Below are 461,373 nucleotides of genomic sequence, written 5' to 3'. Positions count from 1 at the left end.
TTGGGCGCGTCGGTGGAGACGCTTAACTCGGAAGGCCAGGTCAGGACGATTGCAATCGACGATCTTTACCGTGCTCCCGGAAATACTCCGCATATAGAAAATACTTTAGGTAACGCCGAACTGATTACTGCTGTGACCCTGCCTAAACCTATAGGAGGCAAGCATATCTACTACAAGGTTCGTGACCGTGCGTCCTACGCATTTGCGCTGGTTTCTATCGCAGCGATCGTGCTGCCAGAGCAGGCGGGGCGGCTAGCCCTGGGGGGAGTGGCCTATAAGCCTTGGCGAAGCGAAGATGCCGAAGTGTACTTCCCTGACGGTGCGAAGGCCGTAGCGACACGTTTGCTGGCCGGCGCTAATCCTACCGCGCAGAACGCTTTCAAAATCAAACTGGCAGAACGGACGATTGGTCTTGCTCTTTCCAGTGCGTCTTCTTAAGAAATCACCGGCAGTGCACGGCTGCGGTCGACTGACCAGGAGTAAGCCTCATGAAGTTTGATACGCCTGCGAGCACAAATCCAATCGATCAAATGAAGGTGATTGGTCAATCCAAAGATCGCGTTGAAGGCAGACTGAAAACAACCGGCACGGCAATCTATGCTTACGAACAACAGGCCACTGTCAGCCCCCCTGCTTACGGCTATATAGTAGGTTCTTCAATCAGCAAAGGACGCATCTCCTCCATTGATTTGAGCGAAGCGCACCAAGCCAGCGGCGTCATCGCAATCGTCACCCACGAGAATGCAGGTCAACTGAACAGGGGCGAATTCTACGTTGATCGTGCACTTGCCGGCCCTCAGGTGGACCATTATCACCAGGCAGTAGCAATCGTCGTCGCGCAGACGTTCGAACAAGCCAGGGCCGCTTCGGCTTTGCTGCGTGTCTATTACGTCAGAGAGCCTGGCACCTACGACCTGGCAGCACAGCGAGAGTCTGCCACAACACCCCCGCCGGGTGCATTTGGCCCTCCTCCGCATACCGCCATCGGCGATTTTGAGGGCGCATTCAAGCAGGCAGCGTTCACGCTCGACGGCCACTACACCACCCCGGACCATGCGCACGCGATGATGGAGCCCCACGCGACCATCGCTCAGTGGCAGGGAGAGAAACTGACGTTATGGACGTCTATTCAGCAAATGAACTGGGGCGTCAGAGACCTTGCCAAGACACTGGGTATCCCCAAAGACAACATTCACTTGATCTCGCCTTACATCGGTGGCGGCTTTGGCGGCAAAGGCACCATTTTGTGTGACGCCGTATTGGCGGCTCTTGCGGCTAGAGCCGCCGGGCGGCCGGTTAAAGTCGCACTTCCCCGCCCGCTCATGTTTAACAACCTGACGCACAGGCCCGCGACGATTCAAAGAATACGGCTCGGTGCCAATCCGGACGGCACACTGACTGCCATCGGCCACGAGAGTTGGTCGGGCAACCTGCGCGGTGGTCGCACTGAGGCGGCTACCGCATCGACCCGAACGTTGTATGCGGGCGCGAACCGTATGACACGTTTGTACCTTGCCGAACTCGACCTTGCTGAAGGCAGCGCCATGCGTGCGCCAGGTGAAGCGCCGGGCATGATGGCGCTGGAAATTGCCATGGACGAAATGGCTGAAAAACTGGATATGGATCCCGTGAAGTTTCGCGTTATCAACGACACCCAGGTAGACCCGGAGCAGCCTGACCGCACCTTTTCCAAACGCCAATTGGTCGAATGTCTGAACACTGGAGCTGATCGTTTCGGCTGGGCTCGTCGCAATCCCCTTCCCGGTAAGAAACTGCATGACGGCTGGTGGATAGGAGTCGGAATGGCCTCCGCGATTCGAGGCGCACCCACGACGAAATCTGCGGCCCGCGTCCGGCTTGACCGCAAAGGCCGGGTCACCGTCGAAACAGATATGACCGATATTGGAACCGGCTCATACACGATCATTGCCCAGACTGCTGCTGAGATGATGGGCGTTGAAATGGATAAGGTGAACGTCTATCTGGGGGATTCAAGATTTCCTGAGTCTTCAGGTTCCGGCGGCCAATGGGGTGCAGCCTCATCCACGGCGGGCGTCTATGCTGCCTGCGTGAAACTCAGGGAACTCATCGCTGCGAAGTTGGGCCTTGATCCAACAAAAACAGAATTTATCGCTGGCCACGTTCGTGAAGGTTCGAAAAACCTGCCATTGGAAGAGGCGACAAAGGATGCCGACCTGTCGGCCGAAGACGTCATGGAGTACGGCGACTTGGCAAAGCGGTATGCCCAACAAACCTTTGGCGCTCACTTCGTCGAGGTTGGCGTAAACGCCGCAACAGGGGAAATTCGCATTCGGCGTCAGTTGGCGGTGTGCGCAGCAGGTAGAATCCTCAACCCCAAAACAGCTCGCAGTCAGATCATCGGGGGAATGACCATGGGCGCAGGTGCAGCGCTTATGGAGGAAATGATAGTGGATCATCGTTTGGGTTTTTTTGTTAACCACGATCTGGCGGGCTACGAAGTACCGGTGCATGCCGACATCCCTCATCAGGAGGTCATTTTTCTGGATGAAGTAGACCCCTATGCGACGCCTCTCAAAGCTAAAGGCGTCGGCGAGCTCGGGATTTCCGGCGCAGCAGCGGCAATTGCCAACGCTGTTTACAATGCTACCGGCATCAGGGTTCGCGATTATCCCATCACGCTCGATAAGCTCATAGACCATTTGCCCGCTCTGGGCTGACCTTCCTCACAACTGTATTGGCTTCGGAGCAACAGATGCAGCTAAGCCGCACGAATCTGGCAGATATTGTTTATTTCCTCGCCATCGCTCGGCATCAAAGCTTCAGAAAGGCAGGTCTGGAGGTGGGTATCAGTGCATCAGCGCTGAGCCATGCGATGAAAGGACTTGAGACGCGGCTTGGCGTTCGATTGCTCAATCGCACAACTCGAAGCGTGACCCTGACGGCCGCTGGCGAGGAGTTGCAGGGCCTCATCAGCGCTCCGGTCAATGATATCGGCCAAGCGCTAGAGACTCTGAACCGGCTACGCGATGAGCCCGCCGGGCGCATCCGTCTGAATGTTTTGAGCGACGGCGCAAAACTGCTGTTAGGCCCCGTTCTCCCGGTTTTTATTGATCGCTATCCGGACATCGAGGTCGACCTCACCGTGACCAATAAAATGGTCGATATTATCGGTGACGGTCATGATGCAGGCATTCGTTTTGGTGGGACGGTTCCCGAAGACATGATCGCTCAACGACTCTCTCCCGATGTAGCCTGGGCAGTCGTTGGCGCGCCAGATTACCTTCAGCGATTCGGTACGCCTGAACACCCGGAAGATCTGCACCAACATCGTTGTTTACGCGTGCGCCTGGGTAATGCGCACATCTACCATTGGCAATTCTCGAAAGATGGTCAACAGATTGAGATTGACGTTCCCGGAGCCATCACGATCGATGAAGCACGCGTTGGTGTAACGATGGCGATGCGCGGCGCTGGATTGATGTACGTTCTTGCCTCTGTAGTCGAACGACAGATTAGGGAAGGCTCACTGCAGCGAGTGCTTGAAGACTGGACTCACTACGACCCGGGGTTTCACATCTATTATTCAAGCTTCAGACAGGTTCCTGTAGGCTTGCGCCTGCTCATTGACCTCATCCGCGAACTTGAACCTCTAGGGCCACTCCCATAACGAATCTAGCTAGCTCGCCTGCCGCTTGGTGAAAACATCGCTAAAGACCGGCACTGCCGAAAATGCGTTAGGCCAGCCAGCGTAGAAAGCGAGGTGTGACAGCAGCTCGGATGCCTCGGTCTGCGTCAGGCCATTGTCCATCGCACGATTGAGGTGGTAACCGATCTGAGCAACCTGACCATTGGCCACTAACGCCGTGACCGTGATCAGGCTACGGTCTCTGGGCGCAAGACCAGGTCGCAGCCACAGATCATTGAATAACGCGCTGGTGGTGTACTTCACTAAACTAGGCGAAACCGGGCCAACCGATTTGTCGACACTCGCTACGCGTGCATCTTCGGCGGCCTGATCAATAGGCAGAAAAACGGGCGATACTGGAGCCAATTGATCAGGTGATATGCCGTTCCTGCTAAAGACCTCCTTGGCGATCGGAGCTGCTCCAGCGGCATTGCCCCAACCCGAGTAAAACGCGAGATGGTTGATTGCCTCGGACACCTCCAAAGGGGTCACACCATTCTTCAGCGCTAGGTCGAGGTGATTGGCCAGCTCTGCTGTCTGACCTCGCGCAATCAGCACGGTCACGGTCGCCAGGCTTCGATCACGGGGAGACAATTCTGAACGTTTCCAGACCTCACCAAGGAGTAATGTCTCGGTGTTGTGAGCCATTACCGGTGAAATGGCGCGCATATCGGCTGAAGTGGGCATATGGGAAGTTTCCTTGGTCATTGCCGCTTTGGGGGCGGTGCACGCAGACAAGCATATCGTCAGGCTTGTTACTGCAAACAGGCGAATAATCATAATGAAGCGCCATACTGGGCTTCGGTGACAGGCTCAAGCCACTCGACGCTTTTGCCATCAAGCATCTCTTGAATAGCCATATGCGTCACACCAGTCGTGCTCGTTGCGCCATGCCAGTGCTTGACGCCGGGGGCCGTCCATATCACGTCTCCAGGCTTGATAACCTGTTTGTCGGCACCCTCTTGTTGAACCCATCCAGTACCCGCTGTGACCACCAGCATTTGTCCCAGCGGGTGCGCGTGCCAATTGGATCGCGCGCCTAGCTGAAAGGTTACATAACCTGCAGAGACCTTCGACGGTGTTCGTGCTGCAAAGAGAGGATCTATTCGTGCGTTGCCCACGAAATGAGCGGGTGCGCCTATTATTGATGCCTGCTCGCCATTTCTAACGATCGTCATGGTTTGCGCAGAGGTGCCATCAGTAGCGTGGGCGTCGAATGCGATGGTTGCCAACAGACCGATTACAGGCATGGCTGCTCTTTGACGCATCGGTAGCTCCTTGCTGAGTGAATAGAGTTGCGACCAACCTAATTCATGTCTCTGCATTCAACTACCGGCGTTTTGATTCATGCACCGATGAGCAGCGCTCAATAATGCGCATCTGCTGAGGAAGAACTGTCCCTTTGGGCAGTTCTTCCTCTGGGCTCATTCACGCTTATTCATAATCTCGAACATGGCGTCTCCCATCTGGCGGGTTTTAACGGAAACGCCAACCAGAATCTCATCTTTACCCGCCACGAGCTGCTCAATGGTTTCATTGGCAAAGTCATCGGCTGACACCATCATTTGTCTTGCTGTGCCCGCACTACGAGTACCGCCACCGAGTCCGGTATCGACCAATGGCGGAGCAATTTCAATGACGCGGATATTAGAAGATTTCAGTTGGTGCCTCAGGCTCAGCGTAAAGGAGTGAATAGCTGCCTTGGTTGCGCAATACACCGGCACGTCAGCCATAGGCGAGAATGCTAGGCCAGAGCTGACGTTTATAATGTAAGCTTTTTCTTGCTGCTTCAGGCTTGGCAGCAGCTCCGCAATCAGGTGGACAGGTGCCGTGAAGTTAACAGCGACTTCTGTATCGAGCGTATCCATATTCGGGTCGCTGTTGAAATCACGTTGGTGTTGAACACCTGCATTGTTGATCACAACGTTGAGGCTTGGGTGGTTGCCCTTCAGCCATCTCACCAGCGCACGACGACTGTCCGTATCGGTCACATCGCAAGCATGTGTGATCAACGTTGAAACATCGTTTTTAGCGCGATCCAACATGGCCTCATTGCGGCCACAAATGATCACATCATTGTTTTCAGCGAGGCGCTTGGCGAGAGAGAAACCGATGCCGGTGGCACCGCCTGTGATCAGAATGGTATTGCCATTGAGTTTCATGAGGGCTTCCTACTTTTAGTAAGAAGGTGCGCTGCACAAAGAGAGGAATCCGCAGACACACCTTCACAACCGGCAAGCCGGGCAAGGTGTCGCGGATACCCTTTCGGGAAGAGTTGACGTTCCAGTGGACGCTGGCCGGGCTACCATCCGGCCTGCACTCTTTCGACAGGCAATTTTTAACAAGCTTTCGTGCGGATCACAACCCGTTTCGCAGCCACTGGCGAAATATCAACGATCAGGAAGATGGGGCTGGATTTTCTCAAGCTTGATCCGCTCGTTCAGGGTCACTCGCCTGCGTTGGTATCTGGCTGTTCGGCGCCTGGCTTTGGAGGATCTTTGGAAGTTCGGCTGCCAGCAAATCGATAACCAGGCGCGATCGTAATGGAAGGTGCTGAGCGTCAGGCCACACGACGTTACACTCCATCTCTGCACGAGGTCGGTCACCCCACATCTCGATTAGCTCACCGCGTTGAATACGTGCGCGGACCAACCAGTACGGAAGCCACGCAATCCCCATGTCTGCGACGGCCGCCTCGGCGACCATTTCGAGATCATCCAAACGCACGCGGGGAGACACGGAAACCTCGACCAATGCACCATTTGCCTCGGGAAGCCGCCAGGGAAGCGCCTGACCGTTGCGGCAGTAAGGCAGTAGTTCATGGCTCGACAGATCTGCCACTGACTCCGGAGTACCACGCTGATCAAGGTATGAAGGGGATGCACACAGTAGCTTGGGCTGGCTGACCAATCGGCGCGCACGCAGAGTGGCCCCATTACCAAGGGCGCCACTGCGCACTGCCAGGTCGAACCCGTCAGATACTAGATCTATCTGACGATCACTAAAGCTGAGTTCGAGCTCCAGCCCGGGGTGGTCACGAGCAAACTTCAGCAAAATCGGCGCAACGCAGTACCGCCCAAACAGCACTGGAAGCGACACTCTTAACTTGCCGACAACCTCCCGACGGCCTGTCTCCAGCATGATCTCGCCGGCACGCAATTCATCTATGGCTCGAAGGCACCGCTCGTAATACTGTTGGCCATCTTCGGTAATGCATTGCGTCCTTGTGGTGCGCTTGAAAAGCTGGACACCCAAGCGCTCCTCCAGGCGCGCAATTGATTTTCCGACGGCTGATCGTGTCAGCGACAACCGATCGCCAGCTTTGGCAAATCCACCGGCTTCGACAACCTCAACAAATAGCTGAACACCATCGAACATATCCCGCATCGCCCACCCTCACCCCGACTCGAACTGTAGAATTTTTGGAACCACTGATGAGAAAAACAGCCGCCAATGGTTATTAAAACTCTACTTTATAGTAACTGAAGACGAGCGAAACATGGGTTTTGATAGAGACGCGCCGCCGGTGCGCTTGTCGGGCTGTGCGTGTCGTGCGAGCAAGGGCGGCAGATGATTATTACAATTGTGTATGACAGCGGTTATGGACATACCCAACGCGTGGCGGAGTGCATTGCTCAAGGCGCGATGGAAGTAGAAGGGAGTGATGTCAAGGCCATGCCTGTCGGCGATGGCTTCACCGACTGGGAGCGTCTCGAAAAAAGTGATGCAATTATCTTTGGCTCTCCGACTTACAACGGCCTTATCAGCGCAAAGCTGAAACAGTTTTTCGAAGACTCCACCAAAACAGCATGGGCGCAACAGACGTGGCGTAACAAGATCGCCGCCGGCTTTACAAACTCTGGTGCCCAGCATGGGGACAAACTCAACTCTTTGGTATCGATGGCTCTGTTTGCCGCGCAGCACGGGATGATCTGGGTTGGACTCGACCTCATGCCAGGCAATAGCAGCAGCACAGGCTCCGATTCCGACTTGAATAGGCTAGGGAGTTGGTTGGGCGTGATGACCCAGGCCAATACAGACGAGCCACCCGAACTCTCTCCACCCGACAGCGACCTGCGTACGGCCAAATACTTCGGGCAACGTGTTGCGCAAATCGCCGCTCGATTTCTACCCGCTTGATTCCTCCCTATCGCTAAAGGAAAAAGATCATGAAATTACTCTGTCTAGACGTTCCCCAGCCTGGGGTCACCTTGGCTCACTATGCGCCCTATATGAAAGACGAAGTCCGTCACAGTTGGGAGCTTTACAAGAACGGTGCTATCCGTGACATCTATTTCCGCCAGGATCGACCAGGGGTTGCGATCATTGCCGAATTTGAAACCATCGAGGCAGCCAAGGCTGCGCTCGCCGAGTTTCCTCTTGTGCTCGCTGGTTTGATTGACTGGGAAGTGATACCGCTGGGCCCGTTCACGAATTGGGAAACGTTGTTCGCCCCGACACTCGATTGATTGCCTACCGAACAGGATTATCAACATGAACGTATTGGGCTTCGCAGCTCACTCGGCCACCGCTTCGCTTGAGCCGTTTTCCTTTGAAAGACGCGCCCCGCGAGAAGACGATGTTGTCATCGACATTTTATATTGCGGCGTGTGCCACACCGACTTGCATCTGGCACGCGATCATGGCGGCTATACAACCTATCCCATCGTCCCAGGTCACGAAATAATTGGTCGTATACGGCAAGTCGGCGCGCAGGTAACGCGCTTTCGCACCGATCAGTTGGTCGGCGTTGGATGCATGGTCGACTCGTGCCAACAATGCCAGCACTGCCAGCACGGGTGGGAACAGAATTGCCTGAAGCGATCTACCTTCACTTACAACAGTAAAGACAGACGCGACGGTAGCGTGACCTTTGGAGGCTATTCGCAAACCATCGTAGTACGGGAGGAGTTCGTGCTCTCCCTTCCCGTCGGCCTTGACCCTGCCGGGGCGGCACCACTGCTTTGTGCTGGCGTCACCACGTGGTCACCGCTGCTGCATTGGGGTGTCGGTGCTGGCAGCAAGGTCGCTGTCATTGGCCTTGGCGGTCTCGGTCATATGGCATTGAAGCTGGCAAAAGCATTGGGTGCAGATGTCAGCCTGTTCACACGGTCTGAGGGGAAATCGGAAGATGCACTTCGACTGGGCGCCGACCATGTGGTGATATCGAGCGATTCGCAACAGATGAGCGCTGTGAACGGCCAATTCGATGTGATCATCGATACCGTGCCTTACGATCACGACATCAATCCTTACGTGCCTACACTCGCGCTGGAAGGTGTGCTGGTTCTAGTGGGTTACATGGGGCCACTTTCTACACCGGTAAACGCGGGCCTGCTGGTAAGCGGTCGAAAGGCTGTCACAGGTTCCTTCATCGGAGGGATAAAAGAAACCCAGCAAATGCTCGATTTCTGCGGTGAAAAAGGCATCGTCTCCGACGTCGAAATAATCTCGATTCAAGAGATAAATGAGGCCTACGACAGGATGTCGAGGAGCGACGTCAAATATCGCTTCGTCATCGACATGGCTTCCTTGAGCGCTTGAGAAACATGCACCTGGGTAATGCCACGCGCATACCCAGGCAGCCTGGATAGGGTGCGGTCAACGGAAGCCGCACCGTCAGGTCAAAGGTTTAATGGCTTCGTCGCAATCGCCACAACGTTTACATCAATCAGCTCCAGAGACTGGACGATACCTCCGACCGTCGTTTTGTAGCGCCGGAACGACTCGGTCTCTAGATGTGACTGATAGGCTTGATCATCGCGATAAATCTCGACAACGAAGAAACTACCCGGCAGATCGCGTCGCTCCAATGCGTAAAAGGCCAGAACGCCCGGCTCTTGGGTGACCGACTCTTCTACAATATGCTTTGAAGCATCCCGGTACTGCTCCAACTGATTGGGATCTACCTGAATTTGCGCAATACGAATAAGCGGCGTCCGTCTTTTGTTGCCAGGACCCGCTTGAGACATTGGTTCTGTGGCATACGATTTGTCAGGCATTTTGAACCTCGATGATTTCGGGCGCTGGTTTGCACTTGGACAATTCCGGATTCAAATCCTGAATAACCTCTCGGCATTGCCGTGGGCAATCAACGCTTTCTCGGCGTCATTGATTGGCAGGTTTTCAATAAATGTTCGCGCCCCGTCCAGGCTCTGATACGGATAGTCGATGGAATACAGGATGCGCTCTGCTCCCATTAGCGAATAAATAAACTGAAAATGTGGGGCGGTCAGCATTCCGCTCGGCGAAACATAGACATGTTCACGATAGGTCTGGACGATAGGCCGGCGAAGACCCGACGCTTCCTGCGGAATCGAATCCTCAAGTCGCTGCAGGAAAAAGGGCACCATTTCCCCCCAATGCCCACTGATCACTTGCAGTGAGGGATAGCGATCAAATACCCCCGCCAAGAGCATACGCACTACCTGGATTCCCGCTTCGTTATGCCAGCCCCATGCAAACATGGATAGCCGAGCACTCAGTTCATGATCGAAGCCACCATAGTAAGGGGCTTGTACGGCAGGCAGAGGTAAACCTGGATGCACATACAACGCAACATTCAGCTCATTCAAAGCATTCAGTATCGGGGAATATTGCGCGTCGTCCAGAAAGGTATCGCCAGGGCGGCCGTTAATCAAAGCGCCCTTCAGGCCCAACTGCGTAACTGCCCTATCCAACTCGATAGCTGCCGCCTCCGGAACTTGCCACGGCAGAGTGGCAAACCCTGAAAAACGAGCGGGATAGGCATGTGCCGCTTCGGCCAGTCTATCGTTCGCTGCGCGGCACAAATCGACGGCTTTCTCCGCTGAAAGCATTTGAGGGAAACCACCATAGGAGAGCACTTGCATACTGATGCCTGCAGCGTCCATATCAGCAAGCCGTGATGTACCTAGGTCCAGGCCTTTGCGAGCTGATTCAGCAGGAGCAATGACATGCGGTCTACTCGTATCAGTCCTCGCCCTTACGCCATCTACAACACGGCTGCCCCAGCCTGAAAGGTAAGGAGCTTCCATACCCACAAGCGCTTGACCTGCCGCACCCATAGCGGGATCCAGAACGTGTTCTTCGACACAAATCAGTTTCATGTGTACCGTCCTCTGTTGCCATTGATGCTTATGACGCCAGCAATGCGTCTCTGAGGGCTTCTCCCAGGCTTGCAGCAGACTGCGGGTTCTGACCGGTGATAAGTCGACCATCCACAACTACGTTATCTGCCCAGTTGGGAGCACTTTGATGAAGCGCACCTCGCGAAGTCAGCGTGGCAGCCAGCAAGAAAGGTACGACGTGAGTGGACTGCACCTCATCTTCCTCGGCGTCAGTAAATGCAGCCAGGCGTTTGCCTGCCACCAGCAAGGTGCCGTCTGCGCGACGCGCGTTTACCAAAGCCGCCGGGCCATGGCACACCGCAGAAACAATACCGCCCGCCTCGTCAATCTCGCGTATGACTTTTTGTATCGTCAGGTTGTCGGGGAAATCCCACATGGTGCCGTGTCCGCCGGCGAAAAAGACGGCGCAGTAGCGCGAAGGATCTACGTCTTCGATACTCAAGGTATTGGCCAGTGCATGCCGAAAATCACTGTCAGCCCAGTATCGAGCAATTACCGGATCAGCCATATCCTCCATGCCGTCCAGAGGCGCGGTGCCTCCCGATACCGACGCAAGTTCAACGCTGATACCTGCTGCCTGTAGCTTCTCCAATGGGTGAGTGACCTCAGCCAAATTGAACCCGGTAGGAATACCAGTGGTGCCCTTCACCGAATTACTGGTGACCACAAAAAGTACCGGTTTGAGATATGTCGTTTGCTGGGTCATATCCTTAAAGCCTCAAGATAATGATTTGAACACTCTGTCCGCTGGGTACTGCGGACTAACACTCCCACTATCTTAATGTGGAAACAACGACGACATTGAATAATAATAATCCCGTCTGTGTATCCTGTAGGGAATCAATAGTATTGTTAATGCGGCTGAAATGTTGGATGTAAAAACCTCGACCGAAAGGCGGCACAGACATCGGCGTAGATACAACTTACTTTCTCTGCGCGTTAACCAGCGTGTTGCCTACTGCATAGACTGTACAAGGCAACCCTTTTTTTGCGAGTGCCATCTTCTCGCAGCGAGTTAGCGCTTTTTTGCCTGCTTGATCCTGACTGCGATGACCCCCGCTCCAGGCCCAGACACCTGCTCCATTGGTCGCGAAAGCTTTTTCATACACCTGGCTGTTCAGATATTTTTGAAAAGACGCTTTCCCTGATGTGGCCAAGCCCCCGGGCGGTTCCAGATCCGAGACAGGTGCAGAAATGATCTCATCACTCGGCAGCCTGTTCTTATCCAGAAAATCAGCCACCCTGCCCCACCATATTTCTTCAGGCGCCCATTCAAAGAACGTGTGACCATCCTCACCAAATGCCGGAGCCTGGAAAAACTCCCCACGTCCTCCATGATCGATGTAGCTTGCAAAAAACTCTTCGCCGAGTGGCAGTGGAAATACTTTATCGTTGGTGGCGTACATCCATAAGGTAGGCAGTCGCGAGAGGCTCCCGTAAGTTTTAATAGCCGTTAGAAGTTGCTCCTTGCCGCAAACATTGCCGTCTCCCTTGGCCCCGCGCCCACCGTCGAAATTTATTATCGCCCGTACGCCCGGTGGGTTGGACGCGCCCGCCGCCAGCACCGAGAATCCTCCGGACGATACGCCAATCAATACGGCCTCATCCGGTAACGACCATGATGCCCGCTGAATGGCTTGCAATGCTGCAATGAGATCATCAGCTGCAATCCTGCCGGCCCTGGCATGATGGGGACTGAGGCATGTTCCATCACGCTTTTCGCTGACACCTGACGATTGTCCATATCCCTGACGCATTACCACTACCGCAGCATAACCATGACGGGCAAATACGGTCGCCGCGGACGAAAAAAGATTGGGGCTTTTGGTGCGGTCGCTCGAATCACCGTTAGTGCCATGAGTGATCAGAGCAACTGGCCAGCGCCCGGGCCTCTCCGGTCGTGTGACAAAAGCATCGAGAAGCGCACTTGAACCATCGGGCAAGCGGACGCTGAGCAGCAAAGGCTCCCTGATCAAACCATCAATGTGCGCATTGGCTATTAATGATAACGCTTCCCCTTGTTGCACTTCATTCACCAGGAGGAAAGTTCCGACGCCAGCCGCCAATACCAGTAACAGCAAAGCGATCGATGCATTTTTCAACGCCATGCCAGAATCTCCCCGCAGAATGCGCGCCTCACTGGCGCACTATGCCCGCATTGATGCAAAAAAAAACGCCCCCTTCGCAAAATTGGTTCACAGACCTGCGAACCAATCCTCTTCCATGCCTGCAACCGATCAGCCGAACCTTTGAACATTGGCGCGCCAGGCTTGATCGCCTGCAATTGGGAGGCGTCCTGCAACTGGAAGTTGGTCGAACCAATTTTCATTGGCATCGCTCTTGCACCGGTCCCTTTGCCCTGAATGTCTGCTTATAAGCAGCTCAGGGCATCTTTTTCTGGTCTGGTGTGAGTACCACGATGCAAAGGTTCGATCCTGACGTCTCTATCGACAACTCTTCGAAACTGGCACTGGATGCCTTGCGGCAGATCGTTGCTCAGCATGCAGCCTTCCCCCAGCGGGCATTGCCTACCGAGCGGGATCTGGCGGCCGATTTCGGGGTTAGCCGACGCGCAGTTCGTCGCGCCCTGTCGGTGCTGGAAGCCGAAGGCCAAGTCTGGCGGCGGCAAGGTAAAGGAACCTTTGTCGGACCTACACCACCCAGCGCCGCCATGAGTTTCGCCCGGCTTTCTGGCCGGACCAATTTCAGCGAGGTCATGGAAGCGCGTCTGCATCTGGAACCGGCACTTGCCTCATTGGCAGCGGTGCGGGCCAATGGTGAGCAGATGGCAATTTTACGCCGCCTTGCCGAGCGCACCACTCGCCAGCAGGTCGCCGAGCAGACTGATGCTGAAGGTATTGAACTGTGGGACAGCGCCCTGCACCGCGCCATTGCCGAAGCCGCGGGTAATCGGCTGATGCTGGACATCTTCGAAATGCTCGATGCGATCCGTCTGGACACCGCTTGGCGCGACTTGCGTCACCGGGCGCGCAATGCCGACCGCCTCGACACTTACAGCCACGATCACGACGACATTGTCAGCGCCATTGAAAGCCGAGATCCGATCAAAGCCGCCACGGCCATGCGCGGCCATTTACGTGCGCTGCAACAGGCCCTGAACACCGTCATCAACCAAGACCTGGAGGCCAGCCTATGAGCGCCACTGCCCACCTCACAGAAAACGGCGACGGCACGGTGCTCAGCATCAGCGACCTGACCGTCCGCTTTGCCGGTGCGCCCGCCAATGTTGTCGACGGCGTGTCGTTTTCCGTCAAGCGCGGCAAGACGCTGGCCATCGTCGGCGAGTCCGGCTGCGGCAAGAGCGTGACCTCAATGGGCCTGATGGGCCTGTTGCCGACGACGGCCAGGGTAGACGCCAGCGACTCGCTGCTGATCGATGAAGCCTTGCTGGGCATGTCCGAAGAGCGCCTGCTCGACGTGCGCGGCAACCGCATGGCGATGATCTTCCAGGAGCCGATGACCTCCCTCAATCCGGTCTTCACCATCGGTGAGCAGATCGCTGAAAGCGTGATGCGTCATCAGGGCCTTTCAGACAAGGCTGCCCGCCAGCGGGCTCTGGACATGCTGGAAAAGGTCCGCGTGCCGGACGCTCGCCAGCGGCTGGACGCCTACCCACATGAACTCTCGGGTGGCATGCGGCAACGGGCCATGATTGCCATGGCGCTGGCCAATGACCCGGCGCTGATCATCGCGGATGAACCGACGACTGCGCTGGACGTGACCATTCAAGCACAAATCCTCTCGCTGATCGCCAACCTGCAGACCGAGACCGGCACAGCGATGATTCTGATCACCCACGATCTGGGTGTAGTCGCCGAAGTCGCCGATGACGTCATGGTCATGTACGCCGGGCGTGTCGTGGAAAGCGGCCCGGTGAAAACCCTGTTCGACGATCCGCAGCATCCGTACACCATCGGCCTGATGGGTTCGATGCCCTCTATCGGCCCTCGTGAAGGTCGTTTGGCGACCATTAACGGCCGGGTGCCGACGCCGGCAGAAATGCCGGGCGGTTGCCGTTTCGCCGGGCGTTGCCCGTTCGTGATCCAGCAATGCCGAGACGAACGCCCGCCGCTGCTTGAGTTGTCTCCCGGACACTTCGCCGCGTGCATCCGTGCGCCTTTGGAACAGCATGTGGGAGTCAGTGCGTGAACCTTTCCAGACCAGATATCGCCGGGCGCGTCAGCCCCGACAGCAACGCGCAGAAACCCATTCTGGAAGGCATCGGCCTGAGCAAGCACTTTGCCGTGGAAAGCGGCCTTTTGCAGCCGAAGAAGCCACCGGTACAGGCCGTCAATCAGGTCAACCTGTCAGTCCGCAAGGGCGAGACACTGGCGTTGGTAGGCGAGTCCGGCTCGGGTAAATCCACTCTTGGCCGCTTGCTGCTCAACCTGCTGCAACCGACTGCGGGTGACGTGATTTACGAGGGCCGCAACCTGGCCAACCTGACACCGGAAAAGCTGCGTCAGGTACGCCGTGACTTACAGATCATCTTTCAGGACCCGTTCGCCTCGCTGAACCCACGCATGACCGTGGAATCCATCGTTGGCGAACCGATCTGGCTGCACAGCCAGGCCAGTCGCAGCGACCGTCAGGCTAAAGTCGCCGAGTTGTTGCGCACGGTAGGTCTTGCTCCGGAACACGGAGGTCGGCATCCCCATGAATTCTCCGGTGGTCAGCGCCAGCGCATCGGCATTGCCCGCGCACTGGCTTCCGAGCCGCGCTTGATCCTCGGTGACGAGCCGGTCTCGGCGCTGGACGTTTCAGTGCAGGCGCAAGTGGTCAACCTGCTCGAAGACCTCAAGCATCAATTCGGCCTGACCCTGGTGATTGTTGCCCATGGCCTGGCCGTGATTCGCCATATGAGCGACCGCGTGGCGGTGATGTACCTGGGTGAAATCGTCGAACTGGCGTCGGTCGACGCGCTGTTCGAAAACCCTTTGCACCCTTATACCCAGGCGCTGATGGCCGCTGTGCCGGTCAGCCACCCTGACCTGCGCCAGCCGCGTCCGCTGCTCGGCGGCGATATGCCCAGCCCCAGCCGCCCGCCTTCGGGTTGCCGCTTTCATACCCGTTGCCCGCACGCCCGTGCGCTGTGCAAGGACGCTGCGCCGGTCATGGAAACAGTCGAGGCCGAACGCCAGGTCGCCTGCCACTTCTGGCGTGAAATCGCCAACGCAGGCAGCGCCACGCTGATCCTTCCAACACCCAGCGCTGCTTACACGCAGCGCCTGAATCTGTTCAAGCACCATCAATCCCTTGCAGTGGAGAGCCAGCCATGAAAATCGCACGCGTCGTGACAGGAACATTGTTATTGCTGGCCGCCAACGCTGCCTTTGCCGAATCGACGTTGCGCATCGGCATTCAGGACGATCCCGATGTGCTTGATCCGCATCGTTCGCGCACCTACTCAGGGCGCCTGGTCTACACCGCGCTGTGCGACAAACTGGTGGACGTCAATCCGGACCTGACTTACTCGCCGCAACTGGCCACCGCCTGGAACTGGAGCGAAGACGGTAAAACCCTGACCATGACGTTGCGCGAAGGCGTGACGTACCACGATGGCGAGCCTTTTGATGCGGCCTCGGTGAAGTTCAACCTCGACCGCGCCCGCACTCTCCCAGACTCCCTGCGCAAAAGCGAGCTGGCCTCGGTGGACAGCGTCGAGGTGATAGACGCAAAAACCGTCGCCATCAAGCTCAAGCAGGCCGATGCCACGCTGGTTTCACAGCTGTCGGACCGCGCCGGAATGATGCTCGCGCCGAAAGCTGCGCAAGGCGAATTCGCCGCCAACCCGGTCTGCTCCGGCCCTTACAAATTCGTGCAGCGCGTGCAGCAGGATCGAATCGTGCTGGAGCGTTTTGACAAGTACTGGAATAAACAGGCGTATCACTTCGACAAAGTGGTGTTCCTGCCGATTCCGGATACCTCGGTGCGCCTGGCCAACCTGCGCTCCGGCGACCTGGACATTATCGAACGGGTTGCGCCAACCGATGTGAAGACCGTCAAGGGTGACAGCAAGCTGGCGATCTACAACACGCCAGGCCTGGGCTACATGCAACTGATGTTCAACATCGGCAACGGTGAAAAAGCCAACTCGCCGATCGGCAAGGACAAGCGCGTACGCAAGGCATTTGAGCTGTCTATCGACCGCGATGCCATTAACCAGGTGGTGTTTGAGGGGCTGTACGCCCCTAGCGCTCAGCCGTTTCCGAAAAACAGCCCGTATTACGACAAGGACCTGCCGATCCCGGCTCGCGATGTCGAGAAAAGCAAGGCGCTGCTGGCGCAGGCCGGTGTGAAACTGCCGTTGGCGGTTGACCTGAAAGTGGCCAACAACCCTATCGCGCAACAGGTCGGGCAGATCATTCAGGCCATGGCTGAAGAAGCGGGCTTCAAGGTCAACCTGATTGCCACTGAATACGCCACGATGCTCAGCGAACAGGCGAGCGGCAATTTCCAGATCGGCATGAGCGCCTGGTCGGGCCGCCCTGATCCGGACGGCGATATCCATCAGTTCGTGACCTGCAAGGGCGGCCAGAACGACGGTAAATACTGTAACGCCAGGCTCGACGAACTGCTCAACAAGGCGCGCACCGTGAACGACGTTGCACAACGCCAGGCGCTGTACAACGAAGCGCTGCGTTTGCTGGCCGATGAAGTACCGACCGCCTACCTGTATTTCGACCCGCGAATCATTGCCATGCGTAACAACGTGACCGGTTTCGTCCCTAACCCGGACGGTCTGATTCGTCTGAACAATGTCGCGTTCAAGCCATGACTGACGGGCGCACCTGCGAGGTTCCGGTATGCTGATGTTCATCCTGCGACGCCTGCTCAGCTCGATACCGACGCTGATTCTGGTTTCGCTGTTCGTCTTCACCCTGCAGAAGCTGCTGCCGGGTGACCCGGTGCTGGCCATGGCCGGGGAAGAACGCGATCCAGCGGTCATGGAATACCTACGCGACAAATACCGACTCGATGACCCGATCCCGTTGCAGTACCTCAACTGGGTCGGCAACGTGCTGACCGGCGACCTGGGAACATCGCTGCGCACCGAGCAACCGGTGACCACGCTGCTGGCGTCGAAACTGCCGGTGACTATCGAACTGGCCGTGCTGGCCCTGCTGATTGCGCTGTTGATAGGCATTCCAACCGGGATCATTTCGGCGGTGCGCAAAGGCACTGCGGTGGATTACGGCGCCAACGTGGTGGCGCTGTCGGGGATTTCCATCCCGCACTTCTGGCTGGGCATTCTGCTGATCATGATCTTTGCAGTGAAACTGCAGTGGCTGCCCGCCTCCGGCTTCGTGCCTATGGGCGAGGATTTCGGGCAAAACCTGAAGACCTTGATTCTGCCAGCCTTCGTACTGGGTGCCGGGCTTTCCGGGATTCTCATGCGTCACACCCGCAGCGCCATGCTGGAAGTATTGCGCACTGACTACGTCCGCACCGCTCGTGCCAAAGGACTGTTCCCGCGCACGGTGATTCTCAAGCATGCGTTGCGTAACGCGCTGATGCCCATCGTCACCCTCACGACACTGCTGTTTGGTGAATTGCTTGGCGGCGCGGTGCTGACCGAGCAAGTGTTCAGCATTCCGGGTTTCGGCAAGATGATCGTCGACGCTGTGTTCAACCGCGACTACGCCGTGGTGCAAGGCGTGGTGTTGTGTGTCGCGATTGGCTTTCTGCTGTTGAACCTGCTGGCCGACGTGCTCTACCGCTTGATCAACCCACGCCTGAGGAGTGCCTGATGACCGCCATTGCCAGCCTGCCGCATAGCGCGATCCTGCCGCGCAGTCGCTCGCCTTTTCTGAAGAAGTTCCTCGCCAACAAAGGCGCAGTGATTGGCGCGGCGGTGTTGCTGCTGTTTGTCCTCGCGGCCATTCTGGCCCCCTGGATTGCGCCCCATGATCCGCTCAAGGCCAATTTTCTCGCGGTACGCAAGGCTCCCTCGTTGATCTACTGGATGGGCACCGACGAACTGGGGCGCGATCTGTTTTCACGCTTGCTGTATGGCGCACGCAGTTCGCTGCTGGCCGGTGGTGTTTCGGTAGCCATCGCCATGCTCATCGGCGTTCCGCTGGGCCTGCTGGCCGGGTACTTCGGTGGCAAGCTGGACATGATCATCTCGCAGGTCATGGAAGCGCTGTTGTCCTGTCCGTTCCTGGTGCTGGCCATCGCTTTGGGCGCCTTTCTCGGCCCCAGCCTGACCAACGCGATGATCGCCATCGGCCTGTCCGCGATGCCGATCTTTGCCCGCCTGACCCGCGGCCAGGTGCTGTCGATCAAGCATGAGGATTACCTGGAAGGTGCCCGCGCCATCGGCCTGCCGGATCGCTGGATTATCCTGCGTTACGTGCTGCCCAACGTGATGTCGCCGCTGGTGGTGCAAGCGACGCTGACCATCGCCTCGGCGATTCTGGCCGAAGCCAGTCTGTCGTTCCTCGGCCTGGGCCAGCAACCGCCGTCGCCGTCCTGGGGCTCGATGCTCAATACTGCGAAAAATTTCATGGAGCAGGCTCCGTGGATGTCGATTGCGCCAGGTGTGGCGATTTACATCACGGTCCTGTGTTTCAACCTGCTGGGTGACGGCCTGCGCGATGCGCTGGACCCCAAGGGCTAAACCTTTCGTCTTCTGCCAAGAGAAACGCTTATGTTCGATGATCTGGATTACAGCCAACCTTACGCTTCGGCGCGCTCGCCGGTGATGGGCAACAACATGGTCGCCTGCTCTCAGCCATTGGCCGCTCAGGCCGGGCTGGACATGCTGCGCCGTGGCGGTAATGCGGTCGACGCCGCTATCGCAGCAGCCATGGTGCTGACCGTGGTAGAGCCCACTGGTTGCGGCATCGGCAGCGATGCTTTTGCCATCGTCTGGGACGGCAGCACGCTGCAAGGCTTGAACGCTTCCGGCCGCGCGCCACAGGCCTGGACGCCTGAGTATTTCGAAAGCCATAGTCAGATGCCACAACGCGGCTGGCCTGCGGTCAGCGTACCGGGGGCAGTGTCGGCCTGGGTGGCGCTGTCCGAGCGTTACGGCAAGCTGCCCTTCGCTACCCTGGCTGAACCGGCGATTGGCTATGCCCGCGATGGTTATCAGGTAACGCCGATTATCGCCGAGCTGTGGAAACGCGGCTCGCACCTGCTCAAGGATCAACCGGGCTTTGCCGAATGCTTCATGCCGGGGGGCAAAGCCCCCTTGGCCGGAGAAAAAATCCAGCTCAAGGACCACGCTCGCACGCTGGAACTGATAGCGCAGACCAAAGGCGAAGCGTTCTATCGCGGCGAACTGGCACAGGCGATCATCGCCCATGCCAACGCCAATGGCAGCGTGATGAGCCTCGACGATCTGGCCACGCACACCGTGGACTGGATCGACACGCTGTCGGTGCCATACGCGGGCGCCGTGGTGCATGAACTCCCGCCGAATGGCCAGGGCATCGCCACCCTCGCCGGCCTGACCATGCTTGAAGCGCTGGGCGTCGGCGAGCACCCGGTGGACAGTCTTGAAACGGTTCACCCGGTGCTGGAAGCAATGAAACTGGCCTTGGCGGACCTCGACGAACATGTCGCCGACAGCGAGCACATGCGCGTCCCTTCAGCGGATTTACTGAGTAAGGCCTACCTGATGGAGCGCGCGGGACTGGTCAATGATCAGGCCGCCAATCCCGGGCACGGCTCGCCGAAACCGGGCGGCACGGTGTACCTGTCAGCGGCGGATGAAAGCGGCATGATGATCTCGTTCATCCAGTCCAACTACATGGGTTTCGGCTCGGGTGTGGTGGTACCCGGCACGGGCATCAGCATGCAGAACCGTGGCGCAGGCTTTTCCCTGGACCCTCAGCACGTCAATTACGTTGCACCGCGCAAGCGTCCGTTTCACACCATCATCCCTGGCTTTGTCATGAATGCCGACGGCACGCCGCTGATGTCATTCGGGCTGATGGGCGGCCCGATGCAGGCGCAGGGCCACTTGCAGATGATGATGCGCATCCTGCGCTACAAGCAAAACCCGCAAGCCGCTGCCGATGCGCCGCGCTGGAGGATCGAAACCGGCCTGAAAGTCGCGGTGGAGCGTGCGTTTGACCCTGACGTGGTGAAAGCACTGCGCGCCAAAGGTCACGACATTGATGTCGAAGAGCCAAGCGGCGTATTTGCCTTCGGCGGTGCGCAGATTATCCAGCGCACGGCGCATGGCTATGTGGGCGGGACCGATCCCAGGAAGGATGGAGTGGTCGCGGCTTATTGACCAAACGCAACGGTTCGGCCAGCGCAGCAGGGCATTGACTGTTCAATCAGCTTCGCTGGCCTCACCTTGCCACTCAAAAGATCGGACCTTTCCAGCGCGCAGGCGTCCAAGCTTGAGATTGCCACTCATCTCAAGCCCTATAGCGTTTCGACCCAGGAAAAGCCATGACCTTTTTGATCTTCCTTCTAGCCTGCAGCGCCGCCGCAGCAACCGGCATCATCTTTAAACCAGGAGCATGGTACGAATCCCTTCAGAAACCGAGCTTCACCCCGCCAAACTGGGCATTTCCGGTAGCGTGGACCGTGATCTACCTGCTCCTCGCCTGGGCAGGGTATCGCCTGACGCTGCTCCCCAGCAGCCAGATCGTGCTTGCCCTGTGGGCTGCTCAGATAGCACTGAACACGTTGTGGACACCGGTATTTTTTGGTGCGAACCGCATTGTCGCGGCGATGGTGATTCTTGCTTTGCTGTGGATTGTTGTCGCCACAATGATCGTAATGGCCTTGCAGCTGGACATCATTACGGGGCTGATTTTGTTTCCCTATCTGGTATGGCTCTCGGTGGCAGCGGCGCTGAACTTTTCCATTCTGCGCCACAATAGATAATCGTCCCGGCTTTGCCGTCTATTGGCTCTGCGGCGAAACCGCTACAGCGCGTAACGGCGGCAATGCTCAAGGTAGCCTTGCTCGTGACTACCGACCAGTTGAACGACGCTCGACCATAGCCAGGAGGGCGCGTCCAGGGTATCGGATCGATTGCTTTGCAGGTCCCTGATCCACGCCGCACGTGTGGCCAGATCCATCTGTCTGGCGTGGGCTTTACCCACAACTTTGGCGAGATAAGCTGCGGCCTGCATGGCCTCTTGCTCAGTGAGCTCATCAAGTTCCAGCTTCATGTCCTGAGGAAGTAGCTCACGAATGAAGAACGAATGATCCAGCATTCGCACGGCAACCATTCGGCTACCCAGACCGGGCGACAGGTTCCGGGCGCCCTCCACTACCCGTTTGCCATTGTCTCTGGGCATGCGCGCCCTCGCAGTACGTGGGGCCGCCGCGGCGACGGCTTCCTTGACGTCGAGCAGGCAGAACTCTTCATCCTCTTCATCGCCAACACCCATCAGCACCGCGTAGCGAAGCAGCCCCAGAGAGCTGCAGCCTTTTACCCAGTAGGCGGAGTCGAGTAAACGCACTCGGTCATCCTGGGACCTGCCTTTTAGCGATGTCACCAGCGCATGAATCTCCGGCGTCTCACAAAGCGCCTTGATTGCATCGCGTTCCGCACGTGACATTTGCCAGAAATGTTTGCCCAGCGGAATGGTCGGTTGCGTACCTTCGAAACGCTCCTTTGCCAGATGCTTCCACGTACGTTGTACCGCGCTGCGCATCCCCGCTTTCACTTGCGCAGGACGATCCGGCTCTTCATCGTCGTTGCCGATAAAAGCCTCTTCGTAGCCCTGCATCATCTCTTCCAGCATTCTTGCCGTGGTCACTCCGGGTAGATCCGAGCCACGAGCAGCCGTCGCCAATGACAGCCCCAGCCTCACCAGGTCATGGGCCGGATTACCGATGACGGCTTGATCGAGGTCGCGGATATGCATATCGATGCGCCCTCTCGAATCCCCTGTGGGCCCCAGATTACCGGCATGGCAATCCCCGCAGATCCAGACCGGCGGACCGCTGGGCAGACGCCTGCCCGACTGACTGTGAAGCCACTCATAGAACTGCGCGGTATTGCCGCGAACGAACGCGTGCGCAGACCTCGCCATTTTCAGGTTGCGCAGGTTGATGAGGGATTTGAGGCGTGTGTCGGGACGAGGCGTTTTCATCGGAAAACCTTGAAGAGGGTTATTCCATTGACTCGTGATGTGACAGGAATGTTTCAAGATATTTCACATCTGATCGCTGTTTGTCTTCAGCGTTTAAGCCAGACTCAAATTACCTCAAGCGCTTTGCCCCCGCAAACTGGCGAGGTCAACCCGTAGAAAGGACAAGAACAAGGTATGCAGCATGTATTCCCGGTCCAGACGACCAGACCGGAAATACACCTGCACAAACCCGTTAAAGCTTGAACTGCGCAACCATCGTGTTGAACGAAATCGCCAGCCGTGACAGTTCCTGACTGGATGCACTCGTCTGATTAGCGCCCGCTGCAGACTGCGCGCTGAGCTCCTGAATGTTGACCAGGTTGCGATCCACTTCGCGTGCCACCTGGGCCTGTTCTTCGGACGCCGAGGCAATCACCATGTTGCGCTCGTTAATGGTGCCTACGCCGCTGGTGATTTTTTCCAGGGCGCTGCCGGCGCGCTGAGCAAGTACCTGGGTGTTGGTGGCCGTCGCCAGACTTTTGCTCATTGCCGCAACCGCACCGTCGGCACCGGACTGCACGGTCCCGATCATGCCTTCGATTTCCACAGTAGAAGCCTGGGTACGGTGCGCAAGGGCGCGCACTTCGTCGGCTACCACGGCAAACCCTCTGCCCTGTTCACCGGCGCGTGCAGCTTCGATGGCGGCGTTCAGCGCGAGCAGGTTGGTTTGCTCGGCGATGCTGCGGATGACCTCAAGCACTTTACTGATATCCCGGACGTGGCCAGCGAGCGTTGTCACAGATCCCGTCGATTCGGTAATCTCGCTGACCATCGTACCGATGCCCTTGACGGTGTCATCGACCTGACCGCGGCCGCTGGCGGCGTCGGTCGCCAGTGCTTTCGACTCCTCCGAGGTAGACACTGCATTGCGGGCTACCTCTTCAACCGCAGCCGTCATTTCGTTGACCGCCGTTGCAGCCTGTTGAATCTCGTCATTTTGTCGAGTAAGACCGCGCGTGCTTTCTTCGGTGACCGCGCCAAGCTCTTCGGCAGCGGACGCAAGCTGATCGGACGCGCTGGAAATCTCCTGAATCGTCCGCTTCAAATTGCCCTGCATCGTGCCGATCGCATTGAGCAGGTGCCCTGCTTCATCGCCTCGGGTACTGGAAACGCTCTGGGTCAAGTCACCCGATGCAATACGCTGTGCAACTTCGATAGCGCTTCTCAGTGGTCCTGTAATCATGCGAGTGATCAAAATACCCAACATGATCGCCACCACAAACGCGATGACAATACCCGCCGTCAACATGAATACCGAGTTGCTTTGCAGCCTGTCAGCGGCCTCTGCACCTTCTTTGATCTGGCGCTTGTTGGAGTCGATCATGATCTGCAGGTAGCCGCGAGCCTTGTTGAACTCTCCGTCGGCCAGCGCGTTGAGGCGATTGCGCGCGTCTTCCAGTTTGCCTGCCTGCTGCAGGTCAAAGATGTTCTGGGAAGCAGAGATGTAGGCTGACATCAAGGCGTCGTACTGGTCGCCCGCTGCACGTTCATCGTCCTCCAATGGGGTGGCGCGGTAGATGGCATAGACTTTCTGCGCACGCTCCAGCTCGGCATTGATACTTTGGCGCATTTTCTCCGCCGTGGCCTTGTCCTTGGCATCGAGCAAACGGTAAAGCCCGCGGTTATGAGTGGTCAGGGCGGTCATCGTCTCGTTGGTGTTGGCCACTGAAACCAGGTTATTCGAGAACGTCAGCTCAAGGGCATCGGAAAGCCGGTTGATACCGAGCATACCCAAACCACCCACAGCCAAGGTGATCATGGCGCAAACGATGAACGCGGCCATGAGTTTTTTAGCGAAACTGGTGCGATTTATCAGGTTCATTGATTATCCATCATCGTTAAGTAAGGGGGCACTTCTGTCCGAGAGCCCTACTGCACTAGAGGCAAGTAGTTGAACGTGGGTTTTGCGCACTTTTGCGATAAGCGATTTTTCGGACTACAGAAGTAATCATCCAATTTCTGTGCCAGAGCAGGACCTGCTTGTTCACTGCATCCTGACTTTTCGCGATCCCTGTTGTTATCGGCATGAACCGGATTTTATGAATAGACACTGCGGTGTTACTGGATAAAAAGATGGTGACTAGATGAAAAACGGGCACGACTACGCAGGGTTTGCCAAGTAGAACCCAAGGAGGGAAACGTCTCGGCATGCCAGTTATTCTCAGGCGTTAGCCCACGTCAGCGAGCATGCCACGATAGCGGATTACACTGTTTATCGAGGCCTGCGAAACCATCCTTTAATTGTCTCGTGGCCATCATCGATATAAGTGAAAATAACGGGCACTACCAACAGGCTTAGTACGGTCGAGGCCAACAGTCCGCCGATAACGACCACCGCCATCGGCTGGCGGAAGCCAGACTCGCCACCCCATCCCAGTGCGGTCGGCAACATGCCTGCCCCCATCGCAATGGTGGTCATCAGGATCGGCCGGGCGCGTTTGTGGCAGGCGTCGATCAACGCTTCGTAGCGGCTTACGGTCGGCGCACGGCGAGCCATGATTGCGTACTCCACCAGCAGGATCGAGTTCTTGGTGACGATCCCCATCAGCATCAGCAGACCGATGACCGATGCCATGGAAAAGCTCATCCCGCCTATCAACAGTGCCAACAGTGCGCCGCCGAGCGATAAAGGCAGTGCCGAGAGGATGGTCAGCGGCTGCATGAAATCATGGAACAGCAGAACCAGCACCGCGTAGATACAGAACACGCCGACGGCCATCGCCAGGCTGAAGTTGCCAAACAGCTCGCTCATCAACTGCAACTCGCCCTGCTCTACCAGTTTCACTTGCGCTGGCAGGTTCTGCATGACCGGCGCCTGCCTGGCCTGCTCCATCACTTCGCCCAGATTGCGCCCATTGAGCTCGATGGAAAGAGTGATATTGCGCAAGCGATCGATACGATTAATCTGCGCGGGGCCGCTGCCCATGCTGATTTCTCCCAGAGACGCCAGCGCGATCTGGCCATCACGCCCCGTGACCCGTAACTGAGCGAGACTTTGCAGGTCGGTGCGTACTTGCGGCTGCATACGCACCCGCACATTGACCTGGCGCTGGGACAGATTGATCTTGCCCAGGGACGAGCTGTATTCGCCGTAGGTGGCCATGCGCAGTGTGTCGGCGATGTCCTGGCTACTGACGCCCAGCTCTGCCGCGCGGACAACATCCGGGCGCATCTGGATTTCCGGCCTTTGCACCGCAGCACTGGAGGTGATGTTGCCGACGCCTTTTATTTGGCGCAGCTGCGGTTCAAGAGCGGCGGCGGTACGCTCCAGCAAATCACCATCATCGCTGGCGAGGACGATGTCCAGCCGTTCGCCGCTGGCGTCACCACCGACATTTACCCGCACACCGGGCAAACTGCGCAGACTTTCACGCATGCTCGCTTCCACCTGGGACTGTTTCAGTGCGCGCTGGTTACGTGGTAGCAGATCGACGGTCAGCGCCGCCTTGCGATCACCCGCACTGCCCGCATCGCCGCTGCCCGCGGCGATGAAAACGTGGGCCACTTCTGGAATCTCGCGTAAACGCTTCTCAGCCTGCAAGGCAATCTCGCCGGTCTGGGCCAAGCTGCTGCCGGGCGGCAACTCCAGGCTGACGGTGCTGCTGGCAATATCCTGCGCAGGCAAGAAGCTGGTCGGCAGCAAGGGAATAAGTGCCAGCGAGCCGATGAACAAGACACCAACAATGGCCATGGTGGTCTTGCGGCGGCTCAGGCTGGTGTGAATCCAGCTCAGGTAACGTCTCATCAAACCGCTGTCGTGCTCACCATGCGCGCGAGCCTTGAGAAAATACGCCGCCATCATTGGCGTCAACAAACGGGCGACCAACAACGAAAACATCAACGCAGCGCTGGCAGTCACACCGAATTGGCGAAACAGTTTGCCGGAAACCCCGCCCATGAAAGCGGTTGGCAGGAACACCGCGACCAGAGTCACAGTGGTTGCCAATACCGCAAGGCCGATCTCGTCGGACGCCTCAATCGCCGCCTGACGCGGGGTTTTGCCCATACGCAGGTGTCGCGCAATGTTTTCGACCTCAACAATTGCATCATCGACCAGAACGCCGATCACCAGGGCCAGCGCCAGCAGCGAAACTGTATTGAGGCTAAAACCGGCAAAATACATCACGCCAAAAGTCGGGATGATCGACAAAGGCAGTGCTGTGGCCACGATAATCGTCGCCCGCCAGTCACGCAGGAACCACCAGACCACTAACACCGCCAGCAACATTCCTTCGTATAGCAGCATCATGGAGCCGCGATAGTTTTCCATCACCGGGTCAACGGCATTACTCGCTTCTTCAATACGCACATCAGGGTGTTGCCTGGCGAACTCACTGACTGCCTGGCGCACATCCCTGGTCACTCCGACGTCGGAAAAACCCAGAGAGCGCATGACCTGAAAGCCAATGACCGGTTTGCCGTCGCGATACGCCAGAGTGGTGCGCTGGGCATGGGTATCACGCACGGTGGCCAACTGCTGCACGGCGAGCATTCGCCCTTCGCTGACGGGAATGCGGATAGCGCCCAGCGCCGCCGGGTCGTCAATGCCGCCGAGCACACGCAGCGCCTGCTGACCGCTGCCCAGATCGCCCTGACCGCCGGAATTGTCTTTCTGCATCGTCCGCAAACGATCCGCGATGTCCGTCACGCTCAACCCCAGACCAGCCATCAGCGCGGGATCAAGGTCCACCTGAACTTCGCGGTCCACACCGCCCACGCGGCCGATGTTCGCGACACCACGCACAGTCAGAAGCTTTTTGCTCAGCTCATTGTCGACAAACCAGGACAACGCTTCTTCGTCCATGCGTGGCGCATCGACCACATAGGTCAGCAACGCCGTGGTATTGGTGGTAAGGCGGGTTACCGATGGCGTGTCGAGGTTGGCTGGCAACTCGGCGGCAGCGCTGTCCACCGCATTGCGCACCTCGTTGAGCGCTTCATTGCCATCCTTGTCGATGTCGAATATCACATTGATGATGACGCTGCCTTCGGCAATTTGCGTGCTGACATGCTTGAGCAGGCGCAGCGAGGTCAGCTTGTCTTCGAGCTTGCGCGCGACTTCGGTTTCCAGTTGCTCGGGGGCGGCCCCTTCCAGTGAGGCACTGATGACCACTGCGGGCAGATCGGTGTCGGGAAAGTCCTGGATACCGAGACGATCGAATCCAAGGGCACCAAACAGGGTCAGCAGTAAAAACAGCATGACCGCCGGAACCGGGTAACGAATCGACAGCGCGGAGATATTCATTGCGTGCGCGCCTCGGCGTTGACCAGCGTCACGCTGGCCCCGTCGTTGAGAAAGGCCCCACCGCTACGGACGATCTGTGCCTGCTCTGTCAGACCTCCGAGGATTTCCAGCGCCGATCCACGCCGCCGCCCGACCTCTACGACTTGTTGGCTGACATGCATATCCTTGCCCAGCACGAACACATAAGAGCGTCCGTCACGCAGGATCACACTGGTATCCGGGACAGTCAGCGCTGCAGTGGATGGCAGTTCGATGCGACCGCTGGCGTACATGCCGGCGCGCGCCATCGACCCAGTGGGCAGGGAAACATAGACCAGCGCCCTGCTGGTCTTGCTGTCGAGTATTGGCGAGACCAGCCGCACGCGACCTTCGACCTGAACACCGCCTGGCAACGTCACGCGAGCGAGCTGTCCGACCTGCACACCTGGCAGTTGCTGTGCATCCAGTTCTGCCTGCCACTCGATGCGGCCATCCCGGATCATCCTGAACATTTCGCTGCCCGCCGACACCACATCGCCGAGCAAGGCCTTGCGCCCGGATATGACCCCGTCATCCACCGCGACAATGCGTGTCTGCGTGAGTTTGATCCGGATACTGCGCAGGTCGGCATTTGCCGAGGCCAGGTTGGCTTCAGCGGTCTGCACCTTGACCCGGTATTCTTCCAGTTGCTGCTCGGACAAGGCCCCGCTCTGTCCGACCAACGCCGCACGTCGCGCATTGGAGCGGGCTTCCTGCAATTGCGCCGTGGCCTGGGCTGCCGCTGACTTCTGCTTGTTTTCCTCGGCCAGCACGCTGTCATCGGCCAGGGTCGCCAAGACCTGGCCTTTCTTCACCTGATCGCCGATATCAGCCTTCAGGCTGGCGATCCGCAAGCTTCCGGTTTCGGCACTGATAACAGCTTCCTGCCACGGCGCGAGCGCACCGCTGGCCACTCGTTCCTGTGGCCATTCTTCGTGGTGCGGTTGAACCGCCTCGACGGTGAGGCTGGTTGACGGCGCAACAGCAGCAGCCGGGGTCGGCTCTGCACGGCCAAACACTAACCAGCCTGAAACGCCCAATACCGCCAGCGTCAACAGCCCATACATGCGTATCTTCCTCATACGCCGCCCCGTTTCGCTGTCTCACTGGCCAAACCTTCGCGACTGCCCTGCCATCCACCGCCCAGGGCCTTGTACAGGGCAATCCAGTAGCGCACTTGATTTTGTTGCACGGTGATCAGTTCGATTTGCGCCGAAAGGGCCGAGCGTCGCGCCACTTCGCGGTCCAGCAGGCTGGCGTTACCGGCCTGCCAGTTGCGGTCTGTGGCTTCGAACGACGCTTCATAACCGTCGCTGGCCCGCTGCGTACTGGCTTGCGAACGCCGCGCCGCATCGAGACGCACCAGTGCCTGCTCGACTTCCATCACCGACGTGCGCAAGGTCTGCCGATAGGTCGCCAGCGCCGCGTCATAATCTGCCCGTGCCGAGTCCACTGCCGCCCGGCGCTTGCCTGCGTCGAACAGCGGAACAGTCAGTTGCGGGCCGAGGCTCCAGTTACGGCTGAATACTCCAGTGGTGGTCCCCACCTCGAACGAGCCGATCAGACTCAGGCTGGGCAGACGATCCGCCTGAGCAGCGCCAATCTTCGCATTGGCTGCGGCCAGTTCGCGTTCGCTGGACGCCAGATCCGGGCGCTGGCGCACCAGGTCGGCGGGTATTTCCCGTACATCCAGCGACGCAGGCTGCGGCAGTCGCGCGGGGTTATGGCCGAGCACTTCCCGCACCTGCTCCTCGTCGCTACCGGTCAGGGCCACCAGGCTTTTGAGCAGCACGTCGCACTCGCTTTGTTGTTTGATGAGGGTCGCATTACTGGCCGCCGCACTGGCGTCGCTCAACGATGAATCAGCGGCTGCGGTAAACCCGGCCTGAAACGACACGCGAGTCAGACGTGCGGTCTGTTCCTGGGATTGCGCCTGATCACGGTAAGCGTTCACCAGCATCTGGCAGCCGCGGTACTGCACGAAGTCATCACCGACCTCGGCCGCCAGCGACACACGAGCGTCATGCCAGTCATTGACACGTGCTTCGAGCAGATTGCGCGAAGCTTCGTCGGTGCGTCGTAATTTGCCGAACAGGTCCAATTCCCAGGACGCATCGAGGGTTGCGCCGGAAGTCGTACCGCTCTGGCGCGCCCCGCTCTGCCTGATGCCAGCGCGTGACTTGCTCGCGCCGCCGCTCACTTGCGGCAGCCTGTCGGCAAAGCTGCCGTCCAGCGTCGCGCGTGCCTGGGCGATGCGCGCCAGAGCCTGATCGAGAGACGGGCTGTCTGCTTGCGCCAGACGCAACAGGGTTGCCAGTGCAGGGTCATCGAACTGTTGCCACCAATCCTGCAGCCCCACCATCGACGCGTCATGGGGCAGCGGCGCATGCCACTTGCCGGCAACCGCCACCGCAGGCAACTGGTAGTCCGGCCCTAGCGTGCAGCCGCTGAGCAGTGACACCACAAACATCGACAACAGGAATCGGCCAGCAGGTTTGCCAATAGACATAAAGCTCTCGAAAATTCCGGAACAGTGGTGTCTGGAGAAAAGAAGCAACGGGGCAGGAATCCGGACGATCAGGAGCGTTGTCGCGAGGTTTCCTGCTGCGCCACAAATCCCTTTCGTAGCATGCATTTAACGCTGGAGGCCGCGGTATGTATGTCGTGGAATACGGGGACAGTCCCACGGCGATAAGTTGGCGATCGCCCTGAGGTTCTTACAGAATCGGGCCCTGCTCGAACCGAGTAGCAATGAATCCGTACCTGTGCCAACAAGGGATCGACTATGGAAGAGTTAAGTAATCTCAAGAAACTGGAGTCGAATGCGCGCACCTACGCAGCGACCTTCCAGCAGCTGTTTGTCAGTGGCAAGGGCATGCGGGTCAAGGACGCCAACGGCCAGGAGTACCTCGACTGCCTGTCGAACGCTGGCACGCTGGCACTGGGTCATAACCCGCCGGTGGTCCGCGAGGCGGTGATCGAATTCCTCAACAGTGATCATCTGCAGCAGGCCCTTGACCTGGCCACACCGGCCAAGCACGCCTTCGTCGAAGAGCTGTTCGCGACGTTGCCCGCCAGAATGCGCGACAACAGCAAAATTCTGTTCTGCGGCCCCAGCGGTTCTGACGCGGTCGAAGCCGCAATCAAGCTGGCCCGCCATTACACCCAGCGCTCGCCGCTGATGTCCTTTCACGGTGGTTACCACGGCATGACCGCTGGCGCATTGTCGGCCATGGGCAACCTCAACCCCAAGGCCGGGCTGCTGGCCCAGGGCACCCACTTCCTGCCCTTCCCCTATCGTTTCCGCTGCCCGTTCGGCACCGACGGCGAAAACACCGACCGCCTCTCCATCGAGTACATCCGCACGGTACTCAGCGACCCGGAAAGCGGTGTGCCCAAACCGGCTGCGGTGGTGGTCGAAGTGGTTCAGGGCGAAGGCGGCTGCATCGCGGCGTCGGCAGAATGGCTGCGCGCTGTGCGTGATATCACTCGCGAGTTGGGAATCCTGCTGATTGTCGACGAAGTGCAAACCGGACTCGGACGTACCGGCAACCTGTTTGCTATCGAACATTCCGGGATAACGCCGGATATTCTGGTGCTGTCCAAGGCCATCGGTGGCGGCTACCCGATGTCAGTGATCGTCTATGCCGAGCACCTCGATACATGGGGCCCAGGCATGCACGCAGGAACGTTCCGGGGCAATCAGGTGGCGATGGTGGCCGGGGCTGCGACCATGCGTCATATCAAGGAGCACGATCTGGTCGGCAATGCTGTGCTGCGCGGTGAGCAGTTGCACAGCGGGCTGGAGAACATCGCTCGACAGTTCCCGTTTATCGGCGATGTCCGTGGCCGTGGCCTGATGCTCGGGGTAGAAATCGTCAAACCGGCTACAGGGTCACGTCCGGGGGTTGGCGATGGCGCACGTGCGCGGGCGATCAAGCTGGAGTGCTTCAACAACGGCATGATCATCGAGACAGGTGGACGCAACAGCGCAGTCGTGCGCTTCCTGCCACCGTTGAATATCACCGAGTCGGAAGTGGGCATGGTCCTCGACCGCTTCGAACAGGCCCTGATGAGCAGCAGCGCAGCACGGGTTTCCAGCGTCAGCGCGGTAGGCTGAATCCTCGCAACAGCCTGCTCGAGAGGCTGATACAGCCGACAGATAGCCGTGGGCTGCATCAGCCTCTCGTGAGCAGGATCCCTTCCACACTGCCCACGTCAGCGGGCCGTCGATATCGTCATGCAGAACATCCCTGTCCTGCAATCCTCTCGTCAATCCCGTGCCAGCGCCTCGATCGGATCGAGCTGTGCCGCGTTACGTGCGGGTACGAAGCCGAACACAATGCCGATCAATGTCGAGCAGATGAACGCAGTGACAATCGAGCTCACAGAGAACACCATCTGCCATTCCTTGACCAGCAGTGAAAACACATAGCCGATCACGAACGACAGGCCGATGCCGATGACCCCGCCAATCAGGCAAACCATCACCGCCTCCACCAGAAACTGCTGACGGATATCCGACTGGCGCGCCCCGACTGCCATGCGAATGCCGATCTCGCGCGTCCGCTCCGTGACCGACACCAGCATGATGTTCATCACCCCGATACCGCCGACCGCCAGCGAGATCACCGCAATCAATGACAGCAACAGGGCCAGCGACTGGCTGGTCTTCTGCACCGTTTGCATCACGCTGTCGAGGTTGTAGGTGAAGAAGTCCTTGGTCCCGTGACGCTTTTGCAGCAGTTTGTTGACGTTGTCCTCGACCACCTTGCTCGGCTGCCCGTCCTTGACCCGCACGGTGATGCCGTCCAGGTAGGTCTGACCCAGCAGGCGGCCAGAGGCGGTTTCGTAGGGCATCCAGATATTCAGGTTCTTGCTGGTGTCGAAGATGTTTTTCTTGTTCTCGGTCACGCCGATTACTGTACAGGGCAGGTTGCCCACCAGGATCACCTGGCCCAGCGGGTCGACCTTGGGGCCGAATAGGCGAATCCGTGTGTTGTAATCGATCACCACCACTTGCGCTTGCCGCCTGGCGTCATCCTTGTTGAACCCCACCCCCAAGCCCATTTTGGTGCCACGCACCTGGAAGTAACTCGGGCTGACCCCGCTCACCGTCGCCGATACGTCGATGTTGCGGTAGCGCACCAGCAGGTTGCGGCCGATATTCGGTGTGGCGCTGTCGATGTAGTACTCACTGCTCAACGCCGCCACATCGGACAGCGCCAGGGTCTGGATATCCATGGACTTGGTGTCGCCAAAGTCACTGCCTGGGAACACCTCGATGGTGTTGCTGCCGATGGCCTCAATGTCCTTGAGCACATAGCGCTTGGCCCCTTCGCCGATCGCAACGATCGACACCACCGAGGTAATGCCGATGATGATCCCGAGCATGGTCAGCAGCGTGCGCATGCGGTGCGAGATCAGCGCCACCCAGGCCATGACGAAGGCCTCCTGGAACAGGCCGAGGTTGGCCATCAGCCGGTTGCCCTGCCTGGGTTTGGTGGGCAGGCGCTCGGTGGTTTTTTCGTTGATGATCGGGCGATCAGGGTTTACCCGGTCGGCGATGATCTCGCCGTCACGCATCTCGATGATGCGCTCGGCGTGCGCTGCAACCTTCTCATCGTGGGTCACCAGAATCACTGTGTGCCCGGCGCTGTTGAGCTCTAGGAGGATGTTCATCACCTCCTTGCCGCTGACGCTGTCGAGGGCCCCGGTAGGTTCGTCGGCCAGAATGATCTCGCCGCCGTTCATCAAGGCCCTGGCAATACTGACCCGCTGTTGCTGGCCGCCTGAAAGCTGGCTTGGCCGATGCTCCAGATGCCCGGGCAGGCCCAGCCGCTCAAGCAGCTTCTGCGCGCGCTCTACGCGCACGCCCTTGCCGGTGCCTGCGTAGATGGCAGGCATTTCGACATTCTGTATCGCTGGCAGGTGCGGCAACAGGTGATAACGTTGAAAAATGAAACCGAAGTGATCGCGGCGCAGCTCTGCCAGCTCATCATCGGTCAGCGTACCGGTTTCACGCCCGTCGACCTTGTAACTGCCGCTGTTGGCGTGATCCAGACAACCCAGCACGTTCATCAGCGTTGACTTGCCGGAGCCCGAGGCCCCGGTAATGGCAACCAGTTCGCCGGCATTGATCGTGAGGTTGATGTCATTGAGCGCGATGAAGTCCTTCTCGCCAGCGACAAAACGACGGGTTATCCCCTTGAGTTCCAGAAGAGCTCGACTCATGGTCAGGCCCCCGCTGTCGCTGGTGTGGCCGACGGTTCACCGATCACCACCTGGTCGCCCTCGGCAAGGCCGCTCTTGATCTCGACCCGCACGTTGTTGTTGATGCCGGTCTGCACGTTACGGCTCTGGGCCTGGCCCTGATTGTCCATCACGCGCACCGGGAAGGTGCCGTCGCCGTTCTTGTCGCCCAAAGCTGCAACAGGCACAGTCAGTACGCCCTTGGCCTTTTCACGCACGATATGCACCTGGGCGGTCATCGAAATACGCAGACGGTGATCAGGGTTGGGGACGTCGAACAATGCGTTATAGAACACCGCACTGTTCGGCTTGCCGGCGTTGCTGGACTGCGCGTCAAGAAAGTTTTGCGGCGCCGGTTCCGTGCCTTTCAGTTTGGCGTAATAGCGTTTTTCGGCATCGCCGAGGATGGTGAAATACACCTCTTGGCCTGGGGTGATATGAATCACGTCGGCCTCGGAGACCTGCGCCTTGACGGTCATGGTGTCCAGGTCTGCCAGCTTGAGGATCACCGGCGTCAGTTGGCTGGCGATCACGGTCTGGCCTTCCTGGGTCACGATACCCACCACATCACCGCTGATCGGCGCGACGATGCGGGTGTAGCCCAGGTTGATCCTGGCGGTCTCGATCTGGATCCCTGCGTCGCGTACCTGTGCTTCCAGCGAGCGAAGGTTGGCACTCCGGACTTCGAAGTCCGATTGCGCCGTATCGAAGTCCTTTTGCGAGATCGCGTCATCCGCACGCAGTTGCTTGTAGCGTTGGTAAATGGCTTTGGCGTCCTTGAGCTGCGCGGCAGCCGCGTCCTTCTGGGCGATCAGGTTCTGTTCGTTGACCTGCGACTGGCGCAGGGTGTTCTGCAGCACCACAGGATCGATTTCCGCCAGCCACTGACCTTGTTTGACCTTGTCACCCAGATTGACCTTCAGTGACTTGAGCTGGCCTGAAACCTGCGCGCCGACATCAACCTGCTTGATGCCTTGCAGCACTCCGCTGGCCAGCACCGAGTTTTCGATATCGGTGCGTTCGACCTTGGCGGTCAGATACTCCGGTGCCTTTTCCGGGGATTGGATGCCGTAGGCAATACCTGCTGCCAGAACCAACAGCACAACAACAATGAGCACTTTGCGAAACTTCAACTTTTTCATAGAAAGCCACGAATGTGTTGAGGATTGGCCCGGCGATCAACCGCCGGGCTTGAAGAAACGATGTTATTGACGGGGTAGCCACCAGTTCGCCAGATGCTGTACATGCTGCGCCTTGAGAATGGTGAAATGGTTGCCCGGCCCACGCCAGACAGTGAGATCCGGAGCACACTGGCGCCAGCCGCTGACCATCGCCTGCTGTTCGCGCTGATTGCCCGCCGCATCCAGCACCGGATCATCGGCCAGCACCAGACGCACCGGCCCGGTGTAGATCTGCGACGGTTGATAACGTGTGCGCAACGCGGTACCGAAAGCCCTTGCAGGCCCACGCATCGCGTCCGGCGACGAACGCTGCGGCAACATCCCTGCCCGCACCATCCCGGCATGCAACAAACGCATCTGGCCGACATCGTCCTGGGCCCGGAAGGCCGTACGATCGATGCCCAACGGCTTGCCCGCAGCCAGCTCCATGGTTTCGATCAAACGTTCCAGTACGCCTATCGCGGTGTAAGGTTTGCCCACCACGCCGTTGCCGCCCGGTGACTCACTGTCGATCAGTGTCAGCGAAGCCACCTCCCTGCCGCTTGCCGTCAGGCGCTGAGCCATTTCAAAGGCCACCCAGCCGCCGAACGAATGACCGAGCAGATGCACCGGTCCTTCTGGATGGGTGCTGTCGAGTGCTTGCAGATAAGCCTCGGCGGCGGTTTCCACCAGACTGTAAGGCACCGTGCGGCCATCCAGCCCGCGTGGTTGCAGCCCGTGGATCGGCCAGTGCGGCCCCAGAGCATCGGCCAGGCTGATGAAGCCAGTCACACTGTCCCCTGCCCCCGGTACACAGAACACTGGCGCGTGATCGCGACGTCCACCCTGAATCGTCAACAACGGCCGGTGGGCGCTGTCAGCCCCTCGTGGCCGATTGGGCAGATCAGCCAACGCTTGGCTGATCGCCTGACCCAGGCCCTCGATATGTGGCGGCTTCATCATGCTCAAGTGATCGCCAGCGACCTTGATACTGCGCAACTGACTGACCGGCAGGACGCTATCCCAACCCAGGTAACCGCTGTGTTTCTGCGAGTTGGGTTCCCACTCACTGGCAGTGAACAGGTGCAGCGGCACGCTGTTGGGGTAAACCGTGTAATTGGCCTGCGCATGACCGTGGGCAACCTCTCGGTCGAGGTACTGGCAAAGCCCCTCGTTCGTGTAGATTTCCAGCTCCGGCGGCAGCGCACCCTGCTCGCGGCAGTGCTGCAGGAGCCCGGCGAAATCAAAGGCATGCCGGTTTGCACGCACTTGCTCAAGGGCCTCCAGAGCCTGCGTGCATTCGCCTCGGGCCCTCCAGAACTGCTCGCAGTGTTCCAGCAGATGCTGACGGTGGGCGGTCTGCAGGTCCCAGCGCTCGCGACCCAGATCCACCAGGCGCGGCATGTAGGTGTCAAGCAGGCCGATAAACTCCACCTCCTCGTCCATGCCCTCCAGCTGGATGGCAATTTCGTAGGCCAGAAGCCCACCGAACGACCAGCCCGCCAGACGATAAGGCCCATGCGGCTGAACACTGCGCATCACATTCAACAAGCGCGTTGCCAGGCATTCCATGGTCAGCAACTGTTCCTGACCGAGCGGGATGCCGCTCAGCCCGTAAACCGGAATCTCGCTGTCGATGTGTACCGCCAGCGCCGGGAAATGCGCGTCCTGGCCGGTGAACTCGTGGACCAGGAACAGCGGACGCTGGTTGCCGGTGGTGCGCACCGGCACCAGTTGCTCATGAAGCTGCGCTGCAACCTCTTCGCTGCGGCTGCCCAGCAGGCTGGCCAGGGCCGCCACGCTGGCGTGCTGGAACACGTCGGCCAGAGACACCGGCAAGCCACTCTGTACCAGTTGGTTGACCAGTCGTACCGCCATCAGCGAGTGACCGCCGAGACTGAAGAAGCTGTCATGACGTCCCACCTGCTGCACCTCGAGTACCTCCGCCCAGGCTTTCGCCAGACGAATCTCCAGCTCGCCTGCCGGGGCTTCGAAGGCACTGCTCGCGAACTGATCCGCTGTCGGTGCTGGCAGTGCGTGGACATCCACCTTGCCATTGAGCGTCAGCGGCAAGTCGGGCAGGCAGATAAATACGCTCGGGACCATGTATTCCGGCAAGCCGGCGCTCAACTGTGCACGCAGGGCCTCCACCTCGAGTGCTTCAGCGCCCGCATGCACGGTGTAGTAAGCCACCAGACGCGTGTCGCCCGGGCTGTCTTCGCGTGCCACCACAACGGAGTTGCGCACGCCATCGCACCCATGCAGGCTGCTCTCGACCTCACCAAGTTCGACGCGGAAGCCGCGGACCTTCACCTGACCATCGTTACGCGCCAGGTATTCGAGGTTACCGTCCGGCAACCAGCGCGCCAGGTCGCCGGTGCGGTAGAGCCGCGCCCCCGCCTGCTGACTGAACGGGTCATCGCTGAAGCGTTCGGCGGTCAGTTCCGGGCGGTTCAGGTAACCAAGCGCGACCCCGACACCGCCGATGTAGATCTCGCCGACGCTGCCCATCGGCACCGGCTCGCCGCACGCGTCGAGCAGATAGATGCGCACGTTGGCGTTGGGTTTGCCGATCGGCAGGCTCAGGGTTCCCGGCTGCACATCAAACACTTCGTAACGAGTGGCGCACGTGGTGCCCTCGGTCGGGCCGTAGCCGTTGAACAAGCGCACTTGAGACGAGTGCTCCCGTACCCGGCGGAACGACGCCGGATCCGCCCGTTCGCCACCGCACTCCAGCATGCGCAAGCCTGCCAGAGCCTCGGGAATCAACCCGGCATACAGGTTGAACAAGGCGGTCGAACTGAACATCACTGTCACTTCGTGGCGTTTGAGCAAGGCGGCAAAGTCTGCTGGCTCAAGCAACACGGAAGGCTCGACAATTACCGACTGGCCACCATTGAGCAAGGCACCCCAGATCTCCGGGCTACTGGCGTCGAATGCCGGGTTGGAGGAAAACGCCACACGGTCATCGGCCCGGAAGTCGTAGTTGTCCCGCACCAGCCGCACAATGCCGTTGTGGGTCACGATCACCCCCTTGGGCATGCCGGTGGAGCCGGAGGTGTAGATGATGCACGCCGGGGTCTGCCCTGCGACTTCATCCGCGAGCGCGACTGGGCCATCGTTAGCATCTGATAGATCCAGTGTGTCCAGATCCAGTCTTGGCGTCATGTCAGGTGCGTTCAGGTCGCTACGGCTCAGCAACAGGGTTGCTTCGCTGTCCTCGAGCATGAAGCGCACACGCTCTTCGGGGGCCAGGCGGTCCAGCGCCAGGTAAACCGCGCCGCACTTGAGGGTGGCCAGCATACTGGTCAGCAGCTCCACCGAACGATCCAGCAGTATCGCCACTCGGGTTCCCGCTGCCACGCCGCGTTGGCGCAGTTGCTGAGCCAGGGCGTTGGCGCGGCTGTCGAGTTCGGAGTAAGTCAGTGTTTGCTCGCCCTGACGGACTGCAATCGCCTGAGGACGGGATGCCGCATGCGCCTCGAAAAGACGATGCATCAACTGACCCTGAGGGTAAGCGCGGTCGGTTGCATTAAGACCGCTCAGCAGATGCTGACGCTCGGCCGCATCCACCAACGGCACGTGTTCCAGTATGCGTTGCTCATTGGCGACCATGGCTTCCAGCAAGCGCTGGAAATAGCCCAGGTAACGGTCCATGGTGCTTTCGTCGAAAAGCGCCGTGGCGTATTCCAGCGTACCGATCAATTGATCGCCGACCTCGGTCATGTCCAGCACCAGATCGAACTTGGCCGTGTGGTCGTTTACCGCCACGCCTTGCAGGTTCATGTTGCCCAGCGACAGATCGGATGTTTCGTTGTTCTGCCACGACAACATGGCCTGGAAGATCGGGCTGTAGGACAGGCTGCGTTGCGGGCGAACCACCTCGACCACCTGTTCGAACGGCAGGTCCTGATGAGTCTGCGCTGCCAGCGTCTGCCGCTTGACCTGCTGCATCAACGCTTCGACGCTTGGTGTGCCGGAGAGATCGATGCGTATCGCCAGGGTGTTGACGAAGAACCCGATCAGGTCCTCCACTTCGGCACGCAGGCGGTTGGCCACCGGCGTACCGATCACCACATCGTCCTGACCAGCCAGACGCCCCAACAGCGAGGCCCATGCGACCATCACAGTCATGAACAGGGTGCTGCCATGCCGTTGGCTCAGGGCTTTGAGGCCCCGGGTCAGCTCCGCATCGAGCACCAGGCCGCGAATGTTGCCGCTGTAGTCCTGTTGTGCCGGGCGTGGCCGGTCGGTCGGCAAGGTCAGCAAGGCTGGTGCACCGCCCAGGGTCTGCTGCCAGTACTGACGCTGCTGCTGCAGCACATCGCCGCTCAGCCAGTTGCGCTGCCACACGGCATAGTCGGCGTATTGCACCGGCAAGGCGGGCAACGGATCTTCGGCACCGGCACTGAACGCGGCATAGAGCACACTCAGCTCACGGGTCAGGATATCCGCGGACCAGCCGTCGGAGACGATATGGTGCATCGTCACCAGCAACACATGATCGTCGTCGGCCATGCTCACCATACGTCCCCTTACCAGCGGGCCGTTGAGCAGATCGAAGCCTTCGTTGGCCTCTTCAGCGGTGATGGCGAGCAGTTGCTCTTCAGCATTCGCCTGCCCGGTCAGCACCTGCAGTTGCAGGCTGAAACCGATATCAGCCGGGGCGATGCGCTGCACCGGATCCTGGTCCTGCTCCTGCACGAAGGTCGTCCGCAGCACTTCGTGGCGGGCGATGATACGGTCCAGCGCCCTCTTCAGCGCAGGGTTATCCAGAGTGCCACGCAGACGCAGCCCTGCCGGAATGTGGTAAGCCGCGCTGCCGCCTTCCAGCTGCGCCAGGAACCACAGACGCTGCTGGGAAAACGACAACGGCAAGTTCTGGTCGCGAGGCACCGGCACGATCGGCGGCTGAACGCTGCCTTTGGCTTCGGCGAGTATCCGTGCCATGGCGGCGAGTTCAGGCTGGGCAAAGATATCCGCCAGGCCCAGCTCGACGCTCAGTTGCTGGCGCACCTGGGAAATCAGACGCATCGCCAGCAAGGAGTGCCCGCCCAGCTCGAAGAACTGGTCATGACGGCCTACCTGTTCCAGATCGAGCAGGTTTTGCCAGATCTGCGCCAGCGCCACCTCGGTGTCACCTTGCGGTTCCACATGCTCGCGACTGGCAAATGCATCGGCCTGCGGAGCCGGCAAGGCATTGCGATCCAGCTTGCGGTTCGGCGTCAGCGGCAAGGCGTCGAGGATCACGAATGCACTCGGCAGCATGTATTCAGCCAGTTGCGGTGCCAGTTCGGTACGCAGGCTGGCGGCCGTGAGGTGCATATCCGGCTGTGCGACTACGTAGGCCACCAGACGTTTATCTCCCGGATTGTCCTCCCGAGCGATCACCACCGCTTCCTTGACCCCGGCGCAAGTACCCAGGCGGGCTTCGATTTCGCCCAGTTCGATACGGAAACCACGCACCTTGACCTGGAAGTCGTTACGGCCCAGGTACTCGATACGGCCGTCGGCCATGTAGCGCGCGAGGTCGCCGGTTTTATACATCCTGGCGTCAGGGCTGTTGCTGAACGGATCCGCGAGGAAACGCTCGGCGTTGACCGTTTCGAGGTTCAGGTAACCCCGCGCAACGCCATCACCACCGATGAAGATCTCACCAGCCACGCCGTATGGCACGGGCTGCTGATGGGCATCGAGCAGGTAGATACGGGTGTTGGCCATCGGTTTGCCGATGGTCGCGTTGCCACTGCCTTCGCTGCCGACCACTGCGTCATGGCTGACGTAAGCCGCGGTGCAAGACACTGTCGCTTCGGTCGGGCCATAGGTATTGATCAGGCGAGTGTGCGCCGGGCGCACCTCATCCCAGAGCTTGAGTTTCTGTGCCGACAGTGCGTCACCCGTGACGTTGATCAGGCGCACCTCAGCCAGACGTTGCGCAGCAGCCTGCGGCTGGTTGTGCCATTCGGCTACCAGCGTATGCCAATGCGCAGCAGTCAGGTGCAGGACAGTCGGATGAATGCCGTGAGTTTCAGCCCCTTCGCTGCCGAATATCTCGCGGCTCGGTGCCAGAGTGGCGCCAGCCAGCAATGCCGGGAAGATTTCCTCCACCGAGAGGTCGAAGTTCAGGGTGTTCTGTTGCAGCACGGTGTCGGTTGGGGACAGGGCAAACAGACGCGCCGCATCGACGCTGTAGTTGACCAGGCCACGGTGTTCGATCATCACCCCCTTCGGATTGCCGGTGGAACCGGAGGTGTAGATCACATACGCCAGGTTGCGCACACCGAGGGCTTCCACCACCGGGTTGTCGTCACGCTCGGTAAAGGTTGTGCGCTGATCATCGTCGAGCAGCACCAGCGGCAAGGTCAGGGGCGGCAAGCGTTTCTGCAGATCACGCTGGGTCAGCAATGCCGTTGGCTGGCTGTCGTTGATCATGTAGGCCAGGCGCTCGGCCGGATACGCCGGGTCCAGCGGTACATAGGCGGCACCGGCTTTGAGCACACCGAGCAGGCCGATCATCATTTCCACGCCGCGCTCGACGCAGATCGCCACTCGATAGTCCGGGCCGATGCCCATGCCGATCAGGTGATGAGCCAGACGGTTGGCCTGACGGTTCAACTCGGCATAGCTCAGGCGCTGCGCCTCGTAGACCACGGCGATGGCGTCGGGCTGTGTCTGAACCTTTTCTTCGAACAGCTGGTGAATGGTGCTGTGCTGCGGGTAAGGCACATCGGTAGCGTTAAGGTCGACCAGCAAATGCTGGCGTTCCACCGTATCGAGCAACGACACCTGTTCCAGCAACTGGCGGTCGTCGGCGACCATCGCTTCCAGCAAGCGCTGGAAGTAGCCCATGTAGCGCTGCATGGTGCTCTCGTCGAACAACGCCGTGGCGTACTCCAGTGTGCCGATCAACTGATCGCCGACCTCGGTCATGTCCAGCGTCAGGTCGAACTTGGCCGTATGGCCAGCCACCGCGACGCCCTGCAGGGTCATGTCGCCAAGCGCCAGATCGGACGCTTCGTTGTTCTGCCACGACAACATGGCCTGGAAAATCGGACTGTGGGACAGGCTGCGTTGTGGGCGAACCACCTCAACCACCTGTTCGAACGGCAGGTCCTGATTCGCCTGGGCGGCCAGCGTCTGTTGTTTGACCTGCTGCAACAGGCTTTGCACGCTCGGCGTACCCGAGAGGTCGACGCGTACGGCCAGGGTGTTGACGAAGAACCCGATCAGGTCCTCCACCTCGGCGCGCATGCGGTTGGCCACCGGCGTACCGATGACCAGGTCGTCCTGACCGGACAAACGTCCCAGCAGCGCAGCCCATGCGGCCATGACCGTCATGAACAGGCTGCTGCCATGCCGCTGGCTCAGCGCCTTGAGGCCGCGGGTCAGATCGGCATCGAGCACCAGCCCGAGCAGTTGACCGCTGTAGTCCTGTTGCGCCGGACGTGGCCTGTCGCTTGGCAAGGTCAGCAAGGCTGGCGCACCGGCCAGAGTCTGCTGCCAGTACTGACGCTGTTGTTGCAGCACGTCACCGCTCAGCCAGTTGCGCTGCCACAGCGCGTAGTCGGCGTATTGCACCGGCAACGCTGGCAACGGATCTTCGGCGCCCTCGCTGAACGCTGCATAGAGCACGCCCAGCTCACGGGTCAATACGCCCGCGGACCAGCCGTCAGAGACGATGTGGTGCATGGTCACCAGCAACACATGGTCGTCATCGGCCAGGCATACCAGGCGTCCGCGCACCAGCGGGCCATTGAGCAGATCAAAGCCCTGTTCGGCCTCTTCTGCGGCAATGGCGAGCAGTTGTTGTTCCGCATCATCCTGCCCGCTCAGCACCTGCAATTGCAGGCTCAAGCCGACATCAGCCGGGGCGATGCGCTGCAGCGGATCGTGGTCCTGCTCCTGCACAAAGGTCGTACGCAACGCCTCGTGACGCGCAACGATACGGTCCAGCGCCCGTTTCAGGGCGACTTTATCGAGGCTGCCGCGCAGACGCAGACCGGCTGGAATGTGATAAGCCGCGCTGCCGCCGTCCAGCTGCGCCAGGAACCACAGGCGTTGCTGGGCAAACGACAGCGGCAAAGCCTGATCGCGAGACACCGGCACGATGGGCTGCTGGCTGCTGCCGGCAGCGTGCGCCACTACCTGAGCCAGCGGCGCGAGTTCCGGCTGGGCAAAGATGTCAGCCAGGCTCAGCTCGACTCCCATGCGCTGACGCACCTGGGAAATCAGACGCATCGCCAGCAGCGAGTGCCCGCCCAGTTCGAAGAAGTGGTCATGGCGCCCTACTGCTTCCAGGTTGAGCAGGTTCTGCCAGATCTGCGCCAGGGCTTTTTCGCTGGTGCCTTGCGGGGCTACATGTTCGCGACTGGCAAAGGCGTTGTCCGCCGGAGCAGGCAGGGCCTTGCGATCGAGTTTGCGATTCGGTGTCAGCGGCAGTGCATCAAGCAGCACGAAAGCACTTGGCAGCATGTACTCGGCCAGTTGCGGTGCCAGTTCGGCGCGCAGGCTGGCGGCGTCCAGATTCACTTGTGGCTGGGCGATCACGTAGGCCACAAGACGTTTTTCACCGGGATTGTCTTCCCGAGCGATCACTACCGCTTCCTTGACCCCTTTGCAATTACCGAGACGGGCTTCGATTTCGCCCAGTTCGATACGGAAACCGCGCACTTTGACCTGGAAGTCGTTACGGCCCAGGTATTCAATACGGCCGTCGGCCATGTAGCGTGCCAGGTCACCGGTCTTGTACATCCGGGCATCAGGGCTGTTGCTGAATGGATCAGCGAGGAAGCGCTCGGCGTTGACCGCTTCAAGGTTCAGGTAACCGCGTGCCACGCCGTCGCCACCGATGAAAATCTCACCGGCCACGCCGTATGGCACCGGCTGCTGATGGGCATCGAGCAGGTAGATGCGGGTGTTGGCCATCGGCTTGCCGATGGTCGCGTTGCCGCTGCCTTCGCTTCCGACCGCAGCGTCGTGACTGACGTAGGCCGCGGTGCAGGACACCGTCGCTTCGGTCGGCCCGTAAGTGTTGATCAGGCGAGTGTGTGCCGGGCGCACCTCATCCCAGAGTTTGAGTTTCTGTGCCGACAATGCGTCACCTGTGACGTTGATCAGGCGCACCTCGGCCAGGCGTTGTTCAGCAGCCTGCGGCTGGTTGTGCCATTCGGCGACCAGGGTGTGCCAATGCGCGGCGGTCAAGTGCAGGACGGTCGGGTAAATGCCGTGATTTTCAGTGCCCTCACTGCCGAATATCTCGCGGCTTGGCGCCAGAGTGGCACCGGCCAGGAGTGCCGGGAAGATCTCCTCCACCGACAGGTCGAAGTTAAGGGTGTTTTGTTGCAGCACCGTGTCGCTCTGGGACAGGCCAAACAGCCGCGCCGCATCGACGCTGTAGTTGACCAGGCCTCGGTGTTCGATCATCACGCCCTTCGGATTGCCCGTGGAACCCGAGGTGTAGATCACATACGCCAGGTTGCGCACGCCGAGTGTCGGTACGACCGGGTTGTCATCGCACTCGGCGAAGCCCTGGCAATGCTCGTCGTCGAGCAATACCAGCGGCATCGACAGTGCAGGCAAACGCTCCTGCAAGCCGCGCTGGGTAAGCAACGCCGCTGGCTGGCTGTCGTTGATCATGTACGCCAGGCGCTCGGCCGGGTAAGCCGGGTCCAGCGGTACATAGGCGGCACCGGCTTTGAGCACGCCGAGCAGGCCGACGATCATTTTCACTCCACGTTCGACGCAGATCGCCACACGATCATCCGGACCGATGCCCAGGCTGATCAGGTGATGAGCCAGACGGTTGGCCTGACGGTTCAATTCGGCATAGCTCAAGCGCTGCGCCTGGAAGGCCACGGCGATGGCGTCGGGCTGTGCCTGGACCTTTTCCTCGAACAGCTGATGAATCGTGCGATCTTGCGGGTAAGGCACGTCGGTAGCGTTAAGGTCGACCAGCAGATGCTTGCGCTCCGCGGCATCGAGCAGTGGTACGTGTTCCAGCACCTGGCGGTCATCGGCGACCATGGCGTGCAGCAAACGCTGCAGGTAGCCCAGATAACGGGCGATGGTGCTTTCATCGAATAACGCGGTGGCGTATTCCAGTGAACCGAACAGCTGACCCTGGGCTTCGCCGATGTCCAGCGAGAGATCGAACTTGGACAGCGTATGTTCCGCGCTCAGGTTTTCCAGTTGCAGATCGCCGAGGGCGAAATCCCCGCCGCCCATGTCCTGCCAGCTGAGCATGGCCTGGAACACCGGGCTGTGCGACAGGCTGCGCACCGGCTTGATCACTTCCACCACTTGCTCGAACGGCAGATCCTGATGGTCCTGGGCGCCTAGCGTGCTGGTCTTGACCTGCGCCAGCAGAGTCTTTGCCGTGGGCTTGTCACTGAGGTCGACGCGGATGGCCAGGGTATTGACGAACAGGCCCACCAATCCTTCGGTCTCACTGCGTGTGCGGTTGGCCACTGGCGTGCCGATGACCACGTCGTCCTGACCGGACAGACGCCCCAGCAGCGCAGCCCAGGCGGTCATGACGGTCATGAACAGTGTGCTGCCGTGACGTTGGCTCAATGCCTTCAGGCCGCGAGTCAGGTCTTCGTCGAAAACGATGGGCAGCACTGCGCCGGTATAGTCCTGCTGCGCCGGACGTACCCGGTCGGTGGGCAACATCAGCAGCGCCGGAGCGTCTGCCAGGTTTTGCTGCCAGTAGTCGCTTTGTTGCTGCAGCAGATCGCCGCTCAACCAGCGACGCTGCCACACCGCGTAGTCCAGGTATTGCAGCGCCAGTGGCGCCAATGGGTCGTCCTGGCCCTGAATGAATGCTGCATAAAGCGCGGCCAGTTCACGGGTCAGCACGCCAATCGACCAACCATCGGAAACGATGTGGTGCATGGTCAGCAGCAGGACGTGATTGTCCTCGGCCATACGAATCAGGCGGCCCCGGATCAATGGGCCCTGTTCCAGATCGAAGCCTTGCAGCGACTCTTCGCTGGCCAGTGCCTGAAGCTTCTCTTTGGCATCCACCAGCCCTTGCAGATCGTGCAGTTGCAGGTTGAAGCCGGCATCCGCCGGGCTGATCCGTTGCAATGGTTGTTCGTCATCGCCCTGAATGAAGGTGGTGCGCAGACCCTCGTGGCGCGCCACGATACGCTCCAGCGCTCGTTGCATTGCCGCGCGATCCAGCTCGCCACGCAAGCTCAAGCCGACAGGCATGTGGTAGGCCGCACTGGCACCTTCCATCTGGGCGAGGAACCACAGGCGTTGCTGGCCGAACGACAATGGCCAGGCCTGATCGCGTGCCACCGGTACGATATCCGGCAGGATGCTGCGTCCAGCCTGGGCGATGGCCAGTGCCAGTGTGCTCAGTTCGGGGTGGGCAAACAGCGCGGCCAGGCTCAGTTCGACACCCAGTTGTTGGCGAATCTGCGAAATCAGGCGCATCGCCAGCAAGGAGTGACCGCCCAGCTCGAAGAACTGGTCGTGACGGCTGACGCGTTCAACCTGGAGCAGGTCGCTCCAGATTTGCGCCAGCAGGGTTTCGGTTTCGCCTTGGGGGGCTTCGTAACCACGGCGGATCAGTGCATCGGCTTCCGGTGCTGGCAGTGCCTTGCGGTCCAGCTTGCCGTTCGGCGTCAGCGGCAGTGCGTCGAGCAGCACATAGGCTACCGGGATCATATGGGCCGGCAATTGTTCCTGCAGCCAGCCGCGCAGGCTGTCGATGTCCACCGACGCGTGCCCTGCGCTCAGGGTGTAATAAGCCACCAGACGCTTGTCACCCGGAACATCTTCGCGGGCGTTGACCACCGCTTCTTGTACGGCCGGGTGTTTGGCCAGGCGTGCATCGATCTCGCCGAGCTCGATACGGAAGCCGCGGATTTTCACCTGATCATCGTTACGACCGAGGTATTCGATATTGCCGTCTGGCAGGTAGCGACCCAGGTCGCCGGTACGGTACATACGTGCCGCTGGCTGTTCGCTGAACGGGTCCTCGAGGAAGCGTTCGACGGTCAGGTCTTCGCGGTTCAGATAACCCCGGGCTACACCGGCACCACCGATGTAGATTTCACCGGCAATACCCAACGGAATAGGCTGCTGTTGCTCGTCCAGCAGGTAAAACCGGGTATTGCCAACCGGTTTGCCGATGTGAGCTGCGAAGCCATCTTCACGATCCATCGCTACCCAGCTTGAGTAGGTGGTCGTTTCGGACGGGCCATAAAGGTTGCACAGACGCTGCACACCAGTCTTCTCGAACAGCGATTCGACCAGGCTGCGCTTGAGCGCTTCACCGGCGACGTTGACCGTATGGACCGATTTCGGCAGTCCATCGACTTCCAGCAAGGCCTTGAGCGCCGACGGTACGGTGTTGATCAGGCCGATATCGTGGTCGCCGTGTTGCACTTCCAGAACATCTTTCGCCACATTGATGCTGCCACCCGATGTCAGCGGCGCGAAGCACTCGTAAACTGCGAGGTCGAAGTTGAGCGAGGTGGAGAACAGTGTTTTTTCCAGCGCAGAGCCGTCGAAAGCCGTGTGCGCCCAGCTCAGGAAGTTAACGGTGTTGCGGTGTTCGATCATCACGCCTTTCGGCAGGCCGGTGGAACCCGAGGTGTAGATCAGGTAGGCAAGATGCGCTGAAGTCAGCCCCGGCACCTGCGGATTCTGGACGGATTCGTCCTGCCAATCGCTCAGATCAAGATTGATCACAGGTACTGAAACGTCGGCCAGCAAGTCCTGAGTCGCGTTTTGCGCCAGTACTGCGGCCGGAGTGCTGTCCTGCAACATGTAGGCAATTCGTTCTACCGGATACGCCGGGTCGAGCGGCACGTAACCGCCGCCCGCCTTGAGGATCGCCAGCAACCCTACAACCATCTCCACGCCGCGCTCTACACAGATGCCGACGCGAGAATCCGGCTGCACGCCCTGCTTGCGCAAGGCATGGGCCAGGCGGTTGGCCTGCTCGTTAAGCTCGCGATAGGTCAGGCGTTGTTCGCCATGGACGACTGCTACCGCTTCCGGCGTGCGCTCGACCTGCGCTTCGAACATCCCGTGAATGGTTTGCTGCTGCGGGTAATCCAGCGCGGTGTCGTTGAACGCCACCAGTAACTGCTCACGCTCGACAGCCGACAGAACTGGCAAGCCTGCCAGCGGCACCTCGCCGGACTGCTCCAGTGCGCTGACCACATTCTCCAGAGTGGTCTGCACATAAGCGCAGACGCGTTGCGCGTCGATGCTGGCACTGGCCTGGATCGTTAAACTGAAGCCCGTTCCCTCATCGTTTACTGAAAGGGTCAGCGGATAGTTGGTGCGCTCTTCGCCGCGCAGGCTTTCGATGCCTTGCCAGGCGTCCAGTGTCTGTTGGTTGACCTCAGCGGCGATATGTCGGTAGTTGAGCAAGGCGCTGAACAGCGGCGTCGAAGCGGACACGCCACTGCAACGCTGTGCCAGTACCAGCGAGGCGTGTTCATGGGCCAGCAACCCGCTGAGTCTGGCGTGGGTAGCCTTCAGACCGCTGCGCACGCCCTGCTCGCCCAGCGTGACACGCAACGGCAAGGTGTTGATGAACATCCCCAGCGCCCGGTCAGACCCGGCACCACCTTGCAGGCGGCCGAGCAATACGGTGCCGAACACCACATCCTTTTTGCCTGACAAAGCGCCCAGAACACGAGCCCATGCCAGGTGATACAGGCTGGCGGAGCTGACCCCGAACTGACGCGCCTGCAAGCGCAGGCGGCGGCTCAGGTCCATGTCGACCTGTAGGCGCGCTTCCTCGATACCGCGCCCGTCGCCCTGCACGTCCTGCAGGCCAAACGGCAGCGTCGGTTCATCGATATCACCGAGCATGTCACGGAAAAACGCTTCGTGCTCCTCGCGGCTCACGCCGAGCATGGCTTGGGCCACGTAATTGCGGTAGGGCACGGACGGTGGCAGCGAGGCTTGCTGCCCGAGCATGTACGACTCGATTTCGCTGGTGAGAATGCGCAGCGACGTGGCGTCGTCCACCAGGTGATGGAACAGCAACATGCCCAGCCAGCGGTCGTTCTCTGCGTCATGTGCATAACCAATGCGTAACATCGGCGCCTGACGAATGTCCAGACGGGTGTGGCGAGGGTCCAGACGGTCCAGCAGTTGTTCGGCGATATCGCCATCGGCAGGGTCCAGTATCAGCTCATCCAGGCCCAAGGGTGCTTCACGCCAGACCACCTGCACCGGAGAGTCGAGACGCTCCCAAAGCACGGCGGTGCGCAGGATATCGTGCCGCGCGATCACGCCTTGCAGTGCCTGGGCGAAACCGTGCAGACGCTCGAGGCTATCAAAGGCAAACAACGCGTATTGCAGGTACGGGTCTCCCTCGGTCGCGGCAAGGTGGTGATACAAAATACCTTCCTGCAGCGGTGCCAGAGCGTAGATGTCCTGCACGTTGGCCAGGCCGCCGGGTACGCTTGCCACCACCCGGTCGATATCATTCTGACTCAGGACTGTCAGAGGCAGCATGTCCGGGGTGATGCGCTCGCAGTTGGCGTTAATAAGGTTGGCGGGTACTTCAAGTGCACCCTTGCCGCCGACCGCTGCTGCCAGGGCAGACAGGGTCGGCTGACTGAACAGCACGCGCACGTCGGCAACCAGATCGATCTGGCGCATGCGCTCGATCAGTTTGACGGCCAGCAGTGAGTGGCCGCCCAGCTCGAAGAAGTTGTCATGACGACCAACCTGCTCCAGTTGCAGCAGGTCTTGCCAGATACGTGCAATGGCCATCTCGGTGTCGTTTTCAGGTGCTGCGTAGCCACGACTGACCACCGCCGAGCGGTCGGGCACCGGCAAAGCCTTGCGGTCGAGCTTGCCGTTGGCCGTCAGTGGCAACTCATCGAGTTGTACGTAGGCCGCGGGCACCATGTGCTCCGGCAATGCACCGTACAGATGCTCGCGCAGGCTTTCGATGTCCAGCAGGCTTTCCGGCTGCTGCGTCGTGACATAGGCCACCAGGCGCTTGTCGCCGGGCACATCCTCACGGCACAGCACCACCGCATCGCGGACGTCCGGATATTCAGCCAGACGCGCTTCGATCTCGCCCAGTTCGATACGGAAACCACGAATCTTGACCTGTTCGTCGTTGCGGCCCAGGTATTCCAGGCTGCCATCGGCCAGCCAGCGTCCCAGGTCGCCGGTACGGTACAGGCGCGCACCCGGTGCAGTGCTGAACGGGTTATCGAGGAAACGCTCTGCCGTCAGTGCTTCACGGTTCAGGTAGCCACGAGCAACACCGGCACCGCCCACGTACAACTCGCCGATCACGCCTGTCGGCACGGGTTCGCCATGGGCGTCGAGCAGATAAAGGCGCAGGTCCGGGATGCGCTTGCCGATCGGGCTGGCACCGACGCGCTGGGAGTCTTCGGGCTGCAACGGGTAATAGGTCACATGCACTGTGGTTTCAGTGATGCCGTACATGTTCACCAGTTGCGTGCCAGCGTTCGCGCTGCGGGCGTACCACGGCTTGAGCATCGCTGTTTCCAGTGCTTCACCGCCGAAAATCACCTGGCGCAGCGAATGTGCCTGAGTGTTTTCAGCCTGGGCAGCAATCAGCTGGCGGAACGCACTTGGCGTCTGGTTAAGCACCGTCACCCCGGCACTGCACAGCAGGTTGTAGAAGTCTTCCGGCGAGCGGCTGACCAGTTGCGGCACGATCAACAAACGTCCGCCGTGCAGCAGTGCGCCCCAGATTTCCCATACCGAGAAGTCGAAAGCGAACGAGTGGAACAATGCCCAGACATCCTGTTCATTGAAACCGAACCAGTCTTCGGTGGCCGAGAACAGTCGTGCAACGTTGCGATGCTCGACCATCACGCCCTTGGGCAGACCGGTGGAGCCGGAGGTATAGATGACGTAGGCAAGGTCAGCGGGCTTGACCGGTACTTGCGGATTACAGACGGATTCGTCCTGCAGGTCGGCATCGTCGAGATAGATCAGCGGCACTTCGCAGACAGGCAACGTCTGCTGCACCGACTGCTGGCTCAACAACGCGACCGGCGCACTGTCGCCGAGGGTGTAGACCAGGCGCTCCAGCGGATAAGCCGGATCCAGTGGCACGTAGCCGGCGCCGGATTTGAGAATACCCAGCAAGCCAATGATCATCGCCGGGCCGCGTTCGACGCAGATCGCTACCCGATCATCCGGGCGAACGCCGTGGGCCAGCAGGCGATGTGCAACCTGGTTGGCACGGGCGTTGAGTTCGCCGTAGCTCAGGGTCTGCTCTTCGAACACCAGCGCCACGGCATTCGGCCGCTCTGCTGCGCGGGCTTCAAATTGCAGATGAATCGGTGTCTCGCTCGTACAGGTATTGCCAGCTTCGTTCCACTGTTCGAGCAACTGCTGCCGCTCGCTGTCCGGCAGGATCGAAATAGCGTGCAACGGTGTCTGCGGCGCCTGCTCCAGCGCGTTGACCAGATTGCTCAATGTTTGCAGCATGTAGGCGCAAATCCGGGCGCCGTCGATCAGCGGTATGGTCTGTACGGTCAACAGGAAGTCTTCGCCGCGGTCATCGACGTTGAGGGTCAGTGGATAGTTGGTGCGTTCTTCATCGCCCAGTGCTATTGCCTGCATGCCATTCCAGGCCGTCAGCGTTTCATCGGTCACGGCAACGCTGGTGTGGCGATAGTTGAGCAGCGCGCTGAACAACGGCGCCGGTGCGACCACGCCACTGCAACGTTGGGCCAGCGCCAGAGACGCGTGTTCATGCCCGAGTAATGCGGTCAAGCGCCGGTGCGTGGCCTTGACCCCGTCACGCACGCCCTGGTCGCCCAGGCCCACACGTAGCGGCAAGGTGTTGATAAACACGCCCAGCGCTCGGTCCGAGCCTTCGCCACCTTGCATCCGGCCCAGCAGCACGGTGCCGAACACTACGTCGTCACGCCCCGAGGCCTTACTCAACAGCTGCGCCCAGGCCAGGTGGACCAGGCTCGCGGCACTTACTCCCAGTTGACGGGCCTGGGCCCGCAAACGACGGCTGAGCTCCAGATCCACCGGCAGAAAGCCTTCTTCGATGTCATGACCGTCACCTTGCACCTCCTGCAAACCAAACGGCAGCGTCGCCTCGTCAACATTGCTCAACATGTCGCGGAAGAACACCTCATGTTCCTCCTGACTCATGCCCAGGCGGACCTGAGCAATATAATTGCGATATGGTGCCGCCAGGCCCAGTTGAGCCCCCTGCCCCAGCAGGTAGGCCTGCATCTCATGGCGCACTACTTCCAGCGTTGTATGGTCCATGACCAGGTGATGGAACTGTAACCAGCCCAGCCAGCGCTGGTTTGTCTCATCCCAGGCATGTACAAGACGCATCATCGGCGCCCGACGAATGTCCAGACGGTGGCGGCGGGAGTCGAAACGCTGGTGCAACTGTGTCGCGACATCGCCGCCTTGCGGGTCCGGGTCGAAGCTTTCGCGCATCAGCAACGCCTGACGCCAGACCACTTGCATCGGTTCGTCCAGTCCCTCCCAGACCAGTGCAGTGCGCAGAATGTCATGGCGCTGGATCACGAACTGCAAGGCGCGGGCAAAGTCGTCGACATGCTCCTGGCTGTCGAAGGCGAACAGCGATTGCAGCAAATACGGATCTCCGCGCTCAGCGCTGAGGTGGTGATAGAGGATGCCTTCCTGCAACGGCGCCAATGGGTAGATGTCCTGCACATTTGTCACGCCGCCCGGCACGCTGTCGACTACCTTATCGATCTGTGCCTGGGTCAGGTCGGCCAGTGGCAGCAATTCAGGCGTAATGCGTTGGCAATCCTCGGTAATCAGATTGGCTGGCACCACGATGTCCGTGTTACCGCCGACTGCGGCAGCCAGTGCGGCCAGGGTCGGCTGACTGAACAGCACGCGCACGTCAGCGCTCAAACCCAACTGGCGCATACGGCCGATAAGGCTCACCGCCAGCAGCGAATGACCGCCCAGCTCGAAGAAGTTGTCGTGACGGCCGACCTGCGCGACGCCCAGCAGGTCTTGCCAGATGGCTGCGATCTGCGCTTCGGTTTCACCTTGTGGGGCTTCATAACCACGGCTGATCAGTGCATCGGCTTCAGGTGCTGGCAGGGCCTTGCGGTCCAGCTTGCCGTTCGGGGTGAGTGGCAGTGCATCGAGACGCACGTAGGCCACCGGGATCATGTAGGCCGGCAATTGCTCCTGCAGCCAGCCGCGCAGGCTGTCGATGTCGACCGAAGCCTGCCCTGCGCTCAGGGTGTAGTAAGCCACCAGACGCTTGTCGCCCGGCACATCTTCGCGGGCTGTCACTACGGCTTCGTGGACGGCCGGGTGTTTGGCCAGACGCGCATCGATCTCGCCCAGTTCGATACGGAAGCCGCGGATTTTCACCTGATCGTCGTTACGGCCGAGGTATTCGATATTACCGTCTGGCAGGTAGCGACCCAGGTCGCCGGTACGGTACATGCGTGCCGCTGGGTTTTGGCTGAACGGGTCATTGAGGAAGCGTTCGGCGGTCAGATCATCGCGGTTCAGGTAGCCACGGGCCACACCGGCACCGCCGATGTAGATTTCACCGGCAACACCCAGTGGCACAGGCTGCTGTTGCTCGTCCAGCAGGTAAAACTGTGTATTGCCGACCGGTTTGCCGATGTGAGCTGCGAAGCCGTCTTCACGGTCCATCGCCACCCAGCTTGAGTAGGTAGTAGTTTCCGAAGGGCCGTAGAGGTTGCACAAACGCTGCACGCCGGTTTTTTCGAACAGGTTTTCTACCAGAGCGCGTTTCAGCGCTTCACCGGCGACGTTGACCGTATGGACCGATTTCGGCAGTCCATCGACCTCCAGCAAGGCCTTGAGCGCCGACGGTACGGTGTTGATCAGGCCGATATCGTGCTCGCCGTGTTGCAGTTCCAGCACGTTTTTGACCACTTCGATGCTGCCGCCCGAGGTCAGCGGTGCAAAACACTCGTAGACCGCGAGGTCGAAGTTCAGCGAGGTGGAAAACAGTGTTTTTTCCAGAGCAGACGCATCAAAAGCCGTGTGCGTCCAGGTCAGGAAGTTCACGGTGTTGCGGTGCTCGATCATCACGCCTTTCGGCAGGCCGGTGGAACCCGAGGTGTAGATCAGGTATGCCAGATGCGCTGAAGTCAGCCCCTGTACCTGCGGATTCTGGACGGATTGGTCCTGCCAACCGCTCAGATCAAGATTGATCACAGGTACCGAAACGTCGGCCAGCAAGCCCTGAGTCGCGGTTTGCGCCAGCACTGCGGCCGGAGCGCTGTCCTGCAACATGTAAGCGATACGTTCCGCTGGATAAGCCGGGTCGAGTGGCACGTAACCGCCGCCCGCCTTGAGGATCGCCAACAAGCCGATGACCATCTCCACGCCGCGTTCTACACAAATGCCTACCCGCGAATCCGGCTGAACGCCCTGCTTGCGCAAGGCATGGGCCAGGCGGTTGGCCTGCTCGTTAAGCTCGCGATACGTCAGGCGCTGTTCGCCGTGGACGACCGCAAGAGCCTGCGGCGTAAGCTCGACCTGTGCTTCAAACAGCCCGTGAATGGTCTGCTGCTGCGGGTAATCCAGCGTGGTGTCGTTGAACGCCACCAGCAACTGCTCACGCTCGACAGCTGGCAGAATCGGCAAACCTTGCAACGGCGTTTCTGGCGTCTGCTCCAATGCTGTCAACAGGTTTTCCAGCGCCGTGTGCATGTAGCCGCACACACGTTGCGCACCGATTGACGAAGCCACCAACGCCGTCAGGCTGAACCCATCGGCCAGATCATCGACGTTCAACGTCAATGGATAGTTGGTGCGTTCTTCGCCGCTGAGGACCGCAATGCCCTGCCATGCCTGCACGGCCTGGTCAGACACACTGCCGACCCCGCTGTGGCGATAGTTGAGCAGCGCGCTGAACAGCGGCGCGGGTGCGGCAACACCGCTGCAACGCTGGGCCAACGCCAGCGAGGCATGTTCGTGACCGAGCAAGGCAGTCAAGCGCTTATGAGTGGCCTTGACCCCGTCGCGTACGCCCTGCTCGCCTACCGAAACCCGCAGCGGCAAGGTGTTGATGAACATCCCCAAGGCTCGCTCGGTACCTTCGCCACCCTGCATCCGGCCCATCAGGACGGTACCGAAGACCACATCCTGCTTGTTTGATACCTTGCCCAACACCTGAGCCCAGGCCAGGTGCACCAGACTTGCGGCACTCACACCCTGTTGCCGGGACTGAGCACGCAGGCGCAGGTTCATTTGAGGATCCAGCGCCAGGCTGGCTTCCTCGATGTCACGACCTTCACCCTGCACGTCAAGCAGGCCGAACGGCAGCGTCGGCTCGTCGATATCGCCGAGCATGTCGCGGAAAAACGCTTCGTGATCGGCCTGGCTGACACCCAGACGTGCCTGGGCCACATAGTTGCGATACGGCACAGGCACCGACGCAGCCAGGCTGTCTGCCTCGCCCGCCAGCCAGGCCTGCATTTCATGCTTCACCACTTCCAGAGCTACGTGGTCCAGCGCCATGTGGTGGAACAGCAGCATCGCGAAGATGCGCTGGTTGAGCGGGTCTTCGGCATAGGCCACGCGCATCAGCGGCGCCTGGCCGATGTCCAGACGGTAATGGCGCGGGTCAAAGCGGCTGTGCAGTTGTGCACCGATATCGCCGTCTGCCGGATCAAGCTCAAGTGCGTCAAGGTGCAACCGGGCCTGACGCCAGACCACTTGCACAGGTGAGTCCAGACCGTCCCAGACCACGCTGGTGCGCAGAATGTCGTGGCGGTCGATAACCGCCTGCAAAGCCTGAGCGAAGGCATTCAGACGCTCGCCGTCAGCAAAGGCGAACTGCGTCTGTAACACATAGGGGTCGCCGATTTCGGCGGCCAGATGGTGATAAAGAATACCTGCCTGCAACGGCGCCAGCGGGTAGATGTCCTGCACATTGGCCACGCCGCCCGGCACGGTTGCCACGACTTGATCGATCTGCGACTGAGTCAGGTCCGCCAGTGGCAGCAGCTCAGGCGTAATGCGTTGGCAATCCTCGGTGATCAGGTTGGCTGGCACCACGATCTCGGTGCCACCGCCCACGGCTGCGGCCAGTGCTGCCAGCGTCGGCTGGCTGAATAGCACGCGTACATCGGCGCGAAGGCCCAACTGGCGCATACGCCCGATCAGGCTCACCGCCAGCAGCGAATGACCGCCGAGTTCGAAGAAGTGGTCGTGACGCCCGACCTGTGCGACGCCCAGCAGGTCTTGCCAGATAGTCGCGATCTGCTCTTCGGTTTCGCCTTGCGGCGCTTCGTAGCCACGGCTGATCAGCGCATCACCGTCTGGTGCTGGCAGCGCCTTGCGGTCCAGCTTGCCGTTCGGCGTCAACGGCATGGTATCGAGCAGTACGTAGATGGCCGGAACCATGTATTCAGGCAACTGTTGCTGCAGGTGACCACGCAGGGTTTCGATATCGACAGCAGTGTGCCCGGCAGACCGCGTGTAGTAAGCCACCAGACGTTTGTCGCCAGGTATGTCTTCGCGAGCGGTGACCACCGCTTCTTGGACCGCCGGGTGTTTGGCCAGAGCGGCCTCGATTTCGCCGATCTCGATACGCAAGCCGCGAATCTTCACCTGGAAGTCATTACGACCCAGGTATTCCAGCGCGCCATTGGCCAGCCAGCGACCCAAGTCGCCGGTTTTGTACAGGCGGGCCTGCGGGTCGCTGGAAAACGGGTCGGCGATGAAACGCTCGGCACTCAGTTCTGGCTGGTTCAAATAACCCCTGGCCACGCCGATGCCGCCAATGTGCAGCTCACCGGCCACGCCCAGCGGTTGCAACTGGCCCAGGGCATCCAGCACGTGCATCTGAATATTGGCAATCGGACGGCCGATGGGCACGCTGTCGCCCGGATCTGTCGGACGGCATTCCCAGGCGGTAACGTCGATGGCCGCTTCGGTCGGGCCATACAGGTTATGCAGTTCGACGCCCTTGAGGTGTTGCTCGAAGCGGCGCTGCAACGCGCGGGGAAGCGCCTCGCCGCTGCACAGTACGCGGCGCAGTTGCGGGAAGTCGCGGGTTGAGCGGTGTTCCAGAAATACATCGAGCATTGAAGGCACAAAGTGCAGCAGGGTAATGCCCGTGTCACTCATGACCTGTGCCAGATAGTCAGGGTCCTGATGGCCACCGGGGCGGGCCATGACCAGTTCGGCACCGGCGAGCAGCGGCAGGAAAAACTCCCAGACCGACACGTCGAAGCCGAACGGGGTCTTTTGCAGTACCCGATCCTGACTGTTCACTTGATAGGCGTCACGGGCCCAGAGCAGGCGGTTAACGACTCCAAGGTGCTCGTTCATCACGCCTTTGGGCGTGCCGGTGGAACCCGAGGTGTACAGCACATAGGCCAGATGATTCGGCTGAAGGCCCAAGGCGTTGGCATCCGGATTAACGCACGGTTGCTTAGCCAGTTGCGCGCTATCCTGATGGTCATCCAGGACCAGTATCGGCAGCTGCATGGCATGCAGGTTGCCATGCAGATCCTGAGTGGTCAGCACTGCCCGCGGCGAGCTGTCCTCAAGCATATAGGCCTGGCGAGCGCTCGGCAGGTCAGGATCGATCGGCACATAGGCACCACCGGCCTTGAGAATACCCAACAGCGCCACGACCATTTCCGCGCCGCGACGCAGGCTTACTGCGACCCGCGTATCAGGCTGCACGCCCAGTTCGATAAGACGATGGGCCAGCTGATTGGCCTGCTGGTTGAGTTCGGCGTAAGTGAGCAGTGGTCCGCTGTCGCCGCGCACAGCGCAGGCATCCGGACGCTGGGCGGCCTGTTGCTCGATCAGTTGGTGAATCAGCACATCGCGAGGATAAGGATGGGCAGTGTCATTGAAGCCCGCCAGCAACAGCTCGCGCTCATCGTCCGGCAGTATCGACAGGCTGTTCAACGCGGCATGCGGGGTGTGTTCCAGTGCTTCCACCAGGCTGCGCAGTGCAACCTGCATGTACTCGCCGATGCGCGTTGCACTGATTTGCTGGATGGCCTGAATAGTGAGCATGAAGTCATCGCCCAGGTCATCGACGTTCAGGCACAACGGATAATTGGTGCGTTCCTCCATGCTCAGGGTCTGAATGCCCTGCCAGGCTGACAATGTGTCGGTCGATGCCGCACTGTTGTTGCTGTGGCGGTAGTTGAGCAAGGTGCTGAACAGCGGCAGCGAACTCGGCACGCCGCTGCAGCGCTGGGCCAGCGACAGCGAGGCATGCTCATGCCCCAATAGTGCCGACAGGCGTTGGTGAGTGACCTTGACCGCCGCCAGAGCGCTCTGGCTGCCGACGCTGATGCGCAGCGGCAAGGTGTTGATGAACATGCCCAACGCCCGGTCGGCACCGTTGCCGCCCTGCATCCTGCCCATCAGTACGGTGCCGAACACGACTTCTTCGCGCCCCGAGACCCGACCTGCCACCTGAGCCCATGCCAGGTGGGCCAGGCTTGCAGCGCTGACCCCCAACTGCCGCGCAATGCTGCGTATACGGCTGCTCAGTTGGCTGTCGAGTAACTGATTCACTTCCTCGATGCCACTGCCATCGCCCTGCACGTCCTGTATACCGTAAGCCAGAGTCGGTTCGTCGATGTCGCCGAGCATGTCGCGGAAAAACGCTTCGTGTTCAGCCTGGCTGATACCCAGACGCGCCTGTGCCACATGGTTGCGATAAGGCACGGGGGCCGGCAATTGCTCGATCTGACCCTGCAGGCTGGCCTGCATTTCCTCCACTACCACTTCCAGCGAAGTGTGATCCAGCGCCAGATGGTGGAACAGCAACATGCCGACCAGACGCTGGTGGGTGGTGTCCTCGGCATAGGCGATGCGCATCAGCGGCGCCTGGCCGATGTCCAGGCGATAGTGACGCGGGTCAAAACGCTCGCGCAGTCGTGTCAGCACGTCACCGTCGAGCGGGTCGATGGCCACCTCTTCCAGGCTCAGTTTCGCATTGCGCCATACCACCTGTACCGGCTGCTCAAGCCCTTCCCAGACCACGCTGGTGCGCAGGATATCGTGGCGTTCGACCACACTCTGCAAGGCCGCGGCGAAACCGGCCAGGCACTCGCGATCATCGAACGCAAAGAGCATCTGCAAGACATAGGGATCACCTTCATCCGCGGCCAGATGGTGATAGAGAATGCCTTCCTGCAAGGGTGCCAGGGCATAGATGTCCTGAATGTTGGCAAGACCGCCCGGCACGCTCGCAACGACCCGATCAATCGCTGCCTGATCAAGGTCAGCCAGCGGCAGCATGTCCGGAGTAATACGCTCGCAGCCCGGCACGATCAGGTTATCCGGCACTTGCACGTCGGCGTACCCGCCCACCGCCGCAGCGAGTGCGGCCAGGGTTGGCTGGCTGAACAGCACGCGCACGTCAGCCGACAGGTCGATCTGGCGCATGCGCTCGATCAGTTTGACGGCCAACAGCGAATGCCCGCCCAGCTCGAAGAAATGATCGTGGCGGCCAACCTGCGGCACTTGCAGCAGGGACTGCCAGATCTGCGCGATGGCGATCTCGACATCGCCCTCTGGCGGCGCGTATTCGCGCATCGCCAGTGCCTGCGCATCCGGTGCAGGCAATGCCTTTTGGTCGAGCTTGCCGTTGGCGGTCAGCGGGAAGCTGTCCAGCGCCACAAAAGCACTGGGCACCATGTAGTCGGCCAGAGACAGCAGCAACCGTGCACGCAAGTCAGCCGCGACGATCTCGTGGCCCGGCTCGGCGATCACATAGGCCACCAGGCGCTTGTCACCCGGTTGATCTTCGCGGACCAGCACCAGCGCTTCGCGGACCGTATCGCAGGCAGCCAGCACCGCCTGAATTTCTCCCAGCTCGATACGGAAGCCACGGATCTTGACCTGGTCGTCGTTGCGGCCCAGGTAATCGAGACTGCCGTCAGCCATCCAGCGACCCAGGTCGCCGGTTCGGTACAGGCGCGCTTGAGGATCCTTGCTGAACGGGTTCGCCAGGAAACGCTCGGCGGTCAGCGCTTCACGGTTCAAGTAACCCCGCGCGACACCGGCGCCGCCGACATACAGCTCGCCGACAACACCCACCGGCACCGGCTCGCGGCGTGCATCGAGTACATACAACTGCAAATCGGGAATGCGCACACCGATAGGACTCACGCCCGCACGCTGCGCATCTGCCGCCACCAAGGGCTGATAGGTCACATGCACCGTGGTTTCGGTGATGCCATACATGTTCACCAGTTGCGTACCAGCGTTGATCACCCTGGCGTACCACGGCTTGAGCATGCTGGTATCCAGCGCTTCGCCGCCAAAAATAACCTTGCGCAAGGAGTGCCGCAGATCGCTCTCGCCTTGGGCGTTGAGCAACTGGCGGAAGGCGCTCGGGGTCTGGTTGAGCACCGTCACTTCTGCGTTGCACAACAGCGCATAGCAGTCTTGCGGGGAGCGGCTGACCAGCTGCGGCACGATCAGCAAACGCCCGCCGTGCAACAGCGCACCCCAGATTTCCCAGACCGAGAAGTCGAAGGCGAATGAATGGAACAACGCCCAGACATCCTGCTCGTTGAAGCCAAACCAGCTCTGGGTGGCCGAGAACAGCCTGGCCACGTTGCGATGCTCGACCATTACGCCTTTAGGCAGGCCGGTCGAGCCGGAGGTGTAGATGACATAAGCCAGGTGGTGCGAACCAAGCCCGGTCAGTCGTGGGTTGCTGCCCGGCTGGGCCTGCAACGCCGGACTGTGCAAATCCACGCGTGGGCCGTCGAATGTGCCCAGCAGCGCCAGCCCTGCCGCATCGGCCAGCACCGCCATCGGGGCGCTGTCCTGCAACTGGTAGGCAATACGCTCGGCCGGATAGGCCGGGTCAATCGGCACGTAACCCGCACCGGACTTGAGAACTCCGAGCAGGCCGACAATCATTTCCAGGCTGCGCTCGACACAGATCGCCACCCGGTCATCCGGCTGCACGCCCATGCCGAGCAAATAATGGGCTACCTGATTGGCGCGGGTGTTCAGTTCGGCATAGGTCAGGGTGCGGTCTTCGTAATGCAAGGCCACGGCATTCGGCTGCGCCACCACCCAGGCTTCGAAGGTACGGTGAATCAGGGTGTCGTCGGCCTGCAGGGCATGCGGAGTGTTCCAGCTTTCCAGCAGTTGCTGGCGCTCGATCGCGGGCAGGATATTCAGCGCTCCCAGCGCAGCGTCCGGGGTCTGTTCCAGTGCTTGCACCAGATTTTCCAGCACACAGTGCATGTAGGTACACACACGTTTGGCACCGATCTGCCCTTCGGTCATGACGGTCAGGGCGAAACCTTCGCCCAGATCATCCACGCACAAGGTCAGCGGGTAGTTGGTGCGTTCTTCGCCATGCAGCGCCTGAATGCCTTCCCAGGCGACCAGCGCCTGGTCACTTGCGTCGAGATCACCGGTATGGCGGAAGTTGAGCAGCGAGCTGAACAATGGCGTCGAAGCGGGTACACCACTGCAACGTTGGGCCAGTACCAGCGAGGCGTGCTCATGGGCCAGCAGCCCGCTGAGTCGTGCGTGGGTGGCTTTCAGACCGCTGCGCACGCCCTGCTCGCCCAGCGTGACACGCAACGGCAAGGTGTTGATGAACATCCCCAGCGCCCGGTCAGACCCGGCACCGCCCTGCAGACGACCGAGCAATACGGTGCCGAACACCACATCGTCCTTGCCGGATGCAGCGCCCAGCACACGGGCCCAGGCCAGGTGGTAAAGGCTGGCGGAGCTGACCCCGAGCTGTCGGGCCTGCACGCGCAGGCGGCGGCTCAGGTCGATGTCGACCACCTGGCGTACTTCCTCGATTCCGCTTCCGTCGCCCTGCACGTCCTGCAGGCCGAATGGCAGCGTCGGCTCATCGATGTCACCGAGCATGTCGTGGAAAAACGCCTCGTGCTCTTCACGGCTGACGCCGAGCATGGCCTGGGCCACGTAGTTGCGATAAGGCACGGACGGTGGCAGCGAGGCTTGCTGACCCAGCATATACGCCTCGATTTCGCTGGTGAGAATGCGCAGCGACGTGGCGTCGTCCACCAGGTGATGGAACAGCAGCATGCCCAGCCAGCGATTATTCGCCGCGTCCTGTGCATAGCCGATACGCAGCATCGGCGCCTGACGGATGTCCAGACGCGTGTGACGAGGGTCCAGGCGCTTGATCAGTTGTTCGGTGATGTCGCCATCGGCCGGGTCCAGCACCTGCTCATCCAGGCCCAGAGTTGCCTCACGCCAGACCACCTGCACGGGTGCGTCGAGACGCTCCCAAAGCACCGCGGTGCGCAGGATATCGTGGCGGGCGATCACGCCTTGCAGGGCCTGAGCGAAACTGTGCAGCCGCTCGAGGCTGTCAAAGGCAAACAGTGCATATTGCAGGTACGGGTCACCTTCGACTGCGGCAAGGTGGTGATACAAAATCCCCTCCTGCAACGGTGCCAGGGCATAGATGTCCTGCACGTTGGCCAGGCCGCCGGGCACGCTTGCCACCACGCGGTCGATATCGTCCTGGCTCAGCGACACCAGCGGCAGCATGTCCGGGGTAATGCGCTCACAGCCTGTGGGAATAAGGTTAGCGGGGGCTTCTACGGCACCCTTCCCGCCCACCGCCGCCGCCAGGGCAGACAGGGTCGGCTGACTGAACAGCACGCGCACGTCGGCAACCAGATCGATCTGGCGCATGCGCTCGATCAGTTTGACGGCCAGCAGTGAGTGGCCGCCCAGCTCGAAGAAGTTGTCATGACGACCAACCTGCTCCAGTTGCAGCAGGTCTTGCCAGATACGCGCAATGGCCATCTCGGTATCGTTTTCAGGTGCTTCATAGCCGCGACTGGCCACCGCCGAGCGGTCGGGTGCTGGCAAAGCCTTGCGGTCGAGCTTGCCGTTGGCCGTCAGCGGGAAACTTTCCAGGCTGACAAAGGCGCTTGGCAGCATGTACTCGGCCAGCGACAGGCGCAGTTGCTCGCGCAGTTGCGTAGCGTCCGGTTCCAGTCCCGCCTTGCCGATGACGTAGGCCACCAGACGCTTGTCACCGGGCTCGTCCTCACGCACCAGCACCAGCGCATCCTGTACAGAGTCACACGCGGCCAGTTGTGCTTCGATCTCGCCCAGTTCGATGCGGAAACCGCGAATCTTGACCTGTTCGTCGTTACGGCCCAGGTATTCCAGGCTGCCATCGGCCAGCCAGCGCCCGAGGTCGCCGGTGCGATACAGTCGCGAATCCGGCGCAGTGCTGAACGGGTTATCAAGAAAACGCTCGGCCGTCAGTGCTTCGCGGTTCAGATAGCCCCGTGCCACACCTGCCCCGCCCACGTACAACTCGCCGATCACGCCTACCGGTACCGGTTCGCCATGAACATCGAGCAGATAGAGTTGCAGGTCAGGGATGCGTTTGCCGATCGGGCTTGCACCGACGCGCTGGGCGTCTTCAGGTTGCAACGGGTGATAGGTCACATGCACCGTGGTTTCGGTGATGCCGTACATGTTCACCAGCTGAGTTGCGGCGTTCACGTTGCGGGCATACCACGGCTTGAGCATCGCTGTTTCCAGTGCTTCACCGCCGAAAATCACCTGGCGCAACGAATGCGCCTGCTCGTTCTCGCCCTGGGCAGCAATCAGTTGCCGGAACGCGCTCGGCGTCTGGTTGAGCACCGTTACCCCGGCACTGCACAGTAGGTTGTAGAAGTCTTCCGGCGAGCGGCTGACCAGTTGCGGCACGATCAACAGACGTCCGCCGTGCAGCAATGCGCCCCATATTTCCCAGACCGAGAAGTCGAAGGCGAACGAGTGGAACAGCGCCCAGACATCCTGCTCGTTGAAGCTGAACCACTCTTCCGTGGCCGAAAACAGCCGTGCAACGTTGCGGTGCTCGACCATTACGCCCTTGGGCAGACCGGTGGAGCCGGAGGTATAGATCACATAGGCAAGGTCGCTGGACTTGACCGCTACCTGCGGATTGCACACGGATTCGTCCTGCAAGTCGGCATCGTCAAGACTGATGATTGGCAGTTCCGTCACTGGCAAGGCTTGCTGCACGGTCTGCTGGCTCAACAGTGCGACCGGCGTGCTGTCGCCGAGGGTATAGGCCAGGCGCTCAAGTGGGTAAGCCGGGTCCAGCGGTACATAACCGGCACCGGATTTGAGGATGCCCAGCAAGCCGATAATCATCGCCGGGCCACGCTCGACGCAGATCGCCACGCGATCATCAGGGCGTACACCTAGCGCGAGCAAGCGATGGGCAACCTGGTTGGCGCGGGCGTTGAGTTCGCCGTAGCTCAGGGTTTGATCTTCGAATACCAGCGCCACGGCGTCTGGTCGTTCTGTAGCGCGGGCTTCGAATTGCTGGTGGATCGGTGTTTCGTGTGCATAGGTGTTGCCGGGCTCGTTCCACTGTTCGAGCAACTGCTTACGCTCGCTGAGCGGCAATATTGAAATAGCGTGCAGCGGGGTTTGCGGTGCCTGTTCCAGCGCATCGATCAGCCCCTCTACGGCCAGTTGCAAATAGTCACACACACGCTGCGCGCCGATGCTCGCCGTGACCAGCGAGGTGAACAGAAAACCTTCACCTGTATCGTCGACGTTGACGGTCAATGGGTAGTTGGTGCGTTCTTCATCGGCCATCCCCAACGACTGCATGCCACTCCACGCCGTCAGTGCCTCATCGGTTACGGCAACGTTGCTATGCCGATAATTGAGCAAGGCGCTGAACAGCGGCGTCGGTGCGACCACGCCACTGCAACGCTGGGCCAGTGCCAGCGACGCATGTTCATGCCCGAGTAAGCCGGTCAAGCGCCGGTGCGTGGCCTTGACCCCTTCACGCACGCCCTGATCGCCCAGGTCTATCCGTAGCGGCAAGGTGTTGATGAACATGCCAAGGGCCCGTTCGGCACCTCGACCGCTCTGCATCCGGCCCATCAGAATGGTGCCGAACACCACGTGTTCACGTCCGCTGACGCGGCCCAGCATCTGCGCGAACGCCAGGTGGATCAGGCTCGCCGCGCTGACCCCAAGTTGCCGCGCCTGAACTCTCAAGCGTTGGTTCAAAGCGCCGTCCAGCTGCAGGCGGGCATGATCGAGCGCGCTGCCGTCGCCTTGCACATCGTGCAGGCCGAATGGCAGCGTCGGCTCGTCGATGTCGCCGAGCATGTCCTGGAAGAACTGCTCGTGATCCTGCTCGTTCAGGCTTTGTCGGGCCTGAGCGACATAATTGCGGTAGGGAATGGAGTCGCCAAGTTGCTCGGCCTGACCGAGTAGGCAGACCCGCATTTCATGCTGCACCTGATCCAGCGCGGTGTGGTCGAGGATCATGTGGTGGAACATCAAGATCGCCACCCAGCGCTGGTTAACGGTGTCCAAAGCACACACCATGCGCATCAAGGGTGCCTGACGGATGTCCAGGCGTATCTGGCGTGGGTCAAGGCGCTCCTGCAACTGACGGGTTACATCACCCAGCCTGGGGTTGAGTTGAACTTCTTCGACGCCTAGCTCGACCTGGCGCCAGACCACCTGCAACGGTTCATCAAGGCTTTCCCAGTGCATGGACGTGCGCAGAATGTCATGGCGGTCGATGACCATTTGCAGCGCTTTGGCGAAGGTGTCCACGTGTGCGCGGCTGTCAAAGGCAAACTGCGCCTGCAACACATAGGGGTCGCCCCGTTCGGCGCTGATGTGGTGGTAGAGAATGCCTTCCTGCAACGGCGCCAACGGATAGATGTCCTGCACGTTCGCTGCGCCGCCGGGCACGCAGGCCGTCACCTGGTCGATCTGCTCCTGACTCAGGTCGATCAACGGCAGCATGTCCGGAGTGATTCTCTGGCAGTCCGCAGGAATGCGGTTGGCTGGAATAAACAGATCGTCGACCGCGCCTGCCGCTGCCGCCAGTGCCGCAAGGGTCGGCTGGCTGAACAGCGTACGCACGTTGGCGCTCAGGCCTGCCTGGCGCATACGTTCGATCAGGCTTACCGCCAGCAATGAATGCCCGCCCAGTTCAAAGAAATGATCGTGGCGACCGACACGTTCGATCTTGAGCAAGTCGCTCCAGATTTTCGCCAGAGTGATTTCTGCTGTGCCTTGTGGCTCCTCGTAGCCGCCACGGATCAGTGCATCACCGTCCGGTGCTGGCAGGGCCTTGCGGTCGAGTTTGCCGTTCGGGGTCAGCGGCATTGCGTCGAGCAGCACATAGGCTGCCGGGATCATGTGGGCCGGCAGTTGTTCCTGCAGCCAGCCGCGCAGGCTATCGATGTCCACCGAAGCCTGCCCTGCGCTCAGGGTGTAATAAGCCACCAGACGCTTGTCGCCGGGAATGTCTTCGCGGGCAGTGACCACTGCCTCGTGGACCGCCGGGTGCTTGGCCAGACGCGCATCGATCTCTCCCAGTTCGATACGGAAACCACGGATCTTCACCTGATCGTCGTTACGGCCCAGGTATTCGATATTGCCGTCTGGCAGATACCGGCCAAGGTCGCCGGTGCGGTACATGCGTGCCGCAGGCTGTTGACTGAACGGGTCTTTGAGGAAACGTTCGGCAGTCAGGTCGTCACGGTTCAGATAACCGCGCGCCACGCCATCACCGCCGATGTAGATTTCACCGGCAACGCCCAGTGGCACAGGCTGTTGCTGTTCATTCAGCAGGTAAAACTGTGTATTGCCGACTGGCTTGCCGATGTGAGCTGCGAAGCCGTCTTCACGGTCCATCGCCACCCAGCTTGAGTAGGTGGTGGTTTCCGAGGGGCCGTATAGGTTGCACAGGCGCTGCACGTCAGTTTTTTCGAACAGCGATTCAACCAGGCTGCGTTTCAGTGCTTCACCGGCCACGTTCACGGTGTGCACAGATTCCGGCAGGCCGTTAACTTCCAGCAGTGCTTTCAGCGCCGACGGCACGGTGTTGATCAGGCCGATATCGTGGTCGCCGTGTTGCAGTTCCAGCACGTTCCTGACGACTTCGATGCTGCCGCCCGAGGTCAGCGGTGCAAAGCACTCATAGACTGCGAGGTCGAAGTTCAGCGAGGTGGAAAACAGTGTTTTTTCCAGAGCAGACGCATCAAAAGCCGTGTGCGCCCAGCTCAGGAAGTTAACGGTGTTGCGGTGCTCAATCATCACGCCTTTCGGCAGACCGGTCGAACCCGAGGTGTAGATCAGGTACGCCAGATGCGCCGAAGTCAGCCCCGGCACCTGCGGATTCTGGACGGATTCGTCCTGCCAGTTGCACTGATCAAGATTGATGACTGGCACCGAAACGTCGGTCAGCAGCGCTTCAGTTGCCGACTGCGCCAACACAGCGGCAGGCACGCTGTCCTGCAACATGTAAGCAATACGTTCCGCTGGATACGCCGGGTCGAGCGGCACATAACCGCCGCCCGCCTTGAGGATCGCCAGCAAACCGACGACCATCTCCACACCGCGTTCCACACAGATCCCGACCCGCGAATCCGGCTGCACGCCCTGCTTGCGCAAGGCATGCGCCAGGCGGTTGGCCTGCTCGTTAAGCTCGCGATAGGTCAGATGTTGTTCGCCATGCACTACGGCCACATCATCTGGCGTGCGCTCGACTTGTCCTTCGAACAGCCCGTGAATGGTCTGTTGCTGCGGGTACTCCAGCGCGGTGTCGTTGAACTGCACCAGCAACTGCTCACGCTCGGCAGCAGGCAGGACCGGCAGGCTGCCGAGGGCCGAGGACGGTGACTGTTCCAGCACATCCACCAGATGCTCCAGCACAGTCTGCATGTAAGCGCAGACCCGTTTGGCACCCACGGTACTGCTGACCAGCACGTTCAGGTTGAAGCCTTCACCGGAGTCATCGACATTCAAGGTCAATGGATAGTTGGTGCGTTCTTCGCTGTTCAGCGTATGAATACCCTGCCAGGCCTGGGTAGCCCGCTCGGATACGCTGCCAGGCGCACTATGGCGATAGTTGAGCAGCGAACTGAACAGTGGCGTCGGTGCGGCAATGCCGCTGCAACGCTGAGCCAGCGCCAGCGAAGCATGCTCATGACCCAGCAAGGCAGTCAGACGCTCATGGGTGGCCTTGACCCCGTCACGCACGCTCTTCCCGCCCACCGAAACCCGCAGCGGCAAGGTGTTGATGAACATCCCCAAGGCCCGCTCGGCGCCTTCCCCGGCCTGCATCCGGCCCATCAGCACGGTGCCGAACACCACGTCCTGCCTGTTTGAAACCGTGCTCAACACTTGAGCCCAGGCCAGGTGCAGCAGACTGGCGGCGCTCACGCCCTGTTGTCGGGCCTGAGCGCGCAGTCTCAGGTTCAATCGAGGGGCCAGCGCCAGGTTGGCTTCCTCGATATCAAGGCCATCGCCCTGCACATCCAGCAGGCCGAATGGCAGCGTCGGCTCGTCCACATCCCCGAGCATTTCGCGGAAAAACGCTTCGTGCTCGGCCTGGCTGACACCCAGGCGCGCCTGGGCCACATAATTGCGGTATGGCACCGGTGCCGACAGGTTTTGAGCTTCGCCCAACAACCAGGCCTGCATTTCATGCTGTACCACGGCCATCGCCATGTTATCGAGGACCATGTGGTGGAACAGCAGCATCGCGCAGATCCGCTGGTTCAGCGGGTCTTCGGCGTAGGCCAGGCGCATCAGCGGTGCCTGAGTGACATCCAGGCGGTGGTGACGCGGGTCGAAGCGGCTGTGCAGTTGCGCGCCGAAATCACCGGTTGCGGGGTCGAGTTGCAACGTCTCAAGAGGCAACTTTGCCTGGCGCCAGACCACTTGTACGGGTGAGTCCAGGCCTTTCCAGATTACACCGGTGCGCAGAATGTCGTGTCGATCAATAACTGCCTGCAAAGCCTGGGCGAAAGCGTCCAGACACGCGTGGTCGTCAAAGGCGAAATGCGCCTGCAGCACATACGGATCGCCCTGCTCGGCGGCGATGTGGTGATAGAGAATGCCTTCCTGCAAAGGCGCCAACGGGTAGATGTCCTGCACATTCGCCACACCGCCCGGCACGCTGGCAACCACCTGGTCGATCTGTGCCTGGGTCAGGTTGGCCAGTGGCAGCAGTTCAGGCGTAATGCGTTGGCAATCCTCGGTGATCAGATTGGCTGGCACCACGATGTCCGTGCTACCGCCGACTGCGGCAGCCAGTGCAGATAACGTCGGCTGACTGAACAGCACGCGTATATCGGTGCTCAGACCCAACTGGCGCATACGCCCGATCAGGCTGACTGCCAGCAGCGAGTGACCGCCGAGTTCGAAAAAGTTGTCGTGACGACCAATCCGGGCAACGCCCAGCAGCTCTTGCCAGATGGCCGCGATCTGCGTTTCGGTTTCACCTTGTGGGGCTTCGTAGCCACGGCTGATCAGTGCATCGGCGTCCGGTGCTGGCAAAGCCTTGCGGTCGAGTTTGCCGTTCGGGGTCAGCGGCATGGCCTCAAGCCGCACATAAATGGCCGGCACCATGTACTCAGGCAGCTTTTCCTGCAAATGCCTGCGCAGGTTATCGATGTCGACCACGGTGTTTCCGGTCGCCAAGGTGTAATAAGCCACCAGACGCTTGTCGCCCGGCACATCTTCGCGGGCTGTCACTACGGCTTCGTGGACGGCCGGGTGTTTGGCCAGACGCGCATCGATCTCGCCGAGCTCGATACGGAAGCCGCGGATTTTCACCTGATCGTCGTTACGGCCCAGGTACTCGATATTGCCGTCTGGCAGGTAGCGACCCAGGTCGCCGGTGCGGTACATGCGTGCCGCTGGGTTTTGGCTGAACGGGTCTTTGAGGAAACGTTCGGCAGTCAGGTCGTCACGGTTCAGGTAGCCACGGGCCACGCCAGCACCGCCGATGTAGATCTCACCGGCAACGCCCAGTGGCACAGGCTGTTGCTGTTCGTCCAGCAGATAAAACTGTGTATTGCCGACCGGTTTGCCGATGTGTGGAGCGAAGCCGTCTTCACGGTCCATCGCCACCCAGCTTGAGTAGGTAGTAGTTTCCGAAGGGCCGTAGAGGTTGCACAGACGCTGCACGCCGGTTTTTTCGAACAGGTTTTCCACCAGGCTGCGTTTCAGCGCTTCACCGGCGACGTTGACCGTATGGACCGATTTCGGCAGTCCATCGACTTCCAGCAAGGCCTTGAGCGCCGATGGTACGGTGTTGATCAGGCCGATATCGTGCTCGCCGTGTTGCAGTTCCAGCACGTTTTTGACGACTTCGATGCTGCCGCCCGAGGTCAGCGGTGCAAAGCACTCGTAGACCGCGAGGTCAAAGTTCAGCGAGGTGGAAAACAGTGTTTTTTCCAGTGCAGAGCCGTCAAAAGCCGTGTGCGCCCAACTGAGGAAGTTCACGGTGTTGCGGTGTTCGATCATCACGCCTTTCGGCAGACCGGTCGAGCCCGAGGTGTAGATCAGATACGCCAAGTGCGCCGAGGTCAGCTCAGGCACCTGCGGATTCTGGACGGATTGGTCCTGCCAATCGCTCAGATCAAGATTGATGACAGGTACTGCAACGTCGGCCAGCAAGCCCTGAGTAGCGGTTTGCGCCAGTACTGCGGCCGGAGCACTGTCCTGCAACATGTAGGCAATTCGTTCTACCGGGTAAGCCGGGTCGAGTGGTACATACCCGCCGCCCGCCTTGAGGATCGCCAGCAAACCGACGACCATTTCCATGCCGCGCTCAACGCAAATGCCGACCCGTGAATCCGGCTGAACGCCCTGCTTGCGTAAGGCATGGGCCAAGCGGTTGGCCTGCTCGTTAAGCTCGCGATACGTCAGGCGCTGTTCGCCGTGGACGACCGCAAGAGCCTGCGGCGTAAGCTCGACCTGTGCTTCAAACAGCCCGTGAATGGTCTGCTGCTGCGGGTAATCCAGCGCGGTGTCATTGAAATCCACCAGCAAATGATCACGCTCGACAGCTGGCAGAATCGACAGACTTTGCAACGACGCTTGTGGCATTAACTCAAGCGCGTCCACCAGTTGTTCCAGCGCCGTGTGCATGTAGCCACACACACGCTGCGCACCGACCGTGCTCGCCGCCAGCGCGGTCAGTTTGAAGCCGTCACCAAGGTCATCGACGTTCAAGGTCAATGGATAGTTGGTGCGTTCTTCACTGTTCAGGGCTTGAATACCCTGCCAGGCCTGGGCAGTTTGTTCTGCTGCGCTGCCCACCGCGCTGTGGCGGTAATTGAGCAGTGCGCTGAACAGTGGCGTTGGTGCGGCTACACCGCTGCAACGCTGGGCCAACGCCAGTGAGGCATGTTCGTGAGCGAGCAACGCGGTAAGTTGCGCGTGTGTTGCCTTGACCCCAGCGCGTACCCCTTGCCCGCCTACGGCGACCCGCAGAGGCAAGGTATTGATGAACATTCCCAGCGCCCTGTCAGCGCCCTCGCCGGCCTGCATACGGCCCAGCAGTACGGTACCGAACACCACATCGCGACGATCGGAAACCTTGCCCAGCACCTGAGCCCACGCCAAATGCACCAGACTCGCGGCACTCACACCCTGTTGTCGGGCCTGAGCACGCAGTCGCAGGTTCAACTGGCTGTCCACTACAAGAGCGGCTTCTTCGATATCACGCCCATCGCCCTGCACATCCTGCAGGCCGAAAGGCAGCGTCGGTTCGTCGATATCGCCCAGCATGTCGCGGAAAAACACTTCATGATCTGCCTGGCTGACACCCAGACGCGCCTGGGCCAGGTAATTGCGATAGGGCACCGGCGCCGGCAAGGATTCTGCCTCGCCCAACAGCCAGGCCTGCATTTCATGCTGCACCACTTCCATGGCCATATGGTCCAGGGCCATATGGTGGAACAGCAGCATCGCGATAATTCGCTGGTTGAGCGGGTCCTCGGCATGGACCAGACGCATCAGTGGCGCTTGAGTCATATCGAGGCAGTAGTGACGCGGATCGAAGCGGCTATGCAGTTGCGCGCCGATCTCACCGTCAGCCGGGTCAAGTTCAAGCCCCTCAAGGTGCAATTTCGCTTCACGCCAGACCACCTGCACGGGTGAGTCCAGACCGTCCCATACCACACCGGTACGCAGAATATCGTGACGATCAATGACCATCTGCAAGGCCTGAACGAAGGCGTCCAGGCGCCCGCGGTTGTCAAAAGCGAACTGGGTCTGCAGGACATAGGGGTCGCCCTGCTGGGCTGCCATGTGGTGATAGAGAATGCCTTCCTGCAACGGTGCCAGCGCGTAGATATCCTGAACATTTGCCACGCCGCCGGGTACGGTAGCGACCACCTGATCGATCTGCACCTGGGTCAGATTCGCCAGTGGCAACAGCTCCGGAGTGATGCGCTCGCAGCCTTTGTCTATCAGGTTGGCCGGTACCTTGATGTCATGGCCTGCGCCGACGGCTGCGGCCAGTGCGGCCAGCGTGGGCTGGCTGAACAGCACGCGTACATCGGCGCTCAGGCCCGCCTGACGCATACGTTCGATCAGGCTGACGGCCAGTAGCGAATGCCCGCCGAGCTCAAAGAAGTGATCGTGGCGGCCGACGCGCTCAACGTTGAGCAATTCGGACCACAGGCGCGCCAGGGTGATTTCCACTTCACCCTCGGGTGCCTCGAATTCACGGCTGGCATAGGCGTCAGCGTCCGGTGCCGGAAGGGCTCGGCGATCAAGCTTGCCGTTGGCGGTCAGCGGGAACGAGTCCAGCACCATAAAGGCGCCTGGCACCATGTATTCGGCCAGCGACGCCGCCAGTTCGCGGCGCAGTTCGACCGCTGACAAGGCGCTGTTGTCTTCGCCGACCACGTACGCCACCAGGCGCTTTTGCCCAGGTTCGTCCTGGCGGGCCAACACCACGGCCTCTCTGACGCCAGAGCATTCGACCAGACATGCTTCGATTTCACCCAGCTCGATACGGAAACCACGGATTTTCACCTGGTCATCGTTACGGCCCAGATATTCGATAACCCCGTCTGCGTTCCAGCGGCCGAGGTCCCCCGTACGGTACAACAGGGCTCCAGCGTCGTCGCTGAACGGATTAGCGATAAACTGTGTGGCGTTCAGCTCAGGACGGTTCAGGTAACCCTTGGCCACGCCCTGCCCGCCAATATACAGCTCCCCGACCACGCCCACGGCCACCGGTTGGCGCAGGGTATCGAGCACATAAACCTGGCTGTTGCCGATCGGGCGACCGACAGGAATACCGCCGGTGCCGACCGAGGTGATCTCATGGGTCGTGGAAAAGGTCGTCGCTTCGGTCGGGCCGTAGCCGTTGAGCAAGTGTCGCGGAGCGCCTTGTTTCAATACCCGGGCGATCACCGCCGGGTCCAGCACATCACCACCGACGATCAGGTAGCGCAATTTCGCGAAGGCCTCCATCAGGCCGTCGGCATACTGATGGAACAGGCCCGCGGTCATCCATAGCACGCTGACCGACTGGGACAGCAGCAGCTCACGGAATTCGTCCAGAGACAGCAGTACCGACTGCTCCACCACAACCACGCAGCCGCCATTGAGCAGTGGCGCCCATACATCCAGGGTGCTGGCGTCGAACGCCGGGTTTGAGGCGAACGCCAAACGATCCTGTGCATTGAAGTCAGCGTAACCGTTGTTGATCACCAGACGGCTGACAGCACGGTGCGGCACCAATACGCCTTTGGGTATACCGGTGGAACCGGAGGTGTACATGATGTAGGCCACCGACTCGGCGGAGGCTGATGATGCCGGGTTGTGCGCATCGCTTGGCAGTTGCAGCAGATCAAGGTCAATCCGTTGGATGCCTTCGGGAAGGTCATGGCGAGCCAGCGTCAACACCTGCCGCGCCCCGCAGTCTTGCAGCATGAATGCCTGACGCTCGGCGGGAGCGTTGATGTCCAGCGGCACGTATGCCGCCCCGCATTTGATAATCGCCAACTGACCGGCCAGCAGGTCAAGGGAGCGCTCCAGCAGCAACGCCACCCGCTTGCCCGGTTGCACGCCGAGCTCGATCAGGTGATGGGCCAGCGCGTTGGCGCGACTGTTGAGTTCACTGTAGGTAAGATGCTGGTCATCCTGTACAGCGGCAAGTGCATCCGGCTGCGCTGCCACCCGTTGCTCGAATAGCTCCTGCAGGCTGCTGTTGCGTGGGTAGTCGCGTACCGTGTCATTGAAGTCGTGCAGCACTCGCTGGCGTTCGGTTGACGAGAGGACTTGCAGACGCTGCAACGGGGTTTGCGGCTGCTGCTCCAGCGCCTCTACCAGCGCGCCGAGTGCCGTCAACATGTACTCGCCGATGCGCTGTGCACCGATCTGCGCAAGGGCTTGAACCGTCAGGCCGAAGCCCTGTCCCAGATCATCCACCGACAGCGTGATCGGGTAAGTGCTCTGCTCCTCGCTGCCCAGGCTCTGCAAGCCGTTCCAGGCCTGTAGCGCTTCGGGCGAAGCCACCGATTCGCTGGCGCTATGGCGGTAATTGAGCAGCGAACTGAACAGCGGCGACGGTGCGGCCACACCGCTGCAACGCTGGGCCTGGGCCAGGGACGCATGTTCATGACCGAGCAAGGCAGTCAGTCGAGCGTGGGTGGTTCTGACCCCTTCACGCACCGCGTGCCCTTCCAGCTTGACCCGCAACGGCAAGGTGTTGATGAACATGCCCAGTGCCCGGTCAGCACCGTCGCCGCCCTGCATCCGGCCCATCAGCACTGTGCCGAAAACCACATCCGATTTGCCCGACAGTGCACCCACCACCCGCGCCCAGGCGAGGTGATGCAGGCTCGCGGCACTGACCCCAAGCTGCCGGGCCTGTGTGCGCAGGCGCGCGCTCAACGCTTCATCGACGGGCAGGTGCACATCTTCGATCAGTTGCTCGCTGCCCAGCGTTTCGACCACGTCGAACGGCAGCGTCGGCTCGTCGATGTCGGCCAGCATCTCGCGGAAAAAACCTTCATGAGCATCAGCCCCGACACCCAGCCGAACCTGTGCCACGTAGTTGCGATACGGCACTGCTTCGGGCAAGGCATGGCCTTCGCCGAGCAGAAAGGCCTGCATCTCGTGTTTCACCAGCTCAAGCGCGGCGTGGTCAATGGCAATGTGGTGGAACAGCAGGATAGCGACCCAGCGAGCGTTGGCCGGATCTTCAGCACAGACCATGCGCATCAACGGGGCCTGGCGTAAATCGAGGCGGAAATGCCGGGAATCATAGCGTTCGTGCAACTGGGTTTCGATGTCGCCGTCAGCCACGTCCAGCGTCAGTTCATCCACGGCCAGCGCCGCATCGCGCAACACCACTTGCACCGGTTCGTCTAGGCCTTCCCAAACCATCGCCGTGCGCAGGATGTCATGGCGTTCGATCACCGCCTGCAGTGCCTGGGCGAAGTCGTCGAGACGTTCGCGGCTCTCGGCCCCGAACAACGCCCGTAATACATACGGGTCGCCCTGCCCGGCCGTCAGGTGATGATAGAGAATCCCTTCCTGCAGAGGCGCCAGCGGATAGATGTCCTGCACATTGCCAGCCCCGCCCGGTATCGCATCGACGATTCTGTCAATCGCCTCTTGGCTCAGATTGGCCAGCGGCAGCATGTCCGTGGTAATGCGAAACGCCGGACTGAGCCAGTCACCGCCCATTCGAGCTACCAGCGTCAGCAGTTCTGCCTTGTGCACGCTCAGGCTTTCAAGAGTGGCACTGTCCAGCCCCTCGTCGTCTCCGAGAATCACCAGATCATCTTCTTCCTGTTGAAGACGGATCGGGTGCGTGGAAAGAACTGCCATCAATTCGCTGAAGTGCATCGAATAACCTGCTGTTTTTCATTTCGGAGAGGGTTGACGACTCCGGGGCACGGTGTCGCAAACAGTGTTTCGCACGATAAATACGGAGGGGCTTCGAAACTCGAAGACAGAACGGGATCCGGGCGCAGGTATGATTGGAGCCGCAGCAATAAAGGGCTGCGATCCTATGACACACACGAAACTTCCCATTCGCCGTGCTTCCCACACGCCGCAAAAATTAGAGCATCCACAGGCGACTGTCTGTCGTGGGAAGCTGGGACAAGACTTGAGGGTGACGTCAACGTAGCGATGTGCGAGCGCTTGGCTGAACAAGCAGGGGGGGGGATGTTGGGAAAGCGTTGGGAAAGCGTGCGAAGGACTTCAGGGTGGAAGGCAACCACTCGACCGTTTGCAAACCGGTCGGGTGGTTGCCGTGGCTTCAGATACGGCGTTTGCGCTTGAACGTCGGAATTTTCGTCTCCGGCACCTCCAGCCGCTTGACCTTGCCCACTGAGGCCGCCACCTGAATAAGCGTCGGATGACCGAACAGCACTCTAACGTCAGCTTCGAGGTCCGCCTGACGCATGCGCTCGATCAGGCTCACCGCCAACAAAGAATGCCCGCCCAGCTCGAAGAAATGGTCATGACGCCCGACCTTTTCGACATTAAGCAGGTCCGCCCAAAGCGCTGCCAGTTTGATCTCGACGTCACCCACCGGGGCTTCGTAAGCGCGCGAGACAAGTGCGCTGCTGTCCGGTGCCGGCAGGGCCTTGCGGTCGAGCTTGCCGTTCGGCGTCAGCGGCCACGCGTCAAGCGGCATATAAGCTGCCGGGAGCATGTAGTCCGGCAGCAGCCCTTGCAGGTACGTGCGCAGATCGCTGCTTTCCGGTAGCCGTGCAGGGTCGGACGCTGTGAAATACGCCACCAGACGGGTTTCGCCTGGTACGTCCTCACGGGCGACAACCACCGTTTCCTGTACCCCTGGGTGCTTGGCCAGACACGTTTCGATCTCGCCCAGTTCGATACGGAAACCACGGATTTTCACCTGATCATCGTTACGACCCAGGTATTCGATATTGCCATCCGGCAGATAACGGCCAAGGTCACCCGTGCGGTACATGCGTGCCGCGGGCTGCTGGCTGAACGGGTCTTTCAGGAAGCGTTCTGCGGTCAGATCATCGCGGTTCAGATAACCACGGGCCACACCTGCCCCGCCGATGTAGATTTCACCCGGCATACCTCGTGGAACGAGCTGTTGCTGCTCGTCCAGCAGATAGAACCGGGTGTTGCCCACCGGCCTGCCGATATGCGGAGCGAAGCCGTCTTCGCGGTCCATCGCCACCCAGCTTGAGTAAGTGGTGGTTTCGGACGGCCCGTACAGGTTGCAAAGGCGCTGCACGCCGGTTGTCTCGAACAGTGATTCGACCAGACTGCGCTTGAGCGCTTCGCCAGCGACGTTGACGGTGTGAACCGATCCTGGCAACCCGTTGATTTCCAGCAGCGCTTTCAGCGCTGACGGCACGGTGTTGATCAGGCCGATATCGTGCTCGCCGTGTTGCAGTTCAAGAACGTTTTTCACCACGTTGATGCTGCCACCCGATGTCAGCGGCGCAAAGCACTCGTAGACTGCTAGGTCGAAGTTCAGCGAGGTGGAGAACAGCGTTTTTTCCAGTGCAGAGCCGTCGAAAGCCGTGTGCGCCCAGGTCAGGAAGTTAACGGTGTTGCGGTGTTCGATCATCACGCCTTTCGGCATACCGGTCGAACCCGAGGTGTAGATCAGGTACGCCAGATGTGCCGAGGTCAGGCCCTCGACTTCCGGGTTCTGTATGGATTCGTGTTGCCAGGCGCTCTGATCATCAAGGTCGATGGTCTGCACCGAAACGTCTGCCAGCAAATGCCGAGTGGCTGCCTTGACCAACACCGCCGCGGGCTCACTGTCCTGCAATATGTAAGTAATTCGTTCGGCCGGATAAGCCGGGTCCAGCGGCACATAGCCACCGCCCGCCTTGAGGATCGCCAACAAGCCGACGATCATTTCTGCCCCGCGTTCTACGCAGATCCCCACGCGGGAATCCGGCTGAACGCCCCGTTTACGCAAGGTATGGGCCAGGCGGTTGGCCTGGTCGTTGAGCTCGCCATACGTCAGGCGCAGTTCGCCATGCACCACCGCCAAAGCCTGCGGCGAGCGCTCGACCTGCGCTTCGAACAGGCCATGAATGGTCTGCTGCTGCGGGTAATCCAGCTCGGTAGCGTTGAGCCCGAACACCAGTTGCTCACGCTCTGCTGCCGGCACAACCGACAAACCTGCCAGAGGCATCTCGCTGGACTGCTCCAGTGTGCTGACCATGCTCTCCAGCGCCGTCTGCATATACGCGCAGACCCGTTGCGCATCGATACTGGCGATGGTTTGGACCGTGAGGCTGAAGCCCACCCCTTCATCGTTGACCGAAAGGGTCAACGGATAGTTGGTGCGTTCTTCACTGTGCAGATGTTCAATGCCCTGCCAGGCGTCGAAAGCCTGCTGATTGACCTCTGCGTCGACATGCCGGTAGTTAAGCAAGGCACTGAACAGTGGCGTTGACGCGGGCACCCCGCTGCAGCGCTGGGCCAGTACCAGTGAGGCGTGCTCATGGGCGACCAAGCCACTGAGCCGTGCGTGAGTGGTTTTCAGGCCACTGCGCACGCCCTGCTCACCCAGCGTGACGCGCAGCGGCAAGGTGTTGATGAACATTCCCAACGCCCGGTCGGAGCCGACACCGCCCTGCAAACGACCGAGCAACACGGTGCCGAATACCACATCGTCTTTGCCTGACACCGCGCCCAATACACGGGCCCAGGCCAGGTGATACAGGCTGGCGGAGCTGACCCCGAGTTGACGAGCCTGCGCCCGCAAGCGCTGACTCAGGTCGATATCGACCCGCTGGCATGCTTCCTCGATACCGCGCCCGTTGCCCTGTACGTCCTGCACGCCGAATGGCAGCGTGGGCTCGTCGATGTCACCGAGCATGTCACGGAAAAACGCCTCATGTTCCTCGCGGCTTACACCGAGTCTGGCCTGGGCCACGTAATTGCGATAAGGCACGGACGGCGGCAGCGAGGCTTGCTGGCCGAGCATGTGCGCCTCGATTTCGCTGGTGAGAATGCGCAGCGACGTGGCGTCGTCAACCAGGTGGTGGAACAACAGCATGCCCAGCCAGCGATTATTTACCGCGTCGTGGGCATAACCGATGCGCAGCATCGGCGCCTGACGGATGTCCAGGCGCGTGTGACGCGGGTCGAGACGCTTGAGCAACTGTTCGGTGACCTCGCCATCGGCCGGGTCTATTACGAGCTCATCAAGCATCAGAGGCGCTTCACGCCAGACCACTTGCACCGGAGCCTCGAGACGCTCCCAAAGCACGGCGGTGCGGAGGATATCGTGCCGCGCGATTACAGCTTGCAGTGCCTGGGCGAAACTGTGCAGACGCTGGTTATTGTCAAAGGAAAATAGTGCGTATTGCAGGTACGGGTCTCCCTCGACCGCTGCAAGGTGGTGATACAAAATCCCCTCCTGCAGCGGCGCCAGGGCATAGATGTCCTGCACGTTGGCCATACCGCCGGGCACGCTGGACGCCACGCGGTCGATGTCGTCCTGGCTCAGCGATGCAAGCGGCAGCATGTCTGGAGTGATGCGCTCGCAGTCGGTGGGAATAAGGTTGGCGGGCACCTCGACGGCCCCCTTGCCGCCCACCGCCGCCGCCAGGGCAGACAGGGTCGGCTGGCTGAACAGCACGCGTACATCGGCAATCAGATCGATCTGGCGCATGCGCTCGATCAGTTTCACGGCCAGCAGAGAGTGGCCGCCCAGTTCGAAGAAGTGGTCATGCCTGCCGACCTGCTCCAGTTGCAGCAGGTCTTGCCAGATATGCGCAATGGTCATCTCGGTATCGCTTTCGGGCGCCTCGTAGCCACGGCTGATCAGCGCATCACCGTCCGGTGCTGGCAGCGCCTTGCGATCCAGCTTGCCGTTCGGCGTCAATGGCATGGTATCGAGCAGTACGTAGATGGCCGGAACCATGTATTCAGGCAACTGTTGCTGCAGGTGACTGCGCAGGGTTTCGATATCGACAGCAGTGTGCCCGGCAGACCGTGTGTAGTAAGCCACCAGACGTTTGTCACCGGGTATGTCTTCGCGAGCGGTGACCACCGCTTCATGGACCGCCGGGTGTTTGGCCAGAGCTGCTTCGATTTCGCCGATCTCGATACGCAAGCCGCGAATCTTCACCTGGAAGTCATTACGACCCAGGTATTCCAGCGCGCCATTGGCCAGCCAGCGACCCAAGTCGCCGGTTTTGTACAGGCGGGCCTGCGGGTCGCTGGAAAACGGGTCGGCGATGAAACGCTCGGCACTCAGTTCTGGCTGGTTCAAATAACCCCTGGCCACGCCGATGCCGCCAATGTGCAGCTCACCGGCCACGCCCAGCGGTTGCAACTGGCCCAGGGCATCCAGCACGTGCATCTGAATATTGGCAATCGGACGGCCGATGGGCACGCTGTCGCCCGGATCCGTCGGACGGCATTCCCAGGCAGTAACGTCGATGGCCGCTTCGGTCGGGCCATACAAATTGTGCAGTTCAACGCCCTTGAGGTGTTGCTCGAAGCGGCGCTGCAACGCACGAGGCAAGGCCTCGCCGCTGCACAGCACGCGGCGCAGTTGCGGGAAGTCGCGGGTTGAGCGGTGTCCCAGAAACACATCGAGCATTGAAGGCACAAAGTGCAGCAGGGTAATGCCCGCGTCACTCATGACCTGTGCCAGATAGTCAGGGTCCTGATGGCCACCGGGACGTGCCATGACCAGTTCGGCACCGGCGAGCAGCGGCAGGAAAAACTCCCAGACCGACACGTCGAAGCCGAACGGGGTCTTTTGCAGTACCCGATCGTTGCTGTCCACGTGATAGGCGTCGCGCGCCCAGAGTAGGCGGTTAACGACTCCAAGGTGCTCGTTCATCACGCCTTTGGGCGTGCCGGTGGAACCGGAGGTGTACAGCACATAGGCCAGATGATTCGGCTGAAGACCCAGAGCCTTGGCATCCGGGTTGCCGCTCGGCTGCTTAGCCAGCTGCGCGAGGTCATCGCGGTTGTCGAGCACCAGCACCGGAACGCTTAGGGCTGGCAGATCTGCAAGCAGATCGCAGCTGGTCAGTACTGCCTGCGGCGAGCTGTCCTCAAGCATATAGGACTGACGCGCGCTCGGCAGGTCCGGGTCAATCGGTACATAGGCGCCACCGGCCTTGAGAATACCCAACAGCGCCACGACCATTTCCGCGCCGCGACGCAGGCTTACTGCGACCCGCGTATCCGGTTCCACGCCCAGTTCGATCAGGCGATGGGCGAGCTGGTTGGCCTGCTGGTTGAGTTCGGCGTAAGTGAGCAACGGCCCGCTGTCGCCGCGCACAGCGCAGGCATCCGGACGCTGGTTGACCTGTTGTTCGATCAGTTGGTGAATCAACACATCGCGAGGATAAGGATGGGCAGTGTCATTGAAACCCGTCAGCAACAGCTCGCGCTCGTCATCCGGCAGTATCGACAGGCTGTTCAACGCGGCATGCGGTGTGTGCTCCAGTGCTTCCACGAGGCTGCGCAGTGCAACCTGCATGTACTCGCCGATGCGCTGGGCATTGATTTGCTGGACGGCCTGAATGGTGAGCATGAAGTCATCGCCCAGGTCATCGACGTTCAGGCACAACGGATAGTTGGTGCGCTCCTCCATGCTCAGGGTCTGAATGCCCTGCCAGGCTGACAATGTGTCGGTCGATGCCGCACCGTTGTTGCTGTGGCGGTAGTTGAGCAAGGTGCTGAACAGCGGCAGCGAACTCGGCACGCCGCTGCAGCGCTGGGCCAGCGACAGCGAGGCATGCTCATGCCCCAATAGTGCCGACAGGCGTTGGTGAGTGACCTTGACCGCCGCCAGAGCGCTCTGGCTGCCGACGCTGATGCGCAGCGGCAAGGTGTTGATGAACATGCCCAACGCCCGGTCGGCACCGTTGCCGCCCTGCATCCTGCCCATCAGTACGGTGCCGAACACGACTTCTTCGCGCCCCGAGACCCGACCTGCCACCTGAGCCCATGCCAGGTGGGCCAGGCTTGCAGCGCTGACCCCCAACTGCCGCGCAATGCTGCGTATACGGCTGCTCAGTTGGCTGTCGAGTAACTGATTCACTTCCTCGATGCCACTGCCATCGCCCTGCACGTCCTGTATACCGTAAGCCAGAGTCGGTTCGTCGATGTCGCCGAGCATGTCGCGGAAAAACGCTTCGTGTTCAGCCTGGCTGATACCCAGACGCGCCTGTGCCACATGGTTGCGATAAGGCACGGGGGCCGGCAATTGCTCGATCTGACCCTGCAGGCTGGCCTGCATTTCCTCCACTACCACTTCCAGCGAGGTGTGATCCAGCGCCAGATGGTGGAACAGCAACATGCCGATCAGACGCTGGTTGGGGATGTCCTCGGCATAGGCGATGCGCATCAACGGCGCCTGGCCAATGTCCAGGCGATAGTGACGCGGGTCAAAACGCTCGCGCAGTCGTGTCAGCACATCACCGTCGAGCGGATCGATGGCCACCTCTTCCAGACTCAGTTTCGCGTTGCGCCATACCACCTGCACCGGCTGCTCAAGGCCTTCCCAGACCACGCTGGTGCGCAGGATGTCGTGGCGTTCGACCACACTCTGCAAGGCCGCGGCGAAACCGGCCAGGCACTCGCGATCATCGAACGCGAAGAGCATCTGCAAGACATAGGGATCACCTTCATCCGCAGCCAGATGGTGATAGAGAATGCCTTCCTGCAAGGGTGCCAGGGCATAGATGTCCTGAATGTTGGCCAGGCCGCCCGGCACGCTGGCGACGACCCGATCAATCCCTGCCTGATCGAGGTCAGCCAGCGGCAGCATGTCCGGGGTAATACGCTCGCAGTCCGGCACGATCAGGTTGTCCGGCACTTGCACGTCGGTGTACCCGCCCACCGCTGCGGCGAGCGCGGCCAGGGTCGGCTGGTTGAACAGCGCACGTACGTCGGTACTCAGGCCGACCTGACGCATGCGTTCGATGAGCATCACTGCCAGCAGCGAATGGCCGCCCAGTTCGAAGAAGTGATCATGACGACCGACCTGTTCGACCGTCAGTACATCCGCCCAGATCGCTGCCAGCAGGGTCTCGACTTCGCCTTGCGGTGCTTCATAACCACGGCTGATCAGCGCTTGCGCATCCGGCACTGGCAGCGCCTTGCGGTCAAGCTTGCCGTTGGCGGTCAGCGGCAGAGCGTCAAGCTGCACGTAGGCTGCCGGCACCATGTAGTCCGGCAACATGCCTTGCAGATGGTTGCGCAGGTGTTCGATGTCGACAGGCTGCTGTGCGGTGAAATAAGCCACCAGACGCTTGTCGCCAGGCACATCCTGACGGCACAGCACTACGGCTTCGCGAACAGCGGAGTGTTCGGCCAGGCGCGCTTCGATTTCACCCAGTTCAACGCGGAAACCACGAATCTTCACCTGCTCGTCATTGCGGCCGAGATACTCCAGGTTGCCGTCGGCGCGCCAGCGAACCAAATCGCCGGTGCGGTACATCAGTGCGTTTTCCGACGGATTGAACGGATCGAAGACAAACTGCGTGGTGCTCAATTCATCACGGTTCAAATAGCCCTTGGCAACGCCTTGCCCGCCGATATACAGCTCGCCAGCCACGCCCAGCGGCACCTGCTGGCCCTGATTATTGAGCACATACAAACGACTGTTGCCTACGGGTTTGCCAATAGGAATCGAGCCATTACCGACCGAAAAAATCTCGTAGGTTGCGGAAAAGGTCGTCGCCTCGGTCGGGCCATAACCGTTGAGCAGATGCTGTGGCGGATTATTCGCCAACACCCGGCCGATAACGGCCGGGTCCAGCACATCACCGCCGACAATCAGGTAGCGCAGGCGCGAAAAGGCCTCGCCCAGCCCCGAAGCATATTGATGGAATAAACCGGCGGTCATCCACAGCACGGTTACGGATTGCTCCAGCAGCAGGCGCTGGAAATTCAATGGGGAGAGCAAGTCGCTCTGCCCGATCACCACCACACAGCCGCCATTGAGCAGCGGTGCCCAGACATCCAGCGTGCTGGCGTCAAATGCAGGGTTGGAAGCGAACGCCACGCGGTCCTGAGCGTTGAAATCGGCATAACCGTTGTTGATCACCAGACGGCTTATCGCCCGATGCGGCACCAGCACACCTTTCGGAACACCCGTCGAACCAGAGGTGTACATGACGTAGGCAACACTTTCGCTGGACTGCGGCAACGCCAGATCAGTGTCTTTCAGATCATCCAGGGTCAAACCATCGAGATCGACACGCTGGGCAGCGGTTTCCAGCGACACTTGGCTTTGGGTGAGCAGTACACGCGCCTGGCTGTCCTCAATCATGAACCCCTGACGCTCGACCGGTGCATTGACGTCCAGCGGCACATACACCGCCGCGCACTTGAGCACTGCCAGCTGACTGGCGAGCAGGTCATGGCTGCGTTCCAGCAAAATCGCCACGCTGTCACCCGGCTGTACGCCAAGCCCCAGCAGATGCCGCGCCAGACGGTTGGCCCGAGTGTTGAGTTCGGCATAGCTCACTGCAACGCCGTCGTGGATTGCCGCACAAGCCTCGGGGCACGCCCGCACCTGAGCTTCAAACAGGCTATGCACGGTCTGTTGCTGCGGATAGTCCCGCGCGGTGTCGTTGAACGTCACCAGCAACTGCTCACGTTCGGCAGCGGGCAGGATCGGCAGGCTGTCGAGGGTCGAGGACGGTGACTGCTCCAGGGCATTCGACAGATGCTCCAGCACGGTCTGCATGTAGCCACAGACGCGTTTGGCACCGACGGTGCTGCTGACCAGTACCGTCAGGTTGAAACCGTTGCCTACGTCATCGATATTCAGGGTCAACGGGTAGTTGGTATGGTCTTTGGCACCGAAGGACTCGATCCCCTCCCAGGCAGTGGCGGTTTCCGCTGAAACGTCGCTCACGACACTGTGTCGATAGTTGAGCAACGCACTGAACAGTGGCGCCGGGGCATCCACGCCGCTACAGCGTTGGGCGAGTACCAGTGGCGCGTGTTCGTGGCCCAGCAAAGCCGTTAGTTGCCCGTGGGTCGCTTTCAATCCCTCGACCACCGTTGTCGCGCCGATATTGACGCGCAGTGGCAAGGTGTTGATAAACATGCCCAACGAGTGGTCTGCACCCTCGCCGGCCTGCATACGGCCCAGCAGTACTGTACCGAACACCACCTGTTCACGGGCCGAGACGCTGCCGAGCACCCGTGCCCAGGCCAGATGCATCAGGCTCGCCGCGCTGACGCCTGCCTGTCGAGCCTGAGCTCGCAAACGCAGGTTCAGTTCAGCGGGCAGGATCACGCTCGCCTCTTCGATGTCACCGCCGCCGTCCTGCACATCCTGCAAACCGAACGGTAGCGTTGGCTCGTCGATATCACCGAGCCTTTCACGGAAGAAAGCTTCGTGCTGCGCATCGCTGACACCCAGCCGGGCCTGGGCCACGTAGTTGCGATACGGCACGCTCTGACCCAGAGAAGCACCCTGACCTAGCAAGTGCGCCTGCATTTCATGCAGCACCACGTACAGCGAGGTTGCGTCATTGACCAAGTGATGGAACAGCAGCATCGCCAGCCAGCGATCGTTGAGCGGGTCATGGGTAAAGACAATCTGCATCAAGGGCGCTTGACGCACATCGAGGCGGTAATGCCGGGGATCGAAGCGCTCGTGCAACTGCTCATCAATCGGGCCGTTTACCGGATCGAGGCACAACTCGGTGACGTGCATTTCAGCTTGGCGCAGCACCACTTGCACCGGTTCGTCGAGACCTTCCCACAGTACAGCGGTACGCAGGATATCGTGACGATTGATAACCGCTTGCAAGGCGTGGCTGAAATCGTCCAGTCGTGCGCGGTCGCGCAGACTGAACAGGGCTTTCAGGGTGTATGGATCGCCCTGCTCGGCACTGATGTGGTGATAAAGAATACCTGCCTGCAAAGGCGCCAGCGGGTAAATGTCCTGCACGTTAGTAGCACCGCCGGGCACATGCTTTACCACGCAGTCGATCTGCGCCTGAGTCAGGCTGATCAGCGGCAGCAGGTCCGGGGTAATGTGTTCGCAGCGTTCCGGAATCAGATTGGCTGGCACCACGACTTCCGTGCCACCGCCGACCGCTGTCGCCAGTGCAGCCAGCGTAGGCTGGCTGAACAGTACGCGCACATCGGCACTCAGGCCGACCTGACGCATGCGCTCGATCAATTTCACTGCCAGCAGCGAGTGGCCGCCCAGTTCGAAGAAGTGGTCATGGCGACCGACCTGTTCGACCGTGAGTACATCAGCCCAGATCGATGCCAGTTGGATCTCGACCTCGCCCTGTGGTGCTTCATAGCCACGACTGATCAGCGATTGCGCATCCGGCATTGGCAGGGCCTTGCGGTCGAGCTTGCCGTTGGCGGTCAGCGGCAGCGCATCGAGCTGCACATAGGCTGTCGGCACCATGTAGTCCGGCAATGTGCCTTGCAGATGGCTGCGCAGGTGTTCGATGTCGAGCACCGTTTCAGGCTGCTGCGTCGTGACATACGCCACCAGACGCTTGTCACCAGGAACATCCTGGCGGCACAGCACCACGGCTTCACGAACATCGGCGTGTTCGGCCAGGCGTGCTTCGATTTCACCCAGCTCAACGCGTAAGCCGCGGATTTTTATCTGATCATCGTTACGCCCCAGGTAGTCGAGAGTGCCATCGGCGTTCCAGCGTGCCAGGTCGCCGGTGCGGTACATCCGGGCGTTGGCGTGGAACGGATCACGCAGAAAGCGCTCGGCGGTCATCTCCGGTCGGTTCAGATACCCCCTCGCCACGCCTTCTCCGGCGACGTACAGCTCGCCCGCCACACCCAGCGGCACCAGTTGCTGATGCTCATCGAGCAGGTACACGCGGGTATTGGCAATCGGTGTGCCGATGTCGAGGCTGCCGTCGGGCAGCAAACGCCCCGACGTGGCGACCACTGTGGCTTCGGTCGGGCCGTAGTTGTTGATGACGGTGAAGCCCGGATCGCGATGGAACTGGCGCAGACGGTCGCCACCAATCAAGAGCGTACGCAAGGTGGGGTGAGACAGGTCGCGGCTGAAGGCATATTCGGCAACCGGCGTTGGCAGGAAAGCCACCTGCAGCGGCTGGGCGATCCACCAGTCGAGCAGCGCATCGATCTGTTCATTGCTCACGTCCGCAGGCGGCAGGTGCAGGGTCGCCCCGGCACACAGCGCCGGCCAGACTTCCCAGGCCATGGCGTCGAAGCCGAAGCCTGCGACGCTGGCGGTATGACTGCCAGCCTGCAGATCGAAGGCCTGGCAATGCCAGTCGATCAGGTTACCGAGGGTACGGTGCTCGACCATCACGCCCTTTGGTTGGCCAGTGGAGCCGGAGGTGTAGATTACGTAAGCCAGATGCGTGGGGTTGAGCCCCGCCACTTGCGGGTTTTCCAGGCGTTGCGGCCATTCAGGGCGGTCAAAGGCGATGACCGGTGCAGACGTTTGCGGCACACGGTTCATCAGGGCCTGCTGGGTTAGCAGCACTTTGGGCGCGCTGTCGGTCAGCAGATAGGCAATGCGCTCGTCAGGGTGCGACGGATCGACCGGGACATAGCCGGCGCCTGCCTTGAGGACGGCGAGCATGGCCACCAGCGTGTCCAGCCCGCGACGGGCCATGACCGCCACGCGATCATCGACACCTACGCCGAGACTGATCAGGTGGTGGGCCAGTGCGTTGGCGCGATGGTTCATCTCGCCGTAGTGCAGGCAATGCTCGCCCACCTGAGCCGCGACATTTTCGGGTGCGCTGACTGCCCGGGCTTCGATCATGGCGTGCACGGTCTGCTGCCGCGGGTAGTCTTGCTTGGTGTCGTTGAACGCCAACAGCAGTTGTCGACGTTCTGCTTCCGGCACCACCTGCAGGTTGCACACGGCTGAATCCGGGGCGGATTCAAGGGCCTCGACCAGATGACTCAAGGCGGTCTGCATGTAATCGCAGATGCGCCGCGCATCGATACCCGCCACCGCCTGTGCATTCAGGCTGAAACCGTCGCCAAAGTCATCGACGCTCAAGCTCAGTGGATAATTGGCACGTTCTTCACTGCTCAGAACATGAATACCGTGCCAGGCCTGGACCGCCTGTTCGGAAACGCTGGCAGCTGCACTGTGGCGGTAGTTGAGCAAGGCGCTGAAAAGCGGCGTCGGTGCGGCAACGCCGCTGCAACGCTGAGCCAGGGCAAGGGATGCATGTTCGTGACCGAGTAACGCGGTCACGCGCTTATGGGTCGCCTTGACCTCGTCACGCACGCCCTGCTCACCTACCGAAACCCGCAGCGGCAAAGTGTTGATGAACATGCCCAAGGCGCGTTCGGCGCCCTCACCGGCCTGCATCCGCCCCATCAACACCGTACCGAACACCACGTCACGCTTGCCCGACACAGTGCCGAGCACCTGGCCCCAGGCCAGATGCACCAGGCTGGCGGCGCTGACGCCTTGCTGCCGGGCCTGAGCCCGCAGGCGCAGATTCAGTTGAGGGTCCAGCGTCAGGCTGGCTTCCTTGACGTGGCTGCCATCGCCCTGCACATCCAGCAGGCCGTACGGCAGGGTCGGCTCGAGGATATCGCCCAGCATGTCGCGGAAGAACGTTTCGTGATCAGCCTGGCTGACACCCTGGCGTGCCTGAACCACATAGTTGCGGTACGGCACGGGCACCGACGCTGCCAAGGCTTCGGCCTCGCCGAGCAAGCCGTTCTGTATTTCGTGCTTCACCACATCCAGCGCAGTGTGGTCCAGGGCCATGTGGTGGAACAGCAACATCGCGCAAATCCGCTGGTTGGGCGGATCTTCGGCATAGACCACGCGCATCAACGGTGCCTGACCGATGTCCAGGCGGTAGTGACGCGGGTCGAAGCGGCTGTGCAGTTGCTCGCCGATATCGCCGTTCACAGGATCCAGTTCGAGCGCTTCAAGGTGCAATTGGGCCTTACGCCAGACCACCTGCAGCGGGGACTCAAGGCCTTGCCACACCACACTGGTGCGCAGAATATCGTGACGGTCTATAACCGTTTGCAACGCTTGAACAAAAGCGTCCATACGTTCGCGGTTATCAAAGGCGAACTGAGTCTGCAACACATAGGGATCGCCGCTTTCGGCGGCCAGGTGGTGATAGAGGATGCCTTCCTGCAACGGTGCCAGCGGGTAGATGTCCTGCACATTCGCCACGCCACCCGGCACGCTTGCCACGACCTGATCGATCTGCACCTGGGTCAGATTGATCAACGGCAGCAGCTCAGGCGTAATGCTTTGGCAATCCCCGGCGATCAGATTGGCCGGCACCATGACTGGCGTGCCACCACCGACCGCAGCAGCCAGTGCGGCCAACGTCGGCTGGCCGAACAGCGCACGCACATCGGCGCTCAGGCCCAACTGACGCATGTGCCCTATGAGGCTGACTGCCAACAGTGAGTGTCCGCCCAGCTCGAAGAAGTTGTCATGTCTACCGACCTGTTCAACGCCCAGCAAGTCTTTCCAGATAGCAGCGATCTGCGTTTCGGTTTCACCTTGTGGGGCTTCGTAGCCACGGCTGATCAGTGAGTCACTGTCCGGCGCTGGCAGGGCTTTGCGGTCGAGTTTGCCGTTCGGGGTCAGCGGCATTGCGTCGAGCAGCACATAGGCTGCCGGGATCATGTGGGCCGGCAGTTGTTCCTGCAGCCAGCCGCGCAGGATTTCGATGCTCGGTTCCGTTTGCGCGGACTGGACCGTGTAATACGCCACCAGGCGTTTGTCGCCCGGAATGTCCTCGCGGGCGGTGACTACCGCTTCATGGACCGCGGGGTGTTTGGCCAGGCGTGCATCGATCTCGCCCAGCTCGATACGGAAGCCGCGGATTTTCACCTGATCGTCGTTACGGCCCAGGTATTCGATATTGCCGTCTGGCAGGTAGCGACCCAGGTCGCCGGTACGGTACATGCGTGCCGCTGGGTTTTGGCTGAACGGGTCTTTGAGGAAACGCTCGGCAGTCAGGTCGTCACGGTTCAGATAACCCCGCGCCACGCCAGCACCGCCGATGTAGATCTCACCGGCAACGCCCAGTGGCACAGGCTGTTGCTGTTCGTCCAGCAGGTAAAACTGTGTATTGCCGACTGGCTTGCCAATGTGCGCTGCGAAGCCATCTTCGCGGTCCATCGCCACCCAGCTTGAGTAGGTGGTGGTTTCAGATGGGCCGTAGAGGTTGCACAGGCGCTGCACGCCGGTTTTTTCGAATAGGTTTTCCACGAGGCTGCGTTTCAGCGCTTCACCGGCGACGTTGACTGTATGGACCGATTTCGGCAAACCATCGACTTCCAGCAAAGCCTTGAGCGCCGACGGTACGGTGTTGATCAGGCCGATATCGTGCTCGCCGTGTTGCAGTTCAAGGACGTTTTTTACCACTTCGATGCTGCCGCCCGAGGTCAGCGGCGCAAAGCACTCATAGACTGCGAGGTCGAAGTTCAATGAGGTGGAGAACAGCGTTTTTTCGAGCGCAGAGCCGTCAAAAGCCGTGTGCGCCCAGGTCAGGAAGTTAACGGTGTTGCGGTGTTCGATCATCACGCCTTTCGGCAGGCCGGTGGAACCCGAGGTGTAGATCAGGTAGGCAAGATGCGCTGAAGTCAGCCCCGGCACCTGCGGATTCTGGAAGGATTGGTCCTGCCAATCGTTCAGATCAAGATTTATGACAGGCACTGAAACGTCGGCCAGCAAGCCCTGAGTCGCGGTTTGCGCCAGTACTGCTGCCGGAGCACTGTCCTGCAACATGTAGGCAATTCGTTCTACCGGATACGACGGGTCCAGCGGCACGTAACCGCCGCCCGCCTTGAGAATCGCCAGCAAACCGACGACCATCTCCACGCCGCGCTCAACGCAGATGCCGACGCGAGAATCCGGCTGCACGCCCTGCTTGCGCAGGGCATGGGCCAGGCGGTTGGCCTGCTGGTTAAGCTCGCGATAGGTCAGGCGTTGTTCGCCATGAACCACTGCCATGGCTTCCGGTGTGCGCTCGACCTGTGCTTCAAACAGCCCGTGAATGGTCTGTTGCTGCGGGTAATCCAGCGCGGTGTCGTTGAACTGCACCAGTAACTGCTCACGCTCGTCGGCCGGCAAGATCGGCAAGCTGTTCAACGACGTTTGCGGTGTCTGCTCCAGTGCATGCACCAGGCTTTCCAGCGCCGTCTGCATATACCCGCAAACCCGCTGGGCACCTATACCGGTGACAGCCTGAACATTCAGGCTGAATCCTTCGCCAAAATCGTCGAGGGATAAAATCAACGGGTAGTTGGTGCGTTCTTCGCCGCCCCTCACCTCGATCCCTTCCCAGAGTTGAGCGGTCTGATCGGTGATTTCCTGATCGGTCGCCGCTTCAGCGGAACTGTGGCGATAGTTGAGCAGTGCGCTGAACAGTGGCGTCGGTGCTGATACACCGCTGCAACGCTGGGCCAACGCCAGCGAGGCGTGTTCGTGGCCGAGCAATGCAGTCAAACGTATATGGGTCGCCTTGACCCCGGCGCGCACATCCTGCTCACCCACGTCCACCCGCAGCGGCAAGGTATTGATAAACATCCCCAAGGCCCGGCGAACCCCCTCGCCGCCGCGCATACGCCCGAGCAGTACGGTGCCGAATACGACATTGCTGCGCCCGCACAGGCGCCCGAGCACCTGTGCCCAGGCAAGGTGATGCAAGCTCGCCGCGCTCACCCCTTGCAGTCGGGCCTGATTTCGCAAGCGCCGGCTCAGCTCTAAAGGCAGGGTCTGATGCGCTTCTTCGATACCATGGCCGTCGCCGCGCACATCGTGCAGGCCGAACGGCAGCGTAGGTTCGTCGACGTCGCCGAGCATCTCGCGGAAAAACCCTTCGTGCTGCTTGTTCGTGACGCCGAGCCGGGCCTGGGCCACATAGTTGCGATACGGCACTGGCTCGCCCAGGGTGTGGGCCTGACCGCTCAGGTGCGCGTGGAGTTCATGATGGATCTGGTCCAGCGCCGCATGGTCGATGGCGATGTGGTGAAACAGCAACATCGCCACCCAGCACTGGTTGGCCACGTCGTGGGTGAAGGCCAGCCGCAGCAAGGGTGCCTGGCTGATATCGAGGCGGTAATGCCGTGGGTCGAAGCGTTGTTGCAACTGCTCGCTGGCGGTACCGGCGTCAGGCTCAAGGGTGATTTCGCTGAGCACCAGATCAGCCTTGTGCCACACAACTTGAACCGGCTCGTCCAGGCCTTCCCATACCACGCTGGTACGCAGGATGTCGTGGCGGTCGATGATCTGCTGCAAGGCCGTGGTGAACTCGTCGAAAAGCTCCCGGCTGGCAATCGTAAACTGTGCCTGTAGCACGTATGGATCGCCTTGTTCGGCGGCAATATGGTGATAAAGAATGCCTTCCTGCAACGGCGCCAGCGGGTAGATGTCCTGCACATTGCGCACGCCGCCAGGAACGCGGGCAACGATGCTTTCGATGGCTGCCTGGTCGAGTTTGATCAGCGGCAACATTTCCGGGGTGATGCGCTCGCAGCCCGGCACAATCGCCTGGGCGGGAACCTCCACTTCATCGGCCTTGCCGCTGTAATACTCGCCGGCATTGATCAGTTCGATCAATGCCGCCTTGTTCTCGCGCAACAGCGCCAGCACGGCGGGCTCCATGAGGGACTGTCGCTTGCCGCTGACGACCAGTTGGTCGCCCTTGACGGCGAGCTGCACATCTTTCTCTTCCAGTACTGCCAACAGTTCAATCATGCTCACAGAACAATCTCCATTCTTTCCGTTGTTGCTGCGTATTCCATGAGGGTGGGGTGTTTGAACAGCGACTTGACCTCGGCCTCCAGGCCTTCCTGACGCATGCGTTCCATCAGGCTGACGGCGAGCAGGGAGTGACCTCCCAGCTCAAAAAAATGGTCATGTCGGCCAACCTGCGTCACACCCAGCAAGTCTTGCCAGATCTCGGCGATCAGTACTTCTCTCTCGCCTTGCGGAGCTTCGTAGCCACGGCTGATCAACGCGCCCTCGCCCGGCGCAGGGAGCGCCTTGCGGTCAAGTTTGCCGTTGGGGGTGAGAGGCAATGCATCGAGACGCACGTAGGCCACCGGGACCATGTATGCCGGCAACTGCCCTAGCAGCCAGCCGCGCAGGCTGTCGATGGCTGGTTCCGTTTGCGCCGACCGGACCGTGTAATACGCCACCAGGCGTTTGTCTCCGGGGACGTCTTCACGAGCGGTGACTACCGTATCCTGGACGGCAGGATGCCTGGCCAGACACGCGTCGATCTCGCCGAGCTCGATACGGAAGCCGCGAATCTTCACCTGATCGTCGTTACGGCCCAGGTATTCGATATTGCCGTCTGGCAGGAAGCGGCCCAGGTCGCCGGAGCGATACATACGTGCCTGGGGCTGCTGGCTGAACGGATCCGCGAGGAAGCGTTCGGCAGTCAGGTCGTCACGGTTCAGGTAGCCGCGGGCCACGCCAGCGCCGCCGATGTAGATCTCTCCGGCAACACCCAGTGGCACGGGCTGTTGTTGCTCATCCAGCAGGTAAAACTGTGTATTGCCGACTGGTTTGCCGATGTGCGAAGCGAAGCCGTTTTCGCGATCCATCGCCACCCAGCTTGAGTATGTGGTGGTTTCCGACGGGCCATAGAGATTGCACAGGCGCTGCACGCTGGTTTTCTCGAACAGGTTTTCCACCAGACTGCGCTTGAGTGCTTCACCTGCGACGTTGACGGTATGGACCGACTCTGGCAAACCGTTGATTTCCAGCAGCGCTTTCAGCGCCGACGGTACGGTGTTGACCAGGCCGATATCGTGCTCGCCGTGTTGCAGTTCCAGCACGTTTGTGACCACCTCGATGCTGCCACCCGAGGTGAGCGGCGCAAAGCACTCGTAGACCGCGAGGTCGAAGTTCAGCGAGGTGGAGAACAGTGTTTTTTCCAGCGCAGAGCCGTCGAATGCCGTGTGCGCCCAACTGAGGAAGTTCACAGTATTGCGGTGCTCGATCATCACGCCTTTCGGCAGGCCGGTCGAACCTGAGGTGTAGATCAGGTACGCAAGATGCGCTGAGGTCAGCCCCGGTACCTGCGGATTCCGGGCGGATTCGTCCTGCCAGTTGCTTGCATCAAGATTGATCACAGGTACCGATACGTCGACCAGTAACGCCTCAGTCGCCGACTGCGCCAGCACAGCGGCAGGCGCGCTGTCCTGCAACATGTAGGCAATTCGTTCTACCGGGTAAGCCGGGTCGAGTGGCACGTAACCGCCGCCCGCCTTGAGGATCGCCAGCAAACCGACGACCATCTCCACGCCGCGTTCCACACAGATCCCGACCCGCGAATCCGGCTGCACGCCCTGCTTGCGCAAGGCATGCGCCAGGCGGTTGGCCTGTTCGTTAAGCTCGCGATAGGTCAGGCGTTGTTTTCCATGAACCACTGCCATGGCTTGCGGTGTGCGCTCGGCCTGCGCTTCAAACAGCCCGTGAATGGTCTGTTCGTGCGGGTAATCCAGCGCAGTGTCGTTGAACTGCACCAGCAACTGCTCACGCTCGGCAGCAGGCAGGATAGGCAGGCTTTCGAGCGCGGCGTCCGGTGACTGCTCCAGCGCAACAAGCAGATTTTCCAGCGCGGTCTGCAGGTACCCGCAGACTCGCCCGGCACCGACTTTGCCGGTCACCAGCACTGAAAATCTGAAACCGTCACCCTGATCATCGACGTTCAAGGTCAACGGGTAGTTGGTGCGTTCCTCACCATTCTGCACGTCGATGCCGCGCCAGGCCTCGATCGATTCGTTGGCGGGTTCTGCCACGCTGCTGTGGCGGTAGTTGAGTAGCGCGCTGAACAGTGGCAACGGTGCCGCCACGCCGCTGCAACGCTGCGCCAGCACCAGCGGCGCGTGTTCATGACCGAGCAATGCGGTGAGTCGGGCATGGGTCGCTCGTACGCCGTCCCGTGCACCCTGCCCGGCCAGATCGACGCGCAGCGGCAAGGTATTGATGAACATGCCCAACGCCCGTTCGGCGCCTTCGCCACTGTGCATGCGGCCCATCAACACGGTGCCGAATACGACGGTGCGCCTGCCCGATACCTGACTCAATACCTGAGCCCAAGCCAGATGCATCAGACTTGCGGCGCTTACCCCCAGCTGCCGTGCCTGGGCGCGCAGACGCCTATTCAACTGCCGGTCCAGTGTCAGGCTGCTTTCTTCAACATCGCGGCCATCCCCTTGCACATCCAGCAGCCCGAACGGCAGCGTCGGTTCGTCAATGTCACCGAGCAATTCGCGGAAAAACGCTTCGTGGGCCTCGCGGCTTACACCCAGGCGAGCCTGGGCCACATAGTTACGATACGGAATGGCTGCTTCGAGTTGGTCAGCCTGCCCCAGCAGATGCGCCTGCATGTCGTGGAGCACAATCTCCATCGCTGTATGGTCGAGGACCATGTGATGGAACAGCAGGATCGCCGCACAACGCTGGTTGGGCTGGTCTTCGGCGAAGATCAGCCGCAGAAGTGGTGCCTGGCTAATGTCCAGCCGCGAATGGCGAGGGTCGAAGCGCTGTTGCAGTTGCTCCATGATCGGCCCCTCGAGCGGGTCGAGTTCGACCTGCTCCAGCAACAGCCGAGCCTGACGACAGACAACCTGCACCGGTGTTTCCAGGCCTTGCCAAAGTACTGCAGTTCGCAGGATGTCGTGGCGATCAATCACACTTTGCAAGGCATCGACAAAGGCATTCAAACGCGTTCGGTCAGCAGTCTCGAATACCGTTTGCAGGACGTACGGATCGCCTTGTTCGGCAGCCAGATGGTGGTAGAGAATCCCCTCCTGCAGTGGTGCCAGCGGGTAGATGTCCTGCACATTTTCCACGCCGCCGGGCACGCTGGCGACAATGAGGTCGATGGCGGCCTGATCGAGATCGACCAGTGGCAGCAGCTCTGGCGTAATGCGCTTGCAGTCGTCCGGGATGGCGTTTTGCGGGACTGTTATTTCATTCAGGCTACCCACCGCCGCAGCCAGCGCGGCCAGCGTCGGCTGTGTGAACAGGGTGCGAATATCGGCATCGAGCCCCTGGCGCCGCATTTGCGCGATCAGGTTGACGGCCAACAGCGAGTGCCCGCCCAGCTCGAAGAAGTGGTCATGACGACCCACCCGCTCGACGTGCAGCAACGAACTCCAGATCTCGGCCACGGCCATTTCCACCGGCCCCTGGGGTTCCTCGTAGTCCCGATCTGGAAGCGCGTTGCGATCCGGCATTGGCAGGGCCTTGCGGTCGACTTTGCCATTGGCCGTCAGCGGCCAGGCGTCCAGACGCACGAAGGCGCTGGGCACCATGTAGCCAGGCAGCACTGTCAGCAAGGCAGAGCGCAGTTCTGCCACCGGCGTCGACAGCGAACCGTCGCGCTCGATGAAATAAGCCGTCAGCCTTGGCTGGTCCGGTTCGTCCTCTCGGGCCAGCACCAGCGCTTCTTCGATGCCCGGCAATAGGCTTAGCTGCGCTTCGATCTCGCCCAGTTCGATGCGCGCGCCGCGAATCTTCACCTGATCATCGTTACGCCCCAGGTAGTCGAGAGTGCCATCGGCGTTCCAGCGTGCCAGGTCGCCGGTGCGGTACATCCGTGCGTCAGCGTGGAACGGATCACGCAGAAAGCGCTCGGCGGTCATCTCCGGTCGGTTCAGATACCCCCTCGCCACGCCTTCTCCGGCGACGTACAGCTCGCCCGCCACACCCAGCGGCACCAGTTGTTGATGCTCATCAAGCAGATACACGCGGGTATTGGCAATCGGTGTGCCGATGTCGAGTCTGCCGTCGGGCAGCAAACGCCCCGACGTGGCGACCACCGTGGCCTCGGTCGGGCCGTAGTTGTTGATGACGGTGAAGCCCGGATCACGCTGGAACTGGCGCAGACGGTCGCCACCAATCAAGAGCGTACGCAAGGTGGGGTGAGACAAGTCGCGGCTGAAGGCGTACTCGGCAACCGGCGTCGGCAGGAAAGCCACCTGCAGCGGTTGAGCGATCCACCAGTCGAGCAGTGCATCAAGCTGTTCATTACCCACGTCCGCAGGCGGCAGGTGCAGGGTCGCCCCGGCACACAGCGCCGGCCAGACTTCCCAGGCCATGGCGTCGAAGCCGAAGCCTGCGACGCTGGCGGTATGACTGCCAGCCTGCAGATCGAAGGCCTGGCAATGCCAGTCGATCAGGTTGCTGAGGGTGCGGTGCTCTACCATCACGCCTTTTGGCTGGCCAGTGGAGCCGGAGGTGTAGATTACGTAAGCCAGATGCGTGGGGTTGAGCCCCGCCATTTGCGGGTTTTCCAGGCGGTGCGGCCATTCAGGGCGGTCAAAGGCGATGACCGGTGCAGACGTTTGCGGCACACGGTTCATCAGGGCCTGCTGGGTCAGCAGCACTTTGGGTGCGCTGTCGGCCAGCAGATAGGCAATGCGCTCGTCAGGGTGCGACGGATCGACCGGGATGTAGCCTGCGCCTGCCTTGAGGACGGCGAGCATGGCCACCAGCGTGTCCAGTCCGCGACGGGCCATGACTGCTACACGATCATCCACACAGACACCGAGACTGATCAGGTGATGGGCCAGTGCGTTGGCGCGTTGATTCATCTCGCCGTAGTGCAGGCAATGCTCGCCCACCTGAGCCGCGACACTTTCGGGTGCGCTGGCTGCCCGGGCTTCGATCATGGCATGCACGGTCTGCTCGTCATTAACTTGCGCCAGCGCCGTCGTGTTGAGCGTTTCCAGCAGGTAACGCCGTTCCTCTTCGCCGACCAGCGGGATGCGATCAAGATGCGTCTGCTCATCAGCCGCCAGTGCTTCGAGGATCTGCATGAAATAGCCGAGATACCGTTGCGCCGTGGTTTCGTCGAACAGCGCCGTGGCGTAGTCCAGCGTCCCTGCCAGCGTCTCGCCCTGCTCGCTCAGGTTCAGCGAAAGGTCGAATTTGGACACCTGACTGTTCTGCTCGACCGGCTCCACTCTCAGGTCGCCAAGCGAATCGGCAACGTTTTTTCCCGGCATCCAGTTCAGCGTGGTCTGGAACAAAGGGGGATGGGCCAGGCTGCGTGTCGGGCGAACGACTTCCACAACCTGTTCGAACGGCAGGTCCTGATGCTCCTGTGCTTCCAGTACGCGGGCCTTGACTCGGGCCAGCAGCGCCTCGCCGCTCGGATTGCCCGAGGTGTCGATGCGCACCGCCAGGGTGTTGACGAACAGGCCGATCAGGTCTTCAAGTTCGGTATGACCTCGCCCTGCCACCGGGCTGCCAATCACCACGTCGGCCTGACCCGAAAGGCGCGTGAGTGTCGTCGCCCAGGCGGCCATCAGCGCCATGTACAGCGTGACGCCCTGACGTTGTGCCAGTTTGCGCAGGTCTGCTGCCAGATTTGCATTCAGTTGCACGGCAAGGCTGGCACCGGCGAAGTCCTGCTGCGCCGGACGTGGCCGATCAGTCGGCAACGTGAGCAGCGTCGGCGCTCCCTCCAGTGCCTGATGCCAATAGGCGGCCTGGTGTTTCAGGCGTTCGCCGGACAGCCAGCGACGTTGCCATACCGCGTAATCGGCGTACTGGATCGCCAGCGCCGGCAGTGGATCGGGCTGTCCCTGGCAGAACGCCGGGTACAGCGCCAGCAGTTCCTGGCTCAGGACAGCCATCGACCAGCCATCGGCGACGATATGGTGCACAGTCATCAGCAGCACATGACGGTCGTCGGCCACTTGCAGCAAATGAGCGCGAATCAGCGGGCCGTTAGCCAGATCGAACGGTGCTACCGCCTCGACCCGAATAAACTCTTCCAGGCCATGAGGCGCATGACGAATGTCTTCGACAGACAGCCCGGCGTCTGCGCAGGTGGGCACGAACAGTACTTGCGCAGCGCCTTCACAGGTCACAAATCGACTGCGCAAGGTTTCATGGCGTTCGACGATACGTGCCAGGGCTCGCGCCAGAGCGGTGACGTCGAGCGCCCCCACAAGGCTCAGTGCCATCGGGATGTTATAGGCTTCGTTACCGCCGTCCATCTGTGCCAGGAACCACAACCTTTGCTGGGCGAAGGACAATGGCATTGGCTGATCACGCTTCACCGGCAGGATTGCTGTCAGTTCACTGCGCGCCACGCCATTCAGCGCTGCGGCCACCGCTGCCAGTTCACCGAGTGCAAACAGCTCGCCCAGCGGTAATTCCACGCCCAGCTGTTGGCGTACTTGAGACACCATGCGCATGGCCAGCAGAGAGTGCCCGCCCAGATCGAAGAAGTTATCGTAGCGACCAACCCGCTCGACCTGCAGTACCTCGGCCCAGATCTCGGCCAGCACTGCTTCGACCTCACCTTGCGGTGCTTCGTAACCACGACTGATCAGCGCTTGCGCATCCGGCACTGGCAGGGCCTTGCGATCGAGCTTGCCATTGGCGGTCAGCGGCAGCGCATCGAGCTGCACGTAGGCTGCCGGCACCATGTAGTCCGGTAACAAGCCTTGCAGATGGTTGCGCAGGCGTTCGATGTCCAGCGCAGTTTCAGTCTGCTGCGCCGTGACATAAGCGACCAGACGCTTGTCACCAGGCTCATCCTGACGGCACAGCACCACGGCTTCACGAATATCCGAATGCTCGGCCAGGCGTACTTCGATTTCACCCAGTTCAACACGGAAACCACGGATTTTCACCTGATCGTCATTACGACCCAGGTATTCCAGATTACCGTCGGCACGCCAGCGAACCAGGTCGCCGGTGCGGTACAAGCGCGCCTGTGGGTCGCTGTCGAACGGGTCGGCAACGAATTTCTCAAGGGTCAGTTCATCCCGATTCAAATAACCCCTGGCGACACCCTGCCCGCCGATATACAGCTCGCCGGGCACGCCCAATGGCACGGGTTGGCCTTGGCTATCGAGCACATACAGGCGGCTGTTGCCTACGGGTTTGCCAATAGGAATCGAGCCATTGCCGACCGAAACAATCTCGCAGGTCGCGGAAAAGGTCGTCGCCTCGGTCGGGCCATAGCCATTAAGCAGGTGTTGCGGTGCACTGTTTGCCAATACTCTGCTTATGACAGCAGGATCCAGCACATCACCGCCAACAATCAGGTAGCGCAAGCGCGAAAAAGCCTCGCCCAGCCCCGAAGCGTATTGATGGAATAAACCGGCGGTCATCCATAGCACGGTTACCGATTGCTCCAGCAGCAGACGCTGGAAGTCGCGCGGAGACAGCAAGTCGTTCTGCCCGATCACCACCACGCAGCCGCCGTTGAGCAACGGTGCCCAGACATCCAGCGTGCTGGCGTCAAATGCAGGGTTGGAAGCGAACGCCACGCGGTCCTGAGCGTTGAAATCGGCATAACCGTTGTTGATCACCAGACGGCTTATGGCCCGATGCGGCACCAGCACACCTTTCGGAACACCCGTCGAACCAGAGGTGTACATGATGTAGGCAACACTTTCGGCGGACTGCGGCAACGCCAGATCAGTGTCTTTCAGATCATCCAGGGTCAAACCATCGAGATCGACACGCTGCGCAGCGGTTTCCAGCGACACTTGGCTGTGAGTGAGCAGTACACGCGCCTGGCTGTCCTCAACCATGAATGCCTGACGCTCGACCGGTGCATTGATGTCCAGCGGCACATACACCGCCGCGCACTTGAGCACTGCCAGTTGACTGGCGAGCAGGTCATGGCTGCGCTCCAGCAAAATCGCCACGCTGTCACCCGGCTGCACACCAAGCCCCAGCAGATGCCGCGCCAGACGGTTGGCCCGAATGTTGAGTTCGGCATAACTCAAGGAAACGCCGTCGTGGATTGCCGCACAAGCCTCGGGGCACGCCCGCACCTGAGCTTCAAACAGGCTATGCACGGTTTGTTGCTGCGGATAGTCCCGCGCGGTGTCGTTGAACGCCACCAGCAGCTCCGTCCGTTCGGCTTCCGGCACCACCGGCAGATCGCGCACTGCTGAGTCCGGCGCGGATTCAAGGGCTTGAACCAGATGGCTCAGGGCGGTCTGCATGTAGTTGCAGATCCGCTGGCCATCGAAGCCGGCTGCTACCTGTACGTTCAACAGGAAGCCTTCGCCTTGATCGTCCACCGACAGGGTCAACGGGTAATTGGTCCGTTCGAGTACGCCGAGCACCTGGGTATCCGCCCAACGATCGCCACCGCTGGCTTCACGTGCCGGGCTGTGGCGATAGTTGAGCAACGCGCTGAACAGCGGCGACGCTGCGTCCACCGCGCTGCAACGTTGCGCCAGCACCAGCGGCGCGTGTTCGTGACCGAGCAATGCGGTCAAACGGGCGTGGGTCTGACGCACGGCCTGACGCACTGCACACGTACCGACATCGACCCGCAGCGGTAAGGTATTGATGAACATGCCCAAGGCGCGGTCGGCACCCAGGCCGCTTTGCATGCGCCCCAGCAACACCGTGCCGAATACCACGTCTTCACGCCCGCTGGCGCTGCCCAGCACTCGCGCCCAGGCCAGGTGATGCAAGCTTGCTGCACTCACCCCCAGTTGCCGAGCCTGAGTGCGCAGACGCTGACACAAATCAGCCGCAAGCGCGTGGCGAACCTCCTTGATGCCCTGCCCGTCACCCTGCACCTCAAGCAGACCGAACGGTAGCGTCGGTTCATCGACATCGCCGAGCATCTCGCGGAAAAATGCTTCATGTTGTTCGCGACTCACGCCCAGATGGGCCTGCGCCACATAATTCCGGTAAGGCATCGCCGCCGGCATTTGCGCCGCGGTGCCTTGCACGTGAGCGAGCATTTCTGCGCTCATCACGTCCAGCGCGGTGTGGTCGAGGGCAATGTGATGGAACAGCAGGATCGCCACCCAGCGCTGGTTCTCCGAGTCCTGCGCAAAGGCCAGATGAACCAGTGGGGCCTGGCTGAGATCGAGGCGGTACTCGCGGGGATCAAAACGGCGTTGCATCTGGGCGACGATATCGCCGCCGCCCGGTGCCAGGGTGATTTGCTCAATCGACAGCTCGACCCGGCGTAGAGCCACTTGCAGCGGTTGTTTCAGACCTTCCCAGACCAGCGCCGTGCGCAGGATGTCATGGCGATCGATCATTGCCTGCAAGCCTTCGGCAAAACGTCGTACGTGCGCCGGATCATGCAGGGCGAAGGTTGCTTGCAGCAGATACGGGTCGCCCTGCTCCGCGGCGATGTGGTGATAAAGAATACCTTCCTGCAATGGTGCCAGCGGGTAGATGTCCTGCACATTGGCCGCACCACCGGGAACGCCGGCGACAATGCGATCGATAGTCCCTTGGTCCAGCGAAGTGAGGGTCAGCATGTCCGGGGTGATGTGCTCGCAGCCGTCGGGAATGCCGTTGGCCGGAACCTCGATCTCGATACCGCCGCCCACAGCCGCCGCCAGTGCGGCAAGGGTGGGCTGGCCGAACAGCACGCGTACATCGGCACTCAGGCCAACCTGACGCATGCGCTCGATCAGCTTCACCGCCAGCAGCGAGTGACCACCCAGCTCAAAGAAATGGTCGTGCCGACCGACTCGCTCAACACTCAGCACGTCGGCCCAGAGCTCAGCCAGCATGATTTCGGTGTCACCGATCGGGGCCTGATAGTCGCGACTGACGAAGGCATCGGCTGATGGCTGCGGTAGTGCGCGACGATCCAGCTTGCCGTTGGGCGAGACCGGCAGTTTTTCCAGGTGCACATAGGCTGCGGGGATCATGTAATCCGGCAGCAGCGCCTGTAAATGCAGACGCATCTGGTCGGCCTCGGGCACCACCTGCCCGGTCTGCACGCTGAAATAAGCGACCAGGCGCTTTTCACCGGGAACGTCTTCGCGGGCCAGCACCGCTGCATCGCGCAGGCCCGGAAATTGACCGAGGCGCGCCTCGATTTCGCCCAGTTCGATACGGAAACCTCGGATCTTGATCTGATCGTCGTTACGGCCCAGATAGACGATCTTGCCGTCGGCCTGCCAGCAACCCAGGTCGCCGGTCTTGTACAGGCGCGCGTGTGGGTTGCCGACATCGCAGGCGGCAAACGGATCAGCGATAAAACGTTCGGTGGTCAGGTCATCACGGTTCAGGTAGCCACGCGCGACACACGCGCCGCCGATGTACAGTTCGCCTGCCACGCCCACCGGCACCGGGCGCATGTGTTCGTCGAGCAGGTAGATGCGGGTGTTGGCCACCGGCTGGCCGATGCTTGGCAAGGTCGGCCAGGCCTGCGGGTCACCCTCAAGGGTCAGCGCCGTGACCACATGGGACTCGGTCGGGCCGTAGTGGTTATGCAGGCGGGCGTCGTTCAAACGGGCGAATAACTGCCGCATCGGTTCGGTGATTCGCAGTTGCTCACCGGCAGTGATTACGTCCTGCAACAGGCAATCAGTCTGTTCGGGTTCAGCGACCACCGCCTCGGCCAATGCCTGCAGGGCAATACACGGCATGTACAGGCGTTCGATACGCTGCTCGCAGATATGTTGGAACAGGCGGCGGAAATTCAGACGAGTATCGCCGTGGATCAGCGACAGTTCGCCACCTGCACACAAGGTGCTGAAGATTTCCTGAAAGGCCACATCAAAACCCAGCGCGGCGAACTGCAAGGTGCGTTGCCTTGGGCGACCGTGCTCGACAGTCTGGGCGATCTGCCAATGCATCAGATTGACCAACGGCGCATGGGGCATGGCCACGCCTTTGGGCTGTCCGGTAGAGCCCGAGGTGTAGATCAGGTACGCTAGGTGCTGTGCACCAAGCCCCGCGAGCTGTGGATTGGTCACCGGCGTGCGGTCGATACCGTTCTCGGCGCGGGCGTCAGCTTCCAGCAGCAACACCGGCAGGACGGCCTGCGCAAACCGCTCGCGCAAACCGCGCTGGGTCAGCAGCATTTTCGGTGCGCTGTCCTCAAGCATGTAGGCCAGGCGTTCGGCAGGGTAAGAAGGGTCGAGTGGCACGTAGCCTGCGCCGGCCTTGAGAATGCCCACCAGGCCCGCGATCATTTCCAGACTGCGTTCTACACAAATCGCCACACGGTCATCAGCGCCAATGCCTTCGGCGATCAACCGATGGGCAATCTGGTTGGCCCACTGATTGAGCTCGAGGTAGCTCAGTTGCTGGCCTTCGTAGGTGACTGCTACCGAGTCGGGTTGCGCAGCCGCCTGAGCCTCAAACATCTGGTGCAGCAGTAGATCTTGCGGGTAGGCACCATTGAACGCGTTGAAGTCTTCCAGTAACTGGCGGCGCTCGTGCGCGGGCAACCAGTCGAGGCTGTGTAAGGGTGCATTTGGCCGACTGTCCAGCGCGTCGGCTAGTTGCTCCAGCACGGTGTGCATGTAACCGCAGATGCGCCGGGCACCGATTCCGGCCACTGCCTGAACGGTCAGACCGAAGGATTCTCCGAGGTCGTCCACCGACAAGGACAGTGGGTAGTTGGTGCGCTCTTCACCGCCGAGCACTTCGACACCGCCCCAGGTTCTGGTCTGCCCTGCCTCCTGAGGTGTCTGGGCGCCGACCGCAACATGCCGGTAGTTCATCAGCGCAGTGAATAACGGTGTCGGTGCCGCCACGCCGCTGCATGCCTGGGCCAGTGACAGCGGCGCGTGCTCATGACTGACCAACGCCGCCAAGCGTGCATGGGTGGTGCGCACAGCAGCCTGAATACCCTGCTCGCCGGCAGCGACGCGCAATGGCAAGGTATTGATAAACATCCCCAAGGCTCGTTCGGCGCCCTGACCACTGAGCAGACGGCCTAGCAGCACAGTGCCGAAGACCACATCCTGACGACCAGACAAGCGCCCTACCACCTGTGCCCACGCAAGGTGATGCAGGCTCGCGTTGCTGACACCCAGGCGCCGGGCATGGGCGCGAAGACGTCTGGCCAGCTCCGGGTCAACCGGCAACAGGGCTTCTTCGACTCCGCTGCCGTCGCCTTGTACGTCCTGCAGGCCGAACGGCAGGGTCGGCTCGTCAATATCGGCGAGCATGTCGCGGAAAAACGTTTCGTGCTCCTTACGGCTCACGCCCAATCGGGCCTGAGCCACATGATTGCGATACGGCACCGACGCTGGCAGATGTTCGCCGCGCCCTTGTCTGAACGCCTCGATCTCTGCGCCCAGCAAGGCCAGCGAGGTGGCATCATCGATCAGGTGATGGAACAGCAATACCGCAACCCAGCTATGGTCGACGGGATCTTCGGCATAGTGCAGGCGCATCATCGGGGCTTGATGCAAATCCATACGTACCCGCCGTGGATCGAACTGTGCCTGCAACTGGGCAGCGACATCACCCTGCTCCGGGTGCGGTAAAAACGCCTCGACCCGCAGCTGCGCCTGACGCCAGACCACCTGCACCGGTTCGTCGAGTTCTTCCCAGGCCACCGCCGTACGCAGAATGTCGTGACGATCGATGACTTGCTGCAAGGCTTCCGTGAAGTCCAGCAACTGCTCGAAGCTATTGACCCGCAACACAGCCTGCAACAGGTACGGATCACCGTCCTCACTCGTCAAATGGTGATAGAGGATGCCTTCCTGCAGCGGCACCAGCCCATAGATGTCCTGCACATTGCTCACCCCCCCAGGTACGGTGGCGACCACGCGGTCGATCTGGGCTTGAGTGAGTCGGGCCAGAGGCAACATGTCCGGGGTAATGTGCCGACAGTCGGAGGGAATCTTGTTGGCGGGCACCTTAACGTCTGTGACCTTGCCGCTGGCGGCCGCCAGGGAGGCCAGGGTTGGCTGGCCGAACAGCACGCGCACATCGGCATTCAGACCGACGTCGCGCATGCGTTCGATCAGTTTCACTGCCAGCATGGAATGCCCACCCAGTTCGAAGAACTGGTCATGACGGCCTACCTGCTCGACGCCCAGCAACTCGGTCCACAACCCGGCCAGGCGCATTTCCGTCAGGCCTTGCGGTGCCTCGTATTGGCGCCGGGCAAAGGCCTCGGCCGCAGGCAGCGGCAGAGCCTTGCGGTCGAGCTTGCCGTTGGCGGTCAGCGGGAAACTTTCCAGGCTGACAAAAGCGCTCGGCAGCATGTGCTCGGCCAGTGACAGGCGCAGCTGTTCACGTAAGTAGGTGGCGTCCGGTTCCAGGTCTGCTGTGCCGATGACATAGGCCACCAGACGTTTATCGCCCGGTTCGTCTTCACGCACCACGACCACTGCTTCACGCACGCCTCTGCAGGCGATCAATTGAGCTTCGATCTCTCCCAACTCGATACGGAAACCGCGAATTTTCACCTGCTCATCGTTACGGCCCAGGTATTCCAGGCTGCCGTCCGGCAACCAACGACCCAGGTCGCCAGAGCGGTACATCCGCGCGCCGGGTACCGAGGCAAATGGATCGTCGAGAAAGCGCGTCGCGTTCAATTCATCGCGATTGAGATAACCACGGGCCACGCCTGCCCCGCCGACGTGTAACTCACCCACCGCACCCGGTGGCAGCGGATGACCAAAGGCATCGAGCAGATAGAGTTGCAGGTCAGGGATGCGCTTGCCGATCGGGCTGGCACCAACGCGCTGGGCGTCTTCAGGCTGCAACGGGTAATAGGTCACATGCACTGTGGTTTCGGTAATGCCGTACATGTTTACCAGTTGTGTACCGGCATTCATGTTACGGGCGTACCACGGCTTGAGCATCGCCGTTTCCAGCGCTTCACCACCGAAAATCACCTGACGCAGCGAATGCGCCTGCGCGTTCTCGCCCTGGGCAGCAATCAGTTGCCGAAACGCACTCGGCGTCTGGTTAAGCACCGTCACCCCGGCACTGCACAGCAGGTTGTAGAAGTCTTCCGGCGAGCGGCTGACCAGTTGCGGCACGATCAACAAACGGCCGCCGTGCAGCAGTGCGCCCCATATTTCCCAGACCGAGAAGTCGAAGGCGAACGAATGGAACAGCGCCCACACGTCCTGTTCATTGAAGCTGAACCACTCTTCGGTGGCCGAGAACAGCCGCGCAACGTTGCGATGCTCGACCATTACGCCCTTGGGCAGTCCGGTGGAGCCGGAGGTGTAGATGACGTAGGCAAGGTCGCTGGACTTGACCGCTACCTGCGGATTGCACACGGATTCGTTCTGCAGGTCGGCGTCGTCGAGATAGATCAGCGGCACTTCGCAGACAGGCAACGCTTGTTGTACTGACTGTTGGCTCAATAATGCCACTGGCGTGCTGTCGCCGAGGGTATAGGCCAGGCGCTCAGGTGGGTAAGCCGGATCCAGCGGTACATAACCGGCACCGGATTTGAGGATACCCAGCAAGCCGATAATCATCGCCGGGCCACGCTCGACGCAGATCGCTACGCGATCGTCCGGGCGCACACCCAGCGCGAGCAAGCGATGCGCGACCTGGTTGGCGCGGGCGTTGAGTTCGCCGTAGCTCAGGGTCTGCTCTTCGAACATCAGCGCCACGGCGTCTGGTCGTTCTGTAGCGCGTGCTTCGAACTGCTGGTGGATAGTCAGGTCATCAGCGAAATGTGGCTGATCGGCATTCCACGCCTGAACCCGGGAGGTGTCGGTCTCGCTGATCAGCGAGAACCCGTTCACCGGGAGTTGTTCATTCGTCAGCCCCTGCTCCATAACACGCTGCAAGCGCTCGGCAAGGAGGACAATCTCGTCGTGCTGAAAAAACGCCTCGTTGTAGATGTAGTGCATCCACGATTCAGTTTCGCAGGCGTTGGTGCGCAGGTAGATAGCTAGCGGCGTCTGTTCGTGGTTGTTCGAACACTTGGTAGTGCTGGCGGCTGCCTGATTGAAATGCAGCGGAAGGTTCTGGCGCTCATAGGAGAACGTCAGATCGAACAATTGGGTACGCTCGGTACGGCGCAATTCCAGCAGCCGGTTGAGGTCGCTGACCGGGAACCGCTGGTGGCGGTAATCCTGCTTGACTGCCCGACATATACCCTGGACCAGTTCTGCGAACGGCAGGTCTGGACTGAATTTCAGGCGCACCGAACTGAGTTGGGTAAAAAGCCCCAGGGTCTTCTTGTAGCCGGCATTGGAGCGGTTGAGAATCGGCAGGCCGATGACCAGTTCATCACGCTGGTAGACGCGGGTGAAGTACACGTACAGCACTGCCAGCAAAACATGGAACGACGAGGCTTGCAGTCGAAGCGCCAGATCGTCGATCTGCTGCTCCAGACCACGGTCAAGACCGGAGTTGATGTGGCCGCTGCGGCTGTGTGCTGTCTGGTTCTGAATAGAGACCTGGCGCGGGCGCGCTATCAGCAACGGATCGGGGATCTCACGGTATTTGTCCAGCCAGTAGGCTTGATCGAGCGAAAAACGTCGCGACCCGCGATACTTGAGGTCGTCCTTGATGAAATCGACATAGGACGGCGCCGCAACGTCAGGCGTGCGCTGATTGAGCAGCGCATTGTAAATCTCACTGAGGTACGTACAGACACCGTCGATGCTCCAGCCGTCGAGCACGATGTGGTGGGTATAAAACACAAAGTAGAAGCGCTGCTCTTCGAGTTTGAGCAAATGCATTCGGTAGAGTGGCCCACCATCTAGCCTGAACGCTTGTTCAAGCCGAGCCTGCACCCAGTGTGCGGCTGCCTGACGCGGGTCGTCATGCCCTTGCAGGTCGATCGGAGTCATACACTGCGGCATGCTTGAGGCGAAGGCCTGTAGCGGCAAACCCTCCTCGTCACGTTCGTCAAGCAGGACCATGCGCAGAGCATCGTGTTCTTCAATCAACAGGTCCACGGCCTGCTGGAACAACACGGAATCGACGGCACCATCGATCTCCATATAGCCGCCGATGTTGTATAACGGCGAGTCGCCCTGGGTCATCTGATCCAGCCAGATATTGCGTTGCGCAGCGGTCAGGGCAAATGCCATACATTTCTTCTCGCAAAGGGTCGGCCTGGCCGCATACAAAAGGCAGCGATAACCGGTAGTCGATTCGGAGCCAGGGACGAGCCTGCTTCATGCAGTTTTGTGAAGGACCATCCCTGGGAATTTGGACTGCACTTGAGTTCAGGCGCGCTTGCCCTGGACTTCGCACTTCACGTCGGAGACGATGCAACCGTCGGCCAACTTGATGATGCGGTCGGCCAACTGGAAGTACTGATCGTCGTGAGTAATGATCAGGATCGTCTTGCCGCGACGTTTGAGGTCCGGCAGCAATTCCTCGTAAAAGAAACGCTTGAACGGCGGGTCCTGGTCGGCGGCCCACTCGTCCAGCAGGTAAATCGGACGGTCCTCCAGGTAGGCGCAAACCAGTGCCAGGCGTTTCTGCTGGCCGTATGACAAGTCCGTGGTGGTCGAGTAACCAAGTCCCTCGATCTTGACCTTTTCTTCCAGGCCCAGAGTCGACAGGTATTTCTGCGCCTGATCGGTGCTGGGATGTTCTTTCTCGTCAGGACCTATCAATCGGTTGAACACATGGAAGTCAGAGAACACCGCCGAGAACAGATCGCGATAGTTGCCGCGCGAGTCGTCTGTGACCGCCGTACCGTCGAGCAGTAGTTGACCCTCTTGCGGGATGTACAGGCCGCAAAACACTTTGGCCAGGGTGCTTTTGCCACAACCGTTGCCGCCGACGATGTAGACCAGCTCACCGGAGTGGATCGTCAGGTCGATAGGTCCCAAGGCAAAACCGGAACTGCTCTGCGGGTCCTTGTAGTTCATGTGTACGTTCTTCAGCTGGATACTGCCCCATGACTTCTTGTGATCGAGGAGCAGCACATTGTCCGCATCGCTGGTTTCCGGTTCTGGGTGCGGTTCGTTGATGGAGAATCCGAAATCCGCCAGGCGCGTGCAGGCAATACGTCCTTGGGCCAGCATCGGCATGGCGCTGACCAGCATTACCAGCGGGCCCATGATGTACAGCACCGCCAACACACTGGCACTCATGGTCCTGGCATCGATAACAGCGAACATCGGCGCAACGAACAGCAGGCAGCCGACCAGCAACGACAGGGTCAACTGGCCAACGTTTTCGGCGCCAGTGAACCAGAGCCGTTCAATGTAGTTGTACTTCGCGACCCGCACCGAAGACTCCTGGATCGCCGAGCGGCTGAACCAGCGGCGGCGAATACCGTTGAGTTTCAGTTCCTTGAGGCCGAACACCAGCGCGTGTGTGTATTCGTTGAAGGCCGTGAACTCGTCGCGCACCTTGTGGGTGAACTTCATGCCACCCATGAAAAACAGCATGTACATTGCAACGCCCAGCACCATCAGCGAGATGGTTATCGCAAACACCACCCAGGACAGGTAGGACAGGTAGGCAATGCCGAACAGGAACACCGCCGACTCCACCAGGATCGTTGGCATGACCAACAGCGTAGCGTTGAGTTGGGGCATATCACTGGTCAGCAGGGTCAGCACATTCGGCGCACCACGGCGGTCGATTTCCTCAAGCGGCGTGCCGAGGATCTTGCGGCACAGGGCAATGCGCATACGGGTCATGATGCGCATGCTGGCGTAGGCCGGAAACAGCGACGCACCGTTGCGGAAAACCAGGGCAACCAGGCTCAGGCCAACGAACCAGAACAACGACTCACGCTGAAAGGTCTCTTCGTGAATCGCCTGGTTGATCACATTGACCACGGCAATGGACGCAACGCCGCTGATGAGCCCGGTCAGCAGCGTAAAGAACGTCAGCCAGGGATGGCTGCTCCACAACAGACGCATGATCGAGCCTGGTCTGGCCTTCTTTTCTTGCTTGGTTTTCATTGGTTGCTGTCCTTGGATGCTTGGTCCGCGTGGGCGCCGATGTGTGAAAGCCCTGACGGTATCAATGGATATCGATCATTCAGGCCGGTTGCCAGACATCGCCCCGATCGGTCATTTCACCCATGGCCACAACTATCAGCCGGGGCTCTTCATAAGGATCTCGGGCATGGGCGACGAGCATGTTGTCAAGCATCACCACATCGCCCTTGCGCCAGTCGAAGCGCACTGCGCAAGCCTCGTAGGCATCACCGATCAAGGCCATCACCGAGTCTTCGATGGCTGAGCCGTCGCCATAGCTGACCAACCTTGGCAGGCGGTCGGGGCCGAACATATCGAGCAGGTCCTCGCGTAGCTCTTCGCCCATGCAATAGGGGTGATGCAACTGCACCTGATTGAAAAAGCCACGCTCGCCGGTGAACGGATGGCTGATCACCGCCGGGCACCGGGTGCGAAGCTGCAGCGTGTCGCCGTCAAGCCATTCGAAGTCTGTACCTTGCTCGCGGCAACGCTGTTCAATAACGCTGCGCTCAGAGGTGCCGAAGAACGATTCCCAGCTCGGCTCGACACCGGCAGTGAAGGTGCGGCTGTAAAGCAGGCCTTTGCTTTCAAAGCGCTCGACCACCTCTTTGGGCAGATAGGCGAGCACCTGGCGAATGTCCGCCAGCGGCGTTGCCCCGCCCACTTTCGATGGCTTCTCACAGAAGAACCACTGCTTGCGAGGCCAGCTTTCCAGGTGCGAACTCTCGTTGTGATAAAGGATCATTTCGCGCTCGGGATACGGCGTTGAGCGATAGACATTGCGCCCGCCTTCCTTCTTTGGAAGATCGCCGTATGTGCCGTGCAGGCCAGGCGACAGCGCCTCGGCAAATGCTTCGAAGGCGGCGACCGAAGGCAGGTCAAACCCGCGAAACAACACCGCGCCGTGACGACACAACAATGCCTCGATTGCCTCGCGTCGCTCGCTCGCCCACTGAGCCGGGTCCAGCCCGTCAGCGATTGGCTCGACGACCATTGGCAAACTGATGCCAGCAGCCAGCAGGGACAACCGCACCGAGGGGTCAGCGGCTCCGTCGGGCCACGTTGGCGCCTCCGCTCGCTGTTCGTCAGCGAAAACGGGCGCAGTGTTAGCTTGAAGACTCATGAATAAACTCCTGGACCTCAGCCCTTCACATCCACGTTGTTTGGTGCCAGACCAACACGTTCCAGCACCGCGCAAGAATAAAAACACTGATGGCCGGGGGGCGTCTGTCACCGCATTCCGGGACAGCGGTCGCGCAGCATGTCAAAGCGAATTCATGGTGTTCAGCAGGGCCTTGTCCCCATTTCCCTCGACAGACGCAAGCCGGCAGTCGGTGCTGAAATGCGCCAACTGCGGATTTTGCCGGCCCTCCGAACAGATCCTTCAGGCCGCAGGGATGTCTCGAGTGCAGTGGATTTGAACGCTGCACCTGGTTACTAAACAGGAGCCTTTGTCATGCCGATCAAGAACACTGACGAATCGCTTGGCGCCGCGTCAGCCCCTCTCAAGCCCGGTGCTTTTCTGCACGAGATATTCAGTGACAGGGCACGTCAATTTCCTGAGCGCATCGCAGTCAGTGATACGCTCAGGACCTTGAGCTACGCACAGCTTGAAGCACTCTCGACCAAGCTGGCTGCGCGTTTACGCAGTGAAGGTGTGACCCACGGAATGCGTGTGGGGATGTACATGTCGCGTAGCGTCGATCTGGTCATCAGCCTGCTGGGCATTCTCAAGGCCGGCGGCGCGTATGTGCCGGTTGACCCGCAATACCCTGGCAGGCGCGTCGAACACATCATGCGCGACAGCGGCCTCAGCCTGATCATCGGCGATGCTGCAGATCTGCCGAAAATACCGTCTCTGCGCGTATTGGCCCTTGACGAGTTGCTGTCCGCACCGGCGCTGAAACTGGCTGCCGAAGACGGCCGTTCAGACCCGGATCAGGTCACTGCCTACATCATCTACACCTCTGGCTCCACCGGTGAGCCCAAAGGCGTGCAGGTTTCCCATGGCAACGTCAGTCGCCTGCTGGAAAGTACCCAGCGCGCCTATGACTTCAACGCCCAGGACGTCTGGTCGATGTTCCACTCCATCGGTTTTGACTTCTCGGTCTGGGAAATCTGGGGTGCCCTCGCCCACGGCGGCCAGGTGGCTATAGTGCCGTATGAAGTCTCGCGCTCTCCTGCCAGCCTGCGTCAGTGGCTTGCCGATCAGCGCGTCACCGTGCTCAGCCAGACACCATCGGCCTTCCGCGGTCTTGATGAAGCTGATCGTGGCAATACTGCACCTCTTGCCCTGCGCTACGTGGTCTTCGGCGGCGAAGCGTTGCCCGCTACCGTGCTGCGTCCCTGGGTCGAGCGCCATGGCGACCAGAAGCCTGCGCTCATCAACATGTACGGCATCACCGAGGCCACCGTTCACACCACCTTCAAGCGAGTGTTGGCGCAGGACCTGGAAACAGCCGCCATGGTTTCTCTCGGCAAACCGCTGGACGGCTGGCGCCTGCACCTGCTTGACGCAAGCCTGGCCCCGGTCGCGGAAGGCACCACGGGTGAGCTGTACATCGAAGGCGCCGGCGTGGCTCAGGGCTATCTAAACCGTGAAGCGCTCAACGTCGAGCGTTTCGTCGAGTTGCCCGGTGCTGTACGCGCCTACCGCACTGGCGACCTGATGACCCTGGAGAGTAATGGTGAATACCGTTACGCCGGTCGTTGCGATGAACAATTGAAAATCAGCGGTTTCCGCATCGAGCCGGGCGAGATCGAAGCCTCTCTGCAAACCAGCCCGAACATCGCCGCTGCCCATGTCGGCGTACACGATTACGGTGATGGTGACCTGCGTCTGGTGGCTTACGTGGTGCCAGGCAAAGGCGTCGATGCCTGGACTGAACAGATCCGCAGCGAAGTTGCCGCACTGCTGGCCGAAAGTTTGCCGGAGTACATGCGGCCTTCGGTGTATGTGCCGCTGGCATCGCTGCCGGTGACCCACCACGGCAAAATCGACAAGCAACAACTGCCCTCGCCTACCGCTGACACAACGCCTTTACGTGCGGCAGACGTCAAGGGCCTCAGTGAACAGGAGCACTTCGTGCTCAAGGTCTGGAGCGAAGATCTGGGTCTGAAAAACATCGGCGTCAATGATGATTTCTTCGATTCCGGTGGCACCTCGCTGGCGCTGATCCGTTCGCTTAGCAAGCTCAAAGCGCACTACAAAATCAACCTCGACCCAGGAATCCTGGCGGATGGCGCAACGGCCAAAGTCCTGGCCGACCACATCTCCCGTAGCCTTGTTCAAGCCCATTGACCGAAAAGGAAAAGCTCATGAGCAAAAAATTCGCTTTAACTGCGGAACAGCGTGCCTCGTTCGAAAAAAACGGCTTTATCGGTCCGTTTGACGCCTATTCGCCAGAAGAAATGAAGGAAACCTGGAAGCGCACCCGTCTGCGCCTGCTCGACCGTAGCGCTGCCGCCTATCAGGACCTGGACGCCATTTCCGGGGGTACCAACATCGCCAACTATGACCGCCATCTGGACGATGACTTTCTGGCCAGCCACATCTGTCGCCCGGAAATCTGCGATCGCGTCGAAAGCATCCTCGGTCCGAACGTGCTCTGCTGGCGCACCGAGTTCTTTCCTAAATATCCGGGTGATGAAGGCACCGACTGGCATCAGGCCGATACCTTCGCCAATGCCTCCGGCAAACCGCAGATCATCTGGCCGGAGAACGAAGAGTTCGGCGGCACCATCACCGTCTGGACGGCGTTCACTGACGCGAACATTGCCAATGGTTGCCTGCAGTTCATTCCTGGCACCCAGAACAGCATGAACTATGACGAAACCAAGCGCATGAGCTATGAGCCCGATGCCAACAATTCGGTGGTCAAGGACGGCGTGCGTCGCGGTTTCTTCGGTTACGACTATCGCCAGTTGCAGATCGATGAGAACTGGAAACCTGACGAGGCCTCTGCTGTACCCATGCAGATGAAGGCCGGGCAGTTCATCATTTTCTGGTCGACGCTGATGCACGCGTCCTATCCGCACAGCGGCGAATCACAGGAAATGCGCATGGGCTTCGCATCACGCTATGTACCTTCCTTCGTGCACATCTACCCGGACTCGGACCACATCGAAGAGTACGGCGGCCGCATCAGCCTGGAGAAATACGGCGCGGTGCAGGTGATCGGTGACGAAACGCCGGAATACAACCGTCTCGTGACCCACACCACACGCGGCAAAAAATTCGAAGCGGTCTGATCCAACTACGTCAGACGACAGTAGCCTTGCGCAATGTGCCTGAAAAAGCGCCCAAAAAGAGTAACGATCCATGACTATTTCCTCCGACGCAGCGATGCGTCTGTGCGAGACGGTGAGGATGCTCAGGCACCTTGCTCTCAATTTGCCCGATCCCGTGTGCCTGAGCTTTTTCGCCCAGGCCAACGGCCCGCTGCCAGAGCCGGCTTGCTCCAGCGTGCGAGCCACAGAGCGGGCGATCAATGCCGCGTTTGCGCGCATCGGCGTGCGCACCCTGCAGTACTTGCACGGTGGCGAGGCACAACTGTCGTCGTTCGAATACTTTATAAGCCGAAAAATCTGTGAAGCGCTCGACTATAGCTACGAGCACTTCGACGATGCTGGAGACGTAACCGCATTCAGTCGACTGCTCAAGCATTTTGAATTCAGCGGTGCAGTACCGCACATAGAGACACTGCACCTGACCACCCGTGACAATGCGCAATTGCTGGTGCATGCCAGCGCCAACCGCGAACTGCCTCCTGTAGTTCTGGCATTGCCTTGCGGCATTCCGTTCGATCTCTGCCGCGGCTGGTTCGACGCCTTGAGCGAGCGCTTTTTTGTCGTGACCTGGGAGACCCGGGGGCTGTTCGGTGCCTGCGAGGCGTTCGACCAGATCGCGGTGGACACCGATGCCCAGGTTGCCGACATGATCAGCGTAATGAATCACTTCAGGTTATCCAGCGCGCATCTGATGGGCATCTGCGGCGGCGCGGTGATCGCCCTGAGCGCCGCTGCAGCCCATGCCGACCGGGTCAACTCCCTGAGCCTGTGGCATGGGGATTACAACCTGGGCGACAACGACCTGCGCACCGCTCATCAGCAAAACTTCGAATGGCTGATGGAAAGCGCAGCTCAGGATCGCGGCGAGGCTGCTGACCTGCAAGCGATGTTCCTGGACCAGTCGACGCTGGCCACTACCCCCGAGTCCATTGCCCACGTGGTGCTTTACCCCTATGTCAATCCCGAGTTGTTCTATCGCTATGCGCGTTTGAATGACGCACTGAACAAGACCGAGCTGGCATCACGACTGGCGCGCATCAGCGCGCCAACTCTGGTCGTGGCTGGCGATGCCGACTCGACGACGCACATCGGTGGCTCACGGCATATCGCTGCGTCGATCAAGGACGCCACGCTGCACATAGAACATAATGGCAGCCACCTCGCGTTCTTTGTCTCCAGCCCGCAATCGAAACACACCGCCTTCAGCTTCCTGGACGAAGTTCTTCAGCCCGCTGTCGCCTGACAGTCGCGCGACACCTCGGCGAATAAAAGGGCGGGGGCTCAGGCCCCCGACTTCACTCTGCGCTGCGGCCTTGAGCGCGGCGGTAACCGGCTCACCTTCCAGGCGGCACACTGGCGCAGCACCAATCAACAACCTTCCCTTCACCACCCCGCTCCACAAGCCAGTCGAATCGGTCCGGGCCTTTATACCGAACAGTCTTGAATCATTGAACACCCAGCCCGGAAGCCCGCAGTTGTCCCAGCTTCCCACGACAGACATCCCCAAGGGGATGCTCTATTTTTTTTTCAATGTTTTTAGTCCTCCCTCCGACTGGCAGTCGTCCAGCCACATGCCGCGCCGCCCTTCGACCGGAGACGAGCCAATTGATTTCGCAAACAGGTGCTTTGAGATGAATTCGTTGATCGACAATCTGTGCACGCAAGAACAAGAACCCCTTTCGCTGGCTTCGGTTCAGCAAGGTATCTGGCTCGATCAGCTCACACACCCGCACCTGCCTTACTACAACATCGGCATGACTCTGGAGATCAAGGGCGAGATCGATATTGTGTTGTTCGAGAAAGCCATCCAGATGGTCATCGACAGCCATGACGCGTTGCGTCTGAGTTTCAGCCACGAGAGTGGTATGGGCGGCCAGCGTGTTCTGTCCGAGGCGCCGTTCAAGCTTGAAGTGACCGACTTGCCTGAGGTCGACGGCGACGCCGAGCATGCCATTGCGCATCTGCGCGAGTCCTTCCGCCAACCCTTTGAGTCAATGACCGGACAACTCTGGGAGTCGCGTCTGGTTCGTTGCGGTCCGCAACTTTATTACTGGTTCAATCGCTTGCACCACCTGGTCGCCGACGGTATCGGTGCAGTGCTGATCGCGCACGCCGTAAGCGATGCCTACTCAGGCTTGCTGGAAGGCAAGCAAACGCTTGCTGAGGGGCCTTCTTACCTCTCGTTTCTTGAAGAAGACAGGGCCTACATGACGTCTTCTCGCTACGAGCGTGATCGACTGTTCTGGGAGCAGACCTACGCCCAACTGCCGCCGGTTCTGCTGCAACGCAGAGCAGATTTCAAGACAGGCGTAACCAACGGTCCAGCTCCCAGTGACCAGGTTCAAGCCATGTTGCCCCGCGCGCTTTACAACGCGCTTACGCAGTTTGCCAGCGAATGCAACCTGTCCGTGGCTCATGTACTGGTCGGAGTGATCAGCACCTATTTCTGCCGTACCGTAGGCGTCGATGAGATCGTTGTCGGAATGCCGGTGCATAACCGCACCAATGCTCGTCAGAAAGCCACCATCGGGATGTTTTCCTCGATCAGCCCGATTCGCGTGGGCTTCGATCCGCATGCAACGCTGGTCGACCTGATGAATAACATCGGTACGCAACTACGTCGCACTTACCGTCACCAGCGTTTCCCGATTGCCGAACTCAACCGTAGCCTGCGGCTGGCGCAAACCGGACGCCATCAGCTGTTCGATGTTTCACTGTCATTCGAAAGCTTCGATGGTGACGTCACGTTCGGCTGCGAGGACCCGGCGCGGGTGCTGATGCTGGACAACGGCTACGAACAAACGCCCATGGCGATCTTTGTACGCGATTACCATCCCTCTGAAGACATCCACCTGGACTTCAACTTCAACACGGCTTACTTCACCTTCGAGGAAGTTCAGCGCATACAGCAGCGCATTTTCGCCATGCTTGAAGCTGTGCTGAATCAACACGACAACCCTTTGGCACACTTCCCGCTGATGAGCCAAAACGAGCATCAGCAACTGGCAGCTTTCAACCAAACCGCCCTCGCCTATCCCCGCGATGTCCTGATTCACCAACTGTTCGAACAACAGGCCGCCCAGCGTCCGGGTACTTGCGCCGTACGCGGCGACAACGGGCCGCTGCTCACTTACGCCGAACTCAACCAACAGGCCAACCAGCTCGCCCATCGCCTGATCGAACTGGGCGTGGAACCGGATACGCGGGTCGCAGTGAGCCTGCGTCGCGGTCCGGAAATGGTCGTGGCGCTGTTGGGTATCCTCAAGGCCGGTGGCGCCTATGTACCGATCGACCCAGACCTGCCGAGCGCGCGTCAGGCATACATGCTCGAAGACAGCTCGCCGCAGGCAGTGCTGACCACTCTGGACCTGAGCGAAAACCTGCCGGCCATGACGCTGCCTGTACTGATTCTGGATGACCACCAGGACAGCGCACAGCTTGCCGCACAGCCGACCGGCAACCCGGATGCCAAAGCGCTGGGTCTTCAGCCGAATCATCTGGCCTACGTGCTGTACACCTCCGGTTCCACCGGCACGCCCAAAGGCGTGATGAACGAGCACCTTGGTGTGGTCAACCGCCTACTCTGGGCGCGCGACGCCTATAAAGTGAACAGTCAGGATCGGGTACTGCAAAAGACCCCGTTCGGCTTCGACGTGTCGGTCTGGGAGTTTTTCCTGCCGCTGCTGGCCGGTGCCGAACTGGTCATGGCGCGTCCCGGTGGCCATCAGGACCCCGACTATCTGGCGCAGGTAATGAGTGACGCAGGCATTACCCTGCTGCACTTTGTGCCTTCAATGCTCGACGTATTTCTGGGACACCGTTCGCCCCGCGACTTCCCACAACTGCGCCGCGTGCTGTGCAGCGGCGAGGCCTTGCCTCGTGCGTTGCAGCGCCGCTTCGAGCAACACCTCAAGGGCGTCGAACTGCATAACCTGTATGGCCCGACCGAAGCGGCCATCGACGTTACTGCGTGGGAATGCCGCCCGACAGACCCGGGCGACAGCGTGCCCATCGGCCGTCCGATTGCCAACATTCAGATGCACGTACTGGATGCCCTGGGCCAGCTGCAACCGCTGGGCGTGGCCGGTGAGCTGCACATTGGCGGCATCGGCGTGGCTAGGGGTTACCTGAACCAGCCAGAATTGAGTGCCGAGCGTTTCGTCGCTGACCCGTTTTCCAGCGACCCGCAGGCCCGTCTGTACAAAACCGGCGACGTGGGCCGCTGGCTGGCCAATGGCGCGCTGGAATACCTGGGCCGTAATGACTTCCAGGTGAAGATCCGCGGCTTGCGTATCGAGATCGGCGAAATCGAGGCCGCTCTGGCCTTGTGCGCCGGTGTGCGTGAAGTGGTAGTGGTTGCCCGCGCAGACGACCCGACACAACCTGACAGCAAGCGTCTAGTGGCCTACCTGTGTGGCGAGCCGGCACCCGCCGAAAACCTGCGCAAAGAGTTGCTTGAACACCTGCCCGAATACATGGTTCCCAGCGCTTTTGTGCAGCTGGACAGCCTGCCCTTGACGCCCAACGGCAAGCTGGATCGCAAGGCACTGCCTGCTCCGGATGCGCAATCGCTGATCAGCCGCGGTTACGAAGCGCCGCAAGGCGAAGTGGAAACGCTGCTGGCGTCGATCTGGGCCGACGTGCTCAAGGTTAAACAGGTGGGTCGTCATGATCACTTCTTCGAACTGGGCGGCCACTCGCTGCTGGCGGTGAAATTGATTCAGCAAATGCGCGATGTCGGTCTGAGTGCCGATGTGCATGTGCTGTTCGGCCAGCCGACCGTGGCGGCGCTTGCCGCAGCAGTCGATGGCGGCACGGACGTCGTGGTGCCGGCTAACCTGATTCCCGAACGTTGCGAACACATCACCCCTGACTTGCTGCCGCTGATCAGCCTTACTCAGGCGCAGATCGACCGCGTGGTGAAAGATGTGCCCGGCGGTGCTGCCAATGTGCAGGACATCTACCCGCTGGCACCGTTGCAGGCGGGGATTCTTTACCACCATATCAGTGCCGAACAGGGCGATCCCTATACCCTGAAAGCACTGTTCGGCTTATCTGACCGGGCGCGGCTGGACGCTTTCAGCGGCGCTTTGCAAGGCGTGATCAACCGCCACGATATCCTGCGCACTGCGGTGCTGTGGGAAGATCTCGATGAACCGGTGCAAGTGGTGCTGCGCCAGGCTGAACTGCAAGTCACCGAGTTGTTCCTCGACCCTGCAGACGGCCCGGTTGACGAGCAATTGCACCAGCGCTTCGACCCTCGGGATTACCGCCTTGATGTGCGTAACGCGCCATTGATGCGCATTGTCTATAGCCATGACCCGGTCAACGACCGCTGGCTGGCGATGCTGCTGTCCCATCACCTGGTCAGCGACGCCACTTCCCTGTCCGTGGTCCTGCATGAAATTCAGGCGCACCTGCTCGGTCAGGGCGATGCGTTGGCTGAGACGGTGCCGTATCGCAACTATGTCGCCCAGGCTCGCCTGGGGGGCCGTGATGCTCAGCACCAAGCGTTCTTCCGCGAGATGCTCGGCGACATCGTCGAGCCGACCCTGCCATTCGGTGTGCAGGATGTGCAGGACGGCGGCCGTGACCTCAAAGAGGCCAGCGTGCCCCTGGCCGCCGAGCTGAGCCTGCGTTTGCGGGCTCAGGCTCGACAGGCAGGCGTCAGCGTCGCGAGCCTGATGCACCTGGCCTGGGCGCGGGTGCTGGGCAATGTCTCGGCCTGTGAAAAAGTGGTGTTCGGCACGGTACTGCTGGGCCGTATGCAGGCCGGCGACGGTGCCGACCGTGCGTTGGGCATGTTTATCAATACCTTGCCGCTGCGCGTCGATATCGACGCGACGACAGTGGCCGAGGGATTGAAGGCGACCCACGAGCGGCTGACATCCTTGCTGGGGCATGAGCATGCTCCGCTGGTGCTCGCCCAGCGCTGCAGCGGCGTGGCCGCACCGACGCCGCTATTCAGTGCATTGCTCAACTACCGGCACAGTGTCGTGGGCGATGTTTCGGCACAAGCTGCCCCCGCCTGGGAAGGGATCGAGTCTTTCGGCACCGAAGACAATACCAACTACCCGTTGACCCTGAACGTCGATGACCTGGGCGATGCTTTCACGCTCACTATTCAGGCCGTCCAGCAAATCAATGCTCAGCGCATCGGCGAGTACATGCAGGTTGCACTGCACAGCCTGGTGGAAGCACTGGAACACACCCCGCATGCCGCGTTGAACAGCCTGTCGATACTGCCGGACGATGAGCGCGAGCTGTTGCTGGCGGGCTTCAATGACACTGCCCACCCTTATCCTCGCGATGTGTTGATTCACCAACTGATCGAGCAACAGGCCGCCCAGCGTCCGGGTACTTGCGCCGTACGCGGCGACAGCGGAGCGCTGCTCACTTACGCCGAACTCAACCAACAGGCCAACCAGCTCGCCCATCGCCTGATCGAACTGGGCGTGGAGCCGGATACGCGAGTTGCAGTCAGCCTGCGTCGCGGACCGGAAATGGTCGTGGCGCTGTTGGGTATTCTCAAGGCCGGTGGCGCCTATGTACCGATTGACCCGGACCTGCCGAGCGCGCGTCAGGCCTATATGCTTGAGGACAGCTCGCCGCAGGCAGTGCTGACCACTCAGGATCTGCACGACAACCTGCCGGCCCTGGACCTTCCGGTGCTGGTGCTCGATGACCGCGATGACCTCGCGCAATTGACTAGGCAGCCGAGCGTTAATCCGGATGCCAAGGCCCTGGGTTTGCAGCCAAACCACCTGGCCTATGTGCTGTACACCTCCGGATCCACCGGTACGCCCAAAGGCGTGATGAACGAGCACCTGGGCGTGGTCAACCGCCTGCTCTGGGCGCGCGACGCCTATCACGTGGACAGCAACGATCGGGTACTGCAAAAGACCCCGTTCGGCTTCGACGTGTCGGTCTGGGAGTTTTTCCTGCCGCTGCTGGCCGGTGCCGAACTGGTCATGGCGCGTCCCGGAGGCCATCAGGACCCCGACTATCTGGCGCAGGTCATGAGTGACGCGGGCATTACCCTGCTGCACTTTGTGCCTTCAATGCTCGATGTATTTCTGGAACACCGCTCAACCCGCGACTTCCCGCAATTGCGTCGAGTGCTGTGCAGCGGCGAGGCTTTGCCTCGCGCGTTGCAGCGCCGCTTCGAGCAACAGCTCAAGGGTGTTGAACTGCACAACCTGTATGGCCCGACCGAAGCGGCCATCGACGTTACCGCCTGGGAATGCCGTCCGACGGATCCGGGCGACAGCGTGCCCATCGGCCGTCCGATAGCCAACATTCAGATGCACGTACTGGATGCCCTGGGCCAGCTGCAACCGCTGGGTGTGGCCGGTGAGCTGCACATTGGCGGCATCGGCGTGGCAAGAGGTTATTTGAACCAGCCGCAGCTGAGTGCCGAGCGTTTCATCGCCGACCCGTTTTCCAGCGATCCGCAGGCCCGCCTGTACAAAACCGGCGACGTGGGCCGCTGGCTGACCAACGGCGCGCTGGAATACCTGGGCCGTAATGACTTCCAGGTGAAGATCCGCGGCTTGCGTATCGAGATCGGCGAAATCGAGGCCGCTCTGGCCAAACACCCTGCGGTCCACGAAGCGGTGGTCACTGCTCGTGAAGATGTGCCGGGCGATAAACGCTTGGTAGCTTATTACACCCTGATAGCAGAGCATGCTTCGGTAGACATCGACAGCTTGCGCGATTCGCTGCAGGAACAACTGCCGGCCTACATGATCCCGATGGCCTATGTGCTGCTCGACTCAATGCCACTGACGCCGAACGGCAAGCTGGATCGCAAGGCGCTGCCAGCACCAGACGGTGATGCACTGATCAGTCGTGGCTACGAAGTGCCGCAAGGCGAAACCGAAGAGCAGATCGCGGCTATCTGGCAAGACCTGCTGGGCATTGAGCAGGTAGGCCGTCACGACCATTTCTTCGAACTGGGCGGCCACTCACTGCTGGCCGTCTCGCTGATCGACCGTCTGCGCAAGCAGGGCCTGAGTCTCAGCGTAAACACTGTATTCACTGCGCCCAGCGTGCGCGAAATGGCCTTGGCCATCAGCCAGGACAAACAAGCCTTGTTCCAGGCACCGGCTAACCGCATCCCGGCCGACTGCACGCAATTGACGCCAGAGATGTTGCCGCTGGTGGAGCTAAGCGTTGATGAGATTGAACTGATCACCTCCGCCGTTCCGGGTGGAGCCACCAATGTCCAGGACATCTACCCGCTGGTACCGCTTCAAGAAGGCATCCTGTTCCATTACCTGCTGAATCATGAACGCGACGCCTACCTGGTGCGCTCGACGATCGAGTTCGACAGCCGTTCGCGTCTTGACGCCTTTCTTGAAGGGCTGCAAACAGTTATCGATCGCCATGATGTGCTGCGCAGTTCTGTGCATTGGACCGGCCTGCCGCAAGCGGTGCAAGTGGTGCACCGCCAGGCGCAATTGCCGGTACACACACTCACGCTGACGCCGGATGAAGACGCGCTCAGTCAGGTGGATCGTCTCACTGATCCAGGTCGTCTGCGCCTGGACCTGCGACAGGCACCGCTGCTATCGGCCTACATTGCTGGCGACCCACACTCGGATCGTTGGCTACTGGCGCTGATTGATCACCACATGATCAGCGACCACACCACCCTGGAACTCATAGTCGAAGAAATTCGCCTGCTGATGCAAGGCCAGAGCGCAGACCTGCTGCCACCGCAGCCTTATCGGGAGTTTGTCGCACAGACCCTCGCCAGCCCTTCAAGTGCCCACGAAGCCTACTTCACCCGCCGTCTGGCTGATGTTGACTCACCCACCGCTCCGTTCGAACTGCTGGAAGTTCAGGGCGACGGCAATGACGTTGAAGAGGCCGAACTGGCATTGAGCAGTGACCTCTGCGCACGTATCCGCACTCAGGCCCGGGAGCGCGGCATGTCCCCGGCGGTTCTGTTCCACGTTGCCTGGGCTCAGGTGCTGGCCCGTTGTACCGGTCGCGATGATGTGGTGTTCGGCACCGTGGTCACCGGCCGCCTGCAAGGTACGTTCGGCGCCGAGCGGGCCATGGGCATGTTCATGAACACCCTGCCGGTTCGCGTGCAACTGGCCACGCAAGGCGCCCAGGAACTGGTCATGGCCACCCACCGTGATCTCAGCGAATTACTGAGCCACGAGCAGGCATCATTGGCCCTCGCCCAGCGTTGCAGTAGCGTGGCCACGGCGGTGCCGTTGTTCTCCAGCCTGCTCAACTACCGGCATCAGGGCAAGGACAGCCAGTTGCAATGGCCGGGCATGCGCTTGCTCGACAGCTCTGAGCGCACCAATTACCCGTTGTGCTTGTCGGTTAACGATTACGGCAGTGACCTCGGCCTGTTGATACACAGCGTGCAGCCCGCGGACCCGCAACGCCTGTGCGCCATGATGCAGTGTGCACTGGAGCAATTGACCGACGCGCTGGCGCACACGCCGCAGATGGCCGTTACGCAGCTGGATGTGCTGCCCGCCGCCGAGCGCAATCGGCTGTTGGAGACCTTCAACCAGACCCGCCAGGACTACCCGACTGACCTGTGCATTCAGCACCTTTTTGAAGCGCAGGTACGCACCCAACCTGATGCCATCGCCGTGGCTTTCCAGGCGCAGCGCTTGAGCTATGCCGAATTGAACCGTCAGGCCAACCGTCTGGCGCATCATCTGATTGGCATGGGCATCGGCCCGGATGATCGGGTGGCGATCTGCGTCGAGCGCGGCGTGGAAATGATGGTCGGCCTGCTCGGTGTGCTCAAGGCCGGAGCGGCTTACGTGCCACTGGACCCGGCCTACCCGGCCGAGCGCCTGGCCTACATGATCGAAGACAGTACGCCGTCGGCGTTGCTGACACAGAGCCACTTGCAGGGGTATCTGCCGACTCTGGCCTTGCCGCTGGTATTGCTCGACGACGATCAGCGCAGCACGTTTACCGAGCGTGACGACAACCCGGTGGTGCAAGCCCTCGGTGCGCGCAACCTGGCCTATGTGATCTACACCTCGGGTTCCACTGGCAATCCGAAGGGCGTGATGATCGAACACCGTGGTCTGGTCAACTACAGCATTGATGCCGCGCGGCTTTTTGCTCTGTCCCCAACCGACACCGTGCTGCAACAGAACACCCTGAACTTCGACCTGTCGGTGGAGGAAATCTTCCCGGCCTTGCTGGCTGGTGCCACTCTGGCACCAAGCAGCGATATCTTCGGCAGCGAAGGCACTGAAAGTCACGGCATTCAACTCACCGTCCTGCACCTGACCGCCGCGCACTGGCATACGCTGGTGGCCGAGTGGCACAACCAACCGCAGGTCGCTGAGCAACGTCTGCAGCATGTGCGCTTGATCAACGTCACGGGTGACGCACTGTCGGCACAGAAGCTCAAGCTCTGGGACGAGATGCGCCCGGCACACACTCGCCTGATCAACACGTACGGTCCGACCGAGGCCACCGTTTCCTGCACCGCCGCCTACGTCAGCCATGACGCCGTGGCCGGCAGCGAAGGCAGCGGCAACGCGACCATCGGCAAGCCGATGGCCAACACCCGTATCTACCTGCTCGATGCTCAGCAGCAGCCAGTGCCATACGGCGTGGCCGGTGAGATTTTCATCGGTGGCGACGGCGTGGCGCGGGGTTACCTGAATCTTGAAGAGGTTAATGCCGAGCGCTTCCTGGCGGATCCGTTCAGCAACAGCCCTGGCGCGAGGATGTACAAAACCGGCGACCTGGCGCGCTACATGGCCGACGGCCGTATTGAATACCTGGGCCGTAACGACTTCCAGGTCAAGGTGCGTGGTTTCCGTATCGAACTGGGCGAAATCGAAGCCCGTCTGGGCAATTGCGCCGGGGTCAAGGAGGCGGTAGTGGTCGCCCGGGAAGATAATCCGGGAGACAAACGCCTGGTGGCCTATGTGGTTGCACAGCCGCAAAGCCAGCTTACAACTGCTGAACTGCGTGCCGAACTGGCACCGCAACTGGCCGAGTACATGCTGCCGAGCGCGTTCGTGATCCTCGACGCCTTGCCGTTGACGCCGAACCGCAAGCTGGATCGCAAGGCCTTGCCAGCCCCGCAAGCCGATGCACTGATCAGCCGTGGCTATGAAGCCCCACAAGGCGAAACCGAAGAGCAGATCGCGGCTATCTGGCAAGACCTGTTGGGCATTGAGCAGGTAAGCCGTCACGACCATTTCTTCGAACTGGGTGGCCACTCACTGCTGGCCGTCTCGCTGATCGAGCGTCTGCGCAAGCGCGGCCTGAATCTCAACGTAAAGACTGTATTCACTGCGCCCAGCGTGCGTGAAATGGCCTTGGCTATCAGTCAGGATAAACAAGCCCTGTTCCAGGCACCGGCTAACCGGATCCCGGCCGACTGCACGCAATTAACGCCAGACATGTTGCCGCTGGTGGAACTGAGCGTTGATGAGATTGAACTGATTACCTCGGCCGTTCCGGGTGGAGCCGCCAATATCCAGGACATCTATCCGCTGGCACCGCTTCAAGAAGGCATCCTGTTCCATTACCTGCTGAATCGTGAACGCGACGCCTACCTGATGCGCTCTACGATCGAGTTCGACAGCCGTGCGCGTCTTGACGCCTTTCTTGAGGGCCTGCAAACGGTTATCGACCGCCATGATGTCCTGCGCAGTTCGGTACATTGGATCGGCCTGTCACAAGCGGTGCAAGTGGTGCACCGCCAGGCGCAATTCGCGGTACATACCCTCACGCTGACGCCGGACGAAGACGCACTCAGCCAGGTGGATCGTCTCACTGATCCCAATCGTCTTAGCCTGGACCTGCGACAGGCCCCGCTGCTACTGGCCTACATTGCTGGCGACCCACACTCGGATCGTTGGCTACTGGCGCTGCTTGATCACCACATGGTCAGCGATCACGTCACTCTGGAGCTCATACTCGAAGAAATTCGCCTGCTGATGCAAGGCCAGAGCGCAGACCTGCTGCCACCGCAGCCTTATCGGGAGTTTGTCGCACAGGCCCTCGCCAGCCCTTCAAGTGCCCACGAAGCTTACTTCACCCGCCGCCTGGCTGATGTTGATTCACCCACCGCTCCTTTCGAACTGCTGGAAGTTCAGGGCGACGGCAATGACGTTGAAGAAGCCGAGCTGGCATTGAGCAGTGACCTTTGCGTACGTATCCGCACTCAGACACGGGAACTCGGCATGTCCCCGGCTGTGCTGTTTCATGTCGCCTGGGCTCAGGTGCTGGCCCGCTGTACCGGCCGCGATGATGTGGTGTTCGGCACCGTGGTGACCGGTCGTCTGCAAGGTACGGTCGGTGCCGAGCGGGCCATGGGCATGTTCATGAACACCCTGCCGGTTCGCGTGCAATTGGCCACACAAGGTGTCCAGGAACTGCTCATGGCCACCCATCGTGATCTCAGCGAGTTACTGAGCCACGAGCAGGCATCATTGGCCCTGGCTCAGCGTTGCAGTAGCGTGGCCACGGCGGTGCCGTTGTTCTCCAGCCTTCTCAACTACCGGCATCAGGGCAAGGACAGCCAGTTGCAATGGCCGGGCATGCGCCTGCTCGACAGCGCCGAACGCACCAACTACCCGCTGTGCTTGTCGGTCGACGATTACGGTAGTGAGCTCAGCCTGGTGATACACGGTGTGCAGCCCGCGGACCCGCAACGCCTGTGCGCCATGATGCAGTGCGCACTGGAGCAATTGACCGACGCGCTGGCGCATACACCGCAGATGGCCGTTACGCAGCTGGATGTTCTGCCCGCCGCCGAGCGTAACCGGTTGTTGGAGACCTTCAACCAGACCCGCCAGGACTACCCGACTGACCTGTGCATTCAGCACCTGTTTGAAGCACAGGTACAGGCGCAACCTGATGCCATCGCCGTAGCTTTCCAAGCGCAGCGCTTGAGCTATGCCGAGTTGAACCGTCAGGCCAACCGTCTGGCTCACCACCTGATCGGCCTGGGCATCGGCCCGGATGATCGAGTGGCGATCTGCGTCGACCGCGGCGTGGAAATGATGATCGGCCTGCTGGGTGTGCTCAAGGCCGGAGCGGCTTACGTGCCACTGGACCCGGCCTACCCGGCCGAGCGCCTGGCCTACATGATCGAAGACAGTACGCCGTCGGCGTTGCTGACACAGCGTCACTTGCAGGAATATCTGCCGACTCTGAGCTTGCCACTGGTGTTGCTCGACGATGATCAGCGCAGCACGTTTACCGAGCGTGACGACAACCCGGTGGTGCAAGCCCTCGGCGTGCGCAACCTGGCCTATGTGATCTACACCTCGGGTTCCACTGGCAATCCGAAGGGCGTGATGATTGAACACCGTGGTCTGGTCAACTACAGCGTCGATGCTGCACGCCTGTTTGATCTGTCCCCAACCGACACTGTGCTGCAACAAAACACCCTTAACTTCGACCTCTCGGTAGAGGAGATTTTCCCGGCACTCCTGGCCGGTGCCACCCTGGCGCCGAGCCGCGAGATCTTCGGCAGTGAGGGCAGTGAAAATCACGGCATCTACCCAACCGTCCTGCACTTGACCGCCGCGCATTGGCATACGCTGGTGGCTGAGTGGCACAACCAACCGCAGGCTGTTGAACAACGCCTGGCTGAGGTGCGCCTTATCAACGTCACCGGCGACGCATTATCGGCACAGAAACTCAAGCTCTGGGACGAGATGCGCCCGGCACACACTCGCCTGATCAACACGTACGGTCCGACCGAGGCCACCGTTTCCTGCACCGCCGCCTATGTTAGTCATGACGCTGCGGCTGGCAGCGAAGGCAGCGGCAATGCGACCATCGGCAAACCGATGGCCAACACGCGCATTTACCTGCTCGACGAGCATCAGCAGCCAGTGCCCTATGGCGTGGCTGGTGAGATTTTCATCGGTGGCGACGGCGTGGCACGCGGTTACCTGAACCTTGAAGAGGTCAACGCCGAACGCTTCCTCGCTGATCCATTCAGCAACAGCCCTGATGCCAGGATGTACAAAACCGGTGACCTGGCGCGCTACATGGCTGACGGCCGTATTGAATACCTCGGCCGTAACGACTTCCAGGTCAAGGTGCGCGGTTTCCGTATCGAGCTTGGGGAAATCGAAGCCCGACTGGGTAATTGCAAAGGGGTCAAGGAAGCGGTGGTGGTCGCTCGGGAAGATAACCCGGGAGACAAACGCCTGGTGGCCTATGTGGTTGCCCAGCCGCAAAGCCAGCTTACAACTGCTGAACTGCGTGCCGAACTGGCACCGCAACTGGCCGAGTACATGCTGCCGAGCGCATTCGTGATCCTCGACGCCTTGCCGTTGACGCCGAACCGTAAGCTGGATCGCAACGCCTTGCCGGCTCCGGAAGCCAATGCCTTTGCCAGCCGCGAACACGTGGAGCCGCAAGGTGAAACCGAGATTGCGCTGGCGCAGATCTGGCAAAACCTGCTCGATCTGGAACAAGTGGGCCGTCATGATCAGTTCTTTGAACTGGGTGGCCACTCCTTGCTGGCGATGCGTCTGATTTCCCAGGTGCGCCATCAATTGGGCGTCGAACTGGATCTGGCCGCGCTGTTTGCCCATCCCGAACTGAGTACCCTGGCCGTGGCGATTGCTCAGGCCGGGCGCAGCAACTTGCCGGACATCGTGCCGGTGGCACGCGATCAGGCGTGGCCATTGTCATTCGGCCAGCAACGTCTGTGGTTCCTCGCTCAGATGGAAGGCGCCAGCGCGGCCTACCACATACCTGCCGGTCTGAGCCTGCATGGCAAACTGGACCTCAAGGCAATGCAACGGGCGCTGGAGCGCCTGGTTGCACGCCACGAAGGCTTACGCACCACATTCATTCAGGGTGATGACGGACAGCCGGTGCAACGCATCAGCTCGGTGGATGCCGCTTTCAACCTGCAACTGCACGACCTGCAAGGGCTGGCGGATGCCGAGGAACAACTTCAGGCGCTGGCCAGCGAAGAGTCGCTGCAAAGCTTCGACTTGCAACAGGGCCCGCTGATTCGTGGCCGCCTGATTCGCATGGCCGAGGACCATCACGTCCTGTTGCTGACCATGCACCATATCGTTTCCGATGGCTGGTCGGTTGATGTTCTGACCCGCGAATTGTCTGCTCTCTATGCAGCATTCAGTCAGGGCCAGGACGACCCGCTGGCGCCGCTGGAGCTGCAATACCTGGACTACGCCGTGTGGCAACGTCGCTGGCTGAGTGGCGATCTGCTGCAGCAGCAAAGCGACTACTGGCAACAAACCCTTGCAGACGCTCCGGCGTTGTTGATGTTGCCCACCGATCGTGCGCGTCCGGCGCTGCAGGATTACGCCGGCGCAGCACTGCCTGTCATTTTCGACAAAGACCTTACCCATAGCCTCAAGGCGTTGAGCCAACGTCGCGGCAGTACCCTGTTCATGACCGTCATGGCCGCTTGGGCCGGGCTGCTGGGACGCTTGGCGGGTCAGGAAGATGTGGTCATCGGTACGCCAGTGGCCAACCGCACACGCAGTGAAGTCGAAGGGCTGGTGGGCCTGTTCGTCAACACCCTGGCGATCCGTGTTGACCTCAGTGACAAGCCCACGGCAGAGACTCTGCTGGCGCGGGTCAAGCGGCAGACGCTCGATGCACAGGCGCATCAGGACTTGCCGTTCGAACAGGTCGTGGAAGTCATCAATCCGCTACGCAGCCTGTCCCACAGCCCGATTTTCCAGGCCATGTTGTCGTGGGAGCACAACGAGGCGTCTGATCTGACGCTCGGCGACATGACCCTGAAAAGCATTGAATTGGCCGCTGATACCGCTCAATTCGACCTGACGCTGGACATGGCCGAGGTGGATGAGCAACTGGTCGGCACACTGGAGTACGCCACAGCGTTGTTCGACGAGAGCACCATGCGGCGGTATCTGGGCTACTTCCAGCGTGTGCTGGAGGCCATGGTCGCCGACGACCAGCAGGTGCTGGAGCACGTAACCTTGCTGGGTGTCGACGAACGTGAACATCTGCTGGCGGGCCTCAACGCAACCGAGGCGCCCTACCCGCAGGACTGCACGATTCATCATCTGTTCGAAGAAAGGGTCCAGGCACAGCCCGACGCCATCGCCGTGGCCTTCGAGGCGCAGCGCTTGAGCTATGCCGAATTGAACTGTCAGGCCAACCGTCTGGCGCATCATCTCATCGGCCTGGGGATCAGCCCGGATGATCGAGTGGCGATCTGCGTCGAACGCGGCGTGGAAATGATGATCGGCGTGCTCGGTGTACTCAAGGCCGGTGCTGCCTATGTGCCACTGGACCCGGCTTACCCGGCCGAGCGTCTGGCCTACATGATCGAAGACAGTACGCCGTCGGCACTGCTGACCCAGCGTAATGTGCAGGAGCGTCTGCCAACGCTGGCCTTGCCGCTGGTGCTACTCGATGACGATCAGCGCGACACCTTCACCGAGCGTGACGACAACCCGCTTGTGGCAACTCTCGGCGCACACAATCTGGCGTATGTGATCTACACCTCGGGCTCCACCGGCGTGCCGAAAGGCGTAATGGTCGAGCATCGCGGATTGGTCGCCGTCAGCGCGGCGTGGAAGCAATTGTATCCGTTACACGCGCCACTCAATCACTTGCAGATGGCAGGGTTTTCCTTCGATGTGTTCAGCGCCGACCTGATCCGCTCACTGGGTTTCGGCGGCACACTGGTGCTGTGCCCGCGCGAGACCCTGATGGACCCGCCTGCGCTTTACCGCCTGCTGAGCGGAGAGTCGATCGGTTTTGCGGATTTCGTGCCGGCCGTGCTCAATGCGTTGCTGGCCTGGGTGGAAGAGACGGGTCACGACCTGTCGTTCATGCGCACCGTGGTCTGTGGTTCGGATATCTGGACCGCGCACAGCGCCCGGCAATTGCGCAAACTCTGTGGCAATCACGTGCAGATCGTTCAGGCCTACGGTGTCACTGAAGCCAGCATCGACAGCACCTGTTTCGAGTTCGAGGCAAACAGCCAGGTCGACGGGGTCTTGCCGATTGGCCGGGCACTGGCCAACACGCGGATTTATCTGCTCGATGAGCTTGGCCAACCGGTTCCACCGGGTGTTGCGGGCGAGCTGTATATCGGTGGCGCAGGTATTGCTCGCGGCTATCTGAATTTGCCGCAACTCACCGCCGAACGCTTCATGGACAGTCCCTTTGTCAAGGGCGAACGGCTTTACCGCAGCGGCGATATGGCGCGCTACCGGGCTGATGGCAATATCGAATTCCTCGGCCGCAACGATTCACAGGCCAAGCTGCGCGGGCTGCGTCTGGAGCTGGGCGAAATCGAAGCACGTCTGGCCGAGGTCGCGGGCGTGCGCGAAAGCCTGGTCGTGATTCGCGAGGACAGCAGCGGCACGCCGAAACTGATCGCGTATTTTGTGGAATATGCCACCCGCGAACCTGCCGGCCCTGCCCTTACCCCGCGCGCGCTTCGCCAGCACCTGCAACTCAACCTGCCGGAATACATGATCCCGGCAGCGTTCGTGAGCATGGACGCATTGCCGCTGAGTGCCAATGGCAAGCTGGATCGCAGAGCGTTGCCCGAACCGGACGCCGCAGCCTTCGATCAGCATGATTTCGAAGCAGCCGATGGACCGCTGGAGACGGCAGTCGCCGCAATCTGGGCCGATGTGCTGGGCGTCGCACAAGTCGGTCGGCATGATGACTTTTTCGCGCTCGGCGGTCATTCATTGCTGGTCATGCGTGTGCTGGCCCAGGTTCGTCAGCAATTGAATCTGGAGGTTTCACCGTCAGCGTTTTTTGCAGCGCCGGTTCTGCGGCAGTTCGCAGAGCAGCTGAGCAACACGCAGGGCAACGCTCGCCTGGCGATCACGCCTGTGCAACGTTCGGGTGCGCTACCGTTGTCGTTTGCCCAACAGCGCCTGTGGTTCCTCGCGCAACTGGAAGGTGGCAGCGCCGCTTACCATATTCCAGTTGGGTTACGTCTGCGCGGCAGCCTTGATCAGGCGTCGCTGCAACGCGCACTGGACCGTATCGTGGCCCGCCATGAGGCGCTACGCACGACCTTTGTACAAGAGCAGGGACAGCCTGCGGAGCAGCGTATCTCTGCCACTGAAACAGGTTTCAGACTGCAACTGCAGGTACTGGCCGGGCAGACCAATGCCGAAGACAAGCTGCTCGCCATCGCTGCACAAGAGGCCAGCGAGCACTTCGACCTCGTCAATGGCCCGTTGGTGCGCGGGCGTCTGGTGCGCATGGCCGATGACGACCACGTGTTGCTGGTGACCATGCACCACATCGTCTCCGATGGCTGGTCAACCGGGGTGTTGAACCGCGAGCTGGGCGCGCTCTATGCAGCCTTCAGTGAGGGGGCGGAGGATCCGCTGCCGGAGTTGCCGGTGCAGTACGTCGACTACGCACTGTGGCAACGTGACTGGTTGAGTGGCGACGTGCTGCAACAACAGCGTCAGTACTGGCAGCAGGCACTGGCCGGTGCGCCAGCCTTGCTGACCCTGCCGACCGATCGGCCACGTCCGGCGCAACAGGACTACAGCGGGCAGACGCTGGAGCTGGTGCTCGATACACAATTGACCCATGGCCTCAAGGCGTTGAGCCAACGATATGGCAGCAGCCTGTTCATGACGGTCATGGCTGCCTGGGCCGCGCTGTTGGCACGTCTGTCCGGTCAGGATGACGTGGTGATCGGTACGCCGGTGGCCAACCGTATGAGCGCCGAGGTGGAGAACCTGATCGGGTTCTTCGTCAACACCCTCGCTGTACGGGTCGACCTCTCGGGGGCCCCGCGCGTCGAAGCGCTGCTGCAGCAAGTCAAACAGCGGACTCTGGCTGCCCAGGCAAACCAGGACCTGCCATTCGAGCAAGTGGTTGAAGTGGTTCGACCACAACGCAGTCTGTCTCACAGTCCGATTTTCCAGGCGATGCTGTCATGGCAAAACAACGAGGACACCGCTCTGGTACTCGGCGACATGACCCTGCAAGGCGTCGCAGTGGCCGGTGATACGGCGAAATTCGATCTGACGCTGGACATCGGCGAGATGGACGGGCAACTGATCGGCACGCTGGAGTACGCCACTGCGCTGTTCGACGAAAGCACCATGCGCCGTTACCGCGGCTACTTCCTGCGTTTGCTGGAGGCCATGGTGGCCGATGATCAGCAAGTGCTGGAGCAGGTGCCGTTGCTCGACACTGCGGAGCGTGAGTACCTGCTGAAGGATATCAATGCCACCGAGCGCGCCTACCCGCTCGGTCAACTGATGCATCGCTTGTTCGAGGCTCATGCCGAGGCTGCACCGCATGCAATTGCAGTCCGCCAAGGTGAGCAAACGCTGACCTATGCCGAACTCGAAAGCCGCGCCAACGCCCTGGCTCAGCACCTGCGTCAGCACGGTGTGGGGCCTGGAACCCGGGTGGCGATCCTGCTGGATCGTTCGGTGGAATTGCTGGCCAGCATGCTGGCCACCCTGAAATGCGGCGCGGCGTATCTGGCGCTGGATCGCCTGGCCCCTGAAGAACGCCTGCGCTTCATGCTTGAGGACAGCGAAGCCATCATGCTGCTGAGCCGCAGCGACCTGACGGCACCTGAAATAACGCCAAGACTGGATCTGGACAGGCTGGATCTGTCAGCGCTGAGCCAGGGGCCAGTCGTGCTTGCAGATGACGTCGCAGGCGAGACCCCCGCGTGCATCATTTACACCTCTGGCTCCACCGGTCAGCCCAAGGGCGTGATCGTGACCCACAACGGCATTGTGCGTCTGGTTCAGGACAACGGTTACTACGACTTCTCGGCTGAAGACCGTGTGGCGTTTTCGTCCAACCCGGCATTCGACGCCAGTACTCCGGAAATCTGGGGTGCGTTGCTCAATGGTGGCCAGTCGGTGATTATCGAGTCCCATGTGCTGCTCGAGCCGGTGGCCTTTGCTGCCGTGCTCAAACGCCACAAAGTGACAGCCATGATCAGCTCGACCGCTTTGTTCAACCTGTATGCCGGGTTGATTCCAGAGGCGCTGGCAGGCTTGCGCATGATCATGTGTGGTGGCGAGCGGGCTGATCCGGCCTCGTTCCGTCGGGTCCGTGAACACTCCGCTCAGGTACGCCTGTTCAACGGTTATGGCCCGACCGAAGGCACCACTTGTGCCACCAGCTACGAAATCTTCGATGTACTGCCTGACACCCTGAGCCTGCCGATCGGCAAGCCCAACGCCAACGTGCGGGTCTATGTGCTTGACGCCCGGCGCGAGCCGGTGCCGATGGGTGTGGTCGGCGAGATCTACATCGGTGGTACTGGCGTTGCACTCGGCTACCTGAACCGCCCGGAACTGACCGCCGAACGTTTCAGCGACGACCCGTTCAGCCCGCAGGACAGTGCGCGGCTCTATCGCACCGGCGACCTGGCGCGCTGGTTGCCGGACGGTAACCTTGAATACATCGCGCGTAACGATGGTCAGGTGAAGGTCCGCGGCTTCCGCGTCGAGCTTGGCGAAATCGAAAGCGTCCTGCACCTGTGCGACGGCGTGCGCAACTCCGTGGTGGTGGCGCACGAGGCCAGCCCGGGTGACACCCGTCTGGTCGCCTATTACACCGTGCATGCGGGCGTTGAAGCACCTGACCCGGAGGATCTGCGTGCGCAATTGAGTGCCGGTTTGGCGGAATATATGGTTCCGAGTGTGTTCATGCGTCTGGATACCTTGCCGCTGACACTCAATGGCAAGGTCGACCTGAAAGCGCTGCCGGCACCGGACCTGAATGCCATGTCCGAGCGAATCTACGTTGCGCCGGAGAGCGCCACCGAACAGGCCCTCGCGGAAATATTCCAGGAATTGCTGAGCCTCGAACGAGTGGGTCGCCATGACGGCTTCTTCGAGCTTGGTGGCCACTCGCTGCTGGCTGCACAACTGGTTTCCCGGGTGCGTCAGCAACTGAACGGCGACATGGCGCTGCGCCAGCTGTTTAGTCATCCGACCGTGGCCGAACTGGCGAAGGTGGTCGATGGCCTGCAAGCGGTCGATTCCGATAGCATCGAACCCATCGGGCGTAACGCGCCGCTGGCACTGTCCTTTTCCCAGCAACGCCTGTGGTTCCTCGACAGGCTCGACCCTGGTGCCAGCAGCGCTTACCACATGCCGATGTCGCTGCTGCTGCGCGGCGAGCTTGATCACAGCGCGCTCAAGGCTGCGCTCGACCGTCTGGTCGCGCGTCACGAAAGCTTGCGCACCACGTTCGAGTTGCACGGCGAACAGCCGATGCAGGTCATCGCTGCGGCGGACAGTGGTTTCGCCCTGGCGGAGCAGGACTTGCGCTCGCAGCCTTATGAACAGGCCAGCCTCAGCGCTTCACGTATCGCCGACAGCGAGGCCGCTGCACCGTTTGACCTGCGCCAGGGCCCGCTGATTCGCGGGTGTCTGCTACGTTTGGCGGATGACGAGCACATGCTGTTGATCACTCAGCACCACATCATCTCCGACGGTTGGTCGGTGGGTGTGCTGGTCAGAGAATTTGCCGCCCTCTACCAGGCTTTCAGTCAGCATCAGCCAGACCCGCTGCCGGCCCTGTCGATTCAGTACGCTGACTACGCCGCCTGGCAACGCCGCACCTTTACGGGTGAGCGCCTGGCTAAGCAAGCCGGTTTCTGGCGTGAGCACTTGGGTGGTGCACCGACGCTGCTGTCGCTGCCCACCGACCGACCACGTCCGGCGGTGCAAAGCTATCGCGGTGGCAACGTGCCGTTCAAGATCGATTCAGCGCAATATCAGCGTCTGGAACGCTTCTGCCAGACCCACAACGTCACCCTGTTCATGGGTCTGCTCAGCGCCTGGTCGGTACTTATGGCGCGCCTAAGCAATGAGCGCGATGTGGTGATCGGCGTGCCCACCGCGAACCGTGGGCGCACCGAAACCGAGAACCTGATCGGCTTCTTCGTCAACACCCTGGCCCTGCGCGTTGATCTGGCGCAAAACCCGAGCGTGGCGCAACTGCTGCAGCAGGTCCGCCAGACCATTCTGGCGGCCCATGAGCATCAGGACATTCCGTTCGAGCAAGTGATCGAGGCCTTGCAGCCGCCGCGCTCCATGAGCCATAACCCGCTGTACCAGGTCGCCCTTTCGCTGGATAACACCAGCGTCGGTGGCGAGTTGAGCCTGCCGGGCCTTAGCCTGCATCCGATGTTGCAAGCCCATGAAACCGCGCAGTTCGACCTGATGCTGATCCTGGGTAGCGAAAACGGCACGCTGACCGGGATGATCGAGTACGCCAGCGACCTGTTCGACCACGCGACCGTCGAGCGCTTTGCCGAGCATTTCCATACCCTGCTGGAGGCGATGGTCGAGGATGTCGCGCAACCTGTGCTCGGCCTGCCGTTGCTCAGCCCTGCGCAACGCCTGGCCTCGCCTGCGCTACTGCAGCCCAAGGCGGTATTCGCGTCGGGTCTGATGGTGCATCAGCGCTTCGAGCAGTTCGCCGCCGCCCATCCGCAGAACATCGCGCTGGTCTTTGGCGGGCATGAGGTGAGTTACCAGGCGCTCAATCGCCGAGCCAACCGTCTGGCCCATGAACTGCTCGCCCAAGGCGTGCGTCCCGATGACCGGGTTGCGATCCTTGCCGAGCGTGGCACACAGATGGTCTGCGCGGTGCTGGCCGTGCTCAAGGCCGGTGCGGCCTACGTACCGCTGGACCCGACATACCCCACCGAGCGTCTCGGCTACCTGCTGACAGACAGCGCGCCGGTGGCGTTGCTGGCCCAGTCGGCCTGCCTCGACGTGCTGCCGGCACACAGCGTGCCGGTACTGACCCTCGGCGCGGATAACGACACTGCTGATTTGGCGGATGAATCGCTGGACTGCAACCCTGAGCCTGCTGCTCTGGGTCTGTCTCGCGAGCACCTGGCTTATGTCATTTACACCTCAGGGTCTACAGGCCTGCCCAAAGGTGTACTGGTGGAGCACGGCAACGTTGCACGCCTGTTCGACGCCACCGCCAGGCAATTCAACTTCGGCCGTGAGGATGTCTGGACGCTGTTCCACTCCTTTGCCTTTGACTTCTCGGTCTGGGAAATCTGGGGCGCGCTGTGTTATGGCGGCAAACTGGTCATCGTCCCGAGTGAGGTGGCGCGTTCGCCGGATGACTTCTACGCGCTGGTCTGCGAGCAGCAGGTCACCGTTCTGAACCAGACGCCAAGCGCTTTCCGCCAGTTCATCCAGGCCCGCGAACGCAGCCCGCGCGAGCATGCGCTGCGTGAAGTGGTGTTCGGGGGTGAGGCCTTGGATTTCCGCAGCCTGCAGCCCTGGACCGCACGTACACCGCTGTCGCGTACCCGTCTGGTGAACATGTACGGGATCACGGAAATCACCGTGCATGCCACCTACTACCCGATCAGCCAGGCGGAAATCGACACTGCCATGCCAAGTCTGATCGGGCCGGCACTTGATGACCTGTGCCTGCGTATCCTCGACGACTATCAGCAGCCGGTGCCGGTAGGTGTCAATGGCGAGATTTACATCGGCGGTGCCGGGGTTGCCCGGCATTACCTGAACCGCACGGAGCTGAATGCCGAACGTTTTATTGCCGACCCCTATGCGTTGCAAAGCGGCGCACGGCTCTATCGTACCGGCGACGTTGCGCACTATCGCAGCGACGGCGGCGTGGTCTACGTCGGCCGTAATGACTCGCAAATCAAGATTCGTGGCTTTCGTATCGAGTTGGGCGAGATCGAAGCGCAATTGCTCGCCTGCCCCGATGTCCGTGAAGCGATGGTCATCATGCGTGAGGATCGCCCCGGCGACAAACGCCTGGTCGCCTACCTGATTGCCGAGGACGGCACCGCTCCCGAGTCAGCGCTCCTGCGCAGCCAGCTGGCCAGCGTGCTGGCCGAACACATGCTGCCCAGTGCCTTTGTGACCCTTGAAAGCTGGCCGTTGACCACCAACGGCAAGCTGGACCGTGCCGCCCTGCCCGCGCCGGACCAGTTCGCCACGGTCAGTCGTGACTACCAAGCACCGCTAGGCGCTATCGAAACGACCCTGGCCGCTGCCTGGCAGGAATTGCTCGGGGTTGAACGTGTCGGTCGCCAGGATCACTTCTTCGAACTGGGTGGTCACTCCTTCCTCGTCATTAACCTGATAGAACGCTTGCGTCAGATCGGCCTGGTACTGGATGTGAGCACGGTGTTCTCGGCGCCAACCCTGCAAGCCATGGCCGCGGTCCTGGCGGGCGGCACTGCGGCGGAACGGGTCGCCCCGGCGAACCTGATTCCGGTCGATTGCACCGCGTTGACCCCGGACATGCTGCCGTTGGTGAAACTGACCCGGCAGGAACTGGAGCATATCGTTGCCGATGTGCCAGGCGGCGTCGCCAATGTTCAGGATATCTACCCACTATCGTCGTTGCAGGAAGGCATCCTGTTTCACCACCTGCTGCAGTCAGAAGGCGATGCCTACCTGATGCGCACCATAGCGACCTTCGACAGCCGTGCGTTGCTCGACAAATTCCTCGGCGCGCTGCAAGTGGTGATCAACCGCCACGACATCATGCGCAGTTCCCTGCGCTGGCAAGGTCTGCCGCAACCGGTACAGGTGGTGCATCGCCAGGCAACGTTGCCAGTCATTGAACTCGACACCGCGCCGGGTGAAGACGCCTTGCAGATGCTGCGCGACCGCACCAATACCTACCATATGCGCCTGGACCTGCAACAGGCGCCGCTGATAGCCGCGTATATCACGTACGATACCCGGCAGGAAAAGTGGCTGATGGCGTTGCTGGACCATCACCTCATCAGCGACAACGTCACCCTGCGCCTGATCATGGGCGAGATCCAGGCAGTGATGGACGGACGCGCCGACGCCCTGCCGCCATCCCAGCCGTACCGCAACTTCATCGCTCAGGCCGCATGTGTTTCCCAGGCCGAACATGAAGCCTACTTCCGTCAACTGCTGGGGGATGTCGACACCACCACTGCGCCCTACGGCGTGCTCGATGTGCGTGGCGGCGATGCAGCAATCCTGCGTTCGGTGCAGGATCTGAGCGACGACCTCAGCGCGCGGGTCCACAGCACCGCAAGGGCCCAGGGCGTACCAACTTCCGTGCTGTTCCACGCGGCATGGGGTTTGGTGGTGGCCGCCACCAGCGGCCGCGACGACGGGATTTTCGGCACCGTGCTTTCCGGACGCTCCCAAGGCACCTCTGGCGCCAACCATGCGCTGGGGATGTTCATCAATACCTTGCCGATGCGTATTCGCCTGCAACAAAACAGCGTGCGCGATATCGTTCAGGATGCCTACCAACAGCTCAGCGGCCTGCTGACTCACGAGCAGGCGCCTCTGGCCCTGGCGCAGCGCTGCAGCGCAGTGGATGCATCGCTGCCGATGTTCACAGTGATCCTCAACTGCCGTCACGGTGATCTGGTGAACACTGCCGGGAAAAACATCGAGGACATGAGTGAGGAGCAGGAAGGTATTCATTTCCTGGGCTCCGAAACCCGTACCAACTACCCGATCGAGATTGCCGTAGCCAATGAGGCCAATGGGTTCTCGCTGACAGCGCAGTCTATCAATGGCATCGACCCGCAGCGGATTGCCGCCTACCTCGGTCAGGCGGTTGCCGAGCTGGTCAACGCCCTTGAGCAGGATCCGGAACGCCTGGCAAGCAGCCTGGAAGTGGTCCCGGAGGACGAGCGGCAACTGCTGCTCAATAACTTCAACGACACCGCCCGTGAATTCGCTCCGGCAGTGCCGATCCATACCTTGTTCGAACACCAGGTCCGCTGCAATCCCGAGGCTGTAGCGCTGGTCTACGAAGACCGCCAATTGAGCTATCGCCAGCTCAACCGCCGCGCCAACCACGTGGCCCGACAGCTGCTGCAACTCGGTGTGCAGCCGGACGAGCGCGTGGCCATCTGCGCCGAACGCAGTCTGGACATGATTGTCGGCCTGCTGGGCGTGCTCAAATCCGGTGCTGCCTACGTGCCGATTGACCCTGCCCACCCGACTGACCGCATGGCCTTCATGCTGCAGGACAGCCAGCCGCGTGCGTTGCTGACCCAGAGCGCGCTCAGTCTGCCGGTCGGCGACACACCGCTGATGCTGCTGGACAGTGCTGAGTCGCTGCGGGCGGCGGATGATCAGGCGTTCGACGCCAATCCGTTGGTAGACGGCCTGACGGCGGAAAACCTGGCCTACGTGATCTACACGTCAGGCTCCACCGGCCAGTCGAAAGGTGTCATGGTCGAGCACCGTTCGGTGTTCAACTTCTGGAACGTGCTGACCCGCACGACCCACCAGCATTGCCCGACACCGGCCACCGTGGCGCTCAACGCCGGGTTCTTCTTCGACATGTCGATCAAAGGCATCTCGCAACTGTTCTCCGGCCACACGCTGGTGATCATCCCGCAACTTATTCGTGCCAACGGCAGCGAACTGCTGGACTTCCTGGAAGCCCATCAAGTTCATGCCTTCGACTCAACACCGTCGCAGCTCGACACCTTGCTCTCGGCCGGTTTGCTGGAACGCAGCAGTTACCAGCCGATCAGCGTGCTGTTGGGTGGCGAGGCGATCAACGCCAGCACCTGGGAAAAGCTGCGTAACTGCCAGACCATCCGCTTCTACAACATGTATGGCCCGACCGAATGCACCGTGGACGCGACCATTGATCTGATCCGCGACCTGGGTGAAAAACCCAGCATCGGCCGGCCTATTGCCAACGTCCAGGTGCATGTTCTGGATGCGCGCGGCGAACCAGCACCACTGGGCGTCGCCGGGGAAATTCATATCGGCGGTAGCGGTGTGGCCCGTGGCTACCTCAACCGTGACGAGCTGAGTGCCGAACGTTTCATCGTTGACCGGTTCTCCAGTATTGCCAACGCCCGCCTTTACAAAACCGGCGACCTGGGTCGCTGGCTGGCTGACGGCACGCTGGAATACATGGGCCGCAACGACTTCCAGGTGAAGGTTCGCGGTTTCCGTATCGAGCTGGGTGAAATCGAAAACGTTCTGCTGGCCGTACCAGGCATCCGCGAGGTAGTGGTGATTGCCCGCAACGACAGCCAGGGTGATTCGGAAAGCCAGCGCCTGGCTGCCTATGTCTGTGGCGAATCGGTGGCGGCCGAGCACTTGCGTAGCGAGCTGCTCAAGCATCTGCCTGAGTACATGGTGCCCAGCGCTTTCGTCCATCTGGACGCCCTGCCGCTGACCTCAAATGGCAAGCTCGACCGCCGAGCGCTGCCGGCCCCCGGTCAGGATGCGTTGGCCAGCAAGGCTTACGAGGCACCGCAAGGTGAAACCGAAGAGGCCATCGCCGAGATATGGAAAGCCCTGCTGAATCTGGATCAGGTCGGGCGCAACGACGGCTTCCTTGAACTGGGCGGCCATTCGTTGCTCGCGGTGCAATTGCTGTCGCGACTGCGACGCAAGCTCGGTACACGCATCACCTTGCGTGAACTGTTCGACGCACCGACCGTGCGTGGCCTGGCCTCATTGGTCAACGCCGCGGCGCCAAGTGAAGCGCAATCGATTCCCAAGGCCAACCGCTCGGGCCGCCTGCCATTGTCCTTCTCTCAGCAACGCCTGTGGTTCCTCGATCACCTGGATCATGCTGCCGGTGCGGCCTATCACCTGCCGATGGCCTTGCGCCTGACTGGGACACTGGACACGGCGGCCTTGCAGGCGACGCTTGATCGTCTGGTTGCACGCCACGAAACCCTGCGCACGCGCTTTGAGTTGGTTGACGGTGAACCGGTGCAGAAGATCGCCCCGGCCGATACCCGCTTTCCACTGTTGCACCAGGATCTGCGCGGCCTTTCCAGTGATGAACGCACGGCGACCCTGACCCGCCTGGGTCAGGAAAATGCCACGCAACTGTTCGACCTGACTCAGGGGCCTATGCTGCGCGGGCATCTGCTACAAGTGACGGATGCCGAGCATGTGCTGCTGATTACGCTGCATCACATCGTCTCTGACGGCTGGTCCAACAGTGTTCTGGCCCAGGAAGTGAGTGTGCTTTACAGCGCCTTCAGTCAAGGCCAGAAGGACCCGCTGCCAGCGCTGCCACTTCAATACGTGGATTACGCCGCCTGGCAGCGGCAATCCCTCGACGGACCTGCGCTGCAAGCCCAGATCGACTTCTGGCGCAAGCACCTGGAAGGCGCGCCAGGCTTGTTGAACCTGCCACTGGACCGTCCGCGTCCGGCCATCCAGAGTTACACCGGCGGGCTCGTCGAATTTATGCTCTCGCCAGAACTGAGTGCTGACTTGCGCGCCTTCAGCCAGGCTCAGGGCAGCACGCTGTTCATGGTCCTGCTGGCGGGCTGGTCGGTGCTCATGAGTCACCTGAGTGGCCAGAATGATGTGGTGGTCGGTACACCTGTCGCCAACCGTCAGCGTCCGGAGCTGGAGCCGATGATCGGCTTCTTCGCCAATACACTGGCATTGCGTGTGGCAACCGGCCGAGAGACGCGTCTGAGCGACATGTTCGGCCGGATCAAGGACCTGACGCTGGCTGCCTACAGTCATCAGGACTTGCCGTTCGAGCAAGTGGTCAGTGCCTTGCAGCCGACCCGCAGCATGAGCCACAGCCCGTTGTTCCAGGTGATGCTGAGCCTGGACAACACACCACCTTCGCTGCTGCAACTACCCGACCTGCAAGTCGAGTCGCTGGACAGCACCCATATCACCACTCAGTTCGACCTTTCGTTGTCGCTGGCAGATACCGGCGAAGGCCTGATCGGTGGCCTGCAATACGCCAGCGACTTGTTCGACATAACGACCGTACAGGCCATTACGCAGCTGTTTACCAGGGTCCTGGAGAATATGGTGACCGACGCACAGCAGTCGATCGGTCAGGTGCTGGATAACACGCCAGCGTTGCCACGTTCGGCTCATTCCGTGGCTGTCGCTGCGACGGTCGAGGAGGAACAGCCTGAGGCCCTCCCTTACGAAGCGCCCGAAGGCGACACCGAGATTGCCCTGGCCAACCTCTGGAAGGAGCTGCTCAAGCTGGACAACGTCAGTCGCCATGACGACTTCTTCAAGCTGGGCGGTATTTCGCTGATGGCGGTGCAGATGGCCTCGCGCTTGCGCAAGGTTCTCGGCAAACCAATCGCCGTCCGCGATCTGTTCATCGAGCCGACCATTGCAGGTTTTGCAAGAACACTGGACGGCCAGGCACGTCCTGGTCAGCACAGCAATCTGGTCCCGGTCCGGCGCACAGGCTCGCAAAAGCCGCTGTTCCTGGTCCACCCGCTGGGCGGCGAAGTGCAATACGTGCGTGATCTGGCCGCTGCAATCGACCCACAGGTGCCGCTCTACGGCTTGGCCGCCAGTGGTCTGGCGGCTGGAGAAACGCCGCTGTTTGAGGTACCGGCCATGGCTGCGCGTTACCTGGCGGCGATTCGCCAGGTGCAACCGAAAGGGCCTTACCGGATCGGCGGCTGGTCTGCAGGTGGTCTGATCGCTTATGAAATGGCCCGCCAACTGCAATCCAGCGGTGAACAGCTGGAGTTCCTCGGCATCATCGACACCTCCGCGCGTCTTGATCAGCAAGCGCAGGAGGCACTGAGCGAAGGTCAATTCCTGATGAGCTGGCTACCCGAGCAGCTCGAACCCGAGGTATTCCAGCAACTCACCGAGCTGGCCAGCACGGATGCCATCGATGAAATGCTGACACTCTGCATGGCACATAGCCTGCTTCCGGAGGAGCTGCCGCAGGACGTCGATGCCAACTTGTTACGCAGCCATCTAGCGGTGGCCTATGCGACCAATATCGCAATCGGTGCCTATGTCAGCCCACCCGCTCCGCTCTCGGTGACGCTGTTTACCGCCAGCGGGGAGGAGCGCAACGATCCGCTGCTGGGGTGGAGTGAGTTGCTTGAGACGCCAGTGAGCGTGACAGCGCTTCCCGGGACCCACGAGACCCTTGTCCGGGCGCCTCATGTCAGCACGCTGGGCCAGGCGATCTCCCGGGCGCTGAACAGGGAGCCGGCTCACAAGACCAGCAGAGAGGAGGTTTCACGTTCGATAACAGCGCCAGCTGAGTAGTGACCGCAGGGTTGCGCAGGATGTCCCGGTATCCCGTGACAGACTTCTCCTGCGCAACCCAGCTTAATTGTAGCCTCTAGCTGAATCGTTTTTTTGAAGACATTCATGCGTGATGCCGGATTCGAGTGATGTTGAGGCGCGAAAGGTTTGAGCATCCAGAGGACGGAATTCACGGTCTGGTCGACAGAATTGCACGCAACTTCTGATCTGCAGGAATGGACATATGAACCGACGAGCGAATGCCAAAGATGAAGTGAAACCGCACATTTATCTGGAACTCGGGAAGCTGGTATCCAGCGTCGGGGATGACATGTTTCTGAGTAACATGCACCAGTTCATCAACACATCGCTGGCCGTCAGCCGGGTCGAGCTGAGCGAGTGGACCGTTGACGACAGTCAATCGGCGGTGACCGATGTGCAATTGCTGGGCTATGCGGGCACTGAGTTGAATCCGCAGATGCAAACGGTGTGTCCGACCCGTGCCAGGCACCGCAACGATCATCCGCTGGTCAAGCGCGTGCTGGAAGCGAACGACGATCTGTTGATCCACTTAAATGCACGGATGAAAAACAACAAGGACACTAGCTTTTCCGGCACCTCCCACCAGTGCAGCCTGGTCTCGCGCAAGGCCAATCGTTGTTGTGTGATCTCACTGCACCGCCCGCAAGCAGACAAAGATTACTCGTTGCAAGAACTGTCATTTTTGAAATACCTCTCGGAAACCTTGTTGCCCCTGTCGGTACGGCACGCCAGTGTCCACCGCCAATACCGCGTGAAAAGCGGAGGAACGCTGACGAGCAGCCTGGCTGCCATGGAGCACACGCAACTGCAGCGCGAGTTCAATGAGCGCTTGAGTGCCTGCGATGTCGTGCTGTCAACGCGGGAAAGGCAAGCCTGCCTGGAGTTCCTGGCTGGCGCCACAGTCCCTGAGATCGCAAAAAAACTCTGCGTCAAGAACAGCTCCATCGAAACCTACCTAAAGCGCTCCGCCGCCAAGCTGGGTATCAGCGGTCGACATGGGCTGGCCAAGTGGATGATAGGAGCATGATGAGCAAATCCCTCAGCCCTTGGCTGGTTGCTGTGCTGTCCTTGAGCGGTTGCTCACTGATTCCGGACTATCAGCGGCCGGCAGCGCCGGTTGCCGCACACTACCCACAGACACCCGCCTACGCTCCAGCACTCTCTGGCCCCATGGCGGCGGACATGGGGTGGCGCGACCTGTTCCGCGACCCGACGCTGCAACAGCTCATCGAGAGCGCTTTACACAATAACCGAGACTTGCGTGTGGCAGCCCTCAACGTCGAGGCCTATCAAGCGCAATATCGCATCCAGCGCGCCGATCTGTTTCCCGCGATCAGCGCCACTGGTAGCGGGACCCGACAGCGCCAGCCCGCCAGCATCACGCAGACCGGCAGCCCGGTCACCAGTGGCAGCTACTCGGCAACGCTGGGTATCAGCGCCTACGAACTGGATTTATTTGGACGCATACGCAGCCTGACCGACCAGGCCTCGCTTACTTATCTGTCCAGCGAAGAGGCCCGGCGCAGCACTCAGTTAAGTCTGGTTGCGAGTGTCGCCACCGCCTACCTGACCTGGCGCGCAGACCAGGAACTGTTGGCCTTGAATCAGGACACGCTGGCTTCCTACGAGAAAAGCTTGAACCTCACCGCTCGCAGCCAGCAAGTCGGCGCCTCTTCATCGTTGGACCTGGCCCAGGCGCGGACCTCGGTGGAAAGCGCACGGGCAAGCCTGGCAACGTTCCAGCGCCAGGTCGCTCAGGATCTCAACAACCTGACTTTGTTGGTGGGTACGACGGTCGCAGACAGCGCGCCAAACCGTCCGCTGGCCTCCGAATGGCTCGCCGAAGTACCGGCTGGCTTGCCTTCTGATCTGCTGCAGCGACGCCCGGACATTCTTGAAGCCGAATACCAGTTGCAGTCTGCCAACGCCAGCATCGGTGCCGCGCGCGCAGCGTTCTTCCCGAGCATCAGCCTGACTGCCAACGCTGGCACATCGAGCACCGAACTGTCCGGCCTGTTTAAAGGTGGCTCGGGAGGCTGGGTGTTTTCACCGCAGATCGACATCCCGATTTTCAACGCCGGCAATCTGCGGGCGAGCCTGGATTATTCGAAGATCCAGAAAGATATCAGTGTCTCAAAGTACGAAAAATCGATCCAGACCGCCTTCCAGGAGGTTTCCGATGGCCTGGCTGCACGCCAGACCTACAAGCGCCAGCTGAAGGCGCAGAGCGATCTGGTACAGGCCAACCAGGAGTATTACCGCCTGGCCGAGCGCCGCTATCGAATTGGCGTCGACAACAGCCTGACGTTTCTCGACGCACAGCGCTCTCTGTTCAGCGCTCAACAAAACCTGATCACCGACCGACTGTCCCAGCTGACCGCCGAAGTCAATCTGTACAAGGCACTGGGCGGCGGCTGGACGGAACGTACATCAAAACCCTTGTGAGGTAATGAAGATGGGCACATTCGAATCTGGAGCACATGTACGCCTTCGCTCGAGCGGCAAAATCATGGTGGTCAAGCACGAATCAACGGTCACTCCTCCCCCGGATACTCTGCTCGTGATGTGTGAGTACCGAGCCAAAAATCGCCTGGTGCAGGGCTTTTATTCGGCCCGGGATCTGATTCCCGCGCGCCGGGAACCGATGCACAATCATGGCTGACAGCAGCCCTGACCTGCGTTGGGGCTATGTGCCAATAGGTGCGACCGGCTTATGAAATACCAAAAGTGATCGTGACCGCGATAGCGATATGACAGCCATCAATCAGGGCGTCTGGCATATCGCGTCGCGAGCGAGCGTCCTGCCCAGCATTTACGACGCAATAGCGTCTCAGGATTTATCTTTCAAGTCCGGATCGTCGGGCAACTCAATAGCGCATGTCAGGTGCGGCTTTATGCCGTTTGCGGCCCAGATGCGTTGAACGCTGGCCGGTGATATGCCAGCGACTCGTGCCATGCTTCGACAGCTCCAGCGAGCCTGATCGGTACGTGGCTTGGTGACTTGCTCAAGGGTCAGTCTCAGCGCTTCAGCCGGCAGGGACGGCTTGCGCCCTCTTCCGGGCAGATCCATCAGACCTTGCAGCCGCAGCTCTTGAAAACGCTTGCACCAGCGCGTGACTGAAACAACGGAGAGACCGGTCAACCAGGCAATCTCGTTACGAGACAGCTTTTGAGCCGCCAGCAAAATCACCAGCGCCCGGCGAGACTCGCGTTGACTGACAGTGGCTGAAGCATTTACGCGCCGACTCAGTTCTCTTTCCTCATCGTCGCTAAGCACGATGTCCTGAGAGTTCATATGACTGCTCCACGCACTGACTGAACACAAACAGACCGTCAGTGTTAGATATGTATTTAAAGTACGGCCTGCGAACGCGTATTGGCAGGTCAGGTGAATAGCGCTGTTGAAGCCACGTTATACAACGCAATAATCGCGAACAGCCCAATCACTAATGACACTAATCTATTGACTCGATTGCTCGACATCAGCGTTGGCAGGCTTCGGCCACACAGAGCGCCCAGTCCGACCCACGCTATGCCCACAGGCAGAACGACCAACGAAAATACCGTCATGAATGAAACATAACTTTCGAACTGCAAGAAGGTGCCGGCGGGTGCTATGAACGTCGCAAAAAAAAGCCCTTTCGGATTGTTTAGTGTTGCCAGAAATAATGCCGATATCGAGATCACAGCGGGCTTTCCGTCTGTGTCCTGATGCGTTGAAAACCATAGTTTCAGAGAAATGTAAAACAGAAAAGCCACTGCCAGGATCTTGGTCATTATCACCACCCACCCATAATTCGCGAGTGCGTCAATGGACATACCCCAGGCGGTAATCTGAATCAGATAGGCCGTCCATTCGGCAGCAATCAACTTCAGTGAATACATACCAAGGCCGCGATTGACCCCGGACTGGAGCAGCAGCGAATTGGTCGGTCCCGGCACCAGCAGCAGCGTGAGCATTGCAATTGCGACGTAATACATGGTCATCACCAACACTCCAGAATAGATGTATTTTTCAACCCCTTTATTTCCCAAAAAAAGGAAAACTACTAATGTGCAGTGCCAGCACCCAGGTGTTCAGGGAAGTTCTAAAGCAAGCATCGACGTTTACGGCCCTCACGACGTGAGGAAAAACGCTCCGCCCAATGAGTCAAGCCAGTCTTAGTCGTGTTCCATTATTGCGTTAACGTCGAATGAAAGGCCTTCAGGACGTTTTTTGTTGCCCGGCACGTCATTGCCATACCGTCACACACCTTGACCGCCCCCAGCCTCCCCAATGACAACCCTGTCTCCAACTTTCAACCCCGAAAGTACTTCAACCCTTACCTGATTATTGATCCCTGACTCTATTTGCTGTGTCCTGACTTCGTTATCCTCGCCCAATACCCGTACGCTGTAAGTCCCGTCTTCCCGACGTTCGCCCAGCGCGCCAACAGGAATCGTCAATACTCCGGTCTTCGCTTCGAGCACTATCCTGACGTTGGCGGTCATGTTGATGTAGAACCGGCCCTGGGGGTTGGGTACGTCGAATAGAGCGTTGTAGAACACGGCCTTTTTGTTTTCGCCTGATCCGCCGGACGAGCTCGCAGCGTCCAGAGGGCCAGGCTCCATGGCGCTCAGGGTGCTGGTATAGCGTGTGTCCGGATCGCCCGGGATGGTGAAGTAAGCCGCAAGCCCGGGCTTGATCTTGACCACGTCGGCTTCGGAAACCTGCGCCTTTACGGTCATTGTGTCGAGTTGCGCCATCTTCAGAATGACCGGTGCGATCTGGTCTGCGATGACCGTCTGGCCCTCCTGGGTGACAATAGCGAGGATCTGACCATCCATGGGTGCCAGGATTCGTGTGTATTCGAGCTTGATACGGGAGGCCTCTTCGTTGATGCGGGCCTTTTGTAACTGCGCGGAGAGCGACGTCAGGTTGGCGCGCTCGTTCTCGAGCTCAAATCGGGCGTTGTCCTGATCCGCTTTAGAAACGGCCATCGTTGAACCCAGCTCTCGATATCTGCGGTAATTCGATTCTGCCAGCGTCAATTTATGAACGGTCGCGTCCCGCTCTGCAGTGAGTTGCTCGACCTTCACAGCGGCCTGTCGCAAAGCGTTTTTTGCTGGCAGCGGGTCGATTACTGCCAATAGCTGATTTTTCCGGGCCTTGTCACCTGGCGCGACTTTCAGTGACTGCAATTGCCCGGAAACCTGAGCCCCTACGTCCACCTGATTACGGCCCTGCAGCACGCCTTGTGCCAGTACGGCGTGTTCGATATCCGTTATTTCCGCTGCGGCGGATAGAAAAACAGGCTCTTCTTCACCGCTAACGCCCTTATAGAAGGCATAGCCAGCCAGCGAGAACGCCAGATCAATCAATACGATCCTTAAAAGGATTTTGCGGAAATTCAATTTCCTGAAAAATCCGAAAATCCTCACTGTATTTCCCGCTCAACAGGAATTATTGATCTCGTCTGGATCAACTGTTCAACACCGAAATAAAGGGCGTACATGAGAATCTCCCCGCGCCACCGCGACTGTTTCGTGCAGCAGCAAACGTCCCTGCAGTCACGTGCTTATGGAAACATCAGGTCGTACGTCCGTCTGTCCCCGCATTCAGGGACATTATTTCGGAGACCACACACAAGTGGGATGTCTCAATTTAAACGTCACTATTTGGCGGCCATATTCGCCTGATTTTCCTGTAGCAGCCATGGCATTTAGAGCATCTTTATTCTGAGACGAAACATCCTATTGCCACTACCGGCCTTGGCAGGCGTTACAGAACCGTGTCGAAAATAGAGCATCTGCCTGTATCGAGCCATTTGTCCCCCCTTTCCCCTACAGACTAGGAATAGTCGCTATGTGTAAATTCTTTAACGCGCTAGTAGTATTGTCCTACAATCTTACATTATGCTAGATGTCAGGCATCGAGAGGGCTGAGCAGTATGTGAGATGAGGTTGCTTTTGGTTTAACTGGAGACTAACGCCATGGGGGCAAATGTGTAATGAAAGCCAATTTACGAATGACGGGTGACCAGTCAGCGTATTTTCTGGAATTGGGAAAACTGATCTCGAGCGTAGGCGATGCAAGATTTGCTTCGAATATGTATCAGATCATCGCGGCCACCGTACCGATCGATTTCCTGGACCTGAGTGAATGGACGATTGACGAGAATGAAGGCAGCATCATCAGCATTCAGCCCCTTGGGCGAGAGTACGCTGAGCAGAAGCCGGTGAATCTGACGGTTTCGCAGGACCACGACATGCTGCTCGCTCGAATGGTCAATGTGGACGACTTCCTGCTCATTCATCTGAAGCCACCCTTTAGTAGTTGCACTGGACCGGCCAGCTCTGGTTCGGCGGGTACCTACCATTGCAGTCTGGTGTCGCGCAAGTCGAACAGACGCTGCGTCATCTCCTTGCACCGCCAACATCACCAACGTGACTTTTCGCTGCACGAATTATCGTTTTTAAAGAATTTTTCAGAGGCCCTGCTGCCACTGTTGGAGCGGCACGCTCAGACCACCCGAACATTGTGCACTGCGCATGCTGACAACGATGCGGTCACCCAGGGCGGGCAGCAGCTTCAGCGCGAGTTCAACGAAAAGCTCAGCCATTCCGAGGTCAGATTGTCACTCCGTGAAAAGGAAATCTGCCTTGGCATACTTGCCGGGGCGACTGTTCCGGAGCTGGCCGACAAGCTTCACGTCAAAAACAGCTCCATCGAGACCTATCTGAAGCGTGCTGCGGCCAAGCTTGGTGTGAAAGGACGACACGGTTTGGTCAAGTGGATGACAGGCGTCGCCCAAATGGCCTGAGTTTTGGCGGATGAGCTTAAAGGTACGCGGTATGACGCATCTCGTGCCAGGTGCTCTGGCGGTATCAACCATGATGGCCAAATGCTGGCATAAGCACGTTGCCGGGGTGGCTTGCAAAGTGGCATCACGTTGCCGGACGCTCCGCGTTCACCTTCCCCGCAGAAAGCCGTCTCCTGCCCAATCGTCTCGCGCAGCCAGTCAATCGGCTAAACCGAGTGAGGCTACGGTTCCGCGAGAAAGAATTAACAAATGATCTGCTGGAAAACCGGCAGACATAAAATAAAAACAAGCGTGCTCTGAAAAATGTCTTTTACTCTGCGCAGCCCATTTGCACTAACGTACCAGATAACGCCTCATTCGCCTGTCTGTTTAAAATCGCCTGGCCCACTACTTTTCTTTTCATTGAGTTTTTTTTATTATAATCTAGACGTGAATTTTGAACCCTGCAGGCTTTCGCCGGTCTTAGGTCATCGGCCAACTTTTTTCGACTTATCTGTGATTAGTATGATTGCCTTAATATAAACACAGTGTTGCACTCCCCCGTACCACCAGCGACCTGTTTTGATACGCTGACAACATGGATATTGATAGGAGTGGACCATCATGCCTATGCCATCGAATGTCTTTGCTACGTTGCTACAGGCCCTGCAGAGGCCCGTCGTGCGCGGTGTATCTTCCTATACAGCTGCCATTACCCAGAGTGATTCGTATTTACCTGCTCTTCCACGGCAATGCCAAGTTCAATAAAAATCGATAAAAAGATCGTTCCAATAAGGTGTATTGATCATGGCAAGTGTTCTCGTTTTCCGTAACACGATTGACTTTTTATTACGGCATGCTCTTCGGCGTCGTTCGCTATGGTTTCAGATTCAGCCTCTGTTCAGTAAGCGTGAACATTATATTAAGGTCTACATACAACCTGTTTGACTGCAGTCTTCGAAAAGACAATGCACTCCTGAACTCATCTGCTGAATCAAGGCTGCGCCTTGGCGTGTCTCTTTTTAAACGGAAAAAGGAATACCGATGAACATGCAACAGCTCTTCCCGCATCTTGGCAAAGTGATCTCCGGTATCGGAAGCCGCCACTTCGCCCGCCTGCTCCATGAGATGATCACGGCCTCGCTCCCCGTGGATGCTACCCATGTCATTCAAGGGCTTACTCGGTCTACGAGCGAAGCGGCCGGCGCTCCCCCCATTGGTGCATTTGGTGGAAATTTGCACCAGGTGCTCAACCAAGGTATCGATAGCAGGCGCCTTGAGCCTGTTCTGCTGAGCCCCACAGAGCTGGCAGATACACGGGTCGATAAATCCATCAGGTTTGAATCGCCGGCCTACAATGCGCAAAAAAATCCAGGTCACCTTCAGGCTCATGCTTCTCGCCCCCAGGTACACCTCGCGTACCCGGGCAAGGGGCAATATGTACTGTCGGTTTATCGAGCCCCCTCTGCCAAGGCATTCACCAGTCAGGAGCGTGCTCAGCTCAAGGACTTATCCTGGGTCGTTTTGCCGATCGTGAAGCAACACATTGCAACCGTGACCCCTACCCTTGTTTCGACAACACCCTCATCTGCCATGAACAGCTTGAAAAACAATGATGCCATGGAAGGCCTGCGCCAGCGTTTCCTCAGTCGCCTTGAGGCATCGGAACTTAGCCTGTCTTCCCGCGAAACCGAAGTCTGCGTAGGGCTGCTGGCGGGTCTCACTGTGCCTCAACTGGCGGACAGGCTTGATCTGAAAGTCAGCACAGTGGAAAGCTACTTCAAGCGCGCAGCGATAAAAATGAGCATCGGTGGTCGTAGTGCACTGCTTCGATGGCTGCATGCCGCACACCGGGTGCAGCGTCCCGTCGCTGTCGAGATGCTTCAGAAGGCGGTCTGAGCGGAGGAGGTTTTTTATTGTTGCATCACTTTCAAAGATTCTCCCATCATGCAGCGGTGCGATCTGTCGACCGGTTGATCCACGCCTCGATTCGCTACCGCTGCGCCATCCGGCATTCGCCAACTATCATCACCGCACCGCTCGACGTATAAAAGTCGAGGGCAAGAACCTCGAACTTATCGTCGCCGCAGCTGGACTCGGCTGCTGATCCCGCCCGACACGACACCTTTCGCCGCCTTTGGGCTTGGGTATGCGTCTGCATAGGCCCCTCATCTTCAAGTCATTCGCGAAACCGTTGCCGATTACGTTTGCAAGCGCTCCCATTCCTTGCGCGCATAAAAAAACCCGCCGAAGCGGGTTGTTTTTTCCATCAATACCATTCCAACATCCTGTCGGTAGCCATCCCGGCAATGGTGATCATCCGTGACCTGTGAAGCGCTTCCTGCGCTTGCAGTTGATGGGTGTAGATTGCTCCTTCGCAGTGGCGCCGTACAGAGTGGATCCACTCCAGCTCGTGTAAGCCTTTCGCCATTCTCCAGATGATCCTGTGCTCTGCCCTCAGTCGCGCTCAAACTCGATCAACACCTTCCCTATATGCTTTGCCGCAGCAAAATAAGCATAGGCCTGGGGTGCATCAGCAAATTTGAACGTCCTGGCAACGACGGTTTCAACCCCATTTGCCTCGATTGCGCGTATGAGGTCGGTAAACATCGCGCGGCTACCATTGGCAATGCCCCTGATGGTTACATTTTTAAGGATGAGGGACAGGTAATCGGGAATCGGAGAGTGCTGCCCTGGAGTCACACCAATGACCGCGATACGTCCGTTGACGGAAGCGGCAGCGATGGATTGCCCCAGGGTGTCCTGGCCTCCGGTTTCGAGGATGATGTCCGCACCGGTGTTATTGGTGAGCGCCATGACTTGCGCAGCCCAGTCAGGGTGTGTTCGATAATTGATGGTGATTTCCGCGCCCATCTGGCGGGCGATGTCCAGTTTTTCGTCACTTGATGAGGTGATTGCCACGCGCGCGCCGTGGAGCCTGGCAAGCTTCAAAGCGGCCAGCGCCACCCCGCCGGTTCCCAGACAAAGGACCAGCTCGCCCGTTTTGACCTTGCACACTTCCATCAGCGCGTTCCAGGCTGTCAGGCCCGCAGATGCCAGCGCGGCAACATCCTGGTCAGCCAGCGAGTCCGGCACGCGAATCAACGCTGCGGCGGGTAATACGACTTTTTCCGCCAGCCAGCCGTCGTGGGTTACACCGACGTCATGGGCAAACACGTCGATTCTGAATGGGCCTTCCAGCCAGTCCGGGAAGTGACCGCAGATAACCCGGTCACCCACTTTGACCTGACTGACGCCCTCGCCTACAGCGATGACCTCGCCCACACCTTCGGAAACCGGAATGCGCTCTGGCTCCTGTCTGGCACCGTAAACGCCATGAAGGATCTGGACATCACGACTGATGAGACTCACCAGACGAGGCGCCACAATGGCTTGCCCCGGTCCGGCAACCGGCTCGGGTCGAGTGGTCGCGGTCAGGGCGTCAAGGCCTTGTTGAGATCCGATCTGAAAAGCTTTCATTAAAATAATCCTTGTATCGTCGGCGCGAAGGGCTGCACATATCACGCCTCGAAAAATACAGTTGTAGCCTGCTCAGAGCTGTGCAGTTACAACCTGACGCCCACACGATACCTGCTTATGGCCGAGCAGCAAGTTCCGCACTGGCATCAGCGCGCCGCTTTTCAATGATCTCCACGCAACCGTCCGTCCGGTTCGATCAACTGTCATCGCCCCTGGACGAGCGATGTCCGCAAGCCCTTAGCCCTGAAACGCTCTGTATTTTCCGCAGCACAGACGACTGCTATTTCAAACGCCAAACCCCCTCCACCCGGTGCGCCAGGCCACGCTCGCCGAGCGACTCGATGTACTTCTTCATGCCTTTCTCTCCGCGCTTTTGCAGCAATCGGGTGGTGCGCGGCAACAGGTTGGGGAACAGCATAGCCAGACTGGATGCCAAGGATTCGCTCGGTTTCGGTGTCCGTTCCAGACACGGTTTGTCGAGCATGAGTAACACCTGACGTGCGACGTCGTCCGGCGATTGTGGCGGTGCAATGAACTGTAAAGCGTTGCCGCCTTCGATCGCTTCCTTGCGCAGCATTTGGGTGTCTGTCGCGGTTGGCAGGATGGAACCGACCTTGATGCCCTTCTCGGCCAGATCCAGTCCGATCGAGAGCATTGCGCCGCGCAGTCCGAACTTGCTGGCGCAGTAGATCGGTGATTCGGGCGTGGGAAATAGGCCCCCCAGTGAAACAGTGGATATGATCCGGGCGTCGCTCGATCGCTTGAGCAACGGAATGGCCATGCGAGTCAGGATCAGCGGTGCGACGAGATTGATGTTGAGCTCTCGACTGATGCTTTCCACCGAGCGTGTATCAAACGCTTCGACTACTGCAATGGCGGCATTGTTGATCAACACGTCAAGTCGGCCAAACTCTGACTCTATGTAGGTCATCAAGCCTGCCAGGCTTTCTTGGTCGGTCAGATCAACTACATAGGGAAAAGCATCTTCGCCGAGGTTTTCAGCCAACATGCGCAGCTGCTTTTCGTCGATGTCCGCCAGTATCAGTTGCATGCCCCTGCGGATCAGCTGGGCGCAGATCGCCTGGCCAATGCCGCCGGCCGCGCCGGTAATCAGAACCACCGTTTTCATAAGCACGTCTCCTGAATGGCGACCTTCTGTTGCATTGGCGCAGCAATATAGCCAGCACCTTTACGCAGGCTTTTGTAATAGCCCTCTTCGACCGCAGGCCAGCCTAGGCTGTGAAACAGCTTGCGCAGGTATTTCTTGAGCGCATGCGCCTCCAGGTACACCTCGTGGCGTTGGGATTTGACGAACTTGATTCCCCCGGAAAGATCCGGGTCGTCGGTAGCAATCAACTGATCGAAATGACTGGCCTGGACTTTCTGATGCAATTGGTCACGCAAGTAACAAGCGACAGCATGCGCCTCGCTATCAAACAGCTTATAGGCGCTCGAGTTGGTCTCGACGTACCCGATGCCGAACAGGTTGTGATGCTCACGACTGAAAATAGACAGGTACAACCGGGGCCGACCGCCCTGCCACTCGAAATATTTCGCGGCATAGGGGCAGCTCCATTTATACCCGGTGGCATAGAGCACCAGATCGAGCGGCTCACGCGTGCCGTCTTTGAACACCACGTGCTGACCCTCGTAGTGGGACACGTCCGGCTTTACCTGAATATCGCCGTGCTGCAGGTAGTGCAGCAACTGGGTATTGAGCAACGGGTGGCTTTCAAAGAGCTTGTGGTCCGGTCTGGGCAAGCCAAAGCGCCGGGTATCACCATTGATGACCCGCAAAATCGTCTGGAAAACCGGGCGCGCCAGCCACATTGGCAGTTGCGGTCCCTTTTCACCGAATTCATCAACCGGCATTCCGAACAGATGTTTGGGAATGAGGTGGTAGCCGCGACGCATGCTGATAAAGGCTTTATCGGCATGTTTGGCCGCATCGCAGGCAATATCGGCACCGGAGTTGCCCGCACCGATGACCATTACCCGCTTGCCCTTGAATTCGTCGGGGTTCTTGTACGTTACCGAGTGCCGAACGGTGCCTTCAAACTGGCCTTTCACTTCGGGCATGTTCGGGTCCCAGTTACAGCCGGTGGCACACACCACCGCGCGATAGCGGCGTCGTTCACCGTTGGCCAGCGTGACTAGCCAGCGTCCATCCTGTTCTTTTTCTACGTCTTTGACCGCAGTGTTGAAACGGATCCTGTCGTACAGATCGAACGCCATCGCAAAAGAGCGAACGTACTCGAAAATCTGTCGATTGCTCGGATAATCGGGAAAGTGCGCGGGCATGGGATAGTCGATAAACCCTGACTGATCGCGAGAGGAGATAAAGTGCGCCGATTGGTACATCGGGGTTCCGGGATTATTGATATCCCATACGCCTCCCACTTCGCTGTGTCGCTCGAACTGCTCGTAATCGAGGCCTTGGCGCTTGAGCGCCCTCGCCATGCACAGCCCGCCAGGGCCGCTTCCGATAATGCACACCGCGTCGGCGCAATCGTGGATCTTGTTGTTGTCGTGGCTCACTTTGTATTCCTCGGGTTCAACAGCGAGAACCCTAAGTTAGCCAAGGAGACACGGAGCATGCAGGGGGCCAATGGACGTAAAAGGGGGTGGTAACGGACTTGTTCGGCTGCCTGATCGGGTCGATGATTAATTTAACGATTCAAGGGGTGTTTTGGCTGCTTTTTCAGGCATGCTGTGATTCGATAAAACAATAAAACCTGTTTGTAAAAGGTCCGGATCAACATGAAACTCATTGCTGACCCACTGTTCTCTGAAGCCTCGGCTCCGCCGCAGGTATCGCGCATGCTCCTGCAATATGCGACCGAACGTGGCGTCGATGCCGAGTGGCTATGCCGTGGCCTGGGTTTTGCCCCTGATGACCTGAAAAAGCCCGGCTATCTTCTGTCGCATCGGCAAAGCAACCTGCTGGTACGCCGGACAATCACGGTGCTGGGTGATGACGGCTTGGGTCTGTCGGTCGGCGAGCGCCAGACAGCAGTGTCATGGGGCATTGTCGGACTGGGTATGCAGGCCAGTCCCACGCTGGGTGACGCGCTGGATCTGGCTCTCCGTTATCAGAAACATGCCGGTGCCCTGCTCCGCCATCGAATGGAGCTTCATGAAGGTCGCTGCCTGACCTACATGGTGCCGCAGTTCTTTGACCCTGACGTGATCAGCTTTTATCTGGAAGAGGCATTCGCCAGCGCGATGGCCATCGCCCGACATCTGACTGGGCATCATGAGATGCTCCCCAGCCGCATCGAGCTTGAGTATCCAGAGCCTGCGCACCGGCAACGATACAGCGAAATATTCCGCTGCCCGGTGGTATTTGCCGGTGCTCACAACCTGATCGAATTCGATGCCCGGTGGCTGGACATTCCATTGTTGACGCGCGATGACTTCGTGGCTGCAGAAGTGGCAGAGTTGCTGGACAGTGCAAACTGGGAAGATAAAGGCACGTCAGATCTTGTCGAAACCGTTCAACGGGAAATACGCAAGCGTCTCTGCGCTCCGCCGTCACTCAATGACCTTGCGCAACAGCTCAATATCGGCGAACGCACCTTAAGGCGTCGTCTTGACGAGGCGGGCCAATCCTATCAGGGCGTTATCGACTCGCTACGCAGGGCCAGGGCATTGTCACTCCTGAGCCACCGTGAAACGAAATTGATCGACGTTGCGACTGAAACCGGCTTCAGCGATATTCGTGATTTCCGTCGAGCGTTCAAACGCTGGACCGGGGTAACGCCCCGCGAGGCCAGATACGAAATTCAACAATTTCGAAAAGACATCCAGCGCCTGTCAACTTCCTGAGTTTTCATGTACTCGCTAGAACATACGTGATCATCGAACGTCCGCTGCCGCCCCCTTTTGTGTCCGCTCAACCCCTGATCGTTCTGTGACCGGTTGTTTATCGTAGCTCTCTGCTCTCCATAAATAATCAAACAAGAGATGGGCCGCGATGACAGAACGAGTGCTTGTTACCGGGGGTGGCGGTTTTGTGGAAATAGCTGGCATTGTGCGCCGTTTGCATCGACGCCCCTGGTTATTGCCGCGCTACCGCATTCCCAACGCTATTGTCAGGTTGATTGGTCCATTCTTCGGGCTCACTCAGGATTATCTGAGCAAGCACCTTGGCATTCGCTTTGTGGTGGATAACCAGCGCAGCCTGAATGATCTGGGCATCAAATATAGATCCATCACGGAAACGCTGACAGATCATTACCGTTGCTGGGATATGCAGCGTCAGCTCAACAGCCAGGCGAATGAGAAGCTTCGGTCGTGACTTTCAAGTTGCTGTACTTCTCGTAACGGCACTTAACGGAATGGAACGTGCATAGACCTCGCTTACCAGGTTTCACCCGAGGTCTCCCCATGCGCCATCTCGATACCGATTGCCTTGCTGCTTTTGTTGCTGTCATCGATTGCGGCGGGTTCACCACTGCCGGTGAGCGTATCGGCAAGACCCAGGCAGCTGTCAGCCTTATGCTGGGGCGGCTGGAGGCCCGGGTCGGGCGCAAGCTGTTGGAGCGGTCTCGCCGTGGCGTTACGCTGACGGAGCATGGTGAACGGCTGATCGGCTACGCCAGGCGTATCCAGATGCTCGAAGACGAGGCGCTTGCCGCACTCGATTGCGGGCAGGAAGCCACTCGCGTTCGTATAGGCATGCCGGATGACTATCTTGAGTCGCTGGGCTGCGAGCTCATGCAGGCGTTCACCCTGCGCCATCCGCATCTGCAGGTAGAAATCATCTGTGATTTTTCTTCTCGCCTGGAGTCCATGATTACCGAAGGTAGCATCGACCTGGCGATCATCACCCGCTCCGGTACCAAGGTGCAGGGTGAGTTACTTAGGTGCGAACCGATGTTGTGGTGCGCAGCGCCGGGGCATTTTCCCGAGCAGCAGAAGGTTTTGCCGTTGTCGTTATTTACCGAAAGCTGCCGGGCGCGTCCGCAGATCATTGAGGCGCTGGATCTGTTGGGTACGCCCTGGCGGGTGGTCAGTTCTTCATCTCATCTACCGGGAGTCATGCATTCGGTTCGTCTAGGCAACTCGGTGACGGTATTGCCCGCTTCAGTTGTTCCATCTGGCTGGCGCATCCTGAAATCCGAGCAGTTGCCCCGGCTGCCGAGCATCGAACTGGAGCTGCTGGTGCCCGAACATGCCCTGTTGAATACCCGCCGCCTGGCGCATTTCGTCCGTGATTGCTTTCAGGCCGAAAGCCGTTCTGAAAGCGAGTCTCAAAGCGAGGCGATTGCAGCTTTGTAGCCTTCAAGCACCGCTTGCAGCGCTTTTTCCTGATGCGCAAAGGTCAGGTAAGTTCGGCCAAAGGCAAACGGCATGCTCATGACCCGTTCGCGGCGCAGCGCCTTGTGCAGCGCGAGCGTCCACGCGCTGTCAGCCACGTGCGCCGCATCAGCGTAGGTTCTGGGTGGCGTCGCCGAGGGCCATAACGTGAACACTGACCCGTAACCCGTACTGCTCACGGCCATGCCTTTGCTGGCAAAGGCCGCGACCAGTTGGGCGCGCAGCTGGTCACCGCGTGTCAGCAGTGCGGCATAGTTGGCGGTCGCCAGTTGCTTGAGGGTTGCCAGTACTGCAGCGCACGCTGGCGGCGCTCCGCTGTAGGTGCCGGCGCGTACGATTTTTCCCTGCTCGAAAAGCCCCATGTATTCGGGTTTGCCAACCAGCGCGGCGACCGGAATACCACTGCCGATTGCCTTGCCGACCGTGGCCAGATCAGGCTCGGCACCCAGCAGCGTGCCGGTCAGCCCTGGACACAGGCGCAACCCCATCAACACTTCATCCAGGATAACCAGTGCGCCATTACGGTGAGCCAGATCGCTGAGGTGCTTTAAATAGCCCGGCGCAGGCTCAATGCAGCCCGCGTTGGCCAACACGGGTTCCACCACCAGGGCCGCGATGTCGCTGTAATCGCGAAACAGTTGTTCGGCATCCTCAAAATCGTTGTAGCGCAACAGCAGCATGCCATCACGTTCAGGCCGGGTTGTGCCGCTCATCAAGGCCGAGGCCTGCCCCGCATTGCCAAAGGCTACCGAGTCGTACCAGCCATCATAGCCGGCAGCGAACTTTACAATGCGCTGGCGACCCGTCGCCACGCGCGCGGTGCGGCAGGCCAGGTGCACGGCTTCGCTGCCAGTGTTGAGGAATATCACCTGGCTGAGATCGCCGGTGAATGTCGCCAATGCGGCAGCAGCGGCCTCCTCGTCCGCGTGGGCAAAGGAAGGCATCGGGCCGTTGAGCATTGCTGCACTGGCCGCGGCCATGACCTCCACCTGAGCATGGCCAAGCATGGTTGCACCAAAACCCATTGCGGTATCCACGTAACGCACGCCCTTGCTGTCCCACAGCCACGGCCCGTTAGAGCGTGCGACATTGAAAGCCTGGCCGTCAATTTCGGGCAAAGCGCGGCCGCCGCTGGAAATTCCACCGATCAAATGTTTCATCTTTATTCTCAGGAAATGGGAGGTATCAATAGCCCATGACGCGGGGCAACCATTGGGTCAGATTCGGGAAAAACACCAGCAAGGCGATGGCAAACGCCGTGGCGATCCAGAACGGTATCAATCGTCGTGAGACGGAGCCGATATCAATACGCCCGACATTGCACACCACAAAGATGTTGGTGCCGATAGGCGGAGTGAACAGCCCCCAGCCCAGGGTCATGGTGAAGATCAGACCGATCTGGTAGGGCTCGAAACCTGCCGCCTTGGCAACGGGCACCAGAATGGGCGCGAGGATGATCATGGCCGGGCCGAGGTCAAGCCAGAAACCGACGACCTTGAGCACCAGAATCACCAGCAATATGGTGACCAGCGGGCCGGTATGCAGGCCGACAATCCAGGTGGCCACTGTATGGGGCACCAGTTCGAAGGTCAGGATCCAGCCAAACGGCATGGCCACGGCCATGATGATCATTACCGAGCCGGTGGTGGTCACCGCTTCGGTCACGGCCGGGAACAGATCGCGCCAGCCCAGTTGTCGATAGACAATGGTGCCGACGAACAGCGCATAGAGTACCGACAGCGACGCTGCTTCGGTGGCCGTGGCAAAGCCGGTCACTATCGCCCCGAGCACCATGAACGGCATCAGCAATGCAGGCAGCGCACCACCGGTGTCACGCAGGAACAGGCCCCAGTCCATCTTGCCTTCGGCTTTTGGAAAGCCCTCGCGAACCCCGACTATGTAGGCGGTCATCATAAAGACTGCGGCGAGCATCAGGCCAGGGATCACGCCGGCCATGAACAGACCACCGATGGACGTATTGGTCAGCACGCCGAACATGATCAGGATGACGCTCGGCGGTACGATAATGCCCAGCGTTCCGGAGGCTGCGGTAACAGCGGCGGCGAATGCACGTGGGTAGCCGCGTGCTTCCATCACTGGAATCATGACCTTGGCAACGGTACCGGTATCGGCTGTGGCTGATCCGGTCAGACCGCCATAGACGAACGCAGTGGCCACGTTCACCAGCCCCAGTCCGCCGCGCAAGCGCCCGAAACAGTGCTCCGCAACGCGCATGATGCGCAGCGTCAGGCCTCCACGGTTCATCAACTCTCCGGCCAGCAGAAACAATGGAATAGAGGCCAGGGTGGATGAGTCCGCGCCGCGCAGTGTCTGCTGGGCGAGCCAGGCCAGCGGCATGTGCAGATCACCCCACAGCAGGGCCGCGATACTGCCACCGGCCATCGCCCAGACGACGGGCAAGCCCGCCATCAGCAAACAGAAAAACGCCAGAAAAAGGATCAGCACGGTCATGGGCGTACCCCGTTGCGAATCAGGCGTGTCAGACGAACCACAGCCAGTAGCGCAAGCATCGCGGCGGCGCTGATCAACGCCAGTGAACTCAGCCCCGCGGGCCAGCGCAGCACCGGGGTCGGCATCCAGCCAGTGCGTGAAATGAACGCCACACCGCTGCTCAGCAGCCATGCGCTGATCCCCAGCAGGGCCAGGCTGGCAAAGGCATCCAGCGCCTTTTGCAGAGAGACTGGCAGCATGCTCACCAGCCCCTGGAATCGCACGTTCTCGTGCCTGATTTCAGCGATCACCGCGCCAATGAACGTCACCCAGATAAAACCGATGGTGGCGATCTCGAACGACCATTCGAAGCCATGCAGATTCAGGTAACGCGAGAGGACGCCCGCCAGAATGGACAGAAAGGTCACGGCGAACATCAGCGAGCCGAATACAGCAAGGCAGCGTTCAGCCAGGCTGCTGGGTGGTTGGTCGGGATGCGGGCTGATAGACATGGCGTCACTCGCCTTGCGCGTCGTGCCGCAGCTGGCTGACGAAGTCTTCGCCCCAGACCTTGCCGAACTGGGCATACACCGGGTTGCTCAACTCGCGGAATGGGCGCGGGTTGACGTCATTGAACTTCACGCCTTTGTCCTGCATTTCCTGCTGAATCTTGCTGTACACCGCTTCCAGCTGCGAGCGATACCAGGCTGTGGTGTCTACCACGGCCTTGTCGAGAGCAGCCCGATCAGTTGCGCTCAGGCTTTCATACTTGTCCTTGTTGATGAACCAGAAGTTAGCCGACCACACGTAGTTCGAGAGCGAGACATATTTGGCGACCTCATACCACTTCTGGTCGTAAAAATCGCGCAGCTCGGGCTCCACACCGTCCACTACACCCGATTGCAGCGAGGTATAAACCTCGCCAAACGGAATCGACTGCCCCAGTCCGCCCAGTTGCTTGATAGTTGCCAGGATCACGGGGTTAGGCGGCGTGCGTATTTTCAGGCCACTGAGGTCTGCGGGCTGAATTATCGGGTGTTTGCTGTTGGCGAACTGGCGAAAGCCAGAGTCCAGCGCCGAGAGCATGACGAAGCCATGGTCCTGGCCCATGCTGAGGAATTTCTTGCCGGCTGCGCTATCGAGGTAGGCATGCACGGCGACCGAATCTTCGAACAGAAATGGCAGCGACAGCGCATTCAGGCGTGGATCAATGCCGTCAGTCGAGCCGCCCAGGCCAATGTCGATGGCTCCTGCGCCGACCGAATCGACAATAGGCGCTTCGTCACCCAATTGCCCGTCGGGATAGACCTGTACGTTCAATTCGCCTTTCGTCTCGGCGCTGACCTCGGCAGCAAAACGTGTCATTGCCTGATTGATCAGGCTGCTGGAGCTTGAGGCATGGGCTAAACGTAACGTCTGGCCCGCCATTGCGGCATTTGCACCGATCAGCAAAGCCAGCCCGGTCAAGGCTCCGAGAACAGCGTTTAGACGAGATGGGAATCTGAGCATGGCGGCGAACCCTACGTTGAATAGCGTTGCAGCCATTAACCATGAGTGCGGACCGTAGCGTCAATTGAGAGATGGCTTTTTGCGATTAGGATGCTTAATGCATCTATACATTTATTTATGGATGCCACTTCCTGCCATTCCAACGTTCTCAGTCAATGCGCCAGGCCCTGAAAATCCGCGTCATGAGGGGATCATCGCGAGCAAAGCCGGGCCCGCAGCCGAAAGCGGCCCCAACCACGTTTCCAGTATCGGGTGTTGCTTCATCCGCTTATGAATCAAGTGAGGAAAACCCCAGTCAACTGACTCGGAACCCATCGGTCGACGCCTCGAGAGGCGAGCCGTTACTATCGGCGGATGACTAAAGGAGCGCTTTGATGTTTCACGTTATGTTCAGCCTGCCCTGCCTGTACGTTATCGCCAGGTTCTTGTGGCCAATGCCGTGGGCGCTATCAACCAGAATTGCCGTTGCTCTGCTGCTTGTTCTAGCCTCGCAATATCACCTGTATTGCCGGTTTTCCTCCGGAAGCGTGTTCTCGCCGGAATTTCCACGCGACCTTGTGATGCTGTTCAACTGGGCATTCGGCGCGATCCTGTTGCTTGCGGTGTTGCAAATCATCGTCGATATCGGAACGTTGCTGACGATGTTGCTGCGCCGAAAAATACTGACCATTCCGGCCAATCTGCGCTACGTCATCGGTGTGGCGGCCCTGGTGCTGGCGGCAATCGGCGTGCAGCAGGCCGTGCGCGTGCCACCTGTGAAAGATATCCAGATCGCGATCAAAAACCTGCCTGTGCAATTCGAGGGCTACAAGGTATTGCAGCTGACTGACATGCATATCAGTCGCCTGTTTGACGCGCCGTGGACACAGGCGGTGGTGCAGCAGTCGAATGCGCTGGGAGTGGATCTGATCGTCATCACCGGCGACCTGATCGATGGCTCGCTCAGCGACCGAAAGCAGGATGTCGAGGCTTTACGCGATTTACGGGCACCGGACGGCGTGTATGTCATACCCGGTAATCATGAGTACTTTTTCGACAACCAGACGTGGATGCAGCACTTTGTCTCGCTGGGGATGGTGCCACTCGCCAACAGCCACACCCTGATCGAGCGCGACGGCGCACGGATCGCTTTGGCCGGGGTCACCGATGTGACCGCACCAAAGACCGGCTTCCCCGCGCCAGACGTTGAAAAAGCCATAGCAGGCATCGCAAAAGACACCCCGATCATCCTGCTCGACCATCAACCCAGAAACGCGCGAGAAACTGCGGCTAAAGGCGTTGCTGTACAACTTTCCGGCCATACCCATGGCGGAATGATCTTCGGTCTTCACCGCCTGCTGGCCCTGGCCAACGGGGGATTTGTGTCGGGACTTTATGATGTCGGCGGGATGCAGCTGTACGTCAACAACGGCACCGCACTCTGGCCCGGATTTGCCATTCGTCTTGGCCAGCCTTCGGAGTTGACCCGGATTACGCTTCGGCGGGCGATGTAGCTTGCCATTAGTGGGGCGCCATATCCCGTGCGCCCAACGTTCGCGCTACCCGGCAATGGCTCGCGCCCTTACCGGCCCGTCGGGCTCGGCCATTGCCAGCAACGCTGTCACCTGGGCCAAAGGCAAGGGCCGTCCGAACAAGTAACCTTGAGCAAATCGCACTCATGGGAGGCTAACCAGTCTGCCAGCCCCTCTTGCTCAACTCCCTCGGCGGTGATTTTCATGCGCAGACTTTTACCCAGAGCGAGGATGGCCTTGACCATCTCATTCTGGTTCTCAAGAGTCGTATCAAAGAACGATCTATCGATTTTTATCTTGTCGATGGCCAGTTTGGTCAAATGATAAAGCCCTGAATAGCCCGTACCGAAATCGTCCAGCGCTACGCTCACACCCATAGCGCGCAAGCGCTCCAGGTTCAGGCGTGCACTGTCGACATTGGCCACAAGGGCATTTTCCGTCACTTCCACTTCCAGCCGTCTCAGTGGGAATTTACCTTCGCTGGCCACGTGCGCCAACCAGTCGGGAAAATCGACACTTTCGATCATCAATGAAGTGACGTTGATGGCCAGCGTAAAATCGCTCGGCCAGTCACGCGCCTGATCGAAGGCCTGAAGCAGGAGACTTTCAGTGAGCTGCTTGATTAGCCCCAGCTGTTCTGCCACGGGTATGAAGTCAAGCGGCATGATAATTCCGCGCTCGGGGTGCAGCCATCGCGCCAATAGTTCGACCCCCGCGAGGCGTTGCTCCGGAAGATTGACAATAGGCTGATAGAACGGCGGGATATTTTTTTCCTCAATAGCCTGTCTCAATTCCTGCGCGAACAACTCCTGTTGGCGTTGTTCGCGCTCGAAACTGACTTCATAAAAGTTAAACGTGGCGCGGCCGCCGTTCTTGCCTCTGTACATGGCGCTGTCGGCATGCTGCAGCAGGATGTCGGCATCCGAACCGTCCAACGGCGCAATTGCAATGCCCAAGGTCGCACTAAGCGCTAAACGCGGAAAATTCGCACTGGACTCTGCGATTTTAGCCAACACACTTTCAGCCAGCGTTGCCAGTTCAACCTGACTGAAGTCACCACTGACCGCCAGACCGAACTCGTCCCCGCCGAGTCGAGCTACGGAAGCCTGCCACCCTATTGTCGCGTCTCGCAGACTTTCCGCAACGGCGCAAATCGCCGCGTCTCCCACTGCATGCCCGTGGGTGTCGTTGATCAGCTTGAATTTATCCAGATCGATCAGGAAAACGGCGGTTTGCGAAGATGGCTGCTCCAGGCGCGCAACCAGCTGCTCGTGAAACACGCGCCGATTGAGCAGGCCAGACAAAGGATCGTGACGGGCCAGAGAGTCGCTGAGCGCCTGCGACTTCAGCAAGTCGTTGTAGCTGTCTTGCAAGCGTTGCATCAGGCGCTTCAAAAGAATGAACGGTACGACCATCGACAGCAACGCAAACCCGGTCGACGTCAATACAAAACGCCAACGCTCGGCATCTTCGAAGTCTTGATCATACGGCAAGTTCATGGCGTACATAGCGAAGGACTCAAGCTTGAATTCCCACGCTATGGCCAACAAAAAAATAGAAAACAGGTAAAGCCACAACAGGGTGTAAAGGTATTTACGAACCATGTGCGGACTGCGAATGAATGACATGAACGCTACGCTCGAATGACGGCAGGTGTACGACTGCAGGCAGTTCAGCGGTCGCCAGACTTCACGCTTACCGGCATTCGCTAAGCCCTATTGCCCCTTGCCAGGATGATGACCGGGAACACTACCGGGCTCGATAGTGTTCCGCCGTTTGCAACTAACTCGAGCGCTGATCGACAAACCGACTGACGGCTCGAACTACTGTGTTGGCGCCTTGCTGGATTTCCTGCATGACACGATCTGCATCGTTAGCCAGCACCAGCGCCTCGGAAGCCTGCTCGGTACTGCGCACAATCACGCCCACGGCATCTGAAGCAAGGCTCTGATTGGTCTTCACGACGTTTACGATTTCTTCTGCCGCTTTGGTCGTGCGTGAGGCCAACTGGCGTACCTCATCGGCCACCACCGCGAACCCCCTGCCCTGTTCGCCCGCCCTCGCGGCTTCAATAGCTGCGTTCAGTGCGAGCAAATTGGTTTGCTCGGCGATTCCACTGATGGTTTTTATGATCGTTCCAATGACCTGACTTTGAGAGTCCAGCGCCTCAATGCCTCGCGTAGCCTCTTCCATCGAAATTGTCAGTTGGCCCAGCATCTGCAGGGTGTCTTTGATGACTTTTCGGCCTTGCTGTGCACTGCCGTCGGTATCGATAGATGTTTGATAGGCCATCTCCGACGCTTCAGCGACAGCTTTCTCACGCTCAACCTGTTCAGTAATCACCGTCGCAAACTTGGCGATTTTATAGAGCTTGCCATTGGCGTCGGTAATCGGGTTATAGGACGCTTCCAGCCATACATCACGACCGGACTTGTCGACGCGCCGGAAACGGTCAACGATAAATTCACCCCGACGCAGCCTTTCCCAAAACAGCGTATAGGCGTCGGAGGAAGACTCTTCAGGCAAACAAAACATTTTGTGATGTTTTCCCTTTATCTGATGTAACTCGTAACCCATTGCTTTCAGAAAGTTGTCATTGGCTGTAATGACTATTCCATCGAGGGTGAAGTCAATAACAGCGGTGGACCGTTGCAGCGCGTTCACGAGAGCTTCGTTCTCGCGAGAGGCTTCAATGGTGCGCGTCAAAACGCTTGAGTACAGCGTGATCTGCTCCACACCGCCGGTTTCGTTCTTAAAGGGAACGACCACGGTTCTCAACCACACCCTGGCCCCTGTTTTGCTGACCAGGCGCAAGGTGCCGCTGAAATGTTTGCCGTCCCGAATAGCCGCCAGGGCGCGCTTCTGGTGAACATCACCGCTCAGTTCTGGCGGGCTCAGTTCAGAAAGACTGCGCCCGGCAATCTCGGCTTGTGCATAGCTCAGCTCTGTCTCGAACAAGGCATTGACTGACTGCACTTTGCCCGCCCCGTCCAGAACGGCGGCAACTGTCTCCAGATTCAGAATTTGCCCTGCTTGTTCAAGCATGGCGAGGCGGCGCTCCAATGCCTTGTTGGTTTTTTTCAACTGAGAGTTAAACATTGCGGCTATCCGGGACAGTTTGGGCTTGCCACCTTCATCGGTCATAGAAGCGAAATCTTTAGCGCCCTCGTCAACTAAACGCCGGAAAATCCTGATATAAATTCTGAAGTCTGATTTGGGATCCAGATTGCCGTTTTAGTCGTACGATAACGGTTAATACATGACGATTAATTGTAAGTTTGCACGGAATTAATTTGTAAGCTGGCTGTCTGCCAGCTACCCACCTGAATAATAGCTGAACAACACGCTGATGGCGTCTGTGTATAGTCATGCAGAACGCTGGAAAGGAGTTTTATTCATGTCAGAACCGCGCATTCGTGCCCTCGCTCTTTGCGTTTTTCACCATCACGGAAAAATACTGGTCAACGAATTTCACGACGCGGTCGCAAAGCGAACGCTTTTTCGCCCTATTGGCGGAGGCATTGAATTTGGCGAACGGAGTATCGATGCCGTGGTCCGGGAAGTGTATGAAGAACTGGGCTTTTCGATCAGCAACGTTCGGTTGATTGGCACGTTGGAGAGCATTTTTACCTACGCGGGCAAGCGAGGGCACGAGATCGTGCAGGTCTACGATGCAATATTTGACGACGCAGAAATCTATAAGAAGCCTTGGCTGGATGGCCTTGAAAGCGACGGGGCAACTTTCAAGGCCGCGTGGCATTCTGGTTCCAGTTTTACCCGCGAATCTACGCTTGTACCTGAAGGGCTGTTTGATCTACTCAAGAATGCGTCTCTGCTGGATTAATGTGCTAACCGGCAGCAGGTGCTTCATCCCTGTCCAGTCGTCGCAAAAACTCCTCCCGTTTCTCATGGTCCGCTTGTTCCTTGGCCAGCAACCCAGGCAACAACTCACTCGCCTGCTGCGCACTCAGGATGAACACTCCGTCGTCATCGCCAATGGCAATGTCTCCCGGATTAATGACAACCCCACCGATATTGATCGGCCCATTGAGTTCACCACGTTCCCCCAGACTTCGCGTGGTCACCGCACTGATACCTCGGCTGAATACCGGCAGACGATGTTCGCGTAAGGCGGCGATGTCGGTAACCGCACCTGATATGACTACGCCGGCCAGGCCCTTGATGAGCGCGGCCAAGGTACGCAGTTCGCCCCAGCAGGCGCAATGATCGTCACCGACGCATTCAATGACCAGCACGTCGCCAGGCAGACTGTTAAGCAATGCATCGCGCAGGATGCTGCCGTCGGGCAGCTCTACTTTGACTGTAACCACGTTGCCGACCAGTCGAGCGCCGTCGAACAGCGGTCTGATCCCTGGCAGATAGCCGCTGTCGGTCAGGTGGCCGATGGTGGAGGCGGCAATGCCCCGGTATTGCTCTATCACGGCGTCGCTGAGCTGTTGCTGGCGGTGTGCAATGTGCTTGTTCATCGACATTTTTTTGGCCTCAATAACGGGCAGGTCGAGCAATACTCGACGGGGTTGCTGGCGTCGTAATAGAAGCAGCAGGTGCGTCGAAAACGGATGCTTTTGCCCTCGGCTTCCAGCAAAACCGGTGGGCGGCGGAAGTGTTTCAGCGGGTTGTAGTTCAGGCCGAACAGTGCCGGGTCGGCCTGATTCAGCAGCCAGTCGAAATCGGCTTCATAGCGCTGTCGAATCGCCGGGTCTTCAACCTTTTCCATACGTTTGTCGTACAGCGAATAGACACGTACGGCGGTGTTTTCCCAAAGGATTCGCCGGGAAATGCCAGTGATACGGTTGAAGGTCTCCCACAGCGGCTGCAACAGGTCGCGGAACAAGGTGCCGACAATCACCTCACGCCACACCTCGCGGGTGCCCTGTTCATAACCCACAGGTGTTAAGTCGTCCAAGGGCATTGAGGAGGTCCACAGGCCGTCATCGTGTGCGTATTCGATCACGCTATTGTCCAGCGACAGGATCAAGCCCTTGTCGTAGACCGACATGGCGTACAGGCAGGCACCGGTGCTCAGGAAGGAAAAGCGCTTGGCCAGCAGCGACGCGGTGATCGCCTGCGTCGGAGAGCCGATGACCGGCCCCAATGCTGCAAGCAATTGTTCGCACACGTTGTCGTCCAGCAAGGCGCGGGCTGGCAACGAGCGGGTATCGCGGTCAACTGCGTGTTTGAGGCGCAATGCCCCGGACAGCAGTGCCCATTCGGGTTCGCTGAAAGCCTGTGCAAGGCTCATTGCGGCAGTTCCCGACCAAAGGGAATGCACAGCGGCGTACCAAAGAACGGGTCGGCGATGATCCGGCAATTAAGGCCGAAGACCTGCTTGACCAGCGCTTCACTGAGGATGTCGGCCGGACGTCCCTGGGCAAAGGCGGTGCGCTCGTGGACGGCGACCATGTGATCGGCATAACGGCAAGCCAGGTTCAGATCATGCAGGACCATGACAATGGTCTTGCCTTCCTGGCGATTGAGGTCGCGTAACAAGTCCAGCACCTCGATCTGATGAGCCAGGTCGAGAAAGGTCGTCGGCTCATCCAGCAATACGATGTCGGTATCCTGGGCCAGCGTCATGGCGATCCACGCGCGCTGACGCTGGCCGCCTGACAGGGCATCAACGGGCCGCTCGGCCAGTTCCTGCATACCGGTCTGCGCCAGCGCCCGTTCGACCATGGCTTCATCCTGAACGGACCATTGCTGCATCCAGTTCTGATAGGGATAACGGCCCAGCGCCACCAGTTGACGTACGCTGATGCCCTCTGGCGCGCTTGGCATTTGCGGCAGAATCGCCAGTTCACGCGCGACCGTAGCAGTGGATTTCTGGTGGATATCGGCACCGTTGAGCACCACAGTGCCCTGCTGCGGCTTGAGCAGACGCGCCAGGGATTTGAGCAAGGTGCTTTTGCCGCAACCGTTACTGCCGATCAGCACGCTCACCTGGCCCGCGGGCAACTGCAGATCAAGGCTGTCGATGATCACCTGCCGCTGGTAACTCAGGGTCAGGTCGTGGGTTGCGATTGACGCCATCCGTAATTCCTTAATGCCGCTGGTTGATCAATAAGTAGAGAAAAAACGGTGTGCCCAGAACCGCGACAAAAATCCCTGCGGGCAGGTCCAGCGGCAGGAACAGCGTGCGCCCGGCCAGGTCGGCGAGCATCACCAGGTTGGCACCGATCAGCGCCGCCATCAGCGCCTGCCCGGTAAACCCCGGTGGCATCAGGCGTTTGCCAATGTGCGGCGCAATCAGGCCGACAAAGGCAATCGCCCCGCCCCACGCAACCGCCAGACCTGCAAGCGCAACACTCACCAGCAGCAGCCCGGCGCGCAGCCATTGCACGCGCACACCGATGCCCTGAGCCAGATCATCATCGAGCTGCTGCATGCGCACCTGGCGGGCGAGCAGCACCAGCAGCGGTAAAGTCAGCGCCAGCCAGCCCGCCAGGGCGCGGGGCTCCGGCCAACTGGCACCATACACGCTCCCGGTCAGCCAGACATAAGCCGACAAGGTGGTGGTCAGCGGGCTGAACACCAGAACGAACGTCGTCACTGCTGCCAGCAGGGCCGACACCCCTACCCCGATCAACACCATGCGCAATGGTGAAGCACCCTGATTCCACGCCAGCAGATAGATGACCAGTGCGGCAAGGCCTGCACCGCAGATCGCCGCCAAGGGCAGAAATTGCGCCCCCAAAGCAGCCGAGAAGAATGACAGATACAGCACTGCCGCCGCGCTGGCACCGCTGGTGATACCCAACAGGTCCGGCGAAGCCAGCGGATTGCGGATGATGCTTTGCAGGATCAGCCCGGACACCGCCAGTGCCGCGCCGACGAGTGCCGCCAGCACCAGCCGGGGCATGCGCAGTTGTTCGACGATGAAGACCAGACTTGCATCCGCCTGACCGGTAAAAACATTCAAAAGGGTCGCGGGCGACAGGTTGATTTTGCCCACGGCCAGCGAGCCCAGAGCGATCAGCAATGTCAGCGTTGCGCCGATCAACAGACGTATCAATGCAGTCAGGCTGAACTGCCGGGAAAAACCGCGGTGGCGCAGGGTCAGATGCCTATCCATAACGTGCCCCCCGGCGAACCAGCGCAATAAAGAACGGCGCGCCGAACAGTGCGGTCATCACGCCCACCGGCACTTCCTGAGGCACGATCACCACCCGCGCCAGCGTATCGGCCAGCAGCAACAGCGTTGCGCCCAGCAACGCGCAGCCGGGCAGCAGCCAGCGATGATCGATGGACAGTGTCTTGCGTACCATGTGCGGCACCAGCAGCCCGATGAAACCAATGCTCCCGGCCAACGCCACGGCGCTGCCCGCCAGGGCAATGATCACGATGCTCATCAGCAGGCGAATCAAACCTGTGCGCTGGCCCAGTGCGGTTGCGATGGCTTCTCCGGTGTTGAGCACGTTGACCTGCCCGGCTAGCACCAGTGACCCGGCCAGTGCCACAACCACGCATACCAGTAATGGCGCGGCGGTGGCCAGATCGCGTTCCGACAAGGAACCGGCCAGCCAGAACAATACGGTGTCCAGACCGTCCTGATTGACCACCAGCAACGCTTGACTGAACGCGGTAAACAGCGCGGTGATAGCCGCACCGGCCAACACAATTCGCAATGGGTTGAGACTGCCCTGCCCGCGGTTGCCGATTATCCAGACAATAGTCCCTGCTACCGCCGCGCCAATGAACGCGCACCACAGCCACTGGCTCATGGACGAAAGCGCAAACAACGACGAACAGGCAATGATCGAAAACGTCGCCCCGGCATTGATGCCGAACAGACCGGGCGAGGCCAGCGGGTTGCGCGTCAGTGCCTGCATCAGCGCGCCAGCAACCGCCAGACTGGAACCCACGGCGATGGCCATCAGGGTTCGCGTCAGGCGCGTATCGAGCAGCACATGCTCGATAGTGCTAAGCGCATCGGGCTGCCACACACTTCGGACAATCGCAGAGGGCGATATCCAGGTGGCTCCGGTTGCCAGGCTCAATCCCATGCACGCTATCAACACCAACAGTCCCAGACCCAGTTTTACCGCAGCGGTCATGAGGGACTATCCGCCATGGCCACGCGAGCGATTTCATCGAGCATGCGGTTGGCACCCAGAATGCCACCGGACAGGCTCCAGGCAACGGCATCCACGCGCCATACCTGGCCGTCCTGCGCCGCGCGCAACTGTTGCCAGAACGGGTGTCGGACCAGCTTGTCGTAGTTTTGCTGCGCGGCTTTGCTGTCCGCGCGCTGAAAAATGAAAAACAGGTCGGCATCGACCACAGGCAAACTCTCTTTGCTGCTGAGTTTAAGGGAAACGCCCGTTGCTTCGCGGGCAGCGGGCGTCCAGGCGAAGCCCAGTTCGGTCAGCACCGAACCTGCAAAGCTGGCAGGCAGATAGCTGCGGATATGATCTTCACGAATGTCGAGCACCGACACGGTGATCGGCCAGCGCCCGGCAAACTTCTCCTGCAACCGGCTGCGCACCGCCGTCACACGCTGTTGCCATTGGCCCAGCAGGTCCATGGCCTGCTGTTGACGCAGCATGGCAGCGCCCATCATCGCCAGGGTGCGCTTGAACTCGAACACCTCTTCCAGCATCAGCACGGGGCTGATCTGCTCAAGCAACGGCGCGATGCGTTGATGGCGAAAGCGTGATGCGACGATCAGATCGGGCTTGAGCAGCACGATATCTTCAAGGCTAGGCTGGGTTTCCAGGCCCACATGCGGCACCGCCGCCAGCGCCGGGCGCAGGTAGCGGTACATCGGTTTTTCGCTCCAGGAATCCACCACGCCGCACGGCGTCACGCCCAGGGCCACGGCGCTGTCGGACGCCCCCTGAAACAGCGTGACGACTCTTGGTGGCGTTGCACGCAATGGCTCTGCCCAGGCAATGCCGGGCAGCGCCAGTAACCCCAATGACAGGCGCAATACCGTGCGCCGCGAAGGATGCAAAGGTTGGTCAGGTTGCACGGCGCAACCTGTGGAACGGGTTGACCACCTCGCCCTTGCCGAACGGCATGCTGCCCGGCCCGCCTGCGCGCTCGATCATGGGTGTAAGCAAGAGTTTCTGCGGCCAGTTGGGGGCTTCGAACAGTTGATGCCTGATCATGGCACGCGCCTCGTCGTCAAATTCGATGGTTGTAATGAGATTATCCAGAACATCGCGCAATACCGTCCACAGCGCTGTGACCGGTACCTCATACACCTGGGCCAGAGTATCCATGATTGCCCGCACGTTTACCTGAATGCCCAGTGTCTGCAGCCAGAACAACAGGTCTTCAGGGCGGTCATGATAAAGCGTATTGGCATGGCCTTTCTTGATTCGATATTCCGGGTCGCGCATGCCGTTACGCTCAAGCCAGGGCACGAAAATACGCAACGAGTCGTGGTCGCGCAACAACAGCCCTTGTGCTTCGCCGGCTTTCCAGACCATGACTGCGTTCTGGCCATGAACCTCGCCGAGCATGCCCAGGCGGAACATGCGCAGGTTAATGTCAAAGAAACTGTGGCTCAGCTCGCGGAACAGCGTGAGTACCGAAGCCTGATTGCGCGGCAGGTCGCGATAGTCCATCCACTCATCGAAGAAATGCCGATTGCTGCCTGGCAACGGTGTACCCAGCGCCGCCATCGGCAGCAGGCGGCAGTCCGGATCGTCGAGCAAGGCTGCCGGATAGCCTCGCACCATCGCCGAAAGGTGCCGGGGACCTTCGTCGAACAGAGTGGCCTGGGGTGGCATGAACGCCCACCATTTGCGTTCATCGCACAGGTGCAGCGAGCGGCTCAGGGTTTCATCCTTGTCGACAACCTGACGCAACAGTTTCTCACTCAGCCCACCATTGATCATTTTCACTGCTGGCAGGTAGCGGGACGCGCCGAGCGAATAGATCGCCATGGGCAATTTGAGGTAATCGGGGCTGTCGAAGCACGGCGTCATCGAACGCAGCGATGAGGTGGCGTATACCGCGGCCTCGTTGAAGGCCAGACGTTGACAATCGCCCCTGGCGAACGCGTCGCCCAGTTGGACCTGCAGAACATGCTCGAATTGCCAAGGATGAACCGGCAGCGCAACGTGACTGTCGGCAATGCCGCGCTGTTGCAGTTCCTGCTTGAGGACTGCTTGCAGATTCTCTGGCAGCAGGTGGCGGGCAGGGAAAGACTCGTTCAAATCCCCTACTCCGTCACCGCATTGCAGCAAGGTTTTGTCGACGGCGACCCAGTTCAGCGCCACCGGCCGGGCAAACTCAGCCTGATACTGTTGGTATTCCTGCTCGTTCAAGCCTTGCTTGGCTTTGGCCAGTGGATGGTATGGGCGATCACGTAGCGAAGCCCACTGTTCCATCGTCCTGAAGAACGTAGCGCCGTCCTGTGCCATCAGGTTGTGCTCGTCGACTTTATGGTCCAGCGACAACGCGGTCTGCCAGACACTGATGCGCAACACCTCCAGAAACAGCGCTATGCCCTTTTCATTGTCCTGGCGCTCGCTGTCCTGAAGCAGGGTTGTTTTACCGGCGAATACCCATTTCATGAACTCTTCCGGGGACAACTGTGTCCAGCGCTCAGCCTGACGGCCCAGCACCGGCGTGCCGGGCACTTTCTCCCATTGTTGAGTAATGCCTGGGCGCAGCGCGACGCTGATGAAGCGCTGCTCCGAGTCATCGCAGCACCATTCCCAGATTTGTTGTGTGCTGCTCTGCCCTTCAAGTTTTGGGGCTTGCGGGTGGCGCGCTTGCCAGTGAGCGGTGTCCTGCAGGCTCAATGGCTCGCGGCCAAAGAAATCTTCAGCCAGCAGGCAATCGACCAGATCCTGCATGACCAGGTCAGCGGCGAGTGAAGTGAAGTTCATCGGATTATTTTCCTTCTGCTGAATGTTGGGCCAGACGCGCCTGAAGTGCGCGAAAGGCAATGCCGCGCTCATCGCCGAGGACAAAGGCATTGACGCCGCGAGCCTGCCAGCGGGCAGCGTCGCCGTCTTTCCGGGGAATGGTGCAATAGGCGACGCCTGCTGCCTTGGTGGCTTGCCAGGTGGCCAGCAACGCTTGTTGTACATCGGGTTGATCGATCTGCCACGGCATGCCCAATGACTGCGACAGGTCTGCGGCCCCCTCCAGAATCATGTCCAGCCCGGGCACATTGGCAATCTCGGTGGCGCGGCGCACGCCTTCGGCGCTTTCGATCATTGCCACTACCATGATCTGTTGATTGGCGGCTTCAACGTACTCCGCCAGGCTGTGCTTGCCGAACGAGCCGGGACGACCGGCGTTGAGGCTGCGGCGGCCCAGCGGGTGGTACTTGCAGGCGGCGATGGCGTCCGCCAGTTGCTCGGGGCTCTCGATCATCGGCAAAACGATGCCCTGCGCACCGCCATCAAGCAGGCGCAGCAGGGTTTTCGGATTGAGATCGGCGACCCGCACCAATGGCGTGAGGTCGTAGCTCTCTGCAACCCGGATCATGTTCTCCACGGTTTCCGGGTTGATCAGCACGTGCTCCATGTCGATGATCACGAAGTCGAAACCGGCCTCGGCGATCAACTCGATGGCGGCCGGGGCCGGGATCGAACTGATCAGCCCGTACACAGGCTGTCCGCTGCCAAGTCTGCTCTTGAGTGTATTGGTCCTCAGCATCATTGCGGCCTGTAGGTGTGCAACGGGTTAGGCACCGAACGGAAGCGACGCTCACCGTCACCCAGCAGGCGGCGCTTGGTCAGTTCTTCCACTTCATAGGACGGTGCGAAGACGTCAAACAGCTCGAAGCGCTCGCGATGCTGCGGGTGCGCACGCTGGTAGTCGAGAATGACGTCGGCGGTCATCTGCCAGAACAGCGCCTCATCCAGCTGGTATTGCTGGCGCAGGAAGATCGCCATTTCGGCCAGGCAAATAAAGAAGAAACAGTCGCAGGAGAAGTCGCGTACCGCATTCACGTCATCGGTAATGATGAACGAGTTACGGTTGAGTTTCGCGTGGCTGTCGGGCAGCGGGACCAGCTCCGGACACAGTTCAGGGCGGCCCAGATGCGCGGGTGAGTAACGCACACCGTCGTGGAAGTCCTTGAGGGCGATACGCTGCGGCCAGCCCTGCTTGACGATAAGCACGATGTTCTGACCGTGAGACTCCATGCCGATGCCTTCGGCGTAGAGCATATGGATGATCGGAGGCACAGTGACCTGCAGCAATTGCCGGGTCCATTCCTTGAGGCCGTACTGGCGGATCCACGCATTGATGAACGGTGCCTGCGCGCCGTCGCCATAACGGTTTTCCACATGGCTCAAGCCATTGAACGGTACGGCCTGCTCATCGTCCTTGAGGTACTGATGCAGGCTTTCGCGCCAGATTGCACCCAGCGTGCCGTAAGTCTGCGCCGAGCGCGCTTCCGGCAGGTGGCGATAGTCGTAGCTGACACCGGCAACTTCGCCGAGAATCACAAAATCCAGCGCACGCGCAGTGCTGTCGGTGGCGATCAACTGGTGCAGCCAGTCGGTGATGATCGGACCATTGAGCACCGTATGCCGCGCCAGAATGCGCGTGCTGGAGGTGTTGGTCATGCTCATCGCCAGTTTGACGTAAGGTCGTTTGGGCTGACTGGCATTGGCCAGTGTACGAATCGACTGCTGAGCCTTGTAGACGTCGGTCGAGGTGCCCAGGTAAATCAGCTCGCCGCTGGCCAGTTCCGGGTAGAAAGTCGACACCGTGACGTTGTCCCATTGCCACGGATGCACTGGCATCAGTTGATAATCGTCAATGGATTTGCCCTGCGCGGCCAGGTCCCGGGAGATTTCCTGCCAGCGCTGTGTGCCCAGTTCCTGGCGGACAAACGCTTGGAAATCCATGTTGCGCGAATGACCGACCGACGCGCTCGACTTCGCCACTGCCAGCCAGACCACCCCGAACGGCGTGGCAAATTCGGGCCCGTAGTGACGGTTGTCAGCCAACGAAAAACCGATCCGTGACTTGTAGCACGGGTGGTAGCTGTGGGCGTCCATGAAGTGCTGTTCCAAAGCGTCAACGTCCAGCTCATGTGCGGGTTTCGCGGGCTGATAACCCTGACTGCGCGCTTGCAGGTCCTTGAGCTGGGTTTGCTCGATTTCCTGGATGAAGCGCGCCAGATGCGGGCTGTCCTTGAACGGGCTGAGCAACTCGGTCAACGCCAGATGCAAATCCGGCACGCTACGCTCCCCGACGCTGTCCAAGCGTTCAAGGGTGGCGTGATCCAGGCGTATCAGCTCGAAGCTGGTACTCAGCAGGCCTTCGCAGTGGTACTCCACACCATCACTGACAGCGACAGTGAAACGATGCCGATGATCGTCCAGCGGCTCGCATCGATAAGGCATTGCAGCCTCGTACAGCAAGGTTTGCAGCAATTGACCGATTACCCGGCGCTGTACTTGTTGGTAGCGCTCGGGGTTGATATCAGCCAGCCAGGCACCGGTGGCCGTTGAGGGTGAAACGGTGTTGCGTTTCAGCGGTAAAGGGGTAGCCATGTTCATACCTCGAACGAAAAATTATCGGGGTTCGACCGCGCCGGGCTGTGCCTCGGTGCGTTCGTCGTTAAGGGGGAAACGCCAGGCACACGGCAGTGCCAGCAGGATCAGCAGGCCGGTGGCAATGAAGACTTCATTGATGGCCGAAGGCGTGGCGGCTGGTCCCGCAGTGTTCAGGCGAAATTCCAGCCACAGCGAGGCGATGACAATTGCCAGCGACGCCACAAGACGGCGGGAAATGTTGTTCATCGCAGCGCCCTGCGTGACCATCGGCTCAGGCAAGGCATTGAGTCCAGCCGTCGTCACCGGCATGTAGGACAGCCCGAGGCCTGCGCCACGAATCATCATCAGCACGAACACCACGCCGATCGCCGTATCCGCCTTGAGCATGCCCAGCGCCAGGGTTGAAGCACCGGTCAGCAGCAGGCCGATGGCGACGACTGTGCGCGGACCATGCCGGTCCAGCGCCTTGCCACCCCACTGCCCGAACAGGCTGGCGAACGCGGCGGTACACAGCAGGGCCAGGCCGGTCCAGATCGGGTTGTAGCCCAGTACTGTCTGCACCAGCAGCGGCAACAGGACCAGGCATTCGAACATGCCGACCGACTGCACGACGGCAACGATCACGCTCAGACGGTAGCCGCGCAGGTTGAACAGACGCAGATTCAGCAGCGGCGCCTTGCGACTCAACTCGACCCTGACGAAAGCAATCAGACAGGCCACGGCGACCAGCACCATGCCCTGATTAAACGGGTCGAGCAGTGCCTCGGCGCGGTGCATGCGGCTGATGGCGATCATCAGCAAGCCGATGCCCGAGGCAACCAGCAAATAGCCGATCAGGTCGAACGGTTTGCGCTCGACAGGCTCGGAGTCTGGCAGCACACCGACACCCAACAGCAAGGCCAGCAGGCCGATGGGCACATTCATCAGGAACAGAGAGCGCCAGCTGAACCACTCCAGCATCAGGCTGCCGCACAGCGGCCCCAATGCCGGAGCGAGCATTACCGCTGCGCTCCAGAGCCCGGTCACCCTGCCCCGCTCGTGCTTTTCATACACCGAGAAAATGATCGCCAGCGATAACGGGATCATCAACCCGCTGGCGATGCCCTGCACCACCCGCGCAGTGATCACCAACGCGATGGAGTTGCCCAGCGCGCCCAGCAGCGAGCCTCCGATGAACAGCGCCACGCCCCACAGGTACAGGCGTTTGCGGCCAATGCGCTGACTGAGAAAGCTGGTCAGCGGCATGGTCATGCCCATGCTGGTCATGAACCCTGCAACGATCCAGGTGGACAGCAGCGGACCGACCTGAAACGCCTCCATGAACGTTGGCAGCGCCGGGTTGAGCGAGCTGTTGCTCAGGCTGACGGTCAGCGTACCGAGCAGCACATTGAACACTACCCAACGGCGTGGGACGTTCAGACTCATGTGCGAACCCGTTCGCCGTTACGCACAAAGTGCTGTACCGGTCTTGGGTGACAGAGAAAATCGACATGGGAGATGTTGTAGCCATAAGCCCCTGCCAGCGGCAACACCAGCAGATCACCGATGTTCACGCCTTTGAGTGGTTGTCGGCGGCTCAATACATCCTTTGGCGTACACAACTGGCCAACCACGGTGTAGACCCGCTCCGCAGATGCGCCCGTCGCTGGCACACTCGGTACATGAATAACCGGATGATCATGGCCTTGCGCAACCGGCAGACGAAACTGGTGAGTGCCGCCGCGGCAGACCAGAAAATGTTCGCCGTGGCTGGTTTTGCTGTCCAGCACCTCGATGGCGTAATAACCGCAATAGGCGCTGATGAAACGTCCTGGCTCAAAGCGCAGGATCGGCGCGTCACGCTGCTCGCTCAGGCGTTTTTCCAGATAGCGGCACAGGCGCTGCCAGTCAAACTGCTGACTGTTCAGATAATCGACGCCAATGCCGCCGCCAACGTTGAAATGGGTCAACTGCTCCGGGTAGCTGGCCAGTGCTTTCCATTCCTGCCAGCGCTGCAGGTAGAAATCCAGCAACTGCTCATGACGCTCAACCGACATCTGATGCGACATGGCGTGTACATGGAAACCCTTGAGCGTGAGGTGGCTGGCGCTGTCTACGCGCCTGACCGCCTCGGCCAGATCGGCTTCGTCAATGCCGAACGGTGTGGCGGTGCCGGCCATTGCCAGCTTGCTCGACTGCGCGGCTGGCAACTGAGGGTTGATGCGCAGAAACACCGGCTGCACGCGCCCGGTTTCCTCTGCCAGATGTTGCAGACGCGCAATTTCGTTGAGGCTTTCCAGATGGATGGCTTCAACCTTGTTCAGCAACGCCGAGCGCAAGTCGGAATCAAGTTTGCCAGGGCCGGAGAACACGTAGGGTTTGCGTGTCGGGCAGGCCATCACCCGCTCGATCTCGCCCCCCGAAGAGATTTCAAAGCCACTGACCAGCGGCGCGAGGGTTTCCAGCATCAATGCTTCGCTGTTGGCTTTGATCGCGTAATACAGCTCGACGCCCGCAGGCAGCGCGGCCATGACATCAGTGACATGCTGTTGCAACGCATCCAGATCGTAGACGAAAGCCGCCAGCGGATCGGTTTCCAGTGCCTGAGCTTCTTTGATGGCGGCCAGTACGGTTTCCGGCAACTTACGCATAACGCGCCTCCTTGGCCCATGGTGAGGCGAGGCGGACATAGTTGGCCTCACGGTCGGCCTTGGCGGCCAGACGCACCTTGAGGTTGGTCTTGCAGGCAATCGACTGGCCGGCAATCAGCGCGTCCAGCTCTGGCGCAGGTAGCACCAACTCGTCGCGGATGCGTTGCAACTGCCGCTCGACTCGCTGCCACATCAGCGGCGCCAAGTGCGGGCGTTCCCAGCTCAAGGCGAGTACGGCCTCGGACAGGTTGTTGATCAGCAGGCAATAGGTGATGCGATTCCAGCCTTGTTCGCGGGTGTAGAGCAATGACTGCCGAATTCGCGGATGCAGACCGACCTGAATAGCCTTGATGCCCAGTTCATCGGTCAGCTTGACGCCTTCGAAGTCGCGTAACAGCAGCTGTTGAGGGCGTCCGTTATCGTGAATCAGCACCGCGTTCTGCAAGTGCGGCTCCATCACGATGCCATGATTGAAGAACAGCGCCATCACCGGGCGCAGCAGCAAGGCCTGGTATTCATCGAACCAGTCCAGCAGGTGCGGGTCCTCAAGTTCACCGCCGTTGAAACGCTCAAGGAAGTCGTGCACCAAAGGCCGCGAACGCAGATCACGCGCAAACAAGGTGCCCGCCATCACGCTTGAATCAGCGCCGGAACGACGACAGAAGTTCTCGCGCAGAATGGCGCCGGTCTGCTCGCGGAACCAGTGGCCGTCGCTCTCGCTGGCGCCTTTGGGTGCCCAGCTCATGGAGCCGGGTTCGGCCACGGTGGACAGACCGCCCAGGGTTTCTGGCCGTGTCTGCTGCAAGCGCTGAAACAATTCGTCGATGATCAGCGTGCTTTCCAGTTCGTACCAGGCGTTTTTCCTGACGCAGTTGGTAATGCGCACATTCAGTGAGCCCTTGATGAAGTAGTCATGCCCTTCGATGTACCAGGTGCGCATCGAAGCCGTCGGGCTGGCCAGCAGGCCACTGGCCCCCAGGTCCGAGATGTCCCCAAGCTCAAGCAGCCTTTGCACGCGACGGTCCTGCATGAACAATTGCGCCTGTACCGGATGCATGCAGATCAGCGCATGCCCGGGCCTGGCTCGCGATTGATCCGCGAACCCGGACATCACCTCGGCTTCGCTCAAGCCATTGGAGGTGATTCGCAGCCCGTCCAGCGGCACTTCGAACAGATGCAACGCGGTCTGCGCCTGAAACTCCGGGGCGTAGGTCTCCTGCGCCAGATGCTCAGGCCACAGACGCGCCTTGGGTGCCGGGTGATTGGGATGGCCGAACCACAGGCCCTGTTCGCTGGCCAGATAACCGCTCAGCGGTGCCGGGTGCTGGCCGGTCATGTTGTGCGCAACGATGGCGGCGGTCAGGTGCTGGCTTTGCAGGACCTGATCGAGCAGTTCGTCGTTGCTGGCCCGGGTCATGTGCTCACACGCCGTCAGCAACTGCTGGGCAAATTCGGCAAAAGCCAGGCAGCGCCAGGTGCTGTTGCCGTTGCGTGCGTAGACATCGGACAGGTAACGATGACTGCCCAGATGGTCGCGGCGGTCCACCAGCACGAAAAACTGCTGCTCATTGGGCAGGCTGATGGTGAGTGGAATGCCCTTCCATTGCCCGCCATCCACGAAACTGCCCGGCGCAATACCTTGCATGCCCTGGGGCCAGGTGTAATGAAGGCACTGTTCAGGCAGTGCGAACTCCTTGATCAGGCAATTAAGTAATGCACGAGTGGTTGCCAGCTCGCTCACCATGTTTGATAAAACGGTGCGATCGGTATTAGTCATGTCTGCTCCACAGTCGCCTTGACGCTTACTGTTTAAGTGACGTCGCAACAAGCGTTGATCTATCGCTTGTGGCACAACGGCTTAACTGTCGGTGTGGCTTATTGTCTGCAACAAGCCAATTGATAATCTCTGCGCGGCGTGCAATGGGTTCGCTCAGTCAAACGTTGTGTGCGTGTTCTGTTTCAAGCGCGGTGATAACGTCATTGCTATTACTGCTTACTTGCGCAGCTGGGCCAATGCAGCCTTGAGGGCGTCCTCGAATCGCTGTATGACCAGTTGGCATTGTTCTTCGGTAATGATCAGCGGCGGCAGCAAACGAATCACGTTGCCATTTCGGCCGCCGCGCTCAAGTAACAGCCCCTGTTTGAAACAGTGCTGCTGAATGGCAACTGCCAGTTCCGGGTCCATTGGCAAGCTGCCGAGGCGGTCCGCCGGTTTGCGCTCATCGACAATCTCGATGCCCAGCATCAGCCCGCGTCCGCGCACCTGGCCCATCATCGGATAACGTTGCTGCAAAAGGCCAAGCTGTGCCTTGAGCCAGTCCCCGCGTTTTGCGGCCTGGGCAGCCAGGTTTTGCCGTTGCAGCACTTCAAGGGTGGCAAGGCCGGTGGCCATCGCCATTTGATTGCCGCGGAAAGTACCCGCGTGATTGCCCGGAGCCCAGGCGTCGAACTCGCGCTTGAAGCCGAGCACGGCCAACGGCAGGCCGCCACCGACGGCTTTGGACATGACGATGACGTCGGGCTCGATCCCGGCGTGTTCGAAGGCAAACATCTTGCCGGTACGGCCAAAACCCGCCTGCACTTCATCGAGAATCAGCAGGATGCCGTGCTTGCGGGTCACTTCGCGAATCTGCTGCAACCACGCAGCCGGCGCGGGATTGACACCGCCCTCGCCCTGCACGGCCTCCAGAATCACGGCGGCCGGGAGCGACACACCACTTTCCACATCTTCGATGAACTGGGTGAAGTAGTAACTCAGCGCCTCGGTGCCGGCTTCACCGCCAATACCCAACGGGCACCGGTACTCATGAGGGTACGGCAGGAATTGCACGCCGGGCATCAGGTTGGTGACGGCATTTTTCGGCGCGGTGTTGCCGGTCAATGCCAGAGCACCGTGAGTCATGCCGTGGTAAGCGCCGGAAAAGCTGATGATGTTATGGCGACCGGTGGCAGTCTTGGCCAGTTTGATCGCTGCTTCGACAGCATCGGCACCGGACGGCCCGCAGAACTGCAGGCAGTAATCGCGTCCCTGGCCCGGAAGCAGGCTCAGCAGCGTCTCGCTGAAGGCATCCTTGACCGCAGTGGTCAGGTCAAGGGTGTGCATGGGCATTCCGGACGTCAGGAAGCTGTCGAGGCTGGCCATGATGGCTTCGTGATTATGACCCAGAGCCAGTGTTCCGGCACCGGCCAGGCAGTCCAGATAAGTAGTGCCTTCAACATCGGTGACCCATACGCCGTGTGCCTTGGCGATGGCCAATGGCAACTTTCGCGGGTAACTTCTTACATTGGATTCAAATTTGCTCTGCCTGTCCAGATAGTTGGCATTGGTTTTCTGCGACGTAGTAGACTGCAATAAGCCATTATTCAACATCGGTTAGTCCTCGCTAAATGCTGGATGCAAACTATTATCATTTCCTTGAAAGTGCAACCCGTTGTTTCAAAAAACAAGATGAAATTTAAATGAACGTTATTGCTTACTTAAAAAGTTGCAAGGCACGCGAATACGCCGCTCTGTACGTCGGAATTATTCAAAGTGCCATCACTCAGAGGGGCGCTTGTTATTTATGTAAAACATCGAAAGAGAGTCTTATATAACAGACTCTTCTATGGTCATACTCAGGTTAATTATTTAATAGTCGCACAGGTTATCCCTCGATGAGGACTGCCAGTTTTTTCACTACGCGGGTGAGCCCTTCCCTGGGCTGCGCGGTCAACTCAGAACCCGATAGTCGCTGACAGCAGATAGGTCCGGGGTGTCGACAGGGTCAGGCCCGGCTCGCTGTCATCCGACGCTCCGGCCGAACTCCAGTAATACTTGTTCATGACGTTCTCGACATTGGCCCGCAGTGTGATGTCCTTCTGATCGACCTTGAACGCATACCGCGCGCCCACGTCGAAGCGCTCGGAAGAATCGATGCTTTTGCTGTTGGCCTGGTCCAGGTACTGCGAGCTGGTGTAGATGCCCCGTCCGGTCAGGGTCAGGCCCTTGACGCTCGGCACGTCCCATTCTGCGCCCAGATTGACGTTGTACTCGGGGGTGGCAGGTGCGCGATTACCATCGAACGTGCCGTTGACGGTATTGGTCAGCTCGCTGTCGATGTACATCACCCCGCCCAGCAGGCGGAAGCCCTTGAGCGGTTCGCCGAACATGGTCAGCTCGACACCATCGTTGCGGCGCTTGCCGTTCGGGCCGAAGACGCGCGAGGTTGTGTTGGTCTCGTAGGCCGGTTGCTTGATACGGAATACGCTGGCAGTGAAGGCGTATGACCCCAGGTCATATTTGGCCCCGACCTCGATCTGGCGGCTGACGAAAGGCGGGAAGATCTGGTCTTCGTTCACCGACGTCGACGGCGCGATCTTGCCCTGGCTCAAGCCTTCCATGTAGTTGGCATATACCGAGAAGTCGTCGGTCACTTTGTACAGAATGCCGCCTGAAGGTGAGACCTTTTCCTCGTCGTAGGAGGTGTCGCCCTTGACGTTGTCGGTCCAGTCATCAACCTTGACTCGCTGCCAGCGGGCACCGAGTGTCAGCAGCAGGCGGTCATCGAAAAAGCCCAGTGTGTCGGTCAGGGCCACACCGCTGAAGCGGTTCTCGGTGTAAACCTTGGAGTCGGCCCGCGTAGGGTTGGAGGGTGTCGGCGTGTCGACCGGATTGTAGAGATTGCTCGGCGCGGCTGCGTAGCGTGCACCACCGTTTTCAAAGTCCATGTAGAAATAGCTGGCAGCCAGATTGACCTCGTGGCTGACCGGTCCGGTATTGAACCAGCTGCGTGCGCCGGCAGTGGCTGTGCGAACATTTTCGTCGCGGGTGAAGTCGCGCGGCTGAACGCTGAAGTCACCTGCGTCGTTGGTGACCGATACCGCATGGCGCAGGAAGTCATGGTTACTTTTGCGCGCGCCGACACCGCCGTACAGCATCACCGAGTCGCTGAGGTCATATTCGGCGTTCACTGCGCCGAAGGTATCCTTGGTGCGCGCCTTGCTCCAGGACTGCGCATAGTTGTCGCGAACATCGTTGGCGTTGGGCACCTTTGCATTGGCACCCACCTGTACGCGCTCCTGCGGGGCATCGGTATCGCGCTCGGTGTGCCCGATATCCGTCGACAGGCGCAGGCGGTCGCCGCGGAAATCCAGGCCCAGCACGGCCATGTCGCGATCAACGCTCTGATGATCCCATTCAGTGTCGCCAGACTGCTTCACGCCATTGAAACGGATACCGAACTTGTCGTCCTCGCCAAAGCGACGGGCCACATCCACCGCCGCGCCTGCCTGCCCCTTGGACGCATAGCTGGTGGTCAGCTCGGTGATGGGTTTATCCGTTGCGCGCTTGGGGACCACGTTGATCCCCCCGCCGACACTGCCGCGCGGCGAAATGCCATTAATCAGCTGGCTTGGGCCCTTGAGGATATCTACCCGCTCGGCCATTTCCATGTCGATGGTGTATGTGGGCAGGATGCCGTACAAGCCGTTGTATGAGACGTCGCTATTGAACAGGCTGAAGCCGCGAATGGTGAACTGTTCGTAACGCCCGCCAGCAGGGTTAGTGGCACGCACCGACGGGTCGCTGGCAATCAGGTCGCCAAGGGTACGGGCCTGCTGGTTTTTCACCGCGTCCTTGGTATAGGTGGTCATGCTGAAGGGCGTTTCCATGAAGTCCCGCGAACCCAGCATGCCTTGCGAGCCTTTGCGTGCCACTTGGCCGCCTGCGTATTCCTGGCCATCGGTAGAGCCGCTGTCACCGACAATCGAGGTGGGTGCGAGTTGCAGGCCTGCGCTCGCGCTGTCAGGTGCCGGGATCAGCGTGTAAGCCTGCTCTCCGACGGGTACCAGTTGCAGACCGGAACCTTGCAGCAAGCGCGCAAAGCCTTCCTCGACCGCGAATTCGCCGGACAACCCCGAACTGTTTCGACCGTTCACCAGCGCGGGGTCTACCGAAAGGTTGACCCCGGCCTGACCGGCAAAGCGGGTGAGCGCGGCGCTCAGGCTGCCAGCCGGCACCTCATAGGCACGTTTGCCCGAGGTTTCGGCCCAACTGGTCGAGGCGAACAACGGACTGGAACTCAACGTCAGCAACAGGCTGAAATGCAAAAGCGGACGCAAACGGTAGGAAGACACTGCGGACATAGAGGGAAACTCTCGTATTTTTTGTGCACTTACCTGAAATGACCAGCGAGACAAAAAAAAGGGACAGCTTCACGCATTATTTTTTGTCGAAATGTTTTTTCGAGGTACCAGCGTGACCCAGTAGCGGGTCCGCATCTGCACGTCCACCGGCAGGCTGGCAGCCAGTAACGAAAGCACGCGGTCGGTATTGTCGAGCCTGAAACTGCCCGTCACTCGCAGGGCTTCAAGTGCCGGTTCCCAGCGCAGCAAACCGGGGCGGTAGCGGCCAAGCTCGCGCAGGAAATCACCCAGAGACTGGTTCTGCGCGGTCAGTACATCGTCGCGCCAGCCGGGCAGCAAGGCGTCGAAGGCGCTGACAGGCCCGGCACCATCGTGTTTGAGGCTGACCTGCTGTTGCGCATGCAATGCCAGCACCGGCCCCTGCAGCGGATAGAGTTGCACCGAGCCGCTGACCACCGATACACGGCAATCGCTGTCGTTGAGACGTACACAGACTTCACTCTGACTGACCACGACGCGCCCGTAGGGGCCCTCGATGGTCAGTGCTGCCCTGCCCGGCACCTTGAGTGCTATCTCGCCACGCACAAGGGTGACTCGACGTGCACCCAGATCAACATTCACCGCGCTGTCGGTGTTCAGTTGCAAAGTGCTGCCATCGGCCAGGGACAGACGCTTGTGCTCGCCGACGGAGGTTTGCAGGTCGGCACGCCAGACATCCAGCGGCAGCTGACGGCCCACCAGCCAGGCGGTCGGGACCAGCGCTACAGCGCCCAACGCCCGTTTGAGCGCCGCGCGCCTTGCCTTGTCGGGACGATCCAGAGTGGCCATAGCCAGATTGGCAGGCAGGCCGAAAAAACGCTGCCGCAGCTGTTGCGCCTTTTGCCAGGCGCGCTCATGACTGGCAGAGCTGTCGCGCCAGTGCTGCAGCATGGCGTGATCTTCTTCGCTGGCGCCGCCGGATTCCAGAAGCGCCAGCCACTGCGCCGCCCTGCGTACTACCTCGCGTTCTTCGTTAGAAGGTGCCGAGCGAATCACCAATCCACCAGCAGGCAGTGTTCGTAGGCTTGCGCCATATAGCGTTTGACGGTGCGTTCAGAAACATCCAGGCGCTCTGCGATTTCCCGATACCCCAGCCCCTCGAGCTGGCTCCAGAGAAACGCCCGGCGCACCACTGCCGACAGGCCATCGAGCAACTCGTCCAGCGCCTGCAGGGTTTCCAGCAGCAGCCAGCGCTGTTCGGGGGACGGCACGCTGTCTTCAGGCAACTGCGCCAGCGCTTCAAGATAAGCCTGTTCCAGGCTGCGGCGAGTATAGAAATTACTGAGCAGGCGCTTGCCAACGGTCAGCAGGTACGCGCGTGGCTCCTGCATATCGGCGATCTGCTGAGAGCTGGACAGTACACGCAGGAACGTATCCTGACTCAGGTCCGCAGCATCCCAGGCATTGCCCATGCGTTTACGCAACCAGCTTTCCAGCCAGCCATGATGATCGCGGTAAAGGGAATGCAAGGTCTGCTGTGATAGCGTCGCTGCTTCAGTCATGTCAAAAGCCTTGAGCGATGGGTGCGCCAAATGAGACTGATTCTAATTAGTGTTATATCCCGAGTCCACGCTCTTTTTTTCAAAAAGCCCGCCGCCGCTGCGTAAAATCGGGGTCATTGGTCCGCAATGCGTTGATCTGCGCTGTATACAAGTGATTCACTCGAGCGACAAATAAACGCGATGTGTATCTTTTTTGTACCACTTTCGACGTAAATTTCTTCCGGGAAATCGATCAGTGGTTCGCCCCCGCCAATACGCCAAGTGCCGCACGATCAAGATGTCGCTCGACACGTCCCTCGCGGATCAACAGTGCCCTGTCACACAAATGGGCAATGGTATTCATGTCGTGACTGACCAGAATCATGGTCATGCCCGTGTCGCGACGCAGGGCCTGGAGAAGATTGAGTATTTCCGCCTGAACGGTCATGTCCAGCGCCGAGGTCGGTTCGTCCAGCAACAACAGTGCTGGATTCAATTGCAGCGCACGAACGATGGCAACGCGCTGACGCTGGCCGCCGGACAGTTGATGCGGGTAGCGATCGAGCATGTCACCCGACAGGCCCACCTGTTCCATCGAAGCAACCAGATTGGCCTCGTCGAAAGGAAGGCCGTTGATCTGCCGCGGCTCGCGCAGGCTGCGGCGGATCCGGTGCAGCGGATGCAATGATGCATAAGGGTCCTGAAACACCATCTGCACCTGCTGACGCAAGGTTCCCGTGAAGGCTTGCTGCGCGTGAAGCGGCTGCCCGAACAGGTTCACACTGCCCTGCCAGTCGCGCTGGAGGCCGGCGAGTACTCGCAGCAAAGTCGACTTGCCAGAGCCTGACGCGCCGATCAGACCGAAGCATTCGCCCGGTTCGATTCTCAACTCTGCCATCTGCAGTGCAGTAAAGGCATGCAGGCCACGCTTGAAGCTTACCGTCAGTTCATTGATATCCACCACGCTCATGGCAGCGCCTCCATTAGTTTGCGATCAAGGGTCGCAAGTGCCTGACCATAGGTCAGAGCAGAGGGCTGACAGCGCCATAGCGTCTGCGTGTAGGGGTTACTGGCAGTTGCCAGTTCGGCGGCGTTGCATCGGTCGACAATCCGCCCGCGGTACATGACCAGCGCCCGGTCACAATATTTCGCCACCAGAGGCAGATCATGACTGATCAGCAGTAACCCCATGTTGCGTTGTTCGACAAGGCCCAGAATCAACTCCAGAATCTGATCGCGCAGGCCGCTGTCGAGTGCCGAGGTGGGTTCGTCGGCAATCAAAAGGCGCGGATCATTGATCAGCATTGCGGCGAGCATCACCCGCTGCCCCATGCCGCCGGACAGTTCGTGGGGGTAGCTGTCATACAGCGCCAGCGGGTTGGGCAAGCCTACAGCCTCCAGCATGTCGAGTACTTTTTCGCGACGCTCACGGCGTCCCAGCCGGGTATGCAACACCAGCGCCTCTTCAACCTGAGTGCCGACCCTGAGCACCGGGTTGAGCGAATACCTGGGGTCCTGCAACACCAGTGACAGACGAGTACCGCGCAGGCCCTGCCATTGCTTTGCCGTAAGGCTGCGCAGGTCATCGCCTGCCAGGCTCATGTGTTCGGCGGTCACCTGACCGGGGCATGCGACAAGCCCCAGCAACGCACGCGCGGTGAGTGACTTGCCCGAGCCGGACTCACCCACCAGCGCGACCTTTTCAGTGCCCACAGTGAAATCGATCCCCTTGACCACCTCGATCAGTTCCGGGCCCGAGCCTGGAAAACCGATCCGCAAGCCCTGCACGTTCAACAGCGATTGTTCATGAGTCATGACGAGGATCCAGTACATCGCGCAGACCGTCGCCCAGCAGGTTGAAAGACAGGCTCGTCAGCAATATCGCGATTCCCGGTGCAGCGGCGACCCACCACTGATCAAAGATGACCCGGCTGCCGTCGGCAACCATCGAGCCCCATTCCGCAGTCGGTGGCTCGACACCCAGGCCAAGAAATCCCAGCCCTGCGGCGGCCAGAATGATGCCGCCCAGGTTCAGTGCTACACGCACGATCACCGAAGGCAGGCACAGCGGCAGGACGTGACCGATCAACAGACGCATGCCACGTATGCCCTGCAAGTGAGCTGCGGCCAGATAGTCGCTGTTGCGCAATACACTGGTTTCCGCCCTTGCCTGACGGGCATACGCGGGCCATGCCGTGAGCGACAGTGCCAGTGCCCCGTTGAGCAGGCCCGGCCCCAGAATTGCGACAAACGCCAAGGCCAGCACCAATTGCGGAAAGGCCATGATTATGTCGGTCAGGCGCATCAGGATTCGCTCGGCCCAGCCGCCGTAAAAGCCGGCAGTAACGCCCACCAGCAAACCGATGGGCAAGGTCAGCAGCAATACCAGCGTTACCAGCAGCAAGGTCGGGCGTGTGCCGTAAAGCAGGCGTGTGAACAGATCCCGGCCAAACGCATCGGTGCCCAGCCAGTGGGTGGCAGACGGCGGCAGCAGACGCTCCTGAATATTCTGCGTATTGGGATCAAAACCACTCAACAGCGGCGCCAGCAACGCCACAAGTACCAGCACCCCGATAATCGACGCGCCGATGAGTAATGCGGGTGAGCGACGCCATCCGCTGCGAGCCACTATATTGTCGAACGCTACGGAAACACTCATGACACCCCCCGTGTTCGCGGATCGATCATGCCAGCCAGCACATCGGCGATGCCGTTGACGACCACAAAACAGAGTCCGATAACCAGCGTGCTACCGAGGATCGCTGGTACGTCACCGGCAAACAACGCCGTGGTGAGGTAGCGGCCGATACCCGGCCAGGCGAAGACCGTCTCGGTGAGAATCGAGCCTTCGAGAAGACTGGCGTAAGACAGGGCAACGACGACCACCAGCGTCCCGGCAACGTTCGGCAACACATGGCGCAACAGCACCCGACCACGTCCCGCCCCCTTGGCCAGCGCAGTCACGACGTACTCCTTGCCCATTTCTCCCAGCAGCGCGGAGCGTGTCATGCGGCAAATGCCTGCCATCGAGTAAAACGCCAGGACTAGAACAGGCAAGACCAGATGACTGAAGGCGTTGGCCAGCGCGCCGCTTTCGCCAGAGCGCCAGGTGTCCCACAACATCAATCCACTGCTCAATTCAAGGGTGTACAGGTACGAATCGTCCAGACGGCCTGGCCCGCCAGTCCATTGCAGCCTGGCGTAGAACAGCAGGAGCATCAGCAGACCGAGCCAAAAGATCGGCACCGAATAGCCAATCAGCGAGACCAGCCGCACCAGCCCGTCAACCCAGCCTCCCGGCCGCCACGCTGCCAGCAGGCCCAATGACAGGCCGAGGGTACTGCCCAGCAGAATGGCCAGGGTCGCGAGCTCAAGTGTGGCTGGCAGCGCACGGCTCAAACCTTCCAGCACGGGCTGCCCGGAGGTAATGGAAACCCCAAGATCTCCTTGCCCCAGGTTGTCCAGATATCGACCGAACCGCGCTGGCCAAGGTTGATCAAGGCCCAGATCGGTTCGAACCTGGGCCAGCGACGATTCGCTGGCGTGATCGCCAGCAATCCTTAGCGCCGGATCGACTGGCGATAGAGTGGTCAGCATGAATGTGAAGAACAACAGGCCGATCAGTGTTATCGACAACGACAACAGTCCGCTGGCCGCCACTTTCACTCTGCGTGAAGCCCCTGCTCTCACTTGCTTTTGCTCACCTGATCAAAATACGGCAGCGAAACGGTGATGTTCTGTAACACACCTTGCACGCCGTCATGTACCGCGACCTGGTTCTGACCTTGCAGCGCCACGACAAATGGCGAGCTTTGCTGCACAGTTTTTTGCAGGTCGGTATACAGCGCAACACGTTTTTGCGGGTCACGTTCGGCAGCAGCCGTGCGGGTTTCCTGGCTCAGTTGCGGGATATCCCACTGAGTGCGCCAGGCGATGGTTTTCGGACCGTTGGCGACGTTGTAAGTGAAGGCGCTCGCGTTAGAGTGAGGATCCAGATAATCCATCCCCCAGTAGGTGAAGATCAGCTGAAAGTCCCGGGCGCGCATTTTCGCCAGTAGCTCGCTTTCTACCAGCGGACGCACTGAAATCTCTATGCCGGCTTTGGCAAAACTGGCTTGCAGCGCCTGGGCAATATCTGTGTAGGGAGGTTGATTGAACACATTGAGTTCGATTTTCGTGCCTTCGGCAATACCACCCGTTTTTAAGGCGGCCTTGGCTTTATCGACGTCCAGTTTGAACGGTTTGTCGACCAGCGAGCCGATGACGCCCTCAGGGAGGAATGCCTGGTGGACGCTGTACTGGTTTTTCAACAGATTTTTGGAAATGCCCTGATAATCAACCAGCCAGCGAGCAGCTTCCCAGAACGCCGGGTTCTTCAGTGCAGGCGCCTGCGTGCTGCCACTGTTGATGGCCAGGTAATAGATCATTGAGGACGGGAATCGCTGCACACTGACGCCCTTCTGCTTTTCCAGAGCGCTGAACTGGTCTGCGCCCAGATCGAACGCAAGGTCAGCATCGCCCTGCACCACCAACAGACGTCGGGTTGCCGGGTCAGTGACGTTCTTGAGGATTACTGTTTTCAGCTTGGGGGCCTTGATGGCATTAGGATTGGCCTGAAGAACCAGCGCCTCGTGCGGCACGTAGCTGCGCAGCGCATAGGAACCCGTACCGGCTGAATGATTTTTCAGCCAGCCGTTGCCCAGATCAGCGTCTTTCGTATGCTTGCCGACCTCTACCGCGTCGACAATGAAGCCCACTGGCGTCGCAGACAGAATGCTCAACGCAAATGAACTGCCTACCGCTGCTGGCCAGGAAATCTTCACATGCTGGTCATCCACCCGGGTCAGGAAGCTGTCGACGTTTTCCGCCGTCCAGCCCAACTCACCCAGGATGAATGCAGGCGACTTGTTCAGTTTGACCACGCGGCTCAGTGAGTAAATGACGTCTTCCGGGCGAACACTGTTGCCCGAGGCAAATCTGGCACCGTCACGCAGTTCGAAAACCAGACTCTTGTCGTCGTCACCCGCCTTCCATCTGGATGCCAGGGCAGGCACCAGGCTGGCCGGGTTCTGCCGGTCTGGCTCAAGTAAGCGCTGATAGATATTGGCCAGGGTATTGGTCGCGGTAATTTCAAAACTTTCGGCGGGGTCCAGGCTGGCAATGTCGTCTATCGAGCGCGCCACCAACGTATCCGGGGGCGTTGCAGCCCAGGCTGAACCGCTGATTGTGATTGCCATAGCCAGAGCTGTCAGACGCCGCATCGTGAATTCCCTTATGAGCTTGAGTTATTGGGGAATGACGATATAGCGCATTTGGTAATATAAAAAAGACTGTTTAGTCATTAACTTAGAACGTTTTTCCGGGTTGAGACGCTCGGGGATAGGGCTACGTTGCGGTTTGGGGAGTGGTGCGCAATAGGTTGCGCAATCAGCGGTCGCTTTAGATCACTTAAGCGCTTGCGAGCCTCGCTTAGCGGCGCTTTGACGGCGTTGCGCAACATCTCGTAATCGCAAGCAGAATCTCGCGCAGGTTTTATTGGATTTTCGACTGAAAAATCACTCTCGACTCAAATTTAACTCCTAACCTTTTGATTTAAATAAGTAAAAAATATTTGGCACTGTTCTTGTTAGCTTTCATGGCATTCAACTAGCCCAACTGTTCGTTTATGTCTGGGCCTCGACGGTATCGATTACCAACGCCAGAGCAGGGAATTCACACAATGACCAACGGCAGCCTGAGCGCTGGACCATCCTGCGAAATGGACAAACTGATCGTCCAGATCGTGGGCAAGAAGCACTCGGACCAGCAGCAGGTTTTGCTGGTCGGCCCTGATGGCAATCGAATCTATCAAGCCAAATCGGAAAGGCTGGTAAACGAGCTGTTCAGCAGCACACTGAAAGTCTGGGATCACATCGACGGCGGGCGTCTTGATCTGCAAATCGCGACCCTTGAAGGCGAGCCGATTCGCCTGCCGTTGCTCAGTGGCACGAAAGTCACGCCGCGACAGGCCGATGCGCAGTTCAATCAGATCGTTCCGGTGCTGCCATTCATTGCCTTGCCCGGTTCCAAGACAGTGGACGACATGGGCACACCGGTGCTGGCTCGCGCGGGTTATGTGTATGTGTTTTATCAGGAGAAGCTGTGGCGCGAGCTGGAGATCCACGTCAGCGAAACCGGCAACACGTATCACGACATCGACGTGGCCCGATATCGTCAGCAAAGCGGGTTTCTAGCAGGCGAGCGCAAGGCCACTGGCCAGGCGCTTGAGGACATCTGGCTGCCGGCACTCTGGAACAACCGGCACGTGCAGACGCTACAGTTGTGTTTCTCGGAAATACAGCTCAGCGCGGCACGCCTTGAGCGTCTGGAAAAAGACGCGGCTTCAAGAAATCCGCGCTGCAACAGCCCAGACCTGAGCGGGTCGAAAATGCGCTTCAAGGACCTGTACAAGGGCAAGCCCGATGGCAAGGCGATGCTCGATGCGTTTTCCGGCTTTGATGCCAAAAACCCTGTCGCCCAGGCACTCATCGCCCCGATCAAGGCGACCCGGCTGAATCTGCAATACAACGCGTTTCCGGTCAGCCTGGCTGCACCGCAGCGCGCCCGCCAGCCCGGTTATGAAAGGCTGCTCGATCATCCGGCGCGGTATCTGTGTGATCTGTCGGGGCAGTTTCCGGTCGAGTCCTTCAGAGAAGCCAAGGCATTTCTCGCTCAGGCTGGCAGAGGTGTTGCTGTGCAGGATGTCAGGCACCTGGAGCTGACAGCGATGGCCGACGCGCTGCTCGCCAGTTTGCCGATCGAAGCGGATGCCGAGCCCGTCGATGCGGGGGTGCTCTGGGAAGCACAGGCCGGTGTCGTCGATGTGCTGGAAAACGCCCGCCAGCGGCAGGTCTGCGGCGTGCTGCTGGACGATGCCTGCTATCGACTGCGTCATCTGCGGCAACGTGTCGATACGTGCCAGCAACTGTTCGCGCTGTGCGCCCGACACGCCGTTCTTCACCCACACCATGCCAGCGCGTTGCTGGTGCAGCAACTGGTGGTGCCGCGCAGTATTCGCGGTCAGGAAAACCCGCTGCATGCGGCGATGGCCAAGCTGCATGAGCCGGGCAGACGAGCGATCAACCAATGCACTGCCACGGTCCAGCGCGCGGTGGTCTGGCGGCACATGCTCAGTGCTCAGGACGCGCTGGTCGCCAGCCTTAAACAAAGGGCCACGGAGCAAATGCTGGCGGATCACCTGAGCCTTGAAGGTTTCGACTACGTGGCGGCGATGTATGAGTTGAGTCGGACGCTGGCGACTCTCGCGCTGCTGCCATCCAACGTCGATCCGCTGGCCCCCGGAGGCGACATGGTGGATGCGGTCACGGGGGTTGGGCTATGGGATCAGGCCGTGAGCCTTGGGCAGAAATTTTTGAACCAGACCGCAAGCGATGACACATCGCCACTGCACCTCATGCTCTGGCCCGAGTGCGATCTACAGACCGCTTGCGCGCCTTATGTCGTGCCGGTTACAGATGACGAGAACAAAGGCGACGGCCGTTTTCGCGCCACCGAACTGGCCCGTTTCGAGACTCAGCCAGCGCCTGACCCCATCGCCCAAGTCACACTGGACGCCACCACCCTCGCTAACTTGCTGGCGGGCGAAAGCCTGCAGAACTTCTTCCTGATCAACAACGGCAAAGCCACAACAGCGGCGCTGGTCGGGATCTTTGAAAACCTGCAAAGCGCCGCAGATGGCGCTGCGAACGCCGTCGCCAAAGCCAGCCAGACTCTTGCGTCAGCCAAAGGTAATGCAAACAGCGCCAATGCCAACGTCCGGTCGGCAAACGACCGACTGGCCCAGATGCAAGAACGCCTCGGTGCAAACGCCGACAAGATCAACGTCAACCGCCAGGGCCGAGGCGTACAACAACTGCGCAGCATGATGCCCGAGCATTTCGGTGCGGCCTTCCTGATCCGCCGTAATCAGGTCACGCCGCAACACTACATATTCGGTCTGGAAGACCTGCCCGGCCGGGAGTCGCTGCCAAAAACACGTTACGGCGAATACCTGAGACCCGACGGAACGCCCTTCGGCGACATTGCCCCTCCGCATCCCTCTTCTACCCGCCTGCCCAAGGGCGACCATCTGGTGCTGGTGATCCCACGCGGCCACAAAACCGCGCAGGTGATCGGCGACATGAACCGAACGCTTAAAAAAGTTCGGGAAGCAGCAGGCGCGGTGGGTGACGCGGAGCTGGGTCATATTCGGGCGAAGAGCGGGCTGAGTGAGGCCATTGAGGGGCTGGATGCGGAGAAGAACAAGGCGGCTTATCGGGTGCTGGGGTCGACACCGTTCTGTCTGGCGGTGTTGATGCTGGAGGTTTGGAATGTGAGTTCGGAGAGTGAGGCGTTTGCGCAGTCAATACGCGAAAAAGGATTTCTGAGAGCTGGCGCGGGATTGGGAGGAGCCTTATTGGATTTAGCAATTGCGGCTGAGGCCTTGGCGGTCAAGCTGGCCAGTCAAAAAACATTATTTTCTTTAGGGCGGAAAACTTTATTCAACATCAATTCAAAAAAGACAGCGATTTTCTTTGGTGAGTTGCTAGCCAAAAAACTCATTCATTCAGTGACGGGTCGGATAATAGGTATTTTTGTTTCCGGAGTAACTCTATCCGCAGTGAATGCAATAGATGCGTGGCAAGCATGGCAATGGAACGATAAAGCGCTGTACGGATATTTGCTGATATCTCTAGGTGGTCTAGCAGGTTCGCTGGGAACCTTGTTCGGGGCGGCTGTAACTCTCCTTAATCTCACCGCTTTGGGTTGGGCCGCATTACTGTTGGTCGGAGTGGGCGTAGGCCTGGTCATCTTGCTGAGTTCAACGGCGCTGGAATCATGGTTGGCCAACGGCCCATTTGGCGAGAGCCGTTCGATTGACCATTATTTACAGGACCCTTCGGAGTCCTTTTACCGACTGACCAGCCTGCTTGCCGGCATCAGTATCTCAATACAAAAAAATCCGGCTTACGAACAGAACGCCAAATTTGATACTCATGCAGACATCCCGCATGCCGTACGCAGCGCAGACACGATAATTCGCTTGCAGAGTCGCTTGCCAGGGCTTATCGGCAGTCTCGGCAGCCTGAGCATTCAGGCGGGCTGCAAGTTATGCCGCGTTACCGAAAGAGCGAATATCCAAGGCGTACCTTATCGTGCAGAAATTGAAATCGCTGACAGACTTGAAACCCCTAAGGCACAGCGTCTTCACGTGGACGCATTGGAGCTATTTTTTGCCACGCCCGCTAATCAAGGATCATCTACAGGCAGCAGCAGACACTATTACCAATGGGCCGTGAGGGCACAGTTCATCGTGGACAGCGGAGGTAAAAAACTCTATTTCCCTGCCCCTCCGGTCAAAGACCCGACTCAATACAGTCGAGATTGGGCAACGCCCAATTTCAACAAAATCAACCAACCATTCTGGGCTGATGAAGAAGCTCATAAGACCTCTTCCAATGACTGACTCAAACAAGAGCGCCTATTACGGGTCGCAGACCTTCCGGCCTGACACTATTCCTGAACAGATATCAACGTTGCGAGCGAACTCCTCCTCAGCATGTTCTATACGCATGCCTTGGGGCTGCACACAACAGACAGCGTCAATGAAACTCTTTGAGGACTCTACCCCGGAAAGCATGAGATTCTGGGAGAAAGTCGCAAAAGAAAAGGAGGAAAAGCAGGCAAACGGTACCTATGTACCCGCTATCTTTGAAGGCGTTAATCTACACAGTAAGTGCGACAATGAACGTTTCAGATTCGCGCCACTTCCGTCTACATCACAGTTCTGGCTGATCATGCTGCAATTTTCAAAAGGAAGTTTAATCGTACTTTTTCTACCATTGCTCATCACGCATCTGGTAGCCATTGATGCATCTCATCTATCTTGGCAGAATGTAAGCATTGAGCTTTTGCTAAGCGTCTATCCTGTATTCGTAGGTATCCCATTACTCCTCTGGCTCATGAGCCATGTCGTCATTTACCACTTCCCTCGCGTTTGGTTTCGTGCACCAAAGGGACCAGACTGGGAGCTTAATCGTAGAACCGGTCTGGTCACGATATTCGACTATAAACGCCATCGAAAAGAAGGTGTGATCGAGGAATTCGTTGCGCCTTTTTATGAGTTCGATGCCTACATGACCACCACCCATAATCTTCACGGTCCTACATACGGGCTACTGCTTCAGCATCGCTATGAAGACCGTAAGATCAATTTTCATATGCTGATGAACGCCGACGACGTCCAGCAACGCCCCTGCGCACTCTGGGACTTCCTGCAAAACTATATGGACACCAGCGGCCCGATTCCGGACATCCCCCTCTTTGAACCATACCGGCACCTGGACCCGGTCACTGCCAGCTACGATCAGCAGCGCGGCCGCGACCCTCGCTACTGGATCGACATGGATGACGCCACGTTCAAGGCTGAGGTCGATGCTATGTGGCAGCGGGTTTATGCGATCGATACGTTTAGCCGTCCTAACCTTATGGCGCGGTATGTGGATTACGGATCTTGAGGTGCCATCTCACGCCTGCGGTGGTTCTACGCTCAATGTCACAAGCTGAAGAGGCATAGCGCTTTCGGCAAGTGCCCAAATGCGTCGCGGCAGTCTGCATGTCAGCAGCATCACCTGAACGATCCAGGCACCACCAGTTTCAAAACAACTCCGAAAGCGGCGTGCCTTTCAACTGCAATGCCCCCGCCGCCGCTGCTCGCGCACGGTTCAAGCTCTGCGTGCAACGCCAACCCTTCGACTGGCTGCCCGCCGGTGCAACAGCGCAACCAGAAACAGCGCCGTAACCGACAGCCAGACACTGACCAGCAGCACCGGTTGAGCGTTGTCGCCAGACACCCACTGCGACGCCAGCAACGGTCCGAATGCGCAGCCGAGCAGTTGCATGCCCGGAATGAGCCCGGCGATGCGTCCCGAGGGGTCGATTTGAAGCGCGATGCGCACCTGAAACGGCGTCAGCATCAGGTAGATCAGGGCAAAAAGACCGCACAGGCCCAGAAATACATTTACGCCCTGATCAGCCGTTATGTAAATGCCCAGCGCAATGCTCGCCAGGAGCAGCGCGGCGGCGGCCAGCATCGAATAGTCAGGCACCCGGCGCACCAGCAAAATGCCCAGACAGCCGCCCAGGACCTGCATGAACAGCATCGCCGAGACAAGCAATTGCGCTGAGTGCGCATCCAGCCCTGCGTGAATGCCCAGCGGTTCCAGGTACGCCCAAAGCCCGCCTACCGCCGAGAGCTGCATGAACACCAACATCAATAGCAGCACCTGCTTCAGGTTCCATTTGAAGCCTGATACTTCCGGTTGCTTGTCAGGCTGTTGCGGCAACCGTTTGGGTAGCCAGGCAACGAACAGCACGGAGCCTGCGGTCAGGATTCCAAGAAACACAAAGCCTGCGTAAACGCTTTGATCAGGCAATATCAGGTATGCAAGTGCTGCGGCTATCAGTGCCTGAGCCAGTGTCTGAACCACCATGAACACTCCTGCCACCCGATCCGGCGCAGGCCCCTGAACGATCAGGCTCACGGCCCCCCATAACAGTAGCCCCTCGGCCAGTCCCGCGAGCGAGCGGGCCGCCGTTAACGGTCCGTCGCCAGTGACGTTGGCCGTAACCAGGTCCATTCCGGCTGCGCACAGAATGGCAATGACCGTAAGCAGGCGCAGGTTGAGCATTGACCGCAGCAAGTCACCCAGTACCACGCCCAGCCCCAGCGCCACGATTTCGCCCATGGCGACCAGCCCTACGCCCTCAAGCGACACATGGTTTTGCGCGAGCAATTCGCCCAGCAGCAGCGGCTGCAGTCCCACCATCAATACCGCGACAGAGCCCAGTGCCAATGCGGCACTCAAATGCCTGCGAGTTACAGCGGACGACGTTTGCATGGCATGCGCCTCTTGAGAAGTTTTAGTAACCGCGGGTTTCTGGTGGGATCTTGCCTTCGGCAAAGCACTGCGCCGCCCGCTTCTCGTCTTTCATCAGCCTTCCGTTGGCGACCAGCACCACCCACCAGGGCAGTAGCGTGAGGTGTGCGCCGCACGCCTTGGCCAGGGTGTAGGCCTTGGCGCACTTTTCGAACAATTCTGCGTTGAGCACCATTCGAGGGCCTGTGGTGCCCATCACAGCAGGGATTCCATCGATAACCGCGGCATTCCCGCCACGCGTCAATGCATGTGCCAGGGGCCTATCAGCACTGGCGGGCGAACCCATGTGGCCTATGTGACGTGCCTGCTCATCAAATAGAATCGGCAGGACGCCGCCAAAATCGACAAGGCTTTTTGCAAAGGCCCCACCGCCGATCAGGATTGCGCCGACATCGGCACGAACCCTGTAGATAGCTGCGTGGGTCTGGCGCTCATCCTCTGCGGAATCGGAAAACGCGACAGCCTGCGGTGCCAGGTCGTCGAGTTTCCCTAGCCACATGCCCTGCTCGCCTGGCAAGCGCAATGAAATACTGCTGTGTGAGTCCACCTGACCCATCATCCGTTCGCGCAGCTCAAACCACTGCTTTCGAAGTAAATCGCGCATGGTGCTCACCTCACACCAGTTGAAAAACGGCGTCGAACCGCTCGAGCGCGTCATCAATGACGTCGTCGGTGTCTGCCAGGCTGGTGTAGATACGGCTGCCCGCGAGGGTGATCAGGCCATGAGCGGTATACGCGGCCCCCATCTCCTCCATCATGTGCTTGCGGGTCTTGGCCTCATTGCGTGCCCTCAGCAGCTTGAGCGGATTACTGGTGTCGAGCAGCAGCACACCGGAAGTCTGCAGATGCACGATGGAGCCCATGTTGTAGGCAACATAAGGCAAGCCACGTCGATTGATGATTTCATCAAGTCCTGCGCGCATGCGGTCGCCCGCCCTGCCCGCCAGCGCCGGCGCGTTCAGGCGGCGCGCCTCCAGCAGCGCGTAATAACCGGCGACGCACGACAGCGGGTTGGCCGACAGCGTCCCGCCCACGAACGCCCTTCGCGAGGATGTGCCAATGCCACCGGCAAGCAGTTGCATCACGTCTCTGCGTCCGCCAATGGCACCCGCCATCGGGTAGCCTCCCGTCAGACACTTACCCAGTACCGTGATGTCCGGCATGACATTGAAATAAGCTTGTGCGCCGCCCAGCCCCGCACGGAACCCGGTGACCACTTCGTCGAAAATAAGCAGTGCGCCAAATTCGTTGCACAGCGCACGCAACTGTCGGTTGAAGTCGGCGTGTACCGGGCGTGTGCCACTTTCCGGGCCGAAGGGTTCGACCATAATCGCTGCAGTGCCGCCACGAAGGCGATTGATCTGCAGCCTGCGGCGTAATGCATCCAGATTATTGGGCGGGCTCTCCTGGGTGTTTGCCGTAGCGCCTCGCGGAATACCCACCGCCTCCATGCGTCCGGTGCCCGGCAGGCGCATGCCGTAGACCAATTGGTCGCTCCAGCCGTGATAGGCGCCGCCGATTTTGATCACCCACCTCTTGCGGGTGTAGGCGCGTGCCAGGCGTACCGCTGCCATCACCGCTTCAGTGCCCGAGCCCAGCAAGCGCAGCATGTCGACACCGGGCATCACTTCACAGACCAGTTCGGCCAGCTTGACTTCGTATTCATGCAGCAAGCCGGTCACCGGCCCGCATTCATCGAGAATACGGTCGACCTGTTCGCGAATGGCCGGGTGATTCGAACCCAACAAAGTGGGGCCACCTGCTTGTAGAAAATCGGTGTAGCGATTGCCGTCGACATCCGTCAGGTGCGCACCTTTAGCCTGGGCGAAGGCCAGCGGAAACGGATAGTTGAACGCGAGATTGTGTTGCACACCTCCCGGTATGACTTTTTTGGCTGCCTCGGAAAGACGCTTCGAGCCCTGGCAGCGCTCGTCGAAATAGCCCATGACCTTGCTCATTGCTTCGCGTTTGATCGGGCGAATGGGCTGCTTCACCAGTTCGTCGAACCGGCGGTAGAGGGAGTCGACGTCCGGCCATTGCGATACGGCCGATTCGGGAATTGCAGGCATGCTGGCAGGATCAAGAGGTTTGTTCATGATTGAGTCTCTGAAAAAGTCTGAGGGCTGAGTGCGTGCGAGCTGGAACTGGTCAGGGCGTCGATCAGGCGGGCTATTGCAGCGCGTGACTCAGGTTTTCCACGGGTATTGACGTTGATCTGGTTGACAAGGTGATCACGACAGAATGTTTCCAGGTCCTCCAGGCGCATCAGGGTTGTCTCGATATCCGCACCGCAACACAGAACGCCGTGATTGCGCATCAGGTAAACGTTGTGATCCGGCCGGATTGCCCGGCCGAGCTTGCCGGCCAGCCAGCCGGAGCCGGACGGCGCGTAACCCACCAATTGAATGCGTTTGCCCAGCGATTTCCATAGCGGCGGGTAAGGCACGTCCAGCGCTTTGCCGAACAATGTGCAAGCGCTGGCCAGGGGTTGGTGGGTGTGGATACTGCAATTGACATCCGGGCGACTGCGCAGGACTTTGGCGTGCAACTCGCTTTCCACCGAAGGCGAACGTTCACCCGACAGTTGCTGCAGATCCTTGAGCCGCAGGACGCAGACATCCTCCGGTCGCATGCTGAAATAGTCGGTGGCCGACGGTGTGACCGCGATGTGCAGCGCGTCGATACGCAGCGCGAGGTTGCCGCCGGTGGCGGCGAAGAAGCCGCGGCGTGAGAGATGCCGCGACAGGTCGACGATCTGTTGTTGGACATTGTTCATGGTTTCGTCTCCTGCGATGGGTTCAACCTGCGATACAGCGGTGCCAGGCGTTTGCGGACTTCCTTGAACGTGGCGAAGCGGTCGTCATACAGGTTTCGGGTTGACCGGGATGGCTCGTACAGTCGATGCGGCCTTTGCAGTGTCGGAAGATCGTTGAACTGCAACTTCCCGAGCGCTACCGCAGCGATGAATGCCGCTCCACGGGCGTTGGTCTGAATGGGGTTATGCGGTTGCTGAATGACCCGCCCGCAGACATCGGCCATGATCTGGCACCACACATCCGATTGCGCTCCGCCGCCGGTGGCGACGATGATCCCGCTCGACTGGCCGATAAACCGCGAGAACGGCTCCAGCATCCAGCGCGTGTTATGGGCAACGCCTTCCATGAAGGCCCGGATAATGTCTTCCCTGGAATGTTCGAGTTTCAGGTTGATCAAGCCGGCACGCAGGCTCGGATCACCGACCGGGGAGCGTTCGCCACACAGCCATGGCGTGTAGATCAACCCCCGCGAACCCGGCGGCACGCGCGCTGCGATACGGTCAAGCAAGGCATATACATCCGGCTGTTGCTCATCGCTCAACAGCTCGTCCGGGTGGTAAAGCACCTTGTCACGCAGAAACGACAGGTTGGCGCCTGCAGCCGATTGCATGGCCATTGCCAGATAACGGCCCTTGACCGCACTGGGAACCGCAGCAATATGGTGGCGAACACTGGATTTCTTGAACGGTACATGAGCGCCTACCCAGGACGAGGTGCCCAGGTAAAGGTGCGGAGCAAAGTCCCGCACCGTGGCACCAACAGCCACTGCCGAAGTGTCTACGGCACCTGCAACCACGGGCGTTGATCGAGGTAGCCCCAGTACATCTGCCAGCTCGGCTTTCAATGTGCCGATGACTTCGGTCGAGCCCACCAGCTCAGGCAGTTTGCCGGCGTCGATACCCAGTGCCCTTATCAGCCCGTCATCGTAGCGAATGCGGTGAGGGTCCCGATTGTCGGTAATCCAGGCGGTCAGCATCGAGTCGCCTGTCGCACAGTAACGACCCGACAACCGCATGTTCATGTAGTCGAGCACATTCAGGAATTTGTGGGTCTTTTCATACCGTGCAGGGTCATGATCAAGGATGTAGGCCATGTGCCCGGCCGAGTCCATCCCGGACAGAGACGCCACCCCGCCTGTCAGTCGCAACGAACGCCAGAGCTTGAGTGGCCCGTAGCCGCCCAGATTGCACCAGCCTCCGCCCATTCGCTGCTTGATGGAGTCGGCGCCGCGCTTGTCCAGCCACAGCAGTGCCCGGCCAATCGCGGCACCATTGCGGTCGACACAGACCGTGCCTTCGCTTTGCGTGGAGCAACAGATGGCCACCACCTGACGACGCCTGCGCGGGTCGGCTCCCAGCAACTCGTTGGCGCCAAGCATGAAAGCATTCCACCAGTCCTCCGGCTCCTGCTCTGCACTCAGGCCACTGACATGCAACGGCACACCGTGAAACGCCCAGGCCCGGATGTCTCCCTCCATGGAGACCAGTGCGCACTTGCAGCCAGACGTTCCCAGGTCAATCGCGAGGACGAGTTGCTCCAGGCCGGTAACCGCCTCAGGCGTCCGGGAAATGAAAAGCGAAGTCATAAAGGTCTACTCAGAATGTGCGGGAAATCGACGCCACCCAGCGATTGCCATCCGTGGTTCGCACATGTCCGTCGTCTTCGGCCATATACAGCTCACGCGCCCGGGTCTTGGTTGTCACCCAGTCGAGTCCCCAGTCAAAGCCCCACCAGTGATGGACCAGACCTACGCCGTAGTCAGCGAAGTTCGCTTCCGAAAAGTTGGCGATCTGCTGATAACCGGCGTGCAGTTTGAGGTTGGTATTGATGCCCAGCGCGTATTTATAATCCAGGTCATACAACATGCTGCCTCGGGAGTTCTGGTCACCCTTGGCATAGCATTCCAGGCCTTTGGTCGGGTCCTCACGGAACTGCAATTGCGCACCGCACACGCCACCGCTGTTGGCGCCCCGGTAGTTCTTCGACAGCACCCGGGCAATTCGGCCTTCAAGTGCGCCATAACCGATTTCCAGCACGGCAAACTGACTGTTGTAATTGGTCGTATGCTCATCGCCCGGCGTGAAGGTCTCGAAGTCGAAGCGATTGGGCGCTTTGAACTGCGCCCCCGGAAACATCTCCGCCGCCAGCCCTACACCATAGTGCCAGGTATCGGGATCGCCAAAGCGATAACCCCCTGCGAGCAGCACTCCCAGACCATCACCGTCGAGGAACTGCTTCTTGCTGACCGTAGAAAATTCGGCAAGCGCCACCAGGCCTGTTTCATGAGCAACCTGAATGGTTACTCTGGCTCCTGGGCGATTCAGGGAATCGGAAATGCCGCGGGTGCGAATGTCCGAGCTGGCCTTGGCGGTGATATCCACCGCGTAGCTCGACATTTCATCGGCGATAGCCAGGGTGCTGCCTGCTGCGGAGCACAATGCTGCAGCCATTACATAGCGAGTTGTATAAGTGTGCATGATTCTCTCCCACGCTGAAGGGCCGGATTTACAATTTGCAAACCGGGGCAGGAGGCAGTGTTGCGATACGCTCGAATTGCTCTGTCTTGCCGAGAACTTCGGTGCCGACAAAAGCCCTTACATTCAGGCGTCCGTCCTTGACCCGGACGGCGCCCTTATATTTTTTCTGATCACGGGGGTCATATACCCAGCCATCGCGCCAGGCATCCTGGTCATAGCGGGTCAGTTGTAGAATCTGTACACCGCAGTCACTCGACGTCGAGGCAACATCCTTGACCCAGACAACCTGCCCGCAGATGGCGCCTGCCTTGTCTGCGCAGTCATCAAGCTTGACCACGGCGTCTTTTTCCGCCGTCAACCAAAGGCCCTTTGCCTCCAGCGGACCCGCAGCAGCGTGAATACCGGTGGAGCACATCAGAACAGAAGAGAGGAAAAGACATTGCCGTGCGTTCATAGCGTCACCTTTTTTTATTTTTTGTTTTAACAAACCGTCACACTAACGACGCTTCAGTTATGATAGTCATCGCTACACGATAGTTATAGCTATCATTTTATCGTGGAGCAACTGTTTTTTTTCGACCGTCCTGCTGGCGCCCCACTCTTTTTTGACAGGTACTTATGGCCAGGCTGAAAACTGAACCCTCTCCTGCGCAGGTCGCAGGAAAAACCCTCGAGCGCAAGAAGCTGCCTGCGCAGCAACGCGCCACTGAAACCTACGAACGCATTCTGGTCGCTACGGCAAATACCTTGTGCGAGGTCGGCATAGAGCGCTTGTCGACCAATCTCGTGTGCGAACGGGCTGGCCTTACACCGCCAGCGCTGTACCGCTATTTCCCCAATAAATACGCGCTGTTGACGGTTCTTGGTGAGCGTCTGCTGGAGAAGCAGAACGAGCGGATTGATCACTGGATCACCCCCGAGCTGATCGCAGGTACGCCGCAGGCTCTGGAGCAGGCGCTTGCCGAACTGATTCTGGATACTTACCGGGTTACCGACGCCACGCTGGGCGGCATGTGGACGCTGAAAGCGTTAAGGGCAGTTCCTGCGCTGGAGCATGTGCGGCTCGACTCTCACCGAAGGGTGTCCAAGGCCCAGGCCGCGATCATTGCCAGCGCTATTCCCGAGGCTGATCCCAAGCAGATAGCTATGGTTGCCCGTGTGGCGGTCGAGATGATTCACGCCACCATCGAATTGCTGTTCGATGAGCCTCTCGACCCGGCGAAGACCTGCGCCATGGTAGCGGCGATGATCGTCAGCCATCTGGATCGCCTTGATCCCGAACCTGCACCTGACAGATGAATACGCGAGACCAGATTGACCGTTTCGGCCACTTGAACCGGCCGGATCGCCCCTTCATCGGTCCGCGATGGTTCTGTACGGTTACGTGAGCCAGAACGTAATCGCAACACTGCATCTATCTTATAAAAACACGCAGCCACAGGAGCAGCTTCATGAATCAGCCCGCAAGGATCACGCCCACTACGCCGTCTCCCGCTCCGGGGCTAACCGAGCTGTTCGAGGCGCAGAAAGCTGCAGTTCGCGCGCAAGGGGTGCCCTCCTACGCTCAACGAATCGCCGACCTCAACGCCATTTTGCGAGTGGTCAGCGACAATCAGGACAGGTTGCTTGAAGCGGTCAGCGCAGACTTCGGCAACCGCTCCTTCGCTGAAACCAGGCTCGGCGAGCTGATGCCTGTCATCAATGGCATCAAGCACATTCGTTCGCATCTCAAGGCGTGGATGCGGCCCTCCAGACGCAAGGTGGGTATTGTTTTCAAGCCTGCGACTGCCAGGGTCATTTATCAGCCGCTGGGCGTAGTCGGTATTCTCGCGCCCTGGAACTATCCGCTGACGCTGACACTGGTGCCCTTGATAGAGGCACTGGCAGCGGGCAACCGGGTAATGATCAAACCTTCGGAATTGACCCCCAGAACCTCTGAGCTGCTCCAGCAATTGCTGGGTGAAACTTTCTCTGCCGAGCAGGTCACAGTAGTCACTGGAGATGCCCTGCTGGCAAGCCGGTTCAGTGAGCTGCCCTTTGACCACCTGGTGTTCACCGGGTCGACCCATGTAGGTCGCCATGTCATGGCGGCGGCTGCACGTAACCTGACGCCGGTGACACTGGAGCTGGGCGGTAAATCACCGGTAGTGATCTGCGACGACTATTCGATTAAAAAAGCGGCACGGATGCTTGCTATCGGCAAACTGTTCAACGCCGGGCAGACCTGCGTCGCACCCGACTACGTACTGGTCCCGCACGAACATGTAAACAGTTTTGCCGGCGAGTGGCTGGCGGCTGCGAAAAAACTTTACCCGACACTCGAAGGTAACCCGGACTACACCTCGATCATCTCCCAGCGCCACCACGAAAGGCTCGTGAGCATGGCTACCCAGGCCCTCTCAAAAGGGGCGAAGGCATGGCAACACGGTGCGCCGGTGTCGACCCACGAACGTAAGATTGCGCCCATGGCGCTCACGGATGTACCGCTCGATGCCGACCTGATGCAGGAAGAGATTTTTGGTCCGCTGCTGCCGATACTTGCCTATGACTCTCTGGATGAAGCCATAAGCTTTATCAATGATCGCCCCTCGCCTCTGGCCCTCTACTGTTTTTCCAACAACCAGACGTCCGTGGACCAGGTGCTGGACCGGACGCAATCCGGCGGTGTGACCATCAATGGCACCATGCTGCACGCCACTCAGGATGATCTGCCGTTCGGCGGCGTCGGGCAGAGTGGCACCGGGGCCTATCACGGCTATGAGGGCTTCGTTCGTCTGTCCCATGCTCGCGGCGTTCTCAAGTTGAGTCGCTTCAACATGTCTGACAAGGTCTCGGCACCTTATGGGCGGCTGACACGCTTTGTAACCCGCCTCATGCTCGGCAAATAGACGTTTTCCGAGCAACCGCGTCAGGTGACAGGATGTCGCCCCGCCACGATATAGCTCCTGCCCTGCCTTCCAGGCAGCCAATGATGATCACTGTTTGTGATGATCCAGTATTTATGTAACATCAGAGCGTTATTCTCTGCGCACTTCAACTAGCCGTGTTCTAAAAGGCATCTAACGCAGGCATCTAGCGGCCACATCACTCACAGCCAAGTTGATGTGACCGCTGTTTGCGTTTGACGTCTAAGCTAGTGTCAGCATTTCTGAAATCATGGATGACTCAATGCCACACACATTACTACCCCACATAGGCAGGGCCATAGCCAGCATCGGCAGCGGCCATTTTTCCAGCATGTTCCACAAGCTTATCGATACTCAGCTTGCCGTGGATGCCACCCACCTTTCCTCACTGCCACAGCCCTGGCAAACGCTGCCCGCGTCGGAACCCACAGTCTTCAACGAAACGGTGACGTCCTCACGCGGCACCTTGCTGCTCAGCGACTCGATCCATCTTTATCCTGCGCAGGCCTCGGAGAACTTCAGCTGCAAGATAACCGTCTTCAGGGCGCTGCCAGCGCATGAGTTTTCGGACAATGAACGTCGTCAGCTAAGCACTATCTCACCGCTTTTGTTCTCAATACTCGAAAGGCATGTCAATGCCTTGCAAATGACAATGATCACTGTCGAACCGAAAAAAACCGAAAGCGTCGAAGAGCGTTTTCATGACCGGTTGCGCGAAACAGGTATGACATTGTCCGAGCGGGAAATGCAGGTCTGCATCGGTCTGCTCGCCGGTCATACCGCAATCGAGCAGGCCGAACGGCTTGCGCTCAAGGTCAATACGGTAGGCAGTTACCAGCGCCGCGCCGCCATCAAACTGGGCATCAGCGGTCGGCACTCGCTGATGCGCTGGATGTATGGCTCATCGGAAAGCGCTTGTTCAGCCTGCTGAACGCCGTTCAAGAGCACTGTTTGAGTAACAGACAGAATAGGTAGCCAATGCCACAGGACGGGGTGATATCGATCACCCCGCCCATGCGCCTTACTGCAGGTAGCGCTGGCCTGGCTTGTCGCCTGCCTGACGCATGCGTTCTGTCAAACGGTTCATTGCGTTTCTCCCACGCCAATTGCCAATCCGTCGTACCACCAGGCCGCCAGACTGTATACGTCTGGTGCCTTGAGGACGCTGAAGTGATTGCCCGGTCCCTGCCATGGCGTCAGCTGCGGCATCAGGTGTTGCCACCCTGTTGCAGATGACGCCTGCTCAAGTTGATTGTCCAGAGCATCCAGCTGCGGATCATCCACCAGTACCAGGCTGGCCCTGCCACTGTAGCCTCCGGGCTCTGGCCGATAGACAGTCCTTATGGCGCTGGCAAACGTACGAACAATCCCTTGCAGTGCCTGTGCTGCCAGGCGCGGTGGCAACAACCCGACGCGCACCATGGCCTGTTGCAGCAGGTGCAGTTGAGTGTCTCCATCGCTGTCGGCGAACACTTGAGGGTCGATTTCCAGGCTTCTGCCGGCGGACAACTGCAACGCTTCGATCAGCCTCTCCAACACTGCCGTGGCGGTATAGGGCTTGCAGCGCAGGCCGTCACCACCAGGCGCTTCGCTGTCGATCAGGGTCAGCGAGACAACCTCACGACCACGGGCCTGAAGCTTGACGGCCATGGCATGCGCCGCCCAGCCACCAAAGGAATGCCCGACCAGATGCAACGGGCCGTGTGGATACATTGCTTCGATCGCTTGCACATGGCTCTGCGCTGCCGCTTCCACCCTGCTGTGCGGAGCACTGCGGCCGTCCAGACCGCGCGGCTGCAGGCCGTAGATAGGCCAGTCCGGCCCCAGCGCTTCGGCCAGGCCGATGAAACTGGTGACGCTGTCACCGGCACCCGGCACGCAGAACAATGGCGCATGCCCATCCCGCCCGCTCTGGATGGCCAGCAGCGATTGATAAGCCGGTGTCGACGGCGGTGTATCGGGCACTCCATGCAACGCAGCACTGATGCTCCGACCGAGTGTGTCCACGTGAGGCGCCTGCATCATTGTCATGTGATCCCCAGGCACGCTGACACAGCGCAACTGGCCTTTTGGCAGGACTTCGCCCCAGCCCAGTGTAGGACTGGTGCCTGGCGGTGCCATTGGACGCTGCTCTGCGCAGAACAGGTGGATCGGCAAACCGAGCGGTTCCAGCTGGTAATGCGCCAGGGCGTGACCGTGCGCCACTTCCCGGTCCAGGTAGTGATGCAATTGTTGATCGCTGGCCTGCGCCAGTTCCTCGTACAGCAGTTCCTCGTCGCGGCAAAGTTTCAGTAGGGTTTCAAAGTCCGGCAGGGTCGCCTGTCCGCTCAACGAGGTCAGACGCGCCAATGCAGCAGCACCCGCCACGCCCTGGGTTTTCCAGTGCGCGATGCAGTGCGACAGCAATTGCCGCTCAAGCAGGTCAGGTCCTTGCCAGCGTGCCTTGCCCTGATCAGTCAGGCGCGGCACGTAGCTGTCGATCAGGCCGAGGAATGCAACGGGCTCGTCCATACCGAGCAGTTGAGTTGCCACTTCATAGGCCAGAACCCCGCCAAACGACCAGCCTGCCAGCCGGTAAGGACCGCGTGGCTGGACCTGCCGAATACGTTCCACCAGCCGCGCCGCCAGGCATTCCATGGTGCGCAATTGCTGCTGGCCCAGGCCAACCCCCGGCAAGCCGTAGATCGGGAAGTCGCCCTGCAGGTGTTGTCCAAGGACCGGAAAGTAAGCGTCCAGACCGGTAAAGTCATGAATCAGGAAAAGAGGCGGTTCGCTGCCACCTGCCCGTACCGTGACGACCTCCTGAGCTTCGACCGAGGGGGCCGGACGCTGGTCGAGCAATCCGGCCAGCGCTGCGATGCTCGGATGCTGGAACAACTCGGCCAGGGACAGTAACAAGCCTGCTTTTTGCAGCAGGCTGACCAGACGGATCGCCGACAGCGAATGGCCACCCAGCTCAAAGAAACTGTCGTGTCTGCCGATTCGGCCCACTTCCAGAACGTCGGCCCACAGCTGCGCCAGACGCTCCTCCAATGCCGTGGTCGGCGCTTGATAAGCAAGGTTCGCCAGCGCGGCCATGTCCGGGGCTGGCAAGGCCTTGCGGTTGACCTTGCCATTCTGGGTCAACGGCAGTGCATCCAGACCGACAAAGACTGCAGGCACCATGTATTCCGGCAATTGCCCTAACAGGTGCGCTCTCAATGCAGCACTTTCGAGCGCAGCGTCGCGACGAGTGAAGTAGCCCACCAGGCGCAACGAACCATCTTCCAGATGTTGCGTAGTCACAACGGCTTCGCCAACGCCCGGGCATTGCGCCAGGTGCTGTTCGATCTCGCCCAGCTCGATGCGCACCCCACGGATTTTGACCTGATCGTCGTTGCGGCCCAGGTATTCAAGGGTCCCGTCAGCCAGCCAGCGCACCAGGTCGCCGGAGCGGTACATTCTAGCCTCGCTGCTGTCGCTGAACGGATCATCAAGGAAGCGCTCGGCGGTCAGGTCCGGACGGTTCAGATAGCCACGTGCTACGCCTGTGCCGCCGATATACAACTCGCCGGGCACCCCGAGCGGCACTGGCTGGCCCTGCGAATCCAATACATAAAGCCGCGCATGGGAAACAGGCTTGCCGATGTGCAAGACCTTGCCCGGCTCCATCAGGCCAGAGCTGGCAACGACCGTAGTTTCCGTCGGGCCGTAGTTGTTGACCACCGCGAAACCAGGGTCCCGATTGAAGTGACGCAAACGGTCGCCACCAATCAACAAGGTTTTAAGGGTCGGGTGACGCAACTCGCGACTGAATGCATATTCGGCCACAGGTGTCGGCAGAAACGCGACTTGCAGAGGTTGCGCCAGCCACCAGTCGAGCAACACATCAAGCTGTTCGTTGCCAATCTCCGCAGGTGGCAGATGCAATACTGCACCGGCACACAACGCAGGCCATACTTCCCAGGCCATTGCGTCGAAACCAAACCCGGCCACGCTGGCGGTATGACTGCCTGCACGCAGATCGAATACCTGACAGTGCCAGTCCACCAGATTGTTCAGCGTTCGATGCTCGACCATCACACCTTTGGGCAGCCCGGTGGACCCCGAGGTGTAAATCACGTAAGCCAGGTGACGCGTGGTCATATCCGCAATATGCGGGTTTTCGGTGCGTTGCGACCAGTCCGGGCGATCTAGAACCACCACCGGTACATCCAGGCTGGGCAGACGCGCCAGCAGGCCGGACTGAGCCAGCACCACCACAGGCGTGCTGTCTTCGAGCAGGTAGCCGATGCGCTCGTCCGGATGTGCCGGATCGACCGGCACATAGCTCGCCCCGGCTTTCAACACCGCCAGCAAGCCGGTGAGTGTTTCAAGCCCGCGCCGCGCCACTACCGCCACACGGTCATCCGGACGTACGCCCAAGCCGATAAGGTGATGGGCCAGTGCGTTGGCGCGACTATTCAGCTCCGCGTAGCTCAAGCCCTGGTCGCCTGCCTGGGCAGCCAAAGCGTTCGGCTGATCAAGCGCCTGTTGCTCAATACGCTGATGAATGGTCAGCGAGTTCTCTGGACTGAGCGCTTGGGCATTGAAGCCATCGAGCAGTTCGTTTAGTTCAGCGCCCGGCAGAATGTTCAGCGACTGAATCGGCGCGGTAAGTTTTTGCTCAAGGGCAATGACCAGGTTCTCTACGGCGCAGGAAAGGTACGCGCAGACACGCTGGGCATTGATGCCCGTCGTGGTCAGCGCCGACAGGTCGAACGCCTCGCCCAGGTCATCGACGCTGAGCGTCAACGGGTAGCTGCTGCGCTCACCGGCCTGCAACAGTTCGATCCCCTGCCAGGCTTTTTCGGCCGCCTCGTCGTGCTCTCCGGGCGCAGTGCTGTGGCGGTAGTTCAACAACGCGCTGAACAACGGCGCGCCCGCAGGCAAGGCGCTGCAACGCTGGGCAATTGCCAGCGAGGCATGCTCGTGGGCAAGCAATCCGGTCAGACGCAGGTGGGTCTGCAACACCGCGTCGCGTGCAGTCTGACCGGAGAGGTCAATCCGCAGCGGCAAGGTGTTGATGAACACCCCGAGCGTGCGCTCTGCCCCCTCGGTGCCGTTCAGGCGACCGAGCAGTACGGTGCCGAACACCACTTTGTCGCGTCCGGACAACCGGCCCAGTACCTGAGCCCAGGCCAGATGCATCAGGCTGGCAGGGCTGACTCCCAGTTGCCGTACTTGATCGCGCAGCCGCTGGCTCAGCGCTGCATCCAGGCGTAGCCTGGCGTCACTCGGAAAATCCGGCCCCGGCAGCGAAGTCTGGCCATACGCCAGGGTGGGTTCGTCCAGGTCACCCAATTGCTCGCGGAAGAACGTTTCATGCGCGTGCTCACCCGCGCCCAGCAAGGTCTGCGCGATGTAATTGCGGTAAGGCACTGGCGCGGGCAGTTGCGCCTGCTGATCCAGCAGTATTGCCTGCAATTCCCGGCTCAGCAGGTCGAGGGCGACGTGGTCCATGATCAGGTGATGGAACAGCAATACCGCGACGATACGCTGGTTGTCCGGGTCGTCGGCGTGCACCAGACGCAGCAGCGGTGCACGGACAAGGTCCAGCGGTTCGGGATCGGCCAGTGCCGCCAGCGGCAATTCGATCACCGGCAGGTCGGCATGACGCCATACCACTTGCACAGGTGTTTCCAGGCCTTCCCAGCACAGCGAAGTACGCAGCACGTCGTTACGCGCGATGACCTGCTGCAGCGCCTGGCAAAAGGCATCCAGCCGTGAGCGGTCGGCAAACGCAAAGCGCGCTTGCAAGCGATAAGGGTCATCCTCACCGGCTGACAGGTAATGATAGAAAATACCTGCCTGCAAAGGCCCCAGCGGGTAAATGTCCTGAACATTGGGCGCACCGCCGGTCACGCTGGCGACGACGCGATCAATGCCTGCCTGGTCCAGCTTCACCAAGGGCAACAGGTCCGGGGTGATCGACGTGCAATCCGTACCGATCAGGTTGGCCGGAACCTTCACCTGACTGCCGTTACCGATGGCGCGGGCCAGGGCCGCCAGGGTTGGCTGGGCAAACAACACGCGAATATCTGCGTCCATGCCGCGACGACGCATACGAGCAATCAGGGTGACGGCGAGTAGCGAATGGCCGCCTAGTTCGAAGAAGTGATCGTTGCGCCCTACCTGCTCGACCTGCAGCAAATCGCTCCATATCTCGGCAACGGCTATTTCCAGTTCGCCTTGCGGCGGCTCGTATTCACGCCCCGGCAGAGCGTCGCGGTCCGGTACGGGTAAGGCGCGGCGATCCACCTTGCCATTGGCGGTCAGCGGCCAGGCATCAAGGCGCACAAAGGCGCTCGGCACCATATAGCCTGGCAGACGGGCCAGCATCTCGGCACGCAGTCCGGCGACCTCAATGGCGGAGGCAGCGGCGTGTTCGATGAAGTACGCCACCAGACGTGGTTGCCCAGGCTCGTCTTCGCGGGCCAGAACCAGCGATTCTTCGATACCCGGCAAGGCCGCCAACTGCGCCTCGATTTCGCCCAGCTCGATACGCACACCACGAATCTTCACCTGATCATCGTTACGGCCCAGATAATCCAGCGTGCCATCGGCATTCCAGCGCGCCAGATCGCCAGTGCGGTACATGCGCGCTTGCGGCTGCCCACTGAACGGGTCGTTCAGGAAGCGCTCGGCAGTCAGTTGCGGCTGGTTCAGATAACCACGCGCCACGCCTTCGCCGCCTATGTACAACTCGCCGGCAACGCCCAAAGGCACCAGTTGCTGCTGGTCGTCGAGCAGGTACACGCGGGTATTGGCAATCGGTGTGCCGATATCCAGGCTGCCATCCGGCAGTAGACGGCCCGATGTGGCCACCACCGTAGCCTCGGTCGGGCCGTAGTTGTTGATGACGGCGAAGCCCGGGTCGCGGTGGAACTGACGCAGGCGGTCACCGCCGATCAACAGCGTGCGCAGGGTCGGATGATGCAGCTCGCGACTGAACGCATATTCAGCCACCGGGGTCGGCAGAAAGGCTACTTGCAGCGGTTGAGCCAGCCACCAGTCAAGCAGCGCGTCGAGCTGCTCGTTACCGATGTTTGCAGGCGGAAGGTGCAGCGTTGCACCGGCACACAGTGCCGGCCAGATTTCCCAGGCCATCGCGTCAAAACCGAAACCGGCAACGCTGGCAGTGTGGCTGCCTGCGTGCAGATCGAACGCCTGGCAATGCCAATGCACCAGATTGGCCAGGGTGCCATGCTCGACCATCACGCCTTTCGGTTGCCCGGTCGAGCCCGAGGTGTAGATGACATAAGCCAGTTCGCGGGACGTCAGCCCCGCCACCAGCGGATTATCCGCCTGAGTAGGCCACTCGGGTCGATCAAGCGCAATCACCGGCACCGCCAACGCTGGCAGACGCGCGATGAAGGTCTGTTGAGCAAGTACCACCACCGGTGCGCTGTCGGTCAGCAGGTAGCCAAGGCGTTCATCGGGATGCGCCGGATCCACCGGCACATAGCAGGCACCGGCCTTGAGCACTGCCAGCAGGCTCACCAGCGTGTCCAGCCCGCGGCGCGCAACCACCGCCACCCGATCGTCCGGGCGCACGCCAAGGCTGATCAGATAATGGGCAAGGCTGTTGGCCTGGCGGTTCAACTCTGCATAGCTCAGCGACTGTTCGCCAACCCGGGCAGCGACGGCTTCAGGCAGACGTGCGGCTTGAGCTTCGATCAGGCCATGAACGGTCTGGCCTTGCGGGAAACTCACCGCGCTGGCATTGAGGCTTTCAAGCAGATACTCGCGTTCCTGAGGGCCCACCAGCGGGATATCACCCAGCACCGCGTTTTCGTTATTCACCAGCGCGTGCAGCACCTGCTCGAAATAACCGTAATAGCGCTGCACCGTGGGCTCATCGAACAGCGCGGTTGCGTATTCCAGCGTGCCAAACAGCGCGTCACCCTGCTCACCGAGGTTCAACGACAGATCAAACTTGCAGACCTGACTCCCCTGCTCGACCACGCTCAGCGACAGGCCGTCCATGTCCGGTAACGAGGTTTCACCGGCCAGCCAGTTGAGCGTGGTCTGGAACAACGGGGAGTGAGCCAGGCTGCGGGTCGGTCGGACAATTTCCACCACCTGCTCGAATGGCAGGTCCTGATGATCCTGAGCCTCCAGTACCCGCTCCCTGACCTGTGCCAGCAATGCATTACCGGTCAGCGCCGAGGCTGTATCGATGCGCACGGCCAGCGTGTTGACGAACAGCCCGATCAGCCCTTCCAGCTCCGCACGACCGCGTCCTGCAATCGGGCTGCCGACCACCACTTCGGCCTGACCGGAAAGACGCGCCAGCAATGCGCCCCATGCGGTCAGCAAGGTCATGTACAGCGTAACGCCTTGCCGTTGCGCCAGCGCTCGCAAGCCTGCCGTCAGTGGCCCGTCCAGCCGCACGTTCAGGCTGGCACCGGCGAAGTCCTGCTGTGCCGGGCGGGGCCGGTCGGCAGGCAGCGTCAGTAGCGTCGGTGCGCCTTCCAGCGCTTGTCGCCAATAGGCTGCCTGATGTTGCAGGCGCTCGCCGCTCATCCAGCCCTGCTGCCATACCGCATAGTCGGCGTATTGAATAGCCAAAGCTGGCAGGGGATCGTCCCTGCCTTGATGCAATGCCGGGTATAACGCGAGCAATTCGCGAGTCAGCACGCCCAGCGACCAACCGTCGGCGACGATGTGGTGCACCGTCAGCAACAACACATGCTGCTCGTCTTCCACCTGTAGCAGGCAGCCACGGATCAGCGGCCCACGCGTCAGATCGAACGCTGCGGTGGCCTCTACAGCAACACGTTCGGCCAGTGTTTCCGGCATTTGACGCAGATCTTCAACATGCAGGACCGGCATGGCCGCAGGCGCAGTAAACACAACCTCTGCACCCTCCTCGCAGGCGATGAACCGGCTGCGCAGGGTTTCGTGGCGCTCGATGATCCGCGATACCGCAGCGGTCAGCGCAGCAACATCCAGCAAGCCCCGTATGCGCAGAGCCAGCGGGATGTTGTACGCCTCATTGCCACCCTCCATCTGCGCCAGGAACCACAAGCGCTGCTGGGCGAACGACAGCGGTAGCGACTGATCACGCGGTGCAGGCAGGATCAACGACAGTTCACTGCGTCCGGCACCGGCCAGCGCACTGGCGACGGCGGCCAGCTCGCCCAGCGCGAAGAGTTCGCCCAATGGCAACTCCATGCCCATCTGTTGACGCACCTGCGACACCATGCGCATGGCCAGCAAGGAATGCCCGCCCAGGTCGAAGAAGTGGTCGTGGCGGCCTACCTGTTCAATCTGTAGAACTTCAGCCCAGATCTGCGCCAGAGCCACTTCAATCTCTCCCTGCGGTGGCTCGTAGGCCAGCCCCAGCAGCGACGAGTGATCCGGTTTGGGCAGCGCACGGCTGTCGAGCTTGCCGTTGGCAGTCAGCGGCAGCGCGGTCAGCTCTATATAGGCTCCCGGAACCATGTATTCAGGCAGGTTGGCCTGCAGATGAGCACGCATTTGCTCAGGCCCAGGGGCATCGGCCTCCTGTTGGCTGGTGAAATAGGCAACCAGACGTACATTGCCCGGTTCGTCTTCACGAGCCAGAACAACGGCCTCTCTGACCCCCGGCAACTGGTGCAGACAATTGACAATTTCGCCCAGTTCAATACGGAAGCCACGGATTTTCACTTGATCGTCGTTGCGTCCCAGGCATTCCAGCTGGCCGTCATCCAGCCAGCGACCCAGATCGCCGGTGCGGTACAGCATGGCGCCAGGCTGATCGCTGAACGGGTCGGCAATAAACTTCTCGTCGGTCAGATCCTGGCGGTTCAGATAACCCAGCGCCACACCGTCGCCACCGATGTAAAGCTCGCCAATAGCTCCCAACGGTGTCAGGCGCTGATGAGCGTCGAGCACGTAAACACTGGTGTTGCCGATGGGTCGACCGATAGGCACGTACTCGGCCTCATCGGCCAGCGTTCGTACTTGGCAGGCAGTGGCGAAGGTGGTTGTCTCGGTGGGGCCGTAAGCGTTCAGCAGGTGCAGACCCGGTGCCTGGGCAAGCAGTTTGCGGAAGCTGGCCGGGTCTGCGCGCTCTCCGCCTGAAAGCAGCAGGCGCAGACCCCCAAGTGCCTCTGGAATCAGTTGCACGTACTGGTTGAACAGCGCGGTGGTCAAAAACAGCACGCTGACATTGCCCTGACGCAGGGCCGCGCTGAAACGCATCGGGTCAATCAGCGTGGTGTGCTCGATCACCAACAACTGCCCGCCGTTGAGCAATGCACCCCAGACTTCCATGGTGCTTGCATCGAACGCCGGATTGGAGGCAAAAGCGATGCTGTCCTGCTCATTGAAATCGGCATAACCGTTGTTCAATACCAGTCGGGTTATGCCGCGATGGGCGACACGTACGCCTTTTGGCGCCCCCGTCGAACCGGAGGTATACATGACGTAAGCCGCTGTATCAGAGGTCTGTGGCAAGCCCGGATCATGCGCAGGTTGATCGTCGAGAGTCAGGCGGTCCAGATCGATACGCCGCACGGATGAGGCAGTCGACATGGCGCTCTGCGTCAACACGTATTTCGCCATGCAGTCATCGAGCATGTAATTCTGCCGCTCGGCAGGCGCGTTGACGTCCAGTGGTACGTAGGTCGCTGCACATTTACCGATCGCCAACTGGCTGATCACAAGTTCCAGCGAGCGAGGCAGCAGAATCGCTACATGCTCATTGGGCTTCACACCTTGCCCCAGCAGGTAATGGGCCAGGTGGTTGGCACGTTCGTTCAGCTCTCCATAAGTCAGAGAACGGCGGCCATGCACGGCAGCCACTGCATGCGGATGCAGCGCAGCACGGCGCTCAAACAGGCGATGCACGAGCTGCTCGCGAGGGTATTCACGACGGGTGTTGTTGAACGTGGCCGACAACAGCGCGTGTTCAGCCTCCGGCAGCACCGATGATTCGATCAAAGCCGTTTCCGATTGCTGCTCCAGTGCCTGCACCAAATGGACAAGAGCTTGTTGCACATAAGCGCAAATCCGTTGCGGATCAATACCCGGCGCAGTCTGGGCAGTCAGGCTGAACGCATCGCCGAAGTCATCGATACACAGGGTCAGCGGGTAGTTGCTGCGCTCTTCTGCATGCACGACCTCAATCCCTTGCCATGCAGCGTTGCTTGCCTGGTCATCGACCTCAGGCACAGCGCTGTGGCGGTAGTTGAGCAACGTATTGAAAAGCGGCGCGCCAGCCGGCAAGGCGCTGCATCGCTGGGCCAGTGCCAACTGAGCATGCTCGTGGGTGAGCATGCCGACCAGACGAGCGTGCAGGTCGAGCACCGCACTGCGCGCGCAATGCCCGCCCAGGTCCATGCGCAGCGGCAAGGTGTTGATAAACACACCCAAGGCACGCTCGCCGCCTTCGCCACCGCGCAGCCGTCCAAGCAGTACGGTGCCGAATACCACGCTGTCGCGCCCGGACAACTGCCCCAGGACCTGAGCCCAGGCCAGGTGCATCAAAGTAGCGGCGCTGACGCTCAGTTGCCTTGCCTGATCACGAACCTGATGGCACAGGTCGATGTCCAGTGTGAGTCGGGCCTCGCCAGGAATCTGATCTTCCGATGCCATTACCAGGCCGTAAGGCAGGGTCGGCTCATCGACATCGCCCAACTGCTCGCGGAAGAACGCTTCATGGGCCTCGTCGCCAGGCCCTTGGAGGACGTGGGCGATGTAATTTCGGTACGGCACGGGCGCTGCGAGCGACGCTTCGTTGCCCAGCAGTACGGCCTGCAATTCGTGGCTCAGTACATCAAGGGCAATATGGTCCATGATCACATGGTGGTAACGCAGAACCGCCGCAATCCTGTGGTTGGCGGGGTCATGGGCATAGACCAGATGCATCAGCGGAGCCTGAGTAAGGTCCATGCGTGGAGCATTGAAAAGGTCGTGCAACGCTGTCTCTTGAACGTGCATGGGAGCCTGACGCCAGACCACCTGCACCGGCGTTTGCAAACCTTCCCAGAACAACGCGGTGCGCAGCACATCGTTGCGTTCGATCACCCGCTGCAATGCATCGCAGAAAGCGTCCAGCCGCGATACGTCGGCGAACGCAAACTGCGGCTGCAACAGATAGGGATCGCTGTCCCCGGCGGTCAGGTGGTGGTAAAGAATGCCTGTCTGCAAGGGGCCCAGCGGATAAATATCCTGCACATTGGCGGCACCGCCCGGCACCTTCGCGACGATACGGTCGATGGCTGGCTGATCCAGCGCTACTAATGGCAGCAGTTCGGGTGTAATGCGCTGGCAGTGCGCATCGATCAGGTTGGCCGGCACTTTGACTTCAGTGTCGCGACCGACGGCGTCAGCCAGTGCTGCCAGTGTTGGCTGAACAAACAGAACACGAATGTCGGCACGCATGTCCAGACGACGCATACGCGCAATCAGGGTCACAGCCAGCAATGAGTGGCCGCCCAGTTCAAAGAAGTTATCCTGACGCCCAACCTGCTCCACATGCAGCAATTCGGCCCAGAGGCTGGCCAGGGCGATTTCGATCGTACCCTGCGGCGCTTCATAGGCTCGGCTGGCGATACTGTCGCGATCCGGTGCCGGCAAACTTTTGCGGTCCAGTTTGCCGTTCGCCGTGACTGGCAGGCTGGCCAGCCTTACAAAAGCCGCAGGCACCATGTATTCGGGCAGCAGCCCCGACAGCCAGGCACGCAACTGCTCGATATCCAGCCCGGTTTTATCTTCACCGCAGGTGTAATAGCCAACCAGTCGTTTGTCGCCCGGCACATCCTCGCGTGCCACTACCACCGCGTCGATGACATCCGGATGATCGTTCAGGCGAGACGCGATCTCACCCAGCTCAATACGGAAACCGCGAATCTTGACCTGTTCGTCGTTACGGCCCATGTATTCCAGGCTACCGTCTGCCATCCACCGTCCAAGGTCGCCGGTACGGTACATGCGCGCATCCGGTGCAGTGCTGAACGGGTTGTCGAGGAAACGTTCGGCCGTGAGCGCTTCACGGTTCAGATAACCCCGCGCCACACCGGCACCGCCAACATACAGTTCGCCGACCACGCCTACCGGCACCGGCTCGCCGCGGGCGTCGAGGACATACATCTGCAAATCGGGAATACGCTTGCCGATAGGACTGGCACCGACACGCATGGCGTCTTCGGGCTGCAACGGGTAATAGGTCACATGCACCGTGGTTTCGGTGATGCCGTACATGTTCACCAGCTGTGTTGCGGCGTTCACGTTGCGGGCATACCACGGCTTGAGCATCGCTGTTTCCAGTGCTTCACCGCCGAAAATCACCTGGCGCAGCGAGTGCGCCTGCTCGTTCTCGCTTTGGGCAGCGATCAGTTGCCGGAACGCGCTCGGCGTCTGGTTGAGCACCGTAACTCCTGCGCTGCACAGCAGGTTGTAGAAGTCTTCCGGGGAGCGGCTGACCAGTTGCGGCACGATCAACAAACGTCCGCCGTGCAGCAATGCGCCCCAGATTTCCCACACCGAGAAGTCGAAGGCGAACGAATGGAACAGTGCCCAGACATCCTGTTCGTTGAAACCGAACCAGTCTTCGGTGGCCGAAAACAGTCGTGCAACGTTGCGGTGTTCGATCATCACACCCTTGGGCTGACCGGTTGAGCCAGAGGTGTAGATGATATAAGCCAGGCTTGTGGGCTTTACCGGCACCTGCGGATTAGAGGCGGACTCGTCCTGCAAATCGGCATCGTCGAGACTGATTACCGGCACATCTGACACCGGCAGGGCGTGCTGCACTGACCGCTGACTCAACAACGCCACTGGCGCGCTGTCGCCGAGGCTGTAGGCCAAACGCTCGAGTGGGTAAGCCGGGTCCAGTGGCACATAGGCGCCACCGGCCTTGAGAATGCCCAGCAGGCCCGCGATCATTTGCAGACTGCGTTGCGTGCAGATGGCAACACGGTCATCCACACTGATGCCCATGCCGATCAGGCGATGTGCAATTTTATTGGCCTGGGCGTTGAGTGTCGCGTAGCTCCAGGATGTATCCTCGAACGTCACGGCAATCGCATCCGGCGTGCGCTGCACTTGTGCTTCAAACTGGCTGTGCAGGGTCAGCCCCTGCGGGTAAACCGCATCGGGTGCATTGAAACCGTCGGTCAACTGCCGACGCTCGCTACCCGACAAGAGCGGAATGTGGTTCACGACCGTCTGGCTGTCGGCGACCATGCCGCTCAATATCGCCTCCAGGTAACCCAGATAGCGTTCGATGGTGCTGCGGTCAAACAGCGCTGTCGCATATTCCACGATGCAGCGGAAACCATCGGCGCTGTCGCCGACGCTCAGCGCAAGGTCGAATTTTGCGAAAGCGGCCTGCTCTTCCAGCGGTTCCAGGTGCATGTCGCCCAGTTGCAAATCCAGACCCTGGCTGCCGTCCCAGGTCAGTGATGCCTGGAACAAAGGGCTATGCGAAAGACTGCGGGGCGGTCGCAAGCGCTCCACCACCTGCTCGAAAGGCAGGTCCTGATGGTCCTGCGCTGCCACAACGCGGGCCTTGATGCGGGCCAGAAGCGTCACAGCATCCGGCTCGCCCGAGGTATCGACACGCACGGCCAGGGTATTGACGAACAGACCGATCAGGCCTTCGATTTCGGCATGGCGGCGGTTGGCAACCGGCATGCCGACGACGACTTCCTCCTGGCCGGACAAGCGCGTCAGCAATGCGGCCCAGGCCCCCATGAACAGCATGAACGGTGTCACCGACTGCTCATGGCAGAAGGTCCTGAGGTCGCTGCTCAGGCGCGGATCGAGATCCAGCGTGACACTGGCCCCGGTATAGTCCTGATGCGCAGGCCGTGGACGGTCAGTGGGCAAGGTCAACAGTACCGGCGCACCCGCCAGTGCCTGCTGCCAGTAATCGCCCTGATGGCTCAACCGTTCGGCATCCAGCCAGTTACGTTGCCACACTGCGTAATCGCCATATTGCAGCGTCAGCGCAGGCAGCGGATCATCCTGACCTTGACTGAACGCCTGATAAAGCGCGGTAAGTTCACGGGTCAGAACACCCAGCGACCAGCCATCGGCAACGATGTGGTGTACGGTCAGCAGCAAAACGTGACGGTCTTCAGCCAGGCACAGCAAGCGACCACGAATCGGCAGGTCGCGGTGCAGATCGAAGGGCTGCGCTGCCTCTTCCTTTACTACCGCCTGTAAGGTCCCCGCGTCCTGGCCACGCAAATCCTGCCAGCCAATATCGGGCACTACAGTGACGGACGCCGCCTGCACCCAGGCCTTGTCGTCTTCCTGGCTGAATTGGCTGCGCAGGCTATCGTGGCGGGCGACAATGCGTTCCAGCGCATGCGTCAAGGCACGGCTGTCCAACGGGCCGCTCAGTTTCAGGCCCAATGAGATGTTGTAGGCGCTGTTGGCATCTTCCATTTGCGCCATGAACCAGATGCGCTGCTGAGCAGAAGACAGCGGAACAGGGCCGGTGCGTGGCTGCACGTCGATGGCAGGCAACTGGCTGCGCGCGGCAGCCGTCAGGCAGTGCGCCACCGCGATCAGCGAACTGTCGGCAAACAGGTCGCCAAGGGCAAGCTCAAGTGACAGACGCTGGCGCACCTGAGAAACCATACGCATGGCCAACAGCGAATGGCCACCCAGATCAAAGAACCGGTCATGACGCCCTACCCGCTCGACCTGCAGCAATTCGCTCCAGATGAGGGCCAGTGCGTTCTCCAGATCACCTTGCGGTGCCTGGTATTCCCCGGTCGACAGCGCATCGCGGTCGGGGACTGGCAATGCACGGCGGTCGACCTTGCCGTTGGCCGTCAGTGGCCAGCTTTCCAGTCGTACCAATGCGCCGGGCACCATATAACCCGGCAGGCGGGCCAGCAGCGCGGTACGCAATTGCTCTACTGTGGTGGTGGGAGCGTCTGCACGTTCAGTGAAGTAACCCACCAGCCGTGGTTGCCCCGGCTCATCTTCGCGAGCCAGGACCAGCGCTTCCTCGATGCCTGGCAATTGGCCGAGCTGGCTTTCTATTTCACCCAGTTCAATGCGCACGCCACGAATCTTCACCTGGTCGTCGTTACGGCCCAGGTACTCCAGCGTGCCATCTGCGTTCCAGCGCGCCAGGTCGCCGGTGCGGTACATGCGCGCCTGTGGTTGTCCGGAGAAAGGGTCGCGCAGAAAGCGCTCAGCAGTCAGTTGCGGCTGATTCAGGTAACCGCGAGCGACACTGTCGCCGCCAATGTACAGCTCGCCTGCCACACCCAGCGGGACCAGTTGCTGGCGGTTATCCAGCAAATAAACCGAGCTATTGGCGATGGGCTTGCCGATGTCCAGGCTGCCATTGGGGAACAGGCGGCCTGAGGTAGCGACCACCGTGGTCTCGGTCGGGCCATAGTTGTTGATCACTACGAAGCCTGGATCACGATGGAACTGGCGCAGACGGTCGCCGCCGATCAGCAGCGTGCGCAGGGTCGGGTGACGCAGGTTGCGACTGAAGGCGTACTCGGCAACAGGCGTGGGTAGAAATGCGACCTGCAACGGTTGGCTCAACCACCAGTCAAGCAGCGCATCGAGCTGTTCATTGCCGATCTCGGCGGGCGGCAGGTGCAATGTCGCCCCGGCGCACAAGGCTGGCCAGACTTCCCAGGCCATGGCGTCAAAACCAAAACCCGCCACACTGGCGGTGTGACTGCCCGCGCGCAGATCGAAGGCGGCGCGGTGCCAGTCGACCAGATTATTCAGCGTCCGGTGCTCGACCATCACGCCCTTGGGCTGACCGGTCGAACCCGAGGTGTAGATCACGTAGGCGAGATGAGTCGAATTGAGCCCATCGATGTGCGGGTTGCCTGGCTGTTGCGGCCAGTTCGCCAGGTCAAGGTCGATCAGCGGTGCTTCCAGCCCTTGCAACCCTGAAACCCCGTTAAGGCGTTCCACAAATGCCTGTTGCGTCAATACCGCAACCGGTGCGCTGTCAGTCAGCAAATAAGCGATACGCTCATCCGGATGCGCCGGGTCAACCGGTACGTAGCCCGCCCCGGCCTTGAGCACGGCCAGCAAGCCGACCAGCGTCTCCAGACTGCGTCGTGCAACCACGGCAACGCGATCGTCGGGCTGTACGCCGATGCCGATCAAGTGCTGGGCGAGCGCATTGGCGTGCGCGTTCAGTTCGCTGTAACTGAGGCATTGCTCGCCCACTTGCACGGCGATCGCATCAGGCTGTTGCTCTGCCAGGTGTTCGATGCGCTGGTGAATCGTCAGCCGGCGTTCATAGTCGGCCTGCCGATCATTGAAGCCGAGCAGAAGCTGCGCTCGCTCGCTGGCGGGCACGATATCAAGCTGATCGACGGGCATCTGCGGCGTCTGCTCCAGCGCATCGAGCACACTTTCCATGGTCCATTGCATGTAAGCGCAAATGCTTTGCGCACTGATACCTGCGGTGGCTTGTGCGGTAAAGCCAAACGCATCGCCCAGATCATCGACGCTCAGTACCAGCGGGTAGTTGCTGCGCTCCTGAGCATGCAGCACCTCAATGCCCTGCCATGTTTCACCGGAAGCCTGCGCTGGTGAACTGTGGCGATAGTTGAGCAAGGCGTTGAACAACGGCGTCGGCGCTTGCACCCCGCTGCAGCGCTGAGCCAGTGCCAGTGGTGCGTGTTCATGGCGCATCAGTGCGGTCAGACGCTGGTGAGTTGCCCGTACTGCTGCTTGCACGCCTTGATCGTTCAGATCGAGACGCAGCGGCAAGGTGTTGATGAAGATGCCCAGCGCTCGCTCCGTGGCCTCGGCACCCAGCAGGCGCCCCATCAGCACAGTGCCGAAGACAACCCGTGATTGTCCGGCAAGGCCTGCCAGCACCCGTGCCCAGCCGAGGTGAAACAGGCTGGCGACGCTTACTCCCAGGGTCCGCGCCTGAGCGCGCAAACGCTGGCACAGCAGCAGATCAAGCGTGACACTGTGCTCTTCGAGCTCATCGCCGTCACCGCTCAAATCCTGCAGGCTGTAAGCCAGGGTCGGTTCGTCGAGGTCGCCGAGCATGTCGCGGAAGAACGCTTCATGCTGTTCTTCGCTGACGCCCAGCAACGCCTGCCCGACATAGTTGCGGAACGGTACAGGTACACCCAGCAGCCCGGCCTGCCCCGACAGGCACGCCTGTATTTCATGACGCACAACTTCCAGCGCACTGTGGTCCATGGCGATATGGTGGAACAGCAGCGTGGCCTGCACCCCCTGACCTTGCGCCGGCTCATGGCAGACCAGACGCATCAGCGGTGCCTGGCCCAGCACCATGGTTATGCCTTCGGCGCTCGGCGAGGTATCGACCTTGAGTTCAGCGTGACGCCAGACCACTTGCACCGGGGTTTCCAGACCGTTCCAGTGCACTGAGGTGCGCAGAATGTCATGCCGGTTGATGACGGTTTGCAGCGCCTGGGCGAATGCCTTCAGACGCGCCTGATCAGAAAAGGCGAATTGCACCTGCATCACATACGGGTCGCCCTGAGTGGCGGTAACGTGATGGTACAAAATGCCTTGCTGCAGCGGAGCCAGCGGGTAGATGTCCTGCACATTGGCGGCACCTCCCGGTATTGCGTCCAGCAGTTGGTCGATGGTTGCCTGATCAAGCTCCACCAGCGTCAGCATCTGCGCAGTGATTTGCTCGCAGCCCTGAGGGATGCCATTGGCGGGCAACGTCAGTGCGCCGCGTTTGCTGTTCTGGTAGTCGCCTTGTTCGATGAGTTCTATGAGCGCCGGCTTGTGCTCGCGCAGGTGCTCCAGCAGACCGTTTTCGGTCAATGCACGGCGGTTGCCCTGCACTACCAGTTGTCCGTCCTTGACCGTCAGGTGAATAGCGTGAGCTTTGAGTGCCGCCAATAGTTCGTTGATGCTCACAGTATTATCTCCATGCTCTCTGTGATGGCTGCATAGCCTGCCAGCGTAGGTTGTTCGAACAGCGCCCGGACATCGGCCTCGATGCCTTCCTGGCGCAGGCGCGCAGTCAGGTTCACCGCCAGCAGCGAGTGCCCGCCCAGTTCGAAAAAGTTGTCGTGTCGTCCGACTTGCCCGACTCCGAGCAGCTCGCCCCAGAGTCTGGCGAGCAAGGCTTCGGTTTCGCCTTGCGGTGCTTCATAAGGGCGGGTCAGTAGCGCATCGCCGCCCGGCGCAGGCAAAGCCTTGCGGTCCAGCTTGCCGTTGGGGCTCAGCGGCATGGCGTCCAGGTGCACAAACAGTGCCGGCACCATGTAATCCGGCAGTTGCGCACGCAGCACCTCACGCAGTGTCTCGACCGGCAGCGGCGTGCCGGTGTAATAGGCCACCAGCCGCTGGCCGCCCGGGCGCTCGTCGCGAACCAGCACGACGGCCTGTTCAATCCCCGGATGACGGGTCAGGCAGGCTTGAATATCGCCAGGCTCGATACGCAGCCCGTGGATTTTCACCTGATCGTCATTGCGGCCGAGGAACTCGAGGTTGCCATCCGCCCGCTGACGCACAAGATCGCCACTGCGGTACAGCCGGTCGCCCGCCACGAAGGGGCTGTCGATAAAGCGTTCGGCGTCAGCTTGCGGCAGGTTCAGGTAACCACGGGTTACCCCGGCACCACCAATATGCAACTGACCGATAACACCCAAGGGCACAGGCTGGTCATAGGCATCCAGTACATACAACCGCGTGTTGCTGATCGGGCGACCGATAGGCAAAGCACTTTCCGGCACGGCCTGGTCGGGTTCCAGTGTCCAGACACTGCAATCCACCGTGGTTTCGGTCGGGCCATAAACGTTGTGCAGGCGTGCCTGCGGCAGTTGCTTGCGTAACTGCTCGGCCAGGGCGATGGTCAGCTCGCCACCGCCGCAGACGATGTCGGTCAGGCTGAGGCACTGGCTGCTTTGTGGCAGGTCGAGAAACTGCTGCAACAGCACCGGAACAAACTGCACCACGCTGACCTGACGTTCCTGAATCAACTGCGCCAGATACGCAGGATCGCGCTGGCCGTCAGGGCGGGCCAGCACCAGCGGGATACCGCTGCTCAACGGCCAGAAAATCTCCCAGACCGAGGCGTCAAAGCTGATCGGCGTCTTTTGCAACAACGCGCTGGCCGCTGTGGGTGGGCACAGTCGAGAACTCCACTGCACCAGATTGCTGACGTTACGATGCTCGACCATCACCCCTTTGGGCGTGCCGGTGGAGCCCGAGGTGTAAATCACATACGCCAGATGATCCGGCATCAGGCCGGGGACACGCGGGTTATCACCGCGCTGCATGTCCCAGGTCGAGCTGTCCAGGTCGACCCGCAGGGTATGTTCATCGTCGAGCAGATTGCGCGTGCCTGCATGCACCAGCAAAGCCACCGGCGCACTGTCCTTGACCATGTATTGCAGGCGCTCGCGCGGGTAGCCCGGGTCAAGCGGCACGTACGCGCCACCGGCCTTGAGAATGGCCAACAGGCCAACGACCATCGACAGGCCGCGCTCGACACAGATCGCTACGCGATCATCGGGCCGCACACCCACATCGATCAGGTGATGGGCCAGACAGTTGGCCTGTTCGTTGAGCTGTCGATAGCTCAGTTGCGAACGCCCGGCGCGCAGGGCAACAGCCTGCGGCGTGCGCACTGCCTGCGCCTCGAACAACCCTTGCAGGGTTTGTTGAAGATCGTGATGAACCGTCGTAGCGTTGAAGTCGACCAGCGAGCGCTGGCGCTCGTCGGCGTTCAGCACGGAAAGATGCTGCACAGGCAGATCCGGCTGGCATTCAAGCGCATCAACGATGCCTGTCAACGTCTGTTGCACATAACCACAGATACGTTGCGCACCCACTTGAGGTGGCACGGTGACACTCAGGCGCAGGCTATCGCCCAGGTCATCGACGTTGAGGCTCAACGGATAGTTGGTGTGCTTCTCGCTGGCCAGAATCTCCAGACCGCGCCACGCGTCGAGTTGCGCATCCTGACGGGCCTGGCCTGCGGCGTGTCTGTAGTTGAGAATCGCACTGAACAACGGCAAGGGCGCGGCCACCCCGCTCCAGCGTTGGGCCTGAGCCAGAGACGCATGTTCATGACCCAGCAGCGCCGCAAGCCGGGCGTGAGTAGCGCGTGCACTTTCACGTATACCGACGTTACCCAGATCAATTCGCAGCGGCAGTGTATTGATGAACATGCCCATGCCGCGGTCGGCACCCGCACCGCCCTGCAAACGACCCAGCAGGACAGTGCCGAATACCACCCGGTCAGTGCCGGTGGCCGCAGACAGAACGCGCGCCCATGCCAGGTGAAGCAGGCTGGCGACACTGACCCCAAGTTGCCGAGCCTGGCCGCGCAGGCTTTGCAGCAGCGCGTCAGGCAGCACCTGCTGCGCTTGTTCGATGGAGCGGCCGTCACCCTGCACGTCGCGCAGATCGAATGGCAGCGTCGGCGCGTCGATATCGCCCAGTTGCTCGCGGAAGTAAGCTTCGTGCTCCGCTTCGCTGACACCCAGACGCGCCTGCGCCACATAGTTGCGATAAGGCACGGCGGGCTGCATTGGACCGGGTTCGCCGCGCAGATGGGCGAGCATTTCCTCACGCATGACCTCAAGCGCAGTGGCGTCCACCACGATGTGATGGAACATCAGCGTTGCTGAAAGGCCAGAGCCCGTCTCGTCCGGGCAATAAGCCAGGCGAATCAGCGGCGCGCAGCTCAGGTTCAAGCGTGCCGAGCCTGCGGGCGCATCGATTTGCGCTAACGATACACGCTCGACAAGCAGATCAGCCTGACGCCAGACGACCTGTTGCGGCGTGTCGAGTCCTTCCCAGACGATTGCCGTGCGCAGGCTGTCATGTCGGGCAATGACCTTGCGCAGCGCGTCGGCCACCGCCGCCAGGCGCTCCGGGCTGTCGACGTTGATGCGCAATTGCAGCAAGTACGGGTCGCCCTGCTCGGCGGTCAGGTGGTGATAAAGAATGCCTTCCTGCAACGGTGCCAGCGGGTAGATCTCCTGCACGTTGGCCGCGCCGCCAGGCACCGTGGCGACTATACGCTCGATGGTCGTCTGATCGAGCTGTGTCAGGCTGAGCAGATCCGGCGTGATGTGTGTGCAACCGGCTGGAACGCGGTTGGCAGGCGCAGAAATTTCACGGCCTTTGCCTACCGATGCGGCCAGAGCGGCAACGGTCGGCTGGCCGAGCAGCACCCGTACATCGACGCTGAGGCCCGCATTGCGCAGGCGCTCGACCAGGCTGACCGCCAACAGCGAATGACCGCCCAGTTCAAAGAAGTTGTCGTGCCGTCCGACTTTCTCCAGACCCAGCACCTGCGCCCAGAGACCGGCCATGATGGTCTCTGTTTCGCCTTGCGGTGCCTCGTAGGCCTGCCCGCTCAGTTCTTCCAGTTCAGGGTCCGGCAAGGCACGGCGATCCAGCTTGCCATGACTGGTCAAGGGCAGCGTGTCCAGGCGTGTAAAGGCCAGCGGCACCATGTGCGCGGGAAGGTGCGCGCGCAGCGCTTCACGCAGGACATCGGGGGTGACAGGTGAGTTTTCGGTAAACCAGGCCAGCAAACGTTCGCCGCGCACCAGCACCACGGCATCCTGGACCTGCGCCTGACTGGCCAGGGTCGCCTCGATTTCGCCGAGTTCGATACGCATGCCGCGAATTTTCACCTGATCATCGTTGCGCCCCAGGTAATCCAGACTGCCATCGGCGTTCCAGCGCACCAGGTCGCCGCTGCGATACATACGTGCCTGCGCCTTGTCGCTGAACGGGTCGGCAATAAAACGCTCTTCGGTCATCTGCGGCCGGTTCAGATAGCCCCGTGCAACCCCTGCTCCGCCGATGTACAGCTCGCCGATGACACCCACCGGTACGGGCTGTAACTGCCCGTCCAGTACGTAAACACGGGTATTGGCAATCGGGCCGCCGATGTGCAGTGCGCCACCCGGCTTTACCACGCCCGAGGTGGCCACCACGGTGGTTTCGGTCGGGCCATAGTTGTTGACCACGGCGAACCCCGGGTCGCTGTCAAACTGACGCAAACGGTCGCCGCCGATCAGCAGCGTGCGCAGCGTCGGGTGCTGACGAGGGCGTCTGAATGCCTGTTCAGCCACCGGAGTCGGCAGGAAACTGACCTGAAGTGGCTGTTCCAGCCACCAGTCGAGCAACTCATCCACGTGTTCGTTGCCGACCTGTGCCGGCGGCAGATGCAGCACGGCACCGGCACACAATGCGGGCCACACTTCCCAGGCCATCGCGTCAAACCCGAAACCTGCCACGCTCGCCGTATGACTGCCAGCCTGCAGGTCAAACGCCTGGCAATGCCAGTGGACCAGGTTGACCAGCGTGCAATGTTCAACCATGACGCCTTTGGGCTGGCCGGTTGAACCGGAGGTGTAGATGACGTAAGCCAGATTATGCTCATCAAAGCCCGCTACCGACGGGTTGCTGGCGCACGCCTCAAGCCAGTTGATCTGCTCGATGTTCAACTGCGCTGTATTGCCCGCCAGATCGCGCGTCGAGTCTTCGGTCAGGACCACGCGAGGTGCGCTGTCCTCCAGCAGGTAAGCAATTCGCTCCGCCGGGTAGACCGGATCTACCGGCACGTAGGCAGCTCCGGCCTTGAGCACCGCCAGCATGGCGACCAGCCGCTGCGGGCCACGGTGCAGGCACAACGCGACCCGTTCATCTGCTGTGACACCCAGGCCGATAAGATGGTGAGCCAGGCGATTGGCTCGCTCGTTCAGCTGTGCGTAAGTCAGGACGTTGCCGCCCTGAATCACCGCAGGACTGTCGGGGCGGCTGGCTGCCTGCGCTTCGATCAGCTCATTCACCGTGCAATGCTGCGCAAAGCCCTGTTCGCTATCGTTGAAATCGAGCAGCAAATGGCTGCGCTCTTCGGCGTCGAGAATCGAAACGTTTTCCAGCTTCAGTGGCCGCGCCTCTTCCAGCGTCTCCAGCAAATGCGCCAGCGTATTGAGCACCCAGCCAGCGATGCGCTCGGCGCCCATGCCTTGCAGCGCCAAGACATGCAGGTCGAAGCCTTCGCCCAGATCGTCCACGCTGAGCGTCAGCGGGTAGTTGCTGCGCACATCGCCGCCGAGCACCCGCACGCCTTGCCAGAGACCTTCACCGTCCTGTGGCTTTACGTCAGCACTGTGGCGGTAATTGAGCAGTGCGCTGAACAGCGGCGAACCTGATGCAACGGCACTGCAGCCTTGAGCGAGCACCAGCGAAGCCTGTTCATGAGCGATCAGTGCAGACAGCTTCGAATGGACGGCTTTGACGGCCGCCCGAGTGGTCAGCGCCGTATCGACCCGCAGCGGCAGGGTATTGATGAATACGCCAAGCGCCTGATCAGCCCCCTCGCCACTCATGCGCCCCAACAATACGGTGCCGAACACCACGTCCCGACGATTGGCCAGCACCCCGAGGACCCGCGCCCAGGCAAGATGCATCAGGCTTGCAGCGCTCACACCGAGTTGCCGCGCCTGTTCGCGCAGTCGCAGGGCAAGGGCGTGATCAAGTGACCGTCGATCCTCCTCGATGCCACTGCCGTCGGCACGCACGTCCTGTATGCCAAACGGCAAGGTCGGCTCTTCGACATCACCAAGCATTTCACTGAAAAACGCGCTGTGACCGGCCTCATCGCTGGCCAGCCGCACTTGCGCTACATAATTGCGATAAGGCACCGGCACTCTGAGGTCAGAACGCTGGCCGAACAGCAACGTCTGCATCTCGCGGCTGACAATTTCCATCGCGGTGTTATCAAGAACCAGATGATGGAACAGCAAAATGGCGACTGTTTCTCCGCTTGCCGGCTCATGGGCATGCACCAGACGCATCAACGGTGCCTGTGACAGGTCCAGTCGATGGTGGCGGGCGTCAAAGCGCCTTTGCAGGCGGTCGATGACCGCCATTTCTGTTTCTTCGGCATCGAACTCGATAGCCTGCACGGTCAGTTCGGCGTTGCGCCAGACCACTTGTTGCGGACTTTCCAGCCCTTCCCAGGCCACCGAGGTGCGCAGAATGTCGTGCCGGTCGATAACGTGCTGCAACGCATCGGCCCACGCGCACAGACGCTGCGGCGTGTCGAATGCCAGACGCCATTGCAACAGGTACGGATCGCCCTGCTCGGCGGTCAGATGGTGATAAAGAATGCCTTCCTGCAACGGTGCCAGCGGGTAGATTTCCTGCACGTTGGCCGCGCCGCCCGGTACGCTGGCGACAATCCGATCAATGGCCGATTGTTCAAGCGAAACCAGGCTCAACATCTGCGGTGTGATCCGGGTGCACCCTGGCGGGATAAGGTTTGCAGGTGCCTTGAATGCCTGAGCATCGTTTTGCCAAGCGGCCAGAGCAGCCAGTGTCGGCTGGCTGAGCAGCGCATGCACATCTGCCGTCAGCCCCGCCTTGCGCAGTTGCTCGACCAGGTTCACGGCCAGCAATGAATGACCGCCCAATTCGAAGAAGTTATCGTGTCGCCCTACCCGCTCCACACCCAGCACTTGCGCCCAGATGGCCGCCATGGCGATTTCCACCTCGCTCTGAGGGGCCTCGTAAGCTTGACCCAGCAGGTACGCCGGGTCCGGGTCAGGCAGTGCGCGACGGTCAAGCTTGCCGTTGGCCGTCAACGGCAGTGCGGCCAGACGCGTGAACGCGCGCGGCACCATGTAACCCGGCAGTCGTGCTCGCATTGCAGGGGTCAGTGCGTCGGTGTCGACCGCAGACGTTTCAGTGAACCAGGCCAGCAGGTGCAAGTCGCGAATCAGTACCACCGCATCCTTGACACCCTCCAGGCTGGCCAGCATCGCCTCGATTTCTCCCAGCTCGATGCGCATGCCACGAATCTTCACCTGATCATCGTTGCGCCCCAGGTAATCCAGGGTCCCGTCGGCGTTCCAGCGCACCAGATCACCACTGCGGTACATACGCGCTTGTTCGACATTGCTGAACGGGTCGGCGACAAACCGCTCTTCGGTCAATTGCGGCTGGTTCAGGTAACCGCGCGCAACGCCTGCACCACCGATGTAAAGCTCACCGGGAACGCCCACGGGCATCGGTTGCAACTGCTCATCGAGCACGTAAACCTGCGTGTTGGCGATGGGGCCGCCGATGTGCAGCGAGCCATTGGCCAGTACCTGGCCCGAGGTGGCGACTACCGTTGTTTCGGTCGGACCATAATTGTTGACCACGGCATAACGGCGGTTATGAACGAATTGACGAAGGCGGTCGCCGCCGATCAGCAGAGTGCGCAGGGTCGGGTGTTCTTCGTCCTGACTGAAGGCGTACTCAGCCACTGGGGTCGGAAGGAAGCTGACGTCCAATGGCTGGGCACGCCACCAGTTCAACATCGCTTCAATGTCCTCCCCGCCTTCCTGAACCGGGGCCAGATGCAGGGTTGCGCCCGCGCACAGGGTCGGCCAGACCTCCCAGGCCATCGCATCGAAGCCGAAGCCGGCGAGGCTGGACGTATGACTGCCCGCCTTCACGTCGAACGCATCGCAATGCCAGTCAACCAGATTGGCCAGCGTACGATGCTCCACCATCACGCCTTTCGGCTGGCCGGTGGAGCCCGATGTGTAGATCACGTAAACCAGATTGTCACTGCTCAGCCCCGCCACCTGCGGATTGTTGTCGGGCCCCTGACTGTCTGGGCAGTGGTCCAGCTCGATCAGCGGCATTGCCAGCGGTGGCAGACGGTCGATCAGCGTTGATAGCGTCAACACCACCACCGGCGCACTGTCGCTGAGCAGGTAATGCAAACGTTCGCGTGGGTGTGACGGGTCGATGGGCACATAGGCAGCGCCCGCCTTGAGGACCGCCAACAGCCCGACCAGGGTTTCCAGGCTACGGCGGGAAACGATGGCAACGCGGTCGTCAGGTCGGACGCCCTGGTAGATGAGGCGCTGAGCCAGCGCATTGGCCTGCCGGTTGAGTTGCGCGTAGGTCAGGTGTTGCCCCTGATAAACCGCTGCCACCGCATATGGGCGGGTCCGTGCCTGTTGCTCGATGCGTCGATGAATCAATTGCTCTTCGGCAGCATTTTTTTCAGTCTGATTCCAGGCCTGTATCTGCAATTGCTCAGCTGGCGCTGAAATGTGGAAGTCTTGAAGCTTGAGCGTCGGGTTTTCAAGGCCCTGCTCCAGTATGTGTAGCAGACGCCCGGCGATGGCCTGGGCCTCGGTATCTTCGATCCAGGCGCGATGGTGGACCAGATGCAGCGCTGCATCGTCGTTGTAGCTGTTGGTGCGCAAGTGGATGGCCAGCGGCGTCGCCTCATAGCCATTGGAGACTTTTACCGTGTGTGCCTCAGCCTCGCCGTAGCAGTAACCGTGGTCTTCCAGCTCGTAGGACACCGAGACTTCGAACAACTGCGCGCGCTCCTCGCGGGATAACTCCAGGCTGCGATTGAGCTCGCTCAGGGGGAAACGTTGATGACGGAAGTCGCGTTTCAGCGCGTCACGTACCTCGACCACCAGAGCACCGAAGTCCAGCCCGTCGGCGAAGGCCATGCGCACCGCACTGACCTGGGCGAAGTGACCAAGGGTGGCCTTGAAGCGCGCGCCGTTGCGGTTGAGTAACGGCAAGCCCACAATCCATTCTTCGCGTTGCGCCGTACGCGTGAAATAGACATGCAGAACCGCCAGCAACACATGAAACGCCGAAGCATTGTGGCGCTCGGCAAATTGCTTCATACGCGCATGCAATGCCTGGGGAAGTGCCTGCACCCAGGCATGGGACGGCGCCGGGTCTGTCGCTCGGCGGTTGTGATAGCGCGATACCAGCAACGGTTCCGGCAGGTTACGGTATTTTTCCAGCCAATAGGCCTTGTCCAGCGAATAGCGCTTCGACGCATGGTACTGCGCATCGTCAGCAATGAAGGCGCGGTAGCCTGGCGCACTGAGCTCAAGGCGCTCACCTGCCATCAATGCGCTGTAAAGCTCGCCAAGGGACTTGAACAACTGGCCGAAGCCCCAACCATCAAGAATAAGATGGTGGGCCTGGCCCACCAGCCAGTGCTGATCCTGGGCAAGACGGATCAGGCGGAAATCGATCAACGGGCTGCCATCCAGTGCGTATGGAAGCCGCATGTGGTCATTGACCAGCGCTCGCGCTGCACGGGTCGGCTCGGGGTGATCACTGAAGTCGTGTAACGGTAGGGTCAGCGGCATGACAGCAGCGTATGACTGAAGCGGCAAGCCATCCGCCCCTGCTCCCGGCATCAGCACTGTGCGCAGGCTTTCGTGAGCGGCAACCAGTTGTTCCAGCGCTCGATGCAGATTCGCCGGGTCAACCGGCCCGGTCAGTTGCAGGTAGCCGCCGATGTTGTAAAGCGGAGAATCGCCACGGCTGATCTGGTCAAGCCAGATATCACGCTGAGCAGCGGTCAGAGGGAAAGTTTCAGCGGCTGAGGCAAACATGGCTCAAGGTCCTTCTTGACAGGTAGGCCGCGGATTAAGCACTGCCGACCTGCCTATGTATGGCCCCTTAAACCCGGACAGACCCCGGAGACTGGCTTATAGCCACTCTTCATCGCTTATACATGTTTGGCAGGTTGAAAATCTGTCCCCGTTTTCCGTTACAGACGCACGACAAAAGCTTTGGCTGAATACCAAAGACCCAGTCCAGTCATCAGGCTTGTCAGTTATTGCAATCAGTAGTTACCGCGCGGCAGTCGACCAAGGTCCTTTTTGCGCGGTCGGAATCAGGAAAGCTCAAGATGAACACGGCGCAACATTTCGAATACAGCGACGATCCACGCTTCTATCTGCAATTGGCTCAACTGGTTTCCAGTACCGGTGCCGCCACATTTTCCGAGCAGATGTTGCAATTGGTGGATGCGCTGGTGCCTATTCACGGGCTTGACCTCAGTGAATGGACACTGGACGTGCGTCAGAGCAGTATCAGTCGCATCAATCTGCTCGGCAGCGCCGGCCTGCAGCACGATCCTCCGAGCCCCGAAACAACAGACCATCCTCTGCTATCAAGCATTCTGGACATGCAGGCACCGTTGCTGGTCCAGCTCAAAACCCCGCTTGACGCGCAACGCCCACAGCAAAATACTCACCAGTGCAATCTCGTTTCCAGCAGCGGTGACCGTCGACGGATCATCTGCGTTTATCGGTTGACTTCCCTGCGCGCGTTTTCCCTGACCGAGCTTTCATTACTCAAGAGTCTCTCCGACACACTGTTGCCGCTGGTCGAGCATCATGCGCAAATCCTTGCCCAGGCAGGCCATCGCAAGCCCCGTATCGAGCCGGAGCCCGGTTCTCTGGATCAAGCTTTCAGTGGCAGGCTGGCACAGGATTCGGTCACGCTGTCGGCACGCGAGCAGGAGGTGTGCCTGGGTTTGCTGACCGGTGGCACTGTGGCCGAAATGGCGCAGCGCCTGAAGGTGAAGAACAGCTCGGTGGAAACCTACCTCAAGCGCGCCACCGCCAAACTCGGCGTCAGCGGCCGGCACGGTCTGGCACGCTGGATGGCAGGCGGCTGATACTGCCTGACGCGATGCAGATGCATCATGCAAATGCTGAAAAGGGCCTTTTCCGGCCCTTTCCCCTGCCCTGACCCGATCTCAATCAAGCCGGAAGGCAATCACACTGTCACCCAGTGTCGTACCAAGCGACCCGTGGCCGCCAGCCGCAATGATCACGTACTGTTTGCCATCATTGCCGGTATAGGTCGAAGGCGTCGCTTGCCCTCCAGCCGGCAATTCATGCTCCCAGAGTACGTCTCCGTTATTCACATCGTAAGCGCGAAAGAAGTTATCCGCTGTCGCCCCATGGAATACCAGACCGCCTGCAGTAACCAGCGGACCACCATGGGCGACCATGCCCATCGGAAAACCGACTGGAAAACGCTCCTGCATGAAGCTGGTCTTGAGGTTTTTGGTGGTGCCAACCCGGCGTGTCCATTCGGTTTTGCCGGTGGCCAGATCAACCCCCGCCAGGGTTCCCCATGGTGGCGCGGTGCAGGGAATGCCAAGGCTAGAGGCGAACCTTGAAATGCGGATGGCGTAGTCACCGTTGAAGTTTTCGTTCCAGTACGGCTTGCCTTCCTGAGTGAACAGACGCTTCTGCGCTGCCTGATCGGGTCGCTTGATCAGGTTGTAGATGTAAGCAAGGCGCACCGGTGTTGCCATCAACAATTGGCGGTCAGGATCAACCGCCACCGAGCCCCAGTTGAACACACCGATGTTGCCGGGATAGATCAGCGAGCCCGCCTCCGTGGCAGGTGTCCAGGGATTGCCGTCATAACGAAGTGAGTTGTAGGTAATCCGGCAGGCCATCTGATCGAAAGGCGTAATGCCCCACATGGACTTCTCGGTCAACGCCGGGGGGATGAAGTTAAGCCTTGAGACCGGCTGGGTCGCCGCGAAACGCTCGCCCGCAACTCCGCCTTCGGTGCGAACGCTGACCTGGTCAACAGGCACTATCGGCTCGCCGGTCAGGCGGTTGAGCACGAAGATATTCCCGACTTTGGTCGGCAACAACAACGCAGGCTGCCTGTTGCCGTCTTTTCCCACGGCAAGCAGTGAAGGCTGTGAAGGGTTGTCGCGATCCCACAGGTCATTGTTCGACGACTGAAACTTCCAGCGCAGCGCACCTGTTTTCAAGTCCAGCGCCACCAGTGCATCGCGAAACTTCTCGGTATTGCTGCCGGGGTCACGCCGGGTGCCGGTTTCGTCGGGCGAGGCATTGCCGAAGGGAACGTACACGAGACCGTTTTCAACATCGGCGCTCAGGGTTGCCCAGGCAACAGGTGTGTCTTGTGGGTAGTTCTGGTCGGCCGCTATTGGCTGGGTAATGTCCGGGTTTTGCGGATCGAAGTTCCACACCAACTGGCCAGTCATGACGTTATAGGCGCGGATGACGCCGGACGGGTTGCCGTCGTCGTAGCCGTTATCCATCACCGAACTGCCAATCACGATCAATTCGCCTGCAATCAGTGGCGCAGAGGTCTGCATCAGCGCGTGTGGACGAATCTCGCCCATATTGACGCTCAAGTCGATCACGCCACCATTGCCGAAATCGCCGCACAATTTACCGGTGTCTGCATCAAGCGCGACCAGCCTGGCATCTGCGGTGGCAGTAATGATGCGTTTTGCGCATTGAGCGGGCTGTGGCACCTGGCCAGTCGAGCTGGATGCAGCGGAATAATAGCTGACGCCCCGGCAGGTCTGATGCTGCTGCAGGTAAGAGCGTTTTTTCTCGGGCGTGTATTTCCAGGTCAGTGCCCCGGTCTGTGGGTTCAACGCGTGCACTTCATTATGCGGCGTACACACATACACCCGGTCGTTGATCTTCAGCGGCGTCGCTTCAAAGGTGTACTCGCCCGCATCCTTGCCTGCGTCACGCAGGTCGCCGGTGTGGTACTCCCAAGCGACCGACAGCTTGCCGACGTTCTTCGGGGTGATCTGATCAAGACTGGAAAAACGCTGACCGGCAGTGGTTCCGCCATACGCTGCCCAGTCCTTGCCTGCCGACTCGGCGCTACGGGTGGGCGTTGCATTACTGATCTGCCCTTGAAGCGGGTACGGGTCATGAAACATCAGCGCAACCACAATCACCAGCATCACCCCCAGCGTACTGCCAAGGAAGGGATGAAAACGACGCTTATCGAAGCTCGAGCCAGCCTGATAAAGCGGCCGCACCACCCAGGGCAGCGCCAGCCAGAGGCCGATCAGCGCAAACAGGTCACCGCGGGGGATCCATTGCCATTTGTCAAAGCCGACTTCGTAGATGATCCAGATCAGAATCCCCCACATAAGCAATGCGTACAGGGTCAGCGCCGACTTCTTTTTCAGAAAGATCAGGGTTGCCGTGGCCAGCAAGACCAGAGCAATGATCGAGTAGGCGGGAGAGCCCCCGGCAGCGACCAGTTGCGCCCCCATGAACAGCAGAATAAAACTCAGTATCGCGATCACGATACCTGTCACTTTCAGAATCATCGTCCTTGTCCTTTCTTGTTATGACCTTGCGCTGCAGAGGTTTTTCGACGCCACGCCATCCTGCGTGTCGGTTCAGTTTTTGCGCGTCGCGTCATCCAGCGCAAGGATGGTATGGGCGTTAGTGACAGTGGTCGCCAGGGTATTGATCACACCTGAGCGCAATGCACCCAGCGTGGCGGCGGCTTTGGTGTTTTCGCTGGCGATGGCCACTACATCCGGGATACGAAACAGCTCTTGCACGGTCAGGCCGATAACCCTGCCCTGAATGGCATTGACTGCCGGCTGGCCGTGAATATCGATGAAATCATAGCCCATCATGTCGCCCACGGTACCGGACAATCTGGCCTGGGCAATCTCCTGCGGGGAAAACCAGCCCATACGCACCATGTTGCTGTTTTCGCTCATGTCACCGATACCAATCAGCGCCATGTCTGCGCGGCGGGCACGGTCCAGTGTGGAGCGCACAGTGTCATTGCTGATCAGAATGCTGCGCAGCTCGGGGTTGGCCACCAGCGCCGGCGCGTACAGGCTTTCACTTTCGCCACCGAAACGCAGCGCCAGACGGCGGCAGATATGATCGGGGTTCATGTATTCGCCAGCCTTGAGCGAACCGCCAATGGCGCAGACAAATGTGCAGTTGCGCGTGACCGGCAAAAACACGTTATCCGCCACTGCGCCGACATTACGGCCCATGCCCACGGCAACGATCATTCCATCGCTCAGGGTTTTGTTCAGGTAGTTGGCAACCAGGCTGGCGACCGCCGAGCGTTGGGTGTCGGGGTCGCTGTGGTCGACTGCTATCAGCGCCCTGTCGAGCTGAAAGCGCTCTACCAGCGCCAGCTCCAGCTCGTTGTTCATTGCCGGGTGCTGCAGCACGCGCACTTCGACAATACCTTCATCGCGTGCGCGCTTGAGCAGCCGACTGACTTTTGCGCGCGACAGGTCAAAGCGTTTGGCGATGGCTTCCTGAGTGACGTTCTCAAGGTAATAGAGCATCGCGACTTCAGTCATCAGATCGATGTCGCTGGCCATGCGCTGGGTACTGTCACTCATGTGGACGAGCTTCCGTTTCGACGTCAAAGGCGCATTCTCTCTACTCCCGCCCTGTGCCGTCTACTCACTATTGGTGCCCGTCACGCTCTATCGCGTTAATACGCTCGACCTTGGCGCCGGAGCGAGCCGCCTCGAACTCCGACTCCAGAAACGATTTGACGATGCTTTTCGCCAGTTCCGCACCGATCACTCGTGCACCGACGGAAAGAATTTGCGCATCGTTGCTCTTGCGTGCCCGCTCTGCCGAGTAAGTGTCGTGAGCCTGAGCTGCACGAATGCCAAAGACCTTGTTGGCAGAGATGGCCATACCTATTCCGGTACCACAGACCAGCACGCCAAGACGCTGCTGGCCGGCATTGATCGCCGTGGCGACTGCCAGAGCAATGTCCGGATAGAGCACCGGGGCAGTGGAATGCGTGCCGAAGTCAGTCACCGGATAACCCAGTGACTCGATATGGCGCTTCAACAGTTCCTTGAGTTCATAACCCGCTTCATCACATCCGATAGCCACCGGGAAAGGTGTGTTCATGGCATCAGGCTCCGCTGCCGAGTTCTTATTGTCTGACCAAATGTTCAATCGGTGAAATTCCGATCAGTCATTTCTCGGGCATTAGCGACGTACTGTCAAGCGGCTTTTTTGCATGAACACTGAGCAAAAGCTCTCATTTACGATAGGAGACGCCAAAAATCGATGCTCCAAAACTTTTATATGAAAGAGATTGACTGATCAGAATTTCATTTGATACACATATGCTCACTGAGCAACGCATCAGTGCATCTAATAAGAATTCACAGCACGAGGACACGCCAATGGCTACGCCATTACTGCTCCAGGCTGAAAATGTCACCAAGGCTTACGCCGGTATCCCCGCCCTGCGTGACGGGCGTCTGTCATTACGAGCCGGGAGCGTGCATGCCCTGTGTGGCGGCAATGGCGCGGGCAAGTCCACCTTCCTGAGTATTCTGATGGGCATCACCCAGCGCGATGCCGGGACCATCCTGCTCAACGGCGAACCGGTGCAGTTCAGCCGTCCTGGCGACGCCCTCGCAGCCGGAATCGCAATGATCACCCAGGAACTGGAGCCGATCCCCTTCATGACCGTCGCCGAGAACATCTGGCTGGGCCGCGAACCACGCCGTGCCGGGTGCATCGTCGACAGCAAGGAACTGAATCGGCGCACCCGCGAGCTGCTGGAAGAACTGGAGTTCGATGTCGACGCCACCAGCCCCATGCACTTGCTGAGTGTGGCGCAGATACAGCTGGTGGAGATTGCCAAGGCATTCAGTCACGACTGTGAAGTGATGATCATGGACGAGCCCACCTCGGCGATTGGCGAGCGCGAGGCGCAAACCCTGTTCAAGGCCATTCGCCGACTGGCTGCCCGAGGCGCCGGCATCATCTATGTCTCTCACCGCCTCAGCGAGCTGGCGCAGATTGCCGACGACTACAGCATCTTTCGCGATGGCGCTTTCGTCGAAAGCGGGCGCATGGCTGATATCGACCGGGCACACCTGGTGCGCGGTATCGTGGGCCAGGAGTTGCAGCGCATCGACCACAAGGTCGGTCGTGAATGCGCCGCCGAGTGCTGCCTGAATGTCGAGAGCCTGAGCCGCAACGGCGAATTCGAAGACATAAGCCTGCACGTGCGTCACGGTGAAATTCTCGGCATCTACGGGCTGATGGGCTCGGGTCGCAGTGAGTTTCTCAACTGCCTGTACGGCCTGACCATTCCCGACTCGGGCAGCGTCACCCTGCAAGGCAAACCCATGCCGGTCGGCCTGCCCAAGGCAACCATCCGTGCAGGCGTTTCACTGGTCACCGAAGACCGCAAGGACAGCGGCCTGGTACTCAGTGGCAGCATCCTTTCCAACATCGCCTTGTCGGCTTACAGACAGTTGTCGAACTGGTCGCTGATCGATGCGCGCAAAGAGCACAAGCTGGCCGAAGACATGGCCAGACGCCTGCAGATCAAGACCGCATCACTGGACCTGCCCGTTGCGTCGATGAGCGGCGGCAACCAGCAGAAAGTGGTCCTCGCCAAATGCCTTTCGACCGAGCCGGTCTGCCTGCTCTGCGACGAGCCGACCCGAGGCATTGACGAGGGCGCCAAACAGGAAATCTATCACCTGCTGGATCAGTTCGTACGCGCTGGCGGGGCCGCCATCGTGGTTTCGTCGGAAGCACCGGAACTGTTGCGCCTGAGTGACCGAATCGCTGTGTTCAAGGGTGGCAGGCTGGTGACCATCAGCAGCGATGCCGATCTTTCCCAGGAAGTCCTGCTGAGTCTTGCCTCATGAATGCCAAAACCATTATCGCCCCTGCTACCACTGCGCCACGCAGCCGCCTGCGTTTGTCCGTCGATCGCTTTGGCCTGCCGCTGGTGTTTATTCTGCTGTGCCTGGTGATGGCCTTCGCCAGTGAGTATTTCATGACCTGGCGCAACTGGATGGACATCCTGCGCCAGACCTCGATCAACGGCATTCTTGCGGTCGGCATGACTTACGTGATTCTGACCAAGGGCATCGACCTTTCCGTCGGCTCTATTCTGGCGTTCGCCGGGTTGTGCAGCGCGCTGGTGGCGACGCAGGGTTACGGCCTTCTGGCTGCGGTCAGCGCCGGTATGTTCGCCGGGGCCATGCTCGGCGTGGTCAACGGCTTCATGGTCGCCAACCTTTCAATCCCGCCGTTTGTGGCCACCCTGGGCATGCTCAGTATCGCCCGTGGCATGACCTTCATCCTCAATGACGGCAGCCCGGTGACGGACTTGCCCGAAGAGTATCTGGCGCTGGGCATCGGCAGGGTCGGCCCGATTGGCGTGCCCATCATCATCTTTGCCGTAGTCGCGCTGATTTTCTGGATGGTCCTGCGCTACACCACTTATGGCCGCTATGTGTACGCCGTCGGCGGCAACGAAAAAAGCGCGCGTACCTCCGGGATCGGTGTGCGCAAGGTGATGTTTTCGGTGTACGTGGTTTCCGGGCTGCTGGCGGGACTGGCTGGCGTGGTGTTGTCCGCAAGAACCACCTCCGCCCTGCCCCAGGCCGGTATGTCTTATGAGCTGGACGCCATCGCCGCGGTGGTCATCGGCGGCACCAGCCTGTCGGGAGGCACCGGCAGCATCGTCGGCACGCTGTTCGGCGCATTGCTGATCGGAGTGATCAACAACGGCCTGAACCTGCTCGGCGTGTCCTCCTATTACCAGCAGGTCGCCAAGGGCCTGATTATCGTGTTTGCGGTGTTGATTGACGTGTGGCGCAAGAAAAAACGCTAGGTTCTGTACGAAAAGTCGGCGAGCGAAGGTCAGGCAAGGCAAAAACAGGCGAGGAAGCGGAGTCTACGTGTTGTAAATGAGCATTCCGAGCCTGTTTTTAACGCAGCATCACCGAGCGCAGCCACTTTACGTACAGAGCCCAGGCCTTTTCCTCTGTATGAACGACTGATTACAACAATAACGAGGTTCTCATCATGAAATTCGGTACATCCCTGGCCGCTGTTGCGGCGCTCTCCCTGCTCGCCAGCAGCATCACCCTGGCCGCCGATGGCAAAACCTACAAAATCGGCGCGGCGGTATACGGCCTCAAGGGGCAGTTCATGCAGAACTGGGTGCGTGAGCTCAAGGAGCATCCGGCGGTCAAGGACGGCACCGTGAAGATCACTGTGTTCGACGGCAATTACGACGCACTGACCCAGAACAACCAGATCGAAACCATGATCACCCAGCACTACGATGCGATCATTTTTGTACCCATCGACACCAAGGCGGGCGTCGGCACCGTGGCAAGGGCGATGGAGAACGACATTCCGGTGATCGCTTCCAACACCCGGGTTGCCGGCAACAAAGTGCCCTACGTCGGCAACGACGATGTCGAGGGCGGTCGCCTCCAGGCACAGGCCATGGTCGACAAGCTCAAAGGCAAAGGCAATGTGGTGATCATTCAGGGGCCGATTGGCCAGTCGGCACAGATTGATCGGGAAAAGGGCGAGCTGGAAGTCCTGAGCAAACACCCGGACATGAAGATCATTGAGAAGAAAACCGCCAACTGGTCACGTGCCGAAGCCCAGACGCTGACCGAAGACTGGCTCAACGCGCATCAGAACGGCGGTATCTCAGGGATCATCTCGCAGAACGACGACATGGCTCTCGGGGCCCTGCAAGCGGTGAAATCCCGCAACCTGAAGCCTGCGGACGTGCCGATCACCTCCATCGACGGCATGCCTGATGCCATTCAGGCGGCGAAGAAAAATGAAATCACCACCTTCCTGCAAGACGCTCAGGCGCAATCCCAGGGCGCACTCGATGTCGCCCTGCGCGCCCTGGCCGGGAAAGACTACAAGCCGCAGTCGGTGATCTGGCAGCGCTACGCCAAGGACGTCAAATGGGGCGACGGCACGGACAAGAACTACATCCTGCCCTGGGTGCCGGTCACCGATGCCAACGCCGACGCGCTGTATCAACAGGTCAGCGGCGGCAAGTAAGCCAAGCGTCGTAGCGCAGATTTGTGACGCGGAGCGTCACGAAAGGCATTCCCACGCGGAGCGTGAGGAACGAGAGGTGTCCCTGCCGGCACCGTTCGCTCCAGCGTGGGAGCGCAGCTCTGGGCGCTCCGCGTCCGATATTGCGTGTGCGGCAACACGCAGAGCGTGACGAATCATCAATCAACCAGCGCTACAGGAGTCATTTTCATGTCTGAATTCTGGAACAAGGCCTTCGATCTCAATGGCCGTTGCGCGGTCATTACTGGCGGGGCCGCAGGGATTGGTCTTGCCTGTGCCCGCCTGTTGGTCGAGCGAGGCGCGCGGGTCGCACTTCTGGACCGGGACCTGGCAGTGGTCGACGTGGCTGCCAGCCTTGGCAGCGGGAACATCGGCATCACAGTCGATCTGCGCAGGGTCGATCAGGTCAACAGCACCATCGACACCGTGTTCGAGCACTTCAAGCGCATCGACTATCTGGTCAACAGCGCCGGTGTTGCCGTGCTGGACAAGGCTCTCGATGTCAGCGAAGAGGCTTGGGACACCACTCTGGATATCAATCTGAAAGCCAGCTTTTTCGTGGCGCAGGCCTGCGCCCGGCACATGCTCACCCAAGGCAGCGGGCGCATCGTCAACCTCGCCTCGCAGGCCGCCGTAATCGGCCTGGACCGGCACGTCGCCTACTGCGCAAGCAAGGCCGCCGTGGTCGGCATGACCAAAGTACTGGCCATGGAGTGGGCACCGCACATCAACGTCAACGCCATCTCGCCCACCATCGTCGAGACCGCGCTGGGCAAAAAAGCCTGGGCGGGCGAAGTCGGAGAGCGGGCCAAATCGCAGATCCCGGCAGGCCGCTTCGCCCAGCCGGAGGAAATAGCCGGGCTGGCCCTGTACCTGCTCAGCGATGCCGCCAGCATGATCACCGGCGAAAACGTGGTGATCGACGGCGGCTACAGCATCCAGTAATTCACTTTTCTGTTGCGAGGTTTATCGTCATGTCCACCGTCATTGAACGCACTGCCGAACAACTCTCTCCCGTGATTCCGTCCACCATGCAAGCGGTGGTTTGCTATGGCCCGGAAGACTACCGGCTGGAGACCGTCGATGTGCCGACGCCAGGCCCCGACGAAATCCTCACCAAGGTAGAGCTATGCGGGATTTGCATGGGCGACATCAAGACCTATCGCGGCGCTCCGTCATTCTGGGGCGATGCCGAGCAGCCCCGTTACGTCAAGCCACCGATGATTCCGGGCCATGAATTTGTCTGCCGGGTGGTCGCACTCGGCCCAGGTGCAGAAAAGCGTGGCGTGCAGATCGGCGACCGGGTGATTTCCGAGCAGATCGTCCCATGCTGGGGCTGCCGCTTCTGCAACCACGGACAATACTGGATGTGTCAGAAACACGACCTGTACGGCTTTCAGAACAACGTGCAGGGCGCGATGGCCCAGTACATGATCTTCACCAAAGAAGGCATCATCCATAAAGTGCCGGATTCGATTGCCCCGGACGAAGCGATCCTGATCGAACCGCTGGCCTGCTCATTGCACGCGGCAGAACGAGCCAATGTCGATTTCGACGACATCGTGGTGGTCGCCGGTGCGGGCACGCTGGGCCTCGGGATCATTGGCGCAGTGCGTATGCGCAACCCGAAAAAACTCATCGTGCTGGACATGAAACCCGAGCGCGCCGCCCTCGCCTTGCGCATGGGCGCTGACGAGGTGTGGAACCCGGCCGAGGTCGATGTACTGGCGAAGATCCGTGAGATCACCGGCGGCTACGGCTGCGACATCTATATAGAAGCCACCGGGCATCACAAGGCGGTCAATCAGGGCCTGGCGATGCTGCGTAAACTCGGGCGTTTTGTTGAGTTCAGCGTGTTCAACGACGAGGCCACGGTGGACTGGTCGATCATTGGCGACCGCAAGGAACTGGACGTACTCGGCTCCCATCTGGGGCCCTACATGTACCCGCGTGCCATCGACTTCATCGGCAATCGCAAGATCGACATGCGCGATGTCGTCACGCACAAATTCCCCCTGGCGGAGTTCAAGGAGGCGTTCGCGGTCATGGAGCGTGGCGACAAATCATTGAAGGTCGTTCTGCAACCTTGACCCACCCGATCCTTATAAAAAGAACACAGGAAATCGCGTTATGAACCGAGTGATAAACGACCCGGACCAAGTGGTCGAGGACATGCTGCGCGGCATTCTGGTCGCGCACCCCGAACTGACGCAGAGTGACAATAACCCTCGGGTTATCAGCAAAGCGCGGCCTTCCGTGCAAGGCTCCGTCGGCATTGTCACGGGTGGCGGGTCGGGCCACGAGCCGGCCTTTCTCGGCTACGTCGGCCCCGGTCTGGTGGACGCCGTAGCGGTCGGCGAGATTTTCTCCTCGCCCACTGCGAAAAGCTTTTTCGACGCCTTCCGTGCCGCCGATCATGGGGCTGGAATCGCCTGCCTTTACGGTAATTATGCGGGCGACAACATGAACGTGAAGCTGGCGATGAAAATGGCCGCCAGCAAGGATCTGCAAGTCCGCACCGTGGTCGCCAACGATGACGTAGCCTCGGCACCAAAATCCGATATCGCCAAACGTCGTGGCGTGGCCGGGGAAATTTTTATGTGGAAAGTCGGTGGCGCTGCCGCCGCACAAGGTTATGACCTGAATGGCGTAATTAGAGTCGCGCAGAAAGCCGTGGATCAGTGCCGTTCAATAGGTATCGGTCTGACGCCCTGCACCATTGCGGCGGTCGGCAAACCCAATTTTCAGATTCCGGACGGCAAGATGGAGCTGGGTATTGGCCACCACGGCGAACCGGGCATCGAGGTCATTGCCATCGAGTCGGCAGCCGCGATGGCCGAGCGCATGCTGGCACCTATCCTCGCCGACCGCGACTTCAGTGCTGACGACAGCGTTGTCGTGCTGGTATCCGGTCTTGGCGCAACACCTGTCATGGAGCTGTATATTTTTTACGCCGAAGTCGAAAGCCAGCTCAAGGCCAAGGGGTTGCATATTCATCGCTGCTACGTCGGCAATTACTTCACATCGCTGGAAATGATGGGCGTAACCCTCACCGTACTGGGCCTGGACGCCGAACTGAAAACCCTGATCGACCACCCTTGCCGCTCCATCGGCATGACCCAGACGGAGTGAACCATGAGCCAGCATTTCTCCACCCATGACGGCACTGCCATCGTCACTGATCTGGTCAGCGTGATCGTCGCCAATCGCGAATACCTTAGCGAGGTTGATGGCGCGATTGGTGACGGCGACCACGGCATTAACATGGCCAAAGGCTTTGCCCATTGCGGCCGGACCATTGAAGGCCGGCAACTGAGCCTTGCCGAAGCACTGGATGAACTGACCCTCAGCCTGATGGAAGGCATCGGCGGCTCCATGGGGCCACTGTACGGCAGCCTGTTTATCGGCATGGCCGATCAGGTGCGCGGCTGTGAGCAGATCGACGCTGCCACCTTCGCCAGACTGCTGCGCGGTGGCCTCACTTCATTGCAGGACATCACCGAAGCCGGCATCGGCGACAAATGCCTGATGGACACCCTGATTCCAGCCGTCGAAGCTTTCGAGCAGGCCCACGCCCGGGGTGAGTCATTCAGCGCAGCCCTTGACGCGATGAAAAGCGCCGCATCACAAGGGCGCGATTCAACCCGTGACCTGGTAGCGAAGATCGGCCGAGCGAGTCGCCTCGGCGAACGATCGCTTGGCGTGCTGGATGCCGGCGCGGTGTCGTGTTGCCTGATCCTGACGCAATTGGCGGATTCAGTGCAGCCGAGGCTGAAAGTCAGTTAAAGCATCGCGGGATCAAAGCTCGAATCGAATCCGCCGCTCGCGGCGCTGTGCTTGCGGCAGCGCCTCGCCGCGCCGGACCGCAGCAAGCAGTTGCTCGACGCCCACATGGATTGCATCGGCAGGCACATTGCACGGCTTGAAACCGGAGGCGTTGTCGAGCCCTTCGCGATGCGCCCGAATGATTTTGACGTCTTGTTGAATGACGATGTGCGTGTACAGATGGATGAACGGACGCAATATCCGTAGAACCCAGGCCGGCATTGGAAAACGGTATGCAATGTAGGTGTAAACGCGCGACTGGCGATCATCGACTGGCGTGATCTGGCTCACGATCAGAAAGCCTGAGCGTGCCCCCCAGAGGTAATCACAAAACGTCACATTAGGCGCGAGAAAACGATCCGTATGCACAAGCGGCTCGGCGTCCGGGTTGGTCAGCCATTGCATCATCCCGATCTCGTCGACTTCGTCGTGATAGACAACCTCAATGCTCTGCGCCTTGCAGGAGAGCGTCGCTTCCATGGTTCGACCGCTGCTGGAACGAAAAATACCCTCGTGAACGAATACCGTGTGCGGCACGTCCAGAAAATTCTGCACCAGACTGCCGACATCGGCGTCGAAGGTGTTGATCATGAAATAGGATTGCCACGGCCGCTCGCCATAGGCCGGAAGCCGAAATATCGGTGTTTCGCGAGCATCGCGTGTGCCGGTGTAAACCCAGACCAGGCCGTCCTGCTCGCAGACGGCAAAATGGCGCTGCCGGTAGCGATAGTCAGGCGACTTCGCTGCGCCCTGCCTGGCGTCTACGCTGGGAATATGTACCACTTGACCGTTCGCGTCATAGCGCCAGCCGTGATACGGGCATACCAGACAATCATCCTTGATTTTGCCGGCTGACAGCCTTGTGCCACGGTGCACACATTGGTCCAGCAGCGCAGCGGGCTGCCCATCGCTGCGGCGAAACAGAACGATATTCAGGCCGAGTATCGTGGCCCGGTATGGCTTGCCTTTGCGCAGCTGCTTTTGCGTGCACGCCACATACCACTGCTCACGTGTGCCGTCGCCATGGGTATCGGTTTCACTGCTCAACGTTGTGTGCATTCAGATCCGTCCGTGATTGCAAGAAGCGCCTCAGCCGTGTCCAGACGGCTGATCAATGCACGCGGCTTGACGTCGCCTGCACGAATGCCCGTCGACTCTGCAGCGCGCTGCAGCAAGTCTGCGAGTTTTTGCGCCCCGCCACAGACAAAACGCATACGCACCGGACCCAGCTGACCCAGTGTGCGCGCGTGTGCATAGTGAAAGGAACGCTGCAGGGCCATTTCAATATCGTTGGCCAACGCAGTGCGGCAAATGCTTGCCAGCGTCGTCGTTGAGGTGCACAAAAGGACCACATAATGCGGCAGTGTGCTGCTGGAGTCGGGTATCAGGCATGCGCTGTCGGCTGCGTCCATGCATTGCGCAAGGGCTCGCTCGACCACTTGCTCATCGAGCTTCTCGCCCACCAGGTCACAGGTACTTGCGCAGCGCCCGACAAACTCCACACGCGGCGTTCCGGCGAGTTTACCGACTACGCGCACCCGGTCACCCAGTGCATATCGGTAAAGACCTGCACCGGTAGTCAACAGCACTTGCGCGGTTTCCCCCATGCGCAGGGAGTGAGCCTCTTTCGGCACCCCGTCGTCCCCGATGAATTCCAGATAATGACTGCCTATCGCCAACGGGCAGCCAGCCCCTTCCCCGAACGGGAGGCTGACCACACCTTCGGTCGCGAACAATCCTTTGGCTAACCAGCGCGCCTGAGGAAAACGCACAGCCAGTTGCTGGGCGTACACGCGACTCGGCCCGTCCATCCAGCAACTTACCGCCGCCAGACGAGGCCACAACTCGGTGAATACCCCATGAGCAAGCGCGTGGCGCAAGGCTTTCTGGCGGGGTACCGGCAACCTTTCTTCAAGCCAGGCAACTATCTGCCGACTTTCGAGCATTTCAGTGTCGAGCAACGGTTGTAGCAGGCTGGTAAGAAACGTCGGGCTCCACACGCTGATAAAGCTCAACCCGGCATCTGCAATCAGGGCGAGCAGCGTTTGCCTGCGCCAGTGCGCCACGTCGCTGGCCAGTTCAGGAATCAGCAATGTGCCGGCCAGCCCCGCGATTGCACTGCCTTGCAGATATTGCAGATCGCTGACACTGCCGATCGGTATGCCGTTGGCCGTCATTGCAGGCTGCTGCAAGGGCGGCGACATGGACCAGTACCCGCTGCCATGGCTGACCTCCGGGACCTGGCGGTACATATCCGCCAGCCATACCGTCAACGAACCCTGCAATTGGCCAAGGAATTCCTGCGTATAGGGGATGTGTTTCTGCAGTGCACTATTGCCACTGCTGCGCTCGAAGAACAGCGGCGGACTGGCGGTCAGTATCGGCCCTTGTTCCTGCTGCGCACGCTCGATCCAGGGCTGCAGTTGAGCATAGGTATGAATAGGTACCCGCTTGCGAAACTCTTCAGCATCGCGGATTCCGGCAAAATCATGGGCTTGGCCGAAGGCGCAGTCACGGTTGGCCGACAACATACGCATCAATAAACGCTGCTGAGATTGCTCGGGCTGCTCGAACAGACCTTGCCAGTGATCGAGCGTGGCGTGAGCACTGCCCATGAACGAGCGCCACAAGGCCCTTTTCATCTCTTCACCCGCCTGCATCAAAAGTAGGTCTTGTCGAGCTGAGTCAGGTCATCGGGCAGTCGCTGCGGAGGCATGAACACCTGCAGCCAGCCGAACCATAGAGGGCGGGTTTCCTTGAGACTGGATGCCGCATGCATGAGCTGCCAATGCATCTGTGAGTGGCGGTGGTGAGTCAGGTTGTAGTTGAAGTTGAGGAATGCCCAGCGGACCAAGCGTGGCGCGCGCATGTTGTAGGCACCTTCGACGACATCTATCGGGGTGCGCATGTGATAGACCCATTGCAGCGATGACCAGGAAAAACCGAATGCGATATAGGCAATCAGAACCACTTCCCAGGACCAGCCAAACAGATAGGCACACGTCAGCCAGACGATAATACCGGTGATGACTTCCTTGCGGATGCGCCGAAAGTCGCTGATCGAGAAATCCTTGAATGCCGCGGCGTAAGTATTGACCTCACCGCTCTGCGACCATCGATCTGCTATACGTGGCGGCAGCAAGGGCAACAGCAGGCTGCCGACGAACGCCGCCAGCCAGATACCGCCGAGCACCGCAAAATAGTATTCCAGCCGTTTACGCAGCAGCGATTCATCCGGCATGGCAAAATCGGCCAGTTCGGCACGTGTGCGGTTCCGTGAGTGGTGCCCGAGGTGATTGATGTGGATCAGCGTCGCGGACGCCCCGAACAGGGTCGAAGCCCACCACATCATCAGGTAATTGATGGTTTTTTCGCTGTGCGCAAGGCTGTGAAACGCCTCGTGCATCATCGAGAACACACCCTGCATGACCAGACAGAACGGAATCAGGACCAGCCATTTCCATGAACCTGCGCCGGTGTGGGACAGCCAGGTGAGCGTAGCGCCCCAGAACAGCGTCTGAAGCGCCAGTACAGCCAGGTTGGCCTTGTCGAAGCGGCGTGCCGGGGAAATATCCATATATATCTGCGCCTGAATGACCACATTCGAAAGCCCCGAAGTATACCTGCCGGAACGTCAGTATGGTTATTCGGCAGTTTCAAGCCTGCCGGAGTCTGGCACACTGTGCGCCTTGACATCACGCTAAGCCGAGCCCCATGTCGCTCTTCAAACGAATTCTGTCCAGACGCTCGGCGGCCATGCTTTCCCCGCAGGTAATCGCGCACCGATCAATACGCTTCACCTTCGATGCCAGTATCCCCCGCTACTGGCATGACGGCCGGACGCACACCACGCGCTTTTTCGATTGTCTGTCGTTCATGTTTCCCCAAGGGGAAAAAATCTTCATCGAGAGTGTGGTGCATTTTCGCCACAAGCTCGACAAAGGCAGCGCTCTGGAAAAGGCCGTCGACGATTTCGTCTATCAGGAAGCGTCGCACATCCGCGAGCACCGTGCCTATAACCTGCTTCTGGGCGCACAGGGCGCACCGGTCGAAAAACTGGAACGCATGCTGTTGCGGCGCAGAAAGGAAAGCGAGCGATTACCAGCCAGCTTTCGTCTGGCACTGACGGCCAGCCTTGAACACATCACAGCAATACTGTCCGAGCAGATTCTGCGAAACCCGGCATTCATGGCGGGCGCCGACCCAACGATGGCCCGCCTGTGGCGCTGGCACGCAATGGAAGAGATCGAGCACAAGGCAGTGGCCTATGACGTGCTGTGCAAGATGGAACCTAACCCGCTGCGGCGTTACCTGCTTCGCTGGGTAGCGATGACGAGCCTTTCGGTGTACTTCACTTTCGACCTTACTTACTTCACCTATCACCTCGTGCGCGGGGACCGGCAACACCGCAACTGGCGCGAATGGCTGCGCCTGCAGTGGTGGTTGTTCGTCAATCCGGGCCTGCTTTCGCGCATCGTGCCTGCCGGGCTGTTCTGGTTCGTGCCTGGCTTCCATCCTGACCGAATCGACACACGTGAGCTGCTCGACAACGCTCGCCAGGCGCTTGATGAACAGCGCTGAAGGCAGCTTCCGGGATCGGCTCGTATGAGGACGATCTGGGAACCCGAGGGCTTCGAGGAATGGCAAATGCATTTCCCGGCTACAGCGTTCGTGCGTCATCCTGCGGAGCTGGACTGGACCGATCTGTTCCTGCAGCGCTGGCAAGCGCCCTTGCCCGCCCTGCCAAAAGACACCCTGGTCGTGCTGGTTGCAGGTCTTTACTCGGAATTCATCCTCTACTGCAATCGCGCCTGTGCCCGGTCCCTCACCTCTGCGGGGCACGATGTCCTGCGCATGCCGGTGCGCTCTTCGCGCGGTGTGATTGAGCAAGGCAGGCACATTGCGACCCTACTCGGCAGCAGACTCAAGCCAGACCAGCGCTTTGTGGTGCTGGCTCATAGCAAGGGTGGTCTGGATACGCTGGCAGCGCTGTCACAGAACAAGAACCTGCTCGACGCCTGTGACGGCATCGCTCTGGTGCAGCCGCCCGCAGGACCATCGCCGATCATTGATACGCTGCTGGGCCACGGTGCCGCCGGCGCTGGCAGAAGTTACCGAATGGACAGATTCCGTCAGGCGATGATCAACAGCGCTCCGCTGGCTGCTGGCACCCGGGACATCAGCAGCAGTCGCGATCCACAGGTTGCCAAAATACTCTCTGCCCTGCCCGACAAGCTGCACTGCCTGCATGTCGTCAGTTGGTCCGCTGCGCGCCGCTCGCAATTCGATACTCACCATCAGCGCCTGAATGCGTTGCGTCCCGGGCATGCGCATGACGGTCAGTTCTATATGGAAAACCTGTCGTTGCCAGGCGTACCGCAGATCTGCCTGCCGGATCTGGATCATGGTCAGCCAATACTGGGCGGCGCAGGCTTTGACCCGGCGAGATTCTGGCGAACATTGCTGGACGTCCTGCACCAGACACGTGCGCCAGAACGCTCTACACCAGATAGATTTCGAAGCCCGGAATACTCGCCGCACAAGCCTCTTTAAAGTCGGCTGCGTGGCTGCCGCAGGGTGCCGTGTAAAGGTCCATCGGCAAGGAAAAGGCGTGATAACGATGCATTGCCTTCCACAGCGGGTCCTGGTCGTACAGGCATAATTGCATCAGCGAATAGTCGTTGCGGACCTGCTTCCAGGCAACATCCAGCAGTGCGCAAAACACCTCGGGGTCACGATGGCGAACCTGCAGGTGGGTCAGGTAGATATCCCGCAGTGCCTGGCCCGGCGCAGCGATACCCGGTCGGCCTGCCAGAGGTGCTAGCGCATTGTAGCCAAGGCGCAGTAACTGCTGCGTCAGGGGCATCTGTTCGACGACGATACGTTTTATCTTCCCGGCGTTCCAGGGCGCGACGCAGCCGAGCAGGTTGTCGCGGTCATCGACAGCCAGCAGAAACGAGTCAATGCCGAAATCCGGCCACTGGCCGAGCCTGCGCTCAAATTCCGCCTCGCTGAACACACAGCCGAACGATTGTCTGGATGACTCGCTATCGAGAAACGCCCTCAGCGCATCCAGATATCGGGGAGCTGCGCGTACCACCCTCACCTTGGTGCTCGTACGGGGAACGCTACTCAAGCCACGCTGGCCGTACACTGAGACGTTACTGTAGCCACGCCAGTGTGCGAGTTTCAGCGGGTTTGCTCGTCGTCCTCGCAGCAGCGACCGGGTCGCCAGGGCGTTGTTACGGATGATGCAGCAATAGGCATGCTGCACGCCTGTTTCACGGGAAAGATCCGCGAGACGCGCCGCTACCTCGGCCATCCATGACCCGGACAGTCTGCGATCCGGCGTCAGTCGCAGATCGCCCAGATATGCGACCGGCTCGACACCACCGTGCAGGTAGCCATCACGCACCACCAGGCTCGCCGCGCCGCGCAGTTCACCGTCCGGGCTTTCGGCTATCCAGGTGCGCTGATCGTCGGCATGACAGCGATGCAGGGCGAAGTAATCCGGGCTGCGGTCAAAACGCAGCGGCATGCTCCCGCGCATCGTGTGTCGCCGTTGAAAGTCGAGAAGTTGCGAATTGTCCGCCGCACCGGCCTGACGAATCAGCACGCCGAACACTGCTCGGTCATAAACAGCCGTCGAGCCAGCGGCCGCAGGTTTTCGGGGGTGAGACGACACAGGCAGACCAGTTCATCGCCCTCGGCGTAACCAGGGTTCTTCTGCAGGAAATACTCGACTTCCGGCAGCTTCGCGTGATTCTCCGAGATCAGTGCAAGCTCCGCGCTGAGGCGGCCCTGCGGTGTCTTGAATGAAAGCACACCGGTTGCCGGGTCGTAGGCATCGCCGAAACGCGTATGTGCCAGGTGATTCATCAAGGCCTGGACACGAGGCGCTGTCGAATGACCCGCACGCGGTGCGTAATCCAGTACCATTGCCCGCAGATAGCGATAGGTTCTGTGCCCCTTGCAGATCAGAAACCAGTACAGGGGAACATCGGGAGCCTGACGCCACAGGTCGCCCACCAGTCGTGACCAGGCGAAGGCCAGTTGCTGGCTGCCCCAGTGTTCAGGGGTGATGATAGTGTCACCGGAAAAAACGAATTTGCAGGGCTGATTGTCCCAGCTCATTTCAAACAGTTTCAGCGTTGTGAACCCCATAATCGTGTCATGGGTGTCACGCAGAACGACGCAATGCGTCTTGTCGTCCAGGTCCTGCTCGAATCGAGCCCGGCAGGTATCCTGATAGCAGGCAGAATAAATCTCGAACATCCGATCGATATCAGCTGATCGTAAATCGGGGCGCCCAACGGCGGTCGCGCACAAACTCATGGAGGCCTTCGATGTATGGAAACACAATGACCGGATTCTGAATTGCCGGGCCGCCGAGGGCAATCAGTCTCTCCGCACAATGTCCCGTTTCTTCTGAAATCATCGCTGCGCACAGCCTGGCCTGTCCGGGTGTTCGCTTGTGCACGTACTGAATGAACCAGGCTTCGCATCCATGCATCCTCATCACTGCGCCACGTCCAGCACTGATCGCCCCGTTACCTGGCTGTTGGTCTACCTGCTGGTCACCGGCCTGCTGTACTTTCTGGTGACACACGTTCCAATGGGCGCTGTCAGGCTCGTCGAGCCAGGCATCGTCGACCTTCATATGCCCTTGCTGCCGTTCACGCTGCCGCTGTATCTCAGCTATACGCTGGTGATGCCAGTGCTTGTGTACATGGGCCGTAAGTCCTCATGGCTGCTGCCGGTTTTTTTCGCTGGCGCCCTGGCCGCCGGGCTGTGCCTGATCAGCCACCTGTTCTGGCCGACCATGATCCTGCGTCCTGAAACCGGGTCTGCGTGGCTCGACTGGCTGTACCGGCTCGATGCGCCACTGGCGGCCTCACCCAGCGGGCATGTAGCGTTGCCCGTTGCAATCAGCGTCGTCATGGGCGGTTTGCGGCTGCGATCGACCTGGGTATTTGCCCTCTGGAGCGCGGTGCTGATGCTGACGGTGATGACCACCGGGCAGCATGTCTTTACCGACATGGTCTATGGTCTGATCATCGGTCTGGCATGCGGCATGACGACTCTGGTCCTCAGGCGCTGTGCGGTGGACATGCGCACCCTATCGGCAATGCTGCTCGAATGGCTGTGCATACTGGTCACGATTCGTGTCGCGATTTACCTCGCAGACTGGCGCTTCTATCTGCTGACGGTGCTCGTCGTGGCGGCAAGACAGCACGCGTTGTTCGTGCTGTATCACGATGCAACCCACTACCACCTGACTCGACAGCGCAGTATCAACGACTTTCTGATCAATCTGGCTATCGGTGTTCCAGGCCTGGTGCCGATCGAATTCTACCGCCCCCTGCACCTGGACCATCACCAGCACGCGGGTACCGAACAGGACCCGGAACGACGCTTTCTCTATTACCGCCAGCCTTGGCATTTCCGGCCGTTAACCGCGAAGCTGCTGGCCAGACAACTGTTGGGAGACTTGCTGCTGATCAATACGCTGCGCAATATTGCCGCCTACAAGGCCGCAGGAGGCGCGCCGCCAGCGATCACCCGCCCGCTGACTGCGGCAGCGCTGATCTGGCTGATGATTGTCGCCGCGCTCATCTGGCAATGCTCGGCGCAAACGTTCGGTTTGATAGCGATGCTGTGGTTCCTGCCCTTGATTACGGTCGGCACCCTGCTGCAGAAAATTCGCAGCATGGCCGAGCATAGCGGCGGCCCCGGCGTCACACCTGGCTGGGAAGAATGGACATACGCCTGGCGCGTCGGCTGGCTGGGGCGGTTTTTCATCTGGCCCTACCACATCAACCTGCACTTGCAGCACCACCGAGCCGCCAGCATACCCTGGCATGCCTTGCCCTCTGCAGTTCGAGCCGAGGAAAAGCTCATGGCATCCCGCTCGCTTGCCTCGTTGATGTGGTCGAGGCTCAAGCAGAAATACTGATACCTGATTGTACGAGCGTCTTCTTCAATGTTTACTCATGAGCTGAGCTCATGAGCCTATACCGATAACACCCCATTGTTGACCAAATGACAGCGCTATAAGGTGATCCGGACATCACGCTGAAGGTGCGCCTACAGCGCATTTGTCCGAGTTTCACCGAGGAACTGTTCATGAAGACCCGAGAAAAGTCACCGTAGTCATCGGTGCCAGCTCCATAGGGCAAGCCATTGCCCGCCGTGTCAGCGTGGGCAGACCGTCGGCCTGAGTTACATCCCGCATGACCTTGTCGCCGAACACATCGAAGCCGGACGCCTGATTCAGGTGCTGGACGACTGGTCGCCGACGTTTGCCGGCTTCCACCTCTACTACCCGAGCAGACGCCAGGCATCGCCCGCGTTTGCCCTGTTGCTGGAGGCATTGCGCTACCGGTGATTCATTAAATAACCGAAACGCGCAGCACCGCAGCCACCACTCATTGTGTTTGCACGCGCAGCCTGGCGGGCTCGCGGCTTTTCTCGGCGTAATGCCGCGCGCGACGTAAAACATGCTGGGTGGCTCTGTGCGCTTCCTCCTTGTTGAATTCGACATGCGCTTCCAGCAACTGCTGAGCCTGTTGAGGTTGATGTTGCAGCAGGGCCTGAAGAATGCTGCCATGCTCTTCGTAGGTTGCATCGACCCTGGAAGCGCTGAACTCAAGACGGCGGATAGTCCGGGTCTTCTCGGTGATCTCGTAATGCAGCCTCGCCATTTCCCGGTTACCCACCGCCTCTACCAACGCACAATGAAACCGCTCGCCCAGTCTGGCCAGGAGATCGGTGTCCCTCAATCGCTCGTGTTTCGGCACCAGCCAGGTGCGTATGAGTTCGTCGATCAGCGGCTCGACGCTCAGGTCCATCAAGCCCAGCCTGGCAAGCGCCTCCAGTTCAAGCACCACACGCACGTCATACAGCTCTTCGAAATGACGGGGATCAAAGGGGCGTACTTGCCAGCCGCTTCGGTAATAAACCTCCACGTACCCTTCCTGCTCCAGCCGGAACAATGCCTGCCTGACCGGGGTACGACTGGCCTGAACGCGTTCGGCCACTTCACCTTCAGTAAATCGTTCGCCGGGTAATAGGCGAAACTCGGAAATGTCCTCTTTGATCCGGGCGTAAATCCGCTCCGATATGTTTTCCGGGCGTTCTTTCGACTTTTTGGCACATGCTGTCTGCATTGATGATTCGTCCTTGTAATCCGGTTACTTAACGTTGGTCATGACGATCTGCGGCATTGCCGGAGGCCCACCAGCGCGGAAAATCTGCAATGCCGTCAATCACCGCATCCACGTTTTGCCTATGGGCATCAAAAAGTGCCGGATCATATTTTCCGGTACGCACCAGCAGGCTGCTGGCACCAACGGCTTTCGCCCCGGCGCAGTCCGTCAGCACATCATCGCCCACTACCAGAGTGCGGCTGGCGCAGGTATCCAGCTTGCGCAAGGCGGCGTTGAAGAACATGGGTGACGGCTTGCCCATGACCAGCGCCTGAACCTGCGCTGCGGCCTCAAGACCGACGATGAAAGCTCCGCAATCAAGGCGTTCGCCGTCGTGATCAAACCAGAACAGGTTTTTTTGCAACGCAATAAGACGAGCGCCGCCCCGCAGCATGCGGAAACAGCGATTCAGCGTGGCGTAATCGAATGCCTCGCCAATATCGCTGATGACCACCACGTCAGGGTTTGTATCGTCTGTAAGAATGCCGTTGAAGGCCGCTCTGATCGAGTCGGGCACCAGCAGATGGCACTTGAGTTGCGCATGCTGTTGCAAGTAGCCCACACAGGCCGTTGTAGCGGTTTGAATTTCGTCGGGGGCCACCTCGATTCCGGCCCGACACAACTCTTGCGCCAGATCCACCGGCATCTTTGCCGTGGTGTTGGTCAGCAGTTGCAGGCGCAGCCCTTGAGCTCTGGCGAAACTCAGTGCCTCGGCTGCACCGGGTAAAGGCTGTCCCTTGAGCATGAGTGTGCCGTCGATGTCCAACAGCAGGCTGTCAAAATTCATGGATAAGCTCCCTGTGGCTGAAATTATCGGGGCAGGTTTCACAACGCGGCGGTCAGCCATTGGCGAATCTCGGGCAATGTCAGTTCAGCGTTGGCAGGACATGGCAATGGCGTGCTGCTGGCATCCAGTACTACACCACGCAACCACGGGTCAGAGGCACACACCGTGTGGTCGCCACCTTTACGGCTGAGGCGGACACAGTGCTCTGAACGTGCCGCAACCAGTCGGGACCCTCTTGGAGCCTGCCAGTAGCAGGAGCCCGTCCAGCCTTCAGGGAAACACTGCTCGCCCGGGTACTCGAACATCGTCCATTCATGTCGAAAAGGCTGCGCAAGGCTTTGCCGCCAGGCTTCGGTGACTGAACGGGGGTCATGCCCCGACATCGCGAGCCGCGCCTCATGGAACAGCAGCAGACCGTTGTCTGCCGGATGAAAGACTACTGCGCTTTTTTGCATATCCGGCACGCCCGCCGAGTCATAGACCAGCCAGCCCTGACGCTCGAAAAATGCATTGGGGTATAGGTCGTGATGGACCGGGGCCATGCCGTGATCCGAATGAGCGACGCAGCGTACCTCGCCACCCGCCGCATCCATGCAGCGCTGAATCAGCTCGTCGACCCAACCCGATACTTCATCGAACAACTGTTGCCCGACCTCGCGCATGCGCTCACTGGCCCAGTCTGGCGTAAGGTATTTGAGCAAATGATGCGAAAGTAGATCGACCACCGGGTAATAACCGATGACTCGCTGTGCATCACCCGCACGGACTGCGCCGACAATGTCGCTGCAAAAGCTTTCATGCACCTCCCGCATCAGTTCCAGCAACAGCCACTCCGCTGTGCCCTGCCCGCCTTCATCCAGCCGCTTGCCCAGTTGTCCGCTGCGATACAGCACGGTCAGGTCTCTGGCCACATAAGCCTTGCTTTTGTCGCTCTGCAAATCCAGCGCCTGAACCTCTTGGTAGCCGAAACTGACCACACTTATCCGGTCCTCGACACATACGGCACGCAGCGCAATCGCCTTGCAAACGTTGCCAGGCCCTTTCTCCGGCAGCGGCAAGTGCACCGTACTGCCCAGCGGCAACCAGCAGGGGGCACGGCCATCCTCCTCTGGCCAGTCGAGCATTGCGCCGCCCTCGCGCGAGCTGACCCTGGCAGCCATTTCCAGCCTCTCGATGCGCAGGTGCCCGCCGTTTTCGATCAACTCGGGAGGTACGGAAAAGCCCTCATAGACACAGCTTTGCCCGAGCAATGCGCTGCCCAGCCTGTCCGGCTGGACAAAGGGCACCGCGCACAGGCGAAAGGTGATGCCTTGGCGAGCCCATTCGTCCCAGACCATGTCGATATCGCGCGGCCAGGCCTGAAAGGCATCCGCCACGGCCAGACAGTTACGAGGTGTCGGCGCGGGGACGAGATAGCCGGTCAAACCGTGCTCGCTGACCTGTGTGCCGCTGAAAATCGACAGCAATGATGGCGGGGTTTGACAATTGGGCGACAACGGCAACAGCGGGTAGAACGGCCAGCCCGCAGAGGGCTGCTCAGGTTTTCTTGCCCGATAACGGTTGACCAGCTCCCACGACAGCCCGTCGATCAATAGCCATATCAACGGATTAACACCTTTCATGAAGCTATCCGCCGTTGAGCACCGTGCATTGCCCATCGGGCCACCACTGCAACACGCTGCTTCAGTTGCGCCAACGAACCGCTATTGGGCAGTACGTAATCCGCGTCGATCCGGCGCATCTGTAGGTCAAGCGCGCTGTTTTCCACCACACTGATATCGCCGCGCTGGCCCAGACGCGATTGCCTCAAGGATGAATCGGCCAGCACTTTGATTACCTGAAAGCCTTGCTCATACAGATACGGCCAGTCGACGGTGTCATCGCGCAGGTCGTCATTGATGACAACCTGCGCACGCGACTGCAGCAACCGCCGTGCGAAGTTCTTGACTAGCGACTGACCGTCCAGAACCCTTAGTTCGCGCGCGATGCACTCCAGCAGGCGCTGGTTCTGACTGCCGCTTGCCAGCTCCACCCCGGCCTGTTCGTAGAACAGGCCTTGCAACTCATACAGTGGCTGGGCCAGCTTGATGACCTCTACCGACAGCCCGGCCTCTTCGAAATGCTCACGCAGCAACTGAGCGGTTGTGCTCTTCCCTGAGCCGCTGGGGGCCACCAGCGCCAGACGCAATTGGGTAGCGTGGTTCATGGAATCTCCTTGTCTCAGGCGCTGATGAGTTCACGCGCCACGCCGACACGACTTTGCCATTGCACGCCGAGCAGTCCCCGGACGATCTGCGCTGGCACGGTATCGGTCAGCGAAGTGGCGTCAAGCAGGCCGTGCCAGGTTGAGGTCACGAAACGGTGCGGCCACTCGAAGAGCGTGGGCGAGTGGATTTGCTCCAAAATCGCATCGTGCCTCATCGCATGGATCTGCAACTTGCCCCGCGCCGCTACATTGGGCAGTACGACTGTTTGCAGCCAACCACACCCTTCAGGGCTGGCCTTGAGTGCGGCGCGCATGGTTTCAGGCATGCACAGGCGTTTTTCGGTGTGTGCAATCGACAGGTCATCGGCCACCGCAGCCAGATCGAGTCGCTTGGCCAGTTCGGGGTGTGTACGTAGCGTGCCGACACCGACATGCGGGTAGTCTGGCCAGCCACGGGCACGAACCCGGCCGTCGATACAGTCCAGCAACAGCTTGTCACCGGAAAAGTACAGATACCCCTCGGACAGCACCAGGTCCAGCATGGTAGTGGTCTTGCCAGCTCCCTTCGCACCGCCGATGGCAACGATTCCACCGTCCGGCCCGACCACCGCCGACGCATGCATGATCACACTGCCTTTGGCCTGCTCGACCAGCAGGCCGTAGTAGCGCACCAGCTCGATCAAGTGAATGAATGCGTTTTCGTCGCCGTGAAAATCCACAGTGTGACGTGCCCGGTCAATCCGGTAGCCGACCTGCGTATCGGCATCCCAGGCGTAGTCCAGACCGGTCTGCGGGTCGTGGCCACGCAGAACACGCAGGGTAAAACCAGGGGCATAGGTTTCGCGGATGATGTCGGGGGTGACGCAGAGGCCAACCCACTCCGGTTTGAAAGCGGTGCTGTCGTGCAGCCGGACCCTTAAATCGACCGTTGTCTGGCCGTCGTCCGCGACTTCGGCAAAGTAAGGTGCCAGGAACACTCGCAGCCGCTGGGCCAGTGCGGAGCCCGAGGTCTGATCATCCAGTTCGAATCGATAGCGTCCATTGCAAAGATAGCGGCTCATGAGTACAGGCTCTCCCGGGTGGTGATAAAGGGCGATGGCGAGTGCAGAAATGCAAAACGGTCGGCCAGCGGCCAGCATTCCTGGCGACGCTCGTCCAGGAACGCGTGCAGACGCGTCATCAGCTCGTGCAGATCGGCGTTAATTGCCTGAGGGTCTATTACGCCTCGGGACTTGAGAAAGCGCACTTCACCGCGTGTCGTACTTACCGAATGCGCAGCTAGCGGCGTGCAGGTCTCGAACGTGATCACGAACAGGTTGCCGCTTTGCACCGATTCGCACGGCGCACTGAATGCATAACGTCGATACTCGCCAAGTGCCTGCAATGTGCTGTCAACGCTCATCGCCATGGCCTCCAGCGTCGGTGAGCCCAGCGCCAGGTGCTTCACCGTGCCCGACAAGCTCCCAGGCGCACTGCGAAACAACTGCACGATGGGTTCATTGACAGCCAGCTTGCGTTTGCGGCTGCAATGCTCGACCCACACATAGCCCCCGTCCTCATCCCGGGCGGCGGTCACCTGATGATCCCAGACCTGAAACTCGTCACCGCACTGACTGGTGAACGGCGCCATTGCCGGGCTGAAACTGGCATCAAACCAGGCCTCGCCGAGCATCCGCGCATGGCAATCAGGCGCCAGCTCGAAGGACTCGACATACGTCTGCTCGGTAGTGGTGTAGCGACATTCCCAATTGTTGATCGCCAGGTGGTTACGTTCGAACGCGTTGCGCAGCGCCATCAACAGGTTCTGCGGGACTGCGGGCTGCTCGATCTCAAGCGGAGGCTGTACGAAAAGCGAACGATGCACATCAATGCGATTCAGCAGGTGACTGATATACACGTGGTCCGCCTGTAACGTGATGACCGCAAGCGGGATGGCGGCTCCGGACAGGTTGTGGCAAGTTTCGTCGCCCAGATCACCGTTTTCATCATCAAGAAGCATTGCCCCATCGGCGTCCCAGCGGGCCAGAACCCGGTGGCTGCCTCGCAGGTCAGCGACCGCGGTCAGCTCGCCCAGCAATGCCGTGTCCGCAGCAATGGCATACAACGTGTGGTCATCGCTGCCGAACGGCTCCTGATGGCGGATCTTCCAGCTACCAAACACAATAGCCGTTTGCGTGGTCGTGGATTGCGACATGATTATCTCCCCGGCAAAGTGAATTCAGAGCCGACTCGCCTCACGGGCAAAGTCGAGTTTCGAATAGAGATCCTGCTGAAACGGCAGGTTTCGCTCCGCCAGAAAATCGCGCATCACGTTGGATACGGTTTCAAAGTCTTCTTCAACTTCACGTAGCGTGTGCAATGTCCTGCTGCGGCAATACTCGACCTCGACCTGAGCAAACTCTGCGCTGCCGTCAACCATGCGGCAGACATCGAAATACGCGCCAAAACCATTGCCGGTCCTCAGCGATTCGAAATTGATGTCGATCCGGGTGCGCCTGAACGGCTTGAGCCGACACAGATTTGCCGAGGTCATCGAGCGGGCGTGAGTTTCGATATCGGCAAACGCCACCGGCTGATCGGTGTTGAAGTCCTCACGGCGCAATTCGGCGTTTTCGAGAAACCATTTGCGTTTGACCGCCATCAGCCCATCGGCCTGAGGAATGAACGAGATGTAACCGGTTTCGAGCGGGTCGCCCGTCACTTCGAAAATGTGCGATTCATAATCGTAGGTTTGAAAGTCACGGTCGATTTCCAGCACCAGGTCCTTGAAAGCGCCCTCTCCGAACGCTTTGTGCATCGCGGTGGACAACTGCCACATGTCAGGTATCTGAAACGAGGTGAATTTACGTTCCAGCTCCATTTCCGGACGCCAGCGCACGTACCAGCAGTCATCACTCAGCATCGGTTGCGAAACAGCCACACGCGCAGCAGCGGATCGGGCCAAACGTTGCCAGGCCCTCCAGGAAGCACGTTCTACCGGTTCGACATCCATAAGGTGCAGGAACAAGGCCCCGGCTTCGCCCTCATGGATATAGTGATAAACGCTGCATTTACCGAGGTGATGCGTCACCGCCAGAGTGGCCATCAGCGCCTGATCGGACGGCCGACGGTGAAGCGTCGGGTCCAGCACATGCATGCGTGAGCGACTGTCTTGCGTACGCTTGCGCTGCCCGGCATTGAAGACTTGAAAGTCGAAGTCCTTCATCGGCATGGGTACATGCATGTGATGGGCATTGGAAAGCCACTGCGCATGCAACGTACCACTGGGGATGAACAGACCGTTGTCCGAGTGACGGGCTCTAGCAGCCTCTGTGTCGACAATGGCAACCAGCGCAGAATCAAGGCTGCCGTTGAGGGTGTGCGGATCGAAGAACAGCAGTGAAATATCCGTAGTCATTGTAGCTCCCGTACTTCGTTGACAGCGTGAGGCAGCACCTTCGGGCTCTGGCTGAAAGTGATCCGTTGTCCGGCCAGCCCCTGTTGATACAGCGCCTCGGACTCCACGGCGGGGATGCCGTGTTCACGCAAGAGGATCGAAAGATGACAAAGCATGGACGCCTGCTCGAAGACAAAACCGCGCGCGAACGGCAGCAACGCCGCCAGTGCCGCGTAGGGGCGTGGCGAGACCACAATGGCTTGTCCGTCATGAGCACGCAGTTGTCGCTCAAGCTCCTCCAGTTCAGCCCCCAGAGAGCTGGACGTGGGGATCGAGTTGATCGACACGGTGGCTGAGATACTCAGTTCTTCCAGTTGCCGACCGGCAGTTACTACAACCACCGGCCCGTCGGCATAACCCGGAGAAATGAGGCGGATTTCCGTTGAGTCCTCTACCTGCACGAACGTCGACAACGGCGAGAAATCAATCAGGTGCAACTGCTGCCCGGCCCTCACCCACTCCAGTTGCACCGAGCCCAACAGTTCGCCGGCGGCGTGAGTAATGCTGTGCAATTGCAGGGCATCTGCCGGGCCAGTCGGGTCGTGCGCTACCAGCCGGGCGCGTTGCGTCCCGGCGATGCCGCGATTGATCGCCAGCAAGCCTTCCGATGACCATTCGCAGGTCGTCGAGCCGTCATCGCACGCCTGAGTGATGAGCCCTGTTTCACCTTTCAGAAACTCGCGGACCACAAAACACACCACCCGCTCATCACTGAGCTCAAGCAGGCGCTCACGCAATGCGCCACGCTCGAGGATCTGCTGGCGTACCTGATCGGAGAAGTCCAGCACGACCTGATCGGTGTTGAGTCGGTCCAAAAGCAGCTGGCTCATCGCTGGCTCGACCAGCCCCTGACGGTTTGCCTTGACCAACAGCGCCTGACCTGCCGAAACGTCGTGGGTTTGCGCGAACAAGGCCAGCGGGCGGCGCTTGCTTCGGAAATACTGCGCGAAGGCAGGCAATGGCCGGAAATCCATCAGTGCTTCATCACTGGCGATATACAGTTCGGCCCATTCCAGGACCGGCTCCAGGCTGCGTGCTTCGCGCAGACTGGTGACGGGTCTTGCCTGGAGCAGCCAGAGTTTCTGTTCATCCGCCGCCCACTCGATATCGGCGGGCAGCCCCAACGCCGCAGACGCATTGGCAGCCAGTGTCGCCACCTCCAGCAGCAACGCCTTGTGCGGCTCCAGCGCAGGGTCACAACCCAGCAATTGCTGGTCGCTGACCCGCGCCGACATGCCCTTCTCTACCCCGGAGACCATCGCTTCGCCCAGCGATGCGACGGTTTCAATCAGCGTTACTGCCTCCCCGCTCAACGGATCATGGCTGAAGGCTACGCCTGCGAAGCGGGCCTTGACCATGCGCTGCACGATCACCGTCATCTCTACCGGCGTTTCCAGCATCGACGCTCGCAAGCGTTCCAGAATGGCCTGGCGGGAAACTCCGGAGCGCCATACATCGAGCACCGCAGCCTTGAGTGCCGGTAGCCCCTGCACCGAAAGGTGTGTGCTGAAAATCCCGGCAAAACTGTGCTGATTACCATCTTCGATATTCGCCGAAGAACGTACGGCAAGTTCGCTGCCGGCATCAAAGCCCGTTTGCTCAAGCAGCGCCTTGAGATGGCTGTCGGCAGCCTCACTCCATTCAAACTCGGCCAGCCGGACGATTCTGTCCATGTGTTCGTCAAGGAAGGCACCTGCGGTGATCCGCACGGTTTTCAGCGTGTCTTCAATAGCCTTTTTGCGGTCTGCGAAGTCGTGCCAGAGCACGCGGTAGTCTGCATCGTCCAGTGCGCTCAGGGGCGGCACCGGCAATGTAGCGGCAAGCTGTTGCAGGGTTGAGTATTTACTGGACACGACGGCCTCCTGCTATCAGTGGAAGGTCAGTGGCCCTTCTAACAGGCCCACTGGCCAGTGCATCCGGGACTGCATCAACCTCCTCCTGGGCTGCCAGAACCGGAAACGGCGCAAGATTGGGCACCACCAGCGGCTGTGGGCGTGGCGCCTTTTCGAAATCCATGAATATGCGTGACGCAAAGGCTTCGGTCGCGCCCTGGTACTTCCCGGAATACAGCTCGATATCGCCTTTGACGTTCCAGAACATCATTTGACCGATGTTCATGCCGGGGTAAACACGGATGCGGTTCAACGCATACAGCTGCAAGGTCCAGCGTCCGACGAAACCGATGTCGCCCAGCGGGGCCGACAGGTTGATGAACATTCCCAGTCTTGCAATCGAGGAACGCGCCGCATAAGTGGGCACGAAATGGGTGCTGCCCATGGTTTCTATGGTCGAGGCCAAGTACAGCTTCATGGGCTGCAATTCATAGCCTTCGGGGCCGATTTCGATGGTTCGGGTGGCCGCCTCGGTGCGCACATCGATCACATCGTCTTCGTAGACCTTCATCTGGTCATGCAGGCGGAAGTTGTAACTGTTGGGGTTGACGTTCTCATGGGAAAACGGACTGATGACGATTTCACCCGAACGCACACGATTTTCGATTTCACTACCGGTCAGTATCATGGTCAATCCAGAATGATTTTCGAGGGCACGGTGCTCTTGGAGCCCAAGTAGCGTCCCGCATAACAGGTGGTCAGGCCGAAGTTTGCCCAGAAGCAGACCTTGGCCACTTTGGTGCCGGCATAGACCCGCACCGGCTGGGTAACGACAATCTCCAGGGTCCAGCTGATGGCCGCGCCGGTGTGGCCGAGCGGCGCACTGGTCTGAATGAAAACGCCACAGGACGCCGTGGAAACGTTGGCGTAAAGCTCACTGGCAAAATCGATACCGCCGATCTGCTCGGCCGTGGCGCCCAGGTAAAAGCGGTTGGGGTACAACACAAAGCCTTCGGGCGGAATATGATGCTCGACCACCTCCAGCTCCCCGTGAGGATCGATGCGGTCGCTGCGGTACTCCAGAAGCAGATCCGCCAGGTGACAGCCGTAGGAATTGACCTCTACATGAATGGGGTCGAAAGGCTCGATGACGACACTGCCGACCTCGCGCATTTTCACTATTTCAGAACCGGTCAGCATCATGGGTTCAAGCCTCCTGATCCAGAGACGCCACGGCGCGTGCCTGTCCGTTCGCACCGTACAATTCGGCCCGCATGCTGCGCGCGCCCCAGAGATAACCTTCGGTGTTGCAGGCGGCGGCCGAGCCTGGCAGGCGCTGAGCAAGGCGTCGGGATAAGGTGCCCAGGTGATAGCTGGGGACCTGTTGAAAAAGGTGGTGCTCCCAGTGCCTGTTGATATTGCACGGTGCAAACAACCCTCGTTCCAGCCAGCCCGGGCTGACGCTGCGTGCATCGCGCTTCACGCTCCGGGTCGAGAGCCCGGCATGCTCCGACAGACTGCGAATGCGCAGAATCGGCGGAAGAAAGAACACCAGCGGTGCCAGCCAGTACAACAGCACGCCCGGCCAGACACTGAAAGCGCTGATGAGCAGCACTGCACAGGCATAAAAAGCCAAAGCCTGATAGCGCTCGGTGCGCGTCGCGGGCGAAGGGCTGGTGAAAAGCCCGATCACGCTGAAACTGTCCATCGTGCGTAACGATTGCAGGGTCGACAACCCGCTGATGTCGCGCAGCAAGGCCTGCCAGAACAACCCCGAACTTGGCGGTGCGAACGCATCGGCGTAGTCCGGATCGGTCGGCGTATTAAGGTGCTTGTGATGGGCAATATGGTGAGCCCGATAACGTGACGTGCTCAATGTCAAAGGGAACGTCAGAAAGACGTTGGAGATCAGGTCGTTGCGCCGCTTGTCACGGCTGATCAGCAAATGCGCCGCGTCGTGCATGAGCACCAGCAACGCGTGCTGTCGCGTCGCAATGACGACTACGGCGATAATGCAAACCAGAGTCGAATCGCTGACTTCAGCCAGCGTGACTGCGGCGACGATCACCGCCCACTGCACGCCTATCTGCAATGCCTGCCGCCAATTGCTGAGTTGCTTGAGATCCGAGGTCAGTGACAGGTTGTCACGTGCCAGCGTAGCGCGCTCGGAGCGTCGGTCGTAAGCGCCACTGTCCATCGTGTCGAGTTCGATTGTGTCTTCCATCTTTCGTCTCCCGTTCAATCGTTGAAAGGGCCTGCTAACCGTGCATTGCCGCTGATTTCGCGACAAGCTTGTCCAGGCTGAGCCGCGCATCGGGCGCATGAGCCAGCCAGTAATCCACCGCTCTGGGTAAAAATATTTCTGCGCTGGGTGCCGGGTGCCGGACATTCAACGGGGGTCTGACCAGATCGCTTTCGGCGTACACGCCATAGATCTGTAACAGGCGCTCGAAATAGCGGAAATCCCGGGTTGAAATACCCTCCGGCCGCCATGCAACCAACGAGCGCTTGAGGAACGCCCATTGCCGACTGCGCAGGATCGGTGCCGGCGTCAACGGTGCCACGCCCGCTTCCTGTCGCGCATGGTCGACACGCGACTCGATGATGCGGATTACCTGCTCATAAGGCAGGCGCGCATCTCCTGCCGACGCCACAACCTCGCGCGCGTCTCCACCTGCGACGCAATGACTGACCAGGTGGATCAATTCGTCGACCACCCAGTCGATAGGCACCAGGTCAAACAGCCCTTCGCGGTTGCCGACCAGAAACGGCGGTGAAAAGGAATTGATGAAGCGGATCAACGGATACAGCCCATGAAAACGACTGATTGCGCCGTCGCTGGTAGCGCCGATGACCAGGCTGCAACTGAACACGGAAATCGGCATTTGCCTGCCGAAGGTTTCGCGTAACCCCCGCTCGGCAGCGGCCTTGCTTTCCTCATAACCGTTGCGATAGGTCCATCCCTCACACTGCGTGAAAGCCGTGGACACGTAGATGAAGTGCGGCTTGCGCACCAGTTTCTGGACAAAACCGCAGAACAGCTGCGCACCTTCGACATTCAGCTCATGCATCTCTTCGAACGTCTTGTCCCAGGCCACATCGGCAGCGAGGTGGACCGCCGTGGCGCTCTCGATGGCTGGCATGGTGTCCGCCAGCGCATTCAGGGAAGCGGCATCTGTAAGGTCGGCGATCCGGCACTCAAGCCGCGAGCGGCTGTCCGCCGGCAGGTCTTGCAGGCAGCGACTGGCAGCTTGCCCGGAACGACACAAGGCCATGACATGCGACTCCGGATGCTGACTGAGCCAGTCGCGTACGAACCAGGAGCCCAGAGCGCCGCTGGCACCGGTGATGATCAGTGTCGAACGCATATCAACAGCCCCCTGCCGCAACCCGCTGATGACGGCAAGCGAGCAATTGATTGCGTATACCGTCGAGCATCTGGATGTTATTGGCGCGAATCGCTCGTTCGCCTATGGGGTGCAAAACCTCGGCCAGCGACGGGATGCCAAGGTCGAAGGTGACATTCAGGTCCACATGCAAGCCATCGGCGCGTTGTATCAGCAGCCACTCGCCGTACCAGACCTCAAGGTCGCCATCGGTCTGTTTGAACTCGATGCGCTCGTTCGTCACCAGCCAGTCCTGCTCGGTCCAGGTCAGCTCGCTGCCGTTAATCAATACTCGCCACGTACTGGAGACATATTCACTCTGCCGGGGGTGAACGATCACCTCCAATACATCACTCATGAAGTCGGGATAGCGGGCGAAGTCCGAGAGGATCGGCCACACTTCGCCAGGCTCGAAGTCACCAAGAAGCACGCTGGTTGATACATCAGGCATAGGAACTCTCCGTCATTGGATGGAACGATAGGCCGCGTCGACGGCATCACAGAAACTGTTGATGCCCTGTTCGAGGTCGTCCCGGGTGATGGTCGCGTCGGGATAAACCCGCAGTACCCGGGTTGCGCTCAGGCAGAAAGCCAGCAGCACATTGCGGTGTGCGGCCTCGATCAGGGTCTGCGCCACATAGTTACTGGAAGTGAACTCCACACCGATCATCAGGCCGCTACCGCGTACTTCAGCCACCGCCGGGCAGTCCTGCAGACGTTTGCGCAGGATTTCCATGGCCACTTGCCCCAGCTCATTGACGCGTTCGCAGAATGCGGGATTGCTAACCACGTCGAGCACCGCGTTGACCACTGCCCCGGCCAGGGCGCTGCCCGCATAGGACGAGGCATGCACAACCGGATCACGCGCGGGTGCGCCGAACCGGCTGCTGTCGTAAATGGCGGCGGCCACCGGGAACACGCCGCCGCCCAGGGTTTTGCCGAACACGATGATGTCGGCTGGCGCTCCGCAGACCAGCGACCCGCTGCGCCCCAGGCCTGATTGAATCTCGTCATGAATCATGAACGCGTCATGCTCGCGACATAGCCCGGCAAGTTCTCCCAGAAAGCTCAGGTCCACCGGCCTGATTCCGCCCTCTCCCTGAACAGGCTCGGCGATGACCGCAGCAATATCGCCTTCTGCCAGTGACTTGCGTGCAGCGTCCAGATCACCGGCATTGATGAACACCACATCTTCGGCATGCATCAGCGAGGCGTGGCCCCTGTAGCCATAGCTGACCGCCAGCGCGCCGCTGGTACGCCCGTGATAAGCATGAGTCAAAGCGATGATTCGCCGCTTGCCGGTCTGCATGCGCACCAGTTTGAGCGCCGCTTCGATGACCTCCGAACCGCTGTTGCCGTACAGCACGCCATTACCTGGCCGACCGACACTGGCCACCAGGCGCTCAGCCGCACTGAGGCTGGGTTCGTTGGCCAATATCCGGCTGGAAAGGCCCAGCGACGTCACCTGCCGCGTTAGAGCAGCGACCACCTCCGGGTGCCGATGGCCCAGCAGATGCAGGCCGAACGATCCAAAGTCCAGCCAGCGCCGACCGGTATCGTCGGTTATCCACGAACCCTGGGCCGAGTGCTCGGCTGCGGTAAGCCCTGCCATTCGCAGCATCAGGCCTTGCTCACGGCCGAATACCGCCCCGTAACGCTCGACAAACGATGATTTGCGCACCGGCACTGCAGGCGCGGTCATGACATGACTGTTCATAGAGACCTCATCAAAGGAGCCAGAAAGGCAGCATCGCGTCCTGCCAGTCGGCAGGAGCGGTCCCAGTCACGCAGGGTCCGCAGGACCTGGCCCTGAGTGCCCGGCAGCAACGGGTTGAACAGCTTTCCGGGAAAGGCTTGCAGAACTTCCTTGAACGGCTCGATCAACCGGCTTGCCTCATCAATCCGGTCGGCATCGGTATCCGTGGGGACGCCCAGCCATTCGACGGCGACTGGCCCGGAGTGAGCAATGACGTCTGTGAGCCCGTATTCACTGAACAAGGCGAACTGGTGTAACTCGTTCGGGGTGTCGGCACCGGCGAGTCGGCAGTCAATGTCGACCATCAATTCAGCCAGCTTGATTCTCAGCGCATCCACCACTTGAGGCTCGTTCGCTGCGCCTTCGAGGTCTTCCAGATAGGCTTCAAGCTCGGTCATCAGCAACCAGGCCACCGATATCAGCTTTTGCGCGTAAGGCCCTGCCGGGTATACATAGCCGCCACTCAGCCGGGGAAACCACTGGCGACCGGCGGCCTGTGCTGAAATTGCACTCATGCGTGTGCTCCCTGCATCGGGTTGTGATCCTTGAGTGAGAAGCTGACGAGTCCGGCACGCGCAGCGCGCAGAAGACAGGCGGCAGCCTCGGGGGATTGCTCGGCAAGATCGATCGGGCGGGTGCTGGACAGCTCTGGCACATCCACACGTACCAATAGCGTCGCCTGTTGATCGTCGGTGAGCACAAAGTCGACCCCCGGCAAAAACGCACTGGCGGCGGAACGCTCGATACCTGGTTTTAACGCGGCATAGTCCGCTTCGCAGGCAAAGGTTTGCTCGGCGAGCTGGGTCAATTCACACAATTGCATGAGGCCTGCCCCCTGCAATCCATTGCGGCAGGCAGGATAGGCGCGTTGCCACAGCTGCCCGATGGCACGGGCAAGGCCGTCGTCATTCAGCATGCCGTACCTGTTGAGCGCGCGGTCCCATCGCAGGAGTGTCCACTTGCGATTGGAGTTGACCCAGCCGTGACTGGCCAGCGTCGCGTTCATCAGAAACAGTGCGGCGTTGCAGGCATAGGCGGCGGCCGCGCGGTATTCGCCGCTGCGCCAAGCCAGCACTGAAAAGCAGGCGCTCTGCCGGAAGTCGTCGAACGCTGCCACCGACCAGATCGAACTCAAGTCCTTCTGACTGTCCAGATAAGGAAGCGACTGATCGGTCGACACCGCGCAGACCAGGCGTTCCAGGTACTTTCGCGATACCGCCTGCTGCTTGTCCCACTGCTTGAACGCAACGAGTTTCTGTGCGGTGGTTTTGTGTGCGTCCGTCGCCAGTTGGGAGAACGCGCCATGAACTTCTTCGCACGCAAATGCCACCACTTCCATGTGGTGTTCATTGTGGTAAATCTGCGAAGCCATCGATTGATCGGACTGCCGATCATCGGTCACACATATCAGGTCTATATCACTGGCCGCATTAGCGATGCCATGTACGGGAGAGCTGCTGATCAGCGCCAGTTGTGCATCGGCATACTGGCGTTTTACAACCTCTTCCAGTTCAGAAAAAGCAAGTTGGCGCGAGGCCAGAAACTGCAGGGCGTTGCCTGAATAAAAAGCACGAAAATCCATGTACACCTTCCACTCGATAACGGTGACTTCATTGGGGCTGCTATTCGGCTTGCCGAGCAACCCCCTGCCTGATCCATGACCATGAATTACTTCGTCGTCGTTAACGCGAGCGCTGACGCAATGGAACAAGCCCCATTACTTCACGATGTTGTACCCAGCAAGTGGCGTGCCACCGTTATTGATCATCGTGTATTGGCAAGGTGCCAGATAATCGCCAACGCCGGTCTGAAGCGTGACCGAAAGATCAGCAAGCTTTTAAATTCACTGACTTTTTTTCGTAAACCTTCGAAATATGACAACTTTAATATATGTATCGAATTATGTATAAGCCACTTTTAAAAGTAGCAAAGTGCTATCCATGTTTATTATTTCAGGGCACGTAAGCAACTGCACCACGCCGACTCAATAGCGTCGTAATCGCACTGTTTTGGCTTATCGTCTTGTATACATGTTTATTAGATCACTGCCGTTAAGTTTGTTCAGCCGCCTGATAAAGCAGTGGCACGAAGCTTGCTCAAACTCTGCTCACACTTCGAAGCCAGGGAAGTTCAACGTGGACACACTTCTTGCACAATTAGCCGACGACACCAACGACACCTTCTATACCGTTGACCCGCGCTGGATCACTCGGAATGCGCAGCAATTCAGTGGCTGTTTTCCAGGTACCGTGCTGTATGCAATGAAGGCCAATCCACTTGTGCAGGTACTTGAAGCCTTGAGCCAGGGCGGTATCAATCATTTTGACGTGGCGTCGCTTGCAGAGGTGCAGACGGTACACAACACGCTGCCCAACGCAGTTCAATACCTGATGAACCCAGTGAAGTCCCGCCATTGCCTGCACGAGGCCTACTATCGGTATGGCGTGCGTTCATTTGTGCTCGACAGTGAGGAGGAACTCTCGAAGTTGCGGGACGTGTTGCCCGAGCGCGACAGCACGATCAGCCTGTTCGTGCGCTACGCACCCTCCGAGTCGACGGCGGTTTATGATCTCAGAGGAAAATTCGGGGCAAGTCCGGTGTTAGCGACGCAACTGGTGCATCAAGTGGCGTCCAGCACCGACTGGTCACTCGGGCTGTCATTCCATGTCGGTTCGCAAGCCATTGAAGACGGCCCGTGGCTCGCTGCCCTCAATGACGCCGATGCCATTGTGCGCGACACCGCCGAGCACGTCAGGCACCTGGATATCGGTGGCGGGTTTCCGGGCAATTACCTGAACTCCATGGGCAATACGCCAGACCTGGTTGGCAGAGTCTGCGAGCATATCCAGACCAGCCCGACACTGAAGGACCTGAACCTGATCTGCGAAGCGGGTCGTGGCCTGGTCTACGGCGGCATGTCGCTATTTGCACGGGTGCTTTCAAGACGCGAACACAGTGTTTTTTGTGGTGCCGGTATTTTTGGCGGTTTGCTCTCAGCCCAGCAGTGGCTGCAATTTCCCGCACGCGTGTGGCGGGACGGCACCCCTTACACCGGTGCAGCGGAAAACACGTTCAATATCTTCGGCCCCACCTGCGACAGCATGGATCGCCTGGCCTTCCCCTACACGCTCGCCAGCGATATCAGGGAAAGCGACTGGCTGGAATTCCAATCGACCGGCGCTTACTCGGTGTCCTTGCGCACCCCGTTCAACGGGTTTTACGCCGACCGCATCATTTCTCTCCCTTCCTGAATGCCTGAAAAGCGATCTGCCGCCATGCTCATAAAAGCCTATTTGTTCCTGCTCGCAGGAATTGTCGCTGAAACAGTGGCGACCATCGCACTGAAAGAAAGTAACGGCTTCACCCGCTGGGTCCCGGTTATTGCCTCTATCGCGGGCTACGGGCTCGGAATCGTCTGCCTGGGGTATGCACAACGGGACTTGCCCATGTCCCTGATCACCTCCATGTGGTCAGGGTTGGGCATTACGCTGATCACTGTCATTGCCGCGTTTCGCTATCAACAGGTGCCCACGTTAATGGCCGTGAGCGGTATCGGCCTGATCATCGCGGGCATCATTCTGGTCAATCTGGCCAAGGAACAAGTGGCCTGACAGCGTCTGGCTGCCAGGCTGATACGTTGGTTCAAGCGAAGTCAAAAGGCCCTTCGAAACGGCCTATTGGCAACCAGTGGGTAATCAGACCAGTGTCGGCCTTCCAGTGGTGCAGCAGCAGCGCTGGAGGCTCGACATAGGAAGCGTCGGCAGCCTCCGGGTGCAGTTGCAAGGCAATGGCCGTCGTTGTGCTCGGTGCCGTACACATCAGCGTGCCGCCAAAGCGCAGTTGCATGAAACGATGAATATGACCGCAAACGATTCTCTCGACAGCCGGGTATCTGGAGACAACCTCGGCCAGCCGCTCGCCTCTTTCACAGCGATAGGCGTCGATGCAGTGAATGCCACTTGAAAACGGCGGCTGGTGCATCATGATCAGCGTCGGTTTGTCAGGCTCCAGCGCCAGCGTGCGATCCAGCCATTGGGTGGCAGTATCGGTCATATCGCCGTGGTGCTGTTCGGGCACGCTGATATCCAGTCCGATGATGCGCATCGGCGCGGAACCCGAGTCGACGAAGCTGCAGTTTTCCTCATTGATGAAGTAATTGTGCTCCGGGAAGGCATTACGCAGGTTCTGCCGATGATCATGGTTGCCCGGTATCATCAAAAGCCTCTGGCGCAGCGGCTGCAGTAGCTCTCGGGCCATTGCGTACTCCTCGGGCCGCCCCTCGTCCACCAGATCGCCGCTGAACAGAATCAGATCAGGCGGCGGATCCAGGGCGTTTATCGTGTCGACGGCAGCTGCCAGCATTGCATTCGAATCGACAACGCCTTGATAAAGCAGCCCTCTGGGCCGTACATGTGTGTCCGAAATGTGCGCTATCAGCATTCCATTACCTCAATCGTGTCCAGGTCGCTTGTTCACTTGTGCAGTGAACCTGCAACGACCGGGCCAGACTTCGCCCCGACCATTACTGAAGCGCGGCAGCGATTGAGAACACCGCAGGCTTTAAACCTCGGGAAACAACGGTTCTCCCAGATTGAGCATGAGCCGATTGGCCCAGGCGAATATCGAGATGGCGTGAATCAGGTCCAGCACCTGCGCATCGTCCAACCCTTGCTCGCGCAGTGCATTGATGTGCCCGGCGTTGAGCGAGGCCGGTTCAAGCGTCAGGTCGATGGCGAACTGCACGATGGCTTTTTCACGCGCGGTCGTACCTGCCGTATGGGGGTCGGCAAATATCTGGGCGATAACATCATTGCGCTTGGCCAGTTGTTCGAAGCGTTGCGCATGCACTGACGCGCAATAGACGCAGCGGTTGATTCGCGACACGACGGTGCTCGCCAGTTCCCGTTCGGCGCGCGACAAGCCACCCGGTGCGTACATGATCGCGTTGAACGCCTGTGAACGCTGGCGAAGGATGTCTGGGTGATGTGCCAGGGTCAGGTAGTAATCCGAGGTCTTGGCCTGCGGATGGCTTTCTTCAAGCACCGCAACCTGCCCGGCGGTCGCGCTGTTCAGGTCCACGGTTGGCAGCCAGGCTTTCCAGCCCAGTACCTGATTGGTGAAACCCTCAATTTCAATCAGTTCGCTCATCAGACTGCTCCGGCAGACTTTAACGCATCCAGCCCTGCGGCCAGACGCACTTGATAGGACAGGAATGCGATCAATTGCGCCAGCACCACGATTTCAGCGGTGCTCAGGCCCTCATGTTGCAGGGCCTGCAGGGCGCTTTGATCGCCGTGTACCGGAGACTCGATCAGGGTGCGGGTAAAACGCAGGATCGCAGCCAGGCGCGGGTCCTCCAGCAGATCGATTCGGCTGGCGCTCACATCGGCCAGTACGCTTGCCTGCGCGCCAGTCGCCTGCAATTGCGAAAGATAATGCTCGCTGAGGGTCGGTTGCAGGCTCAGCAGGGTCGCGTAATAAGCAACCCAGAGACGCTCGTTCAACGACAGGTTGTGCTCCAGCGTCGGGGCAAAAAACAAATCCTGACTACCCTGGGTCGCCAGTGCGACCTTGTCCCGCGCGTGTCGAACTGTGTGCAGCGGACTGCCCGGCGCAATGCCCAACAGGCTATCGAGAGTGTCCGGAGGCGTTGAATGTTCAGTGGTCGATGTCATGACAGGTCCTGCAATGCTGTGGTTGCATGCGCGCAGCCGCTTCAAGAAGCTGCGCAGGAATGAAAGGAGATCAAGGCTGTTCGGTAACCATGGTTGCCGCCGTGCGGTCACTGACCAGCGGCTCGACCTTCAGGCCTTTGCGCGCCGCCCAGATGTTCTGGTAGTGGAACAGCGGGATGATGCCGACGTCGTCGCTGACCACCTGAACCGAGTCCTGAAGAATCTTGCGCCGTTTGGCCTCGTCGAATTCGGCGGTCGAATCAGCCAGTGCCTTGTCCACCAGCGGATTGCTGTAATGCCCCCAGTTGGACGCGCCCTGCCCCTTGCTGCTGTCGACCGTGGTCAGAATGTTGGTCAGGGCATATGCCGCTTCGCCAGTCCCGTTGCCCCAGGCAATCACACTGATCGCCAGTTCATTCTTGTTGGCCTTGCCCGCGTACACAGCCCACGGCAATACCTCCAGCTGGACCTTGACGCCGATCCGCGTCCAGAATTGCGCCACCGCCTGCATGACCTCCGGTGCCTGCGGATAACGGTCGCCTGGCACATGCACAGTCAGTTGGAAGCCTTCGGGAAATCCTGCCTGCGCCAGCAGATCCTTGGCCTGTTTGACGTCATAGGGAATGTTCTTGATCTGCGGGTTGTAACCGAACGTATTGGCCGGCATCCATTGATTGGCCTCGGTGACGGTGCCTTGCATGATGCGTTCATTGATGGCCGGGCGGTTGATCGCCAGGGACAGCGCCTTGCGCACCCGCACATCCAGCAGCGGGTTTTCGGCCAGCGGCTTGCCTGCGTTGTCACGAATGAACTCATTCGGTCCGGCACGGAAGCTCGGTTGAATGATCAGCGCACGCAAGCCCTGATAGGCGAAGACATTGACACTCGGCGTTTTGCGCAGGCGCTCCACATCGGTGGGCGACACCTTGTCGATCACGTCCACATCACCCGCCAGCAAGGCCGCAGTACGGTTGGCGGCGTTGGCGATGAAGCGAAAATCAACGTTGTCCCAGGTTGGTTTCGCGCCCCAGTAGCTGTCGTTACGGGCAAAGATCGTGCGATCACCCGGCACGAATGAGACAAACCGGTAAGGGCCGGTGCCGATCATGGCCTTGCCCGAGTTGTAATCGGCGCTGCTGGCGGTCGCACCTGCATGGCGGCTGACAATGTAGATCGAATCGACGTCCGGCAGCAGGTTGGCATTGGGCAGACGAGTCTTGATGATCAGCGTGTGCTCATCCTTGGCCTTGACCGATTCAACGGTGCGCATGGCACCTGCATAAGACGCGACACTGCCGGGTACGCTGCGGGCGCGCTCGAAGGAGAACACCAGATCGTCGGCGGTCAGCGGCGTACCGTCCTGCCATTTCACGTCATCGCGCAGGGCAAATTCCCAAGTGGTGTCGTCGACGACCTTCCAGCTCTTGGCGAGGCCCGGCAGGGTCTTGTCATCGCGGCGGCTGACCAGCGATTCAAAGGCATGCAGCGCCACCGAGCGGTCACCGGCATAGTTGTTGAGCTGAGGATCGAGCGACGATACCGGGTCGGCATAACCGATACGCAAGTCCTGCGCCGAGACACTGCCAGCGGCCAGAACGAGGGCCGACGCTAATAACGAACGAACGAGTGGTTTCATGAGTGATTCCTTGTACGCAATGGCAGAGGGTGACGAGCTTCAGGCGCTCGTTCAGCGTTGATCATTCAGATGGCACGCGCTCTGGTGGTTCGGCGAAACCTCCCTCAGCGCTGGAACTTCCTCGCGGCAGCGCGCCATGGCGTGCGGACAGCGAGGGTGGAAATGACACCCGGTTGGCGGGTTCAGCGGGCTGGGGATTTCCCCTTGGATCGCGTCATAACGGGTACTGCGAATATCAAATCGCGGGATCTGCGCCAGCAGGGCTTGGGTATACGGGTGATTGGCACGCGCAAACAGGTCATCGACCGATGCGGTCTCGACCACACGGCCCAGGTACATCACGACCACGCGGTCGCAGAGGTGCTCGACCACGCCCAGGTCATGGCTGATAAACAGATAGGTCAGCCCCAGTTCGTCGCGCAGGTCCATGAACAGGTTGAGAATCTGCGCCTGAATCGACACATCCAGCGCCGCCACCGACTCGTCGCACACCAGCAGTTCCGGTTGCACCGCCAGCGCACGGGCAATCCCGATGCGCTGACGCTGACCGCCGCTGAATTGATGCGGATAGCGCTGGCGCAACTGCGGGCTGAGCCCGGCACGTTGCAACTGGGCACTGACGTAATCATCGGCCCCTTTACGGTCGGTCAGGCCGTGCAGCAGCGCGCCCTCCCCGACGATACGGTCGACCCGCAGGCGCGGGTTGAGGCTTGAAGACGGGTCCTGAAAAATCATCTGCACTTTCAGGCGCAGCGCCTTGCGCTCCTGCGTCGTCAGGCTGTCGAGCGGCTTGCCGTCCACCGATGCGATACCTGACGAGACCGGCAGCAGCCCGGCGACCATGCGCCCAAGGGTCGATTTGCCACAGCCCGACTCGCCCACCAGCCCGACCACCTCGCCACGCATTATCCGCAGGTCGACTCGGTCCACCGCATGGGTCACCGGTTTCGGACGGGTCAGGTGCAGTCGCTGCAGCAGCCCTTGAAGAGAGTGTTCAGCCACTGGTTTGCCGAAGGTCTTGCTGACCTGGTGCAGCTCGACAAGGGGAATCAGATCACTGGGCATCGGCAGCTCCCGGATGAAAGCAGCGAACCGTCTGGCCCGGTCCCGCCTCGTGGGGTTCGGGGTCGCTCTGTACACATATCTGCGACGCTCTGGAGCAGCGCGCCGCAAAGGCGCAGCCGGCAGGCATCGACAGCAGGTCCGGCGCCATGCCGGGTATCTGACGCAGGCGCTGGCCACGCTTGTTGCGACTTGGCAGGCTGTCGATCAGCCCCTGTGTATAAGGATGTTGCGGGCGATCCAGCACCTCGGCGACCGGGCCTTGTTCGACAATGCGTCCGGCGTACATCACTGCCACGTCGTCAGCCAGCCCGGCGATCACGGAAAGATCATGGGTGATCCAGATCAGTGAGGTGCCCTGCTCACGTACCAGCTTCTGCACCTCGCTGAGGATTTGCGCCTGAATGGTGACGTCCAGCGCAGTGGTTGGCTCATCGGCAATGATCAGGTCCGGGGCGTGCAGCAGCGCGATGGCGATCGCCACCCGCTGGCGCATGCCGCCAGACAGTTGATGCGGATAGGCGCGCAGGCGTTCTTCAGGGCTGGCGATGCCCATCAGCGCCAGAGTACGACTGGCATGCTCGCGGGCCTCGCGCCTGCCGAGCGGGCTATGCGCGCGCACCGCTTCGACCATTTGCGTGTCGACCCGCAGCACCGGGTTGAGAGTCATCATGGGGTCCTGAAAAATCATCGCCACCCGATTGCCCTGAATACCGCGCAGTTGCGAGGCAGACAGTTTGGTCAGATCACGTCCTTTGAACAGCACCTGCCCGCCACTGATGCGCCCCGGTTCATCGACAAGGCCGAGAATCGAAAACCCGGTGACCGATTTACCCGAACCCGACTCACCGACCAGGCCGAGAATACGCCCCGGCTGCACGCTCAAGGACACATCACGCACCGCTGGCAGCACGCCTGCGCGGGTATGGAACGAGGTGCACAGCCCTCGCACATCAAGGGTTGGCTGTGCTGACACTTCAGGCAGGCTCATCGCTGCAACCTCGGGTTGAGAACATCACGCAGACGGTCACCGACCAGATTGATCGCCACAATGGTGATCAACAGCGCCAGCCCCGGAAACAGGCTGATCCAGTATTCGTTGCTGAGCATGTACTGAAAGCCGTTGGCAATCAGCAGCCCCAGTGACGGCTCGGTCACCGGCACACCCAGACCGAGAAACGACAGGGTCGCTTCCAGGGTAATGGCGCGGGCGATTTGCAGCGCGCCGATCACGATCAACGGTGGCAGGCAATTGGGCAAAATGTGGCCAACCACAATACGCAGCGGCCCCACGCCCTGCCCGCGCGCCGCATCGACGTATTCACGGCGGCTTTCGGTCAGCGCCTGACCGCGTGCGGTGCGCGCGTAATAGGCCCATTCAAGCATTATCAGAGTCAGCATCACGTTGCCGACGCCCTTGCCCAGCCAGGCAAGAATCATCAGCGCCATGAGAATCACCGGGAACGACAGCAGCAGGTCGACCAGACGCATCAGCAAAGCATCGAGCCAACCGCCGACATACGCAGACACCAGCCCGAGCAGCGTACCGATCACTGCCGCAATCAACGCCGAGCCAATGCCGACCCACAGGCTGATACGCAGGCCATAGATAATCGCCGAGACCAGATCGCGGCCCTGCCCGTCGGTACCCAGCCAATAGGTGTAACCGCTGTCCCCATTGAGGCTGCCAGGCGGAATGCGCGCGTCCATGACGTTGAGCTGCATCAGGTCGTAGGGGTTCTGCACCACAATCCACGGTGCCAGGGCTGCAACCAGCACAATGAGCAGCAGGACCACCAGGCCCGTCACCGCAGTGGGCGAGCTGAAGAACTCGGTCAGCACTCGTCGCCAGGGTGACTGGGCCTGCAACAGCGTGCTGCCGATCGGGGCTTTTTCAATGACATTCATCGGGATGCCTCGATGCGTACGCGTGGGTCCAGCAGGTAATACAGGCCGTCAACGATCAGGTTGAGCACCACGAAAATCACCACGACCACCATCAGGTAAGCGACCACCACCGGGCGATCAAGCATGTTGATGCTGTCGAGGATCAGCTTGCCGGCACCGGGCCAGGCAAAAATGCTCTCGGTTACCACGGCGTAGGCGATGGTCGAGCCCAGTTCCATGGCCAGCACCGTCACCACCGGGATCATGGTGTTGCGCATGACGTGCATGCACATCACACGCATCGGCGACAGGCCCTTGGCCCGGGCGAATTTGACGAACTCCTGAGGCAGCACCTCGCGCACGCCCGCACGGGTCAGGCGCAGCACCAGCGAAATCTTGAACAGCGCCAGGTTCAGCGCAGGCAGTAACAGATGTTGCAAACCGTCCAGCGTCAGCCATGACCATTGCACACCCAGCCATTCACGGGTTTCGCCCCGGCCACTGGCCGGCAACCAACCCAGCGTGATCGAGAACAGCATGATCATCATCAATGCCACCCAGAACGCCGGCAGCGAAAAGCCGACGATGCTGGCGGCCATCATCAGCCGGGAAAGCGGATGCTCGGGGTACATACCGGCGAACATGCCCAGCGGCACACCGATGACCACAGCCAGAAACAGGGCGCTGAACGCCAGCTCAAAGGTCGCGGGCAAGCGTTGCAGAATCAGGCGCATGGCATCTTCGTGGTACACAAAGCTTTGCCCAAGATTGCCGTGAACCGCGCCTTTGAGAAAAATCAGGTACTGCTGCCACAGCGGCTGGTCCAGCCCCAAATGCGCGATGGCCTGCATACGCTCGGCCTGATTGAGGTCTTCACCCACCAGAATATCCATCGGATTACCAATGGCATTGAGGCCGACGAACACCACCACGGTCATCAACATAATGACCAGCAACGACTGAGTGAGCCGGCGCAGCGCCCAGCCTATCATTGGCGCAGCTCTTCAGCGTTCGGCTGGCTGGCCACCCACTCATCGCCCAGCAGCTCTGGCTCGGCGTAATCGAGCATGGTGTCGAAATGCAGCGCGATGTCCTCAATGAACAGCTGTCCGACCAAGGCATGGGCCAGACGTTTGGAGCCTTCGCTGATGGCAGGAATATCCCCGGATACTGCGCCATAGCTCAGCGCTGCCGGGTAACTGAAGCAGTGGATATGGTTCAGCCCTGGACAGCCGCCGGGGGTCTTTTCCTGAAATTCGAAGCAGTTGCCCAGATCCGGCAGCGCAGCCAGTTCGGCATCGGTTTCGCCGCTCGGTGCCTGGAAGCGATCCTGCCAGACGCGGATCTGCGCAGAGAATGGCGCAAATTCCGGGCGCTGCCGGAAGTCGGTGCGAAACCCGGTGGCAAATACCACGAAATCTGCTTCGATACGGGCCTTCGGCGTATTCAGCCACACGCCGCCAGCCGGGTTCTGTTCGACTGAAAGCACCGGGCTGTCGAGCATGAAGCGGGCTCTGCCCGAACCAGACACTCTGAGCGTACTGCCGCGTGGCGGTGGCACTTGCTGGGTGTTCAGGTAGTGACGAATGCGCCATTTCCAGATATCCGGCAGGCGCCAATAACCGTGAACCATGCCCGGGTTACCGACTCCCTTGCCTTTGTTGATGCGAGGCAGCTCGGCGCGCCGGATGAGCAGGTCAACCCGCGTTGCGCCCGCTTCAAGCGCAGTGGCGGCGCTGTCCATGGCCGATGCGCCACCGCCAATGACTGCCACACGTTTGCCGGTGAACCAGCCATCCTGCAGGCCCGCCGCCGAATGCGTCCACAAATGCTCCGGCAACTGCCGGGCGAAATCCGGCACCCAGGGGCCGCCCAGACCGTCACGGCCCGTGGCGAGCACCACATGCCGGGCCAGCAGGAATTGTGTTTGCACAGGCGTCACGATATCCAGTTCGATAAGGCCGTCCGTTCTGGGTGCGACCCGGCTCACCCGGTGTTCGTTGCGTACGTCCAGCGCCAGCACCTTGCGATACCAACGCAAGTATTCGGCCCATTGCAGGCGTGGAATCTTGTCCAGTAATGCCCAGCCGTCGATACCGAATTGCGCTTCGTACCAGGCGCGGAAGGTCAGCGCAGGTAGCCCCAGCGCCGGTCCGGTCAGTTGCTTTGGCGAACGCAGGGTTTCCATTCGCGCGGTGGTTGCCCAAGGGCCTTCGAAACCGGCCGGGGACTGATCGAAAATCACCGCCGCCACGCCGAGGTTGCGCAGTTCTGCGGCCAGAGCAAGACCGGCCATGCCGCCGCCGATGATCGCCACATCAAGCACTGCCTGCCCGGCGCTCATCCTGGCTTTGACCCAGGGCCTGGCGGGCAGATCCAGCCAGGCCAGATCCTGCTGCAAACGAGCTTCCAGGGCCGCCAGACCGGCGGGTGCATTTACATCGGACATTGATCGGTACTCGAAAAAATGTTCGGGCCACAAGCCCAAGCGGTGACTCAAACACTTCAAGAATCATTCCAATGTCGCATTAAATGAATTCTTTAAGCCCTTGAATGCTTAATTCGAATAGTAAAAGGCGCTTTTTATTCTCGCAATGCGCAAAAAAGCATATTGATATTCCTGAATGGAATTTTAACGAGCTTCGCGTGCTGTGCCGTGGGGCGTCACGACATCCATTGCATCTCCCGCTCACTCGGCATAAATGCTCTGCAACAGGGCATCGTGCGCGCTGGCTTCGTGCATGATCATTCCCGGCAACAGGGTTTTTGCGCTGTCGGCAATCTCATCGATCAGCGCGCTTGCCACATCGGACAACGGGCTGGCGAAGGCTGAAATCAGACCGAAGAAAAACGGGATGTTGCAGGCGATTGGCCGGACCACTACACCTTGCAACGGCACGCCGATGGCGGTGAAAGGATCGACCAGCGCAATGCCCAGCCCGACTCTGGCCATTTGCATGGCGATCAGGGACGTATTGGTGTCAAGCATGCGCGGCGGCTGACCGCCCGCGTCCTGAAACGCCTTGTCGATGCGTCGACGAAAGCGATACGGGTTGGCCATGGTGATCAGCGTTTGCTGACGCAGCAGCTCCATCGACAGCACTTCATGGGTGGCCAGCGTAGAATCGGCAGGCAATACCGCCACGCAAGGCGCCTCGCCGATCCAGTGGATTTCCAGGCCGCGATGCTCCAGCGGCAGGCTTACCGCGCCCAGGTCCATGGTTTTCGACAACACCGCCTGAACCACATTCTCCGGGGACATGCTCTGCAACTGGATCTGCTGCGGACGCAGATGCTCAGGCAAGCGCGACAAGGCCGTGGGCAGCAAACCAGCCGCCAGGGCGGAGATCGCTACCAGCTTGATCTGGTGATTTTCTTCCTGGGCAATATGCTGCGCACGTTGGCGGATATTCCGTACGCCCAGCAACGCGCTCTCCACTTCGCCATACATCATGAACGCCTTGTGGGTAGGCGTGACCTTCGGCCCGCTGCGCTCGAACAAGGCAAAGCCCAATTCCTGCTCAAGCTCCTGAATGGCACGTGTAACCGATGGCTGAGAACGGCCGAGCATTTTCCCGGCAGCAGTGACACTGCCTGCCGACATGACCGCCGCGAAGGCTTCGAGCTGACGCAAATCCATAAGCATGCCTTGATCGATACATAGCCAATGAGGAAGCGCGACGCAGTGCGCCCCCTGTTCAAAGCGCGAAAGTCTACACGCTGATGGAGCACTGGGTGAATGAACACCTCACCCGGCGATCATTACCCGGTTTCGGCCTTGTTGTTTGCCCAGATAAAGCGACGTGTCGGCACGATTGAGGGTTATCTGAAAGGTCTCGCCCGCAGCAAGGGTTGCCATGGCAAGGGTTGCGGTGACCGCAATGCTGCGTTCATCGATCTGACCGGCCTCTTCGGCGATACGCCGCCAGATGCGCTCCGCCACCCGCAGTGCATCATCGGGCGCGGTGTCCGGCATCAGCACCAGAAACTCCTCCCCGCCCCAACGGGCAGCCATATCGCTGTTGCGCACGCTTGAACTGATGACTTCGGCAACCCGCTGCAACACCGCGTCACCGGTCTCATGTCCGTGGAGATCATTGATCTGTTTGAAATGGTCGATGTCGAGCAGGATCAGTGAAGCCGAGAACCCCTGACGCCTTGCCTCCAGCTCGCGTATGCGATGCAGCACTCTCCTGCGCGTATAAAGGTTGGTCAGGCTGTCGCGGTTGGCAATATGAAACAGGCTCAGTTGCATCGACGACGTGAAACGTACCGAGAGTGCGGTGGCATAAATCGACAGGACGGTAGCCGTCAGCACGTTGACGATACCGAACGCATCAAGCACGTTCTGGCTAAGGCCGGATCCCTGCCCCATGTGGCGGCGAAAGGCGAAGCATCCGACCAGCGACAGGAGTATCGCCAGGCTGTAGGCAATGCGTCTGATCGCAACCAGTTGAAAAGTAAAGGCAATGATCGGGATCACGCAGAACAGGTAAAAGCTGAAGTTGCTTTCCCAGCCCAACTCCCATGTCGCGAGCAGTGCATGGCCGATGATCTCCAGGCACATCAGCTGTCCGGCCTGTCGATAGCGCTGCCTGCGGATCAGGTAAAGGCAGTTAACGTAGAGCAGCGTGCTGACGATGTTCGCCACCCACAGGACCTTGATGCCCAGCCCCAGAAACACCACCAGCAAGACACAGTGAATGCCCAGCGCGACATAAACGATCGGAGTGATGTGTTTCCAGAACTGGATAGCCGTGTCCTTGAACAGCTGGGTGCGGTCTTCCGTCGGGAGGGTCATCATCACGTTATCTCGAAATGCAGGTGGAATATGACCATGAGCGTGGGGTGAAGATCATGATGTGTTGTCGGCCTGAACCGACGCTGCTTGATACGGCGGCTCGATAATATGTTGGCTTGCACAGCGCAAACGCCGCGGCATGTGCCGAAGGAGTCAAATGGACATCACTGTTGGCAAGTAGTGCAATCAGATGGCTGATTTTCCTGATCGGCTGGCAGCCGGCACTGGCCTGCACATCAGGCTCGCTGGCGCGGATCGGGAATGGATGGCGGTTTTTCTTCAATTTGCAGTAGCGATCCCGATGTTCTGGAAATACTATCGGGACCGGACATTGTGTTGATCGCGCTGTGCCCATCAGCCCGCCAACACCCAGGCAGCCCTGAATGATTCAGAAGGAAGCGTACTGATGGAACGTCTCACTGCAAAAGACTTTGCCCCTGAATTGCTTGAGCTTTACGACTATTACGCGCACGGCCGGATCAATCGACGCGAGTTTCTTGATCGTGCTGCGCTGTTCACCTTCGACGGCCTGACCGCCAGCGCGCTGCTCGCTTCCCTCAGCCCCAACTACGCGCTGGCCGAACAGGTGGAATTCACTGACCCGGACATCGTTGCCGAGTACGTCTCCTACCCCTCCGCCAAGGGCCACGGTCAGGTTCGCGGCTATCTGGTACGCCCGGCAAAAGCCACCGGTAAAGTACCGGCAGTGGTCGTGGTGCATGAAAACCGCGGTTTGAACCCCTATATCGAAGACGTTGCCCGTCGTGTGGCCAAAGCCGGTTTCATCGCGCTGGCACCTGACGGCCTGTCCTCGGTCGGCGGCTATCCGGGCAATGACGACAAGGGTCGGGAGCTCCAGCAGACCGTTAACCCGGAAAAGCTCATGAACGATTTCTTCGCTGCCATCGAGTGGCTTATGAAGCATGACGCGAGCACCGGCAAGGTCGGCATCACCGGTTTCTGCTATGGCGGCGGCGTGGCCAATGCTGCGGCTGTGGCGTACCCGGAACTGGGCGCTGCCGTATCGTTCTATGGCCGCCAGCCCAACGCCGAAGACGTGGTGAAGATCAAGGCGCCGGTGATGATTCACTACGGCGAACTGGACACCCGCATCAACGAAGGCTGGCCCGCGTACGAGAAAGCCCTGAAAGCGGCTGGCACGACGTACGAAACGTACATCTATCCGGGCGCCAACCACGGCTTCCACAACGACTCCACCCCACGTTACGACGAGGCCGCGGCCAAACTGGCCTGGGAGCGGACGCTGGGGTGGTTCAACAAGTACCTGGTTTAAGTTCTGGTTGAGCGGCGCGGCGCAGATCGGTGACGCAGAGCGTCACGCAAGGCATTCCCACGCAGGGGCGTGAGGAACGATAGTTTTGTAACTATCGTGCCCATGCTCCGCGTGGGCATGCCGTTCTGGACGCTCTGCGTCCTCTCTATAGCGCCCTCACCCGTTCCAGCAGTACCTGTAGTGGATGCTGCACCACTTTGCCATCCTGGCGCTTGACCTGGCTGCGGCATGAGTAGCCATCGGCGACCAGTCGACCTTCACCGCCATGCCGGGCCACCAGCGGCTGCCAGGACTGACGATAGATGGTGTCGCTGGTTTTTGCGTTTCGGGTTTCATGCCCATAAGTGCCGGACATGCCACAGCAACCGCTGGCCAGTACATCAAGCCTGAGCCCGGCGCGAGTGAAGGCTTTCTGCCAAAGGCCGACACTGGCAGGCTCGTTGGTCTTTTCAGTGCAATGCGGCAGGAAGTAGTACGTCTCTTCCGATGCCACATCACGACCTTCCTCGACCGTGGACGCCAGCCATTCCTGCGGCAGCATGACCTCGGGTACATTCTCGCTGCCCAGCGTCTTGCTGTACTCCTGGCGATAGACCAGGGTCATGGCCGGGTCCAGACCGATCAGCGGAATGCCGTACCCTGCCAGCTTGCCAAGCGACTGGCTGTTGAAACCGGCAGCCTTTTCGAACGCGGCCAGAAAACCCTGCACGTGCAGCGGCTTGCCATTGGGTGCGAACGGTGCGAGATAAACCTGGTAACCCATACGCGAGATCAGTTCCAGCCAGTCTGCCGCCAGCGGGGTTTCAAAGTATCGGGTGAACGCGTCCTGAACCAGCACCACCGTACGTTTGCGCTCTTGCTCGCTCAACGCGGCCAGACGCTGCGGCGTGGCAATGCCGACATTCCAGCGCGCGCAGGCCGCGCGAAAGTCCATCAGGCTGAGCAATGGGCTGTCGACCATACCCGCGACGTGCTCAAGCAGGTAACGCACCGGTTTTGCGCCCATGATCGCGTTGTACAACCGGGGAAAGCGCGCCAGATGCGGAATGCTGAACTCCAGCGAGCCAATCAGGTAATCCTTGATCGGGCGCAGGTAACGGCTGTGGTACAGCTCCAGAAAACGCGAGCGGAATTCAGGTACGTTGACCTTGACCGGGCACTGTCCCGCGCAGGACTTGCAGGCCAGACAACCGGCCATGGCATCGTAGACTTCATGAGAGAAATCCTTTTGCCCCGCTACTCTGGCCACACTGTTGACGGTTCGCTCGGCTAGGCTTTTCAGCACGTTGGCGTTCCGCGCCCTGGCGCTGGCAGTCAGGACGTTGACATCCTGCTCGCCTTGCAGACGCAGCCATTCCCTGACCAGCGAAGCGCGGCCCTTGGGTGAGTGAATGCGGTCACGTGTGGCTTTCCATGACGGACACATGGCATCGTCGGTGTCGTAGTTGTAACAGGCACCGTTGCCATTACAGTGCAGCGCGCTGTCATAGCTCTGCCAGACCCGTTCGTCGATCGTGCGGTCCAGGTCGCCACGCAGCTTCACCTCGTCCACCAGGGTCAGGCGCGCATCGGGCACCGTCGCCGGTGTGGCAATCTTGCCGGGGTTGAGCTGGTTGAACGGGTCGCACGCGGCCTTGAGCGCCTGCAACGCAGGGTACAACTCGCCGAAATACTCAGGCACGTATTGCGAACGCAGGCCCTTGCCATGCTCGCCCCACAGCAGCCCGCCGTAGCGCTTGGTCAGCGCGGCGACGGCGTCAGAGATCGGGCGAATCAACGCAGCCTGCGCAGGGTCTTTCATGTCCAGAATCGGTCGTACGTGCAGCACGCCTGCATCAACATGGCCAAACATGCCGTATTGCAGCCCGTAGCTGTCCAGCAGCGCACGAAACTCCTGAATGTAATCGGCAAGGTTTTCCGGTGGCACAGCCGTGTCTTCAACAAACGGCTGCGGCCGCGCTTCACCCTTGACGTTGCCGAGCAGCCCTACCGAACGCTTGCGCATGGCGTAGACGCGGTTTACCGCAGCGCTGCCGGTTGCCAGGGTATGACCTAGGCGCACCACCGAGGTGTCTTTTTGCAGATGAGCGACGAATGCATGGACGCGCTGTTCCACTTCGTCCAGCTCATCACCACTGAACTCGATCAGGTTGATGCCCAGAGTCGGCGTGGCCGGGTCCTGCGGGAAATACTCGGCCACGCCGTGCCAGACGATATCCTGCATGGCCAGCATCAGCACTTTGGAGTCCACGGTCTCGATGGACAGCGGCTTGTGCGCCATCAACGCCTTGGCATCCCGCAGAGCGTCCATGAAACCGGCATAACGAACGTTGACCAGAATCGAATGTTTGGGGATTGGCAGGACGTTGAGTCGGGCCTCGACGATAAAACCCAGCGACCCCTCGGAACCGCACAGCACGCTGTTGAGGTTGAAACGCCCGTCTTCCTCACGCAGGTGCGCCAGATCGTAACCGGTCAGGCAACGGTTGAGCGGCGGAAAAACGTCCTTGATCAATTGCGCCTGCGTATCGGCGATCTGCTGCGCACAGCGATACACATCGCCAGCACGGTCAACACGCGCTTGCTCGCTGGCCAGCTGCTCAGCGCTGAATGCCTGACTGTTGACGTAGGAACCACCGAGCAGCACGGTCGTCAGTTCCAGCACATGGTCACGGGTTTTGCCGTAGGTGCAACTGCCCTGCCCGCTGGCGTCGGTGTTGATCATGCCGCCAATCGTGGCGCGGTTGGAGGTCGACAGTTCCGGCGCGAAAAACAGCCCGTGCGGCTTCAGCGCTGCGTTGAGCTGGTCCTTGACCACGCCGGTCTGCACCCGCACCCAGCGTTCCTCGACGTTGATTTCAAGGATATTGTTCATGTGCCGCGATAGATCGACCACCACGCCGTCGGTCAACGACTGCCCATTGGTCCCTGTGCCTCCGCCACGCGGGGTCAGCACCACCTGCTTGTGCTCGGGCCGCGCTGCCAGGCGGGCGACAATTGCCACATCATGGCTGTCCATCGGGAACACCGCAGCCTGCGGCAGGCGCTGATAGATGGAGTTGTCAGTGGCCAGCACAGTACGCGAGCCGAGGTCCCTGGCTATTTCGCCGCGAAAGCCGCCCTCCACCAAGGCATTGAGGAAACGATCATAGTGACCGACCTGCTCGGAGGTCGGCTTCAACAGCGCAATCATGGTGGTCTTCCTGGCTGGCTAGGCGTTTTATATGCAAAGCACGTATGCTTCGAAACGCTCGTATGCATGGCGTTATCAACGGTTATCGTGATTCTCCGGCGTGTCATGCTTCAGTGCAAACGTAAAAGATGCAGTTTTTCCATGAGTTTTATGAATGAACACCAGAAGACTGACGCCCTCCATGTCGTTGTTGCTCGCTTTCGAGGCGGCCGCGCGGCATGGCAGCTTCACCAAAGCCGCAGACGAACTGGCCTTGACCCAGAGCGCCGTCAGCCGCCAGGTGCAGGCGCTGGAAGCCCAACTGGAAGTCGAGCTGTTCAAGCGTGATGGCAGACGTATCGAACTGACCACGGCCGGTGCCTTGTACCAGCATGAGCTGGCCGCGGCGCTGGGCCGTATTCGCAGTGCAACCCTGCAAACCATTGCGCACAAGGCAGAAGGCGGCACGCTGCACCTGGCCGTGCTGCCCACCTTCGGCTCTAAATGGCTGCTGCCGCGGATGAATGATTTTTACACCCGGCATCCGGGCTATGTGGTGCACATCCACTCACGCATCGTGCATGCCGACCTGACGCCGGCAGCCAGCGAAATGAACGCGATCATCTGTGCGGGTAACGGCAACTGGCCCGGTTACATCGCCCACCCGCTGGTCAGCGAAAAACTGGTGGTCATTGCCAGCCCTGCCGCGCTTGCCGGCTACCAAGCGATGATTCCGACGCAGGTCGCCCAGCATTCGTTGCTGAGCGTGGTATCACGGCCCAATGCCTGGTCGGACTGGTTCGACAGTAATCGGCTGGACCACCACATCATGCGCCCCGGCCCGAGTTTCGAACTGACCTCGCACCTGATCCAGGCTGTGGCGGCGGGCATCGGTATCGCACTGGTGCCGCGCATTCTGGTGCAGGACGAAATCAACAGCGGCGAACTGGTCACCCTGTTCGAGCCGCTGGACAGTGGGCGCAATTACTACCTGGCGTACGCGACGCGCTTTCAGAACCTGCCATCGCTGTGCGTGTTCAGGGACTGGCTGCTGTCGACACCGTTTCCTGACCCTTTGTAAAACCTGCCCACAACAGGAGCCGCCGTGCGTATCGAGCCCCTTCCACCCTTGCAGAACCTGATCGCCTTCGAAGCCGCCGTTCGGCACGCTAGTTTTACCCGTGCCGCCAGCGAACTGAACCTCACCCAGAGCGCGATCAGCCGTCAGGTCGCGCAACTGGAGGAATTTCTCGGCCGCGCGCTGTTTCGTCGCGAGCACAAGCGTATTCATCTGACGGTCGCCGGGCAGGTTTACGCCGAGCAGATCCAGCGTGTGCTGACCCTGTGTGCAGAGGCCACGGCACAAGTCATTACCCATAGCGGCGAACAACAACTGACCCTGGCTTGTTCCAGCGGCGTGGCCGCACTGTGGCTGGGCCCTTTGCTGGGACGCTATCGCGATGCCTTCCCCGCCGTGGATATCCGCCTGCGAGTGGTCGACGGGCTGGATTCTCTGATTCGCGCGGAATTCGATCTGGCGCTGTATTTCCTGCGCGAAACATCACCAACGGGCCTCGACAGTCGTTTGCTGTTCGCCGAATCGGTAAATGCCTACTGCTCGCCAGACTACCTGAACGGCCAGCTGCTGGAACCAGCACAGTTGCTGGACCACTGCCTGCTGATGCTGGAAGACGGGCAACGCCAGTGGCTGTCCTGGGGAGACTGGTTCGGCCGTCAGGGCGTTGATGCGTCGCTGATCCGCAAGCGCATGACCGTCAACCTGTACCCCGTGCTGGTCGACCTGGCTGTCGCCGGGCACGGTATCGTACTTGGCTGGCAACCGATGATTGACCGTCACGTGCAGTCCGGTGCGCTGGTGCCGGCCTGCCAGAAAAGTGTGGGTGCAATAGGCGGCTATTACCTGCTGACCCCCAGCGGCAAGACGCCGCGGCGCGCTGCGCGAGCGTTCGAGAAATGGCTGACAGATGAAATAGCCACGCTGACACCCTGCCCCTGACGCTTGCATGCGTCTGGCGCATGCAAACCTGCGCAATAAGCGTTTTCTTAAAATCGGCCCAACACCTACTCTCGACTGAAACGGGCAAAAAGACCTGACTCAGCCGCACTTACATCAACCCTACCCCTTAATCAATGCAGCCACTGCAGGGGGCCTCCCTGCGTGTATCGCATGCAAGAGCCTATCCAGTGAGCACATTACGATCCTCTGCTTCACGCACCCATGAACAAAAGGCACGCCGCGCGGTGACCGCTACGGTGATCGGCAATGGCCTGGAATGGTTTGACTTCACTGTCTACAGCTTCTTCTCGGTGATCATTGCCAAAGTGTTCTTCCCCACCGGCAGCGAGCTGACCTCTTACCTGTTGGCGCTGGCGACCTTTGGGGTCGGCTTCTTCATGCGTCCGGTGGGCGGCATTGTTCTGGGCATCTACAGTGACAAGCGCGGGCGCAAGGCGGCTTTATCCCTGACCATCCTGCTGATGGCGCTGGGGACGCTGATCATCGGATTGACGCCCAGCTTCGCGCAAATTGGCTATCTGGCACCGCTGCTGATTGTTCTGGCGCGACTGCTGCAAGGGTTCTCTGCCGGTGGCGAGATGGGCAGTGCCACCGCATTCCTGACCGAGCATGCGCCTGAGGGCAAAAAAGCCTTTTACTCCAGCTGGATTCAGGCCAGCATCGGCGTCGCGGTACTGCTGGGTTCCGCGCTGGGCGCGGTGCTGTCCAGTTACCTGACCCAGGCACAGCTGGAAAGCTGGGGCTGGCGGGTGCCGTTTCTGATCGGCACGCTGATCGGGCCGGTCGGCTTCTATATTCGCAGCCGGGTTGACGAGACACCTGCCTACAAGGCTGCAAAACCGGTCGAATCGCCGCTGCGCGAAGTGATCAAGACCTACCCGCGCCAGACTTTGATCAGCTTTTCGCTGGTGGTACTGTGGACCGTCTGCACCTATGCCATCCTGTTTTACATCCCCTCCTACGCCCAGCGCGTGCTCGGCCTACCGTCATGGATGGGCTTCAGCGCCGGCATGATGGGCGGCGCGGTACTGATCGTCGCCACACCGATTGTCGGCGCCCTGGCAGACCGTAGCGGGCATCGCCCGTGGCTGCTGGGCTCGGCCATTGCCATCTTCCTCAGCGCCTACCCTATGTTTCTGTTCATCAACCAGATGCCGGGGCTGTTTTCACTGTTGATCTTCGAGCTGGTACTCGGCCTGCTGATTTCCGGTTACATCGGTTCGATCCTTGCGGCCTTTGGCGAATTACTGCCCACCCACGTGCTGTCCACCGGGCTTTCGGTGGCCTACAACTTTGCCGTCACCATTTTCGGCGGCTTTGCCACCTTCACCATCACCTGGCTGATTGCCTCGACCGGCAGCAACCTGGCACCCGCTTTCTACATCATGTTCGCGGCCGTCGTCAGCGGCATTGGTGCGCTGCTGTATCGCGACCGTGCGCCTGCTGCCCATCGTCTCCTGTCTGGAGCTTTCCAATGAGTATTGCTGATCCTACACGCCTGATCCTGCGCAACGGTCGCCTGCTGGACCTGCAAAAAGGGCAATTGATTTCCGGCCAGGAAGTCGTGATCGAGGGTGAGCGCATTATCGACGTGCGTGCCGAAGGCGAGCCTGCCGCGGTTGGCGCGCGGATTATCGATCTGGGCGGCAGAACCCTGATGCCCGGCCTGATCGACTGCCACGTGCATGTGCTGGCTTCCAACGCCAACCTGGGCATGAATGCCCTGCAACCCAACGCAATCATCATGTACCGCGCATTACCGATTCTGGCTGCGATGCTCAACCGCGGTTTTACCACTGTACGTGATGCCGGGGGTGCCGACTGGGCGCTGGCGCGTTCGATCCAGATGGGGCTGATTCCCGGGCCGAGGATCTTCGCTTCGGGCAAAGCACTGTCGCAGACCGGCGGCCATGGCGACATGCGCGCACGGGGCGAATTGCTGCTCAACGAGCCTTGCTCGTGCTGCTTTCGGGCCGGGGCCATCGCCCGCGTAGTGGACGGCGTCGATAACGTGCGTCTGGCCGTGCGCGAAGAGCTGCAACAGGGCGCCAACCAGATCAAGATCATGGCTTCGGGCGGCGTCTCGTCACCAACCGATCCGATTGCCAACACTCAATACAGCGAGGCAGAGATCCGCGCCATCGTTGACGAAGCCGCCGCTGCGAACACCTACGTGATGGCCCATGCCTATACCGCACGAGCGATTCGGCGCGCCATCGAATGCGGCGTAAGAACCATCGAGCACGGCAATCTGGTGGATGCCGACACCGCCCGACTGATGGCCGAAAAAGGCGCATTTGCGGTGCCGACTCAGGTCACCTATGAAATGCTTGCCGAGTACGGCGAGCGCTTCGGCCTGCCAGCGGACTCGGTGGCCAAAATCGAGGATGTGCGTCAGGCCGGCCGCAACGCCCTGCTGCTGTTCGCCGAAGCGGGCGTACCGATGGGCTATGGCTCGGATTTACTGGGGGAAATGCACGAGTACCAGACCCACGAACTGAAGATTCGCGCCGAATTGCTCGGTAATCTGGCGGCGTTACGCAGTGCAACAAGTGTTGCGGCGCAGATACTCCAGCGCGAGGGTGAACTGGGTTGCATCAGCGCCGGTGCGATAGCCGATCTGCTGGTGGTGGATGGCGACCCGCTGAGCGATATCGGTTGTCTGGTCGGTCAGGGCGAACATCTGGCGATGATTGTTCAGGGTGGCCATGTGCGCAAGAACACCTTGGTCTGACCGGGCGTCAGTGAGCGTTATGGTCCCAGATCCAGTTCCATGCACCGGGCAGACTGACAGGCTGACTCGCGTCCTTGACCGTGCGCGCCAGAGCAGCGCGCTGTAACTGCGCGCTGTCGTCGTAGAACGGCTTGTCGGCAAGCCGCACGCCGGTCTGATGAGCGCTGTCGACCAGAATCTGCAGGTACTCCCGCGCATGCCGCGCGGTGTAGCGGTTCAGGTCGTGAAAGGTCACCACCACCGGAATCACCCCGTCCACCGCAGACAGCTCTCCTGCGGCAATGCGCTCGCGTACCTGCGAGAGCTGGCTGACCATGTTGGAACGGCGGCGCAGGCTGAAGTTATAGCCCCAGATCTTGCCGTCATTGGCGCTCAGGTCAGTCAGTAATACATGCAGGTCGTGACGCTGGTAGGCGCTGAACGTGCGCTTGTCGTAGTTCCAGAACGGCGGGCGCAACAACGTGGTCGGCACACCGGTAATCGAGGCGATGATGGCGCAGCCCTGGGTCAGGGACTGCTCCAGTTCCTCATCGGTCAACGAACGATGATTGGTGTGGTGCGGCGTGGCGGTATGAAAGCCGAGCAAATGCCCCTCTGCATGCTGACGGTGCATGATCGCCCGCCCCTGATCACTGTTGCCTGCGCCTGTGGCACCGGTCTGCACGAAGAACACGGCCTTGATGTTCGGCTGCAACGGATTGTCGGCCAGGCTGTCGAGTACGGTGATACTGGGGTTGTAAAAAGTCGACGCACTGGGGCCGTCATCAAAGCTCAGCAGAAAGCGCACCGGTGGCTGCTGCCGCAACTGTTCGGCAGTTTTTGGCGTCAGAGGGACTGGCGCGCTGATGCAGGCCGACAGGCTCGCGGCGATGGCCAATGCGCAAAGGGCCTTGAGGGCTGACTTGATCAATGTACGGGATCCTGTGGCCGGGCTGTTGAAGCCGCTTGGGAAGCGCATGCATGATCATCCACAGGCGCGGCAAACACAATCACTGCGGCGCGCAGTTTATCGGTGCCGAAACAACTCATGCGGTTGAAGTCGGCATGGCTTACCGGCATATGCTGGCAGTCGATGGCCTGGCGATGCAGGCTGTGATCAATATCAGGATCGTGCAGGTAGACGAAATCGCTGTCGCAATCGGTGACCATCACCCAGTGCGGTGCCTTGGAGCGTGTCAGGCGATAGCTGCTGATCAGCACCAGCGGCTTGCCCCCCTCGGCCAGTAAGCGCGGCAGGTTCAATGAGCGGTTGGGCAGCGTCTCTACACCGCAGATACGCAGCTCATGACAGAACTGCTCGTGAACCAGGCGAATCACCTGTTTCTTGTTGTCGCTGCGCACGCCGCCCAGAAACAGCGGGCCTGCTACCGACACCAGCAACTTCACGGCAAAGCCCCGTCGCCGGGCAGCCAGCGCCAGCCCTTGAGGGCTGCATCCACCGTGGCCGGAGGTCATGAACACCGTGGTCGCCTCGCGCCAGATCTGCAGTTCTTCGGCGCGATCCATCAAACGCGCAGGTTGCAGAGCCTTCATCGCCATCAACAGGCAGGCCGGGCCACAGGTGAATTCCAGAGTCTGCTGGTAGTAAGGCACTGAGCGACTGTCCAGCCGGGCGTGCTCAACGATACGTTTCTCGTAGCGCAAGGCCGGGGCATGGTCCTGGTAATAGTCGTCGACCTGAGCGAAACGCCGGTAACCATTGCGTTCGTACAGCCCGATAGCCGCGTGGTTATCAGGGCGCACCTCAAGGCGCAGGTAAGCACAGTCGCGGCCCACGGCCTTCTGCTCGGCACGTTGCAACAACTGCTTGCCCAGCCCCTTGCCCCGCGCCGCATCGGCAATCGCCAGCGAATACAAACGCCCCAGCGAGGTGCCCCGATGAAACAGCACCAGCGCATAGCCGGTGAGCTGTCCGGCCTGCTCGGCGACGATCAGGCTGGCATTGGCGCGGCGAATCATCCAGTGAAAGCTGCGCTCGGTCAGACGGTCGCCGTCAAAACACTGGTTCTCCAGAAGCAGCAAATCATCGACATCGGTTTCAACTGCATCTCGAAATATAAAGTCCATCTCCACCGCCGTAAAAGTTGTGTAACGAAACGGGACATTTCAAAAAGCACATGCTTAATAGAAAGGACTTGTTTCCCATCGGATCGATTACACATGTCAGCGGCACAGGTGAAGATGAACGAAGTATCTGCGCAACTTGCGCTTTCAGCAACAACCCGACGAGCAGACCCCACAACACTCTTTGCAGCGCAGAGGCAACTGGTGATTATTGTCGAACGGCTCGAAGACTGGGCATCGTACTTCCCCAGCGAAGACTTGATCAGCGCCCAGGACTATCTGGAAAAACCGCTGAAAGCCACGGCAGGCAAGCGTGTGCAAGTCATCAACCTGTGCCGCAGCTACAAATACCTGGGCCATGGTTATTACTGTTCCCTGCTGGCCGAAGCGCGCCAGCACAATGTCATTCCCTCGGTAAAGACCATCAGCGAATTGACCCGCAAGTCACTCTACGGCCTGGCACTCGATGACCTGGACAAGTTGCTGGAGACCGCACTTGAGGACCATCCCTATGACGACACCGAAGGGTTTACCCTGACGCTGTACTTCGGTCAGACCACACTTGAGCCGTTGAAGGATCTCGCCCGTCAATTGTTTGAAGTCTTCCCCTGCCCGATCCTGATGGTGGAGTTTCGCAAGCGCGACAATTGGCACATTGCCGGTATCAAGGCCGGAGCTCTGCCGCGTCTGCGCGAGGATCAGCAGGATGAGTTCGCCACGGCGCTGGAGGGCTTCAGCCGCAACGTCTGGCGCCAGCCCAGTTCGCGGCGCATGGCCCGCTACGACCTGGCGATTCTGCATGATCCGCAGGAACAGCTGCCGCCCTCCAACCCTGAGGCGCTGGCCAATTTCATCCGCGTCGGTCAGCGTCTGGGCATCGATGTCGAGCTGATCGAAAAGAAAGACTACGCCCGACTGGCCGAGTACGACGCGCTGCTGATTCGTGAAACCACCAGCGTTGACAACCACACCTATCGCTTTGCCAAGAAAGCCGAAAGCGAGGGGCTGGTGGTCATGGATGACTCAACCTCGATCCTGCGCTGTACCAACAAGGTGTACCTGACCGACCTGCTCAAAAGCCATGATCTGGGCATGCCGCGAACGGAAATCCTCTACAAGGACCGCCCGGAAGAACTGCAACACGTGGCCACACGCCTGGGTTTCCCGCTGGTATTGAAGATTCCCGATGGCTGTTTTTCCAGAGGCGTGATCAAGGTCAGCACACCCGAGGAAATGCACACGGCAACGACCCAGCTGTTCGAGCACTCGGTATTGCTGCTGGCTCAGGAGTTTTTCTACACCGAGTACGACTGGCGCATCGGTATTCTCAATCGCAAACCGATATTCGCCTGCCAGTACTTCATGTCCAAGGGGCATTGGCAGATCTACAACCACAAGGCGATCGGCGCCGAGGTGATTGGCGAATGCCGCACGCTGGCGGTGCACGAAGCGCCGCGCGCCGTGGTCGAACTGGCGCTCAAGACCGCCAACCTGATTGGTGACGGCTTGTATGGCGTGGACTTGAAACAGTCAGGCGATCACGTGGTGGTGATCGAGGTCAACGACAACCCGAACCTGGATGCCGGCATCGAAGACGCTTATCTGCAGGATGATCTTTACAGCCTGGTGCTGGAAGAGTTCGTCCGCCGTCTGGAGCTCAAGCGCCTCGGTCAGGCATGGTGAAACGATGATTCAGGGCCTGAAACTCGACAACAACCAGTTGCTGGCATGTGATCCGCAAAAGGCTCAGGTGCTGTGGTTCAGCAAACCGGATGCCGGGGAACGCAGATTATTGCTGGAGCGATTTCACCTTGATGAGCATGCCGTTGCCTCGGCACTCGACCCGGACGAAATTTCGCGCATCGAGTTTCACCCTGATGCGTTGTTCGTCATCTGGAAACGTCCCGAGAACTATTCGGGCAAGGACAGCTTCTCGTTCGACGTTTCGTCCTTTGGCGTGCTGTTGAGCCGGGACCAGCTGTTGCTGATCTGCGATGACGAGCAACCCTTGAGCGCGCTGGGAGCTCACCGCCCGTTGGACCAGCCGCTGGATATCCTTCTGGAGCTGCTGTTCAACAATATTCATCACTATCTGGGCCATTTGAAAGTCATCAAGATGGTCGCCCGGGAATTGCAGCAGAAATTCAACTCTTCCCTGGAAAACCGCCATTTGCTGCAGATGTTCAACCTCAGCGAAAGTCTGGTGTATTACATCAATGCCATCCACAGTAACGGTGCGGTCCTGACGCGTCTGCGCAACCATGCGCAAGGCCGGCAATACGCAGCCGACAGCCTGGCGTTGATCGACGACATGATCATCGAGAACGATCAGTGCTACAAACAGGCCGAGATCTATTCCACGGTGTTCGCCGGGTTGATGGATGCGCGAGGCAATCTGGTCAATAACAGCACCAACACCCTGCTGCGCAAGCTGACCTTGATCAATGTGGTGTTTTTGCCGTTGAACCTGATTGCCGGGATCGGCGGCATGTCGGAATTCAGCATGATGACCGCCCCGCTGCACTGGTGGGTGGCTTACCCGGCACTGCTGCTGGCCATGCTCGGGCTGGGGGCGGCGATGGTCTGGGGGCTGCGCAGAATGGCTCGCGCGGCCTGAGCGGTTATTGCTCCCACTCGGCCTTGGCGATCTGCAGACCATGCAGGCCGTTGTAAGCCGCGCGCTCGGGGGACTGCCAGCCGTCCAGCAGCGACGCGTCGAGGTCGTAGATCTCGACGCCCAGCGGTCGGCAGACGCTCAGCGGGTCCTGCGCATCAGGCCCCCACATCGGCAATGACAGGTCGCCACCCGGACAGGTCGACAAGGCGCACAGCAGGTCGATTTCCGCGAAGAACTCCAGATAGTCGCCCTTCTGCGCCGGGCAGGCTTTCATGAAATACAGGTCGTCATGGTTCAGGCCGGTGCACTGGAAGATGTTCAGCACATCGTGCACATCGAACTCGGTCAGCCCGTGCGGCAGCACTGCGCGGGTCAGGTTGGAATGGCAGTGATGGTGAAAGTCTTCGCCGGTCAGCATCTTGTTGACGTAGGGATCGCAACGCGTGCCGAGCAGGTCATGCAGGCGGCCGCCGTGCTCGTCGGTTCCGTAACTGGCCAGACTGTCATCGGTGATGGTTACCATTGGCCGCAAAAACGGCAGATTCGACCACAACCGGTCGTGGGTACTGACATGCGCGCCCTGCAACTGACGCGTGCGCGCAGCCCACAGGCGCTCGCGGGGGTCGTTGGCGTTCCAGACATTGAAATCACCCACCTGCGGGCCCACCGGTGTGGTGACCCGAAACACCTGACCGGCCTTGACCTTCCAGGCCCGCCCGGTACGAATCGGCACTTCGAACTGTTCGACGAGGGTGCGTTGCTGCGCATTCGTGCGGATGCGCTCATAAAAGGCAGTGTCCACTTGCAGCGCCGCGCCTTTGCTGACCTGGTAAGCGGCTGGATAGTCTTTGTACATACAGGGCTTCTCGGTGGCAGGATGTACCGATTGCTACTGCAAATTACAGGCCCGATTACTGGAAGTCCCGACTGCGCACATCCAGCCCGGTGAGCAACGGCGTCAGGTCGTACAGACGCTGGGCAATCAGGTGCCGTACGCCGCTTTTTGATTCCAGGCGCCCGAACACCTGCAGCAGTTGCGAGCCCACCAGCACCTTGCGCTGACGCTCGGCCAGGTCGCGCCAGACCACGACGTTGACCATGCCGAATTCGTCTTCCAGCGTCACGAAGGTCACGCCACTGGCGGTGCCCGGTCGTTGACGGCCAATGACCAGCCCCGCCACGCTGAGGGTCCGGTCGTTTTCCAGGTGTAACAAGTCTTGTGAGCTGCGAAAGCGCTTGGCAGCCAGTTGCCGGCGCAGCAAGGCCAGCGGGTGCGGGCCCAGGGTAGTGCCCAGCGTTGTGTAGTCGGCCACCAGGTCTTCGGCCACAGTCGGCAGTGGCAAGATCACTTGGGTTTCTTCGCTGGGCAGGTCGTCGAACAGCGGGCGCTGGGCCTCAACCCCGGCCACTTCCCAGCGCGCCCGGTGCCGATGGCCGATCAGGCCGCGCAAGGCACCGGAATCCGCCAGTGCTTCGGCGGCGCGCGAGTCCAGTTCGGCGCGCAACGTCAGGTCCGTGGCATCGACAAACGGGCGTTTCGCGCGCGCGACTTCGATGCGCAAGGCATCTTCCTCACGAAAGCCACGGACCATGCGCAGCCCGAGGCGAATCGCCAGATTGCGTGTGCGGTCGGGATGATCGAGCGGCTCCAGCGAACAATCCCAATCGCTGTAGCGCACATCCACTGGGCGGATTTCAATGTGGTGGCGACGTGCGTCTTGTAACAATTGATCCGGGCTGTAAAACCCCATCGGCCAACTGTTGATCAGCGCACAGGTGAACGCTGCCGGCTCGTGGCATTTGAGCCAGCAACTGGCGTAGGTCAGCAAGGCGAAACTGGCGGCATGGGATTCGGGAAAACCATAACTGCCAAAGCCCTTGATCTGTTCGAAGATCCGGTCGGCAAAGTCCGCTTCATAGCCTTTTTTCAGCATGCCCGTACGCAGCCGTTCGCGATGCGGCTCCAGCCCGCCGTGACGTTTCCATGCGGCCATCGCGCGGCGCAACTCGTCCGCTTCGCCCGGGGTGTAGTCGGCGGCCAGAATGGCCACTTCCATGACCTGCTCCTGGAAAAGCGGCACACCCAGGGTGCGCTTGAATACGGATTCAAGCTTGGGCGGATAGGTGACTGCCTCTTCGCCATTGCGCCGCCGCAGGTACGGGTGAACCATATCGCCCTGGATCGGCCCTGGCCGGACAATGGCGACTTCGATGACCAGGTCGTAGAATTTTTCCGGTCTGAGGCGCGGCAGCATGGCCATCTGCGCACGCGACTCGATCTGAAACACGCCGATGGTGTCGGCGCGGCTGATCATTTCGTAGGTTTTCCGGTCGTCGCCCGGCAGACTTGCCAGGGTCCAGCGTTTGCTCCGGTGCAGATGCACCAGATCGAACGTGCGGCGCAAGGCGCTGAGCATGCCCAGTGCAAGGATGTCGACTTTCAACAGGCCGACCAGGTCCAGATCGTCCTTGTCCCACTGGATGATGGTGCGGTCGGCCATCGCGGCGTTCTCCACCGGCACCAGCGTGTCCAGCGGGTGTTCGGAAATCACGAAGCCACCCGGGTGTTGCGACAGGTGCCGGGGAAAACCGATCAGTTCGCCGGTCAGCGCCAGCACGCGCTTGAGGATCGGCGTGTCGGCATCGAAGCCGTATTCGCGCAAGCGTTCAGGCGACGGCAATGAATCGCTCCAGCGGCTGAAGGCTTCGGCCAGGGCATTGATCTGGTCTGGCGGCAAGCCCAGCACCTTGGCCACGTCACGCATCGCGCCGGAGCCGTGATAAGTGCTAGCGACAGCAGTCAGCGCCGCCCGGCCCCGGCCATAGCGCCGAAAGATGTACTGAATGACTTCTTCGCGGCGGTCATGCTCGAAATCCACGTCGATGTCCGGTGGCTCGTTGCGCTCTCTGGAGATGAAGCGCTCGAACAGTAGATTGCTCTTTTCCGGATTCAGCTCGGTGATCCCCAGCGCATAACACACTGCCGAGTTGGCCGCCGAGCCGCGTCCCTGACAAAGGATGTGCTGGCTGCGGGCAAACTCGACGATGTCATGCACGGTCAGAAAGTAGCTGTCGAACTTCTTTTCCGCGATCAGCGCCAGTTCCTTCTCGACCTGCGCACGGGTAGCTGGCGTCAGCCCCTTCGGCCAGCGTTTTCGGACACCGCGCTCGGTCAGTTCACGCAGCCACGACGTAGGTGTCTGGCCTTTGGGGACCAGCTCGTGCGGGTATTCATATTTCAATTGTTTGAGATCAAACGTGCAGCGCCGGGCAATACGCACCGATTCGGCCAGCAGCCAGTCCGGGTAATGCTCGGCAAGCGCATCCAGTGGCCGTAAATGGCGCTCGCCGTTGGCAAACAACAGGTGCCCTGCTTCGGCCACGGTCGTGCGATAGCGAATGGCAGTCATGGTGTCCTGCAGGGCACGCCGGCCGCGTGCGTGCATGTGCACATCACCACTGGCTACTGCCGGGATACCCAATGATTGAGCCAGCGCCAGCAAGTCGGCCAGACGCTGCTCGTCATCCGCGCCGCGATGTAACTCCACGCCGAGCCAGAGGCGCTCGGCAAAGCGCTCACGCAACCAGCGGCCATGCGCCAGACAGGCTTGCGCGTCGCCTTCGATATCCGGCAGCCATATGGCCAGCAACCCGTCCGGCGCAGGCTCGAAATCTTCACGCAACAACCGGTATTCACCTTTTTTGGCTCTGCGGCGTGCCACCGTGATCAATTTGCACAGCGCCTCATAGCCTGTCTGGCTTTCCACCAGCAGCACGGCTTTCGGCCCGTTCTCGATGTGCATTTCGCTGCCGATGATCAACGGCAGGCCGGTGCTGATGGACGCCTGCCACGCACGTACGATACCGGCCAGCGTGCACTCGTCAGTGATGGCCAGCGCCTGATAGCCGTGGCGCAAGGCACGTTCGAACAGCTCACGGGCGCTTGAGGCGCCGCGCTGAAAACTGAAGTTGGACAGGCAATGCAGCTCGGCGTATTCGCTGGTCATGCGAACCAGCCATGCAGCAGCAGTTCACCCTGCTCGCCCACGCTGCGATAGGCCCAGGCGCGCTGGCCGTTGGAGGTTTCGACCAGATAGTAGTCGCGACGTACATCGCCGCCGTCCCACCAGCCTGATTCGATTCGCTCGGGCCCGGCCACGATGCGCGTGGCATGAAGTGGCAGCGGCTGGGGTTCTCGCAGCAACCAGCCCGGGCGCATACAACCTTTGGCTGGCAAGACCGCTTTGCTTGTGCTGTGCGGTTGCCAGGCGCATTCAGGGCGGTGATCGGCCTGAGCGCGCAAGCCATTTACAGACTCGTCGCCCAGTCGCGCACGCAGGCGTTCGCGCAGTTGCTCCCAGGGCAGGGTCTGTTGCACGCGCTCATCGAACAACTGGCGGTGCGCCGGGACAAAATCCGGCAAGTCTCGCGCCAGCAGGCGCACGGCACGTACCGGCGACGCGACCAGCACCTGCTCAAGCCTGCCGCGGGCCAGTTCGAACAGCATCGAAGCATCGCGCTCGGCACTCAGCAGTCCGACGGGTACCACAGTCTCCGGACCTTCAACATGCTCCAGATGCAGGGAAAATCGCTGCACACCGCTGTCGCGTCCGGCCAGGAACAAGGCCAGATCGGCGATCAGCCGCTTGAGCGGAAACAACAGGGCCTGATGGGATTCGACATCGAAATTCAGCTCGATGCGTACATCGAAGAAATCCGGCGGTGTGTAGCACTCCAGTGCCACCGGTCGTTCGCCGAGCAATGTGTCGAGATGCTGCAGCACGCTGGCCGGGAACCGCCGCGCCAGTGTATCGCGCGGCAGGGCCAGCACCTGCCGCACAGAGCGCAGCCCCATGCGTGTCAGGGCCGTGGCGGTTTCACGACTCAGACCGATGCGTTCCAGCGGCATATGCTCCAGGCTGCGGCGCAACGCCTGCGGGCAATCAATGCTCAGCCCGTCATGCATGTTGGCCAGCATCCGTGCGGCTATCGGGTTGGGCGCAACCACGATGCGATGCCGGAAACCCTGCGCGGTCAACTCTTCACGCAGGCGTGCCTCGAACACCGGCCAAGGGCCGAACAGCTTGAGGCTGGATTCGATTTCCATCAGCAGCACTCGAGGGTACTTGAGGCTGACATTGGAGCTGAAACCGTATGCCCAGGCCGCGAGCAGTTGCTGCAAGCGCTCGATGTCGGCCGGGTCATGCTCGACCATGGAGAAGTTCGACGCCAGCGCCTGAGCGGCCGTCAGTGACTGCCCGGCTTTCAAACCCAGCGCACGCGCCGCCGGATTGACGGCTTGCAACACGCGACGTTGAGCACTGCCGCTGATCAGCGCCAGAGGCTCATCGGGATCGTTACGACGACGCATGACGCCGTCGAGCGCCAGTTGCGGCAGCAAGACACAGGCCCAGAGCATAAGAACCTCAAGCGTCGGTCGAAAATGGAATGGGGAAAGGCGGCGCAAGCCCGCCACGGCACTTGAGCACCCGCAATTGTGCGGGTCGGGTGTCGACAGCGATGCGCAGGGCCGCCGGTGACGGGTTGGCGGCGGCCTGCTGCAGGCGGCAGGCAAACGCCAGGGTCTGCCCGGTTTCGGCAGCCACCTGCAAACGTCGCAGCGCACGGTCATCGACCATGCCGGGCCAGCACACGACCGCGCCACAACTGCCGGAACGCAGGCACTGTTCGGCAGCCCACAGGGCATCGCGCGGGCCTGCCTCAATGACAACCAGCTGGCGCAGATCGACCCCGGCGGCCAGCCAGGCTTGCGGGTACGGAATGTAGGGCGGTGCAACCAGCACAATGCGCTCAGCTATCGCAGACAACCTTGCCAGGCTTGGCCACAGCAGACGCAACTCCCCACTGCCATTGGCCGGGATGAGGATTTCAGTCAGGGCGGCAGCAGGCCAGCCGCCAGTGGGCAAGGCGCTGTCCAGCAATGCATGGCCACTGGGGTGCGGGCTGACCTGCGGCGCGCTCTGCTGACGGCCTTTCCAGACCCTGCGCTCATCCAGCAAGGCGTCAAGGCTGACCACCGCGCCCATCATTCGCGCCGGACCAGCCCGCAGAACACGCCTTCGATGGCGAAGTCCTGATCAGGCGTGACAATGATCGGTTCGTAGGCCGGGTTGCGCGGCAACAGGCGCACCTGATCGGCACTGCGTTGCAGGCGCTTGATGGTGACTTCGCCGTCCAGGCGGGCAACGACGATCTGCCCGTCACTGGCCTGCGGGTTACGGTGCACGCCGACCAGATCGCCATCGAGAATACCGTCTTCGATCATCGAGTCGCCCTGCACGCGCAGCAGGTAGTCCGGCACACGGGTAAACGTGCTGCGGTCCAGATGCAGTGTGGTGTGAATATCGAGGTCCGGCCCGATAGGTGCGCCCGCAGCTACGCGCCCCAATACCGGAAGTTCGAGCAACTCGGGCCGTGGCTCACTGTTGAGCAGCCGAATACCACGGGCCTGATGCGCTACGACCTCGATCAGCCCGGCTTCGGTGAGGGCCACAATGTGTTTGCGCGCCACGCTGCGTGAAGCAAAACCGAAAGCCTCGGAAATTTCCGCCAGGCTCGGCGATTGCCCTTGCTGCGCGATGCGATCGCGGATGAAGGTAAGGATTGCGCTGCGACGGGGAGATAATGTGCTCATGGAGTACATTTGTACTCCACTGGTGATTTTGTGACTAGTACGGTTTGTCGGATTGACGCCGCACGCTCTCGCGCTTCGTAGACGTCGATTATTCGGATTTTCAAAACAGTGAAATAAGAAACACCCGGTTTATTGCGCCAGCCAAAGCGTAGAGACTTGACGGCTCTTTCAACGATCAGGAGAGTTCATTGTGATTACTCGCCAACTGGGTCACCACGGTCCGCAGGTTTCTGCCATCGGACTGGGCTGCATGGGAATGTCGGACTTCTACACCACCGGCATCGACGAAAAGGAATCCATCGCCACCTTGCACCGCGCGCTGGAACTGGGTATCACTTTTTTTGATACCGCTGACATGTATGGCCCGCATACCAACGAGACGTTGCTCGGCCGGGCTCTCGAAGGCAAGCGTGAAGGTATTTACCTGGCCAGCAAGTTCGGCATCGTGCGTGGCGATGACCCGCATGCGCGTGGCGTGAATGGCAGCCCGGCGTACATTCACCAGTCCATCGATGCCAGCCTGAAACGGCTGAATACCGATTATCTTGATCTCTACTATCAGCACCGTGTCGACCCCAATGTGCCCATTGAGGACACCATCGGCGCCATGGCCGAGCTGGTAAAGGCTGGCAAGGTTCGCCATATAGGCATCTGCGAAGCCAGTGCAGCAACCATCGAAAGAGCCCACAACGTGCATCCGCTGGCGGCCGTGCAAAGTGAATATTCGTTATGGTCACGCGACCCGGAGCACGACAATGTGCTCGCCACTTGCCGTCGCCTGGGTATTGCTTTCGTGGCTTACAGCCCGCTGGGCCGTGGTTTTCTGACCGGCGCATTGCGCACCCCGGACGATTTCGCTGCCGATGACTATCGTCGTTTCAGCCCGCGCTTTCAGGGCGAAAATTTCAAACGCAATCTGGCACTGGTAGAAAAGGTCAAGGCACTGGCTGCGGCCAAAGGCGTCAGCGCGTCGCAACTGGCGCTGGCCTGGGTACTTGCTCAAGGCGACGACATCATTCCGATCCCGGGCACCAAACAGCGCAAGTACCTGGAAAGCAACGTGGCAGCGGCTTCATTGACGCTGAGTACCGATGAGCTGGCTCAACTGGATGCGATCTTCCCGGCGCAAGGGGCCGTGTCGGGCGAGCGTTACAGCCCGGAGTCGATGAAGTCGCTCAACGGCTGAAAACGTTTGTGGTTCGAGATCAGGTCGCCTCAGGGCAGGTCTCGGTGCCGTTGTTGAGGCCCTGTTTTTGATTCTTGTAATCGAGCGTGGCCTTGCCATCGACCCATTTCAGGGTGACGACAATCACTGAGTCGAAATCATCGTTCGTCCAGTCATCCAGCAGGTTAGTGCTCTTGCCGGACGCTTCTTCAGCAACCTTGTTGATCAGCTCCGGCAGGTAGCCATGCGACCAGGCGGTGTAGATAACTGCGTTGTGGTACTTGTCCCGCATCAGCTCATCGGCCAGGTCTGCGGTGTCGTTGGCACCAAAGTCGAGGTTGACGGGCAGACCCAGTTTGATTGCGCTGGGCCCTACCGTCATCAGCGGACGCACGTAGCTGTAGGACAGGTCGCCCTCACCCTCTTCCACATGCCGGCTGGGGTTGGCGGCGAAGATGAAGTCAGCCTTGCCGAATTCCCTGGGCAGGACCTCCGACAGTTCGATGGCCCGGTTGAGCCCTTGGCAGTTCAGTTGCCCCAGCCCCATGGCCGGTTTTTCGGCATGACGAAGAAATACCAGTGTCTGCGTGCCGTTCTTGGGCTCGGCATGAACCCCCTTGCCCATGGTGAACAGGGCCAGGGCAGAAGCCACCAGCAATGATGGGAAGAAGCACCATGCGATGCGGCGCTGGAGTCGGGTGATCGAAGGCATTTTCGGCATATTCATTATTTTCTGAGTCCGGTGCGCATTTGAAAGGGATCAGCCATCTGGCTGGTGCGAATACGCAGGCTTATGCAGCTCGCCCCAAGAATTTCTGCGGATCAGTCGAACAAGGGCGCAGTGAGCGCGCACTCATGGATTACGCGCGAATATTAGTGCGCACATGTTTCGAAATTAAGAATGTGGACGATTAGGAGTGTCAAAAAACGATTCTGTTGCAAACCTGGCGAAAAAAAATCAGCCGGCAAGCAGAAAAACTGTCAGAAAATCGTCGAAAAACAGGCCGCGAGCCTTACTGTTCCCCAAGCAACAGCGGCTCAACACCTTGCTGCCAGATCAACACCACTCACACCGGAAAACTGCCTGAAACCTTGCTGTTCAAGCACTCAGACCCTTGGCACAGAGCATGCAATATTCCATTTGTGAATTTCATGCGCTCTGGACTGCTGTTTTTGAAATATGCAAACCAGTCTTGCAGCCTTTGTCTCCCTGATCTGGACGCTCACTATGCCACAACCCCCTATTTCTTTTCGGTTGCAGACGCCGCGAACCATGATTCGCTGGATGCTAACGACCTGCGCATTGGCACTGAGCCTGCAAGGGGTAGCACAGGCCGGTGAAACCGCGCCTGCCGAAGTCCGCCTGGATTACGCCTATTATTCGCCGGTCAGCCTGGCGCTCAAGCATTTTGGCTGGCTGGAGAAAGCCCTGCCGGAGGCGAAAGTCACCTGGGTGTTGAGCCAGGGCAGCAACCGCTCGCTGGAATACCTGAACAGTGGCAGCGTCGACTTTGCTTCGTCGGCCAGCCTGTCTGCGGTGCTGGCACGGGCCAACGGCAGCCCGATCAAATCGGTGTATGTCTACAGCCGGGCAGAATGGACGGCGCTGGTCGTACGCAAGGATTCGCCTCTGCAATCGGTAGCCGAACTCAAAGGCAAGAAAATCGCCGCCACCAAGGGAACCGACCCTTACCTGTTCACCTTGCGCGCCCTGCAGAAAGCCGGACTGAAAAAGGATGATGTCGAGCTATTGCATCTGCAACACCCCGATGGTCGCACAGCTCTTGAAAAAGGTGATGTGGACGCCTGGGCCGGACTTGACCCGCACATGGCTGCCAGTGAAATCCAGTCGGGCTCGCGCCTGCTTTACCGCAACAAGGATTTCAATAGTTATGGCGTACTGAGCGTCACGCAAACCTATGCCGATGAACATCCACAAGCGATCAGGACGGTATTGAGCGCTTATGAAAAAGCCCGCGAATGGGCGCTGAAGAACCCCGACGAATTGGCCAGATTGCTGGCTGACGAGTCAGGCCTGCCGCTGGAAGTCGCCAGGCTGCAATTGACCCGCACAGACCTGAGCAACCCGCAACTGAGCGAAAAAGATGTAGAAGCATCCAAGTCCGCAGCACCGATTCTGGTGTCCGAAGACCTGGTGCGCAAAGGGGTGAATGTCGAACAGGTGATCGATCAGTTGATCACGCCCGAGTTTTCCAAAGCCGTGATCGCAACGCCATGACCAGCCCAGACAAGTCCCTGCCTGCCTGTGCGCAGGCAGCCTTGCCTGACAGGGCGCAGCGCAGGTTTTGGCAGCGCTACAAAACGCCCCTCAAAGGCCTGGTAGTCCCCGCTGTAATCATTGTTTTGCTGGAAATTATCGTGCGCATCGGCTGGCTGCCCTCCTACCAGATGCCAGCACCCAGCGAGATCGTGCTGACACTGCGCGATCTGGCCGATGGGTGCGTTGTGGAAACACATCAGTGCCAGTCTGTTGCGTGTGCTCAGCGGCTTTGTGATCGGCGCGAGCCTGGCCTTGGTATTTGCCGCGTGGGTGGGGCTCAGTCGTGAGGCGGAGGCGTATCTGGAGCCAACGTTCGCCGGGCTCCGTTCCATCCCCAGCCTGGCCTGGGTGCCGCTTCTGCTGCTGTGGCTGGGCATTGGCGAAACATCCAAGATTGTGCTGATTGCCATCGGTGCGTTTTTTCCGGTCTACCTCAACGGCGTGGCCGCAATTCGGGGCATTGACCGAAAGCTGGTAGAAGTCGGCCAGATGTATGGCTTCAGCCGCTATCGCCTGACCCGGCGTATTCTTCTGCCCGCCGCCCTGCCCGGCCTGTTCACCGGTTTGCGCAGCGGCATGAGCCTGTCATGGATGTTTCTGGTGGCCGCAGAGCTGATCGCTGCCACAAAAGGCCTGGGCTACCTGCTCAGTGACGGACGCGAAACCTCGCGCCCGGACATCGTGCTGGCGGCCATCATCGTTCTGGCAACACTGGGCAAGTTGAGCGATGGCCTGTTGGCAGGCCTGGAAAAACGCTTTCTGGCCTGGCGGGACACATTCACCGGCCAAAGCCGCGAGGGTTGATAAATGTCGGAATCGTTGATGAATATACGCGTCGACCGCAAGGCATTCGCTGGCAATACCGTACTGCATGACATCGATCTGTCGTTACAGTCAGGTGAAATCGTCAGCCTGCTGGGGCCAAGCGGTTGTGGTAAAAGCACGCTGCTCAGAATTGTCGCCGGGCTGGAGCAGGACTTTCGTGGCTCGGTGGACAACATTGAGGGAGAAGTCGCGTTTGTGTTTCAGGAACCGCGCCTGATGCCCTGGCTGACCGTCGAACAGAATATCGGCTTCAGCGACGACGCTGGCTACGACCGTAGATGGGTCGGTCAATTGATCGATGAAGTGGGCCTGTCCGGTTTCGCCGATGCTCTGCCAAAAGCGTTGTCCGGAGGCATGGCGCAACGCGTGGCCATCGCTCGCGGTCTGTACTCGCACCCTGCCGTATTGCTGCTGGATGAGCCTTTCAGCGCAGTGGACGCGTTTACCCGAATGAAGCTTCAGGACCTGCTGCTGCAACTGGCCGAGCGTCACGCTATCACCCTGTTGCTGGTGACTCACGATGTCGACGAGGCGTTGTACCTGAGCGACCGGGTATTAGTGATGGGCAGCCGCCCCGGTACGATTACCCAGCAACTGCCGGTCGGGCTGCAAACACCAAGAGATCGCCGCGATCCGCTACTGGCCAGGCTGAAGGCTCAGGCACTGACCGAGCTGCATCAGGCCCACATCATTTGACGCCAGTCGCATCGCAGCCTCACTTATCGGCCTTGAACTCCTTCCAGAGCTTCTGGCGCATCGCTTCGATATCAACCGGGACCTGAGACATCACGAACAGGCGGCTCAGCATGTCGGCGTCTGGATAGACAGTGGTATCCGTCCACAGGCCGGGATTGATCAGGGCGTCGGCCTTTTCGTTACCGTTGGCGTAATGCACCGTATTGGTAATGTTGGCGATCACTTCGGGGCGCAGCAGGTAGTTCATGAACGCGTAGGCACCTTTGACATCAGAGGCATCAGCCGGGATGGCGATCATGTCGAACCACATCGGCGCACCCTCTTTTGGAACCACATAGCTGATGGTGATGTTGTTGCCCGCTTTTTGGGCCTGCTCCTGCGCCAGGGAAATATCCCCTGAGTAGCCCACTGCCACACAGATCTTGCCCGTAGCGAGGTCGCCAATGTAGTCGGCTGAACTGAAATTGTGCACGTACGGCCGTACGTCATCCAGCAGCGCCTTGGCCTTTTTGTAGTCGTCCGGCACCTCGCTGTGCGGTGGCAGGCCGAGGTAGTTCAGAGCGATAGGGATCAGTGCCGGTGCGCTGTCCAGAAAAGCGACACCACACTGGGCGAGCTTTTTCATGTTTTCCGGCTTGAGCACCAGATCCCATGAGTCAAGCGGAGTGTCCTTGCCAAGAATGGCCTTGACCTTCGCCATGTCATAGCCAATCCCGGTGCTGCCCCACAGGTAGGGAAACCCATGCTGGTTGCCCGGATCACTGCCCTCCAGTGCCTTGAGCAGAACCGGGTTGAGGTTTTTCCAGTTGGGGAGCTGCCGTTTGTCGAGGGTCTTGAGCAAGCCGCTTTCAATCTGTCGACCCATGAAATGAATGGACGGAAAGACCAGGTCGTACCCGGAATGGCCAGCAATCAGCTTTGTGTTCAGCGTCTCGTTGGTTTCGAAAGTCTCGTAAGAGGTCTTGAAACCGGTGGCCGCTTCAAAATTTTTCAGAGTGTCCGGGGCGATATAATCCGTCCAGTTGTAGATATTGACCGTCTCCGCCGCATGGCTGGTCGAGGCCAGCAACATCAGTGCAGCAAGGGATTTTCTCAGCATTTTCAGCTCCTCGGGTCAATAACGATAGCTTGCCCCAGACCGGGCATGAAAACCACCTTCGTCAAGCAAGTTCAGTTCACTACGGGGCCTTCTCCGGGGTGAATGACAAATGCATGGAACGTGCCCATTGATACCTTGCGATGATGACAGCCATATAATTGATTTTTTTGTGCTGCGTCATAAAAAATTTTTCCAGAACGGTGCTGGCAAATGCTATTTTCAGTACTCGTCAGACCGCTCAGCGATCCTGCTGGAAAGCAACCCGACCGACCGATAGTCCGCTGCGCTGATTATCGTCTCGTCATCATGCTTTACCGGACGAATTCTGGCTGTCTGCCTACCCATTGGAGCAAGGGAAATGCTCGATTGATTAAGGTGGGCCATTGTCATGAACAAAGTCACATTCCCCAATGCGTGCCAACTGATGCGCTGGCACTTCCATCCGGTAGGCTTTGAAGCCTCGATGGATGCTCCCGGCAGCATGATTGCACGACTTTTCGACCGCGCCAGCGGTGAGACAGTAGTCGCCATCGCCGGCCTGCCGTGTTCCACGGTGATGAATGCCGCAGATGTAGAGCGCATCATCGAAGCCATCGAGGATGAGCTGGAATTGTTCGGCACTCATACGCAGCAACAGGTCGCCGGTTTTTCCTGAGATGACAGCCTCAGCCTGTTCGGACTTTACCGCGCAAGTCTTCGAAGAAAGGCTTGTCCTGGGCAATTCTGTCTGAAGCTTTAGGCATCTGGGCGTTCTCCCCGCCGCCGGTGCCTTGATCGATATACCAATAGCAATGCCGCGCCGCACGAGTAATGGCGACATAAGCCAGGCGCAAGACTTCATCCTTCTGCGCTGTATCAAAGGGCTGAAGATCGCTCGCATCACCCAGCCCTGCCAAACGGTAAACCTGATTCTTGTAAGGCGAGACAGTCAGATGCTGGCAGTCACCCAACAAAAACACGGCATCCGCCTGCAAGCCTTTGGAACTGTGGTACGTCAACGTCCTGATGCGACGACCTTGCGCGCCCATCGCCGCGTCAGCATCGATCAATGCCTGCAAACGCTCCGAGAACCGGCTTTTCTCGCTGCCTTTGCGGTACAGCAGCAGAATCGAGTCACCGTCGTTGTAGTGCTCGGCTACACGCTCGGCCAGTTCGTCTTCGTCACGATCCAGCACCTTGACCGGCAGCAACTCTTGCGGCATGCCGCTGGCACGAGCCTTCTTGCCCGCAATCGCCGGAGCAGCCCGGACAATATGCTCGGCGGCATCGATAATGTGCTGATGGCTGCGGAAGTTGTCACTGAGCATGACTCTGGTGGTCGCCGGTGACGAAAACTCCCTGGCGAACTCCATGAAATACTTGGGTGAGCTGCCGCGCCAGCCGTAGATCGATTGCCAGTCATCGCCGACACACAGCAGTGATGAATGCTGAGCGATCCGGCCTGTATGCAGAGCGGGACCACGACGCCGAATTTCGCGCAGGCTGGCGCGTATCCATGAGACGATCTGCGGCGACACATCCTGGAACTCGTCGATCATCAAATGCGACAGCGGTCTGAGCATCTGGTCGCTGACGTGTTTGAGGTTTTCCGGCGATGTTTCACCGAACAACGCAAACATCCGGTTATAGGTCATGATCGGAGGCGACTGAGCCAGCAGGTGCGTTTCGAAAGCTTTCCAGAAAAGACTCAGCGCTTCGAAGAAGAAACGATCCGGGTCGTCGCTGGCAAAGCTCATCTCGGACACGGCATTGGGTACGTCCAGCCCGAGGTTCTCGATGAAGCTGGCGGCGGTGACAAAACAGTCCAGTAGCGGCGCAGCACCGAGCTCACCCTTCACCCGATAGTCGAATCCGGGCCCGGCAACTGCGTCGCCCGCCAATGACTGCAATAGCTTGCTGGCAGACTGATAATTATCCAGCCAGATCAAAGGCTTACTGCAGAAAGCTTGAAACAGGGTGCGCTTTATGACCCCCTCGGCCCACACTGGCAATTTGGCGCCCGGGCGCTTGATTTGCTGGTCTTCACTGGCGTCCAGGCCCAGCACAACCCAGGCATCCAGCTCGGCGATATAGCCGTGAAAACAAAAGGGAAAGCCATTTATTTCAACAGCTTGGCGCATAGGCTCAATGCCCTTTATAGGCCAGCCCCCTGCGCGAATCCACAAGTCTTCGACAGTGTCACACCACTCTTCATCCCGTTTCGAGGACAGCTCGGTCACCGCAACACGTTTCTGCACGTCAGGATGGTCGCGATCCAGTTCCTTGAGCTGCAAGGCATGGCGATACAGCGGCGCCATGACTTCGCGAAAACGCTCATTGCCGGCGTACAGGTCGCGGTAGCAGAGATTGAGTTGCTGACGCTGCGCGTCGTTGATCCGCAGGTCGAAAGGATTGCTGTCCGCCTCTTCCAGGCCGGATGACTGGCTGCTCAGGTTCTCGAACGCCCTGAGCTGCTCAAAACCCGGCAGGCTGCGCACCAGCGGCAGAATACGCGAGTGAAAGGTGCGAACCAGGTCACGCGCCTGTTTCTGCCCCGTCACATGCCCCCACAGGGCCATGACATCAATCAGCTTGCCGATGAAGTCCTTGCGCGACTCGCGGGTGAAGGTCACGACTGTCATCGCGCTCAGCTCAAAGCCCAGGTAGTGATGCAACAACAGAATACGCAGCACCAGCGATGTGGATTTGCCTGCGCCCGCCCCGGCAATGACGTAGGTAGACGGGGTATCGCTGAAAATCATCTTCCACTGCGCCGTGCTGGGCTGGGCATGCGCAGGGAGCTTTTCGGCGACATCGGCCTTGATGCGCTTTTTCAGTTCGGGCGTGAGCGCCAGCCGCCAGTCGTCGAACAGATGGTCGTCAACCTTGGGGCCGCGATGTCGGACAGGTCGAGTATCGTTGATGACAAGCACCTGACGCCCCGCTTCTTCACCATCCAGGTAGCCGTCGGCATAACCCTCGCGTACGCCCTCTATGTGCCCGTTCAGATAGCCATCGGCATGGCCTTGGAACCACGACGGCATATGCTGCGAACCCAGCCCTGTGAGGCCGCGGCCGATCAGGCGCGATAACAGACGCCTGAAAAACGGCAGTTGCCGAGGCGGCATGAGATCGACATCCAGGTCATGAGGAAGCGCAGAAGGAAGGTCGTCAGGCACGCAGACTCCGGTGGATGGCTTGCAGGCAAAAAGGTCGCCTATGGTGGCCGGATTTGCGCGCAGGTTCCAGCGAAATGCTTGTCTGTCAGTGCGTTAGCCGATCAACTGCATGTTCCGTCGCAGGTGCTATCAGACTGGCATGACCGATTTTGGCACCAGTGCACCCGGGTGCTGAATCACTACACTGGCCAGGCGATGACCGGCTTCGGCAGCCTGTCGCGGCTGTTCCCCCGTGAGCCGGGCGGCCAGATAGGCAGCGCTGAACGAATCCCCCGCTGCTGTGGTATCGACGACGCGCTCGACCTTTTGCGACGCAATGTCGAAACGCTCGCCGCCGGCTTCCACAAGACAACTTTGCGCGCCGCGCTTGACGACGATCTCACCGATGCCACGACCCCGATAGGCCGCCAGCAATTGCTCACTGTCTGCATAACCATAGAGCGCCTGCTCATCGTCTTCGGTGAGCAACGCCAGATCCACATGCTGCAGACATGCCTGATAGGCCTCACGGGCCTGCTCCACGCTGGCCCACAGCCGAGGCCGATAGTTATTGTCGAAGGCAACCCTGACCCCACGTTGGCGAGCACGGCCCAGCGCTTCCAGCAATCGGGCGCGGCCCTGCTCGCCAAGTACCGCCAGGGTGATACCGCTGAAATAAAGCACGTCGTAGCTGGCCAGCGCCGCGAGAATCGGCTCGGCCGCGGGCGTCATGAAACAGTCCCGTACGGCGGCTTCGTTGCGCCAGTAGAGAAAACGGCGCTCGCCATTGGCATCGGTCTGGATGCAGTAGAGCCCGGGCAAACGCCCCGGCAGGCGCTGCACCTTGCCCAGACCAATGCCCTCATCGGCCCAGATCCGGCACATTGCATCGCTGAAGCTGTCATCACCCAGCGCCGTGACGTAATCCACCTTGGCCCGCTCACCCAACAATCGGGCAAGGTAAACCGCCGTATTGAGCGTGTCACCGCCGAAGCTCTGACGCAGGCTGCCGTCGGCATGCTGCTGCAACTCGATCATGCATTCGCCGATAAGGGCGACCCGTGGAAGGCTCATGAGACGATTACTCCTGCCAATACCGGAACTAGAAATAGGTGCTGAAAGGCTCGATCACTCGCATGTCATTATCAACCAGACAACCTGAACGCCACTTGTCGAAGGTCAGACACGGGTGTGAGGTACCGAAGGAAATGATGTCGCCAACCTTCAACTCGCACCCGGGCGCGACGGTCATGAAAGCGTGCTGATCCATCACGGCAGTCACTTTGCAGGCACTGACGTCGTCGCCTGATGCAGGCTGCACGCCCGCTTTGTAACGCAGCAGCGGGTTGGGCAGCCCTGCATCGTAGGCAACGTCGCGCTTGCCCATGGCGATCACCGCAAAACCCGGCTCCGGCATGGACTGCACATGCGCCCAGACCTCCAGCGCAGGACGCAGCGCTTCGCTCAGCTCGGCACGTCGGTCCAGCACGCAGCACTGCGCATCCTTGTAGATACCGTGGTCATGCACCACATAACTGCCGGGGCGCAGCACGCTGAGGAACCGTTCGCGAACGGCCCGGGCATCGAATGCTTCAGCGATCAGGTCGTACCACGCCGAGCCGGATGCAGTGACAATCGGGCGATCCAAAGCGAATGCGCCCTTGTCCTGCAGGTCGACAGCCAGGCGCACCAGCGACGCCGCAAAAGCCTTGATGCCATCGATGGCATGGTCGCCGTGGATGACGCCTTCGTAACCCTCGATACCCGTCAACGCCAGCGCCGGCTGGGCCTGAACAGCGTCAGCCAGGGCCAGCACCTGCGCTTCGCTGCGACAGCCGCAGCGTCCACCGGGCACGCCATATTCGATCATCACGTTCAGACGCAGGCCGCGTGCCGCGAAAAACTGGCCCAGTGCAGCGACATTGTCCGGGTGATCGACCATGCAGTGAAACTCGAACATCGGGTCAGCCAGCAGATCGGCAATCACCGCCATGTTCGGCGCGCCGACCAACTGGTTGGCCATTAACACCCGCCGTACGCCATGCGCATAAGCGGCCTGGGTCTGGACCGCCGTGGCGAGGGTCATGCCCCATGCGCCCGCGTCCAGCTGTCGCCGAAACAGCGCCGGTACCATGCTGGTCTTGCCATGCGGTGCCAGTTCTGCACCGCTGTCGCTGACAAAACGTTGCATCCAGCGAATATTGTGATCCAGCGCCTGACGATGGATGACCAGTGCAGGCAGGCTGACATCAGTGACCAGGCTGTCGCCCGGCTGTGCAGTGCCCTTGTCCATGACGGCGGTGTCCATGACAGCGATGCTCATCAGTAATCTCCTGCAGTTATTCGTTTATTCGACGAGCCAGGCCATTGGCGCTGTCGATCAGCACCCGTCGATAGTCGTCGTAATGGGTCTTGGCATCGGCACGCGGCGCGACAATGCACAGGGTTGCGATGCACTGACCGTGCTCGTTTTTCACCGGCGCGGCGAAACAGTGCGTGAAGGTGTCGGCCACGCTATCGAAGGAGAAGAAACCCTCTTCGCCCGCCTTGCGGATTTCCCGCAAGAAGGTTTCCAGCGGCAGACGCTCGCCACCCGGGAGGATGAAATCGTCGGGATCAATCAGGTCGATGATCTGCTGATCGCTGAGGTGGCTGAGCAGCAGACGCCCGGAAGCGGTCCACGGGATGGGCGCGTTTTCACCGATGTCCGAGGAAATCCTGAAATGCCGCTCACCCTCTTTCATCAGCGCAACGGTGTATTTTCGGCCATTGAGCAGGCACATCTGCGCGGTTTCCCGCGTCTGGCTGACGATCTCGCCCAGGCAGACTTCCGCCTCGCGAGTGAAATCGAAGTGGCGCAAGTGCGCCTGACCGAGAAAGTACAACTGACGGCCAAGGTAGACATGCCCGTCCTTGCCGACCGTTTCCAGAATACGCCGCTCCAGCAGCGACGCCACCAGCTCGTAAACCGTCGATTTGGGGCTGCCGATTCCGCTGGCAATTTCGTTGGGACGCATGGGTCTGGCCTTTTCCTTGAGGAAATCCAGAATATCGAACGCCCGGTCCAGTCCACGTGCCCGGCGCTTGATTGTGTCTTCAGTCATGACTCATTCCTTAAGTAGAGCTGTAAGCCAGATAACCCGAGGCTTCTGGCTTGAAGCTGCTACTTGCGCCTATAAGCAATACAGTCGATTTCGACCTTGCAGTCGACCATCATGCTGGCCTGCACGCAAGCGCGCGCCGGTGCATGCTCGGGGCTGAAGTATTCACCGAACACCTTGTTGAAACTCCAGAAGTCCCGTGGGTCTTCCAGCCACACGCCGACCCGTACTACGTCTTCGAGCGCATAACCGGCTTCGTCGAGGATCGCGATCAGGTTGCGCATGGTCTGGTGCGTCTGCTCGACGATACCGCCGACGATAATCTCGCCATCCTGCGCAGGCACCTGGCCGGAAACGTGCAGCCAGCCGTCGGCCTCGACTGCTCGTGCGAATGGACGTGGCTGGCCGCCCCCAGCAGTGCTGCCTGCGCCATAACGGGTAATAGTCATGAGTTTTTCCTTGTCTTGAAGCATTGGACGTCGTGAAACGTTAAAAACGGATGTTCTTGAGGAATTCGCTCAAGCGCGTCGATTTCGGTTGCTCGAACAGTGTCTTGGGTGGCCCCTGCTCCTCGATGCGCCCTTGATTCATGAATACGATCTGGTCTGAAACCTCATAGGCGAAACGCATTTCGTGAGTCACCAGCAGCATGGTCATGCCGTCCTCGGCCAGGTCCTTGATAACGCTCAGCACTTCGCCGACCAACTCCGGGTCGAGCGCAGAAGTGACTTCATCGAACAACATCAGGCTGGGATTCATGGCAATGGCGCGGGCAATTGCGACCCGCTGCTGCTGACCACCGGACAACTGGCCGGGAAAGTGATTGCGGCGCTCCAGCAGCCCGACCCGGTCCAGCCACTTTTCCGCCAGGGCAATGGCCTGATCCTTGGGCATCTTCTTGACCTTGAGCAGACCCAGGGTCACGTTCTGCAAGGCGCTGAGGTGCGGAAACAGGTTGAATTGCTGAAACGCCATGCCAGTCATTGCCCGGTGCTGTGCAATAACCCGCTCCGGATGACGGGTACGCTTGCCGTCTACGTCGCTGTAACCGATATCCTGCCCCTCAAGCCGGATATGACCGCCCTGAAACTCTTCAAGCAGATTGACGCAGCGCAGCAAGGTGGTCTTGCCCGAGCCGCTGGAACCGATCAGGGTAACAACGTTGCCTTTCTGCATACGCAGATCGACCCCCTTGAGCACTTCCACTGCGCCGTAGGACTTGTGCAGGCCTTCGATGCTGAGCAGCGCCGGGCCGGGGGTTGCGGTATGAGTCTGTGTCATGGCAATGCCACCCGTTTTTCGATTTGCCGCCCAAGAAGCTCAATGGCGTAATTGATGAGAAAGAACAGAAAACCTGCAAACAGGTAGAATTCCAGGGTCATGAACGTGCGCGCAATCACCTGCTGAGTGCTCAACAACAGTTCAGCCACACCAATGACTGAAAGCAGTGTCGAAGCCTTGACGATCTCGGTCGAGGAATTGACCCACGTCGGCAGGATCTGGCGCATGGCCTGCGGCAACAACACATAGCGCAGCGACTGATTGAAACGCAGCCCGATTGCCTTGCCAGCCTCCAGCTGGCCAGCGGGAATGGCCTGCAGGGCACCGCGCACGATTTCCGATACGTGAGAGCCGCAGAACAACGTCAGGCCTATTGCGCCAGCCTGAAACGCGCTGATCTGCCAGCCCAGCGCTGGCACCATATAAAAGACTGCCAGCACCAGCACGAACACCGGCGTACCGCGAATCAGATCCACATAAAGCCGGATCGGCAACCGTGCGAAGAATCCGCCATAGGTCAGCACCAGACCGGCCAGCATGCCGATCAACGTGCCCGCAGCAATCGCCAGCGCCGAGCACTGGATACTGGTCAAAAAGCCGGACCAGAGCACTTCTCTCGCGGTCCACAATTCCTGCAACCAGCCAGGGGGTTGATACATGACAGCCTCCTAGCGGCGAATCGCCAGACGTTGTTCGAGGGTGCGCAACAGCATGGCGATCACATAGCAGGCCACTACGTAGAGTGCAGTGGTCACCAGCCAGGTTTCGATCACCCGGTAGCTTTCGACGTTGATCTTGCGCGCGTAGTAGGTCAGCTCCGGCACCGCAATGGCGGCTGCCAGCGAGGTGTCCTTGAACAGCGAAATGAAATTGTTGGATAGCGCTGGCAACACGTTGCGCAACATCACCGGCACGATGATGTATGCCCTCACCTGCCACTCGCCCAGACCGATGGCCAACCCTGCTTCGCGCTGACCTTTGTGGATGCTCAGCAAACCGGCACGGAAGACTTCGGTCAGATAGGCACCGGCGTACAGCGACAGCGTGACAATGAACGACGCCAGCTTGTCCAGGCGAATGCCCAGCCCGGGCAAGGCGAAGTAGATCAGCAGGATCAACACCAGAATGGGCGTGTTGCGCACCACGGTGACGTAGATCGACGCGACAATTCGCAGTGCCTTGTAACGTGACAGCAGCGCAAATGCATTTGCCAACCCGATCACACAGCCGATGGCGATCGAGATCAGGGCCAGTTCCAGCCCCAGGCCCAACCCCGCCAGCAAGCTGGGAAAGTCGCGCCATACGGCATCAAAATTCAATTGATAATTCATGCTTGCCCGTACCTGGCAGGGAAAGCCCGATGGCCTGCCCTGCCCTTGAAGGTCAGAGTGGACTTATTTGTATTCCATCGGGAAACCGATTGCAGGCACAGGCAGATCGACACCAAACCATTGCTTGAACGAGGCGGCGTAAGCCGGGAACTCGACACCGGTCATGGCTTCATGCAAGGCGGTGTTGACGAAGTTCAACCAGTCCTGATCGCCACGTTTGACGGCACAAGCGTAGGTTTGCGGGCTCCAGGCAAAAGCCGGCGAGCGGTAGCGGCCAGGGTTCTGAACCATCAGGTACTTCACTGAAGACTGGTCGGTGGCGGCCGTGTCGGCGCGCCCCGAGTTGATCGCCTGGTACATCAGGTCGACGCTGTCGTACTGATCGACCTTGGCTTTGGGCAGCGCCTGATGCACCAGCTCTTCGGCATATACGTTTTGCAGCACGGCAACGGTCACTCCGTCGCCCGCGGCTTTAAGGTCGTCAATCTCCTTGTATTTGCTGTTGGCAGGCAGCAACAACGCTACGCCTTCGCGGTAGTACGGCAAGGTGAACGCCACCTGCTGTGCACGACTGGCGGTAACGGTGATGAACTGGCAACTGATGTCGACCTTGTCAGTCAGCAAGTTGGGAATTCGCGCATCCGATGACTGCACCACAAACTCGACCTTGCTCGGGTCATTGAACAGGCCCTTGGCGATGATCCTGCCGATGTCGATATCGAAACCCTGCAACTTGCCGTCCGCTCCCTGAAAATGCCACGGGGCATTGGTACTGCCTGTACCCACCACCAGACTGCCACGTTTCAATACTGCATCCAGCTTGCTGCCTTCGGCGGCCTGAGCCGCGTTGGCCAGCGTGAATGAGGCTGCAAGGACAAATGCACAAGCTTTCACAAAAGAAGGTCCGCGATGCATGACATAGACTCCGCCGAAGTATTTTTATTCCGCTATAGCGGACAATTGTATGTAACAACGGAATAGACAGCAGAAAGTGTGCCATACGAGGCCTGCGAAAAACACCGCATAAAAATCTCGAGGCAAATCAAAAGGCTGGAGACGAAGGAATTGATGGCTGGGTGATATTACGACTTGAGGGCACCGCTACCTTTTGTCACAAATGAGTGGTAAGGCCCCACTCTTGTGCGCGCGCCGCGGTCGAGTACGCAGTACTGGTGCAGGCGCAACGGTCGCGCCGCAGTGAGGACAGGTGCAAAACGCTGGAACTGCCTGCCAATGCGGGAGCATTGGCAAGAAAGTCAGTCCGGTTGAGGCATGACGAACAGCATCATTCAGAGGCAGGTAGCAATCGCAGCGGATCGCAAGGCGGCCTGGGTATCGCCCTGCGGAGCGTAGAACTCGACAGCAGTGGCAGGACCTTTGGCGTGTACGTCTGCGAAATACCTGGATTCAGTAGTGAAAACAGTGAAGCCGCCACCGGAAAGATCATGCAGGAACACATCTGACGATGTGCCAAACATCGCTTCGTTCTGCCAGGTCACCTGAATGCACTGGGCAACGGCGGCATCCTGCTTGGCACTCGACAGGACCTTGAATGGCCCTGCCGCACGTGCCGAGTTTGAAGGCGCTGCGCACCCGGCCAGAACCGTTGCCGCAATCACCGTTGCGCTCGTCAAAAACAGAAACTTCATGTCGTGCCTTCGCTGATAAAAAAGCCGATTCTAGCACTGCACGGGCCTGTTACCCCTCAGCCAATTGCTCTTCGTATTCCTTCACGTATTCACCAGCCAGGCTCTCTTTCTGCTTTTCATCAAGTAACTTGCCTGCCATCTGAAAGAACTTCTGCTCTTCTTCCTTCAAGTGGTGATGCACTTTTTCCGACAGCTTTTTCGCAGTCGCCAGCCAGGCCGGGCTGGACATCTCGGTTTCATCGAGCTCTTCCATCATCTCGTCCATTTCATGATGCTCGGAAATGGCATGGCGGCTGAGGTCCACGCCATTGTCGTGGGCCATCAGGGGAATATAGAAAAACCGTTCTTCGGCTGTCTCATGAGCTTGAAGCTCATCCTTGAGCTGTTTGTAGGCTTTCTCTCGTTCGACACTGTCGCCGCTGGTCTGGATCAGTGCGTCGGCGTAACCGCGCTGACGATCATGGCTTTCACGCAATGCTTCAAAGATATTCAAGGTCTTGTCTCCAGGTCGGCTTCCGGGAGCTGGAAGCATTGTGGACTAGACCCCTGGCGAAGATCAGCAGTTCCGAGAAATACTGGCAAATGACTACTGCGCGCTAACCACAGGCTCAGGCCAGCTCGAAAAGCACATCCTGAGCGCCTTCCCAAAGCGTCTTGACGCCCAGTTTGCGCAGGTTTTCCTTGCCTTGAGTAATGGTCAGAAAATGATTGCCGGCCAGTTGGCCCATCTTGCTGGCGAAACAGCACGAACCGTACGCCAGGATAATCTCGGTTTCGCTGTAACCGCCCGGATAGAACAGAATGTCGCCCACAGAAGGATGACTGGTCGCGTTCTCGAAACCGATCAACGTGCCATCCAGCTTCAATTGATAATCATCCAGTGGCACCCAGCAGCCCTCACCACTCCAGCGCACATGGATGAATTTCTGCCGATAAGGCAGCAGCTTGAGAAATGCTTCCACCGTTTGCGGCGCATCCGGATTGGCTTCGGCCAGAAACTCGTATCCGCCCGCGGTAATTTTGATGGTGGTCACTGCAAGGACTCCTTGAAGGCAACAATGCTCAGAATGGTGCGCAAGGATAAACGCGAGTCTTGTGAGGCGTCACGGAGTTCCGCTGCGCTCACAGGGAGGCAGGCAGCTGCAATCGTTAATCAAACAGAAGTCCGCGCCGGATCTGACCCGCCGAGCAGTTTGGCGAACAGCCGATTCTCATGTGTTTCGCCCTGAAACTCATAACGTGGCGAACCTTTTACTTCATAACCCTGACGCGGATAAAACCCCAACGCGCGCGGGTTGCCAACCCAGACAGTCGCCCACATCAACGCGGCCTTTCTGGCCGCAGCGCGCTGCTCGGCGGCTTCGAGTAACAGTCGCCCTGCTCCACATCCAGTGAAGCGTTCCTGCACATAGAGGCGTTGCAACTCGGCAGCCGTCAATACGCCGAGCATCGGGTGATCGACGCACAGCGTTACCTGAGCGAAGCCGATCAGATGCCCAAGAGATTCAGCCACGATAATGAGCGTTTCCGATGCGCCAAGCAGATGCGCAAACGCCTGCGGGGAAAATGCCTCGAGGGCTTCGCGCGCGATGGACTCACGGATGCCTTGCGTTGCGTAGGTGTCGAGAAAGACCTGCATGCCCAGCGCGCTCAGGCATATAGCGTCAGCGGGCACTGCTTCACGCAGGGCAATCGTCGATGGGAGAGGTTTGATTATCAAGCAGACAGGCCCCGGGGCAGGCAAAAAGACACGCGAATCATACCCGACACACGGCCTGGCCCGGCAACAAGGCCGGGGCAAGCCGTCAGCTCAATCTCAGCGACCGGTCATGAGCGATTGCAGACGAGCCTGAGCCTGCTGAGCGTTTTTGCCCTGATCGTTCAGCTCTTGCAGCAATTTGTTGAGTTCAGCCTGTACGACCGGGTCCTTGACGGTTATCGCCGAACCCGAGATATCGATTTGCGATTTGTGCGCGTCCACATAATCGGCAACCTTCAGGCCACTCGAAAACGTGCCCTTTATTTGCGGCAAGACTTCACGGAACGTGTTGGCGGGTACGCTCACCGTCCTGTCATACGCCTTGTCGTAAACGACTTTCAAGTCATCGGGCTGCTTGAGTTTGGCATGTGCCGCATCTGCCTTGCCCTGCTCGATGGTCAGCTTCTCACCGACTTCATCAAGACCTGTCTGCACGGCAGCCAGGTCTGCGCGACGTTGAATGACATCGCTTACCGAACGAAAGGATCCTTTCTGCATCAAGCCGGCGAGAGGCTGTACAGCGGTGTCCATACCCGCGCCGAAGTCGGAAATAACGGCATAGTGCGAGCTGTAGTCACCAAAGGCTTTCTTTTCGTCGTCCGTCAGTTTGGGAACGTGCACACCTGGCTTGTCGATAATTCGGGTTTGCAGGAACTGAGTGAACGCAGTGCGTTGCTCGGGCTCCTTATCCCCGCAGCCGGTCAGCAACAGGGGTAAAGCAACAGCCAGCAGCAAGACTGGACGGAAAAGGGACTTCATGTCAGGAACCTCCGGGTGATGAGAATGCGCGGTCATCGGCATGGCCTGACGAACGCGAGCGTGCTTATAGTCTCGTCATCACTTCATCTAGTTCCGCGGCGGATGAATTTTGCGACGCCTCATCACCAGAACGGCGCATGGAAAACCCGCTCCCCCTCGGCTATTTGAGTCAGCAAACGCAGGTACTTCAGAGTGTCGGCGCAACAGAATCAGCACTGCAAAAAGCTCGCCTGGCAGCCTTTTCAGGAAAGTTCATTAACATTTCTTCATGAGGTGAAACGTTTCAGCGACTAGTCTTCAGCGCACCGACAAAGTGAACAACAGGAGTCAATCACTATGTTTGCACACGAGGGCCTGGGCCTGATCCTTGTCTCCATCGTCTTTCTGCTCGGAGCGATTGCGATGTTCATTCACCCTTTCCACGCGCTGGGGAGCTGGTTCAGGAGGAAGCGGCAGGAACGGAAATCCGATTAGCTGTCAATAAATTCGCCACAACAAGGAGGCCCGGTGATAGCCGGGCCTTGCAGCCTCACCCTCTCCCGCCTCCCTCCCCTCGTACAGCGCGAAGCCTGTATGTATGCTCAGCAATATTGCACTAAGCGCATCTAGCGGCAGGTGCATTAACCGCGAGTTTGATACTGGCTATTTAGTATTAAATAATACTGCAGGTCGTGCATTACATCCTAAAAATCCTCTAACGCAAGAAAAAAATCTTCAAAAATTAATCACCAACCTGTGGCTTAATGTTTCCAGTTTGATACGCTACTGAAACTCTTTGATATTGAACTAATGGCCAGCAGCCAATAGCATTGCGCGCCAAATACCCTAACTAATTTGCCACTAGTGCTCATGAGGTAGTCATGACTAGTCAATCCATCAATGCGGCGGTTTATCTTCGAAAGTCAGCTGAAGATCACATTCCGAAGCCGATCCGCGTACTTGATTTCGGCAAATGCAGAGGCACCAGAAAAGGCCCGGTTCTGCTGATTGGTTCAGGTCAATCTGCCAGAAACTTTCCGATCCGAGACTTTTCGGACACCCCGATGATTACCATGAACGGGGCGTTCTCGATGTTTGCAGGAACGAACATCAAGCCATTGTTCTACGTGTGTACTGACCGGGACTTTCCCAACCAGCAGCCCGAGCTGTTCGCCGCGGCAATGCGCGAAAGCGAGAATGTCGGCCTGTGGGAAGACCAGTTCAACTCCGGCATTCCCAGGCCTTCCGGGCACGCCTATGCGCTGAAGAAATCACCGAGGTTGTCGACGGTTGCAGCGCTCTGTTCACGAGAAGATGCGCTGGTCAGAAAACTGTCTTTATGGAGTCATAGAAGCAGGGATATCGGCTTCAGCAAAAACCTGGAACTGGGCTTTTTCGACGCCCGCACGGTCATGTATCTCGCCTTGCAATTGTCCTATCACCTTGGTTTTGATAGCGTCTTTCTCGTAGGCTTTGATATGAATCAGTCTGCAGGCCGGTTCTATGAATCGTCGACAGACGTGTGCTCGCCTTGTGGACTGGACCAGCACTACGAATCAAGAATTCTCCCGTCACTGGAACTTATGTCGAAACAAGTAGTCGGGGATGATTTTCAGGTGTTCAATTTGTCCGACAGCTCGCGAGTTCCAGATGAAGTCATTCCCAGGTTGAGCATTGATGAAGCCCGACTTAAAGTAAGCGTCGCCCATTACAACGCCAGCCGAACGTAAACGACCTCCCTATCAGGCAACTTGACGACCCTGTCTATTTCTTCTGCGACTTCCGTTGAAATCGCACCTGCCTCTGCCCTGCGCAAACGCCTTGAGCAATGCTACCCGACAGGCACCTGAGCGAACCGCAACGCAGACAACTCGGCAATCCGGCACCGTCCACCATGTCACTGCCGCCCGACCTATGCGACAATGCGCGCCAATGTCTGGCATGAACCCCCACATTCATATCCCGGCAACGCGGCCATGGCAGGCTGCCGTTGCTGTAGACGTATGCCCGTTGGATCAGCTCATGCTCAGGCGGAGCAGGCTGAACAGCTCCGGTCGGGTCTAGAACCCGACACCCGCTGACACCAGCGCTCCCCAGTTATTGCCCAAGTTATTGATAGGTAAAGTAATTGATCTCCACAGCTAACATCACGATGCAGTTCGGCCCCAAACCCTTGTTCGAGAACGTCTCGGTCAAGTTTGGCGCCGGTAACCGTTACGGCCTGATTGGCGCGAACGGCTGCGGCAAATCCACCTTCATGAAAATCCTCGGTGGCGACCTTGAGCCTTCGGGCGGTCAGGTGATGCTGGAGCCGAACGTACGACTGGGTAAGCTGCGCCAGGATCAGTTCGCCTACGAAGAATTCACGGTGCTCGACACCGTGATCATGGGTCATGAAGAGCTGTGGAAGGTCAAGGCCGAGCGCGACCGCATCTACTCGCTGCCGGAAATGAGCGAAGACGACGGCATGGCCGTGGCAGAGCTGGAAACCGAGTTTGCGGAAATGGACGGCTACACTGCCGAGTCCCGTGCCGGCGAACTGCTGCTGGGCCTGGGTATCGGCATCGAGCAGCACAACGGCCCGATGAGCGAAGTGTCGCCCGGCTGGAAGCTGCGCGTTCTGCTGGCGCAGGCACTGTTCTCCGATCCGGAAGTGCTGCTGCTCGACGAACCAACCAACCACCTGGACATCAACACCATTCGCTGGCTGGAAAACATCCTCACCCAGCGCAACAGCCTGATGATCATCATCTCCCACGACCGTCACTTCCTGAACAGCGTGTGCACGCACATGGCCGACCTGGATTACGGCGAGTTGCGCCTGTTCCCGGGCAACTATGACGAGTACATGACCGTGGCGACCCAGTCCCGCGAGCAGTTGCTGTCCGACAACGCCAAGAAGAAAGCGCAGATCTCCGAGCTGCAATCGTTCGTCAGCCGCTTTTCGGCCAACGCATCGAAAGCCAAGCAGGCCACTTCCCGAGCCAAGGCGATCGACAAGATCCAGCTGGCCGAGGTCAAGCCGTCCAGCCGTGTCAGCCCGTTCATTCGTTTCGAACAGACCAAAAAGCTGCACCGTCAGGCAGTCATTGTCGATCGCATGGCCAAAGGCTTCGACGGCAAGACACTGTTCAAGGACTTCAGTTTCCAGGTCGAAGCCGGCGAGCGTGTCGCAATCATCGGTCCGAACGGCATCGGCAAGACCACCCTGCTGCGCACCCTGGTCAACGAGTTGCAACCCGATGCAGGCACGGTCAAGTGGACCGAAGCAGCAGAAATCGGTTACTACGCTCAGGACCACGCTCACGATTTCGAAGACGAATCTACCCTCTTCGACTGGATGGGCCAGTGGACGCAAGGCGGCGAGCAAATGGTACGTGGCACTCTGGGCCGCATGCTGTTCTCCAATGACGAGATCCTCAAGTCGGTCAAAGTGATTTCCGGTGGTGAACAGGGCCGCATGCTGTTCGGCAAGCTGATCCTGCAAAAACCGAACGTGCTGGTGATGGACGAACCGACCAACCACCTGGACATGGAATCCATCGAAGCGCTGAACCTTGCGCTGGAAAACTACCCGGGCACCCTGATTTTCGTCAGCCACGACCGCGAGTTCGTGTCCTCGCTGGCAACCCGCATCATCGAACTCAGCCCAAGCGGCGTGATCGACTTCAGCGGTACCTACGACGATTACCTGCGCAGCCAGGGCGTTTCGTTCTAAGCCTGTCAGGCTGCTACAGCAAAAAGCCCTGTCTTGTGACAGGGCTTTTTATTTTCAAAACCGCTACTGGCCCGGCTGGCTGAGCATTTCAATCCACAGCGCACCCTTGCCCGAGGGCGCTTCGCTGACCCGCTGCAAGGCACCGTTCGCCGCAATGGCGTAACTGCCGACCTTGTCGCTTTTCTCACCGCTCACCAGCAACCAGCGCCCATTGGGTGACACTGCGATGTTGCGTGGCTGTTTTTCCTGCACCGGATAGTTTTCGACAAACGTCACCTTGCCACTGGCAGGCTCGACCTTGAACACCGACACGCTGCTGGTAGTGCGCTCGCTGATAAACAGCAACCTGCCATTCGGCGCGAGGCGAATGTCTGCCGCCCAGATACGCGGGGTGGGGTCATCCTTGAGATCATTGTTGCGCGCATCGCGGGCCTGCCCCGGCGCCAGGTTCAAGCGTTTCGGGATACCGTCCGCCGTGCTTGTCTGCTTCAACGCACCGGTTTTCTGGTTAATCGCGAACGCAGTGACGGTGCCACTCATTTCGCCGACCACGTACAGAAATTTGCCATCGGACGAAAATGCCAAGTGGCGTGGGCCGGTATTCTCGGTAACAGCAACATAGCCCTCGCCAATGGGCACAAGCTTGCCGTCCTTTGGCTCCAGCCGGTATTGCAGAACACGATCAACACCAAGATTACCGGCGTATGCAAAACGGTTGCTCGGGTCGGTGCGCACCGAATGCGCATGCATGCCGGTCTTGTAGGTCTGGATACTGTCGCTTGGGCGGTGTTGCGCATCGATGGGCTGGACGCTGAGCAAATCGGCACCATACGACGCGCCGAACAGGAAGCGCCCGCTGCGATCGGTAGACAGGTAGGCCAGGCTCTCGGCCAATGGTGCCTGGCTCAGCGGCTTGAGATGCCCTGTTGCAGGCTCGATGCTGAAACTCAGCACTTGATAAGGCTTGGAACGCAGCGCCGCAAATAACGCTTTGCCGTCCGGTGAGATGGCCATCGGATTGACCTGATCTCCGGCTTTTGTCTGCTCGACCAGGCTGAGCGCGCCGCTCTGCTCATCCAGACGGTATTGAGATATCAGGCCGTCGGTGGGACTGGATATGTAAGCAAACGTGGCTGCCTGGGCAGGCAGGCCAAACGAACAACCGACTGCAGCGGCCAGCAACAGAATATTTCTCATGGCAAACCTTTTTATTATTGTGGTGTGATCAGTCATCCTATGACCATATCTGCAGAACAGCAACTGCCTGATAACCCGCCCATATAAAACCGTTAGCCTGCTTTCTTTTAGTCACAGTGCACGCCATGATGAGGCACTCCCACCGCCTGCCAGCGAAGAGCCCAATGCCTGCCGCACACTCCGGTTCCATGACGATTACCCTGCAAATCGTTTCCATCGTTTTCTACACATTCATCGCCTTCCTGTGCATCGGTCTGCCTATTGCGGTGCTACCCGGCTATGTTCACGACCAGTTGGGTTTCAGCCCGTTGATTGCCGGCCTGACCATTGCCTCGCAATACCTGGCAACGCTGCTGAGTCGACCTTTTGCCGGCCGGGCGACCGATACGCTGGGCAGCAAGCGCTCTATCGTGTTCGGACTGTGGGGCATCGTCATCAGTGGCAGCATGACGTTACTGGCAACGCTGCTTCAGGAGTTTGCCACGCTGAGCCTGTCGATTCTGATCGTTGCGCGACTGTTTCTCGGCGTTTCCCAAGGGCTTATCGGGGTTGGCACCATCAGTTGGTGCATCGGCAAGCTCGGATCGGAACACACGGCCCGATCAATTTCGTGGAACGGCATCGCGTCCTATGGTGCGATAGCCATTGGTGCACCGCTGGGCGTGGTAGTCATAGATACCGTGGGCTTCAACAGCCTGGGGGTCGCCTTGATGGTGATGGCCGGGCTGGCGCTGTGGCTGATCCACAACAAGCCATCGGTGCCGGTTGTAGCCGGTGAGCGCCTGCCCTATTGGTCAGTGTTCGGCCGTATCGCGCCTTATGGTCTGGGACTGACGCTGTCCTCTATCGGCTACGGCACGCTGACAACGTTCATCACCCTGTTTTATCTGAGCCGTGGCTGGGAAGGCGCGGCTTATTGCCTGAGCATGTTTGGCGTGTGCTTTATCCTCGCCCGCCTGCTGTTCATCGGCGCCATCAACCGGCTCGGCGGCTATAACGCGGCCATCGTCTGTATGGCAGTAGAGATCTGCGGGCTGTTGATGCTCTGGCTTTCACCGAGCAGCGGCATTGCTCTGGCAGGGGCCGGGCTGACCGGTGTGGGGCTGTCGCTGATCTACCCGGCGCTGGGCGTGGAAGCGATCAAAAGCGTGCCTACCCCCAGTCGAGGCGCAGGTCTGAGTGCCTACGCAGTGTTCTTCGATCTGGCCCTGGCAATTGCCGGCCCTGTAATGGGGGCTATCGCCCTGGGTCAGGGCTATGACTGGATCTTTTTTTACGCGGCGTTGCTGTCGGTATGCGCGCTGGCGCTGACAATCTGGTTATCACGCCGTACCGCTGACCAAACATATCCGGCATGAACACTACCTTTAGTGCATAAGTTTTTTGCTTGTAATTCCAATAGTTGGTAGCAAGTTTTTAAATCCCGCCACCGGTCGGTCAACTTCTTGACGCATCGGCCAGCGACCTCTTGACTTCGTACTGCGGGCCTTGAAAACAGGCCTGCAAAGCGACCGTCGCCAGCCTTGGTGCGACGTCACTGAGCGTGGCAGTCTGGCGCCTTGATCCGTTTCGATTGCCTCCCTGCTGCCTGCCTGGCCGGGAGAGCTGTCATGAAAATTCGTTGTATTCATCTGTACCACACCCGTAATGTCCTGCCGGTCATGATGTTGGCCATTATCCCGTCCTGTGCACAGGGAGCCTGCGCACTTGGGGCCTCGGCATCGCCCGGCGTTCAAGTCTGCGACAGTGGCATCAGCGGTTCATTTATCGGCCTTAGCGGCGATCACATTCTGATATTTCCAACAGGCGGAACAGGCACGGTCTCCGGCGATATCAGCTACGGGGCAGGAGTCGACAACGTTGATATGCAGTCAGGCCGTATTCTGGGCAACGTCACTCAAGGTGCCGGGGTCGACTCATTCACGTTGTCGGCGGGCGAGATCAGCGGCAGCCTGAACCAGGGCGACGATCCCGACAACTTTTTCATGAGCGGCGGTACGCTGGGCTCGCTGGCTCAGGGCGACGGGCGAGATACCTTTCTGATGACCGGAGGCACCATCATTCGCGCGTTCGAGGACGGCGACGTCGCGGTGATGACCGGCGGCAGCATTGGCCGCGTCGACATGAAGCTGGACAACAATGTGTTCGAGATGTCCGGTGGCACAATCATCAACAACCTGGTAACCGGCTTTGGCAGGGATAGGATCACCCTCTCGGGCGGCTCTGTGGGCGGCAATGTCAGCGTCAGCGGAGGCGACGACCAGATCACCCTCAGCGGTGGCGATATACGCGGTGAAGTTCGCGCCAGCGCCGGTAATGACAGTTTCAACTGGCTGAACAGCGGCTACGCCCGCAGCAGTGTGTTGATGGCCGAAGGCGATGATACGGCGCGACTGTACAACCTGAGCGAATATTACCTGAGCGCCAATCCGTTGCTTGACGGCGGCCCTGGCAATGACGTGCTGACTTTCGACAACACTGTATCGTCGCAGCCGGGTCGCTATGCCAACTGGGAGACGGTCAACGTGAGTAACGGCTCGCAGCTGAATCTGGCCGGTAAGCTGGTCCTTGGTGACGGCGTGAGTAACACCGGCGTTCTGAACATTGACTCCACCAGTACGCTGATCTCGAACTCGGGCAGCATTGCGCCCTTCCACGCCGCATCCCTCGCTTCATTAGAGAATGCCGGAACGCTGGACGTGAGCGATGCAGGCCGCGCGCTCACTGGCACATTGACGGTGAACGGCAATTACACCGGCCACAACGGGCGGCTGCTGTTGCTCTCGGCACTGGGCGATGATGCATCCCCCAGCGACCGACTGGTGGTGGCACAGGGTCGTATCAGTGGTTCTACGCGCATGATCGTCAGCAATGCGGGTGGGCTGGGCGCCCTGACCCTTGGCAACGGCATTGAAGTGGTACAAGCCATCAACGGTGCAACCAGCGATAGCAGCGCCTTTTCGTTGCAAAATCCGCTGTCTGCAGGCGCTTATCAGTATTACCTGTTCAAGGGCGGCGCCACTGCCGGCTCTGAGAACAGCTGGTTCCTGCGCTCTGCAGTGATTGCGCCGCCAACGCCAGCGCCGCCCCCTGTCGAGCCCCTCCCCGAACCTGCACAGCCAACTCCCCAGCCGACACCTGAGCCGATTCCTGAACCTGTTCCCGAGCCGACACCAACACCGCAACCTGTGCCCGCCCCGCCCCCAAACCCTGAGCCCGCGCCGACCACCCCGGCACCGGTCCTCCCGGCAGCCACACTGCCAGTGCCCGCGATCGGAACACCGCCACTGCCGGACCCCGTTCGCGGAGCCGCGCCCATCGCGTTGTACCGCCCCGAGGTTGCCAACTATTCAGTGGCAGCGCCAAGCGCTGCGGTCCTGGCGCTGAGTTCACTGGGCACCTTTCATGAGCGCCAGGGTGATCAGGCGCTACTGACTGAATACGGCATGGCGCCTGCCGGATGGGCACGTGTGTTTGGCAGCGACCTCAGGCAACACTGGTCTGGAGACGTGAGCCCAGGCCTGGACGCTTCATTCAAGGGCTACCAGATCGGCCATGATCTGTATGCCTGGCACTTGGAAAACGGGCGGAGCCAGCGCGTCGGGCTGTTCGTCGCGCATAACCGTCTGGATGGCAAGGTGCAGGGTTTCTCTGAAGGTTTCAGAAACTACGAAACAGGGCACCTGAAACTGAGCGGGCAAAGCCTGGGGGCCTACTGGACGCTGACGACGCCCGGTGGCGGGTACGTTGACGCCGTAGCGATGGGCACTCGCCTGGACGGCCGCAGCCGCTCTGTCAGGGGCACAGGTGTCGACATTGAAGGCCATGTGATGAGCCTGTCTGCAGAGGCCGGGTATCCGCTGCCACTCTCACAGCGCTGGGTTGCAGAGCCTCAGCTACAGATCATCTACCAACGCATAGACCTTCAGGACCAGCATGACAGCATTGCCCATCTCGGATTCGACAGTCAGGCTTACACCACAGGGCGCATCGGCGTGCGTTTCAAGGGGCGCTATCAATTCAGTAGCGTACCGATAGAGCCTTATCTACGAGCCAACCTCTGGCACACCAAGGACGGCCATGACACGCTGACATTCGATCATGCAGAGCAGATAAGAACCGAGCATCGATCAACGACGGGCAGTATCGGCGCCGGGATGATAGCGACATTGAGCAGCAATGCCAGTCTGCACTGGAGCGCTGATTACCTTGGTGATCTGGGCGAACAAGGAACGGAGGGAGTAAACACCAGCCTGGGTTTCAGGCTGGTGTGGTAATGCGACCGTCAGCGCGGGGATGCGCCTTGGTCAGTCTTTCTTCGGTTTGAGGATAAGCACGGCAAGCGGCGGCAGGTTCAGTTTCAGTGAAGCCTCCATCCCATGTGCTGGCTCGTCTTCGGTGTTCACTTCCCCACCATTGCCCATGTTGGAACCTGCGTAGGTTTGCGCGTCGCTATTCAGCAACTCAGTCCATGCCCCTGATACGGGCGCGCCTACACGGTAATCCAGGCGCGGCACTGGCGTCATGTTGGCCACCACCAGCAGCGGCTCGCCATCATTGCTCCAGCGCAGGTAGGCAAACACGCTGTTGGCCTGGTCGTCGCCGATCAGCCACTGGAAGCCGGCTGGATCGGCATCGCGCTGGTGCAGCGCCTTTTCCTGGCGATAGAGGCGATTCAGATCGCCGACCAGATTCTTTACGCCAACGTGGTCGGCGTATTGCATCAAGTACCAGTCCAGTTGCTCGTCATGATTCCACTCGCGCCATTGGCCGAACTCACAGCCCATGAACAGCAGTTTCTTGCCAGGGTGCGTCCACATGAATGAAAGGTAGGCGCGCAGGTTGGCGAATTTCTGCCAGCGGTCGCCAGGCATTTTGTCGATCAGCGAATGTTTACCGTGTACCACTTCATCGTGGGAAATAGGCAATACGAAACGCTCGGACCACGCATACACCAGGCTGAAAGTCAGGGTGCCGTGGTGGTGCCTGCGATGTAACGGATCCTTCATCATGTACTGCAGCGAATCATGCATCCAGCCCATGTTCCACTTGTAGTTGAAGCCCAGCCCACCCTGCTGGGTCGGCTCGCTGACACCCGGCCACGCGGTCGACTCTTCCGCAATCACCATGGTCCCTGGGGCTTCCAGCGCAACTACGTCGTTCAAATGACGCAGAAAGTCGATTGCCTCGAGGTTTTCGCGTCCGCCAAAGCGATTCGGCACCCATTCGCCCGCTTTACGCGAATAGTCGCGGTACAGCATTGACGCCACCGCATCCACGCGCAGACCGTCGATGTGGTAATGCTTGAGCCAGTGCAACGCCGAAGCCAGCATGAAGCCATGAACTTCGGTGCGCCCCAGGTTGTAGATCAGCGTGTCCCAGTCTTGATGGAAGCCTTCCTTGGGATCGGCGTACTCATACAGCGCGGTGCCGTCGAACTGCGCCAGCCCGTGGGTATCGGTCGGGAAATGCGCAGGCACCCAGTCAAGAATCACGCCGATTTCAGCCCGATGGCAGGCGTCGACGAACGCAGCGAAATCTTCTGGCGAACCGTAACGGGCGGTCGGTGCAAACTGGGCCAGTAACTGATAGCCCCATGAGCCCCCGAACGGGTGCTCCATGATCGGCATCAGCTCGATGTGGGTGAAGCCCAGTTCCTTGACGTAGGGAATCAGTCGGTCAGCCAGCTCGCGCCAGTTGTACTGTCGCCATTGACCGTCCTCGTGCTGCTCCATCTGCCACGAACCTGCGTGCAGTTCGTAGATCGACAGCGGTGCGGCAACGTCGTGACGCCCTGTTCGTGATTGCAGCCACTCCTGGTCGTTCCACTCGAACTTCAGCGGCGCAGAGATTTTTGACGCCGTATCGGGCGGCAGCGTGGTGGCCAGTGCCATCGGGTCGCTTTTAAGCGGCAGAATCCCGTGGGCACCGAGTATCTCGTACTTGTAGACCTCACCAGGCTGCAGACGCGGGACGAAAATCTCCCATACGCCGGTCGGGTGACGCAGGCGCATCGGGTGACGACGACCATCCCAGCTGTTGAAACTGCCGACCACCGACACTCGGCGGGCATTCGGCGCCCAGACCGCAAAACGAACCCCGTCCACGCCATTGACGTTGGTCACTTGCGCGCCAAGGCAACTGCTCAGGTCGCGGTGGTTACCTTCGGCGAATAGATAAAGGTCCATCTCGCCCAACAGCGGGCCAAAACTGTAAGGGTCCTCGGTGATTTGTTCACCGCCAGCCCATTGGACCTTCAGAAGGTAAGGCTGGGGTTGCTCGAGATGACCGACGAAAAACCCCGGCACCTCGCTCATTTCCATCTCGCCCAGCTCGCGACCATCATCCTTGGCCAGCAGACGCACGCTCAACGCTGCGGGCAGATAGGCACGAACGTATTGCCCGCTGCCGCCATCACCGTGCGGACCCAGGATCGAGAAAGGATCACGGTGTTCAGCGCGGATCAGCGCATCGAGGTCCACAGCAGCGGGAATCGCGCGGCGGCCTGTGCCGGTTTTGTGAGGCGCATTCATATTGGCTCTCCATCAGACGGTTGCAGCAACCCACGCAAGCCTTGCAAGGGTACGGCCAACCAGGCTGGACGATTCTCGGCTTCGTAGATCACTTCATAAGCAGCTTTTTCAAGGGTGAACAATTCCAGTGCGGCGTCCTCCCCTTTTGCATCTTTCCAGGCATGGGCCATTCCGGTTGTTGCCGAACGGTAGCCTTTGATAAAGGCTTCCCGCGCCTGCGCCAGGTAGGTCTCGGCGACACGTTTGCGAGCACCGGCGGCTTCAGGCGAGGTATCAACGCTTTGCGCGCTGCGTACCGCCATGGCGGCAGCGTAGTCAAACGAGCGTAAAACACCGCTGACATCCTTGAACGGGCTGTGCTTGGCACGGCGTTCTTCAAGTGCGCGGGCCGGTTCACCCTCGAAATCGATCAGATAGGCATCGCCCTTGACCACCAGCACCTGGCCGAGGTGCAAGTCACCATGCACGCGAATGCGCAGGCCACCTGCCGAGCGCTTTGCCAGACCTTCGACGCGCTGACGAATCTGCTTGCGCTGGGCGAGCAAATCGCTGACCAGTTGCTGATCGTCCTGCTCGAGATCGCCCTTGCGCTGCTCAAGCAGTTGCAAGGCGCGCTCAAGCTGAGCATTGACGCTGGTTCCGGAGGCCTTGCTGTCCTGACTGCTGGTGACTTCAACAGCAAAGTCTGCGTTGTCGGTAGGCGACGCCAGAATCTGGTGCATCTCACCGAGACGCTGGCCAAGGCTGCGCGAAAAGTCCGCAAGCTCCAGCAACGCATTGTAATGCTGTTCCTGACCGGACACGCCATGCGCCAACTCATCGCGTACTGCGCGTTCCAGATTGTTCTGCGTCCACTCCCAAGCGTCACCCTGATTGCTCAGGTAGCCTTGGGCAATCATCAGCAGATTCGGTTTTCCGTCTTTGCCGACACGCACCAGCGAACCCAGCAACGGCGAGATATTCTTGAAGCCGGCATTGGTCAGGAAAGCACCCATTTCCAGCTCCGGGTGCGTCCCGGCACTGACTTTACGAATCAGTTTGAGCACCAGGCTGCCACCGACGACCACCGAGCTGTTCGACTGCTCGGCAGACAGGTAGCGCACTTCCGACTCTGCGGTGAGGGCGAGCGGTGCCAGCTGCGAACTCTGCTCGAAACGCAACTCGCCGTCGGCACAGGGGATGACCGTATCCGACTGCATGCCCTGAATCACTGCACGAATGAAGGTTTCCAGAGTAAACGCATCGGTGATCAGCCCGACATCACGATTACGCCGCACTCTGGCAAGTGCCAGTTGCTGTGGCAATGCACTGCTGATGTCGTCTTCGGCGAGCAAGCCGAATGGCAGCTGATAGCGATCGGTCTGGCCATCTGCAGTCACTTCTATTTCGCTGAGCAACACAGGGTGCGCCTCATCGCCGAAACGCACCGCATACGCGATATTGACCTGCTCTATGTCCTTGCCCTTGCCTGCGAACCAGCGGCGTTTTGGCAAATAAACAGCCAGTGACGTTTTTTCCATGGTGCTGCGCAGCGGCTCTTCGAGCAACTCCTCAAGGCGCTTCTTGAGCACCAGGGTCGGGAAGTCCGGCATGCTCTGCGCGGGTTCAACGTGCCAACTGGGCATTTGATTCTCCGAAGCCAGTAAAAACCAGTAAAAACCATACGGCGGGAGCGTCAGCAAATAGCTTAACTGCCCGATAGGCGGAAATGCGCTGCCACCGAGCATTTCCACCGGCACTGTGCCTGCGTAAGCCGACAGCTCAAGCTCTGCAGCCTGGGCGGCGCTGGAAACGTTGGCAACACACAACACCACTTCGCTGTGACCATCGGGTGCCGTGTACTCGCGGGTATACGCAAGAATGCGGCGGTTCGACGGCGAGAGCATTTTCAGCGTGCCACGCCCGAATGCCTTCTGCTGTTTGCGCACCGCCAGCATGCGTCGATTCCAGTTCAGCAGCGAGTGCGGGTCACGCTCCTGAATTTCGACGTTGACCGACTGAAAGCCGTACATCGGGTCCATGATAGGCGGCAATACCAGGCTGGCCGGGTCGGCACGCGAGAAGCCGCCGTTACGGTCGATCGACCACTGCATCGGCGTACGCACACCATCCCGGTCGCCTAGATAGATGTTGTCGCCCATGCCGATCTCATCACCGTAATACAACGTCGGCGTGCCGGGCATCGACAACAGCATGCTGTTCAAAAGTTCGACCCGGCGGCGGTCCCGATCAACCAGTGGTGCCAGGCGTCGACGAATACCCAGGTTGATCCGCGCGCGGCGGTCAGCGGCATAGTAATTCCATAGGTAATCACGCTCACGATCCGTCACCATTTCCAGGGTCAGTTCGTCGTGGTTGCGGAGGAAAATCGCCCACTGGCAATTCTCCGGAATTTCCGGTGTCTGGCGCAGAATATCGGTGATCGGAAAACGGTCTTCCTGCGCCAGCGCCATGTACATGCGCGGCATCAGCGGAAAGTGAAACGCCATGTGACATTCGTCGCCATCCGGCCCCTTGCTGTCGCCGAAATACAGCTGGGTGTCTTCCGGCCACTGATTGGCCTCGGCCAGCAGCATGCGGTCCGGGTAGTTCGCATCGATCTCGGCGCGAATACGCTTGAGCACCTGATGGGTTTCCGGAAGGTTCTCGTTATTGGTGCCGTCGCGTTCGATCAGGTACGGGATAGCGTCCAGACGCAAGCCGTCGATGCCCAGATCAAGCCAGAAGCGCATGACTTCAAGCACTGCATCCAGTACCTGCGGGTTATCAAAGTTCAAATCCGGCTGGTGGGAGTAAAAACGGTGCCAGAAGTATTGACCGGCGACCGGGTCCCAAGTCCAGTTAGACGTTTCTGTGTCGAGAAAAATGATCCGCGTGCCGTCGTATTTCTGGTCGGTATCCGACCAGACATAGAAATCCCGTGCCTTGGAGCCGGGCTTGGCATGACGCGCTTTCTGAAACCACGGGTGCTGGTCGGACGTATGGTTGATAACCAGCTCACTGATCACCCGCAGGCCACGCTTGTGCGCCTGAGCGATGAAGCGCTTGGCATCGGCCATGGTGCCGTAATCGCTGTGCACATCGCGGTATTCGGAAATATCGTAACCATCGTCCCGGCGCGGCGACGGGTAGAACGGCAACAACCAGATGGTGTTGACCCCCAGCGCGGCAATGTAGTCGAGCTTTTCTATCAAGCCCGCGAAATCGCCGATCCCGTCGTTATTGGAATCGAAGAACGATTTCACATGAACCTGATAAATCACCGCATCCTTGTACCAGAGCGGGTCTTTGATGAATGTCGCGTCACCGGGCTTCTTGGCCATTACTGACTCCTTGGGAGTGTTATTGCGCAGCCTGGATACGCCAGATTCCAAACGGTTGTGATGGATCAAGACGCGTGTGCTGATACTTGCCGTACCAGGTCCAGCGGTGTCCAGTCATCAGGTCTTCACCCGACGTCGCCGCATCATCCGACAGGCCCATTTCCCACAGCGGCAGCTCGAAATCTGCTTCCTGTGCGTTGAAGGGGTCAAGGTTGACGGCAATCAGAATGAAGTTGCTGCCATCCGCTGAACGCTTGCCGAAGTACAGAATGTTGTCATTCCACGCGTTATACAGTTTCAAGCCCAAGTGGGTTTGCAGCGCGGGGTTCTGCCTGCGAATGCGGTTAAGCTGGGCGATCTCGGCAATGATGTTGCCCGGTGCGGCATAGTCCCGAACGCGAATCTCGTACTTTTCCGAGTCCAGATACTCTTCCTTGCCGGGAATCGGTGCCGCTTCACACAACTCAAACCCCGAATACATGCCCCACAGCCCGGAGCCCATGGTGGCCAGCGCTGCACGGATCAGAAATCCAGGACGGCCGGACTCGTGCAGGAAGCGCGGGTTGATATCAGGTGTGTTGACGAAAAAGTTCGGGCGATAGCAGTCACGCCAAGGCACTTCGTTGAGCTGGGTGAAATACTCGGACAGCTCCGCCTTGGTGTTGCGCCAGGTGAAATACGTGTAACTCTGGCTGTAACCGACCTTGCCCAGCCGCGCCATCATGGCAGGCTTGGTGAACGCTTCGGCAAGGAACATGACCTCAGGGTGCTGATTGCGCACCTCGCCGATCATCCACTGCCAGAAAGGCAGCGGCTTGGTGTGCGGATTATCGACGCGGAAAATCTTCACGCCTTCATTCACCCAGCCCAGAACGATGTCACGCAATTCCAGCCATAGACCAGGAATGGCATCAGGCGCGTAGAAATCGACGTTAACGATGTCCTGATACTTCTTCGGCGGGTTTTCCGCATAGCGGATCGTGCCGTCCGGACGCCATGAGAACCAGCCCGGATGCTGCTTGAGCCAAGGGTGGTCCTGCGAACATTGAATGGCGAAGTCCAGTGCGATTTCCAGCCCGTGATCGGCCGCAGCCTTCACCAGGTTACGGAAGTCTTCAAGGCTGCCCAACTGCGGGTGAATGGCTTCATGGCCGCCATCCTCGCTGCCAATTGCGTACGGGCTGCCCGGATCATCCGGCCCTGCGGTCAGAGAGTTGTTCGGCCCCTTGCGATGGGCACGGCCGATAGGGTGAATCGGCGGGAAGTACAACACGTCGAAACCCATGTCGCGGATGATCGGCAGACGCGAATGGACATCGTTGAAGGTGCCGTGGCGCGCAGGGTCATCAGTGATCGAGCGAGGAAACAGCTCGTACCAGCTGGCGAACTGCGCCAGCTCACGCTCGACATCCAGCGGAAATTCAACGCTACGACTCAGGAAGGCCTGATTATCAGCCAACTTCATCAGGTTTGCGGTTTCGCTGTGCAACAGCAACGCGACTTTCTCGTCTTTATCGCCCTGCTCCAGCTGACCTAGCAGGCTTTCAATCTGCTGGCGCTGCTCGTGCTGGCTGCGTTCAGCGGCATGCACCAGATGAATGCGCCCTTCTTCCAGTTCCAGGTCGACAGGCACGCCAGCGCCGAACTTCTTGTCCAGTTCATAGCGATAGCTGCCGAACTGATCGATCCAGGCTTCAAGGCGAAACACATAGCGGCTGACCGAAGTCGGGGTGAACTCACCGACCCAGCTGTCATTGCCCAGTTCGTGCATTGGCGCGCTGTGCCAAGTGTCTTCATCGGCGGCGCGCCAGCGGATATTGACCGCCATCTTGTCGTGCCCGTCGGCGTAGACCTTGCTGGTAACGGTGACCGGTTGCCCGATGATCGCCTTGGCCGCAAACAGGCCACCGTCGATCACTGGCAGCGTGTCTTCGATCACGATGCGGGGCAATTGCAGCGCCTGGGTCAGTGACAAGGGTTGGGTTGGGTGCGGTACATCGGTGGCCAGGGAATCCGGACCGTATGGCTGTTCACTCATCGAGCATCACTCCTCACGCCCCAGGGACGCTCCTGTGCATTCCATGCAATGGAAAAATTGACGGTATGGCAGCGGAAAATCGCAACATGCAGAAGACTCGTCGAATTCAGCTGCCTAGGTTCCGAGCGGTCAACGAAGGTAAAGTTCAAAGGTTTTGAGGTTGTCAGGCGGGCGCATTGAACATGAGCCAAACGCAGGGCAGAAGAATCGGGCAAGGGTTATCCGGTTCAAATCAATTGAATCATCAATCAGGCCGGGGGGTCGTAAAAAGGGTCAACAAGGAGGCTGCAACCATGACTCTACCCAATCCAGTAGAAGTACCTGATCCAAACATCGACGACCCTGTTCTGCCCGAGCCCGTACCCGAACAGGAGCCACCGCCCTCAACGCCGCCACCCAATCAAACGCCGGTAGTCGATCCGCCCGCCAATGCGCCACCTGTAACGGTGTGACGAATCAGTAAGCGGTGTCTGAAGGCGGTTGCCAGATCATGCACGCCTTCAGCGCCCGCCCGCCAGATCGATGAACGTTCCAGTGGCATACGACGCGTTGTCCGACAGCAACCAGAGAATGGCCTCGGCCACTTCTTCCGCAGTACCGCCACGGCCCATTGGCAGTGCGCCCTCGAGTTTGCTGACGCGGAACGGATCGCCGCTCAGGGCGTGAAAGTCGGTGAAGATGAACCCTGGCCGCACCGCGTTGACGCGAATATTCTCCCCGGCCACTTCCCTGGAAAGACCGATGGTGAACGTGTCCAGCGCGCCTTTCGAAGCTGCGTAGTCCACATATTCGCCTGCCGAGCCGAGACGGGCCGCGAGCGAGGATACGTTGACGATGCTGCCACCGTGCCCGCCGTGACTCGGCAGCATGCGTAACAAGGCATGTTTGCTGCACAGCATCGGCCCGACGACGTTAGTCATCATCATTTTGAGCATGCGGAATTCGGACATGTCTTCGACTCTTGAAGCCTGAGCGAGCGTGCCTGCATTGTTGACCAGATGAGTAACGCGACCGAGTTCCGAATCGACTCTGGCGAACAGGCGCATGATCTCGTCTTCGTTGCTGACGTCCGCCTGCAAGGTGATCGCCTGAGCACCCAGAGCCCTGACCTGCACTGCCGTCTTTTCGGCTGCGGCATGATCAGACAGATAATTGATACAGATCCGATAGCCCTGTACAGCGGCCAGACGCGCAGTGGCTGCGCCGATTCCGCGCGAGCCACCGGTAATAACGAGGACTTTTTCCATGATTTTTCTCAGAAGCCAGCATCAAGGCGCAGCTAACACCCGCAGGTTAGCCAAACGGTTCTGATCGTGCCAGCCTTTGCCGTCCAGCGCCATCCATGCGCTTCAGAAAGCCGGTTGCCCAACATCGGGCACGTCAACTGCCGCTTTCGCTTCGGCGGCACGGATTTCGTCGAGAAATTGCTCGGCCGGCAAAGGATAACCGAGCAGAAAGCCTTGCAGGGAGTGGCATCCCAAGTGAGTCAGGAAGCGCTTCTGAACCGCGGTTTCCACGCCTTCGGCGACAATCCGCAGGTTCAACGCCTGCCCCACCGCAACGATGGCCGACACGATGGCGGCATCGTCGGTGTCATGCTCCAGGTCACGCACGAAACCTCGATCAATCTTGATTTCATTGGCGGGCAGGCGCTTCAGGTACATCAGGCTGGAGTAACCGGTGCCAAAATCGTCAATCGATAGATCCACACCCATTTCCGACAGCCTCTGCAACACCGCCAGGCTGGCATCGGCGTCATGCATGGCCGTAGTCTCGGTGATTTCCAGGGTCAGGCAGTTGGCCGGGAGCTGATGCCTGGCCAGCGTATCCGCCACCGCAGTGACCAGCCCCGCATGGCAGAACTGCAGCGCTGACAGGTTTACCGCAATGCGCCAGTGCGCGTAGCCCTGGGTGTACCACTCACGCATCTGTCGGCAAGCCTCGTCCAGTACCCACTCGCCGATCTGAATGATCAGGCCGGTTTTCTCTGCCATGGCGATGAACTGGTCGGGGCCCATTACGCCTTGTTCCGGATGGTTCCAGCGCAATAGCGCTTCTGCGCCAAGGGGCAGTCCGGTCAAGGCGTCGAACTTGGGCTGGTAATAGATACAGAACTGCCTGTGTTTGATCGCCTTGCGCAAGTCCTGAGACATCTGCAACTGATTGCGTGCGTTGCTGTTCATCGATGCATCGAAAAAGCTGTAGCCGTTCTTGCCGGCCGCTTTGGTGTGATACATGGCGGCATCGGCGTTGATCAGAAGTTCGTGCTGGGTATTGCCATTGCCGGGGTACATGCAGATGCCGATACTCAGCGAAATCTGCAATTGATGCTCGCCGATGGTAAACGGATTGCCTATTTCATTGACCTGGCGTGTTGCGACAGCCAACGCATCCTGCGGGTCATGCAGCTCGACCAGCAGCACGAACTCATCACCACCGATCCTTGCCAGCGTGTCGTGCCGGTGCAGGTTGTGACGAAGACGCAGAGCGACCTGCCGCAACAGCAAGTCCCCGGTATGGTGGCCGAACGCATCATTCACCGGTTTGAAACCATCAAGGTCCATGAACATCAACGCAAAGCAACCGCCGCTCTCGCTGACTTTCTTCATCGCCTGCTCGATGCGATCCGTCAACAACACACGGTTCGGCAGCCCGGTGAGGTTGTCATGCAGAGCCAGGTGAGTAAGCTCCTGATTGGCTTCAGTCAGGGAATTGGCCAGGACGGCGGTACGTGTCTCGAGGTGGGAGTCGAGAATACAACTGAGCAGCGCGATCCCCAGTATCGAAAGACTGGCGACCAGAACAATTCGGTCCAGTCCATTGCTGCTCAACCCCTCGGGCAACGCACCACAAAAGCTGCCATCGGCAAAGGTGGCCGCCGCCATCCCGGTGTAATGCATACCGATAATGGCCATACCCAGCAGAATTGCCGCTACTGCGCGCATCAGGTATACCCTGGGCCGTTGCTGGCGAAGACGAAACGCTATCCATAACGCCGCCGCAGAGGCAGCAATGCTGATAGCCAGGGAAAGCGCGAACAACCAGGGCGTGTATTCGATGCCGGGTTGCATGCGCATTGCCGCCATGCCGGTGTAATGCATGGCGCTGATGCCAAGCCCCAGCAACAATCCACCCAGGCCAATCTGTGCGGCGGATAACAGCGGCCGGGCGGCCAGCCACAGCGCGAAACCGGAAGACAGTATTGCGATCAGCAAGGACAACAGCGCCAGCGGCACATCATAGCCAACGTCGATAGGCAGGACGAATGCCAGCATACCGATGAAGTGCGTCGACCAACTGCCAACGCCCATTGCGAATGCGCCGCCCGCAATCCATACATAAACGGCGCGGCCCCTGGCCGAAATAATACGGCCAACCAGATCGAGAGCAGTGTACGCAGCAACAATTGCGACGAGAACGGAGACCACGACGAGCGACGGGGTATAGCTGCCAATCAACATAAACGCACCTGGAGCCCAATGAGCGCGTCCATGCCGATACTGCGGGGGATGATTGTACGCAATCGCTGCCAAATGTCGCGGTATCTGGTCGAAAAGATGGCAACTAGCTATTAATTTTTCATTTATCACGAACAGTTCAAGAAAAACCGCCTTTGCCCCGTGAAGCACTTACTCCCTGAGGGTTAAACCCGTTTCAGCATTCCAGCCGCCACCCAATGCGGCAATCAGCTGGACGCTGGCAATCAAGCGACTTTGCAGGACGTTCAGCACGCTGCGTTCATTGCTCAAAGCAGTGGCCTGTACGTTGACGACGTCAAGATAGCCGATCAGCCCGGCCTTGTACTGGTTGTTGGTCAGGCGCAGCGAGTCACGCGCCGACACCAGCGCTTCCTGGCGCACGGCGGCCTCCTGCTCATAGACCTTGAGCTGAACCAGGTAATTTTCGACTTCCTGAAAACCATTCAAGACGGTCTGCCGGTACTGGGCGACGGTCTGGTCATACACGGCCTCGGTACGATCGACCTCCGCCGTCCGCCTGCCACCGTCGAACAACGTCAGCGCCAGTTGCGGCCCTACCGACCAGAAGCGGTTGGGCAGGCTGATCCAGTTGGCGAACGTACTGCTACTGTAACCGCCGCTCATGCTCAGCGTGAAGTCTGGGTAGTAAGCGGCCTTTGCGACGCCGATGTTGGCATTGGCGCCCATCACCGAGCGTTCGGCTGCGGCGATGTCCGGTCGGCGTTCAAGCAACTGGGACGGCAGCCCTGGCGGGATCTGCGGCAATTGCGGAATCGAAGTGCTGGCCGGCAGATTGAAGTCTGCGGGCGCCATGCCCATCAGCACGGCAATGGCATTCTCGAATTGCGCACGCTGCCAGGCCAGATCGATCAGGTCGGCCTGAGTGCTTTTCAACTGTGTCTGCGCCTGGGCGACAGCGTCACTTCCTGAAATACCGGCACGGTATTGATTCTGGGTGAGGGTCAGAGAGCGCTGATAGGTGTCCACAGTGGATTCCAGCAGGCGTTTCTGTTCGTCAATGACCCGCAATTGCAGATAATTCTGCACCAGCTCCGATTGCAGGCTAAGGCGCATCGCTGCCAGGTCCGCAAGACTTGCCTGCGCACTGGCGGTGTCAGCCTCCAGCCCGCGACGCAATTTGCCCCATACATCGGCTTCCCAACTGACGCCCAGCTGCGCGTTGTAACTGTTGCGAATTCCCGAGGCGCTGGTATTCGTACCGGTATTCGATGTACCTGTGCCCTGCCCCGAGCGGGTCTTGCCGGTGGTCAGGTCCAGTGTCGGCAGAAATGCGCCTCTGGAGCTGCGCACCAGTGCTTGTGCCTGCCGGTACTGCGCATCGTACTGGGCGACGGTCTGGTTGGAGGTATTGAGCCGTTCGACCAGCGCATTCAGTTGCGGATCCCTGTACACCTCCCACCACGCACCTTTGGCCATCGCATCACTGGGTGTAGCTGCACGCCAGCCTTCAGCGGCCTTGAACTGCGCAGGCGCGGCCATCGACGGTTTCTGGTAATCCGGACCGACAGCGCAAGCGCTGAGCAGCACAACGCAGAGCCCCAGCGCGAGTGGACGAATCAGCCCTGTCGGGCGGGATATAAAGGCCAGGCGTTCGGTCATAGCGGGGTTTCCAGAGCAGCATCGGTACGCACGCCACGCCATTTATTGTAACGATGGCGCAGACGGTCGAGATAAAGGTAAACCACCGGGGTGGTGTAGAGGGTCAGGATCTGGCTGAAGATCAGCCCACCAATAATGGTCAGGCCCAGCGGCTTGCGCATTTCAGCGCCCTCCGCGGTACTCAGCAGCAACGGCAATGCACCCAGAATGGCGGCCATCGTGGTCATCAGAATGGGGCGCAGGCGTTGCAGGCATGCACTGCGTATCGAATCTTGCGGCGTCATTCCCTGATCACGTTCAAGGTGCAGGGCCAGGTCGATCATCATGATTGCGTTCTTCTTCACCACGCCAATCAGCAGGAACAGCCCCAACAGGGAGATCAGGCTGAATTCGCTGCCCAGCACGTAGATCGTCAGCAATGCGCCCACACCGGCCGATGGCAGCGTCGAGAGGATCGTCAATGGATGGATGTAGCTTTCATAAAGAATCCCCAGCACCAGATACACCGCCAGCAACGCACCGAGAATCATCCAGGGCTGGCTTTTCTGGGTCGAGGCGAAGGCGTTGGCGGTCCCGGCCATCTTGGAAATGATGTCGGACGGCAGCCCGATGGCGGCAATTGCGCGCTCGATAGCCACCGTCGCCTTGTCAAGGCTGGCGCCTTCGGCCAGGTCAAAGGAAATGTTTTCAGCAGCGAACTGACCGTCATGCGAAACCCGATCGTTCGCCAGACTGCGCTCGTAATGAGCGATGCTCGACAGCGGTACGCGCTGCCCGTCGGCAGTAATCACCTGAACCTGCTCCAGCGTCACCGGGTCCTGGGCGTATTTGGGATTGACCTCCATGACCACCTTGTACTGGTTGAGGCTGTCATAAATCGTCGAGACCTGACGCTGGCTGTAGGCGTTGTTGAGCACCGCCGTGACCATGTTCATATCGATGCCCAGCCGTTTGGCCGTATCGCGATTGACCACCAGGGTCACTTGCTGCGCCCCACGCCCTTCCCTGGCGTCAATGGCCGTCAGCTCCGGAATCGATTTGAGCGCCGCAACGATCTTCGGATACCACAGCCGCAGGCTGCTCAGGTCTGCACTTTGCACAATGTACTGATACTGCGAACTGGTCTGCTCGCGACCACCACCCAGTTGCAGGTCCTGATCAGGCGCCAGGAACAGCCTGCCGCCGGGCACATGCGGCATATTCTTGCGCAGGCGCTCGACCACTTTTTCGGCAGACAGCTTGCGCTCGGTAATCGGCTTGAGGCGTACGATCATGAAGGCGTTATTGGTGCCACCGCTGCCGCCGATAAAACCGGCAACGCTCTCCACCGCCGGGTCTGCCAGAATCGAACGGCGGAAGATTTCCATTTTCGGCTGCATGACCGAGAACGAAAGACCGTCGTCACCGCGTACAAACCCCATCAGTTGCCCGGTGTCCTGCTGTGGTAGAAAAGTCTTGGGCACCACCACATACAGCGCGACATTCACCACAACGGTAATCAGCAGGCTGAGCAGTGTCAGCCTGCGATGCCGCATGACCCAGCCGAGCGAGCGGTCATAGCCGGCGACCATGCGGTCGTTGACCCGCTCGCTCCAGCGCTGAAAGGCATTGTCCTTGCCAGGCTCGTGGGGTTTCAGCCAGCGCGCGCACAACATCGGCGTCAGGCTCAGGGACACGATCAGCGAGACGACGATTGCCACCGACAAGGTAATGGAAAACTCGCGAAACAGACTTTCGACCAGCCCGCCCATGAACAGAATGGAAATGAACACCGCCACCAGCGAGACGTTCATCGACAGCAAGGTGAAACCCACCTCTTTGGCACCCAGAAATGCCGCCTTCATCGGGTCGAGACCGTTGTGAATGTGCCGGGAAATGTTTTCCAGCACCACGATTGCATCGTCCACTACCAGCCCGGTGGCGAGGATCAAGGCCATCAACGACAGATTGTTCAGGGAAAAACCTAACAGGTGCATGATCGCAAAGGTGCCCACCAGCGATACCGGAACCGCCAGAGTGGGGATCAGCGATGCGCGAAAGCTGCCGAGAAACAGAAACACCACCATCACTACCAGAACCACGGCAATCAGCAGGGTCATCTCTGCCTCGTGCAGCGTCGCCTTGATCACCGGCGAGCGATCCATCGCGACATTGAGGCTTACGCTGGCGGGCAGCACAGCCCGCAGGGCTGGCAATTGCGCCTTGATCTGCGCCACGGTTTCAATGATGTTGGCGCCCGCCTGCCGGTTGACGACCAGTAACACCGCCCGGTCATTGTTATAAAACCCGCTGTTGTAGCGATCCTCCACGGCATCGCTGACTTTCGCGACGTCCTTGAGGCGCAAGGTCGCCCCGTCCTTGTAGCGAATGATCAGCGGCGCATAGTCCTTGGCGGTTTCCAGCTGGTCGTTGGCCTGCACCTGCCAGTTATGCAGGTCATCCTCCACAAAACCCTTGGGACGCCGTACGTTCGCACCGGTTATCGCGGTACGCACGTCGTCAAGCGATACGCCGTACTGGGAGAGCATCTGTGGCTCCAGCTCGATACGCACCGCTGGCAGCGAGCTGCCGCCGATCTGCACTTCGCCAACCCCGGAAACCTGCGACAGGCTCTGTGACAGGATGGTGGATGCCAGGTCGTAGAGCTGACCTTTCTCCAGCACCGTCGACGTCATCGACAACACCATGATCGGCGCCTGGGACGGATTGACCTTCTTGTAGGTCGGCATGCTGCGCATACCGCTGGGCAGCAGGTTGCGCGAAGCATTGATCGCCGCCTGCACTTCCCGCGCTGCGCCATTGATGTCGCGATTGAGATCGAACTGCAGAATGATCCGTGTCGTGCCCTGACTTGAATTGCTGGTCATGGTATTGACCCCGGCAATACTGCCCAGCGAACGCTCCAGCGGAGTGGCCACAGTGGAGGCCATCACCTCGGGGCTGGCACCCGCCAGACTGGCTGACACCACAATTACCGGGAAGTCCATGTTCGGCAATGGCGCGACCGGCAGCAAGCGGAAGCTGACCGCGCCCAGCAGCATGATCGCCAGGCTTAGCAATACGGTCGCGACCGGGCGACGGATAAACGGCGCTGACAGGTTCATGCGTCAGCCCGTTCCAGTCGGTCCGGGTCGGCAGGCCTGCGACTCCAGCGACGGCCAAGACGGTCGAAATACAGGTAGATGACCGGCGTGGTAAACAGCGTGAGTACCTGGCTGACCAGCAGACCACCGACCATCACCAGCCCCAGCGGTTGGCGCAACTCTGCGCCTGAGCCGCTGGCGAGCATCAGCGGAATGGCGCCGAACAATGCCGCCAGGGTGGTCATGAGAATCGGCCGGAAACGCAGCAGCGCCGCTTCGTAGATCGCCGTTTCCGGAGCAACACCCCGGTTGCGCTCCGCGTCGAGCGCGAAGTCGATCATCATGATCGCGTTCTTCTTGACGATGCCGATCAGCAAAATGATACCGATGATCGCGATCATCCCCAGGTCATTGCCGCTGATCAGCAAGGCCAGCAAGGCGCCCACTGCTGCCGACGGCAGTGTCGAGAGGATGGTGATCGGGTGGATATAACTCTCGTAGAGCACGCCCAGCACGATGTACATGGTCACTACAGCCGCCAGAATCAGCAGCAACGTGCTCGACAACGATGCCTGAAATGCCTCGGCAGCGCCCTGAAACTGGGTCTGCACACCAATCGGCATGCCGATGTCCTGCTCAACCTGCTCGATGACCTGCACCGCCTTGCCCAATGCGACGCCGGGCGCAAGGTTGAACGACATCATCACTGCCGGAAACTGCCCGAGGTGAGCGATGGCCAACTGTGCCTGACGCTGCTCGACGCGTGCCAGGCTCGACAGTTTTACCTGTGCGCCATCGGTGGTCTTGACGTGGATCTGCTCAAGTGCGGCTGGGCCGAGCTCACTGCCCGACGCGGCTTGCAGCACTACGCGGTACTGGCTGGCCTGGGTATAGATGGTGGAAATCTGTCGCTGACCGAATGCGTCATACAGCGCATCGGTAATATTCGCAACGGTGACCCCTACCCGACTGGCCGCATCACGATCGATGTTCAGATACACCTGCAGGCCCTTGTCCTGCAGGTCGCTGGCCACATCCGTCAACTCGGACCGTTTGCCGAGCGCCTTTACCAGCCTTTCGCTCCACAGCGTCAGCAGCTCGGCGTCGGGCGATGACATGCTGAACTGGTACTGAGTACGACTGACCCGGTCTTCAATGGTCAGGTCCTGCACCGGCTGCATGAACAGACGGATGTCCGAAAGCTTGTCTACCTCCGGCTGCAGGCGCTGGATCACCTCGGATGCGGTGAGGTCACGCTCTGTGTGGGGCTTGAGGTTGATCAGCAGACGCCCGCTGTTGAGCGTTGCGTTATCACCGTCAACACCAATGTAGGAGGACAGACTGACCACCGCAGGGTCCTTGAGAATGATGTCAGCCAGCGCCTGCTGACGCTGGCTCATGGCAGCAAAGGAGACCGACTGTGGCGCTTCCGAAATACCCTGGATCACGCCGGTGTCCTGCACCGGAAAAAAGCCCTTGGGCACAACGATGTACAGCAGCACAGTCAGTGCCAGAGTGACCAATGCCGCCAACAGGGTCAGTGGCTGATGCCTGAGCACCCAGCGCAACCCGCCCGCGTAGATATTGATCAGCCAGTCGATCCAGGCACCGCTGGCGCGATAGAAACGGCTCTGCTCTTCTTCCTTTGGCTCGCGCTTGAGCAGCCGCGCGCACATCATGGGCGTCAGGGTCAGCGATACCACCAGCGATATCAGGATGGCGACCGCCAGGGTGATCGCGAACTCGCGGAACAGTCGCCCGACCACGTCAGCCATGAACAACAGCGGGATCAGGACTGCAATCAGCGACAGGGTCAGGGAAATCAGGGTGAAACCGATCTGCTTCGCGCCCTTCAGGGCGGCCTGCAGAGGTGTTTCGCCCTCCTCGATATGCCGGGAGATGTTTTCCAGCATCACGATGGCGTCATCGACAACGAAACCGGTCGCGATGGTCATGGCCATCAGTGTCAGGTTGTTGACCGAGAAGCCCGCCAGGTACATGACGCCGAAGGTGCCTACCAGTGACAGCGGGACGGCGATGGAGGGAATGATCGTCGCGCTGAAGCGACGCAGGAACAGGAACGTGACCAGGACCACCAGAATGATCGCGATCAGCAACTCGTGCTGAACATCGGTTACCGACGCGCGAATCGTCTGTGTGCGGTCCGTCAGGACCACGACGTCGAGGCCGGCCGGAAGGTTCTCGGTGATTGACGGCAGTAATGTCTTGATCCGGTCGACCACCTCGATCACGTTGGCGCCCGGCTGACGCTGAATGTTCAGCAGCACCGCCTGACTCCGATTGGCCCAGGCCGCCAGGCGTTCGTTTTCCGCACCATCGACGATTTCGGCCACATCCTTCAGGCGAAGGGGGGCGCCATCCTTATAGGCCAGAATCAGGTTGGCGTACTCCTCGGGAGACTTCAGCTGATCGTTGGCATCGAGCATCGAAACCCGGGTCGGCCCATCGAAATTGCCCTTGGGCTGGTTGACGTTGGACGCGCCGATCAGGGTCCGCACATCAGACAGGTTCAGGCTGTTGGCGGCCAGCGCCTCCGGGTTGACCTTGATCCGCACAGCCTGACGCTGCCCGCCGGCAATGCTGACCATGCCGACGCCGCTGATCTGCGAGATTTTCTGCGCCATGCGTGTATCAACCAGATCATTGAGCTTGGGCAGCAGCATGGTTTTCGAGGTAATCGCCAGGGTCAGAACCGGCGTGTCTGCCGGGTTGACCTTGTTATAGACCGGCGGTGCCGGAAGATCGGTAGGCAGAAGGTTGGTGGCCGCGTTGATCGCCGCCTGCACCTGCTGCTCAGCCACATCCATGTTGATTTCGAGGCTGAAACGCAAGGTAATGACCGACGCGCCGCCCGAGCTGGTCGAGGCCATCTGGGTCAAACCAGGCATCTGCCCGAATTGACGCTCAAGAGGCGCAGTGACGGAGCTGGTCATGACCTGCGGGCTGGCACCGGGATACAGCGTCATCACACGAATGGTCGGATAGTCGACCTGAGGCAGCGCCGACACCGGCAGCAGTGTGTAAGCAATCAGACCTGCCAGGACGATTGCCAGCATACTGAGCGTGGTGGCAACCGGACGCAGGATGAACAGGCGCGACATGTTCATACGTTTGGTTTTTCCACCTTGCCGAGTGCTGCCGACTTGTCTGTCTTGCTGTCAGGCTTGCCCTGCAACTTCTGAACGGGACCCGCCGGTACATCCTTGCTGTCGTTGACGACCTCGACTTCAGCACCGTCGCGCAGACGGTCGGTGCCTTCGAGCACCACCCGTTCGCCGGCTGCCAGACCTTCGGTGATCACCGTCGATGTCTCGTCGCTCGGGCCGGTCTTCAACAGTTTGAGTTTGACCTTCTTGTCACCGTCCAGGACATAGACAAAGGTCCCGTCGGTGCCGAACTGAACGGCAGCCGTTGGCACCAGCGTCACCTGTTTCAACGTATCGGCGCGCAGACGCACATTGACGAACTGGTTGGGGAACAGGATCTCGTCACCGTTATCGAAACGGGCCTTGAACTTCAGTGTGCCGGTCGCCACGTCGATCTGGTTGTCGAGGCTGGCGAGTACACCGGAAGCCTGCATTTTCGTATCGCCACGGTCCCAGGCTTCGACGGGCAGCTTGTCGCCGGTGCGGTAGCGGGAAATGACCTTCGACAGGTCCTTTTCCGGGAGCGTGAAGGCGACCGAAATGGGCTGGGTCTGGGTAATCACCACCAGCGCCGTGGTGTCGTTGGCGGCAACCAGGTTGCCGACATCCAGCTGTTTGAGGCCGACACGACCGGCAATCGGCGCACGAATTCGTGTGAAGTCCAGGTTCAGCTTCGCGTCAGCCACGGCCGCCTGATTGGTCTTGATCGTGCCCTTGTACTGATTGACCAGCGACTCGGCAGTGTCGAGGGTCTGTTTGGCGATGCTGTCCTCGGCAAAAAGCCCACGGTAACGCTGTACGTCGAGCTGAGCATTCTTGAGCAGCGCCTGATTGGTGGCCAGCGTACCTTCGGCCTGCTGCAACGCCACCTGATAACTGCGCGGATCGATTTCCGCCAGCAGGTCACCCGCCTTGACCATCTGCCCTTCCTGGAAATAAAGCTTGACCAGCTCTCCCGCCACCCGGCTGCGCACATTGATGGTGTTCATCGCCGTTACCGTGCCAAGCGCCTTGTAGTAGATCGGGAAATCGCCTTCGGTTGCCGGGGCTACCCGCACCGGGACAGCGACAGCCGATGCACCGAAGCCAGGCCGCGCCATGCCACCTGCGCCATGCTTCTTGCTCTCGGCCCCTTTGCCGGGAGTGGAGGCAGGCCATAACCACCAGCACAGGGCAACAATGGCCAACAGGATCAACAAACTGATCAACCAGCGACGGGATTTACGAGAGCCAGACGATTGCATGAATAAATCAACCATTACAGGTGGGGGCTTCTTCAGAAGGCTGAACAATAAGCACAGATGCGTTACAAGCAAAGCGCCTTTACCAAGCGCTTACTTTCGATAAACGTATGACGCACAAACAAAAAAACGGCCTGAGCGGATTCAGGCCGTCGAAGTGTTGCGGAAAGTTACTTAAGCACAGCCAATGCAGCGTCGTAGTCGGGTTCGTTAGCGATCTCTGTTACCAGTTCGCTGTGCAGCACTTTGTCGTTTTCGTCCAGAACAACCACCGCACGAGCGGTCAGACCTTTCAGCGGGCCGTCTGCAATTGCAACGCCGTAATGCTCGCTGAAATCGGCAGCGCGGAAAGAAGACAGGTTCTTGACGTTTTCCAGACCTTCGGAGCCGCAGAAGCGGGACTGGGCAAACGGCAGGTCAGCAGAGATACACAGAACAACGGCATTGCTCAGCTCGTTTGCCTGGGCGTTGAATTTGCGTACCGACGTTGCACAGGTCGGTGTGTCGACGCTCGGAAAAATGTTCAGCACCTTGCGCTTGCCAGCGAAGTCAGCCAGGGTCTTGTCGGCAAGACCTTCACCCACCAGCGTGAAGGCAGGTGCCTTGCTGCCGACTTCAGGCAGCTTGCCATTGACTTGAACAGGGCCGCCTTTGAGGGTTACTTGAGCCATGAAACACATTCCTTTTTTGAGATGAATAAAAGAACCGGAAGTTAAACACGAAAGTGTGCCGTGTCCTATATAGGATATTTCCGAATTTTCTCAGGAAACCAGTCTGTCCCTGATATCTGGGTGGGCACATAATTCCACCAGCCAATCGACGAATACCCTGATGCGTCGTGACAACTGACGATGAGGTGGGTAAAGCACCGTCAACGCCAGCGGCGGCGGACGATGCAACCGCAGCACCTCGACCAGTATGCCGCTGCGCAACTGTGCGGCGACATGGTAACGCGGTACCTGTATCAGGCCGAAACCAGCCTCGCAAGCCGCTACATAACCGTCGGCACTGTTGACCGAAATAGAACAGGCCAACGCTTGATCGACCTCCACGCCACCGGCCATGAACTCCAGACCATAGCGCTTGCCCGTGCTGGTGGAGAAATATTCGATTACCTGATGTTGCGCGAGGTCCGGCAGATTCAGCGGCGTACCGTATCGCTGCAGGTAATCGCGACTGGCGCAAGTGATCTGGGTCAGGCTGCCCAGCGGCCTGGCGACCAGCGTTTCGTCCAATGCTGCTCCGGCGCGCAAGACACAGTCCACGCCCTCGCGGATCAGGTCGACCGGTCTGTCGCTCATGCCGATTTCCAGCCGGATCTGCGGGTAGCGCCGGGCAAATTCAGGCAACGCGGGTATCACGATCATGCGCCCCAGGCTCACTGGCAGGTCAACACGCAGCAACCCCTTGGGCTCGGCACCTGCCGCAGAGAAGGAAGCTTCGGCGTCATCCAGATCGGCCAGCAGGCTTACGCAGCGCTGGTAGTAGGCCTTGCCGTCAGGCGTGGTGCTGACCTGACGCGTAGTGCGTTGCAAGAGCTGCACGCCCAGGTGAGCTTCCAGTTGTTTGATCAGAATCGTCACGGATGCACGGGGCATATGCAGGCTCTCGGCCGCCCTGGCGAAACCGCCCAGCTCGACGATACGGGTGAATACGCGCATGGCGTTGAATCGATCCATGATTACCGGCAGCCTGAATAGAGAGAGCGTGAGAAGGGTCACACTGTTTTAACAGGGTAAACCGGTTGAACGCAGGCCAGTGCCATTACAGCCGCTGGCCAGTATTCAGAAGTCTCTTTTATAGAAAATATCCAGCGAACTGGCAACACCGCTTGCAGCCTCAAGGTACACGCGCTTGCTGAGCAGATAGCGCAACGCAATGGTATTGGCCGGTTCAAACACGCCGACACCATAACGCAGGCTGAGCTTCTCGGTGATCTTGCCGCTGGCAACCACATTGGTCTTGTCACCGGTTCCCGAGGTGTCCAGTTCGAAGTCCTTGATACCCAGATTGTCCGCGAGCTTGCCGGTGGTCGACGAGCTCCCGGCAACGCCTAGCGCCAGTGCAGCCTGAGCGACCATGTTGTTGTCTTCGCCCGAGGTACTTAGCGGTCTGCCCATGACCAGATAGGAGAGCGCCTGCTCCTGGCTCATCGCGGGTTCGGAAAACACTTCAGTGGTGGGTTGCTCGGCACTGCCGGTCAGACGAATGCCTGCGATCACGTCATCTGTCTGGCGAATGGCCTCGATATCCAGATAGGGCTGGTCCACAGGGCCTGCAAACAGCAGGCGCGCCTTGCGGATGGTCAGCCGCTGCCCGTAGGCACGGTAACGGCCGTCGTTCAGGTTCAGCTCACCACGGGTGTCCAGGTTGTCGCCAATGTGCACACGTCCGACCAGATTGGCAGTAAGCCCGAAACCGCTGAAGGCGAGCTTTTCCTGACCAACCTCCACATCGATATCCATGGCCACTGCCAGCGGTGGCGCGCCCTCCTCGGTCTGCTGCCCGACGATCACCGTGTCGCCCGACAGCTTGACCGTGGACGGCGGCAGCTCACGCACGGTGATCGTCCCCTTGGGCACCAGCACCTTGCCGGAAATGGCCAGCCGCTCACCCTGCATGGAAATTTTCAGGTCAGGCGCTACCTCCACTTCCGCGTAGGGCTCGACATTGATCGGCAGACGCGCGCCCTTGAGGCTCACATCAACGTTCAGATTCTGCCCCCAGGCCACCTGACCGCCGATGCTCCCCTGCCCGGTGCTGCCACTTTTCCAGCCACCGGTGAGCTGTACGCTCTCCCCGGCAATCAACGCCTGCACCTTGAGGTCATGCAGTTCCATCGGCAACTCGGCACCCGCCACTTCACCGCCTTCAAGTGTCACGCTGCCGTTGACCAGAGGTGCCAGCAAGCTGCCTGACAATCGACCATTGCCGTTCAGGCGGCCATTGAGTTTCTGCACCATTGGCGCAAAGGGTCGTGCCACCGAGATGTCCAGCCCGGAGAGACCGAAATCGCCTGACAGAGGCTTGTCTTTGGCCAGCGGATCGATCTGCGCATTGACCAGCAACTGGCCCAGCTTGCCGCCTTCGAAATCCAGCCGCGTGTCGATACGTCTGGGTGCCAGTGTGGTGTCAAGTTTGAGTGTCTGATACGGGAAGTCCAGCCACTGGTCATTGCTGCGCACCCGCAATGTGCCGCCTCCAGCATCAATCGTAACCTTGCCGGTGGGGCCTGCTGCCGGAAGATCAAGCTGAACGTCGGCATTCAGCGCGCCCTTCCAGGCAAAATCCTTTGGCATCCATTGCGCCAGGCTGTCGAGCGGGAAATTCTTCAGCTGATAGCGCAAACGTGGCTCCGGCATCAGTCGTTGATCGCCACCGCACAGGCTGGAGGCACCGGACAGCCAGCAATGCGCACCGAAGTTCAGCCGACCGTCGGCCAGACGCTCGATCTTCGCCGGTTGCTGCAAACGCCAGTTCTGTCCGCCGCTCTGTACCGTGCCGCTGGCCAGCCGACCGCGCCAGTCGCCCTTGTCCAGGCCGCCGTCCAGTGCGATAGCAAGCTTGAGCAACGGCCCTTGCAGGTCCAGCTTCAATTGTTGCGCCTTGAGCGTACCCTGACCGTCCACCAGCAACGTCCCCAGCCCGGTGTCGCCGGCCTGAATGCCAACGCCCTTGAGGTTGATGGTCGCGCGCTGCGACTGATCCAGACGGGCATTGAGTGTCAGGTTTTGCAGGCGATTGTCCTGCAAAGCGAGCTGACTGCCCTGCAACGCCAGTTGCCCTTGCGGTGCCTGAAGTGTTCCCGTCAGGTCGAGCCTGCCTTTGGCCTGCCCCTGCAAGCGCGGCCACAATTGAGCCAGACGCGGCAGGTCAAGGTCCAGCTGCCCTTTGAGACGTTCCTGCAAACTGCCATTACCCTGAACCCGGTTGTCACCCAATCGAATGTTCAGGTTGCTGACATTCCACTGCTGATCACGACCGTCAGCCTTGGCTTGCAGCAGCGCGGGCTGGCCACGCAGACGTCCCTTGAGGTCCAGGTCGGCGGTAAGTTCGAGCTGCTCGTTGACCAATTGACCTTTGCTGCGCAAGGGCCCTGCCAGCGTGCCGGGCAGTTCGGCAACCCAGAATGAAGGGTCCAGCGCGCTCAGGTCCAGTGCAGTGTCCCAGCCAACGCCATTGGCAAATTGCAGGTTCAGGAAACCGCTGGCCTTGCCCTGCCCTGCGACCAGCTCCAGTTGCGGCAGATGGACTTCCTGCAAATTGCCACTGAAGGGACTGATCAGCGTGAACGCGCCAGCAGGTCCTTTGAGGCTGGCGTTGAAATTGCCAAGATAATTGCCGTCGGTGTAGGAAATCTCACCTTTGAAGGCGTGCAACGATACTTGCGGTTCGGACTCCAGCGGATACAGACGCTGCCAAGGGAAATCCAGCCAGTCGATGCTCGCATCAGCCGAGAAACCACTCTGCCAGTTCAACGTGCCGTTGATGGCCAGACGCTGTTGATCGTTGGCGGCCAGATCAAGCGCTGCAATGGTTGCCCCGTTGGCATCCGCACGCCCCTGCAACGACAACGCCACAGGGCCTTTTTCTGCGGGCAGGCTGGCAGTGCCGTTGATCTGGTAACCCGAGTCGAGATCGCCTTCGGCAGTCAACAGCAGTTGGTCGAGTTGCAGGGTATCGGGCAATGCCGCGCTGGGTTTGAAATGTTCTGCAGTCAGTTTCAATCGTGCTGGCACATGCTCAGCCAAAGGTTGCAGCTCACCGGTCAGTTGCCCTGGTAGATAGCCGCTGCTGTCAGCCTTGAGTTGCAGGGTCTTGAGCACGTCACCTTGAATATCCAGCGCCAGCGTCCAGGGCTTACCGTCCTGTGGCGGCAGTTGCAGTTGACCTTTTACGCTCAATGGCCAGTCGCCCTCGGGCTTCAGCAGACCATTGAGGTCCAGCACCAGCGCATCACGTTGCAGGTGCGCGCTGTCGATCTGCAAGCCTTCGGCGGTCCAGTGCGCCGCCAGCTTGAGGTCGCGCAACTGTTCGACGCCATCCAGTTGCAGGCTGCCCAGCTGTATATCACCCAGTTGCAGGGCAAGCGGCAACTTGACGGCTGGCAGGCTTAAAGGATCTTCGTTGCTCGGCGCACCGCTCGGAGGAAAACGCAGCAGTACCTGCCCCGCGTGCAGGCGATCAATGCATAAGGTCATCTTCAGCAGGCAGGCGGGCGTCCAGGCGAAGTCGACAGAGTGCACCTCGACACGGTCTGCGCCTTGCTGCCACACCAGGCGCTCGGCACTCCACTGCCCGCCCAGGCGGCCCTGAAAGTTTTCCAGTTGCACGCCGGGCACGCGGGCCAGCGCCCATTGGCTGCCTGCCTGGGTCCCAAGCAGCACCCCGACGCTGACGATCACCAGCAGCAATAACGCGATCACGCTCAGTCCGGCAATCGTTGCAATACGCTTGATGTTCATCCTGTTCAAAGTTCCGGCCCCATCGAGAAGTGCAGGCGGATGCCACCCTCGTCATCCAGCGCGTGCGCCAGGTCGAGACGCAACGGACCCACCGGAGATACCCAGCGCACCCCGAAACCGACGCCGGTTTTCAGGTCTGGCTTGTCCAGACTGTTGAATGAGTTGCCCTGATCGATGAAGGTCGCGAGCCGCCATTTATCCGCAATCGAGTACTGATACTCGACGCTCCCGGCAAACATGTAACGCCCACCAATGCGGTCGCCGTCAGAGTTGGTCGGTGACAGTTTCTGGTAGTCATAACCCCGTACGCTTTGATCGCCACCGGCAAAAAAACGCAGCGACGGCGGTATCGAGGTGTAACCGTCAGTAAGGTTGCCACCCAGCTGCACGCGGCCGAGAAAGCGATGATTCCGAGCGACTGTCGTCAGCCCTTTGAGCAGCACATTGGCATGCACCAGATTGGCATCCGACAACATGCCCTCCTTGGCCACCTGGGTGTCGAATTGCAAACGGTAGCCCTGGTGGGGGTCGATACTGTTATCGCTGCGCAGGTACGAATAACTGATACCGGGCATCAACAGCGTGCTCAGGCCCGAATCGTCGCCCAGCCGGTATTCTTCACGCTGCCATTTCAGCGAGATGACCCGCTCCCAGCCGCTGGGCAGTTTGCTGTGCCATTCAGGCCCGGCAGTCAGCAGCTTGCTGAGGCTGTCGGTTCCAGCAATCTCTTCGTATTGATAGCCACCGGCATAACGCAGTTTATCGGTCAACGGCGGATCGAGCGGCACGTCGTACCACAGGCCGACATTCTGCCGAGGCGCGGATATTTCCGATTCGAACCCGTAGCTGTGGCCCTGTGGATTGGCCCAGTGCCGGGTCCAGTTGGCTTTGCCACGCGGGCCGACATCGGTCGAGTAGCCCAGGCCAAGGCCCATGGTGCGGGGCTTGCGGGTTTCAAGCTGAACGGTCACCGGAATGACCTGATGTTCAGCTGCCGTAGGCGCGGCATCGACCCGCACGCCTTCAAAATAGCCACTGCCCTGCATCGCCTGGGTCAATTCGGCGATCAGTTGTGAGTCGTAAGGGGTATTTTCCTTGAAAGGCACCATGCGCTTGAGCAAATCGTCATCGAAGGGCGCATTGCCACTGAACTTGACCTTGCCCAGCGAATAGCGCGGACCACTTTCATAGACCAGCTCGATGTCGGCAACCCCGGCTCGCGGGTCGACAGCCAGGCGCTGGCTGGTAAAGTGGCCGCTGAAAAAACCGTAACGCGACGCCTGATTCTGGATCAGGCGTTTGGCATCTTCATAATTGCCATGATTGAGCACCGCGCCGGTTTTCAGCGCGTCGCTTTTGGGGACCCGAAAGGCTTTCAGCGATGCTGCCGGACCTTCGACGCGAATTACCACATTGCGCAGGTGAATAGGCTCGCCCGGCTGGATATTGATCACCAGACGTGGCTGGTCTTCGTCCTTGATCTCGCTGTCGATCTGCGCCTGATAATAACCAAGCGCCTGAGCCGCTTTCTCTGCCTGCTGTTCGGCACCCAGGCTGAAGTTGCGCAATGCCTTAACGTCACGCTCGCCCAAATCCCCCACATACCCTTCGACGTTGGCCTTGAGTTCCGGGTTGGCGGGCTTGATCCTGACGTCAAGGCGGGCCTGGGCAAGCGCCGCTGCACTCATGGTCATCAGAAACAGGCTGCTGAATAGTCTGAAAAGCTTCATGGGCGTAGATGCTAACACGATCGACGGGCCGCACTGGAAGCCCACGAATTGTCGGAGATTCAGACCGTTACGTCAGGGACCGGCAGTGAAACCTGAGGGTTGGGGTGAAAAAACACATGCTCTCGGACAGGTCCTACCGCAATCTCGCCGATTTCCTCATAGCCTTGTCGCTTATAGAACTCGAGATAACGAGGGTTTCCCGTGTCTACCACGATGCCCTGAGAGTGCTCATCCACCGCGCACCAATCGTGCAACGCCCCAAGCAGTTGTTCGCTCAAATCCTGCCCCAGCTTCTGACCCTGAAATTCCGGGTCCAGGCCTATCAACGGCAGCACATGCACGGTTTCGGACGGCACACAGGCCAGCACCGCGTTGTAATAAGCCAGATAACGCTGGGTGCACCCCAGGCCGGTGTCCATCACCATGCGCAGACGCCACGCCCAGCTTTCAGTGACACCCAGACGACGTTGCGGTGGCGCGATAAGCGCTACGCCGACCAGCCGATCCTGCAGAAACAGACCGAGTGCAGGCTGGTCTTGCAGGAAGTGTTGTTTGACCAGTTGGCGAATGGTCGCCAACACGCGTTGCTCATATCCCTCACGCTCGGCATTGAACAGATAGGCAAACGTCGGATCGTGCCGATAGGCCCTGAACAGCAAGGAGCGGGTTTCACGGGAATAACCACTGTCGAGTTGACGAACTTCACCCGTGATGGCAGCAGGTAGGGACATAAAAAGCCTCGTGTTAACGGAACTGCGTCTGGCGCAGCAGTTTTGGCAAGCAGGCTTTCGAGTGATGGCACTTGATAACAGTTCCAACGATTTGTCCGGGCCTCTGTTTGCAAGGTGTCTGACACGGTGCTGGTCCTGCAACCACAGGTCAGCTAGCATCGCTGTTTGTTTTTGCTCAGGACCGCTGTTTTATGAAAATCGTCTCGTTCAACATCAATGGTCTGCGCGCTCGACCTCATCAGTTGGCGGCGCTGATCGACAAACACCAACCTGACGTAATCGGCCTTCAGGAAACCAAGGTTTCGGACGAGCAATTCCCCCACGCGGAAGTCGAAGCGCTGGGCTATCACGTGCATTTCCACGGCCAGAAAGGCCATTACGGCGTTGCCCTGCTATCGCGCAACCCTCCGCTGGCCCTGCACAAGGGCTTTGAAGGCGACGACGAGGACTCGCAAAAGCGCTTCATCTGGGGCACTTATGCCGACAGCAATGGGCAGCCGGTCACCATCATGAATGGCTACTTTCCGCAGGGCGAGAGCCGTGATCACCCAACCAAGTTTCCAGCCAAACAGCGTTTTTACGAGAACCTGCAGACCCTGCTGGAGAGCCGTTTCAGCAATGAACAGCCGCTGATCGTGATGGGTGATGTGAACATTTCTCCGCAGGACTGCGACATCGGCATCGGCGCAGACAACGCCAAGCGCTGGCTGAAAACCGGTAAGTGCAGCTTTCTCCCCGAAGAACGCGAGTGGATGGAGCGCTTGAAAAACTGGGGCCTGGTGGACAGCTTCCGCTATCTGTACCCGGAGGTCGTCGACCGATTCAGCTGGTTTGACTATCGCAGCCGTGGCTTTGAAGACGAACCCAAGCGCGGTCTGCGTATCGACCTGATCATGACCTCTACCGGCCTGCAGCCACGCATCAAGGCCGCTGGGGTGGACTACGATTTGCGCGGCATGGAAAAGCCGTCGGACCATGCGCCGATCTGGCTGGAACTGAACTGACAAAGCGCCCTCGCGCGCGACCCGGCTTTATGCAGAAACAGGTCGTGCGCGCAGTGGTCGAGCAATCGTCATATTCCGGAAATCTTTCTGTCTTATTCTCCCGGCACCCTCCCGTGACTCATGGTGACGCCGATGCTGCGCGCTTTGCTAACGGCGCTGACTCTGTCGAGCGCCACCCTGCCCGCCCTTGCGCTGGCAGCACTGCCGCTGCCCGCGGGCGAAATACCTGCCTTGCGCATTCAAGGCTCGAACACCATCAATGCTCAATTGGGCCCCGCGCTGGTTGAGGGATTGATGCGCAAGCAAGGCCTGCAATCGGTGCAGACTGTTGCTGGCAATGCCATGAATGAACAGCGCGTCGTCGGCACTAGCGCCACAGGGCAGACGATCAGCATCGAAATCGCCGCACATGGTTCAGGCACCGGTTTTACTGCGCTCAAAGCAGGTAACGCCGATATCGCCGCCTCTTCACGACCTATCAAGGATCAGGAAGCCAAGGACCTGGCGGGGCTGGGCGACCTGAAAAGCGCAGCAAGCGAGCAAACCATTGCCATCGATGGCGTTGCCGTGATTCTGCATCCAGGCAACCCGGTCAGACAGCTGGATACGCTGCAGCTGGCGCGTATTTTCAGCGGGGAAGTCAGGGACTGGGCAGAAGTGGGCGGAAATCCGGGCGCCATTCATCTTTATGTTCGCGATGAGAAGTCCGGCACCTACGAAACATTCAAGGACCTGATACTTGCAAAGTACGGCAAGAACCTGTCCGGCACAGCCGCACGCTTTGAATCCAGCGAGCAGCTTTCCGACGAGGTTAGCAAGGACATCAATGGCGTAGGTTTTATCGGGCTACCGTCCATCAGGCGTGCCAAAGCGGTGGCCATTGCCGATGGTGATTCCAGACCCATGCTCCCGACTGTCAGTCTGATTGCCACCGAAGACTATCCTCTGTCGCGACGGCTCTACTTTTATGTGCCCACCTCAGCTCATCAACGCTGGGCGCAGGCGCTGGTCCGTTTCGCGCAAAGCGCCGAGGGTCAGGCCATCGTGGCGCAGAGCGGCTTTGTCGCGCAGACCGTGCAGGCACTCAAGGTGCAGCCTACCGCGCAGATGCCTGCGGAGTATCAGGCACTGGCGCGCAAGGCCGAACGGCTGTCGGTCAACTTTCGCTTTGCCCAGGGCAGTGCGAAGCTGGATAACAAGGCGCAGCAGGACCTCAAGCGGGTGGCGGAGTACCTGAAAACCAGCAACCAGCTCAATCAACATGTCACGCTGGTCGGCTTTGGTGATGCCAAAAGCGATCCGGCTCGCGCAGCCCTGCTCTCAAGGCTGCGCGCCATGGCGGTGCGCCGCGAGCTGCTGAAAAGCGGCGTGACATTTCGCGACATCGTTGGCCTGGGGGACGAGATGCCGGTAGCTACCAATGACATCGATGACGGCCGGATCAAGAACCGTCGGGTCGAAGTCTGGGTGCAGTAGCCTGGGGGCAGTTATCGGTTACCAGATCAGGACTGGCTGCGTTCCCTGTCCGCCGGCAGATATTTGCCCAGTTCATATTTGCCGACAGCGGCGCGATGCACCTCATCCGGACCGTCCGCCAGACGTAGTGTGCGCTGCATGGCGTACATATAGGCCAGGGGGAAATCATTGGAAACACCCGCCCCGCCGTGCATCTGGATCGCCCGATCGATGACCTTCAGCGCCACGTTCGGCGCTACCACCTTGATCTGCGCGATTTCACTTCTGGCGACCTTGTTGCCTGCCGTGTCCATCATGTAGGCCGCCTTCAGGGTCAGCAGGCGGGCCATATCGATCTCCATACGCGAATCGGCGATCCTGTCGATGTTGCCACCCAGCCTGGCCAGCGGCTTGCCGAAGGCAACCCGGTCGACGGAGCGCCTGCACATCAACTCAAGTGCCCGTTCGGCCATGCCGATGGAGCGCATGCAGTGGTGAATGCGGCCTGGCCCCAATCGGCCTTGGGCGATTTCAAAGCCGCGCCCCTCACCCAGCAAGACGTTTTCAAACGGCACCCTGACGTTATCGAAGACCACTTCGGCATGCCCGTGGGGCGCGTCGTCGTAGCCGAACACAGGCAGCGGCCTGACAATCTTCACGCCCGGCGTGTCGACCGGGACCAGAATCATCGAGTGTTGCTGATGGCGCGGCCCGTCAGGATTGCTCAGGCCCATGAAAATCAGGATTTTGCAGCGCGGGTCGCAGGCACCGGAAGTCCACCATTTTCGACCGTTAATTACCCATTCATCACCATCGCGCTCGGCGCGCGCGGCCATATTGGTGGCGTCCGATGACGCCACGTCGGGCTCGGTCATGGCAAAAGCAGAACGAATTTCGCCGCGCAGCAACGGTTCCAGCCAGCGAGCTTTCTGTTCCTCGCTAGCATAGCGAACCAGCACCTCCATGTTGCCGGTGTCAGGCGCAGAGCAATTGAACGGCTCGGGGCCCAGCATCGAACGCCCCATGATTTCCGCCAGCGGCGCGTATTCCAGATTGCTCAGGCCGGCACCGAGCGCAGACTCCGGCAAAAACAGATTCCACAACCCCTCGGCTCTTGCACGGGCTTTCAGTTCTTCCATGATCGCAGTGGGCTGCCAGCGGTCGCCTTCGGCCACTTGCTGTTCGAAAACCGGCTCGGCCGGATAAACGTATGCATCCATGAACGCGGTGACGCGCTCACGCAATGCCTGCACCTTCGGGGAATACGCGAAATCCATGGGCCACTACCTTCTCGATCAGGGTGTCGAATGCATGATCCTGATGCTAGAGAAACGCCGTACATTTATCTAATCTATTCTCGGCGTGTATAAACATTCATAACCGATATATGATCCATCACCGCTGCGGCGTCCCCAGCCTGCCGAACAGCGAATCAAAATAACAGCACGAGGCGCCCATCAATGAACCTGAGCAAGGTCGATCTCAATCTTTTCATTGTCTTCGACGCCATCTACACCGAAGCCAATCTGACCCGGGCCGGGCAGATCGTCGGCATTACCCAGCCTGCGGTGTCCAACGCCCTGGCGCGGCTGCGAGAGACCTTCAACGACCCGCTGTTTGTGCGCACGGCTCAAGGCATGGTGCCGACACCGATGGCACAGAACATCATCGGCCCGGTGCGCAATGCACTCTCATTGCTCAGGGTTTCGGTGCAGGAAAGCCGTATATTCAACCCGTTGCAGGCCAACAAGAACTATCGCATCAGCATGACCGACCTGACCGAGGCCGTGATCCTGCCGACGCTGTTCCAGCGCCTGCGGCGCCTTGCGCCTGCCGTGACCATCGAGAGCTTTCTGTCCAAGCGGCGGGAAACCACCAAGGAGCTGGCTGCCGGGCGCCTCGACTTCGCCGTGGATGCACCGCTCAATACCGACCCGCAGGTTCGCCACGTCAAGCTGCTGGAAGACCGCTATGTGTGCGGCATGCGCAAGGCGCATCCGCTGGCGAACAAGGCCACGCTGACGCTGGATGATTACATGAGCCAGGCACACATCCATATTTCCAGTCGGCGTAGCGGACTGGGGCATGTGGACCTGGCGCTGGGCAAGATGGGCATTCAGCGCAGGATTGCGTTGCGCTCGCAGCATTACCTGATGGCGACACAGGTCCTGCAGCAGACCGATATGGTCATGACCATACCGGAACGCTTCGCCCGCCGTAACGATCTGCACTATGTCTACCTGCCGGTCAACGATGTGCCTTCGGTCGAAACCCATCTGTACTGGCATGAAAGCACTGATCAGGACCCAGCCAACCGCTGGATGCGCGAGCAGATCATCGAGCTTTCACAGCGAGTCGTGGCGCAGGAACAGAGCCTCGATAAAGCATGAGATAAATTCAGTAAGTAATTGTTTTTAAATCAAATATATAAAATTATTAAAGTCATTTCTAACCTGGCGGGCGCGTCTTGGCGCGTCCTGACAACACGACTTTTGCTTGACGCTTACGTAAAGCAAGCCGTAGGTTGAGTGCTGCATACCTCGCCGAGCGACACCATGAGCAGTCAGACCTACAGCATTTCCGAGCTCGCCCGTGAGCTGGATATCACCACCCGCGCCATCCGCTTTTACGAAGAGCAAGGCATGCTCAGCCCTGAACGCAAAGGACTGGAGCGCATCTACACGGCCCGTGACAAAGTCACTCTGAAACTTATCCTGCGCGGCAAACGCATCGGTTTTTCGCTGGCTGAATGCAAGGAACTGATCTCGCTCTACGACCCTGCCGGTGACAACCAGAAGCAGTTGCAGACCATGCTCGGCAAGATCGCCGAGCGCCGTGAACAGCTCGAACAACAATTGCTGGACATCCGGCAAATGCAACTGGAGCTGGACACCGCCGAAGAGCGTTGCCGGGCTGCGCTCGATAAAACTGCTGCCACTTCACACTGACTACCACAAGGCGCTGCCATGTCTCTTCCACAAAAGGTAAATATCGTTGAAGTCGGCCCGCGTGACGGCCTGCAGAATGAAGCACAACCGATCAGTATCGGCGACAAGGTGCGCCTGGTGGATGACCTGACGGCAGCCGGACTGAGCCACATTGAAGTCGGTAGTTTTGTCTCGGCCAAATGGGTGCCGCAGATGGCTGGCTCCGCCCAGGTGTTCGAAAATATCCAGCGGCGTGAAGGCGTTATCTACTCTGCCCTGGCACCCAACCTGCGCGGGTTCGAAGATGCGTTGGCGGCGGGTGTCAGGGAGGTTGCGGTGTTTGCAGCGGCAACCGAAGGGTTTTCCCGGCGCAACCTCAATTGCTCGATCAGCGAAAGCCTGGAGCGCTTTGCGCCCATCATGGCGGCGGCGCAGATGCATGGTGTGCAGGTTCGGGGTTATGTGTCGTGCGTATTGGGCTGTCCTTATGAGGGCAGTGTCTCGCCTCAGCAGGTCGCAGCCGTCGCCAACGAACTCTACACGATGGGTTGCTATGAAGTTTCGTTGGGCGACACCATCGGCACCGGCACGCCGGGGGCCACGCGAGCGCTGTTCAACGCCGTCTCAGCGCAGATCCCGCGAGGCAAGCTTGCCGGGCACTTCCACGACACTTACGGTCAGGCGCTGGTGAATATCTACGCCAGCCTGGAGGAAGGTATCCAGGTCTTCGACAGTTCCGTGGCAGGCCTGGGCGGCTGCCCGTACGCCAAGGGTGCCAGCGGCAATGTTGCCACCGAGGACGTGCTGTACATGTTGCAGGGCATGGGCATTGAAACCGGGGTTGATCTGGACCAGGTCATTGCCGCAGGCCAGCGCATCTGCGACGTGCTGCAACGCAGCAATGGCTCGCGCGTGGCCAAGGCCCGGTTGTCTGCTTAACGACTGTCACCTGTCGGTAACAGGGTGCGACAACTTGTCACACAGTGTTACCCTGCCCCGCGTCCAGTCGAGTCAAACGGGTAACACGGAAACACTCGACAACCGAATCAGATGGCCCGATGCCCGAAAAAGACGTTCAGCTCCCGGTATTACGGGGCTTTTAAAAAACTGGCACGGGTCCTGCTATATCACTTGTACAACAAAAATAAAAACACGCAGCAACCCAATAAAAACAACACGTACCGGCTCTGACATAACAAGAACAACACGGACAGAGACGTAGCTAACAGATTTTTTTGAAGTGGACAGCTTTTCTGAACTGCTTGCCTTGCAAGTCGTTCTGCAGCCAGACAGAGAACAACAAAACTGCCCTGAGGCAGCTCCCGAACTGGTTGGATCACATGATGAAAGCTTGATCAGCGCTCAAAAAAATACGTTTGCTCTTGGTCCCGCATGCGGACCGCTCAAAAAAGCAGTGAAGGGCCAGGTCGCCAAAAACAACAACAGGCCACCCGAAAAACAAAAAAGAGCATAGAGACATACCTTGAAGGGGAGCCCAGGCTCCCCTTCGTGCTTTCCAGCGTTTGCTTTTGCCTCCCGACCCTCCCCCACCCTCCGCGCACAAGCCTGATTGACAGCACACACCCACAGGCTTACGTTAACGTAAAGGTCATAGCCAATCCGCATAGAACCATCTCCAAGAATAAAACAGGAACGCTACCCATGAGTTACCCCAGCCTGAACTTCGCCCTGGGCGAAACCATCGACATGCTGCGCGATCAGTTGCAATCCTTCGTCGCCGCAGAGCTTGCCCCGCGCGCCGCACAGATCGACAAGGACAACCTGTTCCCCGTCGACATGTGGCGCAAATTCGGTGAGATGGGCGTGCTCGGCATCACGGTCAGCGAGGAATACGGTGGCGCAGGCCTGGGTTATCTGGCGCATGTCGTGGCGATGGAAGAAATCAGCCGTGGCTCGGCATCGGTGGCGCTCTCCTACGGCGCACACTCCAACCTGTGCGTGAATCAGATCAACCGCAATGGCAGCCCGGCACAGAAAGCCCGATACCTGCCCAAGCTGATCAGCGGCGAGCACGTTGGCGCGCTGGCCATGAGCGAACCCAATGCAGGCTCGGACGTGGTATCGATGAAGCTGCGCGCCGACAAGCGCGGCGATCACTACGTACTCAACGGCAGCAAGACCTGGATCACCAACGGGCCTGACGCCAACACCTATGTGATCTACGCCAAGACCGACCTGGAAAAGGCAGCCCATGGCATCAGCGCGTTTATCGTCGAACGCGATTGGAAGGGCTTCTCGCGCGGCAGCAAGTTCGACAAGCTGGGCATGCGCGGCTCAAATACCTGCGAGCTGTTTTTCGATGACGTCGAGGTGCCCGAAGAGAATCTGCTGGGCGTGCTTGATGGTGGTGTCAGGGTCCTGATGAGCGGCCTCGATTATGAACGCGTCGTGCTCTCTGGCGGGCCGACCGGAATCATGCAGGCCTGTATGGACGTGGTGGTGCCCTACATTCACGACCGCAAGCAGTTTGGCCAGAGCATCGGCGAGTTCCAGCTGATTCAGGGCAAGGTCGCAGACATGTATACCCAGCTCAACGCCAGCCGCGCCTACCTGTACGCCGTCGCCCAGGCCTGTGATCGTGGCGAGACCACGCGCAAGGACGCAGCGGGCGTGATCCTCTACAGCGCCGAACGCGCCACGCAGATGGCGCTGGATGCCATCCAGATTCTGGGCGGCAATGGCTACATCAACGAATTCCCGGCCGGTCGACTGTTGCGCGACGCCAAACTCTACGAGATCGGTGCAGGCACCAGCGAGATCCGGCGCATGCTCATCGGTCGCGAACTGTTCAACGAAACCCGTTGATTGCGGAGCTACCATGACCATTCTGCAGACTCGCATCAACGCCCGCTCGCCGGAATTTGCCCTTAATCGCACCGCGCTGCTCAAGCAGGTCGAAGAGCTCCGTATGTTGCTGAGCATCGTTCGCCAAGGCGGCGGGCCCAAGGCCCAGGAGCGCCATACGTCACGCGGCAAGTTGCTGCCCCGCGAGCGTATCAACCGTTTACTGGACAGCGGATCACCGTTTCTGGAGATCGGCCAACTGGCCGCCCATGAGGTGTATGGCGAAGAGGTTCCGGCCGCCGGGGTAATTGCCGGTATCGGCCGGGTCGAGGGCGTCGAATGCATGATCATCGCCAACGACGCGACGGTCAAAGGTGGCTCCTATTACCCGCTGACCGTCAAAAAGCACCTGCGCGCGCAGACCATCGCCCAGCAAAACCGCCTGCCGTGCATTTACCTGGTGGACTCCGGTGGTGCCAACCTGCCGCGCCAGGACGAAGTGTTTCCGGACCGCGAACACTTCGGGCGCATCTTCTTCAATCAAGCCAACATGAGCGCACAAAGCATTCCCCAGATTGCCGTGGTCATGGGTTCCTGTACCGCAGGCGGGGCCTATGTTCCAGCCATGGCCGACGAAGCGATCATGGTGCGCCAGCAAGCCACCATCTTCCTCGCAGGCCCGCCACTGGTAAAAGCCGCCACCGGCGAAATAGTCAGCGCTGAAGACTTGGGCGGTGCGGATGTGCATTGCCGCACCTCCGGGGTGGCCGACCACTATGCCGACAGTGACGAGCACGCGCTGGCATTGGCGCGACGCAGCATTGCCAATCTGAACTGGCGCAAACAAGGCCAGTTGAACGCTGTCACGCCCATTGCACCGCTGTACGCCAGCGAGGACCTGTACGGCATCATCCCGGCCGACACAAAACAGCCGTTTGACGTACGCGAAGTCATCGCGCGATTGGTGGATGGCTCGGTACTGGATGAATTCAAGGCGTTGTTTGGCACCACGCTGGTCTGCGGTTTCGCTCGCCTGCATGGCTACCCGATCGCGATTCTGGCCAACAATGGCATCCTGTTCGCAGAGGCCGCCCAGAAAGGCGCGCACTTTATCGAACTGGCCTGCCAGAGAGGAATTCCCCTGCTGTTTCTGCAAAACATCACCGGCTTCATGGTCGGTCAGAAGTATGAAGCCGGGGGTATCGCCAAGCATGGGGCCAAGCTGGTGACCGCCGTGGCTTGCGCGAAGGTGCCGAAGTTCACGGTCATTATCGGCGGCAGTTTCGGTGCAGGAAATTACGGCATGTGTGGCCGCGCCTACGACCCGCGCTTTCTATGGATGTGGCCCAACGCGCGAATCGGCGTGATGGGTGGCGAGCAGGCAGCGGGCGTGCTGGTGCAGGTCAAGTGCGAGCAGGCGGAACGTGCCGGCCAGGCCTTCAGCGCCGAACAGCAGGCCGAGCTCAAGCAGCCGATTCTCGATCAGTACGAGCATCAAGGCCACCCTTATTACTCCAGCGCCCGCCTGTGGGACGACGGAGTCATCGACCCGGCACAAACCCGCGACATTCTTGCGCTGGCCCTGTCCGCCTCGCTCAATGCGCCCATCGAATCTACTACCTTCGGCCTGTTCCGGATGTAAGACGGGAAATGACCATGACGTCGACCTCATTCGCAACCATAGAGTTGATCACCGACCCACGTGGTTTTGCCACGCTGTGGCTGAATCGACCGGACAAGAACAATGCCTTCAATGCGCAGATGATTCGCGAGCTGATCATCGCACTGGACCAGGTACAAAGTGATGCCAGCCTGCGCTTCCTGCTGGTGCGCGGGCGTGGCAGGCATTTCAGCGCGGGTGCCGATCTGGCCTGGATGCAGCAGGCAGCAGAGCTGGACTACAACACCAATCTGGACGATGCCCGTGAACTGGCAGAGCTGATGTACAGCCTCGCAAAATTGAAAATTCCGACGCTTGCGGTGGTGCAAGGTGCAGCGTTCGGTGGCGCGCTGGGCCTGATCAGTTGCTGCGACATGGCCATTGCGGCAGCGGATGCGCAGTTCTGCCTGTCGGAAGTACGCATCGGTCTGGCTCCAGCGGTTATCAGTCCGTTTGTGGTGCAGGCCATCGGCGAACGTGCGGCGCGGCGCTACGCCCTGACCGCAGAGCGTTTCGATGGCCAGAGAGCGCAGCAGATGGGGCTGATAGCCGAGTGCTACCCGGCTGCCGACCTGCAAGCCCGCACACAGGAGTGGGTCGACAATCTGCTGCTCAATAGCCCGCAGGCCATGCGGGTCAGCAAGGAGTTGCTACGCGAAGTCGGCAGCGGCGAACTCACACCTGCATTGCGCCGCTACTGTGAAAGCGCCATCGCGCGCATCCGTACCAGCGCCGAAGGCCAGGAAGGCCTGCGCGCCTTCCTGCAAAAACGCACACCCGGCTGGCAGCCAGACTGCGATCAATCGCCAGCAGCGCTTGCAGCCCGGCAAGAATCACAGAAGGACTCGCAATCATGAGTACCCCAGAGCTGACCACGCTGCTGATCGCCAACCGCGGTGAAATTGCCTGTCGCATCATGCGGACCGCGAAAACCATGGGGCTCACCACAGTCGCCGTGCACAGTGCCATTGACCGTGACGCACGGCATAGCCATGAGGCTGATATCCGTGTGGATCTTGGAGGCAGCAAGGCAGCAGAAAGCTACCTGGCGATCGACAAGCTTATCGATGCGGCCAGGGCAAGCGGCGCGCAAGCGATTCACCCCGGTTATGGTTTTTTGTCCGAAAATGCCGACTTTGCCCGTGCCATTGAAGAGGCAGGGCTGATTTTCCTCGGCCCTCCCGCCTCGGCCATCGACGCCATGGGCAGCAAATCTGCCGCCAAGTCGCTGATGGAGCAGGCTGGCGTGCCGTTGGTACCTGGCTATCACGGCGACGCACAGGACATCGAGACGTTCCGCAGCGCCGCTGAACGCATCGGTTACCCCGTGCTGTTGAAAGCCACGGCAGGCGGTGGCGGCAAAGGCATGAAGGTGGTGGAGCACAGCGGCGAACTGGCCGAAGCGCTGGCCTCCGCTCAACGCGAGGCGCTTTCTTCGTTCGGCGACGCGCGAATGCTGGTGGAGAAATACGTCCTCACTCCGCGCCACGTCGAGATTCAGGTGTTTGCCGACCGCCATGATCACTGTCTGTACCTCAATGAGCGCGACTGCTCCATTCAGCGCCGACACCAGAAGGTCGTCGAAGAAGCACCTGCTCCCGGCCTGACACCCGAACTGCGCAAGGCCATGGGTGAAGCGGCGGTCAAGGCCGCACAGGCCATCGGTTACGTGGGCGCAGGCACGGTGGAATTCCTGCTGGACGCGCGCGGCGAGTTTTTCTTCATGGAGATGAATACCCGCCTGCAAGTCGAGCACCCGGTGACCGAATACATCACGGGCCTGGATCTGGTGGAATGGCAGATTCGGGTGGCCAGAGGCGAACCACTGCCCATTACTCAAGAACAAGTGCCATTGATCGGCCACGCCATTGAGGTCCGGCTATATGCCGAAGACCCGGCCAACGATTTTCTGCCTGCAACCGGCACGCTGGAGCTCTACAGAGAATCCGCGTCCGGCTCCGGCAGGCGCGTGGACAGCGGCGTTAGCGAGGGCGACAGCATTTCACCCTTCTACGACCCCATGCTCGGCAAGCTGATTGCCTGGGGCGAAAACCGTGAGCAGGCCCGTTTGCGCCTGCTCGGCATGCTGGACGAGTTCGCAGTGGGCGGTGTCAGAACCAACCTGGCATTTTTGCGCAGAATCATCGCCCATCCAGCGTTTGCCGCCGCTGAACTGGACACGGGCTTTATCCCCCGCCATCAGGATCAATTGCTGCCGCAAGCGGGTGAACTGTGCGAGGAACTCTGGCAGGCCGCCGCCGAGGCCTTCAGCCAGAGCGAAACGGCACGCGTCGATCAAGCCGACCTGCACTCGCCCTGGGCGGCCAGCACAGGCTTTCGCGCAGGCCTGCCTGCAGAGACGGATCTGCGACTGAGCTGCAATGGTCAAACCCGAACCGTCTACCTGCGCAACAGCAGCAACTCACCGTTCAAACTCAGCAACGAGCATCTGACTGTCGAACACAACGGCGTGCGCCGCTCGCATCTGGCGATACGCCGTGGCAATGCGCTTTACCTCAAATGGCAAGGCGACCTGCACACCATCACCCGACTTGACCCCATCGCGCAGGCCGATGCCAGTGATAGCCAGCATGGCGGCCTGACAGCCCCCATGAATGGCAGCATCGTGCGCGTGCTGGTTGAAGTGGGTCAGACGGTCGAGTGCGGGGCGCAACTGGTGGTGCTAGAAGCCATGAAGATGGAACACAGCATCCGCGCAGCCAGTGCCGGAGTCGTTACAGCGCTTTACTGCCATGAGGGAGAGATGGTCAACGAAGGCGCAGCACTGGTGGAACTGACCTGACCACCAGCGACGGCCGCACATGAAAACGCCCTGAACAGTCAGGGCGTTTTGCGTATCAGAGAACGGCTTAGTAGTAAGCGTTTTCTTTCTGCGTATGGTCGGTCACATCGCGAACGCCCGACAGCTCGGGAATGCGCTCAAGCAACGTACGCTCGATACCTTCCTTCAACGTGACATCAGCCTGACCGCAACCCTGGCAACCGCCACCGAATTGCAGAACAGCAATATTTTTTGCCTCTTCTTCAACCACATCGATCAGCGTGACCTGACCGCCGTGACTGGCAAGGCCCGGATTGATCTCGGTTTGCAGATAATAATTGATGCGCTCGTTGATCGGGCTGTCGGCATTGACCATTGGCACCTTGGCGTTTGGTGCCTTGATGGTCAACTGGCCGCCCATGCGATCAGTGGCGTAATCAACTACGGCATCATCCAGAAAGGCTTCGCTGAAACCATCGATCCAGGCGGTGAAGCTCTTCAGGCCGATAGCCTTGTCTTCCGGCTTTTCTTCACCCGGCTTGCAGTAGGCAATGCAGGTTTCGGCGTACTGAGTGCCGGGCTGAGTAATAAATACGCGGATGCCAATGCCCGGGGTGTTCTGCTTTTCCAGCAGATCGGCCAGATAATCGTGGGCGGCATCGGTAATAGTGATAGCGGTCATGAAAATTCCTCGCAGACGTGCCAGCAGTTTACGCCAATCGGCACCGTCACACAAAGTCCTAGTATTTTTGTCAGGTTAATGCCTGCGCCCGGCTGACCGCTCGGCGTCCATCCAGCCAGGCTTTCATCCGGCGGTAAAGGCCCTTCTCGATCCACTCATAACTGACCCAGGCACCGATGGCGATGATCGGCACGCAGAACGCGAACACCACATAGGGGCTGAGGCCAAAGCGTTGCGCCATCAGCAAGCCGCCGTACAGCACCAGAACGTGCAGCAGGTAGACCGAGTACGAGCAGTCGCCCAGTACCTTGAGCAGCCTGTTGCCTTGGAAATACGGTTCCAGCGAGATGCACGATAGTACGATCAAGGCACTCGGCAGGCCCCAGTTGAGCAGACGCTGCTCATTGGTCAGGTGATTGATCGCATACAGCCCTACCGCAATACCCGCCAGCGGCAGCCATAACGCCTGTTTGATCCAGCCACGGCGATAGAGGATGCCGATGCCGATACCCAGCAGGAATTCGTAAATGATGTCATTGCCGTAGAAGCGGCTGATCAGCCCGGTGCGGGCTAGAACCTCACTGACCGCAAACAGCGCTGCGGCAATGATCAGCGGCCGGTGACGCTGTTGAAAGAGGAATACCACCGAGAACAGCAGGTAGAAAAACATCTCATAATTGAGCGTCCAGCCGACGTTAAGCGTCGGGTAAAGGCCATAACCACCGGGGTTTTCGGAAGGAATGAATACCAGTGACAAGAGGAAGTTCTGCCAGCCGATGACCTGATGCGGGAGCATCGGTGCTGCAATCAGCAACAACAACGCCATGGCGGCGGTATACAGCCAATAGGCCGGAACAATTCGAATCAGACGATGCAGAATGAAGCGCCGTGCAGGCATATCGCTGTTCTGCGTCGACAAAAAGATAACCAGACCACTGATGACAAAGAAGATATCAACGCCGACCCCGCCCTTCGACACAAAGAACTGTCCCACCGGGCCGCTGGCCTTGAAATCGAAAAAAATCTGCATGAAGTGATGACACACCACGACCCACGCTGCGAACGCACGTAGCGCCTGAACTGAAATCAACATCACAAAAAACCTCTACTGCCTGACTTTCAATCATGGGTCGTTTGATAAACCGGCCTATGACGCGCACCATTTCGGACCACCTTTTTGGAAAAAAGATCGCGCGAGATACATTTCGTTCAGGAAGTAAAGATGGCCGCAGGCCATGTTGCACAAGGGCCTGCGGCGTGAAGCCCCGGTTTTTCAGAGGTTCTCGTAGCGATTCATGTCCAGCACACCCGCTTCGCGTGGTTCAGTTTCCTGAACGTAGCGATTCAGATCGTGGAAGTAACTCCAGAACAGTGGATGAGTACGACGGATGCCCCAACGCTGGACGATTTGTTCGAAACTCGCCTGATCCTTGCTCTGCTGCATGGCATCGACAAAGGCCGGCACCTGTGCGACCGGAATATTGAAGATGAAATTCGGATAACTGCTGAGCACGCCCGGGTAGACGGTCAGTGTGTCCAGCCCCGGTATATAGCGATAAGACTCGCCCAGCAGAAACGCGACGTTACTGTGCGCACGGTTGCGCAGCATGCTGTAGATCATGCGTTTGCCGTCGCTGCCCTCGATGCGCAGCATGCTTGCTTCCGGCAATTGATCGATGACTTTCAGGCCCGCCGCCGGGCGTGAGGTCAAACGGCTCAGTGCCTGTTCCGCCTGGGCAAAACTGCTGTCGAGGTTTGGCCGAGAACAATACGCCCCGCTGCAGCGGTTGATCGGATCAGGCGCGGCATTCAGGCTGCCGGAACGCTCGATCAGCTTGAACGCAAAGTCGCGCTGCGCGGCCTTTTCATCGAGTTTGATACCGGTTGGCGTATCGTCGTCGATCTTCTGGTAATCCAGCCACATCTTGATCTTGCCGCCATCCTGATAAAGATCGCTGAGTATGTCTTCCCGGCGATCGGCAGGCATCAGGCGCAGGAAGTTGATTTCGGCACCGTTGCGGATCAAGTCGAAATACAGCCGGGTCTGTGCCTGATGTGAAACGTTGCCATAGACATCGAAGTTCACCGCCAACTGATAATAGGTGCGCTCCAGCAGCGGGTAGTCGAACAGCCACATGGAGTGCGGCACGTCGCCAATCAGCCCTTTATTGACCGACGCACTGTCGAAATGACGGAAAACGGTCAGCAAGGCATTGTCATTGCCTGCCCACAGCGTGCTCCAGCCCGGCGCTGGCATTTTCGCGTAACTGTCGCGGCGCAGGTCTTCATACTCATTGCGCCGGTCGCGGTAGGACAGCCACAGGCTCAGCACGCTGCCCACGTCATCGTTCTGCCCCGGCATGGCCAGCAATGGCGTAGCCTCCCCGCGATACGTCGCATCGGTGATGTAGCGATCGTGCGACGGGTCCTGGAACAGCACCCAGAACTGATCGCGAATCACATCGGTCGCGATCTGCCCGCGACAGACCGGCCCGCGAATGAAGGTGCGGACGAAATACTCGGCATTGTCGAGCATGAACTGATAACGCGCCGCTGCCGGGATCGCTTCAAAGGTCAGAAACGGATTGGCCCGATGGCCAGGGCCATAGCCAGGCAGTGCGTTGACCTTCCAGTCTTTACTATAGAACAACTGCCTGACCCGCATCAGTTTCTGTGGGCTCATGGCATAGGTAATGTGGGTCTTGTGAACGATCACGCCCTGCACAGGGATCAATCGATAATAGAAGTCACTGCCCGGATCATCGTCGGGGCGACGAGTAGCGATCAGGTCCACAGGCTTGCCGCTTGGAGTTCGCGAACGTACCCACTGAAAGAAGTGCCCCGCCTCACCGCCTTCGAAATAGATATGCGCCAGGAACAGGTGCTCGAACAGCCAGCGACCGACCAGCGCCTGATTCGCGCCAGGCTCGTTGAGCTGCGCCTCCCAGGCATTGATCTGCGCGGCCTCGGTGACACTCGGGGTAATGGTCTGCTGCTCCACCGGCGCACCGGCAGCCAGCCAGCGCTGCAGCGTCTGGTATTCGGCATCGGTCAGGCCAGCCACCGCCAGTGGCATGCCTTGTTGCGCATGAGCTGCGGCATAGGCGTTGAATTCGCCGGGCAGCGGGCACACATTTTCGCGATTGATGCCCAGCGCGATCTCGTCCGGAATTTTGCTGTTGGCCGGCAACGGCGCGCTGCGCCCCAGATCGAGCATGCGCGCCATCAGGGCAGCCTGACTGCCCTGGGCCTCCAGCACTGAGTAAAACCCCTTGCCGCGCCAAGCCTCGGTATCACGCGCATCATAAAACAGTCGGGTCGGCGCTACCGCTTCACTACGCTCGCCCTGGTAAACCGGGGTCTTGCTGGCACCACGGCTCACGCCTTCCCCGCTGCCCAGGTTCAACTGGCAGGGAGCATCGTTGCAGGCATGGCAGGCAACGCATTTCTCGGTAAGAATCGGCTGAATATCCTTTACGTAGGAAATAGCCGGGCTTGCGGGTGTGGCTGAGGGTGTCTGGGCCTGTGCAGCACAGCAGATAAAAAGCAAGGCGATGCTTGCCAACAAACGGTGCGGCATATCCCGTAGGCTCTGTCATTAAAAATGGAACAATTCTACTAGGCCGTAATTGCCTCCAACATGAATGATTTTCATGCAAAAGCCGCAGCACCACCAAAACCGTTCCGGTTTGCTATCATCCCGTCCTTTAAAGTATCGACCTTCTCAAGGTAGCCCCCATGTCTGACCGCAGCGCCCGCCATCAAGCCTTTCTTACTGCTCTGAAACAGAGGATTCTGATCCTCGATGGCGGCATGGGCACCATGATTCAGAGCTACAGGCTTGAAGAGCAGGATTATCGGGGCAAGCGCTTCGCCGATTGGCCAAGTGATGTAAAGGGCAACAACGACCTGTTGATCCTGACCCGACCTGACGTGATCGGCGCCATTGAGAAGGCTTATCTGGATGCCGGTGCCGACATCCTCGAAACCAATACCTTCAACGCCACTCAGGTCTCCCAGGCCGATTACGGCATGGAATCGATCGTCTACGAGCTGAACGTCGAAGGTGCACGCCTGGCGCGCAAGGTCGCAGACGCCAAGACACTGGAAACCCCGGACAAACCGCGTTTCGTGGCGGGCGTGCTGGGCCCTACCAGCCGCACCTGTTCGCTATCGCCGGACGTCAACAACCCCGGCTATCGCAATGTGACCTTCGACGAACTGGTCGAGAACTACACCGAAGCGACCAAAGGGCTGATCGAGGGCGGCGCCGACCTGATCCTGATCGAGACCATTTTCGACACCCTCAACGCCAAGGCGGCGATCTTTGCCGTGCAGGGCGTGTTCGAAGAAGTGGGCTTTGAACTGCCAATCATGATCTCCGGGACCATCACCGATGCCTCGGGGCGCACCCTGTCCGGCCAGACCACCGAAGCGTTCTGGAACTCGATCAGTCACGCCAAACCGATCTCGGTCGGCCTGAACTGCGCACTGGGTGCCAGCGAGCTGCGCCCTTACCTGCAAGAGCTGGCCAACAAGGCCAACACCCATGTATCTGCGCACCCCAACGCCGGTCTGCCCAACGCCTTTGGCGAATACGACGAGCTGCCGAGCCAGACGGCGAAGATCATCGAAGAGTTCGCGCAAAGCGGCTTCCTGAACATCGTCGGTGGCTGCTGCGGTACGACGCCAGCGCACATCAAGGCGATTGCCGAGGCTGTTTCGGGCTACGCGCCACGCGAAATTCCGGACATTCCAAAAGCCTGCCGCCTGTCGGGCCTGGAACCGTTCACCATTGATCGTCAGTCGCTGTTCGTCAACGTCGGCGAGCGCACCAACATCACCGGCTCTGCCCGCTTTGCCCGTCTGATTCGTGAAGACAACTACACCGAAGCGCTGGAAGTCGCCCTGCAGCAGGTCGAAGCCGGTGCCCAGGTGATCGACATCAACATGGACGAAGGGATGCTCGACTCGAAGAAGGCCATGGTGACCTTCCTCAACCTGATCGCAGGCGAGCCGGACATTTCCCGCGTACCGATCATGATCGACTCCTCCAAGTGGGAAGTGATCGAGGCCGGTCTCAAATGTATCCAGGGCAAGGGCATCGTCAACTCCATCAGCATGAAGGAAGGCGTCGAGCAGTTCATCCATCACGCCCGCCTGTGCAAGCGCTATGGTGCGGCCGTGGTGGTCATGGCCTTCGACGAACAGGGTCAGGCCGATACCGAGGCGCGCAAGAAGGAAATCTGCAAGCGCTCCTACGACATTCTGGTCAACGAAGTGGGCTTCCCACCGGAAGACATCATCTTCGACCCGAACATCTTCGCCATTGCTACCGGTATCGAAGAACACAACAACTATGCCGTGGACTTCATCAACGCCTGCGCCTACATCCGTGACGAGCTGCCGTATGCCCTGACCTCGGGTGGGGTGTCCAACGTGTCGTTCTCGTTCCGTGGCAACAACCCGGTGCGTGAAGCGATCCACTCGGTGTTCCTGCTGCATGCGATCCGCAATGGCCTGAGTATGGGCATCGTTAACGCCGGGCAGCTGGAAATCTACGACCAGATTCCCGCTGAACTGCGTGACTGCGTCGAAGACGTAGTGCTCAACCGCAATCCCGAGGGCACGGATGCATTGCTGGCAATTGCCGACAAGTTCAAGGGTGATGGCAGCGTCAAGGAGGCCGAAACCGAGGAATGGCGCAGCTGGCCGGTCAATCAGCGTCTGGAACACGCGCTGGTCAAGGGCATCACCACGCACATCGTCCAGGACACCGAAGAGTCGCGCCTGGCATTCACCCGCCCTATCGAAGTGATCGAGGGCCCGCTGATGGCGGGCATGAACGTGGTCGGTGACCTGTTTGGCGCAGGCAAGATGTTCCTGCCTCAGGTGGTCAAGTCCGCGCGCGTGATGAAGCAGGCAGTGGCGCACCTGATTCCGTTCATCGAGCTGGAAAAGGGCGACAAGCCCGAAGCCAAGGGCAAAATCCTGATGGCGACGGTCAAGGGCGACGTACATGACATCGGCAAGAACATCGTCGGCGTAGTACTGGGCTGTAACGGCTACGACATTGTCGACCTGGGCGTGATGGTGCCTGCAGAGAAAATCCTGCAAGTGGCCCGCGACGAGAAATGCGACATCATCGGCCTGTCCGGCCTGATCACGCCGTCACTGGACGAAATGGTCCATGTCGCCAGAGAAATGCAGCGCCAGGACTTCCACCTGCCATTGATGATCGGCGGCGCGACCACATCCAAGGCGCACACGGCGGTGAAGATCGAGCCTAAATACAGCAATGACGCAGTCATCTACGTCACCGATGCTTCCCGAGCGGTCGGCGTCGCGACCCAGTTGCTGTCGAAAGAGCTGAAGCCGGCCTTTATTGAAAAGACCCGTCTGGAATACGTCGAAGTACGTGAGCGCACCTCGGCACGCAGCGCGCGCACCGAGCGTTTGAGTTATGGCGCGGCAGTGGCAAAAAAGCCGCAATTCGACTGGGAAAACTATACCCCTGCCCAGCCGACCTTCACCGGCACGCGGGTACTGCAGGACATCGACCTGAACGTGCTGGCCGAATACATCGACTGGACACCGTTCTTCATCTCCTGGGACCTGGCCGGTAAATACCCGCGCATCCTGACCGACGAAGTGGTCGGTGAAGCGGCCACCGCGCTGTATGCGGACGCCACCCAGATGCTGCGCAAGCTGATCGACGAGAAACTGATCAGCGCCCGTGCAGTATTCGGCTTCTGGCCAGCCAATCAGGTCAACGATGATGATCTGGAGGTCTATGGCGACGACGGCAAGCCGCTGGCGAAGCTGCATCACCTGCGCCAACAGACCATAAAGCCTGACGGCAAGCCGAACTTCTCGCTGGCCGACTTCGTCGCGCCGAAAGACAGTGGCCTGACCGACTACATCGGTGGCTTCATCACCACCGCCGGCATTGGTGCCGAAGAAGTTGCCAAGGCCTATCAGGACAAGGGCGACGACTACAACTCGATCATGGTCAAGGCACTCGCCGACCGTCTGGCCGAAGCCTGTGCCGAATGGCTGCACCAGCAGGTGCGCAAGGAATACTGGGGTTACGCCAAAGACGAGGCGCTGGACAACGAGGCGTTGATCAAGGAGCAGTACATGGGCATTCGTCCGGCTCCCGGCTACCCGGCCTGCCCCGATCACACCGAAAAAGGCACCCTGTTCGCCCTGCTCGACCCGCTGCCGGAAGGCACACCCGAACATACGCCCGGCAAAAGCGGCGTGTTCCTGACCGAGCACTACGCAATGTTCCCGGCTGCGGCCGTCAGCGGCTGGTACTTTGCCCATCCTCAGGCGCAGTACTTTGCGGTAGGCAAGGTGGATAAGGATCAGGTCGAAAGCTACACCGCCCGCAAAGGCCAGGACCTGAGCGTCACCGAGCGCTGGCTGGCACCCAACCTGGGCTACGACGAGTAACGCCTGACCGGTTATCTGCCGCCTGAGTGGTCAGGCGGCAACATGCCTTTCAGCGAAAATGGCGACGCTTCGCCAGAAGCTTCCATATTGAATGCCTGGATATCGAGCCGGTAATGCTCGTCCCGGGCGGCATCCAGAAAGCGCTGCGCATCCTGTGGCTCGACCACGTGAATCACATCAATGATTCGTGTGCCGATCTGTTGCCGGGCCTGCCATTGAGCAGTGTCATAGTGGTGCAAGAGAATGATGGCCCACCCGCCCAGGGTGAAATGCCCTGAAGCCACGACACTCAGGCTGCCATTGAGCTGAGCCCGCAGTGAAAGCGACGTGCCGTTGATCGCACTGAACAGCACGTCCTGCCCCGGCTTGCCGCCGCTCTCGCGCAATGCATCCATCGCACCGAACGCCATTTGCTCGTTGGCAGCCCACACCAGGCGTGTCTGCGGATAGCGATTGAACAGCACGCGCGCCTGCTCGAGCGCGCGATCACGGCGCCAGCCACCCAGCGCAATCTGCCGTAGATGCACCTCTGGGTGCTCTGACAGGGCACGCAGCATGCCTTTTTCACGCAACAGGGAAACGGGCGTGGTGTTGGTCCCGGAAAACGCGAGCATGTCGATGACCTGACCGTCTGCGCCAGGCGCCGCGAGACTGATAAGCCGCTTTGCCGTCAGATAGCCGCCCTGTTCATCGTTGCCCACCAGGCTGCCGATGAAGTCCGGATAACGCGATGGCAGATCACCGAGAATCCGAATCTGGTCCTCGGTCAGCGTATTGTTGACGGCAAACAGCTTGACCCCGCTGCCCACGGACATGCGCAGGACTTCAGGGGCGATATTCAACTCATTGGAAAACAACAGGTAATCCGGGCGCTCATCCCCTTGCAGCGCCGCTCGCGCCAGATCGAGCAACTTGCGGGTGTCGCGCTCGGTATAGAGTATTTTCAGTGACATGCCGGTGGTGTCGGCAGCCGTCTGCATGACCCGGGAGTAACTCTGCCAATAGCCATCGGATGGTGCGCCGGGGTTCAGAAATACCACCGAGGCGGCATGTGTCGCCCCGCCCCAGAGACAACTGCACAGTAACAGCCAGCCAGCATGTAACGCCTTCATATCAACGAACCTTGAAGCAGCAGGGATTTAGCACTACGAGCGTGTTATCGGCTGCGGCAGCAAGGTTCTGGAGACTCCGGCAGATTCTTTATCAGCCCTTCACTGGCTGCTGGCCCAGAACATCGCTGCGCCTACCGCCAGAATGACAATGAATAAAATGGCCCAGGTGTCCACGGATCTGCCTGGCTTGGCTACTTTCGGGTGCTTGCTCATCGCATCGCCTCTTGTCGGTCTTGTGGGTGATTGCACATGAATAGGAGTGTTCCGACACCTGCTCGGCATCGGTCAACGTTCAGTTAAGTCGAGTCTTGCCCACACGGCAAGCAGGGATATGCACGGACGGGGTTTTGCTTATCGCTTTTAGTGATTTGCATATATATAAACATCACTTTTATCGATATCTGCAAACTGCTATCGTCGCCTTCGCTCCCGACGGAGTGCGCGGCCGTGCGCGCAGAATTGACCAGATGAAGCAGGCTACCGCGAGTGACGGGCGTGTGCCCGGACTGACGCCACTGCCCTGCTTCATGACGAAGCCTGAGAACAGGACCTATATGTACGTATACGACGATTACGATCAGAAGATCATCGAGGACCGCGTCAAGCAGTTCCGGGATCAGACCCGACGCTACCTGGCCGGGGAACTGAGCGAAGAAGAGTTTCGACCGTTGCGCCTGCAAAACGGTCTTTATGTCCAGCGCTTCGCGCCCATGTTGCGTGTGGCGGTTCCATACGGCCAGCTGACCTCGCGTCAGGCGCGCATGATGGCCAAAATTGCCCGTGACTACGACAAGGGCTACGCGCATATCAGTACCCGCCAGAACGTACAGTTCAACTGGCCTGCGCTTGAAGATGTACCGGATATTCTCGCTGAACTGGCGACCGTGCAGATGCACGCTATCCAGACCAGTGGCAACTGCCTGCGCAACGTCACCACCGACCAGTTTGCCGGTGTGGCGGCAGACGAACTGGTAGATCCGCGCCCATGGTGCGAGATCGTCCGTCAGTGGACCACCTTCCACCCCGAATTCGCTTACCTGCCGCGCAAGTTCAAGATCGCAATCAACGGCTCGACCAGTGATCGCGCCGCCATCGAAGTGCATGACATCGGTCTTGAGCCGTTGCGCAATGAAGCCGGCGAGCTGGGTTTCCGCGTACTGGTGGGTGGCGGCCTTGGCCGTACGCCGGTTGTCGGTGCCTTCATCAATGAATTCCTGCCATGGCAGGACCTGCTGAGTTATCTCGACGCTATCCTGCGGGTCTACAACCGTTATGGCCGTCGCGACAACAAGTACAAGGCGCGGATCAAGATTCTGGTCAAGGCACTGACGCCTGAGGTTTTTGCCGCCAAGGTAGACGCCGAAATGGCTCACTTGCGTGGCGGTCAGACCACCCTGACCGAAGCCGAAGTGCAGCGCGTTTCCCGGCACTTCGTCGACCCGCAATACAAGGCTCTCAGCGACCAGCACGCCGAACTGGCAGCTCTGGACGCTCAGCACCCAGGCTTCGCTCGCTGGCGTCAACGCAATGTGCTGGCCCACAAAAAGCCTGGCTACATTGCTGTGACCCTGTCGCTCAAGCCAACCGGCGTTGCGCCGGGCGACGTGACCGACAAGCAGCTGGACGCCATCGCCGATCTGGCCGATCGCTACAGCTTTGGTCAACTGCGCACTTCCCACGAGCAGAACATCATCCTGGCTGACGTCGAGCAGGCCGAGCTGTTCAGCCTGTGGAACGAGCTGCGCGACAATGGTTTTGCCACACCGAACATTGGTCTTCTGACCGACATCATCTGCTGCCCTGGCGGTGATTTCTGCTCGCTGGCCAACGCCAAATCGATTCCGATTGCAGAATCCATCCAGCGCCGCTTCGACGATCTGGACTACCTGTTCGATATCGGCGAGCTGGACCTGAACATTTCCGGCTGCATGAACGCTTGCGGCCACCACCATGTCGGCCATATCGGCGTGCTGGGCGTGGATAAGAAAGGTGAAGAGTTCTACCAGGTCTCACTCGGCGGCAGTGCCAGCCGCGATGCGAGCCTCGGCAAGATCCTCGGCCCTTCCTTTGCCCAGGAGGCGATGCCGGACGTGATCGAGAAGCTGATTGACGTCTACGTTGAAAAACGTACCGAAGACGAGCGCTTTATCGACACCTACCAACGTATTGGCATTGACCCTTTCAAGGAGCGCGTCTATGCAGCGAATCATTAAGAACAACGAAGTCATTGATGAAACCTGGCACCTGTTGCCGAAGGAAACCACCTTTGACAGCCTGTCGAACGCTGATGACCTGATCGTGCCGCTGGCGCTTTGGCGTGAACACGCTCACGCACTCAAGGCACGTGACGGCGGCCTTGGCGTATGGCTGGACAGTGATGAAGAAGCTGAAGAGATCGGAGCAGATGTGGACCAGTTTCAGGTCATAGCCCTGAACTTTCCGGCTTTCACTGACGGTCGTAGCTTCTCGAATGCGCGCCTGTTGCGTGATCGTTTTGGCTACAAGGGCGAATTGCGCGCCATCGGCGACGTGTTGCGCGATCAGTTGTTCTACATGCGCCGCTGTGGCTTCGATGCGTTCGCGGTACGTGCCGACAAGGACCCGTACGAGGCGCTGGAAGGCCTTAAGGACTTTTCGGTCACCTATCAGGCTGCAACCGACGAGCCGCTACCGCTGTTCCGGCGCCGCTGATTCAGGCGACCTGCATTATCGTCTCTGTGCTCACTTGAGATGACTATCATGCCTGCGCTAAGCGTAGGCATGCAGTTCGTGGTTCTGTGGTGTCAGGGGATTGGCGTTCGGCTCAGATTCTCGTTCCCACGCTCCGCGTGGTAATGCCTTTCGTGACGCTCTGCGTCACACGCTTGTCCTGTGAGGTCAGGTGGATGACGATCGTGCCGACGCTCCGCGTCGGCATGCAGTTCGTGACGCTTTGCGTCACACAGCGGTTCTGTGATATCGGGTAACTTGAGGCTCGACTCAGGCCACCTTGTCATTTACACCTACCAGAACCGCTGCTGAGTCAAACGTCCCCACCACTTAGCAGCCAGTTGATCCGCCGAGGTGGCTGCAGCCATCCCCATGCGTTCCTGAAGGCTTTTGCGTTGCACGTAGTGCAGGTGGAACACGTCTGCATCCTTGGCGCGCTCGGCCAGGTACTCGTCGCTGGTCTTTAGTTCATCGACCAGCAGCTTGTCGACCGCGGCCATGCCGAGCCATACCTCGCCCGTGGCCACTTCGTCGATGGACAATTGCGGGCGGTAGCTGGCAACGAAGTTCTTGAACAGGTCGTGGGTGATGTCCAGGTCCTGCTGGAATTTCTCGCGACCCTTCTCGGTGTTTTCGCCAAACACCGTCAGGGTGCGTTTGTATTCACCCGCGGTCAGCACTTCAAAATCGATGTCGTGCTTCTTCAGCAAGCGATTGACGTTGGGCAACTGCGCAACAACGCCGATGGACCCGAGAATGGCGAACGGTGCGCTGATGATCTTGTTGCCGATGCAGGCCATCATGTACCCGCCACTGGCCGCAACCTTGTCGATGCATACGGTCAGTGGAATACCGGCCTGCCGAATGCGTGCCAGTTGCGAGGACGCCAGACCATAGCTGTGCACCATGCCGCCACCGCTTTCCAGACGCAGGACCACTTCGTCCTTGTCGGTGGCCAGCGTCAGCAGAGCGGTAATTTCATGACGCATGCTTTCAGTAGCCGAGGCCTTGATGTCCCCGTCGAAATCCAGCACATAGACACGGGCTTTTGGCTCTGCCTGCTTCTTTTCTTTTTTCAGGGCCTTGCCCTGCTCTTTGCGCAGTGCCTTGAGGCGCTCCTTGTCGAGCAAGGATTGCTCAAGCCGCTCACGCAGGCCTTTATAGAAGTCATTGAGCCGGGTGACCTGGAGCTGCCCCGCCGTTTTGCGACGTCCCTTGCCACGCATGGACGCAATGGCAACCAACACCACCACGATGGCGATTACCAGCGTCACGGTTTTAGCCAGAAAACTTGCGTAATCGACAACGAAATCCACGAATATCCCTCATTTGCGTCAGGCCCTTACCAATCAAGGGCCCCAATGAATGCAGCATACCGACGCCCTGTGCGACGCACCAGCTATCGAGCCGTTACAAACCATTAAAACGGTGATTTCAAACGAGCGTATGTTTTTTCATTGACAGTCGCCCGGCATCCCTCATAACCTCGACCCACCTTCAACGTACCGAGACGACACGGACGTGGGCAGCATCTACCTGATACGACATGGCCAGGCCTCATTTGGTGCAGACGATTACGACGTACTGTCGCCTATGGGTGTTCGTCAGTCACAGGTGCTGGGGGCTCACCTCGCGCAGTCGGGCATGACCTTTGACCGGTGTGTATCGGGTGAGCTTCTGCGCCAGAAAGACACCGCACAGCATGTGCTGGGCCAGTACACCGAAGCAGGTATCGAAACGCCTCCCGTGCAGCTCGACAGCGCTTTCGATGAATTCGACGCTGAGGGCGTGATCAGGGCGTTGATACCCGCGATGCTTGTCGATGAGCCGCAAGCGCTGGATATTCTGCGCGACGTCGCTGGCAACCCTGCAGGGTTTCACCGGTTGTTCAACCTGATCACCAAACGCTGGCTGAGTGGCGAGCACGACACGCCGGGGCTGCAAAGCTGGCAAGGTTTCGTGGACCGCGTCAAGGCAGGCCTGGACAGAATTCTTCAGGACGCAGGTCCACATGAGCGCATTGCCGTGTTCACGTCCGGCGGCACCATTACTGCCCTGCTCCACCTTGTTACCGGAATGCCTGCAGCAAAGGCACTGGAGCTGCACTGGCATATCGTCAACACTTCGCTGCATCAGCTCAAATTCAAAGGCAACGACGTTACCCTGGCTTCCTTCAACGGTTACACACACTTGCAACTGCTGAAGACGCCGGAGCTCATTACCTATCGCTGAGCCCGGCCAATCGCGTCCTTGCGGACGCAAGTACTCACCACAAAAGGATCAAGACATGACCTCAGTAGCAGACGCCGTACAAACCATGAAGAACAAGTTCAACCCGGCTGCTGCTGCCGGTCTGGACCTGGTCTTCGGTTTCAATATTACCGACGAAGACAAACACTACGCCCTGATCGTCAAGGACAGCACCTGCGAATTGCAGGAAGGCGAAAACCCGGACGCCAACGTGACCCTGGTCATGGACAGCGAAACCCTCAAGGGCATTGTCAGCGGCGAAACCGATGGCATGCAGGCGTTCATGGGCGGCAAGCTGCGCGCCGAAGGCGACATGATGCTGGCCATGAAGCTCAGCGAACTGTTCCCGGTTTAAACACCTGGCGCTTTGCAGGTAGCACCACCAAAAAACCGAAGCCCCGCCGGCTTCGGTTTTTTTGTCTGTGCCGTTCTGTACAAAGCAGCAATCAGAGCCGCTGATTGCCCGGCAACACGCTAGTCTATAACGCTGCCGCGAGCTTGCTCGCGAATTAGACGATCATTAGATTAGTCAATAGTTTTAGCTGACCATAATAAACACAAGGTATACGTATGGCACTGACTGACCAGTCCACCGGGATTCGCAGCGGCGAAGAACTGGACGCCTCCCTGATAGATCCGTACCTGAAGGCGCATCTGGCGGATCTGCATGGCACCCCGGCGATCAGTCAGTTCCCCGGAGGCGCATCGAACCTGACCTACCTGATTCAGTACCCCGAGCGCGAGTTGGTGCTGCGGCGCCCACCGTTCGGACACAAGGCGCGATCGGCACATGACATGGGTCGTGAATACCGCATTCTCAACCAGCTCAGGAATGCCTTCCCCTATTGCCCGCAAGCGTACCTGCACTGCACGGATGAGTCAGTGATCGGCTCGGAGTTTTACGTGATGCAGCGCGTCAAGGGCATCATCCTGCGCTCTGACCTGCCGCCCGAGCTGGCGCTGGATGCACGACAGACCGAAGACCTGTGCAAGAGCTTCATCAACAAACTGGTGGACTTGCACCGCGTTGACTTCCAGGCGTGCGGCCTGGGTGATCTGGGCAAGCCCCAGGGTTACGTGCAGCGGCAGATTTCGGGCTGGACCGAGCGTTATGAAAAAGCGCGAACCCCTGACGCCCCGGCATGGCAGCAGGTCCAGGCCTGGCTGGCAGACAAAATGCCCGCCGACTCGCCCATCTCCAGCATCGTGCATAACGACTATCGCTTCGACAATGTGATCCTCGATCCTGACAACCCGATGAACATCATCGGCGTGCTGGACTGGGAACTGACCACGCTCGGTGATCCGCTGATGGACCTGGGCAATACCCTCGCCTACTGGGTCCAGGCTGACGACCCGCTACCGGTTCAGTTGACGCGCCGCCAGCCGAGCAACGCCCCCGGCATGCTGACGCGCCAGGCGTTCGTCGACTATTACGCCGAGCGTTCGGGGATCCGTATCGACAATTTCGACTTCTACTACACCTACGGCCTGTTTCGTCTGGCCGGTATCGTGCAACAGATTTACTACCGGTTTTTCCATGGACAGACTCAGGACAAGCGCTTTGCCCGGTTCATTGACATGAACAGGCTGCTGGAGCAGATGAGCCTGAATGTGATCACCAAATCCAGCCTTTGACCGCTAACGCCAAGACAAGGAAACGACATGTCCAGAACCCAGCTTTTCGACCTTGATGGCAAGGTTGCTTTTGTTTCAGGTGCCAGCCGGGGAATCGGTGAAGCCATTGCCAGGCTGCTCGCTCAGCAAGGCGCACATGTTGTTGTGTCGAGCCGCAAGCTCGACGGGTGTCAGGCGGTTGCCGACGCCATCATCAGCGAGGGCGGCAAGGCAACGGCGATTGCCTGCCATATCGGCGAGATGGAGCAGATAACCAGCGTTTTCGCCCAGATTCGCGAGCAATTCGGACGCCTGGATATACTGGTCAACAACGCCGCCACCAACCCGCAGTTCTGCAATGTGCTGGACACCGACCTCAGCGCGTTTCAAAAGACCATCGACGTGAATATTCGCGGCTATTTCTTCATGTCGGTAGAAGCCGGCAAGCTGATGCGCGAAGGCGGCGGTGGCAGCATCATCAATGTTGCATCCATCAATGCGGTGTCGCCAGGTGCCTATCAAGGTGTCTATTCAATGACCAAGGCGGCGGTGGTCAACATGACCAAGGTGTTCGCCAAGGAATGCGCCGAGTTCGGAATTCGCTGCAACGCTCTGCTGCCGGGTCTCACAGATACCCGATTTGCATCGGCGCTGGTCAAGAACGATGCGATTCTCAATATGGCCCTGGCGCAGATACCGCTGAAACGCGTCGCAGCGCCCAGCGAAATGGCTGGCGCGGTCTTGTATCTGGCGAGCGCAGCATCCAGCTACACCACCGGCGTAGCGCTTAATGTAGACGGCGGATTTTTATCTTGATGGCTTGAACTGACTGCCACGCCGAAAAATGAATTAATTTTCCATATTTTAAATTTATGGAATATATTTTCCGCATAACAACAATCCTCTCTGGAGAATGTCATGCGGGAATCCCCTTCTACGTCGCAGGCGCAACTGGGCATCGGGCTGATCGGCACCGGTTTCATGGGCCGTGCCCACGCCCTGGCCTTCGGCAATGCCAATGCCGCCCTTGATCTGCCGGCACGCATTCGGCTGACCGCCCTTGCGGATGCGGACAGCGTCAGGGCCGAGCAGTGCGCCAGCGCCTGGGGCTTCGATCACAGCCACGCTGACTGGCAGCACCTGATCAGTGATCCGCAGGTGCAGATCGTGGCGATCACGACACCCAATCACCTGCACTTCCCCATGGCCATGGCCGCCATCGCTGCAGGCAAGGCGGTGTATTGCGAAAAACCGCTGGCGGTAAGCCTCGCCCAGGCCGACGAAATGCGCCGTAGCGCCAAGGCCGCCGGGGTTGTTACTCAGGTTGGCTACAACTACCAGCACAACCCGATGATCGGCCTTGCCAGGGAAATGATCGACGCGGGCGAACTGGGCGATATCGTCAGTTTTCAGGGTGAGTTCAGCGAGGACTTCATGGCTAGTCCGTCTTCCCCTTGGTCGTGGCGTTGCGAAGCGGCCCATGCGGGCGGCGCGCTGGCCGATCTGGGCAGTCACTTGCTGGCGATGGCTCGCCATTTGCTGGGCGATGTCGAAGCGGTCTGCGCAGACTCCAGCACCGTACACCGCCAACGCCCTGCGAGTAACGGAAGCCAGGAAATGCGCAGCATCGCAGTGGATGACCAGACCCACGCACTGCTGCGTTTTGCCAATGGTGCGCGCGGAACGTTCAGTAGCAGTTGGCTGAAACACGGCTACAAAAACCACCTGAGTTTCGAAATCAGCGGCACCAAGGGCACACTGGCATTCGATCAGGAGCGCCTTAACGAACTGCGCATCTATCGCACTGGCGCAGTTGGGCGCGATGGTTTTCAACGTCTTCTGGCAGGTCCTGCGCAACCCGGTTACGCGGCGTTCTGCCCGGCTCCGGGTCACCAGCTGGGTTACAACGAACTCAAGGCACTTGAGGTACAGGCACTGATTCTTGCGGTATGCGGCAAGGGCAGCCGTGGTCCGGACTTCGAAGAAGCCTGGCAGATCGAGCGTCTGGCGACTGCCATTCGCCTCGCCGCCGCCGAACAGCGCTGGGTTGCGCTCAGCGATATCTGACTTCCTGCAACGCTTGGCAAGGGGGTAGAATGCGCCACGTTCAGGCAGCCATTCTGCCCCCTCCCGCCTTTCCTATAAGCACGCTTGCCACCATGCCTTTTGAACTCAGCGTCGACCTGACCACCCTCGCCATTCTTGCTGTCGTTGCGTTCATCGCGGGTTTTATAGACGCCATCGCCGGTGGCGGCGGACTGCTTACCACACCCGCCCTGATGACGGCCGGCCTGCCGCCGCATCTGGTGCTGGGTACCAACAAGCTCAGTTCGACGTTCGGCTCGGCAACCGCCAGCTTCACATTCTATCGCCGCAAACTGTTTCACCCCAGGCAGTGGATACACGCAGTGGTTGGCACTGCGGTGGGTGCCGCAGTTGGCGCGGTCATTGCTCATTACCTGCCAGCCGAATGGCTGAACCAGATGTTGCCGGTCATTGTCTTCGGTTGCGGGCTGTACTTGCTGTTTGGCGGCACGCCCAAGGCACCATTGGACAGCAACGCGCCGATCAAAAAGAAATGGCAACTGCCACAAGGGCTGGGGCTGGGCTTCTATGACGGTGTTGCAGGGCCGGGTACCGGTGCCTTCTGGACAGTCAGCACGCTGCTGCTTTACCCGGTGGATCTGGTCAAGGCCAGCGGCGTGGCACGCAGCATGAATTTCGTCAGCAATGCCGTGGCACTTTCGGTGTTCATATTTTCCGGCCAGGTGGACTACATCATCGGCCTGAGCATGGGCCTTGCGGTAATGCTGGGTGCCTACTTCGGCGCAGGCACTGCAATCAAGGGCGGTGCCAAGTTCATCCGCCCTGTGTTCATCACCGTGGTATTGGGCCTGACCGTGCGCCTAGCCTGGCAGCACTGGTTCGGGGGCGCCTGAGCGCTCGGCCAGATACGCCTCGATAAGATAGCGGGCGATAGAGCGGTTGGCCGGTAACGGCGGCAAGTCATCGACATGAAACCAGCGTGCGTCTTCGATTTCTTCCACCTGGGGCACTATGTCACCGCTGTCATATTCGGCATGGAAGCCAAGCATCATCGAATGCGGAAACGGCCAGCACTGGCTGCCCATGTATTTCAGATTCTTGATGCGCACCTGCACTTCTTCCATCACTTCGCGGTGCACGCAGTCTTCGGCAGACTCGCCCGGCTCTACAAACCCGGCCAGCGCGCTGTACATGCCGCTGACAAAACGTGGTGAGCGGGCCAGCAGTATTTCATCACCCCGCGTGACCAGCACGATCATGCTCGGGGAAATACGCGGGTACAGACGCAGGTTGTCGTGCTCGCAGAACATCGCCCGCTCTCCACGGATCTGCACCGTCGCACGACCACAGGCCCCGCAAAAGCGATGTTCTCTGGCCCAGGTGCTGACTTGCGCGGCGTAGCCGAGCATCTGGAAGACCGCAAAATCGCCTTCCAGCATGAACTGACGCAAGCCTTGCCAGGAACAGCCCTCGACCACAACCGAGCGCTCAAGCACCAGCAGGTAGACAGGCTCACCCTCAAAATAGCCGATGCCGTGCTCGCTCTGCACTGGCAAATCCAGCCCCGCCAGCCAGCCTCTGGGGAACATGACCCCGTTGCTATCCAGCAAAAACCCCTGATCACTCTGGACCACAGCCAAACCACCATCGGCCTCGACATCCAGAACTGCAGTTGTCCAACGCTCCGGGCGCGCCATGGAAAAACTCCTTTGCTCAGACTCGAGCTCTATCATGAATCAATTATCGAAGACCGGCTTGTGCTTGTTCATCTGCGCAACCATCGCCAGCTTCAGGTCAGGTGATTGCAGCATGGCTGCGTTCCAGATGGCAACGTGTTCCAGGCCGTCCTCCACTCGGTGATCGCGCATGTAGCTGATCATTTGCTTGGTGCCTTCAATGGCGATGGGTGATTTTCCGGCTATCTCCCGGGCCACCGCGAAGACGCCCTGCAACAGACCTTCCAGGTCATCGAAGGTGCGATTGACCAGACCGATCCTCTGCGCCTCTTCAGCACCGACAGTGCGCCCGGTATAAGCCATTTCGCGCAGCACGCCATCGCCGATGATCCGCGGCAGACGTTGCAGGGTGCCTACATCCGCCGCCATGCCCATGTCGATCTCGCGAATGGCAAACTGGGCGTCGGCGGCGGCGTAACGCATGTCACAGGCCGAAATCAGGTCTATGGCACCACCCAGGCAATAGCCCTGAATGGCAGCCAGAACCGGCTTTCGGCAATTTGCCACTGCCGTGAACGAAGCCTGCATGTCACAGATCTTGCGCCTCAACAGCCGGGCATTACGGCCTGGATCCTTGCCCATCTGGTTGGCAACCGAAGCCAGCAATGCCAGATCTATACCCGACGAAAAGTGCTTACCCGCTCCGCTGAGTATTACTACCCGAACTTCGTCATTGCGCTCGATCCAGTCGAATATGCCGATTATTTCGGTCCAGAACGCCTCGTTCATTGCGTTGAGCTTTTCAGGCCGGTTGATCTGTACGTGAGCAATGCTGTCAGCCAGTTCGACCCGGAAACTTTGATAATCGGTCACGACGTGATCCTCAGGGCATGTTGAGTGTTCAGGCGCTGGACTATAACAACAGCTGCGTAATCATCGTAACCGGGCTTAAGTGACATTTGCCGGACCGTGTGCCAGCCGCTCTTCTATATTCACTGTACCCGCTACCGTTAAATAGTGTGAACGGTCAGAATGCAGGGAGGTCCAGTAATCAGTGATAGCAAAACCTATATAGGTTATTAGAGGGCGATACTTGAATACGTCAAAAGCGGCAACCGGTATTGAAGGTCTGGATGACATCCTTGCGGGTGGTCTTTCACGCAGTCATGTTTTTCTCCTTGAAGGAGAACCCGGAACCGGCAAGACAACCGTGGCACTGCAGTTTCTGCAGGCAGGCGCAGCAGCGGGTGAAATATCGCTGTACATCACCCTGTCCGAGACTGAAAGCGAGCTACGCTCGGGTGCCGCCTCACATGGCTGGGAGCTTGACGAGCAAATCAATATCTTCGAGCTGACGCCGCCTGAAAGCCTGCTTGATGCGGACCACCATCAAAGCCTGCTGTACTCCTCGGATCTGGAGCTGGGCGAAGCGACGCGGCAGATATTCGAGGTTGTCGAGCGGGTCAAACCCTCTCGCGTGGTGATCGACAGCCTCTCGGAAATTCGTCTTCTGGCTCAAAGTTCATTGCGCTACAGACGCCAGATTCTGGCGATCAAACATTACTTCACGCGTTATAACGCGACGGTATTGCTGCTCGATGACCTGACCACCGAAGCGCTGGATAAAACCGTACACAGTGTCGCCCACGGGGTTATCCGTCTCGAAGCGCTGACACCTACCTATGGTGCCGAGCGCAGACGGTTGAAGATCGTCAAATACCGCGGCCAGAAGTACCGCGGCGGTTTCCACGACTTCAACATCGCCGAGAACGGCATCCATGTATTCCCACGTCTGGTAGCGGCCGAACACCGTTCCGATTACGCCCGCACTCAGGTCAGCAGTGGCATCACGGAGCTGGACGATCTGCTGGGCGGCGGTATAGAAAGCGGCTCCAGCACGCTTATTCTAGGCCCTGCCGGGACCGGGAAATCGCTCATTTCGCTGGTTTTCGCGGTGCAGGCAGTGGCACGTGGCGAGCGCGTGGGGCTGTTCATATTCGACGAAGAAATGGGCCTGCTGTTCGAACGCATGCTCAAGCTCGGCATTGACCTGCGGGCGCTTCAGGAGACCGGCAATCTGGTGGTCGAGCAGATCGACGCGGCAGAGCTTTCTCCTGGCGAATTTGCGCATCGCGTAAGGCGTGCAGTGGACCGCAAGCAGATAAAAACAGTGATCATCGACAGCATCAATGGTTATCAGGCGGCAATGCCGGAAGAGAGCGCGCTGGTTCTGCACATGCATGAGCTTCTGCTCTACCTCAACCGCCAGGGTGCGTCGACCTTCATGACCGTTGCACAACACGGGCTGGTCGGCGACATGCGCTCACCGGTCGACATAACCTACCTTGCCGACAGCGTTATTCTGTTGCGTTACTTCGAAGCCTTGGGTCAGGTGCGTCGCGCGATATCCATCATCAAGAAGCGCACGGGCACTCACGAGTCCACTATTCGTGAATACCGCATCAGTGCCAGCGGTCTGAAGATCGGTGAGCCGCTTGAAGCCTTTCAGGGCGTACTGCGCGGGGTGCCTTCATACTTTGGCGACAAGAAACCGCTGCTTGAGGATGACGACCTGTGAGTATTCCAGGACTGTTGTCGGAGCGCGCAATCATTCTGGCGCCGAGAGGTCGAGACAGTCAGATCGCTATGCGGATCCTCGATGAGGCCGGCTACCTGGCAACGGTGGCCCAGGACTTGTTCGAACTGGTCAAAGAGTTGAGCGCGGGCGCAGGCCTGGCAATCATCGCCGATGAGGCGTTGCGTAATAGTGACATTAAACCGCTGCTGGACCTCATCGGTCGCCAGCCGGCGTGGTCGGATCTGCCTATCGTCCTGATGACTCATCATGGTGGCCCGGATCATAATCCGTCTGCACGGATGGGTAATCTGCTGGGCAATGTGACCTTTCTCGAGCGCCCCTTTCATCCTGTGACACTGGTCAGCCTGGTCGTCACGGCTGTGCGCGGTCGCAGGCGTCAGTATGAAGCGCGGGCACGCATGGAGGACCTGCACGAAAGTGAAGGCCGTCTGCAGAATGCGCTGAAGGCTGGCAGGCTGGGCTCGTGGTTGCTGGAAGCGGAATACCTCAAACTGACTTGTTCGGATATTACTAAAAGTCACTATGGCCGCAACGAGCAGGACACGTTCAATTACGAAGACTGGCTCGCCGCTGTGTATTTCGAAGATCAGCCCAGAATGCAGTCGGCGCTTCAGCGCAGCCTGGACACCGGTGTCGATCTGATCATCGAATACCGCAACGTCTGGCCGGATGGCTCACTCAGTTGGGTCGATGTGCGCGCTCGCGCCATTCGCGGCAAGAACGGTCTGGTCAGCTCTCTGGCGGGTGTGACCTCGGACATCACCGAGCGCAAGCAAGCCGAGTCGCAATTGCGACGCCTCAATGAAACACTCGAGCAACAGGTTGAAGAACGCACCTCGCAGTTACGCCATAAGGAAGACATTCTTCGTCAGTCACAGAAAATGGAAGCAGTCGGCCAATTGACCGGCGGCATTGCTCATGACTTCAACAACATGCTGACCGGTATCATCGGCAGCCTGGAATTAATAAGAAGACGGCTGGCACGGGGTAATATCGAGGACCTCAACAGCCTGATCGACCTGGGAGTGACCTCGGCGAACCGTGCCGCAGCACTTACCCACCGCCTGCTGGCATTCTCGCGGCGCCAGTCACTGGACTCCAAGCCGGTGGAGATGAACCGTCTGGTCAATGCCATGGACGAATTGCTGCAGCGCAGTGTCAACGAAAGCATACATTTGCAACTGCGCATGGCCAGCGATCTGTGGACCGCAGAAGCGGACCCAAACCAACTGGAGAGCGCCCTGCTCAACCTGGTGCTCAATGCCCGCGATGCAATGCCCGACGGCGGCACGCTGGTGGTCGAGACCTTCAATCAGCAGTTGGACAGGTCGTTTACCAATGCCCATGAGAACCTGCTGCCCGGTGATTACGTGGTGCTGAGCGTCAGTGACAATGGCTGCGGCATGCCGGAAACAGTGATCAGCCGTGCATTTGACCCGTTCTTTACAACCAAGCCTATCGGTCAGGGCACCGGCCTGGGTCTTTCAATGATCTATGGTTTCAGCAAACAGTCGCATGGTCATGTTTCAATCAAGAGTGAAGTAGGCCAAGGCACCACGGTACAGCTGTTCCTGCCGCGCTTTAAGGGGCTTGCAGATGAAGCCGAGCAGAGTTTCCAGAGCAATGCCGTTTACGCCGAAAATGGCGAAACCGTGCTGATCGTCGAAGACGACCCGGCTGTCCGGACGCTGGTCAGTGAGGTACTGAGCGAGTTGGGTTACACCTTCATCGAGGCCGGCGAAGCACTGGACGCCGTGCCGATACTGGAATCAGGCCAGCGTATTGATCTGCTGATCAGCGATGTAGGGCTGCCGGGCATGAATGGCCGGCAGCTTGCAGAAATCGCCAGGCAGCTGCGACCGGAACTCAAAGTGTTGTTCATCACCGGTTATGCAGAGCATGCCGCCGTCCGCGGAGGCTTTCTGGATAACGGTATGCAACTGATTACCAAACCCTTTGCGTTCGACCACCTGACCTCGAAAGTGCGGGAAATGATAGAAGCCTGAGAAACGCTCAGGCTGTGCATGACTCCGACCTGTAAGACGGCCTGCTCATTCGACGGTTAAAGCGCGTTGTCAGGCCAGCAGTTCCTGAATACGCGAATGCAGCGTTTCCATGGTGAACGGTTTGGCGAGAATGGGTGCCTTCAGCGCAATCGGGCTGCCCGAATCGAGTATTTCCGCCGGATAGCCGCTGATGAAGATCACTTTCAACTCCGGTCGAAGCATCACCGCAGGCTCGGCAATCTGTACACCCGAGATACCACCCGGCAGCCGATAATCGGTGATCATCAGGTCAAGGTGGGGTTTGGTCGCCAGAATCTCGAAAGCCTGCTCGCCATTCTCGGCTTTCAGGACACGATAACCCTCTCCAGACAGATAATCGGCCAGAAGCATCAGGATCAGGGGTTCGTCTTCGACGATTAGTACGACGTTTTCTGCATCAGCGCTCATTGAACTGCCTTTGATCTTATAAATAGCTGCCATTACGACCACGGCATGCATGGGAGGTTGCGCCGATGTGTGATTAAACTTGATTGCCAGTGGCTATCATCTACATCGCCAGCGGCTTTCACCTGTATCGACAGCAGCTGTCATCTATAAAGGCAGGCAGATACGAAAGACCGAACCCTTGCCCTCTTCGCTCTCTACCTCGATACGACCGCCGTGAGCCATGACGATCTGATCGGAAATGAACAGCCCCAGGCCAAGCCCGGCAACAGCATGGCTACTCGAAACCCGCTCGAATTGCTGAAAGATGCGCTTCTGGTTTTCAGCCGTGATACCGATGCCCTGATCCCGAACCTCAATGAAGGCCTCACTCTCCCTGCTGTACACATGCACTTCAATCGGTTTGCGCGCACCGTAGCGCAGTGCGTTGGTCAACAGATTGGCAACCACTTGCTCGATACGGAACTCGTCCCAGACACCGATCACCGGCTCGTCGGCAAACCGGGTGATCGTCGAATCGGCGGCGGCGATCTGTGCGGCAAAACTTTCCAGCAACTGACTGACCAGTTCGCTCAAGTCAAACGGGCTCGGCCTGATCGACAACTTGCCGGTGCGAATTCTGGAGACATCGAGCATGTCTTCGATCAGGCGGATAAGGCTCTGAATCTGCCGCTCGTCGCGGTCGACCATTGCCCGCAGCTTTTCCATGGTGAACGCCGACGCGTTGTCCTTGGCCAGGTGCAGCTTGCGCAGCTGGGTCTCCAGAATCAGACCGTTGAGCGGCGTACGCACCTCGTGGGAAACGATGGACATGAAGTCATCACGCATACGGATCGCGTGCTCCAGTTCGCCTTGGGTCGACTGCAGACGCTTGAGCAAGGCTTCCTGCTCCTGACGACTGCGCTCCAGCTCTTCGACCTGGAGTTTCATGGCCTTGCGCTGCCGGTACAGATCAACGAAAACATTGACCTTGCTCTTTACCGCATGGATATCCAGCGGCTTGTGCAGGAAGTCCACGGCACCGCTTTCATAGCCCTTGAAGGCATAATTGAGCTCGCGACCGGCAGCACTGACGAAAACGATCGGTATGCTCTTGGTTTTCTCGGTGCTGCGCATCATCTCGGCCAGCTCGAACCCGTTCATCCCAGGCATCTGGACGTCGAGGATGGCCAGGGCGAACTCGTGCTGCAACAGCAGAGACAACGCTTCGTCCGCCGAGAGCGCCTTGTAGACGAGTCGATCACCGCGCTTGATCAGCGCCTCGAGGGCCAGCAGGTTTTCCGGCAAATCATCAACGATAAGCAGTTTTGCCTGAATTTCACTTAACATGCGGTTCGTTCCAACTCGACCAGCAAGCGGCCAATATCGTTCAGGGAAAGAAGGTAATCCGGCGAGTGTAACGCCAGGCCCGCCTCGGGCATGGTCGACGCCTGGGCCTGCGAGGGGTCTTGAATCACCGTGAAACCACCATACTTCTTGATCTGCAGCAAACCTTGTGCGCCGTCATTATTGGCGCCGGTCAACAATACGCCAGCCAGTCGCGGACCGTAGGCATCCGCGGCCGAACCGAACAGAATGTCGATACTGGGCCTTGAGTAAAACACCCTGTCTTCCTGACTCAATGACAGTGAAAAGTCAGACTCCACCGAGACGTGGTAACCCGCTGGCGCAACGTACAAAGTGCCCGGCACGATATCTTCCTTGTCATCGGCTTCCTTGACCGGGATAGCCAAGCGATTCTGAAATACATGGGCCAACTGGCTGCGCCGATCATCCGGCAAATGCAACACCATCAATATAGGCAGACTGAAACCTGGCCGCAGGTTTCTGAATATTTTCAGCAGGGCCTCTACACCACCCGCTGACGCGCCTACGACAATAGCATCGACCACGGGCAACGGGCCGCAGGACAGGTCATCGTCAAAGGTGGTTCTCATAATTTCCGGTAAATCCGCTCGGGTTTCACCAGCGTCTCGAACGCCCCGCCGTACGCAGAGAAATCCAGGGTTTCCTTACTGCCCAGCGCCAGAAAGCCGCGATGACACAGCGAGTCATGAAACAACCCGAACGCCCGGTCCTGAAGTTTTTTGTTGAAGTAAATCAGCACGTTACGACAGGAAATAAATTGCGTTTCGGAGAATACACTATCTGTGGCCAGACTGTGATCGGCAAAAGTGACGTTCTCGCACAGTGTCTTGTCGAAGATCGCGTAATCGTAGGCGGACGTGTAGTAATCGGCGAAATTGCGCTGCCCTCCCGAGTTACGGTAGTTCTCGGTATAAGTGCGCAGGTTATCCATGGAAAAGATGCCCTGCTTGGCCTTTTCCAAAGAGCTGGGATTGATGTCGGTCGCATAAATGATGGTCCGCTCCAGCAGCCCCTCTTCGCGCAATAGAATCGCCGTGGAATAAACCTCCTCACCCGTACTGCAACCGGCAATCCACACCTTGATCGACGGGTAAGTGCGCAGCACCGGCACGACCTCGTTGCGGATCGCCAGAAAGTGCGAAGGGTCACGGAACATCTCACTCACCGGGATGGTGAGAATCTGCAACAGCTGCATGAACACTGCCGGGTCGTGAAGCACACGCTCCTGCAGGGCCGAGATGGTCGCGCAATCGAACTGGCGCAACGCATGGATCACGCGGCGCTTGATTGACGCACCGGAATAGTCGCGAAAATCGTAGCTGTACTGGAGGTAGATCGCCTCTATCAGCAGGCGCAGCTCGATCTCGATGCTTCGATCAAGGTGCATGATGCCATCCGTTTTTGCGCTCCGGAAAGCGCAGACATTGAGCCCTCATTCAAATGCGCTCCATCTTTGGCAGCCAGACGCGAATCAGTGAGAACAGTCGATCCAGGTCGATGGGCTTGGCCAGGTAATCGTTGGAACCTGCCTGCAGACAACGCTCCTGATCATCTTTCATGGCCTTGGCAGTAACGGCGATGATCGGCAGCTTGCGCCAGCGTGGGTCTTTGCGGATCTCGATGGTCGCTTCGTAACCGTCCATTTCAGGCATCATCACGTCCATCAGGACCAGGTCGATGTCGTCGACCTCATTGAGCTTTGCAATCGCTTCAAGACCATTGCGGGCAATTTCCACCACTGCACCCTTGTGCTCCAGAGCGCTGGTCAGGGCGAAGATGTTACGAACGTCGTCATCGACCACGAGAATCTTGCGCGCTTCAAAGACCTTGTCACGGCTGCGCGCGGTCTTGAGCATCTTTTGCCGCTCGTTGGAGAGTTGCGACTCGACCTTGTGCAGGAACAGCGTGACCTCATCCAGCAGGCGCTCAGGCGAGCGTGCGCCCTTGATGATGATAGAGCGCGAATATTTCATCAGCTCGGCTTCTTCATCGCGGGTCATGTTGCGCCCGGTATAGACAATCACTGGCGGAAAGGCGCAGATGTCTTCCGTGGACATGCGCTTGAGCAATTCATTGCCGAGCATGTCCGGCAGTTTCAAGTCGATGATCATGCAGTCGTAGACGTTATCGCGCAGCAGGTCCAGTGCCTCTTGGGCAAAACCTACCGCAGTGATTTCAATATCATCGTCGCCGATCAGGCGTGCAATGCTGTCACGTTGCAGCGCATCGTCTTCGACCAGCAGGATGCGCTTGACCTTCTGGGTCAGCTTGGCTTCCAGCTTGGCGAACACATCCTTGAGCTCTTCGCGGGTGGTCGGCTTGACGGCGTAGCCAATGGCCCCCATGTGCAGCGCAGCTTCCTGGCGATCCTCTACGGAAATCACATGCACCGGGATGTGTCGGGTAGGTGCCAGCTCCTTGAGACGCTGCAGTACAGTCAGGCCCGAGTGATCCGGCAGGCGCATGTCCAGCAGGATCGCGTCCGGCGTGTAACGTGATGCCAGGTTGAAGCCCTCATCCGCGGCATGCGCGACCAGACAGTCGTAACCCAGTTCATGGGCCAGATCGAAGAGGATCTGAGCGAAGCGCACTTCATCTTCGATGACCAGAATGCAGCGCCGCTGGAACGGTGCCTTGTCACGATCATCGGCGAACACAGCCACAGGTGTTTCCACCGGCAGCGGGGCCGACTGCTGGATGACCGGCGCGGCAGGAACCGGCAACGGTGGCGCGGGAGGCGCGAGTACAACCGCAGACTCACTGCCTGGCTCCTGAGAGCCTTGCTCGACATAGCTTTCCGGCAACACCAGACTGAAAATACTGCCCTGCCCTGGCGCGCTGGTGACACTGATGGACCCGCCCAGCAATGCCGCCAGATCACGGGAAATCGACAACCCCAGCCCGGTACCGCCATAACGCCGGTTGGTGGTGCCATCTGCCTGACGGAATGCCTCGAAAATACCCTGCTGATGCTCCTCGGCGATGCCGATGCCCGAGTCGCGCACGATAAACACGATGCCTGCGCCCGGTTGGCGCGAAACGACCATGCTGACTGCACCCGCTTCGGTGAATTTGATTGCATTGGACAGCAGGTTCTTGAGGATCTGCTCGAGACGCTGGCGATCCGTGAACAGCATGGTCGGCGCGCCTGCCTGGATGTCGACCGTGAACGCCAGCTTTTTCTCGGCGGCAAGCGGCTGGAACATGCTGCGCAGGCCCTCGACAAGACGAGATACGCTGCTGTTTTCCGGGCGCATTTCGAGCTTGCCGGCTTCGACCTTGGAAATATCCAGAATGTCGTTAATCAGATTCAACAGGTCATTACCCGCCGAATAGATCGACTCGGCAAACTTGACCTGCTCGGCGGTCAGGTTTTCGCCCGGATTTTCGGCCAGCAGCTTGGCCAGGATCAACGAGCTGTTGAGCGGCGTACGCAGCTCATGGGACATATTGGCGAGGAACTCGGACTTGTACTTGCTGGCGCGCTGCAGTTCGTCTGCCCGCGCTTGCAACTCGGCCTGAGCAATATTCAGTTCTTCATTGTTGCGATCCAGCGCATCGCGCTGATCGGCCAGTGCCTGACTTTGATCAGCCAGTTGCTCGTTGGTCTGTTCCAGCTCGGCCTGCTGAGTTTCCAGATGTGCCTGAGACTCCTTGAGAATACGCGACTGCTCTTCCAGCTCTTCGTTGGCCGTGCGTAATTCTTCCTGCTGTACCTGCAATTCTTCGTTGAGTTGCTGGGTCTCGGCCAGCACCTCTTGCAGACGCTGGCGATAACGGGCCGCTTCGATCGAGGTGCCGATGTTGTCCGCAATCAGTTCAAGAAACTCTACATCCTGCTCGGTAAGCGGGCGCAAAAAGCCCAGTTCGATCACCCCGTTGACCTGATCGTCATTGCTGGTCGGCACCACTACTATGCTGCGCGGCGAGCCTTCACCCAGACCGGAAGCCACTTTGAAGTAGTTTTCGGGCAGTTCATCCAGCGTGATGATCCGGTCCTGTTGTGCGGCCTGCCCGACAATGCCTTCATCACTGTGAATGGTCTGATCCTGCTGCTCCTGTTCGCGAGAGAAGCCGTAGGAGGCAGCACGCGTCAAGCCGCCGTGATCCTGGCGAATGTAGACAGCCGCCACTGACGCGCCCAGATACTGAGTCAGAAACTGAAGGATGTTTCGACCCAACATATTGAGTGTCAACTGCCCCAGTACCTGTTCGGCCAGTTCGCTCTGACCGTTGCGCAGCCAGGCGACTTTCTGCAGACGCTCGGCATTGATTTCCTGCAGCCTGAGGTTTTCACTGTAGGTGGCCGAAAGCGAGAGCAAATCCCGTCGCCCGATATACGCCAGGATAGCGCTGACAATGACCACGAATATCAGATACAGGCTGACGGAAAGAATGGTACTGCGCGTGACCTCTGCGTTGCGGGTCAAGCGAAGTTGCTGCTCCATTTCGACAGCCTGATCGTACTCGGTGCGGATCTGATCAGTAATTCGTTTGCCGCGTCCGGCCAGCACGGCGGTTTGATAGTCGCCGTTGTTGCGCCGTAGATTGATCATCTCCTGAGCAAACGCATTCCACTCCTGTTGCATCGTGGACAGACGCCTGAAGCGGTCCTGTTGCGTCGGGTTGTCTTCGACCAGACCCTTGAGCCCTTCCAGCTCGGCAACCAGCAAGGGTTTGGCGATTTCATAGGGGTCAAGAAAATGCTGATCCCCGGTTAGCAGAAAACCGCGCATGCCGGTTTCCATGTCTATCGACAGTTTCATCGAGCGGTTGGTGTTATTGATCACCCGGTCAGTGTGCTCGACCCACTGTATGGCCGTGAGCAGATAACTGATCAGCAAAATGAAGAAAACGGCGCTCAGTACCCCCACACCCAATGGCAAGCCGACGTTACGCCCCAGCAGTTTTCGAAAGCGTTGCTCATCGACAACAGACGTCCGATTCATGAAATATCCCTGACGAGTGGATCAAAACCGTAGAGTTTGCCGCAAAGCCACGAAAAACACTCTTATTTCTGACATAGAGGATTGAAATTTCACACATAAATCGGCGATAAGCTCACCCACATATCGCGTTCATGACGTAAAGCCGTCAATCACCCTCACAATTCGCAGTATTTGAACGTTGATTGAACTTCCACCCGGTTTTTATTTACTGATACAAGGACTGTATTAACAGTGGGCAGGCCGCCGCTCGGTTACTCTGAGCTGCCGGGAAAGGATGCATGGCATTCCATGCTGTCTGCGCGATCACCATTTTTCAGGTTTAAGGAGTCAACAATGCCGGACACAGCCCGCACCATTCTCGTGGTCGAAGACGACGCCATTGTGCGCATGCTGATTGTCGATGTGCTCGAAGAGCTGGAATACAAGGTACTGGAAGCCGAGGACGCCACTTCAGCCCTGACTTTTGTTGCTGACGACGCCAGGCACATCGACCTGTTGATGACTGATCAGGGGTTGCCCGACATGAAGGGCACCGCACTGGCCAAAAAGGTCATCGAACTGCGGCCTCAATTGCCGGTACTGTTCGCCAGCGGTTACTCCGAAAACATTGAGGTGCCGCCAGGCATGCACTCGATCGGCAAGCCTTTTTCCATCGACCAGTTGCGTGACAAGGTAAAAAGCATCCTTGACTGATATCAAAACTGTTTTCAGTCACACCGACACGCAAGCCAGTACACGCGTACTGATCATCGGCTACGTATGGCCAGAGCCACGCTCTTCGGCAGCCAGCGGGCACATGATGCAACTGATTCAATGTTTCCTCGAGCAGGACTGGCAGATTACCTTCGCCAGCCCTGCCACTGAAGGTGAGCATCGGGCCGATCTGGTCAGCCTGGGCATCAAGGAAGTACGCATCGCGCTCAACGACAGCAGTTTTGACCTGTTTGTCAGCGAATTGCAGCCCGATGTCGTTGTTTTTGATCAGTTCATGATTGAAGAGCAGTTTGGCTGGCGCGTCGAGCAGCAATGCCCCGACGCCCTGCGCATTCTGGAAACGTCGGATTTCCAAAGCCTGCGCCATGCACGCCATCAGATCCTGAAGGATTCGCTGAACAGTGATTCGGCGGCTGATCCGGGCGATATTTGTGACGCCTCAACGCCTCGGCTTTTCAAGCAGATAGCTTCCAGCGAGCTGGCGCAGCGCGAGGTCGCATCGTTGTATCGCTGCGACCTGAACCTGATGACATCTGACGTTGAAATGGCATTGCTGACCGGTTCCTTTGGGCTGCCCGCCTCGCTGCTGCACTGGTGTCCGCTGATGATTGACGGCGCTCCCGACAGCTTTCGGCCTTTTGCAGAGCGCGCGCACTTCCTCAGCATCGGCAATTTCCGTCACGCCCCCAACTGGGATGCGGTGTTATGGATGAAAACCGCGATCTGGCCGCTTATCCGCCAGCAATTGCCTGAAGCGCAGCTGCATATCTACGGTGCCTACACGCCACCCAAGGCGACGGCGCTGCACAATGGCGCTCAAGGGTTTCATGTGAAGCACTGGGCCGAAGACGCGCTGCAGGTCATGTCATCTGCACGTATTTGTCTTGCGCCGTTGCGTTTCGGTGCCGGCATCAAGGGCAAACTGATGGATGCCATGCTCTGCGGCACTCCGTCAATCACCACTGCGATTGGCGCAGAAGCCATGAGCGGCGGGCTGCCGTGGCCTGGCGTCATTGCCGATAACCCGAAAGACATCGCTGATGCGGCGGTCAGACTCTATAAAGACCAGCCCCGCTGGCTAGAGGCGCAGAGCGCCGGGCTGGCGTTGCTGCAGGCGCGTTACCAGCATCGGCAACACTGCACGAGCCTGATCGAGCGTATTCAGACCCTTCGTAACCAGTTGCCCGAGCATCGTCTGGCGAACTTCACCGGCGCCATGCTTCGCCATCATCACCACAAGAGCACCAAGTACATGGCGCAGTGGATCGAAGCCAAGAACCGTAACAAGGCTGAAGATACGGTCTAAGCTGGTTTGCGCAGCAGATAGGTATCCATGATCCACCCCCTGCGGTCGCGCGCTTCGGCGCGCAACAGCTTGATCTGCTCGCACACGTCATCGAGCCTGCCAGACACCAGTATCTCGTCCGCGGTGCCCAGATAAGCACCCCAATAGATATCCAGCCCCTGCCCGAGGTAACGCTCGAATGTGCACTGTGCGTCCAGCATCACCACGACATTGCTATGCTGCTCAAGCGCAGCCGTCGCCAGGCGTCGCCCTGTGGTGATGTGAATCGACTCACCAATGCGATTGAGCGGTATCCGGTGTTGCGCCACCAGGCTCTGAACACTGGTGATGCCGGGAATTACCTGATACTCGAATGATTCCCTGCCGCGCGCCAATACGCGATCAAGGATGCGCATGGTGCTGTCATACAGTGACGGATCGCCCCAGACCAGAAACGCGCCGACCTGATCTGCGCCAAGCTCATCGGTCAACAGCCGTTCGAACAATGCAGCGCGCTGCTCGTGCCAACTCTCGATACCCCGCTCGTAGACGTCAGGGTCGCCTTCGCGCCGTGGGTCCTGAACCTGTACCAGACGGTAGCCCTGATGAGTGATATGGCGCTGGCAAAGCTCTTTGCGCAGACGCAGCAACTCATCGTCGACATAGCCCTTGTCGAGGATGAAGATCACATCGGCACGGTTCAGCGCAGCAATGGCCTGCAAGGTGATCTGCTCGGGATCACCGGCCCCCATGCCGATCAGCAGGATCTGTTTCATCGGATAACCACTCCACTGTGGCAAATCATGTGAGACGCGTGATCGTAGGTGATTTTTGTCAACGACCGGGCATTGAAGCTGAAAATCAGGCACATTATCGTTCTGGCAACTGCTGAACACGACATAGCCATGAGTAAAACAACAAGAATCGCCGACCCTTCCTACGAACTGATGGACGACCACAACGGACTGTCGATCATTTATCGCGAGCACGGTTTCCCCTGTCCGCTGGTGCGTTGGCACTTTCACAAGGAATATGAGCTGCATTTGATTGTTGCCAGCTCCGGCAAGGTATTTGTCGGCGATTACATCGGCAATTTCAACCCTGCCAGCCTGTTTCTGACCGGCCCCAACCTGCCGCATAACTGGATCAGCCAGATCGACGAGGGTGAAGTTGTGGCCAAGCGCGACATGCTGGTCAACTTCACCGATGAACTGCTGGAAAGTGGCAATCAGGTGTTTGCCGAACTAAAAACCCTCACCCCGCTGCTGGAACGCGCCCGCTACGGCATCGAATTTCGCTGCAAGCGCACGATTCGTCAGGCCATGAAGCAGATGCAGAAGATTGCCGACTCACGTGGCATCACCCGCCTGGGGCATTTCTTCATTCTTCTCGAGTTGCTGGCCGCCAGCGACGATTATCAGTTGCTCTCCGGCACTGCGGTCGCCCATAACGCGGACGAGCACAGCGTCGATCGCACCAACCGGGCGGTGGATTACATCTTTGCCCACTATGGCCGGGAGCTGCCGCTGGAGGAAGTTGCCGAGTACCTGGGCATGAAGCCAACCTACTTTTCCAGAGTGTTCAAGCAGGCTACAGGCCGATGCTTTGTGGAGTTCGTCAATCGACTGCGCATCAGCAAGTCGTGCGAATTGCTGGCTGATGGCGACAAACCGGTCACTGATGTGTGCTTTGAATCCGGCTTCAACAATATTTCCAACTTCAATCGGCGCTTCCAGCAACTCAAGGGCATGACGCCCTCGCATTATCGCCGCCTGGCCATGCAGCGCCTGACCGAACAAAACCTGTACTGATTCACCCTGCCCTTGCGCCTATCGTCTACGCTGCAGTTGCGGCGAAGCCAGCCTATGGGCGATTCGGCTCTATCGGCCTTTCGTGCGTCAGTGCAAAAAAGTATCAGTCAGAGTGCGGCGCAGGATTTGTCTTTCAGGCCAAACGCCGGTGTAATCAATCCACATCTTCCTCACCTCCGGAAGAGAAAAAAAACAATAACCATCCTTCTACTGCTCACTGGGCGTGGAAGAGGAGTGATCAATGAAGAACTCAGCAAAACTTCTGCTCGCCAGCTCCGTCCTCAGCACCTGTTTCGTGTTCAGTGGCAGCGCCACGGCCGGGACCGTGACCATCGCCACGGTCAACAACAGCGACATGATTCGCATGCAGCGCCTCTCCAAGACTTTCGAAGAAAAACACCCTGACATCAAACTCAACTGGGTTGTGCTTGAAGAGAACGTCCTGCGTCAGCGCCTGACCACCGACATCGCCACCAAAGGCGGTCAGTTCGACGTGTTGACCATCGGCATGTACGAAGCCTCACTCTGGGGCGAGAAAGGCTGGCTGCAGGAAATGAAAGACCTGCCTGCCAGTTATGAACTGGACGATGTATTCCCCTCGGTACGTGACGGCCTGTCGGTGGATGGCAAACTGTTCGCCCTGCCGTTCTATGCTGAAGCATCGATCACTTACTACCGCACCGACCTGTTCAAGGCCGCTGGCCTGACCATGCCCGAGCGCCCTACCTGGACACAGATTGCCGAATTCGCTGGCAAACTGACCGACAAGTCCAAGGAACAGTACGGTATCTGCTTGCGTGGCAAGGCTGGCTGGGGCGAAAACATGGCGCTGATCACCACGCTGGCCAACGCCTTTGGCGGACGCTGGTTCGATGAGAAGTGGACGCCACAGTTCGATCAGCCAGAGTGGAAGAATGCGCTGAACTTCTACGTCAACACCATGAAGCAGTCCGGGCCGCCGGGCGCCTCCAGCAACGGTTTCAACGAGAACCTTGCGCTGTTCAACAGCGGCAAGTGCGCCATCTGGGTCGACGCCAGCGTTGCCGGTTCGTTCGTGACCGACAAGAAGCAGAGCAAAGTGGCCGACAGCGTCGGCTTCACCTACGCCCCGCATGAGGTGACCGACAAGGGCTCGTCGTGGCTGTACTCGTGGTCGCTGGCGATCCCGACCAGCGCCAAGAACACCAAGGACGCTGCCGAGTTCACCCAGTGGGCCACCTCGAAAGAGTACGCCAAACTGGTTGCCGATACCGACGGCGTGTCCAACGTGCCGCCAGGCACCCGTGCCTCGACCTACACCGATGAATACAAGAAAGCCGCACCTTTCGCCAACATCACGCTGGAGTCGCTGAAGAAGGCCAATCCCAAATCGCCAGCGCTCAAACCAGTGCCTTACGTAGGTATTCAACTGGTCACCATTCCTGAGTTCCAGGCCATCGGCACCAGCGTCGGTCAGCAGTTCTCCGCAGCGCTCATAGGCCAGTCCACTGTGGATCAAGCCTTGCAGAATGCGCAAACAGCGACTGCGCGTGACATGAAACGAGCGGGTTACCCGAAAGAGAAGAAAGAGTAACCGTCCTGTACCAGGGTGAAGGCCAACGCTTTCACCCTGCCGCTAACCTGCGCAACAACTCTGGTGCAATCCGGTTCGGAGCTCCCCATGAATACCTCAGCCTCCCCTGAACGCACGGACCTGTCCGGCGAACAGCAACCGCTCAAAAGCCGTCGATTCAAGCCGGGCTGGTTTCTGGTCAGTCCTTCAGTGGCACTTCTGCTGGTGTGGATGATCGTGCCACTGGGCATGACCATTTATTTCTCGCTGATCCGCTACAACCTGCTCTCCCCCGGCGAAAACGAATTCGTCGGGCTGGAGAACTTCCAGTATTTCGTCACCGACAGCGGCTTTCTGCCCGGTGCCGGTAACACCTTGCTGCTGGTCGGCAGCGTGCTGGCCATCAGTGTGATCCTCGGCGTGCTGATCTCGGCGCTGCTCGAAGCCAGTGAGTTTTTCGGCCGTGGCATCGTTCGCGTACTGCTGATCTCGCCCTTCTTCATCATGCCCACGGTCAGCGCGCTGATCTGGAAAAACCTGATTTTCCATCCGGTGTCCGGCGTACTCGCGGCAGTGTGGAAGTTCTTCGGCGCGCAGCCCATCGACTGGTTTGCCCATTACCCGATGCTGTCGATCATCATCATCGTGTCCTGGCAGTGGCTGCCGTTCGCGATTCTGATCCTGATGACCGCCATGCAGTCGCTGGACCAGGAACAGAAAGAGGCGGCACGTCTGGATGGAGCCGGCCCGATTGCGATCTTCTGGCACCTGACCCTGCCGCACCTGGCACGTCCGATTGCCGTGGTGGTCATGATCGAGACGATCTTCCTGCTCTCGGTGTTCGCTGAAATCTTCACCACCACCAATGGCGGACCCGGCTTTGCCTCGACCAACCTGGCATATCTGATCTACATACAGGCGCTGCTGCAGTTCGACGTCGGCATGGCCTCGGCGGGCGGACTGATCGCGGTAGTAATCGCCAACATCGCGGCGATCATCCTGATCCGGATGATCGGCAAAAACCTCACCGACAAGTCATGAGGACCTTGCCATGATGACCCTCAAACAATCACGCCGCCTGCAAAGCCTGCTGCTCGGGAGCCTGTCCTGGCTGATCGCTGCGCTGGTGTTCTTTCCGATCTTCTGGATGGTGCTGACCAGCTTCAAGACCGAGATCGACGCGTTTGCGACACCGCCGCAATTGTTCTTTACCCCGACGCTGGAAAACTACCTGCACATTCAGGAACGCAGCGATTACTTTCACTTTGCCTGGAACTCGGTGCTGATTTCCTTCAGCGCCACCGCCCTGGCCATGCTGATCGCCATTCCTGCGGCGTATTCCATGGCGTTCTTCGAAACCAAACGCACCAAAAGCACCCTGCTTTGGATGCTCTCGACCAAGATGCTGCCGCCAGTGGGCGTGCTGATGCCGATCTACCTGCTGGCCAAGACCTTTGGCCTGCTGGATTCGCGGCTGGCGCTGATCATCATCTACACGCTGATCAACCTGCCGATCGTGGTCTGGATGATCTACACCTATTTCAAGGATATTCCCGGCGAGATCCTCGAGGCCTCACGGCTGGACGGTGCCAGCACCCGCCAGGAGATCTTTCGCGTGCTGATGCCGATCTGCAAGGGCGGGCTGGCTTCCACAGCACTGCTATCGCTGATCCTGTGCTGGAACGAAGCGTTCTGGTCACTGAACCTGACCTCGTCCGCAGCAGCACCGTTGACGGCACTGATCGCCTCCTACTCCAGTCCCGAAGGGCTGTTCTGGGCCAAGCTGTCGGCGGTCTCGACCCTGGCGTGTGCGCCCATCCTGATTTTCGGCTGGATCAGTCAGAAACAACTGGTTCGCGGCCTGTCGTTCGGCGCTGTCAAATAGCCCGACCCCAAGAACAAGAAGGAATCCAACATGGCTAACCTGAGCATCCGCAACCTGCAAAAAGGCTTTGATGGTCATCAAATCATCAAGGGTATCGATCTGGACGTGAATGACCGCGAGTTCGTGGTCTTCGTCGGGCCTTCGGGCTGCGGCAAATCCACCCTGCTGCGACTCATCGCCGGGCTGGAGGAAGTCACCTCGGGGACCATCGAACTCGATGGCCGCGACATTACCCAGGTCACGCCGGCCAAGCGCGATCTGGCGATGGTGTTCCAGACCTACGCGCTTTACCCACACATGACGGTAGGCAAGAATCTGTCATTCGCGCTGGACCTGGCGGGTGGCGACAAGGCCGAGATCAAGAAGAAGGTCGATGAAGCCGCGCGTATTCTGGAGCTCGGCCCGTTGCTGGAACGCAAGCCCAAGCAGTTGTCCGGCGGTCAGCGCCAACGTGTTGCGATTGGTCGGGCCATCGTGCGCAATCCGAAGATTTTTCTCTTCGACGAACCACTGTCCAACCTCGACGCCGCGTTGCGCGTGCAAACCCGCCTGGAGCTGTCGCGCCTGCACAAAGAGCTGCAGGCCACGATGATTTATGTGACCCACGACCAGGTTGAGGCCATGACCCTGGCCGACAAGGTGGTGGTGCTCAACGGCGGCAAGGTCGAGCAGGTCGGCTCGCCGCTGGAGCTTTATCACCACCCTGCCAATCTGTTTGTCGCAGGCTTTCTCGGCACGCCGAAAATGGGCTTCCTCAAGGGCAAGATCAGTCGAATGGACAACGCCAGCTGTGAAGTCGAACTGGATGCCGGAACCCGCATCAGCCTGCCGGTCAACGGCGCAGGGTTGAGTGTCGGAGCACCCGTGACGCTGGGCATTCGCCCGGAACACCTGAATCTTGCCCAGAACAGCGATTGCCAGTTGCAGGTTATCGCCGATGTCAGCGAACGCCTTGGCAGCGATACCTATTGCCATGTGCGTACCCGCTCGGGCGAGGCGCTGACCATGCGTATTCGTGGCGACCTGGCCAGCCAGTACGGCGAGACGCTGAACCTGCACCTGGACAGTGCCCAATGCCACCTGTTCGACGCTCAAGGTCTGGTGATTGCCAAAGCCTTGCAGACTGTCGCCGCCTGAGTTCCGGAGAGCCCTTCATGAAACTGAGCAAAAACAATCTGTCCCGACTGGACGCCGACATTGCCCTGCCCGCCTACACCGTCGAAAGCACCCGTCAGGGCATTGCCCATATCGGCGTTGGCGGCTTCCATCGGGCGCATCAGGCGTTTTACACCGATGCACTGATGAACAGCGGCGAAGGCTTTGAATGGAGCATCTGCGGCGTCGGTCTGCGCCCTGAAGACAAAGCCGTACGTGACGCACTGGCGCAGCAGGACTATCTGTACACGCTCTACGAACTGGGCGACACGCCAGATACCGAAACCCGCGTCATTGCCTCGATCAGCGGCATGCTGCTGGCCGATGACAGCCCGCAGGCGTTGATCGACAAGCTGGCCAGCCCGGACATCCGCATCGTCTCGCTGACCATCACCGAAGGCGGCTATTGCATCGACGACAGCAATGGCCAGTTCATGGCGCATCTGCCACAGATCCAGCACGACCTGGCAAACCCGGACCAGCCAAAGACGGTATTCGGCTTCCTCTGCGCCGCACTGGCGCGCCGCCGCGCCGAAGGTACGCCAGCCTTTACCCTGATGTCCTGCGATAACCTGCCGCACAATGGCGCAGTCACTCGCAAGGCGTTGCTGGCGTTTGCCACCTTGCGCGATGCCGATCTGCATGACTGGATCAAACACAACGTCAGCTTCCCCAACGCAATGGTCGACCGCATCACACCCATGACCAGCGCTGCTCACCGACTAAAGCTGGCGGACGAAAAGCACATCGACGACGCCTGGCCGGTGGTCTGCGAACCGTTCGTGCAATGGGTGCTGGAAGACAAGTTCGTCAACGGTCGCCCAGCCTGGGAAAAGGTCGGCGTGCAGTTCACCGATGATGTAACACCCTACGAGGAAATGAAGATCAAGCTGCTCAACGGCAGCCACCTTGCCCTGACCTATCTGGGCTTTCTCAAGGGTTATCGCTTTGTCCACGAAACCATGAATGACCCGCTGTTCGTACGCTACATCCGCGCTTACATGGACCTCGACGTCACGCCGCAGCTGGCGTCGGTGCCGGGCATCGACCTGGAAGGCTATAAAGACACACTGATCGAGCGTTTTTCCAACCAGGCGATCGCTGATCAGCTGGAACGGGTCTGTTCGGACGGTTCGTCCAAATTTCCCAAGTTCACTATTCCGACGATCAATCGTCTGATCGTCGATCAGGGTAATTTCGAACGCGCCTCGCTGGTGGTCGCCGCGTGGGCGCTGTATCTGAAGGGTGTCGACGAGAACGGCACGACCTACAAAATTCCCGACCCACGCGCCGAGTTCTGTCAGGCATTGGTGGCCGACGACGCGCTGATTACCCAGCGGCTGTTGCAGGTTGAGGAAATATTTGGCGTTGCCATTCCGAAATCAGCCGAGTTCGTCGCAGCGTTCGAGCAGAACCTCAATGACCTGCGCACGCTGGGCGTCAGTGGCACGCTGGAAAAACTTCTGGCCAACCGCCTTTGAGGTGCGCCCATGTTTCTTGGAATTGACTGCGGCACCCAAGGCACCAAGGTGCTGGTGCTCGATACCGAACGCGGTACTGTACTGGGCGAGGGTTCGGCCTCGCATAGCCTGATCAGCGACCATAACGGCCGCCGCGAGCAGGACGTCGGGCAATGGCTGAACGCGCTGCAACAGGCCACCCGCAATGCTTTGGCGCAATCGGGTGTGCCGGGACAGCAGATTCTCGGCATCGGCGTATCGGGCCAGCAACATGGTCTGGTGCTACTCGATGCTCAAGGTGAGGTGCTGCGCCCGGCCAAACTGTGGTGCGACACTGAATCGGCCCCGGAAAACCAGCGCTTGCTGGATTACCTGGGCGGCGCGCAGGGTTCCCTGCAACGCCTTGGTCTGGTCATTGCGCCGGGCTATACCGTGTCCAAACTGCTGTGGACCAAGGAGCAGTACCCGCAGCTGTTTGAGCGCATAGACAAGGTGCTGCTGCCCCACGACTACCTCAACTATTGGCTGACCGGCCGCTGCTGCACTGAATTCGGAGATGCATCGGGCACCGGTTATTTCAATGTGCGCACCCGTGAATGGGACCTGCCGCTGCTCGCGCACATCGACCCGAGCGGCCGTCTGGGCAAGGCGCTGCCGCAATTGGTGCAAGCACACGAAGCGGTTGGCGTGCTGCGTCCTGAAATCGCCCGACTGCTGGACCTGAACCCCGCCGCACTGGTGTCCAGTGGTGGCGGCGACAACATGATGGGCGCCATTGGCACGGGCAATATCCAGCCCGGTCTGATCACCATGAGCCTCGGCTCGTCAGGCACTGTCTATGCCTATGCCGATGAGGCGCGGGTCAGCGAGCATGAATCGGTCGCTACCTTCTGCTCGTCCTCCGGTGGCTGGTTGCCATTGATCTGCACCATGAACCTGACCAATGCGACCACGGCTATTCGTGAATTGTTCGCTCTGGATATCGCCGGGTTCAACCAGGCCGTCGCCCAGGCACCGATAGGGGCCGAAGGCGTGCTGATATTGCCTTTTCTGAACGGCGAACGCGTGCCCGCCCTGCCCGATGCCACCGGCAGCATCGTCGGCCTGCACAGCACCAATCTGACCCAGGCCAACCTGTCCCGCGCCGTGGTCGAAGGCACCACCTTCGGCCTTCGCTACGGATTGGACCTGCTGCGTGACAGCGGCATCAAAAGCGAGAAAATCCGCCTGATTGGCGGCGGTTCCAAAAGTGCAGTATGGCGGCAGATCGTGGCGGACATCATGGACACCCCGGTGATCTGCACCGACCACGCAGAAGCCGCCGCGCTGGGCGCGGCCATTCAGGCCGCCTGGTGCTGGTCGCATGCCCACGGCAAGGCTGAGGACCTGCAGCAACTGTGCGAACGCTGCGTAAGTCTCGATCAAAGCAGTGAGACGCACCCCGTGGTGCATAATGTGGCCGCCTATCAGCAGGTCTATCAGCGTTATCAGGCGCAACTGCGCAAGGTTTGAACCGTTTTTTCATGGAGCACTTATGTTTCTGGTTTGTGGCGAAGCACTGTTCGATATTTTCACCCGCACTGATGACAGCGGTTCCCTGAACAGATTGGGGTTCGATGCGATTGCCGGCGGCTCGCCGTTCAACGTTGCGATCGGACTGCGCCGTCTGGGTGTGGAAGCCAGCTTTCTTGCCGGGCTGTCCACCGATTACCTGGGCCGTCGGCTGCGTGCCGTGCTGGAAAAGGAAACGGTCAATACCGATCACCTGATCGACTTCGACGCGCCCACGACACTGGCCATGGTCGCCGTGGGCAGCGATGGCTCGCCGACTTACAGCTTTCGCGGCGACGGCTGCGCGGACCGGCAGTTGCGCCTTGAACATCTGCCGGAACTCGATGCGCAGGTACGCGGCATTCACGTCGGCTCGTTTTCGCTGGTGGTGCAGCCGATTGCCGACACACTGCTGGCGCTGGTCGCCCGCGAAAGTGCGACGCGCCTGATTTCACTGGACCCCAACGTGCGCCTCAACCCGGCACCGGACATTCAGCGCTGGCGCAGCCAGGTCGCAGCGTTCGCCGAACATGCGCACCTGATCAAGGTCAGTGACGAAGACCTGCACCTGTTGTACCCGGACAGCGATCCACAAAAAATCGCCGAAGGCTGGCTCGGCAAGCGTACGCAACTGGTCATCGTCACCCGCGGCACGCAAGGTGCCAGCGTCTTTACCCGGCAGCATGGTACTTGGTCAGTGCCGGCAAAAACGGTGGTCACCGCCGATACCGTCGGGGCCGGGGATACTTTTCAGGCGGCGCTGCTGACCTTCCTCAGCGAGCGTCAGCTCGATACGCCAGAAGGCTTGTCGACGCTGTCACGGGAAACACTGGACGAGATGCTGAATTTTGCCGTCGGCGCAGCCGCGCTGACCTGCACAAAGGTCGGGCCGGATCTGCCGTATCGGCATCAGTTGGGGTGATTCAGTTTTCGACGAGAAACAAAAACAGCGGTACATCCGCAACATGTAACGCATGAAATAAAGTCTTCGTGAGCAAGCTCACTCCCACATTCCGAACCTGTTCCAAGCGGGAGAAGTTTCAGGATTCACTCCCATTTGGAAAGCATTCCATTTGTGGGAGTGAGCTTGCTCACGAAAGAGCCATTACAGTCGCCGAACAAGCAACTGAACCCACTGCCTGGTCAAGCCACCATCCCGGCCTTGATACCTCTGATGCGGGTGTTGATGTCATCCGCAACGTTGTTCTGCTTGTCCTTGAGCGCGTCCTGGACTTTCTGGTCAATGGCCAGTTGGTCCTGAGGTGCCATGGCGTCGTAGTCTTTCTGGGTGACGCCCGTCAGCTTCTCGCGCACTTTCTCTTCGGCTGTCTGCTTCAGAGAGTCCATGAACTTCTGTTCTACCGAACCCGTCGATGCAGTGTCAGTGGTGCTGGTGGCGCTGGCCACTGAACCGATGACACCGTTGTCGCGATCAGCCGTCTTTTCCGACAGTGACGAATCACCGGCAGACTTGAGGTTGATCATCATCCGCGCGAAGGATTCGTTGTAACCGCTGTTGTCCTGCTTGCTGTCTTGCGATGTTGAATTGCTGACCGGCGTGGTAACCGGTGCCGAACCTGATGTCAGGCCAGCGGCGGCAACCGAGCTGAATGCGTCCTGAGACACCTCATCTACGGTTTTGCGCCCAACCACAGCCCGGGAAACAAGCTGCTCAAGCGCACTCGTGCCAATAATCATCTTTCACCTCCTGAGGAACCTGTTGCGCAGGTTCAACAGCAAGTCCAGTGCCAAGTGTGCAATAAATTCATAACCTACTGATTTTTATAACTTAAATTTAGACACTCAGGATCAGCACTGTCAAAAAAACCCATACATTCTGCCGTTTGCGGCAAACATTCACCGACACAGGCTGCTTTCAGCCTGCCGCACGACCGGTATTGACGTTCAGCAGCTCAATCGGCAACGGTTCAGAGAAGTAGTAACCCTGCGCCTGGGTCGCGCCGATCTCGCGCAGCAGCTCGAGTGTTTCCAGATCTTCGACACCTTCGGCGACGACGTTCAGATCAAGGGATTCGGCCATGCGCACGATGGCCCGCACGATGGCCCGGCTGCGTACGCTGGAAGCCAGTCCGAAGATAAACGATTTGTCGATTTTCAAGCCGCTGAAATGGTACTGATGCACATAGCTGAGCGAAGAAAACCCCGCGCCAAAGTCGTCCAGCATGACCGACATGCCCTGCTCGGCCAGTTGCTTCATTGACAGGCGTGCCTGCTCGGGGTCGGCCACCAGAGCCCCCTCTGTAAGCTCCAGACACAGACGCCAGGGCGCAACATTCTGTTCAGCAAGCATCGCCAGCACTTCTGCAGCGAATGCCGGACGGGTGATGCTGTAGCTGGAGCAGTTCACATGCACTGGCGGCCAGCGGCCGTTCTCGGGTTGCGCCAGGATGTTCACTACACATTTGAGCATGTAGATATCCAGACGACCAATCAGGCGCAACCCCTCCAGCGCGGGCAAAAAGCTTTCCGGCCCGACGATCCGTCCATCCGGCATGCGCCAGCGGATCAGGGCTTCAAACGCCAGCAACTCTCCGGTCCTGACACAGATGACCGGCTGAAAATAGGGGATCAGTTGATCGCTACGCTTCAGGGCCGTGCGCAACGCACCCTCTTGTTCGACCTGATCCGAAACCTCCCGACGCAGAGCCTGATTGAACACCGCGAAACTGTCGCGCCCGCCATTTTTGACCCGGTACATGGCGGTGTCGGCATCGCGCAAGAGATCAGCCGGCTCCTGATGAAAGCGGCTGTCGGCACCCACCACGCCAATACTGCAGGAAGAAAAGACGCTGTGATCGTCGATCACGAACGGCTGCTCGAACGCGGCCAGGATCCGCTGAGCGATGTCCGTACCGGTCTGCAACGGCGTATCGATGCTCAGCACCGCAAATTCGTCACCTCCAAGCCTGGCCAGCAGATCCCCTTCACGCATGCAACTGCGCAGCCGCTCGGCGGCCTGCACCAGGAGGATATCGCCGCAGTGGTGGCCAAGGCTGTCATTGATCATCTTGAAGCGATCCAGATCGATGAACATGACAATCAGCTGCTGGCCGTGCACGCAAAAGTCCTGCCACGCCTGTTTCAGGCGATGTTGCAAGTGACTGCGGTTGGGCAACCCGGTCAACGAGTCGTGGGAGTTTTCATGCTGCAACCTGGCGTTGGCCTGGTCCAGCTCCCGGGTCCGGTCGCGAACCCGGGCTTCCAGGAGCACATTGGCGGTATGGATCGCTTCTGCCGCGCTGCGGCGGGACAGTGCCGTGTCGATGTGGCGAGAGACAAAGGTCAGCAGTTCCTGATCACGCAAGGTATAGCTGACATCCTTCGAATAGCTTTGCACCACCAGAACGCCGCGCACTTGCTCGCCATCGAACAACGGAATGCCCAGCCAGGAAGAAGAACGACCGGTATTTTTTTGCACCTCGATTTCGCCGAGGCTTTCCAGCCTGCGGGCATCGTCGTAATCGATCAGACAGGGTCGCCGCTGGCCTATCACATACTCGGTAAAGCCACGCTGCCCACGCCGTGAACGTGGCGGCGTGTGCTGGTATTCGTCGATGTAATAAGGAAAGGTCACTTCGCCCGTGGCGCTGTCGTAAAGGGCGATGTAGAAATTGAGCGCTACCAGCAGCTCGCCGACAATCATGTGCAGGCTGCGAAACAGCTCATTCATGTCGCCGGGCTGGCTGGACAGCTCGGCAATCTGGAACAGGGCACTCTGCAAATGCTCGGCGCGTTCACGGTCGCGCACTTCCTGGCGCAGGGCGTCGTTGGCTGCCGAAAGCTGTTGCGTGCGCAGTGCCACGATCTGCTCCAGGTCGGTACGCCGCAACAGCCGGTCCAAGGCCATCGCCACATGCCGCGACACCACGGAAAACAACGCGCGATCCTGAGCACTGTAGACGCGGGACACGTCATAGACCTGCATCGCGACCATGCCGAATACTTCGTCCGAGGCGTTTTTCAAGGGCGCGCCCATCCAGAACTCCGGCAGACGCCCCACACAGAAAAAACGACCTTCGGCTTTTGCGCGCTCGATACAGGCAGCTTCCAGAAACAAAGGTTGCCCGGTGCTCAAGACATACCCGGTGAGCGACATTCGATCGGCGTCGATGAATTCGAATGTCTCGTGCGCCATCGCTTCGTCATCGAAACGATCGATGTAATACGGGTAAGTGATTTTGCGGCTTTGTCGGTCATACAGCGCGACGTAGAAGTTCTCGGCATCGATCAGCGCACTCAACTGCTCATGAATACCCTGCAGAAAAGCCCCGCGATCCAGCGTGGAACTGGCCAGCAGGCTGATTTCATAGAGCACCCGCTGGGTGTTCTGCGCCCGGATCAACGCAGCGGTCTGCAACAGTGAGCCCAGCCTGGCAGCGAGTTCCACCAGCACGGGATGGTCTTTTTCGGCCATTGGCGCCAGCACCCAGCCCAGCACGCCCTCGCCCTGCCCGGCGATTCTGCGATGGAGCTGCAATTGAGCACAGTATGCGTCGAAGTCTTCAGCAGCGATGTGCGCAGGCCAGACGACTGCAGGGTCGCCCTGCCCGAGCAGACATTTCAGCTCGCCTGCAGCGTAGGCCGCCCAGGCGATATCCGGTATCTGTTCCCGTGCAGCGCTCAAAAGTGCGTCGATGGGCGCGTGACTGGCGAATCTGTCATGGTTGGCAGCCAACGTGGTGTCTGGACTGAACGCTACGCTCGGGCATATACCCGTGGCCAGATGTGAGACTGTCATGGAAACACCAGATGCATGAGCCGACGGCGGTCATCCTTAAAAACCATGACCAAAGGTAACAAGTGTGCTGCCGCATTGTTGCAAAGTTCATACCTTTTTGGCAGACCCTTTGCCTGTCAGATGACATCCATGTGACGTAGGGCACTACCCGGCTGCCATACGGGTCAGATTCAGGTGTTTCGCGACCGGCAAGGCAAATGAGCAGAGCTCGGCTATGCTTGCTCGCGGCGTTACACATCCCCCCACTGAACAGGTGACAGTCATGGTCAAGACTTACAGTTACGCAGCGCAGTCTGCTCAGGAAGTGCTCAAACCGTATCAGTTCGAACGCCGCTCACCCGGTGCAGATGATGTTCAGATCGACATTCTCTACTGCGGCGTTTGCCACTCGGACCTGCATACCGCACGCAACGAGTGGCATAACACTCTCTACCCGTCGGTTCCGGGTCACGAAATCGTTGGTCGGGTAACGGCAGTCGGTGCAGACGTCAAACATTTCAAGGTCGGCGACCTCGCGGGCGTCGGCTGCATGGTCGACAGCTGCCAGCAATGTACACCCTGCGCAGAGGGTGACGAGCAATATTGCGAGAGCGGCTTCACCGGCACCTACAACGGTCCGGTGTTTGGCGGCGAAAACACCTTCGGCGGCTACTCCGACAAGATCGTGGTCAAGGAGAAGTTCGTCCTGCGCATCTCTCACGGCACCAATCTGGCCGCTGTTGCGCCGCTGTTGTGCGCAGGTATCACCACGTACTCGCCATTGCGCCACTGGAAAGTCGGCCCCGGCAAAAAAGTGGGCATTGTCGGGCTCGGAGGGCTCGGCCACATGGGCGTCAAGATCGCCCACGCCATGGGCGCTCATGTGGTGCTGTTCACCACATCGCCCGACAAGCGTGAAGATGGCTTGCGGCTGGGTGCCGACGAGGTTGTTGTATCCAAAGATGCGGCACAGATGGCAGCCCAGACCAATAGCCTGGACTTCATCCTCAATACAGTCGCAGCACCGCATGATCTGGATGCATTTCTGTCCCTTCTCAAGCGTGACGGCACCATGACGCTGGTCGGCGCACCGGCAGAACCGCACCCGTCACCGGCAGTCTTCAATTTGATCTTCAAACGCCGCAGTCTGGCAGGCTCGTTGATCGGCGGCATTCAGGAGACCCAGGAAATGCTGGATTTCTGTGCTGAACACGGCATCGTTTCAGACATTGAAATGATCGCCATGCAGGACATCAACGAGGCTTACGAGCGGATGCTCAAAGGCGACGTGAAATATCGTTTTGTCATCGACATGGCCAGCCTCAAGCAGGAAATTCCTGCTGACTCAAACGCCGCATGATGCGGGTTGAATGCATCTGAAGATGCCTAGCGCTGCCAAGGACGGCTGCGCGCACAGACATGCCGTACGTCGCAAGGCATGAACTGACTACAGACAATAACCCACTGATACTCATACTCACTGTAAGTGTCGGCAGCGGCTTGAAGCCGTCACTTGCGCCTGGCTCACGCTGGCATGAACTTGTCCCGGCCAGAAAAATGAACTATTTATTACATTTTAGTGACTATTACTGACTGCCTTTGGGTCTCAAGTTCACGAAGTCCTTGCAGATACTCATGTCAACGGACGTTTTAACAGGTGAACGAATCATGAAACAACGAGCGACAGTCATCTGCAAACGCGACGGTCAGGTCCTCTACGTACGCAAACCAAAGTCGCGCTGGGCATTGCCTGGTGGCAAGATCGAGGCCGGTGAAACGCCTGCTCAGGCCGCCATGCGTGAATTGTGCGAGGAAACAGGCCTGAAAAATCTTGATCTGCTCTACCTCGAGGTCTATGAGAAAGATCAGGTTACTCACTACGTATTCACTACGCAGGTCCCGGCCTCAAGCGAGCCTTCGCCGCAGAATGAGATTGCCGCCTGCAAATGGCTGGCTCCGAAGAAACTCGCAGACTTGAAGGCCAGCAGTGCGACCAAGACCATCGTCAAGTCGTATGCCCAGCGGGCCTGAGAGCATCTGGCGCAACGCCAAAGGGTGATCAGCCAGATCGGGTTGAACGGTCAGGCCTGAAGCTGTTCTGAGAGAGCAGACGGTTCATTACCTTCATCCCCGTCTCAGGAGATCCCCTATGACTCAGACCGCCCTGGTTGTTGGCGCAAGTGGCATTGTCGGCAGTGCAATCACACAGTTGTTACTGGAAAACGATTGGCAAGTTGCCGCCCTCTCCCGTAGCCCTTCAGCGCGGCCCGGCGTAATTCCGGTGGCTGCAGACCTGCAGAACCCGGAGTCCGTCAGTGCGGCCCTGGCTGATTTGAAGCCCACCCACGTTTTCATCACCACATGGTCGCGTCAGGCCACTGAAGCAGAGAACATTCGCGTCAATGCTGCAATGGTGCGCAATGTGCTGGACGCTGTGCGCCCCGCTGGCAGCGTGAAACATGTCGCGCTGGTCACCGGGCTCAAACATTACCTTGGCCCGTTCGAAGCCTATGGCAAAGGTACGCTGCCACAGACTCCGTTCAGGGAAACGCAAGCGCGCCTGGATATCGAGAACTTCTATTACGCGCAAGAAGATGAAGTCTTCGCTGCCGCCGAGAAAGACGGTTTTACCTGGAGCGTCCATCGCCCGCACACCGTGACAGGTGTCGCCGTCGGCAACGCGATGAACATGGCGACCACCCTCGCCGTCTATGCCTCGATCTGCAAGGCAACCGGCCGACCTTTCGTGTTCCCGGGCTCACGTGTGCAGTGGGACAGCCTGACCGACATGACCGATGCACGTCAGTTGGCCCATCAGCAATTGTGGGCCGCCACGACGCCTGCTGCGGCCAATCAGGCGTTCAATATCACCAATGGCGACGTATTCCGCTGGAGCTGGATGTGGGGGCAGATCGCCGAGTACTTCGGCCTGCAGCCCGCCGATTTTCCGAGCGAGCCAGCCCCGCTGGAAACGCAGATGGCCGATGATCAGGCTGCCTGGACCGATATTGTCCGCGAGCATCAACTCAAGGAAGGTGATATCAGCCGCCTGATTTCGCCGTGGCACACCGACGCCGACCTGGGTCGCCCGATCGAAGTGGTTACGGATATGTCGAAAAGTCGCAAACTGGGCTTCACGGCTTTTCAGGCGAGTGACGACGCGTTTTTCGAAGTATTTGAAAAGCTGCGCCGTGACCGACTGATTCCCTGAAGCTGCTTGTGCTCTTGTGTCAACGCTTTGCGTTGGCACAAGAGCGGGCACTTGCTTAGGGTGAGACAGACGCAACAAAAAAGGGTCAACCTCTCGGTTAACCCTTTTTTTACCGCCCAGCAGAGCGGATTTTATCTGGTAGGCGCGATTGGACTCGAACCAACGACCCCCACCATGTCAAGGAGAGGAGCAATACACCCTAGCCCATACAGGCTATGGCCTTGAGAGAACGCCCATTCACATCATGAGGCGTCAACATGGCTAACATCCGCTCCCTACCGTCAGGCAACTGGAACGCTCAGGTCAGATTGAAAGGGAAACCCCCTCAGTCGAAGACATTTTCTACACAGGCTGAAGCTCAGGCATGGGCTGACAAGCTTGAAGCTGTCATCAAAGACCACAAGCATCACACCATATTCACATTGGGCATGACCTACTGTGACTCCCATCTCAAGGGCAAGGGTTCCTACACCCATGCTGTCCAGATCGTTGAGCAACTAGCTCACGCCTTCCCTCAGTCCATTCATGACATAACCCCTAAGCTCGTAAACGATTTCAAACTGATGCGCTTACAGACCGTCAAGGCAGCCACATGCAGACATCAACTAGCGTTCCTCTCTCGGTTCTTCAAGTACGCTAAACGTGGCTTGCTGATAGACATACCTAACCCCGTCTGTGACATCACACTGCCTAAGCCTGACAAGTCCAGTGACAAGGTTGTGACTGCTGGTGAGCTACGTCTAATCCTCAATGAGCTATCACCCACAATGGCCCTGATAGCAGAGCTTGCATATGAAACGGCTATGCGTCGTTCTGAGATACTGAAGCTGACAGTTAACTGCCTGCATCTGGAACAGAGGATTGTGGACGTAGTAGATGGCAAGAATGGTACACGCTCAGTGCCCCTCACCTTACGTGCAATAGAGCTTCTGCAAGAGGCTCAGAGACTCGCTATAGCAGAACGCATACCAAGAGGAAGACTATTCTCTGTAGTGCCTCATAGCGTCTCACAGGCCATCAGGAGAGCCCGAACAGCAGCTAACCTTGATAGTAATGTCAGACTCCACCAGCTTAGGCATACAAGAATAACCAATGTAGCTAAGAGAGGATTTAACAACGCTCAGATAATGATTGTCTCGGGACATAGGGACACTAGGTCTGTCGCCAGATACTCTCACCTGAATGCTAAGGATGTCTTACACCTGATTGACTGAGGCCCTACAAGCTCGCTGGTGAGGCGTTAAAGCATAACCCTCATCAGCTGCAAGCTTCATTAATAAAGCCACTCAGAAAGGCTCACAGAGGCTTAAGAGCACCTTCAGATGTACAGCCTCCTGATATTTTAAGTATCTATTTTCGATGATTGAAAAATAATTTGTAGGGAAAAGTCAAAATTCTGAGTATAGATATGCAGGGGACAAAAGTATTTTAACCTTGAGTTGTCCCCTTTTTCCTAAAAAACGACTCTAGTATACTATGGGACATAAATACTCTTAAGGTTAAGCCCTTCCCTCCCACCAGATAACGGGCCTGCGAACAGGGAGCGTTGATGGTACAGGATAAAATATTTTCACCTTGAATTGTCCTCTTTTTCCTAAAATTGAGGTATAGGTATATGTGGATTACGAAAAATACCTCACGCAGTTTGCACGGAAAAGTCTAAAAAACGACTCTAGTATACATACACCCCGCTTTTTCCTAGCCACACCCCTCTAGCATCACCCCTCCTTACTCGCCATTACGCGATGTAGGGACACAAGACTTCCTCCTAGAAAATATTACGCCCGATCTTATGGGGGATATAGGGGGCTGCCTTTAACTATCAACTTATAGGTAAGACTAATGTCTATTACTTTGGAACAAATTGTTGCTCTGCAACACAACCAGCTTAACACACTGCCAAGGAAGATAATTTGGCTGATGATTCGTAATCAGGCAGATGTCTTTGGCTGGTCTACTATCTCAAGCGCTGACTTCTGTATTGCTACAGGACTCCCCAGACGCTCTGTAGAAGGCGTTCTCAAACATCTGGTAGCTACAGCAATGGTTGAGCGTAGAAAGACTGACAAGGCCCACTCAGCCCGTTATCAATATCGTATCATCACCCTCTAACTCCCAATAAGGAACACACACATGCGTACATACAAACATGAAGACCTTGTAGCTTTGGCACAAGAAACAGGACGCTCCCTTGAGGATGTGAAACAGGTTGCTCATAACTCAGGCTGGGTACTAGAACAGGAGGCACGTCCTCTCCGAGCCCTTGATAGCTCCAAGGATGCAGTAGCAGCGATGAAGCAAGTCAAGCAAGCTACTCTTGAGCGTCTCTATAAGACTGATCCGCTGATTCGAGAGAGTCTGGATATGCAGGTGGCAGTGCAGCAAGCACGCCTTGATCGAACCACCTATAAGCCTAGTAATAACCAGTATGATAGCGAAGGGAACTTCACTGGCGTAACGAGAAGCATCATTAGCGGACCAGCAGCTACTGGCAAGAACCAAACTGATGCTATGAAAGCAATTAAGGCAAGTGTTTATAAGCGACTAGGGGTCCAAGAATGAACTACTATCTATCAGAGGGTGAGCGTCAGTATCAGGAACATCGTAAGGCCCAGCTCAAGGCCATGATTGAACAGGCAGAGGTAAGTAATAATAGCCTTGTAGGTGAAGTGAAGACTTACAAGGGCGTAAGCTATCAGATGCATCAGCGTGGAAGCTATGTCTGTGTAGGCCTTCCTAAGAATTCACCATTGGAAGGTACATTCACATCAGCCTTTGCTTTGCATAAGATCATTGATGACATGGAAGCACGCAAGTCAAGCAAATGAAGACAATCATTAGCTGGTTGGTTACAGCTTTCATCGTGTATGCCATCTGCCTAACTCTCCTTACTATTGCCAGACTAGCGCTAGCCGTTATGGCATGTACAGTATGAAACACATATATGAACTCAGATGACGACTATATCAACATCCCTGACTTAGAGTATCGAACAAAACGACTCATCCCCATAACTATCAAGCGAGGACTAGCAAAGCAACTGATAGCGGCTAAGGGTAATACCAAAGCCATCTACGCTCTCTCTTTACAGTATAGACTCTCGTCACAAGCAGCAGGCTACATCTCTAATCTACAGCTAAAAGACATTGAGCAATATAGAAAACGACGGTAACTGCTCATCACTAGCGGCAAGCCTACCAAGGTTATTGTGTACCTTCCAGAGCTAATCCGTAACAGCAAGATCGTTTATGCAATTTTACCAATGCGTTGATTAGCGATCTTGCGCTACCGATCAGGACTCGGACTGGCTTCGCTTCTGTAGTCATTCCCTCAGACACTGTAAACCATGTGATAGCACACGCCGAGAAGGCCCTAACAGCTCGCTGGCAGCTCCTCAAGGGCATAGCCTTAAACCTTACGCCTCCTACAAGCGCTCTCAGGAGCTTACAGACAACAAGAAGAATACTCTTTATGCCAAGCCACCAAACCAGCGACATTAGAGACGTTGTTACTCAACTACAGAGAACCATTCGTGTAGGCAATTATGTCTTAGACAAACTCAGCGGTGAAGTCTTAGGAGAGTACACCACTCATCCCATACCCGAGGTTCCTTATGATTATCCAACTGCTCGAAACTGCAACCTTCCATCTAAGCCTGCTATCTGTCTCCTTACCCCTTGTGAGCAATCTCCTTATAAGCAGACTATAGGGACAACAGAAATCAAAGTTAAGAGAGGCCCTAAGCCTAAGACAATGTTCAACCCATATGCTAAGCACTTCAAGGTGGCAAACAGTGAGCACAATACTTGGCTTGATGATTACGTCTACGGCTCCTGTATGACAGCAGGAGGAGTTAGCAATGGCACAATGAATACTAGCCCTTCTCATGTTCTGAAAGCTTGTATGTTAGACATCGTCAGCACTGAAATAGTCATAGCCACTATCCACCTAGAAGGGCTTACACCCATGAGTCCCCAGCAAGCACGTAGAGTATGTCAATGCGCTAGGCATGCAATCAGCGGCATGAGCTTTTTCCTTGAGCGTAACCCTAGCATCAAAGGACTACTAGAGTTTGAAGTTAGCTTTGCTGAATCGTACCCCTCCCTACCTAGATTATAATACGCTCGGATATATGGGGAACACCATATTTAGCTACAGCTGAGTCCAATCCTATCAGTCGTCAACAGAACTATTAATACGCTCGGATAGTAGAGGAGCTACCGCCTCTATGACTCACTACTAACGTACTAAGAGGTAACCACCTTCGTATTAATTACGGTCGGATAGTAGAGAGGAACTTTCCATCCCCTCCTCACGAAAGACCTACCAGTCTTTGAACGTATCATCCAGAGACAAGGGGAGCTACCACCCCTCCCTAGCATTTCTAAATACGCTCGGATATAGAGAGACATCGCTATACTTGTCCCGCAGGGACGCTTAGTGGTTACTCGTTGAAGATCAACCAAGGTATGGTCTAGGAATTAATACGCTCGGATATATAAGGAACTTATAGATGCCGCTTGAATTGATCAACGTCAGAATTACTTTTTCCCAAAAACTCTTAAAGACCCCTTAAGAGAAATTGGCAAATTTCTAAGAACACCTTAACGTCAGCAAGCTGACAGGTGCTACTCCCTTCTCAGGACATTAAGTTAGATACCATCCTTAGACTACCATCTATCGATGGATCTTTCTTAAAAGCAAAAGCAACGTCAGCATAGCTGACAAGAGCACGCATAAAAGAGAGAATCAAAAGCGGACTACTTACCAGTATGTATCGCTCTTGATCTTTCTTTATTGCGTATGCCACTACGTGGCGTGCTCTTGCTTCTGCTGTCACGCAGTGACTCCTGCTGAAAGCCCACCACCATACTTACTTAAACCAAAGAGAACAATATGAATATTCAAGACGAACACAAACAACAATACGTAGAAGCCTACTCACACATTGAGCTAGCCAAGACTCTTGGAGTTAGTCTAGCCCTGCTAGATAGCCATGCAGAAAACCAAGGATGGAAAGAGGAGCACCGACTTTACTGGTTCGACAAGTCACTTGAGTCATTGAAGTATGCGCTTAACGAAGGAAGCATACCTGCTGTCAAGGAACTACTTAAGATTGCTGGCGTAACCAGACCAGTAGGTCGTCCAAAGAAACAAGACATTGAAGGACATCTAGCCAAGGAAGCCAAAGTGACTGAAGAATGGGAAGCAGACTTCCGAAGACTGAGCTTAGCGTCAAGAAACTGAGAGAATTATTTATTAAAAGAGGTGAGGTGCATTGCCGCTACACCTCTAGAACCAAATTCATTTCACCTGAGTAGCACACACCCCTGGACTACTTACATCATTGGCAACACTATGCATCCGTGAGTTCATTGAGTCCAGATAGGCAATGCAAGCGTAAAACTTTCGATTATATACTCTGTCTGCACAATACATTGCAACAAGCAACAGCAGCAATATTGACAGATATCTAACCAAAGGTAGTGCTAAGACTTTATTCATCCACCCCCCTAGATAACTCACCAAATGCGATGTACTGAGCAGTGACTCTTGGCCTTCACAAAAAGCAAGACCCAGCGCCACTGTAATTTTTGATGTCGCATTGCACCACTTTGAATTTAGCACTTTCAATAAGCGCCTGAGGGCCGAATGCCTGCTCTAAGCACACCAGCCCTGCGAACAAAAACTTGCATGAATCATGTGCAATCAGCTCTAAAGGAACGCCCATTTTATTAAAGTGATAAAGCTTCATCAGATGCAACTGACATCCCCCTTCTTCCATAGCGCTATGGTACAAGCTCGGGCGAATCCCCATGAGCCTCGCCACCTTGTTCCCCACTCTCCTTCCCTGCCACGTCCAGTACATAACTGTTACGACATTTCTGATCATGTGCACGCTCTAGTCAGCGATTGAATACTGCCAGATGACTTTAGCTATGACGCTAGCCAAACGCCAGCATTTCTACCAGAAATTCCTGACCAGTAATGCATAAGAAGGGACAACCCCTAACCCCCCTGCCCACCCCTCGCCTTGATGACCCCACGCACACAGAAATAGCCCTGCCCCTTGAGCGTTAAGAAAACTCTACAGAGGGGTTGGATAGCGTCCAGCCCACAGCAGGCACGTAGCTCAGTTGGTTAGAGCCTGCCATTGTGAGGCCACGAACAATGAGCACCACCTAGACAAGAAGGTGATCAGGCCATACAGATCAGTAGGTTAGGTATGGTCGTTCACATTTACTCGTGTGAATGCCACTGTGAATGAGGTGTGAACGTTCGTGTGAACGACGATTTGAACGAGAACGGACGTTCCCATTGCAGTGTGTGAACGATGCCTATAGATTGTGAACGTTTTCTCAAGGAACAAAAAAGGGGAACCCTTTCGGATTCCCCCTCTCGACCGCCCAGCAGAGCGGATTTTATCTGGTAGGCGCGATTGGACTCGAACCAACGACCCCCACCATGTCAAGGTGGTGCTCTAACCAACTGAGCTACGTGCCTGCTGTGGGTCGGCATTCTACGGATATTCGAATGCCTGTCAAATTCTTTTTTGCAGTAACTCTCTGAATACGCGAAATTTTTTACCCTGAAGTTCTGCACCCGGAAGCAAAAAAGGGCCAGCCTTTCGGCTGACCCTTTTCTTACCGCCCAGCAGAGCGGATTTTATCTGGTAGGCGCGATTGGACTCGAACCAACGACCCCCACCATGTCAAGGTGGTGCTCTAACCAACTGAGCTACGTGCCTGCTGTGGGTCGGCATTCTACGGATATTCAGATACCTGTCAATCTGTTTTTTCTCTAAGCCTATGAATTACAGCGTTTTTTGCCCGTTGACAGGGAATGGTCCTTTTCGCCTGTTGCTGGCAGAGCTTCTGGTTCTCGGGTACGATCGCCACATCGTCAAGAATATTAAACGGAGTCTCAGGATGGCAAATACGCCCTATCCGCAGTCCTACTACGCCGCTTCAGCCAATGCCGCTCCGGAACGTCCAGCGTTGCAGGGTGAAGTCGAAACCGACGTATGCGTCATCGGCGCTGGCTACACAGGCCTGTCGAGTGCGCTGTTCCTGCTGGAGAATGGATTCCGGGTCACGGTGCTGGAAGCGGCAAAGGTCGGCTTTGGCGCGTCGGGGCGTAATGGTGGGCAGATCGTCAATAGCTACAGCCGTGACATTGATGTGATCGAGCGAACCGTCGGGCCAAACCAGGCGCAGTTGCTGGGGCAGATGGCCTTTGAGGGCGCATCCATCATTCGCGACCGGGTTTCGCGTTACGGTATTCAGTGCGACCTGAAGGATGGCGGTGTATTTGCAGCGCTGACCGGCAAGCAACTGGCGCATCTGGAAGCCCAGCAGCGGCTGTGGGAACGTTATGGCCACACTGGCCTTGAGCTGATGGACAAGCGCCGGATCAACGAAGTCGTTGCCTGTGATCAATACATCGGCGGGTTGCTGGACATGACTGGCGGCCATATTCACCCGCTCAATCTGGCGCTGGGTGAAGCGGCCGCAGTCGAAACCCTGGGCGGCACGATTTACGAGCAGTCGGCGGCCATTCGCATCGAGCGCGGTGCCAACCCTGTGGTCCATACCGCGCAAGGCAAGGTCCGCGCGAAATTCATCATCGTGGCTGGCAACGCCTATCTGGGCAACCTGGTTCCGGAACTGGCTGCCAAGTCGATGCCTTGTGGCACTCAGGTGATCACCACAGAGCCGCTGAGTGATGAACTGGCTAAAACACTTCTGCCGCAGGATTACTGCGTCGAGGATTGCAATTACCTGCTGGATTACTACCGCCTCAGCGCCGACAAACGCCTGATCTTCGGCGGCGGCGTGGTCTACGGTGCCAGAGATCCGGCCAACATCGAAGCCATCATCCGGCCGAAGATGCTCAAGGCATTTCCACAACTCAAGGATGTGAAGATCGACTACGCATGGACCGGCAACTTCCTGCTGACCCTGTCTCGCCTGCCCCAGGTTGGCAGACTTGGCGACAACATCTATTACTCGCAGGGCTGCAGTGGACATGGCGTGACTTATACGCATCTGGCGGGCAAGGTTCTGGCCGAGGCGTTGCGCGGTCAGGCAGAGCGCTTTGATGCGTTCGCCGACCTGCCCCACTATCCTTTCCCCGGCGGACAGATGCTGCGCACCCCGCTTACCGCGTTGGGCGCCTGGTATTACAGCCTGCGTGACCGGCTGGGTTTTTAACTTCGCTGACAGTAAAACGGCACCTTATCGGTGCCGTTTTTGTTTGTGCCGCGTTTATTTCATTTAACGCCGCGTGCCAGCGTTCGTTTCGCCTCGCCCGCCGCCTGCTCCTGTCCGGACTTCGATAAAGCTTCAGCAGCCTGCAACCAGCGCTGCTGATCGACATTGGCGGGCAGCTGCCGGGGCGACTGAACCAGCACCGCCCAACTGCCGGCCTCTTTCCACGCCGATGTGAAGCTGCTGAAACTCATTGAATAGCGACGATCCATGCCCGCATTCAACAACACGGTCTCCTTTACCCGGTTGTAACCGATCAACACGGCATAACGCGGGCCTTTCCACAGTGCAGAACCCTGGGCAAAGCGCAGCATGACCGGATAGCCCGCCGACACCTGAGTCAGCAGGTCCTGTAATTGGCCATCAAGCGGATAGACCATGAAGCCGTATTCCCGCGCAACCTTCTGAATATTCTGTTCGAGGCGGTCTTCGGCACCTGGCAGTTGCAGCGGCTTGTCGAGCAAGCCGGGCGTGGTCTGTACCTGTTGGTTGGCCAGCATGCTTGCCAGCACCATTGGCCCGCTCTGGTAGGCGTTACCCCGGAAGAACGGCACCGACGTCAGTTCGACCCGGTCCGGAAGGCGTTTCATCTCGGGCGTGACCATTGAAGAACAGCCGACAAGACCCATGAGCAAGGCTAAAACCAGCCATGAACGTAATGCACCGGCAGTACCGGAATAGAAAGAGACCGACAAGATGTTCACTCGCTTCAACTGACGCCGGGCAACCCACGACCCGGCCTGGACACCGATCATAGAGCTCTGGGAGTTCAGGGTATAGTCAGGCACTGCGGCTCATCGGGCCGAATGGAGAAAATAGTTCATAGCCCTGCGCCACTGGTCAATTAACCGAAACATGCCTCGTACTAGACTGTCAGTTATCAAGACCGCAACAAAAGCAGGAATGTGGAGGCACTTATGAGCCTGGAACTGACAATCGTGATGCTGCTCGCTTCGTGGCTTGCCGTAGCCAGCGCCATGCTGTGGGGCGTGATGCGCATATCCCGTCGCCATCACCAGCCGCGCAGTGCAGCGCCACCTGCGGCAAAACGGCCGAGCCTGGTAAAGGCTGTCAAAGTACCCGCTGCTGTGGCCAGCTGATAGTTCGTTGTGCCGCTCGGATACAGTTGTCGGCAGTGAAAATGCAAAAAGGTCGACCCGGTTTACCCGGGTCGACCTTTTTTTCAGCCTGGCCTGCTATCAGTGCGCGGAAACCTGAGCAGCAGCCTTTTTGCGTCTTGCTCTGCGTACCAGCATGTTCAGGCCTTCAATGGCTGCCGAGAAGGTCATGGCAGCGTAGATGTAGCCCTTGGGCACATGAGCGCCAAAGCCTTCGGCGATCAGCGTCATACCGATCATGATCAGGAAGCCCAGGGCCAGCATGACCACCGTCGGGTTTTCGTTGATGAACTTCGCCAGCGGGTTTGCAGCAACAAGCATCACGACGACGGCAGTGATTACAGCAATGACCATGATCGGCAAGTGTTCGGTCATGCCCACGGCAGTGATGATACTGTCGATGGAGAACACCAGATCCAGCATAAGGATCTGCACGATGGCCGCGCTCATGCTCAATGCCACGACCGAACCCAGGGCTTTCTCTTCCTCGGTCTTGACGTCCATGCTGTGGTGAATTTCCGTCGTCGCTTTCCAGACCAGGAACAGGCCACCGGCGATCAGGATCATGTCCTTCCACGAGAACGCCTGACCGAACACCTCGAATACCGGCTCTGTCAGTTGCACGATGTACGCCACGGTGCTGAGCAAGCCCAGGCGCATCACCAGCGCCATACCGATACCCAGTTTGCGCGCCTTTTCTCGTTGGTGCTCAGGGAGCTTGTTGGTGATGATCGAGATGAAGATCAGGTTATCGATACCCAATACGACTTCCATGACCACCAGTGTTGCCAGCGCGATCCAGGCTGCCGGACTTGTTGCGAGTTCCAATAGGTATTCCATAGATCACTGCCCTGCCTGAGCCAATATTAGTTGTAAGTCAGATTTATTTATCGGTCTTGCTTTCGGTTTCAGCCGAGCTTTGTGGTGGCTGCTGCACCGAAAGTTCCTGTTTTGCCTCATCAATCGCCTTGGTTGCGGCTTGATGGGTTTCGTCAATCGCCTGTTTTGCAGTGTCGGCTGCAGCATTCACCACATGCTTGGTGGATGACTCTATCTGATCGCATCCTGCCATTACCAGCAACGAGCAGCCCAGCAGTGCGGCGTAAAGGGGTTTATTCATGGCTTCCTCGGTAAGCAAGGCTGGGCGGCGTGTTCAGCCCGGCGTTGGAAACGGATTCTAGACATTTTGAAACATACGGAAAATTCGATTTTATAAGGCTTATACTTCGGTTTTACCGAATCGGCAGAAATCATGCTCAATTACCGTCAGCTTCATTACTTCTGGGTGGTAGCCAAAACCGGGAGCATCGTGCGCGCCTGCGAGCAGTTGAATCTCACCGCGCAGACCGTCAGCGGGCAGATAAGCCTGCTGGAGGCGTCCCTGGGTGTCGATCTGTTCCAGCGCGTAGGCCGGCAACTGGAAATGACTGAAGCGGGTCGCCTGGCCCTGCCTTACGCCGAACAGATGTTTCAGTTGGGCAATGATCTGGAAAACCTGCTGCGCTCGCAGCCCGATGAACAGCAATTGCTGCTGCGCATCGGCGTGGCTGACGTGGTACCCAAGTCCATCGTGTACCGGCTGATTGCCCCGACCATGAACCTCAGTGAGTCCATTCGCATCACCTGCCGGGAAGACAAACTGGAAAGGCTGCTGGCAGACCTGGCAATCCAGCGTCTGGACCTGGTGATCTCCGACAGCCCCATGCCGCAGCACCTGGATATCAAGGGCTACAGCCAGAAACTGGGAGAATGCGGGGTCAGCTTCTTTGCGACCCGTGAAGTGGCAGAACGTATCGGAAGTGGCTTTCCGCAGTGCATGCACGGTGCGCCGCTGTTGATTCCAGGCCAGGAAACCGTCGTTCGCGGCAGGCTGATGCGCTGGTTTGCCGAACAGAGCATCCAGCCGCGTATCATCGGCGAGTTTGATGACAGCGCGTTGATGAAGGCGTTTGGCAAATCCGGCAGCGGTGTCTTTGTTGCGCCCAGCGTCATCGCCGATGAGGTGCAGAGCCAGTATGGCGTACAAGTGATAGGCCACACCGATGCGGTGACCGAATCATTCTACGCCATCACCGTGGAGCGCAAGGTCAAACACCCCGGCGTTGTCGCCATCGCCGAAAGCGCACGAAACCAGCTGTTTACCGACGCAGGTTAGGCGGTAAGCGGGCCGGGATCACGTCTGATCAGCAGCACTGCCAGCACAATCGCAAGAACGATAATGCCAGCGGCGGCGAAACCGACGTTACCCAGACCGAGATGATCAATGACCCTGCCGCCGATCATCGCACCGATGCCGATGCCAAGGTTTGCTCCGGCGATGTTCAGTGACGCAGCGAACGCAGGTGCTTGCGGTGCGGCCTTGATCAACCGGACATGGCTGACCAGAAACAAGGCGGCCTGGGTGATACCCCATATTGCCAACGCGACTGGTAAGGCGAACACCGAATGAATGCTGGGCACCACAGCGACCATGCCGACTACCATGAAGGCGCAGAATACCAGGCTGGCAATCAGCGGATGCCGGTCAACCATGCGCCCGCCCAGCGAGTTTCCGAGCAAGCCGACCGCGCCAAACCCCATCAGGCACCAGCCCACCAGGCTGCCGTCGAACCCGGCGAGACGCTCCAGCATGTCCGCCAGATAGGTGTAGGCGGTGAACATGCCGCTGAATACCAGTACCGACAGCAGCACATGCCCCTGCATCATCCGGCTGCGCAAAATGCCGAACTGGTTGAGGATCGACACCGGGTTTTTCTTCGCCGCCGTCCGTGGCAGATAGACCGCCAGCAACAGTGCCTTGGCAAATGCCAGGCCGGCGAGCACCAGAAACGCACTGCGCCAGCCGAAAGCATCGGAAATCAGGGTGCCGATGGGAATGCCGAACACAGTGGCGCAAACGATGCCGAAACCGATTCTGGCAATCGCCCGACCAGCGAACTGCGGCCCGACGATGTCCACGGCGGTCTCACTGGCCAGTGCCCAGAACACCGGCAGCCCCAACGCAGGAATCAGCCGCGCCAGCCCCATCACGGCAATATTGGGTGCCAGCGCTGCCAGTACATTTGAAAAGCCGAACAGCACAAGGATGCTGATAAACAGACGCTTGCGCTCGAAACGCGAGAAGTAGGCAGTCAGAAAGGGACCGAAAGCTGCAACCGTGAATGCGAACAGGGTGACCAGCAGCCCCGCTTGCGAAACCGTGACATCCAGATCGCGGGCAACCGCAGGCAAAAGACCGACAATGACGAATTCTGTGGTCAGCACGGTAAAACCGGCGGCCGACAACAGAAGTATGGGCAACAACATGAATACTCCAGAACAACACTACAGCCCGAAAAACAGGGCTGACACCCCAACAACTCTCGTTGCCACGCTCCGCGTGGTAATACATTTCGTGACGCTCTGCGTCAGCCAATGCATGCCAATGCGGAGCATTGGCACGATAGTCAGTTGGATTTGCGCATAACGGCGAGGGACGAGAACATCAGCGAGGCTTCAGCCCCGCACGTTTCAGAATCAGAACTTGCCCATGAAGTCACGCTTGCCGATTTCAACGCCGTTATGGCGCAGCAGGTCGTAAGCGGTGGTGACGTGGAAGAAGAACTGCGGCAAGGCATAGCTGAGCAGATAAGCCTGACCGTTCAGACGCTTTTCCTTTTCGGTGCCGGGGCGCAGGACGATTTCGATACCCTCCTTGCCGTCGACCTGTTCGGGCGTGATGCTGCCGATGAACGCGAGCGTCTTGGCAAGCAGTGCCTGCAGTTCGGCGAAGGTGGTTTCGGTGTCATCGTATTGCGGGATCTCGACGCCTGCCAGGCGGGCCGAAGCACCCTTGGCAAAATCGACGGCAATCTGCACCTGACGGGTAAAAGGCAACATGTCCGGGAACAGACGCGCCTGCAGCAGCGCTGGCGGCTGGATTTTCTTCTCGGTCGCGTAGGCTTCAGCCTTGGTCAGAACATCGCTCAGCGCATTGAGCATTTGCTGAAAGACAGGAATGGAAGCGGCGTACAGGGAGATAGACATGACATATCCTGATTGAGAAAGGCGCAATTATAGACCCACCTGACGGCAAACACCGTGACACTTTTCAGCGACCCTGCAGATCAGCGCAACAGACACTGGCAATAATGTGCGCCACGCCCTACGCTGATCCACCGCCATCACTCAGGGAAGCGTCATGTCCATTGAATCGCCCTCCTCCGAATCCTCCCCGAATGCCGAGGCCCTGCAACTCAACAGCACTGAAGTGCGTGTTCTGGGCTGCCTGATCGAGAAACAGGCGACCAACCCGGAAACCTACCCGCTGACCCTTAATGCACTGGTGCTTGCCTGCAACCAGAAGACCAGTCGCGATCCGGTCATGAACCTGACTCAAGGCCAGGTCGGTCAGAGCCTGCGCGCTCTTGAGAGCCGAGGCCTGACGCGTCTGGTGATGGGCAGTCGCGCTGATCGCTGGGAGCACCGGGTCGACAAGGCCGTTGAGCTGGTCCCTGCGCAGGTGATACTGACCGGCCTGTTGCTGCTGCGCGGCCCGCAGACCGTCAGCGAACTGCTCACGCGCAGTCACCGCATGCACGATTTTGAGGACAGCGAGCAACTCGTCCATCAACTGGAACGGCTCATCGCCAGAGGCCTGGCGATGCTCGTACCCCGTCAGTCCGGCCAACGGGAAGATCGTTACATGCACCTGCTGGGCGATCCGGAGGATCTGCAGGAGCTGCTTGCAGCCCGTCAGCAAGCGCCTGAGCGTAACGCAGCAAACCCTGCTGCAAGCCAGCGTCTTGATGAGCTGGAAGCACGCGTCGCAGCCCTTGAAGAGCGTCTTGCCAGACTGGAGTGATGCCCGGCCCCGTCCGACTCTGTGTGCAGGCCACCACTAGCCGGCTCTGGCGAACGCCGCAGCCTGTTGATACTGCTCATCGGTCGGGCGGACGCCGGTATACAGCACAAACTGCTCCAGTGCCTGGATCGCCGCGACTTCATCGCCGCTCACGACGCGCTTGCCCAGGCGGCGGGCAGCCTGGATCAGCGGCGTTTCGGCCGGGGTGGCCACCACATCGAAAATCGTCTCGGCCGCATCGATGGCCTGCAAGTCAAACGACAACTCGTCAGCCTGGGCACCTTGCATGCCTAGCGGCGTGACGTTGACCAGCAAAGGTGGTCGCACGCTTCCCAGCTCCGCCTGCCAGCGAAAGCCACACGCCTCGGCCAGGCGTCGACCGGCCTGCTCATTGCGGGCCACGATCAGCCCATCGGTGAAACCCGCATCGCGCAACGCGAACGCAACCGCCTTGGCCATGCCCCCGCTGCCGCGCAGGGCAAATGCGCTACGAGGGACGGCGTGGCTCTCCATGAGTTGCGCAACCGCGATGTAATCCGTGTTGAACGCCTTCAAATGCCCGTCGGTGTTGACGATGGTATTGATCGACTGGATGGCGGCGGCGGAAGCATCAAGTTCGTCGACCAGTTCAATGCAGGCTTCCTTGAATGGCATCGAAACCGCACTGCCACGTATCCCCAGCGACCGGATACCCGCCACGGCAGCGGCAAGGTCATTGGGTGAGAAGGTCTTGTAATAGAAGTTAAGGCCCAACTGCTGATAAAGATGATTGTGGAAACGCACACCAAAGTTGCCGGGACGGGCGGCCATGGACATGCACAACAATGTGTCTCTGTTTGCAGTAATGGGCATACGGGTTTCCTCCAGACGGTAATGGCTTGAATATTCGATAAAAGCGTATGCTACGCACCAGTGAACGCGAGGACACGCGCCGCACACCTTACATAAAATTTACTCAGCACTTTCGCAGATTCTTACAATTTCGATGTCATAGTGTTATCCCGTGGCAGTGCTTGAGAGTGATGCAGGCGCGCGACAACGGGTTGAGAGCGAGGAACAATCATGATTCGTCAAATCCCCAAGATCGCCTTGTTTGTAGGTGCCCTGGCCCTTGCTGGCCAGGCGAATGCTGACCGTGGCTGGGGTGGCCCTGCCGTGGTAGGTGCTATCGTAGGCGCTGCCGTTGTCGGGGCGGCGGTATCTTCAAGTCGCGATAGAACCGTGTACGTAGAGCGCGAGCCGGTTTATGTGCAACAACAGCCGGTCTACTACGCACCACCACCGGTCTATTATCAGCCGGCCCCGGTCTACCAGGTTGTCGAGCGCTACCCACCGCCTCCACCGCCAGGCTACTACCATCGCTACGGGCCACCACCAGGCCCGGGCTATTACTACGGCCCGCCACGCGGCCGCTGGTAACCGAACAAAAAACCCGCCTCTTCAGGCGGGTTTTTCATTGCTGTGCTCACACTATCGCCTGCCAATGCAATGTGCCCGACCCTCGTTGTTATCAATGACCACTATTGAGAGTGTCGATTTCTACCTTTCCCGATCGGCCTCTACAGTAGCGGCATGGATTGAGGAGGCAGTTATGACCAAGGTACACATCATGTCCGTCGTCGGCAGTGCAGTTCCAGCGCCGCTCAGAGAGCGAGGTCTGCTGGCCTGCTGGTACCTGATTCAGGATGGCGAGCCGGTCAGCGGCCCTCTGGCGTCTTTGCCTGTCGCCGAAGAGTTGTCCCGGCAAATGCAGTGCCAGCCCCTCAACAGCTGATTTTTTCTGCGAACCTCGTGCGTTGCTCCGCACATCCCCTTGCCCGCCTCTTTGAAGGCGGGCTTTTTTTGAGCCAGGGAAAGCAGACGATCCGCCTCAGCCGCGCTCGGCCATAGCGGCATTGACCTGACAACGATGCGCCAGCTTCTGCAGGCGCTTTTCCAGTGCCATGAACACCACACGATCGGTACGACCACTGTCGAGTTCATCGATCAGGTCATTGGCAACCTGACGCAACTCGTGAGCCAGCACCACGCGATCATCGTTCAGGTCCTGTTTGTGAGACTCGAACAAACGATGCAGGTAATCCTGCAACGTGTATTTCAAGCTGTGCCGGTCAGTGGCGCGTAGATGCGTCAGATTGAGACTGATACGGCCCTGCAATTCGCTCAATTCGCCACACAGATACTGCATGCGCCGGGCATAGCCTACTTCGCGGTCGCGTATCTGCTTGCGCGCCTGCTCCGCTTCCTGCTTGCGCTGAATGGCGGGTACAGCCACGGCAACCATCAAGCCCACGATCAGGCCGATGGCCTGCATCCAGCCTGCCCAGTCACTGGGGCGCGATGTAAAGCCGACACCCAGCAGCAGGATGACAACCAGCGAAGCGATGATCACCAGTACCGCGTAATCCTTGCTGACAAACCCCTTGAGCATTGCATGACTCCTTGAATCGGTGACCTGAATGGCATGGAATGCTAATCGGTGCAGGCCTTTCACACCACGACTATTCAATTGTGGTTCGGTTTTAAACAGCTTTGAAAGCAAAAAGCCACTTAACCGCAACTTAACGAAATCCCATTTCCTGCATTTATTAATGAAACGCCCTACGACACCCATCGACATACCGCAAAGTCTGCTCATAAAATGCAGCGTTTTGACGCGATCCCTTCCATTACCACCTTTATCGAGTGAGCCTTGCTCTTGAAAATTCGTCTGTCTCTTCTGGGCCTATTATTTGTACTTACCGGCCCGGCGCTTTCCACTACCACGCTGGCAAACGAATCCGCTGTTCTGAATCGTGATCCTTCCAATCTGCACCTCGCCTCAGGCAGCGCAATGGTCATCGACCTGCAAACCGACAAGGTCCTGTACTCCAGCAACCCGGACGTGATTGTGCCAATTGCCTCGGTCACCAAACTGATGACCGCGATGGTAGTCCTTGATGCCAAACAATCGATGGACGAAGTCATACCGGTCAATATCTCCCAGACCCCGGAAATGAAAGGTGTGTTCTCCCGGGTTAAACTCGGCAGCGAAATGAACCGCCGCGACATGTTGCTGATCACCCTGATGTCATCGGAAAACCGCGCGGCGGCGAGCCTGGCGCACAGCTATCCCGGTGGTTATCCCGCGTTCATTCTGGCGATGAATGCCAAGGCCAAGGCGCTGGGCATGAAACATACCGCCTATGTCGAACCTACCGGCCTGTCGGTTTACAACGTATCGACCGCACGCGACCTCACCAAGCTGGTGATGGCGGCACGCAAATACCCGATGCTCAGTGAACTGAGCACCACCGAGCAAAAGACGGTGACGTTCCGCAAACCGACCTACACCCTGGGTTTCAGCAACACCGACCACCTGGTGCGCAAGGACAACTGGGATATCAAGCTGACCAAGACCGGTTTTACCAATCAGGCCGGCCACTGCCTTGTGCTGCTGACCAGCATGGCTAATCGTCCTGTGTCCGTGGTTATTCTCGATGCTTTCGGCAAGTACACCCACTTCGCCGACGCCAGCCGTATACGCAAGTGGATGGAAACCGGTCAGAGCGGCCCAGCGCCCGAAGTGGCCCTGCAGTACAAGAAGGAAAAGAATCTGGTCATGAGACAGACCGGTATTCAAGCCAGAGACTGAGTCACGCTGGCAACGAAAAACGGTCGCGATGCTTGCACATCGCGACCGTTTTTTATTTCCCCGAGTGGTACTCAGTTGTATTGAGTGACCAGCTTGGTATTCAGGTAGGCCTCAATGGCCTCGGTGCCGCCTTCAGAACCGTAACCGGAATCCTTGATCCCGCCGAACGGTACTTCCGGCAAGCCGATGCCCTGATGATTGATCGACAGCATCCCCGCTTCGATAAAGGTACTCAGCGCTTGCGCAGTCTTCATCGACGTGGTGAAGGCATAGGATGCCAGCCCGAACGGCACGCGGTTTGACTCGGCAATCGCCTCCTCTAGCGTGTCGAAAGGCACCAGCAACGCGACAGGGCCGAAAGGCTCCTCATTCATGATGCGCATCTGCGGCTTCAGGCCACTCAACACGGTCGGCTCGAAGAAATAGCCCGCCCCCTCGACAGCCTTGCCACCGGCAGACAGCGTCGCACCACCACGCACCGCGTCATCGATCAGATCGACCAGCGCAGGAATACGTCGATCATTGGCCACAGGGCCCATGGTGGTGCCCGCCTCCAGACCGTTACCCACCTTGATTTCGCGAGTCAGGCCAACGAATTTCTCGGTGAACGCGTCGAGTACCTTGCGCTGCACCAGAATCCTGGTCGGCGACACGCAGACCTGCCCGGCGTTACGGAACTTGGCGGTGGCCAGCACGCGAGCGGCGAGGTCGATATCCGCATCATCGAACACCAGCGCCGGTGCATGACCACCCAGTTCCATGGTTGCCCGCTTCATGTGCTTGCCAGCCAATGCGGCCAGTTGCTTGCCGACCGGCGTAGAGCCAGTGAACGTGACCTTGCGAATGACCGGATGCGGGATCAGGTAGCCGGAAATTTCTGCCGGATCACCGTAGACCAGACCGATGACGCCAGCCGGCACACCGGCATCGGCGAAAGCGCGAATCAGCTCGGCAGGCGACGCTGGCGTTTCTTCCGGGGCCTTGACGATGATCGAGCAGCCCGCAGCCAGTGCCGAGGACAACTTGCGCACCACCTGGTTGATCGGGAAATTCCAGGGAGTGAACGCAGCGACCGGGCCGACCGGCTCCTTGATGACTTTCTGTTCGATGGACACGCCCCGCGACGGCACGAGACGACCATAACTGCGACGCCCTTCTTCGGCCAGCCAGTCGATGATGTCAGCCGCCGACAGGGTTTCCATGCGCGCTTCGGCCAAGGGCTTGCCCTGCTCCTGCGTCATGATTCGGGCGATGCCGTCCGCGCGCTCACGAATCAGGTTCGCAGCTTTCTGCATCAGCTTGTAGCGATCATAAGCCGAGGTCGCGCGCCAGGTGGCAAAGCCACGCTCGGCCGCCGCCAGGGCTTCGTCAAGATCGGCGATAGCGGCATGCGCCACAGTGCCCAGCGCCTCGCCCGTCGCCGGATTGATGACTGACAACGTGCGATTGTCGCGGCTTGCGCGCCATTGACCATCGATATAAAGCTGTACGTCTGGATACATGAACAATTTCTCCATAAGTCGCTGAAAGGAACGGTGTGACCGACGGATCAGGCTCGCTGATCAGCACCGGCCATCGGCAAAAATGACAAGCACTACGGCTCGTCGATTTTGCGACGCGTCATGACGCGCGTCGACAGGCTCACAACACGTTTGAAGCCGGTGGTCTCATCGGCCTGCGCTATGCTGCACTTACGACGATACTTTACTTACATAGCCTGGACTCAAGTCACCAGTCAGGGATGACGTGATCATGAACGTACAGTCTGCCGCATTGCATCATCATACGCCCCGCCTGAGTGTCATTGAGCCACGCGGCCTGGAGATTCGCGCGATTGATTTTTGGCGCAACCAGGCCACGGACACGCCGGCAGTACTTATAAACCGCGTGGCTCATGATGCTGCCGGGCATCCGGTCAACTGCTGGGATGCAAGGCTCTGGGAAAGCCAGGCTGCCGTCAATCTTGCTACTGTGTTTTCCATGAGTGGTCAGGCGCTTTTCAGCGACAGCGTTGATGCCGGTTGGCGGCTGATGTTGGCCGGTGAAGGCGGCGAGATCGTGGCTGGCTGGGATGGGCGTGGGACTGAGCAGAGTATGCAGTATGACGCCCTACTCAGACCCGTTGCCATCATTGAAAACGGACGCTGCGTCGAGCGGCGGCAATACGGCGGGCCGGATACCAAGGGCCATAATCAGTGCGGCCAATGTATACGCCATGATGACCCGGCTGGTTCGCGAATGGATAACGAGTTCGCCTTGGCGGGTGGCGTGCTTGAACAGACGCGGCATTTCCACTTCAATCCCGAAAATGTCGACTGGCCAGAACTGCTGGCAGAACGTGACGTCTTGCTCGAATCTGGTCCAGGCGCAACTACGCGCTGGGCACACAGTCCGCTTGGCGATGTCATCTCGCAGACGGACGCGCAGCGTAACGTCCAGACCTTTGCCCATACTGTGGCAGGTCATATTGAGGCCATTTCACTTAGCCTCCCCGGACAGACAAAGCGAGTTCTGGTTCACAGTATCGATTACGACGCTCAAGGCCACGTAACCTCGGAAACGGCTGGCAACGGCGTTGTGACCAAGGCGGTGCACGACGCCGCAGATGGCCGTCTGATTGAACTCAAAGGCACACGGGCAGATGGTCAACTGCTGCAACATCTGCTCTATGACTACGACCCGATGGGCAATGTCCTGCGTATCGAGGATCGCACCCAGCCGACACGGTGTTATGCCGGTCAGCGCATTGAGCCGGTGTCGACTTATCAATACGACACGCTGTATCAGTTGATCCAGGCTACGGGCACGGAGTCTGCGAAACTCAATCAAGGCCCTGTTTTTCCATCCTTCCAGTGTCCGCTCGACCTGACGCAGCTGGCCAATTACACGCAAACCTACCGCTATGATGCGAGCGGCAATCTGTTGCAACTGACCCACACGGGCACCCAGTCCCACTCGCGCACCCTGATCACTTCGCAAACCAGCAATCGCAGCCTGCCGGTTATCAACGATCGACCGCCGGATGAAGCGGCCATCACTGCCGCGTTCGACGCCAATGGCAATCTGAATGAGTTGCAAGCCGGGCAAGCGATGAGCTGGGACTGGCGTAATCAGTTGCAGCAAGTGCGGCCGGTGATTCGGGCAGCGGGTGACGACGACAAAGAGCGCTACATCTACGACGCCAGTGGGCAACGCCTGCGCAAAATCCATACGACCAAGGCGAAAGCCGTTGTCCACAGTGCCGAAGTGCGCTACTTACCAGGCCTGGAGGTGCACAGCAACAGCGCCACAGCCGAGACTTTGCACGTTATCGTCACCCAGGCCGGGCGCAACGAGGCTCGGGTATTGCACTGGCAGGCGGGTCAACCCGAAGGACTTGAAAACGATCAGGTTCGCTACAGCTTCGCCGATCATCTGGGGTCCGGCACCCTGGAGCTGGATAACAACGCGCACATCATCAGCCAGGAAAGTTACTACCCGTTTGGTGGTACCTCGTGGTGGGCAGGGCGCAGTACGATTGAAGCCAGCTATAAAACCATTCGATATTCCGGCAAGGAACGCGATGCGACGGGGCTGTACTACTACGGCCTGCGCTATTACGCGCCGTGGTTGCAGCGATGGATCAATCCGGACCCGGCGGGCACAGTGGACGGGATGAATCTGTATCGTTTTGTCAGGAATTCGCCTTTGCGGTTTGCTGATCAACAGGGGGCTGCTCCCTACGACGTACCTATTACAGTTGTCGTTGCAAAGGACCTTTCCGAGTTCGCGCCTGAGCAGCTATCCAAAATGTATGACGTTAGGGATGTTGCCGTTTCGTTATTGGAGTTCACGCGTTCCGAGCTGCTAAAAGCATCACCGAGGCGAGGCGTAAAAAAGGCATTCGACGCAACCTTCGGTGCGCTGGATCCGAGCGCGCGCTCTGCTACGAGTATCGACGTGGAAGATTCGTTACGGCAGATGCAGGAGCTCATTGAGTCCATCGGCAGTCCAGACTCTGATCTGACGCTGTTTCTTTTTAACGGACCCGAGGACATCCTCGCATCGACTGATTTTCAAGGCGAGTTTCAGGAATCGGTCGAACGGATTGGGGTGTCAACCTCTCTTCTTGCCAACTACGATGTGCTGGAAGTTGCACGATCCCTTATTCACGAGACCTCCCATGTCCGCCTGAATACAGTGGATGCGTTTTATTATCTGACGGATGCCAGTAAGCTCCTCGTTAATGGAGCGGATGCCAAACAGGTTAAGACGTGGTCAGGCGAGTTCCGAAAGTCGTTAAGAAAAATCTCGACGCATGGCCCCAGGGAAAACCGATTCGATCCAGCCAACTATATATTCGCCATGCAGGCGTTGACCGAGAATGCGCGCACCCGAGCAGAGCGAAAACAAGAGTTCTTGAGCAACACAACGACCCGAACTTCATTATTGCTGATGAATGCCGACACGCTTTCGTCGCTTGTCATGGCGACCGGACAGCCTGCCCGATATGCGCAGACACGGATGAATCAGTCTGGAAATTAGACAATCAATGGCAGTACCCGCTTGAGCAAATACAGAGTGTCATTGACGCCTGAAAAAACGGTGCCTGTTTGAGCACCGTTTCAACAAAAAAGGCGTTGTCGGGGTAATTACAGAATCGGCTTGCCGCCCGTCACTGCATAGCGCGAGCCGGAAATGTAACTGGCTTCGTCAGAGGCCAGCAGCACATAGATCGGCGAAACTTCTACCGGCTGCCCCGGGCGTCCCAGCGGAGTCTCGCTACCGAAGCTTTTCACATCTTCGTCGGTCATGGTCGCCGGGATCAACGGGGTCCAGATCGGACCTGGAGCAACGCTGTTCACGCGGATGCCCTTCTCGCCCAGCAACTGCGCCAGACCACCGGTGAAGTTGGCGATTGCGCCCTTGGTGGTTGCGTAGGCCAGCAACGTCGGCTTGGGCATGTCCGAATTGACCGAACTGGTATTGATGATCGAGCCACCCCGCGGCATATGCGGAACCGCAGCCTTGCAGATGCGAAACATCGCCGTGATGTTGATATCGAAGGTTTTGACCCATTCTTCGTCGGAGATTTCGTCCAGCGTTTCATGCGTCATCTGGAACGCAGCGTTGTTGACCAGCACATCGATGCGACCAAACTCTGCAACGGTCTTGCTCACGATGTCTTCGCATTGCTGCTTCTGTGCCAGGTCGCCCGGCAACAGCAGGCATTTACGGCCCGCCTCTTCGACCCAGCGCTTGGTTTCTTGCGCGTCTTCATGCTCGTTCAAGTAGGAGATCGCGACCTGCGCGCCTTCACGTGCAAAGGCGATCGCGACTGCGCGGCCAATGCCGCTGTCGGCGCCGGTGATCAGCGCGATCTTGCCCTGCAGGCGTCCGGAGCCCTTGTAGCTCTTTTCACCGCAATCGGGATAGGGGTCCATCTTGCCCTGCATGCCTGGAACGTCCTGTGGCTGACTGGCAAATGGCGGCTTGGGGTATTCTTCGTTCATTTGAATAAATCTCTTTAAATAAAACGTTGTAACTGAAGTGCTGATGCCCTTGTCGATCGCCTGTGGCAGATAAGACAAGGGCTCTCAGGCAAGGCCTGGTCAACTGCGCTTATCACGCACCTGGCTTGAGCACGACCTTGGTCCAGCCTTCATCACGCGCATCGAAGTGCTTGTAGGCGTCAGGGCCTTCTTCAAGCTTCAGGCGATGGGAAATGATCTGCGACGGCTTGGCGCGACCGTGGTGGATCAGCTCGGCAAGGCGACGGTTGTAAGCCTTGACGTTGGCCTGGCCGGTGCGAATCTGCTGGCCTTTGAACCAGAACGAACCGAAATCGAAGGCCATCTTGCCTTCCTTCGCGAGGTCGCTTTTGGCGCCCGGGTCCTGCGGCACGAAAACACCCACGACGCCGATTCCACCTGTCGCCTTGGTCGAGGCAACGAGATTGTTCATGGTGACGTGGTTGGCCTCGTGACCATGACGGTCGCAGCACTGATAACCGACGCACTCACAGCCACGGTCGGTGCCTTTGCCATCGGTCAGATTGAGGATCTGATCCACTGCGCCCTGCTCCAGCGAGTTGATCGGCGTCGCGCCCATCTTCGCCGCGAGTGCCAGACGATCTGGATGGTTGTCGACCACGAACACCTGCGACGCGCCCTTGATCATCGCCGAGTGGGCAGCCATCAGGCCGACCGGACCGGCACCATAGATGGCAACGCTTTCGCCAGGCAGCAGCCCGGCCAGTTCGGTGGCATGCCAACCGGTAGGAAAGATGTCCGAGAGCATGACGTAATCCTCTTCACGCTCGGCGGCATCTTCGGGCAACAGCAGGCAGTTGAAGTCGGCATACGGCACACGCAACAGCTCGGCCTGGCCACCTTCATGATCGCCCATGTCGGCAAAGCCGTAAGCCGCACCCGCGCTGCCCGGGTTGGCGGTCAGGCAATAACCGGTCAGGCCCTTCTCACAGTTTTCGCAAAAGCCGCAGCCAATATTGAACGGCAGGCACACCCAGTCGCCCACTTTGATGCGGTCGACGCCGGCGCCGACTTCGATCACCTGGCCGAGGTTCTCATGGCCGAAAATGCGCCCGGTCTCGAAAGACGTGCGGCCTTCGTACATGTGCAGGTCCGAGCCACAGATGTTGGTGGAGGTCACTCGGACAAGAGCATCTGTTGGCTTCTGGATCTTCGCATCCGGTACGTTTTTGACACTGACGTCACGCGGACCGCCATAGACGATAGCTTTCATGTTCTGAGTCTCCTTGGGTGAAAAATTCGGTAGGGCTTTTTAAGGCTCACCGAATATCTGTCACGACCAGAAGACGCCTGTTCAAAGTGATTGCCTTCATACCTGACGAGTGGTCATTGATGAGCGCGAGCCAGAGCGGTTCGTGCGTATTGATCCGGGAATATGAGATGAGTCCCGGCCCCTGTATTCACCGCAAAGAAAGCATTTGCACGCCCAATCTTATGGTATACCATCATACGAAATACAACAGCACTCGATCCGGGAGTCGTTCATGAGCTTTGAAATTCGCAAAATCGTCAATTACACCGAAGAAACCTTCATTGAAGGCGGCAAGGCCACTGACAAACCGGTCACCATGATTGGCCTGGCGGTGGTGATCAAGAACCCGTGGCTGGGCCGCGGATTCGTCGAAGACCTGAAACCAGAGATTCGTGCCAACTGCTCGGATCTGGGTGAACTGATGGTCAAGCGCCTCACTGATGCGATTGGCGGTGCAGATAAAATCGAGGCCTATGGCAAGGCTGCGGTGGTCGGCGCGGACGGCGAAATCGAACACGCTTCAGCCGTGATCCATACCCTGCGCTTTGGCAATCATTACCGTGAGGCCGTCAAGGCCAAGAGCTACCTGAGCTTCACCAACAAACGCGGTGGCCCAGGTACGTCGATCCAGATTCCGATGATGCACAAGGATGATGAGGGCCTGCGCTCGCACTACATCACGCTGGAGATGCACATCGAAGATTCGCCCCGAGCCGACGAAATCATCGTAGTCCTTGGTGCTGCCAACGGCGGACGCCTGCACCCGCGGATCGGCAATCGTTATATCGACCTGGAAGAACTGGCGGCCGAAAAGGCCCAGTAACTCATGAAGGGCTCGTCGCCCGATCACCTTTGTCATCTGCGCAGGAGCGGTCCATGATTCAGCTCACCGCTGAACACACCCCGGCGGGTACCAGCTATCTGGCTACCGGCCAAGGTCACCCCGTGGTGTTGATTCACGGGGTGGGCCTGAACAAGGAAATGTGGGGCGGCCAGATCGTTGGCCTGGCCACGCATTATCAGGTAATCGCCTATGACATGCTCGGCCATGGCGCCAGCCCGCGTCCGGACCCGGACACTGGCCTTCCGGGCTATGCCGAGCAATTGCGTGAGTTGCTGGAGCATTTACAACTGCCTCAGGCGACGGTCGTCGGCTTCTCGATGGGCGGGCTGGTGGCTAGGGCATTCGCGCTGGAGTTTCCGCAGTTTCTCGCCGGGTTGGTGATTCTCAACAGCGTGTTCAACCGCAGCCCTGAACAGCGTGCAGGCGTCATTGCGCGCACCAGCCAGGCCGCCGAGCACGGGCCGGACGCCAACGCAGGCGAAGCTTTGTCACGCTGGTTCAGCCGTGAGTATCAGGCGGCCAACCCGGCACAGATTGCGGCCATTCGGCAGAATCTGGCCAGTAACGATCCGCAAGGCTACCTGACTACCTACAAGCTGTTTGCTACTCAGGATATGTACCGCGCCGAAGATCTGGGCGATATTCGCGCACCGACCCTTATTGCCACTGGCGAACTTGACCCTGGATCAACACCGGAAATGGCCCGCGAACTGGCCATGCGCATCAGCGGTGCCGAAGTCGCGATACTGCCCGATCAACGCCATATGATGCCGGTTGAGTCGCCGCGCCTGGTCAACCAGGTGTTGCTCGACTTCTTTGAAAAAACCGGTCTCGACAAATTGGCGACTGCCCACAACTCGATCAAGGGGATAGTTGCATGAGCCTTACCCGCTTTCAGATGTGCATCGACGGTCAGTGGGTCGATGCGTTGTCCGGCAAGACTTTCGACAGCCTCAACCCGGCGCTGGCTGAACCGTGGGCGCAACTGCCCGACGCCGACGAAGCCGATGTCGAACGGGCCGTGCAGTCCGCTCAGAAAGCCTTCGAGGGCCCGGCGTGGCGTGGCCTTACCGCCACGGCACGCGGCAAGCTGCTGCGCAAACTGGGCGACCTGATTGCCGAAAACAAAGAGCAATTGGCGCAGCTGGAAAGCCGCGACAATGGCAAGCTGATTCGCGAAACCCGCGGTCAGGTCAGCTACCTGCCGGAGTTCTTTCATTACACCGCCGGGCTGGCTGACAAGCTCGAGGGCGGCACCCTGCCCCTCGACAAACCGGACCTGTTCGCCTACACCGTGCATGAACCGATGGGCGTGGTCGCCGGAATCATTCCGTGGAACAGCCCGTTGTACCTGACCGCCATCAAGCTGGCCCCGGCGCTGGCGGCGGGCAATACCATCGTCCTCAAGCCATCGGAACACGCCTCGGCCACCGTGCTTGAGCTGGCGCGTCTGGCGCTTGAAGCGGGTATCCCGCCCGGCGTGGTCAACGTCATCACCGGTTACGGCCCGACCACAGGCGCGGCCCTGACCCGCCACCCGCTGGTGCGCAAGATTGCCTTTACCGGTGGCGCGGCCACGGCTCGCCACGTGGTGCGCAGCAGCGCCGAGAATTTCGCCAAACTGTCACTGGAGCTCGGCGGAAAATCACCGAATATCATTTTCGCCGACGCCGATCTGGACAGCGCCATCAATGGTGCAGTCGCAGGCATCTATGCGGCGTCCGGGCAAAGCTGTGTGTCCGGCTCGCGACTGCTGGTGCAGGCCGAAATCTACGATGAATTCGTCGAACGCCTGGCCGAGCGCGCCAGTCGTATCAGGATCGGCAATCCGCAGGATGAAACCACCGAAATGGGTCCGATGGCCACGGCCCAGCAACTGGCCGTGGTAGAAGGTCTGGTGGCGGACGCCCTGGCCGAAGGTGCACGCCTGCGTCTGGGCGGCAAGCGCCCGAAGCTGGACAGCAAAGGCTGGTTCTATGAACCTACGCTGTTCGAATGCGACCGCAACTCGATGAAAATCATGCAGGAAGAAGTGTTCGGCCCGGTGGCCTCGGTAATTCGCTTCAAGGACGAAGCCGAAGCGCTGGCCATTGCCAACGACTCACAGTTCGGCCTCGCCGCCGGAATCTGGACTCGTGACCTGGGCCGCGCGCATCGGCTGGCGCGGGATATTCGCTCAGGTATCATCTGGGTCAATACCTATCGTGCCGTGTCAGCCATGGCGCCTATCGGCGGTTTCAAAAACAGCGGCTACGGCCGCGAGAGCGGGATAGACTCCGTACTGGCCTACACCGAATTGAAAACGGTGTGGATCAACCTTTCGCAGGCGCCCATGCCTGATCCATTTGTCATGCGTTAACGAGGCCGCTGCGATGATCGAACCGAGTATCTACAAAGAAGTCATGGCGTCATTCCCTTCAGGCGTCACAATTGTTACCACGCTGGACCCCGAGGGCAATCTGGTCGGTATCACCGCCAGTGCGTTCAGCGCGCTGTCCATCGACCCGGCGCTGGTGCTGTTCTGCCCCAACTACGCATCCGACACTTACCCGGTGCTGCGCGACAGCAAAAAATTCGCCATCCACTTGCTGTCTGCCGACCAGCAGGTCGAAGCCTACGCGTTCGCCAGCAAGGGCAAGGACAAGACCAAAGGCATCGAGTGGCACTTGAGCGAGCTGGGTAACCCGCTGCTGGGCAAGGCAACGGCTATCATTGAATGCGAGCTTTGGCGCGAATACGACGGTGGCGATCATGCAATCATTGTCGGCGCAGTGAAAAACCTGATCTTGCCCGCTGTACCAGTCACACCAATGGTTTATCACCGGGGCAAGATGGGCGCGCTGCCAGCCATCGTCTGAGGCTGCGCCGGGCGGTTTTGGTGGTTGCAGGCATCGGCGTGATAAACTCGGCCGCGACCCGGGTCATGCGTCCGGGCCATGCAGCAGCCCGCGTGGTTCGTGGGCTGCCGACATGAGCGAGACTTTGTTTCCAGCCACGGTTTCCAGTCACGTTTTTACTTTGACAGCCCCATTCCGAGCACACCCGATGAAACGCCTGCCACTCGATGACACCTTCAAGGTCAACCGCAACCCCGTCACCCTGCGGGAGATTGTGCTGGACAAGCTGCGCAGCGCGATCATGAATTTTCAGCTGCTGCCGGGCGATCGTCTGGTCGAGCGTGATCTGTGTGACCGTCTGGGCGTCAGCCGCACCTCGGTGCGCGAGGCGCTGCGCCATCTGGAATCCGAAGGCCTGGTCGAGTTCGCCGATGCCAAAGGCCCGCGCGTTGCCATTATCACCCTGGCAGACGCGTGCGATATCTACGAGCTGCGGTGCGTACTGGAGGGCCTGATTGTTCAGCTGTTCACCCTGCGCGCCAAGCCCAAGGACATTCGCGCGCTGGAAAAAGCCCTGGAGGAAAATCGCCATGCGCTCAAGGAAGGCGAGCTGCAGCAAGTGATCGATTCGGTTCAGGGTTTCTATGATGTGCTACTGGAAGGCTCCGGTAATCACGTCGCCGCAACACAGCTGCGTCAGTTGCAGGCGCGCATCAGCTACCTGCGCGCCACCTCGGTCTCCCAGGAAAACCGCCGCGGTGCGAGCAACAAGGAAATGGAACTCATGGTCGAGGCCATCAAGAGCGGCGACCCGATAGCCGCGCATCAGGCCTCGGTCGATCACGTGCGCAACGCCGCACGCGTGGCACTGGAATATTTGAAATCCAAGCAGGACGAAGACACCAAAGTCCGCGAAATCATCGCGCCGGTGGCGCTCAAAGAACCCCGCATAGGGCGCTGACATGGTCACACCGCGCTTCTGCCCTCAATGCGGATGCGCTGACCTGGCTCAGCGCGTCCCCGAGGGCGATACCCACGCGCGGTTGATATGCGGCGGTTGTCAGTACATTCATTACGTCAACCCGAAGATCATTGCCGGCTGCATCATCGAGCAGGAAGGCAAATATCTGCTGTGCCAACGCGCCATCCCGCCGCGCCCCGGTACCTGGACACTGCCTGCCGGGTTCATGGAAAGCGGCGAAACCACCGAGCAGGCGGCGCTGCGTGAGGTCTGGGAAGAAACCGGGGTGCGCGCCGAAATCGTCTCGCCCTATTCCATCTTCAGCGTGCCGCGGATCAGCGAAGTCTACATCGTGTTCCGTGCCATCGCCCTGGAAGTCACCGGCCAGTTCGGCGCGGAAACCCTGGACTACCAATTCTTCGCCCCTGAAGACATACCGTGGGACAGCATCTATTACCCCGCCATCCGCCAGATACTGGAACGCTATATCGAAGAGCGTCAGGCGGGGGTGTATGGCATCTACATCGGCAACGACGACACCGGCAAGGTCCACTTTATTCGCTAAGAGCAGCTTCAAGCGGTTAGCTGCAAGCTGCAAGCTAAGCGGTCCGAGGCGTACCTGAATTTGCTTGAAGCTTGAAGCTTGCAGCTTGCAGCTGACACCTTAAGGCTGCCCCTCGACTATCACGATTTCGGCCTCGGCTGCGCCCTGCCGATGGCTCATGGCGTTCTGGTATTGCGGTGAGTGGTAGCAGGCGACTGCCTGTTCGTACGACTCGAATTCGATAATCACTGTGCGTTGTGGCGTCTCACGCCCTTCCAGCGCTTCGGAACGCCCGCCCCTCGCCAGAAATTTGCCACCAAACAGCACGAACGCTGCCGGGGCACGCTGGGTGTATTCAGTGTACTGCTGAGGGTCGGTTACATCGACGTGTGCAATCCAATAGGCCTTCATCGTGATCTCACTGTTTCAATGATGGGGAATCTGTGAAATATTCTGTCTTATGGTATACCACGATTCATCTACCCATAAAACCGGGATACTGAACATGGCATTCGACCGCATCGAAGACATCATTGAAGACTACCGCCTGGGCAAGATGGTTTTGCTGGTTGATGACGAAGACCGGGAAAACGAAGGCGATCTGCTGCTTGCCGCCGATTGCTGTTCAGCACAGGCAATCAGCTTTATGGCCCGGGAAGCACGCGGGCTGATTTGCCTGACGCTGACCGATGAGCACTGTCAGCGTCTGGGCCTGGAGCAAATGGTGCCGAGCAACGGCAGTGTCTTCGCCACCGCGTTCACGGTGTCCATCGAAGCGACAACGGGCGTGACCACTGGCATCAGCGCGGCAGATCGTGCGCGTACCGTTCAGGCCGCCGTCAACCCGCACGCAGTACCGGAAGACCTGGTGCAGCCGGGTCATATTTTCCCGTTGCGCGCGCGTGACGGCGGTGTTCTGACCCGCGCCGGCCACACTGAGGCGGGTTGCGACCTGGCCAGGATGGCTGGCTTTACGCCTGCCTCGGTCATTGTCGAAGTCATGAATGACGACGGCAGCATGGCAAGGCGACCCGATCTGGAACTGTTCGCCGAGAAACACGGCATTCGTATTGGCACCATCGCCGATCTGATCCATTACCGACTGAGCACCGAGCACACCATCGTCAGGATCGGCGAACGCGAGCTGCCCACGGTGCATGGCACCTTCCGCCTGTTCAGCTACGAAGACCGTATCGAAGGTGGCGTACACATGGCCATGGTGATGGGTGATATCCGCCGCGACGACCCTACCCTGGTGCGCGTGCATGTGGTCGACCCGTTGCGCGACCTGGTCGGTGCCGAATACACCGGCCCGTCGAACTGGACGCTCTGGGCTGCGCTGCAACGGGTGGCGCAGGAAGGTCGCGGCGTGGTGGTGGTGCTGGCCAATCACGAATCCTCACAAGCGTTGCTGGAGCGAATTCCGCAACTTACCCAGCAGCCGCGCCAATACACCCGCTCGCAATCGC

At 59.2% G+C, this 461,373-nt stretch carries 278 protein-coding genes, 2 tRNA genes and 5 pseudogenes (2 of these 285 running past the window's edge); 117 read left to right on the top strand and 168 right to left on the bottom strand.

The window, feature by feature from the left end; genetic code table 11:
* The 3 genes in view from KP808_RS12945 to KP808_RS12935 are tightly spaced (at most 50 nt apart) and all read left to right on the top strand, a layout consistent with a single transcriptional unit that may run on beyond the window.
* Positions 1-438 carry the end of an FAD binding domain-containing protein gene (locus KP808_RS12945; protein ID WP_230016219.1) on the top strand. The gene continues 513 nt to the left of window position 1, outside the view, so 438 of the gene's 951 nt are visible here — the last part of the coding sequence; its start codon lies off the left edge, out of view; it ends in the stop codon at positions 436-438.
* Positions 439-488: 50 nt separating this feature from the next.
* Positions 489-2,699, top strand: a complete 2,211-nt coding sequence (gene paoC / locus KP808_RS12940) for an aldehyde oxidoreductase molybdenum-binding subunit PaoC (RefSeq protein ID WP_058409126.1) — start codon at positions 489-491, stop codon at positions 2,697-2,699.
* A 35-nt stretch (positions 2,700-2,734) separates the two neighbouring features.
* Positions 2,735-3,649: a LysR family transcriptional regulator gene (locus tag KP808_RS12935; RefSeq protein WP_058409127.1), complete on the top strand. Its 915-nt coding sequence runs from the start codon at positions 2,735-2,737 to the stop codon at positions 3,647-3,649.
* A 9-nt stretch (positions 3,650-3,658) separates the two neighbouring features.
* On the opposite strand, the gene KP808_RS12930 is transcribed toward KP808_RS12935, so the two are convergent.
* From KP808_RS12930 to KP808_RS12915, 4 genes are all read right to left on the bottom strand, one after another.
* A complete protein-coding gene (locus KP808_RS12930; protein WP_058409128.1) occupies positions 3,659-4,447 on the bottom strand; it encodes a carboxymuconolactone decarboxylase family protein in 789 nt (262 codons plus the stop codon).
* Positions 4,444-4,935 (bottom strand): (R)-mandelonitrile lyase, encoded by a 492-nt coding sequence (locus KP808_RS12925; RefSeq protein WP_177342385.1) that lies wholly within the window; start codon positions 4,933-4,935, stop codon positions 4,444-4,446. The genes KP808_RS12930 and KP808_RS12925 overlap by 4 nt, the downstream gene beginning before the upstream one ends.
* A gap of 156 nt (positions 4,936-5,091) precedes the next feature.
* Positions 5,092-5,829 carry an SDR family oxidoreductase gene (locus KP808_RS12920; RefSeq protein ID WP_058409129.1) on the bottom strand — a complete coding sequence of 246 codons (738 nt, stop codon included), beginning with the start codon at positions 5,827-5,829 and terminating at the stop codon, positions 5,092-5,094.
* 259 nt (positions 5,830-6,088) lie between these two features.
* Positions 6,089-7,045, bottom strand: a complete 957-nt coding sequence (locus KP808_RS12915; protein WP_227449415.1) for a LysR family transcriptional regulator — start codon at positions 7,043-7,045, stop codon at positions 6,089-6,091.
* Positions 7,046-7,237: 192 nt separating this feature from the next.
* Between KP808_RS12915 and KP808_RS12910 the strand changes: the two genes are divergently transcribed.
* Genes KP808_RS12910 through KP808_RS12900 form a run of 3 tightly spaced genes read left to right on the top strand, consistent with a single transcriptional unit; the run spans position 7,238 to position 9,211 of the window.
* Positions 7,238-7,807 carry a flavodoxin family protein gene (locus KP808_RS12910; protein WP_058409130.1) on the top strand — a complete coding sequence of 190 codons (570 nt, stop codon included), beginning with the start codon at positions 7,238-7,240 and terminating at the stop codon, positions 7,805-7,807.
* Between the two features lie 29 nt (positions 7,808-7,836).
* A complete protein-coding gene (locus tag KP808_RS12905; protein ID WP_058409131.1) occupies positions 7,837-8,136 on the top strand; it encodes a YciI family protein in 300 nt (99 codons plus the stop codon).
* A 25-nt stretch (positions 8,137-8,161) separates the two neighbouring features.
* Entirely contained in the window at positions 8,162-9,211 is a 1,050-nt protein-coding gene (locus KP808_RS12900; protein ID WP_058409132.1) for an NAD(P)-dependent alcohol dehydrogenase, read from the top strand.
* An 80-nt stretch (positions 9,212-9,291) separates the two neighbouring features.
* Here the strand turns inward: KP808_RS12900 and KP808_RS12895 are convergent, their stop codons facing one another.
* The 4 genes from KP808_RS12895 to KP808_RS12880 all read right to left on the bottom strand — a co-directional run bounded on the left by KP808_RS12895 (position 9,292) and on the right by KP808_RS12880 (position 12,884).
* The gene (locus KP808_RS12895) at positions 9,292-9,669 is read right to left on the bottom strand and encodes a putative quinol monooxygenase (protein WP_058409133.1); all 378 of its coding nucleotides are present in this window, start codon (positions 9,667-9,669) and stop codon (positions 9,292-9,294) included.
* Between the two features lie 51 nt (positions 9,670-9,720).
* Positions 9,721-10,755, bottom strand: a complete 1,035-nt coding sequence (locus KP808_RS12890; RefSeq protein WP_058409134.1) for an amidohydrolase family protein — start codon at positions 10,753-10,755, stop codon at positions 9,721-9,723.
* Positions 10,756-10,783: 28 nt separating this feature from the next.
* The gene (locus tag KP808_RS12885; RefSeq protein ID WP_122259909.1) at positions 10,784-11,482 is read right to left on the bottom strand and encodes a type 1 glutamine amidotransferase domain-containing protein; all 699 of its coding nucleotides are present in this window, start codon (positions 11,480-11,482) and stop codon (positions 10,784-10,786) included.
* A gap of 217 nt (positions 11,483-11,699) precedes the next feature.
* On the bottom strand, positions 11,700-12,884 hold the full coding sequence (locus tag KP808_RS12880; protein ID WP_058409136.1) for a dienelactone hydrolase family protein: 1,185 nt from the start codon (positions 12,882-12,884) through the stop codon (positions 11,700-11,702).
* Positions 12,885-13,195: 311 nt separating this feature from the next.
* Here KP808_RS12880 and KP808_RS12875 point away from each other — a divergent pair, with 311 nt between their 5' ends.
* From KP808_RS12875 to tspO, 8 genes are all read left to right on the top strand, one after another.
* Positions 13,196-13,933, top strand: coding sequence for a FadR/GntR family transcriptional regulator (locus KP808_RS12875; RefSeq protein ID WP_058409138.1), 738 nt, complete (start codon positions 13,196-13,198; stop codon positions 13,931-13,933).
* Positions 13,930-14,946 (top strand): ABC transporter ATP-binding protein, encoded by a 1,017-nt coding sequence (locus KP808_RS12870; RefSeq protein WP_058409139.1) that lies wholly within the window; start codon positions 13,930-13,932, stop codon positions 14,944-14,946. Before KP808_RS12875 ends, KP808_RS12870 begins: the two co-directional genes overlap by 4 nt.
* Positions 14,943-16,076 carry an ABC transporter ATP-binding protein gene (locus KP808_RS12865; protein ID WP_058409140.1) on the top strand — a complete coding sequence of 378 codons (1,134 nt, stop codon included), beginning with the start codon at positions 14,943-14,945 and terminating at the stop codon, positions 16,074-16,076. Before KP808_RS12870 ends, KP808_RS12865 begins: the two co-directional genes overlap by 4 nt.
* Positions 16,073-17,575 carry an ABC transporter substrate-binding protein gene (locus tag KP808_RS12860; RefSeq protein WP_058409141.1) on the top strand — a complete coding sequence of 501 codons (1,503 nt, stop codon included), beginning with the start codon at positions 16,073-16,075 and terminating at the stop codon, positions 17,573-17,575. The genes KP808_RS12865 and KP808_RS12860 overlap by 4 nt, the downstream gene beginning before the upstream one ends.
* 28 nt (positions 17,576-17,603) lie before the next feature.
* A complete protein-coding gene (locus KP808_RS12855) occupies positions 17,604-18,548 on the top strand; it encodes an ABC transporter permease (protein WP_057424401.1) in 945 nt (314 codons plus the stop codon).
* Positions 18,548-19,420, top strand: coding sequence for an ABC transporter permease (locus KP808_RS12850; protein WP_058409142.1), 873 nt, complete (start codon positions 18,548-18,550; stop codon positions 19,418-19,420). The genes KP808_RS12855 and KP808_RS12850 overlap by 1 nt, the downstream gene beginning before the upstream one ends.
* A gap of 30 nt (positions 19,421-19,450) precedes the next feature.
* Positions 19,451-21,046, top strand: coding sequence for a gamma-glutamyltransferase family protein (locus KP808_RS12845; protein ID WP_230016218.1), 1,596 nt, complete (start codon positions 19,451-19,453; stop codon positions 21,044-21,046).
* A gap of 164 nt (positions 21,047-21,210) precedes the next feature.
* The gene (gene tspO / locus KP808_RS12840; RefSeq protein ID WP_122259903.1) at positions 21,211-21,651 is read left to right on the top strand and encodes a tryptophan-rich sensory protein TspO; all 441 of its coding nucleotides are present in this window, start codon (positions 21,211-21,213) and stop codon (positions 21,649-21,651) included.
* 41 nt (positions 21,652-21,692) lie between these two features.
* On the opposite strand, the gene KP808_RS12835 is transcribed toward tspO, so the two are convergent.
* The 5 genes from KP808_RS12835 to KP808_RS12815 all read right to left on the bottom strand — a co-directional run bounded on the left by KP808_RS12835 (position 21,693) and on the right by KP808_RS12815 (position 30,682).
* The gene (locus KP808_RS12835; protein ID WP_230016217.1) at positions 21,693-22,871 is read right to left on the bottom strand and encodes a DUF2252 domain-containing protein; all 1,179 of its coding nucleotides are present in this window, start codon (positions 22,869-22,871) and stop codon (positions 21,693-21,695) included.
* A 232-nt stretch (positions 22,872-23,103) separates the two neighbouring features.
* A complete protein-coding gene (locus KP808_RS26330; protein ID WP_230016216.1) occupies positions 23,104-24,732 on the bottom strand; it encodes a methyl-accepting chemotaxis protein in 1,629 nt (542 codons plus the stop codon).
* 390 nt (positions 24,733-25,122) lie between these two features.
* The gene (locus tag KP808_RS12825; protein ID WP_230016215.1) at positions 25,123-28,155 is read right to left on the bottom strand and encodes an efflux RND transporter permease subunit; all 3,033 of its coding nucleotides are present in this window, start codon (positions 28,153-28,155) and stop codon (positions 25,123-25,125) included.
* Positions 28,152-29,255: an efflux RND transporter periplasmic adaptor subunit gene (locus tag KP808_RS12820; protein ID WP_230016214.1), complete on the bottom strand. Its 1,104-nt coding sequence runs from the start codon at positions 29,253-29,255 to the stop codon at positions 28,152-28,154. The genes KP808_RS12825 and KP808_RS12820 overlap by 4 nt, the downstream gene beginning before the upstream one ends.
* Positions 29,252-30,682: an efflux transporter outer membrane subunit gene (locus KP808_RS12815; RefSeq protein WP_230016213.1), complete on the bottom strand. Its 1,431-nt coding sequence runs from the start codon at positions 30,680-30,682 to the stop codon at positions 29,252-29,254. The genes KP808_RS12820 and KP808_RS12815 overlap by 4 nt, the downstream gene beginning before the upstream one ends.
* Positions 30,683-30,958: 276 nt before the next feature.
* Here KP808_RS12815 and KP808_RS12810 point away from each other — a divergent pair, with 276 nt between their 5' ends.
* Positions 30,959-32,293, top strand: a complete 1,335-nt coding sequence (locus KP808_RS12810; protein WP_230016212.1) for a diaminobutyrate--2-oxoglutarate transaminase family protein — start codon at positions 30,959-30,961, stop codon at positions 32,291-32,293.
* Between the two features lie 152 nt (positions 32,294-32,445).
* Here the strand turns inward: KP808_RS12810 and KP808_RS12805 are convergent, their stop codons facing one another.
* From KP808_RS12805 to KP808_RS12775, 7 genes are all read right to left on the bottom strand, one after another.
* On the bottom strand, positions 32,446-34,407 hold the full coding sequence (locus tag KP808_RS12805; protein ID WP_230016211.1) for a MacB family efflux pump subunit: 1,962 nt from the start codon (positions 34,405-34,407) through the stop codon (positions 32,446-32,448).
* A 2-nt stretch (positions 34,408-34,409) separates the two neighbouring features.
* The gene (gene macA / locus KP808_RS12800) at positions 34,410-35,567 is read right to left on the bottom strand and encodes a macrolide transporter subunit MacA (RefSeq protein ID WP_058409150.1); all 1,158 of its coding nucleotides are present in this window, start codon (positions 35,565-35,567) and stop codon (positions 34,410-34,412) included.
* Positions 35,568-35,630: 63 nt separating this feature from the next.
* Positions 35,631-76,229 (bottom strand): syringopeptin non-ribosomal peptide synthetase SypC, encoded by a 40,599-nt coding sequence (gene sypC / locus KP808_RS12795; RefSeq protein WP_230016210.1) that lies wholly within the window; start codon positions 76,227-76,229, stop codon positions 35,631-35,633.
* Between the two features lie 418 nt (positions 76,230-76,647).
* Positions 76,648-93,012, bottom strand: a complete 16,365-nt coding sequence (locus tag KP808_RS12790) for an amino acid adenylation domain-containing protein (RefSeq protein ID WP_407692679.1) — start codon at positions 93,010-93,012, stop codon at positions 76,648-76,650.
* Between the two features lie 38 nt (positions 93,013-93,050).
* The gene (locus KP808_RS12785) at positions 93,051-109,085 is read right to left on the bottom strand and encodes a non-ribosomal peptide synthetase (protein WP_230016208.1); all 16,035 of its coding nucleotides are present in this window, start codon (positions 109,083-109,085) and stop codon (positions 93,051-93,053) included.
* 138 nt (positions 109,086-109,223) lie between these two features.
* The gene (gene syrD / locus KP808_RS12780; RefSeq protein WP_230016207.1) at positions 109,224-110,924 is read right to left on the bottom strand and encodes a cyclic peptide syringomycin export ABC transporter SyrD; all 1,701 of its coding nucleotides are present in this window, start codon (positions 110,922-110,924) and stop codon (positions 109,224-109,226) included.
* A 79-nt stretch (positions 110,925-111,003) separates the two neighbouring features.
* Positions 111,004-112,065 carry a TauD/TfdA family dioxygenase gene (locus KP808_RS12775; RefSeq protein ID WP_058409409.1) on the bottom strand — a complete coding sequence of 354 codons (1,062 nt, stop codon included), beginning with the start codon at positions 112,063-112,065 and terminating at the stop codon, positions 111,004-111,006.
* A 333-nt stretch (positions 112,066-112,398) separates the two neighbouring features.
* On the opposite strand from KP808_RS12775, the gene syrB1 reads away from it, so the two are divergent.
* From syrB1 to adeC, 6 genes are all read left to right on the top strand, one after another.
* A complete protein-coding gene (gene syrB1, locus KP808_RS12770; RefSeq protein ID WP_230018774.1) occupies positions 112,399-114,243 on the top strand; it encodes a syringomycin E biosynthesis L-threonine--[L-threonyl-carrier protein] ligase SyrB1 in 1,845 nt (614 codons plus the stop codon).
* Positions 114,244-114,260: 17 nt separating this feature from the next.
* The gene (syrB2, locus tag KP808_RS12765; protein WP_003349549.1) at positions 114,261-115,193 is read left to right on the top strand and encodes a syringomycin E biosynthesis L-threonyl-[L-threonyl-carrier protein] 4-chlorinase SyrB2; all 933 of its coding nucleotides are present in this window, start codon (positions 114,261-114,263) and stop codon (positions 115,191-115,193) included.
* Between the two features lie 70 nt (positions 115,194-115,263).
* Positions 115,264-116,475 carry a syringomycin E biosynthesis aminoacyltransferase SyrC gene (syrC, locus tag KP808_RS12760; protein ID WP_230018772.1) on the top strand — a complete coding sequence of 404 codons (1,212 nt, stop codon included), beginning with the start codon at positions 115,264-115,266 and terminating at the stop codon, positions 116,473-116,475.
* A gap of 388 nt (positions 116,476-116,863) precedes the next feature.
* The gene (syrE, locus tag KP808_RS12755) at positions 116,864-145,234 is read left to right on the top strand and encodes a syringomycin E biosynthesis non-ribosomal peptide synthetase SyrE (protein ID WP_230018770.1); all 28,371 of its coding nucleotides are present in this window, start codon (positions 116,864-116,866) and stop codon (positions 145,232-145,234) included.
* A 223-nt stretch (positions 145,235-145,457) separates the two neighbouring features.
* A complete protein-coding gene (locus KP808_RS12750) occupies positions 145,458-146,282 on the top strand; it encodes a helix-turn-helix transcriptional regulator (RefSeq protein WP_058401369.1) in 825 nt (274 codons plus the stop codon).
* Positions 146,282-147,700 carry an AdeC/AdeK/OprM family multidrug efflux complex outer membrane factor gene (gene adeC, locus KP808_RS12745; RefSeq protein WP_058401368.1) on the top strand — a complete coding sequence of 473 codons (1,419 nt, stop codon included), beginning with the start codon at positions 146,282-146,284 and terminating at the stop codon, positions 147,698-147,700. The genes KP808_RS12750 and adeC overlap by 1 nt, the downstream gene beginning before the upstream one ends.
* A 391-nt stretch (positions 147,701-148,091) precedes the next feature.
* Here the strand turns inward: adeC and KP808_RS12735 are convergent.
* The 3 genes and pseudogenes from KP808_RS12735 to KP808_RS12725 form a co-directional block, all read right to left on the bottom strand.
* A pseudogene (locus KP808_RS12735) lies at positions 148,092-148,550 on the bottom strand (helix-turn-helix domain-containing protein); the annotation flags it as partial.
* 89 nt (positions 148,551-148,639) lie between these two features.
* Positions 148,640-149,242, bottom strand: a complete 603-nt coding sequence (locus KP808_RS12730) for a LysE family translocator (RefSeq protein WP_080394910.1) — start codon at positions 149,240-149,242, stop codon at positions 148,640-148,642.
* A gap of 258 nt (positions 149,243-149,500) precedes the next feature.
* Entirely contained in the window at positions 149,501-150,676 is a 1,176-nt protein-coding gene (locus tag KP808_RS12725; RefSeq protein ID WP_193600970.1) for an efflux RND transporter periplasmic adaptor subunit, read from the bottom strand.
* Between the two features lie 569 nt (positions 150,677-151,245).
* Between KP808_RS12725 and KP808_RS12720 the strand changes: the two genes are divergently transcribed.
* Positions 151,246-152,058: a helix-turn-helix transcriptional regulator gene (locus tag KP808_RS12720; protein WP_080394911.1), complete on the top strand. Its 813-nt coding sequence runs from the start codon at positions 151,246-151,248 to the stop codon at positions 152,056-152,058.
* 1,023 nt (positions 152,059-153,081) lie between these two features.
* Positions 153,082-153,936 carry a helix-turn-helix domain-containing protein gene (locus tag KP808_RS12715; RefSeq protein WP_058408585.1) on the top strand — a complete coding sequence of 285 codons (855 nt, stop codon included), beginning with the start codon at positions 153,082-153,084 and terminating at the stop codon, positions 153,934-153,936.
* 558 nt (positions 153,937-154,494) lie between these two features.
* On the opposite strand, the gene KP808_RS12710 is transcribed toward KP808_RS12715, so the two are convergent.
* The 3 genes from KP808_RS12710 to KP808_RS12700 all read right to left on the bottom strand — a co-directional run bounded on the left by KP808_RS12710 (position 154,495) and on the right by KP808_RS12700 (position 158,013).
* Positions 154,495-155,517 (bottom strand): zinc-dependent alcohol dehydrogenase family protein, encoded by a 1,023-nt coding sequence (locus KP808_RS12710; RefSeq protein ID WP_230018768.1) that lies wholly within the window; start codon positions 155,515-155,517, stop codon positions 154,495-154,497.
* 280 nt (positions 155,518-155,797) lie between these two features.
* Positions 155,798-156,646 carry an SDR family NAD(P)-dependent oxidoreductase gene (locus KP808_RS12705; RefSeq protein ID WP_230018766.1) on the bottom strand — a complete coding sequence of 283 codons (849 nt, stop codon included), beginning with the start codon at positions 156,644-156,646 and terminating at the stop codon, positions 155,798-155,800.
* The gene (locus KP808_RS12700; protein WP_407692677.1) at positions 156,643-158,013 is read right to left on the bottom strand and encodes a flavin-containing monooxygenase; all 1,371 of its coding nucleotides are present in this window, start codon (positions 158,011-158,013) and stop codon (positions 156,643-156,645) included. Before KP808_RS12700 ends, KP808_RS12705 begins: the two co-directional genes overlap by 4 nt.
* Positions 158,014-158,277: 264 nt before the next feature.
* On the opposite strand from KP808_RS12700, the gene KP808_RS12695 reads away from it, so the two are divergent.
* From KP808_RS12695 to KP808_RS12685, 3 genes are all read left to right on the top strand, one after another.
* Positions 158,278-159,345 (top strand): AraC family transcriptional regulator, encoded by a 1,068-nt coding sequence (locus KP808_RS12695; RefSeq protein WP_058408588.1) that lies wholly within the window; start codon positions 158,278-158,280, stop codon positions 159,343-159,345.
* 148 nt (positions 159,346-159,493) lie between these two features.
* On the top strand, positions 159,494-159,817 hold the full coding sequence (locus KP808_RS12690) for a hypothetical protein (RefSeq protein ID WP_230018763.1): 324 nt from the start codon (positions 159,494-159,496) through the stop codon (positions 159,815-159,817).
* Between the two features lie 89 nt (positions 159,818-159,906).
* Positions 159,907-160,800, top strand: coding sequence for a LysR substrate-binding domain-containing protein (locus tag KP808_RS12685; RefSeq protein ID WP_058408590.1), 894 nt, complete (start codon positions 159,907-159,909; stop codon positions 160,798-160,800).
* Here KP808_RS12685 and KP808_RS12680 read toward each other — a convergent pair.
* From KP808_RS12680 to KP808_RS12665, 4 genes are read right to left on the bottom strand one after another with little or no spacing between them, the layout of a single operon-like run.
* Positions 160,773-161,999 (bottom strand): aminotransferase class III-fold pyridoxal phosphate-dependent enzyme, encoded by a 1,227-nt coding sequence (locus KP808_RS12680; protein WP_230018761.1) that lies wholly within the window; start codon positions 161,997-161,999, stop codon positions 160,773-160,775. The genes KP808_RS12685 and KP808_RS12680 overlap by 28 nt on opposite strands.
* A 25-nt stretch (positions 162,000-162,024) precedes the next feature.
* On the bottom strand, positions 162,025-163,311 hold the full coding sequence (locus KP808_RS12675) for a TRAP transporter large permease (RefSeq protein WP_230018759.1): 1,287 nt from the start codon (positions 163,309-163,311) through the stop codon (positions 162,025-162,027).
* Entirely contained in the window at positions 163,308-163,802 is a 495-nt protein-coding gene (locus KP808_RS12670; protein WP_058401357.1) for a TRAP transporter small permease, read from the bottom strand. The genes KP808_RS12675 and KP808_RS12670 overlap by 4 nt, the downstream gene beginning before the upstream one ends.
* A gap of 4 nt (positions 163,803-163,806) precedes the next feature.
* Positions 163,807-164,799: a TRAP transporter substrate-binding protein gene (locus KP808_RS12665; RefSeq protein WP_230018757.1), complete on the bottom strand. Its 993-nt coding sequence runs from the start codon at positions 164,797-164,799 to the stop codon at positions 163,807-163,809.
* 374 nt (positions 164,800-165,173) lie between these two features.
* Here KP808_RS12665 and KP808_RS12660 point away from each other — a divergent pair, with 374 nt between their 5' ends.
* Positions 165,174-166,292: a metallophosphoesterase gene (locus tag KP808_RS12660; RefSeq protein WP_058408593.1), complete on the top strand. Its 1,119-nt coding sequence runs from the start codon at positions 165,174-165,176 to the stop codon at positions 166,290-166,292.
* Positions 166,293-166,337: 45 nt separating this feature from the next.
* Here the strand turns inward: KP808_RS12660 and KP808_RS12655 are convergent.
* Positions 166,338-167,818: pseudogene (locus KP808_RS12655) on the bottom strand (putative bifunctional diguanylate cyclase/phosphodiesterase).
* A 274-nt stretch (positions 167,819-168,092) separates the two neighbouring features.
* Positions 168,093-169,454 carry a methyl-accepting chemotaxis protein gene (locus KP808_RS25955; protein ID WP_326839561.1) on the bottom strand — a complete coding sequence of 454 codons (1,362 nt, stop codon included), beginning with the start codon at positions 169,452-169,454 and terminating at the stop codon, positions 168,093-168,095.
* A 253-nt stretch (positions 169,455-169,707) separates the two neighbouring features.
* Here KP808_RS25955 and KP808_RS12640 point away from each other — a divergent pair, with 253 nt between their 5' ends.
* Positions 169,708-170,154 (top strand): NUDIX hydrolase, encoded by a 447-nt coding sequence (locus KP808_RS12640; protein ID WP_230018755.1) that lies wholly within the window; start codon positions 169,708-169,710, stop codon positions 170,152-170,154.
* A 4-nt stretch (positions 170,155-170,158) separates the two neighbouring features.
* On the opposite strand, the gene KP808_RS12635 is transcribed toward KP808_RS12640, so the two are convergent.
* From KP808_RS12635 to KP808_RS12530, 22 genes are all read right to left on the bottom strand, one after another.
* Positions 170,159-170,797 (bottom strand): RraA family protein, encoded by a 639-nt coding sequence (locus KP808_RS12635; protein WP_080396300.1) that lies wholly within the window; start codon positions 170,795-170,797, stop codon positions 170,159-170,161.
* A complete protein-coding gene (locus KP808_RS12630; RefSeq protein WP_230018753.1) occupies positions 170,794-171,573 on the bottom strand; it encodes an IucA/IucC family C-terminal-domain containing protein in 780 nt (259 codons plus the stop codon). Before KP808_RS12630 ends, KP808_RS12635 begins: the two co-directional genes overlap by 4 nt.
* On the bottom strand, positions 171,570-172,361 hold the full coding sequence (locus KP808_RS12625; RefSeq protein WP_005777341.1) for an ABC transporter ATP-binding protein: 792 nt from the start codon (positions 172,359-172,361) through the stop codon (positions 171,570-171,572). The genes KP808_RS12630 and KP808_RS12625 overlap by 4 nt, the downstream gene beginning before the upstream one ends.
* A gap of 10 nt (positions 172,362-172,371) precedes the next feature.
* Entirely contained in the window at positions 172,372-173,403 is a 1,032-nt protein-coding gene (locus KP808_RS12620) for a FecCD family ABC transporter permease (protein WP_230018752.1), read from the bottom strand.
* Complete coding sequence (locus KP808_RS12615) at positions 173,396-174,385, bottom strand: FecCD family ABC transporter permease (protein ID WP_230018750.1); 990 nt, start codon at positions 174,383-174,385, stop codon at positions 173,396-173,398. Before KP808_RS12615 ends, KP808_RS12620 begins: the two co-directional genes overlap by 8 nt.
* Entirely contained in the window at positions 174,382-175,302 is a 921-nt protein-coding gene (locus KP808_RS12610) for an ABC transporter substrate-binding protein (protein WP_230018748.1), read from the bottom strand. Before KP808_RS12610 ends, KP808_RS12615 begins: the two co-directional genes overlap by 4 nt.
* Positions 175,292-177,175, bottom strand: coding sequence for an IucA/IucC family protein (locus KP808_RS12605; protein WP_230018745.1), 1,884 nt, complete (start codon positions 177,173-177,175; stop codon positions 175,292-175,294). Before KP808_RS12605 ends, KP808_RS12610 begins: the two co-directional genes overlap by 11 nt.
* Before the next feature lie 4 nt (positions 177,176-177,179).
* Entirely contained in the window at positions 177,180-177,953 is a 774-nt protein-coding gene (locus tag KP808_RS12600) for an HpcH/HpaI aldolase family protein (protein WP_230018743.1), read from the bottom strand.
* Complete coding sequence (locus tag KP808_RS12595; protein ID WP_230018741.1) at positions 177,953-179,806, bottom strand: IucA/IucC family protein; 1,854 nt, start codon at positions 179,804-179,806, stop codon at positions 177,953-177,955. The genes KP808_RS12600 and KP808_RS12595 overlap by 1 nt, the downstream gene beginning before the upstream one ends.
* Before the next feature lie 21 nt (positions 179,807-179,827).
* The gene (locus KP808_RS12590; RefSeq protein ID WP_230018739.1) at positions 179,828-181,234 is read right to left on the bottom strand and encodes a DHA2 family efflux MFS transporter permease subunit; all 1,407 of its coding nucleotides are present in this window, start codon (positions 181,232-181,234) and stop codon (positions 179,828-179,830) included.
* Positions 181,231-182,439, bottom strand: coding sequence for a type III PLP-dependent enzyme (locus KP808_RS12585; protein WP_230018736.1), 1,209 nt, complete (start codon positions 182,437-182,439; stop codon positions 181,231-181,233). Before KP808_RS12585 ends, KP808_RS12590 begins: the two co-directional genes overlap by 4 nt.
* Positions 182,432-184,216, bottom strand: a complete 1,785-nt coding sequence (locus KP808_RS12580) for an IucA/IucC family protein (RefSeq protein WP_058401342.1) — start codon at positions 184,214-184,216, stop codon at positions 182,432-182,434. The genes KP808_RS12585 and KP808_RS12580 overlap by 8 nt, the downstream gene beginning before the upstream one ends.
* Positions 184,217-184,432: 216 nt before the next feature.
* Complete coding sequence (locus KP808_RS12575) at positions 184,433-185,809, bottom strand: diaminobutyrate--2-oxoglutarate transaminase (RefSeq protein WP_058401341.1); 1,377 nt, start codon at positions 185,807-185,809, stop codon at positions 184,433-184,435.
* 344 nt (positions 185,810-186,153) lie between these two features.
* Positions 186,154-188,562 carry a TonB-dependent receptor gene (locus tag KP808_RS12570; protein ID WP_005734304.1) on the bottom strand — a complete coding sequence of 803 codons (2,409 nt, stop codon included), beginning with the start codon at positions 188,560-188,562 and terminating at the stop codon, positions 186,154-186,156.
* A 69-nt stretch (positions 188,563-188,631) separates the two neighbouring features.
* Positions 188,632-189,597, bottom strand: a complete 966-nt coding sequence (locus KP808_RS12565; RefSeq protein ID WP_122280338.1) for a FecR domain-containing protein — start codon at positions 189,595-189,597, stop codon at positions 188,632-188,634.
* Positions 189,594-190,103, bottom strand: coding sequence for a sigma-70 family RNA polymerase sigma factor (locus KP808_RS12560; RefSeq protein WP_058401339.1), 510 nt, complete (start codon positions 190,101-190,103; stop codon positions 189,594-189,596). The genes KP808_RS12565 and KP808_RS12560 overlap by 4 nt, the downstream gene beginning before the upstream one ends.
* 232 nt (positions 190,104-190,335) lie before the next feature.
* Complete coding sequence (locus KP808_RS12555; protein ID WP_404944467.1) at positions 190,336-190,980, bottom strand: ABC transporter ATP-binding protein; 645 nt, start codon at positions 190,978-190,980, stop codon at positions 190,336-190,338.
* Between the two features lie 68 nt (positions 190,981-191,048).
* The gene (locus tag KP808_RS12550; protein ID WP_058408604.1) at positions 191,049-191,897 is read right to left on the bottom strand and encodes an ABC transporter ATP-binding protein; all 849 of its coding nucleotides are present in this window, start codon (positions 191,895-191,897) and stop codon (positions 191,049-191,051) included.
* Entirely contained in the window at positions 191,887-192,741 is an 855-nt protein-coding gene (locus KP808_RS12545; protein ID WP_002553740.1) for an ABC transporter permease, read from the bottom strand. Before KP808_RS12545 ends, KP808_RS12550 begins: the two co-directional genes overlap by 11 nt.
* On the bottom strand, positions 192,738-193,748 hold the full coding sequence (locus KP808_RS12540; RefSeq protein WP_044345200.1) for an ABC transporter permease: 1,011 nt from the start codon (positions 193,746-193,748) through the stop codon (positions 192,738-192,740). Before KP808_RS12540 ends, KP808_RS12545 begins: the two co-directional genes overlap by 4 nt.
* Positions 193,749-193,768: 20 nt before the next feature.
* The gene (locus tag KP808_RS12535; protein WP_230018729.1) at positions 193,769-195,343 is read right to left on the bottom strand and encodes an ABC transporter substrate-binding protein; all 1,575 of its coding nucleotides are present in this window, start codon (positions 195,341-195,343) and stop codon (positions 193,769-193,771) included.
* Positions 195,344-195,771: 428 nt separating this feature from the next.
* Positions 195,772-196,302, bottom strand: a complete 531-nt coding sequence (locus KP808_RS12530) for a hypothetical protein (RefSeq protein ID WP_230019003.1) — start codon at positions 196,300-196,302, stop codon at positions 195,772-195,774.
* Between KP808_RS12530 and KP808_RS12525 the strand changes: the two genes are divergently transcribed.
* Together KP808_RS12525 and KP808_RS12520 are read left to right on the top strand one after the other, a co-directional pair.
* Positions 196,198-199,587 carry a hypothetical protein gene (locus KP808_RS12525; protein ID WP_230018847.1) on the top strand — a complete coding sequence of 1,130 codons (3,390 nt, stop codon included), beginning with the start codon at positions 196,198-196,200 and terminating at the stop codon, positions 199,585-199,587. The genes KP808_RS12530 and KP808_RS12525 overlap by 105 nt on opposite strands.
* 139 nt (positions 199,588-199,726) lie before the next feature.
* A complete protein-coding gene (locus KP808_RS12520) occupies positions 199,727-200,638 on the top strand; it encodes a hypothetical protein (RefSeq protein ID WP_230018727.1) in 912 nt (303 codons plus the stop codon).
* 207 nt (positions 200,639-200,845) lie between these two features.
* On the opposite strand, the gene KP808_RS12515 is transcribed toward KP808_RS12520, so the two are convergent.
* Genes KP808_RS12515 through KP808_RS12485 form a run of 7 tightly spaced genes read right to left on the bottom strand, consistent with a single transcriptional unit; the run spans position 200,846 to position 207,807 of the window.
* On the bottom strand, positions 200,846-202,021 hold the full coding sequence (locus tag KP808_RS12515) for an MFS transporter (RefSeq protein WP_230018726.1): 1,176 nt from the start codon (positions 202,019-202,021) through the stop codon (positions 200,846-200,848).
* Positions 202,022-202,043: 22 nt separating this feature from the next.
* A complete protein-coding gene (locus KP808_RS12510; RefSeq protein WP_058401559.1) occupies positions 202,044-202,664 on the bottom strand; it encodes a class II aldolase/adducin head domain-containing protein in 621 nt (206 codons plus the stop codon).
* Positions 202,665-202,674: 10 nt separating this feature from the next.
* Positions 202,675-204,156 carry an aspartate aminotransferase family protein gene (locus KP808_RS12505; RefSeq protein ID WP_122259886.1) on the bottom strand — a complete coding sequence of 494 codons (1,482 nt, stop codon included), beginning with the start codon at positions 204,154-204,156 and terminating at the stop codon, positions 202,675-202,677.
* Positions 204,153-204,836 carry a class II aldolase/adducin family protein gene (locus KP808_RS12500; protein WP_230018724.1) on the bottom strand — a complete coding sequence of 228 codons (684 nt, stop codon included), beginning with the start codon at positions 204,834-204,836 and terminating at the stop codon, positions 204,153-204,155. The genes KP808_RS12505 and KP808_RS12500 overlap by 4 nt, the downstream gene beginning before the upstream one ends.
* A complete protein-coding gene (locus KP808_RS12495) occupies positions 204,833-206,461 on the bottom strand; it encodes a xylulokinase (RefSeq protein ID WP_230018721.1) in 1,629 nt (542 codons plus the stop codon). Before KP808_RS12495 ends, KP808_RS12500 begins: the two co-directional genes overlap by 4 nt.
* Positions 206,462-206,471: 10 nt before the next feature.
* The gene (locus tag KP808_RS12490) at positions 206,472-207,353 is read right to left on the bottom strand and encodes a TorF family putative porin (RefSeq protein ID WP_230018719.1); all 882 of its coding nucleotides are present in this window, start codon (positions 207,351-207,353) and stop codon (positions 206,472-206,474) included.
* 28 nt (positions 207,354-207,381) lie between these two features.
* The gene (locus KP808_RS12485) at positions 207,382-207,807 is read right to left on the bottom strand and encodes a DUF2147 domain-containing protein (protein WP_230018845.1); all 426 of its coding nucleotides are present in this window, start codon (positions 207,805-207,807) and stop codon (positions 207,382-207,384) included.
* A 164-nt stretch (positions 207,808-207,971) separates the two neighbouring features.
* On the opposite strand from KP808_RS12485, the gene KP808_RS12480 reads away from it, so the two are divergent.
* From KP808_RS12480 to KP808_RS12470, 3 genes are all read left to right on the top strand, one after another.
* Positions 207,972-208,652, top strand: a complete 681-nt coding sequence (locus KP808_RS12480; RefSeq protein WP_058409316.1) for a TetR/AcrR family transcriptional regulator — start codon at positions 207,972-207,974, stop codon at positions 208,650-208,652.
* Between the two features lie 152 nt (positions 208,653-208,804).
* Positions 208,805-210,241, top strand: coding sequence for a coniferyl aldehyde dehydrogenase (locus KP808_RS12475; protein WP_230018717.1), 1,437 nt, complete (start codon positions 208,805-208,807; stop codon positions 210,239-210,241).
* Positions 210,242-210,521: 280 nt separating this feature from the next.
* Entirely contained in the window at positions 210,522-211,190 is a 669-nt protein-coding gene (locus KP808_RS12470; RefSeq protein ID WP_057403628.1) for a helix-turn-helix transcriptional regulator, read from the top strand.
* A gap of 152 nt (positions 211,191-211,342) precedes the next feature.
* Here KP808_RS12470 and KP808_RS12465 read toward each other — a convergent pair whose 3' ends face one another.
* A complete protein-coding gene (locus KP808_RS12465) occupies positions 211,343-229,129 on the bottom strand; it encodes a non-ribosomal peptide synthetase (protein ID WP_230018715.1) in 17,787 nt (5,928 codons plus the stop codon).
* Entirely contained in the window at positions 229,126-238,623 is a 9,498-nt protein-coding gene (locus KP808_RS12460) for a non-ribosomal peptide synthetase (protein WP_230018713.1), read from the bottom strand. The genes KP808_RS12465 and KP808_RS12460 overlap by 4 nt, the downstream gene beginning before the upstream one ends.
* Before the next feature lie 299 nt (positions 238,624-238,922).
* On the opposite strand from KP808_RS12460, the gene KP808_RS12455 reads away from it, so the two are divergent.
* Positions 238,923-239,696, top strand: a complete 774-nt coding sequence (locus KP808_RS12455; protein WP_219171621.1) for a helix-turn-helix transcriptional regulator — start codon at positions 238,923-238,925, stop codon at positions 239,694-239,696.
* A gap of 81 nt (positions 239,697-239,777) precedes the next feature.
* Here the strand turns inward: KP808_RS12455 and KP808_RS12450 are convergent, their stop codons facing one another.
* From KP808_RS12450 to rpiB, 3 genes are all read right to left on the bottom strand, one after another.
* The gene (locus KP808_RS12450) at positions 239,778-242,153 is read right to left on the bottom strand and encodes a glucose/quinate/shikimate family membrane-bound PQQ-dependent dehydrogenase (protein WP_230018711.1); all 2,376 of its coding nucleotides are present in this window, start codon (positions 242,151-242,153) and stop codon (positions 239,778-239,780) included.
* Between the two features lie 72 nt (positions 242,154-242,225).
* Positions 242,226-243,206: a sugar-binding transcriptional regulator gene (locus tag KP808_RS12445; protein ID WP_004662175.1), complete on the bottom strand. Its 981-nt coding sequence runs from the start codon at positions 243,204-243,206 to the stop codon at positions 242,226-242,228.
* Between the two features lie 67 nt (positions 243,207-243,273).
* The gene (gene rpiB, locus KP808_RS12440) at positions 243,274-243,735 is read right to left on the bottom strand and encodes a ribose 5-phosphate isomerase B (protein ID WP_024671533.1); all 462 of its coding nucleotides are present in this window, start codon (positions 243,733-243,735) and stop codon (positions 243,274-243,276) included.
* A 281-nt stretch (positions 243,736-244,016) separates the two neighbouring features.
* On the opposite strand from rpiB, the gene KP808_RS12435 reads away from it, so the two are divergent.
* From KP808_RS12435 to dhaL, 7 genes are all read left to right on the top strand, one after another.
* Complete coding sequence (locus KP808_RS12435; RefSeq protein ID WP_230018708.1) at positions 244,017-245,504, top strand: sugar ABC transporter ATP-binding protein; 1,488 nt, start codon at positions 244,017-244,019, stop codon at positions 245,502-245,504.
* Entirely contained in the window at positions 245,501-246,478 is a 978-nt protein-coding gene (locus KP808_RS12430; protein WP_057403057.1) for an ABC transporter permease, read from the top strand. The genes KP808_RS12435 and KP808_RS12430 overlap by 4 nt, the downstream gene beginning before the upstream one ends.
* A 194-nt stretch (positions 246,479-246,672) precedes the next feature.
* Positions 246,673-247,683 (top strand): substrate-binding domain-containing protein, encoded by a 1,011-nt coding sequence (locus KP808_RS12425; protein ID WP_057403056.1) that lies wholly within the window; start codon positions 246,673-246,675, stop codon positions 247,681-247,683.
* A gap of 207 nt (positions 247,684-247,890) precedes the next feature.
* Positions 247,891-248,646, top strand: a complete 756-nt coding sequence (locus KP808_RS12420) for an SDR family oxidoreductase (protein WP_122259878.1) — start codon at positions 247,891-247,893, stop codon at positions 248,644-248,646.
* Between the two features lie 29 nt (positions 248,647-248,675).
* Complete coding sequence (locus tag KP808_RS12415; protein WP_005777414.1) at positions 248,676-249,791, top strand: erythritol/L-threitol dehydrogenase; 1,116 nt, start codon at positions 248,676-248,678, stop codon at positions 249,789-249,791.
* Positions 249,792-249,831: 40 nt separating this feature from the next.
* On the top strand, positions 249,832-250,833 hold the full coding sequence (locus KP808_RS12410) for a dihydroxyacetone kinase subunit DhaK (RefSeq protein ID WP_058401546.1): 1,002 nt from the start codon (positions 249,832-249,834) through the stop codon (positions 250,831-250,833).
* 3 nt (positions 250,834-250,836) lie between these two features.
* Positions 250,837-251,487, top strand: a complete 651-nt coding sequence (gene dhaL, locus KP808_RS12405; RefSeq protein ID WP_057403053.1) for a dihydroxyacetone kinase subunit DhaL — start codon at positions 250,837-250,839, stop codon at positions 251,485-251,487.
* A 12-nt stretch (positions 251,488-251,499) separates the two neighbouring features.
* Here dhaL and KP808_RS12400 read toward each other — a convergent pair whose 3' ends face one another.
* From KP808_RS12400 to KP808_RS12390, 3 genes are read right to left on the bottom strand one after another with little or no spacing between them, the layout of a single operon-like run.
* A complete protein-coding gene (locus KP808_RS12400; protein WP_058409325.1) occupies positions 251,500-252,585 on the bottom strand; it encodes an aromatic ring-hydroxylating oxygenase subunit alpha in 1,086 nt (361 codons plus the stop codon).
* Complete coding sequence (locus KP808_RS12395) at positions 252,570-254,186, bottom strand: GH3 family domain-containing protein (RefSeq protein ID WP_230018706.1); 1,617 nt, start codon at positions 254,184-254,186, stop codon at positions 252,570-252,572. Before KP808_RS12395 ends, KP808_RS12400 begins: the two co-directional genes overlap by 16 nt.
* Positions 254,186-255,103, bottom strand: a complete 918-nt coding sequence (locus KP808_RS12390; protein WP_010202464.1) for a fatty acid desaturase — start codon at positions 255,101-255,103, stop codon at positions 254,186-254,188. The genes KP808_RS12395 and KP808_RS12390 overlap by 1 nt, the downstream gene beginning before the upstream one ends.
* 137 nt (positions 255,104-255,240) lie before the next feature.
* Here KP808_RS12390 and KP808_RS12385 point away from each other — a divergent pair, with 137 nt between their 5' ends.
* Together KP808_RS12385 and KP808_RS12380 are read left to right on the top strand one after the other, a co-directional pair.
* Complete coding sequence (locus tag KP808_RS12385) at positions 255,241-256,107, top strand: metal-dependent hydrolase (RefSeq protein WP_230018704.1); 867 nt, start codon at positions 255,241-255,243, stop codon at positions 256,105-256,107.
* 24 nt (positions 256,108-256,131) lie between these two features.
* Positions 256,132-257,079, top strand: a complete 948-nt coding sequence (locus KP808_RS12380) for a hypothetical protein (protein WP_058428004.1) — start codon at positions 256,132-256,134, stop codon at positions 257,077-257,079.
* Here the strand turns inward: KP808_RS12380 and KP808_RS12375 are convergent.
* Positions 257,027-258,142: a hypothetical protein gene (locus KP808_RS12375; RefSeq protein ID WP_230018702.1), complete on the bottom strand. Its 1,116-nt coding sequence runs from the start codon at positions 258,140-258,142 to the stop codon at positions 257,027-257,029. The two genes, KP808_RS12380 and KP808_RS12375, sit on opposite strands and share 53 nt — an antisense overlap.
* Complete coding sequence (locus KP808_RS12370) at positions 258,136-258,801, bottom strand: hypothetical protein (RefSeq protein WP_057432522.1); 666 nt, start codon at positions 258,799-258,801, stop codon at positions 258,136-258,138. The genes KP808_RS12375 and KP808_RS12370 overlap by 7 nt, the downstream gene beginning before the upstream one ends.
* A gap of 232 nt (positions 258,802-259,033) precedes the next feature.
* Between KP808_RS12370 and KP808_RS12365 the strand changes: the two genes are divergently transcribed.
* Together KP808_RS12365 and KP808_RS12360 are read left to right on the top strand one after the other, a co-directional pair.
* A complete protein-coding gene (locus tag KP808_RS12365; protein ID WP_057403046.1) occupies positions 259,034-260,482 on the top strand; it encodes a fatty acid desaturase in 1,449 nt (482 codons plus the stop codon).
* 258 nt (positions 260,483-260,740) lie between these two features.
* Positions 260,741-260,914: pseudogene (locus KP808_RS12360) on the top strand (LysR substrate-binding domain-containing protein); the annotation flags it as partial.
* Positions 260,915-260,954: 40 nt separating this feature from the next.
* Here KP808_RS12360 and KP808_RS12355 read toward each other — a convergent pair.
* The 16 genes from KP808_RS12355 to KP808_RS12280 are packed head-to-tail and all read right to left on the bottom strand — an operon-like array spanning position 260,955 to position 276,719.
* Positions 260,955-261,695, bottom strand: coding sequence for a GntR family transcriptional regulator (locus tag KP808_RS12355; RefSeq protein WP_057403045.1), 741 nt, complete (start codon positions 261,693-261,695; stop codon positions 260,955-260,957).
* A gap of 28 nt (positions 261,696-261,723) precedes the next feature.
* The gene (locus tag KP808_RS12350) at positions 261,724-262,521 is read right to left on the bottom strand and encodes a TIGR01458 family HAD-type hydrolase (protein WP_057403044.1); all 798 of its coding nucleotides are present in this window, start codon (positions 262,519-262,521) and stop codon (positions 261,724-261,726) included.
* 38 nt (positions 262,522-262,559) lie between these two features.
* Complete coding sequence (locus KP808_RS12345) at positions 262,560-264,143, bottom strand: alkaline phosphatase family protein (RefSeq protein WP_230018699.1); 1,584 nt, start codon at positions 264,141-264,143, stop codon at positions 262,560-262,562.
* The gene (locus tag KP808_RS12340; protein WP_044321502.1) at positions 264,140-264,727 is read right to left on the bottom strand and encodes a dephospho-CoA kinase; all 588 of its coding nucleotides are present in this window, start codon (positions 264,725-264,727) and stop codon (positions 264,140-264,142) included. The genes KP808_RS12345 and KP808_RS12340 overlap by 4 nt, the downstream gene beginning before the upstream one ends.
* A 14-nt stretch (positions 264,728-264,741) precedes the next feature.
* Entirely contained in the window at positions 264,742-265,788 is a 1,047-nt protein-coding gene (locus tag KP808_RS12335; protein WP_230018697.1) for a hypothetical protein, read from the bottom strand.
* Positions 265,785-266,921: a hypothetical protein gene (locus KP808_RS12330; RefSeq protein ID WP_058409333.1), complete on the bottom strand. Its 1,137-nt coding sequence runs from the start codon at positions 266,919-266,921 to the stop codon at positions 265,785-265,787. The genes KP808_RS12335 and KP808_RS12330 overlap by 4 nt, the downstream gene beginning before the upstream one ends.
* Positions 266,922-266,945: 24 nt before the next feature.
* A complete protein-coding gene (locus KP808_RS12325) occupies positions 266,946-268,124 on the bottom strand; it encodes a hypothetical protein (RefSeq protein ID WP_057403039.1) in 1,179 nt (392 codons plus the stop codon).
* Positions 268,121-270,016 (bottom strand): PEP/pyruvate-binding domain-containing protein, encoded by a 1,896-nt coding sequence (locus KP808_RS12320; RefSeq protein WP_230018695.1) that lies wholly within the window; start codon positions 270,014-270,016, stop codon positions 268,121-268,123. The genes KP808_RS12325 and KP808_RS12320 overlap by 4 nt, the downstream gene beginning before the upstream one ends.
* Positions 270,006-270,683 (bottom strand): dCTP deaminase, encoded by a 678-nt coding sequence (gene dcd, locus KP808_RS12315; protein ID WP_057403037.1) that lies wholly within the window; start codon positions 270,681-270,683, stop codon positions 270,006-270,008. The genes KP808_RS12320 and dcd overlap by 11 nt, the downstream gene beginning before the upstream one ends.
* Positions 270,684-270,685: 2 nt before the next feature.
* Positions 270,686-271,198: a dCTP deaminase gene (locus KP808_RS12310; protein ID WP_004667600.1), complete on the bottom strand. Its 513-nt coding sequence runs from the start codon at positions 271,196-271,198 to the stop codon at positions 270,686-270,688.
* Between the two features lie 4 nt (positions 271,199-271,202).
* On the bottom strand, positions 271,203-272,219 hold the full coding sequence (locus KP808_RS12305; protein WP_057403036.1) for a fatty acid desaturase family protein: 1,017 nt from the start codon (positions 272,217-272,219) through the stop codon (positions 271,203-271,205).
* A 34-nt stretch (positions 272,220-272,253) separates the two neighbouring features.
* Complete coding sequence (locus KP808_RS12300; RefSeq protein ID WP_230018693.1) at positions 272,254-273,363, bottom strand: SDR family oxidoreductase; 1,110 nt, start codon at positions 273,361-273,363, stop codon at positions 272,254-272,256.
* 1 nt (position 273,364) lies between these two features.
* Positions 273,365-273,832 (bottom strand): type II toxin-antitoxin system RatA family toxin, encoded by a 468-nt coding sequence (locus tag KP808_RS12295; RefSeq protein ID WP_058401533.1) that lies wholly within the window; start codon positions 273,830-273,832, stop codon positions 273,365-273,367.
* A 12-nt stretch (positions 273,833-273,844) separates the two neighbouring features.
* Positions 273,845-275,098, bottom strand: a complete 1,254-nt coding sequence (locus KP808_RS12290) for an aspartate aminotransferase family protein (RefSeq protein WP_058409337.1) — start codon at positions 275,096-275,098, stop codon at positions 273,845-273,847.
* Complete coding sequence (locus KP808_RS12285; RefSeq protein WP_230018691.1) at positions 275,095-275,652, bottom strand: DUF6031 family protein; 558 nt, start codon at positions 275,650-275,652, stop codon at positions 275,095-275,097. The genes KP808_RS12290 and KP808_RS12285 overlap by 4 nt, the downstream gene beginning before the upstream one ends.
* Positions 275,649-276,719 (bottom strand): DUF6001 family protein, encoded by a 1,071-nt coding sequence (locus tag KP808_RS12280; RefSeq protein WP_230018688.1) that lies wholly within the window; start codon positions 276,717-276,719, stop codon positions 275,649-275,651. Before KP808_RS12280 ends, KP808_RS12285 begins: the two co-directional genes overlap by 4 nt.
* 553 nt (positions 276,720-277,272) lie before the next feature.
* Between KP808_RS12280 and KP808_RS12275 the strand changes: the two genes are divergently transcribed.
* On the top strand, positions 277,273-278,388 hold the full coding sequence (locus KP808_RS12275) for a type III PLP-dependent enzyme domain-containing protein (RefSeq protein ID WP_057403032.1): 1,116 nt from the start codon (positions 277,273-277,275) through the stop codon (positions 278,386-278,388).
* Between the two features lie 24 nt (positions 278,389-278,412).
* On the top strand, positions 278,413-278,748 hold the full coding sequence (locus tag KP808_RS12270) for a DMT family transporter (RefSeq protein ID WP_004662130.1): 336 nt from the start codon (positions 278,413-278,415) through the stop codon (positions 278,746-278,748).
* Between the two features lie 31 nt (positions 278,749-278,779).
* On the opposite strand, the gene KP808_RS12265 is transcribed toward KP808_RS12270, so the two are convergent.
* The 11 genes from KP808_RS12265 to KP808_RS12215 form a co-directional block, all read right to left on the bottom strand.
* Positions 278,780-279,577, bottom strand: a complete 798-nt coding sequence (locus KP808_RS12265; RefSeq protein ID WP_058409339.1) for a phosphodiesterase — start codon at positions 279,575-279,577, stop codon at positions 278,780-278,782.
* A gap of 120 nt (positions 279,578-279,697) precedes the next feature.
* Positions 279,698-280,285, bottom strand: coding sequence for a peroxidase-related enzyme (locus tag KP808_RS12260; protein WP_230018678.1), 588 nt, complete (start codon positions 280,283-280,285; stop codon positions 279,698-279,700).
* On the bottom strand, positions 280,285-280,812 hold the full coding sequence (locus KP808_RS12255; RefSeq protein WP_230018672.1) for a CMD domain-containing protein: 528 nt from the start codon (positions 280,810-280,812) through the stop codon (positions 280,285-280,287). Before KP808_RS12255 ends, KP808_RS12260 begins: the two co-directional genes overlap by 1 nt.
* A 70-nt stretch (positions 280,813-280,882) precedes the next feature.
* Positions 280,883-282,448: an ABC transporter substrate-binding protein gene (locus KP808_RS12250; protein ID WP_230018664.1), complete on the bottom strand. Its 1,566-nt coding sequence runs from the start codon at positions 282,446-282,448 to the stop codon at positions 280,883-280,885.
* A 51-nt stretch (positions 282,449-282,499) separates the two neighbouring features.
* A complete protein-coding gene (locus KP808_RS12245) occupies positions 282,500-283,513 on the bottom strand; it encodes an ABC transporter ATP-binding protein (RefSeq protein WP_230018658.1) in 1,014 nt (337 codons plus the stop codon).
* The gene (locus KP808_RS12240; RefSeq protein WP_230018652.1) at positions 283,503-284,501 is read right to left on the bottom strand and encodes an ABC transporter ATP-binding protein; all 999 of its coding nucleotides are present in this window, start codon (positions 284,499-284,501) and stop codon (positions 283,503-283,505) included. Before KP808_RS12240 ends, KP808_RS12245 begins: the two co-directional genes overlap by 11 nt.
* Positions 284,498-285,418 carry an ABC transporter permease gene (locus tag KP808_RS12235; protein ID WP_230018646.1) on the bottom strand — a complete coding sequence of 307 codons (921 nt, stop codon included), beginning with the start codon at positions 285,416-285,418 and terminating at the stop codon, positions 284,498-284,500. The genes KP808_RS12240 and KP808_RS12235 overlap by 4 nt, the downstream gene beginning before the upstream one ends.
* On the bottom strand, positions 285,415-286,389 hold the full coding sequence (locus tag KP808_RS12230; RefSeq protein ID WP_230018640.1) for an ABC transporter permease: 975 nt from the start codon (positions 286,387-286,389) through the stop codon (positions 285,415-285,417). The genes KP808_RS12235 and KP808_RS12230 overlap by 4 nt, the downstream gene beginning before the upstream one ends.
* Positions 286,386-287,846, bottom strand: a complete 1,461-nt coding sequence (locus KP808_RS12225) for an NAD(P)-binding domain-containing protein (protein WP_230018635.1) — start codon at positions 287,844-287,846, stop codon at positions 286,386-286,388. Before KP808_RS12225 ends, KP808_RS12230 begins: the two co-directional genes overlap by 4 nt.
* A 240-nt stretch (positions 287,847-288,086) precedes the next feature.
* Positions 288,087-289,037, bottom strand: a complete 951-nt coding sequence (locus KP808_RS12220; protein WP_230018621.1) for a LysR family transcriptional regulator — start codon at positions 289,035-289,037, stop codon at positions 288,087-288,089.
* Positions 289,038-289,145: 108 nt separating this feature from the next.
* Positions 289,146-290,201, bottom strand: a complete 1,056-nt coding sequence (locus tag KP808_RS12215; RefSeq protein ID WP_230018619.1) for a GGDEF domain-containing protein — start codon at positions 290,199-290,201, stop codon at positions 289,146-289,148.
* A gap of 403 nt (positions 290,202-290,604) precedes the next feature.
* On the opposite strand from KP808_RS12215, the gene yghX reads away from it, so the two are divergent.
* A complete protein-coding gene (yghX, locus tag KP808_RS12210) occupies positions 290,605-291,492 on the top strand; it encodes a YghX family hydrolase (protein ID WP_230018617.1) in 888 nt (295 codons plus the stop codon).
* A 145-nt stretch (positions 291,493-291,637) separates the two neighbouring features.
* Here the strand turns inward: yghX and ydiJ are convergent, their stop codons facing one another.
* Positions 291,638-294,685: a D-2-hydroxyglutarate dehydrogenase YdiJ gene (gene ydiJ, locus KP808_RS12205; RefSeq protein ID WP_230018603.1), complete on the bottom strand. Its 3,048-nt coding sequence runs from the start codon at positions 294,683-294,685 to the stop codon at positions 291,638-291,640.
* 154 nt (positions 294,686-294,839) lie between these two features.
* Here ydiJ and KP808_RS12200 point away from each other — a divergent pair, with 154 nt between their 5' ends.
* From KP808_RS12200 to KP808_RS12185, 4 genes are all read left to right on the top strand, one after another.
* Positions 294,840-295,745 carry a LysR substrate-binding domain-containing protein gene (locus KP808_RS12200; RefSeq protein ID WP_230018601.1) on the top strand — a complete coding sequence of 302 codons (906 nt, stop codon included), beginning with the start codon at positions 294,840-294,842 and terminating at the stop codon, positions 295,743-295,745.
* 24 nt (positions 295,746-295,769) lie between these two features.
* Positions 295,770-296,681, top strand: coding sequence for a LysR substrate-binding domain-containing protein (locus tag KP808_RS12195; RefSeq protein WP_230018599.1), 912 nt, complete (start codon positions 295,770-295,772; stop codon positions 296,679-296,681).
* Positions 296,682-296,869: 188 nt separating this feature from the next.
* On the top strand, positions 296,870-298,180 hold the full coding sequence (locus KP808_RS12190) for an MFS transporter (protein ID WP_230018598.1): 1,311 nt from the start codon (positions 296,870-296,872) through the stop codon (positions 298,178-298,180).
* Positions 298,177-299,436, top strand: coding sequence for a metal-dependent hydrolase family protein (locus KP808_RS12185; RefSeq protein WP_010202549.1), 1,260 nt, complete (start codon positions 298,177-298,179; stop codon positions 299,434-299,436). The genes KP808_RS12190 and KP808_RS12185 overlap by 4 nt, the downstream gene beginning before the upstream one ends.
* A 7-nt stretch (positions 299,437-299,443) precedes the next feature.
* Here KP808_RS12185 and KP808_RS12180 read toward each other — a convergent pair whose 3' ends face one another.
* Both KP808_RS12180 and KP808_RS12175 read right to left on the bottom strand, forming a co-directional pair.
* Positions 299,444-300,346, bottom strand: coding sequence for a polysaccharide deacetylase family protein (locus tag KP808_RS12180; protein WP_230018596.1), 903 nt, complete (start codon positions 300,344-300,346; stop codon positions 299,444-299,446).
* Positions 300,343-301,503 carry a GNAT family N-acetyltransferase/peptidase C39 family protein gene (locus KP808_RS12175; protein WP_230018594.1) on the bottom strand — a complete coding sequence of 387 codons (1,161 nt, stop codon included), beginning with the start codon at positions 301,501-301,503 and terminating at the stop codon, positions 300,343-300,345. The genes KP808_RS12180 and KP808_RS12175 overlap by 4 nt, the downstream gene beginning before the upstream one ends.
* Before the next feature lie 93 nt (positions 301,504-301,596).
* Between KP808_RS12175 and KP808_RS12170 the strand changes: the two genes are divergently transcribed.
* Both KP808_RS12170 and KP808_RS12165 read left to right on the top strand, forming a co-directional pair.
* On the top strand, positions 301,597-303,183 hold the full coding sequence (locus KP808_RS12170; RefSeq protein ID WP_003369538.1) for a RimK family alpha-L-glutamate ligase: 1,587 nt from the start codon (positions 301,597-301,599) through the stop codon (positions 303,181-303,183).
* A gap of 4 nt (positions 303,184-303,187) precedes the next feature.
* A complete protein-coding gene (locus KP808_RS12165) occupies positions 303,188-304,117 on the top strand; it encodes a magnesium transporter CorA family protein (protein ID WP_230018592.1) in 930 nt (309 codons plus the stop codon).
* Positions 304,118-304,121: 4 nt separating this feature from the next.
* Here KP808_RS12165 and KP808_RS12160 read toward each other — a convergent pair whose 3' ends face one another.
* From KP808_RS12160 to lexA, 5 genes are read right to left on the bottom strand one after another with little or no spacing between them, the layout of a single operon-like run.
* Positions 304,122-304,973, bottom strand: a complete 852-nt coding sequence (locus KP808_RS12160; protein ID WP_003410362.1) for an urea carboxylase-associated family protein — start codon at positions 304,971-304,973, stop codon at positions 304,122-304,124.
* 55 nt (positions 304,974-305,028) lie between these two features.
* A complete protein-coding gene (locus KP808_RS12155) occupies positions 305,029-308,124 on the bottom strand; it encodes an error-prone DNA polymerase (RefSeq protein WP_230018590.1) in 3,096 nt (1,031 codons plus the stop codon).
* Positions 308,121-309,536, bottom strand: coding sequence for a Y-family DNA polymerase (locus KP808_RS12150; protein ID WP_230018588.1), 1,416 nt, complete (start codon positions 309,534-309,536; stop codon positions 308,121-308,123). Before KP808_RS12150 ends, KP808_RS12155 begins: the two co-directional genes overlap by 4 nt.
* A gap of 7 nt (positions 309,537-309,543) precedes the next feature.
* Positions 309,544-310,164 carry a translesion DNA synthesis-associated protein ImuA gene (gene imuA / locus KP808_RS12145; RefSeq protein WP_230018844.1) on the bottom strand — a complete coding sequence of 207 codons (621 nt, stop codon included), beginning with the start codon at positions 310,162-310,164 and terminating at the stop codon, positions 309,544-309,546.
* Positions 310,164-310,781, bottom strand: a complete 618-nt coding sequence (gene lexA, locus KP808_RS12140) for a transcriptional repressor LexA (RefSeq protein WP_057401353.1) — start codon at positions 310,779-310,781, stop codon at positions 310,164-310,166. The genes imuA and lexA overlap by 1 nt, the downstream gene beginning before the upstream one ends.
* A 181-nt stretch (positions 310,782-310,962) precedes the next feature.
* Here lexA and KP808_RS12135 point away from each other — a divergent pair, with 181 nt between their 5' ends.
* Positions 310,963-311,958: an aldo/keto reductase gene (locus tag KP808_RS12135; protein ID WP_058401512.1), complete on the top strand. Its 996-nt coding sequence runs from the start codon at positions 310,963-310,965 to the stop codon at positions 311,956-311,958.
* Between the two features lie 19 nt (positions 311,959-311,977).
* On the opposite strand, the gene KP808_RS12130 is transcribed toward KP808_RS12135, so the two are convergent.
* Complete coding sequence (locus tag KP808_RS12130) at positions 311,978-312,664, bottom strand: hypothetical protein (RefSeq protein WP_011168719.1); 687 nt, start codon at positions 312,662-312,664, stop codon at positions 311,978-311,980.
* Between the two features lie 501 nt (positions 312,665-313,165).
* On the opposite strand from KP808_RS12130, the gene KP808_RS12125 reads away from it, so the two are divergent.
* The 3 genes and pseudogenes from KP808_RS12125 (at position 313,166) to KP808_RS12115 (ending at position 315,739) form a co-directional block, all read left to right on the top strand.
* Positions 313,166-314,176 (top strand): aliphatic sulfonate ABC transporter substrate-binding protein, encoded by a 1,011-nt coding sequence (locus tag KP808_RS12125; RefSeq protein ID WP_230018587.1) that lies wholly within the window; start codon positions 313,166-313,168, stop codon positions 314,174-314,176.
* Positions 314,173-315,022 (top strand): annotated as a pseudogene (locus tag KP808_RS12120) (ABC transporter permease). The gene KP808_RS12125 and the pseudogene KP808_RS12120 overlap by 4 nt, the downstream one beginning before the upstream one ends.
* A 3-nt stretch (positions 315,023-315,025) precedes the next feature.
* Positions 315,026-315,739: an ABC transporter ATP-binding protein gene (locus KP808_RS12115; protein WP_058401509.1), complete on the top strand. Its 714-nt coding sequence runs from the start codon at positions 315,026-315,028 to the stop codon at positions 315,737-315,739.
* A gap of 19 nt (positions 315,740-315,758) precedes the next feature.
* Here the strand turns inward: KP808_RS12115 and KP808_RS12110 are convergent, their stop codons facing one another.
* Positions 315,759-316,838: a polyamine ABC transporter substrate-binding protein gene (locus tag KP808_RS12110; RefSeq protein ID WP_230018585.1), complete on the bottom strand. Its 1,080-nt coding sequence runs from the start codon at positions 316,836-316,838 to the stop codon at positions 315,759-315,761.
* Positions 316,839-317,226: 388 nt separating this feature from the next.
* Between KP808_RS12110 and KP808_RS12105 the strand changes: the two genes are divergently transcribed.
* A complete protein-coding gene (locus KP808_RS12105) occupies positions 317,227-317,493 on the top strand; it encodes a DUF1652 domain-containing protein (protein ID WP_002553708.1) in 267 nt (88 codons plus the stop codon).
* 10 nt (positions 317,494-317,503) lie between these two features.
* On the opposite strand, the gene KP808_RS12100 is transcribed toward KP808_RS12105, so the two are convergent.
* The 14 genes from KP808_RS12100 to KP808_RS12035 all read right to left on the bottom strand — a co-directional run bounded on the left by KP808_RS12100 (position 317,504) and on the right by KP808_RS12035 (position 329,855).
* Positions 317,504-319,996: a UvrD-helicase domain-containing protein gene (locus KP808_RS12100; protein WP_230018583.1), complete on the bottom strand. Its 2,493-nt coding sequence runs from the start codon at positions 319,994-319,996 to the stop codon at positions 317,504-317,506.
* A 129-nt stretch (positions 319,997-320,125) separates the two neighbouring features.
* Positions 320,126-321,049, bottom strand: a complete 924-nt coding sequence (gene kdgK / locus KP808_RS12095; protein ID WP_230018581.1) for a 2-dehydro-3-deoxygluconokinase — start codon at positions 321,047-321,049, stop codon at positions 320,126-320,128.
* 28 nt (positions 321,050-321,077) lie between these two features.
* Positions 321,078-322,283, bottom strand: coding sequence for an amino acid deaminase (locus KP808_RS12090; protein WP_080396316.1), 1,206 nt, complete (start codon positions 322,281-322,283; stop codon positions 321,078-321,080).
* A 31-nt stretch (positions 322,284-322,314) separates the two neighbouring features.
* On the bottom strand, positions 322,315-323,079 hold the full coding sequence (locus tag KP808_RS12085) for an IclR family transcriptional regulator (RefSeq protein ID WP_004658792.1): 765 nt from the start codon (positions 323,077-323,079) through the stop codon (positions 322,315-322,317).
* 59 nt (positions 323,080-323,138) lie between these two features.
* Complete coding sequence (locus tag KP808_RS12080; RefSeq protein WP_002553703.1) at positions 323,139-323,525, bottom strand: RidA family protein; 387 nt, start codon at positions 323,523-323,525, stop codon at positions 323,139-323,141.
* 40 nt (positions 323,526-323,565) lie between these two features.
* The gene (locus KP808_RS12075; protein WP_002553702.1) at positions 323,566-324,357 is read right to left on the bottom strand and encodes an amino acid ABC transporter ATP-binding protein; all 792 of its coding nucleotides are present in this window, start codon (positions 324,355-324,357) and stop codon (positions 323,566-323,568) included.
* Positions 324,354-325,016 carry an amino acid ABC transporter permease gene (locus KP808_RS12070; RefSeq protein ID WP_004665521.1) on the bottom strand — a complete coding sequence of 221 codons (663 nt, stop codon included), beginning with the start codon at positions 325,014-325,016 and terminating at the stop codon, positions 324,354-324,356. Before KP808_RS12070 ends, KP808_RS12075 begins: the two co-directional genes overlap by 4 nt.
* Positions 325,017-325,025: 9 nt before the next feature.
* Positions 325,026-325,688, bottom strand: a complete 663-nt coding sequence (locus tag KP808_RS12065; protein ID WP_002553700.1) for an amino acid ABC transporter permease — start codon at positions 325,686-325,688, stop codon at positions 325,026-325,028.
* A 63-nt stretch (positions 325,689-325,751) separates the two neighbouring features.
* Positions 325,752-326,603 (bottom strand): transporter substrate-binding domain-containing protein, encoded by an 852-nt coding sequence (locus KP808_RS12060; protein WP_058401503.1) that lies wholly within the window; start codon positions 326,601-326,603, stop codon positions 325,752-325,754.
* A 374-nt stretch (positions 326,604-326,977) separates the two neighbouring features.
* Positions 326,978-327,337: a hypothetical protein gene (locus tag KP808_RS12055; RefSeq protein ID WP_005743630.1), complete on the bottom strand. Its 360-nt coding sequence runs from the start codon at positions 327,335-327,337 to the stop codon at positions 326,978-326,980.
* 49 nt (positions 327,338-327,386) lie between these two features.
* The gene (locus KP808_RS12050; RefSeq protein WP_005743629.1) at positions 327,387-327,830 is read right to left on the bottom strand and encodes a hemerythrin domain-containing protein; all 444 of its coding nucleotides are present in this window, start codon (positions 327,828-327,830) and stop codon (positions 327,387-327,389) included.
* A 115-nt stretch (positions 327,831-327,945) separates the two neighbouring features.
* On the bottom strand, positions 327,946-328,371 hold the full coding sequence (locus KP808_RS12045; RefSeq protein WP_058409361.1) for a DUF3830 family protein: 426 nt from the start codon (positions 328,369-328,371) through the stop codon (positions 327,946-327,948).
* Positions 328,372-328,490: 119 nt separating this feature from the next.
* Positions 328,491-329,054 carry a GNAT family N-acetyltransferase gene (locus tag KP808_RS12040; protein WP_230018841.1) on the bottom strand — a complete coding sequence of 188 codons (564 nt, stop codon included), beginning with the start codon at positions 329,052-329,054 and terminating at the stop codon, positions 328,491-328,493.
* A gap of 99 nt (positions 329,055-329,153) precedes the next feature.
* The gene (locus KP808_RS12035) at positions 329,154-329,855 is read right to left on the bottom strand and encodes a DUF3053 domain-containing protein (RefSeq protein WP_058401502.1); all 702 of its coding nucleotides are present in this window, start codon (positions 329,853-329,855) and stop codon (positions 329,154-329,156) included.
* Positions 329,856-330,715: 860 nt separating this feature from the next.
* Here KP808_RS12035 and KP808_RS12030 point away from each other — a divergent pair.
* Together KP808_RS12030 and KP808_RS12025 are read left to right on the top strand one after the other, a co-directional pair.
* The gene (locus KP808_RS12030) at positions 330,716-331,564 is read left to right on the top strand and encodes a hypothetical protein (RefSeq protein ID WP_058401501.1); all 849 of its coding nucleotides are present in this window, start codon (positions 330,716-330,718) and stop codon (positions 331,562-331,564) included.
* 398 nt (positions 331,565-331,962) lie between these two features.
* Positions 331,963-333,552 carry an ABC-F family ATPase gene (locus tag KP808_RS12025; protein ID WP_002553692.1) on the top strand — a complete coding sequence of 530 codons (1,590 nt, stop codon included), beginning with the start codon at positions 331,963-331,965 and terminating at the stop codon, positions 333,550-333,552.
* Between the two features lie 63 nt (positions 333,553-333,615).
* Here the strand turns inward: KP808_RS12025 and KP808_RS12020 are convergent, their stop codons facing one another.
* Positions 333,616-334,749 (bottom strand): lactonase family protein, encoded by a 1,134-nt coding sequence (locus tag KP808_RS12020; protein ID WP_058401500.1) that lies wholly within the window; start codon positions 334,747-334,749, stop codon positions 333,616-333,618.
* Between the two features lie 164 nt (positions 334,750-334,913).
* On the opposite strand from KP808_RS12020, the gene KP808_RS12015 reads away from it, so the two are divergent.
* On the top strand, positions 334,914-336,107 hold the full coding sequence (locus tag KP808_RS12015; RefSeq protein ID WP_230018573.1) for an MFS transporter: 1,194 nt from the start codon (positions 334,914-334,916) through the stop codon (positions 336,105-336,107).
* A gap of 252 nt (positions 336,108-336,359) precedes the next feature.
* Positions 336,360-339,026 (top strand): autotransporter family protein, encoded by a 2,667-nt coding sequence (locus tag KP808_RS12010; RefSeq protein WP_230018571.1) that lies wholly within the window; start codon positions 336,360-336,362, stop codon positions 339,024-339,026.
* Positions 339,027-339,056: 30 nt separating this feature from the next.
* Here KP808_RS12010 and glgB read toward each other — a convergent pair whose 3' ends face one another.
* From glgB to KP808_RS11995, 3 genes are read right to left on the bottom strand one after another with little or no spacing between them, the layout of a single operon-like run.
* Positions 339,057-341,282, bottom strand: a complete 2,226-nt coding sequence (glgB, locus tag KP808_RS12005; RefSeq protein WP_058409366.1) for a 1,4-alpha-glucan branching protein GlgB — start codon at positions 341,280-341,282, stop codon at positions 339,057-339,059.
* A complete protein-coding gene (treS, locus tag KP808_RS12000; protein WP_230018569.1) occupies positions 341,279-344,605 on the bottom strand; it encodes a maltose alpha-D-glucosyltransferase in 3,327 nt (1,108 codons plus the stop codon). Before treS ends, glgB begins: the two co-directional genes overlap by 4 nt.
* Positions 344,606-344,624: 19 nt before the next feature.
* On the bottom strand, positions 344,625-346,643 hold the full coding sequence (locus KP808_RS11995) for an alpha-1,4-glucan--maltose-1-phosphate maltosyltransferase (RefSeq protein ID WP_230018567.1): 2,019 nt from the start codon (positions 346,641-346,643) through the stop codon (positions 344,625-344,627).
* A 293-nt stretch (positions 346,644-346,936) separates the two neighbouring features.
* Here KP808_RS11995 and KP808_RS11990 point away from each other — a divergent pair, with 293 nt between their 5' ends.
* Positions 346,937-347,095, top strand: coding sequence for a hypothetical protein (locus KP808_RS11990; RefSeq protein ID WP_230018565.1), 159 nt, complete (start codon positions 346,937-346,939; stop codon positions 347,093-347,095).
* A gap of 48 nt (positions 347,096-347,143) precedes the next feature.
* Here the strand turns inward: KP808_RS11990 and KP808_RS11985 are convergent, their stop codons facing one another.
* The 11 genes from KP808_RS11985 to KP808_RS11935 all read right to left on the bottom strand — a co-directional run bounded on the left by KP808_RS11985 (position 347,144) and on the right by KP808_RS11935 (position 367,159).
* Positions 347,144-347,890 (bottom strand): SDR family oxidoreductase, encoded by a 747-nt coding sequence (locus KP808_RS11985; protein WP_057401370.1) that lies wholly within the window; start codon positions 347,888-347,890, stop codon positions 347,144-347,146.
* Positions 347,891-347,992: 102 nt separating this feature from the next.
* Positions 347,993-350,104 (bottom strand): putative bifunctional diguanylate cyclase/phosphodiesterase, encoded by a 2,112-nt coding sequence (locus KP808_RS11980; RefSeq protein ID WP_230018563.1) that lies wholly within the window; start codon positions 350,102-350,104, stop codon positions 347,993-347,995.
* Between the two features lie 168 nt (positions 350,105-350,272).
* Positions 350,273-351,742 carry an efflux transporter outer membrane subunit gene (locus KP808_RS11975; protein ID WP_058409371.1) on the bottom strand — a complete coding sequence of 490 codons (1,470 nt, stop codon included), beginning with the start codon at positions 351,740-351,742 and terminating at the stop codon, positions 350,273-350,275.
* The gene (locus KP808_RS11970) at positions 351,739-354,846 is read right to left on the bottom strand and encodes an efflux RND transporter permease subunit (RefSeq protein ID WP_058401493.1); all 3,108 of its coding nucleotides are present in this window, start codon (positions 354,844-354,846) and stop codon (positions 351,739-351,741) included. Before KP808_RS11970 ends, KP808_RS11975 begins: the two co-directional genes overlap by 4 nt.
* The gene (locus KP808_RS11965) at positions 354,843-357,953 is read right to left on the bottom strand and encodes an MdtB/MuxB family multidrug efflux RND transporter permease subunit (RefSeq protein ID WP_058409373.1); all 3,111 of its coding nucleotides are present in this window, start codon (positions 357,951-357,953) and stop codon (positions 354,843-354,845) included. Before KP808_RS11965 ends, KP808_RS11970 begins: the two co-directional genes overlap by 4 nt.
* A complete protein-coding gene (locus tag KP808_RS11960) occupies positions 357,950-359,251 on the bottom strand; it encodes an MdtA/MuxA family multidrug efflux RND transporter periplasmic adaptor subunit (RefSeq protein WP_230018561.1) in 1,302 nt (433 codons plus the stop codon). Before KP808_RS11960 ends, KP808_RS11965 begins: the two co-directional genes overlap by 4 nt.
* 152 nt (positions 359,252-359,403) lie before the next feature.
* A complete protein-coding gene (tpx, locus tag KP808_RS11955; RefSeq protein WP_005743607.1) occupies positions 359,404-359,904 on the bottom strand; it encodes a thiol peroxidase in 501 nt (166 codons plus the stop codon).
* 90 nt (positions 359,905-359,994) lie between these two features.
* Entirely contained in the window at positions 359,995-360,912 is a 918-nt protein-coding gene (locus tag KP808_RS11950; RefSeq protein WP_002553679.1) for a LysR family transcriptional regulator, read from the bottom strand.
* A gap of 105 nt (positions 360,913-361,017) precedes the next feature.
* Positions 361,018-364,698: a translocation/assembly module TamB domain-containing protein gene (locus tag KP808_RS11945; protein ID WP_230018559.1), complete on the bottom strand. Its 3,681-nt coding sequence runs from the start codon at positions 364,696-364,698 to the stop codon at positions 361,018-361,020.
* Positions 364,699-364,703: 5 nt separating this feature from the next.
* On the bottom strand, positions 364,704-366,428 hold the full coding sequence (locus KP808_RS11940; protein ID WP_230018557.1) for an autotransporter assembly complex protein TamA: 1,725 nt from the start codon (positions 366,426-366,428) through the stop codon (positions 364,704-364,706).
* Between the two features lie 59 nt (positions 366,429-366,487).
* Positions 366,488-367,159, bottom strand: a complete 672-nt coding sequence (locus tag KP808_RS11935; protein ID WP_002553676.1) for a GNAT family N-acetyltransferase — start codon at positions 367,157-367,159, stop codon at positions 366,488-366,490.
* A 191-nt stretch (positions 367,160-367,350) separates the two neighbouring features.
* Here KP808_RS11935 and xthA point away from each other — a divergent pair, with 191 nt between their 5' ends.
* Together xthA and KP808_RS11925 are read left to right on the top strand one after the other, a co-directional pair.
* A complete protein-coding gene (gene xthA, locus KP808_RS11930; protein ID WP_058409376.1) occupies positions 367,351-368,163 on the top strand; it encodes an exodeoxyribonuclease III in 813 nt (270 codons plus the stop codon).
* 132 nt (positions 368,164-368,295) lie between these two features.
* On the top strand, positions 368,296-369,639 hold the full coding sequence (locus KP808_RS11925) for a substrate-binding domain-containing protein (RefSeq protein WP_122259847.1): 1,344 nt from the start codon (positions 368,296-368,298) through the stop codon (positions 369,637-369,639).
* Between the two features lie 26 nt (positions 369,640-369,665).
* On the opposite strand, the gene KP808_RS11920 is transcribed toward KP808_RS11925, so the two are convergent.
* Entirely contained in the window at positions 369,666-370,895 is a 1,230-nt protein-coding gene (locus tag KP808_RS11920) for an acyl-CoA dehydrogenase (RefSeq protein WP_011168689.1), read from the bottom strand.
* A gap of 183 nt (positions 370,896-371,078) precedes the next feature.
* Here KP808_RS11920 and KP808_RS11915 point away from each other — a divergent pair, with 183 nt between their 5' ends.
* From KP808_RS11915 to KP808_RS11905, 3 genes are all read left to right on the top strand, one after another.
* Entirely contained in the window at positions 371,079-372,008 is a 930-nt protein-coding gene (locus KP808_RS11915; protein ID WP_058401486.1) for a LysR family transcriptional regulator, read from the top strand.
* A gap of 165 nt (positions 372,009-372,173) precedes the next feature.
* Positions 372,174-372,566: a MerR family transcriptional regulator gene (locus tag KP808_RS11910; RefSeq protein ID WP_005743596.1), complete on the top strand. Its 393-nt coding sequence runs from the start codon at positions 372,174-372,176 to the stop codon at positions 372,564-372,566.
* An 18-nt stretch (positions 372,567-372,584) separates the two neighbouring features.
* On the top strand, positions 372,585-373,484 hold the full coding sequence (locus KP808_RS11905) for a hydroxymethylglutaryl-CoA lyase (RefSeq protein WP_122259846.1): 900 nt from the start codon (positions 372,585-372,587) through the stop codon (positions 373,482-373,484).
* Between the two features lie 283 nt (positions 373,485-373,767).
* On the opposite strand, the pseudogene KP808_RS11900 reads toward KP808_RS11905, so the two are convergent.
* Positions 373,768-374,025 (bottom strand): annotated as a pseudogene (locus KP808_RS11900) (hypothetical protein).
* 182 nt (positions 374,026-374,207) lie between these two features.
* Between KP808_RS11900 and KP808_RS11895 the strand changes: the two are divergent.
* From KP808_RS11895 to KP808_RS11880, 4 genes are read left to right on the top strand one after another with little or no spacing between them, the layout of a single operon-like run.
* Positions 374,208-375,371: an isovaleryl-CoA dehydrogenase gene (locus tag KP808_RS11895; RefSeq protein WP_122259039.1), complete on the top strand. Its 1,164-nt coding sequence runs from the start codon at positions 374,208-374,210 to the stop codon at positions 375,369-375,371.
* Between the two features lie 13 nt (positions 375,372-375,384).
* Positions 375,385-376,992: a carboxyl transferase domain-containing protein gene (locus KP808_RS11890; RefSeq protein WP_230018555.1), complete on the top strand. Its 1,608-nt coding sequence runs from the start codon at positions 375,385-375,387 to the stop codon at positions 376,990-376,992.
* A gap of 14 nt (positions 376,993-377,006) precedes the next feature.
* The gene (locus KP808_RS11885) at positions 377,007-377,867 is read left to right on the top strand and encodes a gamma-carboxygeranoyl-CoA hydratase (RefSeq protein WP_122259057.1); all 861 of its coding nucleotides are present in this window, start codon (positions 377,007-377,009) and stop codon (positions 377,865-377,867) included.
* The gene (locus tag KP808_RS11880) at positions 377,864-379,813 is read left to right on the top strand and encodes an acetyl/propionyl/methylcrotonyl-CoA carboxylase subunit alpha (RefSeq protein ID WP_230018553.1); all 1,950 of its coding nucleotides are present in this window, start codon (positions 377,864-377,866) and stop codon (positions 379,811-379,813) included. Before KP808_RS11885 ends, KP808_RS11880 begins: the two co-directional genes overlap by 4 nt.
* Positions 379,814-379,880: 67 nt before the next feature.
* Here KP808_RS11880 and nfuA read toward each other — a convergent pair whose 3' ends face one another.
* The 3 genes from nfuA to KP808_RS11865 all read right to left on the bottom strand — a co-directional run bounded on the left by nfuA (position 379,881) and on the right by KP808_RS11865 (position 383,880).
* The gene (gene nfuA / locus KP808_RS11875; protein WP_002553665.1) at positions 379,881-380,474 is read right to left on the bottom strand and encodes a Fe-S biogenesis protein NfuA; all 594 of its coding nucleotides are present in this window, start codon (positions 380,472-380,474) and stop codon (positions 379,881-379,883) included.
* A gap of 70 nt (positions 380,475-380,544) precedes the next feature.
* On the bottom strand, positions 380,545-381,567 hold the full coding sequence (locus tag KP808_RS11870) for an acyltransferase family protein (RefSeq protein WP_230018551.1): 1,023 nt from the start codon (positions 381,565-381,567) through the stop codon (positions 380,545-380,547).
* A 180-nt stretch (positions 381,568-381,747) separates the two neighbouring features.
* Positions 381,748-383,880: a fatty acid cis/trans isomerase gene (locus KP808_RS11865; RefSeq protein ID WP_058409390.1), complete on the bottom strand. Its 2,133-nt coding sequence runs from the start codon at positions 383,878-383,880 to the stop codon at positions 381,748-381,750.
* A gap of 332 nt (positions 383,881-384,212) precedes the next feature.
* Here KP808_RS11865 and metH point away from each other — a divergent pair, with 332 nt between their 5' ends.
* Complete coding sequence (gene metH, locus KP808_RS11860) at positions 384,213-387,932, top strand: methionine synthase (RefSeq protein WP_058409384.1); 3,720 nt, start codon at positions 384,213-384,215, stop codon at positions 387,930-387,932.
* An 11-nt stretch (positions 387,933-387,943) separates the two neighbouring features.
* Here metH and KP808_RS11855 read toward each other — a convergent pair whose 3' ends face one another.
* Complete coding sequence (locus KP808_RS11855; RefSeq protein WP_058409385.1) at positions 387,944-389,044, bottom strand: ABC transporter substrate-binding protein; 1,101 nt, start codon at positions 389,042-389,044, stop codon at positions 387,944-387,946.
* A 554-nt stretch (positions 389,045-389,598) separates the two neighbouring features.
* Here KP808_RS11855 and KP808_RS11850 point away from each other — a divergent pair.
* Together KP808_RS11850 and KP808_RS11845 are read left to right on the top strand one after the other, a co-directional pair.
* Positions 389,599-391,257: a nitrite/sulfite reductase gene (locus KP808_RS11850; RefSeq protein ID WP_058401568.1), complete on the top strand. Its 1,659-nt coding sequence runs from the start codon at positions 389,599-389,601 to the stop codon at positions 391,255-391,257.
* Positions 391,241-391,735, top strand: a complete 495-nt coding sequence (locus tag KP808_RS11845; RefSeq protein ID WP_054988720.1) for a DUF934 domain-containing protein — start codon at positions 391,241-391,243, stop codon at positions 391,733-391,735. The genes KP808_RS11850 and KP808_RS11845 overlap by 17 nt, the downstream gene beginning before the upstream one ends.
* 311 nt (positions 391,736-392,046) lie before the next feature.
* On the opposite strand, the gene sohB is transcribed toward KP808_RS11845, so the two are convergent.
* Positions 392,047-393,069, bottom strand: a complete 1,023-nt coding sequence (gene sohB / locus KP808_RS11840) for a protease SohB (protein ID WP_058401476.1) — start codon at positions 393,067-393,069, stop codon at positions 392,047-392,049.
* Between the two features lie 205 nt (positions 393,070-393,274).
* Here sohB and KP808_RS11835 point away from each other — a divergent pair, with 205 nt between their 5' ends.
* The 6 genes from KP808_RS11835 (at position 393,275) to KP808_RS11810 (ending at position 398,559) form a co-directional block, all read left to right on the top strand.
* Entirely contained in the window at positions 393,275-393,985 is a 711-nt protein-coding gene (locus KP808_RS11835; protein WP_122259046.1) for a histidine phosphatase family protein, read from the top strand.
* A 55-nt stretch (positions 393,986-394,040) separates the two neighbouring features.
* Positions 394,041-394,358 carry an SCP2 sterol-binding domain-containing protein gene (locus KP808_RS11830; protein WP_055008848.1) on the top strand — a complete coding sequence of 106 codons (318 nt, stop codon included), beginning with the start codon at positions 394,041-394,043 and terminating at the stop codon, positions 394,356-394,358.
* 215 nt (positions 394,359-394,573) lie between these two features.
* Positions 394,574-395,641: a phosphotransferase family protein gene (locus tag KP808_RS11825; protein ID WP_230018549.1), complete on the top strand. Its 1,068-nt coding sequence runs from the start codon at positions 394,574-394,576 to the stop codon at positions 395,639-395,641.
* A gap of 27 nt (positions 395,642-395,668) precedes the next feature.
* Positions 395,669-396,436, top strand: coding sequence for an SDR family oxidoreductase (locus KP808_RS11820; RefSeq protein WP_005743582.1), 768 nt, complete (start codon positions 395,669-395,671; stop codon positions 396,434-396,436).
* A 102-nt stretch (positions 396,437-396,538) separates the two neighbouring features.
* On the top strand, positions 396,539-397,687 hold the full coding sequence (locus KP808_RS11815) for a Gfo/Idh/MocA family protein (protein ID WP_230018547.1): 1,149 nt from the start codon (positions 396,539-396,541) through the stop codon (positions 397,685-397,687).
* Positions 397,688-397,779: 92 nt separating this feature from the next.
* Positions 397,780-398,559 (top strand): TSUP family transporter, encoded by a 780-nt coding sequence (locus tag KP808_RS11810; protein WP_058401471.1) that lies wholly within the window; start codon positions 397,780-397,782, stop codon positions 398,557-398,559.
* Here KP808_RS11810 and nudC read toward each other — a convergent pair.
* Together nudC and KP808_RS11800 are read right to left on the bottom strand one after the other, a co-directional pair.
* Positions 398,527-399,363 carry an NAD(+) diphosphatase gene (nudC, locus tag KP808_RS11805; protein WP_122259049.1) on the bottom strand — a complete coding sequence of 279 codons (837 nt, stop codon included), beginning with the start codon at positions 399,361-399,363 and terminating at the stop codon, positions 398,527-398,529. The genes KP808_RS11810 and nudC overlap by 33 nt on opposite strands.
* A gap of 39 nt (positions 399,364-399,402) precedes the next feature.
* Complete coding sequence (locus KP808_RS11800; protein ID WP_230018545.1) at positions 399,403-400,215, bottom strand: crotonase/enoyl-CoA hydratase family protein; 813 nt, start codon at positions 400,213-400,215, stop codon at positions 399,403-399,405.
* Between the two features lie 220 nt (positions 400,216-400,435).
* On the opposite strand from KP808_RS11800, the gene KP808_RS11795 reads away from it, so the two are divergent.
* Together KP808_RS11795 and KP808_RS11790 are read left to right on the top strand one after the other, a co-directional pair.
* Positions 400,436-401,920, top strand: a complete 1,485-nt coding sequence (locus KP808_RS11795; RefSeq protein WP_058401468.1) for an ATPase domain-containing protein — start codon at positions 400,436-400,438, stop codon at positions 401,918-401,920.
* Positions 401,917-403,947, top strand: coding sequence for a hybrid sensor histidine kinase/response regulator (locus KP808_RS11790; RefSeq protein WP_058407467.1), 2,031 nt, complete (start codon positions 401,917-401,919; stop codon positions 403,945-403,947). The genes KP808_RS11795 and KP808_RS11790 overlap by 4 nt, the downstream gene beginning before the upstream one ends.
* A 69-nt stretch (positions 403,948-404,016) precedes the next feature.
* Here KP808_RS11790 and KP808_RS11785 read toward each other — a convergent pair whose 3' ends face one another.
* The 5 genes from KP808_RS11785 to KP808_RS11765 form a co-directional block, all read right to left on the bottom strand.
* The gene (locus KP808_RS11785; protein ID WP_054986020.1) at positions 404,017-404,394 is read right to left on the bottom strand and encodes a response regulator; all 378 of its coding nucleotides are present in this window, start codon (positions 404,392-404,394) and stop codon (positions 404,017-404,019) included.
* A 144-nt stretch (positions 404,395-404,538) separates the two neighbouring features.
* Positions 404,539-405,720 carry a hybrid sensor histidine kinase/response regulator gene (locus KP808_RS11780; RefSeq protein ID WP_058401466.1) on the bottom strand — a complete coding sequence of 394 codons (1,182 nt, stop codon included), beginning with the start codon at positions 405,718-405,720 and terminating at the stop codon, positions 404,539-404,541.
* Entirely contained in the window at positions 405,714-406,328 is a 615-nt protein-coding gene (locus tag KP808_RS11775) for a chemotaxis protein CheB (protein ID WP_002553642.1), read from the bottom strand. The genes KP808_RS11780 and KP808_RS11775 overlap by 7 nt, the downstream gene beginning before the upstream one ends.
* Entirely contained in the window at positions 406,325-407,146 is an 822-nt protein-coding gene (locus tag KP808_RS11770; protein WP_058401465.1) for a CheR family methyltransferase, read from the bottom strand. The genes KP808_RS11775 and KP808_RS11770 overlap by 4 nt, the downstream gene beginning before the upstream one ends.
* Before the next feature lie 49 nt (positions 407,147-407,195).
* A complete protein-coding gene (locus KP808_RS11765) occupies positions 407,196-410,708 on the bottom strand; it encodes a response regulator (RefSeq protein WP_230018543.1) in 3,513 nt (1,170 codons plus the stop codon).
* 333 nt (positions 410,709-411,041) lie between these two features.
* Between KP808_RS11765 and KP808_RS11760 the strand changes: the two genes are divergently transcribed.
* The gene (locus KP808_RS11760; protein ID WP_058401463.1) at positions 411,042-411,401 is read left to right on the top strand and encodes a response regulator; all 360 of its coding nucleotides are present in this window, start codon (positions 411,042-411,044) and stop codon (positions 411,399-411,401) included.
* On the top strand, positions 411,394-412,728 hold the full coding sequence (locus tag KP808_RS11755; protein WP_230018541.1) for a glycosyltransferase: 1,335 nt from the start codon (positions 411,394-411,396) through the stop codon (positions 412,726-412,728). The genes KP808_RS11760 and KP808_RS11755 overlap by 8 nt, the downstream gene beginning before the upstream one ends.
* Here KP808_RS11755 and cobF read toward each other — a convergent pair.
* Complete coding sequence (gene cobF, locus KP808_RS11750; RefSeq protein WP_230018538.1) at positions 412,725-413,483, bottom strand: precorrin-6A synthase (deacetylating); 759 nt, start codon at positions 413,481-413,483, stop codon at positions 412,725-412,727. The genes KP808_RS11755 and cobF overlap by 4 nt on opposite strands.
* A gap of 129 nt (positions 413,484-413,612) precedes the next feature.
* On the opposite strand from cobF, the gene KP808_RS11745 reads away from it, so the two are divergent.
* From KP808_RS11745 to KP808_RS11710, 8 genes are all read left to right on the top strand, one after another.
* Positions 413,613-414,518 carry an AraC family transcriptional regulator gene (locus tag KP808_RS11745; RefSeq protein WP_230018536.1) on the top strand — a complete coding sequence of 302 codons (906 nt, stop codon included), beginning with the start codon at positions 413,613-413,615 and terminating at the stop codon, positions 414,516-414,518.
* A 241-nt stretch (positions 414,519-414,759) separates the two neighbouring features.
* Positions 414,760-416,091: an ABC transporter substrate-binding protein gene (locus KP808_RS11740; RefSeq protein ID WP_122281345.1), complete on the top strand. Its 1,332-nt coding sequence runs from the start codon at positions 414,760-414,762 to the stop codon at positions 416,089-416,091.
* A gap of 87 nt (positions 416,092-416,178) precedes the next feature.
* Positions 416,179-417,111 (top strand): carbohydrate ABC transporter permease, encoded by a 933-nt coding sequence (locus KP808_RS11735; protein WP_002553634.1) that lies wholly within the window; start codon positions 416,179-416,181, stop codon positions 417,109-417,111.
* 10 nt (positions 417,112-417,121) lie between these two features.
* A complete protein-coding gene (locus KP808_RS11730) occupies positions 417,122-417,955 on the top strand; it encodes a carbohydrate ABC transporter permease (RefSeq protein ID WP_002553633.1) in 834 nt (277 codons plus the stop codon).
* Between the two features lie 30 nt (positions 417,956-417,985).
* Positions 417,986-419,092, top strand: coding sequence for an ABC transporter ATP-binding protein (locus tag KP808_RS11725; RefSeq protein WP_058407471.1), 1,107 nt, complete (start codon positions 417,986-417,988; stop codon positions 419,090-419,092).
* A 17-nt stretch (positions 419,093-419,109) separates the two neighbouring features.
* The gene (locus KP808_RS11720) at positions 419,110-420,591 is read left to right on the top strand and encodes a mannitol dehydrogenase family protein (protein ID WP_230018534.1); all 1,482 of its coding nucleotides are present in this window, start codon (positions 419,110-419,112) and stop codon (positions 420,589-420,591) included.
* A gap of 9 nt (positions 420,592-420,600) precedes the next feature.
* The gene (xylB, locus tag KP808_RS11715; protein ID WP_230018532.1) at positions 420,601-422,082 is read left to right on the top strand and encodes a xylulokinase; all 1,482 of its coding nucleotides are present in this window, start codon (positions 420,601-420,603) and stop codon (positions 422,080-422,082) included.
* A 22-nt stretch (positions 422,083-422,104) separates the two neighbouring features.
* Positions 422,105-423,043, top strand: coding sequence for a carbohydrate kinase family protein (locus KP808_RS11710; protein WP_230018530.1), 939 nt, complete (start codon positions 422,105-422,107; stop codon positions 423,041-423,043).
* A gap of 221 nt (positions 423,044-423,264) precedes the next feature.
* Here the strand turns inward: KP808_RS11710 and KP808_RS11705 are convergent, their stop codons facing one another.
* Both KP808_RS11705 and KP808_RS11700 read right to left on the bottom strand, forming a co-directional pair.
* Positions 423,265-423,819 carry a hypothetical protein gene (locus tag KP808_RS11705; RefSeq protein WP_044343996.1) on the bottom strand — a complete coding sequence of 185 codons (555 nt, stop codon included), beginning with the start codon at positions 423,817-423,819 and terminating at the stop codon, positions 423,265-423,267.
* Positions 423,820-423,997: 178 nt separating this feature from the next.
* Positions 423,998-426,880, bottom strand: a complete 2,883-nt coding sequence (locus KP808_RS11700) for a bifunctional diguanylate cyclase/phosphodiesterase (RefSeq protein WP_230018528.1) — start codon at positions 426,878-426,880, stop codon at positions 423,998-424,000.
* Positions 426,881-427,142: 262 nt separating this feature from the next.
* Between KP808_RS11700 and KP808_RS11695 the strand changes: the two genes are divergently transcribed.
* From KP808_RS11695 to KP808_RS11660, 8 genes are all read left to right on the top strand, one after another.
* The gene (locus KP808_RS11695; RefSeq protein WP_230018526.1) at positions 427,143-428,219 is read left to right on the top strand and encodes an NAD(P)-dependent alcohol dehydrogenase; all 1,077 of its coding nucleotides are present in this window, start codon (positions 427,143-427,145) and stop codon (positions 428,217-428,219) included.
* Between the two features lie 308 nt (positions 428,220-428,527).
* Positions 428,528-428,890 (top strand): NUDIX hydrolase, encoded by a 363-nt coding sequence (locus tag KP808_RS11690; RefSeq protein ID WP_005743561.1) that lies wholly within the window; start codon positions 428,528-428,530, stop codon positions 428,888-428,890.
* A gap of 118 nt (positions 428,891-429,008) precedes the next feature.
* On the top strand, positions 429,009-430,070 hold the full coding sequence (locus KP808_RS11685) for an SDR family oxidoreductase (protein ID WP_058401452.1): 1,062 nt from the start codon (positions 429,009-429,011) through the stop codon (positions 430,068-430,070).
* Between the two features lie 257 nt (positions 430,071-430,327).
* On the top strand, positions 430,328-431,284 hold the full coding sequence (locus KP808_RS11680) for a tyrosine-type recombinase/integrase (RefSeq protein WP_230018524.1): 957 nt from the start codon (positions 430,328-430,330) through the stop codon (positions 431,282-431,284).
* Positions 431,285-431,912: 628 nt separating this feature from the next.
* Positions 431,913-432,182, top strand: a complete 270-nt coding sequence (locus tag KP808_RS11675) for a hypothetical protein (protein ID WP_230018522.1) — start codon at positions 431,913-431,915, stop codon at positions 432,180-432,182.
* A 21-nt stretch (positions 432,183-432,203) separates the two neighbouring features.
* Entirely contained in the window at positions 432,204-432,632 is a 429-nt protein-coding gene (locus KP808_RS11670) for a hypothetical protein (RefSeq protein WP_230018520.1), read from the top strand.
* On the top strand, positions 432,629-432,898 hold the full coding sequence (locus KP808_RS11665) for a hypothetical protein (RefSeq protein WP_010214709.1): 270 nt from the start codon (positions 432,629-432,631) through the stop codon (positions 432,896-432,898). Before KP808_RS11670 ends, KP808_RS11665 begins: the two co-directional genes overlap by 4 nt.
* Before the next feature lie 2,068 nt (positions 432,899-434,966).
* The gene (locus KP808_RS11660) at positions 434,967-435,317 is read left to right on the top strand and encodes a hypothetical protein (protein WP_044322666.1); all 351 of its coding nucleotides are present in this window, start codon (positions 434,967-434,969) and stop codon (positions 435,315-435,317) included.
* A gap of 313 nt (positions 435,318-435,630) precedes the next feature.
* Here KP808_RS11660 and KP808_RS11655 read toward each other — a convergent pair whose 3' ends face one another.
* The 3 genes from KP808_RS11655 to KP808_RS11645 form a co-directional block, all read right to left on the bottom strand.
* Positions 435,631-435,963, bottom strand: coding sequence for a hypothetical protein (locus tag KP808_RS11655; protein WP_230018517.1), 333 nt, complete (start codon positions 435,961-435,963; stop codon positions 435,631-435,633).
* A 534-nt stretch (positions 435,964-436,497) separates the two neighbouring features.
* Positions 436,498-436,574 (bottom strand) — tRNA-Val (locus KP808_RS11650).
* Between the two features lie 167 nt (positions 436,575-436,741).
* Positions 436,742-436,818, bottom strand: a tRNA-Val gene (locus KP808_RS11645).
* A gap of 181 nt (positions 436,819-436,999) precedes the next feature.
* Here KP808_RS11645 and KP808_RS11640 point away from each other — a divergent pair.
* Positions 437,000-438,283 (top strand): NAD(P)/FAD-dependent oxidoreductase, encoded by a 1,284-nt coding sequence (locus KP808_RS11640; protein WP_122281350.1) that lies wholly within the window; start codon positions 437,000-437,002, stop codon positions 438,281-438,283.
* A gap of 59 nt (positions 438,284-438,342) precedes the next feature.
* Here the strand turns inward: KP808_RS11640 and KP808_RS11635 are convergent, their stop codons facing one another.
* On the bottom strand, positions 438,343-439,038 hold the full coding sequence (locus tag KP808_RS11635) for a peptidase C39 family protein (RefSeq protein ID WP_058401566.1): 696 nt from the start codon (positions 439,036-439,038) through the stop codon (positions 438,343-438,345).
* 219 nt (positions 439,039-439,257) lie between these two features.
* Between KP808_RS11635 and KP808_RS11630 the strand changes: the two genes are divergently transcribed.
* A complete protein-coding gene (locus KP808_RS11630) occupies positions 439,258-439,440 on the top strand; it encodes a hypothetical protein (protein WP_058401450.1) in 183 nt (60 codons plus the stop codon).
* Positions 439,441-439,539: 99 nt separating this feature from the next.
* On the opposite strand, the gene KP808_RS11625 is transcribed toward KP808_RS11630, so the two are convergent.
* Positions 439,540-440,298, bottom strand: a complete 759-nt coding sequence (locus KP808_RS11625) for a TerC family protein (protein WP_058401449.1) — start codon at positions 440,296-440,298, stop codon at positions 439,540-439,542.
* 43 nt (positions 440,299-440,341) lie between these two features.
* Positions 440,342-440,578, bottom strand: a complete 237-nt coding sequence (locus KP808_RS11620) for a hypothetical protein (RefSeq protein WP_057422018.1) — start codon at positions 440,576-440,578, stop codon at positions 440,342-440,344.
* A gap of 132 nt (positions 440,579-440,710) precedes the next feature.
* Between KP808_RS11620 and nhaR the strand changes: the two genes are divergently transcribed.
* The gene (gene nhaR / locus KP808_RS11615; protein ID WP_058401447.1) at positions 440,711-441,613 is read left to right on the top strand and encodes a transcriptional activator NhaR; all 903 of its coding nucleotides are present in this window, start codon (positions 440,711-440,713) and stop codon (positions 441,611-441,613) included.
* On the opposite strand, the gene KP808_RS11610 is transcribed toward nhaR, so the two are convergent.
* Together KP808_RS11610 and KP808_RS11605 are read right to left on the bottom strand one after the other, a co-directional pair.
* Positions 441,610-442,764, bottom strand: a complete 1,155-nt coding sequence (locus KP808_RS11610) for an MFS transporter (protein ID WP_230018515.1) — start codon at positions 442,762-442,764, stop codon at positions 441,610-441,612. The two genes, nhaR and KP808_RS11610, sit on opposite strands and share 4 nt — an antisense overlap.
* Positions 442,765-442,974: 210 nt before the next feature.
* The gene (locus tag KP808_RS11605; RefSeq protein ID WP_002553619.1) at positions 442,975-443,484 is read right to left on the bottom strand and encodes a DUF1993 domain-containing protein; all 510 of its coding nucleotides are present in this window, start codon (positions 443,482-443,484) and stop codon (positions 442,975-442,977) included.
* A gap of 154 nt (positions 443,485-443,638) precedes the next feature.
* On the opposite strand from KP808_RS11605, the gene KP808_RS11600 reads away from it, so the two are divergent.
* On the top strand, positions 443,639-444,301 hold the full coding sequence (locus tag KP808_RS11600; RefSeq protein ID WP_219171533.1) for a YceH family protein: 663 nt from the start codon (positions 443,639-443,641) through the stop codon (positions 444,299-444,301).
* 36 nt (positions 444,302-444,337) lie between these two features.
* Here KP808_RS11600 and KP808_RS11595 read toward each other — a convergent pair whose 3' ends face one another.
* On the bottom strand, positions 444,338-445,153 hold the full coding sequence (locus KP808_RS11595) for a shikimate 5-dehydrogenase (protein WP_219171531.1): 816 nt from the start codon (positions 445,151-445,153) through the stop codon (positions 444,338-444,340).
* A 210-nt stretch (positions 445,154-445,363) separates the two neighbouring features.
* Here KP808_RS11595 and KP808_RS11590 point away from each other — a divergent pair, with 210 nt between their 5' ends.
* Together KP808_RS11590 and KP808_RS11585 are read left to right on the top strand one after the other, a co-directional pair.
* Complete coding sequence (locus KP808_RS11590) at positions 445,364-445,720, top strand: hypothetical protein (protein ID WP_002553616.1); 357 nt, start codon at positions 445,364-445,366, stop codon at positions 445,718-445,720.
* Positions 445,721-445,892: 172 nt separating this feature from the next.
* Positions 445,893-446,075 carry a hypothetical protein gene (locus KP808_RS11585; RefSeq protein WP_005743550.1) on the top strand — a complete coding sequence of 61 codons (183 nt, stop codon included), beginning with the start codon at positions 445,893-445,895 and terminating at the stop codon, positions 446,073-446,075.
* A gap of 96 nt (positions 446,076-446,171) precedes the next feature.
* Here KP808_RS11585 and KP808_RS11580 read toward each other — a convergent pair whose 3' ends face one another.
* Positions 446,172-446,732, bottom strand: coding sequence for a hypothetical protein (locus KP808_RS11580; RefSeq protein WP_057442399.1), 561 nt, complete (start codon positions 446,730-446,732; stop codon positions 446,172-446,174).
* A 267-nt stretch (positions 446,733-446,999) separates the two neighbouring features.
* Here KP808_RS11580 and pbpG point away from each other — a divergent pair, with 267 nt between their 5' ends.
* On the top strand, positions 447,000-447,935 hold the full coding sequence (pbpG, locus tag KP808_RS11575; protein WP_407692670.1) for a D-alanyl-D-alanine endopeptidase: 936 nt from the start codon (positions 447,000-447,002) through the stop codon (positions 447,933-447,935).
* A gap of 71 nt (positions 447,936-448,006) precedes the next feature.
* Here the strand turns inward: pbpG and KP808_RS11570 are convergent, their stop codons facing one another.
* Complete coding sequence (locus KP808_RS11570) at positions 448,007-449,437, bottom strand: NAD-dependent succinate-semialdehyde dehydrogenase (protein ID WP_044309622.1); 1,431 nt, start codon at positions 449,435-449,437, stop codon at positions 448,007-448,009.
* Between the two features lie 250 nt (positions 449,438-449,687).
* Between KP808_RS11570 and KP808_RS11565 the strand changes: the two genes are divergently transcribed.
* The gene (locus KP808_RS11565; protein ID WP_230018511.1) at positions 449,688-452,459 is read left to right on the top strand and encodes an RHS repeat domain-containing protein; all 2,772 of its coding nucleotides are present in this window, start codon (positions 449,688-449,690) and stop codon (positions 452,457-452,459) included.
* 107 nt (positions 452,460-452,566) lie between these two features.
* Here the strand turns inward: KP808_RS11565 and KP808_RS11560 are convergent, their stop codons facing one another.
* Both KP808_RS11560 and KP808_RS11555 read right to left on the bottom strand, forming a co-directional pair.
* A complete protein-coding gene (locus KP808_RS11560; protein ID WP_010411343.1) occupies positions 452,567-453,427 on the bottom strand; it encodes an SDR family oxidoreductase in 861 nt (286 codons plus the stop codon).
* Between the two features lie 112 nt (positions 453,428-453,539).
* A complete protein-coding gene (locus KP808_RS11555; protein WP_003318011.1) occupies positions 453,540-454,679 on the bottom strand; it encodes a glutathione-independent formaldehyde dehydrogenase in 1,140 nt (379 codons plus the stop codon).
* Positions 454,680-454,950: 271 nt separating this feature from the next.
* Here KP808_RS11555 and KP808_RS11550 point away from each other — a divergent pair, with 271 nt between their 5' ends.
* From KP808_RS11550 to KP808_RS11525, 6 genes are all read left to right on the top strand, one after another.
* Complete coding sequence (locus KP808_RS11550) at positions 454,951-455,541, top strand: amino acid synthesis family protein (protein ID WP_058407484.1); 591 nt, start codon at positions 454,951-454,953, stop codon at positions 455,539-455,541.
* 53 nt (positions 455,542-455,594) lie between these two features.
* A complete protein-coding gene (locus KP808_RS11545; protein WP_230018509.1) occupies positions 455,595-456,443 on the top strand; it encodes an alpha/beta fold hydrolase in 849 nt (282 codons plus the stop codon).
* Positions 456,440-457,921 (top strand): aldehyde dehydrogenase, encoded by a 1,482-nt coding sequence (locus tag KP808_RS11540; protein ID WP_230018507.1) that lies wholly within the window; start codon positions 456,440-456,442, stop codon positions 457,919-457,921. The genes KP808_RS11545 and KP808_RS11540 overlap by 4 nt, the downstream gene beginning before the upstream one ends.
* Before the next feature lie 13 nt (positions 457,922-457,934).
* Positions 457,935-458,420, top strand: coding sequence for a flavin reductase family protein (locus tag KP808_RS11535; RefSeq protein ID WP_002553606.1), 486 nt, complete (start codon positions 457,935-457,937; stop codon positions 458,418-458,420).
* A gap of 187 nt (positions 458,421-458,607) precedes the next feature.
* Positions 458,608-459,360 (top strand): GntR family transcriptional regulator, encoded by a 753-nt coding sequence (locus KP808_RS11530; RefSeq protein WP_230018505.1) that lies wholly within the window; start codon positions 458,608-458,610, stop codon positions 459,358-459,360.
* A gap of 1 nt (position 459,361) precedes the next feature.
* On the top strand, positions 459,362-459,925 hold the full coding sequence (locus KP808_RS11525) for an NUDIX hydrolase (RefSeq protein ID WP_230018502.1): 564 nt from the start codon (positions 459,362-459,364) through the stop codon (positions 459,923-459,925).
* A gap of 99 nt (positions 459,926-460,024) precedes the next feature.
* Here KP808_RS11525 and KP808_RS11520 read toward each other — a convergent pair whose 3' ends face one another.
* A complete protein-coding gene (locus KP808_RS11520) occupies positions 460,025-460,315 on the bottom strand; it encodes a DUF1330 domain-containing protein (protein ID WP_230018500.1) in 291 nt (96 codons plus the stop codon).
* 94 nt (positions 460,316-460,409) lie between these two features.
* Here KP808_RS11520 and ribBA point away from each other — a divergent pair, with 94 nt between their 5' ends.
* Positions 460,410-461,373, top strand: partial view of a bifunctional 3,4-dihydroxy-2-butanone-4-phosphate synthase/GTP cyclohydrolase II gene (gene ribBA, locus KP808_RS11515; protein ID WP_230018498.1) — the 5' portion only. Its footprint extends 146 nt past the window's final position; the window shows 964 of its 1,110 coding nt (coding positions 1-964); it begins with the start codon at positions 460,410-460,412; the stop codon falls past the right edge of the window.

Origin of the sequence: Pseudomonas savastanoi, from assembly GCF_020917325.1 — a bacterium.
GTDB classification, from domain to species: domain Bacteria; phylum Pseudomonadota; class Gammaproteobacteria; order Pseudomonadales; family Pseudomonadaceae; genus Aquipseudomonas; species Aquipseudomonas amygdali.
The sequence above is the reverse complement of the archived record's forward strand: the minus strand, read 5'-3'. Positions and strand labels throughout refer to the sequence as shown.

Coding starts and splice junctions, on each gene's coding strand:
- paoC (WP_058409126.1), top strand. CDS start 489: ATGAAGTTTGATACGCCTGCGAGCACAAATCCAATCGATCAAATGAAG.
- KP808_RS12935 (WP_058409127.1), top strand. CDS start 2,735: ATGCAGCTAAGCCGCACGAATCTGGCAGATATTGTTTATTTCCTCGCC.
- KP808_RS12930 (WP_058409128.1), bottom strand. CDS start 4,447: ATGATTATTCGCCTGTTTGCAGTAACAAGCCTGACGATATGCTTGTCT.
- KP808_RS12925 (WP_177342385.1), bottom strand. CDS start 4,935: ATGCGTCAAAGAGCAGCCATGCCTGTAATCGGTCTGTTGGCAACCATC.
- KP808_RS12920 (WP_058409129.1), bottom strand. CDS start 5,829: ATGAAACTCAATGGCAATACCATTCTGATCACAGGCGGTGCCACCGGC.
- KP808_RS12915 (WP_227449415.1), bottom strand. CDS start 7,045: ATGTTCGATGGTGTTCAGCTATTTGTTGAGGTTGTCGAAGCCGGTGGA.
- KP808_RS12910 (WP_058409130.1), top strand. CDS start 7,238: ATGATTATTACAATTGTGTATGACAGCGGTTATGGACATACCCAACGC.
- KP808_RS12905 (WP_058409131.1), top strand. CDS start 7,837: ATGAAATTACTCTGTCTAGACGTTCCCCAGCCTGGGGTCACCTTGGCT.
- KP808_RS12900 (WP_058409132.1), top strand. CDS start 8,162: ATGAACGTATTGGGCTTCGCAGCTCACTCGGCCACCGCTTCGCTTGAG.
- KP808_RS12895 (WP_058409133.1), bottom strand. CDS start 9,669: ATGCCTGACAAATCGTATGCCACAGAACCAATGTCTCAAGCGGGTCCT.
- KP808_RS12890 (WP_058409134.1), bottom strand. CDS start 10,755: ATGAAACTGATTTGTGTCGAAGAACACGTTCTGGATCCCGCTATGGGT.
- KP808_RS12885 (WP_122259909.1), bottom strand. CDS start 11,482: ATGACCCAGCAAACGACATATCTCAAACCGGTACTTTTTGTGGTCACC.
- KP808_RS12880 (WP_058409136.1), bottom strand. CDS start 12,884: ATGGCGTTGAAAAATGCATCGATCGCTTTGCTGTTACTGGTATTGGCG.
- KP808_RS12875 (WP_058409138.1), top strand. CDS start 13,196: ATGCAAAGGTTCGATCCTGACGTCTCTATCGACAACTCTTCGAAACTG.
- KP808_RS12870 (WP_058409139.1), top strand. CDS start 13,930: ATGAGCGCCACTGCCCACCTCACAGAAAACGGCGACGGCACGGTGCTC.
- KP808_RS12860 (WP_058409141.1), top strand. CDS start 16,073: ATGAAAATCGCACGCGTCGTGACAGGAACATTGTTATTGCTGGCCGCC.
- KP808_RS12855 (WP_057424401.1), top strand. CDS start 17,604: ATGCTGATGTTCATCCTGCGACGCCTGCTCAGCTCGATACCGACGCTG.
- KP808_RS12850 (WP_058409142.1), top strand. CDS start 18,548: ATGACCGCCATTGCCAGCCTGCCGCATAGCGCGATCCTGCCGCGCAGT.
- KP808_RS12845 (WP_230016218.1), top strand. CDS start 19,451: ATGTTCGATGATCTGGATTACAGCCAACCTTACGCTTCGGCGCGCTCG.
- tspO (WP_122259903.1), top strand. CDS start 21,211: ATGACCTTTTTGATCTTCCTTCTAGCCTGCAGCGCCGCCGCAGCAACC.
- KP808_RS12835 (WP_230016217.1), bottom strand. CDS start 22,871: ATGAAAACGCCTCGTCCCGACACACGCCTCAAATCCCTCATCAACCTG.
- KP808_RS26330 (WP_230016216.1), bottom strand. CDS start 24,732: ATGAACCTGATAAATCGCACCAGTTTCGCTAAAAAACTCATGGCCGCG.
- KP808_RS12825 (WP_230016215.1), bottom strand. CDS start 28,155: ATGAATATCTCCGCGCTGTCGATTCGTTACCCGGTTCCGGCGGTCATG.
- KP808_RS12820 (WP_230016214.1), bottom strand. CDS start 29,255: ATGAGGAAGATACGCATGTATGGGCTGTTGACGCTGGCGGTATTGGGC.
- KP808_RS12815 (WP_230016213.1), bottom strand. CDS start 30,682: ATGTCTATTGGCAAACCTGCTGGCCGATTCCTGTTGTCGATGTTTGTG.
- KP808_RS12810 (WP_230016212.1), top strand. CDS start 30,959: ATGGAAGAGTTAAGTAATCTCAAGAAACTGGAGTCGAATGCGCGCACC.
- KP808_RS12805 (WP_230016211.1), bottom strand. CDS start 34,407: ATGAGTCGAGCTCTTCTGGAACTCAAGGGGATAACCCGTCGTTTTGTC.
- macA (WP_058409150.1), bottom strand. CDS start 35,567: ATGAAAAAGTTGAAGTTTCGCAAAGTGCTCATTGTTGTTGTGCTGTTG.
- sypC (WP_230016210.1), bottom strand. CDS start 76,229: ATGCACTTCAGCGAATTGATGGCAGTTCTTTCCACGCACCCGATCCGT.
- KP808_RS12785 (WP_230016208.1), bottom strand. CDS start 109,085: ATGGCATTTGCCCTGACCGCTGCGCAACGCAATATCTGGCTGGATCAG.
- syrD (WP_230016207.1), bottom strand. CDS start 110,924: ATGAAAACCAAGCAAGAAAAGAAGGCCAGACCAGGCTCGATCATGCGT.
- KP808_RS12775 (WP_058409409.1), bottom strand. CDS start 112,065: ATGAGTCTTCAAGCTAACACTGCGCCCGTTTTCGCTGACGAACAGCGA.
- syrB1 (WP_230018774.1), top strand. CDS start 112,399: ATGCCGATCAAGAACACTGACGAATCGCTTGGCGCCGCGTCAGCCCCT.
- syrB2 (WP_003349549.1), top strand. CDS start 114,261: ATGAGCAAAAAATTCGCTTTAACTGCGGAACAGCGTGCCTCGTTCGAA.
- syrC (WP_230018772.1), top strand. CDS start 115,264: ATGACTATTTCCTCCGACGCAGCGATGCGTCTGTGCGAGACGGTGAGG.
- syrE (WP_230018770.1), top strand. CDS start 116,864: ATGAATTCGTTGATCGACAATCTGTGCACGCAAGAACAAGAACCCCTT.
- KP808_RS12750 (WP_058401369.1), top strand. CDS start 145,458: ATGAACCGACGAGCGAATGCCAAAGATGAAGTGAAACCGCACATTTAT.
- adeC (WP_058401368.1), top strand. CDS start 146,282: ATGAGCAAATCCCTCAGCCCTTGGCTGGTTGCTGTGCTGTCCTTGAGC.
- KP808_RS12730 (WP_080394910.1), bottom strand. CDS start 149,242: ATGACCATGTATTACGTCGCAATTGCAATGCTCACGCTGCTGCTGGTG.
- KP808_RS12720 (WP_080394911.1), top strand. CDS start 151,246: ATGAAAGCCAATTTACGAATGACGGGTGACCAGTCAGCGTATTTTCTG.
- KP808_RS12715 (WP_058408585.1), top strand. CDS start 153,082: ATGAACATGCAACAGCTCTTCCCGCATCTTGGCAAAGTGATCTCCGGT.
- KP808_RS12710 (WP_230018768.1), bottom strand. CDS start 155,517: ATGAAAGCTTTTCAGATCGGATCTCAACAAGGCCTTGACGCCCTGACC.
- KP808_RS12705 (WP_230018766.1), bottom strand. CDS start 156,646: ATGAAAACGGTGGTTCTGATTACCGGCGCGGCCGGCGGCATTGGCCAG.
- KP808_RS12695 (WP_058408588.1), top strand. CDS start 158,278: ATGAAACTCATTGCTGACCCACTGTTCTCTGAAGCCTCGGCTCCGCCG.
- KP808_RS12690 (WP_230018763.1), top strand. CDS start 159,494: ATGACAGAACGAGTGCTTGTTACCGGGGGTGGCGGTTTTGTGGAAATA.
- KP808_RS12685 (WP_058408590.1), top strand. CDS start 159,907: ATGCGCCATCTCGATACCGATTGCCTTGCTGCTTTTGTTGCTGTCATC.
- KP808_RS12680 (WP_230018761.1), bottom strand. CDS start 161,999: ATGAAACATTTGATCGGTGGAATTTCCAGCGGCGGCCGCGCTTTGCCC.
- KP808_RS12675 (WP_230018759.1), bottom strand. CDS start 163,311: ATGACCGTGCTGATCCTTTTTCTGGCGTTTTTCTGTTTGCTGATGGCG.
- KP808_RS12670 (WP_058401357.1), bottom strand. CDS start 163,802: ATGTCTATCAGCCCGCATCCCGACCAACCACCCAGCAGCCTGGCTGAA.
- KP808_RS12665 (WP_230018757.1), bottom strand. CDS start 164,799: ATGCTCAGATTCCCATCTCGTCTAAACGCTGTTCTCGGAGCCTTGACC.
- KP808_RS12660 (WP_058408593.1), top strand. CDS start 165,174: ATGTTTCACGTTATGTTCAGCCTGCCCTGCCTGTACGTTATCGCCAGG.
- KP808_RS25955 (WP_326839561.1), bottom strand. CDS start 169,454: ATGACCGATGAAGGTGGCAAGCCCAAACTGTCCCGGATAGCCGCAATG.
- KP808_RS12640 (WP_230018755.1), top strand. CDS start 169,708: ATGTCAGAACCGCGCATTCGTGCCCTCGCTCTTTGCGTTTTTCACCAT.
- KP808_RS12635 (WP_080396300.1), bottom strand. CDS start 170,797: ATGAACAAGCACATTGCACACCGCCAGCAACAGCTCAGCGACGCCGTG.
- KP808_RS12630 (WP_230018753.1), bottom strand. CDS start 171,573: ATGAGCCTTGCACAGGCTTTCAGCGAACCCGAATGGGCACTGCTGTCC.
- KP808_RS12625 (WP_005777341.1), bottom strand. CDS start 172,361: ATGGCGTCAATCGCAACCCACGACCTGACCCTGAGTTACCAGCGGCAG.
- KP808_RS12620 (WP_230018752.1), bottom strand. CDS start 173,403: ATGGATAGGCATCTGACCCTGCGCCACCGCGGTTTTTCCCGGCAGTTC.
- KP808_RS12615 (WP_230018750.1), bottom strand. CDS start 174,385: ATGACCGCTGCGGTAAAACTGGGTCTGGGACTGTTGGTGTTGATAGCG.
- KP808_RS12605 (WP_230018745.1), bottom strand. CDS start 177,175: ATGAACTTCACTTCACTCGCCGCTGACCTGGTCATGCAGGATCTGGTC.
- KP808_RS12600 (WP_230018743.1), bottom strand. CDS start 177,953: ATGCTGAGGACCAATACACTCAAGAGCAGACTTGGCAGCGGACAGCCT.
- KP808_RS12595 (WP_230018741.1), bottom strand. CDS start 179,806: ATGGCTACCCCTTTACCGCTGAAACGCAACACCGTTTCACCCTCAACG.
- KP808_RS12590 (WP_230018739.1), bottom strand. CDS start 181,234: ATGAGTCTGAACGTCCCACGCCGTTGGGTAGTGTTCAATGTGCTGCTC.
- KP808_RS12585 (WP_230018736.1), bottom strand. CDS start 182,439: ATGCGTAAGTTGCCGGAAACCGTACTGGCCGCCATCAAAGAAGCTCAG.
- KP808_RS12580 (WP_058401342.1), bottom strand. CDS start 184,216: ATGACTAATACCGATCGCACCGTTTTATCAAACATGGTGAGCGAGCTG.
- KP808_RS12575 (WP_058401341.1), bottom strand. CDS start 185,809: ATGTTGAATAATGGCTTATTGCAGTCTACTACGTCGCAGAAAACCAAT.
- KP808_RS12570 (WP_005734304.1), bottom strand. CDS start 188,562: ATGTCCGCAGTGTCTTCCTACCGTTTGCGTCCGCTTTTGCATTTCAGC.
- KP808_RS12560 (WP_058401339.1), bottom strand. CDS start 190,103: ATGACTGAAGCAGCGACGCTATCACAGCAGACCTTGCATTCCCTTTAC.
- KP808_RS12555 (WP_404944467.1), bottom strand. CDS start 190,980: ATGGCAGAGTTGAGAATCGAACCGGGCGAATGCTTCGGTCTGATCGGC.
- KP808_RS12550 (WP_058408604.1), bottom strand. CDS start 191,897: ATGACTCATGAACAATCGCTGTTGAACGTGCAGGGCTTGCGGATCGGT.
- KP808_RS12545 (WP_002553740.1), bottom strand. CDS start 192,741: ATGAGTGTTTCCGTAGCGTTCGACAATATAGTGGCTCGCAGCGGATGG.
- KP808_RS12535 (WP_230018729.1), bottom strand. CDS start 195,343: ATGCGGCGTCTGACAGCTCTGGCTATGGCAATCACAATCAGCGGTTCA.
- KP808_RS12520 (WP_230018727.1), top strand. CDS start 199,727: ATGAAACTCTTTGAGGACTCTACCCCGGAAAGCATGAGATTCTGGGAG.
- KP808_RS12515 (WP_230018726.1), bottom strand. CDS start 202,021: ATGCAAACGTCGTCCGCTGTAACTCGCAGGCATTTGAGTGCCGCATTG.
- KP808_RS12510 (WP_058401559.1), bottom strand. CDS start 202,664: ATGCGCGATTTACTTCGAAAGCAGTGGTTTGAGCTGCGCGAACGGATG.
- KP808_RS12505 (WP_122259886.1), bottom strand. CDS start 204,156: ATGAACAAACCTCTTGATCCTGCCAGCATGCCTGCAATTCCCGAATCG.
- KP808_RS12500 (WP_230018724.1), bottom strand. CDS start 204,836: ATGAACAATGTCCAACAACAGATCGTCGACCTGTCGCGGCATCTCTCA.
- KP808_RS12495 (WP_230018721.1), bottom strand. CDS start 206,461: ATGACTTCGCTTTTCATTTCCCGGACGCCTGAGGCGGTTACCGGCCTG.
- KP808_RS12490 (WP_230018719.1), bottom strand. CDS start 207,353: ATGCACACTTATACAACTCGCTATGTAATGGCTGCAGCATTGTGCTCC.
- KP808_RS12485 (WP_230018845.1), bottom strand. CDS start 207,807: ATGAACGCACGGCAATGTCTTTTCCTCTCTTCTGTTCTGATGTGCTCC.
- KP808_RS12480 (WP_058409316.1), top strand. CDS start 207,972: ATGGCCAGGCTGAAAACTGAACCCTCTCCTGCGCAGGTCGCAGGAAAA.
- KP808_RS12475 (WP_230018717.1), top strand. CDS start 208,805: ATGAATCAGCCCGCAAGGATCACGCCCACTACGCCGTCTCCCGCTCCG.
- KP808_RS12470 (WP_057403628.1), top strand. CDS start 210,522: ATGCCACACACATTACTACCCCACATAGGCAGGGCCATAGCCAGCATC.
- KP808_RS12460 (WP_230018713.1), bottom strand. CDS start 238,623: ATGTTTGCCTCAGCCGCTGAAACTTTCCCTCTGACCGCTGCTCAGCGT.
- KP808_RS12455 (WP_219171621.1), top strand. CDS start 238,923: ATGAACACGGCGCAACATTTCGAATACAGCGACGATCCACGCTTCTAT.
- KP808_RS12450 (WP_230018711.1), bottom strand. CDS start 242,153: ATGATTCTGAAAGTGACAGGTATCGTGATCGCGATACTGAGTTTTATT.
- KP808_RS12445 (WP_004662175.1), bottom strand. CDS start 243,206: ATGAGTGACAGTACCCAGCGCATGGCCAGCGACATCGATCTGATGACT.
- rpiB (WP_024671533.1), bottom strand. CDS start 243,735: ATGAACACACCTTTCCCGGTGGCTATCGGATGTGATGAAGCGGGTTAT.
- KP808_RS12435 (WP_230018708.1), top strand. CDS start 244,017: ATGGCTACGCCATTACTGCTCCAGGCTGAAAATGTCACCAAGGCTTAC.
- KP808_RS12430 (WP_057403057.1), top strand. CDS start 245,501: ATGAATGCCAAAACCATTATCGCCCCTGCTACCACTGCGCCACGCAGC.
- KP808_RS12425 (WP_057403056.1), top strand. CDS start 246,673: ATGAAATTCGGTACATCCCTGGCCGCTGTTGCGGCGCTCTCCCTGCTC.
- KP808_RS12420 (WP_122259878.1), top strand. CDS start 247,891: ATGTCTGAATTCTGGAACAAGGCCTTCGATCTCAATGGCCGTTGCGCG.
- KP808_RS12415 (WP_005777414.1), top strand. CDS start 248,676: ATGTCCACCGTCATTGAACGCACTGCCGAACAACTCTCTCCCGTGATT.
- KP808_RS12410 (WP_058401546.1), top strand. CDS start 249,832: ATGAACCGAGTGATAAACGACCCGGACCAAGTGGTCGAGGACATGCTG.
- dhaL (WP_057403053.1), top strand. CDS start 250,837: ATGAGCCAGCATTTCTCCACCCATGACGGCACTGCCATCGTCACTGAT.
- KP808_RS12400 (WP_058409325.1), bottom strand. CDS start 252,585: ATGCACACAACGTTGAGCAGTGAAACCGATACCCATGGCGACGGCACA.
- KP808_RS12395 (WP_230018706.1), bottom strand. CDS start 254,186: ATGCAGGCGGGTGAAGAGATGAAAAGGGCCTTGTGGCGCTCGTTCATG.
- KP808_RS12390 (WP_010202464.1), bottom strand. CDS start 255,103: ATGGATATTTCCCCGGCACGCCGCTTCGACAAGGCCAACCTGGCTGTA.
- KP808_RS12385 (WP_230018704.1), top strand. CDS start 255,241: ATGTCGCTCTTCAAACGAATTCTGTCCAGACGCTCGGCGGCCATGCTT.
- KP808_RS12380 (WP_058428004.1), top strand. CDS start 256,132: ATGAGGACGATCTGGGAACCCGAGGGCTTCGAGGAATGGCAAATGCAT.
- KP808_RS12370 (WP_057432522.1), bottom strand. CDS start 258,801: ATGTTCGAGATTTATTCTGCCTGCTATCAGGATACCTGCCGGGCTCGA.
- KP808_RS12365 (WP_057403046.1), top strand. CDS start 259,034: ATGCATCCTCATCACTGCGCCACGTCCAGCACTGATCGCCCCGTTACC.
- KP808_RS12355 (WP_057403045.1), bottom strand. CDS start 261,695: ATGCAGACAGCATGTGCCAAAAAGTCGAAAGAACGCCCGGAAAACATA.
- KP808_RS12350 (WP_057403044.1), bottom strand. CDS start 262,521: ATGAATTTTGACAGCCTGCTGTTGGACATCGACGGCACACTCATGCTC.
- KP808_RS12345 (WP_230018699.1), bottom strand. CDS start 264,143: ATGAAAGGTGTTAATCCGTTGATATGGCTATTGATCGACGGGCTGTCG.
- KP808_RS12340 (WP_044321502.1), bottom strand. CDS start 264,727: ATGAACCACGCTACCCAATTGCGTCTGGCGCTGGTGGCCCCCAGCGGC.
- KP808_RS12335 (WP_230018697.1), bottom strand. CDS start 265,788: ATGAGCCGCTATCTTTGCAATGGACGCTATCGATTCGAACTGGATGAT.
- KP808_RS12330 (WP_058409333.1), bottom strand. CDS start 266,921: ATGTCGCAATCCACGACCACGCAAACGGCTATTGTGTTTGGTAGCTGG.
- KP808_RS12325 (WP_057403039.1), bottom strand. CDS start 268,124: ATGACTACGGATATTTCACTGCTGTTCTTCGATCCGCACACCCTCAAC.
- dcd (WP_057403037.1), bottom strand. CDS start 270,683: ATGATACTGACCGGTAGTGAAATCGAAAATCGTGTGCGTTCGGGTGAA.
- KP808_RS12310 (WP_004667600.1), bottom strand. CDS start 271,198: ATGATGCTGACCGGTTCTGAAATAGTGAAAATGCGCGAGGTCGGCAGT.
- KP808_RS12305 (WP_057403036.1), bottom strand. CDS start 272,219: ATGGAAGACACAATCGAACTCGACACGATGGACAGTGGCGCTTACGAC.
- KP808_RS12300 (WP_230018693.1), bottom strand. CDS start 273,363: ATGCGTTCGACACTGATCATCACCGGTGCCAGCGGCGCTCTGGGCTCC.
- KP808_RS12295 (WP_058401533.1), bottom strand. CDS start 273,832: ATGCCTGATGTATCAACCAGCGTGCTTCTTGGTGACTTCGAGCCTGGC.
- KP808_RS12290 (WP_058409337.1), bottom strand. CDS start 275,098: ATGAACAGTCATGTCATGACCGCGCCTGCAGTGCCGGTGCGCAAATCA.
- KP808_RS12285 (WP_230018691.1), bottom strand. CDS start 275,652: ATGAGTGCAATTTCAGCACAGGCCGCCGGTCGCCAGTGGTTTCCCCGG.
- KP808_RS12280 (WP_230018688.1), bottom strand. CDS start 276,719: ATGGATTTTCGTGCTTTTTATTCAGGCAACGCCCTGCAGTTTCTGGCC.
- KP808_RS12270 (WP_004662130.1), top strand. CDS start 278,413: ATGCTCATAAAAGCCTATTTGTTCCTGCTCGCAGGAATTGTCGCTGAA.
- KP808_RS12265 (WP_058409339.1), bottom strand. CDS start 279,577: ATGCTGATAGCGCACATTTCGGACACACATGTACGGCCCAGAGGGCTG.
- KP808_RS12260 (WP_230018678.1), bottom strand. CDS start 280,285: ATGAGCGAACTGATTGAAATTGAGGGTTTCACCAATCAGGTACTGGGC.
- KP808_RS12255 (WP_230018672.1), bottom strand. CDS start 280,812: ATGACATCGACCACTGAACATTCAACGCCTCCGGACACTCTCGATAGC.
- KP808_RS12250 (WP_230018664.1), bottom strand. CDS start 282,448: ATGAAACCACTCGTTCGTTCGTTATTAGCGTCGGCCCTCGTTCTGGCC.
- KP808_RS12245 (WP_230018658.1), bottom strand. CDS start 283,513: ATGCCCAGTGATCTGATTCCCCTTGTCGAGCTGCACCAGGTCAGCAAG.
- KP808_RS12240 (WP_230018652.1), bottom strand. CDS start 284,501: ATGAGCCTGCCTGAAGTGTCAGCACAGCCAACCCTTGATGTGCGAGGG.
- KP808_RS12235 (WP_230018646.1), bottom strand. CDS start 285,418: ATGAATGTCATTGAAAAAGCCCCGATCGGCAGCACGCTGTTGCAGGCC.
- KP808_RS12230 (WP_230018640.1), bottom strand. CDS start 286,389: ATGATAGGCTGGGCGCTGCGCCGGCTCACTCAGTCGTTGCTGGTCATT.
- KP808_RS12225 (WP_230018635.1), bottom strand. CDS start 287,846: ATGTCCGATGTAAATGCACCCGCCGGTCTGGCGGCCCTGGAAGCTCGT.
- KP808_RS12220 (WP_230018621.1), bottom strand. CDS start 289,037: ATGGATTTGCGTCAGCTCGAAGCCTTCGCGGCGGTCATGTCGGCAGGC.
- KP808_RS12215 (WP_230018619.1), bottom strand. CDS start 290,201: ATGATGACCCTCCCGACGGAAGACCGCACCCAGCTGTTCAAGGACACG.
- yghX (WP_230018617.1), top strand. CDS start 290,605: ATGGAACGTCTCACTGCAAAAGACTTTGCCCCTGAATTGCTTGAGCTT.
- ydiJ (WP_230018603.1), bottom strand. CDS start 294,685: ATGATTGCGCTGTTGAAGCCGACCTCCGAGCAGGTCGGTCACTATGAT.
- KP808_RS12200 (WP_230018601.1), top strand. CDS start 294,840: ATGAACACCAGAAGACTGACGCCCTCCATGTCGTTGTTGCTCGCTTTC.
- KP808_RS12185 (WP_010202549.1), top strand. CDS start 298,177: ATGAGTATTGCTGATCCTACACGCCTGATCCTGCGCAACGGTCGCCTG.
- KP808_RS12175 (WP_230018594.1), bottom strand. CDS start 301,503: ATGGACTTTATATTTCGAGATGCAGTTGAAACCGATGTCGATGATTTG.
- KP808_RS12170 (WP_003369538.1), top strand. CDS start 301,597: ATGTCAGCGGCACAGGTGAAGATGAACGAAGTATCTGCGCAACTTGCG.
- KP808_RS12165 (WP_230018592.1), top strand. CDS start 303,188: ATGATTCAGGGCCTGAAACTCGACAACAACCAGTTGCTGGCATGTGAT.
- KP808_RS12160 (WP_003410362.1), bottom strand. CDS start 304,973: ATGTACAAAGACTATCCAGCCGCTTACCAGGTCAGCAAAGGCGCGGCG.
- KP808_RS12155 (WP_230018590.1), bottom strand. CDS start 308,124: ATGACCAGCGAATACGCCGAGCTGCATTGCCTGTCCAACTTCAGTTTT.
- KP808_RS12150 (WP_230018588.1), bottom strand. CDS start 309,536: ATGCTCTGGGCCTGTGTCTTGCTGCCGCAACTGGCGCTCGACGGCGTC.
- imuA (WP_230018844.1), bottom strand. CDS start 310,164: ATGGGCGCGGTGGTCAGCCTTGACGCCTTGCTGGATGAGCGCAGGGTC.
- lexA (WP_057401353.1), bottom strand. CDS start 310,781: ATGTACTCCATGAGCACATTATCTCCCCGTCGCAGCGCAATCCTTACC.
- KP808_RS12130 (WP_011168719.1), bottom strand. CDS start 312,664: ATGAATATGCCGAAAATGCCTTCGATCACCCGACTCCAGCGCCGCATC.
- KP808_RS12125 (WP_230018587.1), top strand. CDS start 313,166: ATGCCACAACCCCCTATTTCTTTTCGGTTGCAGACGCCGCGAACCATG.
- KP808_RS12115 (WP_058401509.1), top strand. CDS start 315,026: ATGTCGGAATCGTTGATGAATATACGCGTCGACCGCAAGGCATTCGCT.
- KP808_RS12110 (WP_230018585.1), bottom strand. CDS start 316,838: ATGCTGAGAAAATCCCTTGCTGCACTGATGTTGCTGGCCTCGACCAGC.
- KP808_RS12105 (WP_002553708.1), top strand. CDS start 317,227: ATGAACAAAGTCACATTCCCCAATGCGTGCCAACTGATGCGCTGGCAC.
- kdgK (WP_230018581.1), bottom strand. CDS start 321,049: ATGAGCCTTCCACGGGTCGCCCTTATCGGCGAATGCATGATCGAGTTG.
- KP808_RS12090 (WP_080396316.1), bottom strand. CDS start 322,283: ATGGACACCGCCGTCATGGACAAGGGCACTGCACAGCCGGGCGACAGC.
- KP808_RS12085 (WP_004658792.1), bottom strand. CDS start 323,079: ATGACTGAAGACACAATCAAGCGCCGGGCACGTGGACTGGACCGGGCG.
- KP808_RS12080 (WP_002553703.1), bottom strand. CDS start 323,525: ATGACTATTACCCGTTATGGCGCAGGCAGCACTGCTGGGGGCGGCCAG.
- KP808_RS12075 (WP_002553702.1), bottom strand. CDS start 324,357: ATGACACAGACTCATACCGCAACCCCCGGCCCGGCGCTGCTCAGCATC.
- KP808_RS12070 (WP_004665521.1), bottom strand. CDS start 325,016: ATGTATCAACCCCCTGGCTGGTTGCAGGAATTGTGGACCGCGAGAGAA.
- KP808_RS12065 (WP_002553700.1), bottom strand. CDS start 325,688: ATGAATTATCAATTGAATTTTGATGCCGTATGGCGCGACTTTCCCAGC.
- KP808_RS12060 (WP_058401503.1), bottom strand. CDS start 326,603: ATGCATCGCGGACCTTCTTTTGTGAAAGCTTGTGCATTTGTCCTTGCA.
- KP808_RS12055 (WP_005743630.1), bottom strand. CDS start 327,337: ATGAAGTTTCTGTTTTTGACGAGCGCAACGGTGATTGCGGCAACGGTT.
- KP808_RS12035 (WP_058401502.1), bottom strand. CDS start 329,855: ATGAAGTCCCTTTTCCGTCCAGTCTTGCTGCTGGCTGTTGCTTTACCC.
- KP808_RS12030 (WP_058401501.1), top strand. CDS start 330,716: ATGACTAGTCAATCCATCAATGCGGCGGTTTATCTTCGAAAGTCAGCT.
- KP808_RS12020 (WP_058401500.1), bottom strand. CDS start 334,749: ATGAGAAATATTCTGTTGCTGGCCGCTGCAGTCGGTTGTTCGTTTGGC.
- KP808_RS12015 (WP_230018573.1), top strand. CDS start 334,914: ATGCCTGCCGCACACTCCGGTTCCATGACGATTACCCTGCAAATCGTT.
- KP808_RS12010 (WP_230018571.1), top strand. CDS start 336,360: ATGAAAATTCGTTGTATTCATCTGTACCACACCCGTAATGTCCTGCCG.
- glgB (WP_058409366.1), bottom strand. CDS start 341,282: ATGAATGCGCCTCACAAAACCGGCACAGGCCGCCGCGCGATTCCCGCT.
- treS (WP_230018569.1), bottom strand. CDS start 344,605: ATGGCCAAGAAGCCCGGTGACGCGACATTCATCAAAGACCCGCTCTGG.
- KP808_RS11995 (WP_230018567.1), bottom strand. CDS start 346,643: ATGAGTGAACAGCCATACGGTCCGGATTCCCTGGCCACCGATGTACCG.
- KP808_RS11990 (WP_230018565.1), top strand. CDS start 346,937: ATGACTCTACCCAATCCAGTAGAAGTACCTGATCCAAACATCGACGAC.
- KP808_RS11985 (WP_057401370.1), bottom strand. CDS start 347,890: ATGGAAAAAGTCCTCGTTATTACCGGTGGCTCGCGCGGAATCGGCGCA.
- KP808_RS11980 (WP_230018563.1), bottom strand. CDS start 350,104: ATGTTGATTGGCAGCTATACCCCGTCGCTCGTCGTGGTCTCCGTTCTC.
- KP808_RS11975 (WP_058409371.1), bottom strand. CDS start 351,742: ATGACCGAACGCCTGGCCTTTATATCCCGCCCGACAGGGCTGATTCGT.
- KP808_RS11970 (WP_058401493.1), bottom strand. CDS start 354,846: ATGAACCTGTCAGCGCCGTTTATCCGTCGCCCGGTCGCGACCGTATTG.
- KP808_RS11965 (WP_058409373.1), bottom strand. CDS start 357,953: ATGAACATGTCGCGCCTGTTCATCCTGCGTCCGGTTGCCACCACGCTC.
- KP808_RS11960 (WP_230018561.1), bottom strand. CDS start 359,251: ATGGTTGATTTATTCATGCAATCGTCTGGCTCTCGTAAATCCCGTCGC.
- tpx (WP_005743607.1), bottom strand. CDS start 359,904: ATGGCTCAAGTAACCCTCAAAGGCGGCCCTGTTCAAGTCAATGGCAAG.
- KP808_RS11950 (WP_002553679.1), bottom strand. CDS start 360,912: ATGGATCGATTCAACGCCATGCGCGTATTCACCCGTATCGTCGAGCTG.
- KP808_RS11945 (WP_230018559.1), bottom strand. CDS start 364,698: ATGAACATCAAGCGTATTGCAACGATTGCCGGACTGAGCGTGATCGCG.
- KP808_RS11940 (WP_230018557.1), bottom strand. CDS start 366,428: ATGAAGCTTTTCAGACTATTCAGCAGCCTGTTTCTGATGACCATGAGT.
- KP808_RS11935 (WP_002553676.1), bottom strand. CDS start 367,159: ATGTCCCTACCTGCTGCCATCACGGGTGAAGTTCGTCAACTCGACAGT.
- xthA (WP_058409376.1), top strand. CDS start 367,351: ATGAAAATCGTCTCGTTCAACATCAATGGTCTGCGCGCTCGACCTCAT.
- KP808_RS11925 (WP_122259847.1), top strand. CDS start 368,296: ATGCTGCGCGCTTTGCTAACGGCGCTGACTCTGTCGAGCGCCACCCTG.
- KP808_RS11920 (WP_011168689.1), bottom strand. CDS start 370,895: ATGGATTTCGCGTATTCCCCGAAGGTGCAGGCATTGCGTGAGCGCGTC.
- KP808_RS11915 (WP_058401486.1), top strand. CDS start 371,079: ATGAACCTGAGCAAGGTCGATCTCAATCTTTTCATTGTCTTCGACGCC.
- KP808_RS11910 (WP_005743596.1), top strand. CDS start 372,174: ATGAGCAGTCAGACCTACAGCATTTCCGAGCTCGCCCGTGAGCTGGAT.
- KP808_RS11905 (WP_122259846.1), top strand. CDS start 372,585: ATGTCTCTTCCACAAAAGGTAAATATCGTTGAAGTCGGCCCGCGTGAC.
- KP808_RS11895 (WP_122259039.1), top strand. CDS start 374,208: ATGAGTTACCCCAGCCTGAACTTCGCCCTGGGCGAAACCATCGACATG.
- KP808_RS11890 (WP_230018555.1), top strand. CDS start 375,385: ATGACCATTCTGCAGACTCGCATCAACGCCCGCTCGCCGGAATTTGCC.
- KP808_RS11885 (WP_122259057.1), top strand. CDS start 377,007: ATGACGTCGACCTCATTCGCAACCATAGAGTTGATCACCGACCCACGT.
- KP808_RS11880 (WP_230018553.1), top strand. CDS start 377,864: ATGAGTACCCCAGAGCTGACCACGCTGCTGATCGCCAACCGCGGTGAA.
- nfuA (WP_002553665.1), bottom strand. CDS start 380,474: ATGACCGCTATCACTATTACCGATGCCGCCCACGATTATCTGGCCGAT.
- KP808_RS11870 (WP_230018551.1), bottom strand. CDS start 381,567: ATGTTGATTTCAGTTCAGGCGCTACGTGCGTTCGCAGCGTGGGTCGTG.
- metH (WP_058409384.1), top strand. CDS start 384,213: ATGTCTGACCGCAGCGCCCGCCATCAAGCCTTTCTTACTGCTCTGAAA.
- KP808_RS11855 (WP_058409385.1), bottom strand. CDS start 389,044: ATGAAGGCGTTACATGCTGGCTGGCTGTTACTGTGCAGTTGTCTCTGG.
- KP808_RS11850 (WP_058401568.1), top strand. CDS start 389,599: ATGTACGTATACGACGATTACGATCAGAAGATCATCGAGGACCGCGTC.
- KP808_RS11845 (WP_054988720.1), top strand. CDS start 391,241: ATGCAGCGAATCATTAAGAACAACGAAGTCATTGATGAAACCTGGCAC.
- KP808_RS11830 (WP_055008848.1), top strand. CDS start 394,041: ATGACCTCAGTAGCAGACGCCGTACAAACCATGAAGAACAAGTTCAAC.
- KP808_RS11825 (WP_230018549.1), top strand. CDS start 394,574: ATGGCACTGACTGACCAGTCCACCGGGATTCGCAGCGGCGAAGAACTG.
- KP808_RS11820 (WP_005743582.1), top strand. CDS start 395,669: ATGTCCAGAACCCAGCTTTTCGACCTTGATGGCAAGGTTGCTTTTGTT.
- KP808_RS11815 (WP_230018547.1), top strand. CDS start 396,539: ATGCGGGAATCCCCTTCTACGTCGCAGGCGCAACTGGGCATCGGGCTG.
- KP808_RS11810 (WP_058401471.1), top strand. CDS start 397,780: ATGCCTTTTGAACTCAGCGTCGACCTGACCACCCTCGCCATTCTTGCT.
- nudC (WP_122259049.1), bottom strand. CDS start 399,363: ATGGCGCGCCCGGAGCGTTGGACAACTGCAGTTCTGGATGTCGAGGCC.
- KP808_RS11785 (WP_054986020.1), bottom strand. CDS start 404,394: ATGAGCGCTGATGCAGAAAACGTCGTACTAATCGTCGAAGACGAACCC.
- KP808_RS11780 (WP_058401466.1), bottom strand. CDS start 405,720: ATGTTAAGTGAAATTCAGGCAAAACTGCTTATCGTTGATGATTTGCCG.
- KP808_RS11775 (WP_002553642.1), bottom strand. CDS start 406,328: ATGAGAACCACCTTTGACGATGACCTGTCCTGCGGCCCGTTGCCCGTG.
- KP808_RS11770 (WP_058401465.1), bottom strand. CDS start 407,146: ATGCACCTTGATCGAAGCATCGAGATCGAGCTGCGCCTGCTGATAGAG.
- KP808_RS11765 (WP_230018543.1), bottom strand. CDS start 410,708: ATGAATCGGACGTCTGTTGTCGATGAGCAACGCTTTCGAAAACTGCTG.
- KP808_RS11760 (WP_058401463.1), top strand. CDS start 411,042: ATGCCGGACACAGCCCGCACCATTCTCGTGGTCGAAGACGACGCCATT.
- cobF (WP_230018538.1), bottom strand. CDS start 413,483: ATGAAACAGATCCTGCTGATCGGCATGGGGGCCGGTGATCCCGAGCAG.
- KP808_RS11745 (WP_230018536.1), top strand. CDS start 413,613: ATGAGTAAAACAACAAGAATCGCCGACCCTTCCTACGAACTGATGGAC.
- KP808_RS11740 (WP_122281345.1), top strand. CDS start 414,760: ATGAAGAACTCAGCAAAACTTCTGCTCGCCAGCTCCGTCCTCAGCACC.
- KP808_RS11735 (WP_002553634.1), top strand. CDS start 416,179: ATGAATACCTCAGCCTCCCCTGAACGCACGGACCTGTCCGGCGAACAG.
- KP808_RS11730 (WP_002553633.1), top strand. CDS start 417,122: ATGATGACCCTCAAACAATCACGCCGCCTGCAAAGCCTGCTGCTCGGG.
- KP808_RS11725 (WP_058407471.1), top strand. CDS start 417,986: ATGGCTAACCTGAGCATCCGCAACCTGCAAAAAGGCTTTGATGGTCAT.
- KP808_RS11720 (WP_230018534.1), top strand. CDS start 419,110: ATGAAACTGAGCAAAAACAATCTGTCCCGACTGGACGCCGACATTGCC.
- xylB (WP_230018532.1), top strand. CDS start 420,601: ATGTTTCTTGGAATTGACTGCGGCACCCAAGGCACCAAGGTGCTGGTG.
- KP808_RS11710 (WP_230018530.1), top strand. CDS start 422,105: ATGTTTCTGGTTTGTGGCGAAGCACTGTTCGATATTTTCACCCGCACT.
- KP808_RS11705 (WP_044343996.1), bottom strand. CDS start 423,819: ATGATTATTGGCACGAGTGCGCTTGAGCAGCTTGTTTCCCGGGCTGTG.
- KP808_RS11700 (WP_230018528.1), bottom strand. CDS start 426,880: ATGACAGTCTCACATCTGGCCACGGGTATATGCCCGAGCGTAGCGTTC.
- KP808_RS11695 (WP_230018526.1), top strand. CDS start 427,143: ATGGTCAAGACTTACAGTTACGCAGCGCAGTCTGCTCAGGAAGTGCTC.
- KP808_RS11690 (WP_005743561.1), top strand. CDS start 428,528: ATGAAACAACGAGCGACAGTCATCTGCAAACGCGACGGTCAGGTCCTC.
- KP808_RS11685 (WP_058401452.1), top strand. CDS start 429,009: ATGACTCAGACCGCCCTGGTTGTTGGCGCAAGTGGCATTGTCGGCAGT.
- KP808_RS11680 (WP_230018524.1), top strand. CDS start 430,328: ATGGCTAACATCCGCTCCCTACCGTCAGGCAACTGGAACGCTCAGGTC.
- KP808_RS11675 (WP_230018522.1), top strand. CDS start 431,913: ATGTCTATTACTTTGGAACAAATTGTTGCTCTGCAACACAACCAGCTT.
- KP808_RS11670 (WP_230018520.1), top strand. CDS start 432,204: ATGCGTACATACAAACATGAAGACCTTGTAGCTTTGGCACAAGAAACA.
- KP808_RS11665 (WP_010214709.1), top strand. CDS start 432,629: ATGAACTACTATCTATCAGAGGGTGAGCGTCAGTATCAGGAACATCGT.
- KP808_RS11660 (WP_044322666.1), top strand. CDS start 434,967: ATGAATATTCAAGACGAACACAAACAACAATACGTAGAAGCCTACTCA.
- KP808_RS11655 (WP_230018517.1), bottom strand. CDS start 435,963: ATGATCAGAAATGTCGTAACAGTTATGTACTGGACGTGGCAGGGAAGG.
- KP808_RS11640 (WP_122281350.1), top strand. CDS start 437,000: ATGGCAAATACGCCCTATCCGCAGTCCTACTACGCCGCTTCAGCCAAT.
- KP808_RS11630 (WP_058401450.1), top strand. CDS start 439,258: ATGAGCCTGGAACTGACAATCGTGATGCTGCTCGCTTCGTGGCTTGCC.
- KP808_RS11625 (WP_058401449.1), bottom strand. CDS start 440,298: ATGGAATACCTATTGGAACTCGCAACAAGTCCGGCAGCCTGGATCGCG.
- KP808_RS11620 (WP_057422018.1), bottom strand. CDS start 440,578: ATGAATAAACCCCTTTACGCCGCACTGCTGGGCTGCTCGTTGCTGGTA.
- nhaR (WP_058401447.1), top strand. CDS start 440,711: ATGCTCAATTACCGTCAGCTTCATTACTTCTGGGTGGTAGCCAAAACC.
- KP808_RS11610 (WP_230018515.1), bottom strand. CDS start 442,764: ATGTTGTTGCCCATACTTCTGTTGTCGGCCGCCGGTTTTACCGTGCTG.
- KP808_RS11605 (WP_002553619.1), bottom strand. CDS start 443,484: ATGTCTATCTCCCTGTACGCCGCTTCCATTCCTGTCTTTCAGCAAATG.
- KP808_RS11600 (WP_219171533.1), top strand. CDS start 443,639: ATGTCCATTGAATCGCCCTCCTCCGAATCCTCCCCGAATGCCGAGGCC.
- KP808_RS11595 (WP_219171531.1), bottom strand. CDS start 445,153: ATGCCCATTACTGCAAACAGAGACACATTGTTGTGCATGTCCATGGCC.
- KP808_RS11590 (WP_002553616.1), top strand. CDS start 445,364: ATGATTCGTCAAATCCCCAAGATCGCCTTGTTTGTAGGTGCCCTGGCC.
- KP808_RS11585 (WP_005743550.1), top strand. CDS start 445,893: ATGACCAAGGTACACATCATGTCCGTCGTCGGCAGTGCAGTTCCAGCG.
- KP808_RS11580 (WP_057442399.1), bottom strand. CDS start 446,732: ATGCTCAAGGGGTTTGTCAGCAAGGATTACGCGGTACTGGTGATCATC.
- KP808_RS11570 (WP_044309622.1), bottom strand. CDS start 449,437: ATGTATCCAGACGTACAGCTTTATATCGATGGTCAATGGCGCGCAAGC.
- KP808_RS11565 (WP_230018511.1), top strand. CDS start 449,688: ATGAACGTACAGTCTGCCGCATTGCATCATCATACGCCCCGCCTGAGT.
- KP808_RS11560 (WP_010411343.1), bottom strand. CDS start 453,427: ATGAACGAAGAATACCCCAAGCCGCCATTTGCCAGTCAGCCACAGGAC.
- KP808_RS11555 (WP_003318011.1), bottom strand. CDS start 454,679: ATGAAAGCTATCGTCTATGGCGGTCCGCGTGACGTCAGTGTCAAAAAC.
- KP808_RS11550 (WP_058407484.1), top strand. CDS start 454,951: ATGAGCTTTGAAATTCGCAAAATCGTCAATTACACCGAAGAAACCTTC.
- KP808_RS11545 (WP_230018509.1), top strand. CDS start 455,595: ATGATTCAGCTCACCGCTGAACACACCCCGGCGGGTACCAGCTATCTG.
- KP808_RS11540 (WP_230018507.1), top strand. CDS start 456,440: ATGAGCCTTACCCGCTTTCAGATGTGCATCGACGGTCAGTGGGTCGAT.
- KP808_RS11535 (WP_002553606.1), top strand. CDS start 457,935: ATGATCGAACCGAGTATCTACAAAGAAGTCATGGCGTCATTCCCTTCA.
- KP808_RS11530 (WP_230018505.1), top strand. CDS start 458,608: ATGAAACGCCTGCCACTCGATGACACCTTCAAGGTCAACCGCAACCCC.
- KP808_RS11525 (WP_230018502.1), top strand. CDS start 459,362: ATGGTCACACCGCGCTTCTGCCCTCAATGCGGATGCGCTGACCTGGCT.
- KP808_RS11520 (WP_230018500.1), bottom strand. CDS start 460,315: ATGAAGGCCTATTGGATTGCACACGTCGATGTAACCGACCCTCAGCAG.